416 protein-coding genes and 9 pseudogenes (1 of these 425 cut by a window edge) are annotated in these 448,339 nt (G+C 69.0%); 208 read left to right on the top strand and 217 right to left on the bottom strand.

The genetic code is table 11. The features are described 5' to 3' along the window. The 4 genes from QTI51_RS14690 to QTI51_RS14675 form a co-directional block, all read right to left on the bottom strand. A protein-coding gene (locus QTI51_RS14690) for an NADH:flavin oxidoreductase (protein ID WP_286514684.1) crosses the window boundary here: on the bottom strand, positions 1–315 show its 5' end (the start). Its footprint begins 774 nt before the window's first position; 315 of the gene's 1,089 nt are visible here — the first part of the coding sequence; the start codon lies at positions 313–315; its stop codon lies off the left edge, out of view. Between the two features lie 82 nt (positions 316–397). Further along, on the bottom strand, positions 398–1,951 hold the full coding sequence (locus QTI51_RS14685; protein WP_286514682.1) for an efflux transporter outer membrane subunit: 1,554 nt from the start codon (positions 1,949–1,951) through the stop codon (positions 398–400). Continuing rightward, positions 1,948–5,154, bottom strand: coding sequence for an efflux RND transporter permease subunit (locus tag QTI51_RS14680; protein ID WP_286514679.1), 3,207 nt, complete (start codon positions 5,152–5,154; stop codon positions 1,948–1,950). Before QTI51_RS14680 ends, QTI51_RS14685 begins: the two co-directional genes overlap by 4 nt. Further along, positions 5,151–6,344 carry an efflux RND transporter periplasmic adaptor subunit gene (locus tag QTI51_RS14675; protein WP_286514677.1) on the bottom strand — a complete coding sequence of 398 codons (1,194 nt, stop codon included), beginning with the start codon at positions 6,342–6,344 and terminating at the stop codon, positions 5,151–5,153. Before QTI51_RS14675 ends, QTI51_RS14680 begins: the two co-directional genes overlap by 4 nt. A 209-nt stretch (positions 6,345–6,553) precedes the next feature. Between QTI51_RS14675 and QTI51_RS14670 the strand changes: the two genes are divergently transcribed. After that, positions 6,554–7,486, top strand: a complete 933-nt coding sequence (locus tag QTI51_RS14670) for a LysR family transcriptional regulator (protein WP_286514676.1) — start codon at positions 6,554–6,556, stop codon at positions 7,484–7,486. A 6-nt stretch (positions 7,487–7,492) separates the two neighbouring features. On the opposite strand, the gene yghU is transcribed toward QTI51_RS14670, so the two are convergent. The 5 genes from yghU to QTI51_RS14645 all read right to left on the bottom strand — a co-directional run bounded on the left by yghU (position 7,493) and on the right by QTI51_RS14645 (position 10,868). Then, on the bottom strand, positions 7,493–8,404 hold the full coding sequence (gene yghU / locus QTI51_RS14665) for a glutathione-dependent disulfide-bond oxidoreductase (RefSeq protein ID WP_286514675.1): 912 nt from the start codon (positions 8,402–8,404) through the stop codon (positions 7,493–7,495). Between the two features lie 84 nt (positions 8,405–8,488). Beyond that, positions 8,489–9,097, bottom strand: coding sequence for a flavin reductase family protein (locus QTI51_RS14660; protein ID WP_286514672.1), 609 nt, complete (start codon positions 9,095–9,097; stop codon positions 8,489–8,491). After that, positions 9,055–9,417, bottom strand: coding sequence for a ferredoxin reductase domain-containing protein (locus tag QTI51_RS14655; RefSeq protein ID WP_286514670.1), 363 nt, complete (start codon positions 9,415–9,417; stop codon positions 9,055–9,057). The genes QTI51_RS14660 and QTI51_RS14655 overlap by 43 nt, the downstream gene beginning before the upstream one ends. Positions 9,418–9,425: 8 nt before the next feature. Continuing rightward, on the bottom strand, positions 9,426–10,361 hold the full coding sequence (locus tag QTI51_RS14650) for a pyridoxamine 5'-phosphate oxidase family protein (RefSeq protein ID WP_286514668.1): 936 nt from the start codon (positions 10,359–10,361) through the stop codon (positions 9,426–9,428). A 30-nt stretch (positions 10,362–10,391) separates the two neighbouring features. Then, positions 10,392–10,868, bottom strand: coding sequence for a DsrE family protein (locus QTI51_RS14645; protein ID WP_286514667.1), 477 nt, complete (start codon positions 10,866–10,868; stop codon positions 10,392–10,394). On the opposite strand from QTI51_RS14645, the gene QTI51_RS14640 reads away from it, so the two are divergent. Next, entirely contained in the window at positions 10,853–11,797 is a 945-nt protein-coding gene (locus QTI51_RS14640) for a LysR family transcriptional regulator (protein WP_286514666.1), read from the top strand. The two genes, QTI51_RS14645 and QTI51_RS14640, sit on opposite strands and share 16 nt — an antisense overlap. 5 nt (positions 11,798–11,802) lie before the next feature. Here the strand turns inward: QTI51_RS14640 and QTI51_RS14635 are convergent, their stop codons facing one another. Next, positions 11,803–13,914 (bottom strand): ATP-binding protein, encoded by a 2,112-nt coding sequence (locus QTI51_RS14635; protein ID WP_286514663.1) that lies wholly within the window; start codon positions 13,912–13,914, stop codon positions 11,803–11,805. Beyond that, the gene (locus tag QTI51_RS14630) at positions 13,911–14,288 is read right to left on the bottom strand and encodes a response regulator (RefSeq protein ID WP_286514661.1); all 378 of its coding nucleotides are present in this window, start codon (positions 14,286–14,288) and stop codon (positions 13,911–13,913) included. Before QTI51_RS14630 ends, QTI51_RS14635 begins: the two co-directional genes overlap by 4 nt. Positions 14,289–14,444: 156 nt before the next feature. On the opposite strand from QTI51_RS14630, the gene QTI51_RS14625 reads away from it, so the two are divergent. Then, positions 14,445–15,179, top strand: a complete 735-nt coding sequence (locus QTI51_RS14625; protein ID WP_116910101.1) for a response regulator — start codon at positions 14,445–14,447, stop codon at positions 15,177–15,179. A 92-nt stretch (positions 15,180–15,271) separates the two neighbouring features. Here the strand turns inward: QTI51_RS14625 and QTI51_RS14620 are convergent, their stop codons facing one another. Continuing rightward, entirely contained in the window at positions 15,272–15,793 is a 522-nt protein-coding gene (locus QTI51_RS14620) for a Dps family protein (protein ID WP_286514658.1), read from the bottom strand. Positions 15,794–16,108: 315 nt separating this feature from the next. Here QTI51_RS14620 and QTI51_RS14615 point away from each other — a divergent pair, with 315 nt between their 5' ends. Then, positions 16,109–16,573 carry a hypothetical protein gene (locus tag QTI51_RS14615; protein WP_286514655.1) on the top strand — a complete coding sequence of 155 codons (465 nt, stop codon included), beginning with the start codon at positions 16,109–16,111 and terminating at the stop codon, positions 16,571–16,573. A 21-nt stretch (positions 16,574–16,594) separates the two neighbouring features. Then, the gene (locus tag QTI51_RS14610; protein WP_286514654.1) at positions 16,595–18,913 is read left to right on the top strand and encodes an FdhF/YdeP family oxidoreductase; all 2,319 of its coding nucleotides are present in this window, start codon (positions 16,595–16,597) and stop codon (positions 18,911–18,913) included. A 23-nt stretch (positions 18,914–18,936) separates the two neighbouring features. Here the strand turns inward: QTI51_RS14610 and QTI51_RS14605 are convergent, their stop codons facing one another. Beyond that, on the bottom strand, positions 18,937–19,251 hold the full coding sequence (locus tag QTI51_RS14605; RefSeq protein ID WP_286514652.1) for a UBP-type zinc finger domain-containing protein: 315 nt from the start codon (positions 19,249–19,251) through the stop codon (positions 18,937–18,939). A 126-nt stretch (positions 19,252–19,377) separates the two neighbouring features. On the opposite strand from QTI51_RS14605, the gene QTI51_RS14600 reads away from it, so the two are divergent. The 11 genes from QTI51_RS14600 to QTI51_RS14550 all read left to right on the top strand — a co-directional run bounded on the left by QTI51_RS14600 (position 19,378) and on the right by QTI51_RS14550 (position 31,889). Further along, the gene (locus tag QTI51_RS14600; protein ID WP_286514649.1) at positions 19,378–19,800 is read left to right on the top strand and encodes a cupin domain-containing protein; all 423 of its coding nucleotides are present in this window, start codon (positions 19,378–19,380) and stop codon (positions 19,798–19,800) included. A gap of 210 nt (positions 19,801–20,010) precedes the next feature. Beyond that, the gene (locus QTI51_RS14595; protein ID WP_286514646.1) at positions 20,011–22,353 is read left to right on the top strand and encodes a TonB-dependent receptor; all 2,343 of its coding nucleotides are present in this window, start codon (positions 20,011–20,013) and stop codon (positions 22,351–22,353) included. 12 nt (positions 22,354–22,365) lie between these two features. Beyond that, positions 22,366–23,052 (top strand): Fe2+-dependent dioxygenase, encoded by a 687-nt coding sequence (locus QTI51_RS14590; protein WP_286514644.1) that lies wholly within the window; start codon positions 22,366–22,368, stop codon positions 23,050–23,052. Between the two features lie 56 nt (positions 23,053–23,108). After that, positions 23,109–24,152, top strand: coding sequence for a DUF2167 domain-containing protein (locus QTI51_RS14585; protein WP_286514642.1), 1,044 nt, complete (start codon positions 23,109–23,111; stop codon positions 24,150–24,152). A 125-nt stretch (positions 24,153–24,277) separates the two neighbouring features. Beyond that, positions 24,278–25,231: a hypothetical protein gene (locus tag QTI51_RS14580; protein ID WP_286514639.1), complete on the top strand. Its 954-nt coding sequence runs from the start codon at positions 24,278–24,280 to the stop codon at positions 25,229–25,231. Beyond that, on the top strand, positions 25,231–26,061 hold the full coding sequence (locus QTI51_RS14575) for an enoyl-CoA hydratase (RefSeq protein ID WP_286514636.1): 831 nt from the start codon (positions 25,231–25,233) through the stop codon (positions 26,059–26,061). The genes QTI51_RS14580 and QTI51_RS14575 overlap by 1 nt, the downstream gene beginning before the upstream one ends. A gap of 75 nt (positions 26,062–26,136) precedes the next feature. Continuing rightward, positions 26,137–27,114, top strand: coding sequence for an NAD(P)H-dependent flavin oxidoreductase (locus tag QTI51_RS14570; protein WP_286514634.1), 978 nt, complete (start codon positions 26,137–26,139; stop codon positions 27,112–27,114). A 144-nt stretch (positions 27,115–27,258) separates the two neighbouring features. Further along, positions 27,259–28,953, top strand: a complete 1,695-nt coding sequence (locus QTI51_RS14565) for an FAD-dependent oxidoreductase (RefSeq protein WP_286514632.1) — start codon at positions 27,259–27,261, stop codon at positions 28,951–28,953. Between the two features lie 18 nt (positions 28,954–28,971). Next, positions 28,972–29,709, top strand: a complete 738-nt coding sequence (locus tag QTI51_RS14560; protein ID WP_286514630.1) for a class II aldolase/adducin family protein — start codon at positions 28,972–28,974, stop codon at positions 29,707–29,709. Between the two features lie 65 nt (positions 29,710–29,774). Next, positions 29,775–30,767, top strand: a complete 993-nt coding sequence (locus tag QTI51_RS14555) for a Bug family tripartite tricarboxylate transporter substrate binding protein (RefSeq protein ID WP_286514628.1) — start codon at positions 29,775–29,777, stop codon at positions 30,765–30,767. Positions 30,768–30,908: 141 nt separating this feature from the next. Beyond that, positions 30,909–31,889, top strand: coding sequence for a Bug family tripartite tricarboxylate transporter substrate binding protein (locus tag QTI51_RS14550; protein WP_286514626.1), 981 nt, complete (start codon positions 30,909–30,911; stop codon positions 31,887–31,889). Positions 31,890–31,969: 80 nt separating this feature from the next. Here QTI51_RS14550 and QTI51_RS14545 read toward each other — a convergent pair whose 3' ends face one another. Beyond that, positions 31,970–32,950, bottom strand: a complete 981-nt coding sequence (locus tag QTI51_RS14545) for a Bug family tripartite tricarboxylate transporter substrate binding protein (RefSeq protein ID WP_286514624.1) — start codon at positions 32,948–32,950, stop codon at positions 31,970–31,972. A gap of 111 nt (positions 32,951–33,061) precedes the next feature. On the opposite strand from QTI51_RS14545, the gene QTI51_RS14540 reads away from it, so the two are divergent. Beyond that, on the top strand, positions 33,062–33,979 hold the full coding sequence (locus QTI51_RS14540; RefSeq protein WP_286514622.1) for a LysR family transcriptional regulator: 918 nt from the start codon (positions 33,062–33,064) through the stop codon (positions 33,977–33,979). A 69-nt stretch (positions 33,980–34,048) separates the two neighbouring features. On the opposite strand, the gene QTI51_RS14535 is transcribed toward QTI51_RS14540, so the two are convergent. After that, positions 34,049–34,780 carry a TetR/AcrR family transcriptional regulator gene (locus QTI51_RS14535; protein ID WP_286514620.1) on the bottom strand — a complete coding sequence of 244 codons (732 nt, stop codon included), beginning with the start codon at positions 34,778–34,780 and terminating at the stop codon, positions 34,049–34,051. Between the two features lie 62 nt (positions 34,781–34,842). Between QTI51_RS14535 and QTI51_RS14530 the strand changes: the two genes are divergently transcribed. The 8 genes from QTI51_RS14530 (at position 34,843) to QTI51_RS14495 (ending at position 44,384) form a co-directional block, all read left to right on the top strand. After that, complete coding sequence (locus tag QTI51_RS14530) at positions 34,843–36,996, top strand: alpha/beta hydrolase fold domain-containing protein (protein ID WP_286514618.1); 2,154 nt, start codon at positions 34,843–34,845, stop codon at positions 36,994–36,996. Then, complete coding sequence (locus tag QTI51_RS14525) at positions 36,993–38,258, top strand: ABC transporter substrate-binding protein (RefSeq protein ID WP_286514615.1); 1,266 nt, start codon at positions 36,993–36,995, stop codon at positions 38,256–38,258. The genes QTI51_RS14530 and QTI51_RS14525 overlap by 4 nt, the downstream gene beginning before the upstream one ends. Positions 38,259–38,487: 229 nt before the next feature. Next, positions 38,488–39,300, top strand: a complete 813-nt coding sequence (locus QTI51_RS14520; protein ID WP_286514613.1) for a TatD family hydrolase — start codon at positions 38,488–38,490, stop codon at positions 39,298–39,300. A gap of 149 nt (positions 39,301–39,449) precedes the next feature. Further along, entirely contained in the window at positions 39,450–40,592 is a 1,143-nt protein-coding gene (locus QTI51_RS14515; RefSeq protein WP_286514611.1) for an ABC transporter substrate-binding protein, read from the top strand. 1 nt (position 40,593) lies between these two features. Further along, positions 40,594–41,622 (top strand): adenosine deaminase, encoded by a 1,029-nt coding sequence (locus QTI51_RS14510; RefSeq protein WP_286514607.1) that lies wholly within the window; start codon positions 40,594–40,596, stop codon positions 41,620–41,622. Continuing rightward, the gene (locus tag QTI51_RS14505) at positions 41,619–42,452 is read left to right on the top strand and encodes an ABC transporter ATP-binding protein (RefSeq protein ID WP_286514605.1); all 834 of its coding nucleotides are present in this window, start codon (positions 41,619–41,621) and stop codon (positions 42,450–42,452) included. The genes QTI51_RS14510 and QTI51_RS14505 overlap by 4 nt, the downstream gene beginning before the upstream one ends. Further along, positions 42,449–43,315, top strand: a complete 867-nt coding sequence (locus QTI51_RS14500; protein WP_286514603.1) for an ABC transporter permease — start codon at positions 42,449–42,451, stop codon at positions 43,313–43,315. The genes QTI51_RS14505 and QTI51_RS14500 overlap by 4 nt, the downstream gene beginning before the upstream one ends. A 64-nt stretch (positions 43,316–43,379) precedes the next feature. Continuing rightward, entirely contained in the window at positions 43,380–44,384 is a 1,005-nt protein-coding gene (locus QTI51_RS14495; RefSeq protein WP_286514601.1) for an isopenicillin N synthase family dioxygenase, read from the top strand. A 42-nt stretch (positions 44,385–44,426) separates the two neighbouring features. Here the strand turns inward: QTI51_RS14495 and QTI51_RS14490 are convergent, their stop codons facing one another. The 7 genes from QTI51_RS14490 to QTI51_RS14460 form a co-directional block, all read right to left on the bottom strand. Beyond that, entirely contained in the window at positions 44,427–45,440 is a 1,014-nt protein-coding gene (locus QTI51_RS14490; RefSeq protein WP_286514598.1) for a LysR family transcriptional regulator, read from the bottom strand. A 130-nt stretch (positions 45,441–45,570) separates the two neighbouring features. After that, on the bottom strand, positions 45,571–46,359 hold the full coding sequence (locus QTI51_RS14485) for an enoyl-CoA hydratase-related protein (RefSeq protein ID WP_286514595.1): 789 nt from the start codon (positions 46,357–46,359) through the stop codon (positions 45,571–45,573). Between the two features lie 2 nt (positions 46,360–46,361). Next, a complete protein-coding gene (locus QTI51_RS14480; protein WP_286514593.1) occupies positions 46,362–47,192 on the bottom strand; it encodes an SDR family NAD(P)-dependent oxidoreductase in 831 nt (276 codons plus the stop codon). A 30-nt stretch (positions 47,193–47,222) separates the two neighbouring features. Further along, positions 47,223–47,651 (bottom strand): MaoC family dehydratase, encoded by a 429-nt coding sequence (locus QTI51_RS14475; protein ID WP_286514591.1) that lies wholly within the window; start codon positions 47,649–47,651, stop codon positions 47,223–47,225. Between the two features lie 11 nt (positions 47,652–47,662). After that, positions 47,663–48,103: a MaoC family dehydratase N-terminal domain-containing protein gene (locus QTI51_RS14470; RefSeq protein ID WP_116909790.1), complete on the bottom strand. Its 441-nt coding sequence runs from the start codon at positions 48,101–48,103 to the stop codon at positions 47,663–47,665. Positions 48,104–48,113: 10 nt separating this feature from the next. Continuing rightward, the gene (locus QTI51_RS14465; RefSeq protein ID WP_286514587.1) at positions 48,114–49,298 is read right to left on the bottom strand and encodes a lipid-transfer protein; all 1,185 of its coding nucleotides are present in this window, start codon (positions 49,296–49,298) and stop codon (positions 48,114–48,116) included. 58 nt (positions 49,299–49,356) lie between these two features. After that, complete coding sequence (locus QTI51_RS14460) at positions 49,357–50,931, bottom strand: long-chain-fatty-acid--CoA ligase (protein ID WP_286514583.1); 1,575 nt, start codon at positions 50,929–50,931, stop codon at positions 49,357–49,359. Positions 50,932–51,027: 96 nt separating this feature from the next. Between QTI51_RS14460 and QTI51_RS14455 the strand changes: the two genes are divergently transcribed. Both QTI51_RS14455 and QTI51_RS14450 read left to right on the top strand, forming a co-directional pair. After that, complete coding sequence (locus QTI51_RS14455) at positions 51,028–52,053, top strand: AraC family transcriptional regulator (RefSeq protein ID WP_286514581.1); 1,026 nt, start codon at positions 51,028–51,030, stop codon at positions 52,051–52,053. A 49-nt stretch (positions 52,054–52,102) separates the two neighbouring features. Next, positions 52,103–52,678, top strand: a complete 576-nt coding sequence (locus QTI51_RS14450) for a GbsR/MarR family transcriptional regulator (RefSeq protein ID WP_116909793.1) — start codon at positions 52,103–52,105, stop codon at positions 52,676–52,678. Positions 52,679–52,741: 63 nt separating this feature from the next. Here the strand turns inward: QTI51_RS14450 and cydX are convergent, their stop codons facing one another. The 11 genes from cydX to cynR all read right to left on the bottom strand — a co-directional run bounded on the left by cydX (position 52,742) and on the right by cynR (position 66,333). Beyond that, positions 52,742–52,891, bottom strand: a complete 150-nt coding sequence (gene cydX / locus QTI51_RS14445; RefSeq protein ID WP_116909794.1) for a cytochrome bd-I oxidase subunit CydX — start codon at positions 52,889–52,891, stop codon at positions 52,742–52,744. A 16-nt stretch (positions 52,892–52,907) separates the two neighbouring features. Further along, positions 52,908–54,062: a cytochrome d ubiquinol oxidase subunit II gene (gene cydB, locus QTI51_RS14440; RefSeq protein WP_286514577.1), complete on the bottom strand. Its 1,155-nt coding sequence runs from the start codon at positions 54,060–54,062 to the stop codon at positions 52,908–52,910. After that, positions 54,059–55,702 (bottom strand): cytochrome ubiquinol oxidase subunit I, encoded by a 1,644-nt coding sequence (locus QTI51_RS14435; protein ID WP_286514575.1) that lies wholly within the window; start codon positions 55,700–55,702, stop codon positions 54,059–54,061. Before QTI51_RS14435 ends, cydB begins: the two co-directional genes overlap by 4 nt. A 43-nt stretch (positions 55,703–55,745) precedes the next feature. Further along, positions 55,746–57,461, bottom strand: coding sequence for a thiol reductant ABC exporter subunit CydC (gene cydC, locus QTI51_RS14430; protein ID WP_286514573.1), 1,716 nt, complete (start codon positions 57,459–57,461; stop codon positions 55,746–55,748). Next, positions 57,458–59,155 carry a thiol reductant ABC exporter subunit CydD gene (gene cydD / locus QTI51_RS14425; protein WP_286514571.1) on the bottom strand — a complete coding sequence of 566 codons (1,698 nt, stop codon included), beginning with the start codon at positions 59,153–59,155 and terminating at the stop codon, positions 57,458–57,460. Before cydD ends, cydC begins: the two co-directional genes overlap by 4 nt. A gap of 166 nt (positions 59,156–59,321) precedes the next feature. After that, positions 59,322–60,434 (bottom strand): acyltransferase family protein, encoded by a 1,113-nt coding sequence (locus QTI51_RS14420; protein WP_286515713.1) that lies wholly within the window; start codon positions 60,432–60,434, stop codon positions 59,322–59,324. Between the two features lie 65 nt (positions 60,435–60,499). Next, positions 60,500–61,462, bottom strand: a complete 963-nt coding sequence (locus QTI51_RS14415) for an NAD(P)H-dependent flavin oxidoreductase (RefSeq protein ID WP_286514569.1) — start codon at positions 61,460–61,462, stop codon at positions 60,500–60,502. A gap of 90 nt (positions 61,463–61,552) precedes the next feature. Then, on the bottom strand, positions 61,553–63,343 hold the full coding sequence (locus QTI51_RS14410; RefSeq protein WP_286514566.1) for an acyl-CoA dehydrogenase: 1,791 nt from the start codon (positions 63,341–63,343) through the stop codon (positions 61,553–61,555). A 74-nt stretch (positions 63,344–63,417) separates the two neighbouring features. Then, positions 63,418–64,350 (bottom strand): electron transfer flavoprotein subunit alpha/FixB family protein, encoded by a 933-nt coding sequence (locus QTI51_RS14405; RefSeq protein WP_286514564.1) that lies wholly within the window; start codon positions 64,348–64,350, stop codon positions 63,418–63,420. A 2-nt stretch (positions 64,351–64,352) separates the two neighbouring features. After that, positions 64,353–65,102 (bottom strand): electron transfer flavoprotein subunit beta/FixA family protein, encoded by a 750-nt coding sequence (locus QTI51_RS14400; protein ID WP_116909803.1) that lies wholly within the window; start codon positions 65,100–65,102, stop codon positions 64,353–64,355. A gap of 325 nt (positions 65,103–65,427) precedes the next feature. Beyond that, on the bottom strand, positions 65,428–66,333 hold the full coding sequence (gene cynR, locus QTI51_RS14395; RefSeq protein WP_286514559.1) for a transcriptional regulator CynR: 906 nt from the start codon (positions 66,331–66,333) through the stop codon (positions 65,428–65,430). 144 nt (positions 66,334–66,477) lie between these two features. Between cynR and QTI51_RS14390 the strand changes: the two genes are divergently transcribed. After that, a complete protein-coding gene (locus tag QTI51_RS14390) occupies positions 66,478–67,128 on the top strand; it encodes a carbonic anhydrase (protein WP_286514557.1) in 651 nt (216 codons plus the stop codon). A gap of 43 nt (positions 67,129–67,171) precedes the next feature. Here QTI51_RS14390 and QTI51_RS14385 read toward each other — a convergent pair whose 3' ends face one another. Together QTI51_RS14385 and QTI51_RS14380 are read right to left on the bottom strand one after the other, a co-directional pair. Next, positions 67,172–69,232, bottom strand: coding sequence for a 2Fe-2S iron-sulfur cluster-binding protein (locus QTI51_RS14385; protein WP_286514555.1), 2,061 nt, complete (start codon positions 69,230–69,232; stop codon positions 67,172–67,174). A 74-nt stretch (positions 69,233–69,306) separates the two neighbouring features. Next, complete coding sequence (locus QTI51_RS14380) at positions 69,307–69,918, bottom strand: glutathione S-transferase family protein (RefSeq protein ID WP_286514553.1); 612 nt, start codon at positions 69,916–69,918, stop codon at positions 69,307–69,309. 170 nt (positions 69,919–70,088) lie between these two features. Between QTI51_RS14380 and QTI51_RS14375 the strand changes: the two genes are divergently transcribed. After that, positions 70,089–70,988 (top strand): LysR family transcriptional regulator, encoded by a 900-nt coding sequence (locus tag QTI51_RS14375; RefSeq protein WP_286514551.1) that lies wholly within the window; start codon positions 70,089–70,091, stop codon positions 70,986–70,988. A 9-nt stretch (positions 70,989–70,997) separates the two neighbouring features. On the opposite strand, the gene QTI51_RS14370 is transcribed toward QTI51_RS14375, so the two are convergent. The 3 genes from QTI51_RS14370 to QTI51_RS14360 all read right to left on the bottom strand — a co-directional run bounded on the left by QTI51_RS14370 (position 70,998) and on the right by QTI51_RS14360 (position 73,652). Next, positions 70,998–71,201: a hypothetical protein gene (locus QTI51_RS14370; RefSeq protein WP_286514549.1), complete on the bottom strand. Its 204-nt coding sequence runs from the start codon at positions 71,199–71,201 to the stop codon at positions 70,998–71,000. Positions 71,202–71,321: 120 nt separating this feature from the next. Beyond that, positions 71,322–72,629 carry a mechanosensitive ion channel family protein gene (locus QTI51_RS14365; protein WP_286514547.1) on the bottom strand — a complete coding sequence of 436 codons (1,308 nt, stop codon included), beginning with the start codon at positions 72,627–72,629 and terminating at the stop codon, positions 71,322–71,324. A gap of 69 nt (positions 72,630–72,698) precedes the next feature. Continuing rightward, positions 72,699–73,652 (bottom strand): histone deacetylase family protein, encoded by a 954-nt coding sequence (locus QTI51_RS14360; protein WP_286514545.1) that lies wholly within the window; start codon positions 73,650–73,652, stop codon positions 72,699–72,701. Between the two features lie 102 nt (positions 73,653–73,754). On the opposite strand from QTI51_RS14360, the gene QTI51_RS14355 reads away from it, so the two are divergent. Genes QTI51_RS14355 through QTI51_RS14335 form a run of 5 tightly spaced genes read left to right on the top strand, consistent with a single transcriptional unit; the run spans position 73,755 to position 79,519 of the window. Next, complete coding sequence (locus QTI51_RS14355; protein WP_286514543.1) at positions 73,755–74,675, top strand: AAA family ATPase; 921 nt, start codon at positions 73,755–73,757, stop codon at positions 74,673–74,675. A 2-nt stretch (positions 74,676–74,677) separates the two neighbouring features. Then, the gene (locus tag QTI51_RS14350) at positions 74,678–75,655 is read left to right on the top strand and encodes a DUF58 domain-containing protein (RefSeq protein WP_286515712.1); all 978 of its coding nucleotides are present in this window, start codon (positions 74,678–74,680) and stop codon (positions 75,653–75,655) included. A 14-nt stretch (positions 75,656–75,669) separates the two neighbouring features. Continuing rightward, the gene (locus tag QTI51_RS14345; RefSeq protein ID WP_286514541.1) at positions 75,670–77,730 is read left to right on the top strand and encodes a transglutaminase TgpA family protein; all 2,061 of its coding nucleotides are present in this window, start codon (positions 75,670–75,672) and stop codon (positions 77,728–77,730) included. 53 nt (positions 77,731–77,783) lie between these two features. Continuing rightward, positions 77,784–78,884 carry a lytic murein transglycosylase B gene (gene mltB / locus QTI51_RS14340; protein WP_286514540.1) on the top strand — a complete coding sequence of 367 codons (1,101 nt, stop codon included), beginning with the start codon at positions 77,784–77,786 and terminating at the stop codon, positions 78,882–78,884. Between the two features lie 14 nt (positions 78,885–78,898). Next, positions 78,899–79,519, top strand: a complete 621-nt coding sequence (locus tag QTI51_RS14335; protein WP_286515711.1) for an HD domain-containing protein — start codon at positions 78,899–78,901, stop codon at positions 79,517–79,519. Between the two features lie 36 nt (positions 79,520–79,555). On the opposite strand, the gene QTI51_RS14330 is transcribed toward QTI51_RS14335, so the two are convergent. From QTI51_RS14330 to glpD, 16 genes are all read right to left on the bottom strand, one after another. Next, entirely contained in the window at positions 79,556–80,059 is a 504-nt protein-coding gene (locus QTI51_RS14330; protein WP_286514538.1) for a hypothetical protein, read from the bottom strand. Then, the gene (locus QTI51_RS14325; protein WP_286514536.1) at positions 80,056–81,153 is read right to left on the bottom strand and encodes a beta-ketoacyl synthase N-terminal-like domain-containing protein; all 1,098 of its coding nucleotides are present in this window, start codon (positions 81,151–81,153) and stop codon (positions 80,056–80,058) included. The genes QTI51_RS14330 and QTI51_RS14325 overlap by 4 nt, the downstream gene beginning before the upstream one ends. Continuing rightward, positions 81,150–81,392, bottom strand: coding sequence for an acyl carrier protein (locus QTI51_RS14320; RefSeq protein WP_116910105.1), 243 nt, complete (start codon positions 81,390–81,392; stop codon positions 81,150–81,152). Before QTI51_RS14320 ends, QTI51_RS14325 begins: the two co-directional genes overlap by 4 nt. Before the next feature lie 38 nt (positions 81,393–81,430). After that, positions 81,431–82,588 (bottom strand): ABC transporter permease, encoded by a 1,158-nt coding sequence (locus tag QTI51_RS14315; protein WP_286514530.1) that lies wholly within the window; start codon positions 82,586–82,588, stop codon positions 81,431–81,433. Positions 82,589–82,597: 9 nt separating this feature from the next. Further along, entirely contained in the window at positions 82,598–83,506 is a 909-nt protein-coding gene (locus QTI51_RS14310; protein ID WP_286514527.1) for an ABC transporter ATP-binding protein, read from the bottom strand. A gap of 310 nt (positions 83,507–83,816) precedes the next feature. Then, complete coding sequence (darH, locus tag QTI51_RS14305; protein ID WP_286514525.1) at positions 83,817–84,797, bottom strand: BtrH-related acyltransferase DarH; 981 nt, start codon at positions 84,795–84,797, stop codon at positions 83,817–83,819. Next, positions 84,794–85,189, bottom strand: a complete 396-nt coding sequence (locus QTI51_RS14300) for a DarG family dialkylresorcinol biosynthesis protein (protein WP_116909819.1) — start codon at positions 85,187–85,189, stop codon at positions 84,794–84,796. Before QTI51_RS14300 ends, darH begins: the two co-directional genes overlap by 4 nt. 2 nt (positions 85,190–85,191) lie before the next feature. Then, positions 85,192–86,328 (bottom strand): beta-ketoacyl-ACP synthase III, encoded by a 1,137-nt coding sequence (locus QTI51_RS14295; RefSeq protein ID WP_286514524.1) that lies wholly within the window; start codon positions 86,326–86,328, stop codon positions 85,192–85,194. Then, positions 86,318–87,328: a dialkylresorcinol condensing enzyme gene (locus QTI51_RS14290; RefSeq protein WP_503011512.1), complete on the bottom strand. Its 1,011-nt coding sequence runs from the start codon at positions 87,326–87,328 to the stop codon at positions 86,318–86,320. The genes QTI51_RS14295 and QTI51_RS14290 overlap by 11 nt, the downstream gene beginning before the upstream one ends. A gap of 177 nt (positions 87,329–87,505) precedes the next feature. Further along, positions 87,506–89,239, bottom strand: a complete 1,734-nt coding sequence (locus tag QTI51_RS14285; RefSeq protein ID WP_116909822.1) for an ABC transporter substrate-binding protein — start codon at positions 89,237–89,239, stop codon at positions 87,506–87,508. A gap of 99 nt (positions 89,240–89,338) precedes the next feature. Continuing rightward, entirely contained in the window at positions 89,339–89,647 is a 309-nt protein-coding gene (locus QTI51_RS14280) for a DUF2160 domain-containing protein (protein WP_116909823.1), read from the bottom strand. 130 nt (positions 89,648–89,777) lie between these two features. After that, on the bottom strand, positions 89,778–90,590 hold the full coding sequence (locus tag QTI51_RS14275) for a carbohydrate ABC transporter permease (RefSeq protein ID WP_116909824.1): 813 nt from the start codon (positions 90,588–90,590) through the stop codon (positions 89,778–89,780). Continuing rightward, complete coding sequence (locus QTI51_RS14270; RefSeq protein ID WP_116909825.1) at positions 90,587–91,477, bottom strand: carbohydrate ABC transporter permease; 891 nt, start codon at positions 91,475–91,477, stop codon at positions 90,587–90,589. Before QTI51_RS14270 ends, QTI51_RS14275 begins: the two co-directional genes overlap by 4 nt. Before the next feature lie 76 nt (positions 91,478–91,553). Then, entirely contained in the window at positions 91,554–92,624 is a 1,071-nt protein-coding gene (locus QTI51_RS14265; RefSeq protein WP_286514520.1) for an ABC transporter ATP-binding protein, read from the bottom strand. A 54-nt stretch (positions 92,625–92,678) separates the two neighbouring features. Continuing rightward, on the bottom strand, positions 92,679–93,755 hold the full coding sequence (locus tag QTI51_RS14260) for an ABC transporter ATP-binding protein (RefSeq protein ID WP_286514518.1): 1,077 nt from the start codon (positions 93,753–93,755) through the stop codon (positions 92,679–92,681). Positions 93,756–93,903: 148 nt separating this feature from the next. After that, positions 93,904–95,580, bottom strand: coding sequence for a glycerol-3-phosphate dehydrogenase (glpD, locus tag QTI51_RS14255; RefSeq protein ID WP_503011511.1), 1,677 nt, complete (start codon positions 95,578–95,580; stop codon positions 93,904–93,906). Between the two features lie 120 nt (positions 95,581–95,700). On the opposite strand from glpD, the gene QTI51_RS14250 reads away from it, so the two are divergent. Both QTI51_RS14250 and glpK read left to right on the top strand, forming a co-directional pair. After that, positions 95,701–96,471, top strand: coding sequence for a DeoR/GlpR family DNA-binding transcription regulator (locus QTI51_RS14250; RefSeq protein ID WP_116909829.1), 771 nt, complete (start codon positions 95,701–95,703; stop codon positions 96,469–96,471). 74 nt (positions 96,472–96,545) lie between these two features. Beyond that, the gene (gene glpK, locus QTI51_RS14245; protein ID WP_286514513.1) at positions 96,546–98,042 is read left to right on the top strand and encodes a glycerol kinase GlpK; all 1,497 of its coding nucleotides are present in this window, start codon (positions 96,546–96,548) and stop codon (positions 98,040–98,042) included. Positions 98,043–98,083: 41 nt separating this feature from the next. Here the strand turns inward: glpK and QTI51_RS14240 are convergent, their stop codons facing one another. Beyond that, complete coding sequence (locus QTI51_RS14240) at positions 98,084–98,605, bottom strand: SH3 domain-containing protein (RefSeq protein ID WP_286514512.1); 522 nt, start codon at positions 98,603–98,605, stop codon at positions 98,084–98,086. Between the two features lie 300 nt (positions 98,606–98,905). On the opposite strand from QTI51_RS14240, the gene QTI51_RS14235 reads away from it, so the two are divergent. Continuing rightward, the gene (locus QTI51_RS14235) at positions 98,906–100,576 is read left to right on the top strand and encodes a phosphoethanolamine transferase (RefSeq protein WP_286514511.1); all 1,671 of its coding nucleotides are present in this window, start codon (positions 98,906–98,908) and stop codon (positions 100,574–100,576) included. A 52-nt stretch (positions 100,577–100,628) separates the two neighbouring features. On the opposite strand, the gene QTI51_RS14230 is transcribed toward QTI51_RS14235, so the two are convergent. Beyond that, positions 100,629–101,534, bottom strand: a complete 906-nt coding sequence (locus tag QTI51_RS14230) for a LysR family transcriptional regulator (protein ID WP_286514506.1) — start codon at positions 101,532–101,534, stop codon at positions 100,629–100,631. Between the two features lie 164 nt (positions 101,535–101,698). Between QTI51_RS14230 and QTI51_RS14225 the strand changes: the two genes are divergently transcribed. After that, positions 101,699–102,334 carry a glutathione S-transferase family protein gene (locus QTI51_RS14225; protein ID WP_286514504.1) on the top strand — a complete coding sequence of 212 codons (636 nt, stop codon included), beginning with the start codon at positions 101,699–101,701 and terminating at the stop codon, positions 102,332–102,334. 214 nt (positions 102,335–102,548) lie between these two features. Beyond that, positions 102,549–103,301, top strand: coding sequence for an SDR family NAD(P)-dependent oxidoreductase (locus QTI51_RS14220; protein ID WP_286514500.1), 753 nt, complete (start codon positions 102,549–102,551; stop codon positions 103,299–103,301). 65 nt (positions 103,302–103,366) lie between these two features. Here the strand turns inward: QTI51_RS14220 and QTI51_RS14215 are convergent, their stop codons facing one another. The 9 genes from QTI51_RS14215 to QTI51_RS14175 form a co-directional block, all read right to left on the bottom strand. Next, positions 103,367–104,323, bottom strand: coding sequence for an alpha-E domain-containing protein (locus QTI51_RS14215; protein ID WP_116909836.1), 957 nt, complete (start codon positions 104,321–104,323; stop codon positions 103,367–103,369). Between the two features lie 14 nt (positions 104,324–104,337). Then, a complete protein-coding gene (locus QTI51_RS14210) occupies positions 104,338–105,834 on the bottom strand; it encodes a circularly permuted type 2 ATP-grasp protein (protein ID WP_286514495.1) in 1,497 nt (498 codons plus the stop codon). A gap of 101 nt (positions 105,835–105,935) precedes the next feature. Further along, the gene (locus QTI51_RS14205) at positions 105,936–106,808 is read right to left on the bottom strand and encodes an oxepin-CoA hydrolase, alternative type (RefSeq protein ID WP_286514492.1); all 873 of its coding nucleotides are present in this window, start codon (positions 106,806–106,808) and stop codon (positions 105,936–105,938) included. A 171-nt stretch (positions 106,809–106,979) separates the two neighbouring features. Next, on the bottom strand, positions 106,980–109,085 hold the full coding sequence (locus QTI51_RS14200; RefSeq protein ID WP_286514489.1) for an acetate--CoA ligase family protein: 2,106 nt from the start codon (positions 109,083–109,085) through the stop codon (positions 106,980–106,982). A 71-nt stretch (positions 109,086–109,156) separates the two neighbouring features. Beyond that, positions 109,157–110,182: a tripartite tricarboxylate transporter substrate binding protein gene (locus QTI51_RS14195; RefSeq protein ID WP_286514487.1), complete on the bottom strand. Its 1,026-nt coding sequence runs from the start codon at positions 110,180–110,182 to the stop codon at positions 109,157–109,159. 59 nt (positions 110,183–110,241) lie between these two features. Then, positions 110,242–110,631 carry a Zn-ribbon domain-containing OB-fold protein gene (locus QTI51_RS14190; protein WP_286514484.1) on the bottom strand — a complete coding sequence of 130 codons (390 nt, stop codon included), beginning with the start codon at positions 110,629–110,631 and terminating at the stop codon, positions 110,242–110,244. Further along, positions 110,628–111,800 carry a thiolase family protein gene (locus tag QTI51_RS14185; protein WP_286514482.1) on the bottom strand — a complete coding sequence of 391 codons (1,173 nt, stop codon included), beginning with the start codon at positions 111,798–111,800 and terminating at the stop codon, positions 110,628–110,630. Before QTI51_RS14185 ends, QTI51_RS14190 begins: the two co-directional genes overlap by 4 nt. Positions 111,801–111,802: 2 nt before the next feature. Further along, on the bottom strand, positions 111,803–112,669 hold the full coding sequence (locus QTI51_RS14180; protein WP_286514480.1) for an IclR family transcriptional regulator: 867 nt from the start codon (positions 112,667–112,669) through the stop codon (positions 111,803–111,805). Positions 112,670–112,838: 169 nt separating this feature from the next. After that, positions 112,839–115,247, bottom strand: coding sequence for a DNA internalization-related competence protein ComEC/Rec2 (locus QTI51_RS14175; RefSeq protein WP_286514479.1), 2,409 nt, complete (start codon positions 115,245–115,247; stop codon positions 112,839–112,841). A 140-nt stretch (positions 115,248–115,387) separates the two neighbouring features. Between QTI51_RS14175 and QTI51_RS14170 the strand changes: the two genes are divergently transcribed. The 6 genes from QTI51_RS14170 to QTI51_RS14145 all read left to right on the top strand — a co-directional run bounded on the left by QTI51_RS14170 (position 115,388) and on the right by QTI51_RS14145 (position 124,880). Beyond that, positions 115,388–118,948, top strand: a complete 3,561-nt coding sequence (locus tag QTI51_RS14170; RefSeq protein ID WP_286514476.1) for a transglutaminase family protein — start codon at positions 115,388–115,390, stop codon at positions 118,946–118,948. Between the two features lie 62 nt (positions 118,949–119,010). Beyond that, positions 119,011–121,845 (top strand): circularly permuted type 2 ATP-grasp protein, encoded by a 2,835-nt coding sequence (locus tag QTI51_RS14165; protein ID WP_286514474.1) that lies wholly within the window; start codon positions 119,011–119,013, stop codon positions 121,843–121,845. 35 nt (positions 121,846–121,880) lie between these two features. Then, complete coding sequence (locus QTI51_RS14160; RefSeq protein ID WP_286514471.1) at positions 121,881–122,714, top strand: basic amino acid ABC transporter substrate-binding protein; 834 nt, start codon at positions 121,881–121,883, stop codon at positions 122,712–122,714. Positions 122,715–122,773: 59 nt separating this feature from the next. Continuing rightward, a complete protein-coding gene (locus QTI51_RS14155) occupies positions 122,774–123,733 on the top strand; it encodes a transglutaminase family protein (protein WP_116909848.1) in 960 nt (319 codons plus the stop codon). Then, on the top strand, positions 123,730–124,188 hold the full coding sequence (locus QTI51_RS14150) for a RidA family protein (RefSeq protein WP_108139200.1): 459 nt from the start codon (positions 123,730–123,732) through the stop codon (positions 124,186–124,188). The genes QTI51_RS14155 and QTI51_RS14150 overlap by 4 nt, the downstream gene beginning before the upstream one ends. 77 nt (positions 124,189–124,265) lie before the next feature. Next, complete coding sequence (locus QTI51_RS14145; RefSeq protein ID WP_286514466.1) at positions 124,266–124,880, top strand: nucleotidyltransferase family protein; 615 nt, start codon at positions 124,266–124,268, stop codon at positions 124,878–124,880. Here the strand turns inward: QTI51_RS14145 and QTI51_RS14140 are convergent. The 3 genes from QTI51_RS14140 to QTI51_RS14130 form a co-directional block, all read right to left on the bottom strand. Next, the gene (locus QTI51_RS14140; protein WP_286514464.1) at positions 124,852–125,877 is read right to left on the bottom strand and encodes a hypothetical protein; all 1,026 of its coding nucleotides are present in this window, start codon (positions 125,875–125,877) and stop codon (positions 124,852–124,854) included. The genes QTI51_RS14145 and QTI51_RS14140 overlap by 29 nt on opposite strands. Further along, positions 125,874–126,794 (bottom strand): hypothetical protein, encoded by a 921-nt coding sequence (locus QTI51_RS14135; RefSeq protein ID WP_286514462.1) that lies wholly within the window; start codon positions 126,792–126,794, stop codon positions 125,874–125,876. Before QTI51_RS14135 ends, QTI51_RS14140 begins: the two co-directional genes overlap by 4 nt. 180 nt (positions 126,795–126,974) lie before the next feature. Continuing rightward, the gene (locus tag QTI51_RS14130) at positions 126,975–127,865 is read right to left on the bottom strand and encodes a LysR family transcriptional regulator (protein WP_286514460.1); all 891 of its coding nucleotides are present in this window, start codon (positions 127,863–127,865) and stop codon (positions 126,975–126,977) included. Positions 127,866–127,968: 103 nt separating this feature from the next. Between QTI51_RS14130 and QTI51_RS14125 the strand changes: the two genes are divergently transcribed. The 3 genes from QTI51_RS14125 to QTI51_RS14115 are packed head-to-tail and all read left to right on the top strand — an operon-like array spanning position 127,969 to position 130,179. Then, on the top strand, positions 127,969–128,952 hold the full coding sequence (locus QTI51_RS14125; protein ID WP_286514456.1) for an aldo/keto reductase: 984 nt from the start codon (positions 127,969–127,971) through the stop codon (positions 128,950–128,952). 42 nt (positions 128,953–128,994) lie between these two features. After that, positions 128,995–129,489, top strand: a complete 495-nt coding sequence (locus QTI51_RS14120) for a (R)-mandelonitrile lyase (protein ID WP_286514453.1) — start codon at positions 128,995–128,997, stop codon at positions 129,487–129,489. A 33-nt stretch (positions 129,490–129,522) separates the two neighbouring features. Beyond that, positions 129,523–130,179: a dihydrofolate reductase family protein gene (locus QTI51_RS14115; RefSeq protein ID WP_286514450.1), complete on the top strand. Its 657-nt coding sequence runs from the start codon at positions 129,523–129,525 to the stop codon at positions 130,177–130,179. A 63-nt stretch (positions 130,180–130,242) separates the two neighbouring features. Here QTI51_RS14115 and QTI51_RS14110 read toward each other — a convergent pair whose 3' ends face one another. Then, positions 130,243–130,845: a DUF308 domain-containing protein gene (locus QTI51_RS14110; protein WP_286514448.1), complete on the bottom strand. Its 603-nt coding sequence runs from the start codon at positions 130,843–130,845 to the stop codon at positions 130,243–130,245. Between the two features lie 233 nt (positions 130,846–131,078). Between QTI51_RS14110 and QTI51_RS14105 the strand changes: the two genes are divergently transcribed. Next, a complete protein-coding gene (locus tag QTI51_RS14105; RefSeq protein WP_286514446.1) occupies positions 131,079–132,563 on the top strand; it encodes an HD domain-containing phosphohydrolase in 1,485 nt (494 codons plus the stop codon). A gap of 26 nt (positions 132,564–132,589) precedes the next feature. On the opposite strand, the gene QTI51_RS14100 is transcribed toward QTI51_RS14105, so the two are convergent. From QTI51_RS14100 to QTI51_RS14090, 3 genes are all read right to left on the bottom strand, one after another. Continuing rightward, positions 132,590–132,808, bottom strand: a complete 219-nt coding sequence (locus QTI51_RS14100; protein WP_116909857.1) for a hypothetical protein — start codon at positions 132,806–132,808, stop codon at positions 132,590–132,592. Positions 132,809–132,836: 28 nt separating this feature from the next. Continuing rightward, entirely contained in the window at positions 132,837–133,157 is a 321-nt protein-coding gene (locus QTI51_RS14095; protein WP_286514440.1) for a hypothetical protein, read from the bottom strand. Between the two features lie 191 nt (positions 133,158–133,348). Then, the gene (locus QTI51_RS14090; protein ID WP_286514437.1) at positions 133,349–133,984 is read right to left on the bottom strand and encodes a TetR/AcrR family transcriptional regulator; all 636 of its coding nucleotides are present in this window, start codon (positions 133,982–133,984) and stop codon (positions 133,349–133,351) included. Between the two features lie 127 nt (positions 133,985–134,111). On the opposite strand from QTI51_RS14090, the gene QTI51_RS14085 reads away from it, so the two are divergent. Both QTI51_RS14085 and QTI51_RS14080 read left to right on the top strand, forming a co-directional pair. Continuing rightward, the gene (locus QTI51_RS14085; protein ID WP_503011510.1) at positions 134,112–134,861 is read left to right on the top strand and encodes an SDR family NAD(P)-dependent oxidoreductase; all 750 of its coding nucleotides are present in this window, start codon (positions 134,112–134,114) and stop codon (positions 134,859–134,861) included. Between the two features lie 209 nt (positions 134,862–135,070). Then, positions 135,071–135,901 (top strand): alpha/beta hydrolase fold domain-containing protein, encoded by an 831-nt coding sequence (locus QTI51_RS14080; RefSeq protein WP_286514433.1) that lies wholly within the window; start codon positions 135,071–135,073, stop codon positions 135,899–135,901. 88 nt (positions 135,902–135,989) lie between these two features. Here QTI51_RS14080 and QTI51_RS14075 read toward each other — a convergent pair whose 3' ends face one another. Then, positions 135,990–136,913 (bottom strand): NAD(P)H-binding protein, encoded by a 924-nt coding sequence (locus QTI51_RS14075; RefSeq protein WP_286514431.1) that lies wholly within the window; start codon positions 136,911–136,913, stop codon positions 135,990–135,992. A 436-nt stretch (positions 136,914–137,349) separates the two neighbouring features. Then, the gene (locus QTI51_RS14070) at positions 137,350–138,225 is read right to left on the bottom strand and encodes a nucleotidyltransferase family protein (protein WP_286514429.1); all 876 of its coding nucleotides are present in this window, start codon (positions 138,223–138,225) and stop codon (positions 137,350–137,352) included. 156 nt (positions 138,226–138,381) lie between these two features. On the opposite strand from QTI51_RS14070, the gene QTI51_RS14065 reads away from it, so the two are divergent. Continuing rightward, positions 138,382–139,155, top strand: coding sequence for a metallophosphoesterase family protein (locus QTI51_RS14065; protein ID WP_286514427.1), 774 nt, complete (start codon positions 138,382–138,384; stop codon positions 139,153–139,155). 96 nt (positions 139,156–139,251) lie between these two features. Here the strand turns inward: QTI51_RS14065 and QTI51_RS14060 are convergent, their stop codons facing one another. The 3 genes from QTI51_RS14060 to QTI51_RS14050 are packed head-to-tail and all read right to left on the bottom strand — an operon-like array spanning position 139,252 to position 143,050. After that, positions 139,252–141,564: a xanthine dehydrogenase family protein molybdopterin-binding subunit gene (locus QTI51_RS14060; RefSeq protein ID WP_286514424.1), complete on the bottom strand. Its 2,313-nt coding sequence runs from the start codon at positions 141,562–141,564 to the stop codon at positions 139,252–139,254. Further along, positions 141,561–142,547 (bottom strand): FAD binding domain-containing protein, encoded by a 987-nt coding sequence (locus QTI51_RS14055; protein WP_286514422.1) that lies wholly within the window; start codon positions 142,545–142,547, stop codon positions 141,561–141,563. The genes QTI51_RS14060 and QTI51_RS14055 overlap by 4 nt, the downstream gene beginning before the upstream one ends. Next, entirely contained in the window at positions 142,544–143,050 is a 507-nt protein-coding gene (locus tag QTI51_RS14050) for a 2Fe-2S iron-sulfur cluster-binding protein (protein ID WP_286514421.1), read from the bottom strand. Before QTI51_RS14050 ends, QTI51_RS14055 begins: the two co-directional genes overlap by 4 nt. Before the next feature lie 331 nt (positions 143,051–143,381). Between QTI51_RS14050 and budC the strand changes: the two genes are divergently transcribed. Next, on the top strand, positions 143,382–144,143 hold the full coding sequence (gene budC, locus QTI51_RS14045; RefSeq protein WP_286514419.1) for a meso-2,3-butanediol dehydrogenase: 762 nt from the start codon (positions 143,382–143,384) through the stop codon (positions 144,141–144,143). A 7-nt stretch (positions 144,144–144,150) separates the two neighbouring features. Here the strand turns inward: budC and QTI51_RS14040 are convergent, their stop codons facing one another. Next, positions 144,151–144,609, bottom strand: coding sequence for an SRPBCC family protein (locus QTI51_RS14040; protein ID WP_286514416.1), 459 nt, complete (start codon positions 144,607–144,609; stop codon positions 144,151–144,153). Positions 144,610–144,796: 187 nt separating this feature from the next. On the opposite strand from QTI51_RS14040, the gene QTI51_RS14035 reads away from it, so the two are divergent. Continuing rightward, positions 144,797–145,825: a CbrC family protein gene (locus QTI51_RS14035; protein ID WP_286514414.1), complete on the top strand. Its 1,029-nt coding sequence runs from the start codon at positions 144,797–144,799 to the stop codon at positions 145,823–145,825. A gap of 3 nt (positions 145,826–145,828) precedes the next feature. Continuing rightward, positions 145,829–146,185: a hypothetical protein gene (locus QTI51_RS14030; RefSeq protein ID WP_286514412.1), complete on the top strand. Its 357-nt coding sequence runs from the start codon at positions 145,829–145,831 to the stop codon at positions 146,183–146,185. A 43-nt stretch (positions 146,186–146,228) separates the two neighbouring features. Here the strand turns inward: QTI51_RS14030 and QTI51_RS14025 are convergent, their stop codons facing one another. The 12 genes from QTI51_RS14025 to QTI51_RS13970 all read right to left on the bottom strand — a co-directional run bounded on the left by QTI51_RS14025 (position 146,229) and on the right by QTI51_RS13970 (position 158,567). After that, positions 146,229–147,158: a dihydrodipicolinate synthase family protein gene (locus QTI51_RS14025; RefSeq protein WP_286514409.1), complete on the bottom strand. Its 930-nt coding sequence runs from the start codon at positions 147,156–147,158 to the stop codon at positions 146,229–146,231. Beyond that, positions 147,158–147,919 carry an SDR family NAD(P)-dependent oxidoreductase gene (locus tag QTI51_RS14020; RefSeq protein WP_286514407.1) on the bottom strand — a complete coding sequence of 254 codons (762 nt, stop codon included), beginning with the start codon at positions 147,917–147,919 and terminating at the stop codon, positions 147,158–147,160. Before QTI51_RS14020 ends, QTI51_RS14025 begins: the two co-directional genes overlap by 1 nt. Positions 147,920–147,992: 73 nt before the next feature. After that, a complete protein-coding gene (locus QTI51_RS14015; RefSeq protein WP_286514404.1) occupies positions 147,993–148,907 on the bottom strand; it encodes a LysR family transcriptional regulator in 915 nt (304 codons plus the stop codon). A gap of 27 nt (positions 148,908–148,934) precedes the next feature. Beyond that, positions 148,935–149,270, bottom strand: a complete 336-nt coding sequence (gene fdxA, locus QTI51_RS14010) for a ferredoxin (RefSeq protein ID WP_286514402.1) — start codon at positions 149,268–149,270, stop codon at positions 148,935–148,937. A gap of 19 nt (positions 149,271–149,289) precedes the next feature. Next, a complete protein-coding gene (locus tag QTI51_RS14005; RefSeq protein WP_286514400.1) occupies positions 149,290–150,066 on the bottom strand; it encodes an enoyl-CoA hydratase-related protein in 777 nt (258 codons plus the stop codon). After that, complete coding sequence (locus QTI51_RS14000) at positions 150,063–151,226, bottom strand: CaiB/BaiF CoA transferase family protein (RefSeq protein WP_116909876.1); 1,164 nt, start codon at positions 151,224–151,226, stop codon at positions 150,063–150,065. The genes QTI51_RS14005 and QTI51_RS14000 overlap by 4 nt, the downstream gene beginning before the upstream one ends. Next, on the bottom strand, positions 151,223–152,614 hold the full coding sequence (locus QTI51_RS13995) for an FAD-dependent oxidoreductase (RefSeq protein WP_286514397.1): 1,392 nt from the start codon (positions 152,612–152,614) through the stop codon (positions 151,223–151,225). Before QTI51_RS13995 ends, QTI51_RS14000 begins: the two co-directional genes overlap by 4 nt. Before the next feature lie 72 nt (positions 152,615–152,686). Beyond that, positions 152,687–153,535 (bottom strand): ABC transporter permease, encoded by an 849-nt coding sequence (locus QTI51_RS13990; RefSeq protein ID WP_116909878.1) that lies wholly within the window; start codon positions 153,533–153,535, stop codon positions 152,687–152,689. 11 nt (positions 153,536–153,546) lie between these two features. Beyond that, entirely contained in the window at positions 153,547–154,341 is a 795-nt protein-coding gene (locus tag QTI51_RS13985) for an ABC transporter ATP-binding protein (protein ID WP_286514394.1), read from the bottom strand. Positions 154,342–154,345: 4 nt separating this feature from the next. After that, positions 154,346–155,377, bottom strand: a complete 1,032-nt coding sequence (locus QTI51_RS13980; RefSeq protein WP_286514391.1) for an ABC transporter substrate-binding protein — start codon at positions 155,375–155,377, stop codon at positions 154,346–154,348. 181 nt (positions 155,378–155,558) lie between these two features. Further along, positions 155,559–157,958, bottom strand: coding sequence for a DNA polymerase II (locus QTI51_RS13975; protein ID WP_286514389.1), 2,400 nt, complete (start codon positions 157,956–157,958; stop codon positions 155,559–155,561). Between the two features lie 126 nt (positions 157,959–158,084). Continuing rightward, entirely contained in the window at positions 158,085–158,567 is a 483-nt protein-coding gene (locus QTI51_RS13970) for a MarR family winged helix-turn-helix transcriptional regulator (RefSeq protein WP_286514387.1), read from the bottom strand. A 46-nt stretch (positions 158,568–158,613) separates the two neighbouring features. On the opposite strand from QTI51_RS13970, the gene QTI51_RS13965 reads away from it, so the two are divergent. Next, positions 158,614–160,116: an FAD-dependent oxidoreductase gene (locus QTI51_RS13965; protein ID WP_286514386.1), complete on the top strand. Its 1,503-nt coding sequence runs from the start codon at positions 158,614–158,616 to the stop codon at positions 160,114–160,116. A gap of 90 nt (positions 160,117–160,206) precedes the next feature. Here QTI51_RS13965 and QTI51_RS13960 read toward each other — a convergent pair whose 3' ends face one another. From QTI51_RS13960 to QTI51_RS13935, 6 genes are read right to left on the bottom strand one after another with little or no spacing between them, the layout of a single operon-like run. After that, positions 160,207–160,668 (bottom strand): nuclear transport factor 2 family protein, encoded by a 462-nt coding sequence (locus QTI51_RS13960; protein ID WP_286514382.1) that lies wholly within the window; start codon positions 160,666–160,668, stop codon positions 160,207–160,209. Then, entirely contained in the window at positions 160,665–161,972 is a 1,308-nt protein-coding gene (locus QTI51_RS13955) for an MFS transporter (protein WP_286514379.1), read from the bottom strand. The genes QTI51_RS13960 and QTI51_RS13955 overlap by 4 nt, the downstream gene beginning before the upstream one ends. Beyond that, complete coding sequence (locus tag QTI51_RS13950) at positions 161,969–162,616, bottom strand: hypothetical protein (protein WP_286547618.1); 648 nt, start codon at positions 162,614–162,616, stop codon at positions 161,969–161,971. The genes QTI51_RS13955 and QTI51_RS13950 overlap by 4 nt, the downstream gene beginning before the upstream one ends. A gap of 23 nt (positions 162,617–162,639) precedes the next feature. After that, a complete protein-coding gene (locus QTI51_RS13945) occupies positions 162,640–163,623 on the bottom strand; it encodes a Bug family tripartite tricarboxylate transporter substrate binding protein (RefSeq protein ID WP_286514374.1) in 984 nt (327 codons plus the stop codon). 31 nt (positions 163,624–163,654) lie between these two features. After that, positions 163,655–164,518 (bottom strand): SDR family NAD(P)-dependent oxidoreductase, encoded by an 864-nt coding sequence (locus QTI51_RS13940; RefSeq protein ID WP_286514371.1) that lies wholly within the window; start codon positions 164,516–164,518, stop codon positions 163,655–163,657. Next, the gene (locus QTI51_RS13935) at positions 164,515–165,378 is read right to left on the bottom strand and encodes an amidohydrolase family protein (RefSeq protein WP_286514368.1); all 864 of its coding nucleotides are present in this window, start codon (positions 165,376–165,378) and stop codon (positions 164,515–164,517) included. The genes QTI51_RS13940 and QTI51_RS13935 overlap by 4 nt, the downstream gene beginning before the upstream one ends. Before the next feature lie 88 nt (positions 165,379–165,466). On the opposite strand from QTI51_RS13935, the gene QTI51_RS13930 reads away from it, so the two are divergent. After that, positions 165,467–166,366: a LysR family transcriptional regulator gene (locus QTI51_RS13930; protein WP_286514365.1), complete on the top strand. Its 900-nt coding sequence runs from the start codon at positions 165,467–165,469 to the stop codon at positions 166,364–166,366. A 10-nt stretch (positions 166,367–166,376) separates the two neighbouring features. On the opposite strand, the gene QTI51_RS13925 is transcribed toward QTI51_RS13930, so the two are convergent. The 5 genes from QTI51_RS13925 to QTI51_RS13905 form a co-directional block, all read right to left on the bottom strand. After that, positions 166,377–166,892, bottom strand: coding sequence for a carboxymuconolactone decarboxylase family protein (locus tag QTI51_RS13925; RefSeq protein ID WP_116910109.1), 516 nt, complete (start codon positions 166,890–166,892; stop codon positions 166,377–166,379). 59 nt (positions 166,893–166,951) lie between these two features. Further along, positions 166,952–167,749 carry an SDR family oxidoreductase gene (locus QTI51_RS13920; protein ID WP_286514362.1) on the bottom strand — a complete coding sequence of 266 codons (798 nt, stop codon included), beginning with the start codon at positions 167,747–167,749 and terminating at the stop codon, positions 166,952–166,954. Positions 167,750–167,752: 3 nt separating this feature from the next. Continuing rightward, positions 167,753–168,571: an SDR family NAD(P)-dependent oxidoreductase gene (locus QTI51_RS13915; RefSeq protein ID WP_286514359.1), complete on the bottom strand. Its 819-nt coding sequence runs from the start codon at positions 168,569–168,571 to the stop codon at positions 167,753–167,755. Positions 168,572–168,581: 10 nt separating this feature from the next. Then, entirely contained in the window at positions 168,582–169,586 is a 1,005-nt protein-coding gene (locus tag QTI51_RS13910; protein ID WP_286514356.1) for a tripartite tricarboxylate transporter substrate binding protein, read from the bottom strand. Positions 169,587–169,743: 157 nt separating this feature from the next. Next, positions 169,744–170,628: a LysR family transcriptional regulator gene (locus QTI51_RS13905; RefSeq protein ID WP_116909891.1), complete on the bottom strand. Its 885-nt coding sequence runs from the start codon at positions 170,626–170,628 to the stop codon at positions 169,744–169,746. 136 nt (positions 170,629–170,764) lie between these two features. Here QTI51_RS13905 and QTI51_RS13900 point away from each other — a divergent pair, with 136 nt between their 5' ends. Continuing rightward, the gene (locus QTI51_RS13900; RefSeq protein ID WP_286514347.1) at positions 170,765–172,426 is read left to right on the top strand and encodes a GMC family oxidoreductase; all 1,662 of its coding nucleotides are present in this window, start codon (positions 170,765–170,767) and stop codon (positions 172,424–172,426) included. A gap of 52 nt (positions 172,427–172,478) precedes the next feature. Here QTI51_RS13900 and QTI51_RS13895 read toward each other — a convergent pair whose 3' ends face one another. The 8 genes from QTI51_RS13895 to QTI51_RS13860 form a co-directional block, all read right to left on the bottom strand. Beyond that, complete coding sequence (locus QTI51_RS13895) at positions 172,479–173,504, bottom strand: LacI family DNA-binding transcriptional regulator (RefSeq protein ID WP_286514345.1); 1,026 nt, start codon at positions 173,502–173,504, stop codon at positions 172,479–172,481. Positions 173,505–173,573: 69 nt separating this feature from the next. Beyond that, positions 173,574–174,554 carry a 2-hydroxyacid dehydrogenase gene (locus QTI51_RS13890; protein WP_286514343.1) on the bottom strand — a complete coding sequence of 327 codons (981 nt, stop codon included), beginning with the start codon at positions 174,552–174,554 and terminating at the stop codon, positions 173,574–173,576. Positions 174,555–174,559: 5 nt separating this feature from the next. Next, positions 174,560–175,513 carry a sugar kinase gene (locus QTI51_RS13885; protein ID WP_286514341.1) on the bottom strand — a complete coding sequence of 318 codons (954 nt, stop codon included), beginning with the start codon at positions 175,511–175,513 and terminating at the stop codon, positions 174,560–174,562. Between the two features lie 24 nt (positions 175,514–175,537). Next, positions 175,538–176,287 carry a sugar phosphate isomerase/epimerase family protein gene (locus tag QTI51_RS13880; RefSeq protein WP_286514338.1) on the bottom strand — a complete coding sequence of 250 codons (750 nt, stop codon included), beginning with the start codon at positions 176,285–176,287 and terminating at the stop codon, positions 175,538–175,540. Further along, positions 176,287–177,042 (bottom strand): amino acid ABC transporter ATP-binding protein, encoded by a 756-nt coding sequence (locus QTI51_RS13875; RefSeq protein ID WP_116909897.1) that lies wholly within the window; start codon positions 177,040–177,042, stop codon positions 176,287–176,289. Before QTI51_RS13875 ends, QTI51_RS13880 begins: the two co-directional genes overlap by 1 nt. Positions 177,043–177,092: 50 nt before the next feature. Beyond that, positions 177,093–177,899, bottom strand: a complete 807-nt coding sequence (locus QTI51_RS13870) for a transporter substrate-binding domain-containing protein (protein ID WP_286514333.1) — start codon at positions 177,897–177,899, stop codon at positions 177,093–177,095. Between the two features lie 90 nt (positions 177,900–177,989). Continuing rightward, positions 177,990–178,643: an amino acid ABC transporter permease gene (locus tag QTI51_RS13865; RefSeq protein WP_116909899.1), complete on the bottom strand. Its 654-nt coding sequence runs from the start codon at positions 178,641–178,643 to the stop codon at positions 177,990–177,992. Between the two features lie 34 nt (positions 178,644–178,677). Then, positions 178,678–179,349, bottom strand: coding sequence for an amino acid ABC transporter permease (locus tag QTI51_RS13860; RefSeq protein ID WP_116909900.1), 672 nt, complete (start codon positions 179,347–179,349; stop codon positions 178,678–178,680). A gap of 179 nt (positions 179,350–179,528) precedes the next feature. Here QTI51_RS13860 and QTI51_RS13855 point away from each other — a divergent pair, with 179 nt between their 5' ends. From QTI51_RS13855 to QTI51_RS13835, 5 genes are all read left to right on the top strand, one after another. Next, entirely contained in the window at positions 179,529–181,280 is a 1,752-nt protein-coding gene (locus QTI51_RS13855) for a magnesium transporter CorA family protein (RefSeq protein ID WP_286514330.1), read from the top strand. Between the two features lie 159 nt (positions 181,281–181,439). Then, the gene (locus QTI51_RS13850) at positions 181,440–181,946 is read left to right on the top strand and encodes an RNA polymerase sigma factor (protein WP_286514327.1); all 507 of its coding nucleotides are present in this window, start codon (positions 181,440–181,442) and stop codon (positions 181,944–181,946) included. Beyond that, entirely contained in the window at positions 181,939–183,189 is a 1,251-nt protein-coding gene (locus QTI51_RS13845) for a FecR family protein (protein ID WP_286514325.1), read from the top strand. The genes QTI51_RS13850 and QTI51_RS13845 overlap by 8 nt, the downstream gene beginning before the upstream one ends. A 121-nt stretch (positions 183,190–183,310) precedes the next feature. Then, positions 183,311–185,701, top strand: coding sequence for a ferric-rhodotorulic acid/ferric-coprogen receptor FhuE (fhuE, locus tag QTI51_RS13840; RefSeq protein WP_286514322.1), 2,391 nt, complete (start codon positions 183,311–183,313; stop codon positions 185,699–185,701). Between the two features lie 146 nt (positions 185,702–185,847). Then, positions 185,848–186,195, top strand: coding sequence for a hypothetical protein (locus QTI51_RS13835; RefSeq protein ID WP_286514320.1), 348 nt, complete (start codon positions 185,848–185,850; stop codon positions 186,193–186,195). 29 nt (positions 186,196–186,224) lie between these two features. Here the strand turns inward: QTI51_RS13835 and QTI51_RS13830 are convergent, their stop codons facing one another. The 6 genes from QTI51_RS13830 to QTI51_RS13805 form a co-directional block, all read right to left on the bottom strand. Next, the gene (locus QTI51_RS13830; RefSeq protein ID WP_286514318.1) at positions 186,225–186,455 is read right to left on the bottom strand and encodes a hypothetical protein; all 231 of its coding nucleotides are present in this window, start codon (positions 186,453–186,455) and stop codon (positions 186,225–186,227) included. A gap of 152 nt (positions 186,456–186,607) precedes the next feature. Next, entirely contained in the window at positions 186,608–187,306 is a 699-nt protein-coding gene (locus QTI51_RS13825) for a Crp/Fnr family transcriptional regulator (RefSeq protein ID WP_286514316.1), read from the bottom strand. 90 nt (positions 187,307–187,396) lie between these two features. Then, positions 187,397–187,789: a helix-turn-helix transcriptional regulator gene (locus tag QTI51_RS13820; RefSeq protein ID WP_286514313.1), complete on the bottom strand. Its 393-nt coding sequence runs from the start codon at positions 187,787–187,789 to the stop codon at positions 187,397–187,399. Positions 187,790–187,958: 169 nt separating this feature from the next. After that, positions 187,959–188,741, bottom strand: coding sequence for a Crp/Fnr family transcriptional regulator (locus tag QTI51_RS13815; protein WP_286514310.1), 783 nt, complete (start codon positions 188,739–188,741; stop codon positions 187,959–187,961). Between the two features lie 69 nt (positions 188,742–188,810). Continuing rightward, positions 188,811–189,128 carry a hypothetical protein gene (locus QTI51_RS13810; protein ID WP_286514306.1) on the bottom strand — a complete coding sequence of 106 codons (318 nt, stop codon included), beginning with the start codon at positions 189,126–189,128 and terminating at the stop codon, positions 188,811–188,813. Then, positions 189,125–190,561, bottom strand: a complete 1,437-nt coding sequence (locus tag QTI51_RS13805) for an EAL domain-containing protein (RefSeq protein WP_286514303.1) — start codon at positions 190,559–190,561, stop codon at positions 189,125–189,127. Before QTI51_RS13805 ends, QTI51_RS13810 begins: the two co-directional genes overlap by 4 nt. A 303-nt stretch (positions 190,562–190,864) precedes the next feature. On the opposite strand from QTI51_RS13805, the gene QTI51_RS13800 reads away from it, so the two are divergent. Then, positions 190,865–192,475 (top strand): MFS transporter, encoded by a 1,611-nt coding sequence (locus tag QTI51_RS13800; protein ID WP_286514300.1) that lies wholly within the window; start codon positions 190,865–190,867, stop codon positions 192,473–192,475. Positions 192,476–192,503: 28 nt separating this feature from the next. Here QTI51_RS13800 and QTI51_RS13795 read toward each other — a convergent pair whose 3' ends face one another. The 5 genes and pseudogenes from QTI51_RS13795 to QTI51_RS13775 form a co-directional block, all read right to left on the bottom strand. Beyond that, on the bottom strand, positions 192,504–193,205 hold the full coding sequence (locus QTI51_RS13795) for a nitroreductase (RefSeq protein WP_286514298.1): 702 nt from the start codon (positions 193,203–193,205) through the stop codon (positions 192,504–192,506). Further along, positions 193,202–194,539, bottom strand: coding sequence for an NUDIX hydrolase (locus QTI51_RS13790; protein WP_286514296.1), 1,338 nt, complete (start codon positions 194,537–194,539; stop codon positions 193,202–193,204). The genes QTI51_RS13795 and QTI51_RS13790 overlap by 4 nt, the downstream gene beginning before the upstream one ends. A 172-nt stretch (positions 194,540–194,711) precedes the next feature. Next, positions 194,712–194,927, bottom strand: a pseudogene (locus QTI51_RS13785) (HipA domain-containing protein); the annotation flags it as partial. A gap of 51 nt (positions 194,928–194,978) precedes the next feature. Further along, complete coding sequence (locus QTI51_RS13780) at positions 194,979–195,395, bottom strand: nuclear transport factor 2 family protein (RefSeq protein ID WP_286514294.1); 417 nt, start codon at positions 195,393–195,395, stop codon at positions 194,979–194,981. Between the two features lie 18 nt (positions 195,396–195,413). Continuing rightward, a complete protein-coding gene (locus QTI51_RS13775) occupies positions 195,414–196,019 on the bottom strand; it encodes a VOC family protein (RefSeq protein WP_116909915.1) in 606 nt (201 codons plus the stop codon). A 121-nt stretch (positions 196,020–196,140) separates the two neighbouring features. On the opposite strand from QTI51_RS13775, the gene QTI51_RS13770 reads away from it, so the two are divergent. Beyond that, positions 196,141–196,848 carry a GntR family transcriptional regulator gene (locus QTI51_RS13770; protein ID WP_286514291.1) on the top strand — a complete coding sequence of 236 codons (708 nt, stop codon included), beginning with the start codon at positions 196,141–196,143 and terminating at the stop codon, positions 196,846–196,848. A 22-nt stretch (positions 196,849–196,870) separates the two neighbouring features. Here the strand turns inward: QTI51_RS13770 and QTI51_RS13765 are convergent, their stop codons facing one another. Continuing rightward, a complete protein-coding gene (locus QTI51_RS13765) occupies positions 196,871–197,842 on the bottom strand; it encodes a LysR family transcriptional regulator (protein WP_286514289.1) in 972 nt (323 codons plus the stop codon). Between the two features lie 142 nt (positions 197,843–197,984). Here QTI51_RS13765 and paoA point away from each other — a divergent pair, with 142 nt between their 5' ends. The 4 genes from paoA to QTI51_RS13745 all read left to right on the top strand — a co-directional run bounded on the left by paoA (position 197,985) and on the right by QTI51_RS13745 (position 202,282). Continuing rightward, positions 197,985–198,671, top strand: a complete 687-nt coding sequence (gene paoA, locus QTI51_RS13760; RefSeq protein ID WP_286514287.1) for an aldehyde dehydrogenase iron-sulfur subunit PaoA — start codon at positions 197,985–197,987, stop codon at positions 198,669–198,671. After that, a complete protein-coding gene (locus QTI51_RS13755; protein WP_286514285.1) occupies positions 198,668–199,681 on the top strand; it encodes an FAD binding domain-containing protein in 1,014 nt (337 codons plus the stop codon). Before paoA ends, QTI51_RS13755 begins: the two co-directional genes overlap by 4 nt. A gap of 3 nt (positions 199,682–199,684) precedes the next feature. After that, a complete protein-coding gene (gene paoC / locus QTI51_RS13750; RefSeq protein WP_286514284.1) occupies positions 199,685–201,889 on the top strand; it encodes an aldehyde oxidoreductase molybdenum-binding subunit PaoC in 2,205 nt (734 codons plus the stop codon). Positions 201,890–202,021: 132 nt separating this feature from the next. Further along, entirely contained in the window at positions 202,022–202,282 is a 261-nt protein-coding gene (locus QTI51_RS13745; RefSeq protein ID WP_116910115.1) for a DUF1488 family protein, read from the top strand. A 27-nt stretch (positions 202,283–202,309) separates the two neighbouring features. Here QTI51_RS13745 and QTI51_RS13740 read toward each other — a convergent pair whose 3' ends face one another. From QTI51_RS13740 to QTI51_RS13730, 3 genes and pseudogenes are all read right to left on the bottom strand, one after another. Further along, complete coding sequence (locus QTI51_RS13740; protein ID WP_286514280.1) at positions 202,310–202,999, bottom strand: Crp/Fnr family transcriptional regulator; 690 nt, start codon at positions 202,997–202,999, stop codon at positions 202,310–202,312. A gap of 203 nt (positions 203,000–203,202) precedes the next feature. Beyond that, positions 203,203–204,024, bottom strand: coding sequence for an SDR family oxidoreductase (locus QTI51_RS13735; protein ID WP_286515710.1), 822 nt, complete (start codon positions 204,022–204,024; stop codon positions 203,203–203,205). A gap of 18 nt (positions 204,025–204,042) precedes the next feature. Continuing rightward, positions 204,043–204,357, bottom strand: a pseudogene (locus QTI51_RS13730) (nuclear transport factor 2 family protein); the annotation flags it as partial. Positions 204,358–204,459: 102 nt separating this feature from the next. On the opposite strand from QTI51_RS13730, the gene QTI51_RS13725 reads away from it, so the two are divergent. The 3 genes from QTI51_RS13725 to QTI51_RS13715 all read left to right on the top strand — a co-directional run bounded on the left by QTI51_RS13725 (position 204,460) and on the right by QTI51_RS13715 (position 206,112). Next, entirely contained in the window at positions 204,460–204,867 is a 408-nt protein-coding gene (locus QTI51_RS13725; protein ID WP_286514278.1) for a winged helix-turn-helix transcriptional regulator, read from the top strand. Between the two features lie 104 nt (positions 204,868–204,971). Continuing rightward, the gene (locus QTI51_RS13720; protein ID WP_286514275.1) at positions 204,972–205,799 is read left to right on the top strand and encodes an HDOD domain-containing protein; all 828 of its coding nucleotides are present in this window, start codon (positions 204,972–204,974) and stop codon (positions 205,797–205,799) included. 58 nt (positions 205,800–205,857) lie between these two features. Then, positions 205,858–206,112 (top strand): helix-turn-helix domain-containing protein, encoded by a 255-nt coding sequence (locus tag QTI51_RS13715; protein WP_286514273.1) that lies wholly within the window; start codon positions 205,858–205,860, stop codon positions 206,110–206,112. A gap of 18 nt (positions 206,113–206,130) precedes the next feature. Here the strand turns inward: QTI51_RS13715 and QTI51_RS13710 are convergent, their stop codons facing one another. Then, positions 206,131–206,553 (bottom strand): hypothetical protein, encoded by a 423-nt coding sequence (locus tag QTI51_RS13710; RefSeq protein WP_116909924.1) that lies wholly within the window; start codon positions 206,551–206,553, stop codon positions 206,131–206,133. 260 nt (positions 206,554–206,813) lie between these two features. Between QTI51_RS13710 and QTI51_RS13705 the strand changes: the two genes are divergently transcribed. Beyond that, positions 206,814–207,278, top strand: coding sequence for a GNAT family N-acetyltransferase (locus QTI51_RS13705; RefSeq protein WP_286515708.1), 465 nt, complete (start codon positions 206,814–206,816; stop codon positions 207,276–207,278). Between the two features lie 68 nt (positions 207,279–207,346). On the opposite strand, the gene QTI51_RS13700 is transcribed toward QTI51_RS13705, so the two are convergent. After that, complete coding sequence (locus tag QTI51_RS13700) at positions 207,347–207,874, bottom strand: hypothetical protein (RefSeq protein WP_286514268.1); 528 nt, start codon at positions 207,872–207,874, stop codon at positions 207,347–207,349. A 163-nt stretch (positions 207,875–208,037) separates the two neighbouring features. On the opposite strand from QTI51_RS13700, the gene QTI51_RS13695 reads away from it, so the two are divergent. The 3 genes from QTI51_RS13695 to QTI51_RS13685 are packed head-to-tail and all read left to right on the top strand — an operon-like array spanning position 208,038 to position 212,130. After that, entirely contained in the window at positions 208,038–208,541 is a 504-nt protein-coding gene (locus tag QTI51_RS13695; protein ID WP_116909927.1) for a (2Fe-2S)-binding protein, read from the top strand. Beyond that, on the top strand, positions 208,538–210,829 hold the full coding sequence (locus QTI51_RS13690) for a xanthine dehydrogenase family protein molybdopterin-binding subunit (protein WP_286514265.1): 2,292 nt from the start codon (positions 208,538–208,540) through the stop codon (positions 210,827–210,829). Before QTI51_RS13695 ends, QTI51_RS13690 begins: the two co-directional genes overlap by 4 nt. Further along, entirely contained in the window at positions 210,826–212,130 is a 1,305-nt protein-coding gene (locus QTI51_RS13685) for a c-type cytochrome (protein WP_286514263.1), read from the top strand. The genes QTI51_RS13690 and QTI51_RS13685 overlap by 4 nt, the downstream gene beginning before the upstream one ends. Positions 212,131–212,185: 55 nt before the next feature. Here QTI51_RS13685 and QTI51_RS13680 read toward each other — a convergent pair whose 3' ends face one another. After that, positions 212,186–214,144: a sensor histidine kinase gene (locus tag QTI51_RS13680; protein WP_286514261.1), complete on the bottom strand. Its 1,959-nt coding sequence runs from the start codon at positions 214,142–214,144 to the stop codon at positions 212,186–212,188. A 377-nt stretch (positions 214,145–214,521) separates the two neighbouring features. On the opposite strand from QTI51_RS13680, the gene katG reads away from it, so the two are divergent. Continuing rightward, a complete protein-coding gene (katG, locus tag QTI51_RS13675) occupies positions 214,522–216,780 on the top strand; it encodes a catalase/peroxidase HPI (protein WP_286514259.1) in 2,259 nt (752 codons plus the stop codon). 79 nt (positions 216,781–216,859) lie between these two features. Here katG and QTI51_RS13670 read toward each other — a convergent pair whose 3' ends face one another. After that, on the bottom strand, positions 216,860–218,206 hold the full coding sequence (locus tag QTI51_RS13670; protein WP_286514257.1) for an aminotransferase-like domain-containing protein: 1,347 nt from the start codon (positions 218,204–218,206) through the stop codon (positions 216,860–216,862). Positions 218,207–218,296: 90 nt separating this feature from the next. On the opposite strand from QTI51_RS13670, the gene QTI51_RS13665 reads away from it, so the two are divergent. Continuing rightward, entirely contained in the window at positions 218,297–218,899 is a 603-nt protein-coding gene (locus QTI51_RS13665; RefSeq protein ID WP_286514256.1) for a DJ-1/PfpI family protein, read from the top strand. Positions 218,900–218,922: 23 nt separating this feature from the next. Here the strand turns inward: QTI51_RS13665 and QTI51_RS13660 are convergent, their stop codons facing one another. Further along, a complete protein-coding gene (locus tag QTI51_RS13660; protein WP_286547617.1) occupies positions 218,923–219,267 on the bottom strand; it encodes a hypothetical protein in 345 nt (114 codons plus the stop codon). 121 nt (positions 219,268–219,388) lie between these two features. Here QTI51_RS13660 and QTI51_RS13655 point away from each other — a divergent pair, with 121 nt between their 5' ends. Beyond that, positions 219,389–219,763 carry a hypothetical protein gene (locus QTI51_RS13655; RefSeq protein ID WP_286514251.1) on the top strand — a complete coding sequence of 125 codons (375 nt, stop codon included), beginning with the start codon at positions 219,389–219,391 and terminating at the stop codon, positions 219,761–219,763. A 28-nt stretch (positions 219,764–219,791) separates the two neighbouring features. Here QTI51_RS13655 and QTI51_RS13650 read toward each other — a convergent pair whose 3' ends face one another. Then, the gene (locus QTI51_RS13650; RefSeq protein ID WP_286514249.1) at positions 219,792–220,685 is read right to left on the bottom strand and encodes a LysR family transcriptional regulator; all 894 of its coding nucleotides are present in this window, start codon (positions 220,683–220,685) and stop codon (positions 219,792–219,794) included. 82 nt (positions 220,686–220,767) lie between these two features. Here QTI51_RS13650 and argC point away from each other — a divergent pair, with 82 nt between their 5' ends. Both argC and QTI51_RS13640 read left to right on the top strand, forming a co-directional pair. After that, positions 220,768–221,697, top strand: coding sequence for an N-acetyl-gamma-glutamyl-phosphate reductase (gene argC, locus QTI51_RS13645; RefSeq protein WP_286514247.1), 930 nt, complete (start codon positions 220,768–220,770; stop codon positions 221,695–221,697). A gap of 104 nt (positions 221,698–221,801) precedes the next feature. Next, positions 221,802–222,320, top strand: coding sequence for a bacteriohemerythrin (locus QTI51_RS13640; protein ID WP_286514245.1), 519 nt, complete (start codon positions 221,802–221,804; stop codon positions 222,318–222,320). A gap of 29 nt (positions 222,321–222,349) precedes the next feature. Here the strand turns inward: QTI51_RS13640 and QTI51_RS13635 are convergent, their stop codons facing one another. After that, positions 222,350–223,606 carry an MFS transporter gene (locus tag QTI51_RS13635; protein ID WP_286514243.1) on the bottom strand — a complete coding sequence of 419 codons (1,257 nt, stop codon included), beginning with the start codon at positions 223,604–223,606 and terminating at the stop codon, positions 222,350–222,352. Positions 223,607–223,791: 185 nt separating this feature from the next. On the opposite strand from QTI51_RS13635, the gene QTI51_RS13630 reads away from it, so the two are divergent. Next, positions 223,792–225,177, top strand: a complete 1,386-nt coding sequence (locus QTI51_RS13630; RefSeq protein WP_116909941.1) for an MFS transporter — start codon at positions 223,792–223,794, stop codon at positions 225,175–225,177. An 18-nt stretch (positions 225,178–225,195) separates the two neighbouring features. On the opposite strand, the gene QTI51_RS13625 is transcribed toward QTI51_RS13630, so the two are convergent. The 5 genes from QTI51_RS13625 to QTI51_RS13605 all read right to left on the bottom strand — a co-directional run bounded on the left by QTI51_RS13625 (position 225,196) and on the right by QTI51_RS13605 (position 230,406). Next, positions 225,196–226,920: an OPT/YSL family transporter gene (locus tag QTI51_RS13625; RefSeq protein ID WP_286515707.1), complete on the bottom strand. Its 1,725-nt coding sequence runs from the start codon at positions 226,918–226,920 to the stop codon at positions 225,196–225,198. A 354-nt stretch (positions 226,921–227,274) separates the two neighbouring features. Continuing rightward, complete coding sequence (locus tag QTI51_RS13620; RefSeq protein WP_286514240.1) at positions 227,275–228,036, bottom strand: alpha/beta fold hydrolase; 762 nt, start codon at positions 228,034–228,036, stop codon at positions 227,275–227,277. 23 nt (positions 228,037–228,059) lie between these two features. Further along, entirely contained in the window at positions 228,060–228,383 is a 324-nt protein-coding gene (locus QTI51_RS13615) for a DUF3325 domain-containing protein (RefSeq protein ID WP_286514238.1), read from the bottom strand. Then, positions 228,376–230,073 carry a PepSY-associated TM helix domain-containing protein gene (locus QTI51_RS13610; protein WP_286514236.1) on the bottom strand — a complete coding sequence of 566 codons (1,698 nt, stop codon included), beginning with the start codon at positions 230,071–230,073 and terminating at the stop codon, positions 228,376–228,378. Before QTI51_RS13610 ends, QTI51_RS13615 begins: the two co-directional genes overlap by 8 nt. A gap of 51 nt (positions 230,074–230,124) precedes the next feature. Continuing rightward, positions 230,125–230,406: an iron uptake protein gene (locus tag QTI51_RS13605; RefSeq protein WP_116909945.1), complete on the bottom strand. Its 282-nt coding sequence runs from the start codon at positions 230,404–230,406 to the stop codon at positions 230,125–230,127. 358 nt (positions 230,407–230,764) lie between these two features. Here QTI51_RS13605 and QTI51_RS13600 point away from each other — a divergent pair, with 358 nt between their 5' ends. The 6 genes from QTI51_RS13600 to QTI51_RS13575 all read left to right on the top strand — a co-directional run bounded on the left by QTI51_RS13600 (position 230,765) and on the right by QTI51_RS13575 (position 237,949). Further along, positions 230,765–231,826: an RNA methyltransferase gene (locus tag QTI51_RS13600; protein ID WP_286514232.1), complete on the top strand. Its 1,062-nt coding sequence runs from the start codon at positions 230,765–230,767 to the stop codon at positions 231,824–231,826. Positions 231,827–231,971: 145 nt separating this feature from the next. After that, positions 231,972–232,475 (top strand): sigma-70 family RNA polymerase sigma factor, encoded by a 504-nt coding sequence (locus tag QTI51_RS13595; RefSeq protein ID WP_286514230.1) that lies wholly within the window; start codon positions 231,972–231,974, stop codon positions 232,473–232,475. Positions 232,476–232,496: 21 nt separating this feature from the next. Then, entirely contained in the window at positions 232,497–233,486 is a 990-nt protein-coding gene (locus tag QTI51_RS13590) for a FecR domain-containing protein (protein ID WP_286514226.1), read from the top strand. Between the two features lie 184 nt (positions 233,487–233,670). Then, positions 233,671–236,145 (top strand): TonB-dependent siderophore receptor, encoded by a 2,475-nt coding sequence (locus tag QTI51_RS13585; protein WP_286514224.1) that lies wholly within the window; start codon positions 233,671–233,673, stop codon positions 236,143–236,145. Further along, on the top strand, positions 236,145–236,426 hold the full coding sequence (locus QTI51_RS13580; RefSeq protein ID WP_286514222.1) for a DUF3649 domain-containing protein: 282 nt from the start codon (positions 236,145–236,147) through the stop codon (positions 236,424–236,426). Before QTI51_RS13585 ends, QTI51_RS13580 begins: the two co-directional genes overlap by 1 nt. Positions 236,427–236,452: 26 nt before the next feature. Beyond that, positions 236,453–237,949 carry a PepSY-associated TM helix domain-containing protein gene (locus QTI51_RS13575; RefSeq protein ID WP_286514220.1) on the top strand — a complete coding sequence of 499 codons (1,497 nt, stop codon included), beginning with the start codon at positions 236,453–236,455 and terminating at the stop codon, positions 237,947–237,949. Positions 237,950–237,991: 42 nt separating this feature from the next. Here QTI51_RS13575 and QTI51_RS13570 read toward each other — a convergent pair whose 3' ends face one another. Together QTI51_RS13570 and QTI51_RS13565 are read right to left on the bottom strand one after the other, a co-directional pair. Beyond that, a complete protein-coding gene (locus QTI51_RS13570) occupies positions 237,992–238,711 on the bottom strand; it encodes an SDR family NAD(P)-dependent oxidoreductase (protein WP_286514218.1) in 720 nt (239 codons plus the stop codon). 235 nt (positions 238,712–238,946) lie between these two features. After that, positions 238,947–240,368 (bottom strand): short-chain fatty acyl-CoA regulator family protein, encoded by a 1,422-nt coding sequence (locus QTI51_RS13565; RefSeq protein WP_286514216.1) that lies wholly within the window; start codon positions 240,366–240,368, stop codon positions 238,947–238,949. A gap of 134 nt (positions 240,369–240,502) precedes the next feature. On the opposite strand from QTI51_RS13565, the gene QTI51_RS13560 reads away from it, so the two are divergent. From QTI51_RS13560 to QTI51_RS13530, 7 genes are all read left to right on the top strand, one after another. After that, the gene (locus tag QTI51_RS13560) at positions 240,503–240,907 is read left to right on the top strand and encodes an acyl-CoA thioesterase (protein ID WP_286514214.1); all 405 of its coding nucleotides are present in this window, start codon (positions 240,503–240,505) and stop codon (positions 240,905–240,907) included. Then, entirely contained in the window at positions 240,904–242,097 is a 1,194-nt protein-coding gene (gene prpC / locus QTI51_RS13555; RefSeq protein WP_286514212.1) for a bifunctional 2-methylcitrate synthase/citrate synthase, read from the top strand. Before QTI51_RS13560 ends, prpC begins: the two co-directional genes overlap by 4 nt. 64 nt (positions 242,098–242,161) lie before the next feature. Further along, entirely contained in the window at positions 242,162–244,762 is a 2,601-nt protein-coding gene (acnD, locus tag QTI51_RS13550; RefSeq protein ID WP_286514211.1) for a Fe/S-dependent 2-methylisocitrate dehydratase AcnD, read from the top strand. A gap of 37 nt (positions 244,763–244,799) precedes the next feature. Then, a complete protein-coding gene (gene prpF, locus QTI51_RS13545; protein ID WP_286514210.1) occupies positions 244,800–246,005 on the top strand; it encodes a 2-methylaconitate cis-trans isomerase PrpF in 1,206 nt (401 codons plus the stop codon). Positions 246,006–246,066: 61 nt separating this feature from the next. Further along, entirely contained in the window at positions 246,067–246,930 is an 864-nt protein-coding gene (locus QTI51_RS13540; RefSeq protein WP_286514207.1) for an isocitrate lyase/PEP mutase family protein, read from the top strand. 158 nt (positions 246,931–247,088) lie between these two features. Next, positions 247,089–247,643: an RNA polymerase sigma factor gene (locus QTI51_RS13535; protein ID WP_116909958.1), complete on the top strand. Its 555-nt coding sequence runs from the start codon at positions 247,089–247,091 to the stop codon at positions 247,641–247,643. Then, positions 247,640–248,854 (top strand): FecR family protein, encoded by a 1,215-nt coding sequence (locus QTI51_RS13530; protein ID WP_286514203.1) that lies wholly within the window; start codon positions 247,640–247,642, stop codon positions 248,852–248,854. The genes QTI51_RS13535 and QTI51_RS13530 overlap by 4 nt, the downstream gene beginning before the upstream one ends. Positions 248,855–248,897: 43 nt before the next feature. On the opposite strand, the gene QTI51_RS13525 is transcribed toward QTI51_RS13530, so the two are convergent. Continuing rightward, on the bottom strand, positions 248,898–249,470 hold the full coding sequence (locus QTI51_RS13525) for a GDSL-type esterase/lipase family protein (RefSeq protein ID WP_286514200.1): 573 nt from the start codon (positions 249,468–249,470) through the stop codon (positions 248,898–248,900). A 269-nt stretch (positions 249,471–249,739) separates the two neighbouring features. After that, a complete protein-coding gene (arr, locus tag QTI51_RS13520; protein ID WP_116909960.1) occupies positions 249,740–250,156 on the bottom strand; it encodes an NAD(+)--rifampin ADP-ribosyltransferase in 417 nt (138 codons plus the stop codon). Positions 250,157–250,361: 205 nt separating this feature from the next. Between arr and QTI51_RS13515 the strand changes: the two genes are divergently transcribed. Further along, positions 250,362–252,824 carry a TonB-dependent siderophore receptor gene (locus QTI51_RS13515; RefSeq protein ID WP_286514195.1) on the top strand — a complete coding sequence of 821 codons (2,463 nt, stop codon included), beginning with the start codon at positions 250,362–250,364 and terminating at the stop codon, positions 252,822–252,824. A 47-nt stretch (positions 252,825–252,871) separates the two neighbouring features. After that, positions 252,872–253,945: a serine hydrolase domain-containing protein gene (locus tag QTI51_RS13510; protein WP_286514192.1), complete on the top strand. Its 1,074-nt coding sequence runs from the start codon at positions 252,872–252,874 to the stop codon at positions 253,943–253,945. 46 nt (positions 253,946–253,991) lie between these two features. On the opposite strand, the gene QTI51_RS13505 is transcribed toward QTI51_RS13510, so the two are convergent. Further along, entirely contained in the window at positions 253,992–254,741 is a 750-nt protein-coding gene (locus QTI51_RS13505) for a substrate-binding domain-containing protein (RefSeq protein ID WP_165840345.1), read from the bottom strand. Between the two features lie 89 nt (positions 254,742–254,830). Continuing rightward, on the bottom strand, positions 254,831–256,036 hold the full coding sequence (locus QTI51_RS13500; RefSeq protein WP_286514189.1) for a hypothetical protein: 1,206 nt from the start codon (positions 256,034–256,036) through the stop codon (positions 254,831–254,833). Between the two features lie 254 nt (positions 256,037–256,290). On the opposite strand from QTI51_RS13500, the gene QTI51_RS13495 reads away from it, so the two are divergent. Beyond that, complete coding sequence (locus QTI51_RS13495) at positions 256,291–256,683, top strand: hypothetical protein (protein ID WP_286547615.1); 393 nt, start codon at positions 256,291–256,293, stop codon at positions 256,681–256,683. A 32-nt stretch (positions 256,684–256,715) separates the two neighbouring features. After that, entirely contained in the window at positions 256,716–257,705 is a 990-nt protein-coding gene (locus QTI51_RS13490; RefSeq protein ID WP_286514185.1) for a phosphate acetyltransferase, read from the top strand. A 31-nt stretch (positions 257,706–257,736) separates the two neighbouring features. Here the strand turns inward: QTI51_RS13490 and QTI51_RS13485 are convergent, their stop codons facing one another. Then, positions 257,737–259,215: an NAD-dependent succinate-semialdehyde dehydrogenase gene (locus QTI51_RS13485; RefSeq protein ID WP_286514183.1), complete on the bottom strand. Its 1,479-nt coding sequence runs from the start codon at positions 259,213–259,215 to the stop codon at positions 257,737–257,739. Between the two features lie 13 nt (positions 259,216–259,228). Further along, positions 259,229–260,497 (bottom strand): 4-aminobutyrate--2-oxoglutarate transaminase, encoded by a 1,269-nt coding sequence (locus QTI51_RS13480; RefSeq protein ID WP_286514179.1) that lies wholly within the window; start codon positions 260,495–260,497, stop codon positions 259,229–259,231. 138 nt (positions 260,498–260,635) lie between these two features. Here QTI51_RS13480 and pdxR point away from each other — a divergent pair, with 138 nt between their 5' ends. The 4 genes from pdxR (at position 260,636) to QTI51_RS13460 (ending at position 264,478) form a co-directional block, all read left to right on the top strand. Then, positions 260,636–262,123, top strand: a complete 1,488-nt coding sequence (gene pdxR, locus QTI51_RS13475) for a MocR-like pyridoxine biosynthesis transcription factor PdxR (protein ID WP_286514176.1) — start codon at positions 260,636–260,638, stop codon at positions 262,121–262,123. 36 nt (positions 262,124–262,159) lie between these two features. Further along, positions 262,160–262,774, top strand: a complete 615-nt coding sequence (locus tag QTI51_RS13470; RefSeq protein ID WP_286514173.1) for a DNA-3-methyladenine glycosylase — start codon at positions 262,160–262,162, stop codon at positions 262,772–262,774. A gap of 348 nt (positions 262,775–263,122) precedes the next feature. Beyond that, positions 263,123–263,401: a hypothetical protein gene (locus tag QTI51_RS13465; RefSeq protein ID WP_286514171.1), complete on the top strand. Its 279-nt coding sequence runs from the start codon at positions 263,123–263,125 to the stop codon at positions 263,399–263,401. A 183-nt stretch (positions 263,402–263,584) separates the two neighbouring features. Next, the gene (locus tag QTI51_RS13460) at positions 263,585–264,478 is read left to right on the top strand and encodes a DMT family transporter (RefSeq protein WP_286514169.1); all 894 of its coding nucleotides are present in this window, start codon (positions 263,585–263,587) and stop codon (positions 264,476–264,478) included. A 48-nt stretch (positions 264,479–264,526) separates the two neighbouring features. Here the strand turns inward: QTI51_RS13460 and QTI51_RS13455 are convergent, their stop codons facing one another. Then, entirely contained in the window at positions 264,527–265,291 is a 765-nt protein-coding gene (locus tag QTI51_RS13455) for an IclR family transcriptional regulator (protein ID WP_286514161.1), read from the bottom strand. Between the two features lie 153 nt (positions 265,292–265,444). Between QTI51_RS13455 and QTI51_RS13450 the strand changes: the two genes are divergently transcribed. The 3 genes from QTI51_RS13450 to QTI51_RS13440 all read left to right on the top strand — a co-directional run bounded on the left by QTI51_RS13450 (position 265,445) and on the right by QTI51_RS13440 (position 269,426). Further along, positions 265,445–266,425, top strand: coding sequence for a tripartite tricarboxylate transporter substrate binding protein (locus QTI51_RS13450; protein ID WP_286514159.1), 981 nt, complete (start codon positions 265,445–265,447; stop codon positions 266,423–266,425). Between the two features lie 14 nt (positions 266,426–266,439). Continuing rightward, the gene (locus QTI51_RS13445) at positions 266,440–267,273 is read left to right on the top strand and encodes an enoyl-CoA hydratase/isomerase family protein (protein WP_286514156.1); all 834 of its coding nucleotides are present in this window, start codon (positions 266,440–266,442) and stop codon (positions 267,271–267,273) included. 80 nt (positions 267,274–267,353) lie between these two features. Then, positions 267,354–269,426: an acetate--CoA ligase family protein gene (locus tag QTI51_RS13440; RefSeq protein WP_286515705.1), complete on the top strand. Its 2,073-nt coding sequence runs from the start codon at positions 267,354–267,356 to the stop codon at positions 269,424–269,426. Positions 269,427–269,477: 51 nt separating this feature from the next. Here the strand turns inward: QTI51_RS13440 and QTI51_RS13435 are convergent, their stop codons facing one another. After that, positions 269,478–270,461 carry a D-2-hydroxyacid dehydrogenase family protein gene (locus QTI51_RS13435; protein WP_286514153.1) on the bottom strand — a complete coding sequence of 328 codons (984 nt, stop codon included), beginning with the start codon at positions 270,459–270,461 and terminating at the stop codon, positions 269,478–269,480. A 17-nt stretch (positions 270,462–270,478) separates the two neighbouring features. Next, positions 270,479–271,468, bottom strand: coding sequence for a Bug family tripartite tricarboxylate transporter substrate binding protein (locus QTI51_RS13430; RefSeq protein WP_286514151.1), 990 nt, complete (start codon positions 271,466–271,468; stop codon positions 270,479–270,481). 290 nt (positions 271,469–271,758) lie between these two features. Between QTI51_RS13430 and QTI51_RS13425 the strand changes: the two genes are divergently transcribed. Next, on the top strand, positions 271,759–272,070 hold the full coding sequence (locus QTI51_RS13425; protein WP_116909977.1) for a hypothetical protein: 312 nt from the start codon (positions 271,759–271,761) through the stop codon (positions 272,068–272,070). Positions 272,071–272,130: 60 nt separating this feature from the next. Here QTI51_RS13425 and QTI51_RS13420 read toward each other — a convergent pair whose 3' ends face one another. From QTI51_RS13420 to QTI51_RS13410, 3 genes are all read right to left on the bottom strand, one after another. Next, the gene (locus QTI51_RS13420; RefSeq protein WP_286514146.1) at positions 272,131–272,589 is read right to left on the bottom strand and encodes a RidA family protein; all 459 of its coding nucleotides are present in this window, start codon (positions 272,587–272,589) and stop codon (positions 272,131–272,133) included. Beyond that, positions 272,586–274,292, bottom strand: coding sequence for a long-chain-fatty-acid--CoA ligase (locus QTI51_RS13415; RefSeq protein WP_286514144.1), 1,707 nt, complete (start codon positions 274,290–274,292; stop codon positions 272,586–272,588). The genes QTI51_RS13420 and QTI51_RS13415 overlap by 4 nt, the downstream gene beginning before the upstream one ends. A 74-nt stretch (positions 274,293–274,366) precedes the next feature. After that, on the bottom strand, positions 274,367–275,398 hold the full coding sequence (locus QTI51_RS13410) for a 2-dehydropantoate 2-reductase (protein ID WP_286514141.1): 1,032 nt from the start codon (positions 275,396–275,398) through the stop codon (positions 274,367–274,369). 346 nt (positions 275,399–275,744) lie between these two features. Here QTI51_RS13410 and QTI51_RS13405 point away from each other — a divergent pair, with 346 nt between their 5' ends. Both QTI51_RS13405 and QTI51_RS13400 read left to right on the top strand, forming a co-directional pair. Continuing rightward, positions 275,745–277,142 (top strand): M20/M25/M40 family metallo-hydrolase, encoded by a 1,398-nt coding sequence (locus QTI51_RS13405; protein ID WP_286514139.1) that lies wholly within the window; start codon positions 275,745–275,747, stop codon positions 277,140–277,142. 29 nt (positions 277,143–277,171) lie between these two features. Next, complete coding sequence (locus QTI51_RS13400) at positions 277,172–278,353, top strand: aminotransferase class V-fold PLP-dependent enzyme (RefSeq protein ID WP_286514136.1); 1,182 nt, start codon at positions 277,172–277,174, stop codon at positions 278,351–278,353. 9 nt (positions 278,354–278,362) lie between these two features. Here the strand turns inward: QTI51_RS13400 and QTI51_RS13395 are convergent, their stop codons facing one another. Then, positions 278,363–279,310 carry a helix-turn-helix transcriptional regulator gene (locus tag QTI51_RS13395; RefSeq protein WP_286547613.1) on the bottom strand — a complete coding sequence of 316 codons (948 nt, stop codon included), beginning with the start codon at positions 279,308–279,310 and terminating at the stop codon, positions 278,363–278,365. 80 nt (positions 279,311–279,390) lie between these two features. On the opposite strand from QTI51_RS13395, the gene QTI51_RS13390 reads away from it, so the two are divergent. The 3 genes and pseudogenes from QTI51_RS13390 to acuI all read left to right on the top strand — a co-directional run bounded on the left by QTI51_RS13390 (position 279,391) and on the right by acuI (position 282,429). Continuing rightward, positions 279,391–280,227 carry a transporter substrate-binding domain-containing protein gene (locus QTI51_RS13390; RefSeq protein WP_286514131.1) on the top strand — a complete coding sequence of 279 codons (837 nt, stop codon included), beginning with the start codon at positions 279,391–279,393 and terminating at the stop codon, positions 280,225–280,227. A gap of 3 nt (positions 280,228–280,230) precedes the next feature. Further along, positions 280,231–281,364, top strand: a pseudogene (locus QTI51_RS13385) (acyl-CoA dehydrogenase family protein); the annotation flags it as partial. 24 nt (positions 281,365–281,388) lie between these two features. Continuing rightward, positions 281,389–282,429: an acrylyl-CoA reductase (NADPH) gene (gene acuI / locus QTI51_RS13380; protein WP_286515704.1), complete on the top strand. Its 1,041-nt coding sequence runs from the start codon at positions 281,389–281,391 to the stop codon at positions 282,427–282,429. 88 nt (positions 282,430–282,517) lie between these two features. On the opposite strand, the gene QTI51_RS13375 is transcribed toward acuI, so the two are convergent. The 6 genes from QTI51_RS13375 to QTI51_RS13350 all read right to left on the bottom strand — a co-directional run bounded on the left by QTI51_RS13375 (position 282,518) and on the right by QTI51_RS13350 (position 288,217). Next, positions 282,518–283,963, bottom strand: coding sequence for an NAD-dependent succinate-semialdehyde dehydrogenase (locus QTI51_RS13375; protein WP_286514128.1), 1,446 nt, complete (start codon positions 283,961–283,963; stop codon positions 282,518–282,520). An 18-nt stretch (positions 283,964–283,981) separates the two neighbouring features. Further along, positions 283,982–285,103 (bottom strand): DSD1 family PLP-dependent enzyme, encoded by a 1,122-nt coding sequence (locus QTI51_RS13370; RefSeq protein WP_286514125.1) that lies wholly within the window; start codon positions 285,101–285,103, stop codon positions 283,982–283,984. Between the two features lie 95 nt (positions 285,104–285,198). Continuing rightward, a complete protein-coding gene (locus QTI51_RS13365; protein ID WP_286514123.1) occupies positions 285,199–286,035 on the bottom strand; it encodes a transporter substrate-binding domain-containing protein in 837 nt (278 codons plus the stop codon). A gap of 63 nt (positions 286,036–286,098) precedes the next feature. After that, complete coding sequence (locus QTI51_RS13360; RefSeq protein ID WP_286514121.1) at positions 286,099–286,884, bottom strand: amino acid ABC transporter ATP-binding protein; 786 nt, start codon at positions 286,882–286,884, stop codon at positions 286,099–286,101. 16 nt (positions 286,885–286,900) lie between these two features. Further along, entirely contained in the window at positions 286,901–287,557 is a 657-nt protein-coding gene (locus QTI51_RS13355) for an amino acid ABC transporter permease (protein WP_286514119.1), read from the bottom strand. A 6-nt stretch (positions 287,558–287,563) separates the two neighbouring features. Beyond that, entirely contained in the window at positions 287,564–288,217 is a 654-nt protein-coding gene (locus tag QTI51_RS13350) for an amino acid ABC transporter permease (protein ID WP_286514117.1), read from the bottom strand. A gap of 179 nt (positions 288,218–288,396) precedes the next feature. On the opposite strand from QTI51_RS13350, the gene QTI51_RS13345 reads away from it, so the two are divergent. Together QTI51_RS13345 and QTI51_RS13340 are read left to right on the top strand one after the other, a co-directional pair. Next, the gene (locus tag QTI51_RS13345; protein ID WP_286514114.1) at positions 288,397–289,053 is read left to right on the top strand and encodes a TetR/AcrR family transcriptional regulator; all 657 of its coding nucleotides are present in this window, start codon (positions 288,397–288,399) and stop codon (positions 289,051–289,053) included. An 86-nt stretch (positions 289,054–289,139) separates the two neighbouring features. After that, positions 289,140–290,747, top strand: coding sequence for a hypothetical protein (locus QTI51_RS13340; protein ID WP_286514112.1), 1,608 nt, complete (start codon positions 289,140–289,142; stop codon positions 290,745–290,747). 85 nt (positions 290,748–290,832) lie between these two features. Here QTI51_RS13340 and QTI51_RS13335 read toward each other — a convergent pair whose 3' ends face one another. Beyond that, positions 290,833–294,456 (bottom strand): indolepyruvate ferredoxin oxidoreductase family protein, encoded by a 3,624-nt coding sequence (locus QTI51_RS13335; protein ID WP_286514109.1) that lies wholly within the window; start codon positions 294,454–294,456, stop codon positions 290,833–290,835. Between the two features lie 92 nt (positions 294,457–294,548). Here QTI51_RS13335 and QTI51_RS13330 point away from each other — a divergent pair, with 92 nt between their 5' ends. Continuing rightward, entirely contained in the window at positions 294,549–295,070 is a 522-nt protein-coding gene (locus QTI51_RS13330) for an Lrp/AsnC family transcriptional regulator (protein ID WP_286514106.1), read from the top strand. A gap of 39 nt (positions 295,071–295,109) precedes the next feature. Here QTI51_RS13330 and QTI51_RS13325 read toward each other — a convergent pair whose 3' ends face one another. Then, complete coding sequence (locus tag QTI51_RS13325; RefSeq protein ID WP_286514104.1) at positions 295,110–296,750, bottom strand: glycosyltransferase family 39 protein; 1,641 nt, start codon at positions 296,748–296,750, stop codon at positions 295,110–295,112. Between the two features lie 230 nt (positions 296,751–296,980). On the opposite strand from QTI51_RS13325, the gene QTI51_RS13320 reads away from it, so the two are divergent. Further along, the gene (locus QTI51_RS13320) at positions 296,981–297,463 is read left to right on the top strand and encodes a DUF4188 domain-containing protein (RefSeq protein ID WP_286514102.1); all 483 of its coding nucleotides are present in this window, start codon (positions 296,981–296,983) and stop codon (positions 297,461–297,463) included. 170 nt (positions 297,464–297,633) lie between these two features. Here QTI51_RS13320 and QTI51_RS13315 read toward each other — a convergent pair. Then, a pseudogene (locus QTI51_RS13315) lies at positions 297,634–298,254 on the bottom strand (TetR/AcrR family transcriptional regulator); the annotation flags it as partial. 82 nt (positions 298,255–298,336) lie between these two features. On the opposite strand from QTI51_RS13315, the gene QTI51_RS13310 reads away from it, so the two are divergent. The 3 genes from QTI51_RS13310 (at position 298,337) to QTI51_RS13300 (ending at position 299,851) form a co-directional block, all read left to right on the top strand. After that, positions 298,337–299,002 carry an O-methyltransferase gene (locus QTI51_RS13310; RefSeq protein ID WP_286514099.1) on the top strand — a complete coding sequence of 222 codons (666 nt, stop codon included), beginning with the start codon at positions 298,337–298,339 and terminating at the stop codon, positions 299,000–299,002. Between the two features lie 130 nt (positions 299,003–299,132). Beyond that, the gene (locus QTI51_RS13305; RefSeq protein WP_116909985.1) at positions 299,133–299,333 is read left to right on the top strand and encodes a hypothetical protein; all 201 of its coding nucleotides are present in this window, start codon (positions 299,133–299,135) and stop codon (positions 299,331–299,333) included. Between the two features lie 131 nt (positions 299,334–299,464). Next, complete coding sequence (locus QTI51_RS13300) at positions 299,465–299,851, top strand: response regulator (RefSeq protein WP_116909986.1); 387 nt, start codon at positions 299,465–299,467, stop codon at positions 299,849–299,851. Positions 299,852–299,906: 55 nt separating this feature from the next. Here the strand turns inward: QTI51_RS13300 and QTI51_RS13295 are convergent, their stop codons facing one another. Next, positions 299,907–300,809: a LysR family transcriptional regulator gene (locus tag QTI51_RS13295; RefSeq protein WP_286515702.1), complete on the bottom strand. Its 903-nt coding sequence runs from the start codon at positions 300,807–300,809 to the stop codon at positions 299,907–299,909. Between the two features lie 125 nt (positions 300,810–300,934). Here QTI51_RS13295 and QTI51_RS13290 point away from each other — a divergent pair, with 125 nt between their 5' ends. From QTI51_RS13290 to QTI51_RS13265, 6 genes are all read left to right on the top strand, one after another. Further along, positions 300,935–301,600: an RraA family protein gene (locus QTI51_RS13290; protein ID WP_286514093.1), complete on the top strand. Its 666-nt coding sequence runs from the start codon at positions 300,935–300,937 to the stop codon at positions 301,598–301,600. Positions 301,601–301,662: 62 nt separating this feature from the next. After that, the gene (locus tag QTI51_RS13285) at positions 301,663–302,859 is read left to right on the top strand and encodes a pyridoxal phosphate-dependent aminotransferase (protein ID WP_286515700.1); all 1,197 of its coding nucleotides are present in this window, start codon (positions 301,663–301,665) and stop codon (positions 302,857–302,859) included. 39 nt (positions 302,860–302,898) lie between these two features. Then, positions 302,899–303,717 (top strand): ABC transporter substrate-binding protein, encoded by an 819-nt coding sequence (locus tag QTI51_RS13280; protein ID WP_286514090.1) that lies wholly within the window; start codon positions 302,899–302,901, stop codon positions 303,715–303,717. 27 nt (positions 303,718–303,744) lie between these two features. Continuing rightward, entirely contained in the window at positions 303,745–304,443 is a 699-nt protein-coding gene (locus QTI51_RS13275) for an amino acid ABC transporter permease (RefSeq protein ID WP_116909988.1), read from the top strand. 39 nt (positions 304,444–304,482) lie between these two features. Continuing rightward, complete coding sequence (locus QTI51_RS13270) at positions 304,483–305,223, top strand: amino acid ABC transporter permease (protein WP_503011520.1); 741 nt, start codon at positions 304,483–304,485, stop codon at positions 305,221–305,223. Positions 305,224–305,246: 23 nt separating this feature from the next. Then, a complete protein-coding gene (locus QTI51_RS13265; protein ID WP_116910124.1) occupies positions 305,247–305,975 on the top strand; it encodes an amino acid ABC transporter ATP-binding protein in 729 nt (242 codons plus the stop codon). Between the two features lie 23 nt (positions 305,976–305,998). Here the strand turns inward: QTI51_RS13265 and QTI51_RS13260 are convergent, their stop codons facing one another. After that, a complete protein-coding gene (locus QTI51_RS13260; protein ID WP_116909990.1) occupies positions 305,999–306,262 on the bottom strand; it encodes a hypothetical protein in 264 nt (87 codons plus the stop codon). A gap of 95 nt (positions 306,263–306,357) precedes the next feature. Between QTI51_RS13260 and QTI51_RS13255 the strand changes: the two genes are divergently transcribed. After that, entirely contained in the window at positions 306,358–307,065 is a 708-nt protein-coding gene (locus tag QTI51_RS13255; RefSeq protein ID WP_286514084.1) for a hypothetical protein, read from the top strand. A 30-nt stretch (positions 307,066–307,095) separates the two neighbouring features. On the opposite strand, the gene QTI51_RS13250 is transcribed toward QTI51_RS13255, so the two are convergent. From QTI51_RS13250 to QTI51_RS13235, 5 genes and pseudogenes are all read right to left on the bottom strand, one after another. Then, positions 307,096–307,842, bottom strand: coding sequence for a substrate binding domain-containing protein (locus QTI51_RS13250; RefSeq protein ID WP_503011519.1), 747 nt, complete (start codon positions 307,840–307,842; stop codon positions 307,096–307,098). A gap of 45 nt (positions 307,843–307,887) precedes the next feature. Further along, a pseudogene (locus tag QTI51_RS39090) lies at positions 307,888–308,064 on the bottom strand (LysR family transcriptional regulator); the annotation flags it as partial. 45 nt (positions 308,065–308,109) lie between these two features. Beyond that, a complete protein-coding gene (locus QTI51_RS13245) occupies positions 308,110–308,571 on the bottom strand; it encodes a winged helix-turn-helix transcriptional regulator (RefSeq protein ID WP_286515698.1) in 462 nt (153 codons plus the stop codon). Between the two features lie 108 nt (positions 308,572–308,679). Further along, entirely contained in the window at positions 308,680–310,221 is a 1,542-nt protein-coding gene (locus QTI51_RS13240) for a DHA2 family efflux MFS transporter permease subunit (RefSeq protein ID WP_286515696.1), read from the bottom strand. A gap of 86 nt (positions 310,222–310,307) precedes the next feature. Further along, positions 310,308–310,562, bottom strand: a pseudogene (locus QTI51_RS13235) (hypothetical protein); the annotation flags it as partial. On the opposite strand from QTI51_RS13235, the gene QTI51_RS13230 reads away from it, so the two are divergent. After that, complete coding sequence (locus QTI51_RS13230) at positions 310,443–311,480, top strand: TolC family protein (RefSeq protein WP_353506533.1); 1,038 nt, start codon at positions 310,443–310,445, stop codon at positions 311,478–311,480. The pseudogene QTI51_RS13235 and the gene QTI51_RS13230 sit on opposite strands and share 120 nt — an antisense overlap. 19 nt (positions 311,481–311,499) lie before the next feature. Here the strand turns inward: QTI51_RS13230 and QTI51_RS13225 are convergent, their stop codons facing one another. From QTI51_RS13225 to QTI51_RS13215, 3 genes are all read right to left on the bottom strand, one after another. Further along, positions 311,500–311,895, bottom strand: coding sequence for a nuclear transport factor 2 family protein (locus tag QTI51_RS13225; protein ID WP_286514080.1), 396 nt, complete (start codon positions 311,893–311,895; stop codon positions 311,500–311,502). A gap of 132 nt (positions 311,896–312,027) precedes the next feature. Further along, on the bottom strand, positions 312,028–312,435 hold the full coding sequence (locus tag QTI51_RS13220; protein WP_286514078.1) for a hypothetical protein: 408 nt from the start codon (positions 312,433–312,435) through the stop codon (positions 312,028–312,030). 147 nt (positions 312,436–312,582) lie between these two features. Further along, positions 312,583–313,965 carry a replication initiation protein gene (locus QTI51_RS13215; protein WP_286514075.1) on the bottom strand — a complete coding sequence of 461 codons (1,383 nt, stop codon included), beginning with the start codon at positions 313,963–313,965 and terminating at the stop codon, positions 312,583–312,585. A gap of 613 nt (positions 313,966–314,578) precedes the next feature. Here QTI51_RS13215 and QTI51_RS13210 point away from each other — a divergent pair. The 4 genes from QTI51_RS13210 (at position 314,579) to QTI51_RS13195 (ending at position 320,638) form a co-directional block, all read left to right on the top strand. After that, positions 314,579–315,733 carry an AAA family ATPase gene (locus QTI51_RS13210; protein WP_286514072.1) on the top strand — a complete coding sequence of 385 codons (1,155 nt, stop codon included), beginning with the start codon at positions 314,579–314,581 and terminating at the stop codon, positions 315,731–315,733. Positions 315,734–316,462: 729 nt separating this feature from the next. Continuing rightward, positions 316,463–317,548, top strand: a complete 1,086-nt coding sequence (locus QTI51_RS13205; protein ID WP_286514069.1) for a ParB/RepB/Spo0J family partition protein — start codon at positions 316,463–316,465, stop codon at positions 317,546–317,548. Positions 317,549–318,338: 790 nt separating this feature from the next. Next, the gene (locus QTI51_RS13200) at positions 318,339–318,575 is read left to right on the top strand and encodes a hypothetical protein (RefSeq protein WP_286514066.1); all 237 of its coding nucleotides are present in this window, start codon (positions 318,339–318,341) and stop codon (positions 318,573–318,575) included. A 74-nt stretch (positions 318,576–318,649) separates the two neighbouring features. Beyond that, entirely contained in the window at positions 318,650–320,638 is a 1,989-nt protein-coding gene (locus QTI51_RS13195; RefSeq protein WP_286514064.1) for a site-specific integrase, read from the top strand. On the opposite strand, the gene tsaC is transcribed toward QTI51_RS13195, so the two are convergent. Then, positions 320,635–321,210: an L-threonylcarbamoyladenylate synthase type 1 TsaC gene (gene tsaC, locus QTI51_RS13190; protein ID WP_286514061.1), complete on the bottom strand. Its 576-nt coding sequence runs from the start codon at positions 321,208–321,210 to the stop codon at positions 320,635–320,637. The genes QTI51_RS13195 and tsaC overlap by 4 nt on opposite strands. Positions 321,211–321,351: 141 nt before the next feature. On the opposite strand from tsaC, the gene QTI51_RS13185 reads away from it, so the two are divergent. The 8 genes from QTI51_RS13185 (at position 321,352) to QTI51_RS13150 (ending at position 329,561) form a co-directional block, all read left to right on the top strand. Next, positions 321,352–321,930 (top strand): TetR/AcrR family transcriptional regulator, encoded by a 579-nt coding sequence (locus QTI51_RS13185; RefSeq protein ID WP_116910002.1) that lies wholly within the window; start codon positions 321,352–321,354, stop codon positions 321,928–321,930. Between the two features lie 134 nt (positions 321,931–322,064). Beyond that, the gene (locus QTI51_RS13180; protein ID WP_116910003.1) at positions 322,065–322,763 is read left to right on the top strand and encodes a pentapeptide repeat-containing protein; all 699 of its coding nucleotides are present in this window, start codon (positions 322,065–322,067) and stop codon (positions 322,761–322,763) included. A gap of 22 nt (positions 322,764–322,785) precedes the next feature. Then, positions 322,786–324,774, top strand: coding sequence for a penicillin-binding protein 2 (gene mrdA / locus QTI51_RS13175; RefSeq protein WP_116910004.1), 1,989 nt, complete (start codon positions 322,786–322,788; stop codon positions 324,772–324,774). Between the two features lie 41 nt (positions 324,775–324,815). After that, complete coding sequence (locus tag QTI51_RS13170) at positions 324,816–325,742, top strand: LysR substrate-binding domain-containing protein (RefSeq protein WP_207786701.1); 927 nt, start codon at positions 324,816–324,818, stop codon at positions 325,740–325,742. 79 nt (positions 325,743–325,821) lie between these two features. After that, on the top strand, positions 325,822–327,879 hold the full coding sequence (locus tag QTI51_RS13165) for an aconitase family protein (RefSeq protein ID WP_116910005.1): 2,058 nt from the start codon (positions 325,822–325,824) through the stop codon (positions 327,877–327,879). Between the two features lie 31 nt (positions 327,880–327,910). Next, positions 327,911–328,885 (top strand): tripartite tricarboxylate transporter substrate binding protein, encoded by a 975-nt coding sequence (locus QTI51_RS13160; RefSeq protein WP_286514052.1) that lies wholly within the window; start codon positions 327,911–327,913, stop codon positions 328,883–328,885. A gap of 59 nt (positions 328,886–328,944) precedes the next feature. Next, the gene (locus tag QTI51_RS13155; RefSeq protein ID WP_116910007.1) at positions 328,945–329,232 is read left to right on the top strand and encodes a type II toxin-antitoxin system ParD family antitoxin; all 288 of its coding nucleotides are present in this window, start codon (positions 328,945–328,947) and stop codon (positions 329,230–329,232) included. Next, the gene (locus QTI51_RS13150) at positions 329,229–329,561 is read left to right on the top strand and encodes a type II toxin-antitoxin system RelE/ParE family toxin (protein ID WP_116910008.1); all 333 of its coding nucleotides are present in this window, start codon (positions 329,229–329,231) and stop codon (positions 329,559–329,561) included. The genes QTI51_RS13155 and QTI51_RS13150 overlap by 4 nt, the downstream gene beginning before the upstream one ends. 33 nt (positions 329,562–329,594) lie before the next feature. Here the strand turns inward: QTI51_RS13150 and QTI51_RS13145 are convergent, their stop codons facing one another. From QTI51_RS13145 to QTI51_RS13120, 6 genes are all read right to left on the bottom strand, one after another. Then, positions 329,595–332,081: a TonB-dependent siderophore receptor gene (locus QTI51_RS13145; RefSeq protein WP_286514048.1), complete on the bottom strand. Its 2,487-nt coding sequence runs from the start codon at positions 332,079–332,081 to the stop codon at positions 329,595–329,597. 184 nt (positions 332,082–332,265) lie between these two features. Continuing rightward, complete coding sequence (locus tag QTI51_RS13140) at positions 332,266–333,294, bottom strand: FecR family protein (RefSeq protein WP_116910009.1); 1,029 nt, start codon at positions 333,292–333,294, stop codon at positions 332,266–332,268. Continuing rightward, positions 333,287–333,799, bottom strand: a complete 513-nt coding sequence (locus QTI51_RS13135; protein WP_116910010.1) for a sigma-70 family RNA polymerase sigma factor — start codon at positions 333,797–333,799, stop codon at positions 333,287–333,289. The genes QTI51_RS13140 and QTI51_RS13135 overlap by 8 nt, the downstream gene beginning before the upstream one ends. Positions 333,800–335,061: 1,262 nt before the next feature. Then, positions 335,062–336,201, bottom strand: coding sequence for an ArdC family protein (locus QTI51_RS13130; protein WP_286514040.1), 1,140 nt, complete (start codon positions 336,199–336,201; stop codon positions 335,062–335,064). 580 nt (positions 336,202–336,781) lie between these two features. After that, positions 336,782–337,402: a JAB domain-containing protein gene (locus QTI51_RS13125; protein WP_353506522.1), complete on the bottom strand. Its 621-nt coding sequence runs from the start codon at positions 337,400–337,402 to the stop codon at positions 336,782–336,784. Between the two features lie 601 nt (positions 337,403–338,003). Further along, complete coding sequence (locus tag QTI51_RS13120; RefSeq protein ID WP_286514037.1) at positions 338,004–340,787, bottom strand: hybrid sensor histidine kinase/response regulator; 2,784 nt, start codon at positions 340,785–340,787, stop codon at positions 338,004–338,006. A 204-nt stretch (positions 340,788–340,991) separates the two neighbouring features. Here QTI51_RS13120 and QTI51_RS13115 point away from each other — a divergent pair, with 204 nt between their 5' ends. The 7 genes from QTI51_RS13115 (at position 340,992) to QTI51_RS13085 (ending at position 346,430) form a co-directional block, all read left to right on the top strand. After that, positions 340,992–341,429, top strand: a complete 438-nt coding sequence (locus QTI51_RS13115; RefSeq protein WP_286514035.1) for a response regulator — start codon at positions 340,992–340,994, stop codon at positions 341,427–341,429. 150 nt (positions 341,430–341,579) lie between these two features. Then, positions 341,580–342,677, top strand: a complete 1,098-nt coding sequence (locus QTI51_RS13110) for an alpha/beta hydrolase (RefSeq protein WP_116910014.1) — start codon at positions 341,580–341,582, stop codon at positions 342,675–342,677. A 607-nt stretch (positions 342,678–343,284) separates the two neighbouring features. Further along, positions 343,285–343,971 carry a sterol desaturase family protein gene (locus QTI51_RS13105; protein WP_286514031.1) on the top strand — a complete coding sequence of 229 codons (687 nt, stop codon included), beginning with the start codon at positions 343,285–343,287 and terminating at the stop codon, positions 343,969–343,971. 168 nt (positions 343,972–344,139) lie between these two features. Next, on the top strand, positions 344,140–344,445 hold the full coding sequence (locus QTI51_RS13100; protein WP_286514029.1) for an AbiEi antitoxin N-terminal domain-containing protein: 306 nt from the start codon (positions 344,140–344,142) through the stop codon (positions 344,443–344,445). Then, entirely contained in the window at positions 344,378–344,869 is a 492-nt protein-coding gene (locus QTI51_RS13095) for a type IV toxin-antitoxin system AbiEi family antitoxin domain-containing protein (RefSeq protein ID WP_286547624.1), read from the top strand. The genes QTI51_RS13100 and QTI51_RS13095 overlap by 68 nt, the downstream gene beginning before the upstream one ends. A gap of 301 nt (positions 344,870–345,170) precedes the next feature. Continuing rightward, positions 345,171–346,007, top strand: a complete 837-nt coding sequence (locus tag QTI51_RS13090) for an alpha/beta hydrolase (protein WP_286514023.1) — start codon at positions 345,171–345,173, stop codon at positions 346,005–346,007. A 36-nt stretch (positions 346,008–346,043) separates the two neighbouring features. Beyond that, the gene (locus QTI51_RS13085; protein ID WP_286514021.1) at positions 346,044–346,430 is read left to right on the top strand and encodes a hypothetical protein; all 387 of its coding nucleotides are present in this window, start codon (positions 346,044–346,046) and stop codon (positions 346,428–346,430) included. A gap of 53 nt (positions 346,431–346,483) precedes the next feature. On the opposite strand, the gene QTI51_RS13080 is transcribed toward QTI51_RS13085, so the two are convergent. Further along, complete coding sequence (locus tag QTI51_RS13080; protein ID WP_165840346.1) at positions 346,484–346,885, bottom strand: PaaI family thioesterase; 402 nt, start codon at positions 346,883–346,885, stop codon at positions 346,484–346,486. A 147-nt stretch (positions 346,886–347,032) separates the two neighbouring features. On the opposite strand from QTI51_RS13080, the gene QTI51_RS13075 reads away from it, so the two are divergent. Continuing rightward, positions 347,033–348,121 carry a MerR family transcriptional regulator gene (locus tag QTI51_RS13075; protein WP_286514016.1) on the top strand — a complete coding sequence of 363 codons (1,089 nt, stop codon included), beginning with the start codon at positions 347,033–347,035 and terminating at the stop codon, positions 348,119–348,121. Here QTI51_RS13075 and QTI51_RS13070 read toward each other — a convergent pair. Next, positions 348,097–348,999 (bottom strand): AraC family transcriptional regulator, encoded by a 903-nt coding sequence (locus tag QTI51_RS13070; RefSeq protein WP_286514013.1) that lies wholly within the window; start codon positions 348,997–348,999, stop codon positions 348,097–348,099. The genes QTI51_RS13075 and QTI51_RS13070 overlap by 25 nt on opposite strands. 101 nt (positions 349,000–349,100) lie before the next feature. Here QTI51_RS13070 and QTI51_RS13065 point away from each other — a divergent pair, with 101 nt between their 5' ends. Next, positions 349,101–349,877 carry an SDR family oxidoreductase gene (locus QTI51_RS13065; RefSeq protein ID WP_286514010.1) on the top strand — a complete coding sequence of 259 codons (777 nt, stop codon included), beginning with the start codon at positions 349,101–349,103 and terminating at the stop codon, positions 349,875–349,877. Here the strand turns inward: QTI51_RS13065 and QTI51_RS13060 are convergent. Together QTI51_RS13060 and QTI51_RS13055 are read right to left on the bottom strand one after the other, a co-directional pair. Then, positions 349,874–350,488 (bottom strand): DUF938 domain-containing protein, encoded by a 615-nt coding sequence (locus QTI51_RS13060; protein WP_286514006.1) that lies wholly within the window; start codon positions 350,486–350,488, stop codon positions 349,874–349,876. The genes QTI51_RS13065 and QTI51_RS13060 overlap by 4 nt on opposite strands. A 62-nt stretch (positions 350,489–350,550) precedes the next feature. After that, positions 350,551–351,423 (bottom strand): aldo/keto reductase family oxidoreductase, encoded by an 873-nt coding sequence (locus tag QTI51_RS13055; RefSeq protein ID WP_286514004.1) that lies wholly within the window; start codon positions 351,421–351,423, stop codon positions 350,551–350,553. Between the two features lie 280 nt (positions 351,424–351,703). Here QTI51_RS13055 and QTI51_RS13050 point away from each other — a divergent pair, with 280 nt between their 5' ends. From QTI51_RS13050 to QTI51_RS13035, 4 genes are read left to right on the top strand one after another with little or no spacing between them, the layout of a single operon-like run. After that, complete coding sequence (locus QTI51_RS13050; RefSeq protein ID WP_286514002.1) at positions 351,704–352,777, top strand: NAD/NADP-dependent octopine/nopaline dehydrogenase family protein; 1,074 nt, start codon at positions 351,704–351,706, stop codon at positions 352,775–352,777. Beyond that, entirely contained in the window at positions 352,767–353,771 is a 1,005-nt protein-coding gene (locus QTI51_RS13045) for a 3-hydroxybutyryl-CoA dehydrogenase (protein WP_286514000.1), read from the top strand. Before QTI51_RS13050 ends, QTI51_RS13045 begins: the two co-directional genes overlap by 11 nt. After that, a complete protein-coding gene (locus tag QTI51_RS13040; protein ID WP_286513998.1) occupies positions 353,768–354,565 on the top strand; it encodes an alpha/beta fold hydrolase in 798 nt (265 codons plus the stop codon). Before QTI51_RS13045 ends, QTI51_RS13040 begins: the two co-directional genes overlap by 4 nt. Further along, entirely contained in the window at positions 354,562–355,473 is a 912-nt protein-coding gene (locus QTI51_RS13035) for a quinone oxidoreductase family protein (RefSeq protein WP_286513996.1), read from the top strand. The genes QTI51_RS13040 and QTI51_RS13035 overlap by 4 nt, the downstream gene beginning before the upstream one ends. 30 nt (positions 355,474–355,503) lie before the next feature. Here QTI51_RS13035 and QTI51_RS13030 read toward each other — a convergent pair whose 3' ends face one another. Further along, the gene (locus QTI51_RS13030; RefSeq protein WP_116910029.1) at positions 355,504–355,992 is read right to left on the bottom strand and encodes a MarR family winged helix-turn-helix transcriptional regulator; all 489 of its coding nucleotides are present in this window, start codon (positions 355,990–355,992) and stop codon (positions 355,504–355,506) included. Positions 355,993–356,136: 144 nt separating this feature from the next. Here QTI51_RS13030 and QTI51_RS13025 point away from each other — a divergent pair, with 144 nt between their 5' ends. The 22 genes from QTI51_RS13025 (at position 356,137) to QTI51_RS12920 (ending at position 381,053) form a co-directional block, all read left to right on the top strand. Continuing rightward, a complete protein-coding gene (locus QTI51_RS13025) occupies positions 356,137–358,338 on the top strand; it encodes a thiamine pyrophosphate-dependent enzyme (RefSeq protein WP_286513992.1) in 2,202 nt (733 codons plus the stop codon). A 12-nt stretch (positions 358,339–358,350) separates the two neighbouring features. Further along, positions 358,351–359,859, top strand: a complete 1,509-nt coding sequence (locus QTI51_RS13020; RefSeq protein WP_286513990.1) for an indolepyruvate oxidoreductase subunit beta family protein — start codon at positions 358,351–358,353, stop codon at positions 359,857–359,859. A 23-nt stretch (positions 359,860–359,882) separates the two neighbouring features. Further along, a complete protein-coding gene (locus QTI51_RS13015) occupies positions 359,883–360,875 on the top strand; it encodes a PDR/VanB family oxidoreductase (protein WP_286513986.1) in 993 nt (330 codons plus the stop codon). 19 nt (positions 360,876–360,894) lie between these two features. Then, entirely contained in the window at positions 360,895–362,208 is a 1,314-nt protein-coding gene (locus QTI51_RS13010; protein WP_286513983.1) for an aromatic ring-hydroxylating dioxygenase subunit alpha, read from the top strand. Next, on the top strand, positions 362,208–362,696 hold the full coding sequence (locus tag QTI51_RS13005; protein WP_286513980.1) for an aromatic-ring-hydroxylating dioxygenase subunit beta: 489 nt from the start codon (positions 362,208–362,210) through the stop codon (positions 362,694–362,696). Before QTI51_RS13010 ends, QTI51_RS13005 begins: the two co-directional genes overlap by 1 nt. A gap of 8 nt (positions 362,697–362,704) precedes the next feature. Beyond that, positions 362,705–364,339 (top strand): AMP-binding protein, encoded by a 1,635-nt coding sequence (locus QTI51_RS13000; protein WP_286513977.1) that lies wholly within the window; start codon positions 362,705–362,707, stop codon positions 364,337–364,339. Continuing rightward, positions 364,336–365,508 (top strand): thiolase family protein, encoded by a 1,173-nt coding sequence (locus tag QTI51_RS12995; RefSeq protein WP_116910036.1) that lies wholly within the window; start codon positions 364,336–364,338, stop codon positions 365,506–365,508. The genes QTI51_RS13000 and QTI51_RS12995 overlap by 4 nt, the downstream gene beginning before the upstream one ends. Continuing rightward, positions 365,505–366,758 carry an SDR family NAD(P)-dependent oxidoreductase gene (locus QTI51_RS12990; protein ID WP_286513974.1) on the top strand — a complete coding sequence of 418 codons (1,254 nt, stop codon included), beginning with the start codon at positions 365,505–365,507 and terminating at the stop codon, positions 366,756–366,758. The genes QTI51_RS12995 and QTI51_RS12990 overlap by 4 nt, the downstream gene beginning before the upstream one ends. 15 nt (positions 366,759–366,773) lie before the next feature. Further along, positions 366,774–367,586 carry a cyclase family protein gene (locus QTI51_RS12985; protein WP_116910038.1) on the top strand — a complete coding sequence of 271 codons (813 nt, stop codon included), beginning with the start codon at positions 366,774–366,776 and terminating at the stop codon, positions 367,584–367,586. Further along, positions 367,583–368,317 carry an SDR family NAD(P)-dependent oxidoreductase gene (locus tag QTI51_RS12980; protein ID WP_286513970.1) on the top strand — a complete coding sequence of 245 codons (735 nt, stop codon included), beginning with the start codon at positions 367,583–367,585 and terminating at the stop codon, positions 368,315–368,317. Before QTI51_RS12985 ends, QTI51_RS12980 begins: the two co-directional genes overlap by 4 nt. A gap of 57 nt (positions 368,318–368,374) precedes the next feature. Beyond that, positions 368,375–369,544 (top strand): ABC transporter substrate-binding protein, encoded by a 1,170-nt coding sequence (locus QTI51_RS12975; RefSeq protein WP_116910040.1) that lies wholly within the window; start codon positions 368,375–368,377, stop codon positions 369,542–369,544. A 134-nt stretch (positions 369,545–369,678) separates the two neighbouring features. Next, positions 369,679–370,824, top strand: a complete 1,146-nt coding sequence (locus QTI51_RS12970; protein ID WP_116910041.1) for an ABC transporter substrate-binding protein — start codon at positions 369,679–369,681, stop codon at positions 370,822–370,824. A gap of 49 nt (positions 370,825–370,873) precedes the next feature. After that, complete coding sequence (locus QTI51_RS12965) at positions 370,874–372,187, top strand: aromatic ring-hydroxylating dioxygenase subunit alpha (RefSeq protein ID WP_286513964.1); 1,314 nt, start codon at positions 370,874–370,876, stop codon at positions 372,185–372,187. Then, positions 372,184–372,648: an aromatic-ring-hydroxylating dioxygenase subunit beta gene (locus tag QTI51_RS12960; RefSeq protein WP_286513962.1), complete on the top strand. Its 465-nt coding sequence runs from the start codon at positions 372,184–372,186 to the stop codon at positions 372,646–372,648. The genes QTI51_RS12965 and QTI51_RS12960 overlap by 4 nt, the downstream gene beginning before the upstream one ends. Positions 372,649–372,693: 45 nt before the next feature. After that, complete coding sequence (locus QTI51_RS12955) at positions 372,694–373,857, top strand: ABC transporter substrate-binding protein (RefSeq protein WP_286513959.1); 1,164 nt, start codon at positions 372,694–372,696, stop codon at positions 373,855–373,857. A 37-nt stretch (positions 373,858–373,894) separates the two neighbouring features. Beyond that, positions 373,895–374,950: a branched-chain amino acid ABC transporter permease gene (locus QTI51_RS12950; protein WP_286513956.1), complete on the top strand. Its 1,056-nt coding sequence runs from the start codon at positions 373,895–373,897 to the stop codon at positions 374,948–374,950. A gap of 8 nt (positions 374,951–374,958) precedes the next feature. Further along, the gene (locus QTI51_RS12945) at positions 374,959–376,758 is read left to right on the top strand and encodes a branched-chain amino acid ABC transporter ATP-binding protein/permease (protein WP_503011518.1); all 1,800 of its coding nucleotides are present in this window, start codon (positions 374,959–374,961) and stop codon (positions 376,756–376,758) included. 82 nt (positions 376,759–376,840) lie between these two features. Beyond that, positions 376,841–377,572: an ABC transporter ATP-binding protein gene (locus QTI51_RS12940; RefSeq protein WP_116910047.1), complete on the top strand. Its 732-nt coding sequence runs from the start codon at positions 376,841–376,843 to the stop codon at positions 377,570–377,572. Further along, complete coding sequence (locus QTI51_RS12935) at positions 377,562–379,151, top strand: ATP-dependent acyl-CoA ligase (RefSeq protein WP_286513947.1); 1,590 nt, start codon at positions 377,562–377,564, stop codon at positions 379,149–379,151. The genes QTI51_RS12940 and QTI51_RS12935 overlap by 11 nt, the downstream gene beginning before the upstream one ends. Positions 379,152–379,228: 77 nt before the next feature. After that, complete coding sequence (locus tag QTI51_RS12930; RefSeq protein WP_286513945.1) at positions 379,229–380,005, top strand: SDR family NAD(P)-dependent oxidoreductase; 777 nt, start codon at positions 379,229–379,231, stop codon at positions 380,003–380,005. After that, a complete protein-coding gene (locus QTI51_RS12925) occupies positions 380,002–380,532 on the top strand; it encodes a MarR family winged helix-turn-helix transcriptional regulator (protein ID WP_116910050.1) in 531 nt (176 codons plus the stop codon). The genes QTI51_RS12930 and QTI51_RS12925 overlap by 4 nt, the downstream gene beginning before the upstream one ends. Positions 380,533–380,534: 2 nt before the next feature. Next, the gene (locus tag QTI51_RS12920; RefSeq protein WP_286513937.1) at positions 380,535–381,053 is read left to right on the top strand and encodes an acyl-CoA thioesterase; all 519 of its coding nucleotides are present in this window, start codon (positions 380,535–380,537) and stop codon (positions 381,051–381,053) included. A gap of 38 nt (positions 381,054–381,091) precedes the next feature. Here QTI51_RS12920 and QTI51_RS12915 read toward each other — a convergent pair whose 3' ends face one another. Beyond that, positions 381,092–381,349: a hypothetical protein gene (locus QTI51_RS12915; protein WP_286513934.1), complete on the bottom strand. Its 258-nt coding sequence runs from the start codon at positions 381,347–381,349 to the stop codon at positions 381,092–381,094. Between the two features lie 182 nt (positions 381,350–381,531). Between QTI51_RS12915 and QTI51_RS12910 the strand changes: the two genes are divergently transcribed. The 7 genes from QTI51_RS12910 to QTI51_RS12880 all read left to right on the top strand — a co-directional run bounded on the left by QTI51_RS12910 (position 381,532) and on the right by QTI51_RS12880 (position 387,401). Then, a complete protein-coding gene (locus tag QTI51_RS12910; RefSeq protein ID WP_286513931.1) occupies positions 381,532–381,957 on the top strand; it encodes a hypothetical protein in 426 nt (141 codons plus the stop codon). A 78-nt stretch (positions 381,958–382,035) separates the two neighbouring features. After that, on the top strand, positions 382,036–382,599 hold the full coding sequence (locus QTI51_RS12905) for a hypothetical protein (RefSeq protein WP_286513930.1): 564 nt from the start codon (positions 382,036–382,038) through the stop codon (positions 382,597–382,599). Beyond that, a complete protein-coding gene (locus tag QTI51_RS12900) occupies positions 382,596–383,825 on the top strand; it encodes a PrsW family intramembrane metalloprotease (RefSeq protein ID WP_286513927.1) in 1,230 nt (409 codons plus the stop codon). Before QTI51_RS12905 ends, QTI51_RS12900 begins: the two co-directional genes overlap by 4 nt. 36 nt (positions 383,826–383,861) lie before the next feature. Beyond that, positions 383,862–385,157 (top strand): helix-turn-helix domain-containing protein, encoded by a 1,296-nt coding sequence (locus QTI51_RS12895; protein WP_286513923.1) that lies wholly within the window; start codon positions 383,862–383,864, stop codon positions 385,155–385,157. A 46-nt stretch (positions 385,158–385,203) separates the two neighbouring features. Beyond that, on the top strand, positions 385,204–385,947 hold the full coding sequence (locus QTI51_RS12890; protein ID WP_286513921.1) for a Vgb family protein: 744 nt from the start codon (positions 385,204–385,206) through the stop codon (positions 385,945–385,947). Between the two features lie 35 nt (positions 385,948–385,982). Then, positions 385,983–386,792: a DUF899 domain-containing protein gene (locus QTI51_RS12885; RefSeq protein WP_286513918.1), complete on the top strand. Its 810-nt coding sequence runs from the start codon at positions 385,983–385,985 to the stop codon at positions 386,790–386,792. A gap of 30 nt (positions 386,793–386,822) precedes the next feature. Continuing rightward, positions 386,823–387,401, top strand: a complete 579-nt coding sequence (locus tag QTI51_RS12880) for a hypothetical protein (protein ID WP_286513916.1) — start codon at positions 386,823–386,825, stop codon at positions 387,399–387,401. A 47-nt stretch (positions 387,402–387,448) separates the two neighbouring features. Here QTI51_RS12880 and QTI51_RS12875 read toward each other — a convergent pair whose 3' ends face one another. Then, entirely contained in the window at positions 387,449–388,222 is a 774-nt protein-coding gene (locus QTI51_RS12875) for an AraC family transcriptional regulator (RefSeq protein ID WP_286513914.1), read from the bottom strand. 102 nt (positions 388,223–388,324) lie between these two features. Here QTI51_RS12875 and QTI51_RS12870 point away from each other — a divergent pair, with 102 nt between their 5' ends. Continuing rightward, on the top strand, positions 388,325–389,557 hold the full coding sequence (locus QTI51_RS12870; RefSeq protein WP_286513911.1) for an MFS transporter: 1,233 nt from the start codon (positions 388,325–388,327) through the stop codon (positions 389,555–389,557). A 319-nt stretch (positions 389,558–389,876) separates the two neighbouring features. After that, positions 389,877–393,023 carry an autotransporter outer membrane beta-barrel domain-containing protein gene (locus tag QTI51_RS12865; RefSeq protein WP_286513907.1) on the top strand — a complete coding sequence of 1,049 codons (3,147 nt, stop codon included), beginning with the start codon at positions 389,877–389,879 and terminating at the stop codon, positions 393,021–393,023. A 43-nt stretch (positions 393,024–393,066) separates the two neighbouring features. Here QTI51_RS12865 and QTI51_RS12860 read toward each other — a convergent pair whose 3' ends face one another. Both QTI51_RS12860 and QTI51_RS12855 read right to left on the bottom strand, forming a co-directional pair. Continuing rightward, entirely contained in the window at positions 393,067–393,618 is a 552-nt protein-coding gene (locus QTI51_RS12860) for a flavin reductase family protein (protein ID WP_286513904.1), read from the bottom strand. Further along, positions 393,615–394,895, bottom strand: a complete 1,281-nt coding sequence (locus tag QTI51_RS12855; protein WP_286513902.1) for an acyl-CoA dehydrogenase family protein — start codon at positions 394,893–394,895, stop codon at positions 393,615–393,617. Before QTI51_RS12855 ends, QTI51_RS12860 begins: the two co-directional genes overlap by 4 nt. Before the next feature lie 308 nt (positions 394,896–395,203). Here QTI51_RS12855 and QTI51_RS12850 point away from each other — a divergent pair, with 308 nt between their 5' ends. Then, positions 395,204–395,878 (top strand): TetR/AcrR family transcriptional regulator, encoded by a 675-nt coding sequence (locus QTI51_RS12850; RefSeq protein WP_286513897.1) that lies wholly within the window; start codon positions 395,204–395,206, stop codon positions 395,876–395,878. Between the two features lie 64 nt (positions 395,879–395,942). Then, positions 395,943–396,254 (top strand): hypothetical protein, encoded by a 312-nt coding sequence (locus tag QTI51_RS12845; protein ID WP_286513895.1) that lies wholly within the window; start codon positions 395,943–395,945, stop codon positions 396,252–396,254. Positions 396,255–396,310: 56 nt separating this feature from the next. Here QTI51_RS12845 and QTI51_RS12840 read toward each other — a convergent pair whose 3' ends face one another. Together QTI51_RS12840 and QTI51_RS12835 are read right to left on the bottom strand one after the other, a co-directional pair. Continuing rightward, the gene (locus tag QTI51_RS12840; RefSeq protein WP_286513892.1) at positions 396,311–396,973 is read right to left on the bottom strand and encodes a tRNA-uridine aminocarboxypropyltransferase; all 663 of its coding nucleotides are present in this window, start codon (positions 396,971–396,973) and stop codon (positions 396,311–396,313) included. A 186-nt stretch (positions 396,974–397,159) separates the two neighbouring features. After that, complete coding sequence (locus QTI51_RS12835; protein ID WP_286513888.1) at positions 397,160–397,915, bottom strand: LysR substrate-binding domain-containing protein; 756 nt, start codon at positions 397,913–397,915, stop codon at positions 397,160–397,162. On the opposite strand from QTI51_RS12835, the pseudogene QTI51_RS12830 reads away from it, so the two are divergent. Beyond that, positions 397,841–398,074: pseudogene (locus QTI51_RS12830) on the top strand (tyrosine-type recombinase/integrase); the annotation flags it as partial. The gene QTI51_RS12835 and the pseudogene QTI51_RS12830 sit on opposite strands and share 75 nt — an antisense overlap. A gap of 72 nt (positions 398,075–398,146) precedes the next feature. Here the strand turns inward: QTI51_RS12830 and QTI51_RS12825 are convergent. Together QTI51_RS12825 and QTI51_RS12820 are read right to left on the bottom strand one after the other, a co-directional pair. After that, the gene (locus QTI51_RS12825) at positions 398,147–399,658 is read right to left on the bottom strand and encodes an ATP-binding protein (RefSeq protein ID WP_286513885.1); all 1,512 of its coding nucleotides are present in this window, start codon (positions 399,656–399,658) and stop codon (positions 398,147–398,149) included. Between the two features lie 306 nt (positions 399,659–399,964). Continuing rightward, positions 399,965–400,912, bottom strand: a complete 948-nt coding sequence (locus QTI51_RS12820; RefSeq protein WP_286513884.1) for a class I SAM-dependent methyltransferase — start codon at positions 400,910–400,912, stop codon at positions 399,965–399,967. A 564-nt stretch (positions 400,913–401,476) separates the two neighbouring features. Between QTI51_RS12820 and QTI51_RS12815 the strand changes: the two genes are divergently transcribed. Next, on the top strand, positions 401,477–401,842 hold the full coding sequence (locus tag QTI51_RS12815) for an SMI1/KNR4 family protein (RefSeq protein ID WP_286513882.1): 366 nt from the start codon (positions 401,477–401,479) through the stop codon (positions 401,840–401,842). Between the two features lie 12 nt (positions 401,843–401,854). After that, a pseudogene (locus QTI51_RS39085) lies at positions 401,855–402,121 on the top strand (ankyrin repeat domain-containing protein); the annotation flags it as partial. A 14-nt stretch (positions 402,122–402,135) separates the two neighbouring features. On the opposite strand, the pseudogene QTI51_RS39080 reads toward QTI51_RS39085, so the two are convergent. The 6 genes and pseudogenes from QTI51_RS39080 to QTI51_RS12790 all read right to left on the bottom strand — a co-directional run. Further along, positions 402,136–402,339: pseudogene (locus QTI51_RS39080) on the bottom strand (IS30 family transposase); the annotation flags it as partial. Positions 402,340–402,434: 95 nt separating this feature from the next. Beyond that, positions 402,435–402,905: a GNAT family N-acetyltransferase gene (locus QTI51_RS12810; RefSeq protein ID WP_286513879.1), complete on the bottom strand. Its 471-nt coding sequence runs from the start codon at positions 402,903–402,905 to the stop codon at positions 402,435–402,437. A 111-nt stretch (positions 402,906–403,016) separates the two neighbouring features. Next, complete coding sequence (gene metC, locus QTI51_RS12805) at positions 403,017–404,222, bottom strand: cystathionine beta-lyase (protein ID WP_286513877.1); 1,206 nt, start codon at positions 404,220–404,222, stop codon at positions 403,017–403,019. 125 nt (positions 404,223–404,347) lie between these two features. Further along, entirely contained in the window at positions 404,348–405,358 is a 1,011-nt protein-coding gene (locus QTI51_RS12800) for a Bug family tripartite tricarboxylate transporter substrate binding protein (protein WP_286513876.1), read from the bottom strand. Positions 405,359–405,441: 83 nt separating this feature from the next. Next, a complete protein-coding gene (locus QTI51_RS12795; protein ID WP_286513874.1) occupies positions 405,442–407,091 on the bottom strand; it encodes a rhodanese-like domain-containing protein in 1,650 nt (549 codons plus the stop codon). Positions 407,092–407,180: 89 nt separating this feature from the next. Further along, complete coding sequence (locus tag QTI51_RS12790) at positions 407,181–407,771, bottom strand: cysteine dioxygenase family protein (RefSeq protein ID WP_286513872.1); 591 nt, start codon at positions 407,769–407,771, stop codon at positions 407,181–407,183. A 110-nt stretch (positions 407,772–407,881) separates the two neighbouring features. On the opposite strand from QTI51_RS12790, the gene QTI51_RS12785 reads away from it, so the two are divergent. Beyond that, positions 407,882–408,760, top strand: coding sequence for a LysR substrate-binding domain-containing protein (locus QTI51_RS12785; protein ID WP_286513869.1), 879 nt, complete (start codon positions 407,882–407,884; stop codon positions 408,758–408,760). A 46-nt stretch (positions 408,761–408,806) separates the two neighbouring features. Here QTI51_RS12785 and QTI51_RS12780 read toward each other — a convergent pair whose 3' ends face one another. Next, positions 408,807–409,577 carry a class II aldolase/adducin family protein gene (locus QTI51_RS12780; protein ID WP_286513866.1) on the bottom strand — a complete coding sequence of 257 codons (771 nt, stop codon included), beginning with the start codon at positions 409,575–409,577 and terminating at the stop codon, positions 408,807–408,809. Positions 409,578–409,748: 171 nt separating this feature from the next. After that, positions 409,749–410,468, bottom strand: a complete 720-nt coding sequence (locus QTI51_RS12775) for a helix-turn-helix domain-containing protein (RefSeq protein WP_286513863.1) — start codon at positions 410,466–410,468, stop codon at positions 409,749–409,751. Positions 410,469–410,716: 248 nt separating this feature from the next. Between QTI51_RS12775 and gabT the strand changes: the two genes are divergently transcribed. The 5 genes from gabT (at position 410,717) to QTI51_RS12750 (ending at position 415,067) form a co-directional block, all read left to right on the top strand. After that, complete coding sequence (gabT, locus tag QTI51_RS12770) at positions 410,717–411,997, top strand: 4-aminobutyrate--2-oxoglutarate transaminase (RefSeq protein ID WP_286513861.1); 1,281 nt, start codon at positions 410,717–410,719, stop codon at positions 411,995–411,997. A 4-nt stretch (positions 411,998–412,001) separates the two neighbouring features. Beyond that, entirely contained in the window at positions 412,002–412,931 is a 930-nt protein-coding gene (locus QTI51_RS12765; protein ID WP_286513859.1) for a 2-hydroxyacid dehydrogenase, read from the top strand. A 285-nt stretch (positions 412,932–413,216) separates the two neighbouring features. Continuing rightward, positions 413,217–414,089, top strand: a complete 873-nt coding sequence (locus QTI51_RS12760; RefSeq protein ID WP_286513858.1) for a helix-turn-helix domain-containing protein — start codon at positions 413,217–413,219, stop codon at positions 414,087–414,089. Between the two features lie 160 nt (positions 414,090–414,249). Further along, positions 414,250–414,549: a hypothetical protein gene (locus QTI51_RS12755; RefSeq protein WP_286513856.1), complete on the top strand. Its 300-nt coding sequence runs from the start codon at positions 414,250–414,252 to the stop codon at positions 414,547–414,549. 119 nt (positions 414,550–414,668) lie between these two features. Beyond that, positions 414,669–415,067: a toxin-antitoxin system YwqK family antitoxin gene (locus tag QTI51_RS12750; RefSeq protein WP_286513853.1), complete on the top strand. Its 399-nt coding sequence runs from the start codon at positions 414,669–414,671 to the stop codon at positions 415,065–415,067. On the opposite strand, the gene QTI51_RS12745 is transcribed toward QTI51_RS12750, so the two are convergent. Beyond that, complete coding sequence (locus QTI51_RS12745; protein ID WP_286513851.1) at positions 415,024–415,860, bottom strand: IclR family transcriptional regulator; 837 nt, start codon at positions 415,858–415,860, stop codon at positions 415,024–415,026. The two genes, QTI51_RS12750 and QTI51_RS12745, sit on opposite strands and share 44 nt — an antisense overlap. Positions 415,861–415,991: 131 nt before the next feature. Between QTI51_RS12745 and QTI51_RS12740 the strand changes: the two genes are divergently transcribed. The 7 genes from QTI51_RS12740 (at position 415,992) to QTI51_RS12710 (ending at position 422,786) form a co-directional block, all read left to right on the top strand. Next, positions 415,992–416,978 (top strand): Bug family tripartite tricarboxylate transporter substrate binding protein, encoded by a 987-nt coding sequence (locus QTI51_RS12740; RefSeq protein ID WP_286513849.1) that lies wholly within the window; start codon positions 415,992–415,994, stop codon positions 416,976–416,978. Positions 416,979–417,125: 147 nt separating this feature from the next. Beyond that, positions 417,126–417,827: an RraA family protein gene (locus QTI51_RS12735; RefSeq protein ID WP_286513848.1), complete on the top strand. Its 702-nt coding sequence runs from the start codon at positions 417,126–417,128 to the stop codon at positions 417,825–417,827. Beyond that, positions 417,824–418,765, top strand: coding sequence for an NAD(P)-dependent oxidoreductase (locus QTI51_RS12730; protein WP_286513846.1), 942 nt, complete (start codon positions 417,824–417,826; stop codon positions 418,763–418,765). The genes QTI51_RS12735 and QTI51_RS12730 overlap by 4 nt, the downstream gene beginning before the upstream one ends. Positions 418,766–418,802: 37 nt before the next feature. Continuing rightward, a complete protein-coding gene (locus tag QTI51_RS12725; protein ID WP_503011509.1) occupies positions 418,803–419,813 on the top strand; it encodes a tripartite tricarboxylate transporter substrate binding protein in 1,011 nt (336 codons plus the stop codon). Between the two features lie 46 nt (positions 419,814–419,859). After that, on the top strand, positions 419,860–420,873 hold the full coding sequence (locus QTI51_RS12720) for a tripartite tricarboxylate transporter substrate binding protein (protein WP_286513844.1): 1,014 nt from the start codon (positions 419,860–419,862) through the stop codon (positions 420,871–420,873). Positions 420,874–420,891: 18 nt separating this feature from the next. Then, positions 420,892–421,797, top strand: coding sequence for an amidohydrolase family protein (locus tag QTI51_RS12715; protein WP_503011508.1), 906 nt, complete (start codon positions 420,892–420,894; stop codon positions 421,795–421,797). A gap of 56 nt (positions 421,798–421,853) precedes the next feature. Then, entirely contained in the window at positions 421,854–422,786 is a 933-nt protein-coding gene (locus QTI51_RS12710) for an SMP-30/gluconolactonase/LRE family protein (protein ID WP_286513840.1), read from the top strand. A 90-nt stretch (positions 422,787–422,876) separates the two neighbouring features. On the opposite strand, the gene QTI51_RS12705 is transcribed toward QTI51_RS12710, so the two are convergent. From QTI51_RS12705 to QTI51_RS12675, 7 genes are all read right to left on the bottom strand, one after another. Continuing rightward, the gene (locus QTI51_RS12705) at positions 422,877–423,680 is read right to left on the bottom strand and encodes a carbon-nitrogen hydrolase family protein (protein ID WP_286513838.1); all 804 of its coding nucleotides are present in this window, start codon (positions 423,678–423,680) and stop codon (positions 422,877–422,879) included. Beyond that, positions 423,677–425,371, bottom strand: a complete 1,695-nt coding sequence (locus QTI51_RS12700) for a flavin monoamine oxidase family protein (RefSeq protein WP_286513834.1) — start codon at positions 425,369–425,371, stop codon at positions 423,677–423,679. Before QTI51_RS12700 ends, QTI51_RS12705 begins: the two co-directional genes overlap by 4 nt. A gap of 106 nt (positions 425,372–425,477) precedes the next feature. Further along, complete coding sequence (locus tag QTI51_RS12695; protein WP_286515693.1) at positions 425,478–426,665, bottom strand: serine hydrolase domain-containing protein; 1,188 nt, start codon at positions 426,663–426,665, stop codon at positions 425,478–425,480. 89 nt (positions 426,666–426,754) lie between these two features. Beyond that, positions 426,755–427,483, bottom strand: coding sequence for a glutamine ABC transporter ATP-binding protein GlnQ (gene glnQ / locus QTI51_RS12690; protein WP_286513832.1), 729 nt, complete (start codon positions 427,481–427,483; stop codon positions 426,755–426,757). Further along, positions 427,480–428,136: a glutamine ABC transporter permease GlnP gene (gene glnP / locus QTI51_RS12685; RefSeq protein ID WP_116914068.1), complete on the bottom strand. Its 657-nt coding sequence runs from the start codon at positions 428,134–428,136 to the stop codon at positions 427,480–427,482. Before glnP ends, glnQ begins: the two co-directional genes overlap by 4 nt. 46 nt (positions 428,137–428,182) lie before the next feature. Then, positions 428,183–428,935 (bottom strand): transporter substrate-binding domain-containing protein, encoded by a 753-nt coding sequence (locus tag QTI51_RS12680; RefSeq protein WP_286513830.1) that lies wholly within the window; start codon positions 428,933–428,935, stop codon positions 428,183–428,185. A 70-nt stretch (positions 428,936–429,005) separates the two neighbouring features. Then, positions 429,006–429,902: a PhzF family phenazine biosynthesis protein gene (locus tag QTI51_RS12675; RefSeq protein ID WP_286513828.1), complete on the bottom strand. Its 897-nt coding sequence runs from the start codon at positions 429,900–429,902 to the stop codon at positions 429,006–429,008. Positions 429,903–430,024: 122 nt separating this feature from the next. Here QTI51_RS12675 and QTI51_RS12670 point away from each other — a divergent pair, with 122 nt between their 5' ends. After that, positions 430,025–430,147, top strand: coding sequence for a hypothetical protein (locus tag QTI51_RS12670; RefSeq protein WP_286547610.1), 123 nt, complete (start codon positions 430,025–430,027; stop codon positions 430,145–430,147). A gap of 3 nt (positions 430,148–430,150) precedes the next feature. Here QTI51_RS12670 and QTI51_RS12665 read toward each other — a convergent pair whose 3' ends face one another. Beyond that, on the bottom strand, positions 430,151–430,903 hold the full coding sequence (locus QTI51_RS12665) for an SDR family NAD(P)-dependent oxidoreductase (protein WP_503011507.1): 753 nt from the start codon (positions 430,901–430,903) through the stop codon (positions 430,151–430,153). A gap of 224 nt (positions 430,904–431,127) precedes the next feature. On the opposite strand from QTI51_RS12665, the gene QTI51_RS12660 reads away from it, so the two are divergent. Then, the gene (locus QTI51_RS12660) at positions 431,128–432,021 is read left to right on the top strand and encodes an AraC family transcriptional regulator (RefSeq protein ID WP_286513823.1); all 894 of its coding nucleotides are present in this window, start codon (positions 431,128–431,130) and stop codon (positions 432,019–432,021) included. Positions 432,022–432,043: 22 nt separating this feature from the next. On the opposite strand, the gene QTI51_RS12655 is transcribed toward QTI51_RS12660, so the two are convergent. Next, entirely contained in the window at positions 432,044–432,997 is a 954-nt protein-coding gene (locus tag QTI51_RS12655; protein ID WP_286513820.1) for an AraC family transcriptional regulator, read from the bottom strand. A 158-nt stretch (positions 432,998–433,155) separates the two neighbouring features. Between QTI51_RS12655 and QTI51_RS12650 the strand changes: the two genes are divergently transcribed. From QTI51_RS12650 to QTI51_RS12640, 3 genes are read left to right on the top strand one after another with little or no spacing between them, the layout of a single operon-like run. Then, positions 433,156–433,908: an SDR family NAD(P)-dependent oxidoreductase gene (locus tag QTI51_RS12650; protein ID WP_286513817.1), complete on the top strand. Its 753-nt coding sequence runs from the start codon at positions 433,156–433,158 to the stop codon at positions 433,906–433,908. A gap of 17 nt (positions 433,909–433,925) precedes the next feature. After that, positions 433,926–434,360, top strand: a complete 435-nt coding sequence (locus QTI51_RS12645; RefSeq protein ID WP_286513816.1) for a VOC family protein — start codon at positions 433,926–433,928, stop codon at positions 434,358–434,360. Then, a complete protein-coding gene (locus QTI51_RS12640; protein WP_286513814.1) occupies positions 434,357–435,358 on the top strand; it encodes a saccharopine dehydrogenase family protein in 1,002 nt (333 codons plus the stop codon). Before QTI51_RS12645 ends, QTI51_RS12640 begins: the two co-directional genes overlap by 4 nt. A 10-nt stretch (positions 435,359–435,368) precedes the next feature. Here QTI51_RS12640 and QTI51_RS12635 read toward each other — a convergent pair whose 3' ends face one another. After that, positions 435,369–435,713 carry a hypothetical protein gene (locus tag QTI51_RS12635; protein ID WP_286513813.1) on the bottom strand — a complete coding sequence of 115 codons (345 nt, stop codon included), beginning with the start codon at positions 435,711–435,713 and terminating at the stop codon, positions 435,369–435,371. 113 nt (positions 435,714–435,826) lie between these two features. On the opposite strand from QTI51_RS12635, the gene QTI51_RS12630 reads away from it, so the two are divergent. Next, entirely contained in the window at positions 435,827–437,923 is a 2,097-nt protein-coding gene (locus tag QTI51_RS12630; protein WP_286513812.1) for a TonB-dependent receptor, read from the top strand. Positions 437,924–437,953: 30 nt separating this feature from the next. Here QTI51_RS12630 and QTI51_RS12625 read toward each other — a convergent pair whose 3' ends face one another. Then, complete coding sequence (locus QTI51_RS12625; protein WP_116914092.1) at positions 437,954–438,427, bottom strand: Lrp/AsnC family transcriptional regulator; 474 nt, start codon at positions 438,425–438,427, stop codon at positions 437,954–437,956. 204 nt (positions 438,428–438,631) lie between these two features. Here QTI51_RS12625 and QTI51_RS12620 point away from each other — a divergent pair, with 204 nt between their 5' ends. Beyond that, entirely contained in the window at positions 438,632–440,020 is a 1,389-nt protein-coding gene (locus QTI51_RS12620; protein ID WP_286513809.1) for a tryptophanase, read from the top strand. Between the two features lie 56 nt (positions 440,021–440,076). Here QTI51_RS12620 and lplT read toward each other — a convergent pair whose 3' ends face one another. The 7 genes from lplT to QTI51_RS12585 form a co-directional block, all read right to left on the bottom strand. Beyond that, a complete protein-coding gene (gene lplT / locus QTI51_RS12615; protein WP_286513806.1) occupies positions 440,077–441,339 on the bottom strand; it encodes a lysophospholipid transporter LplT in 1,263 nt (420 codons plus the stop codon). Further along, complete coding sequence (locus QTI51_RS12610; protein WP_286513801.1) at positions 441,336–442,121, bottom strand: GNAT family N-acetyltransferase; 786 nt, start codon at positions 442,119–442,121, stop codon at positions 441,336–441,338. The genes lplT and QTI51_RS12610 overlap by 4 nt, the downstream gene beginning before the upstream one ends. 14 nt (positions 442,122–442,135) lie before the next feature. Further along, positions 442,136–443,275, bottom strand: a complete 1,140-nt coding sequence (locus QTI51_RS12605; RefSeq protein ID WP_286513799.1) for a hypothetical protein — start codon at positions 443,273–443,275, stop codon at positions 442,136–442,138. Further along, positions 443,275–444,228 (bottom strand): N5-glutamine methyltransferase family protein, encoded by a 954-nt coding sequence (locus tag QTI51_RS12600; RefSeq protein ID WP_286513797.1) that lies wholly within the window; start codon positions 444,226–444,228, stop codon positions 443,275–443,277. Before QTI51_RS12600 ends, QTI51_RS12605 begins: the two co-directional genes overlap by 1 nt. Further along, complete coding sequence (locus QTI51_RS12595; RefSeq protein ID WP_286513794.1) at positions 444,222–445,178, bottom strand: iron-containing redox enzyme family protein; 957 nt, start codon at positions 445,176–445,178, stop codon at positions 444,222–444,224. Before QTI51_RS12595 ends, QTI51_RS12600 begins: the two co-directional genes overlap by 7 nt. A gap of 142 nt (positions 445,179–445,320) precedes the next feature. Further along, complete coding sequence (locus tag QTI51_RS12590; protein ID WP_286513790.1) at positions 445,321–447,378, bottom strand: hybrid sensor histidine kinase/response regulator; 2,058 nt, start codon at positions 447,376–447,378, stop codon at positions 445,321–445,323. Next, positions 447,375–448,238 carry a sensor histidine kinase gene (locus QTI51_RS12585; RefSeq protein WP_286513788.1) on the bottom strand — a complete coding sequence of 288 codons (864 nt, stop codon included), beginning with the start codon at positions 448,236–448,238 and terminating at the stop codon, positions 447,375–447,377. The genes QTI51_RS12590 and QTI51_RS12585 overlap by 4 nt, the downstream gene beginning before the upstream one ends. Between the last annotated feature and the right edge of the window lie 101 nt (positions 448,239–448,339).

The following is a 448,339-nucleotide window of genomic DNA, read 5'->3' as shown; positions in this document are numbered from 1 at the left end:
GTGCAACTGCACCGCGGAAAGGCCCCCGCCGTCCCGCAGGGTCATGGCCATGCGGGCCAGGCCTGGCAGATGGTCATCGCTGTGGATGCCCAGCTGCCGCGCGAACGCGATGCCACCTGCTTCCACGGTCGTGGCACAGGTCTGGACCAACGCATAGCCGCTCTGCGACAGCTGTTCCATCCAGAAGTGGTCGTGCACGGACGCCGTGCCGTCGAGTTCGCTTTGCTGGTTGGTCAGCGGCGCCAGCATGAAGCGGTTTCGCATTGCCGGGCCATGCAGCAGCGTGAGCGGTTTGAACAGATCGGAAACAGACACGGAAAAACTCCAGAAAAATTAAGAGGGCTCGCGCCCGCGAGTGGATGGGCGGCCTTGTGGCCGCCTCCTGCGCGCTTTCGGATCAGCCGTTGGCGCCGGACTGGCCGTCCGTGGAAAGCTCCCAGCCACCGCCGAGCGCCTTGACCAAGTCGACGGTCGCGCGTGCGCGCTCGCCTTCGAACTGGATGCGCGACTGCCGGCTGCGCAAGCGGGTGCGCTCGGCGTCCACCACGACGAGGTAGTCGACATCCCCTTCGTCGAATCTCGCCCTGGCCGATTGCGCTACGCCGGACGACGCGTCTTCCGCTCCCCGCAATTGGAGAATTCGCGCGTCGAGGGTCCGTATCGAAACCAGCGAGTCCTCGACCTCGCGGAAGGCCTGGAGCACCGTCTTGCGGTACTCGGCGACCCGCTCCTCGTACACGCCGCGCACGCGGGCCACCTCGGCGCTTCGCCTGCCGCCATCGAAGATGGGCATGCCCAGGGCGGTTCCCACCAGCGGCCCCAGCAGGAACGTCCGCTGCGACCAACTGGCCAGGTTTCCCAGTTCGGCCGACTCGTAGCCCAACGACCCCGTCAGCGAAAGCGACGGAAAGAACGCGGCCTTCGCGACGCCGATGCGGGCGTTCTCCGCCGTCATGGCGCGCTCGGCGGCGGCAATGTCCGGCCGGCGCTCCAACAACGTCGATGGCATGCCCGGCGGCAGCCGAACCGCGACGTTCTCGAGCGGCAGCGCCTCGACGGACAACGCCGCCGGCGGCTTGCCCAGCAAGATGGCCAGGGCATGCGACGCCAGCGCCTGCTGCTGCTCCACCGCCAGTTGCGCCGAACGGGCCGAGAACAACTCCGTCTTCGCCTGGTCGACAACGTAAGGGGCCGCGGCGCCCGCACCGAGCTTTCGCTCCAGCAGCGACAGGGCGTCTTCCCTCAGCTTCACGGTGTCCCGCAGCAGGCGAAGTTCGCATTCCAGTTGGCGCACGCTGAAGTACGCCTTGGCGACGTCGGCCTGGACGAGCAGCAGCATCTGGTGTGCCAGTGCCTGCTGCCGATCTGCATCGGCCCGTGCGGCGGCAACGCCCGATGAAACCCGCCCGAAGAGGTCGACCTCGTAGGCCACGGAGGCCTGCGCGCGCCAAAGGGTTTGCGCAGATCCCGGCGCGCCGTCTCCGCGCCCCGCGGCTGCACCGCTGGTGCGCTGTCGCGTGGGACCGAACCCTGCGCTCGCTTCGGGCAGTTGCGCCGCTTCGCTTTGCGTGACCAACGCGCGCGCCTGCTTGAGCCTCGCCATGGCGATGGACACATCGGGGTTGGCCTTGAGCGCCTCTTCTTCGAGCTGCACGAGCACCGGGTCGCCGAAGACGCCCCACCACGGTGAAGGCGCCTGCTGGTCGGCGGGCTCGGCCGGGCGCCAGCGGCCTGGGCTTTCCGCCGGCTGCAACGCGAGCGGGTGGTTGTCGTACGCCGCGAAGTTCGCGGGAACGTCGATGACCGGGCGATGCTCGACGGGCACGAGAGAGCACGCGGACAGCAGGAACAAAGTGGCGGCCATGGCAAGCGCGCTTCCGGGCACTCGGGCGGCTCGGGCTGCGCGGGCTGCTCGGCCCACGAGCAGCATCGCGTGGGTGGGGTAGCTCATGCCTGGGCCTCCGGCTGCTGCAGTTCGAGGTGACGAGGGACGACCGCGGGTGCCTCGTGGTGCGTTGCGGACCGCAGCGGCTTTCCTCCCCCGAGCGCCCGGGCGAGCACATAGAAGAGCGGCGTCAGGAACAGGCCGAACAGCGTGACGCCGATCATTCCGAAGAACACGGAAATGCCCATGGCCTGGCGCATTTCCGCACCCGCTCCGGTCGACAGCGCGAGCGGGATCACGCCCATGATGAAGGCCAGCGAGGTCATCAGGATGGGGCGCAGCCGCAGGCGGCACGCCTCGACCACGGCCTTCAGCGTCGGCATTCCCGCCATCTCCAGTTCGCGTGCGAACTCGACGATCAGGATGGCGTTCTTCGACGCCAGGCCGACGAGCACGATCAGCCCGATCTGCGTGAAGATGTTGTTGTCACCCTTCATGAGCCAGACGCCGAGCAGCGCGGAGAAGATGCTCATCGGAATGATCAGGATGATGGCCAGCGGCAGCGTCAGGCTCTCGTACTGGGCAGCCAGCACGAAGAACACCAGCAGCACGCAGAGCGGAAGAATCCAGACGGCGCTGTTGCCGGCAATGATCTGCTGGTAGGTCAGGTCGGTCCATTCGAACGTCATGCCCGGCGGCAAGGTCGCGGCCGCGACCCGCTCGATGGCGGCCATCGCCTGGTCCGACGAATAGCCCGGCGCGGGGCTGCCACCGACGTCGGCGGAGGTGAACCCGTTGTAGCGGGTGACCTGGTCGGGGCCGTAGGTCTGGCTGACCTTCGCGAACGACGCGAGCGGAACCATCTGGCCCGAGTCGCTGCGCACATGCAGCTGCCCGATGTCGTCCGGCCTGGAACGGAACTGGCTGTCGGCCTGCATGCGCACCTGGTACACCCGCCCCAGGAAGTTGAAGTCGTTGACGTAGTAGGAACCGAGAAACGCCTGCAAGGCGCTGAAAGCGGCCGGCGTGTCCACGCCCAGCTGCTGCGCCTTGGCGCGGTCGATGTCCACCTTCAGCTGCGGCGCGTTCACGGTGTAGGTCGAGAAAAGCGCGCCGAGCTCCGGCGCCTCGGACGCCTTCTTGATGAAGGCCTGCGTGGCCTTGTAGAGCGCGTCGTAGCCCAGGTCCGCCCGGTCTTCGATCTGCAGCTTGAACCCGCCCAGCGTTCCCAGGCCATAGACCGGCGGCGGCGGAAAGATGCCGGTGAAGGCGTGGCCGATGCTGCCGAACTCACGGCCCAGGTCGGCCGCGACCTGGTCGGCGCTGATGCCCTTGCGGTCCTTGAACGGCTTGAGCAGCACGAACGACAGCGCGGTGCTCGAGCTCTTCGTCACGCCATTGATCGAAAGGCCGCTGTAGCTCGACGTGCCCATGACGGCAGGGTGCTTGAGCGCCGCGGCGTTCATCTTGTTCATGGTCGCTTCGGTGCGGTCCAGCGTGGAGCCCTCGGGCAACTGCGCCAGGCTCACGAGGTACTCCTTGTCCTGCGCGGGAACGAAACCGCCCGGAACATGGCCGGTGAGCCACCAGGTTCCGCCCAGCAACACCGCGTAGACGGCGAGCAAGGCGCCCTTGTGCCGCAGCAGCCGGCCCACGCTTCCTCCGTAGGCCTGCGAGCCGCGATCGAACGTGCGGTTGAAGCGACCGAAGAAGCGGCCGAACACCTTCTGCGTGACCCGGGTCACGGCGTCGGACGCGTCTGCATGCCCCTTCAGCAGCAGCGCCGACAGCGCCGGGGACAGCGTCAGCGAGTTCACCGCCGAGATGAGCGTGGAAATGGCGATGGTGACCGCGAACTGCTTGTAGAACTCCCCGGTCAGGCCGCTGAGGAACGCCAGCGGAAGAAACACGGCGGACAGCGTCAGCGCGATGGCGACGATGGGCCCGCTCACCTCGCGCATCGCCTGGTAGGTGGCCTCCCGCGGGCTGAGGCCGCGCGCGATGTTGCGCTCCACGTTCTCCACCACCACGATGGCGTCGTCGACCACGATGCCGATGGCCACCACCAGGCCGAACAGCGACAGCGTGTTGATGGAGTAGCCCGCCAGCAGCAGGAAGGTGAAGGTACCGACGATCGAGATGGGAACCGCGACCAGCGGAATGAGGGAAGCGCGCCAGGTCTGCAGGAAGAGGAACACGACCAGCACCACCAGCGCCACGGATTCGAGCAGCGTCTCGATGACCGCGTCGATGCCGGACTGGACCGCGCGGCTGGGCTCATAGACGATGCGGTAGACCACGTCTTCCGGAAAATCCTTCTCGAGCTCCTTCATGGCCTTGTGCACGTCGCGCGAAATCTGCAGCGAGTTCGCGCCGGGGGCTTCCTGCACGGTCACGGCGACGGCGGGCGCGTTGTCCAGCGTGGCGCGAATTCCGTAGTCTTCCGCGCCGAGCTCCACGCGCGCCACGTCGCCCAGGCGCGTGATCGCGCCCCGCGCGTCGGACTTGATGACGATGCCCTTGAACTCCTCGGGCGACTTGAGGCGGCCGTCGGCATTCACGTTGAGCTGGAAGGCAGTGTCCGCGGAAGTGGGTGCGCTGCCGATGGTTCCGACCGCGGCCTGGATGTTCTGGCGCCGGATGGCGCTGGCGACATCGTTCGCGCTGAGTCCGCGCTCGGCCAGGGCGGCCGGGTCCAGCCACACACGCATGGCGTAGCCGCCGGGCCCCCAGATCGCCACGTCGCCGACGCCCGTGATGCGGGCCAGCCGGTCCTTCACGTGCAGGATGGCGTAGTTGCTGATGTAGTTGTTGTCGTAGGTGCCCTTCGGCGACACCATGTGCACGGCGATGGTGATCATCGGCAGGTTCTTGACCGCGGTGACCCCCAGGCGCTGCACGTCCTCGGGCAGTCGCGCCTGGGCCTGGGACACGCGGGTCTGCACCAGCTGCTGGGCCCTGTCCGGATCGGTTCCGAGCTTGAAGGTCACGGTCAGGTACAGGTGGCCGTCGCCGCTGGCCTTCGAGTCCATGTAGAGCATGCCCTCGACGCCGTTGACCGACTGCTCCAGCGGCGCCGCGACGGTTTCCGCGATGGTCTTGGCGTTGGCGCCGGGATACTGCGCGTGCACCACGACCGATGGCGGAATGACCTGCGGGTATTCCGAGACCGGCATGTTGAACGACGCCACGATGCCCGCGAGAAGAATCAGCGCCGACAGCACGCCCGCGAAGATCGGCCGGTCGATGAAGAATTTCGAGATGTTCACGAGCGGCCTCCCTGGGCGGCGTCGATGGAAGCCTCCGGGGTCGCGGAGCCCGCGGGCGCCTCTGCCGCGACGGCGGACACCGACGCACCCGGCGGCGCGCGAAACGCGCCATCCACGATGACCCTGGCACCCGGCGCGAGCCCGCTGCGCACGACCCGTTGCGTTCCCTGCAGCACGCCAAGGTCGATCACGCGGCGCTCGACCTTGTTCTGTGCATTGACGACCAGCACGTACTTCCGGTCCTGGTCGGTGCCGACGACGGCCTCGTCCACCAGCACGGCGTCGTACGGCGCGCCGCCCTGCAGCCGAATGCGCGCCCGAAGACCGGGAAGCATCTCGGGGTTCACCTTGTCGATGCGCGCGCGGACCCGCACGGTTCCCGAACGGGTGTCCATCTGGTTGTCGATCGCTTCGATGGACGCCGCGTAGGGAAAGCCGGCGTCGTTCGCAAGGCCGACCTTCACCACCGGCTGCGTGCCGGCCCTGAGCGAGGGCGCGACGATCTGCAGGTAGCTCTGCTCGTCCACGTTGAAGGACGCATAGAGCTTGGCGTCGGAAACGATCCGCGTGAGCGGGGTCGCTTCGCCGCCCGCTGTCACCACATTGCCCGCGGTGACTTCGGCGCGGGAGATGCGCCCGGCGATGGGCGCGCGGACCTGGGTGTAGCCGAGCTGCAACCGGGCCTGCGCGAGCGCGGCCTGTGCCCCCTTCAGCGACGCGGCGGCCTCGCGTGCGGCGTTGTCCAGCGTGTCGAACTCCCTGCGCGCGATCGAGTTCGATTCGAGCAGCCGCTGTCCGCGTGCGCGCTCGGTGTCTGCGAGCCGCTGCCGTGCTTCGACGCCTGCCAGCGTGGCCTGGGCTTGCTGCACCTGGGTCTCGAAGGGCGCCGGGTCGATGGTGAAGAGAACCTCGCCCTGGCGAACATGCTGGCCGGGCTTGAAGTGCACCGCCAGCAGCGTTCCCGGTGCCCTGGCGCGCACGTCGACGAGGTCCACGGGTTCGAGCCGGCCCGTGTAGTCCTGCGAGTCCGATACCGAACGCTGCAGCGCCGGCCGGTACTTGACGGTGGGGAGTGCGGCGGCGGCTTGGGCATGCGCTTCGGAACCATGCTTCCAAAACGCGCTGCCGGCAACGACCACCGCAACGGCAGTCGTGACGACCGCCAGGTGATGCTTCTTGAGGGGATTCATGCGACGTGCTCTGCGAAATAAAACGGTTTGCAGTCTGTGCGCGCGGCGCATGAAGATCGAGGCCGGAACCTGGGTTACTTTGTTGCCTCACTTGGAACAATCGCTTGCTCGCCGGCGGCAGCCCGTGAGGTAAAACGGAAACCCGACGCGATGCTCCCCCCGCATCCCATTCCGCCCCAAGCAACAATTGCCCTGCCAGGAGAGAACCAGTGGACCGCCTCCAGTCGATGCAGATCTTCGCCCGCGTCGTCGAAATGCACAGCTTCACGCGCGCCGCGGACAGCCTCTTTCTTCCCAAGTCGCGGGTCACGCGCGCCGTGAAGGACCTGGAGAAATTCCTGGGCGCGCGGCTGCTGCAGCGAACCACGCGCCACATCAGCCTCACGCCGGAAGGCACGCTCTACTTCGCGCATTGCAAGCGCCTGCTGGCGGACATCGAGGGCGTGGAGTCCAGCTTTCCCGGACGGGCCGGACAGCCGCGGGGGTGCCTTCGCGTCGACATGACGCTTTCGCTCGCGCGCCTGGTGGTGCTGCCCTGCCTCAAGGACTTCCAGTCCCGCTTCCCGGAGGTGGAACTCACGCTGACGGCGTCCGACCGCACGGTCGAGCTGGTGCAGGAGGGCATCGACTGCGTCATTCGCGCAGGAACGCCCGAAGACTCCGCCACGCTCGTCGCAAAGCGCATCGGCTCATTCGAATGGGTGACCTGCGCCTCGCCGGACTACCTGGCCCGCCATGGCACGCCCACGTCGCTGGAGGACCTGGCGAACCACGATGCCGTCGGCTATTTGTCCAGCCGCACCGCGCGCACCCTGGAGTGGAATTTCGAGTCGAACGGCGAGCACCGCAGCGTCAGGATGCGAGAGCGCCTCATCGTCAACGACACGGACGCGTACGTGGCCTGCGGCCTCGAAGGCCTGGGCCTGATTCGCGCGGGCAGCTACATGGTGCGCCCCTACCTGCACAGCGGCCGCCTTCGGCAGGTGCTCGCCGACCATGCGTCGCCGACGGTTCCGCTCTCCGTGCTGTATCCGCAGAACCGCCAGCTGTCCCCGACCGTGCGCGCGTTCGTGGACTGGGTCGGCGAGGTCGTGCGCCAGGCGGAAGCCGGCTGGCGGGTCGATTCCTACGAATCTTCCTGAACGGCTTCAAGCCGCGCCGCGAGGCGCTGGTGCGGGGCTGCTCCCCGACGGACGCTGCAGGCCGTCGAAATCCTTGGCGTCGTGGCGCTCGCGAAGGAAGGTGCCCGGGTCTCCGGAGACGCGGTTGACGACCCTGCCGCGCGCCACGGCGGGACGCGCCGCGATCGCCTCGTACCAGCGCAGCAGATGCACGTACGCGTCGACCGCCAGGAACTCGTGCGTGTTGTACACGCCGTAGAGGCTGCCGGGGTACCACGGCCAGATGGCCATGTCCGCGATGGTGTACTGATCGCCCGCGATGAACTCGTGCGTGGCCAGGTGCGTGTCCAGCACATGCAGTTGCCGCTTGGTCTCCATCGCGTAGCGGTCGATCGCGTACTCGATCTTCAGCGGCGCATAGGCGTAGAAGTGGCCCAGGCCTCCGCCGACGAAGGGTGCCGAGCCCACCTGCCACATCAGCCAGTTGAAGGTTTCCGTTCGCGCACGGCCGCCAGCAGGCAGGAACGCGCCGAAGCGTTCGGCAAGGTGGACCAGGATGGAGCCGCTTTCGAAAACGCAGCTGACCGGATCGGTGGAGTGATCGACGAGCGCCGGGATCTTGGCATTCGGGTTGAGGCCCACGAAGCCGCTCCCGAACTGGTCGCCCTTGAAGATGTCGACCAGCCAGGCGTCGTACTCCGCGCCCGAATGCCCTGCCGCCAGAAGCTCCTCCAGCAGGATCGTGACCTTCTGCCCATTCGGCGTTCCCTGCGAATACAGCTGCAAAGGATGCTTGCCTACGGGCAGTTCCTTTTCGAACATGGCACCGGACACCGGTCGGTTGATGCTGCCGAACGTGCCGCCCTGGTTGTTCTTCGGGCTCCAGACCTTGGGTGGCACATAGCCTGCGGGTTGGTTTTGAAACGGGTCTTCGGTCATCGGTTGTTCCTTGCAGCCAAGAGGTTTGAAATTTCCAGATACGTTCGAAGCGAATGCCCCGCTCGAAGCGGCGGCACTTCGCCGCTACAGGTTGAGCACCAGCTCCGGCCCCCGGGCCCAGGACACGCAGGTGCACATGGCGCCCAGGCGCACGTCGGGTGCAAGGCTGTCGCGGTGCACAGGCTCCCCGCTCACGACCTCGGTGAGGCACGCGCCGCAGACACCACGGCGGCATTCGTAGCTCGTCCAGACGCCCGCGGCGAGCAGTGCGTCGAGCAGCGACGTGCCCGGGGCGACATGCAATGTCGAACCCGACTGCGTGAGCGTCACGCGCAACGGTGCGTCGCTGGTATCGACGCCCGTGCCGAAGCTCTCGGCGTGGATGCGATGCGCCTCCCAACCCGCTTCGGACGAAGCCGAGCGCACCGCGTCGATGAAGCCCGCAGGGCCGCAGACGTAGACATGCGTGCCCGGCGGTTGCTCGCCGAGGAGCTTCCGCAGGTCCATGCTGGCGCGGCCGATGTGAACGGAGGCCGGCAGCCCCGGCAACCCCGGCGTCCCCGATGGCAACGGCCATTGCCGCGCCGCATCGCGCACGACGTGGCGCAGCGCGAAGCTGCGTCCCTCGGTGCCGAGATGCGAGGCCATGCTCAGCAGCGGCGTGATGCCGATGCCGCCGCCGAGCAACAGCACATGGGGTGAGTCGGGTCCAAGATGAATTCGTTGGCCACGTCCAGCAGGCTCAAGCGGCTGCCCACCACAAGCTGCTCGTGAATGAAGCGCGAGCCGCCTCGGCTGTTCGCCGCGCGCAGCACGCCGATCTCGTAGCGGGTGGGCGCTGCGTCGGCGCGAAGGAGCGAGTAGCGCCGCACGAGGCCATTCAGGTCCAGCACGATGTGCGCGCCCGGCTGCGCAGCGGGCAGCGGCCCGCCGTCGAGGCGCTGCAATGTCAATTTGACGGTGTCTGCGGCGACCGTCTCCTTGCCGACGACGATCAGTTCAAGCGGTTCCACGGGGGTCCTCAAGGGTTGAAGGGCGAGGCTTCGATGAAGCGCCAGCGCAACGGCAGGTTGAGGGGTGAAACGCGCCAGGACTCGACGGTGAACTCGATCCAGCGGCCCGTCCCTCCGGTCGATTCGGCACCGTCGAGCACATCGAAGCAGGCCTTCGCACGGCCGTTCAATTGCAGTTGGCGCACACCGTCGCCGCCTGGCAAGACCAGGCCGCAGCGCGCGTCCATGGCGAGGTTGCCCAAGGTGTTGAACATGCTGTTGCCGTTGTAGTCCGGAATGCGCAGCACGTTGCCGACCACCTGCACGAAGCCGGGCCGGCCGCCGCGATGCGACACATCGGCTGCGCCGCCGGGCCCGAGGCTCGCGATGAACAGGGTGTCCGCGGTGGTGACCCACTGCGCGACCGTGTCGTCGAATGCAGAGCCACCTGCCAGCAATGCCGGCGATGTCTCGGTGCCCCGCTCTGTGGCTGGCTCAGCGATCTCCGGCTCACGCTTCTGGATGTAGCGAGGGCAGACCGGAAAGGCCTGCCCCACCGTCACGTCGAGCAGGCCACCTGACGCTGAAGCCACGTGCCCGTTGACGCGCAAGCGCCTGCGCGTCTGCAGTTCGATGAGCAGCACCGCGACCGACTGACCCGCCTCCAAGGCGCCGATCGGCGCGATGGTCCGCAAATGGTCGTGCGGATCGACCAGCGCCATGCGCAAGCTGGCAAGGTCTTCCGCGGCCTGCAGGAAGCCGGGCTCACCGATCAACAGGCTGGCGCTGACACCGCCCTCGGCATCGGCCGCGCCGACGACGCACCAACGCTGCTGCGCGACGAAGTTGCGCGCCGCCGCCGGGATGTGCGCAGAGATGTTGCGCGCGTTGAGCAGCGCGATGGCGCGCTCGCCGGTTCGCTCCTGCACCATCCGCTCGCCGGGGTGGAAGACGGTGTCGTCCATGTCGTCGTGCTTTTGCGCAAACTCAGTGCGTCAGAAAGTCACGAGGCAATGGCCGGCGTCCAGGTGACGCGACAGGTCCAGCACGCCGGTCGTGCCGGGAATCGACTTGTCGCGCACGAGGTCGATGCCCGTCGGCGCCAGGCCGCCGGCCGCGCCGAAGACGTCGGCGCAACCGCCGCAGGCCACGATACGGTCCAGCACGGCCTCGTAGAGCGCGTGGGCGGGATGCGCTGGCTGCGCGAGTTCGGCGGGCCAGCGAACGCCGGCGCCTTGAAAGACGAGGTCGAAGTCGCGTTGCTTTTCCTTCAGCTCGTAGGCGAGAAACAGCGCGTTGAACACGCGGCCCAGGGCTTCCTCGCTGCCGGACTTGGGATCGGAGAAGACGACGATGACGGTTTTCACAAGCTTTTTCCTTTCGATGGCGGCGATGACCGGAAGTGGATGAGGTGCCGCCTCGAAAGCAAATCTATTGCTCCAGATGGAATAGATAAATGCCGGGAAAGCCATTTAAGTACTGCGCTGGTTGCAGTAATTTCGGGGCCATGAACCTTCTCAATGCCATCGACGTCTTTCTCGAAATCGCCGAGCGCGGCAACCTGACCCGCGCGGCCGACGCGCTGTCGCAGTCGCTGCCCAGCGTGGTCCGCACGCTGGCCGCGCTGGAGAATCACCTCGGCGTGCGCTTGTTCAACCGCACGACGCGGCGGGTGATCATCACGGAGGAGGGGCTTGCGTACCGCGACCACGCAACGGCCATTCGCATGGCCATCGCCGAGTCGGAGCAGGCAATGAGCCGGGCCCAGGCCGAGCCGACCGGGAGCCTCACGCTGACGGCCTCCGTCAACTTCGGCGAGCTGCATGTCGCACCGCTCGTTGCGAGCTACCTGCAGCTTCATTCGCGCGTGAACATGCAGTTGCTGCTGCTGGACCGTGTCGTCAATCTCGTCGAGGAAGGCATCGACCTGGCGGTGCGCATTGCGCCGTTGACAGACTCGTCACTCGTCGCGCGCCATGTCGCCGATGTGCGTCAGGTGGTTGCCGCGAGCCCCGCGCTGCTTGCCGCCCAGGGCGTGCCGGACACGCCGAAAGACCTGGCCAGCCGGTGCTGCATTCTTTTCGGCGGCTTCGGCGATGCCTCGGTCTGGGACTTCATGGCGAACGGGCGGCCCCTGCGTGTCAAGGTCGAGGGCCGAATCGCGTGCAACACCATCGGCGCGAGCCTGGCGGCCTGCATCGCGGGCCAGGGCTTCGGGCGCTTTCTTCACTACCAGGTGCAAGACGCATTCGAGCGCGGCGAACTGGTGCCGGTTCTGCACGACTACGAGCCGGCGACGCGGCCGCTTTCGCTGGTGTATCCGCGCAACCGCCATGGCTTGCCACGGCTGTCGACGATGGTAGACCATCTTCATTCGGGGCTTCGCGAGCGCCTTGCCTAGCTGCCTCAGCGCCCATCGAGCGTGCGCGCCAGGCTCTCCGCCAGCTCCTGCAACCCCAGCGGCTTGCGCAGCAACGCCACCACGCCGGCATCGCGCGCGCGCTGCTCCAGCGCCGCGCCCACGTTGCCGCTCACCAGAATCACCGGCAGCCCGGGCCGCACCGCGAGCACCCTGGCCGCCAGTTCGCTGCCGGCCAGGCCGGGCAGCATCTCGTCGGTGAGCACCGCGTCGAAACGCTGCGGGTCGGCCATGAAGACTTCCAGCGCGCGTTCGCTCGAATCGAAACCCACCGGCTCGTAGCCCAGTTCGGCCAGCAGCTCTTCGGCCAGCTCGACCAGCGCCCGCTCGTCGTCCACCACCATCACGACCTGCCCGTTGCCACGCGGCCAGGCCGGGTCGGCGCGCAGCGGCGGCGCTTCGGCCTCGCCGCACACCGGCAGCCACACGGTCACGCGCGTTCCGTGGCCGGGCCTGGGTTCGGGCTCGGTCGCGATGTCGATGGCGCCGCCCAGGTCGGTGACGATGCCGTGCACCATCGACAGCCCGAGCCCCGTGCCCTCGCCCAGCTTCTTGGTGGTGAAGAAGGGATCGAAGGCGCGCTGCAGCACCTCGGGCGACATGCCGGCGCCGGTGTCCACCACCACCAGCCGCACGTAGCTGCCGGGGGCCAGCTCGCCGTGCAGCAGCGGCCTGGGGGCGGCGGTGGTCTCGCGTTCGAGCAGCACCTCGATGGCGCCCGCGTCGCCCAGCGCCTGGGCGGCGTTGGTGCACAGGTTCATCACCACCTGGTGCAGTTGCGTGCCGTCGCCCAGCACGGCCGCGGTGCCGGCGCCCAGCCGGGTGTCGATGCGGATGGCCTCGGGCAGCGTGGGCCGCAGCATGGCCAGCGCCTCTTCCACCACGGCCTGGATGTGCACCGGCACGCGCTCGGCCACGCCGGCACGGCTGAAATCGAGAATGCGCCGCACCAGCACGCGCGCGCGGGCGCCGGCCTGCATCACGCGGTCGATGTAGCGGCGCATGTCGCTGCCCGGCACCGCATGCTGCTGCGCCATTTCGCCGAAACCCAGGATCGCGCCCAGGATGTTGTTGAAGTCGTGCGCGATGCCGCCGGCCAGCGTGCCCAGCGACTCCAGCCGCTGGGCCTTCTGCAGCCGCGCCTGCAGCGCCGCCTTCTCGGCCTCGCCGGCCTCCAGCTTGCGCAACTGGCGCAGCAGCCCCGCAATGGTGAGCACCACCAGCGCGGCCAGCAGCAGCGTGCGCACGATGGCGCTGTGCAGCTCGTCGTACCAGGGGCGCAGCGCGTGGTCTTCGTCGCGGGTGATGGTCAGCGTGAGCGGCCGCTTGCCCACGCCCACGGCCGCGACCAGCTTGGCGCGGCCGTCGACGGGGCTCACCGAGCGGTCGATCAGCGGCGCGCCCTTGAAGGCCGTCAGCTCCGGAAAGCGCTGGCCGCTGGGCATGCCGGGCTCGTCGGGTTGCCGCACGACCAGCGTGCCGTCGTCCAGCGTGAGCAGCAGCGCGCTGCCCTCGCCCAGTTCCAGCGCCGAATAGGCCGCCTGCAGCTCCTGCAGGGTGACGATGGCGGTCACCACGCCGTCGAAGCGGCCGTCGGGCGTGGCGAGCCGGCGCGACACCACCAGCGCCGGGCGCCGGTCGGTGCGCGTGACCACGGGCTCGTTGATGTACAGGCCGAGCGCGGCGCCTTCGCGCTGGCTCTGGAAATAGGGCCGGTCCGACACATCGGCCAGCGGCTCGCCCGTGACGCGCGAGCGGTGCCGCTGCATGCCCTGGGCGTCGACCAGCGTGAGCACGCTGACCTGCGACACGCCCACCACGCGCGACGCCAGCGCGGCCGCGATGGCGTCGGGCGGCAGCGCGTGGCCGGTGCTTTCCCACCACTCGCTGGTGTCGCGCAGCAGCAGGTCCACGGCCTGCAGGTTGCGCGCGCCCTGCTCGGCCAGGGCCTTGGCCAGGTTGCCGAGCTCGCGCTCGGTCGCGAACATGATCTGCTGATGCAGCCGCCAGCCGTCGTACACGGCCGAGCCGGCAAACGCCGCCACCAGCACGACGCCCGCCGCGACGATGCGTTGGCGCAGCCGCTGGCTCGACGTCATGCCGCGAGCGTGGCCGCCACGGCGCCGAGCAGTTCTTCGCGGGTGCAGGGCTTGGCCAGCAGCCGGCTCGCGCCGAGCGCCCGGCTCACCTCCGAGTCGCCGCCCAGGCTGCGCGCGAGCTGCGCCGAAATGCCGATGACCGCCGCGTGCGGCCAGGCGGCGTGCACGGCCTGCACGGTGCGCAGGTTGTCGGCGGCGCGCGAGCGCGGGTGCGGCAGGTCGAGAACCACCAGGTCGACGGTGGTGTCGGTCGGCGCGTTCGCGGCCCCGCCATGCCGCGGCAGCGAGCGGACCTCGTGCCCCTCGCCGGCCAGCCATTCGCAAATGAGCACGCGCATCGCGCTATCTTCCTCGATAACCATGATCTTCGACATGACATCAGTCCCTGTTCTTGCGGGTGCGTGGTGCACCCCATGGACCGATTGGCGCCGACGCAGGTGCCGGCGCGATGTCAGGCGGGCGGCGGTTCGTTTCATTTGTAATGCGCCGGTAGGCCTGCGTAGGATCATTTGAATTACGCTTCGATCGCCATGAACACCGCTGCACCCCACATCCTGGTGGTCGACGACGACCCTGCACTGCGCGAGCTGATGACCGCGTACCTGACGGAAAACGAGTTCCAGGTAACCGCCGTGGCCACCGGGGCCGAGATGACCGCGGTGCTGCAGGACAGCGTGATCGACCTGGTGCTGCTCGACCTGCGCCTGGGCGGCGAAGACGGCATGCAGCTGGCGCGCGGCCTGCGCGACACCAGCGAGCTGCCGGTCATCATCGTCACCGGCAAGCAGGACGAGGCCGACCGCGTCATGGGCCTGGAGATTGCCGCGGACGACTACGTCACCAAGCCATTCAGCAACCGCGAGATGCTGGCGCGCATTCGCGCGGTGCTGCGCCGCTACCAGGCCCGCACCGACGCCGCGCCGGCCGGCCGCAACACCAAGCGCCGCGCCTACCGCTTCGCGGGCTGGGAGCTGAACCTGCTGGCGCGCCGCCTGACCTCGCCGGAGGGCCAGCGCGTGGAGCTGAGCAACGGCGAGTTCAACCTGCTGCTGGCGCTGTGCGAGCAGCCGCAGCGCGTGCTCTCGCGCGACCAGCTGCTGGAGCTGTCGCGCCTGCACGGCGCCGAGGTGTACGACCGCTCCATCGACGTGCAGATCCTGCGGCTGCGCCGCAAGATCGAGATCGACGCGGCCGCGCCGAAGATGATCCGCACCGAACGCGGCGCGGGCTACGTGTTCGAGCCGCAGGTGCAGGTGCTGCACTGAACTTGCACTGAACCTGCATCGAACCTGCGCTGAAGGTGCAGCGCACCCCGGAGGCACCGGGCCCTGGCGGCCGCGGTGCACCCCATGGCCGCTCAGGCTTCGCGGCCGCTCTCGAACAGGAACCAGGCACGACGCTCGGCCTCGTCGATCCACACCTCCAGCAGGCTGGCCGTGGCCACGTCGCCGTAGCCGTCGCACATGCCGTGCGTGGCGCGCATGAAGTCGACCAGGCGCAGGTTGTCTTCGCGCAGCTCGGCCAGCATGTCCTGCGGCGTGACGAACGGCGCATCGTTGTCCGACAGGCGCTGGTGGCGCGTGATGTCGCCGATGGAGCGCAGCGTGGTGCCGCCGAGCTTGCGCGCGCGCTCGGCAATGGGGTCGGTCATGGCGAAGATCTGGTCCGACTGCTCGTCCAGCATCAGGTGGTAGTCGCGAAAGTGCGGCCCCGACATGTGCCAGTGGAAGTTCTTGGTCTTCAGGTACAGCGCGAAGGTGTCGGCCAGCAGGGCCGACAGCCCGCCGGCGATGTCGCGGCGCGCTTCGGCGCCGAGCGAGGTGGGCGTGTGCAGGGGCGCCTGGCGGCGCGCGGTGGTGGATTCGAGCGTGATGGTCATGGGAGCGCCTTTCGATCTGGAACAGGGTGGGAACGAAGCTGCATCGGGTCTGCATCGGATGGACAGATGAACCGTCGGCCGATGCGCAACCGGTGGTCCATGAGTGCACTGTGCCGCGCGACGGTTGCCGTGTCATTTCATTGCGGCTGACCATGTTGCAGATGAAATTCCCAGGGGCGCGAGCGCAGGGAAGATGTGGACCGAACGCGCCGCGCTACAAATGAAACACAGCGTTGCGCGCCTGAAACCATGCTGCAAGCAGCGCGCCGCAACATCGACGCATCAACGCCCCGATCCACCCACCGAGGACCGTTCATGCAAGCCACCCCAACCCGCACCGCACCCATCGCCCCCGCCGCCAACTGGCACGGCGCCGCCTTGGCATTGCGGGTCGACGACGACCGCTTCCTGGGCTTGCTGGCGGCCTACCGGACCTCCGGCGGACTGGCCACGGGGCACGAGATTGCGGCGCGGCGCCCGCGCACCGGCCTGTCGGAGCTTGCGCGCGCCATCGCGGCCCGCGAGGTGATCGGCATGGAATGGGGCGGGCAGCGCTGGCTGCCGTTCTTCCAGTTCGAACGCGGCGACGTGGCGGTGCGCGCACCGGTGCGGCTGCTGGTCGGCGAGCTGGCCGGCCTGCTCGACGACGGCGACCTCGCGCAATGGTTCGTGCAGCCCAACGGCTGGCTCGACGGCGCGCAGCCGCTGCACCTGCTCGACAGCGACTTCGCGCGCGTGCACGACGCGGCCCGCGCGCTGCGCTTCGCCTGCAGCAACTGACCCCGACACCAGGAGCCGCACATGGCCGACGATTCAGGCATCCGCACGTACGAACACCCCGCCGGCGGCTGGGACGCATTGGGCGCGGTGGCCAAGGCCATCCACGGGCAGATGAATGCCGTGTCGGGTACGCGCATCATGCTGCGCAACAACCAGCCCGACGGCTTCGACTGCCCCGGCTGCGCCTGGCCCGACCCGCAGCACACCTCGGCCTTCGAGTTCTGCGAGAACGGCGCCAAGGCCGTCACCTGGGAGGCCACGCGCAAGCGCGCCACGCCCGAGGTGTTCCAGCGCCATACCGTGAGCGAGCTGCTGGCCTGGAACGACCACGACATCGAAGACCTGGGCCGCCTCACGCACCCCATGGCCTACGACGCGGCCACCGACCGCTACGTGCAGATCGAATGGGACGACGCCTTCGCGCGCATCGCATCGGTGCTGCAGGCGCTGCCCTCGCCGGACATGGCGGAGTTCTACACCTCGGGCCGCGCGTCGAACGAAGCTGCCTTCGTGTACCAGCTGTTCGCGCGCGCCTACGGCACCAACAACTTCCCCGACTGCTCCAACATGTGCCACGAGGCCACGAGCGTGGGCCTGCCGAAGTCCATCGGCATCGGCAAGGGCACGGTGTCGCTCGAAGACTTCGACCACGCCGACCTCATCATCTCCATGGGCCACAACCCCGGCACCAACCACCCGCGCATGATGACCACGCTGCATGCGGCCTCGCGGCGCGGCGCGCCCATCGTGGTGTTCAACCCGCTGCGCGAGCGCGCGCTGGAGCGCTTCGCGGCGCCGCAAGACCCGCTGGAGATGGCCACCTTCAGCGCCACCGACATCGCCAGCGACTACCTGCAGGTGAAGGTCGGCGGCGACGCGGCGGCGCTCAAGGGCGTCATGAAGGCGGTGCTGTCCCTTGACGCCGACGACCTTGCCGCGGGCGGGCCGGGCCTGCTCGACCGCGCCTTCATCGCCGAGCACACGCAAGGTTTCGAGGCGCTGGCCGAAGACCTGTACGCCACCGAATGGGCCGACGTGGAGCTCGCCTCGGGCCTGCCGCGCGCCTCGCTGGAACACGTGGCGCGCCTGTACTGCAAGGCGCGGCGCACCATCGTCGCCTTCGGCATGGGCATCACGCAGCACCGGCTGGGCACCGACAACGTGCAGCAGATTTCCAACCTGCTGATGCTGCGCGGCAACTACGGCCGGCCCGGCGCGGGCATCTGCCCGGTGCGCGGCCACTCGAACGTGCAGGGCAACCGCACCGTGGGCATCGATGAGAAGGCGCCGCTGGCGCTGCGCCAGGGCATCGAGCGGGTGTACGGCTTCGTGCCGCCCGCGCAGCGCGGGCACGACGCGGGCGAAGCCGTCGAGGCCATCGAGGCGGGCCGCTCGAAGTTCCTGATGTGCCTGGGCGGCAACCTGGCCGTGGCCATGGCCGACCCGCTGCGCACCTTCGCGGCCATGCGCGGCCTGGAGATGGCCGTGCACATCGCGACCAAGCCCAACCGCTCGCACCTGCTGGTGGGCAGGCAGAGCCTGCTGCTGCCCTGCCTGGGGCGCACCGAGCTCGACGTGCAGGCGGGCGGCGTGCAGTCAATCACCGTCGAAGACTCGATGTCGATGGTGCACGCCTCCACCGGCCGGCTGCCGCCGCCTTCGGCGCAGGTGCGCTCGGAGCCGGCCATCGTCGCGGGCATCGCGCAGGCGGTGCTCGCGGGGCGGCACGGCATCGACTGGACCGGCATGGCCGCCGACTACGGCCGCATCCGCGACGGCATCGAGGGCGTGCTCGCGGGCTTCGATGGCTACAACCTGCGCATCAAGACGCCCGGCGGTTTCAGGCTGCCCATCGGCCCGGCCGAGCGGGTGTGGCACACGCCATCGGGCAAGGCGCAGTTCATCGTGATGCCGGGCATCAAGGAAGACCCGCGCGCCGCCGGTGCGCAGGTGCTCACGCTGGCCACGCTGCGCAGCCACGACCAGTACAACACCACCATCTACGGCTTCGACGACCGCTACCGCGGCATCTTCGGGCGCAGGGACATGGTGTTCCTGAACGCCGACGACCTGGCCGCGCAGGGCCTGGCGGCGGGCGACCGGGTGGACCTGGAGGCTGTGCCGTTCGAAGATGAAAGCGAAGGGGAAGGGGAAGTGGAAGGGCCTGCGCCGCGCGCGGTGCTGCGCAACCTGACCGCGGTGGCGTACGACATTCCGCGCGGGTCGGCGGGGGCCTACTACCCGGAGGCCAATGTGCTCATCGGCCTGGCGCACCGCGATCCGCAGAGCGGCACGCCGTCTTACAAGTCGGTGCCGGTGCGGGTGCGGGCTTCGGCCTGAATACGGCCCGAAGCCGCGTCGCGTCAGACGAACCTGGGAATCGGCCCGACCTGCGGCGTGGTGTCTTCGCCCAGGTCGAGCGCCACGCGGTCCACGAAGCACCAGCCCCAGCCTTCGGGCGGGTCGTAGCCTTCGATGATCGGATGCGCGGTTTCATGGAAGTGCGCGCGCGCGTGGCGGTTCGGCGAATCGTCGCAGCAGCCGACGTGGCCGCAGGTGCGGCACAGCCGCAGATGCACCCAGGGGCTGCCGGTCTTCAGGCACTCCTCGCAACCCTTGGCGCTGGGCGTCACTTGGTGGATGCTGTCGGTGTGCGTGCATGGCTTGGACTTGCTCATTCGGTGGTCCTCATGAAAGTGATGCGAGCTCGGTGGGCCAAGGCTAACGCCAACACGCGGCCGTCGTCCCGGGAACGCTTTATGCGTGCTGCGGCGCAACACCCACCACCTGCGAAGGAGCGCCCCATGCTGGACCGTACTGCCACCCAGTTCTCCCATGTGAAACCCGGCGACACGGAGTTCGTGCCGGGCGGGTTGCGCGACTTTTTTCTCTACCGCGACCTGGGCGTTGCGGAGGCCACCAACGGCAAGGTCATCGCCCACCTCGTCAAGGCCAACATGGCACCGGAAACGGGCACCGGCTGGCACCGGCACGAGGCGGACTTTCAGATCGTGATCATGGTCAAGGGCTGGGCCCGCTTCATGTACGAAGACAAGGAAACGCTGGTCGAGGCCGGCGACGTGGTGCACCAGCGCCCGGGCATCCGCCACTACCTGTTCGACTACTCGCCCGACATGGAGTACCTGGAGATCGTGTCGCCGGCGGACTTCAAGAGCATCGACGTGGAGCCGGTGTGCGAGATTCCGGCGGCTACGCCTTGGGAGTGAGCCGGGCGACATCGTCTCTACTTGTTCTCGCAGAAACCTGCCGCTGACCTGACTTGACAGGTAAAGCCGGTGTTTTGTGTCGTAGCTCGGACAACAAGAGGTAAAAGATTCGAATAGGAGTCATTCGCGGACAGAATTCGCGCCCGGTGGTGCGCTTGTTTGCGCCACCCGGCCCGGACCCCCGTCCGGGCGCCGCCCGGAAAGCCGCCCATGACCCGTACCTGCCTCCCCTCTGCTTCCTCTGATTCCTGGGTTTCGCCCAGCGCCCTGCGCACCACGCGGCGGCTCACGCCCGTGGCCATCGCCCTGCTCGGCCTTTGCGCCTCACTGCCCACCGCGTTCGCCCAGCAGGCTCCCGAACCCGCGGCACCGGCCTCCACGGCGGCGCCTTCCGCGGCCCCGGGCACCTCCGTGCCCGCCACGCTGCGCGAAGTGCAGGTGCAAGGCGCGCAGGACAAGACCGGCTTCGGCGCCAACCCCGCCTCCCTGAGCCGCCTGCCGGCCGACCTGCGCGATGCGCCGCAGTCGATCACCGTCATCAACCAGGCCGTGATGCAGTCGCAAGGCGCGACCTCGCTGGCGAGCGCGCTGCGCAACGTGCCGGGCCTGACCATCGGCGGCGCCGAGGGCGGGCAGATCGGCACCAACATCAACCTCAACGGGTTCTCGGCGCGCACCGACATCTACCTGGACGGCGCACGCGACCGCGCGCAGTACTACCGCGACACCTTCGCACTCGAATCGGTCGAGGTGCTGATGGGCCCGTCGTCGATGCTCTTCGGGCGCGGCTCCACCGGCGGCGTGATCAACCAGGTGACCAAGAAGCCGTCGCTCGTGCCCGCGGCGGAGGTGTCGCTGTCGGCCAGCACCACGGGCCTGGTGCGCTCCACCATCGACATCAACCGGCCGCTGTCGGACACCTCGGCCTTTCGCATCGCCGCGATGGGCCAGCAGGGCGACGCGAGCACGCGCGAGCAGACCAGGCTGAAGGACTTCGGGCTGGACGCCTCGCTGAAGTTCGGCATCAACACGCCCACGCAGGTCACGCTGTCGGCGCTGGTGCAGCACAACCGCGACCAGCCCGACTACGGCGTGTCGCCGCTCAACGGCCGTCCGGTGAAGGTCAACCGCGACCTGGCCTACGGCTTCAGCGACGACCGCACCATCTCCGACATCCAGGCCTTCAGCGCGGTGGTGCAGCACAAGCTCACGCCCACCACGTCGATCCGCAACCAGACGCAGTACAACGACGTGACCACCGACGCGCGCGAAACCGCGCCGCAGAGCATCGGCACGATCTCGTCCAAGGGCGTGTTCACGCCGTTTTCGACCGGCACCACCGCCGTGCCCACCGCCGCCTTCTCCAGCCTGCCGCTGGACACGCTGTGGGTGCGCCAGCAAAGCCACGACCGCACCATCCACGACAAGTCGCTGTTCAACCTGACCGAGCTGAACACCAGGTTCGAAACCGGCTCCGTGAAGCACACGCTGCTCGCCGGCCTGGAGCTGGGCCACGACACCTACGACAACCAGGCCTACTACCGCAACGGCACCTGCGCCGGCACCGCGCTGAACGCCGCGGGCGCCACCACCGGCTACGCCACCTGCTCGCCGCTGCTCGCGCCCTACCAGGGCAACACCCCCACCACCGCGCCCACGCTGCCCGGCAACCTGGCCACCGCCAGCGCCACCACGGTGGCCGGCTACGTGAACGACACGCTGGAGCTGACCCCGCAATGGAAACTGGTGGCCGGCGTGCGGCAGGACCACTACCGCGCGAACATCACCAACAGCATCACCAGCGCGACCACGCTGGGCGCCGAGAACCAGACGGTCGACTTCACCAGCGTGCGCGCCGGCGCCATCTGGCAGCCGACGCCCGCGCAGTCGTACTACGTGTCGTACAGCACGTCGTTCAACCCCTCGCTCGAACAGCTGGTGGCCACCACCGGCGGCACGCAGCCGCTGCCGCCGCAGAAGAACAAGGCGTATGAACTCGGCGGCAAGTGGGACATGAACGACGGCAACCTGTCGTTCACGGCCGCCGCCTTCCAGATCACGCAGACCAACGCGCGCTCGCAGAACAGCGACGGCACCTACAGCGCCACCGGCACAGTGCGCGTAAACGGCGCGCGCGCCGGCGTGGCGGGCCGCGTGACCGACAAGCTGCAGCTGTTCGGTGCCTACACGCACCTGGACGCGACCATCATCGACGGCATCGCGCCCGGCACCCTCGGCAAGACGCCGGCCAACACGCCGAAGGACGCGGCCAGCCTGTGGGCCACCTACGCGATTACGCCCGAATGGGAGATCGGCGGGGGCACCACCTACAGCGCCAGGCGCTACGCGAACAACACCGACGTCGTGCAGGTCGGCGGCTACGCGCGGCTCGATGCCATGCTGGCCTACCATCAGCCCAAGTACGACATTCGCCTGAACCTGTTCAACCTGGCGAACCGCCACTACTACGACGCGCTGATTCCCTCGGACGGCGGCCGCGCGGTGCCGGGTTCGGGCCGCGCCGCCACGCTGTCGCTCACCTACCGCCTTTGAGGAGCCTTTGCCATGCTGGTCTGCATTCCCGGTGTCCTGGACCGCGAGGCGCTCGCCGCGGTGCGCGCACGCCTGGACGCGGCCGGCGACGCCTGGGTCGACGGGCGCGTCACCGCGGGCCACCAGGGCGCGCCGGTCAAGTTCAACCAGCAGATCGACGAAGGCTCGGCGGTCGCGCATGAATGCCAGGCCATCGTGGCCGCTGCGCTGGAGCGGCACCCGACCTTCATCAGCGCGGCGCTGCCCAACCTGCTGTACCCGCCCATGTTCAACCGCTACAGCGAAGGCATGCGCTTCGGCCTGCACGTGGACGGCGGCGTGCGCATCGACCCGCGCACGGGCCGCAAGCTGCGCACCGACCTGTCGGCCACGCTCTTCCTGTCGGACGCCGACAGCTACGACGGCGGCGAACTGCAGATGGAAGACACGCACGGCATGCAGACCGTGAAGCTCGCGGCCGGCGACATGGTGCTGTACCCCGCCACCAGCCTGCACCAGGTGACGCCCATCACGCGCGGCGTGCGCGTGGCGTGCTTCTTCTGGGTGCAGAGCCTGGTGCGCGACGCGGGCGACCGCGCCCTGCTGTTCGACATGGACAACGCGATCCAGCGGTTGAACCAGAGCGGCGCCGACGAGTCGGCGCGCCGCACGCTGGTGGGGACTTATCACAACCTGCTTCGCAAGTGGAGCGACACCTAGGCAGATATTTACACTCTCTCCGCTCGCCAAATTCATAACAACCGAGGAGAGAGAACTTGCGTATTCAAACCGCCCGCCTGACGGCCGGCCTGCTGCTGGCGTGCGCCGCTTTCGTGGCGCAAACCAGCACCGCAGCGTCGTCGTCCAACGCTTCCGACACATCCGCCAACGCCGCATCGGCCTCGAACGCCAGCTCGCTCGAAGCCGAGCAGGAGGCCGCATTCAAGGCCGCCAAGGCGGTGCAGAAGGTCGGCCCCACCGACATCGCGCTGCGCGACCAGGCCCACCTGAAGCTGCCCGAAGGCTACGTGTGGGTGCCCACGCCCGCGGCCGCGCAGATCATGCGGGCCATGGGCAACCGCACCGACGACACCTTCCTGGGCGCCATCTTTCCCGCCGACGACGCCGACTGGATGGCCGTGGTCAAGTTCGTGAAAGAGGGCTACATCAAGGACGACGACGCGAAGGACTGGAACGCCGACGACCTGCTCAAGAGCCTGAAGGAAGGGACCGAGGCCGCGAACGAAGAGCGCGCCAAGCGCGGCATTCCGGCCATCGAGGTGATGGGCTGGGCGCAGAAGCCCGAGTACGAGTCGGGCACGCACCGGCTGGTGTGGTCGGCGCTGTCGAAGCGCAAGGGCGGCGCCGACGACAACCAGGGCGTGAACTACAACACCTACGCGCTGGGCCGCGACGGCTACCTGAGCCTGAACCTCATCACCAACGCGCGCGACCTCGACAAGTACAAGCCCGACGCGGCCAAGCTGCTGACCGCGCTGCAGTACGACGACGGCAAGAAGTACGCGGACTTCAACTCCTCCACCGACAAGGTCGCGGCCTACGGCCTGGCCGCGCTGGTGGCCGGCGTGGCGGTGAAGAAGCTGGGGCTGTTCGCGATCATCCTGGCCTTCGCGGCCAAGTTCGCGAAGCTGGCGATCGTGGCGGTGGGCGCCGCGCTGTGGGGCATCGCGAAGATCTTCAAGAAGAAGGAACCCGCCAACGTTCCGGTGGCGACGCCTGTGGAAGCAGCCCCGTTCGCGGCCACGCCCACGAACGACACGCCCGCCGTTAACGAGCCGCCGAAGCCTCCCGCGGCTTGATCCGTCGAAGCCGAAGGGCGCACAGGGAAGGCGCCCGGCTGTGACGTAGGCGACAAGCGCTGCCGCCGAGCTTTGGCACTATCGTGGAATCGCCCGCAGGGGCTCCACGCCAGGCTCAACCCTCGATGACTTCGCCCTTCCCCGCCACCACGTTCCAGCTTTGCGGCCCGCTGCGCCAACCGCGCCAGATGCTGGCCGACCAGAAGTACGACGGCCACAAGTCCATCCACGACGACGCCATGGCCGAGGGCCTCGGCCTGCGGGCCGGGCCCATCGAAGGCCCGACGCATTTCAGCCAGTTCGACCCCCTGCTGTTCGAGCTGTTCGGCCAGGCCTGGTTCGAGACCGGCTGCATCAGCGCGCACTACCAGAACATGGTGGTCGAGGGCGAATCGGTGCGCGCCTTCGTCGAGCGGCCCGCGCCCGGCGCCACCTTCGTGCGCCTGCGCGCGGAGAAGGCCGACGGCACGCCGGTGCTGCAGGGCACGGCCTCGGTAGGCGATGCCTCGGCGCACCCGCACGAGCTTTGCCAGCGCATCGCCAAGCTGCGCCCGCCCACCGGGCTGGTGATCAACCGCGACCTGAAGGTGGGCCAGCGCGGCGCGGTCACCGAGAAGATCCGCATGGGCTTCGACCAGGACATGGGCGAGCACTACCCGTTCACGCTGAACGACAAGCTCAAGGTCATCACCGAGCCCTGCGACTGGTACACGCCCGAAGGCGGCCAGCGCTCGCCGTGGGGCCGCGCCATCATCCCGACCGAGATGATCAGCGTGCTGCTCGGCTCCACCATCGCCGAGGCACAGCTCGGCGGGCGCAAGCCGGCCGTGGGCCTTTTCGCGGGGCAGGAAATCAGCCTGGTGAAGGGCCCGCTCTTCGTCGGCACCGACTACGAGCTGGAGCGCGAGATCGTCGCGCTGAGCGAAAGCGCGCGCACCGAGTCCGTGTGGGTGCGCACCAAGGTCTACGAGCTGCCTTCGCGCACGCTGGTGGCCGAGATGATCCTGAACGGGGCCACCATGAAGGCCTCGTACCCGCACTACGAAGCCGAGGCGAAGGCACTGGAGGGGAACCTGTGATGAGCCAACCCACCAGCATCGACACCGGCACTCCCCATCTCCTGGCCACGCTCGACGAGGGCGTGCTCACGCTGACCCTGAACCGGCCCGAGGCGCGCAACGCGATGTCGCTCGCCATGAACCAGGCGCTCGAGGCGCAGCTGGCCGCCGCCGAGCTCGACACCCGGGTGCGCTGCATCGTGCTCACCGGCGCGGGCAAGGGCTTCTGCGCGGGCGGCGACGTCAAGGGCATGGCCGCGTCGGGCGACGGCACCGTGGGCGCGCTGACCATCGACCAGGCCATTCACCGCCAGCGCGCCAACCAGCGCGGCACCGCGGGTCGGCTGTTCAAGATGCCCAAGCCGACCCTCGCCGCCTTGCCCGGGCCCGCTGCCGGCGCCGGGCTGTCGCTGGCGCTCGCATGCGACCTGCGCGTGATGGCCAGCACCGCGATCATGACCACGGCCTTCGCGCGCGTCGGCTTTTCGGGCGACTACGGCGGCACTTATTTCATGACGCAGCTGGTCGGCGCGGCCAAGGCCCGCGAGCTCTACCTGCTGTCGCCGCGCGTGAGCGCGGAAGAGGCGCTGAAGCTGGGCCTGGCCAACTGGGTGTGCGCGCCCGAAGAGCTGGCCGAGCGCACCGCGCAGATCGCGCGCACCCTGGCCGCCGGCCCGACCGTGGCCTACCGCTACATGAAGGAAAACCTGAACCGCGCCATGGCCGGCGACGTGGACGACTGCCTCGACCTCGAGGCGACGCACCACGTGCACTGCGGCCAGACCGAAGACCACCGCGAAGCCAGCCGGGCCTTCGTCGAGAAGCGCGAGCCCGTGTTCCAGGGGCGCTGAAGCAGCGCTGTTCACGGCGGCCCCGCGCGCATCCGTTTTCCTCCACTCATTCCTTATCCATCGAGGCAGACCTTCATGAAGACCCGCATCACCGAGCTGTTCGGCATCGAGCATCCCATCATCCAGGGCGGCATGCACTACGTCGGCTTCGCCGAAATGGCGGCCGCCGTGTCCAACGCAGGCGGCCTGGGCATCATCACGGGCCTCACGCAGCGCACGCCCGAGTTGCTCGCGCAGGAAATCGCGCGCTGCCGCGAAATGACCGACAAGCCCTTCGGCGTGAACCTCACCTTCTTGCCGACCGTGAGTTCGCCCGACTACCCGGGCTACATCCGCGCCATCCTCGACGGCGGCATCAAGGCGGTGGAAACCGCGGGCAACAACCCGCAGAAGTGGCTGCCCGCGCTGCACGAGGCCGGCGTGAAGGTGATCCACAAGTGCACCTCGGTGCGCCACGCGCTGAAGGCCGAGTCCATCGGCTGCGACGCCGTGAGCGTCGACGGCTTCGAGTGCGGCGGCCACCCGGGCGAAGACGACGTGCCCAACTTCATCCTGCTGCCGCGCGCGGCCGACGAGCTGAAGATTCCGTTCGTCGCCTCCGGCGGCATGGCCGATGGCCGCTCGCTGGTGGCCGCGCTCGCGCTCGGCGCCGAAGGCATGAACATGGGCACGCGCTTCATCGCAACGCAAGAGGCACCGGTGCACGAGAACGTCAAGCAGGCCATCGTGGCCGCGAGCGAGCTCGACACGCGCCTGGTGATGCGCCCGCTGCGCAACACCGAGCGGGTGCTGAAGAACGCGGCGGTGGAGCGCCTGATCGAGAAAGAGCGCACGCTGGGCGCGGCGCTGAAGTTCGAGGACATCCTCGACGAGGTGGCGGGCGTGTACCCGAAGATCATGCGCGAGGGCGCGATGGACGCCGGCGCGTGGTCGTGCGGCATGGTGGCCGGGCTGATCCACGACGTGCCGACGGTGAAGCAGCTGATCGACCGGATCATGCGCGAGGCCGAGGAAATCATCGGGCAGCGGCTGGCGCGCTTCGCTGCGCGCTGAACCCGGGCGGGCTGCCCGTGCATCCACGGGGTGCACGCAACGGATAAGGCATTCTGATGAATCGGCCTTGAAGAATTGATTTTCCTTCGGCCGGCGCTTTCACTGTAATCAGGGGTGTTCCACCTCTTTTCACAGAAACAGCGCATGACCCAGAACATCGAGACGCAGGCCCTGATCGTCGGCGCCGGACCGGTCGGCCTGGCGCTGGCCATCGACCTCGCGCAGCGGGGCATCGGCGTGCTCGTGGCCGAGACGCGCCACCGCGGCGAAGCGCCGAGCGTCAAGTGCAATCACGTCTCGGCCCGCACCATGGAGATCTTCAGGCGCCTGGGCGTCTCGAAGGCGCTGCGCGAGACGGGCCTGCCGGCCGACCACGCCAACGACGTGTCGTACCGCACCAGCTTCACCGGCGAAGAACTCTCGCGCATCCACATTCCCTCGCGCGCCACGCGCTACACCGACAAGAGCGGCCCCGATGGCTGGTGGCCCACTCCCGAGCCGCCGCACCGCATCAACCAGATCTACCTGGAGCCGGTGCTCTTCGCGCATGCCGAGGCGACGCCGGGCGTCACCATTCTCAGCCGCACGCGCATCGACGAGTTCACGCAGGACGCGCAGGGCGTGCGCGCCCGGGGCATCGACCTCGACACGGGCGAGGAGATCCACGTCCGCTGCCAGTACCTGGTGGGCTGCGACGGCGGCCGCTCGGCCGTGCGCAAGGCCATCGGCGCGAAGCTCTCCGGCACCGACGTGGTGGGGCGCGTGCAGTCGACCTACTTCCGCGCGCCCGACCTGCTCGCGCGCACCGGCCATGCGCCGGCGTGGGCCACCTTTTCGCTCAACCCGCGGCGCAGCGGCAACGTGTATGCCATCGACGGGCGCGAGACCTTCCTGCTGCACAACTACCTGCGCTCGGACGAGCTGGCCTTCGACTCGGTCGACCGCGACTGGGCCATTCGCACCATCCTCGGCGTGGGCGACGACTTCAGCTACGAGATCATCTCGAAGGAAGACTGGGTCGGCCGCCGGCTGGTGGCCGACAGGTTTCGCGACCGCCGCGTGTTCATCTGCGGCGACGCGTCGCACCTGTGGGTGCCGATGGCGGGCTACGGCATGAACGCCGGCATCGCCGACGCGATGAACCTGTCGTGGCAACTGGCCGCGCGGCTGAATGGCTGGGCCGGGGAAGGCGTGCTGGCCGCCTACGAAGCCGAGCGCCAGCCGATCACCGAGCAGGTGTCCAGCTTTGCGATGAACCACGCCATCGCCCTGCAGAAGGAGCGCGAGGGCGTGCCCGCCGGCATCGAGGCGCCCGGCCCCGCGGGCGAGCAGGCCCGCCGGGCGGCCGGGCAGGCGCTGTACGACCTCAACGTCAAGCAGTACTGCTGCGCGGGGCTGAACTTCGGCTACTACTACGACGCCTCTCCACTGATCGCCTACGACGAGGAGCAGGCCCCCGCGTACTCGATGGACGGGTTCACCCCGTCCACCGTGCCCGGCTGCCGCACGCCGCACTTCTGGCTGGACGACGGGCGCTCCCTGTATGACGCGATGGGGCCCGAGTACACGCTGCTGCGCTTCGATCCGCAGGCCGATGCCGGCGCGCTGCTGGAGGCGGCCGCGCGCCGGGGAATGCCTCTCGCGGTGCTCGACGTGCAGGCCCGGGCCGTGCCCGATGCCTACCGCCACGCGCTGCTGCTTTCGCGGCCGGACCAGCATGTCGCATGGCGCGGCGACCGCGTGCCCGGCGATGCGTTGGCCCTGATCGACAGGCTGACCGGCAAGCTGAACAACGTGGATAACTTGGATAGCTTGGACAAACTGGGCACGCCCGCCTAGTCACATGGAAAGACCCCGATGGACACAGAAGCCAAGCTCCGCAAAGACCTCGCCGCCTGCTACCGGTTGTTCGACTGGCTCGGCTGGACGGAACTCATCTTCAACCACATCACGGTGCGGGTGCCGGGCGCCGAGGGCGGCAAGCCCGCATACCTGATCAACCCCTTCGGCCTGCACTACGCGGAGGTCACGCCCGAGAACCTGGTGTGCATCGACGTCGACGGCAGCCCCCGCATCGACAGCCCCGGCAACCCAGGCAACACCGGACAGGTGAACCGCGCGGGCTTCGTGATCCACAGCGCGATCCATTCGGCGCGGGCCGATGCCCACTGCATCATGCATGTGCACACCACCGCGGGCTGCGCGGTGGCGTCGAAGGAATCGGGCCTGCGCCACGACAACTTCTACAGCGCCATGCTGTACGACGACCTGGCGTACCACGACTACGAAGGCGTGACGACCAACCTCGACGAGCAGCCGCGGCTCGTGAAGTCGCTGGGCAGCCGCAACCACCTCATCCTGCGCAACCATGGGCTGCTGGTGGTCGGCCCCGACATTCCGACCGCCTTCAACCGGCTGTGGGTGATGCAGCGCGCCTGCGAGATCCAGCTCGCGTCGGATGCGGGCAGCGGGCCGAACCGGGCCATTCCCGAATCCATCCTGCGCACCGTGCCGCAGACGCGTGTCGCGGGCAAGGGCGAGGTGCATCGGCTCATCTTCGACACCATGCTGCGGCGTGCCGGCATCGGCACCTGAGCGCCGCCCGCACGACACGACAACGGCGACAGCGACGACCACAACAACAACCAACGGAGACAACCGTGCGCCACCTGCCTCTTCGAAGACTCCTGTGCGCCGTCGGGCTCGCCGGCGCGGCCCTGGGTGCGCAGGCCCAGGCCTTTCCCTCGAGGCCGGTCACGGTCATCGCGCCCTTCGCGGCCGGCGGATCGGCCGACGGCGTCGCGCGCGTCGTGGCACGCGAACTGGGGCAGGTGCTGGGCCAGCCCGTGATCGTGGACAACAAGCCCGGCGCCGGCGGCGCGACCGGCCTGATGCTGGTGGCCAAGGCCAACCCCGACGGCTACACCCTCGGCATGGGTGCCGCGGGCGCGATCGTCATCGGCCCCCACCTGCCCGACGCGCCCGCGCTCAACCCGCAGAAGCAGCTGCAGCCGCTGGCGAAGGTGGCCGACATTTCGCTGGTGCTGGTGGCAGGGTCCGGTTCGGCCTCTGGGTCTGGCTCGGGTGCTGGCTACGCCACGCTACAGGCACTGCTCGATGCCGCCAAGACCACCGAAGTGCCCACGGGCAATTCCGGCCAGTACACCGCCCACCACCTGGCGGCCGAACTGCTGGCCAGCACCACCAAGACCCGGCTGCCCGCCGTGCCCTACCGCGGCAGCGCGCCGGCCGTGAGCGACGTCATCGGCGGCCAGGTGCCCGTCGCGTTCGTGGACCTCACCTCGGTGGCGGGCCACCTGAAGGCCGGCACGGTGAAGGCGCTGGGCGTGACCAGCGCGGGCCGCTCGAAGCTGGCGCCGGACATCCCGAGCATCGGCGAGACCGTGCCCGGCTACGCGGCACCGGCATGGCTAGGCATGTTCGCGCCGAAGGGCCTGCCGCCGGAGGTGAGCGACAAGCTCGCGGCGGGCCTGCGCACCGTGCTGGAAAAGCCCGAGGTGCAGGCGCAGATCCTCACGCTGTCGGCCGAGCCCGCCTACCTCGGGCCGAAGCCCTTCGCGGGCTTCATCGACGCGGAGTCGCGGCGCTGGGCCGCCGTGATCTCGCGGCTGCCCGGGCAGCCGCAGAAGTGACCGGCCGCCGCAGCGCCACCACGCCCTCACCGCCCCGACGCCATCCATGGCCGCAGCTCGCTCGCCGAGCGCCATCGCGAACACCCCACCCAGTGCCACTTCACGCACTTCACGCACTTCACGCACTTCACGGAGACCACCATGTCCCATTTCACCCGGCGCCTGCTGATGGCCTGCGGCCTGTCCATGGTTGCCCTGGCGGCCGCCTCGCATGCCCAGGCCCAGCCGATCCCGCCCCTGGTCAAGCTCGTGGTGCCCTACCCGCCCGGTGGCAGCGTCGACCAGCTGGCGCGGTTGATCACGCAGCCGCTGCAGGAGCTGCTCAAGACCTCGGTGGTGGTCGACAACAAGCCCGGCGCGGGCGGGCGCATTGCGGCGTCGCAGCTCAAGCGCGCGCCCGCGGACGGCAGCGTGATCCTCATCGCGCCCAATGCGCTGACCACCATCCAGTCGCTCGTGTACGCGGGGCAGACCGACTACAAGGTGATGGAAGACTTCATTCCCCTGGCGCGGCTCGCCAGCTATCCGATGGGGCTCGCGGTGCCGGGCACCAGCAGCATCAAGACCGCGCCCGAACTGGTCGCCGCGATGAAGGCCGCGCCGAACCCGAACTTCGGAACCTCCGGCGCCGGCGGACTCGCGCACTTCGCGGGCCTGGAGTTCGGCAAGACGACCGGGCTCGAATGGACGCACATCGCCTTCAAGGGCGGCGCGCCGCTGGTCACCGACCTGATCGGCGGGCACCTGCAGGCGGCCATCGACACGCTGGTCGACCAGATCGAGCACCAGCGCGCCGGCAAGATCCGCGTGCTCGGCATCTTCAGCGACAAGCGCTACGTGCTGGCACCCGAGATTCCCACGCTGGCCGAGCAGGGCATCCGCATGGCGCCGGTGGAGGGCTGGTTCGGCGCGTTCCTGCCCGCGAAGACGCCCCCCGCCGTGGTCGCGCAGATCGAGCAGGCGCTGGCCAAGGTCATGGCCGATCCGGAGGTGCAGGCGAAGCTGGCCAAGCTGGTGCTGCAGCCCGCCTACCTGAAGTCGAGCGACTTCACGCGGCTGCAGGCGGCTGAGCTGGCGCAGTGGGCGCCGGTCGTGAGGGATTCCGGCTTCAAGCCTGACTGACGCGGTTGCGCAGGCCGGTGCTGGCACCGGTATTGGCATCGGTGCGCCCGCGCTGCCCCGCGATGGCGCCTTGCGGCGCCTCAGTCCATCGTCGCGCCGGAGGCCTTCACCACCGCGCCCCAGCGCGCGGTCTCCGACTTGATGTACGCGGCAAGTTGCTGCGGCGACATCGTGGCCGCCTCGACCCCTTCGGACGCCAGGCGCGACTGGATCTCGGGCTGCTTCATCACCTTGTCGAGCGCGGCCGCATACTTCGCGACCAGCTCCGGCGGCGTGCCGGCCGGCGCGACCAGGCTCTGCCAGGCCACCGCCTGGAACTCGCCCATACCGGCGGCACCCGACTCGGCCAGCGTCGCCACCTCGGGCATCGCCGACTGGCGCCTGGCCGACGTCACGCCCAGCGCCCGCAGCCGGCCGGTTCGCACATGGGCCAGGGCCGGGGGAATGTCGCTGAACATCAACTGGATCTGCCCGCCGAGCAGGTCCGTCATGGCCAGCGCGCTGCCGCGGTAGGGCACATGCGTCAGGTCGGCGCCGGTGGCCGACTTGAACATTTCCACGGCCAGGTGCTGGGGGCTGCCGTTGCCCGCGGAGCCGTAGCTCCACTTGCCCGCCTGCGCCTTCGACAGCGCGACCAGCTCCGCCACGGAGCGCACCGGCACCGACGCGTTCACCACCGCCACCAGCGGCACCGAGCCGATCATGCCGATGGGCGCGAAGTCCTTGGCCGGGTCGTAGCCCAGGCGCTTGTAGAGCCAGGGGTTGATGGCCAGCGTGGTGCTCGTGGCCACGAGCAAGGTGCGGCCGTCCGCGGGCGCGTGCGCGACGTAGGCCGCACCCAGCCCGCTGCCCGCGCCGGGCCTGTTGTCCACGACGATGGTGCCGCCCAGCAGCGGCGCCATCTCCCGGGCCAGGATGCGCCCGAGCAGGTCGGTGGTGCCGCCCGGCGCGTAGGGAACCACGAGCGTGACGGGCTTGTCGCCCTGGGCCCATGCATGGGCCGCGGCCGTGGCGGCCGCCATGGCCGCGGCCGCCCGCAGGATCGCGTTGCGTCTGTTCATTGTTTGTCTCCGTTGCAGCCCGCGTTCGATGCAGGGGTCTGCAGGTTTGTGTTTTCAGGGAATGTTCTTGATTAGAGTCCAGGGCATGTTTTCTGAAAAATGAATCCTTCCATGACGATTCATAAGCAACCCTTATCTTCCTTTCCCTCGGTGCGGCAGTTGCGCGCCTTCGTGGCGGTCTACCACGCGGGCAGCGTGTCGGCCGCCGCGCAGGAGCTCGCGCTCACCCAGCCGGCGGTCACCATGCTGCTGCGCGAGCTGGAGGGCAAGCTCGGGCTGAACCTGTTCGACCGCCACACGCGCGCCATCCACCGCACCGACGCCGCCACCCGCGCCATCGGGTACGCGCAGCGGGCCCTGGCGGAAATGGAGGGGCTGACGACATCGATGAGCGAGCTTGCGGGCCTGCATGCCGGCCGCGTGCGCGTGGTGGCCACCGCCGCCGTGGCGCAGGCCATGCTGCCGCCCGCGATGCGCAGGTTTCTGGACCGCCACCCTGGCGTGAGCCTGGAGATCGAAGAGGTCGGCCCCGCCGATTTCGTCCACGCCATCGAGACCAGCCATGTCGACTTCGGCATCGGAACGCTGGAGGCGCCCGTGGCCGGCCTGCGCGAGGAGGTGCTGATCCGCGAAACCCTGGTGGCCGCGGCGCTCCCCTCGCCCGCCTTCGCGGGCGGTGTTCCGATGACGTGGAAGCAGCTGAGCGCGCTGCCGCTGGTCACGGTGCGCTCGGGCTACGGCATCAGGGGCCGCATCGAGGCGGCCGCGCGCGAAGCTGGCGTGGAACTCAAGATCGCGCACGAGGTCTCGCTGCTCGCCACCGCGGTGGCGCTGGCGGCGAACGGGCTCGGCGTGGTGGTGGTGCCGCCGTCCATCGTGGCGCCCGAGAAGCGGTTGGTCACGCAACGGCTCATGCGCCCGACCATCGAGCGGGTGATCGGCGTGCACCTGCGGCGCGAGCGGTCGTTGTCGCCGGCGGCGGAAGCGTTTCTGCAGGTGCTCAAGCAGGGGGAGGCGCAGGGCGTCTGAGCGCCAGGTGCGCATAAAGGCGCACGTACAGGCGCGCGTACAGATGCGCGTACAGGCGCAGGCACCACGTCATGCCTTGCGTTGCCGCTTGCCTCCCGCTGCCGCGGCCTTGCGCGAGGCCGGCTGCGCATCGATCAACGCCAGCGTGCGTGCAGACGGCGGCGTCTCCAGCACGCCTTGCAGCGTGTCCATCACGTTGGAGATCGCATAGCGGCTCGCCCAGAAGCGGCTGCCGTCCTCGCTGTCCTTCGACGACTCCCAGGCCGCCCACACCGCGTTGCCGTAGATGTTGCCCGCCAGCGTGAGCCGTTGCGCGAGGATGGGCTCGGGAATGTCGGGCAGCAGCTGCGCCAAGTGCGCGAAGCAGCGCTTGTAGCCGGTGTTCCATTTGTCCGCGAGCGCCTCTCGAAGGAACGCGCGGTTGTTGAGCTGCAGGTTCGCGATCATGCGGATGTACGTGGCCTGGCCGGTGCGCTCCGACAGCTCCAGCAGTGGCAGCGTCAGCGCATCCATCACGCTGGGCAGCGTGAGGTTGCCCTCGCGCTCCAGCGTGTCGAGCATGGCCTGGCGTATCTCGTCGACGATGCGCGCGCCGTCCACCACCAGCTCGCGCGCCAGCTCCAGCTTGTTGCCGAAGTAGTAGCGCAGCGACGCGTTGTTGCGCTGCTCCGCGGCCGAGACGATGTCCTGCACCGACACGCCGTCGATGCCGCGCAGCGCGAACAGCCGCTGCGCTTCTTCCTTCAGTCGCGCACGTGTCTCGATGCCGTCCGCGCGCAGGGTTTTTACCGATAGGACCATGAGTTTATCGAGTTAACTTAACTAACCGACTTCGGTTAACTATACGAAAAGCAGGTGTCCAGATGAAGATTCTCATTGTGGGTGGCGGCATTGGTGGACTGACGACCGCGCTGGCGTTGCGGCATCACGGCATCGACGCGATTGTGCTGGAGCGCGCCGCGCAGATGGCCGAGATCGGCGCCGGCGTGCAGATCGCGGCCAACGGCACGCTGGTGCTGCGAGAGCTCGGCCTGGAGCCCGCGCTGGCCAGGGTGGCCACGGTGCCCGAGCGCTACGACTACCGCGACCTGCACACCGGCCGCCTGCTCTACCTGGCGCCGCTGGGCGCAGAGGCGGCGCTGCGCTACGGCGCGCTCATGTACAACGTGCACCGCGCCGACCTGGTCGAGCTGCTCTTCAACGCGCTGCCGCCGGGCACGGTGCGCCTGGGGGCCGAATGCGCCTCCATTTCGCAGGACGCCAGGGGCGCGCGCGTGGTGCTCAAGACCGGCGAGGTCTTCGAGGGCGACGCGGTGATCGGCGCCGACGGCATCCACTCGGCGGTGCGCACGGCCTTGCGTGGCCCCGAGGAAAAGCAGTTCGCCAACATCCTCATGTGGCGCGCGCTGATTCCGGCCGCGCGGCTCGAAGGCTTGGCGCTGCCGGTGGCCGGCAACAACTGGTTCGGCCTGGGGCGCAACGTGATCTCGTACTGGGTGCGCAAGGATCTGTACAGCATCCTCGCCGCCGTGCCCGCCACCGAGGTGCGGCGCGAGTCGTGGACCGAGAGCGGCGACATCGGCGAGATGCTCGACTCCTTCCGTGGCAGCGAGCCGACGGTGCAGCACATGCTCGAGCAGGTGGACTCCAGCTTCATCACGGGCATGTACTACCGCGACCCCATCGAGCACTGGACCACCGGGCGCATCACGCTGCTGGGCGACGCGGCGCACGCCATGGTGCCCTACCTGGCGCAGGGCGCATGCCAGTCCATCGAGGACGCATGGGTGCTGGCAACGTGCCTGCACCGCCACGGCGGCAACGCGGTGGAAGCCGCGCTGCTCGAGTACGAACGCCGCCGTCAGCCGCGCACCACGCGCATCCAGGCCGGCGCGCGCTTCGCGGTGAAGCAGTCGCACGAGCCCGACGAGGAATCGGTGCGCCACCGCAACGGGCGCTGGCGCGGGCTGTCGCGCATCGATCCGCTCGCCGAGACGTCGTGGGCCTTCGCGTGGGGCCACGACATCCTCGAAGCGGCCAAGCTGCCGGCCGGCGAGGTGGTGGGCCTGAGCGCCGCGCGCGAAGGCAAGCGCATGGCGCGGCCCGAAAGCCAGCGCGCCTTCGACATGTGGAAAGGCGCCATCGGCTCGGAAGACATCGCGCGCGGCCATCGGGGCCAGCGCGCGGCCTACGAGCGCTTCATGGGCACGCACTTTCCCGCACCCGCGTCGCTGGGCGTCACGCCGGTCGAGCTCAACGGCGTGCCGGCACTGCGCGTGGACGGCGGCGCGCCGCAGCCGGCCGGCTCGGTCGTGCTGCACTTCCATGGCGGTGCCTACGTGATGGGGTCGGCCGCGAGCTCGACCGAGTACGCCGGGCGGCTGTCCGCGGCGCTGGGCGGCGACTGCTACACGGTCGACTACCGGCTCGCACCCGAGCACCCCTACCCCGCCGCCATCGACGACGCGTTCCAGGCCTACCGCGGCCTGCTCGCCCGCGGCGTGGCCGCATCGCGCATCGTGCTGAGCGGGGAGTCTTCCGGCGGCGGGTTGGCGCTGGCGCTGGCGTTGGGGCTGAAGCGCGCCGGGCTGCCACAGCCGGCCGGCGTGATCGCGATCTGCCCCTTCACCGACCTCACGCTGTCGGGGCCGTCGGTGCGGCGGCATTCGGGCGACGATCCGGCGGCGCACCGCGACTCGCTCACGCAGCTCGCAGCGTCGTACTTCCAGGGGCACGAGCCCACCGACCCCATGGTGTCGCCGCTGTTCGGCGACATGCGCGGCCTGCCGCCGCTCTTCCTGGGCGCGGTGCAGGGCGAAGTGCTCGAGAGCGACACGACCCGCTTCGTGGAAGCGGCGCGCGCCGCCGGCGTGGCCGTGCGCTTCGAACTCGTGCCCGATTCGGTCCACGTGTTCACGCTGTTCCCCTTCCTTCCGGAGGCGCAGCGCACGCTGGCCGAGGCCGGCCACTGGGCGCGTGGCCTGCGCGCATCGGCCGAACAGAAGGAGGCCGCATGAGCACGCAACGCCACGCCGTCTTCATCCGACGCGGGCAACGTCCCGCCTTCGCGAAAGCCTTGTGCGCGGCGGCGTGCGCGATGACGCTGGGCACATCCGTGGCCACGGCCGCGCCGGGCATCTCGGACCAGGTCGTGAAGGTGGGCGTGCTCACCGACATGAACAGCATCTTTTCCGAGCTCGGCGGGCGCGGCTCGGTGGTGGCCACGCAGATGGCCATCGACGACTTCAAGCGCGAGGCCAAGCCCGCGTTCGCCATCGAGATGGTCTCGGCCGACCACCAGAACAAGGCCGACATCGGCGCCAACAAGGCACGCGAATGGTTCGACACGCAGCACGTCGACATCGTGGTGGACGCCATCAACTCGGCCGTGGCGCTGGCGGTGTCGAACGTGGCGCGGGAGAAGAAGCGCCTGCTGTTCGCCACCGGGCCCGGCTCGATGCGCCTGACCAACGAAGAATGCTCACCCTACACCGTGAGCTACACCTGGGACGCCTACGCCACCTCGCGCCCCACAGTGGCGGCGCTGACCAAGGCGGGCACCGACAGCTGGTACTTCATTACCGTGGACTACGCGCTCGGCCAGTCCATCGAGCAGGAGGCCGCAGCCGCCATCACGGCGGCGGGGGGCAAGGTGATCGGCAGTGCGCGGCACCCGCTGAGCACGTCGGACTTCTCGTCCTTCGTGCTGCAGGCGCAGGCCTCGAAGGCCAAGGGCGTGGCCATCGCCAACGCGGGCGGCGACCTGATCAACGCCGTGAAGGCCGCGCGCGAATTCGGGCTCGCCAAGACGCAGACCATCGTGCCGCTGAGCGGTACCCTCAACGACGTGCAGGCCATGGGGCTGGCCGCCGCCCAGGGCATGGTGCTGACCGACGCCTTCTACTGGAACCTCAACGCACAGACGCGCGAGTGGAGCCGGCGCTTCTTCGACAAGCAGAAGAAGATGCCCAACCTCATCCATGCCGGCACCTACTCGGCGGTGAGCAACTACCTCAAGGCCGTGCAGGCCGCGGGCACCGACGACGCGGACGCGGTGATGAAGCAGATGAAGTCGGTGCGCATCAACGACATGTTCGCGGCCAACGGCCACATTCGCGACGACGGCCGCATGGTGCACGACATGCTGCTCGTTCAGGTCAAGAAGCCGTCGGAGTCGAAGGAGCCCTGGGACTTCTACAACGTCAAGGCCGTGGTGCCGGGCGACCAGGCGTTCCAGCCGCTCGCGGAATCCCGCTGCAACCTGGTGAAGAAGCCCTGAGCCAGGCCGGCCACGGACGCACCAGGCAAGCGAAAAATCCAGCACGAAAGCCACCCCTCGGCCTACCTCTTTTCGGGTATTCCAAGCGCCGCGATCGCGCCCTAGACTGGCCGCTCGATCCTTCGTCCATGCGGACACCTGAGGGGATTGTTCGCCCGCCTCGCGCGGGCATTTTTTTGCACGCCACCCGCCGCGCACCAGCCCTGCCATCGCCTCGTACCATCGGCGCATGAGCACAGATTCGAAACACGAAGGCCCGAAGATGGTCGACATCGGCGTCAACTTCCACGCGTCGCAAATGGCGTCGATCACCACGTCCCTGCTGGCGCGCGCGCAAGCGGCGGGCGTGGCGCAGATCCTGGCCACGGGCACCTCGCTCGCGTCCAGCCACCTTGCCCTCGAGCTCGCCAGGGCGCACCCCGGTGTGGTCTTCGCGACCGCGGGCGTTCATCCGCACGACGCGAAGTCGTTCGACGCGTACACCTTCCGCGCACTGGCCGAGCTGTGGAAGCACCCCGAAGTGGTGGCGGTCGGCGAGTGCGGGCTCGACTACAACCGCAACTTCTCCACGCCCGAGGCGCAGCGCGCGGCATTCGGGCAGCAACTGTCGATGGCCGTGCAGGCGGGCAAGCCGCTCTTTCTCCACTGCCGCGACGCCTTCGCCGATTTCCACGACATGCTCGCGCCCGTGGTGGCCGACGGCGCGCGCGGGGTGGTGCATTGCTTCACCGGCGACCGCGCGGAGGCTGAAGCCTTCCTGGCGATGGGGCTCGACATCGGCATCACCGGCTGGGTGACCGACCTTCAACGCGGCCAGGCACTTCGCGAGGCCGTGCCGCACTTGCCGCTCGACAGGCTGCACCTTGAAACCGACGCGCCCTACCTGTTCCCCAAGAACGCCGGCAGCCGCCGCGGACACAACGAGCCGGCGAACCTGCGCTGGGTTGCCGCGGGCGTCGCAGCGCTCATGCAGCGCGAGGTCGATGAGATCGTGCAGGCCTGCAGCGCCAACAGCCGGCGCATGTTCGGGCTTCACGCCTGAGTGCATCGCTGGTGGAGAGCGCGCGGCAACGGCTTTTACGGTGCCGATTCAATGCGCTAAAAATTAGAACAATACAGACGGAATATTGATCCAAAGCGATTGGTTTCCGGGGCTAATCTCGCAACGATCCGACCAACACAGGATCGTTCATGCGCCCCCACCTGACACCCGCCCTCGCCCTTCTTTCCCGCGTGCATGACCGCATGGCCGCATGCGCCGCGGCCACGCTTGCCGCGCTGGCCTTGCTGCTGTCGAGCCCCGCGGCGCAGGCCCAGGCCAAGCCGCTGAAGCCCGTGACCATCGCGCTGGGCACGCAGGTCGTCAACGTCACCTACCCCTGGCTCACGCTGCCCATCGCGCTGGGCTACTGGAAGGACGAGGGCTACGACGTCAAGATCGTCACCACCGGCGGATCGCTGCAGGGCATCCAGCAGATGGTGGCGGGCGGCGTCGACTTCGCGCAAGTCAACTCCACCGGCCTCATCCAGGCGAACACCGAAAACAACGTCGCCGTGCGCGGGCTCATGGGCACCGGCGTGATCGACTGGGGCGTGGGCGTGCCGCAGGACAGCCCCGTGAAGACGGTGGCCGACCTGAAGGGCAAGAAGATCGGCATCTTCAGCCTGGGCACAGGCGGCATGCCGCTGCTGAAGGGCTACCTGCGCGCCAACGGCGTCAACCCCGACACCGAGGTGCAGATCATCGCCACCGGTGCCGGCGCGCCGGCGCTCGAGGCGCTGCGCACGGGCCGCGTGCAGGCGCTGATGTTCTGGGGCTCCGCGCTCACCGGCTTCCAGAACGCGGGCGCGAACATGCGCGTGCTGTTCGACCCGGCGTGGCACTCGCTGCCCGACTTCACCTTCGCCACCATGCAGAAGACCATCGACGCCGACCCGGCGATGGTCGAGGCCATCGCGCGCGGCGCGGCCAAGGCCACGCTGTTCGCGCAGACCGACCCCGAGTGCACGCGCCAGATCCACTGGAAGCACTTTCCCGGCGGCAAGCCCACGGGCACCGACGAGGCCACGCTCGCCAAGTGGGACCTCGCGCTGCTGCAGACGCAGCTGGAGACGATGGCCGACGCCCAGGCCATGAACGGCGGCAAGCTGATCGGCGCCATGAGCCCCGCCGCCTACGGCCGCATGCAGGACGTGATGCTGAAAGACGGGCTCATCAAGCGCACGCTGCCGCCCGAGTCGATGCTCTACCTGAAGCCCGGCTTCGTGGAGGCCATCAACCGCTTCGACCACAACGCCGTCGTCGAGGCCGCCAAGGCCTGCAAGGGGCTGTGACATGACACCCGAGCAATTCGTGGCGGGCCTGCCCAAGGCCGAACTGCACATGCACATCGAAGGCTCCATCGAGCCCGCGCTGTTCCTGCGGCTGGCCCGGCGCAACGGCGTGGCGATCCGCTGGCAGACCGAGGAAGAGCTGCGCGCGGCCTACAGCTTCACCGACCTGCAGGATTTTCTGGACCTGTACTACGACGGCTGCCGCGTGCTGGTGCAGCCGCAAGATTTCCACGACGTGACGCGCGACTACCTGCGCCGCGCGCAGGCCGACCGCGTGCTGCATGCGGAGATGTTCCTCGGCGTGCAGGGCCACACCAGCCGCGGCGTGCCGCTGGCCACGGCAATGGAAGGCGTGCTGGGCGCCATGGAGGCCGCGCGCGCCGAAGACGCCATCAGCTCGGGCCTGATCGTCGTGGTGCAGCGCCACCGCAGCGAGGACGAGGCGCTCGCGCTGCTCGACGCGTTGCGCCCCTGGTACGACCGGCTGCTGGGCTTCGGCCTCGGCGGCGCGGAGGTGGGCAACCCGCCTTCGAAGTTCACCGAGTTCTTCCGCCGTTGCCGCGAGCGCGGCTTCAAGGTGGTGGCGCATGCGGGCGAGGAAGGCCCGGCCGCCTACGTGCGCGAGGCCGTCGAACTGCTGCAGGTGCAGCGGCTGGACCACGGCAACGCCTGCCTCGACGACCCCGCGCTGGTCGCGCAGCTGGCGCAGGCGCGCATTCCGCTCACGGTGTGTCCGCTGTCCAACCTCAAGCTGCGCCTGGTGCCTTCGATGGCCGAGCACCCGCTGCGCAGGCTGATGGACGCGGGCCTGTGCGTGACCGTCAACTCCGACGACCCCTCTTACTTCGGTGGCTACGTCAACGACAACTACCTCGCGTGCCAGCAGGCGCTCGGCCTGGGCCGCGACGACCTGGTGGCCCTGGCGCGCAACAGCTTCGAGGCGGCCTTCATCTCGCCGCAGCAACGCGCCGCGGCGCTTCGCGCCATCGACGCGTGGGTCGCGCACTGCACCGAGCAGGCCACGGCATGAGCGCGCTCGTTCAGTTCCCCACGAGGCACACGACGCTGCACGAGGCCTCGGGCGGCGTTCCGGCGTTTCGCTTCGAAGGCCTGCACAAGACCTTCCGCTCTAAGGACGGGGCCGACGTGGTCGCGCTGCACGACGTGAGCTTCAGCGTCGCGCGTGGCGAGTTCGTCACCGTGGTCGGGCCGAGCGGCTGCGGCAAGAGCACCCTGCTGCGCATCCTGGCCGGGCTGGAGCGCGCGAGCCGCGGCACGGTCGAGCTCGGCGGGCGGCGCCACAGCGGGCCCAGCCGCGACATCGGCGTGGTGTTCCAGGCGCCCGTGCTGCTGCCGTGGCGCAACATTCTCGACAACGTGCTGGTGCCCGCGCAGATCCAGCGGCGCGACCCCGCGGTCGCGCGCGAGCGCGCCCTGCACTACCTGCACCTGGTGGGGCTGGCAGGCTTCGAGACCAAGTACCCGCGCGAGCTGTCCGGCGGCATGCAGCAGCGCGTGGGCATTGCGCGCGCGCTGGTCAACGACCCGATGCTGCTGCTGATGGACGAGCCCTTCGGCGCGCTCGACGCCATGACGCGCGAGACCATGAACGTCGAGCTGCTGAAGCTGCGCGAACGCACGGGCGCCACGATCATGCTCGTGACGCACAGCATTCCGGAGGCGGTGTTCCTCGGCGACCGCGTGGTCGTCATGTCGCCCCGGCCCGGGCGCGTCACGCAGGTGATCGACGTCGACCTGCCCGCCACCCGCACGCTGGAGCTGATCAACACCGAGCGCTTCGGCAGCCATGTGCGCGACATCCGCGCCAACCTGAATGCCAGTGGAGGGCTCGACGGATGAACGCCGCGAACAACATCCTCAACGACAACATCGCAACCCCCGTGAACACCGAGGGCAACGACCTCGCGCCGCCCGCGCCCTGGCTCACGCCCTTGCGGCGCAAGGCGCTCACCGTGGCCGTCTTCGTGGCCGTGGTGGCCGCGTGGCAGCTGGTGGTGAGCGCGCTGGGCGTCTCGCACCTGATCTTTCCGGGGCCGGTGGGCGTGGCGCGCTCGGTGTACGAGGTGTTCCAGTCCGGCGAGGTGTGGCCGCACCTGTGGGTCACGCTCTACGAGATCCTCGCGGGCTTCGCGCTCGGCGCGTTCGCCGGCTTTGTGCTGGGCGCGCTGATCGGGCAGAGCGCCCTGCTCGAACTGGTGCTCTACCCGTACGTGGTCGCGTTCCAGACCGTGCCCAAGGTGGCGGTGGCGCCGCTGTTCGTGCTGTGGTTCGGCTTCGACACCACGTCGAAGGTGGTGATCACCGCGACCATCGTGTTCTTCCCCGTGCTCGCCAACACCATCGTGGGGCTGCGCTCGGCGCCCCGGGAACAGATCGACCTGATGCATGCCTTCACCGCCTCGGGCTGGCACGTATTCCGCATGGTGCGGCTGCCGCATGCGCTGCCCTATGTGTTCGCGGGGCTGGACATCGGCATCGTGCTGGCCGTGATCGGCGCCATCGTCGGCGAATTCGTGGGCGCGCAGGCCGGCCTGGGCTACCTCATCCTGCAGCGCAACTTCTCGATGGATGCGGCGGGCATGTTCGCCATCCTGATCGTTCTGTCGGCCATCGGCATCGTGCTGCACGGCGTGGTGAAGGCCATCGCGCGGCGCGTGGTGTTCTGGGCGGACGCGTTCACCGACCTCTCCCGCGGCACATGAAGCCGCCACACCTCACCACACCCCACACACCAAACCCACGCCACACCCACGAAGGAGCAACGCAATGACCCAAGACGAACAGAAGCTGGAAGCCCCGCGCCGGGCCTCCGCGCAGGAGATGCCCATCCTCGACCTGGGCCCGTGGCTGGCCGGCGGTCCCATCGGGCCGGTGGTCGAGCAGTTCAAGGCCGCATGCACCAACACCGGTTTCTTCTACGTGAAGAACCACGGCGTGCCGCAGGCCGTGATCGACGCGGTGTTCGACGCCACCCGCCGCTACATGTCGCTGTCGATGGAAGAGCGCCTGAAGGACCGCATCGACGAGCGCTTTCGCCGGGGCTTCATGCCCATGGGCGTCACGCAGCATCCGGGCCACAAGCCCGACCTGAAGGAAAGCTACGAGCTCGGCATGGACCTGCCGCTCACCGACCCCGACGTGGCCGGCGGCCTGCCGCTGCACGGCCCCAACCGCTGGCCCGCCGACAAGCCGTGGCTCGCGCCCGCGGCCATGGCCTACTTCGACGCCACCATCGCGCTGGGGCGCAACCTGCTGAAGATCTTCGCCTCGGCCGTGGGCAAGGACGAAGGCTTCTTCCTGCAGTACGCGACCAAGCCGATGGTGCAGTCGCGGCTCTTTCACTATCCGCCGCAGGAGTCGTTCACCAACCTCGAGCTGGGCGCCGCCGCGCACACCGACTACGGCATGCTGACCGTGCTGGCGCAAGACCCCATCGGCGGGCTGGAGCTGTGCACGCGCGGCGGCGAGTGGGTGGCCGCGCCTTATGTGGAAGGCACGCTGGTGGTCAACCTGGGCGACCTGGTGAAGGTGTGGACCAACGACGTCTATGTGTCGAACCCGCACCGCGTGGCGAACCGCACGGGCAGGGAGCGCTATTCGATTCCCACCTTCTTCAACCTCGACTACGACACGCCCGTGGCCTGCCTGCCCGAGTTCGCGCCGCGCGAAGGCGAGCCGCGGCATGCGCCCATCAAGTCGGGCGAGTACCTGGTGCGGCGCTTCGCGGCCGTGCAGAAGTACAAGACGCCCGCGGAGCTGGCCGCGGGTTGAACTGAATGCGCCGGCCAGGCACGCCGCAGCGCGGCGCTCGCCTCACTTGGCGGGCCGGGCCTTCGGCGCGCGCGATGCCCGCGATGTCTGCGATGTCTGTGATGCGCGCGGTTCGGCCCGCGGCTCCTCGGGCGGCCGGGCCAGCTTCTCTGCCTCCTCGAGCGCGGCCGTCAGCTCCGACAAAAAGGCGGCGACCGGAATCGGCAGGCTGCGGCCCTTGTGCACGCTCAGCGCCAAGCGCTGCGGCCGGGCGCGCGGGTCTTTCAGCGGCACGTAGGAGCCCGCCCTGGGCCGCCCGTGCGGGTCTTCCAGCGGCGTGGTCGTGAAGGTGAGGCACATGCCCTCGGCCGCCACGTTGCGCATGAGCTCGTAGGAGTTGGTTTCCAGCGCGATGCGCGGGCGGATCTTCGCCTTGGCGAGCATCTCGTCGTACTGCTGCTTGGCCCACAGCGACGAATCGAGCCACGACAGGCTGTACTCCGCGCAGTCGGACAGCCGCAGCGACTCGAAACCTTCCAGCGGATGCCCGTTGGGCACCAGCACATACAGCGGCAGCAGCCGCGAATAGACCACCGACAGGTCGTGGAAGGCGATGTCGCCGAAGGTGAAGCAGGCGTCCAGGTCGTCGTTGAGCAGCATCTCGCCCAGCGTGGGGCTGCCGCTGACCTTCACGCTGAACGAGATGCCCGGATAGCGCTTGGCGAAGCTGGAGAAAAACTGCGGCATGAAGTCGCGCGTGAGCGATTCGGGCATGCCGAAATTGACGTGCCCGCGCTTCAGGCCCTGCAGCGCCTCGATCTCGGAATGCAGCCGCCCCGACTCCTTGACGACGTTCTTGTGGTACCGCATGAGGATCTCGCCGGCCGCCGTGAGCTTGACCTTGCCGCGCCCCTGGCGCCGCTCCAGCAGGGGCGCGCCCAGCGAGTCTTCGAGCATGGCGAGCTGCCTGCTGATGGCGGAGGCCGCGACGTACAGGTTTTCGGAAGCCGCCCTGATCGAACCGGTGCGAACGACTTCGGCGAAGTACCGAAGCGAGGTCGTGGAGACAAGACTCAAGAAGAAACTCCGTGGGCTGGCACCAGGCAAGGTGCCGCGGCATGCAAGGCGATGCGCCGCGGAGATTCTTGCACGCATCGCGCGCGGCCGGCACAGCCGCCACGGCGGCTTCCACAGTGCGCGCGCGGGCTCAGCGCCCGGTGAACCGCGGCGCGCGCTTCTCCACGAACGCCGTCACGCCTTCCCGCGCGTCGGCGCTGCCGGCCCGCTCGTGCAGCAGCTTGCGCTCCATGGCCAGGTGCTCGTCGAAAGGCCGCGCGGGTGCGCCCGCGCACAGCGCCTTGATGCCCGCGAACGACGCGCTCGCCCCTTGCGCGAGCCGCGCAGCGAGCGCTTCGGCGGCGGCGGCCAGCTCGGCGTCGGGGTGCAGCGCATCGACGGCGCCCCAGGCCAGGCACTGCCGGCTGTCGATGGCGTCGCTCAGCATCAGCAGTTGCTGCGCCCGCACCGGCCCCACGCGCCGCGCGAGAAAGTAAGACGCCCCGGCATCCGGCGACAGGCCGATGGCCGCATAGCCCGTGCGCAGCTTCATCGACTCGGCCGCGAGCACGAAGTCGCCGCACAGCGCCAGCCCCACGCCCGCGCCGCCGACAGCGCCGTTCACCGCGACAACCAGCGGAGCGGGCTGGTTCGACAGGCGCAGCAAGGCCGGATGCAGCAGTTCGAGGATGTCGTCGACCAGCGCGGGCAATGCGTCGCGCGCGGCCACGAACTCGTCGATGTCGCCACCGGCGCAGAACACGCGGCCCTCGCCGGTCAGCAAGATGGCGCGCGGCGCCTGCGCGATCACCTCGTCGATGGCGCGCACCAGCGCAAGGCCGCTGGCGCGCCCGATGGCGTTGGCGCGCTCGGGCCGCTTCAGCACGATGCGGCCGATGTCGCCGGCCACGGCCCAGGCGATGCCTTCAAGCTGCTGCATGCTCAGATTCCGGTGAGGCCGCCGGTGCACATCAGCGTCTGGCCGCTCACGTAGTCGGACTCGGGCGCGCACAGCAGGTACACCGCGCCGGCCGCTTCCTCGGGTGTGCCGCCGCGGCCCAGCGGAATGGACTGTTCCATCATCGACAGCAGCCCCGGGTTGATGCCCACCTTGATCTCGCGGCCCTCGATGTTGGCGGTGGTCGCCTCGGCGGTGCTCGCGGTCAGCCGCGTCTGGATGAAGCCGAAGGCCACGCAGTTCACGGTGACGTTCATGCGGCCCCACTCCTTGGCCAGTGTTTGCGTGAGCCCGACGATGCCGGCCTTGGCGGTCGCGTAGTTGGACTGGCCCGCGTTGCCGAAGAGCCCCGCCACCGACGAGATGTTCACCACCTTGCGCACCACGCGCCGGCCCGCCTCGGTCTCCGATTTCGACAGCGCGCGAATCACCGGCTGCGCCGCGCGCAAGATGCGAAAGGGCGCGGTGAGGTGCACGTCGATCATGGCGTACCACTGCTCGTCGGTCATCTTCTGCACCACGCTGTCCCAGGTGTAGCCGGCGTTGTTCACGATGATGTCGAGGCCCTTGTATTCGCTCACGGCCGTGCCGACGAAGCGCTCCGCGAAATCCGGCGCGCCCACGCTGCCGACGCAGGCCACGGCCTCGCCGCCCGCCTCGCGAATGGCCTGCACGGTTTCTTCGGCCGGCGCCGCGTCGAGGTCGTTGACGACGATGCGCGCGCCCTCCGAGGCGAGCTTCAATGCAATGGCGCGGCCGATGCCGCGGCCCGAACCGGTGATGAGGGCGACCTTGCCGTCGAGCTTGGATGTCATGGTGTTCGTCTCTTTTTTTCTTTGAGTGAATCAGCGCAGCGCGACCAGCGCCTCGCCGGCGATGCGGGGCTGGCCGTACTGGTTGGCGCTCTGGATTTCCACGCGCACGCAGGGCTCGCCGTCGTGCACCAGCTTCTCGACCACGCGCCCGCTGCAGCGCACCGCGTGGCCCAGGTGGGTGATGCCCTGGAAGCGCACGTCGAAGCGGCGCAGCTGCGACTGCGGCGCCCACTGCGTGAGCAGCCGCCCCAGCCAGGCCATGCCCAGCATGCCCTGCGCGAACACGTCGGGCATGCCCGCCTTGCGCGCGAAATCGGTGTCGATGTGAATGGGGTTGTGGTCGCCCGAGGCGCCCGCGAACAGCGCGAGCGTGGTGCGGTTCACCGGCGGCAGTTGGAGCGCGGGCAGCTCGTCGCCGACCTGCACGGCGTCGTACGTCAAGGGGGTCGCTGTGGTCATGGCGTGTGCTTTCAATGCCTGCAGACGATCACGGCGCGCAGCTCGGCCACCAGTTCGTCGCGCTGGTTGGTAGCGCGCGAGGTCTTCACCACGAACTCGAGCGCGCCGTTCTTCTTGTCGTAGATGTCGGTGATGGTGGAGCGCACCGTCACCGTGTCGCCCACGCAGGCCGCGCGGTGGTAGCTGAAGCTCTGCTCGCCGTGCAGCAGCTTGGCGAGCGGAATCTGCAGGTCGGCCAGCAGCCGGTCGGAAGCACCCGAGTCGAGCTCGGCCGCGAACAGGAAGGTGGGCGGCGCGGGCAGGTCGGCGTAGCCGGCGTCGCGCGCGGCGGCAGCATCGGTGTAGATGGGGTCGGTCTCGCCGATGGCCTTGGCGAAGAACTGCAGCCGCGTGCGCTCGATGGGGAGCACCGAGGGCGGCAGCTCGTGGCCGATCCATTTCTTGTCGATCATCGTGTTGTCCTTACACGCGTTCGTACAGCGTGACCACGCACGCACCGCCGAGGCCGAGGTTGTGCTGCAGCGCCAGCCGCGCGCCCTCGACCTGGCGCTTGTCCGCCGTGCCGCGCAGTTGCTGGACCAGCTCGGTGCACTGCGCCAGCCCGGTGGCGCCCAGCGGATGCCCCTTCGACAGCAGCCCGCCCGAGGGGTTGGTCACCACCTTGCCGCCGTAGGTGTTGTCGCCGTCGACCACGAACTTTTCCGCGCCGCCCACCGGGCACAGGCCCAGCGCCTCGTAGCTGAGCAGCTCGTTGTGCGCGAAGCAGTCGTGCAGCTCGACCACGTCGACGTCTTGCGGGCCCACGCCGGCCGCGTCGTACACCTTCTGCGCGGCCTCCTGCGCCATGCTGAAGCCGACCACCTCGCGCATGTCGCGGCTCTCGAAGGTGATGGGGCGGTCGGTGGTCATGGCCTGGGCCTTGATGCGCACGCTGCGGTCCAGGCCGTGGCGTTCCGCGAAGCGCGGCGAGCACACGATGGCCGCGGCGGCGCCGCAGGTGGGCGGGCAGGCCATGAGCCGCGTCATCACGCCGGGCCACATGACGGGCGCGGCCATGACCTCGTCTTCGGTGACCACGGTGCGGAACAGCGCCACCGGGTTGTTCGACGCATGGCGACTGGCCTTGGCGCGGATCTTCGCGAAGGTGGACATCTGCGTGCCGTACTGCTGCATGTGCGCCAGCCCGGCGCCGCCGAAGTAGCGCAGCGCCAGCGGCACCTGCTCGTTGCCGACCAGCTCGTCGGTGATGTGCTCGAACTGGTCGAACGGGCTCGGGCGGTCGTTGAACACCGCGCCCAGCGCGCCGGGGCTCATGTGCTCGAAGCCCAGCGCCAGCACGCAGTCGGCCGCGCCGCTGGCCACGGCCTGGCGCGCGAGGAACAGCGCGGTGGAACCGGTGGAGCAGTTGTTGTTGACGTTGACGACCGGAATACCGGTCATGCCCACCTCGTACAGCGCGCGCTGGCCGGCAGTGGAGTCGCCGTATACGTAGCCCACGTAGGCCTGCTGCACCAGCTCGTAGCCGATGCCGGCGTCGTTCAGCGCGGCGTTGGTGGCGTGGCTGGCCATTTGCGGGTAGGGCTGGTTGGCGCCCGGCTTGGTGAACGGGATCATGCCGACCCCGACCACGTAGACGTCTTGACTCATGAGAATGGCTCCTGAAGGTGAGGGATGAAAGAGCGGATGAAAGAGTGAATGGAGTGGCTCAGGCCACGCTGCGCTGGCGGTCTTGCCAGAAGGGCTCGCGCAGCTTGGTCTTCAGCACCTTGCCCGCGCCCGACAGCGGCAGCGCGTCGACCACGGCCACGCTGCGCGGGCACTTGTAGTTGGCGATCAGCGTCTTGCAGTGCGCGATGAGTTCCTCGGGCTGCACGCCCTGCCCCGGCTTCAGCACCAGCACCGCATGCACCGCCTCGCCCCACGCGTCGCTCGGGATGCCGATGACGGCGCAGGCGGCCACCGCCGGGTGCTGGTTGATGGCGTTCTCGACCTCGGCGGAGTACACGTTCTCGCCGCCGCTGATGATCATGTCCTTCATGCGGTCGACCACGAAGATGAAGCCGTCGTCGTCCATGTAGGCGCCGTCGCCGGTGTGCATCCAGCCGTCGCGCAGCGCGGCGGCCGTTTGCTCGGGCTTGTTCCAGTAGCCCTGCATGGTGTTGGGGCCGCGCACGGCCACCTCGCCCACGGTGCCGCGCGGCACCTCGGCGCCCTCGACATCGACCACGCGCACTTCCATGCATACGCTGGCGCGCCCTGCCGAGCGCAGCTTGCCGGCCTTGCGGCCTTCGGCCGTGTGGAAGAACGCGGGCAGCAGCGTGGCGATGGGCGACAGCTCCGTCATGCCGTAGGCCTGCGCAAAGGCGACGCCGGGGAAGGCGTCCATGGCGCGGCTGAGCACCGCCTCCGAAATGGGCGACGCACCGTAGGTGATGTTCTTCAGGCTGCTCAGGTCGCGCGGCTTGCGCATGGCGGGATGGTCGACCAGCATCTGGATCATGGTGGGCACCAGCAGCAGGCTGGTCACGCGGTCGCGCTCGATGGCGTCGAGCACGCCCTCAGGCGTGAACATCGGAATGACGGCGTGCGTGTTGCCCACGAACCAGTGCGGCGTGGCCAGCCCCATGTCGGCCAGGTGGAACATGGGCGCGGCGTGCAGGTAGCAGCCGCCGGGCGCCGCCAGGCCCTCTGCCTGCGCGGCGAGCGCCGAGCTGCAGATGTTGGTGTGGCTGAGCATCACGCCCTTGGGAAAACCCGTGGTGCCGCCGGTGTAGAAGATGCCGGCCAAATCTTCGCCGCGGCGCACCGCATCGGGCACCGGCTCGGCGTTGTCGATCAGCCCTTCGTAGCCGTGCATGCCGGCGGGCACCGCGCCGTCGCCGCAGTACACCACTTCGCGCAGGCTCTTCGACTGGCCGCGCATCTGCTCGACCACGGCGCGGAAGGTCTCGTCGACCAGCAGGATGCTGGAGCCCGAGTCTTCCAGCGAGTAGAGGATTTCCGCGGGCGACCAGCGGATGTTGCAGGGGTTGAGCACGCCCCCGCCCCAGGGCACGGCCATCTGGTACTCCAGATAGCGGTCGGAGTTGAGCGACAGCATGGCGACGCGGTCGCCGGCCTGCATGCCGAGCCGCTGCAACGCGCCCGCCAGGCGCTCGACACGCCCGGCAAGGTCGCGAAAGGTGCGCGATCGGCCGGCGAAGCGCACGGCAATGGCATCGGGGCGCTGCTGGACGGCCCGGTGAAGGCCCTGGGTCATGTACATGGTGTTTGTCTCCATCTCGTTCTTGTGCCGTCGCATGGTAGAAAACCGGCCACCGCCCGGCGATTGCACTTCGCTTCGATCGCATGGCAGAAAAGGTCAATCCGCCGACACATGCTGCAACCGCCCGTCACCATTCCGATTGCCTTCGTGCAGGGCATGCTCTCGGGCGTGCGCGCGCGCGGCGCCGAGGCGGCGGTGTGCGTGGACACCGCGCTGGAAGACGCGGGCATCGCGCCCGCGCTGCTGCACGAGGTGGGCGCGCGAATCACGGCCGAGCAGTACGTGGCGCTGTTCGCGCTGCTGATCCAGCGCATGGACGACGAGGCGCTGGGCTTTCTCACGCGGCGGCTGCGCTGCGGCAGCTTCGCGCTGATGACGCGCTCCACGCTGGGCGCGCGCACCTTCGAGGTGGCGCTGCGCCGCGTGGCCCACACCTTCGGGCTGCTGCAGGACGACCTGTCGCTGGTGCTGCTGCGCGAAGGGCCGCTGGCGGGTTTCGGGCTGCAGCTGAACCACCCGCCCGCCACCTACCAGAACTTTCTTCACGAGCTGATGCTGCGCGTGTACTGGCGCCTGTCGGCATGGCTGCACGGCGGACGGCTGGTGGCGCGCCGCTTCGACTTCGGCTTCGAGTTGCCGCCCTATGCCGACGGCTACGCCAAGGTGTTCCCCGGGCCGCTGCAGTTCGGCCAGCCGCTGTCAGCCGTGTGGTTCGACGCCAGCGCGCTCGACACGCCGGTGCACCGCGACGCGCAGGAGATGCAGGCCTTCCTGGCGGCCTCGCCGGCCAACGTGATCCTGCCGCGCATGGCCGAGCAGGCCGTGAGCGCGCGGGTGCGCGCGGTGCTGCAGCAGCACCGCCCCGCCTGGGCCGACCTGGCGACCACGGCCGACGTGCTGCACATGTCGGTCAGCACGCTGCAGCGGCACCTGGCCACGGAGGGCACCTCGTTCCAGTCGCTGAAGGACCAGCTGCGGCGCGACCTGGCCATCGTGCGGCTGAACACCAGCACGGTGCCGCTCGCGGTGCTGGCCGAAGAGCTGGGCTTTGCCGACAGCGCGGCCTTCCAGCGGGCCTTCAAGGCCTGGACGGGCGGCGCACCGGGGTCGTACCGGCGGCGCATGCCGCCGGGCTGAGTTTTCAGAACTTTCCGGAATTACAGCCATCCGCGCGACAATTCGGCGCATGGCTTCTTCCACCGACCTTCCTCCCCTCAACCGCCAGTTCGTCGCCCATTTCGGCGAGATGGGCAGCAAGTGGGGCATCAACCGCACCGTCGGGCAGATCTATGCGCTGCTCTACCTGTCGCAGCGCGCGCTCAATGCCGACGAGATCGCCGAGCTGCTGGAGTTCTCGCGCTCCAACGTCAGCATGGGCCTGAAGGAGCTGCAGGCCTGGCGCCTGGTGCACCTGCGCCACCACGCGGGCGACCGGCGCGAGTATTTCGAGGCGCCTTCGGACGTGTGGGAAATCTTTCGCGTGCTGGCCGAGGAGCGCCGCCGCCGCGAGATCGAGCCCACGCTGTCGATGCTGCGCAACGCGCTGCTGGAGTCTCCGACCAGCGACGCCGAGCGCCATGCGCAGGAGCGCATGCGCGAGATGCACGACCTGATCGACCGGCTGATGACATGGTTCGACGACGTGCAGCGGCTCGCGCCCGAAACGGCCATGAAGCTCATGGGCATGGGCGCGACCGTGACGAAGGTGCTGACGCTGAAGGACCGCATCACGGGCGGCGGAGCGTCGAAGAAAAAACCCTGAGAGCGAGCCCTGAGAGCGAGTTGAAAGAGCCTTGAGAGGGCCCCCGAAAGGGCTCCTGCAGGCTCAGAGCCGCTCCTGCCCTCCCGCGGGCTCGGGCGTCTCGAGCTTGGCCTTGCGAACGGCGTCGTCGTCCATCAGCTCGTACCACATGGCGTTGAGCACGGCGAATGCGGCTGCCAGCGGCAGGCCGAGGATCCAGGCGAAGTACCACATCTTTTTTTCCTCCGGTTCAGTAGGCGTGTCCGCTCTCGTCGCGGATCGCCTGTTCGTCGACCTTGCCCCACAGCACGTGGTAGACCCAGCTGGTGTAGGCCACGATGATGGGAATGAAGAACGCCGTGACCACCAGCATGATGAACAGCGTGAGGTGGCTCGACGACGAGTCCCACACCGTGAGGCTGGCGCGCGGGTCGATCGACGACGGCAGGATGAACGGGAACATCGACGCGCCCACGCTCAGGATGATGCCGGCGATGCCCAGCGCCGCGGTCAGCAGCGCCAGCACCGGGCGGCGCAGCACCAGGCCCAGCAACGCACCCAGCGCACCGACGAAGCCGAGCGCGGGCGCGGCCAGCGTCCAGGGGTGGGCGGCGTAGTTGGCGGTCCATGCGCCGGCGTGCAGCTCGACGGTCTTCAGCATCGGGTTCGACGGCCCCACCGTGTCGACCACGCTGCTGATGCGGTAGCCGCCGATGCTCGAGGCCAGCAGCACGCCCGCCAGCGCATACAGCGCGATGGTGAGCACCGCCGCGACCATGCCGTAGGTGCGCGCACGCTCGGCCACCGCACCCTGCGTCTTCAGCAGCAGCCAGGCCGCGCCGTGCATGACGAGCATGGCGACCGACACCAGCCCGCACAGGATGGCGAAGGGGTTCAGCAGGCCGAAGAAGCCGCCGTCGTAGAAGATGTGCATGTCGGCGTTGAAGCGAAACGGCACGCCCTGCAGCACGTTGCCCACGGCCACGCCGCAGATCAGCGCGGGCACGAAGCCGCTGAAGAACAGCACCCAGTCCCAGCGCGCGCGCCACTGCGCGGACTCGCGCTTGCTGCGGAACTTGAAGGCCACGGGCCGCAGGATGAGCGCCGTAAGAATCACGAACATCGCCAGGTAGAAGCCCGAGAACGACACCGCGTACAGCTGCGGCCACGCCGCGAAGATGGCGCCGCCCCCGAGGATCAGCCAGACCTGGTTGCCCTCCCACACCGGCCCCACGCTGTTGATGACAACGCGCCGCTCGATGTCGTCGCGCGCCGCGAAGGGCAGCAGCATGCCGCTGCCCAGGTCGAAGCCGTCGGTCACGGCGAAGCCCACCAGCAGCACGCCGATGAGCAGCCACCAGATGAAGCGCAGGGTGTCGTAGTCGAGGAGTGTGTGGAGAATCATGCGGCGCTCCCGGTGGAAGAAAGGGCGGCGGCCGAGGCGGTGCTGGCACCTGTGCCTGTGCCTGCGTGGGCCGGCGGAACGTGCGAGAGCGTGTCGCCCTCGTCGGGCGAATGCTCGGCCTGCGGGCCCTTGCGAATGGCCTTGAGCATCAGCTTCATCTCGATGACGAGCAGCACGGTGTAGATGGCGATGAAGCCCGCGAGCGTGAGCAGCAGCGTCTTCACGCCCAGGTTCGACACGGCCACCGCGGTGGGCAGCACGCCTTCGATCACCCAGGGCTGGCGGCCGAACTCGGCCACCAGCCAGCCGGACTCGATGGCGATCCACGGCAGCGGAATCGCGAACACGGCGAGCTTCAGCAGCCAGCGGTAGCTGTCGAGCTTGCGGCGCGCCGACAGCACGAAGAAGGTGCCCGTCAGCAAGATCAGCAGCATGCCGATGCCCACCATCACGCGGAACAGCCAGAACAGCGGCGCCACCTGCGGCACGGTGTCCCATGCGGCCTTGGTGATCTGCTCGTCGGTGGCGGTGCGCGGGTCGTCCACGTAGCGCTTGAGCAGCAGCGCATAGCCCATGTTGATGCCGTTGTCTTCGAAGTCGCCGCGCACGCCCTGCGTCACCTTGCCGGTGCCACCGGCCTCGCGGATCTTCTGCAGCGCGTCGTAGGCCTTCAGGCCCTCTCGAATGCGGGCTTCGGCGCGCTTCACGAGCTCGTCGATGCCGGGCATCACCGTGTCCAGCGAGCGCGTGCCGATGAGGCCCATCACGCCCGGAATGTGAATGGCGTAGTGCGTCTCGCGCGCCTCCTGGTCGGGAAAGCCGATGACGGTGAAGGCCGCGGGCGCGGGCTGCGTCTCCCACATGGCCTCGATGGCGGCGAGCTTCATCTTCTGGTGTTCGCCCGAGAGGTAGCCGCTCTCGTCGCCGAGCACCGCCACCGACAGCGCGGCGGCCAGGCCAAACGAGGCCGCCACCGTCATCGAGCGCTTGGCCAGCTCCAGGTGACGGCCCTTGAGCACGTACCAGGCCGACACACCCAGCACGAACACGGCGGCGCACACATAGCCGGCCGACACGGTGTGCACGAACTTGGCCTGCGCCACCGGGTTGGTCAGCACCGCGAAGAAATCGGTCACTTCCATGCGCATGGTCTGCGGGTTGAAGGCAGCGCCCACGGGGTTCTGCATCCAGCCGTTGGCAATGAGGATCCACAGCGCCGAGAAGTTCGAGCCGATGGCCACCGCCCACGTCGCCGTCAGGTGGCCCACCTTGGAGAGCTTGTCCCAGCCGAAGAAGAACAGGCCCACGAAGGTGGCTTCCATGAAGAAGGCCATGAGCCCTTCGATGGCCAGCGGCGCGCCGAAGATGTCGCCGACGTAGTGGCTGTAGTAGCTCCAGTTCATGCCGAACTGGAACTCCATCACGATGCCGGTGGCCACGCCCATGGCGAAGTTGATGCCGAACAGCACACCCCAGAACTTGGTCATGTCGCGCCAGATCACGCGCCCGGTCATCACGTAGACCGTCTCCATGATGGCGAGGATGATCGAGAGCCCGAGCGTGAGCGGCACGAACAGGAAGTGGTACAGCGCCGTCACGGCGAACTGCAGGCGCGATAGCGCAACGATGTCGAGGTCCATGGGGTTCTTCCTTTGGTGTTCCCTGTTTTCTTGTTCTCTGAAATCAGTCGGGGCGCAGGCTGCGCCATGCGGTGTCGAAGGCGTCGCTGCCCCGGCGCAGGTCGGCCACGATGCGGCCCTGGCGCATGCACAGCAGGCGGTCGGCCAGCGCGGCCTCGCGGCGCAGGTGCGTGGCGATGAGCACCGTGCGCGAACCGGCGTGCCGCGCCAGGCGCTGCAGCACGTCGTGCGCGACGCCCGCGTCGAGCGCCTCGGTCGGTTCGTCGAGCAGCCACAGCGGCACGGGGCGCAGCAGCAGGCGGGCCAGCGCGAGGCGACGCGATTGGCCGCCCGAAAGGCCGAGGCCACCTTCGCCCAGGCGGGTGTCCAGGCCCGCGGACATGGCGCGCACATCGGCTTCGAGGCCTGCAGCTTGTAGCGCGGCGTACAGCTGGTCGTCGGTGGCGGCGGGGTTGGCGAGTCGCAGGTTGTCGCGCAGGCTGTCCTGGAAGAGTTCGGTGCGTTGCGTCAGCAGGCAGGCGGGCTGCGCAGTCGCAAGGCCGTGCTGCGGCGCGATCTCGCCAGCAATGGCGGCGAGCAAGGTCGACTTGCCCGCGCCGCTCGCGCCGATCAACGCCACGCGCTCGCCGAGGCCCAGCGTCAGCGAGATGTCGCGCAGTACCGGCGTCGCGCTGCCGGCGTGCGCGAAGCTCACGTGCTCCAGCCGCAGGGCGGCAGCGGCTTCGTTGCGCGGTTCGGCTTGCACTTCTTCGCCGGCGATGCGCGGCGCAAGGCGGCGTACCGCGAGCCAGGTGCGGCCCGCGTCGAGCGCGCCGCGCCGCAAGGCCGCGAAAGGTTCGGTAGCCGTGAGCGCCACAAGCAGCGCCAGCGCGGCGGCCGGCACGCCGATCAGGCCCTCGCCGACCAGCGCGCCGACGGCGAGCAGCACGCCGACCAGCGTCAACGTGCCCGCGCTGCCGTAGGCGAAGCCGGCCGCGGCCTCGAGCTTGTTCAACGCGAGGTCGGCCTTGGCGAGTTGCGCATCGGCGTTCATCAGCGCCGCGCGCTGTGCATCGATGCGGCCCGCCATCACCAGGTCGGTCTGGCCCGCCACGAGGTCGACGGTGCGTGCGCGCAATGCTTCGATGGCATGCGCGCGCTGCACGGCGGGGCGGCGCGCACGGCTTGCGACGATCCACGCGATGCCCCAGCCGACGACCACCAGCCAGAGCGCCAGCGCCACGCCCATGCCGACATGCATGAAGCCGAGCACCACGCCCGCCAGCAGCGCGGCGCCCAGCGCGGCGGCGGCGGGCACGAACAGGCGCAGGTAGAGCGACTCGAGCGCGTCGATGTCCGAGGTCAGGCGGAACAACAGCCGGGCGGGCTGCATCAGCAACGCGCGCGCGGCCCCGGGCTTTGCCCAGCCGCGGAACAGGCGCACGCGCAGCGCGGCAAGCACGGCGAAGGTCGCGTCGTGCGTCACCAGCCGCTCGCCGTAGCGCGACGCCGTGCGGCCGAGCGCCAGCAACCGAATGCCGGCCGAGGGCATGAACACGTCGAAGGTGAAGGCGGTCGCCGCATGCAGGCCGGCCAGCGCGGTCGCGGTGATGAACCAGCCCGAGAGGCCGAGCAGCGCCATTCCGGTGAGCACGGTAAGGGCTGCGAGCAGGCAGCCCAGCAGCAGCGGGCGCGGCTGCGCGGCGAGAAAGGGGCGCAGCACCAGGCGCAGGTCGCGCCAGTTGTCGCGCCAGTTTGTCGAGGCTTGGGCGGCCTTCATGCGGCCTGCTCCATCGCGTCATCGCCGAGGCTGACGGTGCGGTGCATGCGCGTGGCGAGCACCGGGTCGTGGGTGGCGACGATGAGCGTCTTGCCGCGCGCGAGCGCGACCAGCGCGTCGGCCACGCGCTCTGCGGTCTCGGTGTCGAGGTGCGCTGTGGGCTCGTCGACCAGCAGGAGGTCGGCGTGCGGGTGCACGGCGATGCGGGCGAGCGCGAGGCGCACGGCCTCGCCGCCCGACAGGCCATGGCCGCCTTCGCCCAGCGCCACGCCCGGGTGCGCCTGCGCCACCTCTTCGAGCGAGGCAAAGCGCATGGCGGCGCTGACCTGCTTGGTATCGACGCCTGCGCGCCCCAAGGTGACGTTGGCCTCGACGGAGCCGGCGAAGACATGCGGCGCCTGCCCCATCCACGCCATGCGCTGGCGCAGCGCCGACACGGTGTGGTCGGTGAGGGTCACGCCGCCGATCGAGATCTCGCCGCGGCTGGCGGGGACGAGGCCCGCGATGAGCGAGAGCAGCGCGGTCTTGCCGGCGCCGCTGGGGCCTGTCAATGCGACATGCTCGCCGGCGGCGATGCGGAGTTCGAAGCCTTCGAACACTGCTTGCGCTTCTTGCGCTTCGCCGGGCCACGAGAAGTGCAGGTTGTGGATGGCCAGCGCGGGTGCGGCGTGCTTGTCGCCTGCAGCGGCGCGCGTCAGCGAGGCGCTCGCGCCGGGCAGCGGCAAGGCGTTGCGCTGCAACCGGTCGAGCGACTCCCACGCCGCCTCGCCCGCCGCGCGGTCGTGCCACACGGCCGAGAGTTCGCGCAGCGGCTCGAAGAAGGCCGGCGCCAGCAGCAGCACGAAGAGCCCTTCGCCCAGGCTCAGTTGCCGGCCCCAGGTGCCGAAGCCGAGGGTGCCCAGCAGATGAAAGCCGACGTAAGCCGCCACCATCGCGACGCCCAGGGCAGAGAACAGCTCCAGCACGGCCGACGACAGGAATGCGATACGCAGCACCGCCATGGTCCGCCGACGAAGCGACTGCGCGGCATCGCCCAGGCGCTGGGCCGTGGCGTCGACCGCGCCGAGCGCGCGCAGCGTCGCCAGGCCGCGCAGGCGGTCGAGCAGAAAGGCGTTCATGCCGCCCAGTTCGACCATCTGCGCTTCGCTCGCGGCCTTGGCGCGCCAGCCGACGATGGCCATGAACACGGGAATGAGCGGCGCCGCGAACAGCAGCACCAGCGCGGCCACCCAAGAGAGCGCGGCCACGGCACACAGGATGAACAGAGGCACCACCGTCGCGCGCCAGCGTGCCGGCTGGTAGCGCACGAGGTACGGCACCAGCGCCTCGGCCTGCTCGGCGAGCACGCTGGCGGCCAGGCCGGAAGGGGGGCGGCTGCGGTCCAACGGGGAGCCTGCGGCCAATGCCGCCGCCGTCTGCGCGCGCAACGCCGAGAGCTGCGCCCTCGCCCGCCCGAAGGTGCGGCGCGAGCCCCAGGCTTCGCAGCCCGCGCGCAGCAAGCCCAGCAGCAGGATCGCAACGGCCGGCCACAGCACCGCCGAAAAGCCCCTGCCCGACGCCAACCCTTGCACCGCCATCGCCAGCAACTCGGCCTGCGGCAGCCAGAACAACGCGGCAGCACCCTGCACCACCCCGCCGACGTCGGGCGACGCGAAGGCCTGCAACGGCGATCGTGATGGCGTGGGCTTGGTCATTCCTTGGTTTCGTGGATTTTCAGTAATTACTGCAATTTCCACAATCATACCGAAGACAACAGCGACTTTATGAGCCCGGAGACTGCGCGTCCCGGGGCTCTAAAGCAAGCAATTGAGAAAAATCAAGCCACGGCGTCAGGGCGTGGCGGGAAGGGACGCCGGGCGATTAGTGCGAAACGACTACGCCGCTGACCAGCAATGCAGCAAAAAGCGTAAACACGCCGCGCCACGACGCCGGGCGCGCCTCCACCCAGCGGTACAGCAGCGCGGCGGCCGCGATCGACAGCGCGAAGGTCGCCACCAGCCCCGCCGCGTCGAACCATGCGCCGTGCGGGCCCGCATTGGCCACCGCCGCGTTCATGGCGAGCAGCACCGGAAAGTGAATGAGGAACAGCGAGTACGACATGCGCCCCAGCCGCTGCAGCGGCACCGCCGCGGCCGGCCAGCGCGGCGGCGACAGCCAGTGCCGGCGTTGCGCCACGGCCAGCAGCAGGGCCGTGACCAGCGCGGTCGCGATGCGGCTGCGCCAGTCGATGGCCAGCGCGCCCGCACCCACCAGCCCCAGCAGCGCGATGGCGCTCTGCCAAGTGCTGAAGCGCGTGGCGCGGCCGATCCAGAACACCAGCATGCCGAGGCCGTAGGTGCCGAAGAAGTAGAAAGCCGTGTCGTCCAGCCCCGCGTTGCGGTTGAAGAGCGCCAGCGAGGCCACGGCCAGGCCGATGACCAATGCCACCGGCATCCAGCGCGCGCGCAGTGCCGCCGGCGCGGCGCCGCTCGTGCGCTGCAGCAAGGTCGGCAGGCCGACCAGCGCCAACGCGAGCGCGAACAATTGAAAGTCGATGGCCACGTACCAGACGCCGGTCGAGAGCGACTCGTAGCCCAGCAGGTCCTGCAGCAGCAGCCCGTGCGCGACCAGCTGCCCGAAGGTCGGCGACGCGGGCACCACCTCTTCGTCGAGCCACGGCCGCACGACCGCGGCCACCAGCACGCACACCGTGAGCGCGGCCAGGTACGGCATCACCAGCCGGCCGTAGCGCTGGAGAATGCGCGCCACCGGCCGCTCCACGCGCAGGGTGCCGTCGGGCGCGAGGCTGGCCGCCGCGAGAAAGCCGGCGATCACCAGGAACACCTGCACCGCCAGGCGGCCCTGGTCGGACAGCCAGGCGAAGAAGTCGGGCGCGAGCGTGTACGCGCCGGCCGGCATCGGGCCGTAGCGCGAGAGGTGGTGCCCGACGATCACCGCGCAGGCGATGCCCTTGGCCGCGTCGAGCAGCGGCATGCGCCCCAGCGATGAAGACGGCGCGCCGGCAGGTTCAGCGGGTGCCGCGCCGTTCGCGATGGCGGTCAAAGCGCCAGCCGTTGCCTTGCCTGCTGGTATTCGCGCTTCAGCTTCTCGATGAAGGCGGCGGCGCTGGCCACTTCGGTGACGGCGCCAATGCCCTGGCCCGAGCCCCAGATGTCTTTCCAGGCCTTGGCCTTGCTGCCGTCGCCGGTGGCGAAGTTCATGGTCTTCAGGTCGCCTTCGGGCAGGTTGGTCGGGTCCATGCCTGCGGCCACGATGCTGGGCGCAAGGTAGTTGCCGTGCACGCCGGTGAACAGGTTCGAGTAGACGATGTCGTCGGAATTGCCGTCGACGATGGCCTGCTTGTAGTCGTCGCTCGCACGAGCTTCCTCGGTCGCGATGAACGCGGTGCCGATGTACGCGAAGTCGGCGCCCATGGCCTGCGCGGCGAGCACCGCGTCGCCGGTGGCGATGGAGCCCGACAGCGCCACCGGGCCGTCGAACCACTGGCGGATTTCCTGGATCAGCGCAAACGGGCTCTTCACGCCCGCGTGGCCACCGGCACCGGCCGCCACGGCAACGATGCCGTCGGCACCCTTCTCGACGGCCTTCTGCGCGAACTTGTTGTTGATGATGTCGTGCAGCGTGACGCCGCCGTAGCTGTGTACCGCGTCGTTCACGTCGGTGCGCGCGCCCAGCGAGGTGATGACGATCGGCACCTTGTACTTCACGACCATCTCCATGTCGTGGTCGAGGCGGTCGTTGCTCTTGTGCACGATCTGGTTGATGGCGAAGGGCGCGGCGGGCTTGTCGGGGTTGGCCTTGTTGTACGCGGCCAGCTCCTCGGTGATCTCGATGAGCCACTCTTCCAGCTGCGCCGCGGGGCGCGCGTTGAGCGCCGGCATCGAGCCGACCACGCCGGCCTTGCATTGCGCGATCACGAGCTTGGGGGTGCTGATGATGAACAGCGGCGAGCCGATGATGGGCAGCGGCAGGTTCGCCAGTACGGGGGGCAGCTTGGACATGTTGTCTCCGGGAATGGGTTCGGTTTTATAGGAGGAAAAAGAGCGGCGAGCCGCTGTCGCCCGTCGGGTGGGCGACAGCGGCGCGCGGTGTCAGAACGCGTCGAGCGCCAGCGCCGTGACGCTCTCGGCGCCCTCGACGATGCTGTCGCGAATGCCCGGCACCTTGTTCAGGATGTGCTCCGCATAGAAGCGCGCGGTGGCGATCTTGGCCAGCATGAAGTCGGTGTCGAAGCTGCGCGAGGCAAGGTCCTGCGCAATGATCAGCGAGCGCGCCAGTTGCCAGCCGGCCACCAGGTTGCCCGCGAGCATCAGGTAGGGCACGCTGCCCGAGAACACGGCGTTGGGCGAGGCCTTGGTCTGGCCGGCGACGAAGTCGACCACGTCGATGAAGGCCAGGCGCGCGGCGGTCAACCGCTTGAGCACGGCGGCGGCCGCGGGGCTGTCGCTCTTGGCCAGTTCGGCTTCGGTCTTCTCGATTTGCGCGGCGATGGCCTTGGCCGTCTGGCCGCCGTCGCGCGCGGTCTTGCGGCCCACGAGGTCGTTGGCCTGGATGGCGGTGGTGCCTTCGTAGATCGTCAGGATCTTGGCGTCGCGGTAGTACTGCGCCGCGCCCGTCTCCTCGATGAAGCCCATGCCGCCGTGCACCTGCACGCCCAGCGAGGCCACCTCCAGGCTCATCTCGGTGCTGTAGCCCTTCACCAGGGGCACCATGAATTCGTAGAAGGCCTGGTTCTGCTTGCGCGCATCCGCGTCGGCGCTGTGGTGCGCGGCGTCGTAGGCGGCGGCAGCCACCGAGGCCATCGCGCGGCAGCCTTCGGTGTAGGCGCGCATCGTCATCAGCATGCGCTTGACGTCGGGGTGGTGAATGATGGGTGCGCTGGCGTTCATCGACCCGTCGACCGGGCGGCTCTGCACGCGGTCTTTGGCGTAGGCCACGGCGTGCTGGTAGGCGCGCTCGGCAATCGCGATGCCCTGCATGCCCACCGCGTAGCGGGCCGAGTTCATCATGATGAACATGTACTCGAGGCCACGGTTCTCCTGGCCGACCAGGTAGCCGACGGCACCGCCGTGGTCGCCGTACTGCAGCACGGCGGTGGGCGAGGCCTTGATGCCCATCTTGTGCTCGATGCTCACGCAGTGCACGTCGTTGCGCTCGCCCAGCGCGCCGTCCTGGCCGACGATGAACTTCGGCACCACGAACAGGCTGATGCCCTTCACGCCCTCGGGCGCGCCGCTCACGCGTGCGAGCACGAGGTGCACGATGTTCTCGGCCATGTCGTGCTCACCGTAGGTGATGAAGATCTTGGTGCCGAACACCTTGTAGGTGCCGTCGGGTTGCGGCTCGGCGCGCGTGCGCACCAGCGCCAGGTCGCTGCCGGCCTGCGGCTCGGTGAGGTTCATCGTGCCGGTCCACTGGCCGCTCACGAGTTTCTCGAGGTACACCGCCTTCAGCTCGTCGGAGCCGGCCGTGAGCAGCGCCTCGATGGCGCCGTCGCTCAGCAGCGGGCACAGCGCGAAGCTCATGTTGGCCGAGTTGAGCATCTCGCCGCAGGCCGCGCCGATGGTCTTGGGCAGGCCCTGGCCGCCGAAGTCCGCCGGATGCTGCAGGCCCTGCCATCCGCCCGACACGTACTGCGCAAAGGCGTCCTTGAAACCCGGCGTGGTCGTGACCACACCGTCCTTGAAGGACGAGGGGTTGCGGTCGCCTTCGATGTTCAGCGGCGCCACCACGTCCTGGTTGAAACGCGCGCATTCCTCGAGCACGGCCTGCGCGGTTTCCAGGCCGGCGTCTTCGAAGCCCGGCAGCTTGGCGATCTCGCCGATGTTGGCCAGGTGCTCGATGTCGAACAGCATGTCCTTGAGGGGGGCGGTGTAGCTCATGTCATGTCTCCAGATACAGCGGATACGAAAAGGGCATCGCGAACGATGCCCTCTGGCTCATTGCGGCTAGACGCTCAGAGCGCTTTCACCAGTTCGGGCACGGCCACGAACAGGTCGGCGACAAGGCCGTAGTCGGCCACGCTGAAGATCGGTGCTTCTTCGTCCTTGTTGATCGCGACGATGACCTTCGAGTCCTTCATGCCGGCCAAGTGCTGGATGGCGCCGGAGATGCCTGCGGCGATGTACAGCTGCGGCGCGACGATCTTGCCGGTCTGGCCGACTTGCCAGTCGTTCGGGGCGTAGCCTGCATCCACTGCTGCGCGGCTGGCGCCGAGGCCTGCGTTGAGCTTGTCGGCGAGAGGCGCCATCACTTCGGTGAACTTCTCTGCGCTGCCCAGGGCCCGGCCACCGGAGACGATGATCTTGGCTGCCGTCAGTTCGGGGCGTTCGCTCTTCGTGACTTCACGGCCGACGAAGCTGGACTTGCCGCTGTCTGCGACGCCTTCAGCGGTTTCGACGGTTGCGCTGCCACCGGTGGCGGCTGCTGCGTCGAAGCCGGTCGTGCGAACGGTGATCACCTTGGTGGCATCGCTGCTTTGCACAGTGGCAATGGCGTTGCCGGCGTAGATCGGGCGCTCGAAGGTGTCCGGGCTGTCGACCTTGGTGATGTCGCTGATCTGGGCCACGTCCAGCTTGGCGGCCACGCGGGGAGCCACGTTCTTGCCGTTGGCGGTCGAGGGGAACAGGATGTGGCTGTAGTTCGCTGCGATGGCCAGCACCTGGGCTGCGACGTTCTCGGCAAGGTTCTCTGCCAGGCTGGGGCTGTCCGCTGCGATGACCTTGGTCACGCCAGCGATCTGGGCGGCGGCCTTGGCAGCTTCAGCTGCATTGGCGCCAGCCACCAGAACATGCACTTCACCACCGCAAGCCAGCGCGGCGGTCACGGTGTTCAAGGTTGCCGGCTTGATGCTGGCGTGGTCGTGTTCAGCAATAACTAGTGCGGTCATGTTCAGATCACCTTCGCTTCGTTCTTCAGTTTGTCCACCAGCGCTGCAACGTCAGGCACCTTGATGCCGGCGCCGCGCTTCGGCGGTTCAGCAACCTTCAGCGTCTTCAGGCGCGGCTTCACGTCCACGCCCAGGTCTTCGGGCTTGAAGGTGTCCAGCTGCTTCTTCTTCGCCTTCATGATGTTCGGCAGCGTCACGTAGCGCGGCTCGTTCAGGCGCAGGTCGGTCGTGATGACCGCGGGCAGCGTGAGCGTCAGTGTTTCCATGCCGCCGTCGACTTCGCGCGACACCGTGACCTTGTCGCCTGCGAGGTCGACCTTCGAGGCGAAGGTGGCTTGGGGCAGGTCGGCCAGCGCAGCCAGCATCTGACCGGTTTGATTGGCATCGTCATCGATGGCCTGCTTGCCCAGGATGATGAGCGAAGGCTGTTCCTTGTCGACCAGCGCCTTCAGCAGCTTGGCAACCGCCAGCGGCTGCAGCTCTTCGGTGGTCTCGACCAGGATGCCGCGGTCCGCACCGATGGCCATCGCGGTGCGCAGCGTTTCCTGGCACTTCGCGTCACCGCAGGACACCGCGATCACCTCGGTGACCACGCCCTTTTCCTTCAGGCGAACCGCTTCTTCGACCGCGATCTCGTCGAACGGGTTCATGCTCATCTTCACGTTGGCAATGTCCACCCCGGTGCCGTCGCTCTTCACGCGCACTTTGACGTTGTAGTCGACGACCCGTTTGACAGGTACAAGAACCTTCATTGACTTGACTCCATTGGATTGCAAAAAGGGGGCTTTTGAGGGCAACCGGTCATTCTAGGACGCGACCTTTGCAGCCTCTGCATTCTTCGTTTCGGCGATTGACGCCAATAAAAAGAACGATCGTGCTTTTTCACGATTATAAAACAGCGTTAACCACTCGGCGAGACCCGGCGGTAAAGATATTGGCACAACCTCGTTTCCCTCTGGCGGGACCTGGGTGCAGCACCAAGAATCTCTATCGAACGCGTGGAACCGTTTGCTCTTTTCGATGGCCCTTTCAATGGCCTTCTTGTGACATTCCGAGCGGCCGCCGAGCCTCGTTTTGTTACTTCTTCCGACCGCCCGGCAAGCCATGCCACCTGCCCTCCAAAGCCATGGCCGCAAAGGCCCGCGCCGCAGCGCTGCGGTAGGCGTCTCTGCGCTGCAGCAAGGCGATGGCGCGCGACGGCATCGCGGGCCTGAGCTTGATCGGCACCAGGTCGCTGTGCCCCTGCGTGACAGCCATTGGCAAGAGCGTGGCGAGCCGCCCGCGCCGCACGATCTCGACCGCCGCGCCCACCGAATTCGTCTCCACCGCAATGCGCGGCGAAATGCCGTGCGCCGCCCAGTAGCGGTCTACATGCCTGCGCGTCGCGAAGCTCTCGTTCAACAGCACCAGCTGAAGTGCTTCGAAGGCGGCGCTCGCCAGTGGCGCGGCACGGCCCGCCAACGGATGCGCCTCGCCGACCACCAGCGCCAGGCTCTCCTCGAACATCACCTGCCGCTCGATGTCCGGCGAGCGCACGTCGTCGAACGCGATGCCGAGGTCCAGCGCGTCGTCATTCAGCAGCACTTCCATGCGCTCCTGCGGCATCTCCTCGATGCGCAGCGTGATCGCCGGATAGCGCGCGTTAAACGCATCGACCAGCGGCCCGATCAGGTAGGTGGTGAAGGTGGGCGCCATCGCCAGGCGGAGCGAACCACGCGTGAGCGCGTGCACGTCGTGCAGCGCGCGCCGGCCGGCCTCGAGGTTCTGCAGCGCGAGCCGGGCGTATTGCATGTAGGCCTCGCCGGCTTCGGTCAGCCGCACCGCGCGGCCGGAGCGGTCGAGCAGCTGCACGTCCAGCGTGTCTTCGAGCTGCCTGATCTGCTGTGACAGCGTGGGCTGCGACACGTGCAGCGCCTCGGCCGCGCGCGTGAAGTTCGCGTGCTCGGCCACGGCGAGAAAGTAGCGGATGTGCCTCAGAAGCATGGCGACGGACGCGATGGAAAGCCGGGAAGGCAAGAAACAGGTATTGGCATGGCCTATCGATCAGATCAGAAATTGGTCTTGGACGCTATGCCTGAAACACGCGATCCTCACCCCATCGACTCACACACCATGCAGGAGCAGGCCATGCGCGACATCATCGAAGGCGTTCTCAGGTTCCAGCGCGACGCCTATCCCGCGCGCGCCGGGCTGTTCCGCGAACTGGCCGGCGGACAGCACCCGGGCACGCTGTTCATCGCCTGCTCCGACAGCCGCGTGGTGCCCGAGCTGCTCACGCAGCGCGAGCCCGGCGAGCTCTTCGTGATCCGCAATGCGGGCAACATCGTGCCGCCCTACGGTGCGGGCGCCGATGGCGTTGCGGCGACGGTGGAATACGCCGTCACGGCATTGGGCGTTTCGGATGTCGTGGTCTGCGGCCACTCCGACTGCGGCGCCATGACCGCCGTGGCCGGCTGCCAGTGCCTGGCGCACATGCCCGCCGTGGGCCACTGGCTGCGTCATGCCGCGCCGGCGCCGCGCCTGCACGCCCATGCGACGACGCGCGAGCGCATCGACGCCACGGTGCGCGAGAACGTGATCGCCCAGATCGCCAACCTGCGCACCCACCCGTGCGTGGCGACGGCGCTGCAAGCCGGCCGGCTCGCGCTGCACGGCTGGGTCTACGACATCGAGACGGGTGCCATCGATGCGTTGCAAGGCGATACGCACAGCTTCGTGTCGCTGGCGGACCAGCCTGGCGTATGTGCCACCCCGTCGCTGCTGGACCTGGCGGCCTGAACGAACGCCGGGTTTAATGCGCCGCGTGTGAAAGCGCCGGGTGTCAGAGCGCCAGGTGCAGGGCCTGCTTCGACGCCTGCGACGGCACCGCGCAGCAGATCAGCGCCTCGCCCTCCTGCACGGGAAACGACGGCTGCGCCGCGTAGGTCACCTCGCCTTCGAGCACCCGCGCCTTGCAGGTGCCGCAGCTGCCGCCCCGGCAGCCGAACGCCGGCGACAGGCCGCGCGCCTCGGCCACGTCGAGCAGCGACCCGTCGCCCGGGTTCCAGCGGCTTTCCTTGCCCGATTCCGTGAACACGACGCGCACCGACTCGGTCGCCACAGGCGGCAATGCCGCCACCTCCGCGCCTGCGGAAGAGCGGCGCAGGGACGAGGGCCCGAAGGTTTCCGCGTGGATGCGCGCATCCGCCACGTTCAGCGCGCGCAGTCCGTCGTAGGTCGCCTGCATGAACGCGGCAGGGCCGCAGAGGTAGAAGTCGTGGTCGTCGAAGGGCAGCGTCGCCTTCAGCAGCGCCATGTCGATGCGGCCTTCCTTCTCGTAGTCGCGCCCCTGCACCGCGGCCCCGGGCTGGCTCAGCGTGCGAACCCACCGTACGCCGCCCTTGCCCGCCTCCACCAGCGCCGCGATCTCTTCGTCGAAGGGGCGCTCCTCGCGCGTGCGCGCTGATTGAAAGAGCCAGGCGGGCCTGAGCGTACGGGTGCGCTTTGCCTCGTGCACCAGGTGGCGCAGCATGGCCAGCAGCGGCGTGATGCCGATGCCCGCGGCGAGCAGCACCGCCGGCCGTCTTTCGGCGGCGTCCACGGTGAAGCCGCCGGCCGGCGAGCGCACCTCGAGCAGGTCGCCTTCGCGCAGCGTGTGCAGGTGGCGCGAGGCGCGGCCCTCTTTCTTCACGCTGATGCGGTATTGCCCGTCCGACGGCGCCATCGACAGCGTGTAGGTGCGGCTGAGCACCTGCGCATCGTCCAGCGTCATGCGCACCGGCAGGTGCTGGCCCGCCAGCGGCGGAATCAAGGCCACGCCGTCCGTCGGCGTGAGGTACAGCGAACGCACGGTGCTGCTTTCTTCCACCACGCGCGCCACGCGAAACGGCCGCCAGCGCTGCGCGAGCGCGGCAGCGGCCAGGCGCTCGGCGGCGTCTTTCCAGCTGCCGGTCATCTCCAGGTTGGGCGACCAGCCGCCTGCTTCCATGCGCCAGCGCAGCGGCAGGCCCTCGGGCCGGTGCACCACCTGGCGCGCGGTGAAGGTCCACAGTCGCTCGGCGCCTTCGAAGGCGGCGATCTCGGGCGAATCGAGCACGACCCGCGCGTCGCCGGTCATCTGCAGCATGTCGCCGGTTTCGGAATCGATGAAGAGCAGGCCCGTCTTCGGGTTGACGTGGATGTTGCCCAGCGTCATGAAGAACAGGTTGCCCGAGAAGTCGGGAATGGTGAGCACGCCGTCGTCGCCCACGCGCACGAACCCGGGCTTGCCGCCGCGGTGCGACACGTCGACCTGACGGGTGCCGTCTTCGCGCGCGATGTAGGAGGCGACATAGAAGGTGTCGGCGCGCGCGATCATGTCGCGGGCGCGCGCATCGAGCGCGCCCAGGCGCACCACCGGCAGCGCCGACGGCAGCGCGGGGTCGCGCGCAAAGCTGAAGCTGCGGTTCTGTATGTAGCGCGGGCAGTTGCCGAAGCTCTGCGTCACGTCGATGTCGAACGCACGGCTGCCGGTGCGGCGGATGTGGCCGTTCAGCCGGTTGCGCCGGCGCGTCATGAGGTCCACGCCGAGCAGGCCGATCGCGTCGCCGTCTTCCATGCCGGCTTCCGCCGGATCGCTCGCGTCGCGCAGCGCGGACACGCTCAGCGTGGCCGCGTCGGGCGAATGCAGAAAGCCGGGTTCGCCCGCGCGCACCGTCGCCCATGCGTCGCCCTGCGCATCGACCGCGCCCAGCGCGACGAAATGCAGCAGCGGATAGAAGCTGCGGTGCTGGTCGAGCAGGAAGTTGCGCACGTACAGCCTGCCGGGCCGGTCCATGTGCTGGACCACGCCGATGCTCTGCTGGATCGCGAGTTCGCCCGCGTGCCACGGCGAATCGGAAGGGGCGTTGGCCGAAGGGGTCATGGTGCTGTGCTTCGCAAGCGGGGATAAGCGGGGCGAGGAAACGCCCGAACGAGGGAACCGCGGCCTTCAGGCGTTCACGCAGCGAGGCCGACCGGCGTCCGGCGGAACTCCACGAAGCCCGGCAGCGCCTCGATGCGCGCGAGCCACGCGCACACCTTCGGGTAGGCCTGCAGGTCGACGTTGCCCTCGGGCGCACGGGCGATGTAGCTGTACAGCGCAACGTCCGCGACGGTGGGCGACGCGGCGGCGATGAAGTCGCGGCTGGAAAGCTCCGTCTCGACCACGGCGAGCAGCGCATGGGCGCGCGTGATGACTTCTTCAGGCCTGAACGGTGCGCCGAACACGGTGACGAGCCGCGCCGCGGCGGGCCCGTAGGCGACCTGCCCCGCGGCCACGCTCAGCCACTTCTGCACCGCGGCGGCGGCGACCGGTGTCTCGGGCAGCCAGTCGCTCAGCCCGAGCTTCTTCGACAGGTAGACCAGGATGGCGTTCGAGTCGGTCACGATGGTGCCGTCGTCGTCCAGCACCGGCACCTGGCCGAAGGCGTTCAACGCGAGGAACTCGGGCTTCTTGTGCGCGCCGGTGCTCAGGTCGACTTCGACCAGGTCGTGCCCGGCGCCGATGAGGCCGAGAAACAGGCGAACGCGGTGCGAGTGGCCGGACAGGGGGTGGTAGTAGAGCTTCATGAGTGATTCCTTTGGAGGGGTGGACCATGTGGAGCCGGAGGGGTCCACGCAGCGAGCACCGATGGTCCGCTTTCAGGCGCGCCTCTAGAATCCCCGCCGGTCGCAAGTCACCCTTGCAAAAACGTCAATAAACCCCCGCGACCCCGGCACACGAAGAGGCACACACAAAGATGGATCGGCTCCAGGCCATGGCGGTGTTTGTCACGGTGGTCGACACCGGCGGTTTCGCCTCGGCCGCGCGGCGGCTGAACGTGTCACCCTCGGTGGTCACGCGCGCGGTGGGCGAGCTCGAAGCGCACTTGGGCGCGCGCCTGCTCACGCGCACCACGCGCTTCGTGCGCGTTACCGAGGCGGGCACGCACTACGCCGAGCGCTGCCGCCGCATCCTGGCGGATGTGGAAGAGGCCGACAGCACGGCGGCGGGTGCGCATGCGGTGCCGCGCGGGCAGCTCACCGTGACCGCGTCCGTGAACTTCGGGCGCATGTACGTGGCGCCCATTGCGCGTGCCTACCTGATGCAGTACCCGAAGGTGGACATCAACTGCTGGTTCATGGACCGCATGGTGAATCTCGTGGACGAAGGCGTGGACGTGGCCATCCGCATCGGCGAGCTGCCCGACTCCTCGCTGCAGGCGGTGCGCGTGGGCCGCGTGCGCCAGGTGCTGTGCGCCTCGCCGCAGTACCTGGAGCGCCACGGCACCCCGGCGCGGCCCGAAGAGCTGACGCAGCATGTGCAGATTGCCGCCACCGGCATCACGCCGACCAATGAATGGCGCTTTCGCGATGGCGCCAAGCCGGTGCTGGTGCGCCTGCAGCCGCGGCTCGCGACAACGACCAACGAGGCCGCCGCCGAAGCCGCGTCGGCGGGGCTGGGCATCACGCGCCTGCCGCTCTACCAGATCGCGCAGGCGGTGAAAGAGGGAACGCTGGCGCTGGTGCTCGAAGACTTCGAGCGGCCCGCGGTGCCCATCCACGTGGTGCATCGCGAAGGCCGGCACGCCACGCACAAGGTGCGCGCCTTTCTCGACATGGCGGTCGATGCGTTGCGCAACGACGCCGACCTGCAGTAGCGCGCGGCGTCAGGGCGTTGGCGGCCTTGCCCACGCGGGCGCAGGTTCGCTCGCTGCAATGTTCGACCACATCGCCGCGAGGCGGCGCAGCAGCGAGCGGCTCGGCGCGGCCGGGGCTGCGTGAGCTTCATGGGCTGCGGACTGGGCGCGCAGCCACACCTCGTTGCCGCCGATGTCGGCGGGAAACTCGTCGTAGAAAGGGGATGGCAGCATGCTTCGGCTCCAGGGGTTGTGACCTGGGTCGAATGTGCGGCGGCGCACGGTCTTCGGGAATCCGCGTGGGCGGCAATTCACTCCTGCAGCCGCCGCAATGCTGGCCGGGGTGCAGGTGGTTTACTGGGCCGAAGGCGCTTGCCCGGTCGCCTGCGCGGACACTTCAACCGGCACCGCTCCCGCAGGCAACGGCTCCACCCGCACCACGCGCTGCGGGTACGGAATGTCGATGCCCGCGCCTCGCAGCCCGTCGAGGATGGCGATGTTGATCGCCGAGCGCAGGTTGTCCTTGCCCTTGTCGGGGTCGGCCACCCAGAAGTTCAGCGTGAACTCCAGCCCGTCGGGCGCGAAGTTCATCAGGAAGGCCACGGGCGCCGGGTCGCTCATCACGCGCGCCTGGGCCTTGGCGGCCTCGCACAAGATGCCTTGCACCTGCGCCACGTCGCTGTCGTAGCCGACCACCACGGTGGTCGCGATGTTGAACTTGCGATCGGCCAGCGACAGGTTTTCCACCCGGCTGGTGATGAGCGATTCGTTCGGCACAATGGCCTCGCGCCCGTTGCCCGCGCGAATGAGGGTGTAGCGCGTCTTGATGTCGGTGATGCGGCCTTCGAAGGTGTCGACCTTCACGTTGTCGCCGATGCGGATCGACCGCTCGAGCAGGATGACGAAGCCGCTCACGTAGTTGGCCGCCAGCTTCTGCAGCCCGAAGCCCAGGCCCACGCCCAGCGCGCCGCCCAGCACCGACAGCGCCGTCAGGTCCACGCCCACGGCCGACAGCGCGAACAGCAGGCCCACCAGCAGCAGGAAGGCACGCACCGCGTTCGACGCCACCTTGCGCATCGACAGGTCGGTGACGGCCTCGCGCAGGATGCGCTTTTCGATGGTGCTGGCGATCCACAGCGCAATCACCATCACCAGGCCGGCCGACAGCACGCCCTGGAAGATGGTCTGCAGGCTCACGCGCGTCTTGCCGAAAGCCAGCGTGATGTCGTCCAGTTCGGCCAGCACCGGCGGCAGCAGCCCGACGATCCACAGCACCGCCGCAATCCACGCCAGCCACGAGATGGTGCGCTCCAGCAGCCGCACGAGGTTGGACGCCGGGAACACCGCGCGCAGCACCCGCGCAAAGAGCCTGATGACCGCCAGCGACAAGAACACCGACACCGCGATGCGCAGCACCAGCACCGTCTGGAAGTCGATCACCACGCGCCGCGCCACCTCGGTGAGCACCAGCGCCAGCAGCGGGAACAGCACGCCGTCGAAGGTGCGCTCGCCGAACCAGATGGAGTCCTTGGGCTGGTCGCGCCCGAACCATTTGCACAGGGCCCAGGCCGCGGCCACGCAGGCCACCAGCGCGACCAGTTCGATGCCGAGGCCGCGGGCGTCGACCTGGGCGAGGCGTTGGGTGAAGTCGTTGAAATTCATCTCTTGCGAATGGTCAAAGCGCTGGAGCGTGGCGCCGCGCGCGCCGGCCGTAGACAGCCCCGGCGCAGGCTAAAGATCGGCCAGCACGCGGATGTGGGCTTCCACGCTGCGCGCCAGGGCGTCGAGGTTGTAGCCGCCTTCCAGCATGGAAACGATGCGGCCCTTGGCATGGCGTTTGGCCACGTCGTGCACGCGCCCGGTGATCCAGGCGAAGTCGTTCTCGTTGAGCCCGAGCTGGCCCAGGTCGTCTTCGCGGTGGGCGTCGAAGCCGGCGCTGATGAACACCATCTGCGGCTTGAATTCTTCGAGCCGCGGCATCCACACCGCCTCGATCATCTCGCGCACGTCCATGCCCCGGGTGTAGGCCGGAATGGGCATGTTCAGCATGTTGGGCGCGGGGTGGTCGGTGCCGCTGTACGGATAGAACGGGTGCTGGAAGAAGCCGACCATCAGCACGCGCGGGTCGTTCGAGAGGATGTTCTCGGTGCCGTTGCCGTGGTGCACGTCGAAGTCGACGATGGCCACGCGCTCCAGGCCGTGCACCTCGATGGCGTGGCGCGCGGCAATGGCCACGTTGTTGAAGAAGCAGAAGCCCATGGCCTGCTCGCGGCAGGCGTGGTGGCCGGGCGGGCGCACGGAGCAGAAGGCGTTTTCCAGCTCGCCGGCCATCACGGCGTCGGTCGCGGCAATGGCGGCGCCGGCGGCGCGGCGCGCGGCCAGCAGGGTGAAGCGGGTGAGCACGGTGTCGGGGTCGACCTGTGCATGGTCGGGGCCGCCGGCGGGCTCGTCGGCCACCAGGCGCTGGTGCAGGGCCTCGAGGTTTTCCACGTGAGCCGCGCTGTGCGCCCGGGTGATCTGGGGCAGGGTGGCCAGCGGCACGTCGCGGTGGTCGAGGGCATCGCCCACGCCGGTGAGCAGCAGGCGGTCTTCGATGGCATCGAGCCGGCCGGGGCATTCGGGGTGCCCCTCGCCCATGTCGTGCTTCCAGAAGTCGCGGTGTGTGAAGTAGCCTGTCTTGCCCATGTGTCTATCGTCACGTGCCCATGTGTCTCTATCGCCACGCCTAGACCTCACGCAGCATGGGGCTGGCAAGTCTTACGGTATCGTTTGCATATGGATACAAATATGGACGTTGCTGCAAAGCTAGCCACATTGCTAAACCAGCTTAACACGGTGATCGTGGGCAAGGAGGCCCAGGTTCGCGACTGCGTGGCCTGCCTGCTGGCCGGCGGCCACCTGCTGATCGAGGACGTGCCGGGCGTGGGCAAGACCACGCTGGCGCACGCGCTTTCGCACACCTTCGGGCTGCAGTTTTCGCGCGTGCAGTTCACCGCCGACCTGATGCCCGGCGACCTGTCGGGCGTGGCCATCTACGACCGGGCGCAGCAGGCCTTCGTGTTCCACCCCGGCCCGATCTTCGCGCAGGTGCTGCTGGCCGACGAAATCAACCGCGCCAGCCCCAAGACACAAAGCGCGCTGCTCGAGGCCATGGAAGAAAAGCAGGTCACGGTCGAAGGCGAGACCCGCCCGCTGCCCACGCCCTTCTTCGTGATCGCCACGCAGAACCCGCAGGACCAGCTCGGCACCTTCGCGCTGCCGGAGTCGCAGCTCGACCGCTTCCTGATGCGCATCTCGCTGGGCTACCCCGACCGCGCCGCCGAGCGCCAGCTGCTGGCCGGCGCCGACCGCCGCGAGATGCTGTCCACCCTGCCCGCCTTGCTGACCGCCAGCGAGCTGACCGCCCTGCAGCAGCGCGTGCAGCAGGTGCACGCGGCCGATGCGCTGCTGAACTACGTGCAGGACCTGATCGCCGCCACCCGCTCGGGCCGCTGGTTTCTGCAGGGCCTGTCGCCGCGCGCCGGCATCGCGGTGCTGCGCGCGGCCAAGGCCCAGGCGCTGCTGGCCAACCGCAACTACGTGGCGCCCGACGACGTGCAGGCCGTGCTGCCGCAAACCATTGCCCACCGCCTCACGCCCGTGGGCGACGCGGGGCGCGGCGCGGTCGAGCAGGTGCGCGCCATGATCGCGGCGGTGCCCTTGCCGTGAGCATGGCCGGCGCCCTGCGCTCGCGCATCGACGGCTGGTTCCTGTCGCGGCGTGCGCCGTCGGACACGCTCGAGCTCACGCAGCGCAACGTCTACATCGTGCCCACGCGGGCCGGCTGGACGCTGGCGGCCACGCTGCTGGTGCTGCTGATCGCGTCGATCAACTACCAGCTCAACCTGGGCTACCTGCTGACCTTCCTGCTCGCGGGCAGCGTGGCCGTGGGCATGCACGTGTGCCACGGCACGCTGCGCGGGCTGGCGATGCACATGGTGGCGCCCGAGGCGCACTACGCGGGCGCGGCGGCGGTGTTTCGCGTGGTGCTGCACAACACGCGGCGCAGCGTGCGCTACGGCATCGGCATGGCCGTGCGCGGCAGCGGCCAGTGGGCCTGGACCGACGTGCCGGCCGAAGGCACGTCCACCGTGGAAATCGCCTTCAAGCCCGAGCGCCGGGGCCTGCACCCCGTGCCGCCGCTCACGGCGGAAACCCGCTTTCCGCTCGGCACCTTCCGCGTGTGGACCGTGTGGCGGCCGGCCGCGCAGATGCTGGTGTACCCCACGCCCGAGGCGCACCCGCCGCCGCTGCCGCCGGGCGAACCGCTGACCGGCGCGGCCGCCGTGTCCGCCGCGCAGCGCTCGCACAGCGCCGGCGAATACGACGGCGTGCGTGCCTACCGGCGCGGCGATCCGCTGAAGCTGGTGGTGTGGAAGAAAGCCGCGCGCGCGCAGGCCGCCGGCTCCGAAGACCTGGTGAGCCGCGACACCCAGCAGACGCAGCGCGAAGAACTCTGGCTCGACGCCCAGCACACAGGGGTCACGGCGACAGAGACCGAAGCCCGCATCTCGCGCCTGTGCGCCTGGGTGCTGATGGCCGACCGGCTGGGCGTGGACTACGGCGTGCGCGTGGCGGGCCGGGTGGTGAAGCCCTCGCAGGGCGAAGCGCACCGGCGCGCCTGCCTCGAGGCGCTGGCCCTGTGCTGAAGAAAGCCTGACCCATGAACAAGCTCATGACCCGGCTGGCCGCCCTGCCACGCGACGCGCGGGACACGCTCTTCCTGCTCGCGGTCATCGCGCTGGTCGTGCTGCCGCAGGTGGAAAACCTGCCGTGGTGGTGCAGCGCCATCACGGCGATGGTGCTGGTGTGGCGCGGCATGCTCGCCGTGCAGGCGCAGCCCTTGCCGAGCAAGTGGTGGCGCATCGCGCTGCTGGCGATGACGCTGGGCGCCACCTACGCCACGCACCGCACTTTGCTCGGCCGCGACGCGGGCGTGACGCTGGTCGTGATCCTGCTCGCGCTGAAGACGCTGGAGCTGCGCGCGCGGCGCGACGCCTTCGTCATCTTCTTCCTGGGCTTCTTCGCGATGCTCACGAACTTCTTCTACTCGCAGTCGCTGCTCACCGCGCTCACCATGTTGCTGGCGCTGCTGGGCCTGCTCACGGCGCTGGTCAACGCGCACATGCCGGTGGGCCGCCCGCCGCTGATGCAGGCCGCGCGCACCGCCGGGTGGATGGCGCTGGCGGGTGCGCCCATCATGCTGGCGCTGTTCATGCTGTTCCCGCGGCTGGCGCCGCTGTGGGGCACGCCGGGCGATGCGATGGCGGGGCGCACGGGGCTGTCGAACACCATGCGCGTGGGCACCATCGCCGAACTGGCGCTCGACGAGAGCATTGCCGCGCGCATCCGGTTCGAGAGCGACAAGGCACCACCGCAGAGCCAGCTGTATTTCCGCGGCCCGGTGCTCGCGCAGTTCGACGGCCGCGAATGGACCGCGCTGCCCCTGTGGGCCCGCGGTGCTCAAAGCAGCCAGGGCGCTTCCAACCTGCGCGTGAGCGGCGAGCCGGTGCGCTACGAGGTCACGCTCGAACCCAGCAACCGCCCCCTGCTGCTGACGCTCGACGTGGCGCAGAAGGCGCCCGTGGCGCCGGGGCTGGAAGTGACCGGCACCTCCGACATGCAGTGGTTCGCCAACCGGCCGCTGAACGACCTGGTGCGCTACCGCGCCGAGAGCTACACCCAGTTCCAGAGCGGCCCGCTCAAGCGCACCGGCGGCCAGTTGCAGGCCTACCTGGCGCTGCCGCCCAACACCAACCCGCGCACCGCCGCGCTGGCCGCCGAGATGCGCGCCGAACCCGCGCTGGCCCCGCTCAGTCCGCAGGCCGACACGCAGGCCTTCGTGCAGGCCGCGCTGCGCCGCCTGCGCACCGGCGGCTACACCTACACGCTGGAGCCCGGCGTGTACGGCAACGACACCGCCGACGAGTTCTGGTTCGACCGCAAGGAAGGCTTCTGCGAGCACATCGCCTCGGCCTTCGTGGTGCTGATGCGCAACCTGGGCGTGCCGGCGCGCATCGTCACCGGCTACCAGGGCGGCGAGTTCAACGGCATCGACAAGTACTGGGTGGTGCGCCAGAGCGACGCCCACGCGTGGGCCGAGGTGTGGCAGGAAGGCACGGGCTGGACGCGCGTCGACCCCACGGCCTCGGTGGCGCCGGGGCGCATCGGGCAGTTCCAGCGCCTGGCCCAGCAGCCCGGCCTGTTCGCCGGCGCCATCGGCGCCATGAGCCCCACGCTGGCGCAGAACATCCGCGCCGCCTGGGAGGCTGTGAACAACGGCTGGAACCAGTGGGTGCTCAACTACACGCAGAGCCGCCAGCTCAACCTGCTGAAGAACATCGGCTTCGACGCGCCCAGCCTCGAGGACCTGGCCTATGTGCTGCTCTACCTGCTGGTGGGTGCGAGCCTGGCCGGCGCCGCCTGGACGCTGTGGGAGCGCACCCGCCACGACCCCTGGCTGCGCCTGCTCGGCCAGGCGCGCGCGCGGCTCGCCAAGGCGGGCCTCGCGCTGCCCGAGACGGCCCCGCCGCGCCAGATGGCCCAGGCCGCCGACGCCCGCTTCGGCCCGGCCGCGCGACCGGTGCGCGACTGGCTGCTGAAGCTCGAGGCGCAGCGCTACGCCCCGTCCGGGTCTCCGGGGGCCTCCATGCCAGCATCGCTCGCCACCCTGCGATCGGAGTTCCGCCGCCTCGCGTGGCCCGGCGCGAACCCGCGCGGCTGAAACCGCATGTGTCGATGAAAGGCCTTCGCGCGCCCGGGCGGCACAATCGTGCCATGCGATTTTTTCTCCCTACGCCGTCCCGCGCCGCCGCGGCAGCCGCCCTTCTTGCCGCCTGCTGCGCCTGGTCCCCGGCGGCAGTCGCACAGAAGTCTTCCAACGGCCGCCCGGCCGGCGTCACCCCGGTGAAGGGCAGCACGCCCTACGCCACGCGCGAGGACGCCATGCAGTTCGCCGACGAAGTGGCCGAGCGCCGCGGCCTGGACCGCAACTGGGTGCGCGCCACCATCGGCAGCGCGCGCTTCCTGCCCAATGTGCCGCGGCTGATGCTGCCGGGCCCGGTCGGCACAGTGAAGAACTGGCAGACCTACCGCAGCCGCTTCATCGACCCCGTGCGCATCGCGGCCGGCGTGCGCTTCTGGCGCGCCAATGCCGACACGCTCGCGCGCGCCGAGCAGGTGTACGGCGTGCCGCCGGAAATCGTCGTCGGAATCATCGGCGTGGAAACCATCTACGGCCGCAACATGGGCAGCTTCCGGGTGATCGACGCGCTGGCCACGCTGTCGTTCGACTTCCCCGACGGCCACCCGCGCGCCGCCGAGCGCCAGGCCTTCTTCCGCGGCGAGCTCGAGAGCTTCCTGAGCACCGAGAGCCGCACCGCCGACGACCCGCTCACGCCGCTGGGCAGCTACGCAGGCGCCATGGGCATGCCGCAGTTCATGCCCAGCAGCATGGCCAAGTACGCGGTCGACTTCGACGGCGACGGCCGCATCGACCTGGTCAACAACCCGGCCGACGTGATCGGCTCGGTCGCCAACTATTTCAAGGGCTTCGGCTGGAAGCCCGGCATGCCGGCCATCTACCCGGTGCACTTCGACGAGGCGCGGCTGCAGAAGGCGCTGCTGCTGGCACCCGACATCCTGCCGACCTTCAGCGCCGACAGCTTCGTGGCCGCGGGCGCGGTGCCCGAGGGCGAAGGCATTCGCCACAAGGGCCTGCTCGCGCTGATCGAGCTGCAGAACGGCGCGGACGCACCGCCGAGCTACGTGGCCGGCACGCGCAACTTCTACGTGATCACGCGCTACAACTGGAGCAGCTACTACGCCATGTCGGTGCTCGACCTCGGGCAAGAGGTCAAGGCCGCGATGGAGCAGTGAGAACGACCAGCGCCATGACGCCCGATGCATTGCGCGCGAACTGGCACCAGGCCTGGCAGGCGCTGGGTGTCGCCGCGCCGGACGACGCGCTGTGCAGCGAGCTGCAGCGCCGCTACGCCGAGCCCCAGCGCCACTACCACACGATGCAGCACCTGCGCGAATGCCTCGGCTGGTTCGAGCGCGAGAAGGCGCTGGCCGAACACCCCGGCGAAGTGGCGCTCGCGCTGTGGTTCCATGACGCGGTGTACGACGTGCACGCGCACGACAACGAAGCACGCAGCGCCTATTGGGCGCGCGAGGCCTTGCGCGCGGCGGGTGCCGGCGAGGCCGCGGCCGAACGGGTGCATGCGCTGGTGATGGCCACCTGCCACGACGCGGTGCCCGAAGGCCGCGATGCGGAACTGCTGATCGACATCGACCTGTCGATCCTCGGCGCCGAGCGCGCGCGCTTCGACGAGTACGAGCGCCAGGTCGGCGAGGAATACGGCTTCGTTCCGGCAGCGGTGCGGCTGCCGCGGCGGCGCGCGATTCTCCAGCGCTTTCTGGACCGCGACGCCATCTACGCCACGCCGCGCATGCACGCGCTGCTCGAGGCGCGGGCGCGCGCCAACCTGCAGCGGTCGATCGCGGGCTGAGGCCGCGACTCACGCGCCGCGTTCAGTCGAGCATCGTCAGGCGGGCACCAGCCGCCACCATTCGGTCCGCGGCGCTCCGCCCTCGCGCGGCTCTTCCACCACGCCGAACAACAAGCCCTCGCGCGAGGCGCCCAGCTTCGCAAGCTGCAGCAGCCGCTGCGCATCGCGGCACAGCATGAAGCTCGCATCGCCCTGCCAATCGAGGCAGCGGCCCACTTCGGCCAGCATCAGCGCGGGCTGGCTCTGCATGAAGGTGAAGGGCATCGGCAGGCCCGCGTCGAGCTGCGCCAGCCCCGCGTGCGTGGCGTCCCATGCGCCGCGCAGGCTCGCCACGCGCATGCGCGCGCCGGCGGGCAATGCGGCTTCGCCGGCCGCGTCGACGCAGCAGCGCGCGCCATGCATCGCCAGCTCGGTCCACAGGCCGACGCGGCGCGGCCTGCGGCCCAGGCGCTGCGCCAGCGCATCGCGCCACTCCGCCGGCGGCGGATCGGCCACGAAGTGCGCGACGGTGCGCCAGCCGCTCGTTGCATCGGGCGTCATGCGGTGCAGTCCTTCAGTACGAGAGAGGCGTGCCCGCCACCGAACCCCACGACGCTCAACAGCATGTGGCGCAACCTGCGCGGCGCCTGTGCGATCAGTGCGATGCCCAGCGTGTCATCGAGGGGGTAGTCCACCGCCGGCCAGACGCCGCCCTCGATGCAGCCGACCAGCAAGGCCAGCTCCGCCGCGCCGGCCGCGCCCAGCGTGTGGCCGATGGCCGACTTCAGCGACACGAGCGGCGGCAGCGGGTCGAACACCTGCTTCAACGCCTCGACCTCGATGGCGTCGTTCACCGGGCTGCCCGCGGCCTGCACCTTGACGAGGTCGATGTCACCGGGCTGCAGGCCGCCCTGTGCCAAGGCCTCGCGGCACATCGCCCGCACGGCGCTGGCCTCGGTGCCCGAGGGGTTGCGGCCGTCGACCACGTTCGCGCCGCCCAGCACCTGCCAGCGCGCCGGTTGCGAACGCAGGCGTAACGCGGCCACCGCCTCGCCGAGCGCCAGGCCCTTGCGCTGCGCGCCGAAGGGCTGCGCGCGGTCGGGCGCCAGCAATTGCATGGCGCCGAAGCCGGCGACGGTGAAGCGGTTGTCCATCTCGGCACCGATGACCAGGGCTTCTTCGGCACCGCCGCCGCGGACCAGGTCGGCCGCCGCCAGCACGGCGTTGAGCGCCGAGGTGCAGGCGGTGGACACGGTGAACACCGGCCCTTGCCAGTCGAGCGCCGCCGCCGCCACGTCCGCGAAATCCTGCAGGTCGCCGTCCAGCCGTTGCGTCTGCGGCAGCTGCTCCATGCCGCCGATGTCGAGCGACGAAGACGCGACGAACAGCGGCGCGGTGCGCGCGCCCCAGTCGCCGGTTTGCGCGACCACGTGGCGCAGCGTGCGGCGCACGCGCCGGGTCCAGTCGCCTTGCCGGCCTTCTTCACCGGGTTGCCCTTCGTCGCGCGCCAGCTTGTAGACCGGCCAGTGCACGCCCTCGGCAACCTTCACCGGCGTGGGCGGCACGCCGCCGCGTTGCAGCGCGGCCAGCACCGCGAGCATGTCGTCGCCCAGCACGCAGGCCAGGCCCATGCCGGCGAGGAACACCGCTGTCATGCTTTTCCGGCAAGCGCCAGGTGCTGTGCCAGGTGTTCCGCAAGGTGCGCGACGGAGCTCAGCGCCCGGCGCGTTTCCTTGCTGTCGGGCATGCGCAGGCCGAAGCGCTGCTGGATGGTCATGGACACCTGCAGCGCGTCGAGCGAATCGAGGTCGAGCCGGGCCTCGGGGCCGAACAGCGGCTCGTCATCGCCCAGGCCGCCCGGGGGCGCGTCCTTTTCGACGGCTTCGAGCACCATGGCCTTGAGGCTGGCGATGAATTCGGGTGTGACTGTGCTCACGGTGTGCGCCTGCGAAACAAGAAAACGGCCAGCAAGAACATCAGCGCCGCAAAGCCGACCAGCCGGGCGACCTGCGGCATCGCATCGGCCACGCCGCCGCCGCGCAGCAGCACGGTCAGCAGGGCCTCGAGCCCCCAGTTCATCGGCGACACCTCGACCAGCCGCTGCATGAACCCGGGCATGACGAACTTGGGCACCATGATGCCGCCCGCCGCGGCCATCAGCACATTGACCATCGGCCCGATGGTGGCGGCCTGCGCATGGCTGCGCACCAGGCAGGCCAGCGCGAGCGACAGGCTCACCGCCGCCAGGCTCACGGCCGCGAGCGACAGCAGCAGCGCGCCCCAGTGGATGCCCGCGAGCGAGAGCGCGTCGCCGCCCACGAGCGGCATGAACCAGATGCCGGCGGCCAGCATGAACACGGCCTGCAGCGCGTTCACGCCCAGGTAGGGCAAGGCCTTCGACGCCAGCAGCGTGGTGCGCGACACGCCCAGGTTCTGCAGCCGGCCCAGCGCGCCCGAGCTGCGCTCCTGCACGAACAGGCTCGACAGCGAGGCCACCACGAAGAACATGCCGAACACCAGCCACGCCGGCACGTTCTGCTGCACCGAGGTCGGCCGCGGGCCGGCGGTGGAAAAGCGCTCGGCGTGCACCATCGCCTGGATCGACGCGTCGGGCGCGGGGCTGGCCGTGCCAGGCACCGCCAGCGCAAGCCGCGCCTTGAGCTCGCCCGACGCGCCGACGAGCTCGGCGCGCAGCGCGTTGAACAAATTGGCGTCGATGCCGGGCTCGGTCAGCAGGCGGATGCGCGCCTGCGTCGACAGCGCGGCCGATTCCAGTTCCTCGGACAGGCCCGGCTCCATCACGATCACGTACTTCAGCGAGCCGTTGCGCAGGCGCGCCTGCCAGTCGGCGGCCAGCGGCTGGGGCGCGCCGTGGTTGCGCTGCCAGAGCTGAAGCAGCCACTGCGCGGGCGTGGCGCTGTCGCGCATGTCGACGGCGTAGTTCAGCTCGGCCAGCGGCGGGCGGTAGATGTCCTTCAGCGTGAGCGACATCAGCACGATGAACACCATGGGCATGAAGAACAGCGCGGCCAGGCCGTGCATGTCGCGCACGAGGGCGAGCAGTTCCTTCTTGATGAGCGCGAGGAGCATGGGGTGCGTTCAGTCGCGCAGCGAGCGGTGGGTGAGCGTCATGAAGAGCTGCTCGAGGTCGTGGCGGCCGAACTCGGCGTGGCGCACCTCGATGCCGGCGGCTTCGAGCGCGGCCAGCACGGAAGCGGGCCCGTTGCCGGCGTTCAGGTGAACGCGCCAGTGCGTACCGGCCTGCTCCACCGTGCCGAAGCGCGAGAGCATCGGGGCATCGAGCCCGTCGGCAGACAGTGTGAGCAACATGGCGCTTTTCGAGAGCAGTTCGTCGAGCGCGCCTTCGCGCAGCACGTGGCCGTGGTCGAGGATGGCGACGCGGTCGGCGATGGCCTCGATTTCTTCCATGTAGTGCGACGCATAGATCACGGCCGCACCCTGTCGCGCCAGGCTCTTGATGGCGTCGAGGATGAACGCGCGCGACTGCGGATCGACGCCCACGGTGGGTTCGTCGAACAGCATCAGCTCGGGTTCGGGCAGCAGCGCGATGGCAAGGTTGAGCCGCCGCTTGAGGCCACCGGAAAGTCTTTCGGCGCGCACGCTGGAGAACTGTTCCAGTTGCGCGAACTGCGTGCAGGCCGTGATGCGCTGCTTCTTGCGCGCGCCCGACAGACCGCCTGCCGACGCGAACACCGCGAGGTTCTCCGCCACGGTGAGCATCGGATAGAACGCGTGCTCCTGCGGCGCGACGGCGATGCGCGTCGGAGTCTTCGCACGTACCTGCTGCAGCGGTTCCTTGTCGATGAGTATCTGTCCCGACTGCACCGCGAGCACGCCCGACAGGTGCGAGATCAGTGTCGTCTTGCCTGCACCGTTGGGGCCGAGCAAACCCAGCACGCAGCCCCTGGGGACTTCGAGCGACACGTCGTCGAGTGCGGGTGCCTGTGCTTGCGGGTAGCGGTAGCCGAGGTTCTTCAGTTCCAGCATCTGGCTCCCGCTTTTTGTTCTCCGGCGTCTGCAGGGCGCCGTTCGGGGCGTGTGAACAGGCCGCCGGGTACTTCCCTCCGCGAATGTCCCCCGGGGCTGCGCCCCTCCCCCTTTATTTCGCTGCGGGAAGCACCCGACGCCCTGTTCAGCTGGGCACGCAGCGGGTGATCTGCGATCAACGACTGCATTGCCCAACGATCACGACGGCGGGGTGTCCCATTTCGAGAAATAAAGGAGGAGGCCGAAGGCCGGGGGACATTCGAGAAAAGGGATACCCCGTCGGCGTGATCGCACCCTGAATGACTTGCCATCAAGCAACCGCAGCCTTGAGATCGCGAAAGAAGCTCTCTTCCTGCTGCGCCTGCTCCCGCAGCTTTCCCGCCAGCGCGACTGGGTCGACCGCTTCGCGCCCCTTCACCATGCGCGCGGCCTTCAGTGCGAAGGCGCGCCAGCCGTCGCCGATGGCGATGAGGCGCTCCGACATCTGTTGCAGCTGCGGCTTGTCGAGCAGCTGCGCGGCCTCTTGCAGGAAGCCCGCGTAGATGAAGCGAAAGCCCGCGCCGCCCGTGCCGATTTCTTCCTGCATGCGTACCACATGACCGATGAAGTCGACGCTGCGCGGGTCGGTGGGCGACAGCTTCTGCATGCGCCTGGCCAGCGTGTGCATGCCGCGCACGCCCACGATGGGAATGGGCGCGAGCATGTTGCGCACGGTCTTGCGGATGGCCTTGGTGACCGAGGCCGCATCCACCGTCTTGCGGTCGATGGCCTGGGGGTAGTACATGAGGCCCTTGGGCGCGAGCACGCCCTTGGCGAAGCGGGCGCGGGCCAGGTCGCCGCTGGCGCAACGCACGGGCTCCTCGAACACGGGGTCGCTGATGAGGTAGTCGTCGCCCTCCTTGCCGTACACCAGCAGGTTGTGCGCGTTGAAGTGAAAGCGCATGTTCGGCGGAAAGTAAGGCAGCCAGTAGACCGAGGTCTGCAGGCCCACGAGCTTGCCGTCGGCCAGCAGTGCGTCCAGCCGTTGCTGGCCGGCTTCGGGGCTGCGGAAGGTCTCGAAGCGAAAGCGCGCGGCCATCGGCGCCAGCAGGCCCTTGATGATGGCCTTGGGCGGCATGCGGTACGAAATGAGCGGCAGGCCCGACAGCTTGATGAACGGCAGGTACGCGAACGAAATGGCGGACGACAGGCCCAGCGCCATGCTCTCGCTCATCGGCGCGCCGTGGTGGCGCATGAGGCTGGAGATGACGCCGCTTTCGCAGTGCGCCGCCTGTTGGTGTTGAAACTTCACGGCAAGCCCTGCAAGGTGGAAACGCTCAGGCCCAGCGCGTCGCCGTAGCGCGCAAGCTGGGCCGGCGAGAGCGCGGCGAAATGCCGCGGTTGCAAATGGCGGCGCACGCGCCACTGCCAGAAACCGCTGGTCTGCGAGAGCAGCGCCACGTCCATGCGGCGCTCGTACATCCAGTATTCCAGCGGCGAGGCCAGCCCCGCCTGCACGCGCAGCCTGGCGGCCTGTGCCTGCCCGACCAGCAGGTCGACCGCGTGGCTGGTGACGATTTCTTCCGCCTCCCAGCCGCGCGAGGTGGTGGTGACCACGCGGCCCTGCGCGTCGCGGGCGTACATCAGCTTCGAATGACCGGCCAGGGTGGCATTGCCTTCCTGCGGCACCGCGTCGAGATCCATGGCTACACAGCCTCCATGTAGATGAAACCGCTGGAGAAGCGGCCGCTTTCGGGCACGAACATCAAGAGCTTGTGGCCCGGCTTGATGCGGCCCGAGCGGAACAGCTCGTCGAGCATGATGTAAGGCGACGCCGAGCCCGTGTTGCCCTTGCTCGCGAGGTTGCTGAACCAACGCTCGCGCGGAATCGGCAGGCCGATGGACTCCAGGCACTGGGCCACCGGCTCGACGAAGTAGTGCGACGACAGGTGCGGCAGGAACCAGTCGATGTCCGCCGCCTTCAGGCCGCGCCGCGCCACGATGGCCGCAAGCGGTTCGCCCAGCGTGGCGCGCACGATGTTCTCGTTGAGCAGGCGCACGTCCTGCTTCACGGCAAAGGTCGATTCGCGCTGCCAGTCTTCGGGCGACTTGCGCGCCCAGCCGTCGAGGCCGCCTTCGGCGTTCTTCTCGGCGCCGGCATACATGCACACCGGCAGCTCGTGCGCGGCGGAAGACAGGTCGATCCAGTCCACGCGCAGCGACAGCGCGCCGCGCGGCTCGCGCTCCAGCAGCACGGCGCCGGCGCCGTCGGACAGCATCCAGCGCAGGAAGTCTTTCTCGAAGGCCAGCTCGGGGCGGGCCTCCAGCGCCTCGAGCTTGTGTTCCAGCTCGGCCTCGAAGCGCGAGCCGCGCATCACGGCCGAGGCCAGCTCCGAGCCCGTGGCCACGGCGCGGCGCGCATCGCCGGCGCGCACTGACAGCCACGCGTGCTTCAGCGCCGCGGTACCGGCCAGGCAGATGCCCGCGCAGGCCACCACCTCGAGCCGCGGCCAGCCGAGCTCGCCGTGCACCATCACCGCGTGGTTGGGCATGAGCTGGTCGGGCAGCGAGGTGCCGGTGGCCAGGCAGTCGACCGGGCCCAGGTCGTCGCCCAGCGCGCGAATGGCCGAGGCCGTGAGCTGCGCGTTGGTCATGGCCAGCGCGCCGGTGGCGCGGTCGATGGCGTAGTGGCGCGACTGGATGCCGTTGCTGCGCAAGATGAGCCGGCGCGCGCGCGAGGCCTTGCCGCCGATGCGGCCGAGAACCTCTTCGATGTCTTCATTGCTGACCGGGGCAAAGGGCAAAAAGGCGGCGGTGCGGGTCAGGAAGACATCAGTCGTCATACAGGGGGGTGCGGTCCGTGGCGGAGCCCGAAGGGCACTCGAATTGGGCGGTCATTTTAGTCAGCCACCCCCTGAACAACGGTCGCAACAGTGCCTGCAGCGTCAGGCTCACGGGCACCACGGTGACGATGAGCGCGATGAGGAACACGACGTACAGCAACAGCAGCGGCTTGCGCTGCCAGGCGCCGGGCCCGCCGGCCGCCATGATGAGCTTGCCCCAGAGGTAGAAGCTGCGAGTGCCGGCCTTCTCGCTGACCAGCAGTTTCGCGTCGGCCCGCACCGCGCCCAGGCCGGCCAGCAGCGGCTGCGTGCCGCGCTCCAGGCCCTGGCGCAGCGCGTCGCGCAGGGCGCGGCCGAAGCGCGCGGTGCCGCGGATCTGCTCGCTGCTCAGGCCGGCATCGGGCATGCCCCAGAAGCCGCGCTTGCGGCCCCAGATGAGCCACGCCGGCGTCGTGAAGAAAGTGGCCAGCGTGGGGCCGGGGTCGGTCAGCACCACGTTGTCGATCAGCCGCGCGCCCACCTCGTCCAGCATGCCCTTGAGCTTCTCGTGCGCGAGCAGCCACATGTTGCGGCAAGCGATGATGGTGACCACCGGCTTGCCCGCGAGCAGCCGCGCCGCCACGGGGTGCTTCAGGAATGCGGTGACCGGTTGCGAAGGCGCCAGGAACCACACCTGGTACGGCAGGATGACGAGGTCGAAGTCTTCATCACCGGTGAGCGACAGCGGCGCCAGCGGCTGCGGCTTCATGTGGGCCGATTCCGGAAAGGCGTCGAAGAACCTGAGGAACGGCCACGGAAAGGGGAACGGCGCGAGCGGGCGCAGCACTTCCTCGTGCAGCGCGATCGACGGGTCGGCGCGCAGCGGCGCCACGACCTGATCGGTGACCCGGTCGAGCTGGCCGGACTGGGAGTAGCGAAGGACCAGCACGCGCTTGACGGCGCTCGGGGCGGTGGCGGCTGGCTCGGGCGAGCTGGAGGGGCTGGAAGAACTGGAAGTCACTGGGCGGCATTTCGGGGCCGTCGAATGTAAGCGAAGGTCGGGCCCCACGCATCTGCCATTGGTCATGCCGTCGCGGCAATCAGACGATCAAACGTCCGCAGTGCCAAAAAGGACCGAAAAAAAGGGGCCGCCCCTTGCGGCGCGGCCCCCGTGAAGCGGCCAGAAAAAAGCGCGTGCTCAGCGCACCTTGCCGTCCTTCCAGGCGGTCAGCAGCTTGTTGTAGTCGATGGTCTCGCCCTTGGGCTTCTCGTTGGCCAGCTTCTTCCACGGGGCGTGGTCGTCGCTCAGGTACTTGGCCGGGTCGCCCTTGGGGTTGAGCTTGGGCGCGCACTTGGCCATGCCGGCACGTTCCAGCCGGGCCATCACGTTGTCCATCTCGTCGGCCAGGTTGTCCATGGCCTTCTGCGGCGTCTTCTCGCCCGTGACGGCCTCGGCCACGTTCTTCCACCAGAGCTGCGCGAGCTTGGGGTAGTCGGGCACGTTGGTGCCGGTCGGGGTCCAGGCCACGCGCGCGGGGCTGCGGTAGAACTCGATCAGGCCGCCGTACTTGTTGGCGTTCTGCGTGAAGAAGTCGGAGCGGATGTCGCTGTCGCGAATGAAGGTCAGCCCGGTGATCGACTTCTTCAGCGAGGTGGTCTTGGCGGTGATGAACTGCGCGTAGAGCCAGGCCGCGGCCGTCTTGTTGGCGTCATGGCCCTTGAAGAAGGTCCACGAGCCCACGTCCTGGTAGCCGTTCTGCATGCCCTGCTTCCAGTACGGGCCGTTCGGGCCGGGCGCCATGCGCCACTTGGGCGAGCCGTCGTCGTTCACCACCGGCAGGCCCTTCTTGGTCATGTCGGCGGTGAAGGCCGTGTACCAGAAGATCTGCTGCGCGATCTGCCCCTGCGCCGGCACCGGGCCCGATTCACCGAAGGTCATGCCCATGGCTTCCTTGGGCGCGTACTTCTTCATCCAGTCGATGTACTTGGTGAGCGCGTACACGGCCGCCGGCGAGTTGGTGGCGCCGCCGCGCGACACCGACGCGCCCGTGGGCGTGCACTTGTCGGCGGCCACGCGAATGCCCCATTCGTCGACCGGCATGCCGTTGGGAATGCCCTTGTCCGCGGCGCCGGCCATCGACAGCCAGGCGTCGGTGAAGCGCCAGCCCAGCGACGGGTCCTTCTTGCCGTAGTCCATGTGGCCGTAGATGGGCTTGCCGTCGATGGTCTTCACGTCGGTGCTGAAGAACTCGGCAATGTCCTCGTAGGCGCTCCAGTTCAGCGGCACGCCCAGGTCGTAGCCGTACTTGGCCTTGAACTTGTCCTGCAGGTCCTTGCGCGCGAACAGGTCGGCGCGAAACCAGTAGAGGTTGGCGAACTGCTGGTCGGGCAGCTGGTAGAGCTGGCCGTCGGGCGCGGTGGTGAAGCTGGTGCCGATGAAGTCCTTCAGGTCGAGCCCGGGGTTGGTGAACTCCTTGCCCGCGCCGCCCATGTACTCGGTGAGCGACATGATCTTGCCGTAGCGGTAGTGCGTGCCGATCAGGTCCGAGTCGGACACCCAGCCGTCGTAGATCGACTTGCCCGACTGCATGGAGGTCTGCAGCTTCTCGACCACGTCGCCTTCCTGGATCAGGTCGTGCTTCACCTTGATGCCGGTGATTTCCTCGAAGGCCTTGGCCAGCGTCTTCGATTCGTACTCGTGGGTGGTGAGCGTCTCGGAGACGACCGACACCTCCTTCACGCCCTTGGCCTGCAGCTTCTTGGCCGCGTCGATGAACCATTTCATTTCTTCCATCTGCTTGTCCTTGGACAAGGTGGACGGCTGGAACTCGCTGTCGATCCATTTCTTGGCCTCGGCTTCTCCGGCCGATGCAGCCCCGTGCGCGGCGAACATCGCCGCTGCCAGTGCCAATGCGGTGTAGCGCATCTTCATGATGAATGTCTCCTCGGTTGGTGCTCCCGGTCTCTCCTTGTCGCGGCCCCGGGAAGCGGAGAGCCGGACGTTTCCTCGACACGAAAAAAAAGCCCGGCCTCAGCCCTTGCGCATGACCAGCGCGAGCAGGCCCATCGACAGCACGAAGCTGATCCAGATCGACGGCTCGGCCTCCAGGGCGAGCCACTCCTGGAACTTGCCCGCCAGGCCGATGAAGATGAGGTTCAGGTAGGCCGCGGCGAGCAGCCCGATGAAGAGCCGGTCGCCGCGCGTGGTGGCCATGGGCAGCCAGCCGCGGCGCAACGTGGTGGGCGACTTGAACTCCCACACGGTCATGCCGACCAGCATGAGCGCGATGCAGGTGAAGAAAACGGCCACGGGGGTGGTCCAGACCATCCAGTCGAACATGTCAGAGTCTCCTTGTCGTCTCTTGCTCCTTCCCCCTTTGGGGAAGGTTGGGATGGGGGCAGGCAGAGCGCCCGATGGATGCGCCGCTTGCCTCCACCCCTGCCCTCCCCCAGAGGGGGAGGGAGAAGTTTCAAACACGGCCCATCGCGAACCCCTTCGCGATGTAGTGCCGCACGAACCAGATCACGATCGCGCCCGGCACGATCGTCAGCACGCCCGCCGCGGCCAGCGTCGCCCAGTCCATGCCCGACGCGCTCACCGTGCGCGTCATGGTCGCCACGATGGGCTTGGCGTTCACGCTCGTGAGCGTGCGCGCCAGCAGCAGTTCGACCCAGCTGAACATGAAGCAGAAGAACGCCGCCACGCCCACGCCGGCCTTGATGAGCGGAAGAAAGATGCGCACGAAGAAGCGCGGGAACGAGTAGCCGTCGATGTACGCCGTCTCGTCGATCTCGCGCGGTATGCCGCTCATGAAGCCTTCCAGGATCCACACCGCCAGCGGCACGTTGAACAGCAGGTGCGCCAGCGCCACGCCCAGGTGCGTGTCCATCAGCCCGACCGTGCTGTACAGCTGGAAGAAGGGCAGCAGGAACACCGCGGGTGGCGTCATGCGGTTCGTGAGCAGCCAGAAGAACACGTGCTTGTCGCCCAGGAACGAATAGCGTGAGAACGCATAGGCCGCCGGCAGCGCCACCGCGAGCGAGATGACGGTGTTGATCGCCACGTAGATCAGGCTGTTGATGTAGCCCGAGTACCACGACTCGTCGGTGAAGATGCGCGCGTAGTTGGCCCAGGTGAGCTGCTGCGGAAAGAACGAGAAGCTCGACAGGATCTCCTCGTTCGTCTTGAAGCTCATGTTGACCATCCAGTAGATGGGCAACAGCGCGAACACGATGTACAGCACCAGGAAGATGCTGCGCTTGTGGAACCGCTTGTCGTTCATTGCGTCACCTCCGCCTGCTGCGTGCCCACGCGCTGCATCCAGTTGTAGAGCACGAAGCAGAACAGCAGGATGATGAGGAAGTAGATCAGCGAGAACGCCGCCGCCGGCCCCAGGTCGAACTGGCCCACGGCCTTCTGCGTGAGGTACTGGCTCAGGAAGGTGGTGGCGTTGCCCGGCCCGCCGCCCGTCAGCACGAAGGGCTCGGTGTAGATCATGAAGCTGTCCATGAAGCGCAGCAGCACCGCGATCATCAGCACGCCGCGCATCTTGGGCAGCTGGATGTAGCGGAACACCGCGAACTTGCTGGCCCCGTCGATGCGCGCGGCCTGATAGTAGGCGTCGGGTATGGAGCGCAGGCCGGCGTAGCACAGCAGGGCGACCAGCGGCGTCCAGTGCCACACATCCATCACCAGCACCGTGAGCCAGGCGTCGGTGGCGCTGCCGGTGTAGTTGTAGTCGATGCCCATCTTCTGCAGCGCGTGGCCCAGCAGGCCGATGTCGGCGCGCCCGTAGATCTGCCAGATGGTGCCCACCACGTTCCACGGAATGAGCAGCGACAGCGCAATGACCACCAGCACCGCGGACGACTTCCAGCCCTTGGCCGGCATCGACAGCGCCAGCCCGATGCCCAGCGGAATCTCCACCAGCAGCACCGACAGCGAGAAGCCCAGCTGCCGCCACAGCGCCTGGTGCAGCTCGTCGTCGCGCATCACCGAGGCGAACCACTCGGTGCCGACGAACACGCGGCGCTCGGGGGAAATGATGTCCTGCACCGAGTAGTTGACGACCGTCATGAGCGGCACGATGGCGGAGAAGGCGACGCACACGAGCACGGGCAGCACGAGCCACCAGGCTTTCTGGTTGATGGGCTTGTTGGTGGCGTTCATGACCTTCTCCCCCCCTCCATCTCCCTCTCCCCGGAATGGGAGAGGGGACAAGACCGGCGACTGGGTGATAGATGTGTCATGCCACCAACTCCTCGTCCTTGTAGTAGCACGTGTGCGCATCCAGCACCCGCACCCACACGGTGTCCCCCACCGCGGGCGGCGCGTCGTCCGAATGCAGCCGCGCCTTCAGCACGCTGCCCCCCGCCTCCACGCTCAGCATCACGTGCGTGCCCACGTCCTGCACGTTCTTCACCACCGCGGGCACCGCGCCGGCCGCGCCCGCAGCCGACAGCCGCAGGTACTCCGGCCGGATGCCGATCTTCAGCGCCCCCTGCGGCAGTTCGCGCGTGGGCACCAGCGGCGTGCCCGCCACTTCGAGCGTGCCGTTGCCGCTTGTCGCAGCCAGGAAGTTCATGCCCGGCGAGCCGATGAAATGCCCCACGAACGTATGCGCCGGCCGCTCGAACAGCGCCTCGGCGCTGCCCACCTGCACCGCCTTGCCGCGCGTCATCACCACCACTTCTTCGGCGAAGGTGAGCGCCTCGACCTGGTCGTGCGTCACGTAGATCAGCGTGAGCTTCAGTTCGCGGTGGATCTGCTTGAGCTTGCGCCGCAGCTGCCACTTCAGGTGCGGGTCGATGACGGTGAGCGGCTCGTCGAACAGCACCGCCGACACGTCGCTGCGCACCAGCCCGCGGCCCAGCGAGATCTTCTGCTTGGCGTCGGCCGCCAGGCCCGCGGCGCGCTGGTTGAGCTGGCCGCTCATGTCGAGCATCTCGGCGATCTCGCCCACGCGTTTCTTGATCTGCGCCTCGGGCACCTTGCGGTTGCGCAGCGGAAACGCAAGGTTCTCGGCCACGGTCATGGTGTCGTAGATCACCGGGAACTGGAACACCTGCGCGATGTTGCGCTCCTGCGGCGTGGCGCGCGTCATGTCTCGGCCGTCGAAAGTCACCGTGCCCTGCGAAGGCACGAGCAGGCCCGAGATGATGTTCAGCATGGTCGTCTTGCCGCAGCCCGAGGGGCCGAGCAGCGCATAGGCGCCGCCGTCGCGAAAGCTCATCTGCAGCGGCAGCAGCGCATAGTCGCTGTCCTGCGTGGGGTGGGGGCGGTAGGCGTGCGCCAGGTTCAGATCGATGCGGGCCATCTCACACCTCCCCCTCGGGGGGCAGCGAATACACGCAGTGATGAACGAGGGGGCTCATACGTTTCCTTTGCGCCACGCAGGCGCCAGCGCCAGCTGCTCGCCGGCATCGAACACATAGGCCTGCGCCGCGCTGAAGTACAGCGTGATCGAGGCACCCAGCTCGAAGCGGTGCACGCCGGTGAGCTGCGCCACCAGCTCGCCCACCGCGGTGTCGACGTGCACGAAGGTGTCGGAGCCCGAGATCTCGGCCAGCTCCACCTTGCCGGGCAAGGCGATGTCGCCCGCTCCCGCGTTCACGTTCAGCGCGCTTGCGCGCAGGCCCACTGTCATGGCCCCCGTCATGTGTTCAGGCACGGCCAGCGCCAGCGCCGGACCGCCCGTGAGCTGCACCCCGCCGGCCGTGGCGGTGCTGGGCAGCAGGTTCATCGGCGGGTCGCTGAAGGCGCGCGCCACGCGCAGCGATTGCGGCGCGTGGAACACCTCGGCCGTCGGGCCGTACTGCAGCAGTTCGCCGGCGTCCATCACGGCCGTGTAGCCGCCGAGCAGCAGCGCCTCGCCGGGCTCGGTGGTCGCGTAGATGACGGTGGAATCGCCGGTGGCGAAGAGCTGCGTCAACTCCTCGCGCAGGCCTTCGCGCAGCTTGTAGTCGAGGTTGACCAGCGGCTCGTCGAGCAGCATCAGCGGCGCGTTCTTGGCCAGCGCGCGGGCCAGCGCCACGCGCTGCTGCTGGCCGCCCGAGAGCTCGGCCGGCAGGCGCTCCAGGAACATGCCGATGTGCAGCTTGTCGGCCAGCGCCTTCACGCGCGCATCGATGTTCGTCTCGCCGCGCAGCTTCAGCGGCGAGGCGATGTTGGCCGCCACCGTGAGCGACGGGTAGTTGATGAACTGCTGGTACACCATGGCGACGTTGCGCTCGCGCACCGGCATGCCCGTCACGTCCTTGCCGTCGACCAGCACCCGTCCCGCGGTGGGGGTGTCCAGCCCCGCCATCAGCCGCATCAGGCTGGTCTTGCCGGCCTGCGTGGCGCCGAGCAGCACCGTCACCGCGCCGCTGCGGGGCGCGATGCTTTGCTCGTAGAGCCAGGTTTGCGCGCCGACCTTCTTGGTCACGCGCTCCAGAGTCAGTTGCATGTGTCCCCTCCGCCCGTTACGGGTCTTGGTTCAGCCGCTGGTCACTCGCTCTCGGTCCCGGTATCGCTCTTGGTATCGCTCTGTCTGACTGTCGCCCTGCTCGTCTTCTATCGATGGGCCTTCGCCGGCCGCCCTTTTCCCCGCCGTTTTAAACCGCTTTCGCGTGCCGCTGCATCCACGCATCCACCTGTTCGCGCTGTTCGGGCGTGTAGTGCAGCCCCAGCTTCGAGCGGCGCCAGAGCACGTCCTGCGCGCTCACCGCCCACTCGTGGTCTTGCAGAAAGCGCAGTTCGCGCTCGAACAGCCCGGGCGCCACTTCGGCCCCCAGGTCGGCAAAAGACCTGGCGTCGCCCAGCACGTCGCCAATGCGCGCGCCGTAGGCCCGCGCCAGGCGGCGGGCCAGCTGGCCGTACAGCCACGGGTGCTTGGCCTGCACGGCGGACACGAAGCGCTCGAAGTCGGTGTCCGGGCGCTGCGCCGCGCCGATCCAGCCCGACAGGTCGCCGCCCGCGAGGAAGGCGCCGTCGGTCCAGGCCGGGCGCTGCTCGCTCGACTGGCCCAGCATCTTGCCGACCTCGGCGGCCGCGTCCTCGGCCAGCTTGCGAAAGGTGGTGATCTTGCCGCCCCACACCGACAGCAGCGGCGCGGCCGCGGTGTTCGACTCGAGCAGGTAGTCGCGCGTGACCGCCGACGGGTCGCCCGAGGCGTCGTCCAGCAGCGGGCGCACGCCCGAATAGGTCCACACCACGTCGGCCGGCACGATGGGCTTGTCGAAGTAGCGGCTGGCCTGGGTGCAGAGGTAGTCGATTTCTTCCTGCTCGATGCGCGCGCCGCCCGGGTCGTCGCCGCTGATCTCGATGTCGGTGGTGCCGATCAGCGTGAACTCGTCCTGGTACGGAATGGCGAAGATGATCCGCTTGTCGGGGTTCTGGAAGATGTAGGCGTGGTCGTGCTCGAACAGCCGCGGCACCACGATATGGCTGCCCTTCACCAGCCGCAGGCTCTTGGTGGCCAGCGCCTCGCCCTTGGCCGAGTGCGCCACGCCGCGCAGAAAGGACTCGGCCCACGGCCCCGCCGCATTGACCACCGCGCGGGCGCGCAGCGTGCGATGGGCGCCATCGGGCCCTTCCAGCGTGGCGACCCAGTCGTCGGCGCCGCGCTGCACATGCACGCAGCGCGTGCGCGTGAGCACCTCGGCCCCGCGTGCTTGCGCGTCCAGCGCGTTCAGCACCACCAGGCGGGCGTCGTCGACCCAGCCGTCGGAATACACGAAGCCGCGCTTGTACTGGTCCTTCAGCGGCTTGCCGGCCGCGTGGCGGCGCAGGTCGACGCTGCGCGAGGGCGGCAGCACCTCGCGCTTGGCGAGGTGGTCGTACATGAACAGGCCGATGCGGATCATCCAGGCCGGGCGCAAAGACTTGTCCCGGGGGTCGTGCGGCATGACGAAGCGCAGCGGCCACATGATGTGCGGCGCGCTCTTGAGCAGCACCTCGCGCTCCTGCAATGCCTTGCGCACCAGCGAGAACTCGTAATACTCCAGGTAGCGCAGCCCGCCGTGGATCAGCTTGGTGGAAGAAGAAGAGGTGTGCGAGGCCAGGTCGTCCTTCTCGCACAGCACCACGCGCCAGCCCCGGCCGGCCAGGTCGCGTGCGATGCCGCAGCCGTTGATGCCGCCGCCCACGACCAGCACGTCGCAATCCGCGGCGGCGGGGGCCGGGTTCGCTGGCTGGGGCGAGGCGGAGGAGAAATCGCTCACTGGAAGAACTTCCGTGGATCCGTGACCTGGGTCACCAACGGCGGCCATTGTATTTTCGAGATTTTTCACTTAGGTTCCTTTTAGCGCGATTTTCCCCCGAGTTTTCCCTAAGTGCATTCGTTTTCTTTCGTTTTAAATTGGGGCGCACTGTAACCTTGGCGCAGTTTTCCCGCACTCCACGACGCCTCTGTGAACTCCAATCCGCGCCAGATCAACCTCCTTGACACCGTGCGCACGCGCGGCTCCGTCACCGTCGAACAGCTGGCCGAGATGCTCGGCGTGACCCTCCAGACCGTGCGGCGCGACGTGCAGCGGCTGGCCGACGCGGGCTTGCTGACACGGTTCCACGGCGGGGTGCGAGTGCCCAGCTCGACCACCGAGAACATCGGCTACCAGCAGCGCGAGACCCTGAACGCCGAAGGCAAGGCGCGCATCGCCCGCCGCGTGGCCGAGCTGGTGCCCAACGACTGCTCGCTGATCCTGAACATCGGCACCACCACCGAGGCCATCGCCAAGGCGCTGATGCGCCACACCGGCCTGCGCGTGATCACCAACAACCTGAACGTCGCCACCATCCTGAGCGGCAACACCAACTGCGAGGTGATCGTGGCGGGCGGCTCGGTGCGCCCGCGCGACCGTGCCGTGGTGGGCGAGGCCACCATCGACTTCATCCGCCAGTTCAAGGTGGACATCGCGCTCATCGGCGTGTCGAGCATCGAGTCGGACGGCTCGCTGCGCGACTTCGACCTGCGCGAGGTGAAGGTGGCGCAGACCATCATCGCGCAGGCGCGCGAGGTGTGGCTGGCGGCCGACGCGAGCAAGTTCAACCGGCCCGCGATGATCCAGCTGGGCACGCTGTCGCAGATCGACTGGCTGTTCACCGACGCGCAACCGCCAGCGCCGTTCCCGGAACTGCTGGAGAGCGCGCAGGTGCGCCTGGAAATCGCCAGGGACGCATGAGCGCGCGGCCCCGCCTGCCAGCCTTGCCCCACAGGGACAAGGCGCAAGACCGGACTACGAGGACCACGTAAACCATGACCACCTACCTGCTCGCCCTCGACCAGGGCACCTCCAGCTCGCGCAGCATCGTGTTCGACCGCGAAGGCCGCATCGTCGCCATCGCGCAGAAGGAGCTCACGCAGATCTACCCGCAGCCGGGCTGGGTCGAGCACGACCCGATGGAAATCTGGCGCAGCCAGCTCGCCACCGCGCGCGAGGTGCTGGCCAAGGCCGGGCTTCAGCCCACCGACATCCACGCCATCGGCATCACCAACCAGCGCGAGACCACCGTGCTGTGGAACCGCAAGACCGGCCAGCCCGTGCACCACGCCATCGTCTGGCAAGACCGGCGCGCCGAGCCGCTGTGCGCCAGGCTGCGCGACGAGGGCATGACCGACACCATCCGCGAGAAGACCGGCCTGGTGATCGACGCGTATTTTTCCGGCACCAAGCTGCGCTGGCTGCTGGACAACGTGCCCGGCGCGCGCGCGCAGGCCGAGCGCGGCGAGCTCGCCTTCGGCACGGTCGACAGCTGGCTCATGTGGCAGCTCACCGGCGGCAAGGTGCACGTGACCGACGTGAGCAACGCCTCGCGCACCATGCTCTTCAACGTGCACGACAACGCATGGGACGCCGACCTGCTGAAGGCGCTGGACATTCCCGCCGCGCTGATGCCGCAGGTGCAGCCGTCGAGCTCGCACTTCGCCGACACCGACGCCGCGCTGCTGGGCCACGCGCTGCCCATCGGCGGCGTGGCCGGCGACCAGCAGAGCGCGTTGTTCGGCCAGGCCTGCTTCGAGGCCGGCATGGCCAAGAACACCTACGGCACCGGCTGCTTCCTGCTGATGCACACGGGCGGCGCCTTCCAGCCTTCGCACAACGGCCTGCTGGTGACCAGCGCCGCGCAGGCCGACACCACGCCGCAGTACGCCATGGAGGGCAGCGTGTTCGTCGGCGGCGCGGTGGTGCAGTGGCTGCGCGACGGCCTCAAGGCCATCAAGGGCAGCGCCGAGGTGCAGTCGCTGGCCGAGAGCGTGCCCGACGCGGGCGGCGTGATGATGGTGCCGGCCTTCACCGGCCTGGGCGCGCCCTACTGGGACGCGGACGCGCGCGGCACCATCACCGGTCTCACGCGTGGGACCACAGTCGCGCACATCGCGCGTGCGGCGCTGGAAAGCATCGCCTACCAGAGCGCCGCGCTGCTGCAGGCCATGAGCCGCGACGCGGTGGCCGCGGGCGGCAAGCCCGTGGCCGAACTGCGGGTGGACGGCGGGGCCAGCGTGAACGACCTGCTGATGCAGTTCCAGGCCGACCTGCTGGGCATTCCGGTGGTGCGGCCCGAGGTCGTCGAGACCACCGCGCTGGGCGCGGCTTACCTCGCGGGCCTGTCGACCGGCGTGTACAGCGACGCGCGCCAGCTGTCGAAGCTGTGGAAGGTCGAGCGCCGCTTCCTGCCTACCATGGGCCGCGCGCAGGCCGAGGAATCGATGGCGCGCTGGGAGCGCGCGGTGCGCCAGGCCACGGCGACCTGAGGCAACTGCGCGCGGCTGCCAGCAGCAGCAACCCGCTTCAGTTACCAACCCCAGGTCAGCCGCGACTGCACCCAGCCGGTGGTGCCGCCTTCGTGCTGCACCTTGAGCCAATCGCCGCGGCGCTCCAGCGTGCGCAGCACGTCGCCGTAGCCGGCCTTCTTCACCACCGGGCTGCGCGTGCCCGGCGCGCGGCGCAGGTTGGCCACGGGCGCCTTCACCACGCGGTGCGGCGCCTTGCTGGTCATCGGGCGGAAGACCCAGGCCTTGTCGCCCTCGAAGTCGCTCACGTGCAGCCAGTCGCCCTTGCGGCCGATCACCTTGAACGGGTAGCCCTTGCTGACGGTCCAGTGCGTTTCGTAGCGCGGGCCCGGGCCGGTGCGCATGTTGAGCGTCTTGACGGCGACGCTGACCATCTGCGGTTGCGCGGCGGACGCGGCCGGCAGCACCAGCCACGAAAGCGCGAAGGCGAGCAGCAACGCAAAGGCACGCGTGAAGACACCGGTGAAGGCACGGGTCACGACAGGGGTGGGGCGGTGGGCGAGCGAGCGGCTGGGTCTGACCATGGAGCGAGGGTTCCTTTTCTGTAGCTAGGGAGCGGTGTCCGGCGGCGCCGGGGGGAGCCCGTCTGGGCGCCCCGATGGTGAACAAGTTCCGCGGGCGCCCCGCTGAAAACACCTTGCCGCCATCGGGGCACTGGGGGGTGCGGCGTGTGCCGCGGGCCAGAATGCGGCCGCCCAGACCGTGCCCCTTGCCTGCCTGCCTGCCTGCCCGCCCCGGCCCTTGCTTTGCTCCTGCCGCACACAGCGCGCCCCATTCCCTTGACCACCCCTCTGCCAGACGCCCCCGCGTCATTTGCGTCACCTGTGCCACCTGCACCAGGCCAACCGCCTCCCCGCGGCGCCCTGCTCGCCTGCGGCGTGGTCGGCGCCGCGCTGCTCGCGCTCATCGCGCTGGGCCACGACGGCCGGCGCATCACGCAACTCGCGGTGCTGGCCGCGCCCGCCGTGCTGTGGCTGCTGTGGCCGTTGCGCAGCGCGCGCATGCGGCGGTTGCGCACGGTGTGCGTCTGGCTCTGGGCCATGGGCTTCGCGCTCGACGGCGCCGTGCGCGCCTACCTGCTCGACACCTACCAGGCCGCGCCCGACGGCGCCATGGTGCTGGGCGCCGCGGCCAACACCAATGCGCGCGAGAGCGGCGAGTACCTGTGGATGCACTGGCGCTCGGCGGCCGTGTGGTGCGCGGTGCTGGTGGGCGCGGGCGTGCTGGTGGGCATGTTCGCGCAGCGAGGGGCGCAAGGTGCGCAACGAGAAGCACCGGCGACCTCATCAACAGCTTCCACGGCCCGCACCCCCCGCTCATCGCGCTGGCTCACCGCGCTGGTCGCGCTCGCGCTGCTCGTGTCCTGCGTGGCCTATGCCAGCAAGCCCTGGCGACGCCTGCATCCCGCCATCTTCTGGGCACAGTGGGTGGAATCCCTGCACACGCTGCAGTCCGCCTGGGCCGACCAGCAGAAGCAGCGCGACCGCCTCATGGCGCAGGCCAAGGCCATCGCGCCCGTCATCACGCAGGCCGGGCCTTCCACCGTGGTGCTGGTCATTACCGACAGCATCAACCGCGACAACATGGGCCTGTACGGCTACGGCCGTCCGACCACGCCGCGCCTGCAGGCGCACAAGGCGCAGGCCGGCGAGCAGATGGCCGTGCTGAAGAACGCATGGTCGGTAGATGCCAGCACGCTGCCCGCCTTGCGCAACATGTTCCATTTCGGCCTGCCCGAGAGCGACAACCCGCCGCACGTGCTGGCCCTGGCGCGCGCCGCGGGCTACAAGGTCTGGTGGATCAGCAACCACGACGACCTGGCCATCGAGCAGCAGCACGCGCGCTTCGCCGACGTGGTCGACATGGTCAACCGCACGCCGGGGCGGGCCAGCGCGTCGCTCGACGGCGAGATCCTCGACTGCGTGCAGGAGGCCTTCGCGGACACCAGCACCGAGCGCAAGCTGATCGTGGTGCACCTGATGGGCGCGCACCCGCACTACAGCCTGCGCTTTCCGGCCAACGCCAACCCCTTCGACGACGACGTCGACGCGGTGGAAAACGGCCTGGTGAAGGAAGGCCGCTCGGCCTGGGTGCGCCGCTTTCGCCAGGAGTACGACGCCGCGCTGCTGTACCACGACTTCGTCGTGTCGGAGCTGCTGCAGCAGACGCGCAGCGCGGGCAAGCCCGACGAATACCGCGCGTGGATGTACCTGTCGGACCACGGGCAGGAGGTGGGCCACGTCAGCGACCGCGCGGGGCACAGCCCGTCGACGGCGTCGGGCTACCGCATCCCGGCCGTGGCCTGGCGCAACCAGCAGCCCTGGCCGCCGCACGCGGCGCAGCAACCGTTTCGCGCGGACTGGACGGGGTGGACGCTGATGGACATGCTGCGCATCCAGTGGAGCGGGCAGAAGGCGGAGCGCGATGTGCTCGGCGGCAGCTACCGCTGGGAGGCGCCGAGCATCCCGGTGGCCGTGGAGTCGTTCACCCGATAAGGCGACTGCGACTGCGACTGTGACGGTGAAGGCCGAGCTGTAGCTTGCCTCGTCACGGCGCCGACGTGCCCGCGCCGGCAGCGAGCGCGGCCTGGACATGGTCGACGAAGGCGCGCGCCTTCGCGCTGGCCCGGCGCCCCGAGGGGTACATCGCCCAGAGGTCCATGGGTGGCAGCGCCCACTCAGGCAGCACATCCACGACGCGGCCATCGGCGAGCTCGGGTGCGAACATCCATTCGGAAACGACGGCCAGACCCATGTCGGAGAGCACCGCCGCGCGCAAGCCTTCGGCCGCTGTCACGCGCAGCCGCCCGGAGAGGGTCACGGAGGCCTCGCGCCCTTCCTTGCGGAACTGCCAGGCGCTGCCCCCGCCGCCGCGGTCGTAGACGACCGCCTGGTGCGCGACAAGAGCGTCGGGCGACTGCGGCGTGCCGGCGAGCGCCAGGTAAGCGGGCGTCGCCACCACCAGGCGCCGGGACTGCCCGATTCGTCGCGCCGTCATCACCGAATCGGGCAGCTCGCCCATGCGCAAGGCCACGTCGATGCCTTCTTCGACAAGGTCCACGTTGCGGTCGTCGAGCATCACGTCGATCGACAACCCGGGGTGGGCCGCGAGGAACCCCTTCAGCTGGGGAACCACGTGCAGGCGGGCAAAGGTGACCGCGGCGCAGATGCGGATGCTGCCCGTCAGCGCGACGGCGCTGCCGCGGGCGGCCTGCTCGGCCTCCTCGGTTTCGTCGAGCGCGCGGCGCGCGTACGAATAGTAGGCACGCCCGGTCTCGGTGGTCGTCAGTTGGCGGTTGCCGCGCAGCAGGAGGCGCGCGCCTAGCCTGTCCTCGAGGTTCGCCACCGACTTGGAGACCGCCGGCTGTCCGACCTTGAGTCTTCGCGCCGCAGCCGAGAACGAACCCGTTTCCACGACGGCCACGAAGGTTTCGATAGCAGCGAATCTGTCCACGGGAGCCCTTTTTTCTTGGCGCATCCGGTCGTGGACGCGCGGTGTTCATGACATGAAATCTCGAGCAGCCGCGCCTCGAAGGAATAGCCGGTATGCGGGCGGCAGGCGTATGCGATCGCACAAGGCCTCAAGAAAATGGCCGCCCGATTCAACGGCTTTGACCCATGTACCAACTCTACGCATTTGCAACTCCCAACAGTGTGAAAGTGGCGATCGCTCTCGAAGAGCTCGGCGCCGGCTACGAACTCCGCCCAATCAACGTTCGCAAGGGCGAACAGAAAGCGGCGTCGTTTCTCGCGCTGAATCCGAACGGCAAGGTGCCGGTGCTGGTCGACACCGCCCTGTCGAGCCGCGAGCCCCTCGCCGAGTCCGCGGCGATCCTCGTGTACCTCGCGGAGAAGCACGGCCAGCTTCTGCCCGGCGATGGCATCGGGCGGGCTCGTGTGTTCGAGCAACTTTTTCTGCATGCGTCCGGCCTTGCGCCGGCGTTCGGGCAGGCAGGCTTCTTCCTTAAGAACGCGAGCGAGAAATTGCCGCTGGCCATCGACCGTTTCCACGGCGAGGCGCAGCGCATCGTGACGCTGCTGGACCGCTTGCTCGCCGAGCGCCGGTATGTGGCGGGCGACCTCTACTCGATTGCCGACATCGCCCACTTCGGCTGGTTCTGGCGGCGCGCGTTCGCCGACATCGATTTCAGCGCGGCGCCGCATGTCGGCCGCTGGTACGACAAGGTGCAGCAGCGCGACGCTGTGCAGCGCGCCACCCGGCGCCTCGAGGCACTGGTTCCGCCCGCCGCTTGACAGGCCTTGCCGTCATGCGAATCGACGTGGAGGCGCTTCTGTCTTGCCAGGTATTCGCGTCGGGAATGGCCGGTATGTCCGCCACCTGTCTGGTGCGAAACGGCTCCCGTCCCGACCATTGGATCTGGTCGTTGCAAACCGTCATCGAGCGCCCGAAGCGAGGGACACGGTTGCAACGCCCGCGTGAATCCATCAACCACCATCGGAGTACATCTTGAACAATCTCAAAGGCAAAGTCGCCATCGTCACCGGCGCATCGAAGGGCATCGGCGCTGGAATCGCCCGCGCACTGGCGTCGTCGGGCGCTGCCGTCGCCGTCAACTACGCCACCGACAAGGCCGGGGCGGAAGGCGTCGTGGAAGCGATCCGCAGCGCAGGCGGCACGGCCATCGCGGTGCAGGGCGACGTCGCGAAGGCGCAGGACGTCCAACGCCTGTTCGCCGAAATCGTGAAGACGCTTGGCACGCCGAACGTCCTGGTCAACAACGCCGGCGTCTTCCAGTTCGAGCCCATCGACGCCGTGACCGAGGAGACCTTTCACTGGCAGTTCAATACCAACATCCTCGGACCGGTGCTGCTGACGCAGGAGGCCCTGAAGGCGTTCCCGGCGAGCGGGGGCAGCATCGTCAACATCGGCACGGTGATCAGCAACAACCCCTTCGCGAACGCATCGATCTACGCGGCGACGAAGGCGGCGATGGACGCGATCTCGATCTCGCTGTCCAAGGAGCTCGGCGCCCGCAACATCCGCGTCAACACGGTGGCGCCAGGCCATACCGAGACCGAAGGCACGCGCCGCATCGGCTTCGTGGGCAGCGATGCCGCCAGGCAGATGGTGTCGCAGACCCCGCTGGGCGGCCGCTTTGGCAGCCCGGACGACATCGCCCCGACGGTGGTGTTTCTCGCCTCCGACGACGCGGCCTGGCTGACCGGCGAGCGCATCTGCGCCTCTGGCGGCTGGCGCTGAGGCAAGGCCAGGTCAGGCCGGCGCGAGGGTTGAGGGTTGCCCTCGTTCGCCGGCTTCGGCTCAGCTCAATGCGCCGGAACCAGGAAGTCCTGGCTGATTCGCCCGCCCAGCTCGTTCACGCGATCGAGAAACTGCGTGAGGTACGCATGCAGCCCCGTCGCCAAAATCTCGTCGACCCGCGCGTACTGCAGGTCGGCCAGCAGCTTGCCGGCGCGGCGCTGCGTTTCGGCGCTCTGCTCGTTCTGCACCTTGGCCAGGTTGTTGACCACTTCGACCAGGCTGGCGTGCAGCGAGCGGGGCATGTCGGCGCGAAGAATCAGCAGCTCGGCCACGCGCTCGGGCTTGATCACGTCGCGGTAGACCTTGCGGTAGACCTCGAAGGCCGAGACGCTGCGCAGGATGGCGCTCCAGTGATAGAAGTCGTACTCCTGGTCTTCCTCGGTGGCGGCCCCGAAGAATTCGCTGTTCAGCGCGTGGAACTTCACGTCGACCAGGCGCGCCGTGTTGTCGGCGCGTTCAAGGAAGGTGCCCAGGCGCGAGAAGTAGAAGGCCTCATCCTGCAGCATGGTGCCCAGCGTGACGCCGCGCGACAGGTGCGAACGGAACTTGACCCACTCGAAGAACTGGCCCGGGTCGCGCTCGAAGTCGCCCGCGCGCAGCATGCGGTTCACTTCGAGCCAGGTGGTGTTCTGCGTTTCCCATGCCTCGGTGGTGAGCGCGCCGCGCACGGCGCGTGCGTTTTCGCGCGCGGCCTTCAGGCACGACACGATGGACGAGGCATTGCTCTCGTCCTTCACCATGAACTCCATCACCTCGTTGGGCGTGATCTGGTCGTACTTCTTGTTGTACCAGGGCAGCAGCTCGCTGATGGACAGCACGCCCTGCCAGCCGTACTTGGCGACTTCGGCGGACTGCGGCAGGAGCGAGGTCTGGTAGTTGACGTCCAGCATGCGCGCCGTGTTCTCGGCGCGCTCGGTGTAGCGGGACATCCAGTAGAGATGGTCGGCGGTGCGTGACAGCATCGGTTGTGCTCCTACTACGATTGGCTTTGCGACTGCGCGGGCGCGGCCTTGGGCTTGGGCGCGCGGTCGGCTTCGAGGATCCAGGTGTCCTTGGTGCCGCCGCCCTGCGACGAATTGACCACCAGCGAACCCTCCTTCAGCGCCACGCGCGTGAGGCCGCCGGGCACCATCTGCACCTCGCTGCCCGAGAGCACGAAGGGCCGCAGGTCGATGTGGCGCGGCGCGATGCCGGCGTCCACGAAGGTCGGTGAGCTCGACAGGCTCAGCGTGGGCTGGGCGATGTAGCCGTCGGGCTTGGCGATCACGGCCTTCTTGAAGTCCTCGATCTCGGCCTGCGTGGCGGCCGGGCCGATGAGCATGCCGTAGCCGCCGGCGCCGTGCACCTCCTTCACGACCAGGTCCTTCATGTTGTCCAGCGTGTACTGCAGCTCGTCCTTGTTGCGGCACATGTAGGTGGGCACGTTCTTCAGGATCGGCTTCTCGCCGAGGTAGAACTCGATCATCTTGGGCACGTACGGGTAGATCGACTTGTCGTCGGCCACGCCGGTGCCCACGGCATTGCAGATCACCACGTTGCCCGCGCGGTAGGCGCGCATCAGGCCGGCCGTGCCCAGCGTGGAGGTGGGGCGGAACACGTCGGGGTCGAGGAAGTCGTCGTCCACGCGGCGGTAGATGACGTCCACCCGCTTCGGGCCGCGCGTGGTGCGCATGTAGACGAAGTCGTCCTTCACGAACAGGTCCTGCCCCTCGACCAGCTCGATGCCCATCTGCTGCGCCAGGAAGGCGTGCTCGAAGTAGGCGCTGTTGTACATGCCGGGCGTGAGCACCACCACCGTGGGCTCGGCCGTGGCCGGCGGGGCGCTGGCGCGCAGGGTTTCCAGCAGCAGGTCGGGGTAGTGGGCGACGGGCGCGATGCGGTTCTGGTTGAACAGCTCGGGAAACAGCCGCATCATCATCTTGCGGTTCTCGAGCATGTAGCTCACGCCGCTGGGCACGCGCAGGTTGTCTTCGAGCACGTAGTACTCGCCGTTGCCGTCGGCGTCGGGCGCCCGCACGATGTCGATGCCCGAGATGTTCGAGTAGACGTTGTGCGGCACGGTGACGCCCATCATCTCGGGGCGGAACTGCGCGTTGTTGAGGATCTGCTCGGCCGGGATGATGCCGGCCTTGATGATCTCCTGGTCGTGGTACACGTCATGCAGGAAGCGGTTGAGCGCGGTCACGCGCTGCACCAGCCCCTTTTCCATGCTGTCCCACTCATGCGCGGGAATGATCCGGGGCAGCAGGTCGAACGGAATGAGCCGCTCGGTGCCGGAGCCGTCCTCGTCCTTCGCGCCGTACACGGCGAAGGTGATACCGACCCGGCGGAAGATCATTTCCGCCTCTTCACGCCGCGAACGCATCACCTCCGCGGGTTGCTTCGCAAGCCATTGGTCGTAGCGCTTGTAGTGCTGTCGGATCGCAGCCCCCGAATAGGGCAACTGCTCATACATCTCGTCGAATTTGTGCATGGAACGACCAATCTCCTTGAGCCATAGCTTAGCAAGTTCAAGGCCAGTGAAAGCCCTGATATGCGGCGCAAGGAACGGTCGAGGGTCTTTCTCCCCGCGAATTACGAGGCGCTGCCGTCGCCGGCCTGCGCCGCCTTTCTCGGGGCGAGAAATTTCTTGATCCGCTCGCCGGCCTCGTCGCCGTAGAGGCTGGTCAGGAAGGATTCACGTTCGGCGTCCAGCTGCTCGCGCCGGGCGCGTCCGCGCGCGCCGTGCACCAGCGCCTTGATGTGCGCCTGCGCCTCGAACGGCCCGCGCGCCAGCTGCTGCGCCCAGGCGAGCGCCGCCGCGTACGAGGTGCCGCTGGGCACCACCTTGTTGACCACGCCCCAGCCGTGCAGGCGCTCGGCGCTCACCGACGTGCCGTCGAGCAGCATCTCCAGCGCGGCCTGCGGCGGCAGCGCGCGCGCCAGCGAATCGGTGCCGCCGGCATCGGGCGACAGGCCCATGTTGACGTACGACATGGCAAAGCGCGCGTCCTCGGCGGCCACGATCAGGTCGCAGGCCAGGCACAGCGAGAAGCCGCCGCCCATGGCCGCGCCCTCGACGGCGGCGATCACCGGCTGGGGCGCCTCCTGCAGCGCCATGATCCATTCGTGCAGCGCGTCGATGTGGCCGCGCTGCTCGGCCTCGGGAAACTTGCGCTGGCGCGCCAGCCGCTTCAGGTCGCCGCCGCCGGAAAAGTGCGCGCCCTCGCCGGTCAGCACGATGGCGCGCACGGTGCGAAAGCCCGCGGTCGCGCGCACGGCCTGCGCGGCGGCGCGGTAGATGCCGGGGTTGAGCGCGTTGCGCGCGCGCGGGTTGCTCAGCGTGAGCACCAGCACGGCGCCCTCGCGGTGCGTGCGCATGCGCGCGCCGGCGGGCTCGCCGGGCTCACCGATCGTGCCGGGGCCGGAGCCGAAGCCGTCGAGCGCGGGAAAGGTGTCGGCCTTCATGGGAAGACCCCGGCAAATGACGGAACAAGACGCTGGCAAACGGGCGAGGAGGAGTGGCGCATGAAGTTTCCTTTCGGAAATGAATACGAAACTACTCAACGCGGAAGATTCAACCCGGGAGGGCCCGGGCCGCACTTTCGACGCCGGATCTGCCAACTACTTCACGAAATCTCAGGTTCCGGCCCGCTCCACCAGCGCATCGACCACCATCGCGCCCTCCCCTGCGGCCCCGACCATGACCGGGTTCACGTCGATGGACGCGATGCTTCCGCCCCCCGCCACGATGAGCCGGCCCACCGCCACCACCACCGCCGCGAGCGCCTCCACGTCCAGCGGCGGCTCGCCGCGCACGCCGCCCAGCAGCGGCGCGATGCGCAGGGTGTCCAGCGCCTTCTTCACCTCGGCGGTGTCGAAGGGAGGCAGCAGCACGGCCACGTCCGGCAGGGCCTCGACATAGGTGCCGCCGTCGCCCACCACCACCACCGGGCCGAACACCGGGTCCAGCCGGGCGCCGACCATGAATTCATGCCGCCCCTTGTGCATGGCCGCGACCAGCACGCCCTCTTGCGCGGCGCCCAGCGCGGCCAGCTTCGCCCACTGGGCGTCGAACAACGCCGCCGCGGCGTCCGCGCTGCCGACGCGCAGCGCCACCAAGCCGTGTTCCGACTTGTGCGGCACGTCGGCCGAGCAGGCCTTCACCACGGCCGGCGCACCCACCGCGCCCCAGGCGTCGCGCGCCTCGGCCGCCGAGCGGCACAACTGGTGCGCCACCACGGGCACGCCGTGCGCGGCCAGCAGCGCCAGGCTCTGGGCCTCGTTCAGGAAACGGCCCGTGCCCTGGGGCAACGCCAACGCCGACCCCGGCGCGGACGCCAGCGCTTCCGGCCAGGGTGCGTGCGACTCGCGCATCAGCGCCGTGTGCGACGCCAGCTGCGCCAGCACGCCCAGCGCCTCGGTCTCGTTGCCGAAGGTCGGGATGCCGCGCGCCTTGAAGGGCGCCGCCACCGAGGCCTGCCAGGCCGCCACCACCACCGGCTTGCCGGTCGCGGCCTCGAACCTGGCGGTGTCGTTCGCGAACGCCTCCACGTCGTAGCCCGCCCCCGCCACCGGAATGTTGATGAAGAACAGGTCGGCCGCCGGGTCCGCGGCCACCGCCGGCAGCACGTCGCCGAACAGGCCGCTGTTGGACAGCAGCGCGGCGGTGATGTCGATCGGGTTGGTCGCCGTCGCGAAGCCCGGCAGTCGCGAGGCCACGTTCTCCCGCGTGGAGGCCGACAGCTCTGCCAGCGGCAGGCCGAATTCTTCGGACGCGTCCGCCCCCATCACGCAGCTCGCGCCCGAGTTGCTGATGATCACCAGCCGTCGCCCCTCGGGCCGCCAGCCCTTCAGATAGGCCTCCGCCGCGAGCGCCTGCGCGTGCGGGTCGCGCACCCGCCAGATGCCGTGGTGGCGAAAGAAGGCATCGACCGCCCGGTCTTCGTTGGCCAGCGAGCCGGTGTGCGACGACGCCGCCTTCTGCCCGCTGGCGGAGCGCCCGGCCTTCACCGCGACGATGGGCAGGCCGCGCTCGCGCGCATAGGCGGCGGTGCGTGCCAGCAGCTCGGGGTCGGCGATGGTTTCCAGGTACAGCAGCAGCAGCTTCACGTCGGGGTCGTGCGCCACGGCCCAGGCCATGTCGGACACCGTCACGTCGGCCTCGTTGCCGGTGGCGTGCACGTGGCGCACGCCCAGGCCGCGCCCGCGCAGCAGGCCGTAGGCCATGGCGCTCATGCCACCGCTCTGGCTCACCACGCCGATGGGGCCGTCGGCCGGCGGTACCTCCACGAACATGGTCGAGAAGCCCGCGATGGCGCCGTTGCCGAAGTTGGCCAGCCCCTGCGTGTTGGGGCCGTACAGGCGCATGCCGGCGGCGCGCGCGCGCCGGGCCATGGCCCGCTGCACCTCGCGGCCTTCTTCGCCGGCCTCGCCGAAGCCCGAGGCGATGACCACCGCCGACTTCACCCCGCGTGCCGCGCATTCGTCCACCGCGGCCACCGCCTTCTCGCCGCCCACGATCACCAGCGCCAGGTCGGGCGCCTCGGGCAGCGCGGCGAGCGAGGCGTAGCTCTCGAGCCCCTGCACCTCCTCGCGCTGCGGGTTGATGGGGTAGATGCGCCCGGCAAAGCCGAACTTCTGCATGTAGTGGATCGGCCGCCCGCCGATCTTGTGGATGTTCTCGGAGGCGCCGATGACGGCGACGGACTTCGGGTTCAGTGCGGATTCGAGCAGGTCGGACATGGACGCTTTCAGTTTCTGGATGGCCTGGGTGTTCGTGAGTCTTCGGGTATCGGCTGCGGCCGGGCGATGGCTCAGTCCACCGTCGCGCCCGACACCTTCACCACCTGCGCCCACTTCTCGACCTCGGTGTTCATGAAGCCGCCGAAGGCCTCGGGCGTGTTCCAGGTCGCGGCGAAGCCCTGCGCGGCGAACTTGTCCTTCACCTCGGGCAGCGTCAGCGCCTTCTTCAGCTCGGCGTTGAGCCGCGCCACCACCTCGGGCGGCGTGCCCGCCGGCGCAAGCAGGCCGTTCCATGCGATGGCCTCGTAGCCTTGCAGGCCCGGCACGCCGGACTCGGCCACCGTCGGCACATCGGGCGCGGCGGGCGAGCGCTGCGCGCTGGTGACGGCCAGCGCCTTGAGCTTGCCGCCCTTCACGTGCGGCATGGCCGAGAGCATGGTGTCGAACATCAGCTGCGCCTGCCCGCCCATGACGTCGGTGAGCGCCGGCGCGCTGCCCTTGTAGGGGATGTGCGTCATCTTCACGCCGGCCATCGAGGCGAACAGCTCGGCCGCCAGGTGGGTCGATTGCCCGTTGCCCGACGACGCGAAATTCAGCTGCCCCGGCCTGGTCCTGGCCAGCGCGACCAGCTCGGCCACGTTCTTCGCGGGCAGCGCGGGGTTGGCCACGATCACCAGCGGGCCGCTGGTGAGCAGCGACACCGGCGCCAGGTCCCTGGTGAGCCGGTAGCCCAGGTTCTTGAACAGCGACGGGTTGATCGCGTGCGCGGTGGTCGCGATCAGCAGCGTGTAGCCGTCGGGCGCGCTGCGCGCCACCAGCTCGGCGCCGGTGTTCCCGCCGGCCCCGGGGCGGTTGTCGACGATGAACTGCTGCCCGGTCTGCTCCGACAGCTTCTGCGCCACCACGCGCGCCACGATGTCGGTCGGCCCGCCCGGCGGATAGGGCACCACCAGCTTGACGGGCTTGGTCGGGTAGGCCTCGGCGTGCGCCGGGGCTGCGGCGGCGAGGCCCAGGGCGACGCCGAAGGCGCCCAGCGCGGCCAGAGTACGGGTGGCACGGGGCAGCTGCCGCCGGACGAAGGATCGGAACGAATGCATGCGCTTGTCTCCTGCTTGTGGTTGTGAGGTCGGGGAGCGTCGTGGGGAACCGGCGCTGCTCAATCGGGCGGCGGTGGCGCGGGCGCGGGCGCTGGCGAGAAACGCACCAGCACATGGCCCGCGTGCGCGAAGAAGCCGGCGGCCACGCGATCGCCGATGCGCACGCCGGGCGCGGCATGGGCCATCAGCCGCGGGCCTTCGTCGAGCGTGACCAGCACCAGCGTGTACGGCGCCAGCGCGCGGAATTCGTCGGAGGGCGCGCGCGAAACGACGGTGACCGCGTGCACCGTCGCCCGGGCGCTGGCGGTCTTCCAATCGAGCCGCGTGCTGCCGCAAGCGGCGCAGGCGTAGCGCGCCAGGGTCTGCGCATGGCCGCAGGCCGCGCAACACTGGTAGCGCAGCTCGTGCCGCGCCAGGCCTTCGACGAAGGGGGCCGCGAGCGCGTTCATGCCGTGCCTCCGAGCGACAGCACCAGGCTGACATGCGAAGACATCACGCCGCCGTCCGCGTGCACGAAGGCGTGGCGCGGGCGGCGCAGCTGCCGGCTGCCGGCCTGCCCCGTCATCTGGCGGAACACCTCCACCGTGTGCGCCATGCCGCCGGCCACGCCGCAATGGCCGAAGGACAGCAGGCCGCCGTGGGTGTTCAGCGGCAGCGGGCCGTCGGCGCGAAAGTCGCCGTTGCGCACGCGCTGCGCGGCGCCGCCGCGGGGCGCGAAGCCGATTTCCTCGAGCAGCATGGCCAGCGTGATGGTGAAGGAGTCGTAGATGCCCAGGCAGTCGATGTCGTCCACGCGCAGGCCGGCCTCGCCGAGGGCGCGCTGTGCCGCCTCGGCCGCGCCGCACTGCATCACGTCGGCCATCGCGCTCAGGTGCTGGTGGCGGTGCGCCTGGCCGGCGCCGGCCATCGTCACGCACGCCTCGCCGCGCGGCGATGCCGACACCACCAGCGCCATCGCGCCGTCGGAGATGGGGCAGCAGTCGAGCAGCTTCAGCGGCGCGGCGATGGGCTTGGAGGCCAGCACGTCGTCGACGGAGATGGGCGCCTTCAGGTGCGCATCGGGGTGCCCTGCCGCGTTCGCGCGCATCAGCACCGCGAGCTCGGCCAGGTCGGCTTCGCGCGTGCCGGTTTCGTGCAGGTAGCGCGAGGCCAGCAGGCCGTAGTAGGCCGGCACCGAGGCGCCGTTGGGCACCTCGAAATCGGCGTCGCCCACCTGCGCCAGCGTCTGGATGGCGCTGTCGCGCGACTGGCCGCTGAGCCGGTTCTCGCCGGCCACCACCAGCACGTTGCGGCAGCGCCCGGCGCGCACCAGGTCGCGCGCCAGCATCAGCATGGCCGAGCCCGTGGCACCGCCCAGCTGCAGGCTGTGCGCATAGGCGGGCCGCAGCGAGAAACGTTCGCAGAACAGGGTGGACAGCATCAGGTGCGGCAGCGTGGTCGCGTAGCCGCAGAGCAGGCCGTCGATGTCGCCGCGGGCGAGGCCGGCCGAGCCGAGCGCCTGCTGCGCGGCCTCGGCCATCAGGTCGAGCGCGCCGCGGCCTTCATGGCGGCCGAAGGCGGTGTTGCCGGCGCCGACGAGATGAGCGGCGGGTGCCGTGGGTGCGGTGGGGAGGTTCATGCTCAGTGAACCCTGCCGCGCCGAGCCCCGGCCCCTGCTCCCCCGGCGCGCGAAGCCACGGCGCTCTGATGCGCCGCGCCGCTCCACAGCACCTCGCAGGTGGCGCACTCGCGCTTCAGCGCCCTGGCCAGCTCGGCCTCGCGCGTGGTGATGCGGTCGTTCAGCGCCGCGATGCTCAGCGCCCCGACCGGCCGGCCGTCGGCACCGAGGATGGGTGCGGCGATACCGCCCATGCGCTCCACCACCACGTCGAGCAGCACCGCGTAGCCGCGCTCGCGGGCTTCGAGCGCGCGGGCCTCCAGCAGCTCGGGCGTGATGCGCGGGTAGCGCTGCAGCTGCGGCCCGATGACGGCCAGCGCGGCCTGCCGTTCGGCGTCGGGCATCCAGGCCAGCAGCGCCAGGCTGCCGGCGCCCACGCCCAGCGGGCGGCGGCTGCCCACCGACAGGTAGTTGGCGCGAATGGGAAAGCGCCCCTCTTCCACGTCGACGCACAGCGACTCGATGCCGCTCGGTATCGACAGGATCACGCTGTCTTCGAAGTTGCCCGTCAGGCGCAGCAGGCTCGGGCGCACCAGCGGGCGCGGGTCGAAGCGCGCCAGCGCCGCCGCGCCGAGCACCAGCAGCTCGGCGCCCAGGCTGTAGTGCTTGGTCTGCGGGTTGCGCACCACGAAGCCGTCGCGCATCAGCACCTCGACCACGCGCAGCACGGTGGTCTTGTCCAGCCCGGTGGCCAGCGAGATGTCGGTCAGGCGCGTGACGCCGGGGTCGGACAGCGCCCGCAGGATGCGGCAGGCCCGCTCGACCGACGAGGTCGGCTCGGCGGCGCTGTGGGTGAGCACGGATGCAACGGAACGAGGTCGGGCGGCCATCGGTGTGTCTCTTCGTTGTTTCAATCTTCGGAACCGTGATTGCTGCGCTATTGGAGAACTGGCGCAGGCACGGGTCAAGAAAACACGAAGAAGTTGCCGAGGGCGGAACTTTTCGAGGGAAAACCCGGGCGGGTTTGGGTGGCCGCGGGCGGGTGGCTGCTCCGCAGGTTCAGGGCACGCGGTGCTGCCAGTAGCGCGCGTTTTTCTCGCGCTCGCACACGACATCGCGGGGAGCAGCGCTGGTCCAGTGCGCCGCGCCGCAACGCGCGTTCTCCACCAGCCGCACGCCGCGGCTCGCGTAGCGCCCCGCCACGTCCGGCGCCGGGTGGCCGAAGCGGTTGCGGTAGCCGGCCTGGACCAGCGCGATGCGCGGCTGCACGGCGTCGAGAAAGGCGTCGCTCGACGAGGTCTTGCTGCCGTGGTGGGGCACCAGCAGCACATCGGCGCGCAGCGCTTCAGGCATGCGCGCCACCAGCGCGGCCTCCTGCAGGCGTTCGATGTCGCCGGCCAGCAGCACCGTCGCGCGGCCGTTGCCGATGCGCAGCACGCACGACACGGCGTTGGGCCGGGTGAAGCTGCGGTAGTCCATGTCGAAGGGATGCAGCACCTCGAAAGCCACGCCGTCCCAGGTCCAGCGCTGGCCCGCTTCGCAACGCCGCGCCGGGCGCAGCGCCTGCAGCGGGTGCGTGGCCTCGATGGAGCTCAGCAACGCGGCCTGCGGCTGCATGGCGAGCACGGCCGGCGCGCCGCCGGTGTGGTCGCTGTCGCGGTGGCTCAGCACCAATGTGTCCAGGCGCTCGCCGTGGGCGCGCAGCAGCGGCACCAGCACGCGGTGGCCGGCGTCGCTCTCCAGGCTGTAGCGCGGGCCGGTGTCGTACAGCAGGCTGTGCGTGGCGGTGCGCACCAGCACCGCGTTGCCTTGCCCGATGTCGGCGGCCAGCAACGCGAACTCACCCACTGCGGGCCGCGGCGCCTGCCACAGCAGCACGGGCAGCAGCAGCGGCACGCCGAGCGCACGCAGCGTCCACGGCAGGCGCATGGCCAGCAGCGCGCCGCCGGCGACGCCGACAACGGCCATCCACAGCGGCGGCGCAGGCATCGACAACGTGGCCCACGGCAGGCCGGCCAGCCACTGCAGCAGCAGCGCCAGCAACCGCACGGCCTGCGCCGTCAGGTCCCACAGCGGCGCCACGGCCACGCCGAGCATGGCCAGCGGCGTGACGACCAGCGTGACCCATGGAATGGCCACCGCGTTGGCCAGCAGGCCGACCAGCGATACCTGCTGGAACAGCAGCAGCACCAGCGGCGTGATCGCCAGCGTGATGACCCATTGCTCGCGAAAGAACTGCAGCAGCCGCGCGGCGCCGCCCTTGCGCGGGTCGCCGGGGCTGGCAGCGTCTGTCGCGAACAGCACGCCGACCGCCACGAAGCTCAGCCAGAAGCCCGCCTGCGTCAACGCCCACGGGTCGGCCGCCACCACCACGGCGGCCGTGAGCAGCCACACGTGCGGCCAGGGCCAGCGCCGACCCGCGAGGCGCAGCAGCGCCACGGTCGCGAGCATCCACACCGTGCGCTGCGACGGCACGCCCCAGCCGCTGAAAAGCGCGTACAGCGCGGCCAGCAGCACGCCGCCGAGCAAGGCGGCCTGCTGTGCCGGCATGCGCAGCATCAGGCGCGTGCTGCGCCGCCAGAGCCAGCCGACGATGTGCGCGGCGAACCAGGCAAACATGGTGATGTGCAGCCCCGATATAGCGACGAGGTGGGCCACCCCCGTGGCGCGGAACACCTCCCAGCCCGCGCGGTCGATCGCGCTCTGGTCGCCGGTGACCAGCGCCGCGATCACGCCCGCCTGGGCGCGGTCCGCCACGCGCGCGAACACGGCGTCGCGCACCGCCTCGCGTGCGCGCTCGACGGGGTGGCGCCATGTCGTTTGCAGCAGGGCGGGCGCTTCGTCGCGCGAGCCGGTGCGCACGTAGCCGCGGGCATGCAGGCCCTGCTCCCACATCCACAGTTCGCTGTCGAAGCCGTGCGGGTTGCGATGGCCGTGCGGCGCCTTCAGCCGCACCGTGAGGCGCCAGCGCTCGCCGGCATGCGGCACGGCCTGGAGGTCTTCGGAGTACCAGCCGAGGGCGATGCGATCGGGCACGAGCGGGGGTGCGATGTCGGCAGGGCCGGAGCCGGGGCCGGGGCCGGGCCAGCGCGCGGATTCGACGTCGAGGCGAAACCGTGTTCCACCGTCGCTGCGCTGGGGCATCTCGGCGACCACGCCGGTGACCTGCAGGTCCAGGCCTTCGAGCGCCGGACGCAACGCGCCTTGCGCATAGGCCACGGCGCGCCAGCCTGCATGGCCGCCGCCGGCCAGCGCGCCGCACGCGAAGGCGATGGCAACGAGCCAGCGAACCGGCATGCGCCACCTCGCGAGACCGAGCGCCGCGGTACCCGCCATCAGCAGCAACACGGCGTAGAACCACCACGGCCACAGCACTGGTTGCCGCAGCTGCAAGGCCGCGCCCAGCAGCGAGCCGCTCAATGCGGCGAAGGCGCCCGTGGCACCGCGCGCCGAGTGAAACGGCGTCAATCCAAGCCCCCCATCCCCATGATGCAAACCCTCCCCAAGTCACGCTCAGTGGCGCGTTAATTGCTTGGCATCTGGGCTAGTATGCGTCTCACCAGAGACATCTTTTCGATGCAATCTGTCAGTACTGCACACAAAAACGCATGTCCATTCACGCCGCTCTCCACCACGTCACCCACTACAAATACGACCGCCTGGTGCAGTTGGGCCCCCAGGTCGTGCGCTTGCGTCCCGCGCCGCACTGCCGCAGCAACGTCATCTCCTACTCGCTGCGGGTCGAGCCCGCCGAGCACTTCGTCAACTGGATGCAGGACCCGTTCGCCAACTACCAGGCGCGGCTCGTGTTCCCCGAGAAGACACGCGAATTCAAGGTCACGGTCGACCTCGTGGTCGAGATGGCGGTCTACAACCCCTTCGACTTCTTCCTGGAGCCCCAGGCCGAGAACTTTCCGTTCAAGTACACGGCGTCGCAGGCCGAAGAGCTCGCGCCCTACCTCGTGGCCGACCCGGTCACGCCGCTGCTGGAGGCCTACCTCGACAAGGTCGACCGCAAGGAGCAGCGCACCATCGACTTCCTGGTCGGCCTGAACCAGCAGGTGCAGCAGGACGTCAACTACCTCATCCGCATGGAGCCCGGCGTGCAGACGCCGGAAGAAACGCTCACCAACGGCAGCGGCTCCTGCCGCGACTCGGGCTGGCTGCTGGTGCAGCTGCTGCGCCACATGGGCCTGGCCGCGCGCTTCGTCTCGGGCTACCTGATCCAGCTCACGCCCGACGTGAAGTCGCTGGACGGCCCGAGCGGCACCACGGTCGACTTCACCGACCTGCACGCCTGGTGCGAGGTGTTCCTGCCGGGCGCCGGCTGGATCGGCCTGGACGCCACCTCGGGCCTGATGGCCGGCGAAGGCCACATTCCGCTGGCCTGCACGCCCACGCCGTCGAGCGCCGCGCCCATCGAGGGCGGCGTGGACGAGTCGGAGGTCGAGTTCGGCCACGAAATGAAGGTGACGCGCATCTACGAATCGCCGCGCGTCACCAAGCCCTACACCGAAGAGCAATGGGCCGAAGTGCTGGCGCTGGGCGACGCGGTCGACGCGCGCCTGAAGGCCGGCGACGTGCGCCTCACCATGGGCGGCGAGCCCACCTACGTGGCCACCAGCGACCGCGACGCGCCCGAGTGGAACACCGACGCCCTGGGCCCCACCAAGCGCGGCTACGCCACCGAGCTCGTGCAGAAGCTGCGCGCCGAATACGGCAACGGCGGCTTCCTGCATTTCGGCCAGGGCAAGTGGTACCCGGGCGAGCAGCTGCCGCGCTGGGCACTGTCGATCTTCTGGCGCGCCGACGGCCAGACGCTGTGGCACGACCCCGAGCTGTTCGCCGACGAGCGCTTTCCCACGCACTACACCAGCGAAGACGCGCGCCGCTTCACCACCGTGCTGTCGCACAAGCTCGGGCTGACCGAGCGCTACATCCAGCCCGGCTACGAAGACACGTACTACTACCTCTGGCGCGAACGCCGCCTGCCGGTGAACGTCGACCCCTTCGACTCGAAGCTCGACGACGAACTCGAACGCGTGCGCCTGCGCCGCGTGTTCACGCAAAAGCTCGACGCGGTGATCGGCTACATGCTGCCCATCGAGCCCGGCAACGCGAACGGCGACGCCCCCGCGCTCGCCGGCCCGGCCTGGAAGACCGGCCCCTGGTTCCTGCGCGACGACCGGCTCTACCTGATTCCGGGCGACTCGCCCATGGGCTACCGCCTGCCGCTCGATTCGCAGCCCTGGGCCAGCAAGGGCGACTACCCGTACCTGATCGAACGCGACCCGACCGCGCCGCGCGGCACGCTGCCGAGCGCGGCGGACTACCGCGCGCGGTATGCCGTGGATGTGGCAGGCGTGGATGTGGCAGGCGTGGCCAGCGCGAACGGCACGCGCGCCGACCTGGGCGACGTGCCCTACGCCTTCGGCACGCCGCCGGTGGTGGCGGCTTCGCTGCGCATGCAGGCGCCGGGCGCGGCAAGCAAAGGCGAAGGTGAAAGCGATGCCGCCGCGGCATCCGACGACACCGCAGCCACGAACGCAACGGCCGCCACGCGCCAGCCGCTGCGCGGCGAATCGGCCCACTGGGTCACCCGCACCGCGCTGTGCGTGGAGGTACGCGACCCGCGCCGCGCCAACGGCCCCTCGGCCGAGAAAAAGGGCAGCGCATCGGGCGTGCTCTACGTCTTCATGCCGCCGCTGGCGCGCCTGGAGGACTACCTCGACCTGGTCGCGGCCGTGGAAGCCACCGCGCGCGACCTGGGCGTACGCATCGTGATGGAAGGCTACCCGCCGCCGCGCGACCCGCGCCTGAAGATGCTGGCCGTCACGCCCGACCCGGGCGTGATCGAGGTCAACATCCACCCGGCCCACAACTGGAAGGAACTGGTCGCGCACACCGAGTTTCTCTACAACGCCGCGTTCGAGACCCGCCTGTCGGCCGAGAAGTTCATGACCGACGGGCGCCACACCGGCACCGGCGGCGGCAACCACTTCGTGATGGGCGGCGCCACGCCCGCGGACAGCCCGTTCCTGCGCCGGCCCGAGCTGCTGGCCAGCCTGCTGCTGTACTGGCACAACCACCCGTCGCTGAGCTACCTGTTCTCGGGCATGTTCATCGGCCCGACCAGCCAGGCCCCGCGCGTGGACGAAGCGCGCAACGACCAGGTCTACGAGCTCGAAATCGCGCTGAAGGAAATCGCGAAGAACCGCGAGATCTACGGCCAGAACATGCCGGCGTGGCTGGTGGACCGCACGCTGCGCAACATCCTGATCGACGTGTCTGGCAACACGCACCGCAGCGAGTTCTGCATCGACAAGCTGTATTCGCCCGACTCCAGCACCGGCCGGCTCGGCCTGCTCGAGCTGCGCGCCTTCGAGATGCCGCCGCATGCGCGCATGAGCATCGCGCAGCAGCTGCTCATTCGCGCGCTGGTGGCCCGCTTCTGGGACGAGCCCTACAAGGCGCCCGTGACGCGCTGGGGCACCGAGCTGCACGACCGCTTCCTGCTGCCGACCTTCGTGAAGATGGACTTCGACGACGTCATCAGCGAAATGCGCCAGGCCGGCTTCGCTTTCGACGCCGACTGGTTCGCGCCGCACTTCGAGTTCCGCTTCCCGCTGGTGGGCCAGATGCAGGCCATGGGCGTGGAGCTGTCGCTGCGCAACGCGCTGGAGCCCTGGCACGTGATGGGCGAGGAGGGCTCGGCGGGCGGCACGGTGCGCTATGTCGATTCGTCGCTCGAGCGCATCGAGGTGCGCGTGACCGGCCTGAACGAAAGCCGCCACGTCATCACCGTCAACGGCAAGGTGCTGCCGCTGCAGCCGACCGGCGTCACCGGCGAGTTCGTGGCCGGCGTGCGCTACAAGGCCTGGAACCCGCCTTCGGCGCTGCACCCGAGCATTCCGGCGCACGCACCGCTGACCTTCGACCTGGTCGACACCTGGATGAAGCGCTCGCTGGGCGGCTGCCAGTACTTCGTGGCACACGCGGGCGGCCGCAACTACGACACCTTCCCGGTGAACGCCTACGAGGCCGAGAGCCGCCGCCATTCGCGCTTCACGCGCACCGGCCACACGCCGGGGCTGATGCGCACGCCCCCCGCCACCATCGAGCTCCCAGGCAGCCGCGAATTCCCGTTCACGCTGGATCTGCGGCGATAAGGGGACATTCAGCACACTGCCCGCGCGGACACCCGTGACGGCGGTGTGACAATCCCCCTCCTGTGGAACCCCTGAACGAATCCCTGTTCGACGCCCAGGCACTGGACTTTCCAGCGGCCCTGGCGTCGGCGCTCGCCCCGGCCGCGCTGCCCGGCCATTTCGACGAACTGCGCGGCCAGGCCACGGCGGCCGTGCCTGTGCGAACGGCCGCCGGCACCGCGGCGCCCGCGCCCGCCGCCCCCTTGCTGTACGACGCCACCGCGGAGCGACCGGCCATGCCGGCCCCGCCGCTGCCCCCGGCGCCCTCGCAGTCTCCCTCGCAGTCGCAAAGCCAGTCTTCTTCGGCGCAGTCCGGGCCGTCGACGCAGTCGCAGTCCCAATCTTCTTCGCAGTCCTCTTCTCAATCGCAATCCCAGCAGCAGGGCCCGTCCGGCGAACACCCGCCGCTCACGCCCGCCTGGAACGCCTTCTTCGAGCAGCTCGGCCCGGGCGGCTTCAACGACCTGCCGCGGCGCGCCGTGAGCCTGGAGCGCCAGATTCGCGACAACGGCGTCACGTACAACGTGTACGCCGACGCCAACGGCCCGCAGCGCCCGTGGTCGCTCGACCTGTTCCCGCTGATCGTCTCGCCCGAGAGCTGGAGCCAGATCGAAGCCGGCGTGCTGCAGCGCGTGCGCGTGCTCGACCGCGTGATGGCCGACGTGTACGGCCCGCAGCAGCTGCTGGCCGAAGGCCTCATTCCGCCGGCGCTGGTGCGCGGCCACCCCGGCTACCTGCGTGCGCTGCACGGCGTGAAGCCGCCGGGCGACACCTGGCTGCACATTGCCGCCTTCGACCTGGCGCGCGGCCCCGACGGCAACTGGTGGGTGGTGTCGCAGCGCACGCAGGCGCCCTCGGGCCTGGGCTACCTGCTGGAGAACCGCCTGGCCATCACGCGCCAGTTTCCGCAGGCCTTCGAGGCACTGCACGTGCAGCGCCTGGCCGCCACCTACAGCGCGATGATGGAAGGGCTGCAGCGCATGTGCCCGGCGGGCGTGCCGCCGCACATCGCGCTGCTCACGCCCGGCCCGTACAACGAGACCTACTTCGAGCACGCGTACCTCGCGCGCTACCTGGGCATCACGCTGGTCGAGGGCAACGACCTCACCGTGCGCGACCAGCGGCTGTACCTGAAGACCCTGCAGGGCCTGCGCCCGGTGCACGGCCTGATCAAGCGGCTGGACGACCAGTACCTCGACCCGCTGGAGCTGCGCCCCGACTCCACGCTCGGCGTGCCCGGCCTGCTGCAGGCCATTCGCGCCGGCAACGTGCTGGTGGCCAACATGCCGGGCTCGGCCTTTCTCGAATCGCCCGCGCTGCTGGGCTTCTTGCCCGGCCTGGCGCGCCGGCTGATCGGCGAGAAGCTCAAGCTGCCCGCGCTGCCCACCTGGTGGTGCGGCGAGCGTGCCGCGCTCGAATCGGTGCTGCCGCAGCTCGGCGACTGCGCCATCAAGCCCACCTACCCCGGCTTCGAGGGCCGCGCCAGCTTCGACGCCGTGCTCGGCAGCCAGCTGGGCCGGCGCGAGCTCGACGAGTGGGCCGGCCGCATCGTGCGCGAAGGCGACGTGCACACCGTGCAGGGCTACCTGCCGCTGTCGCAGATGCCCACCTGGGCCAACGACATGGGCCCGGGCCACATCGCGCCGCGCGCTGTGTTGCTGCGCGTGTTCGCGGTGAGCGACGGCGCGCAGTCGTGGCGGGTGCTGCCCGGCGGCCTGGCCCGGCTCGCGGGGCCCGACGCGCAAATCGCTTCCATGCAGCGCGGCGGCAGCAGCGCCGACGTGTGGGTGCAGACGCACGGCGAAGTCGACCGCACCACGCTGCTGCAGCCGCACGCCACGCCGGCCTCGCTCGCGCGGCACCGCGCGCCCGTCACCAGCCGCGCGGCGGAAAACATGTTCTGGCTCGGCCGCTACACCGAGCGCGCCGAGAACGCAGTGCGCCTGGCGCGCCTCACGCTCAACCTGCTGGGCGGCGAAGACCAGTCGTCCCGCCCGCTGCTCGAATGGCTGCACCGCATGGCGCTGCGCAACGCGCTGGTGCCGGCCGAGGCGCCCAGCGCGCCGCAGTCGCGCCGCGTGTTCGAGCGCGCCCTGGTGGCCGAGCTCGGCGACGTGGAGCGCGGCGGCAGCGTGGGCTACAGCCTGCGCTGCATCCGGCAGGCCGCGGCCGCGGTGCGCGAGCGCCTGTCGCAGGACAACTGGAACCAGATCGTGCGCGCCGAAACCGAGTTCCTGCGGCGCGCCGCGGAGCAGGCCGGCGAAGGCAGCTTCGCCACCAGCGCGGCCTTGCGCGCGCTGGAGTCCGCCAGCACCGCGCTGGCCGCCATGACCGGCGCGCAAACCGACCGCATGACGCGCGACGACGCCTGGCGGCTGCTGTCCATCGGGCGCCACATCGAGCGGCTGGGCTTCCTGTCGAACGCGCTGGAGGCCGGCTTCGAGAACGGCGCCGTGCACGAGGTGAGCGGCTTCGAGGCGATGGTGGCGCTGTTCGACAGCACCATCACCTTCCATGCGCGCTACCAGCAGCGCCGCGACGTCGCCACCATGGTCGACCTGCTGGTGCTCGACGCCGAAAACCCGCGCTCGCTCGCCTGGGTCACGCAAACGCTGCGCGGGCGCATCGCGCGGCTGGCCGGCAGCGCGCCGGGCAAGCTCACCGCGCTGTCCTACGAGCTGCCCGACCCGGCCGGCTGGACGCTGGAGCACCTGTGCGCCGCCGGGCCCGACGCCAACTACCCGGCGCTGCTCGAGCTGCTGGCCCACTGCGAGGCCGCGGCCTACCATGTGTCCGACGCCATCGGCACACGCTACTTCACGCTGACTTCCGAATCGCTGCGCTCCGTCGGCGCCTGATTCGCAGCCAACGACAGTTCCAAGGAGGCATATCCATGTCAGGCATCGCCATCAACCGCCGCTTCGCCCTGGCCGCTTCGGGGCTGTGCACGGCCCTGGCCCTCACCGTGGCCCTTGCCGGTTGCGGCAAGCAGGAAAGCGCCACCCCCGCTGCCTCGAACACCGCGCCCGCCGCGGTGCCGGCGCGCGTGCTGGTCGTCGGCACCGACGCCGCCTACACCCCCTTCGAGTCGCAGAACGACAAGGGCGACATCGTGGGCTTCGACATCGACGTGGTGAAGGCCGTGGCGCAGAAGGCCGGCATCGAGGTCAAGTTCGTCAACACGCCGTGGGAGGGCATCTTCAACGCGCTCGACCAGGGCGACCGCGACCTGCTGGTGTCGGCCATCACCATCACCGACGAGCGCCGCCAGACCATGGACTTCTCGCAGCCGTACTTCGACGCGAAGCAGCTCATTGCCGTGAAGAGCGATTCGCCGGTCGCCAGGTTCGACGACCTGAAGCCGCTGAAGGTGGGCGTGCAGAACGGCACCACCGGCGACGAGGTGGTCGGCAAGCTGCTGGGCAAGTCGAGCACCGCCATCAAGCGCTTCGAGTCGACCCCGCTCGCGCTGAAGGAGCTGGAGGCCGGCGGCGTGCAGGCCGTGGTGGCCGACAACGGCGTGGTGGTGCACTACCTGGCCAACAACACGGCCGGTGGCTTCAAGACGGTGAGCGACGCGGGCTTTCCGGTCGAAAAGTACGGCATCGCGGTGAAGAAGGGCAACGCCGCGCTGCTCGCGAAGATCAACCAGGGCCTGGAAGGCATTCGCGCCGACGGCACCTACGCCAAAATATTCGCCTCGCACTTCGGTGCCGAGGCAAAGTAGGCCGCTCCCTCTCACCTTCCCCACCCCTTCCCCACCCCTTCTTCAGACCCCCGCGCGCCATGCTCCTCCACGTCACCCACGAAACGCGCTACGAGTACGCGCCGCCGGTCGAGACGGCGCAGCATCTGGCCCACCTGAAGCCGCTGGCCACCGACTCGCAGCGCCTGGTGAGCCACAAGCTCGCCATCGAGCCGCCGCCCGCGCAGCGCGGCGAGCAGAACGACCTGTACGGCAACACGCGCGCCTTCTTCGCGCTCGAGGCCACGCACGACCGGCTGGTCGTCACGGCCGAGAGCGTGGTCGAAACCTCGGTGCCCGTGCTGTCGCCGAACGTGGCGCGTGAGCTGCCGTGGGAGACCGTGCGCGAGCGCTTCCGCTTTCGCAAGGACGCCACGTTCGACGCGGCTTCGGAGTTCGTCTTTCCGTCGCCCTACGTGCCGCGCCACGACGACTTCGCGGCCTACGCGCGCGCCAGCTTCGTGCCCGGCCGGCCGGCCTTCGACGTGGCCATGAACCTCACCGAGCGCATGTACGACGACTTTGCGTACGACGCCGACAGCACCGAGATCAACACCCCCGCCGTCGAGGCGCTCGCGCAGCGCAAGGGCGTGTGCCAGGACTTCGCCCACATCATGATCGCGTGCTTTCGCACCATGGGCCTGCCGGCGCGCTACGTGAGCGGCTACCTGCTCACGCAGCCGCCGCCGGGCCAGCCGCGGCTGGTGGGCGCCGACGCCTCGCATGCGTGGGTGTCGGTGTACCTGCCCGGCGAAGCCAACGGCAGCCCCGGCGGCTGGGCCGACTTCGACCCCACCAACGGCCGCCAGCCGGGGGAGGACTACGTCACCCTGGCCATCGGGCGCGACTACTCCGACGTATCTCCCATGCGCGGCGTACTCCATGGCGGCGCCCGGCACACGCTGCGTGTCGGCGTGACCGTGCAGCCCGTGGGGGAAGCCGAAGAGGCCGCCGAACAAAGCCGGACACAATCACTTTCCCAAGACAAGGAGTCTCCATGAGCGTTTACGACAAACTTTCCAGCCTCGGCATCACCCTTCCCCCGGTCTCGGCACCCGCCGCGGCCTACGTGCCCTTCGTGCAGACCGGCAACCTCGTGTTCCTGTCGGGCCACATCGCGAAGAAGGACGGCAAGGTCTGGGCCGGCCAGCTCGGCGCCAACATCACGACCGACGAAGGCAAGCAGGCCGCACGCGCCATCGCCATCGACCTGCTGGGCACGCTGCACGCGGCCGTGGGCGACCTGAACAAGGTCAAGCGCATCGTGAAGGTCATGAGCCTGGTGAATTCGGTCGGCACCTTCACCGAACAGCACCTGGTGACCAACGGCGCCAGCGAATTCTTCGCCGAGGTGTTCGGCCCCGAGAAGGGCGCGCATGCGCGCAGCGCCTTCGGCGTGGCGCAGATCCCGATGGGTGCCTGCGTGGAAATCGAACTGATCGCCGAAGTGGGCTGATACAGCTTCGACAGCATCACGTTTTCGAGGCCTGGCGGCATTGGTCGCCAGGCCTTTTCTTTTTGCTCATTGCAAACATGACATTGACCGCCACCGATTTCGTCGCCCAGGCCCTGCAAGACCCGGCCAACGCGGCCCTGCTCGAACGCCTGCCCGCGCTGGGCCTGCCGCAGGGCTTCCTGACCGCGGGCAGCCTCTTCCAGGCGACCTGGAACCGCGTCTCCGGCAAGCCGCCGGGCTGGGGCGTGAAGGACTACGACGTCTTCTACTTCGACGATTCGGACCTCTCGTGGGACGCCGAAGACGCCGTGATCCGCCGTGTGCACCACGCGGTGGCCGACCTGGGCGTGACCGTGGAGGTGAAGAACCAGGCGCGCGTGCACCTCTGGTACGAAGCACGCTTCAAGTCGCACTACCCGCGGCTGCGCAGCGCGCGCGACGGCATCGACCGCTACCTCATCGCGTGCACCCGCGTGGGCATCGCGCTGGCCGACCGAACGCTCTACGCGCCCGATGGCCTGGACGACCTGGCCGCGGGCGTGCTGCGCATGAACCCGCTGCTCCCCATGCGCGAGCTGTTCCTGAAGAAGGCCGGCGATTACCAGGCGCGGTGGCCGTGGCTGCAGGTCGTGCAGCCCGAGGCCACGTCCGCCGATGAAGCGCCTACTTTCGCTTCCAGCTCGCCACGGTGATGAACACGCCGGTTTCCTTCGCGTCGCGCAGGCGCACGCTGTAGCGCGCGCCACCGTCGGTGCCATTGAAGACGACTTCGCGCCCCTCCTGCTCCGGGTTCGCGTTCTTCGTGAGTTCCGCGTACGTGTCGACCAGCGTGCCGAGCGCGGCGTAGCTGCGCAGCGTGACTTCGGCGTCGGGCAGCTCTGGCTCGTTGCGCTGCGAACGTTGGTAGTCGGTGCGCATCGGCTTGCCAGCGAGGCCCTTGGGCAACACGATCTTGCCGGCGCTCGCCGAGCTGTTCACCTCGCCCGCCTGCACCAGCAGCCGGTGCAGCGACGCGGGGAAGCCCGGCGGCAACTGGTCCTTGCGCCAGCCGGGCGCGTCGGGCTGGCCGGTGATGTATTCGATGGTCGCGATCCTCTGCGCGTCGGCTGCTTGTTCAGGGTCGTCGCTCTCGGCCATCGCGGCCAGGAACGCGGGCAGCTTCTTCGCCCAGGCAATCAGCGGCGCGGCATCGGCCTGCGGCGCGCCGGCGGGCTGGAAGATCGACAGCACCGTCTGCGGTGCCGGGTTGCACACATCGGGCGCATCGGTTTTCGCCGCGGATGCGGGCGCGCGGCAGTGCGCGTTGACCAGCCCCAGCGCGATGAGCTTGCCCTCGGCGTCGATCAGCATCGCCGCGCGCTTCTCGCCATGGTCGCCGCCATTGACCGACGCGAGCACCTTGCGCCCGTCGGGCCACACGGTGCGCGTGATGTCGTGGCGCGAGCGCATGCCTTCGAGCACCTGCTGCGCGATCAACGCATCGGGGTCGGTGAAGCTGCCGCGCGCGTAGCCCACCATGGCGATCACCGCGGCGCGAATGGCCGGCTGCTCGCTCAGCCGCAACGGCGGCGCGGGCAGCTCGGTGGTCACGGGCGCCGATGCCTCGGGCACGGTGCCCTGCGCCTGCGCGCCCAGCGCGCAGGCGAGCAGCAGCGACGCGGCGATGGTCTTCGACATCCGCGCGTTCATTGAGCCAGTTCCATTTCGATGTTCGTGATGGCGGGCATGCGGCGCCCGTGCGTCAGGTTGACCACGAAGGCCACGCCCTTGCTGCTGCCCGCGACGAAGCCGGTGGACACGCTCGCGTCGGAGACGAAGTCTTTCAGCGGCGGCGACAGCTGCTTGTAGAACGCGATCACCTGTTCGCGGCTGTCCGTGGTCTGCAGGCGCATCACGCGCCCTGCCTTCGCATTGCTCACCGCCGACTGGGCGGTGGCGTTGAGCTGCGCGTTCGGGTACAGCGGCACCTGCGCCGAAAAGCCCTTGGGCCGCTTCGGCGCACGGGCGGCGGTGTGCGCGGCGTCGAGCACGATGAACTCGGTGCGCACGATCTTCTCTTCTTCGCCGGAGTCCAGGTCGTCCTTGGGCACCTGGGTGCTCCATGCCAGCAGCGGCTGCGCCTCGGCGCGGTCGACACCGGGGCGCAGGAACACCACCAGCTCGGCGTGCTGGTCGTCGCCACGGCAGGCCACGTTGCCGTCCACGCCGCAGCCGCGGTGCGCCAGCGCGGCGGCCAGCACCTCGCCGCTGCGGTCGTCGACCAGCACCGCGGCCCGCTCGGCGGCGCCGTTCATCCGGCGGTACGACGACAGCAGCCGCCGGTCGCCGGGCAAGTCCAGTTCCTTGCGGTGCATGGCGGTGGCCAGGCCGTCGATGAGCTGCTCGGCCACCAGGCCTTGCTCCCAGTAGTACGAGCCCGACGCCATGCCCGCGAAGCGCACCACGGCGCGGTCCAGCGCGGGCACCGGCTCGGCCTCCGAGGGGCCGCCGGCGTTCAGGAACGGAAGCGGTCCGGCAGCGAGGGCCGGGCTCAGCGTGCACAGGGAAGCGACGAGAAAAGCGGAGGACAAGGAGGCGCGCAGCGCGAAGCGGAATCTGGAGGGCATCGAGACGAAAAAAAGGAAAAACCGAGAAAGGAGCGTTGCGCTCCGTGCGGGCTGCATGCAGCCGCTTGGGGGGCGGATTCTAGAAGGCGGCCTCGATCACGTTGGCCCGGAATGGTTGTTGCCAAGCCGGCAGCGACGCAGCTACCGACGCAGCCACCGACCCCGCCCGCGCGCGCTTGTCTACTGCGTCTTCTCGAGGCGCAACGCCTCGACCACCAGCATCAACGCCTGCGAAGCCCGACGCGTCGCGTAGTAGAGGTGATAGCCGGGGTAGGTGATCGTCCAGCGGTTCAGCGTCGTCACCAGCCGCCCGGCCTCGATGTGTTCGTCGACAAGGTCCTGCGGCAGCCACGCCAGCCCATGCCCGGCAAGCGCCGCCTCGACGACCAGCTGGTTCTGGTTGAACACCAGCCGGCCCTTCACATGCACGTTGACCGCCCGCTTGCCCTGCCTGAACTCCCACGGCAGCAGGCCGCCGTAGGTCGGCAAGCGAAGCCCGATGCAGTCGTGCTCGTCCAGGTCCTGCGGTGTCGACGGCGGCAGGTGGCGAGCGAAGTAGGCGGGGCTGCCGACGACCACGATGCGCATGTCCGGCGCCACGCGCACGGCGATCATGTTCTTGGCAACGTCGTCGCCCAGGCGAATGCCGATGTCGAAGCGCTCGCCGACGATGTCGGCGAACCGGTTGTCGCTGCTGATCTCCAGCTTGATCTCCGGGTACTTCGCAAGCCATGGCAGCAGCCGCGGCCAGACCAGGGTCCGCACCGCGTGCTCGGTCGCCGTGATGCGCACCGTGCCGACCGGCTTGCCGCGCATCTCGCCGAGCGTGGCCAGCTCGGCCTCGATGTCTCCGAGCCGCGGCTCGACCGTGCGGTAGAGCGTTTCGCCCGCCTCGGTCGGGGCCACGCTGCGCGTGGTGCGGTTGAGCAGCTTCAGGTCGAGCCGCTTTTCCAGCGTGCGCACCGTCTGGCTCAGCGCCGACTGCGTCACGCCGAGCTTGGCGGCGGCGCGGGTGAAGCTCCCTTCGCGCACGACGGCCGCGAACGCCGCCAGGTCATCGAACCGGCCCATTGATCAGCTCCGCTAATGATTGAATGCCAATTCAGCAGTCTAGTCTTTCAATGCCGGGGCGCCTAGATTCAATGGAGTCGCAACGCACACAAGGAAACGCTTCATGAAAACCCGTCAACTCGGCCGCCACGGCCCCACCGTCTCCGCCCTCGGACTCGGCTGCATGGGCCTGAGTTACGGCTACGGCCCGGCGACCGGCACCGCGGACGCCGTCAAGCTGATTCGCGCGGCCTTCGAGCGCGGCATCACCTTCTTCGACACCGCCGAAGCCTATGGCCCGTTCGTCAACGAAACCGTGGTGGGCGAAGCGCTGGCGCCAGTGCGCGACCAGGTCGTGATCGCCACGAAATTCGGTTTTCGCGAGGGAGACACCGCCCAGGGCCTCGACAGCCGCCCCGAACGCATCCGGCAGGTGGCCGACGCGGCGCTGAAGCGCCTTCGAACGGACCGCATCGATCTTTTCTACCAGCACCGCGTCGATCCGGCGGTGCCGATCGAGGACGTCGCCGGCACGGTCAAAGACCTGGTGCGCGAAGGCAAGGTGAAGCACTTCGGGCTCTCCGAGGCGGGCGCCGCCAGCATTCGCCGCGCCCATGCGGTGCACCCGGTCGCGGCCCTGCAAAGCGAGTATTCGCTGTGGTGGCGCGAGCCTGAGCAGGAGGTCCTCCCGCTGCTCGAAGAGCTGGGCATCGGCTTCGTTCCCTTCAGCCCGCTCGGCAAGGGCTTCCTGACTGGCGCCATCGACCAGGCCACCGCGTTCGACGCGAGCGATTTCCGCAACACGGTGCCGCGCTTCGCACCCGACGCGCGCCAGGCGAACCGCGCCCTGGTCGATGTGCTGGCCGACATCGCGGCGCGCAAGCAGGTGACGCCCGCGCAGCTCGCGCTGGCATGGCTGCTGGCGCAGAAGCCCTGGATCGTGCCGATTCCCGGCACGACCAGGCTGGGCCGGCTCGAAGAAAACGCGGGCGCCGCGAACGTCGCGTTGTCGGCGGACGACCTGCAGGAGATCGAGCTCGCCGTGTCGCGTGTTCCGGTGCAAGGGGCGCGCTACTCGGCAGACCGCCAGAAGCTGGTCGGCAAATAAGCGCCTGCAGAAGTCAACGATCACACAACCCGCGAAACCCTCATGAAATCACTGATCGCCACCGCCACGCTCGCCCTCACGATGCTCGAGCCCGGCCTTGCCGCCGAACCCGAGCTGCGCGTCAGCCGCGCCGGCACGCGCGCCGTCAACAACGCGCCGGCCGAGAAATTCACCGGCAGCGTGAAGGTCGAGATGCTGTTCACACCGACCGGCCCCGACCGCGCCTCCGCCGGCAGCGTGAGCTTTTCGCCGGGCGCGCGCACCGCGTGGCACACGCACCCGCTCGGGCAACGGCTGGTCGTGACATCGGGCGTCGGCCGCATCCAGCGCTGGGGCGGGCCGGTGGAGGAGATTCGTGTCGGCGACGTGATCGAGATTCCGCCGCACGTGAAGCACTGGCACGGCGCCGCACCCGACACCGCGATGACCCACATCGCGTTCACCGAGATGCTCGACGGCAAGGCCGCCGACTGGCTGGAGAAGGTGGCGGACGAAGCGCCGCAGCAGCCACAACAACAACAGTCGCAGCGGCGCTAAACTGCCACCCCGCTTTTGCAGGAGACGATGGCCATGACCCGCTTGCTCGTTCGCAGCTTCGGCGTTTCGCTCGACGGCTTTGCCGCCGGCCCCGACCAGAGCCAGGAGAACCCCCTGGGCGTTCGAGGCCCCGAGCTCATGGACTGGTTCTTTCCCACGCGCGTCTGGCAGCAGATGCACAACCCGGGCGAGGCCAGCGGCGAGACCGGCATCGACAACGAGATCGCCGAGCAAGGCTTCGCGCAGATGGGCGCCTGGATACTCGGGCGCAACATGTTCGGCCCGGTGCGTGGCCCCTGGCCCGACGACAGCTGGAAGGGCTGGTGGGGCGACGAGCCGCCGTACCACGTGCCCGTCTTCGTGCTGACCCACCATGCCCGCCCACCGCTGGCGATGCAGGGCGGCACCACCTTCCACTTCGTCACCGGCGGCATCCACGAGGCGCTGGCGCTGGCGAAGGCCGCGGCGGGTGAGCGCGACGTGCGCGTGGGCGGCGGCGCGGCGACGGTGCGCGAATACCTGAAGGCCGGGCTCATCGACGAGTTGCACCTGGCCGTGCGCCCGGTGCTGCTGGGCAAGGGCGAGGCGCTGTTCGCGGGCCTGGACCTGCCGGCGCTGGGCTACCGCTGCGAACGGCAGGTGGCCGGCGAGCGCGCCACGCACATGTTCCTGCGCCGCAGCGCGCCTTGAGGTAACGAGCGGCCCGGGTGTCGGCGAGGTCTTGTCACGGCCTCGTCGGCTTCAGCATCAACATCAACCCTCCCGCGCCACGCCACCGACGCCGCCCTTGGCCTGCCGGAACAGGATGACAAGCCCCGACAACAGAAAGTACACCGCCCCGACCGCCGCATAGCCGCCGAAGGTCTGCACCACGGGCGCCGCGCTGCCTTGCTGCGCGATGAAGAACGCCCCGGCAAGCGCGGACTGCGCGCCGCTCAGCATCATCACCCACTGCCCCTTGTCGCTCTTGCGGCGACGGATGGCGGTGGCCAGTTGCAGCAGCCCCGCGACGATGGCCCAGCCGCCGAAGATCACCAGGATGATCTGCAGCCCGAGCACCAGCGAAGCCACCACGGCCACCGTGACCAGCCCGCTCATCCAGGCGTTCAGGATCTGCGTGGGGTTCGCTTTCGCGCCCCCGCTCATCCTCGCGTCCAGCAGGTTGGCCAGCGCGTCCCACGCGGGGTACACGACCAGCAAGCCGCTGGCGAGCGCGGGCGAGCCCTTGGCCACGGTGAACGCGAGCGCGACCCACGCGAAGGAAAAGGCGGCGCGAACGAAGTAGAGCTTGCGCAGCCATGCGGCGCGCTGCGGAGGGGACAGAGGAGACAAAGGGGCGAGATGGGTGTTGGACATGGTGTGGGCGGCGAGACCGCGAGATCGGTAGAAAGATCGCAACCCCATTGGCGGGGCCGGTGCAACAGATTCTGTTCAGGCCGCCCCCGACGCGGTATCGGTCGAATGACCGACAAGCCCCGAAAAACGGCGGCTGTGCGATGCTGGGCCTCCGCCTTTGCCTTTGCCTTTGCCTTTGCCTTTGCCTTCGCCCCGGCCACCCTGAGCTTCTGAACCACCCGCTGCTGCATTCCATGCCCGACGACACGACCATTGCCGTTTTCGACGCGGTCCGCGCGCTCGCCTTCATCGGCGACCTCAGCATGGGCCAGCCGACCGACCATTCGCTGCGCACCGCGTGGCTCGCCGAAATGATCGCGACGGCGGCCGGCTGCGAGGCCTCGCAGGTCGAGGCCGCCCGCCACGTCGCGCTGCTGCGCTGGTCGGGCTGCACGGCCAATGCCCAGGAGTTCGCGGACTTCATGGAAGACGACGTGCAGGGGCGCAGCGCCCTGCTCGCCTCGCAAAAGCCGCGTGCGGCGCAGCAGCCGCCGCGCAGCGTGCCGCTGCCCGACGGCATGCTGGCCATGGCGACCATCCATTGCGAGATTGCCGGCGACATCGCGAACACGCTGCGCCTGGGCCCCGACACCGAAGCGGCGCTGCGCGCCATCTTCGAGACCTACGACGGCGGCGGCGTGCCCGGCCTGCTGCAAGGCGACGATGTGCCGCTGGCCACCTATGTGGTGGCCCTGGCGAGCGACCTCGAGATCTTCAGCCGCCTGTACGGCCTCGACCAGGCGCTGGCGCTGGCCCACGGGCGCGCGAACAGCGTGTACCCCGGATTTCTCGTGGACGCCAGCACGCCGCAGGTCGCTGCGTGGATGAGGGCGCTGGACGCCACCGTGCCGCCATGGACCGACGTTGCCGACCCGCCCGCTTCGATGCGCGAGCGCATCGGCCTGGAGCTGGTGGGCGACGTGATCGACCTCAAGCTCCCGTGGATGACCGGCTACTCGCGCCGCGTGGCGCAACTGGCGCGCGACTGCAGCGTGCGCGCGGGGCTGGACGATGCCCTGTGCCACCGCACCTACAAGGCGGGGCTGATCCACGGCATCGGGCGCGCGTCGGTGCCCAACGCCATCTGGAACGCGCCCGAGCCGCTGCCGGCCTCGTCGCTGGAGCGCCTGCGGCTCGTACCGTACTGGACCTCGCGCGCGGCAGGGCAAATCGACGGGCTCGCGCTCGAGGCGGAAATCGCGTCCTTCGCTTTCGAGCGGCGCGACGGCTCCGGCTACTTTCGCGGGCGGTCGGGCACTGCCATGCCGCTGGAGGGACAGATCGTCGCCGCGGCCGAGCAATGGGTTTCCCTGCGCACGCGCCGGCCATGGCGCGATGCGTTCACCGAAGCGCAGGCACTCGATCGCATGAGGGACGAGGCGGCGGCGGGCCGCTTCGACCAGGCAGTCGTCGATGCGCTGTTCGCCAGCGTTCTGTCGCACGCGCCTGTCAAGCCTGTGGTGCAGGCGGCGCCGGTGCGCGGCGAGCAGCCGCTTTCAGAGCGCGAGCTGGAGGTGCTGCGCTGCATCGCCCGGGGCGAGAACACCAAGCAGGTGGCGCGTGCGCTGGACATCAGCCCGCGCACGGTGCGAACGCATGTCGAGCGCCTGTTCCTCAAGCTCGAATGCTCGACGCGCGCGGCCGCGACGTTGAAGGCGGCGACCCGCGGGCTTATCTGAGGTGAGGCCGGCCCGAAGGGGCGCGGCTATTGCGGGGCGAGGCTGGCGGAGCCATCCCGCAGATCCACCACGCTCCGTGCCGCTGCCTGCGCCTCGGCGCGTGCGGAAGGCTCGTCCATCGCGGGCGAGGCGCGCAGCGAAACCAGCTTTCCGCCGTCGATGCGGAATTCCCACCCGAACCTGTCGCCGTTGTTGAACGCGCTGACCAGGATGCGGTGACCGCGGTAGTCGAACTGTTCTTCCATCTGTTGCGCTCCAGGCCGGTGCCTGCGCTCAGCCCATCGCGCTTTCTTCATGCACCCCCTGCGCGGGCGCACCGGCGCGTTGCCAGCGAGAGAGGGAAGGGCCATTCGACAGCCGCGCCTGGAACTTGGCGACCGCCTCCAGAAGTTGGCGCTCGCAAATCTCCGCCGCCAACCTGTCGCTGAACTCCGCCCACTCGACAAGACCTTGTTGCTCCGATCGGCCGCGCCCCGCCGCGCTGTGGCCGCGCGTGGCTTGCGTGAAGGCGAACACGAAATCGGTGTCACGCCCGTAGTGCTCGACCAACTGGCTGGGGACGGCGACTTCGACTCGGTACGTGGTTTCAATCATGGTCTCTCCTGATCGGCTTGCGCCCGGTGTGCGCCCGGCATGTGCCCGTCGTGCACTCGCGAACAGCGCTCCGGCGCGTGTATACATCCGGGATTCGATAGCAAATCTAGCCATCCGGGCCAGCGCTGTCTATGGGACAGGTTTGTTCGCCTGTCCCATCAATCGGACCGCTGGCAGGGCAAGGCCACCCCTCATGCCCGTGCCTGCACGCACGCCTGGATGGCCTCGCCGGCGAGCGCGGCGAGCTTTCGCTGCGAGGCGTCGGCCAGCGTGGGCGAGTCGAGCAGATGCCGCATGGTCGCCAGCCCGATCACATACGACCCGATCAGCGCCGCACGAAGCTCCGCATCTCGCCCCCGGAGCTTTTTTGCCAGCGGCGCAACAAACTCCGCGTGAAACTGCGCGCTGACCGTCGCCGCGGTTTCAGGGCTTGCCGCTGCCAGGATCAGGAGCCGCAGGGCATTGAAACCGTCGTCGGTCGAACCCTCGTCGTTCGCGCTGCCCTCCGCCATCACGCCTTTCACCAGGAACTCGCCCAGTGTGTCGAGCGACTCCGGAAGGTGCTCTTCGACACGGAATGCGCCCTGCACCACCTCGGCGAACAGCATTTCCTTGTTGCCGAAATAGCGGTTGACAAGCGCCGCGTCGACGCCCGCGGCGCGGCCTATTTCGCGAACACCGACGTTTTCGTAGCTGCGGCGCGAGAAGCAGGCGCGCGCCGCCTCGAGGATGCGGCCACGGGTTTCGGTCGCGTTGCGCGACGCAACGGCTTCCGTCGACTTAGGAACTGCTTCGGTCATGTCTTCCTGGTCCAGTTTTTCGGGCATTCCACGGATTATGTCATCGCTTGTTGACATCGGATCCCGCAACAGTCAAACTTCATGTCATCAGTCGTTGACTTGACTGCAATCCACAGCACGCTCACCTGCGCCGAGCGACAAAGGAGTCGAAGAAATGTTGGATCGAAAGCTCGACGGCAAGGTGGTCGTCATCACCGGTGGCAGCAGCGGCATCGGCCTTGCAACCGCCCGCCTGTTCATCGCGCACGGCGCGCGCATCGCGATCGCGGGGCGCAGTGAAGAGACGTTGCAGTCGGCGCGCGAAGCCTTGGGCGGCAACGTTCTCGCGGTGCGGACAGACGTCGGCCGCGCGGCCGACCTCCGGGCGCTCATGAACACGGTTCACGATGCGCTCGGCCCCATCGACGTTCTTTTCGCCAATGCGGGAATCTCGGAATGCCCCGACATCTTCGAGACCGGCGAAGCCTTCTTCGACGAGGTGATGCACACCAACGTGAAGGGAGTGTTCTACGCGTTCACCGAAGCCTTCGCATTGATGTCCGAGGGCGCGAACGCGGTGTTCACCAGTTCGGTGGTGCAACAGCGCGGGCGGCCGGGCGACGTGCTGTATGCGGCATCGAAGGCCGCGGTGCGCAGCCTTGCGCGGACGCTTGCCGCCGATGAGCGCGTGTTGGCCAAGCAGGTGCGCGTCAACGTGGTGAGCCCTGGCGCCATCGAGACGCCACTGACCGCCGCCGCGACGGCGGACCCGGAGGTGCGCGCCTGGGTCGAAGCGCAGGTGCCCATGGGCCGCTGGGGGCAGGCGGACGAGGTTGCCAAGGCGGTGCTGTTCCTGGCGTCTTCCGACGCGAGCTACCTGACCGCGGGAGAAATTGCCATCGACGGCGGCCTGGGGCAAATCTGATGCACGACCGACCGTCACCCCCACTCACCGCAGGCCGCCCGGCCGACGGGCACCCAGGAACAGCCCGAGCGCCAGCGCTGGCACTGGCCCGCATGAAGTTGTCCGCAAGGTGGGGCGCATACGCCCTTCGCGCAGCCTTCTGGCTGTTTCCTCGGACGCCCCGGCAGCTGACGTTTCGGGGCGGCGACATCGCGCCCAGCCGGATGACCATGACGACGCGCCATGGCCCGGTGCGTTGCGACGTGTACCGCGCCCCCGAAACCGGGCCGGGCACGCCACCGCCACCCGTGTACGTGAACTTCCACGGCGGCGCCTTCATCGTTCGCGAACCACGGCAGGACGCGCACGCGTGCCGCTTCATTGCAGCGACCACGGGGGCCGTGGTGATCAATGTGGACTACGCCACCGCACCGGCTGTGCAGTATCCCGTTGCCGAGCAGCAGGCCGCGGACGTGCTCGCGTGGGTGCAACAGCACGGCCGCTCGCGGGGATGGAACACCGAAGAGATCGTCGTCGGAGGATTCAGCGCGGGCGCCAAGCTCGCGGTCAACGTCTGCCAGCAGATCCGCGACGATGGCGGACGAATGCCGCTCGGCCTCGTCGCCTGCTATCCCGCGTTGAACATGACGCTGCCTCCCGGATCGCGCTTGGAGACGGTGCCGAAAGCGAGATGGGCGGGCCGGCCCGGTCCCGCGGTCGCGCCCTGGCTCATCAAGCTCATGTACGACAGCTACTTTGCACAGGCCATGCGCCGCCACGAGCCGTTGGCATCGCCCGAACTCGATACCGACCTCGCTGCTTTCCCGATGACCCTCGTGCTGACGGGCGCCCTGGACTCGGTGGCCGCTGAAGCGAAGCGCTTTGCCGCGTCGCTCGCGCGCAGCGGCGTCGACGTGCGCCACCGCAGCTTCGAGAACAGCGACCACGGCATGACGCACAACCTGCCCGCGGAGGTGGCCAGGGAAGCGCTCGAACTCGTCGCGGAGCACATCGCGCAGGCGTTCGCGACGCACCGTTCGTCCGGGTACTTCGCTTCATAGAAGCGACGCTTGCGTTCAGCGCCGCATCGTTTCCGGTGCGTTCTTCACGCCACGCCGCGCAGAACGGCTCCGCAGGGCTGCCGAGTTGCTATGCCCCGAGGATCACCGCCCGGTGGGCCTGCAGAAACGCCCGCATGCCGGTCGGCGCCCGTCCAGGCAACGCCCGCAACAGCTCGCGCAGGTCACTGCCGGGTATCTCCATGTCGCCGCTTGCCGTGCTGCGGTCCATGCCGGCGAAAACGCGGGCCATGCCTGGCGAGGCACCGCATGCGAGCCATGCCGCCTCGAGCTGATCGGGCATCGTTTCGACGGCCTCGATGGGCGTGCCAAGCACCTCCGATGCCATCGACGCCAGCGCATGGGCGTCCAGCGCTTCTTCGCCCGCCACGGACAGCACGCGCCGTCCGTCGAAGCCGTCCACCAGCGCCGCCGCGGCGGCTGCGGCGCAGTCGGCGCGCGCGACCAGGGTCATGCGCCCACGGCCCGGCGCGCACGGCAGCCGGCCGCTTCGGCGAGCCAGCGGCAGGGTCGCGAGCAAAAGCTCGGCATAGAAGGCGTTGCGCAGGATGGTGAAGCCCGCCTGCCCTTCGCGCAGCACCTGCTCGGTGGCGGCGTGGTCGGCGGCCACAGGCCCGGGCTTGGCCGCACCGGCCGAGGCGAACGACGTGTACACCACGTGCTGCACACCGCAGCGCCCGGCCGCCTCGATGGCATTGCCGTGCTGCGTGACACGGCGTGGCGGTGCATCGGGTGTGTTGGTGCTCACCAGCAGCATGCGCGTCGCGCCCGCGAAGGCGGCGTCGAGCGAGCCGGGCTGGTCGAAGTCGGCGAAGCGCACCGACACGCCGCGCGCCGCCAGGTCGTCCAGCTGGCGGGGTTGGCGGGTGTTTGCAATGAGGGGCACGCGGGGCCGGTGGCGCAACAGCAGCTCGATCACCTGGCGCGCGAGCGCGCCGGAGCCGCCGCTGACCAACAACGCGCCGCCGGTGGAAGTGGAATCAATGGAAGTCATGAGAAAAGTCTTTCGTGTACGGAGCGCGCGTTTCAACGCTTCAGCGCTCCACGGGATTCGGTCGCTTGCCTCCAGGCAATCAGGCGCACGGGCGTACAGGCGTACCGACACGTGCCGCTTGCACGAGGCAAGCGAACAGACCTGAATGAGAGGAGGCGATGAAGCCGGAAGCACCCGCACGCATCAAGGCGCGGGCGGCCTCCGGAAATCAGCGAAAGACAATGCGCATGAAGCCATCTTCGCACGCGGGCATGAAGGGTGAGATGCCGTGCAGAATAGAGCAACGGTTACGAACACGGCGCTCAAAAAAAATTGCGGGCATGCCGCAAGCGAAAGCGCGGCATCTCGAGGGCCACGTTAAGGGGTACCTAGACGCTCCCCCTCGGGTGAAACCCCCGTTGTCGAAACCGGGAGCGCCGGACCTGCACGGGCAGCTTCAACCGCCCGGCTCGTCAGGCTTCTTAAGCCCGGCGTGCGGCTGACGGGCCGCGATGGCCCCGGTCCACACCGCCACGTCTTCGGCCGTCATGGTGCTGACGGGTGTGAGGCGCCCATCGACATAGCCCAGCCGTTCGACGTCGTGCAGGTACTGCTCGCGCGACAGCAGGGTGCCGGCGCACACATGCGCATCGGGCCCGCCGGGTGCCTGCGTCTCGCGTGCCAGCCGCTCGGCCAGCTCGAGCATCACCCAGGCGGGCACATGGTCGCGCTCGCCGGGGTAGATGTAGCCGAACAGCGCCAGGTGCGCGAGCAGCACGCGCCAGTGGCCGCCGAAGCGCTCCAGCAGGCTGTGCCAGTCCAGCCGCTGCGCGTTGACCTGCAGCAGGTGCGCGATGTCTCCGCCGTCGTAGCGCTCGCGCTCCATGATGAAGGCCTTCGACAGCAAGCAATCCTCGATGTTGGCCACCCGCACCGGCACGCCGAGGATCTCGGCCGTGCAGTTGTCGCGAAACCAGCGGTCGTCCACCGGCATCAGGCCGTTGCCCGAATTGAAGATCAGGTCGATGAACTCCGGCCCCTGGTCCGGCCCCTGGTAGACCTTGGCGAGCCAGTGCGGAAAGGTCGTCTCGGTGCGGCAGCCCAGCGGCGCCATCAGTTGCGCGATGCGCTCGCAGTCGTCGCGGCGGATGAACAGGTCCAGGTCTTTGGTCGAACGGCGGATGCCGGTGTAGCAAGCCTGGGCAAAGGCGCCACCGACCAAGAACCGGATGCCCGCGCCGTTCAGCGCGCGCAGCGTCTGCCGGTAGAAGTCGGCCACGCCGGGCTCGATCTCCTTTTCCAGCGACGGCGCGAGGACGGTGGCGGGGCTCATGGAAAGCGAAGCTACTTGCGCGCGGTGCACCGCGGCGCAAAGCAAACGGCCTCATCGAACGTCGGCGGGCGCCTACAGCCGTTGCGGGAGGGTGCCGATGAGCGCAGGCCACGTGCGGGCGCAGGCTGAAGACAAACGACCGAACGCGGAATGCCCATGTCCAACCCCAAATCCTCCTCCCACGTGCGGTTCGCCGCAGTCGGCGACATCCATGTGCACAAGGACTCCGCCGGCACCTTGCGCAGCTTTTTCGCCCAGGCCTCCGACGAGGCCGACGCCCTGCTGCTGTGCGGCGACCTGACCGACTACGGCACCGCCGAAGAGGCCAGGGTGCTGGCCGAGGAACTGGGCTCCGTGTCCGTTCCCATCGTCGCGGTGCTGGGCAACCACGATTTCGAGTCGGGCACGCCCGAGGTGGTGGTGGAGGCGCTCGCGCAGGCGGGCGTTCGCATGCTCGACGGCTCGGCCTGCGAGATCGACGGCGTGGGCATCGCCGGCGTCAAGGGTTTCGGCGGCGGCTTCGGGCGCGGCTCGCTGGGGGCGTGGGGCGAACCGGCGATCAAGCTCTTCGTGCAGGAGGCGCTCAACGAGGCGATGAAGCTCGAATCGGCGCTGGCCAAGCTGCGCACGCGCCGTCGCATCGCCGTGCTGCATTACTCGCCCATCGTGGGAACGGTGCAGGGCGAGCCGGCGGAGATCTTTCCGTTCCTGGGCAGCAGCCGGCTCGAGGAGCCGCTGCTGCGCTACCCCATCGACGCGGTGTTCCACGGCCATGCGCACCGCGGCACGCTGCAGGGGCGCACGATCAACGGCGTGCCGGTCTACAACGTGGCCAAGCCGCTGCTGCAGCGCAGCCGGCCCGATGTGCCGCCTTTCTTCCTCTACGAAGTGCCGCGCGAGCCGGTTGAGGAAATTACGGGAAGCACGTAGGGCACGGAAAGCAAGGAGGCACCCAAGGCGCCGATGCCTTGCGGGTGCGAAAGAGGCGCGGCAGCGGGCATTTGCTGGCGCCTGCCGCGCGGGCTGCTACATCAACTTGTCCAACGTAATCGGCAGCGAGCGAACGCGCTTCCCGCAGGCGTTGAACACCGCATTCGCCACCGCCGCGCCCACGCCGGTGATGCCGATCTCGCCCACGCCGCGCGCGCCCATCGGCGAGTGCGGGTCGGGAATGTCGGTCCACATCACGTCGATCTCGGGCACGTCCATGTGCACCGGCACGTGGTAGTCGCTGAGGTTGGCGTTCATGATGCGGCCGTTTCGCTCGTCGAACGCCGTTTCCTCCATCAGCGCCAGGCCCAGCCCCATGACGATGCCGCCGCGAAACTGGCTGGACGCGGTCTTGGCGTTCAGGATGCGCCCGCAGTCGAACGAGCCCAGGAAGCGGCTGATCCGCACCTCGCCCGTGACCGCGTTCACGCGCACCTCGCAGAACATGGCGCCGTGCGAATGCATCGACCAGTGCTGCACCTCCAGCGGCGGCGGGGCGCTGGCCTCGCCGACCAGCTGCGCGCGCCCGGCCCGCGAGAGGATGGCCGCGTAGCTCTCGAAACGCTCGGGCTCGTCGAGCTTGCCGAGGCCGCCGTCGCGCCCGACCACCTCGTCGGGCTTCAGGCCGTGCAGGGGCGAGTCCTTGTCGCACAGCTTCAGCAGTTGGGCGAAGAGTTCGTGCTGCGCGGCCATCACCGCGCTGCCGATGGCCGCCGACTGCTGCGAGCCGCCCGCGAGCACCACGCCCGGAAAGCGCGAGTCGCCATGGCAGAACTTCACCTTCTCCATGGGCAGCCCGAGCCGCTCGGCCGTGACCTGGGTCTGCGCGGTGGCGGTGCCCATGCCCATTTCATGCGCGGCGATCTCGACCATGGCGTGGCCGTTGCTGTCGAGCGTGATGCGCGCCGCGCCGCCCGGCATGCGGTAGTAGGGGTAAGTGGCGGTGGCGCAACCCATGCCGACCCACCACTCCCCTTCGCGCCGAGAGCTGGGCGTGGCGCTGCGCCGGCTCCAGCCGAAACGCTCCGCGCCGGCGCGGTAGGCCTCCACGACGTTGCGCGACGAGAAGGGCGCGCCCGTGGTCGGGTCCTTCTCGGGCTCGTTGCGCAGGCGCAGCGCGATCGGGTCCATCTGCATGGCGTGGGCCAGCTCGTCGATGGCGCTTTCGAGCCCGAAGGTGCCGACCGATTCGCCGGGCGCGCGCATGAAGGTGTTGGCCAGCATGTCGAGCGTGGCCACCTCCACGTCGAGCTTGAAGCTGCCCGCCGCGTAGGCCGAGCGCGCCGGCAGGATGAAGGGCTCGGGCATGTTGTTGTGCTCGGTCATGGTCACCATGCCGGTGTGGATGAGCGCGTCGAACCCGCCGTCGGCCTGCGCACCGAGGGCCACGCGCTGCTCGGTGCTGGTTCGCCCGCCCACCACGCGGTACACGCCTTCGCGCGTGAGCATGATGCGCACCGGCCGGCCCGCGAGCTTCGAGGCCGCCGCGGCCAGCACGTGGTGGCGCCACAGCGTCTTGCCGCCGAAGCCGCCGCCCACGTAGGGCGAGGTGACGTGCACCTGCTTCTCGTCGAGCCCGAAAATGTCGGCCATCGACCACGCCATGTGCGCCACGGCCTGCGAGGCGTCGTGGATCATCAGCTCGTCCCCGTTCCACGCCAGCGTGGCCGCGTGCAGCTCGATGGCGTTGTGGTTGTGGCGCGGCGTGGTGTACGTCACGTCGACGCGGTGCGGCGCGGCGGCCAGCGCCGCTTCGGCATCGCCGATCTCCAGCTTGAGCGGCTCGCCCTGGAAGGTGCCGGGCTGGGTGCCCTTGGCCTTGGCCGCGGCAACGGAGGTGGTGGCCGGCGCGCTGTCGTACGCAACGCGCACCAGCGACTTCGCATGGTCGGCCTGCTCCTGCGTGTGCGCCAGCACCACCGCGACAGGCTGGCCGTTCCAGTGCACCTGGTCGTCCTGCAGCACCGGCAGGTCGTCGCCGCCGGCGGCCTTGTCCTTGGACATGAACAGCGGCATCGGCTTCATGCGCGGCGCGTTCTCGTGCGTCATCACCAGCACCACGCCTGGCGCCGCCTGCGCCGCGCTGGTGTCCATGCTGGCGATGCGCCCGCGCGGCACGGTGCTGTAGACGAGCGCGGCGTAGACCATGCCTTCCATCGGGAACTCGGCCGCGAACCGCGCCTGGCCCTGCACCTTCAGCGGGCCGTCGAGGCGCGAGACCGGCGCGCCGATCAGGCCGGTGCTGCGCGCGATCAGCGGGTCGGGCTTGCCGCCGGGCATCCACGCGTCGGGCGCGAGGGCAATGGCTTTTTTCATGACCGCCTGGACGGCCTCTTGAATGACGCTCATGCTTGCATCTCCTTCAGTTCGCCGAGCACGGCGGTGATCGCGCGTGCGCCCAGTTCCACCTTGAATGCGTTATCGCGCAGCGGCTGCGCAGCCGCCAGTTCGGCCTGCGCCGCGGCGCGAAAGGCCTCTACGCTGGCCGGCTTGCCGCGCAGCGCGTCTTCGGCCTTCCACGCGCGCCAGGGCTTGTGCGCCACGCCGCCGAGGGCGATGCGCACGTCTTTCACGGTGTCGCCGTCGAGTTCCAGCGCGGCGGCCACGGACACCAGCGCGAAGGCGTAGCTCGAGCGGTCGCGCACCTTGCGGTAGGTCGACCGCGCCGCGAACGGCAGCGCCGGCAACTCGACGGCGGTGATGAGCTCGCCGGGCTCCAGCAGCGTCTCCGCTTCCGGGTGGTCTTCGGGCAGGCGATGCAGGTCGGTGAACGCCAGCGTGCGTTCGCCGCGCGCGTTGCGCAGGTGCACCACGGCGCCCAGCGCCGCGAGCGCCACGCACATGTCGGAGGGGTGCGTGGCCACGCAGCTGGCGGAGGCACCCAGGATGGCGTGATGGCGGTTGAAGCCGTCGACCGCGTCGCACCCCTGCCCCGGGCTGCGCTTGTTGCAGCGCGAGCCCTCGTCGTCGTAGAAATACGCGCAACGCGTTCGTTGCAGCATGTTGCCGCCGACGGTCGCCATGTTGCGTATCTGCGCCGACGCGCCGGCGGTGATGGCGCGGGCCAGCACCGGGTAGCGCGCGCGCACCGCGGGGTGCGAGGCGAGCGCGGTGTTGCGGGTCGCGGCGCCGATCAGCAGGCTGCCGTCGTCGCGCTCGTCGATGTCGCACGACAGGCCCGTCACATCGACCAGCGAGACCGGGTGCTCGATGGTCTCGCGCATCAGGTCGACCAGGTTGGTGCCGCCGCCGAGGTACTTGGCACCCGGCTGGCCGCCGCGCTGCAGGGCGTCGCCCGCGTCATGCGCGCGCACGTAGGTGAAGGGGTTCATGTGGGTGCCCCCTCGAAAGTTTCGGCGATGGCCGCGACGATGCCGTTGTAGGCACCGCAGCGGCACAGGTTGCCGCTCATGCGTTCGCGCAGCTCGTCGTGCGTGAGCGCGATGGTGTGGGTACAGAGGTCGCCCGTGACATGGCTGGGCACACCTTGTCGCAGCTCGCGCGCCATGCCCACGGCCGAACAGATCTGCCCCGGCGTGCAGTAGCCGCACTGGAAGCCGTCGTGCTCGACGAAGGCCTTCTGCAGCGGATGCAGCTCGCCTTGCAGGGCGAGCCCCTCGACGGTGGTGACCGAGCGGCCCTGGCACTGCACGGCCAGCGACAGGCACGACAGCACGCGCTCGCCGTCGACCAGCACGGTGCACGCGCCGCACGCGCCCTGGTTGCAGCCCTTCTTGGCGCCGAACAGATGCAGATGCTCCCGCAGGAGATCGAGCAACGAAACCCGCGGATCGTCCGGCAGCTCGACCGGCGCTCCGTTGATGGTGATGGACATGTGCTTCCTCGTGGGGTTGAGGGTTGAGGGTTGAGGTGAGGGGTAAACAGTTGTCACAGCGCTGCGTGGCGATGCGATCGACTTCCCTGGGACCTTTGTCTTAGCACGCCCGAATGCGCGGCGGCGTCAGCATTTTTCTTCACCGGGTAGGGCACTGCGCTGGCAAGCGCGGCTGATAAGCGCGGGCGGCTAAGCAGGCCGGCAAGCACGGCCGCGCCCACGCACAAACGTGGTGCTTGCCGCGCCGACGCACGCCCTTGTTCAGCCCTGTCCTACGGCCTGCCCGCGCAGCGCGCCGGAGGCTCGGCGTTCTTTTCAAGGAGCAGCGAACATGGAACGTTTCAAGGGCAAGACCGTCATCGTCACGGGCTCGGCCTCGGGCATCGGCAAGGGCGTGGCGCAGCGCTTTTCACAGGAAGGCGCGAACGTGGTGCTGTGCGACATCGACGAGAAGAAGCTGGCCGCCGTGGCCGCCGAATTCCCGGGCGAGCGCACGCTCGCGCAGCGTTGCGACGTGACGCGCTTCGACGAGGTCGAGGCGCTGGTGAAGCAGGCGGTGTCGCGCTTCGGCGCGCTCGACGTCATGGTCAACAACGCCGGCATCGCCTCCGAAGGCACCGCGCTCGAGGTTCCGCTGCAGGAGTGGGGCAAGACCATCGACACCGACCTGAGCGGCGTGTTCCATGGCTGCCGCGCGGCCTTGCCCGAACTGCTGAAGACGCGCGGCTGCATCGTCAACACCGCTTCCGTGTCGGGCCTGGGCGCCGACTGGGCCATGTGCGCCTACAACGCGGCCAAGGGCGGCGTGGTGAACCTCACGCGCTCGCTTGCGCTCGACTTCGGCAAGCAAGGGGTGCGCGCCAACTCGGTGTGCCCCTCGCTCACGCACACGGGCATGACCGAGGACATGGTCAAGGACAAGGCCCTGGTCGGCAAGTTCATGGAGCGCATGCCGCTGGGCCGCGTGGCGGAGCCGGCCGACATCGCGGCCGTGGTCGCGTTTTTGGCGAGCGACGACGCGCGCTTCGTCAACGGGGCGAACATTCCCGTGGACGGCGGCGTGATGGCGTCGAACGGCCAGCCGCCGCAGTAGCAGCCGCTCAACCCGGAATGTCGGGCTCGACCAGCTGCGCCAGCGCCACCAGCGATTCCTGCCAGCCCAGGTAGCACATCTCGGTGGGAATCATCGCGGGAATGCCTTCCTGCACCACGGCGATCTCGGTGCCGCAGGACACCGCCGTCAGGGTGACGGTGGTCTTCATGGTGCCGGGCAGGTTGGCGTCGTCGAAGCTCGCGTCGTAGACCACGCGCTGGCCGGGAACAAGCTCCAGGTACTTGCCGCCGAACGAATGGCTGTGGCCGCTGCTGAAATTGGTGAAAGACATGCGCCAGGCGCCGCCCACCACCGCTTCCATGCTGTGCACCTTGCCGACGAAACCGAAGGGCGGCAGCCAGCGCTCGAACGCGCCTGGCTCGACGAAGGCACGGTAGAGCCGCTCGGGCGGGGCGCGCAGAACGCGATGCAGGCGCACGGTGTTTGTCTGTGTCTGGGTAGCCATGGTTGGTTTCTCCTGTGGGAAAGGTGCAGAGGACGACCCTCTATGGTTACGTCGAACGAGCCCGCGCAGGATCGACATGCGCAAGGATCGGGGAAAACCCTGAGCCGCCATTCCACCCCCGCGGCCGCCAGCGTGCCTGATCGCGACGCGCGGTCGCGGATACTTTCCCGCCCACTTGTCCATCGCCATGCCCCCGCACGTTCCCCCACCGCCCGCACCCGAAAGCGCCTTGCGCGCGCTCGAAGAAAAGCTCGGCGTCGCATTGCCGCCGGTGCTTAGGGCCCGCTACGCCGCCAGCAACGGCGGCACCTTCGGCGACCCGCGCCAGCGCGACTGCGAGTGGCAGCTGCACCCGGTGTTCGACGCCACCGACCGCAAGCAGATGAAGCGCACGGCCGAAGACATCGCGCACTACACGCGGCTTGCGCTGAAGGACGCGCGCTTTCCGCGCCAGGGCGTCAGCATCGCGCACGACTACTCGCTGATGCGGCAGCTGCTCGTGCTCCGCGACGAGGTGGCCAACGGGATGGCCGACACAGTCTTTCTTTTCGACGTGCACACCGGCGAGTGGTGCGCGCCCTACGCGGCCGACCTGCAGGCCGCCATCGCCCAGGCCCGCGTGCCTGAGGCCGTGCAGCCCGACCCCGCCCGCGCGCTGCCCACGTTCCGCTACTACGCCGACCCTTTCGCCGCGGGCGTGCTGCGCACCTCGGGCGAGAGCTGCCAGTGCTGCGGCCAGGCCACCGGCTACATCTACGACGGCGGCTTCTACGCGGTGGGCGAGGCATCGCACTTCTGCCCGTGGTGCATTGCCGACGGCTCGGCGGCGGCGAAGTTCGAGGGTGAGTTCAACGACGCGGCCGGCGTGGGCAGCGTCGACGGGCCGGGCACCGATGAGGTTAGGTTGCCCGCGAGCGTGGTCGACGAGGTCTCGCAACGCACGCCCGGCTTCTTCAGCTACCAGCAGGAGCGATGGTGGGCGCACTGCAACGACGCGGGCCGATTCCTCGGCGAGATCGAGCACGTGGACGCCGCGCTGCTGGCGTCCGAAGCGGCCAGCGACTTCGTGCGCGACACCTGCGACGCGGCCCACCTGGGCGGCGACACCGATTGGCAGTGGCTGCTGCGCACACCTTCGCGCAAGCGCGGCATCGCGGTGTTCGTCTTCGGCTGCCTGCACTGCGGCAAGCTCGGCGGCTATGTGGACCACAGCTGAGGCATGAACCCCCGCAAGATCGTCATCGGCACGCGCCGCTATGCCTGGGTGGTGCGGCGCATCGACGCCCACTACCTGGTGTTGCGCGTGTGGCCCGGCGAGCGCCAGCGAAAAGACTTTCCGCTGGAGGTGCGCCTGCGCTTCGACGACCCGTGGCTGAACTTCGGCGAGCTGCTCGCCTCGCCGCCCGCGCGACGCGGCGAGGTGTTCCAGCTGGCGCCCGTCACGCCGCACATGGTGCGCGGCACCATCGAGGCGGCGCTGGCGACGGGCTGGGCTTCGGCGCACCCGAGCGACCACCGGCGCTTCGACCGGGGGCCGGACGGCACGCTGACGCCGACGGGAATGCCGGCCGCCTGACGGTCAGGCGGTCACGCGGTCATGCCGTCAAGCCGTCAAGCCGTCATCGCCCCCAGCGCAGCACCATCGGATCGAGCCGCAACGCGGTCTCGATCAGCTCGCGCCGCGTCAGCGGATGCATCGCGGGCCACGGATGGCGCGGTGCCTCGCAGGCGATGACGCAGCCTTCCTTCATCAGCGCCTTGGCCGCGAGAAAGCCCGACTGCCGGTTCTCGTGGTTGATGAGCGGCAGCCAGCGCTGGTAGCGCGCGAAGGCCGCGTCGCGGTCGCCCTGGCGGTGCGCCTCGACGATGGGCCGCAGCCCGTCCGCATAGGCGCCGCCCGTCATCGCGCCGGTGGCGCCGGCCTCCAGGTCGGCGAACAGGGTGATGCCCTCTTCACCGTCCCACGGCCCTTCGATGGCGTCGCCGCCCTCCTCGATGAGCGCGCGCAGCTTGGCCGCCGCGCCGGGCGTCTCGATCTTGAAGTACGCCACCTGCTCGATCTGCCGCGCCATGCGCGCCAGCAACGCGACCGACAGCACGGTGCCGCTGGCCGGCGCGTCCTGCACCATCACCGGAATGCCGATGGCGTCGGACACGCGCGCGTAGAAGGCCTCGATCTGCGCCTCGGGCACGCGGAAGGTGGCGCCGTGGTACGGCGGCATCACCATGACCATGGCCGCGCCCATGTCCTGCGCGCGCCGGCTGCGCGCCGCGCACACGGCGCTCGAAAAATGCGTGGTCGTGACGATCACCGGCACCCGCCCCGCCACGTGCTCGAGCACCGTGCGCGTGAGCAGCTCGCGCTCGTCGTCCGCCAGCAGGAACTGCTCGGAGAAGTTCGCCAGGATGCAGATGCCGTCCACGCCCGAATCGATCATGAAGTCGATGCAGCGCTTCTGGCTGGCCAGGTCGAGCTCGCCCGCTTCGGTGAAGGGGGTGGGCGCCACCGGGAAGATGCCGCGGTAGCGCGGCGCGCGCAGCCCCGCCATCAGGGCATCACCTGCCCGCCGTTCACCTCGATGACTTGGCCCGTGACGTAGCCGCTGGCCGCCGCGCTCGCCAGGAACAGAAAGGCGCCCACGCATTCGTCGGCCGTGCCCAGGCGCCCCATGGGAATGGCGTTGGCGAAGTTCTTCAGCACCTCGGGGCTGGAATGCCCGTCGTGGAAGGGCGTCTCGATGACGCCCGGCGCCACCGCGTTCACGCGGATGTTGTCCTTCACCAGTTCCTTGGCCATGGTGCGCGTGAGGGTCGACACGAAGCCCTTGCACGCCGCGTACAGCCCCGCGCCCGGCCCGCCGCCGGTGCGCGCGGCCTGCGTGGTCACGTTGACGATGGCGCCGCCGCCGCCCGCCGCCATCAGCGGGATCACGCGGCGGCTCACGGCCACCACCGAGCGCGCGTTCAGGCGGAACACGGCGTCGATGTAGTCGTCGTCCGCGTCCACGATGGGCGCGCGCCTGACGAAGCCGCCCGCGTTGTTCACCAGCACGTCGATGCGGCCGAACTCGGCGTGCACGGTCTTCACCATGCGGTCGACGGCGGCAGAATCGGTCACGTCGGCCTGCACCAGCAGCGCGCGGCCGCCCGCGGCCTCGATGTCGCGCGCCACCTGCCGCGCGGCTTCGGCGCTGTCGCGGTAATGCACCGCCACCTGCGCGCCGGCCTGCCCCAGCGCGCGCGCCACCGCGGCGCCGATGCCGGTGCTCGCGCCGGTCACCAGCACGGCCTTGTTCTTCAGATCGTTCATGTCGTCGTGTCTCCTTGTGTTGAAAGCGGGGTCGGGTGCGAGGCTGGAAACCTGGCGCGGCCGCCCCCCGCGTTCACACGGAGGCGGCGGCGATTTCCAGCTGGGTCAGTCGCCGCGCCATGCGGCCGACGAAGTTCTGCGTCACGTGCGGCAGCACGCGCTGCGACGGCACCACGATGCCGACCTGCAGCTGGTCGAGCGCGGGCAGCTCGAAGGGCCGCCAGATCAGGTCGCCGCGCTTCAGGTCTTCGATGAAGGCGATCTTCGAGAAGCACGAGATGCCCTTGCCGGCCATGATCAGCCGCTTGAGCATGGGCGTCGAATTGCAGGTGGCCGCTGGCTCCATGTCGTCCCAGAAGGCCGCGAACTCCGGCGACAGCGCGGCGCTGATGACCGGGTGCGAGCTCGATCGCAGGAACGGGTAGCGCGCGCATTCCTTGAGCGACACGCGCGCATGGTTGGCCAGCGGATGGCCCGGCGGCATGACCACGCCGATGGGCAGGTTGGCCAGCGCCACCGCCGCCACGCCGCCCGGCAGCCGGCTCACGAAGGTCATGCCCACGTCGACCTGGCCCGACATCACCATCTGCGCCACGTCCATGGGCTGCACCGCGGTGATGGTGTACGTCACGGCCGGGAACACCTGCAGGAAGTCTTCCACCGCCGAGGGCAGCATCTCTTCGAAGAACGAGTCCATGGCCGCCACCTTGACGTGGCCGGTGCGCTCGCCCTTGAGCGCGTCGAGCTCGGTGCGCATCACCTGGTATTCGTGCAGGGTTTCCTGCGCGTGCTTCAGCAGGCGCTCTCCGGCCGCGTTGAGCCGCAGGCCGTTGGGCATGCGGTCGAACAGCTCCACGCCCAGCTCGTCTTCCAGCTTGTGGATCTGCCGGTTGACCGCGCTGGCCGCCACGAACAGCCGCTCGGAGGCCTTGCGCACCGAGCCGCAGCTCGCCACCTCGATGAAGTATTTGAGAATGCTGGCGTGCATCAGCCGGCCCTCCCGATCCACGTGCCTTCATCCGGCCAGCCTCGCGCGCTCCAGGGAAATGCCGGGGTGGTCGCAGGCCACGCGCCCCGTGTCGGCCGCGCCGCCGGGCGAGCCCAGCCCGCTGACGTTCGCCGCGAAGAAGTCGCGGTTGATGGCGGTGAAATGTGCCATTTCGGGCGGCAGCCGAAGGTCTTCGTAGATGGCCTGCGTGGGGCAGGCGGACACGCAAACGCCGCAGTCGATGCATTCATCCGGGTGAATGTACAGAGTGCGCTCGCCTTCGTAGATGCAATCGACCGGGCAGCACTTGACGCACGCGCCGTCCTTGACGTCGATGCAGGCGGCGGTAATGACGTGGGGCATGGCATTGAAGGGCTGGCGCCTAGCGGCCCAGCCACTGCGGCTTGCGTTTCTGCTGGAACGCCAGCACGCCCTCGTCGGCGTCCTGCGACTGCAGCGCGCTCACCAGCGCCGGCAGCCGCATGCGGTGCGCCTCGGCCGGCGACAGCGTGCCCGTGCGGCGCACCACCTGCTTGATGGCCTTGAGCGACAGCGGCGCGCAGGCCAGCATCTGCTGCACCCAGCGGTTGACCGCGCCGTCGAGCCCCGCGCGCGGCACCACCTCGTTGACCAGGCCCATCTCCAGCGCGCGCTGCGCCTTCACGCGCTGGCCGGTGAGCATCATGCCCATGGCCTGGCGGTAGGGAATCTGGCGCTGCAGCAGCAGCATGCCGCCGTCCAGCGGCAGGCGGCCGACCAGCGGCTCGGGCAAGCCGAAGCTGGCTTCCTCGCAGGCCACCACGATGTCGCAGCCCAGCACCATCTCGAAGCCGCCGCCCAGCGCGAAGCCGTTCACGCGCGCAATCACCGGCACGTCGAGCGTCTCGCGCAGCGCGATGCCGCCGAAGCCGCCGGGTCGCGCCGCCGCCCAGTACTCGACGCCCTTGAGGTTCGAGGTGTTCTTCAGGTCCGCGCCCGCGCAGAACGATCGCTCGCCCGCGCCGGTGAGCACCACCGCGCGAATGTCATCGCGCGACTCGATGTCGCGCCAGATGCGCTGCAGCTCGGCCTCGGCCGGCAGGTCGATGGCGTTGAGCACCTCGGGCCGGTCGATGGTGACCGTGGCGACATGGTCGGCCACTTCGAAAAGAACGCTCATGCGTCGGCCTCCTCGATGAGCGCGCGCGCCTCGGCCAGCACCTCGGCCGTGTGCTGCCCGAGCCTGGGCGGCTCGCGGCGAATGCCGGCCTTGGCGCCCGACATGTGGATCGGGCTGGCGATGAACTTCAGCGGGCGGCTGGCCGAGGCGTCGCCCTCCAAAATCATGGCGTTGTGCAGCGTTTGCGGGTCGACCAGCGCCTCGCGCATGTCGCGCACGGGCGCGGAGAGCAGGTCTTGTTCTTCGAGCTTCGCGAGCCAGTGCTCGCGCGTGTCGCTGGCAAAGCGCTCGTGGAAGATGGCGTGCAGCGCCGTCTTGTTGGCGAACTGCGCCTTCAGCGTGGCGTAGCGCTCGTCCAGCGAGAGGTCTTCGATGCCCAGCGCCGTGCAGATGTCGCGCAGCGGGTTGGCCTTGAAGGCGCCCACCAGCACCAGCGGCCCGGTCTGCGTGTCGAACACGCCCGACAGCGGCATGGCGGCCCAGTTGACCTCCGAGTCTTCCATCATCACCATGGCCGCCTCCTGCATCTGCATGGCGAGCATGGAGTTGTAGAGCGACACCGAGATCTTCTGGCCCTCGCCCGTGCGCTCGCGCTGCAGCAGCGCCAGCAGGATGCCCTGCACCATGTGCATGCCGGCCGTGTAGTCGGCCAGCGCGGTCGGGTAGATCGACACCGGCACCGAGGCGTCGGCGCGGCGCGCCATCACGCCGGTGAGCGCCTGCGCGAGCACGTCCTGCCCGCCCTTGTGGGCATAGGGGCCGGTCTCGCCGAAGCCGGTGCCCACCGCGTACACGATGCGCGGGTTCAGCCGCTTGCAGTCTTCGTAGCCCAGGCCCAGGCGCTCCATGACGCCAGCGCGGAAGTTGTTGGTGACCACGTCGGCACCGGCAATCAGCGCCTTCACCAGCTCCATCTGCGCCTCGTCGCGCAGGTCGATTTCCACGCTGCGCTTGTTGCGGTTGAGGCTGCAGAAAATCGGGTTGTCGTGGCCCGCCACGGGCGCGAAGGTGGAGCGGCTCAGGTCGCCCGCGCCCTTGCGCTCGATCTTGATCACGTCGGCCCCGTGGTCGGCCAGCATCTGCGTGCACACCGGGCCCATCATCACCTGCGTGAAGTCGATCACGCGGATGCCGTCCAGCGGCAATGCGGCGGTGCTCATGCGGCCTCCCTGGCGGGCTCGGAGAAAGAACGCGCGATGGCGGGCACGTCGGCGTTCGGGCCCTTCTGGTCGCCGGGGTCGGCGCCCTGTGCGCGCAGCGTCTTCTGCAGCTTCGCGATGTCGACCTCGCGCACCGACACACCCGCGTTCAGCGCCAGCGCGGCGGCGGTGCCCGTGGCCTCGCCTATCGCCATGCAGGGCGGGATCTCGCGGGAGATCTTCTGCGCGGCCGAGGTCGCCGAGTAGTGGCGCCCGGCCACCAGCAGGTTCTCCACGCTGCGCGGCAACAGCGTGCGGTAGGGGTAGTAGTAGTCGCGGCCCCGCGCCACGCTGTCGTCGAAGCGGGTGCGCTGCGCCACGTCTTCCTTGGTCATCACGTAGGCCCCTTCGAGCAGGCGTGTCTGGCGGATGCCGGTCTGCGGCGCCATGTCGATCAGCGTGCACTTCGCAAAGCCCGGCAGCTTGGCGCGCACGAACTCGATCACCTTGTGGATGGTGGCGCGGCCCTGCACTTCGGCGCGGGTCAGGTCGCTCACCTTCAGGCCGTCCAGCCCCGGCATGTGCGGGCAGTTGCACCACACCACGCCGGGCAGCGGCGTCTTCAGCCACCACGCCTCCCACGCGCCGCCGAGCATGTGCTTGATCTCGCGGTCCAGCGCCTGCCAGGCCACCGGCTCGTCGCGCTCGAAGCGCTCGGCCTCTTCGGTGTCTACACCACCCAGGCGGAACACGGTGGTCACGATGTAGCTGCCGCTGATGTGCGGCGCGCCGGCCGAGGCGGCCACGTCGAGGTCGCCGGTGGTGTCGATCACCACCTTGCCCAGGATGGCCTCGCGCCCGCCCTTGGTCTCGCACACCACGCCCTTCACCTTGCCGTCTTCCACCAGCGTGCGCGAGAACCACGAGTGCAGCCGCAGCTCGATGCCGGCCTGCAGCACCATCTCCAGCGCGCTGCGCTTCCACGCATCAGGGTCGAAGGCGGCGGCGAAGCAGATGGGGTGCGGCTTCTCCTTGCTGTGAAAGTCGTAGGTGCCCCAGCGCTTCCAGCGCCGCACCGATTCGGGCAGCGTGCCCCACTCCTGCTGGCGCGGGTACTCGGCCAAGCCCAGCGCGGACATGCGCTCGATCATTTCCATGCAGATGCCGCGCACCGAAATTTCCTGCTGGTGGCTGTCCCACATGTCGTCCAGCACCAGCACCATGCCGCCCGAAGCGAGGCCGCCCAGGTGGTTGTAGCGCTCCAGCAGCGTCACGCTCGCGCCGTTGCGCGCGGCGGCCAGCGCCGCCGCCTGGCCGGCGGGGCCGCCGCCGACCACCACCACGTCCGATTCGGCCGCCACCCGCACGTCGTGCGCGGGCTCCTGCATCCAGTCGCCAATACGGCTCATAGCACTATCTCCTTTAGAAATTGGGGGGTGCGGCGGCACGCGAGCCGCCGCGGGTTGCGAATGCGGCGGTGCTCAGTGCACGTTCTCGGGCTGCCAGCGAATGACCCATTTCTCGGCCAGCGTCACCAGCAGGAAGAACAGGCCCGAGAGCGTGGCGCTCATGACGATGGCGGCGTACAGCAGCGGCGAATCGAAGTTGAAGGTGGCCTGCAGGATCATCGCGCCGATGCCCACCGTGGCACCCACCCACTCGCCCACCACCGCGCCGATGACGCACATCGACGCCGCGATGCGCAGGGCCGAGAACAGGTAGGGCAGCGCGTTCAGCAGCCGCAGGCGGAAGAAGATCTCGGTCTTGCTGGCCGACAGCACGCGCATCAGCTCCATCGCCTGCGGGTTGACCGACTCCAGCCCGCGCACCATGTTCACCAGCGTCGGAAAGAAGCACACCAGCGCGGCGATGGTGATCTTCGGCTCCATGCCGTTGCCCATGATGAGCACCAGCACCGGCGCCTTGGCCACCAGCGGCACGGCGTTGAACATCAGCACCACCGGAAAGAAGATGTCCTGCAGCGTCTTGTTGTGCACGAACACGGTCGCCACCGCAATGGCCGCGAGGTTGCCGAGCACGAAGCCGCCGGCCGCCTCCATGGCCGTGGGCAGCAGGTTGTCGAGCAGCACCGCGCGCTTGGCGTAGAGCGTTTCCAGCACGGCCCACGGCGTGGGCGCGATGAAGGGCTTGACGTCGAACACCGCAATCACGGCCCACCACAGGAAGATGAGCCCGACGATGCCCAGCGCGGGCAGGATGCGGCGCCGCCACAGGCGCTTTTGCCGCGCGGCGGCCCAGGCCTGGTACTCGGGGTCTGCCGGCGCGGTGAAGGCGCCGGGCACGGCGGAGTCGAGGGAACGTGTGTTCATGGCAGTCGGCCTCAGCAGGTTTCCAGCACGCGCCGCAGGTGGCTTGTGAGGCGAACGAATTCGGGGGTCTCGCGCATTTCGAGCGTGCGTTCGGCGGGCAGCCCGACCGGCACGATCTCGCGCACGCGCCCGGGGTTGGCCGCGAGCATCAACACGCGCTGGCCGAGAAAGGCGGCCTCGTGGATGCTGTGGGTCACGAAGAGAATGGTCACGCCCGTCTCGCGCCACACGCGCAGGATTTCTTCGTTGAGCCGGTCGCGCGTGATCTCGTCGAGCGCGCCGAAGGGCTCGTCCATCAGCAGGATCTTCGGGTCGCTGGCGAGCGCGCGGGCAATCGAAACGCGCTGGCGCTGGCCGCCCGACATCTCGTGCGGAAAGGCATTGGCACGGTCCTTCAGCCCCACCAGCTCGAGCAGCTCCTGCGGCGAGCGGCGGCCCTTGCGGCTCGCGCCGCCGCCCACCTGCAGCGGCAGCTCCACGTTCTGCAGCGCCGTGCGCCAGGGCAGCAACGCCGCGTCCTGGAACACGAAGCCGATATCGCGGTTCTTGCGCGCGGCCTGCGGCGTGGACGACAGCACCTCGATGTGGCCGCGGCTGGGTTGCAGCAGGTCGGCCACCACGCGCAAAAAAGTCGACTTGCCGCAGCCCGAGGGGCCCAGCAGCGTGAGGAACTCGCCCTGCGCCACGTCGAGGTCGAGGCTCTTGATGGCGGTGACGTCGCGGCGCTCGGTGAAGAAGCGCACGCCGATGTCGCGGCACGCGATGGCCGGGGCCGATGCGCGAACGGTTTCCAGAACGGCGGCCATCGCGTCAGCCCTTCATGGCGCGCGCGGCGGCGGTGGCCTTCATCGCGTCGAGCGAGATCACGTCTTCCACCCTGGGCGTGCGCGCGGTGAACTGGCCCAGCTCGGCATAGGTGGCAATCTGCTCCTGCCACACGGCCGGGTCCATCGCGCCCCAGCCCTGCGTCTGCGCGGCGCCGCCGAAGGCGTACTCCAGCATGGCGTCGACCGCCACGCGCTCGTCCTCGCGCTTGAGGTTGGGGTATTCCTTCACCAGCATGTCCACCGCCGCGTCGCGGTTGGCGCGCACGTGGTGCCAGCCCTTGGCCGTGGCGCGCAGGAAGGCCTCGATGACCTTGGGCTGCGTCTCCAGCGTCCTGGTCGACGCGTAGTACGGCAGCGCGTACAGCCGCACGCCCGCGTCCCACTGCGTGAGCGTGGCGATGTCGGGGCCCAGCACCTTGATGGCGGTGGTGTTGGTGAGCCAGCCCGTCACCACGTCGACCTGCCCGGTGAGCAGCGGCGACATGTCCGCGCCGATGGAGATCACCTTCACGTCCTTCTCGGCGATCTTGTTCTTGGCCAGCAGCGCGCGCAGCAGGATGGCCGCGGTCGACGGAATGCCCACGCGCTTGCCCACCAGGTCGGCCGGCTTGCGCACCGGGTTCTTCGCGAGCGAGAAGTAGGTGTACGGGTGCTTCTGCGCGCCCACGGCGAAGCACTTGATGGGCAGGCCCTGCGACACGGCCAGCATGATCGACGGGCTGGAGGACACCTGCCCGACCTCGTAGCGGCCCGAGGCGATGATGGCCACGCCGTCGATGTTGGGGCCGCCCGGCTGGATCGCGAAGTCGATGCCTTCCTGCTCGTAGAAGCCCATGCGCTTGGCGACCACTTCGCCGATCTGGTTGCCCCCCACGATCCAGCCCAGCTGCATGTTGATGCGCGCCTTGCCCTGCGCGAAGGCGTCGACGCTGAGCAGGCCGCCGGCGGAGAGTCCGCCAGCGATAAGGGACGTCTTCAGGAGACTTCGGCGACCGGGGTCCCGGAGATGGGCCATGGCGAATTCCTTTGGGATGCGATGAGGTGAACGGATGCTAGGAGCGCGCGGCGAGCGCACCAAGCACCGTTTTTCGCAACGGGCGAACTAAAAAATAGGTCCCCTTGCGCTTCCCCAATGACATCGCGGTGCATGCGGTGCACCGGCGTGCACCACATGCGGGAAAACGTGAATCCCGCGGCTAGAAAAGTCCTTGCTGCGCGGTCGTCAGCGCCATGAAGCTTTCGCCCATCGGCTGCAGGATGGCGTCGGCGATCGGCTGCAGCTGCTTGCTCAGGTAGTGCTCGTAGTCGATGCGGGAGTGGCGCGTTTCCAGCGGCTCGGGGCCGTTGCGCGTCATCACGTACTGGATCCAGCCGCCGTTCTGGTACTGCATGGGCCGGCCCACGCTGGCGTTGTATTCGTCGGCGATGCGCGCCGCGCGCACCTGCGGCGGCACGTTGACCAGGTAGGCATCCAGCCGGTGGCGCAGGCGCTTGCGGTAGATGAGCAGGTCGTCCTTGCCGCCGGCCAGCGTGGCGCGCGCGTAGTCGGTCACGAAGGCCTTATAGGGCTCGCCCTGGAAGATGCGCGACAGCAGCCCTTCCTGGAACTGGCGCGCCAGCGGGGTCCAGTCGCTGCGGGCCATTTCCAGGCCGCGGTAGACCATTTCTTCCTTGCCCGCGGCGTCGGTGCTCAGGCCCGCGTAGCGCTTCTTGCTGCCCACGTCGGAGCCGCGGATGGTGGGCATGAAGAACTTGCTGTAGTGCGTGTCGAACTCGATCTCCAGCAGGTTCTGCAGGCCCTGCTCCTCGCGCAGCGTGCGCGTCCACCAGGCATTGATGTCGCGCACCAGTTCGGCAGCGACGGCGTGCGCCTCTTCGTTGCTGTGCGTGCGGCGCAGCCACACGAAGATGGAGTCGGTGTCGCCGTAGATGGCCTCGTAGCCGCGCTGCTCCACGAAGTCGCGCGTGAGCTTCATCATCTCGTGGCCGCGCAGCGTGATGGCCGACACCAGCCTCGGGTTGAAGAAGCGGCACTCGGAAGCGCCCAGCACGCCGGCGAACGAGTTCATGAGCAGCTTCAGCGCCTGCGACAGCGGCTCGTTCTTCACGCGCTTGGCCTCGTCGCGCGCGCGCCAGAGCGTGGTCACGATCTCGGGCAGGCAATGCCTGTCGCGCGAGAAGACGGTGCCTTCGGGCCCCTTGACGAGCGGCGCCGGGTCTTTCGCGTTCGAGCCCTCCACGAAGCCCACGGGGTCGACCAGGAAGGTGCGGATGATCGACGGGTACAGGCTCTTGTAGTCAAGCACCACCACCGAGTCGTAGAAGCCCGGCCTGGAGTCCATCACGTAGCCGCCGGGGTAGGCCTTGCTCGCGATCTCGCCCACGCTGGGCGCGACGTAGCCCAGGCGGTGCATGCGCGGCAGGTAGTGGTGGCTGAACGCGGCAATGGAGCCGCCGAAATGGTCTGCCTGCAGGCCGGTGGCGTGGGCGCGTTCCATCATGAACTGCAGCAGCTTCGCCTTCTCGAAGATGCGCAGCACCAGCTCGCAGTCCTTGATGTTGTAGGTTGCGAGCGCGGGCTTGTCGTGCTGGTAGCGCCGCTCGATCTCGGCCATCTTGTCGTACTCGTCGCCGATGGCCTTGCCCTCGCCCAGCAGCGTTTGCGACACCGTCTCCAGGCTGAACGAGGGAAAGCTCCACACCGCCGCCTTGAGCGCGTCGATGCCGTCGATGACCACCCGCCCGGGCGTGGGTGCGAACAGGTAGCCCTGCTTGCCCGGATGGGTGCGCCAGTCGATGGGCCGGCGCTCGCGCCCGAGCAGGAATTGCACGCCGCACTGGTCGGCGGTTTTCTGCAGCACGCGCAGGTCGAACTGGATCACGTTCCAGCCGATGACGACGTCGGGGTCGTTGCGCGCGAACCAGTCGTTGAGCGACTCGATCATGGCCTTGCGCGAGGCGCAGTAGACGAGCGCGAAGTCCATAGGCCCGGTGTGCTCGGACGAGTCGCGCGGCTCGGCCGGTGGCTCGCCCAGCATGAAGACGACGCGCTCCTGCATGCCGTCGAGCGCGATGGAGTAGAGCGCTTCGTCCTGGCTGGTCTCGATGTCCAGCGACACCACCTTCAGCACCGGGCGATAGCCGGGCGCGGGCTTGAGCCTGCAGTCGACGAGCACCGAGCGCTCCACACGGCCGCCCTCCACGCGCACGCCGGCGGTGATGAAGCGCTCCATGAGGTAGCGGTCGTGCGGCCGCACGTCGGCCTCCAGCAATGGAATGCCCTGCGGCTCCAGGGCGCGCGCCAACCGGCCGAGCTGGCGGAACTGCTTCGCGTAGAGGCCGACGACGGGGTCTTGCTGGAAGGTCTTGAGCTCGAGTTCGCGCAACTGGATGCCCGGCGTGCCCGGCATGCCCGCGAGCTCCGCCTCCACCGCGGCCCTGTGCCGGGCGGCGACGAAGGCGACGGAGGTCTGCGAGGTCAGCAGCACCTTCACCGGGCCCGCGTCCGTGGCCAGCCAGTACTCGAGTTCGGTGCCGGCCGGGGCATCGCGCCAGTTGCGCGTGAGGATGAAGCCGTTAAGTTCGGTAGACGGCACGGCGGCTTGAAGAATCGGGTGAGGCGGGAGGGTGGGCTGTTCGGCTTTGTCAGCCTTTTTGGCAGCGCCGATTTTCGCCCGGTTGTGCTCTGTTGTGGCCGGTTGCGCCCGCGCGGCGAGCGGAATCTAGCGCGTGCCCGCGCCCTCGATGTCGTGCGCGAACTTCTGCAGCAGCCGCACCAGATCCTCGAAGTCCTGCGGCTCCCATTTGTCGAAAATCGCGCGCGCCAGGCGTTCGCGCGCCGTATCGACCGCATCGGTCATGGCCTTGCCCTTGGGCGTGACGACGGCCTCGCGCACGCGCCGGTCGTGCACGCCGCCCTGCCGCTCGACGAGGCCTAGGCTCTCGAGCTTCGCGACCTGCCGGCTGACCGTGGTGTGGTCACGCCCCGCGCGATCGGCAAGCTCGACCACGCCGATGGGCCCGACGCGCTCGATGCCCACCAGCAGCGGAAACAGCGCGCGGTCCAGCGAAATACCCGCCTCGCGCACCATCGCCTCGTCGCGCTGCGGGCGGTTCATGACGCTCACCACGGTCAGCAACGCTCCGTGCAAAGCCCGCAATTGCGCGGAGATGTGTGCATCTTGCACATTTATTTTCTTTGGCATAGCATCCGCTCCTATTGAGTGCATATTACACACATCGGAGCTTTCCATGACCCAGAACCCTTCTGCAGACGTGCTGATCTGCGGCGCCGGCGCGGCCGGCCTCACGCTCGCCATCGACCTCGCGCGGCGTGGCATTTCGTTCCGGCTGATCGAGAAGATGGGCGCGCCCTTCCAGGGCTCTCGCGGCAAGGGCATCCAGCCGCGCACGCAGGAGGTGTTCGAGGACCTGGGCATGCTCGATCGCGTCGTGGCGGCCGGTGGCCTGTACCCGCCCTCGCGGGAGTACCGCGCCGACGGCAGCCATGTCGATTCACCGGTGATGACGCACGCCGCGCCCACGCCCTCGGAGCCCTATGGCGCTCCGCTGATGCTGCCGCAGTTTCTTACCGAAGGCGTGCTGCGTGAGCGACTGGCGGAACTGGGGCACCGGCCGGAGTTCGGCTGCGAGCTGGTCGGCTTCGAGCAGGACGACAGCGGGGTCACGGCGCATTTGATCGGCTCGAATGGGGAAGAAACGCTGCGCGTGCGCTTCCTCATTGGCGCCGACGGTGGCCGCAGCTTCGTGCGGCATGCGCTGGACATCGGCTTCCCCGGCAAGACGCTGGGCGTGCGTGCCGTGGTGGCCGATGTGGTGCTGTCGGGCCTGGGCCGTGAGGCTTGGCACCGCTTCAACGAAGGCGACATGGGCACGCAGATGTCGCTGTGCCCGCTCGCCGGCACGGAGCTGTTCCAGTTGCAGGCGCCGATTCTGCTGGAAGGCGACATCGATCTTTTCGCGCCGGGCCTGAACGCCATGGTCGCCACGCGCACGGGGCGCACGGACATCGAGATCCGTTCGGTCTCGTGGGCCTCGGCCTTCCACATGAACGCGCGGCTGGCGGACCGCTACCGCGCGGGCCGCGTGCTATTGGTCGGCGATGCAGCGCACGTGCATCCGCCCACTGGCGGCCAGGGCCTGAACACCAGCGTGCAGGATGCCTACAACCTCGGCTGGAAACTGGCGGCCGCTGCGGTCGGTGCGCCGCTGGCCTTGCTCGACAGCTACGAGGAAGAACGCCGGCCCATCGCCGCGGAAGTGCTCGGGCTGGCCACCCGACTGCTCGTCGATGCGAAGCGCGGCGAGATGCAGCGCGGCCGGGAGGTGCATCAGCTGGACATCGGCTACCCCGAGTCATCGCTTGCGATGGAAGCGCCGGCGCGCACGCAGGGCCTGCGCGCGGGAGACCGTGCACCCGATGCGCCGGTGACAGGTGCCGCGGGTCAGCCGACGCGGTTGTTCCAGCTGTTCAAGGGCGCGCACTGGACGCTGCTGGGCTGGGAGACCGACAGGCGCGATGTGCCGCCGCGTGCGAGGCTGCACATTCACACGTTCGGTGATCGCGGTGACCTGCGCGACGATGGCGGCCACTTTCGCGATGCTTACGCGCTCTCAGTTGGCGATTGGGTTTTGGTGCGGCCCGACGGCTACGTGGGCGCCATCGTGGCGGCCGCGCATGTCGAGGTGCTCGAAGGCTATCTGCAGCGCGTCGGCTGCGGCGCAGCGCGCTGAGGCAAACGACAGCGGCCGAGCGCAGGACGCGAGGCGAGAAGCTTGCCCGAAGCAGACGCATTCACCGTCGTTTGTGCGCAAGCTGCCCTGTCAGGTGTTCACCTCCGGCGGTCCGCTCGAAGTCGCGGCAGCGTTCAATCCGCTTTCTCCCGCGATGTCGTGAAAGAGTTCGCGCGAGGCGAAGTACCAGCGCCCGTCCGCCTTGACCAGCCGGTCGGCGTAGGTGCCGGCCACCGCAATCACGGGCCCCGCGGTACTGTCGCGCACGACAAGAAAGTTCGAGCGCACGGAGGCCGAAACACCTTCCAGCTCGATCACGATGTTGCAGGTCAGGTGCTTGCGCCGCGCGCCCTCCCTCGGCACGGGCACGAGGCCGTCGAGCAGCGCTTCGATGGCGGGCCTGCCCGTCGCCCTGCCGTTGCGCGAGATCCATTCGCCGTTCTCCGCAAAGAGCCGCGCGAACGCGCCGAGGTCGCGGGCGTCGAGCAGGAAGCAGTAGCGCGCGAGCAGCTCGCGAATCTCCTCCCGCTCCTGCAGCGCCAGCAGGGTCATGGTGCGAACTCCTGCTGGGGCGCGGCCAGGGCGTCGGCCGCGGCCCCGTCGTGCACGGGCAAGATCGGATGCCGCGTCATCGTCAGGCACACCGTGACGCCGATGAGCAGCAATGCACCGGCGATGAAGAAGGCCACGTCGTAGCTGCCGGTCATCGACACCACATAGCCCGTGACGATGGGCGCGAGCACGCCGAAGAGGTTGCCGCCGGTCACCAGGAACCCGTGCGCCTTGCCCGTGTTGGCGGGGTTGGGCAAGAGGTCGCTGGCCAGCGCGATATTGAGGCCCACCGAACTGCCGATGCTGGTGAGCGACAGCGAGAACAGCGCGAGGATCAGCGTGATGTCGTTGACCCACGGCGTCGCCAGGATGCACGACGAGCACAGCAGCATGGTCGCCACCAGGTTGCGCCGCCGGCCCGAATTGACCGGTGCGTTTCGCAGCAGCCGGTCGCTGAGCCACCCGACGAAGATCGTGCCGGGCACGGCCACCGCATAGGGGATGGCGGTGTAGAAGCCGGTCTTCAACACGCCCAGGCCGCGCGTGGCCTGCAGGTAGCTCGGCAGCCACGACAGGAACAGGTAGACCGTGTACACCGCGCAGCCCTGGACGATGAACAGGCCCCACAAGGTGCGTGAGCGCATCAGCGCCGAGAGCGAATCGCTCACCGCGGCCTGCACCGAACCACCTCGCTCCGCGAGGATCTGCGCACGCTCCTGCGCGCCGATGAAGCCGGCCTCCTCCGGCGACCGGTACAACAGCAGCCAGGCCACCACCCATGAGAAGCCGATGGCCGCCGCCAGGTAGAAGCCGCCACGCCAGCCGAGCTCGCCGACCACGTAGCCCATCACCAGCGACCCCAGGGCCGGGCCCGCATAGCCGCCGCAATTGAAGACGGTGGTCGCCAGGCCACGCTCGCGCGCGGGCATCCATTCGCGAATGGTGCGCGCGCCGGCCGGATAGGTCGAGGCCTCGCCGAAGCCGAGCACCAGCCGCGAAAGGCACGCGCTCACGAAGCCGCCAGAGAGCCCGGTGAGCACCGTCGCAGCCGAGAAGATCGCCATGCCTGAGGCGGTCGCGCGCCGCGTGCCGATGCGGTCCACCAATGCGCCCCACGGCAGCACGAACAGCAGGTAGGACCAGAGGAATGCCGAGAACAGATAGCCGAGCTGGATCGTCGACAGCCCGAACTCCTTGGCGATCGGTTGCGCCGACACCGAGAGCACCACGCGGTCGATGTAGTTGATCGAGCAGCCGGTGAAGAGAAGCAGGTAGACCAGCGTCCTGCCGGGTTTGAGTGTCATGGTGCGGCTCCTGCTGGCATGTCTTCCCGCGCCTGCGCGACGACGCGGAACATCGTTCGTTTCGTGTTCGTGAAGTGGGGCCGCGCGATGCCGCTCCATGCGGTGGCGCGCACCGCGAGCCAGGGCGGCGAGCCCAGCACGTCTTCGCGCAACAGGTCGTAGCAGGCCAGCGACAGCGGCCCGCCGCCGTGGTTGAGAAAGCGCGTCGCCCGCACGCAGCCGGGCACCGCGGCCAGGCCGGGCATGTGCTCGGTGTCGTACCAGCGCGCGATCTCGTCGAGCCAACCGGCCTCGGGATCGGTCTCGACGACGTAGTGGAAACGCGGGCACTCACCGGCGGCGGCGCCGGCGATGTCGAGCTTCGGTTCGAGCGCGCAAGCACGCACATGGCTCGACCAGTCGCACCTTGCGCCGAATGCCGCGGCCAGAGCTTCGCCGTCGGGTGCTTCGGCCGCCTGCGACTGCAGGTAGACATAGGCCTGCGATCCATCGAGGCTGAGCGCCGCGCGCCGCAGCGTCACCGCCGCGGCAACGCTCGCGCCGAGGCCCGCGCAGAACGCGGTGACATCGGCTTCGATGTGCGTTGCCGCAGAAGGTGCAGCGCGCATCTGCAGGAGAACGATGTGGGCTCGGGTATCGGGCATGGGCATGGGCATGGGCATCAACATCAATCGGGCTTGATCTTCTTGGCGCGGACCACCGCGCCCCATTTGGCGCTGTCGCGCGCCAGCAGCGCGCTCAGTTCGGCCGGGCTGGACGGTGCGGGCTCCGCGCCGGAGGCCATCAGGCGGCCCTTGACGCCCTCGTTGGCGAGCGCGCGTCGCACGGCCTGGTTCATCGCGTCGGCCACGCCCACCGGCGTTCCCTTGGCTGCGAAGAGCGCATACCAGTTGTCCGAGTCGACGCCGGCGATGCCCATCTCCTGGAAGGTCTGCACGTCGGGCAGCAGCGGATGCCGCTTCGAAGCCGCGATGCCGATCGGCTTGAGCTTGCGGCTGGTGATGAACGGCAGGAGCCCCGGAATGTCGCCGAAGAAGCCGTCCACGTGCCCCGCGAGCACGTCGGTGATGGCCGGCGCCGCGCCCTTGTAGGGCACGTGCAGCAGCGGCGTCTTCGTGGCGTCCGAGAGCAGTTCCATCGCCAGGTGCGGCACGCTGCCGGTGCCCGACGAGGCGAGCGTCAACGGCTGCCTGCTCTTCTTCGCGGCGGCGACGAATTCCGCGCCCGTGTTGTAGGGCGCGTTGGCGCCGACCACCAGCACTTCGACATTGCGCACGACCAGCGAAATGGGGCTCAGGTCCTTCGCCGGGTCGTACATGAGCTTCTCGTACAGCGAGGGGTTGATCGCCACCGCGCCCACGCTGGTGAGCCACAGCGTCTGCCCGTCGGGCGCCGAGCGCGACACGTACTCCGCCGCGATGCCTCCATTGGCGCCGGCCTTGTTGTCGACGATGACCTGGTGCCCGGTTTCCTTGCCGAGTTGCTCGGCGATGGCGCGGGCCACGAAGTCGACCGGACCGCCCGGCGGAAACGCGACCACGATGCGCGTGATGCGGTCCTGCTGCGCGTGCGCCGGAAGGCCCGTGGCCACGAGGGCGGCGGCCGCAAGGCCGCGCAGGCAATGGCGTCTGTGAACAAACACATGCTTCATCCGGTGTCTCCTGTTGTTCTTGCGGAAATGCTCAGTCGCAGCGCACCGACATGCCGCCGTCGACCACGATCTCGGTGCCCGTGACGAAGCGCGCCTCGTCGGACGCAAGAAAGAGCGCGGCCGCGGCGGTGTCGCGCCCGTCGCCCATGAAAGGCAGCGGAATGCGTGCCTGGCGCTGCCTGAGCAGCGCCTGCACGTCGCCACCCGCGCGCTGGCCGGCCAACCGCGTCTCGACCATCGGCGTGTGCAGCTGGCCCGGCACCACCGTGTTCACGCGAATGCCCTGCCCCGCGTACTGCACCGCGAGCACGCGCGTGAACTGCATCACCGCGGCCTTGGTGGATGCGTAGGCGATCTGCGCGGCGCCGGTCCAGCGTGTGGCCGAGGTCGATGCCAGGTTGACGATGGCGCCACCGCCCTGCGCGAGCATGTGCGGCAGCACATGCTTGCAGGTGAGAAACACGCTTTTCAGGTTGTGGTCGACCTGCGCGTCCCACACCGCTTCGGTCATCTCGACCGGCCCGCCCCTGGCCGAGCCACCGACGTTGTTCACCAGCACGTCGATGCGCCCGAAGCGCGCCATGCATTGCGCGACCATGGCTTCGATCGATGCGGCCTGCGTCACATCGCAGGCGCCGCTCGCGAAGATGCCGCCGGCCTGCGCGATGAGTTCGGCCGTCTCGCCCATGCGCTCGACCTCGCGGTCCACGCCGAACACCTGCGCGCCTTCCTGCGCGAAGCGCACGGCGATGGCGCGGCCATTGCCCCAGCCATGGCCGACCGAACCCGCGCCGGTGACGAGCGCGACCTTGCCGCCGAGGCGGCGCGCCGAGGGCTGGAACAGGTCCGTCGCAACCGTGGTTGTCGTCGTGGATGTGGTTGTTGATGTGGTCATGCGTCGAAGCGGTAGAAGTCGAGGGGGTTGCGCACCAGGATCTGCGTGCGCAACGCGTCGTCCGGCGCGATCTGCGCCAGCGCATCGACGAGCACGCCGTCGTCAGGCACGTGGTGGTGGTTGGGGTGCGGCCAGTCGGTGCCCCACAGGCAGCGTTCGGGAAACTCGTCGGCCAGCAGGCGCGCGAGTTCGATGCCCTGCGCATAGTCCGCGTCGTCCGAAATGCGGTCGATGCCGCTCAACTTGACGCGAAACAACGTGTTGCGCAGCAGCGTACGCAGCGCCGCGAAGTCGGCATGGCCCGCGCCGAGCGAGGCATCGACGCGGCCGATGTGATCGATGACCACGGGCACCGCGCTGCGGGCAAGCGGCGCGGCCAGCGCGTGCACCAGGCTGCTTTCGAAATGCACCTGCAGGTGCATGCCCAGGGGCGCGAGCCGGCGCGTGAAGGCGACGATGTCTTCCACGCTGCCCGAGGCCCCCAGGTGCTTCATGAAGTTGAAGCGCACGCCGCGGAACCCGGCCGCGGCGAGGCGCGAAAGCTCGGCGTCGGAGATGTCCAGCGGCACGAGCGCCACGCCCAGGTAGCGTCCGCCGCCGGCGGCAATCGCATCCTCGACGGCGCGGTTGTCGAAGCCGTGCACCAGCGACTGCACGATCACGCAGCGCTCGATGCCCAGGTGTTCGTGCAGGGCGAAGAGCTTTTCCTTCGGCGCGTCCGCGGGCGTCCAGGCCAGCGTGTCGGAAAAGGGAAAGCGCGCGGCCGGCCCGAAGACATGCACGTGCGCGTCGCAGGCACCGGGCGGCAGCCTCAGGCGTGGCGCGGAAGGCCGCGGGTTGTAGGTCAAGGTGGTTGGCATGTCGTTGTCTCTCAGTGAATTGTGTTGCGGCGCCCCTCGCTCGATATCTGCTTTTTCCGGATATCAGCTATCCGTAAAATGCATTCGCATGGACTTCACCCGCTTGAACTATTTCGTCGCCGTCGTCGAGTCGGGCAGCTTCAGCCGCGGGGCGGCCTCGCTGCACATGTCGCAGCCCGCGCTGAGCCGGCAGATCCTCCTGCTCGAAGAAGAAGTCGGCCAGCCGCTGCTGGTTCGCACGGGCCGCGGCGTCGAGGCGACCGAGTCGGGCCTTGCGCTGCTTGCGCATGCGCGCACCATCCTCGAGGCGGCCGAGCATGCCCGGGCCGACATGCAGGAGCGGCGTGCGAGCCCGCACGGCCGTGTCGTGATCGGCCTGCCACCGCGCGTGGCGCACGTGCTCGCGGCCGACCTGGTGGAACGCTTTCGGGCGAAGTTTCCCGACGCCGTCATCAGCGTGGTCGAGGGCCTGAGCATCCGGCTGCGCGAATGGCTGGTGGCAGGCAAGCTCGACCTGGCCATCCTGTTCGACCCGCCGCCCTCCCCCCAGATGCAGGAGGAAACGCTGGCGCGCGAACCGCTGATCGTGATCGGCCCGCAGCCGCTGCCGCGCCGCATGAAGCTGGTCGATGTGACCGCGCTGCCGCTCGTGATGCCGAGCGGGCCGAACGCGCTGCGCCAGTTGCTCGAGCGCGAGACCAAGCCGCGCGGCATGCCGCTGTCGATCGTGGCGGAGGTCGACTCGGTGCAGACCGTGCTGTCGCTGGTGGCGCGCGGCGTGTCGTACACCGTGTTGCCGCAAAGCGCGGTGCGCCTCTGGACCTACGACAAGCCGCTGCATCGCGCGGCCATCCATGCGCCGGCCATCCGCAACCGCATCGTGCTCGCCATTCCGAAGGCGCGGCCCGCCACGCGAACCAGCCGTTGGGCCGCGCAGGTGCTGCGCGAGCTGGCGCTCGAACACTACGGCAGCGTCAAGGCCGAATGAACCGCCGGGCTCAGTGCCCGATCTCGAGCGCCACGAGAAATCTCGACACCATGTTGTAGGCGCCGATGGTGACCATCGCATCGACCACCTGCTGCGACGTGAAGCGCTCGCTGACCCGCTGGTACAGCGCGGCCGGCACATCGATGCCGCGCGTCATCGCATCGGTGAGTTCGATGAGCAACGCCTCGTCGCTCGACAGGCCCGCCCCGATGGCGGACGGGTCCGACAGCGCATCGACGGCCGCCTGGGAAGCACCCGCCTGCAGCGCGATCGGCACGTGCGCGTCGTATTCGTAGCGCGCACGGTTGAGCACCGCCACCCGCAGGATGACCAGTTCGCGTGCCGCCTCGGGCAGGCTGTTGTGGCGCCGCACGGCCGTCAGCAGCTGTTCCCAGCCGTGGGCCATGGGCGGGCTGTTGAGCAGCACCTGGTAAAGCGGCGAGACGCGGCCGCGCTGCTTGGCAATCTCGGCCTCGAGCGTGGCGAGTTCGGGGCGGCTTCCGGGTTCGATGGGAGCGATGCGCATGGTGGTGGTGTCGGTTCGGGGAGTGAAGGTGAACAAGGGAAACACGCTGTCCGCCGCGTTCAGATCATCGGCGTCGTCGCGCCATCCATGGCAATGGTGGCGCCGGTCACGTAGCTTGCGCGCGGCGATGCAAGAAAGACCACCATGTCGGCGATCTCCCGCGGCTCGGCGGGCCGGCCCAGTGGCAGCGCGGCGCCGGGCGCGGCCGGTGGGGGCCGGCCTTCGAGCGAGGCCAGCCGGGCTTCCGCCTCATGCCGTTGGCGCAGCCGGTCGGTGGCGACCTGGCCGGGGTTCAGTGCGTTGATGCGCACGCCCTGGCGCGCATACGCGGCGGCCATGCCGGCGCTCGCGAGCAGCAGCGCCGCATTGGCGGCGCCACCAGCCAGGTGAGTCGGGTTGGCGACCTTGCCACCCGCGCCGACGACGTTGACCACGCAGCCCGCGCCGCGCGCCGCCATGCGCTGCACGGCCGGCGACATGATGTGGATGTAGCTGAAGAACTTCGCCTGCATCGCGTCGTTCCAGGCGGCGGCATCGAGTTCATCGGGTGGCCTGCGCCTGGCGGCCCCGGCGCAATTGACCAGCACGTCCAGCGGGCCGAACCCGGCCCCGGCCTCGGCCGCCTCGGCCGACTCCAGCGCGGCGAGCGCAGACGCCGGATCGCGCAGGTCGGCGGCGCGCCACAGCACGCGGCCGCCCGCGTCCAGCGACTGCGCGGCGGCGCACAGGGCGGTTTCGTCCCGCGACAGCATCGTCACCTTCGCGCCCTCCGCCAGGAATGCCTGCACGCAGGCAAAGCCGATGCCGCGGCTGGCGCCCGTCACGAGCACATGGCGCCCCGCCAGTCCGAGGTCCATGCTTCAGCCTCTCTTCTCGAGCAGGCCGCCGTCCACCGGCAGGATCACGCCCGTGATGTAGCGCGCCTCGTCGGACGCGAGAAACAGCGCCGCATTCGCGACGTCCCACGCCGTGCCCATGCGGCCCATCGGCACCAGCGCCTCGCGCTCGGCGCGGATCACGTCGCGCGACACGCCGCGTTCCTGCGCGCGGCGCTCGATGGCCATGGGCGTGTCGATCAAGCCTGGCAGGATCACGTTGGCGCGGATGCCGTGACGCGCGTTCTCCATCGCGATGTGCTGGGTCATGGTGTTGACCGCGCCCTTGCTGGTCTTGTAGGTGATGCTGGGGCGAGCGGCGAGCGACGAGGTCGAGGAGATGTTGACGATGCAGCCCGACTGCCGCTCGATCATGTGCGGCAGCACGTGCTTGCAGGTCATGAACATGCCCTTCAGGTTCATCGCCATGATGGTGTCCCAGGCGTCGGCATCCATCTCGACGGTCTTGCGGTCGCCTTTGGAGCGCCCCACGTTGTTGTGCAGGATGTCGATGCGGCCGTGGCGCTCGATGCATGCGGCGGCGATGGCGGCGCAGTCGGCCTCGCGGGTGATGTCCGCGCGCAGCACCGAGGCGCTGCCGCCCAGGGCGGCGACGGCTTCTCGCGTGCTCTCGGCCCACGCTTCGTTGATGTCCACCAGCAGCAGCGTGGCGCCCTCCTGCGCGAAGCGTTCGGCGGTCGCGCGGCCGTTGCCCACGGTGTCGCCGGGCTGCTGCCCCGCGCCCACGATGATGGCGATCTTGCCTTGCAGTCTTCCTGTGCCCATGTCGGTTCCGTTCTTCATGTCTGTGGGATCAATCGATCGTGATGTGGCCGTCGGTGACGACCTTGCGCCAGCGCGCTTCTTCGGCGCGCATGAACTTCGTCATGTCCTGCGGTGTGTTGACGGCGACGGTGAGGCCCTCGCCGGCGAGCCGCTCGCGGTAGGCCGGCGCCTCGGCCGCCTTGCGCAGCGCGGCGTTGAGCCGGTCGAGCAAGGCGCTGGGCGTGCCGCCCGGCGCAAAGATCGCGTACCAGACCTCCGCGCTGTAGCCCGGCAGCGTTTCCGCGATGGCCGGCACGTTCTTGTAGGCCGCGGAGCGCTGCGGCGAGGTGACGGCCACCGCGCGCATCTTTCCGCTCTCGACGAATTTCGCCACGCCGCCCGCGGTGCCGAACACCATGTCGATCTGCCCGCCGAGCAGGTCGGTGTACGCCGGCCCCGCGCCGCGGTAGGGCACATGCGTGATGTCGATCTGCGCCATGCTCTTGAAGAGCTCGCCCGCGAGGTGAACGGCCGAGCCGTTGCCCGATGAGCCGTAGTTCAGCTTGCCGGGGTTGGCCTTGGCGGCCTTGACCAGGTCGGCAATCGTCTTGTACGGGCTGTTGGGGCGGGTGACCAGCACGTTGGGGCCGTGGCAGATCAGGCCCACTTCGGTGAAGCCCTTCTCCGTGTCGTAGGGCAGGCTCTTCACCAGCGACGCGTTGATGGCGAGCGCGGAGGTGGTCAACAGCAGCGTGTAGCCGTCGGGGGGCGCCTTCGAGACGATGTCGGAGCCGATCACGGTGCCCGCGCCGGCCCGGTTGTCGATGATGACCGGCTGGCCCAGCTCGGCCGCCAGCGCCTGGCCGAGCACGCGGCCGACCACGTCGGTGCCGCCGCCGGCGGTGAACGGAATCACGACGCGCAAGGGCCGCGAGGGAAAAGCGTCGGCGGCATGTGCCCAGGGGCTGAGGAAGAGGGCCGGTGCGCCGGCCAAGGCCGTGCCGGCCGTGGCCATGCGCAGCACGGCGCGGCGCTGCAGGCGGGGGGAATTCAAGATGGCGTCTCCTTGTTCTGTCTGGCGGCACGCCCCGGTGGGGGGTGTCGCGGCGAACTCGAAGTCTAGGAATGCTGGAGCGCCCTGCTTTGACGATTCGGCAAAGCTCCTTTTCCCGCGCCCTGCCCCGGCGCGCTCTTTCTCCCTGTTCTGCGTTTCAGCCGTGCCCGGACAGCAGGTGCTCGAGAAACTCGTGCGCCGCCGGAGACAACGCCGCCCTGTCGCCCACGCACACCCAGAGCTGCCGGTGCGCCCAGTCGTCTTCCAGCGGCAGCACGACCAGGCCCATGCGCGCCTCGTAGTTGCGCGCGATGCCCACCGGCACGATGGCCAGGCCCAGGCCCTCGCGCACCAGCTCGCAGCGCGCCTCGGGGTTGGAGACCTGGGCGCGCACGCGCAACGGCCGCGACAGCGCGGGCGCCATCAGCTGCATGAACTCTTCCAGGCTGTGACGCGGAAAGTAGCCCAGAAAGTCGTGGTCGAGCGCGTCTTCGAGCCGCAGCGTTTCCCGCCGGGAAAGCGCATGCCCCACGGGCACGACCAGCCCGACGCGGTCGGTGCGGTAGGGCATCGACACCACGCCGGAGGCCGGATGGGCTGCGTGGTAGACGCCGATGTCGGCCTCGCCGTCGGCCACGATGCGCGGCACGTCGTAGCTGAAGGCCTCCATCAGGTCGACCCGCGAACCCGGTGCCTTGCGCGAGAAGCTGCTGATTTCCGACGGAAGAAACTGCTGCACCGCCGACGAGTTGGCCACCAGCCTGATCTTCGGCACCCCGCTGGCCGAATAGGCGCCCAGCGAAGTCTGCACCTGCGCGAGCGTGCGCAGGATGGCCTTGGCCTGCTGGTAGAGCATGGCGCCCGCGGGCGTGGGCTCCACCCCCCGCCCGTGGCGGCGCAGCAGGCGCGTGCCGAGCTGGCGCTCGAGTTCGGTGATGCGCTTGCTGGCGGCGGACGTGACGACATGCGCCCGCTCAGCCCCCCGCGAGAGGCTCTTCTCCTCGATGGCGGCCACGAGGATTTCGAGTGATGCGATGTCCATCGCCGGATTTTGAGTCATCGAAGAGACGCGGTGCGGCGCAGCGCGCCCGGCCAAACCGTAGAAACCCGCGCGACAGCGCCGCCAATACCGGCTGAAATCGTGAGCGCGAAATGACAACAACAAGGACAGACGCGCCATGGAATTCGACTACGTCATCGTCGGCGGCGGCTCCGGCGGCGCCACGCTGGCTTCGCGGCTGAGCGAAGACCCGGGCGTGCAGGTCTGCCTGCTCGAAGCGGGAGGCGACGGGCGCGGCATCCTGGTGCGCGCGCCGTCCGCCACGGTGGCGATGCTGCCGGGCCGCCCGCGCATCAACAACTACGCCTACCAGACCGTGCCGCAGCCGGGTCTCGGCGGCCGCCGCGGCTACCAGCCGCGCGGGCGCTGCCTGGGCGGCTCCAGCGCGATCAACGCGATGCTCTACGTGCGCGGCCACCGCGAGGACTACGACGACTGGGCCCGCGCGGGCTGCGCCGGCTGGTCCTTCGACGAGGTGCTGCCCTACTTCATTCGCGCCGAGGGCAACCAGCGCGGCGCGAGCGCGCTGCACGGTGCCGACGGGCCGCTGCAGGTGGCCGAGCAGCAGAGCCCGCGCGCCATCACCGACGACTTCGTGCGCGCCGCGCAGGCCTGCGGCATTCCGCGCAACGACGACTTCAACGGCCCCGAGCAGGAAGGCGCGGGCCTGTACCAGGTCACGCAGTTCCACGGCGGCGCGAAGAACGGCGAGCGCTGCTCGGTGGCCGCGGCCTACCTGCATCTGGCGATGAAGCGCGCGAACCTCACGGTGCTGACCGGCGCGCAGGCGCTGCGCGTGGTGCTCGAAGGGCGGCGCGCGGTGGGCGTCGAGGTGCGCCGCAGCGGCACCGCCGAAACCATTTCCGCGCGGCGCGAGGTGGTGCTGTGTGGCGGCGCGTTCAACTCGCCGCAGCTGCTGATGCTGTCGGGCATCGGAGACCCCGCGGAGCTGGCAAGGCACGGCATCGCGCTGCGGCATGCGCTGCCGGGCGTGGGGCAGAACCTGCAGGACCACACGGACTTCATCCTCTCGTACACCTCGAAGGACACCGAGCTCTTCGGCATCGGCGCGGTGGCCGGGCTGAAGCTGCTGAAGGCCATTTTCGAATGGCGCAAGCGCGGCACCGGGCTGGTGGCCACGCCGTTCGCCGAGGGCGGTGCCTTCGTCAAGTCGTCGCCCGAGCTGCGCCGGCCCGACCTGCAGCTGCACTTCGTGATCGCGATCACCGACGACCATGCGCGCAAGCTGCACATGGGCTTCGGCTTCTCGTGCCATGTGTGCGTGCTGCGGCCCAGGGGCCGCGGCGAGGTGCGGCTGAACGACGCCGACCCGCTCTCGGCGCCGCGCATCGACCCGCGCTTCCTGTCGGAACCGGAAGACATGGCGCTGCTGCTGCAGGGCGTGAAGAAGACGCGCGAGATCCTGCGCGCGCCGGCGCTCGCCAAGTACCGGCACCGCGAGCTCTACACGGCCGACGCCCACACCGACGAAGAACTGGAGCGCCACATTCGCGCGCGCGCCGACACCATCTACCACCCGGTGGGCACCTGCAGGATGGGCACGGACGCGATGTCGGTGGTCGATGCGCAGCTGCGCGTGCACGGCGTTGAGAATCTGCGCGTGGTCGATGCCTCGGTCATGCCGACGCTGATCGGCGGCAACACCAACGCGCCCACCGTGATGATCGCCGAGCGCGCGGCAGACTGGATGCGCGGGCCGATCACCTTCGACCGCGCGGTGCAGGACGCCAGGGCGCCTGAACCCGCTACAGGACGCTAGCGCGCCAGGTTTCGATGCAGGCGCTCAGCGCGCCAAGATCCGATGCAGGCGCCTAGCGCGCCTGGGACGATCCCCTGACCACCAGCTCGCCCGGCAGCAGCAACTGGCGCGGCGGCACGTCGAGGCCGCGCAGCCGTTCGATCAGGCAGTTGGCGGCCGTGCGGCCGATGGCGTCGGTGGGCTGCGCCACGGTGCTCAGGCCGGGGCCGATGAGCGAGGCCCATTCGGGATCGTCGAAGCCGACAAAGCCCAGGTCGTCGCCGAATTGCCAGCGCAGCCGCGCCATGGCCTGCGCCACGCGCAGCGTGACCACCGCGTTGCCCGCGACCACCGCCGCGCGCCGGCCGCGCTTGGCGCGCTGGCGCAGCGCGCGCAGGGCATCGTCGAGCGCCTCGTGCCCGCCCTCGACGCATTCGAAGATCTCGCCGGCCACGCGCGGCTCGTGCGCCGTGACGCAGGTGCCGAAGGCGGCCGTGCGCTCGCGCCGCGAACTCACGCCCTTCTGCGGCTCGGTCACGTACAGCAGCTCGCGGTAGCCGCCTTCGACCAGGTGGCCGCAGGTGGCCGTCATGGCGGCGTGGTTGTCCAGCGATACGAAGTCGGTGTGCATGCCGGTGTGGCGCCGGTCGACCAGCACCGCCGGCTTGCCGTGCAGCGTGACCGCGTCGACCACGTTGCTGCCGCGGCCCAGCGTGTTGAGGATGAAGCCGTCGACCTGGTAGCCCGCCAGCGCGTCGATGGCCTCGCGCTCGCGTTCGCTCTCGTTGCCGAGGTTGAACAGCATCACGAGGTAGCCGGCGTCCTGGCAGGCCTTCTCGGCGCCGCGCAGCACGGCCACGGAATAGGGGTTGGTGATGTCGGCCACGATCAGGCCGATGAGGCGCGAGCGGCCGTGGCTCAGCGCCTGGGCCATCGGGCTCGGCGAGAACTGCAGCGCGGCGATGGCGACCTCGACGCGGGCGGCGATGTCGGGGCTCAGCAGGCGTTCGCGGTGGTTGAGGAAGCGCGAGACGGTGGCTTTGGAAACGCCGGCTGCTTCAGCCACGTCGGCGATGGTGGCGCGGCCGCTGGGTTTCATGGTCGGCACCCATTCCCGTTCCCGCTCTCGCTCCCTCTCCCCAAGGGGAGAGGGGGCAAGACAAGTCCCTCATGCGCTCGCCGTGTCGTACGGCGCCGTCGGCTTCTCTCCGGCCAGCACCTGCAGCAGGTTCGTCGTCGCCAGCTCCGCCATCGCATGGCGCGTCTCGTGCGTAGCCGAGCCGATGTGCGGCAGCGGCGTCACGCGCGGGTGCGTGCGCAGCGGCGACGCCGCGGGCAGCGGCTCCTTCGCGAACACGTCGAGCCCGGCCGCGCGCAGCGTGCCGTGGTCCAGCGCCTGCAGCAGCGCTTCTTCGTTCACCGTGGCACCGCGGCCCCCGTTGATGAACGAGGCGCCGGGCTTCATGCGCGCGAAAAAGCCCGCGTCGATCATCCCGCGCGTCGCGTCCGTCAGCGGCAGCATCGCGAGCACGATGTCCGCGCGCGCGAGCAGGTCGTCCAGCGGCGTGTGCGTGGCCCGGCCTTGCAGCTCGGGCGCCTGCGTGGCGAGGTCGACCGGGCGGCGCGAGTGGTACAGCACCGGCATGCCGAAGCCCAGCGCGGCACGGCGTGCCACGGCCTGGCCGATGCGGCCGAAACCGAGGATGCCCAGCGTCTTGCCATGCACGTCGGTGCCGAACAGCTCCTCGCCGATGTTCTTCGTCCAGCGGCCTTCGCGCACCAGGTTCGACAGCTCCACCACGCGCCGTTGCGTGGCCATCAATATCGCGAACACGGTGTCGGCCACCGTCTCGGTGAGCACGTCGGGCGTGTGGCACAGCACGATGCCGCGCTTGTGCAGCTCGGACAGCGCGTAGTTGTCCACACCGACCGACACGCTCGAAATCACCTCGAGCTGCGGCGCCTGGTCGAGCAGCGCGGCGTCGACGTTGTAGCTCGAGCCGATGAGGCCGTTCGCGGTGCGCAGCGCCGCGGCAAAGGCCTCGGGCTCCTTGCGCGGATCGGCCTGCGTGACGTGGTGCGCGGCCTGCAGGCGCGCCAGCTGGTCGTCGGGCAGCGCCCGGAACACGAGCACGTTCTTTTTCGACATGGTCTTCAAAGCCCCGCTTCTTCGAGTTGCGCCCGCGTCGGCAGGCCTTCGGTATCGCCCAGCACCTGCACGGCGCGCGCGCCGATCCAGGCGCCGCGGCGCACGGCGTCGGGCACGCTGCGGCCTTCGAGCAGCGCGCTCACCACGCCGGCGGCAAAGCCGTCGCCCGCGCCCACGGTGTCGATCACTTCCTTCACCGGAAAGCCGTCGACATGGCCGGTGCCGGCCACGTCGCTGTCGTAGTAGGCGCCCGCGGCGCCCAGCTTCACGACCACCAGCTTCGCGCCGCGCTCGCGGTAGAAGCGGGCCACGTCCTCGGGCTTGTCATGGCCCGTGAGCAGCAGGCCTTCCTCGATGCCGGGGAGCACCCAGTCGGCGCGTGAGGCGAGCTCGTTGACCCAGTGGCGCATGGTGTCGGTGGACGACCACAGCGTGGGGCGCAGGTTGGTGTCGAAGGAGATGGTGCGACCGGCGGCGCGCATCACGTCCATGGTCTTCAGCGCGGCCTGCAGGCTGGTCTCGGAAATGGCGGCGAACACGCCCGTGGCGTGCAGGTGGCGCGCCAAGCGCAGCCAGGCCTCGTCCACGTCGGCCGGGCCCATCTGGCTCGCGGCCGAGCCCTTGCGGTGGTATTCGATGGGCGGGTCGCTGCCGTCGGTGACGCGGCCCTTGAACTGGAAGCCCGTGCGCTGCGTGGCGTCGGTGATCACGTGCGAGCAGTCGATGCCTTCGGCGCGCATGGCGGCCAGCAGCGCGCGGCCCATGGAGTCGGTGCCCAGGCGGCTGGCCCAGCCCACCTTCAGGCCCAGGCGCGACAGGCCGATGGCCACGTTGGTCTCGGCGCCGGCGGTGCGCTTGAAGAACGACTCGGCGTTCTCCAGCGGACCGGGACGGTCCGCCACCAGCAGGAGCATGGCCTCGCCGAACAGGGCGACGTCGAAGGCGGTGGGTTCTGTCATGTCGTTGTCGGTTTTCTTCAGGGTCTACGACTGCGCGCGCGCGGCGCGGATGAAGTCGATCTGCGCGCGGGTCACGGCCAGCAGGTCGTCGCCCACGAGCGGGTATTCGATGGCGTGCGGCACGTCGGCCGGCAGCGCGCGCAGCACGGCGCGCCACGGCGCGACCGAGTCGCCCAGCGGCACCGCCACCCATTTGTTCGGCAGGCGCTGCGCGCCCTTGCAATGCACGTAGCGCACGCGCTTGCCCAGGGCCTGCGCGGCCTGCAGCGGGCACTCGCCCACCCAGTGCCAGTTGCCCATGTCGAAGGTCATGCCCAGCGACACGCCGGCGCGGTCGGCCGCGTCGAAGAAGGCCTGCAGCGCGGCCAGGGTGCCGGCGCGCACGGTCTGGTCGTTCTCGATGACGAGCTCGACGCGCGTCTCGGCCAGCTCCACCTTCAGGCCCCACAGCGAGCCGTGCGACGACGCCTGGAAGTCGCCGATGGACATCTTCAGCCGCCTGGCGCCCACGCGCGTGGCGGCGGCGATGCCGCGCTTGAGCGCGGCGCTGTCGAGCCAGCCGCCTTCGGCCCAGAGGCCCTCAGGGCTGGAGTAGACGGAAGCGAGCCCGTTCAGCGCGGGCAGCTCGGCATCGGCGTCGCGCAGCATCTCGCCGCGCACTTCGACCGAATCGGCACCGGCCGTGCGGGCCAGTTGCGAGCACCACAGCTGGCCGTGACGGCCCACCTCGGCCGCGCCGAAGGACGACAGAGAAATCAGGACCTCGAAGGACATCAGTGGCCTTGGTGCGAACTCAGGATCTGGCCGAGGAACTGGCGCGTGCGCTCGTCCTTCGGGTTGCCGAAGAATTCCTCGGGCGGCGCCTGCTCCACGATCTTGCCCTCGGCCATGAAGATCACGCGGTCGGCCACGCTGCGGGCAAAGCCCATTTCGTGGGTCACGCACAGCATGGTCATGCCGTCTTCGGCCAGGCCGATCATGGTGTCGAGCACTTCCTTGACCATCTCGGGGTCGAGCGCGGACGTGGGCTCGTCGAACAGCATGATCTTGGGCGTCATGCACAGCGCGCGCGCGATGGCCACGCGCTGCTGCTGGCCGCCCGAGAGCTGGCTCGGGTACTTGCCGGCCTGCTCGGGAATGCGTACGCGCGTGAGGTACTTCATGGCAATTTCCTCGGCCTGCGCCTTGGTCATGCCGCGCGAGCGCATCGGCGCCAGCGTGCAGTTCTCCAGGATGGTCAGGTGCGGGAACAGGTTGAACTGCTGAAACACCATGCCCACTTCGGCGCGCACCGCGTCCACGTTCTTGCCGCCGGCCGTGAGGTCGATGCCGTCGACCACGATGCGGCCCTTCTGCACCGTCTCCAGCCGGTTGATGCAGCGGATGAGCGTGGACTTGCCGGAGCCCGAAGGCCCGCAGATCACGATGCGCTCGCCCTGGCGCACCGACAGGTCGATGCCGGTCAACACCTGGAATTCACCGTACCACTTGTTGACCGCTTCCATGCGGATGATCGATTCCGTCGTCATGCCAAGGTTTCCTTGCTGCTGCTTGCTTTGCTTGCTTGCCGGTGCGGCGCTTACTGCATCTTGGGCAGGTCGGCCTGCAGCCACTTCTGGTAGAGCTTGTTCAGCTCGCCGTTGGCGGTGTTCTTCTGCACGAACTCGTTCACGGCCTTGGTCAGCTCTTCCTGGCCGGGGCGCATCGCGATGCCCATCGATTGCTGCACCAGCGTGAACTTGTTCTCGAAGCTGTTGGCGGGCACGCGCTTGGCGATCTGCGCGGCCACGGTCACCGAGCAGCCGATGGCGTCGACCTGGCCCGAGATGAGTGCCTGCATGGCCGATGCGTCGTCGTCGAAACGGCGGATCTCGGTGCCTTCCGGCGCGGCCTTGGTCACGGCCACGTCTTGCGTCGACGCGCGAGCCACGCCCACGCGCAGGCCCTTCAGGTCGCCGGCCGCCTTGATGGGGGTCTTGGTGGCGCCGTACAGCACGATGGTGGCGGCGGCGTAAGGGGTGGAGAACTGCACCTGCTTCGAACGCTCGGGCGTGATGGCCAGCGAGGCGACCAGCAGGTCGACCTTGTTGGTCAGCAGGAAGGGAATGCGGTTCGGGCCGGTGACGGGCACGATGTTGGCCTTGACGCCCCAGTCCTTGGCCAGCAGCTTGGCCACGTCGGCGTCGTAGCCGTCGGGCTGGTTCTTGGCGTCGGTGGTGCCGTAGGGCGGAAAGTCGACCAGCATGCCGATGGTGATCTCGCCCTTCTTCTTGATGTCGGCCACTGACTGGGCCGAGGCGAAGGGGGCGAACACGGTCAGGGCGGCGCCAAGACCCAAGGTTGCGAGGGCTGCGATTGCGGTGCGGCGGGTGGTGGTACGGGTCATTGGTGTGTCTCCTGAATGAAAGAAAGGAACGACGAGAAAGAAAAAACGAAAACCTGAAACGGGGGACTTCAGCGAACGATCAGCGAACGATCAACGCGCCAGTGCACGCGCGCGCTTGCGCTCCATGCGGGCCGCCAGCAGCGACAGCGGCCAGCAGATCACGAAGTAGATCGCCGCCACCACCGAGAACACGATGAGCGGCTGGAAGGTGGCGTTGTTGACGATCTGCCCGGCGCGCGTGACCTCCACGAAGCCGATGATGGCCGCCAGCGAGGTGCCCTTGATGATCTGCACCACATAGCCCACCGTGGGCGCCAGCGCGATCTTGAAGGCCTGCGGCAGCACCACGTCGCGCATGCGGGCGCTGTACTTGAGGCTGAGCGCCTCGGCCGCTTCCCACTGGCCGCGCGGAATGGCCTCGATGCAGCCGCGCCAGATCTCGCCCAGGAACGCGGCGCTGTTCAGGATGAGCGCGACACCCGCGGCCACCCAGGGGTTGATGTCCAGCCCCAGCACCGGCGCGCCGAAGAACACCAGGAACAGCTGCAGCAGCAGCGGCGTGCCCTGGAAGATCTGGATGAAGGTGGTCGACACGCCGCGCGCCCAGGACGACTCCGACGTGCGCATGAGCGCGATGGCGAGCCCCAGGATGGCGCCGCCCACGAAGGCGATGGCCGACAGCGCCAGCGTCCACTTGGCCGCTTCGAGGATGAAAAGGAATTCGGGAAAGCCGAAGGTACGCATGATTTTTCTTGCTCCGTTGCGGGCCTGGGGCCTGTTACCGGCGGTCCGGGTAGTTGAGCGTGCGCTTGTAGATCAGCTTGAACATCGCCGAGAAGGCGAGCGCCAGCGCCAGGTAGATGCCTGCGACCACGATGTAGATCTCGAAGCTGCGGAAGGTCTGCGACTGCAGGTTGGCGGCCACCGAGGTCAGGTCGTCGGCCGAGATGACCGACACCACGGCCGAGCTCAGCATCAGCAGGATGAACTGGCTGGTGAGCGCCGGGTAGATGGCCTTCAGCGCGGGCTTGATGATGACGAAGCGAAAGATCTCCCACGGCTTGAGGTTGAGCGCGCGGCCCGCCTCGATCTGCCCCTTGGGAATCGACTCGATGCCCGCGCGGATGATTTCCGTGGCGTAGGCGCCCAGGTTCACCACCATGGCCACCAGCGCGGCCGTTTGCGGCGACCAGCGCAGCCCGATGGCCGGCAGCGCGAAGAAAAAGAAGAACAGCTGCACCAGGAACGGCGTGTTGCGGATCACCTCGATGTACGCGTTGACCAGGAAGCGCAGCCAGCCCGGCCCCGAGGTCTTGCCCCAGGCGCAGAAGATGGCCACCACCAAGCCCAGCACCGTGGCAATGAGCGAGAGCTGCACCGTGATCCACGTGCCCTTGAGCAGCAGCGGCCAGGCGGCAAAGACGGCGTCGAATTGAAACTGGTAGTTCATGTGGGCGAGCCCGTGAAGGTGCGCGGGGGGTGCACAGGAAAACGCGTGGGCGCGATGCGCCGGTTGCGCGCATGCATGCCCCGAAAGCAATGCTTGCAGCTTATATGAAACCGGTTTCAGACCGACCTAGGGATTCCCCTAGGTGGTCTTTTTGTCCTACCCCCTGCCTACACTTCGCCATGCTGAACCCACCCGCGGCCACCATGCCCACACAGGCAGATTCGCCCCCCACGGGCGCCCCCACCGTGCAGCATTTCAGGCAGGCGCTGCTCTGGCCGCTGCGGCTGATGCCGGCCGACGAAAAGCCCAGGCCCGGCGTGGCGCCGAAGCCGCATGCGCACCACGGCCCCTGGCAGGTGCTGCGCGACATGGGCGATGCATCGCCCTGGCGCGAGGAGGTCGACGAATACACCGGCGACAGCAGCCGCTTCCACGAGCGGCACTACAACGAGTTCGTGAGCTTCCTGCCGTACGTGCAGCGCTTTCTGTACGGCGAAGGCCGCGCGCGCGGCGGCACCGAGGGCGACGACAGCCACGGTGACGGCAGCGGCAATAGCAACGGCAACGGCGACTCGCCGATGCGCATCTTTCGCCGCCACGACATCGCCGCGGTGCGCGTGGTGGCGCAGCCGGGCGACGCGCCGGTCACGCTGCAGGTCATTCATTGCGACCTGTACTTCTTCTTCGACATCGACGTGGTGCTGCTCAACCTCGAGGTGGGCGCGGACCACCTGGGCCTCGCGCAGGCGCAGGAAATTCTTTACCGCTTCGGCCGCGCCTACCCCGCCGGCTGGGAGCCCGACGGCACCGCCCTGCACTGCATGGCCAGCGTCGAATGGCTGGGCGCCGACGGCAACGTGCTCGCGCGCTCCGACGCGCAGCAGCGCGACGCCTTCCTGCAGCACGTAGCGCAATACCGCGCGCCGCGCATCTCGTCGCACTGGGCCTTCTTGATGCAGCCGCTGGTGACCGACTACTCCGACGAGCCCGGCGCACTGCGCTACCGGCAGATCGAGTACTACCGCATGCCCGTCATGGCCTACCTGTCGCTGGACGACCCGCGCCGCCTCACGCGCGACGACTTCGTGCGGCTCGCGCTGGTCACCGGGGCGGGCGCCGCCGACGCGCACCTGCCCTATGCCGACCACCACCTGGCCGACTTCGAGCACAAGTACTGCTACGACCGCTTCTGGGTGAACGCGGGCGCCGCGCCCAACACCCGCTACCTGTGCAACGGCCATGCGCTCGTGGTGGTGGGCGATGCGCGGTCGGAGTTCTTCTGCTGCCGCGACCGCGGCGTGCTCGCGCAGTTTCGCCACCAGCACTTCCTGCTGTTTCTCATCGCGCACTTCCAGAAGGCGTCGCTGCTGATGTTTTCCGACCAGCTGGTGGAGGCGCTGAAGAAGCTGGACATCCGCAGCACGCCGAGCGTGAAGCAGTTCAAGCGCGCCATTCGCGCGAGCTTCGAACGGTTCTTGCGTTTCACGCACCGCTACTGGTTCCACGAGATTTCCGAGCAGGCGCAGGTGCGCGCGCTGTCGCACATGTGCGCCACGCACCTGGGGCTGGACGCGCTGTACGACGAGGTCAAGTCGCGCATCGCCGACATGAACACCTACCTGGACGCCGACAGCCTGCGCCGCCAGGCCAGCACGGTGGTGCGGCTCACGGTGGTGACGCTGTTTGGCCTCATCGGCACCATCACCACCGGCTTCCTGGGCATGAACCTGCTGGCCGAGGCCGACGCGCCGCTGTGGCGCAAGGCGCTGTGGTTCGGCGTGGTGTTCGTGGCCACGACCTGGCTCACGATCTACACCATGGTGAAGTCGCAGCGGCTGTCGGACTTCATCGACGCGCTGTCGAACGACCGGCTGGGCTTGCGCGGAAAGATGGCGGCGCTGGCGCGGGTGTGGCGCTCGGGCGGCGACTAGCGTCGGCGGACAACAACAGCCCGCGCCCGTGGATGAGAGCCTTTCTCATTCGTCAATTTACAATTGTGGATTGCCCGTCACGCACCGCGCTACAGATCCAGCCGCCGCCACATCTCAGCCACCTCGACGGGCGAGGCTTATCTACCGGCTGGGGCAAACGTGGTCGCACGCTATTACGAGGATCTGCTGCGCTTTTGCAGCCACACCACCCGAAACACCGACGCGGCACGCGACGTGGTGCAGGAGACCTACGCGCGTTTCCTGGCCTCGCAGCGCACGCGCGACGGCGAGGTGCTGCAGCCCGGCGCGCTGCTGCGCCAGATTGCGCGCCGCCTGCTGGTGGACCGCCACCGCCGCGCCGTGGTGCGCGCGCACGACAACATCGACGAGCTGCACGAGTTCGACCAGCCCGCGGCGCCCGCGCACCTGCAGCCCGAGGAGATGCTGGCGTCGATGCAGATCGTGCGGGCCTACGTAGCCACCATCGAGGCCCTGCCGCCGCGCTGCCGCGAGGCCTTCGTGCTGCACGTGTTCGACGAGATGCCGCATGCGCAAATTGCGCAGCACATGGGCGTGTCCTACAGCATGGTCGAGAAGCACATCGTGCGCGGCATGGTGGCCTGCAAGCTGTGCGAGCGGCGGCTGTCGGGGGTGTCCGGTGCTTGAGGCTGCCGCCCGGGACAGGGTTCGGTCCGAGGCACAGGCCAAGGTACAAGCCGAGGCGGAAGCCGAGGACGCGCGCGCGTACGAGGAGTTCGCCGACGGCCAGGACCCGCTCGACATCGACGCCGCCACCTGGGTCGCGCGCGGGCGCAACGGCCTCGACGCGCACGGCGAGGCGGAACTGCGCGACTGGCTGGACGCCGACCCGCGCCACCGCGCCGCCTACGACGACATGGACGGCACCTTCGGCCGGCTGCGCGACATGCCGGCCGCGGAGGTGCAGACGCTGAAGAGCGGGCTGCGCGCGCAAGAAGCGCCGGGCGTCTCGGCGCATACACCTCAGCCCACGCAGCCCATACAGCCTGTAGAGCCCGCGCAACCCGCGCGCCCCGCGAGCCCTGCAAAGGCACCCACCTCGACCACGCGCCCCGCCTCCCCCGGGCGCCGCGCGTGGATGCGCGACATCGGCCGCTTCTTTCCGCAGGCGGCCACCGCCGCGGTGGCCGTCAGCGTGGTGGGCGGCGGCTGGTTCGGCTGGGACCGCTGGCGCCACCAACCCACCTTCGAGAAGCACTACGCCACCGCGCGCGGCCAGCAGCTGCGCGCCGAACTGCCCGACGGCAGCGGCATCGCGTTCGACACCGCGACCCAGGCCGATGCGCGCCTGTACCGCGACCGGCGCGAGGTGCACCTGCACGAAGGCCAGGCCATGTTCAGCGTGCACGCCGACGCGGCGCAGCCCTTCCACGTGTTCGCCGGCGGGCTGCGCGTGACGGTCGTCGGCACGCGCTTCTCGGTGCGCCACACGCGCAGCGGCCTCGGCGAAGGCGAGACGCGCGTGGTGGTCGAAGAGGGCCGCGTGCGCGTGGCGCGCCATGCGACGCCGGGCTCGCACGAGCTAGCCGGCGACGCTGGCGATGCCGTCGAGCTCACGGTCGGCCAGAGCGTGGTCGCCGACAGCGACGGCCGCCTGGGCAGCGTGAGTAACGTGCCACCCGGCAGCGCCGCACCCTGGCGCGAGGGCCGTGTCAACTTCGACAACACGCCGCTTTCGCAGGCCCTGGCGGAGTTCGAGCGCTACGGCCCCACGGGCTTCGTCGTGCGCGACGCGGTCGTGGCGCGGCTGCGCGTGGGCGGCAGTTTTCAGCTCCAGCACTTCGAGGCGTTCGCGCAGTCGCTGCCCAGGCAGTTGCCGGTGCGCCTGCAGCGCCGCGGCGGCATCACCGAGGTGGTGGACGCGCGTTGAAAGAGACACAAGAGAAACACGAGAAAATTTTCGTGAAGCACGTGAGGACAGCGAGAGGGTGGTGCGTCTAGGTAGGTAAGGACCCGATTCTTTACCCGCTGTTTTCTGGAGATTGCACCCAATGCGCAAGCCGCATTTCACCCTCACCCCCCTGGCCCTGGCGGGCCTGCTCATCGTCGGCATGCACGGCGCCGCGCACGCGCAGACGGCACCCGTGGTCAGCGTGTCGATCACCGCGCAGCCGCTGGGCCAGGCGCTCAACGAACTGGCGCGCCAGGCCGACCTGCAGCTGAGTTTTCCGGCCGCGCTGGTGGCGGGCCGCGCCGCGCCCGCGGTGTCGGGCCGGCTCTCGGCGCGCCAGGCGCTCAACCGCCTGCTGGCCGGCAGCGGGCTGGTGGCGCACATCGAGGGTGCCACGGTCACGGTGCAGCCGGCACCGTCCGCCTCCGTTGCCGACGGCGCCACGCTGGCCGCGGTCACGGTGAGCGCCGACGCCGACCGCAGCGGCACCACCGAAGGCACGGGCTCGTACACCACGCGCAACACCTCGGCGGCCACGGGGCTGTCGCTGTCTTTGAAGGAAACGCCGCAGTCCGTCACCGTGGTCACGCAGCAGCGCATCGAAGACCAGCGCATGCAGAACCTGAGCGAGGTGCTGGCCAACACCACCGGCATTTCGTCGAGCCTGAACGACGGCAGCCGCATGACGTATTTTTCGCGCGGCTTCTCGATCACCAACTTCCAGTACGACGGCATTCCTACCGCCGCGACCTCGAACTGGTACGCCGGCGAGACCGAGCTCGACGCCGCCTTGTACGACCGCGTGGAGGTGGTGCGCGGCGCCACCGGCCTGCTGACGGGCGCGGGCAATCCGTCGGCGTCCATCAACCTGGTGCGCAAGCACGCCGACAGCAAGGTGTTCGCCGGCGAGGTGTCGCTGGGCGCGGGCTCGTGGGACAACTACCGCGGCTCGGTCGACCTGTCCACGCCCATCACCGCCGACGGCCGCGTGCGCGGGCGCGTGGTGGCGGCCTACCAGGACAAGGCCTCCTACGTGAGCCTGAGCAACGTGAAGAAGCAGGTGTTCTACGCGGTGGTCGACGCCGACCTCACGCCCGCGACCAGGCTGAGCGTCGGCGTCGACTACCAGGACAACGACCCCAAGGGCACGCCGTGGGGCGGTTTTCCGCTGTGGTTCAGCGACGGCAGCCGCACGAACTGGAACCGCTCGGCCACGCCGGGCGCCGACTGGTCGTACTGGGCCAGCCGCACCGAGACCGCCTTCGCCACGCTGGAGCACCGCTTCGACAACGAATGGAAGGCCAACCTGGGCCTTACCCACAGCAAGCAGTCGCTGGACACCAAACTGCTGTTCCTCATCGGCTGGCCCGACCAGGTCACGGGACTGGGCATGCGGGCGATCGGCAGCGTCTACCAGGGCTACCGCGAGCAGGACAGCGTGAGCGCGCAGCTGAGCGGGCCGCTCGAGCTGCTGGGCCGCAAGCACGAGCTGACCTTCGGCCTGCTGGGCAGCGAGCAGAAGTACAAGTACGACTACCGCCAGGCGCAAGACCTTGCGCCGGTGGTGTTCCTGAACGGCGGCATCGGCGCGTACCCCGAGCCCAACTGGGGCACGCCGCGCACGCTCGACGAAGGCACCATCAAGCAGCAGGGACTGTACGGCGCGGGACGCTTTTCGCTCGGCGACGCCACGCACCTGATCGTCGGCGGGCGCTACAGCAACTGGAACAACACCACGCCCGACACGCAGCGCAAGCACAGCAAGTTCACGCCGTACGCGGGCCTCACACACGACCTGGGCAAGGACACCACGCTGTACGCCAGCTACACCAGCATCTTCAACCCGCAGGACTACCGCGACCGCGGCGGCCGCTACCTCGACCCGGTGGAAGGCAAGAGCTACGAGGTGGGCGTGAAGAACAGCCTGTACGGCGGCAAGGTCAACACGTCGCTCTCGGTGTTCCGCATCCAGCAGGACAACCTCGCGCAGATGGACGGCGACCACCTGGTGCCCGACACGCTCGACCAGGCCTACTACGGCGCCCAGGGCGTGCGCAGCACCGGCTTCGAGATCGATGTGTCGGGTGAACTGGCGCCGGGCTGGAACGTGTTCGGCGGCTTCACGCACTACACCGCCAAGGACGCCTCGCGCGCCGCGGTCGAAACCAACCAGCCGCGCACGCTGCTGCGCCTGTTCAGCACCTACCGCCTCACGGGCGGCTGGAGCAACCTGACGCTGGGCGGCGGCGTCAACTGGCAGAGCAGCAACTTCACCATTGCCAACGGCCCGAACGGCAAGGAGCGCGTGCAGCAGGGCGCGTACGCGCTGGTGAGCCTGATGGCGCGCTACCAGTTCAACCCGCGCCTGTCGCTGCAGGTGAACATCAACAACGCCTTCGACAAGAAGTACTACAGCCAGATCGGCTACTACGCCGCCGGTGCATGGGGCGCGCCGCGCAACGTGATGGCGACGATGAACTACAAGTTCTGAAGCAGGAAAACGCGAAGGCGTTTTTCACGGCGCGGTCACGCGCGGTGCGCCTTCGCTGACAGCGAGCGTCGGAACAGCCCCACCCGGCCGCCGTGGCCGAGCCCCTCTATTGAAGTCTTCAACCACTTCAGACAGAGGCCTTGGCCATGAACCGAATCACAACGACATTTCTTGCAAGCTGCATCGCCCTGGGCGCTGCTTCCGCCATGGCGCAAGCAGGCGGGGGCGGCGGCCCGGGCCTGAACAGCCCCGACAGCGCCGCCATGCAGCAGAAGCCCTCGGCCGGTGGAACCGGGCCGACGAACCCGAACGGCATCCCCACCGCGCCCAGCGCCACCCAGGCCAACCCGAACGCGGGCGGCAACCTGTCGGGCAGCACCAAGGCGCAAGGCGGCGCGATGAGTTCGGGTCGCAAGTCGGACGGCAGCGCGAAGAAGGGCATGACCAACAACACACAGGGCACGGGCCAGGCGCAAACGCCGAGCCCGCAGTAAACGCCGCGCGCCGCATGCGTCGCAGCCGCCTAACCGACCGGCGGCGACCGCGATGCGTGGCGGCCGCGCGCCGCATCGCTCGCCTCGCTCGTTTCCAGCGAGCGCGCAATGTCCACCGCGCGTTCGTTGCGAAGCTGTCGCCTTCCACAGCTCTCGCAGCGATACAGACGCAGCCAGGGCAACAGGCGCATCCACACGCTGCGATGAATTCGGGTGATGTGCATCGCGCCGCATGAACAAGCCTGGAACAGGTGAGACATGAGTGGCCTGTGTGGATGGGTGGGACAACGAAAGGAGCCGCGTGCTGCATGAAGATGACCATGGATGACCGTGGGGACCATGGGTGACCATGCGTCGCTCATCAGCATCGATTCTTCAGCCCGCCCACTCCGAATGCACTCCCCGGTTCACGCTATTCGTGGCCCTGTTCATCCACGGATGGCGGCGCGCCGAAGTCCGTGCCCGCGAACTCCTGCGGCACGTGCACGCCCTGCGCGTCGCGCAGCAACACACCGCGCCGCTCCATCTCCCGCATCGTGCGGTTGACGACCTCGCGGGACAGCCCGGCGTAGGAAGCGATGACGCCCTGCGTGACCCGCTTGTCGTACACCTCGTGCCCGGCAGGGGCGATCTGCGTCATCTTGTGCAGCACGCGCCCGACCATTTCCTCGGACGACAGCGACGACACGCGCCGTATCTGCCGGCGCAGCACGTTCATGCGCGAGGCCACGCCTTCGAGCAGGTTCAACGCGATGTCGTGGTGGCGCTCGCACAGCGCCCGCATCGCGACCACGGGCACGAGGTAGAGGGTGCAGGGGAGCACGGCGATCAGGCGGTGCACCGCCTGGTACTGCGGCTCGCTCAGCGAGCCGCCCAGGTAGAAGTCGTGCCGCCGAATGAAGTCGGTGGTAACGCCCGCTTCTTCCTGCGCGCTGTCGCGGCCCTGGACCACCACGCGCACCAGGCCGCTTTCCACGCAATAGAACGAACGCGTCCAGTCGTTCGGTGCCAGGATCGTCTCGTTGCGGGCATAGGAACGCCGCTCGCAAACCCGCCCGATGGCCGAGCGTTCCGCCTGCGACAGGCGGGCAAACAGTGGATGCAGATACACGCCGCGATGGTGCAAGCACGGGCTTCGGAATGCAATCACCCGAATCCGGGATTTCCGGCGCCAGCGGCTGGCGCGCCGCCGCCGCCAGGTCTACTCGCAGGCCTCCAGGTCGATCAGCCCCTTCTGCATGGCCTCGCGCACTGCTCGAGCGCGCGACTTGACCGCCAGCTTGCGGTAGATGTTCTTCACGTGCGCATCCACGGTGTGCAGCGACCGGTGCGTCGCCTCGGCGATCTGCCGGTTGCTGAGGCCCTGCGAAATCATGCGCAGCACATCGAGTTCGCGCCGCGAGAGCGAGTAGCCCGCGGCGCCATCGCTCGTCGATGGCGCCACGCGCGCCGCGGGCAGGCGCTGGGGCGCGAGCACCGTGCGCCCGCGTTCCACCATGCACCAGGCGACCCGCGTTGCCGCCGCCGAGTCGCCCTCGGCGATCAAGCGCATCAGGTGCACGAGCTCGTGCTGGGCGGTTTCGATGAACAGCACGGCGGCACTTGCAGCACTTGCACCGCTTGCACCACTTGCACCACTTGCAAGGTTCGGGCGCAATGGCGCAACGCCGGGTGTAGGCCGCGCGGCAACGGGCTTGCTGGGTTCTATGGACATCGGTGCCTTCGGTAGCTGGAATGGAATTCGGGGAACGCGTGGCGCGCGGTCAATCGCCTTCGGGCTTTCGCCCCCATGGATCGGCCGGCGCATGCGAAAAGCCCTGCAGGAAAACCGGGTCGACCTGGTTCGGCTCGACGCTCGCCAGGTTCTTCTCGACGGGCAGGAGGCGGCCGAAGTCGGTGGACGCGAAGTCGGCGGGCACGTGCACGCCCTGGTCGTCGCGCCGCACCAGCCCGCGTTGCTCCATGTCGCGCATGGTCTTGTTGACCACTTCGCGCGACAGCCCCGAATACGAGGCGATCACCGACTGGGAGATGCGCTTGTCGAAGGCGCCGGTGCTCGCCGGCGCGAGCACGGTCAGCTGGTGCAGCACGCGGCTCACCACGTCTTCGGTGGACAACGCCGACATGCGCCGCAACTGGTTGCGCATGACGGCCATTCGCGCGATCGCGAGTTCGAGCAGGCCGATGGCCACTTCGGGGTAGGCGCTGCACAGCGTGCGCAGCGCCACGACAGGAATCAGGTGCACCGACGAGGGCAGGGCCGCCACGAGCGTGTGCCTGGCCTGGAAGGCATCCTCGGCAAGGGACGGACCGATGAAGAACTCGTCCTGCCGGATGAAGTCGGTCGTGACGTCGATGGGCTGGGGCCGTCCGCTGCCGTGCTCCACCACGCGCAGCAGCCCGCTGGCCACGCAGTAGACGCGGTCGCTCCAGCTGCCGGCGGCCAGCACCACTTCGTTGCGCCGGTAGGAGCGCAGCTCGCTGCTGCGAACCAGCGCGACGCGCTCGGCCTGCGACACGTTGACGAAAAGAGGATTCAGGTACATGGCTGGAGAACCTGCCGGGCCATCGCTCGGGTCGCCACCCGGCTCACGGCACGAGAACGCGCACGCGGCTCATGTGCGCAAGGCCCTCGGCCTGGACGGTGCGCGGGCGGAACGCGTGCGGACGTCGCCAGCGCGCTCATCGCCTCCGTCACCTTCGCCTTCACCCTCACCTCCGCCCTCTTCGTGCAACTGCGACAGCGTCGCCTCCGACGTGCGCAGCGCGGCTTCGAGCACCGCGTACTGCACCGATTCGGCGGGGTTGCGCCTGCGCCCGTCCACCCGCGGCCGGTCGAAGGTGCCCAGCAGTTCCTGCACCGAGCGTTGCAACTGCGTCAGGTCCCTGCTCAGCCGTGCGAGGCGCAATTCGAAGTCGGGTGCAAGTCTCACAGGCACCCCGCCAGGGGATGCGCGGCAGCAGGCGCCGCCACCGCCACCACCGCGGGGTCGGCGCCGCGCACGCCATAGCCTTGCAGCCACCGCGCGCCCACGTGCGAGGCGATGTGCATGTCTTCCTCGCGCTCGATGCCGTCGACCACCACCTGCGCCGCGACATGCGCGCACAGCGACAGCATGCCGCGCAGGCACTCCACGCCGAAGGCGCCGTCGCGCGCGCGGCGCAGCAGCGATGCGTCCAGCTTCACGATGTCGGGCCCGCAGGACTGCAGCGCGGCAAGGTTGTCGTTGCCGCCGCCGATGTCGCGCACGGCGACGCGGCAACCGCGCAGCTGCATCTGCACGCAGAAGTCGCGCGCGGCCTCCAGGTCGTCCAGCATGGCGCTGCCGGTGATCTCAATCACCAGCAGCGAGGCCAGCTCGGGCTCCTCGTCGAGCGCCGCGCACAGCGACGCCCACCAATGGTCGAGCTTGACGCTTTGCGCGCAGATGGCCACGCCGACCGCCCCACGGCCGTTCGCGTCAGGCTGCCGCCGCAGCTCCGCCAGGGCCTGGCGCATCGCGATGCGATCGAACGCGCGGGCCAAGCCCAGGCGCTGCAGGCAGGGCAGGAACACCTCCTGCGCGAGCAGCGCCGGCTCGCTGCGGCTCGGCGCGAGGCGCACGCGGCCCGCGTGATAGAGCGTGCCCGGGCTGCCGCCCGCGTTGCTCCCCGCGCTTGCGCCCGTGTGCACCACCGGCTGCCACGCGAAGGACAGCGCCTCGGTGCGCAACGCCTCGCTCACGCGCACGGCAACGTCCATGTCGGCGCGGTAGCGCTGGCACCAGCCGTCGGCCCGGTTCTCGCGCGAGTCCGGGAACGGCTGCGCCGTCCACAGCACCAGCTCGATCTCCGAGGTGCCGAGCTGCCCGGGCGCGCGCACCTCGATCCAGTCGGCATGCAACTGCACCATCGCGACCATGCCCTTCGCGCGCACCGGCTCGGCGCCGAGCACGGCGAGCAGCGTCTCGATGGGGCGGCTCATGCTGCGCACGTCGTGCGGCAGCTCGCGGATGTCGCGCGCGCCGCACACGAAGGCGTCGTTGGCCCACAGCAGGAAGCAGTCGTCGCGCAGGCGGGCCATGTCGGTGGCGGCGGTGCGCAGAAAGTGGGCGCACAGGCGGCGCTGCACCTCGAGGCTGGCGGCCGATGCGAAGTCTTGCCCGTAGGCCTGCGCGAGGTGCGGAAGGTTCGAGATGAAGACGTAGGCGCAGGCCCTCGGGGGCAGGGTGTGTGGCATGGCGTTCGGCACGGTGCGCAACGCGCTCGCGATGCCGGGCGCAACGGGCTGCGCGGCGCGCGGGCTTCGCTCGGCGTGCTCGCCCTGCGCGCGGCTTCCCGCTGCGGCACGCAAGGCCCACGGCGTGTGTGGTGAGAGGGCGACCATCCGATGCTCCTTCAATGAATCTCGTCGATGAACTCCTGCAAGGAGTGGTACGTCGTTTCACTCCCGCGCCGGTGGGGCCGGGGGAAACCATGAGGCGTTCCGGATGCTACGGATTGCACTGGTCGTTGGCAGCCACTTTCGCGGGCTAACTGTGTGCGGCATCACACTTGCGACGCACTGCGGGTGAACGTGGCGGCGGAGGTGACGGTGAACATGGCGACAAATTCAACGCCCTCGCCCGCCGCGAGCACGAATGGGGCTGCGCCGATATGATTTGGTCGCCCCGCCGACGGACCCCCGCGCTTGAACCACAACACCCCCGCAGCCACAGCCCACGCCCCTTCCCTCTGGGCGCCGCTCGCGCACCGGCCGTTTCGCGGCCTGTGGACCGCCGGCAGCCTGTTCTTCGTGGGCAACGCCATGCAGAACATGGCGGCCTCGTGGCTGATGATCGAGCTCACGGCCTCGTCCTTTCTCGCGGCGCTGGTGCAGACGGCCTCCTTCCTGCCGATGTTCCTGCTGTCGCTGCCCGCCGGCGTGCTGGCCGACACCACCGACCGCCGCAAGCTGATGCTGCGCATCCAGGGCGTGTACGCGCTGGCGGCGCTGGTGCTCACGGGGCTGGCGCTGGCCGGCTGGGTGGGGCCGGGCACGCTGCTGTTCTTCACCTTTCTCCTGGGCGTGTGCACCGCGCTGCAGTCGCCCTCGTGGAACTCGGCCGTCAGCGACACGGTGGAACGCACGCAGCTGCCCCTGGCCATCACGCTGGTGTCGATGGCCTTCAACGGCGCGCGCGCGGTGGGGCCGGCGCTGGCCGGGCTGGTGTTCGCGTTGACCGGCGCCAGCGCGGTGTTCGCGATGGCCGTGCTCTCGGCCATCGGCATGAGCTACGCCACGCACCGCTGGCCGCCGCGCCCGCCCCTGGCCACCAAGCTGCCGGCCGAACGGCTGTGGGGCGGCATGCTGAGCGCGCTGCGCTATGCGCGGCATTCGCCGGCCATCTTCGCGCAGCTGGTGCGCACCGCGGGCTTCAGCGGCCTGGGCTCGGCGCTGTGGGCGCTGCTGCCGGTCATCGCGTCGCAGCGGCTGGACCTGGGCGCCGCGGGCTACGGGTTGCTGATGGCCTGCCTGGGCACGGGCGCGGTGTCGGCCGGCTTCTTCGTCGGGCGCATCCGCTCGCGCTTCGGGCTCGACACGCTGGCGGCTTCCTGCTGCCTCATCTTCGCCAGCGCCATGCTGGTGGGCGCGCTGTCGACCTGGCGCCCGCTGGTATACCTGAGCTTCGTGCTCGGCGGCGCGGCGTGGATGACGATGATGTCGACCTTCAACGCCGCCACGCAGACCAGCGCCCCGCCATGGGTGCGGGCGCGCGCCGCCTCGCTGCACACGCTGTGTTCGCTGGGCGCCTTCGCGCTGGGCTCGGCGCTGTGGGGCGCGGTGGCCAGCCTGCTCGGCCTGCCCGCGGCGCTGTGCCTGTCGGCGGCGTTCATGGTGGCCAGCGTGGGGCTGGCGCGGCCGTACCCCTTGCGCATGGGCGCCGACGACGAGGTGACGCTGGCCGCGCACAGCGACGAGCTGCTGCTGGCGACCGAGCCCGAGTTTGAGGCCGGCCCCGTGGCGGTCGAGGTGGTCTATTGCATCCGCGAGGCCGATGCGCGCCGCTTCCTGGACACGGTGCAGCAGCTGGCCGTGCCGCGCCGGCGCGACGGCGCCACCTTCTGGCGCGTGTACCGCGACCTGGGCGACCCGAGCCGCTATGTGGAGCGCTTCATCGTCACCTCATGGGCCGACTACCTGCGCCAGCGCTCGCGCGCCACGGTGGCGAGCAACGAGCTGGAAGCGCATGTGCGCACCTTCCAGGAACCCGGCGTGGCCGTGGTCACGCGGCACTACCTGGCGGAACGCAGCCCCTGAACGACCACCACTGACGCGGTCGACCGGTTCAGTCGACCCAGCGGCTCGCCTCGCCGAGGGTGGCGCGCGTGGTGCGGAACCTGCTCGCGGGGTGCGCCGGGTCTTCGTAGCCGAAGGAGATGCCGCACACCACCTGGCGGTCTTCGGGAACATCGAACCAGCGGTGCAAGAATTTCGCGCGCGAAGCGACCGCGGCCTGCGCGATGCTCGCGACGCCCCGAGCCCGCGCGGCCAACATGAAGTTGCTGACGTAGGCGCCGCAGTCGAGCACGCCGTAGGTGCCCAGCACCGCCTCGGTGGTGACCAGCGCCATGTGCGGCGCGCCGAAGAAGCTGAAGTTCAGCTCCGCCTGCCGCGCCGAGGCCTCGCGGTCGCCATGGGCGATGCCCACGCTGTCGTACAGCTGGAAGCCGCATTCGCGGCGGCGCTCGCGGTACACGCCGCGGTACTCGGCGGGCGGCGCGATGTCGAAGGACGGGTCGGCCGATGCCTCGGGCGTGGCCATGGCCTGGCGCAGGCGCTCGGTGGCGGCCGCGCTGGTCACCGCAATCTGCCACGGCTGCGAGTTGCACCACGAGGCGGTGCGCTGCGCGGCCCGCAGGATGGCGTCGATCACCTCGCGCGGCACGGGCTCGGCAAGGTAGCCGCGGCAGCTGTAGCGGGCGTCGAGCACGGCGTCGAAAGCCGTGGCTTGCGACGCGTCAGCGTTGTCCTGGGTGTTGGCGTTCATGCGGTCTTCAGCAGGGGTTGCATGGGTTCGGCGAGCGTGCGCAGGAAGCCCTGCGCGGGTGCGATCCAGTCGATGGGCTGCTGCAGGCGGGCGATGTCCGCCTGCGCGGCGTTGCCGCTGAGCAGCGTGCGCTCTTCTTCGAGCAGGAAACAGCGCTCGCCTGCGACCTCAACCAGCTTCAATGAAAGGCCGCCGAGGTCGATCGCCTCGCTCGTGGCTTGCGCAGAAGCGGCCGGGCCGGTGGCCAGCGTCCAGCGGATTTCACCGGGCGCCGCGGCGCGCACGGCGGCCGATGCGGCAGCGTCGGCCGGCGGATCGATCAGCGCCCATTCGTTGCGCTCGCCGCCGCCCACCAGGTAGCTGTTGCGCCCGGCCTGCGCGCCGGTGGTCACGCGCACCACATGCGCAGACAGCCGCACCACCAGCCCGTCTTCGAGCGTGTGGTGCCCCTGGCCGTGCCCCTCGGGGTCGAGCCGGCCGATTTCCTCATAGGCCGCTTCCCACGGGTTGACCGGCTGGCGGCCGGTGGGACCGTTCGCCACGCGCGGCATGATCATCGGCACCGCGCGCAGCGCCTGCGCATGATCGATGCAGGCCTGCGCCGTGGCAAAGCACTGCAGCTGCTCGAGGATACGGCGCGTCACGTTCATGAGCTTCAGAGCGCGCCGCGCGCTCAGTGCCTCGGCGGGCGTGAGCCACAGGCATTCGACCGTCTCGCGCGTGTCGGCGCTGGGCGTCTGCGCCGGGGGCGCGAGCGCCACGAAAAAGCGCGTGTCGAAACGCCGCGGCATGCCGGGCGGCGTGAGCCAGTGGCTGAAGTAGCGCAGCCGGTCGACCGCCAGGCGCCAGCCCCGGTCGTGGCACATGTGCAGCAGCGCGTCGGAGCCCAGTTGGGCGGCATGGCGCATGGCGGCGCGCTCGTCGTGCGGCAGTGCATCGAGCCCCACCAGCCGGCCTGCGTCGTCGCAGGCGAACAGCAGCCCGGCCTCCTCGAAGCATTCGCGCACCGCGGCCACGTAGTAGTCGAGCCCGTTCGCGGGCACCGCCAGCCGCAGGCTCGCGGCCGCGTCGTCGAGGCCGCTGCAGGCCGCGTGCATGGCCGGGTCGTGCGCGTCGACCGTGCCGCCGGGGAACACGCTGGCGCCGCTGTTCTGGTCGGCCTCCTTCTCGGCGCGGCGCAGCATCAGCACCTCGAGCCCGGCCGCGCCGTCGCGCAGCACGATGAGCGAGGCGGCCGTGCGGATCGGCCTTGGACCTGATGCGCTGGGTGCGGCTGGTGCGGCGGGTGCGCCTTTTGCCGCGGGTGCCGCGGATGCGTTCGTGCCTGGGTTCATCGGGACATTCATCTGTGGTGGATCCGTTCAAAGGGTAGCGGGTCGCTTGCCGGGCGGCGTCCCGGGCGGGACACCCCGGGCCGGGCCTCGTTCTCCGCGCGCACCACGCACCGAACTCGGGGCGCGCGCGCCCGAAGGCGGCCAGCTCGGCCGAGGCAGCCTCCAGCCCTGCCGCGATGCGCTGCGCCATGTCTCCCAGGCGCGCCATCGTCTGGCCGGCCACCGAAATGGCGGGAATGTCGTTCCGGTAGGGCGCGTAGACCTTGGTCGTGACCATGTCGAACATGGGCGCAAGCCGCACGTCGGACAGCTCCGCGTAGACCAGCCCGAAGTTCTTCAGGTGCGAGTCGGTGTTGCCGGCCGCCATGGAGAACAGGTGCGCGGCAATAATTTTTGCCGACCTGAATTTATTGAATTCGATAAATATTTGCAGTCTTCTTCAGCCGCGAATCGCCATCCGTATCCGCCGGGAAAGAATCTTCCACCCGCCCGTCGTGCGCAGGAACCGGTCGTGGTACTCCACCACCGACGGCGGCCCCGACAGCTGCGCAACCCCCGCGGCGTCGCCCGTGCCCTGGAAGAACAGCACGTAGCAGACCCCGGTCGCCTGGTCTGGCGCATCGAAGCTCACGCGAATGTTCGAGCACACATGCCGCGTGTTGACGTCCTCCGGCCGCGCCGCCAGAAAGCGCGCGATCTCCTCGCGGCCGGCCGACACGGTGCCCATGCGGTCCAGCGCCGCGTCTTCGGTGAACAGGTCCAGCACCTGCGCGTAGCGCCGCGCGTCGAGGTGGTTGGCAAAGTCGACGCACAGGCGCGCGCACGCGGCCTCGTCTTCGAGCAGGGTTGCCGTCATTGCTCCGCCTGACATCCGTCAGCCCGCCATCGAGCCGCGCACATCGGCCACCGGCAGGTGCGTGGTGCGCAGCAGCAGCGCGGCCTCGCTCTCGCCGGCGTCCAGCCGGGCGCGCATCTCGTCAGGGTCGAACTCCACGCCGATGGGGTTGGCCTCGAAGTTCGGGCCGTACATGAAGGCGTTGGCCTCATCGTTGGAGGTATAGCTGTCGGTCTGGAACTCCATCTGGTTGCCGTCGGGGTCGGCGTAGTACATCGACACGGTGATGCCGTGGTGCACGCACCAGTAGGGCAGCACGCCCTTGGCCTTGAGCTCGGCGTGCTTGCCGAGCAGCTCGCGCAGCGAGCCGAAACCGTAGGCCACGTGGTCCACGCCCGGCTGGCCGCGCGGGGCGGCGGCGTCCGACGGGCCCTTGAGCAGCCCCAGGTTCAGCAGCGCCACGCGGTGGTGCTCGTCGTCGTAGGTGACGAAGGCGATCACCGGGTTCTGGTACTGCACCTTGCCGCAGAACACCGACAGGTACCACGCCAGCATCTGCTCGAAGCGGTAGGTGCGGTAGACGATGTGCGCGAACGTGGTGGGGCGGATGCCAGTGCCGGTGTCGGTGCCAGTGACGATGCTCATGGGGAAATACCTCTTTATCGATAAAAGTCGATTTTTTCGCCTGAATCTTCTTTTTATCGATAATATTTGCCGACCCCGCCGCGCTTGCTCGGTACAAACCCGCCCGAACCGCACATTGCCCATGAGCCTGAACCCGCCGCCGCCCACCGACGACCTGCAGGGCGCGACGCGCGCGAGCATGGTGTTCGAGCGATTGCGCGAAGACATCCTCGAAGGCCGGCTGGCGCCGGGCGAAAAGCTGCGCATCGAGGCGCTGGAAACCCGCTACGAGGTGGGCGCGAGCCCCATCCGCGAGGCGCTCAACCGGCTCATTTCGGTGCGGCTGGTCGAGCAGTTCGAGCGCCGCGGCTTCCGGGTGGCGGCGCTGTCGCGCGACGACCTGCTCGACCTGGTGCGCGCGCGCCGGCTGCTCAACGAGGTGGTGGTGCGCGAATCGCTGGTGCATGGCGACCAGGCCTGGGAAGACGAGCTGGTGCTCAGCTACCACCGCATGTGGCGCTGCCCGATGACGCTGGCCGAGGGCCAGACGAACCGCGAATGGGAGGTGCTGCACCGCCGCTTTCATGCGGCGCTGATCGCGGCGTGCCCGTCGAAATGGCTCACCGACTTTCATGAGCTGCTGTTCGATGCCTCCGACCGCTACCGCCGCCTGAACGTGCGCGAGCGCGACCTGGCGCACACGCGCACGGAGCACCGCGAGATCATGGAAGCCGCCGTGAGCCGCGACGCGCCGCTGGCCGTGCAGCGGCTGAACGACTCCATCGACACGCTGCTGTCGCACGCGGACAGCTTCGCGCCGCTCTCACCCCTGAACCCGGTCTCGCCCTGACGTCGCCTGGCGCCCCCGCCGCTCAGCCCCGCGCGTGCGCCGCGCGCCCCTCGGCCTCGGCCGAAGCCAGTTCCTGCGCGGTGAGCCGGTAGGCGGGGTTGTCGGTCAGCCGCTCGATCGCCAGGTCGATGAAGGCCCGGGCGCGCGCGGGCTGCGCGGCGCGGCTTCCGTAGTAGATGAACACGCCCGAGCGGTCGGCCACGTGCGCCGTGAGCAGCGGCACCAGCCGGCCCGCGCGGATGTGCGCCGCCGCGATCACGCTGGTCAGCGAGCCGATGGCCTGGCCCGCGAGCACCGCCTCGGTTTCCAGCGACTCGTCGTTCAGGCACAGCGCGGGCACGATCGGCTGCTCGACCACATCGTCGCCCACCTTCACGTACCAAGGCAGCAGCTTGCCCGTGGCCGGATGGCGAAAGGCGCTGCAGCGGTGCGAGGCCAGCGCTTCGAGGCTATGCGGCGCGCCGTGCCGCAGCAGGTACGAAGGCGCCGCGCACAGCACCAGCTGCAGCCCGAACAGCCGGCGCGCGATGACGCCGTCGGCCGGCGAAGGCCCCACGCGAAAGCCCACGTCGACGCGGTCTTCCACCCAGTTGCCGATGCGGTCGTCCAGCTGCACGTCGGGCTGCACCTCGGGGTAGCGGCTACAGAACTCGTCGAGCAGCGGCCCCAGCAGGGGCGCGAAGGTGGAGCGCGGGCCCACGATGCGCAGCGGCCCGGCAATGCCGTCGGTGGCGCGGCGCGCCATGTGCAGCGCGCGCTGCAGGCCCACCAGCGCCGGCTGCGCGGCCTCCAGAAACTGCCGCCCCTCGTCGGTGAGCGACAGGCTGCGCGTGGTGCGGTGGAACAGGCGCACGCCCAGGTGGTGCTCCAGCTGCGCCAGCGCCTGGCTGGCGGCCTGCGGCGTCATGCCCTGCGCGGCGGCCGCCTGCCGAAGGCTGCCGAGCTCGGCGGTCTTGGCGAAGGTGGCGATGGAACGCAGTTCATTGATGGGCATGCGGCCTCCAGTGTGACGGCCGATTATCAAGAGCAGCTTTCGAGTGCTTCAAGGGTATGGCGTCTATCTTTGCCTGGCGATGCCGGCCTACAGTGGCCGCAAGGCCCAAGGGCTACACACGGCAGTAAGGAGCGATACGCCAATGGACCCCCACGATGAACTGACCCTGTCCCTTTCCCGGCGCGAGCTGCTGCTGGCGGGCGCCGCAGGCGCTGCGGCCACCGCCGCCAGCAGCCAGGCCGCGAGCGCCGCGCAGTCGCCAGCAGCGGCTGCTACAACGGCTTCCGCGCCCATGAAGACCACGCTGCAGGTCAACGGCAAGGCCTACACCCTGTCGCTGGACACGCGCACCACGCTGCTCGACGCGCTGCGCGAGCACCTGCACCTCACCGGCACCAAGAAGGGCTGCGACCACGGCCAGTGCGGCGCCTGCACGGTGGTGCTCGACGGCCGCCGCATCAACTCGTGCCTCACGCTGGCCGTGATGCACGACGGCGCGAAGGTGACCACCATCGAGGGCCTGGGCACGCCGCGCGCGCTGCACCCGATGCAGGCCGCCTTCGTCAAGCACGACGGCTACCAGTGCGGCTACTGCACGCCGGGGCAGATCTGTTCGGCCGTGTCGGTGCTCGAAGAGATCCGCGAGGGCATTCCCAGCCACGCCAGCGCCGACCTCATGGCCCGGCCGCTGCTCACGGCCGAGGAACTGCGCGAGCGCATGAGCGGCAACATCTGTCGATGCGGGGCGTACAGCAACATCGTCGACGCCATCACCGAGGTGGCGACGGCCACGCCGACGCCGCCTTCCGCGGCAGGGAGGCAGGCATGAAATCGTTCACCTACGAGCGGGCGTCTTCGCCCGCGCACGCCGTGCTGCAGGCCACCAAGGTGCCGGGCGCGCGCTTCATCGCCGGCGGCACCAACCTGCTGGACCTGATGAAGCTGGAAATTGAAACGCCCGCCCACCTCATCGACGTGAACGGCCTGGGCTTCGACAAGATCGAACCGACGCCCGAAGGCGGCCTGCGCATCGGCGCGCTGGTGCGCAACACCGACCTGGCCGCCGACATGCGCGTGCGGCGCGACTACGGGCTGCTCTCGCGTGCGCTGCTGGCCGGCGCCTCGGGCCAGTTGCGCAACAAGGCGACCACCGCGGGCAACCTGCTGCAGCGCACGCGCTGCCCCTATTTCTACGACCCCCAGCAGGCCTGCAACAAGCGCCAGCCCGGCAGCGGCTGCGCGGCCATCGGCGGCTACACCCGCATGCATGCGGTGGTGGGCACCAGCGACGCCTGCATTGCCACGCACCCCAGCGACATGGCCGTGGCCATGCGCGCGCTCGATGCCACGGTGGAAACCGTGCGCGCCAACGGCGCGCGGCGCACCATTGCCATCGCCGACTTCCATCGCCTGCCCGGCAACACGCCGCAGGTGGAAACGGCGCTGGCGCCCGGCGAGCTGATCACCGCGGTGCGCCTGCCCGCGCCGGTGGGCGGCACGCACATCTACCAGAAGGTGCGCGACCGGGCCTCCTACGCTTTCGCGCTGGTGTCGGTCGGCGCCATCGTGCAGCGCGACGGCAGCGCGCGCGTGGCGGTGGGCGGCGTGGCGCACAGGCCGTGGCGCGTGGAAGCGGCCGAGGCCGAGATGCCGCGCGGCGCCAAGGCCGTGGCCGCCGCGCTGTTCGCCGGCGCCACGCCCACGCCGCAGAACGCCTTCAAGATCCCGCTGGTCGAGCGCACGCTGGACGCCGTGCTCATACAGGCCCGCCAGGCCGGGCAGGCCAACCCCACCAGCCCCACCAGCCCCACCAGCCCCACCAGCCCCACCAGGAGTTGAGCGATGAAGTTCGACACCCCCGCCACCACCAACCCCATCGACCAGCTGAAGATCGTCGGCCATCCGGTCGACCGCATCGACGGCCCGCTGAAAACGACCGGCACCGCGCCCTACGCCTACGAGCGCCACGACGTGGCAGCGAACCAGGCCTACGGCTACATCGTCGGCGCGGGCATCTCCAAGGGCCGCATTCTTTCGTTCGACCTGGGCCGTGCGCAGGCCGCGCCGGGTGTGCTGGCCATCGTCACGCACGAGAACGCCGGTAAGCTCGGCAAGGGCAAGCTCAACGCCGCAAAGCTGCTGGGCGGCCCCACGGTCGACCACTACCACCAGGCCGTGGCGCTCGTGGTGGCCGAGACCTTCGAGCAGGCACGCGCCGCCGCGCAGCTGGTGCAGGTGAACTACGCGCGCACCGACGGCGCCTTCGACCTCGCGCAGGCCAGGGAATCGACCGAGCGGCGCACCGCCAACCGCGACAACACCGTGGGCGACTTCGCCGGCGCCTTCGCCAAGGCCGAGGTGCGGCTGGACCAGACCTACACCACGCCCGACCACTCGCATTCGATGATGGAGCCGCACGCCACCATTGCCGCGTGGAACGGCGACCGGCTCAGCGTGTGGACGTCGAACCAGATGATCGACTGGACCACCGGCGACCTTGCCACCACGCTCGGCATGCCCAAGGACAAGGTGCACCTGATGTCGCCCTACATCGGCGGCGGCTTCGGCGGCAAGCTGTTCCTGCGCGCCGACACGCTGCTGGCCGCGCTGGGCGCGCGCGCCGCGCGCCGGCCGGTGAAGGTGGCCATGCAGCGCCCGCTGATCGCCAACAACACCACGCACCGGCCCGCCACCATCCAGCGCATTCGCATCGGCGCCACGGCGCAGGGAAAGATCACTGCCATCGGCCACGAGAGCTGGTCGGGCAACCTGCCCGACGGCAAGCCCGAGAACGCCGTGCAGCAGACGCGCCTGCTCTATGCCGGCGAGCACCGCCTGACCGGCACGCGGCTCGCGCACCTCGACCTGCCCGAAGGCAACGCCATGCGCGCGCCGGGCGAGGCGCCGGGGCTCATGGCGCTGGAAGTGGCCATGGACGAACTCGCGGAGCGCGTGGGGCTGGACCCCATCGCGCTGCGCGTGCTGAACGACACGCAGGTCGACCCGGCCAACGCGGCGCGGCCCTTCTCGCAGCGCCGGCTGGTCGAATGCATGCGCACCGGCGCCGAGCGCTTCGGCTGGAGCCAGCGCAGCGCGCGGCCCGGGCTGGTGCGCGACGGGCGCTGGCTGGTGGGCATGGGCATGGCGGCGGCGTTTCGCAACAACCAGGTCACGAAGTCGGGCGCGCGCGTGGCGCTCGACCGGCGCGGCGTGGTCACGGTGGAAACCGACATGACCGACATCGGCACGGGCAGCTACACCATCATTGCGCAGACCGCCGCCGAGATGATGGGCCTGCCGCTGGAGCGCGTGGTGGTGCGGCTGGGCGACTCGCAGTTTCCGGCCTCGTCCGGCTCGGGCGGCCAATGGGGCGCCAACTGCTCCACGGCCGGCGTGTACGCGGCCTGCATCAAGCTGCGCGAGGCCATCGCGCAGCGCGCCGGGCTGGACGCGGCGAGCGCGGAATTCTCGGACGGCATGGTGCGCGCGGGCGGGCGCAGCGTTCCCCTGGCAGGGCTGCCCGGGCTGGCCGGTGAGGAGCGCATCGTGGTCGAGGACGCCATCGAGTTCGGCGACCTCGACAAGCGCTACCAGCAGTCGACCTTCGGCGCGCACTTCGTCGAAGTGGGCGTGGACGCGTACACCGCCGAGATCCGCGTGCGGCGCATGCTGGCCGTGTGCGCCTCGGGGCGCATCCTGAACCCGAAGTCGGCGCGCAGCCAGGTGATCGGCGCGATGACCATGGGTGTGGGCGCCGCGCTGATGGAAGAGCTGGCGGTGGACGCGCGCCTGGGCTTCTTCGTGAACCACGACCTGGCCGGCTACGAAGTGCCGGTGCATGCCGACATTCCGCACCAGGAGGTGGTCTTCATGGACGAGACTGACCCCATCTCCTCGCCCATGAAGGCCAAGGGCGTGGGCGAGCTGGGCATCTGCGGCGTGGGCGCGGCGGTGGCCAACGCGATCTACAACGCCACGGGGGTGCGGGTACGCGACTACCCGGTCACGCTGGACAAGCTCATCACGCGGATGCCGGACGCGGCCTGAGCTGGCGGGTGGCGCCTTGGAGCGCTACCGCACAGACGCAGGGGCGAGCACCTGCCACAGTGGGCGGCGGCGCGGAGCGTGCAAAACACGCGCCCGCACGCCACACCCGCCCCCCCCAGAAAGATGCCCACCATGCCCGACGCCCCCTACTTTCACGACGCTTCCGGCACGGTCCGCTTCTGGGTGCCGGTCGACGACGGCAACGCGGTGAGCGCGAGCATCGGCAGGGAGGCGCTGCGCTACCACTTCCGCACCGCGGAAGGCGCCGATTCGCTGGCCACCTTCGGCCTGCACGTGCAGGAGATCGAGGCCGCCGTGCGGCGCCGGCTGGCGCAGGGCGCGGCCGAGCCGGTGATGCTGCGCGAGCACGACATGCGCGGCGCGGCGGGCTGAGCCAGCCCTGCGCACAGGCTGGCTTGGCTAGCCTTGGCCGATCAGGTCCGAATAGCTGCGCCGGTTGGCCCGGTAGCAGTCGCAGGCCGCGTTCTCCAGCCCCTGGCGGTCGGTGATGGTGATGACGCCGCGGCGGTAGTCGATGAGGCTGCGCGTGTGCAGCGCCATCGCCGCGTGGGTGATGCCGACCCGGCGCACGCCCAGCATGCGGCCCAGTGCCTCGTGCGTGAGCGCCAGTTGCGCCGAATGCGCGCAGTCTTGCGTGGTGAGCAGCCAGCGCGCCAGGCGCTGCTCGATCTGGTGAAAGCGATGGCACAGGCCCGAGCGCGCGAACTCGGCAAGCAGCACGCACACGTAGCGGTGCAGCACGCGCCGCAGCGGCGCGCTGTCCGCCAGCTCCTGTTCGAACGACTGCGCCGACACCCGCCACGCCAGGCCCGCGCCCTGCACCAGCGTGCGCAGCGGCGCGTGCTGCGCGTTCAGCGACAGCTCGTAGCCCAGCGCCCCTTCGTTGCCCACCATGCCGGCCTGCAGGCCGTCGTGCCCGTCCGCCGTGGACACCAGCGACACGAAGGCGGTGGTCGGGAAGTGAACGTGCGCGATGACGTCGCCGGGCTCGTACAGCACCTGCGCGGCCGCGAGCGGCACCCGTTCGCAGCGCGCGAGCAGGCGCGCGCGGTCTTCGGGGGGCAGGGCCTCGAGCAGGTGGTTGGGCACGGGGGCGGCCTGCTGCGAGGCAGGGAGAGATCGCGAAGCCGAAGGTGAAGGCGGGGGCGGGGGCGATGCCATGGCGGAAAACGGCCTTCCAGAGTTGGCCCGATTCTGCGGTGCATCGCGCGCGCCGGGGTGCCGGTGCGCCAACACCCTCTTGCGGCTCTCTCGCAAGCTCTGACGGCGCTTCGGGCGGGCGCTGCACCCGTTCACGCAGTGGGCACGGTGCCACCGTCGATCACGTACTCCGTGCCCGTGATGCCCCCTGCCCGCGCCGACACCAGGAAGCCGACCAGATCAGCCACCTCGCGCGGCAGCGCCGGGCGCCCCAGCGGAATGCCGCCCAGCGAGTCCATCAGCAGCCGCTGCGCGCCGTCGTGGTCGGTGCCCTTGGCCTGGGCCAGCCGGTCGACCAGCGCCACCGCCGCCTGCGTTTCCACCCAGCCCGGCGACACGCGCACCACGCGCACGCCCCGGGGGCTCACTTCCTTCGACAGGCTCTTGCTGTAGGTCGACAGCGCCGCCTTGGCCGCGGCGTAGGCCGTGGTCGCGTCGGGCAGCGGCAGTTGCCGCTGGATGGAGGTGATGTGCACGACCACGCCGCAGCCCTGGGCCAGCATGCCCGGCAACAGGGCGCGGTCGAGGCGCACCGCCGGGTACAGATTCAGGTCGAACGCCCGCTGCCACTCGCCGTCGTCCAGCACCGCGAAGCCGCCGGACGGCGCGGACGAGCCGCCCGCCACGTGCACCACGATGTCGACGCCGCCGAGCGTGTCTTGCACGGCCTGCGCCACCGCCGCGCAGCCGGCGGGGGTGGCGATGTCGGCGGCAACGAAGGCGGCACCGAAGGCGGCAGCGAAGGCGGTGTGGGTGGGTCGGTCGGGCATGTCCGCGTGCTCGGGGCGGTGGCGCGCCGTGGCCAGCACCGTGGCGCCCGCGGCGGCCAGCTGCGCGACCACGGCCTCGCCGATGCCCTTGGTGCCGCCCGTCACCAGCGCGCGCCGGCCTTCGAGCTCGACGGGGCTGCGGATCTCCAGCGAGGCGATGAGCCCCTGCCTGAGCGTGAAGACGTGCATCAGGTCGGCCTGCCTGCCCGGGAAATTGCCTTCGACATGGGCGAGCAGGCGGTAGGTGTCGGCGCCGTCGTGCAGCAGCCCCAGCGGCGTGAGGCGGTACTGGTACCGAGCCTCGGCCGCGGTGCGCCACGCCTTGATGGCCTGCCGGCCGACGTGCGTGCGGCCTTCGTCCGTCACGCTGGCGTCCTCGTGGAAAGAAGCCGCCAGCAGGTCGGTGTCGTGGCGCACGTGCGAGGCGAGGTAGCGCGCGATGGCGTCGGGATGGGTGTGCGGGATGGTCTTGGTCATGGTCGGGTTCATGGTCGTTGTCGTGTCGTTGTCGGGCCCGCGGAACTTCGGGAATCGGGCGCTCTGGTTGCAATGCGTCCATGCTCGACATAGGCTCGTTCCATGACAAGTACGCACCAGGAAGTTAGTGCCCCGCCGGCACCTCCGGCACCGCCGGCCCCGGCGGTCCCACCCCGCAAGACCTACACCCCGCTGAGCGCCGCCATCGACGTGGAGGCCTGCCTCGGCCTGCTGGAGGGGCGCTGGAAGCTGGTCATCCTGTTCCACCTGTTCGACGGCCAGGTGCAGCGCTTTTCCGACCTGGAGAAGCGCGTGGACGGCATCTCGCAGAAGATGCTCGCCCAGCAGCTGCGCCAGCTGGAGGCCGACGGCATCGTGCTGCGCACCGTCCACTCGCAGGTGCCGCCCCGGGTCGACTACCGCATGACGGCCTGGGGCCAGGCCCTGTGTCCCGCGCTGGACGCGATGCTGAAGTGGGCCGAGCTCAGGGAGCAGTGCGCCGGCGCCTGAACACCGCCCGGCGAAAAAAAGCCCCCCGGCGCCCACCCGAAACCGGTGGCTTCCAGCAAAATCCCGGGCTTCGAGAAAACTACCTCCCGACACCGGAGAGCGCGATGACCCTGGACGACCTGTTTGCCGACAGCCACCTGCTCCCCACGGTGCCCAAGGTGGTGTTCGATCTCATCGAGATCCTGCGCGACGAAGACGCCGCCGTCGGCGTGGTGGCCCGCAGGCTCGAGCTCGACCAGGTGCTCACCGCCAGGGTGCTCCGCCAGGCCAACTCCCCCTACTTCGGCGTGCGCCGCAAGATCTCGTCCATCCAGGACGCGATCCAGCTGCTGGGCTTCTCGTCGATCCGCTCGCTGGTGGTGAGCTCGGGCCTCACGGGCACCTTCCAGAAGGTCGAGGGCGTGCATCTGCCGACCTTCTGGGCCCACAGCCTGCGCGTGGCTTCGGTGGCCCGCTACCTGGCGGGCAAGACCCGGCGCGTGGACCAGAGCCTGGCCTTCACCGTGGGCAGCATGCACGCCATCGGCCACCTCATCATGGCCGGCGCCATGAAGGAGCAGATGGCGGCGCTCAACGCCGCCCACCCCTTCGACACCATGGGCCGCCTCGAGGTGGAAAAGCGCCAGCTCGGCTACCACTACGGCGATGTCGGCGCGCGCCTGGCCGCCCGCTGGAAGTTCGCGCCGGAGTTCGCGAGCGCCCTCTCCGGCTTTGCCGACCCCATGGCACAGCCGCAGCAAGACCCGCTGGCCAATGTGCTGCACCTGGCCGTGTGGCGCGTGGCGCTGGAGCAGGAAGGCCTCGTGATCGGCGACGCGCGGCACGTGTGGCCGGCGCTTTCGGCGGACGCCATCGGCCTGTCGGAAGAAGTGGTGCAGGACATGCCGGCGCCGCGCGAGCTGGCGTTCGACCTCGAGCTGATGATTTCCTGAGCCGCCCCGGCAGTACAAGCAAAAGCAAAAGCAAAAGCAAAGGCAACGGCAGCAGCACATGGCGCAAGGCAAGCGGGTTTCCGCCGACATCAGCGAAGACGCCCTGCGGGCGATCAAGGACATGGGCGCCGCGGCCAAGCAGGGTCGCCTGGCCGCCGGCGAAGGCCAGGCCGCGGCGGCGGCACGGCTGGGCGTGCACGTGCAGACGATCGCGCGCATCGAGTCGGGCGAACCGGGCGTCGCCATCGGGCATGTGCTGGGCATGCTGGTGCTGTACGGCATCGAGACCCAGCTGCGGCAGCCGGGCGCCTGACGCGCGCAAGCCGCCGAGCTACTTGCTCAGCGAAATCAGCGTCCACACGATCGCCACCAGCTGCGCGATGTTGATCAGGATGGCCGTCACGTGCGTCCTGCGGAAGCCCGGAATCGCGTCCATGTAGTTCGCCTGGATCTGCGAGCCCAGCGCGTCCATCTTGGGAATCACCTTCTTGCGCAGCAGCACCGCGACCACCGCGAGCCCCGCCGCACCCGCCGCGATGCCCAGCCGCCCCGCGCACGCGAAGCTGACCGCCGTGGCCGCCGCGGTGATGAAGGCCGCGTTGTAGTACAGGTTGAAGAAGCCGCGCACGAAGCGCGCGTCGAGCGGCGTGTCGTGCTTGAGCACCAGCAACGGCAGCGAGCCCATGATGAAGTAGGCCGTCGTCACGAGCAGTGCCACCGTGAAGAACAGCGCGGCGAACATGGCGGCAGACATTCCGGTGTTCCTCCAGGTGGTGGGAATCGGGGCGGTACGAACGGTATGAGCGGTACGGGCGGACCGAAAGGCTTCGGGATATTGCCCGGTTTCATGCGCCTGCGCATCCGGGGTTGGCCTCTTGAAGGCCGTGCCGGCCGCAGGGGCGGCGGGCAACGAAAATGCCATCGCAACGGCCTGGCTGCCCAATGGCCGCCAGCACCCGCGCGCACGCCGATCTCCGCCGGCCGCCTCCGCAGCACTTCAACAACCCTCTCTCGATGACCCTCACCGTACGCAGCGCCGCCAGTGGCGACGAGCCGGCACTGCGCGAACTGTTCCTGCGCTCGCGCCGCGACACCTTCGCCTGGCAACCCGCTGACAGTTTCCAGCTGGCAGATTTCGACGCGCAGACGCAGGGCGAGCGCCTGTGGGTGGCGCAGGACGGCGCGCAGACTGCCGGCCTCATCTCGCTCTGGGAGCCGGAAAACTTCATCCACCACATGTACGTCGACCGCCGGTGGCATCGCCGCGGCGTCGGCCGCGCCTTGCTGGCCGCGCTGCCAGGTTGGCCGGACACGCGCTTCACCCTGAAGTGCCTGCGGCGCAACGAGGCGGCGCTGGCGTTCTACGGCGCCTGCGGGTTCACCGAGGTGGGCGCGGGCACGTCGCAGGGCGGTGCTTATCTGCTGATGGCGTCGGGTAGAGAGTCAGGCGAAAAAGACGATTCGACGCCCCGAGCTTGACGCGCTCGTCGACGACATGCCCCTCTCTCCATACGCGACTTGCATGAACTCCCGTACGCCGCAGCGGCTCAGCCGTCCAGGCTGTACGGGTAGCGCTGCGGCAAGCCCTCCGACAGCCGGTTCATTTCCCGACTGATTTCGTCAACGTTCGCGGGCCCCGAACCACCGTGGTCCGTCAGCTCCACCTGCGCCATCAGGTCTGCCAGCTGCAGCCATTGATCGAAGTCGATGCCCATCTCGGCGGGCAGCGCATCGGTCCCCCGGTCGTGGTCCAGAAAGGCCACCTGCGACCCGTGTTCCGTTCGCCGAAGCAGCCAGGCGTCGCCCGTGCCGGAGGTGCCGAAGACCCACCACGCCGTGCCCAGCGCGATCAGCGGATGGTCCCTGCCGGCGGTTTCGCGCAGCAGCTGCGCCAGGTCCAGCAGCACGAAGTCGCCGGCAATTTCCTGCCCGCCGATGTCGTCGAGCCGCGAGAGAAAGCCGGCCGGCAGCCCCGCCGCCAGCGCCTCGCGCGCGCTGCCTGAAACGGACGCCGGCGCCCGACGGCGCGCGCCCAGTTCCGCCACGATCTGCCCCACGGGGCGCAATGCCAGCATGCTCCGAAGCCCTCCAACAACTGTCGATGGCCGCCCACGGCCATCCCAAGATGGCCCCGATGATGCCGCCATCCGCAGCCCGCCCGCGGGCCAAGCGCAAATCCTGAAGTCGCGCTATGGTTCGCTGCCACCCCACGGCGAACCCACAAAAAAAGGCAGGCCCATGATCGACCTCCAAATCAACGGTCAATCCGTTGCCGTCAACGCCCCCGACGACATGCCCCTGCTCTGGGCACTGCGCGACATCGTCGGGCTCACAGGAACCAAGTTCGGCTGCGGCATCGCGCAGTGCGGCGCCTGCACCGTGCACCTCGACGGCCAGCCCGTGCGCTCGTGCGTGCTGCCGGTCGGCAGCATCGGCAAGCGCGCCATCACCACCATCGAGGCGGTGTCGCAGACGCCGGCGGGCCAGAGCATCCAGAAGGCCTGGCTCGACGTCGACGTGGTGCAGTGCGGCTACTGCCAGTCGGGCCAGATCATGTCCGCGGCCGCGCTGATACAGCGCACGCCCAACCCCAGCGACGCCGACATCGACATGGCCATGTCGGGCAACGTCTGTCGATGCTGTACCTACTCGCGCATCCGGGCGGCCATCAAGCAGGCGGCCACGGGCAAGCCCGAGGTGCTGCAGTCGGTGGTCTCGATGCCGGCAAGGAGCGCATCGTGAAGGCCGCCGCACGAACGGCAAACCTCAGGGGCACCGCAGGCATCAGCCGCCGCGTCGCCCTGCAGGCCGGCGGCCTCGCGCTGGCCTTCACCTGGGTCGGCGGCAGCAAGGCCTTCGCGGCGATCAGCGCGCGCCAGCAGCCCGCCGACGCGGCCGCCGCTCAGGCCGACGGCAACCCGGCCTTCGCGCCCAATGCCTTCATCCGCATCGACGCCGACGGCGGCGTGCGGCTGGTGATGCCCATGGTCGAAATGGGCCAGGCCATCTACACCGGCTCGGCGATGCTGCTGGCCGAAGAGCTGGGGGTGGAGCTCGACCAGGTGCGCGTGGAGCACTCGCCGCCCAACGAGGCGCTGTACGGCATGCCGCTGCTCGGCGGCCAGATCACCGGTGGCTCGACCAGCACGCGCGGCACCTACGCCGTGCTGCGCGAGGCGGGCGCCGTGGCGCGCACGCTGCTGGTGTCGGCGGCCGCCGCGCAGTGGAAGGTCGATGCGTCTGAATGCACGGTGGCGCGCGGCGTGGTGAGCCATGCGGCCTCCAGCCGGCAACTGGGCTTCGGCGCGCTGGCCGGCGCGGCCGCCAGGTTGGCGATGCCCGAGAAGGTGGCGCTGAAGGAGCCGAAGGATTTCAAGCTCATCGGCCAGCCGCTGCGCCGCGTGGACTCCGCCGACAAGGTCAACGGCAAGACGCAGTTCGGCCTCGACGTGCGCGTGCCGGGCATGAAGGTGGCCACGGTCAAGGCCAGCCCCACGCTGGGCGGCGTGCTGGCCTCGGTGGACGACAAGGCGGCGCGCGCGATTCCCGGCGTGGTCGACGTCATTCGCATAAAAGACGCGGTGGCGGTGGTGGGCGAGCATTTCTGGGCCGCCAAGCGCGGGCTCGATGCGCTGAAGATCACCTGGACGCCCGGGCAGAACGCGGCGCTCACCACGCAGCAGCTGCGGTCGGCGCTGGCCGACGCGCTGGCCAAGGGCAAAGCCATCGTCGGCAAAGAAACCGGCAAGCGCCCCGAGGGCACGCTGGTGCAGGCGACCTACGACCTGCCGATGCTGGCCCACGCGACGATGGAGCCGCTGAACACCACGGTGCACGTGCGCCCCGACCAGTGCGAGATCTGGGTGGGCACGCAGGTGCCGGCGCGCTGCGTGAGCGTGGCGGCCAAGATCACAGGGCTGGCCGAAGACAAGGTGGTGGTGCACAACCAGTACCTGGGCGGCGGCTTCGGCCGGCGGCTGGAAACCGACTCGGTCGAGCAGGCGGTGGCCTTCGCCAAGCAGGTGCCCTATCCGCTGAAGGTGGTGTGGACGCGCGAGGAAGACATTCGCCACGACATCGTGCGCCCGATGTACCACGACGACATCTCGGCGGTGGTCGATGCCGAAGGCCAGATCCTCTGGTTCGGCGACCGCATCGCGGGCGGCACGGTGCTGGGCCGCTGGGCACCGGCCTTCATGGGCAAGGACGGCATGGACGGCGACCTGATCGAGTGCGTGGCCGAGCCCTGCTACGACCTGCCGAACCTGAAGGTCGAATGGGTGCGCCACGACATGCCGGCGGGGCTGAACGTGGGCTGGTGGCGCGGCGTGGGGCCCACGCACAACCTGTTCGTGATGGAGAGCTTCATCGACGAACTGGCGCACCGCGCAAAGAAAGACCCGGTGGCCTACCGGCGCGCGCTGCTGAAGAAAAACCCGCGCACGCTGGCGGTGCTCGACCTGGCGGCTGAAAAAATCGGCTGGGGCAAAGGCGCGCTGCCCGCGCGGGTCGGCAGAGGCGTGGCGGTGGGCGACCCCTTCGGCAGCCGCGTGTGCGCCATGGTCGAGGTGGAGGTGTCGCCGCAGGGCGAGGTGCGCCTGCGGCGCGCGGTGGTCACGCTGGACTGCGGCATCGCGGTGAACGCGAGCTCCATCGAGGCGCAGATCCAGGGCGGCCTGCTGTTCGGCCTGAGCGCGGCGCTGTTCAGCGAAATCACGCTGCAGGGCGGCGCCATCGAGCAGAGCAACTTCCACGACTACCGCATGCTGCGCATCAACGAGTCCCCACCGATCGAGGTGCACACGGTGAAAAGCGGCGAGGCCCCCGGCGGGCTCGGCGAGGTGGGCACGGCCATTGCCGCGCCGGCGCTGGCCAACGCGATCTTCGCGGCCACGGGCGTGCGGCTGCGCGCGCTGCCGGTGAACCGCGCGCTGCTCGCGCAGGACAAGGACGCGATGAAGAAGAAGATCGCCGATGCGGCACCCCCGCCGCATCCAACGCCTTCGCAGGGCGAAAGGAGCGCGGCATGAAGCGATTCATCCAGGTGCTGGCGGTGCTCTTCGTGGTGGGCGCCGGGCTGTACTTCTTCCTGAACCGCACCGACAGTTCCGAAGGCGAGGCGCCGGTGCTGGCCGGCGCGGCGCCCGACGCCGCGTTGCTGGTGCGCGGCGAATACCTGACCAAGGCCGCGGACTGCATCGCGTGTCACACGGTGGCCGGCAAGGGCCAGCCCTTCGCGGGCGGCGTGCCTTTCGTGCTGCCCTTCGGCACGATCTATTCGTCGAACATCACCGCGGACCCGGCGACGGGCATCGGCGGCTGGAGCGACGACCAGTTCGTGCGCGCGGTGCACGACGGCGTGCGCGCCGACGGGCAGCGGCTGTACCCGGCGTTTCCGTACACCTCGTACACCGCGCTCAGCCGCAAGGACGTGCTCGCCATCAAGGCCTACCTGTTCAGCCTGCCCCAGGTGAACCAGCCGAACAGGCAGGCCGACCTGGGCTTTCCGTTCAACCAGCGCTGGGCCATGGGTTTCTGGAACGCGGCCTTCTTCAAGAGCAGCCGCTTCGAGCCCGACCCGGCCCAGCCCCCGGCATGGAACCAGGGCAAGTACCTGGCCACGGCGCTGGGCCACTGCGCCGAATGCCACACGCCGCGCAACGTGGCCTTCGCGATGGAAACGCGCAACAACCTGGCGGGCGAATCCATCCAGGGCTGGCGGGCCTACAACATCACCTCCGACGCGAAGAACGGCATCGGCGCCTGGAGCGACGCGGAGATTGCCGCCTACCTCACCACCGGCCATGCCGACGGCCGTGGCTCGGCCTCGGGCCCGATGGGCGAGGCGGTGGAGCACAGCCTGCAGCACCTGAAGCCCGAGGACACCGCGGCGCTGGTGAGCTACCTGCGCACGGTGCCCGCCAAGACGGGCAAGGACCCGATCGAGATCGACGCCAAGGCGCCGTGGGCCGTGGCGGCCAGCGCCGCGGCGCCCGCGGCCAACACGGCCGAGGGCCACGAGCAGGGCCTGCGGCTGTTCGCGGCGGCCTGCGCCAGCTGCCACCAGTGGAACGGGCAAGGGCAGCAGACCAACTTCGCGTCGCTGCTGGGCACGCGCGGCGTGAACGACCCCGAGGGCTCCAACGTCACGCAGATGATCTTGCAGGGCGTGAACATGCGCGTGCGCGACAACGAGGTCTACATGCCGGCGTTCGGCAAGGCGTACACCGACACCGAGGTGGCCGCGCTCGCCAACTACGTGATCGCGCAGTTCGGCAACAAGCAGGGCACGGTCACGCCGGAGTTCGTGGCGAAGCAGCGCACGAAATAAAAGAACCGACACAAGGGACCTTGCAACGCCCGAAGCAAGGGCCGAAGCCGGCGGCTCAAGACAGCACGACCGGCCGCTCGACCCCGACCGTGCGCTCCAGCGGCAGCCACAGCACCAGCCGCGTGCCCGCGTTGCCCGACTCCCAGCTCACGTGCCCGCCGATGGCCAGCGCGCGGCGCTGCTGGTTGCGCAGCCCGCGGCCGCCGCGCTGCAGCGCTTCTTGAAGCACGAAGCCCGCGCCGTTGTCCTCGATCATCACGCACACGCCCTGCCCGCCCGTCGCGGTGCTGAAGCGGATCGTGGTGGCGCGCGTGTGGCGCAGCACATTGGCCACGCACTCCTGCATGATCCGCAGGATGTGCAGCGCGCTGCCCGGGTCCAGCCAGGGCAGCGCGGGCACGGGCTGCACTTCCCACTGCAGCGCGATGCCGGCGCTTTCGATGCGCGGCGCCAACCGGAAGCGCAGCGTTGCCAGCAGCAGGAGCAGGTCGGCGTCCACGCTCTCCATGGAGTCGATGGCCAGCTTCAGGTCTTCCATGCAGCCCTTGAGCACATTGGAAATCGCGGCGTCGTTCATGATGCCGCGCTCCACCGAGCGGATGGCGCCGATCAGCGACGAGCCCAGGCCGTCGTGCATGTCCTGCATGAGCCGCCGGCGCTCGGCGTTGAGCATCTGCTGGTTCTCGATCACGCGCAGCCGCTGGTAGCTTTGCTCCAGCTCGGCCTCGCGCGCCCGCAGGCGCTCGGCCAGGCCTTGGTTCAGTCGGCCCACTTCGGCGAAGGCGCCCGTGTAGCGCTGGAACATGATGTACGAGAACACGAAGAACAAGCCGATGATCGCGTAGGGCGAGGTGTACACGCTCTCGGGGCTCACCAGGTTGTTCTGCAGCAGCCCGTCGTACGAGGTGAACGTGACGGCGAACACGGTCCACCCCGCCACCAGCCGGCCCGCCGGCAGCTGCGCGCGCAAGGCCTTGCGCAGGTTCACCGCGAAGATCAGCACCGCCACGGGCAGCACCGCCAGGTTGAGCAGCGGCGTGATCAGGTAGAGGCTGGCAATCGATGCCGACACATGCGGCAGCGTTGCAACGCTGCACAGCGTTGCCAAACCCACCGACGAGCGCGTGAGCCACGGCGAAGGCTGCTGGTGCAGCCGCTCGAGAAACAGGTGGATGAGCACGATGAGCCACAGCAGCGCCGACACGGTGAGCCACTCGAACCACTCGTCGGACACCGGCAGGTAATCGCCGCTCACGTAGTAGTGCAGCATGCGCACGAAAGCCAGCGCCGAGATGGCCGCGAACAGCAGGTAGAGCGACTCGCGCCGCTTGCCCAGCCACACCGCGAAAGCGAAGGCACCCACCGCCAGGAACGCGGCGCTGCCCATGAACGGCAGCTGCACCTGCAGCATCTGGCGCACCTGGTAGCGCCAGGCCAATGCGCCCTGCTCGCCCACCCACACGCTGGAAAAGCCGCTGCCGCTGCTGCGCAGCCGGTTCACGCGAATGAGCACCGAGGTGGGCGACAGCGTGTTCGCCGTCGCGTTCAGCGGCAGCAGCAGCGGCTGGTTGTAGCCGTTGTGCACCGGGCTGCCGTGCGACTGGTAGAGCAGCACGCCGTCGCCGTACACCGCGATGTGCCCCAGCGTTTTCCAGCGCGGCAGGTACAGGAAGCGCGGCTGCGTGGAGGGCGCGAGCGCATCGACGTCGAGCCGGTACCAGTCGGTGAGGGTGCTCACGCCGCCCGACGGTGTGGGCACCAGCTCGCGCCCGGCCGTATACGGCAGGCCGACCTTCTGCCAGCCCTCGGTCGGCAACGCGGCGTCTTCGATGCTCGGCGGCGGCGCCGAATAGCCGGTGCCGGCCACGGAGAGCAGCTCGGCCTCGGTGATGTGCAGCGTGCTTTCTTGCTGCGGTGCCGCATCGGTGGTGGTCGGCTCGCCCGCTTGCACGCTGGGCAACAAGGCCAGGAACGACAGCAGCCACAGCGTGGCGGCGACGCGCCTGGCGCTCATGTCTTCGGCAGTGCCGATGCGGCCTCGTCACCAGGCGCAAGACCGCACGCCACCACGAGACGGAGGGGGCGGGCGCCGAGGGCGGAGGGGTTCGGTTTCATCGAGACACAATTATGTCTCGGGCACCCCGTGGCGGCCAGATCGCCATCGCGACACCGCATCCCACTGCATTGACACGGCACCGACACGACATCGGCGCAACCTCGATGCTGCTTGCAAGATGAGCAAGACGGGCAACGCGCTACCCCGAAAACACGCCTCAAAAACACCCGCGCCGCTCCCGCGCGCTATCGCCGGAATTAAGTGCTTCTATTCGCCCCGCGGCGGCTTCTGGCAGAGAATTTGCGCTCCCCTCGCAGCAAAAACAGGAGTTCCACATGAGCAGTGAAAAGACCGAAGCCAAGTGTCCCTTCAGCCAGGCCGCAGGCGCCGGCACCACCAACCGCGATTGGTGGCCGCAACAGTTGCGCGTCGACCTGCTGCACCAGCACTCCACCAAGTCCGACCCCATGGACAAGGACTTCGACTACGCCGCCGCCTTCAAGAGCCTGGACCTCGCCGCGGTCAAGAAAGACCTCGCTGCGTTGATGACCGACTCGCAAGACTGGTGGCCGGCGGACTTCGGCCATTACGGCCCGCTGTTCATCCGCATGGCATGGCACAGCGCGGGCACCTACCGCATCGGCGACGGCCGCGGCGGTGCCGGCCGCGGCCAGCAGCGCTTCGCGCCACTGAACAGCTGGCCCGACAACGTGAGCCTGGACAAGGCGCGCCGCCTGCTGTGGCCCATCAAGCAGAAGTACGGCCGCAACATCTCCTGGGCCGACCTGTTGATTCTCACGGGCAACGTGGCGCTGGAGACCATGGGCTTCAAGACCTTCGGCTTCGCGGGCGGACGTGCCGACGTGTGGGAACCCGACCAGGACGTGTACTGGGGCCGTGAGAAGACCTGGCTCGGCGGCGACGTGCGTTACGCGCAAGGCTCGCCGGGCGTCGAGGAAAACCACGCCGTGCTGGTGAAGGACGACGACAGCCAGGTGCCGCACACGCGCGACCTGGAGAACCCGCTGGCCGCCGTGCAGATGGGCCTGATCTACGTGAACCCCGAAGGCCCGGACGGCAAGCCCGACCCGCTGGCCGCGGCACGCGACATTCGCGACACCTTCGCGCGCATGGCCATGGACGACGAGGAAACCGTGGCGCTCATCGCGGGCGGCCACACCTTCGGCAAGACGCACGGCGCGGCACCCGCCTCACACGTGGCGCACGAACCCGAAGCCGCCGGCATCGAAGACCAGGGCATCGGCTGGAAGAACAGCTTCGGCTCCGGCAAGGGCGGCGACACCATCACCAGCGGCCTCGAAGTGACGTGGACCACCACGCCCACGCAATGGAGCAACAACTTCTTCGAGAACCTCTTCAACTTCGAATGGGAGCTCACCAAGAGCCCCGCCGGCGCGCACCAGTGGGTGGCCAAGGGCGGCGCCGGTGCGGGCACCATTCCCGACGCGCACGATCCGTCGAAGCGCCACGCGCCGACCATGCTCACGACCGACCTGTCGCTGCGCATCGATCCGGCCTACGAGAAAATTTCGCGCCGCTTCCTCGAGAACCCCGACCAGTTCGCCGACGCTTTCTCGCGCGCCTGGTTCAAGCTCACGCACCGCGACATGGGTCCGCGCGTGCGCTACCTCGGCCCTGAGGTGCCGGCCGAAGAACTCATCTGGCAAGACCCGATTCCGGCGGTCGACCACGCACTGGTCGATGCGCAGGACGTCGCGGCGCTGGGCAAGAAGGTGCTGGCCTCCGGCATCGCGCCTGCGCAGTTCATTGCCACGGCATGGGCCTCGGCATCGACCTTCCGTGGCTCCGACAAGCGCGGTGGCGCCAACGGCGCACGCATTCGCCTGGCACCGCAAAAGGACTGGGCAGTGAACGAGCCGGCGCAACTGGCCAACGTGCTGCAGGTGCTCGAAGGCATCCGCGGCGAGTTCAACGGCGCGCAGGCCGGCGGCAAGAAGATCTCGCTGGCCGACCTGATCGTGCTGGCCGGTGGCGCCGCCGTGGAACAGGCCGCGCGCAACGCGGGCCGCGAAGTGAAGGTGCCCTTCTCGCCCGGGCGCACCGACGCCTCGCAAGCGCAGACCGACGTGCCCTCGTTCGCGCCGCTGGAGCCGGCCGCGGACGGCTTCCGCAACTACACGCGCGCCCGCTTCAGCGTGCCGGCCGAGGTGCTGCTGATCGACCGCGCGCAACTGCTGACGCTGACCGCGCCCGAGCTGACCGTGCTGGTCGGCGGCTTGCGCGTGCTCGGTGCCAACGTGGGCGGCTCGAAGCACGGCGTGCTCACCGGCAAGCCCGGCGCGCTGAGCAACGACTTCTTCGTCAACCTGCTGGACATGGGCACGGAATGGAAGCCGGCCGCGGGCGGCAACGAGCAGTACGAAGGGCGCGACCGCAAGTCGGGCGCGCTCAAGTGGACCGGCACGCGCGCCGACCTGGTGTTCGGCTCGAACGCGCAACTGCGCGCCATTGCCGAGGTGTACGCCGGTGCCGACGCGCAAGAGAAGTTCGTCGCCGACTTCGTGGCGGCCTGGACCAAGGTGATGAACCTCGACAGGTTCGACCTCGCCTGAGCTTGAGTGAGTGGATGTTCGCCGGGCTGCAGCGCAGCACCCGGCGAACATCACTCGCTCTGCAGTGATCAGCAGGCGCTCAGCAAGACTGCGCCTCCACCACCCGCCGCACCGTTTCCAACGCGCTGCGCAGGTTCTCCAGCCCCACGGAGCCCAGCGCCAGGCGCAGCGCACGCGGCACGTGCGCCGACGTGGCGAACGGCTCGGCCGTGGCCACCGACACGCCTTCGCGCACCAGCGCCGCCGTCACCAGGTCGGCGCGCGTTTCTTCCGGCAGCGGCAGCCACACGAAGTACGACGCCGGATGGCGCACGCATCGCAGCCCGGCGAGCGCATGGGTGGCGATGGCCTGTCGCTGCATCGCGTCCTGCCGCTTCTGCGCCTCCAGCCGCTCCACCGTGCCGTCTTCGAGCCACAGGCAGGCGATGGCCGTCGTCACGCCGGGGGTGCACCACGTCGTGGCGCGTATCGCGCGTTCGAGCTTCGGCACCCAGGCGTCGGGCGCCACCACGAAGCCCACGCGCAACCCGGTCGCCACGCTTTTGGACAGGCCCGACACATACACCGTGGTCTCCGGTGCCAGCGCAGCCAGCGGTGGCGGCGGCCCCTTGCTCGGGTCGTCCGCCAGGAAGGCGTAGGCCGCGTCCTCGATGATGAGCAGCCCATGCCGCCGCGCGATCGCGACCAGCCGGCGGCGCCGGCTTTCGCTCATCACCCAGCCCAGCGGGTTGTGCAGTGTCGGCATCGCGTAGATGGCCTTCACGCGGCGCTTGGCGCACAGCCGCTCCAGCGCGTCGAGGTCGGGGCCCTGGCCCGATGCGGGCACGGGTGCCAGTTCGAGCCGATTCGCCTCGGCGAGCACCTTGAAGCCCGGATAGGTCAGCGCATCGACCGCGACCACGTCGCCCGGTTTCAGCAGCGCCATCGCCGTGATTGCCAGGCCGTGCTGCGCGCCATCCACCAGCAGCACTCGGGGTGGCTGCACCTCGAGCCCACGCGATGCAAGGTGTCGCGCCACGCAGGCGCGCTCGTGCAGGCGCCCGCCGTGGGGCGCGTAGCGCAGCATCGCTTCCAGTTCGCCACCGGCGGCGAGCTGGCGCAAGGCGCCACGCAGCAGGTCGGCCTGGCCGGGGAGCGAGGGGTAGTTGAAGTTCAGGTCGACCAGGCCCGCCGCCACCGCTTGCTGGTCGACGCCCTGGCGCGCGGACAGCGCCGTTTCGCGAACGAAGGTGCCACGGCCGACCTCGCCGCTGACAAGACCCATCGCCTCGAGTTCCGCGTAGACACGCGACGCCGTCACCAGCGCCAAGCCATGGCGCTCGGCCAGGCGGCGGTGCGTGGGCAAACGGGTGCCGGGCGGCAGGCGGCCCTCGCGGATTTCAGCGGCGAGTTGGTCGACGAGTGGCTTGTAGCGGGCTTCAGCCATGGCGAAGTGTATTCATGACAATTTTTTGATTGTATTGATCGATATGCCTACGATGGCGCCACCTATTCCAATGGCCGCCCCACGAACACCATGCACATCGCCATCCTCACCTTCGACGGCTTCAACGAACTCGACTCGCTCATCGCGCTCGGCGTGCTCAACCGCATCAAGAAGCCTGGCTGGCGCGTGACGCTGTGCTGCCCGACGCCGCAGGTCACGTCGATGAACGGCGTGACCGTGCATGCGCAATCGCTGCTTGAAGAAGCGCGCTCGGCCGATGCCGTGGTCGTCGGCAGCGGCGTCAAGACGCGCGAGGTCGTCGCCGACCCCGCGCTGATGGCGCGCCTGTCGCTGGACCCGGCGCGCCAGTTGATCGCAGCCCAATGCTCCGGCACCTTGATCCTGGCCAAGCTCGGCCTCGTGGGCAATGTGCCGGCGTGCACCGACCTCACCACCAAGCCCTGGGTGCAGGAGGCCGGCGTGGAAGTGCTGAACCAGCCCTTCTATGCACAGGGCAACGTCGCGACGGCGGGCGGCTGCTTCGCCGCGCCGTACCTGGCCGCGTGGATCATCGCGCGCACCGAAGGGCTCGAGGCCGCGAGCGCGGCGCTGCATTACGTGGCGCCTGTCGGCGAGAAAGAGCCCTACGTGGCCAATGCCTTGAAGAACATCACGCCGTACCTGCCGAAGTGAGACAACCCGGCTGAACAGCCAACCTATTTGCGTTGCACCACCGGCACGTGCACGTCCCACTTCTGCGAAGGCTTCACCGCCTGCGTGCACACCACTGAAATCACGCGGCGCTCATGCGGCACCGCTTCACCGCCCTTGCCCGTCGAAGACCAGCGGATGGTGTCCCAGCGCGCCTTCAATGGAACAGCGCATCGGGGCACCAGCACCTTGAGGTTCGGCTCGCCGACTTCCCACGCGTTGCCGGCCTTGCCGTTCTCGCGCGCGACGAACTCGCGGGCCGACTCACGTATTTCGTAGAGGCCGTGAATCGCGTCGTTGGAGCGCATGTCTTCGATGCCCGTGGCGCCGACGGCATGCATTGCTGCCACGAGCAACAGGGAAGGCAAAAGGCGATGGAGAGGCATGGGGTTTTCAGGCGATATCAGGCAATACGGCGGCTTGCGTGGGCTACATTGGCGAACGATTTTCCAAGCCAGGAGGGACGTTCGCATGACCCAAGTCTGCATGGTTTTCTTTCGCGCGGGCACTTGCGACCTGGAGGCCGCGGCAGCCTCGCTGCAAGACTACGGCCTCGATGTTTCGCAGGAGCCCGGCCTGCTGTTTGCGAGCACCGAAGGCTCGCAGCCTTTTCGCATCCGCCTGTCGACCGCGCCGCACGTGCAGGCGGAGGCCATAGAGATCGGCACCGGCACACCCGACGAAGCCGCGATGCGCACGCTGGACGCGCGCTTCGAGATTGCCATCGACGACCTCGACGAGGCGCTCGACGAAATCAACACGCTGATCGACGTGCAGTCCGCGCTGCAGGAGGTGTCGAACGGCTACCTGTTCCTGCCGTGGAACGGGCACCTGTCCGCGCCCTGAGCAAACGCCGGCGCTGCGCCGCGCCGACTCACGAAGAAGCAGACGCCTTCACAGGCAGCAAGGCGTCGAGAACGAAACGCGTCGGCCCGCTGGCGCCCCGGTCGCTCACCGCAAGGCCGAGCTGGCGCCACAGCGCCGGGCTCAGCGGTCGCACGGCGATGCGCGGGTCGCGCGCGGGCTCGTGCGATTCCTCGGGCAGCAGCGCCGCGCCGTAGCCCGCGGCGACCAGCGTGCGGATCGCGTCGTTGTAGTTGAGCTCGATGCGCGGCCGGCAATGCACGCCCGCGGCGGAGAACCATTCCGCGGTCAACCGGTAAAGGCGCGTAGACGCGTCGTTCATGATCAACGGGCGCTCGGCCAGCCACTGCGGCGTGAGCCGCCGGGGCGCCTTCCAGTCCGCCGGCAGGAAGGCGACGACGGCCTCGCGCCGCAAGGGCGTGACGTGCACGCCGCGCACCGGCGCCTGCGGCAGCGCCACGACCGCCAGGTCGAGGCTGCCCGCGGCGAGCCGCGCCATGCTGTCGTTGGAGGTCAGCACCTGCACGTTCACGTCGATGCCCGGATGGTTGCGGGCCAGGCGCTCCAGCGCGGGCGGCAACAGGTGCGCGATGGCGCCTGTCGACGCGCCCACCCGCACGCGGCCGGTCTGGCCGGCGAGCTGGCGGCGAACGTCTTCCACGGCGTCGTCCGCGTCGGCCAGCAGCCTGCGGGCGCGCGCGATGAAGCGCTCTCCCAAGGCGGTCGCCTGCGCGGGCCCGCGTCCGCGAACGAGCAGCTGGCCGCCCAGGCGCGACTCGAGTTCCGCAATCTGCACGGTGACGGTCGGCGCCGCAAGGTGAAGGGCGCGCGCGGCATTGGCCAGGGAGCCGAGATCGGCAATGGCGACAAGGGTGCGCAGATGGTCGAGGCTGAGTTCACGCATGGCGCTAATTTAACTTTTCTTAATCCGGGCTTGCATATATTTAGCTGGAGCCATCGAGGCCACGTGCCTACCATCGCGCTCCATGGACCTCAACATCTTCATCGACGGCGACCAAGGCACTACCGGCCTCGACCTGCAGAACCGGCTGCGGGGCAGCGACTTTCGCATTCGCACCTTGCCCACCCACCTGCGCAAGGACGCGGCCGCGCGGCGCGACGCGCTCAACGCGAGCGACATCGCCATCCTCTGCCTGCCCGACGCCGCCGCGCGCGACGCGGTGGCCATGATCGAGAACCCCGCGGTGCGCGTCATCGACGCCAGCTCGGCGCACCGCACCAGCCCGGGGTGGGTCTACGGCCTGCCGGAGCTCGATGCGCGGCAAGGCGAACGCATTGCCTCGGCATCGCGCGTCACCAACCCGGGCTGCTATCCCACCGCGGCGGTCGCGCTGCTGCGGCCGTTGACGGACGCGGGCCTGCTGCCCGCGGACTACCCGCTGGTCATCCATGCGGTGTCGGGCTATTCGGGCCAGGGCCGCGCCGGTGCGGAGGCGCACGAGGCGGCGGCGGGCGGGCATTCGCTGACGGTCTATGGCCTGGCCCTCGAGCACAAGCACGTGGCGGAAATCGAGGCCTACGCCGGCTTGACGCAGCGGCCCCTGTTCGTGCCGGCCTACGCCAGTTACAGGCAGGGCATCGTGCTGACCATCGGGCTGCACGCGCGGCTGCTTGCCGCGGACGCATCGGGCGCGCGCATCCATGAATGCCTTTCGCATCACTACCGCGACGCGGCGCACGTGCATGTGCTGCCGATGTCGCCCGCCACGCCGCTGACCGAGCTGGACCCGCAAATTCACAACGGCACGAACGACATGAGCCTGGGCGTGGCTTGCAACGAACGCACGGGGCAGATCGTGCTGAGCGCGGTGCTCGACAACCTGGGCAAGGGGGCCGCGGGCGCGGCGGTGCAGAACCTGCGTTTGATGCTCGGCGACACACGGCCCGCGCCGTGAGTTCGAAGCGACGCGGCCGCGTCGCGTTCGCTTGATGCAGGTCAACCGGCGGGCGGCCGGGCCTGCCGATACTGCCGTCTTCCGCAGCAACCCGGTCCAGACAAATGGCGCATCTCGTATGGAAGTCCGAACTCAACACCGGCATCCATGAAATCGATGCTCAGCATCAACGCATCGTCCACTACATCAATGCGCTCGACGATGCACGGCTCGCGAACGACCAGAAAGCCGTCGGCCGGATCATCGAGGAAACGATCGACTACACCGCCTCGCACTTCGCCTTCGAAGAAGCGATGCTCGAGGACGCGGGCTATCCGTTTTCAACGCCGCACCGCAAGGTCCACGAGATCTTCGTGCGCCGCGCCGTGGAATTTCGCGCGCGCTTCGAGCGCGGCGAAGACGTGCTGGCCGAGCTGCACGGCATGCTCTCGCGGTGGTTGTTCAACCACATTCGCCATGAAGACGGTGGCTACGTCGCCACCGTGAAGGCGCACCTGCAAGCAACCGAATCGTCGGCGGAGCGGCTCGTGAAGGCGCAGGTGCGCAAGGAACTGCAGCAGGGCCGCACCGATAACCATGCCAAGCAGGGCTGGCTGAAGCGGCTGTTCGGCGCGGGGGCCTGACCGCGGAGGTCCGCGGGTGCACAGGTGCGCTAGCCGCGGCTGCCGCCGAGCCGCAGCGAAGGCAGCAGGCACAAGGCCGCGCAGGTCGCGCCGGCACCCACGAGAAACGCCGTCGAAATGCCCAGCCACTGCGTCGCGAAGCCGACTACCGGCCCGGTCACGCCCATCGCGATGTCGGCGAAGGCGATGAAGTTGCCGACCGCGCGGCCGCGCTGCTCCGGCGGCACGGCGCGAGTGGCGATGACGCCCATCGCCGGGAACACGAGGGAGAAGCCGAGGCCGCTCAGCGTCGCGCCCAGCACGGCCATGCCCGGCGCGGGAGCGCACCAGATCAGCAGCTGCCCCACGGCCTCGAAGACCAGCGAACCCACCGCCACCTTCGTGGCACCGAAGCGGTCGGGCAGGCCCGAGCCGACCAGCCGCACGAACACGTAGGCGGCACCGAAGCCCAGCAGCGCGGTGCCGGCGTGCGACCAGCCGTGTGCCGCGTAGTTCAGCGTAAAGAAGGCGGCCATCGCGGCATAGGGCACGGTCGCCAGCGCCAGCACCAGGCCCGGTCGCCAGATGAGGCCGAGCACGCGGTGGAACGGCACGCGTTGCCCGCCCGAGGCTGCAACCGCGGGCAGCTTGAGGGCGATGGCCCAGGCCACCATCGGCGTGAGCACCGCGAGCGCGCCCACGCCGGCGAAGCCGTACGCCGACTGCACGACGAGCCCCAGCGATGCGCCCAGCCCGAGGGCGGCGTAGATGGCAATGCCCGTCCACGACATGACCTTGCCGGTGCGCGCAGGGCCCACGCGCGCGATGCCCCAGCTCATGAGGCCGGTGAGGAACAGGCTCTCGCCGAGCCCCGCCACCAGCCGCCCGACGAGCAGCACGGCGAGCTTGGCCACAGGGTCGATGGGCAGCGCGCTGGCCAGCGCATAGGCGATGCCCGAGCAGGCCGTCAGCGGCAGGCCGAGCAGCACGGCGGCGCGCGGCCCGCGCTGGTCGCACAGCGTGCCCGACTGGTGGCGCGTGAGCAAGGTGGCCAGTGCCTGCGCACCGACGACCCAGCCCACGGTGAGCGCACCGAAGCCCAGGTGGTCGCGCACCTCGAGGGCCAGGGCCGCCAAGGGAACGCTGATGGCGAGAAAGCCCAGGAACACCGCGAGCACCACGGGCGCGAGGCCCGCGAAGGCGGAGGTCGTCGAAGGGGTCGTCGCAGGGTTCTGCGCAAAGGCCGTCGCGGAAGAACGAACGGAAACGGAAACGGAATCGGAAACGGGAGATGAATGTGATGTCATGCCACAGGCGCGTCTTGAGTGATCGAGTACTCCCTGCTGGGATCCACTCGACAAAGGACGCGTTGGATGACGGTAACGCCTACGACAGCGCATTGCGCGCTGCGGCGGCGACTATAAACGCGACGCGCGGCGTGCGTCAACCACCGCCGAGGCTCGCCTAATTCGCCTCCCGGACAATGCGGCCCATGCCGTCCCGCCATCGCATCGTTCCCCTCATCGTCGCGTCTCCCCTCTTCCTGCAGAACCTCGACACCTCGGTGATGGCCACCGCCTTGCCGACCATCGCCAACGCGCTCGACGTGAGCGTGCTGCACCTGAACCTCGCGATCACCTCGTACCTGCTGAGCCTGGCCGTGTTCCTGCCCGTGAGCGGCTGGCTGGCCGAGCGCTTCGGCGCCAGACGGGTGTTCTGCGTGGCGGTCGCGTTCTTCTCGCTGGGCTCGACCTTGTGCGGCGCCGCGCAGACGCTGCCGCAGCTGGTGGCGTTCCGCGTGCTGCAGGGGCTGGGCGGCGCCATGATGCTGCCGGTGGGCCGGCTCATCCTGCTGCGCAGCGTGCCTGCGGCGCAGATGGTGTCGGCCATGGTGTGGTTCACGGTGCCGCCTGCGTTCGGCCGGCTGGCCGGGCCGCTGTTCGGCGGAGCCATCGTCACGCTGGCGTCGTGGCGGTGGATTTTTCTGATCAACATTCCCTTCGGCCTGCTGGCGATTGCGGGTGCGCTGCGCTTCATCAACGACACGCCGGAAGACCGCGCGCCCGCGCCCTTCGATGTCGAAGGCTTCGTGCTGCTGGCGGTGGGGCTCACCGCGCTGCTGGGGAGCCTGGAGCTGGTGGGCAAGGCGCTGCTGCCGGTGCCGGCCATCTGGGCGATGGCGGGCTTCGGTGCGCTGGCGTCGCTGGTGTATCACCTGCGCAGCCGCCACAAGGCCAACCCGCTGATCGACCTGGGCATTCTTCGGCACTCGACGTACCGCGCGTCCATCATCGGCGGCACGCCGCTGCGCATTGCGATCGGTGCCTCGCCGTTCCTGATGCCGCTGATGCTGCAGCTGGGCTTCGGGCTGTCGCCGCTGGCCTCGGGCACGCTCACGATGGCCACGGCGCTGGGCTCGCTGGCCACGCGCACGGTGATGGCCAAGGCGATCCGCACGGTCGGCTTCCGCTCGCTGCTGGTGGGCGCCACCTGCCTCACGAGCCTGTGCTACCTGAGCTACGGCTACTTCAAGCCGAGCACGCCGCACCTGCAGATCTTCGTCACGCTGCTGTTCGGCGGGCTGGTGAACTCGATGGCGATGGTGTCGCTGCAAACGCTGGGCTTCTCGCAGATTTCCAAGCCCCGCATGAGCCATGCGGCCACGCTGAACAGCATGGCGCAGCAGCTGTCGCTGAGCCTGGGCGTGACGCTGGGGGCCTCGCTGGTCACGCTGGCGGCGTGGTGGAACGGCAGTGGCGCGGGCCAGCTGACAGCAGCGGATTTTTCGCCGGCCTTCGGCGTGGTGGGCGCGATGACCTTGCTGTCGCTGCTGTCGTTCACCAAGCTCGCGAAGGACGAGGGCGCGGGCTTGCGCTGAAGCGAAAAAGGCAGGCGCTCAGGTCACCATCGCCAGCAGGCTGGCAACGCCGAGCCCCACCGCCGCCAGCGCGTCCCCCGCGATCAGCCCGCCGCCGAACAGCGAGGCGCTGTTCATGTCTTGCGGCGCATCATTTCGGGCAGGCGCGCGCGCCGACCACACGCTCCCCGCCACGCCGCCCGCGCCCAGCCACAGCGAGGTCGGCAGGCTGACGAAGCCGCCGAACGACAGCGCATAGGGCGACGGCAGCACGATGGCGTCGAGCACGAAGCTGCGCGGGCGCAGCCACTTGCGCAGCAGCTCGATCGCCAGGCCCGCGGCCACGCCCACGCCGATGGCCGTGCGCTGGAACGGCAGGTCGTGCGTCAGGCTGCGCAGCACGCCGACGAACTTGTAGGTCATGGCCGAGCTCCATTCGGCGGGCTGCCGGTCGGCGCGCATCACCGTCTGGTCCTGCAGCAGCACGGGGTAGGCCGCCATGAACAGCCGCGCGAACACCACCGCCAGCACGGCGCCCATGACGACGCCCAGCACCTGGTAGCGGAACTGCACCGCGCGCGACGTGCCCAGCCGCCAGCCGGTGGAGCGGTCTTGCTGCATGTCGCAGGCCACGCCGGTGGCCACCAGCAGCACCGCGCCGGCCAGCAGGCCCACGCCCGCGTCGCGCAGCCCCATGAAAGCCAGGATGACGATGGTGACGACGAAGGCCGAGGAGATCGGGTTGGCGTCGCTCACGCCCACCGAGATGCCGTTGACCAGCGCGAAGACGAACACCAGCGCCACCGCGGCCACCAGGAAGAACACGGGCTGCCCCAGCAGCCAGTGGCCGCACGCCACGGTGGCGCCCGCCCAGAACATGACCCACAGCACCAGGCGAAGGGCGTTGGCGGGCGGCTGCGCGGCATCGGCCGCGCCCTGCGGATCGCGGTGTCGCCAGCGCCGCAGCGCCTGCGCGAAGATCCACGCCATGTCCACCACGGCGGCGCCCATGATCGTGCCCAGGGCGATGAGGAACATGATCTTGCGCGGCGGGTCGCCCGCCTGCAGCCAGCCGATGGACACGAAGTACGGCTGCAGCGCCACGCCGGCCAGGCCGCCCGTCACCGCCGGAATGCCGATGCGCGCACCGATGACCAGCCCGGCGCCGAAGGTCGATGCAGACAGGCCGATGGCGCCCAGCACCGGCAAGCGCGCCGCGGCAAGCCCCGCCGCCAGCCCAAGGCCCACGCCGCTGCCCAATTGCCGCACCGAGCGGCGCAGCAGCGCGGGGTCGGTCAGCGCGCGAAGGATGTTGGCCACCGCCAGCCCCGACGGAAACGCCAGCCGCATGCGGTCCACCAGCACGGGCGTGTAGAGCATGCCCACGCCCACGCCGAACATGCCGATGCAGGCCAGGTACAGCGCCATCTGCCAGGCCGGCGGCTGGGGCAGGCCCATCCACGCCATGGCCTGCAGCAGCACGCCCATGCCGCTCATGCTGGCCACCGAGGCGGCCGCCGTCTGGATGTAGTTGGCGCCGTGCCGGCCGCTGGCGCCGTAGCCAGCGGTGACCACGGAGCCGAGCAGCCCCGCGAGCACCTGCCCGCCGACGAAGAAGCCCAGCGACAGGTTCATGTAGGCCGCGGTCACGCCCGCCAGCGGCCCCAGCACGAACATGCCCAGGGTCGCCAGGAGCAGGTGGTAGCGCCAGCTGCCTTCGAAGGGCAACCAGCGCCAGCGGGGGCCGTGCGGTGGGGGGTTCATGAAGCGGATGATCGCGCACCAGCGCGCGTTGCCTTGCAGCGGCATGCGTTGCAAGGCCCGGGCCATGGCGATGCCATCTGGTGCTATGAGGTGTGGCGAGGCCCGGTCAATGGGCCTGCACGGTGCAGCAACGAGAAGCGAAATGAAGAGTGACAGCGGTCGGCATCGAGGCGGTTTCCCTGAGCGGTTTTTTTCTCCCTGGCCTCTACCAGCGCCGAACCGCTGTCGAGAGGCAGTGTCTGCCACGCAGGTGAAGTCGCAGTGAAGTCTGTGCGGGAGTTCCGTGAAACGATACCGAACAGCCGGTGGCGCGCGACTACGGCAGCTGCAGCCGCCTTCGCTGGCTCAGCCGATTCAGTCGAAAGAACTCACCCAGTCCCACACCCGCGCGGGCGCCTCGACCATCACGTTGTGGCCGTGCGGCCCGAGCTCCGTGGCGTCGGCATCGAGCGCGCGGGTCTGCTCCATGGTGACCAGCGCGTCGTGCCCGCCGCGGCCGAGGTGAACGGGGCAACGTGCCACGCTCATCAGCTCGGACAGCGGCGGCTTGCCGACGGCGTTGGCGCGCGGGTCCATCGCGAGGCGCCAGCCATCGGCCTCCTGGGCGACGCCGCGCAACGCGAGCGTCGACGCCGCACCCGCGATGTTCACGAGCGGCGCCAGGCCGGAGACCTTCAGGTAGCGGTCCCACGCTTCGTCTTCGGTGGCGAACTTTTTCGCGGGCTGCGATGCCAGCGCCTCCATGCGACGCAGCTCGTCGTCGCTCCACGCGGCCTTGATGCCGGCGCCGAAGACCCGGTGCGGCGCGACGCCGAACCAGCCCGTGGCCAGTGCCAGCGCGATCACCCCGCCCAGCGAATGGCCGAGCACCACGAGCCGGCCCGAGGCGTCGGCATGCGGCAGCACCGCGCGCGCGACGCTCGCGGCGAGCTGGCCGATGGCGTAGCTGTCTTGCGGCGCCGACCGGCCATGCCCCGGCAGGTCGAGCGCGAGCCAGCGGCCGGGCCAGCGCACGTCGGCCTCGGCCAGCAGGGGCGACCACACGGAGCCTGTCGCGCCCATGCCGTGCAGCAGCAGGAGCAGGTCGGGGCCTTGGCCGCCTTGTTCGATGTGCATGTCAACCCCTTCGTTTCAAGCAATCAGCCGGCCGGCCGGACCCAGGCCACCAGCAGGCCCAGCCAGCGTGCGCGCCAGGTCGCGGTGAACGCGATGGCCAGCGCGGCGCCGGCCAGCGTCATGAACCACACCAGCGTGGCCATCGACGCATGGTCCACGCGCAGGCACAGCAGCAGCGATGCCGCCAGGCCCGACACGCCCAGCACACGCAGCAGCCGCACCGTGCCGCGCGTGGCCGGTACGGGGCCGCGCGCCTGTTCCCAATGCACGTCCATGGCCAGGGCCAGCCAGCCCAGGCCGGCGATGTTGGCCACGACGGCCAGCAGGAGCAGCAGCGCGTCAGGCACGGGCGTCCTCCCCCGCGGCCACCACCGCTTGCGCCGGCGCTGGCCGAAACACGGCCGCTACCACCGGGGCGCCGGCACGGCGGCGCAGCTTGCGCGCGGCCATCAGCGCCAGTGCCGCGCTTGCGAGCATGAACAGGTCGACGCCGGCCACCGGCCAGTAGCCCGCGCCCACGGTGCGCAGCAGGTGGTCGCCCGTGGTCACCCAGTTCAGCAACACCGCGGCCACCGCCATGACGGCCACGGCCACGCACTGCTCGGCCCATGCGGGCGCGATGCGCGCCTGCGCCACGTCCGACGTTCTCCAGATGCCGTGCGCAAAGGCCAGCACCCAAGCGCCCCAGAAGATGTAGCGCTCCCAGTCGCCGCGCGCGGGCAGGTCGCCCGGCAGCAGGCGGTTGGCGATCAGCATGGCCAGCGCGGCGACGAGCATGCCCGTCACGGTGGACACCGCGAAGGCATCGACCCAGCGCGCGCCGCTGCGCCCCTGCTTGGCGTGCTGGCGCTTGCGCTTTTCCACGAAGAAGATGAAGCCCGTGGCAATGCACACGCAGCCCGACAACCCGCCCAACACATACAGCCACCGCAGCAGCCAATGCCGAAAGTGCTGCAGGTGCAGGCCGGTCAGGAAGGTGTTGACGCTGGCCACGGGCGTGAGCGGCGGGTCTTCGCGCAGCACCTCGCCGGTCGACGCCTTGAAGTGAATGCCTTCGCCCGTGAGCGCGATGCGGTCGGTGCCGGCGCGGTACACGCTCACATAGCTGTTGGCGTCGCCCACGTGCTGCACATTGAGCAGGCCCACGTCGCCCGCCATGTCCTTCGCGGCCCAGCGGCGCTTGGCCTCGGCGACCATGGCGTCCACCGACGCGAGCGGCGCGGGCGTGCCGGCGCGGTCGTGCGGCAGGCCGGTTTCCAGCGCCTCGTGCTTCTCATGCATCTCGTGCAGCGGATGCAGCTGCGTCTCGGTGATCGGAAAGTAGATGCTCCCGAAAATCACCAGCCCCGAGAACGCGAAGATGAAATGAAAGGGCAGCGCCACCACGCCCGTGAGGTTGTGCAGGTCGAGCGTGCTGCGCTGCGTGTGCTTCTTCGGGCGGAAGGTGAAGAGCTCGCGAAAGATCTTGCGGTGCATCACCACGCCGCTGACCAGCGCCACCAGCATCACGAGCGCGGCGAAGCCGACGATGAAGTAGCCCAGGTTCATCCACTCCAGCTGCAGGCTGTAGTGCAGCGGGTAGAAGAACTGGCTGCCGATCTTCAGGTGGTCGTCGGGCAGCGACTTGCCGCTGCGCGGGTCGATGGTGCGCGCGCCGAACACGCCGTCTTCCGGGTCTTTCGCGTTGGGCAGCTCGTAGCTGGAGAACAGGCTGAGCACGGGGTCGCGGTGCGTGGTGTACGCGGCCCAGTTCTTCACCACCGGAAAGCGCTCGGCCATGGGGCCGTTCACGCGCCCGCGGGCCTGCTCGATGCTCTGCGGCGTGGGCTTCATGTCCTGGAACACGGGCAGCAGCATCTTGTCGAAGGACGGCATGGGCTGCGGCGCGAAGCGCGATTCGGGAATCGCCCAGCGGTCGATCTCGCGGTCGAACACCGACAGCGAGCCGAAGAAGAAGACGACCATCAGCACGAAGCCCAGCACCAGGCCGAACCACGTATGAAGCCAGGCCATCGAGAGGCGGAAGTTCTGGAACACGGAAAATGATCTCCTTGGGCGCTCGGTCAGCAGTTCTTGCGATGCGGCTGTTCAGAGCAGCGCGCGCTGCACCAGCCACGCGGCAGCCGCCATGAGCGCGCCTCCGCCGGCCAGCACGAGCCACACGCGCAACAGGCTGCGCGCCGCGAAGGCCCACAGGAACGCGACCAGGAAAACGATGAAGCCCACGATGTAGCCCAGGGCTTCGGCGTCGTGGAACTCCATGCGCGCGGCGAACAGCAGGCCGATGGCCAGGGCGATGAAACCCCAGGTGAAGGCGTAGCCGCCGAGCATGCCGGCGGCAATGCGAAGGGCAATGCGAACGGCGGTCATGGGCTGCGCGCGGCGAAGGGGCGCGGGCTGGAAAGCGGCATGCGCGGCATCATAGATTTCGTTCTCCCGGATCGGGCCAGAGACCGTGGTCCCTGGCAGGTTCATGCGGCGCTATGCCGTCGGTCTTCGGCGCACGCGCGGTTTCTGGGTGTGCCGGCACACGGATCCCGGCCTTCTGGCGAGGTGTGGCGGCGGCCTGTTGTTGGTGGCGCGATGTCGTGGAGAGCGCGGCATTATAGGAGCCAGATGAGAACGAATCGCATGTAAACGCGCCCTCACGCCGACGTCGGCGTGCACAATCGCCCACTCCCCTCCCCCGATCCCCCAGCCTCCAGGCCTTGATGCCCTTCGGCAGCGCATGCGAATCCACGAACTGAAACAACGCCTGCGCGACGCCGGCGCCGGCCCCAGCCACGAGCAGCGCATTCTTCGGCTGTGGTCGCACGCGCTGCCGCGCGACAGCGGCCGCCGCCTGCCGGGCACCTTCTTTCCATCGTCGCTGATGGAGGCGCTGCCGGCCATCGAGGCCGAGCTGGCGGGGCTGGCGCGCATCCACGCCGTGCACCCTGGCGCCGACGGCTCCGAGCGGCTGCTGGTCGCCCTGGCCGACGGCCAGACCGTGGAAAGCGTGCTGCTGCCGCGCGACGGCCTGTGCGTGTCGTCGCAGGTGGGTTGCGCCGTCGGTTGCCAGTTCTGCATGACGGGACGCGACGGCCTGCTGCGCCAGGTGGGCAGCGCCGAGATCATTGCGCAGGTCGCGCTCGCGCGCGCGCGCCGGCCGGTGCGCAAGGTGGTGTTCATGGGCATGGGCGAGCCGGCCCACAACTTGGACAACGTGGTCGAGGCGATCGACCTGCTGGGCACGGTGGGCAACGTGGGCCACAAGAACCTGGTGTTCTCCACCGTGGGCGACCCGCGCGTATTCGAGCGGCTGCTGCAGGAGCGCGTGCGGCCCGCGCTGGCCCTGTCGCTGCACACCACCAAGGCCGCGCTGCGCAAGACGCTGCTGCCGCGCGCACCCAATATGTCGCCCGAGGAGGTGGTGGCCGCGGGCGAGCGCTATGCGCGCGCCACGGGCTACCCCATCCAGTACCAGTGGACGCTGCTCGAAGGCGTCAACGACGGGCCGGACGAGGTCGAGGGCATCGTGCGGCTGCTGTCCGGCAAGTACGGCGTGCTGAACATGATTCCCTTCAACGCGGTGGACGGCGTGGCTTTCAGCCGACCGTCGTGGGAGCGCTGCGAGCAGATGGCGCGCACGCTGCACGAGCGCGGCATTCTCACGAAGCTGCGCAACTCGGCCGGACAGGACGTCGATGGCGGCTGCGGGCAGCTGAGGGCGCGCGCGGCCGAGGTGCAGGTGCGTTTCCAGCGGGACGCGACGGGCAGAACGAGCGTTGGGCCGCCTTCGGCTGTGTGACTGCGAGCTGAGAGACGGCGCGGGCGCGGCCGCACATTGACTTTGCTGATCAACATTTGAGGCGACACGGCAACACTAATTAACCAATACAATTGCGAACGGTTCGCATTCGTCGCGCCACATTCCTCCCCCAGAACCGTTCTCAATGCCCGCGGCCAGCTCCCCCGCCTCGCCCATCGAAGCCCTGTACAGCGACCACCACGGCTGGTTGCTCGGCTGGCTGCGCCGCCGCCTGGGCGACGCCTGCGACGCGGCCGACCTGGCGCACGACACCTTCGTGCGGCTGATGGTGTCTTCGCGCACCGCCAACCTCGGCGACGAGCCGCGCGCGTTCCTCACCCACGTCGCCAAGGGCCTGGTGGCCGACCACTGGCGCCGGCGCGAGGTGGAGCGCGCCTACCTCGAGGCGGTGGCTCACCTGAGCGAGCCCGAGGCGCCTTCGCCGGAGGCGCGCCTGCTCATCATCGAATCGCTGTTGCACATCGAGGCCATGCTGGCCAGCCTTCCGGCGCGCACGCGGCAGGTGTTCCTGCTGGCGCAGTTCGACGAGCTCACGCTGCAGCAGATTTCCGAGCGCATGGCGATGCCGGTGATCACTGTGCGCCGCCATATCCACAAGGCGCTGGTCGCCTGCATGTCCGTCGCCTGAGCGGCAGGCCGCCCCCCCAAAATGAACACTCCGCAGCCGCTGCAGGCGCACGGCGCTCCCCGCACAGCGCTCGACCCCGCGCTGCTGAGCGAAGCCGCCGACTGGATGCTGACTCTGCGCTACGGCGACGACGCCCAGAAAGCGCAGGCCAACGTCAACCGCTGGCGCCAGCAGAGCCCCGCGCATGCCGAGGCCTGGGCGCGCGCCGAGGCGCTGCTGGGCGTGTTCGCCCAGGTGCCCGCGGGCATCGGCAAGGACGCCTTCCAGGCCCTGCAACGCCCCACTCGCCGCCGAAGCATGGGCATGCTGGGCGCGCTGCTGATCGCCGCGCCGGCCGGCTGGCTCGCATGGCGCCACATGCCCTGGCGCGAGTGGAGCGCCGACGTGGCCACCGCGACCGGCGAGCGCAGGTCGATGACGCTGGCCGACGGCTCGCGCCTGGTGCTGAACACCGCGAGCGCGGTGGACATCGCGTTCACCGCTGCGCAAAGGCACATCCGGCTGCAGGCCGGCGAGATCCTCGTCACCACGCACGCCGACCCCTCCCCCACCTACAGGCCGTTCCTGGTGCAGACGCCGCAGGGCACCGTGCGGGCGCTGGGCACGCGTTTCAGCGTGCGCCGCCTCGACGACCAGACCACGCGCGTCGCGGTGTTCGAGCACGCCGTCGAGATTCGTGCGCTGGACGGCGCCTCGCACCTCCTGCGGGCCGGCCAGCAGGCCGACTTCGAGGCGGCGCGCATCCGCTCCGAGGTCGCGGTCGACAACAGCGCCGCGCTCTGGGAGCAGGGCATGCTGCTCGCGCGCAACATGCGCCTGGCCGACGTGGTGGCCGAAATGAGCCGCTACCGCAGCGGCGTGCTGCGCTGCGACCCGGCGGTGGCCGAGCTGCGCGTGTCGGGCGCCGTGTCGCTGGCCGACACCGACGCCGGCCTGGCGCTGCTGGCGCGCTCGCTGCCGCTGCGCATCGAGCAGGCGACCCGCTACTGGGTGACGGTGGCGCCGCGGTAGATGCGGTAGACGCGGTAGACGCGGCTCGGCGCTCGAGGACGGCGCATGGAGCGCCCCATGGCAGTCCGAGAAAAAAATCCGCAGGGAGGTGATCACTTTTTCCGTCTCGTCCGGTGACAGGGGGAATGACGCATCGACGCCGATGCGCACCACCGCTCTCACAGACCTCCAAGGACGCAGACACATGACATCGCAGCAGGCACGCCGGCACCGGCGCATCGACGGGTTCGCGCTCGCGCTCACCACCACGGCCATTCGCGCGGCGTTGATCGCAGCGCCAGCCTGCGCGCTGGTAGCCGCGCCCGCCTTTGCCGCGGAGCCCACGGCCCAGGCCCCACGCCAGTACGCCATTGCCGGCGGCACGCTTGCCGACGTGCTGGCCCAGTACGCCGCCGCCACGGGCGTGCAGTTGGTCTTCGAGCCCGGCATGCTCGCCGGCCTGCGCAGCGACGGACTGCGCGGGCGCTACACGCCGCAGGAAGGCTTCGAGCAGGTGCTGCGCGGCAGCGGCTACGAGGCGGTCGGCCAGGGCGGCGGCGCGTATGCGCTGCGCAAGGCCGGCGCACCGGTGCGCAACGGCATAGGCAGCACGGGTGGCACCAACGACGCCGCCACGCTGTCGCCTGTGACCGTCACCGCCGCCACCGAGCGCGAGACGCCCACCAGCCGCGTCAACGGCTATGTCGCCCGACGCAGCGCCACGGCCACCAAGACCGACACCGCCCTGATCGAGAACCCGCAGTCGGTCTCGGTGATCACTGCCGACGAAATCGGCGACCGCAAGGCCGAGACGCTCGACGAAGCACTGCGCTACACCGCCGGCGTCACGCCCAACCTGAAGCCCTGGGCGGTCGACGAGTTCTCGCTGCTGCGCGGCTTCGAGCTGGGCACCGCGGGCGTCTTCATGGACGGGCTGCTCACCTCCGGGCGCTCCTACGCGGCACCCATCGAGCCCTATGGCCTGGAGCGGCTCGAAGTGCTGCGCGGCCCCGCCTCGGTGCTCTACGGAAAGATGCCGCCGGGCGGCATGGTCAACGCCGTGAGCAAGCGGCCGACGGCCGACACCCTGCGCGAAGTCGGCATCGAGTACGGCACCTACGGCCGCAAGCAGCTGAAGGCCGACATCGGCGGCGCGCTCGACAGCCAGAACGAATGGACCTACCGACTCACCGTGCTGGGCCGCGACTCGGGCACCCGGCTGGACAACGATCGCGACGACCGCCTCTTCATCGCGCCCGCGCTCACCTGGCAGCCCAGCGCCGACACCAAGCTGACGCTGCTCGGGCGCTACCAGAAGGACAACCAGGCCTACGCCTGGCAGAACCAGCTGCAGCAGCCCGGCGTGTTCGGCCAGCCGAACCCGAGCGTGAACATCGGCGGCTACGACAACCGCTGGCGCCGCGACAACAAGATGCTGGGCTACGAGTTCGAGCACCGCTTCGACGACACCTGGTCGGTGCAGCAGAGCATGCGCTACAGCGAACTCGACCGCTCCGAGACCAACGTGTTCCCGCGCGGCCTGCGTGCCGACGGCTACACGCTCAACCGCAGCTTCTCCCCGCGCGAAACGCACTGGAAGGGCCTGCTCGTGGACACGCGCGTGCAGGCCCGCGTCGACACCGGGCCGCTGTCGCACACGCTGCTGGCGGGCGTGGACTATGCCAAGTCGCGCATCACCGACGAGTTTCCGTACGACCGCCCACTGCTCGCGCCCATGAACCTGTTCGCGCCGGTATACACCCACCAGCCGCTCGCGCCCGCAGCCGACCCGTACGTGAACCGCATGCCGAGCAAGCAGGTCGGCCTCTACCTCCAAGACCAGGTGAAGTGGGACCGCTGGGTGGTCACCGCCGGCGTGCGGCACGACAAGGCCGACGCCTCGGGCACTCGCACTTTCCCGAAGGCCGGTGAAAGCACGCTCGACTACGACACCTCCGCCAGCGCCACCACCGGCCGCGTGGGCGCGGTCTACCTGTTCGATTCGGGCTGGGCGCCGTACGTGAACTACGCGACCTCGTTCTCGCCCGAGATCGGCAACAGCTTGAACGGCGACCCGCTCAAGCCCTCGAAGGGGCGCCAGGTGGAGGCCGGCGTGCGCTACCAGCCCAAGGAACAGAACCTGAGCTACACCGCCTCGGTGTTCGACATCGTGCGCAGCAACGTGACCACCGCCGCGCCGCAGGCGCCCGGCGAGGTGATCCAGACCGGCGAGGTCAGGTCGCGCGGGCTCGAGCTCGAAGCGCGTGCCGAGCTGACCAAAAACCTCAGCCTGATCGCCCAGTACACCTACCTGGACACGCGCATCACGCGCAGCAACGACGGCGACCTCGGCCTGCCGCTGATGAGCGCGCCCAAGCACAGCGCGTCGGTGTGGGGCAAATACGCGTTCCCGGTGGGCGATGCCACCCGCGCCTTCGCGGCGCTGGGCGTGCGCTACCTCGGCAAGTCGCGCTCCGCATGGGACACGGAATACGCCGGCATCACCAACCCCAGCATCACGCTGGTCGACCTGGCGCTCGGCTTCGACCGCGGCCCGTGGCGCTTCTCGCTGAACATCAACAACCTGCTGAACAAGCAGTCGCTGATGGATTGCAACGGCAGCATCTGCTACCGCAGCGCCGAGCGCACCGCGAACGTGAGCGCGCTGTACCGCTTCTGATGGCGGTGGCGCGCCGGGGCCGGGGTGCGCTGCTGTCGCGCATGGTGGCCGCGCTGTTCGGCGGCTACGCGCTGGCCGCGTTGACCAGCGTGGCCGTGCTGGCCTTGCCCATCGGCACGGTCGAGGCCGTGCTGCTGGGCATGCAGGCCAGCTTCGGCGTGTACGCGGGCGCGGTCGTGTGGGTGTTCGCCGCGCGCACCGCGCGGCGCGCATGGCTGGGGCTGGCTGTGGTGGCGATGCCGCTGCTGGCGGCGGCGTGCAGCGTGTGGGCTGCCGCGTGACCGGTGCGCCACGCCTTCGCCAGGCCATGGCCGGCCTTCACACCTGGACCGGGCTGCTGTTCGGCTGGCTGCTGTACGCGATGTTCCTCACCGGCGCGGTGAGCTACTTTCGCGAAGAGCTCTCGCAGTGGATGCGGCCCGAGATACCTGCGCTGAAGCAACCGCCGGATGCGGCCCGCAGCGCGATGCAGGCGGTTGCCGGTCTGCAGGCGCTGGCGCCCGGTGCGACGCAATGGGTGATCGAGCTGGCAGGTGAACGCACGAACGTCGTGGCCGCCTCGTGGCACATCCGCAGCAACGGAGGCAACGACGGCAGGGCCATGCTCGACCCGCTGACCGGCCACGCCGTGCACGTGCGCGAGACCTACGGCGGCGAATTCTTCTACTACTTCCACTTCTCGCTGCACTACCTCCCGCGGGTGGTCGGGCGCTGGCTGGTGGGGCTGGCCACGATGTTCATGCTGGTCGCGCTGGTCAGCGGCGTCATCACGCACAAGAAGATCTTCGCCAACTTCTTCACCTTCCGCCGCGGCAAGGGCCAGCGCTCGTGGCTGGACGCGCACAACGCGCTGTCGGTCGCCGCGCTGCCCTTTCATTTGATGATCACCTACACCGGCCTCGTCACGCTCATGACGCTGTACATGCCGTGGGGCGCCGACAGCGCGCTCCAAACAGCGCAGCTGCGCCAGGCACTGAGGGCCGAGATGACGGCGTTCCTGCCTGCGGGCGCGGCCAGCAGCACCGCCGCGCCGCTCGCCGACGTGGGCGCGATGGTGCGCGAGGCCGAGCGGCGCTGGGGCACGGGCCGCGTGGCGCGGCTGCTGGTCGACAACCCCGGCGATGCCGCGTCGCGCGTGACGGTCGTGCGCGGCGACGCAGGGCGCGTGTCGGTGAGCCCGCGCCATGTGGTGTTCGACGGCGCGAGCGGCGCGATGTTGCAGGTGAAAGACCACTCCGCCCCGGCCGCCGAAACCCGCGGCGTGCTGTACGGCCTGCACGTGGGGCGCTTTGCCGATGGGGTGACGCGCTGGCTGTACTTCTTCGCCAGCCTCACCGGCGCGGCGATGGTCGCGACCGGGCTCGTGCTGTGGACAGCGAAGCGGCGCGCGCGGCAGGCCGTGGAGCAAACGCCGTCCTTCGGCCTGCGGCTGGTGGAGCGGCTCAACGTCGCGGCCATCGCGGGCCTTCCGGTGGCGATGGCGGCATTCCTGTGGGGCAACCGCCTGCTCCCGCCCGGCCTTGCGGCGCGCGGCGAGTGGGAGGTTCACCTGTTCTTCATCGCGTGGGGGTTGATGCTGCTGCACGCATGTGCGCGGCGCATCGGGCGCGCATGGGTCGAGCACTTCGCCGCCGCCGCCGTGCTGCTGGCCGCCTTACCGCTTGCGAGTGCATTGGCTGGCGACCGCGACCTGCTCGCCAGCCTTCGCGCGGGGGACGGCGTGTTCGCATCGTTCGAACTCACGCTCGTGGTGCTGGCAGGCGTCTTCGCGGCGGTCGCACTGAAGCTCGCGCGCCGCAGGTAGCCGAGAGAGAGAGAAAGAGAGGCCGACGAAGGCCCCCTGCCCTCAACTCACCATGTACCCGCCGTCCACCGGCAGGATGACCCCGGTCATGAAAGACGCCGCCGGCGTGCACAGGAACACGGCCGCGCGCGCCACGTCGTCGGGCGTGCCCCAGCGGCCCAGCGGCGTGCGCGCGAGGATGGGGCCGGCGCGCGCGGGGTCGTCCTGCAGCGCTTGCGTCATCGGGGTGGCGATCCAGCCGGGTGCCACCGCGTTCACGCGGATGCCGTCGGCCGCGTAGGCGATGGCCAGCGACTTGGTGAGCTGCGCCACGCCGCCCTTGCTCGCCGCGTAGCCCGGCACCAGGCCGCCGCCGAAGAAGCTCAGCATCGACGCCGTGTTCACGATGCAGCCCTTGCTGGCCTTCAGCCGCTCGCGCGTGGCGCCGCACACGCGCATGGTGCCGGTGAGGTTCACGGCCAGCACCTTCTCGAACACCTCGATGTCGTGCTCGGCGCCGCGCTGCAGGATGCCCGCGCAGTTGAAGACGATGTCCAGCCGGTCGATGTCCGCCAGCGCCGCGGCCAGGCTGTCGGACGACGAGATGTCGGCCGACCTGATGTCGACCGCCGCGTCGAGCGTGCCGTCGCCGCCGCTGCGCCCGAGCGCCGTCACCTGCGCGCCGAGCGCGGCCAGGTGGTTGGCGATGACCGCGCCGATGCCCTGCGTGCCGCCGGCGACGAGGGCGCGCTTGCCGTTGAAGAGTCCTGCCTGGTAGGTCATGGGTGAATGTGGATGGAAAAAAACGTCGGCCCGCAGTGTAGACAGCCCCCGAGAACGCAAACGCAAACGCAAAACCGCGAGCCCCTCCACAAAGTCTCCCAATTTGGTCGCCATCATTGCCTTGTCCGCTTGATTCCTCCGGCGGACACCTCCCTCCACAGGCCCTTTGCGAGATCGGGGCCATTCAGCCCGCCTTGTGCGGGCTGTTTTTTTGGTGGCGCCGGGCCACACGCCCTCAGGCGTCCGCCACCGCGTACGGCGTGAACCGGCTTTCGTTCTCGTTCACGTCCAGCGGCCGGCCGATGAACGGGAACGCGCGCTGCGGGCAGGCGTCGCGCTCGCACACCTTGCAGCCCATGCCGATGGGCGTGGGCACCTCCTGGTCGGCCAGGTCGAGCCCCTTGGCGTAGATGAGCCGGGACGCATGGCGGATGTCGCAGCCCAGCCCGATGGAGAAAGTCTTGCTCGGCGAGGCGAAACCGCGCTGGCCGTGCGACACGGTGCGCGCCACCCACAGGTAGGTGCGCCCGTCGGGCATGCGCGCGAGCTGCCGCAGGATGCGCCCGGGCTGCGCGAAGGCCTCGTACACGTTCCACAGCGGGCAGGTGCCGCCGGTCTTCGAAAAGTGAAAGTGCGTGGCCGACTGCCGCTTCGAGATGTTGCCCGCCCGGTCCACCCGGATGAAGAAGAAGGGCACGCCCGGCGCGCCCGGGCGCTGCAGCGTGCTCAGCCGGTGGCAGATGGTCTCGAAGCCCACGCCGAAGCGCCGCGCCAGCAAGTCGATGTCGTAGCGCAGCGTTTCCGCGGCGTTCAGGAAGAGGCCGTATGGCAGCAGCATGGCGCCCGCGAAGTAGTTGGCCAGGCCGATGCGGGCCAGCGCATGCGCGGGCACGTCGCCGAAGCGGGCGCTTTCCACCAATGACTCGATGAGCGCGGTCTGCTCCAGCAGCGCGAGCTGCGTGGCCAGCTGGAACGCCTGCTGCCCCGGCTCCAGGCTGCCCGACAGGCGCAGCACGCGGCTGGTCGGGTCGTAGCGGCGCTGGCTGTCGACGGCGTCGTCGTCGGTGGGCACCACGCGCACGCCGTGCTGCTTCATGAGCCGCTGCAGCAGCCATTCGGACAGCGGCCCGCCGTGGCCGCGCGCCTCGGCGGCGAGCTTTTCGGCGGCCGTGTCGAGCGGGTCGAAATGGTTCTGGTGCGAGAAGAAAAAGTCGCGCACCACCTCGAAGGGCATGGGCCGCGTGCGCGAGAAGTCGCCGCGCCCGTCGCCCAGCTCGGCGCCCATGATCTCCAGGCGCTCCATGGCCTCCTGGTGGCGGCGGTGCAGCGCCAGCAGCGCGCGCGCCACGGCGGGCATCTGCGAAGCCACCTCGCGCAGCTCGGGCAGCGCCACGGTCTCGCCGCCGGGGTTGTCGGCCAATGCGTCCCGCATGCTGGAGACCAGGCGTGCTTCCTCGTCTTCGGAAAACTGCTGCACATCGACGCCGAGGGTGCGGCTTATTTTCAGCAGCACGGCCACGGTGAGCGGGCGCTGGTTCTGCTCCATCTGGTTGAGGTAGCTGGGCGACAGGCCCAGCGCCTGGGCCAGCGCCACCTGCGTCATGCCGCGCTCGGCGCGCAGCTTGCGCAGGCGCACGCCCATGAAAGTCTTGCTCATCGTGAGGCTCCTGGCGAATGGCGGAAATTCACAACCAGAATTTGCAATATTTGCAAAACCCGCGTTTTTCATTCGCAATGATTGGCTAATTCAGCCCTTCATTATGGGCACGCAATTGCGTAAATTGCGAATCCATGACGACGAACCCACCCACCGCGCTCGAGCTCACGGACATCGTGTTCCCCGAGCACGCCAACCACTACGGCACGCTGTTCGGCGGCAACGCCCTGCTGCTGATGTCCAAGGCGGCCTTCCTGGCCGCGCGGGCGTTCGCGAAGGCCGACGTGGTGATGGCCCGTTGCGGCGACGCGCAGTTCCTGGCCCCCGTGCCGGTGGGCAGCGTGCTGCGGCTGCGCGCGTGGGTCAGCCGCGTCGGGCACAGCTCGCTCACCGTGTGCGTGAGCGGCACGGCCGAGCAGCTCGGGAGCGAGCCGCGCACCGCGCTCCAGTCGCTGTTCGAGATGGTGGTCGTCGACAAGAACGGACGGCCCGCGCGCATTCCCGGCGCCTACCTGCACACAGAAAAGGAAGCAGCATGAACGACATCGCCACCCCCACCGCCAACACCGCCAACACTGCCACCCCAGCCAGCACCGGCTTCAAGCCCAAGAAATCCGTCGCCCTCTCCGGCGTCACCGCCGGCAACACCGCGCTGTGCACGGTGGGCCGCACCGGCAACGACCTGCACTACCGCGGCTACGACATCCTGGACATCGCCGAGGTCTGCGAGTTCGAGGAAATCGCCCACCTCCTGGTGCACGGCAAGCTGCCCACCGCCGCAGAGCTGCGCGCCTACAAGGCCAAGCTCAAGTCGATGCGCGGCCTGCCCGCCAGCCTGAAAGAGTCGCTGGAGCAACTGCCCGCCAGCGCCCACCCGATGGACGTGATGCGCACCGGCGTTTCTTCGCTGGGCTGCATGCTGCCCGAGAAGGACGACCACAACGTGCCCGGCGCGCGCGACATCGCCGACCGGCTCATGGCCTCGCTGGGCTCGATGCTGCTGTACTGGTACCACTGGTCCACGCAGGGCAAGCGCATCGACGTGGAGACCGACGACGACTCCATCGGCGCGCACTTCCTGCACCTGCTGCACGGCGAGAAGCCCGGCGCCGAGTGGGAGCGCGCCATGCACACCTCGCTGAACCTGTACGCCGAGCACGAGTTCAACGCCTCGACCTTCACCGCGCGCGTGGTGGCCGGCACCGGCTCGGACATGCACTCGGCCATCACCGGCGCCATCGGTGCGCTGCGCGGGCCCAAGCACGGCGGCGCCAACGAGGTGGCCTTCGAGATCCAGAAGCGCTACGACTCGCCCGACGAGGCCGAGGCCGACATCCGCCGCCGCGTGGAGGCCAAGGAAGTGGTCATCGGCTTCGGCCACCCGGTGTACACGGTGAGCGACCCGCGCAACGTGGTCATCAAGGGCGTGGCGAAGTCGCTGTCGCACGGGGCCGGCTCGACCAAGATGTTCGACATTGCCGAGCGGCTGGAGGGCGTGATGTGGGAGGCCAAGAAGATGTTCCCCAACCTCGACTGGTTCAGTGCCGTGAGCTACCACATGATGGGCGTGCCCACGGCCATGTTCACGCCGCTGTTTGTCATTGCGCGCACCTCGGGCTGGGCGGCGCACATCATCGAGCAGCGCATCGACAACAAGATCATCCGGCCCAGCGCCAACTACACCGGGCCGGAAGACCTGAAGTTCGCGCCGATCCAGGATCGGAAGTAAAAAGCGAAGCACAAGACACACAAGGCCCCGTGCCGCATCCGTGCATGGGGACCCGAGACGCCCCATGAACACCCAATACCGCAAGAACCTTCCCGGCACGCTGCTGGACTATTTCGACGCGCGCGAGGCCGTCGAGGCCCTGCGCGCCGGCGCCTGGGCCACGCTGCCCTACACCTCGCGCGTGCACGCCGAGAACCTGGTGCGCCGCTGCGACCCCGCGCTGCTGGCGCAGAGCCTCACGCAGATCGTGGAGCGCAAGCGCGAGCATGACTTTCCGTGGTTTCCGGCGCGCGTGGTGTGCCACGACATCCTGGGGCAGACCGCGCTGGTCGACCTGGCCGGCCTGCGCGACGCCATCGCCGAACAGGGGGGCGACCCCGCGCAGGTGAACCCGGTGGTGCCGGTGCAGCTCATCGTCGACCATTCGCTGTCGGTGGAGTGCGGCGGCTTCGACCCCGACGCCTTCGCGAAGAACCGCGCCATCGAAGACCGGCGCAACGAAGACCGCTTCCACTTCATCGAATGGACCAGGCGCGCCTTCAAGAACATGGAGGTGATACCGCCGGGGAACGGGATCATGCACCAGATCAACCTGGAGCGGATGTCGCCCGTAGTGCATGCGCAAGAGGGCGTGGCTTTCCCCGACACGCTGGTGGGCACCGACAGCCACACGCCGCATGTCGACGCGCTGGGCGTGGTCGCCATCGGCGTGGGCGGGCTGGAGGCCGAGAACGTGATGCTGGGGCGCGCCTCGTGGATGCGGCTGCCCGTCATCGTGGGCGTGAAGCTCGCGGGCCGGCCGCAGCCCGGCATCACGGCCACCGACGTGGTGCTGGCGCTGACCGAGTTCCTGCGCCAGCAGAAGGTGGTGGGCGCGTACCTGGAGTTCCACGGCACGGGTGCATCGAGCCTCACGCTGGGCGACCGCGCGACCATCTCGAACATGGCGCCCGAATACGGCGCCACCGCCGCCATGTTCGCCATCGATTCGCAGACCATCGACTACCTGCGCCTCACGGGCCGCGACGACGCGCAGGTGCGCCTGGTCGAAACCTATGCGAAGCACACCGGCCTGTGGGCCGATGCGCTGGAGCACGCGGTGTACGAGCGCGTGCTGCAGTTCGACCTGTCGACGGTGGTGCGCAACATGGCCGGCCCGTCGAACCCGCATGCGCGCGTGGCCACCACCGAGCTCGCGGCGCGCGGCATTGCCGCGCCGTGGAAAGACGAGCCGGGCCGCATGCCCGACGGCGCCGTCATCATCGCGGCCATTACCAGCTGCACCAACACCAGCAACCCGCGCAACGTGATCGCGGCCGGCCTGCTGGCGCGCAACGCCAACCGCGTGGGCCTCGTGCGCAAGCCGTGGGTGAAGACATCGCTGGCGCCCGGCTCCAAGGCCGTCACGCTGTACCTGCAGGAGGCCGGGCTGATGGGCGAGCTGGAGCAGCTCGGCTTCGGCGTGGTGGCCTATGCCTGCACCTCGTGCAACGGCATGTCGGGCGCGCTGGACCCGGTCATCCAGCAAGAGATCGTGGAGCGCGACCTGTACGCCACCGCGGTGCTCTCGGGCAACCGCAACTTCGACGGCCGCATCCACCCGTATGCGAAGCAGGCGTTTCTCGCGTCGCCGCCGCTGGTGGTGGCCTATGCCATCGCGGGCACGGTGCGCTTCGACATCGAGAAGGACGTGCTGACGGTGGTCGACGGCAAGGAGATCCGCCTGAAAGACATCTGGCCCGACGACGAGGAAATCGACGCCATCGTCAAGGCCAGCGTGAAGCCCGCGCACTTTCGCCAGGTGTACGAGCCGATGTTCGCGATTCAGCCCGACACGGGCGAGCAGGTGGCGCCGCTGTACGACTGGCGCGCCGCGTCGACCTACATTCGCCGCCCGCCCTACTGGGAAGGCGCGCTGGCCGGCGAGCGCACGCTCAAGGGCATGCACCCGCTGGCGCTGCTGCCCGACAACATCACCACCGACCACCTGTCGCCGTCGAACGCAATCCTGCTGGACAGCGCGGCCGGCGAGTACCTGCACAAGATGGGCCTGCCCGAGGAAGACTTCAACTCGTACGCCACCCACCGCGGCGACCACCTCACCGCGCAGCGCGCCACCTTCGCCAACCCCACGCTGAAGAACGAAATGGTGCGCAAGGCCGATGGCACGGTGCAAGCGGGCTCGCTGGCGCGCGTGGAGCCCGAAGGCCGGGTGATGCGCATGTGGGAGGCCATCGAGACCTACATGCTGCGCAAGCAGCCGCTCATCATCGTGGCGGGTGCCGACTACGGCCAGGGCTCGTCGCGCGACTGGGCCGCCAAGGGCGTGCGGCTCGCGGGCGTGGAAGCCATCGCGGCCGAGGGCTTCGAGCGCATCCACCGCACCAACCTCATCGGCATGGGCGTGCTGCCGCTGGAGTTCAAGCCCGGCACCGACCGCCTCACGCTGGGCCTGGACGGCACCGAGACCTATGACGTGGCCGGCAAGCCCCAGGCGCGCGCCGACCTCACGCTGGTGGTTCACCGGCGCAACGGCGAGCGGCTGGCCGTGCCCATGACCTGCCGCCTCGACACCGCGGAAGAGGTGTCGATCTACGAAGCGGGCGGCGTGCTGCAGCGCTTTGCGCAGGACTTTCTCGCATCGACCACCGCCGTGACCGCCTGATCCATAGAACGCCACAGAACGCAACGGAACCCTCCCCATGGCCTTCGCACCCCAAATCAAGATTCCCGCCACCTACATGCGCGGCGGCACCAGCAAGGGCGTTTTCTTTCGCCTGCAAGACCTGCCCGCCGCCGCCCAGGTGCCGGGCCGTGCGCGCGACGCGCTGCTGCTGCGCGTCATCGGCAGCCCCGACCCCTACGGCAAGCAGATCGACGGCATGGGCGCCGCCACGTCGAGCACCAGCAAGGCCGTGATCCTCTCGAAAAGCGACAGGCCTGGCCACGACGTGGACTACCTGTTCGGCCAAGTGTCCATCGACCAGGCCTTTGTCGACTGGAGCGGCAACTGCGGCAACCTGTCTGCGGCCGTGGGCCCCTTCGCCATCAGCAACGGCCTGGTCGATGCGCAGCGCGTGCCGCGCGACGGCGTGGCCGTCGTTCGCATCTGGCAGGCCAACATCGGCAAGACCATCGTCGCGCACGTGCCCATGGCGGGCGGCGCGGTGCAGGAAACCGGCGACTTCGAACTCGACGGCGTGACCTTCGCCGCGGCCGAGGTGCAGCTGGAGTTCATGGACCCCGCCGCGGAAGAAGAAGGCAATGGCAGCGGCAGTGGCGGCGGCGCGATGTTCCCCACCGGCCAGCTCGTCGATGCGCTCGAGGTGCCGGGCGTCGGCACGCTGCAGGCGACGATGATCAACGCCGGCATTCCCACCATCTTCGTGAACGCCGAGGCCATCGGCTACACCGGCACCGAGCTGCAGGACGCGATCAACAGCGACCCGGCGGCCCTCGCCAGGTTCGAGGCCATTCGCGCGCACGGCGCGCTGCGCATGGGGCTCATCAAAAGCATCGAGGAGGCGGCCGGCCGGCAGCACACGCCCAAGGTGGCCTTCGTGGCGCGCCCCGCCGGCTACACCGCCTCCAGCGGCAAGCCGGTGGCCGCCGGCGATGTCGACCTGCTGGTGCGCGCGCTGTCGATGGGCAAGCTGCACCACGCCATGATGGGCACGGCGGCCGTGGCCATCGGCACCGCGGCCGCCATTCCGGGCACGCTGGTGAACCTGGCGGCCGGCGGCGGCGAGCGCACGGCCGTGCGCTTCGGCCACCCGTCGGGCACCTTGCGCGTGGGCGCGCAGGCGGCGCAGGTCGACGGCCAATGGCAGGTGACCAAGGCCGTGATGAGCCGCAGCGCGCGCGTGCTGATGGAAGGCTGGGTGCGCGTGCCCGGCGACGCCTTCTGAGGCCGCGCCTTCCATCGATCGTTCACCGACCCCCTCCCTCTTTTTCATTCAGGAAACCGCCATGTCCACTCGCAAGACACTCCGCGCCCTGGCCGAGGCGCGCCGCGGCGTGCTGGTGCCCGGCGCCTTCAACGCCCTGTCGGCGCGCGTCGTCGAAGACCTGGGCTTCGACGCCATCTACGTCACCGGCGCGGGCGTCACCAACATGTGGTTCGGCCTGCCCGACCAGGGCTTCATGGGCCTGCACGAAATTGCCGACCACACCGCGCGCATCCGCGACGCCGTGGCCCTGCCGCTGATCGTGGACGCCGACACCGGCTTCGGCAATGCGCTGAACGTGCGCCACACGGTGCGCGTGCTGGAGCGTGCGGGCGCCGACTGCATCCAGTTCGAAGACCAGGTCGCGCCCAAGCGCTGCGGCCACTTCTCGGGCAAGGACGTGATCTCCACCGAAGAAGCCGTCGACAAGATCAAGGCCGCCGTGGACGCGCGCACCGACGCCGACCTGCTCGTCATGGCGCGCACCGACGCGGCCGCCACGCTGGGCTTCGAGGCCGCGATCGAACGCGCACAGAAGTTCAGCGAGGCCGGCGCCGACATCCTGTTCGTGGAGGCCGTGACCACCGCCGAGCAGATTCGCGCGCTGCCACGGCGCCTGGCCAAGCCCCAGCTCATGAACATGGTGATCGGCGGCAAGACGCCCATCTTCGGCGCCGAGGAACTGGCCGGCCTGGGCTACGGCATCGTGCTGTATGCCAACGCGGCGCTGCAGGGCGCTGTCGCGGGCATGCAGAAGGCGCTGACGGTGCTGCGCGAAACCAAGCGCATCGACGAAGACCCGGCGCTGGTCGTGCCCTTTGCCGAGCGCCAGCGGCTGGTGCGCAAGCCCGAACTCGACGCGCTGGAAAAGCGCTACGCGAGCTGAAGGCAACCGAGGGGCCGATGCATGCCCAGGCTCTGACCCTGACCCTGGCCTTGCCATGCGCCCCTCGTAGATAATGCCTGCCGCTCCCGAGCGTCCAGGCCAGCCACCCATCCAAAGCCAACCTGCAGACGGGACCGTCCCATGGCTTTGGATTTCTTGTGGTTACCCGTTACTACCGTGAATTGCTGAATTTCTGCGCGCGCGCACTCCAGGACCGCGACGCGGCGGCCGACATCGTGCAGGAAAGCTATGCACGCGTGCTCGCCATGCAGCGCGCCGCCGTGCCCATTGCCGAGCCCCGCGCCCTGCTCTACCAGACGGCCCGCCACGTGATGGTCGACCGGCACCGGCGCAGCCTGCTGCGCGACCACCGCGACCTCGACGGCCTGCCCGAGGCCGAGCACCCCGCCGCCGCCGCGCAGCTGCAGCCCGATGCCATCGCCGCCTCCACGCAGGGCGTGAACGCGTACGTGGCCACCATCGAGGCGCTGCCGCCGCGCTGCCGCGAGGCCTTCGTGCTGCATGTGTTCGACGGGCTTTCGCACGCCGAGATCGCCGAGCGCATGGGCGCCTCGGTCAGCATGGTCGAAAAGCACATCGCCCGCGGCCGGCTGGCCTGCCGGGCGTGCGAGCGGCAGCTGCGGGGTGAATCGGGGGGTGAGGGTTTGACGGCCTCGTGCGACTCCAACTACAAGAAGCCAAAGAAGCCATGACAAAGCAGGCCGACGCCCCCCACGACACCACGCCTTCACGCACCGCAGACCGGAACGCTGCCCAGGACGACGCCGACGCACGCGAGTTCGAGGCCTACGCGCGCACGCAAGACGCCGCCGAACTGCAGGCCGCGCTGTGGGCCTCGCGCAGCCACGACGGGCTCGACGCCGCCGCGCAGGCCGAGTTCAGCGCCTGGCTGGCCGCCGACGCGTCGCACGGCCCGCTGTACGAAGCGCTCGGCCACAGCCTCGACGGCGTGCGCCAGCTGCCGGCCGAGCACGTCCATGCGTTGAAGCAGGGCCTGAAGGTGGACGCATTGCAAGCCACCGCCGCCGCGACCGCTGCCACAAGCGCCGCGCACGCCAAGCCGCGCCAGCGCCCCGCCTCCCCCGGCCGCCGCGCATGGCTGCTCGACCTCGGCCGCCTCGTGCCGCAGGCCGCCATGGCCGCGACGGCGGTGGGCGTGGTCGGCGGCGGCTGGCTCGGCTGGGACCGCTGGCGCAGCCAGCCCACCTTCGAGAAGCACTACGCCACCGCGCGCGGCCAGCGGCTGAACGTGGACCTGCCCGACGGCAGCACGCTGCAGCTGGACGCCGCCACCCAGGCCGAGGTGCGCCTGTACCGCGAGCACCGCGAGGTGCGGCTGGTCGGCGGGCAGGCGATGTTCATCGTCAGCAGCAACCCCGCGCAGCCCTTCCACGTGCTGGCTGGCGCCGCGCGCGTGGTGGTCGTCGGCACGCGCTTCTCGGTGCGCCACACGCCCTCGGGCATCGACGCGGGCAAGACCACCGTGGCGGTGGAGTCGGGCCGGGTGCGGGTGTCGGGCGCGGCCTTGCGCGGGGCGCCGGGCGCCGATGCCGGCATCGGTATCGGTGTCGGTGTCGAACTGGGCGCGGGCCAGGGCGTGACGGCGGACGAAGCCGGCCGGCTGGCGCCCGTCGTCGCCGTGGCACCGGGCGGCGTGGCCGCGTGGCGCCAGGGCCGCGTGAGCTTCGACGACACGCCGCTGGCGCAGGCGCTGGCCGAGTTCGAACGCTACGGCGACACCGGCCTGGTGGTGCGCGACCCGGCAGTGGGCGCGATGCGGCTGGGCGGCAGCTTCGACCTGCGGCAGGTCGGCACCTTCGCGCAGGCGCTGCCGCAGTTGCTGCCGGTGCGGCTGGAGCGGCGTGGGTCGGTGCTCGAGGTGGTCGGGGTCGCCGGCCAGTAGTGGCCGGCGAGGCCCGAGCTCTTATACGCAGTTCACGCGCAAGTCACACACATTCGGGCGCCACGGTGTCCAGCACCCTCACCAGGTGCTCGACGAGCCGAGCCGAATACGCTTGGTCCGGGTGCAGGATGTCCGCCATCTCCGCGGGGCGCACCGGCACGCTGCCCCAGTCGGCGAAGGGCACGGCCAGCTCCCTGGCCACCCGCCGCACCGCGGCGTCGCCCCGGTCGCGCACGTCGGCGCCGACCAGCGTGCGCGACAGGCCCGTGAGCACCACATGCCGGCCTTCCGCCCTGGCCTTGGCGACCATCGCGCGCAAAGAAGTTTCCAGCGGCAGCCCCTGCATGGCGTCGTTGAGCCCGTACTGGATGACGACGATGCGGCCCGATCGCTCTTCGCTCGCGAACGAAGCCGAGCGGGTGCCGGCCGTTTCGCCGTTCACCGAGCGATCGACCACCCGGTAGCGCGGGCGCAAACGCCGCAGCGCATCGGCGGGCGGCTCCTTCAACCGGCGGTCGCCGAGGTAGCCGCCGTGCAGGATGGAGTCGCCGTACAGCTCGACGCTGCAGACGCTTTGCGGGGTTGGCGCGGGAGCGAGCCGGGCCCGGCTTTCCACCGGTGCGGCGGGCGGTTGCGAACAGCCGGCGGCGAGAACCGCGAGCACAGAGAGCGTCGTGCCGACGACGGTAGTCAGCGTCTTGCGCGGGCCCGCTCGGCGAGCAAGGAAGCTACGGGGAAGGCGAACGGGGAAGCGGAAAGGAAGGCGGGCGAGATGAAGCACCCGCGCACCTTAGGGAGCAATCGAGGCGAAATTGTGGAGGCGGCCGGCCGTGCTTCATGCGCTCCGCACGCTCCATCCGCTCCATGCGCTCCATGCGCCGCGGCTCAGTCCTCGATCGCCTCCACCCCCATCAGCCTCAGCCGCTCCAGCCCGTCTTTCATCGCCTTGAGCTGCTCGGGCGAATGCCCCTTCCAGTCCAGCACCTCGCCGGTCACGCGCAGCGGGTCCTTGGAGCGGTACGACTTCGTCGGGTTGCCCGGAAATTTCTTGTCCGTGAGGTTCGGGTCGTCCGCGATGGGGCCGGTCGGCGCCACGGTGTAGATGCGCCCTGGCCCGTCGCCGCGCGCCAGCTCGGCGCCCCACGTGGCGGCCTCCAGCGTGGCACTCAGGTACACGTAGAGCGCCTGCTTGCCCTTGCCGTAGTTGGAGCCGTAGCCCGGCGCGATGAGGTCGCCCGGCTTCAGGTCGGCCTTGGTGCCGTGATAGAGCGGCTGCGAAGCAAGGTCGTCGGTGTCGGGCATCGGCTTTCCTTTCATGCGAGGGAGCGAACAGGGTGAACGGGTGGGTCAGCGTGAGCCGCCGGTCTCGGGCACCGGCAAGGCCTTCGAATAATTTTGCGCCACGGACGTGAGGGTTCCGCCGCGCCGTGCGACTCCATGTTCAGCGACGTTTTTTTCGTCCCCGTTTCCACGCCTTTCTTTCCCCTTGTTTCGGAGTTCTCCACCCATGCGGCAACCGCGTTTCGTTCTTGCACCCCTGGCCCTGGTCGCCGCTGCCACCGCCTTCGCCGCGAGCCTGTCGGCCACGGCCCACGCGCAGCAGCCGCAGGCCGCGGGCGTGTTCAACACTTCGCGCCCCCTCGCGATCACCGCGCAGCCGCTGGGCCCCGCGCTGAACGAGCTGGCACGCCAGGCCGGCCTGCAGCTCATGTTCCCGCCCGCGCTGGTCGCCGGCAAGACCGCGCCCGCCGTCTCGGGCAACCTCACGCCGCGCGACGCCGTGGGCCGGCTGCTCGCGGGCAGCGGCCTGGCCGCCGAGCTCAACGGCAACGCGGTGGTGGTCAAGCCGGTGCGGGCCGCGTCGGGCGCCGACGAAGCCACGCTGCCCGCGGTGACCGTCTCGGCCCAGGGCCCTGCCGACACCACCACCGAAGCCACCGGCTCGTACACCACGCACGCCACCGGCGCCGGCACGCGCATGGCGCTTTCGCTGCGCGAGACGCCGCAGTCGGTCAGCGTCATCGGCCGCCAGCAGATCGAAGACCAGAACCTGAGCACCCTGGTCGACGTGCTGCGCCAGACGCCCGGCATCGTGGCCGACCGGCTCGACGAGCGCGTGACCTTCTCGTCGCGCGGCTTCGCGCTGGGCACCCTGATCGACGGCGTGCCCACGCTCTCGTACAACACCGTGGCGGGCGAGTCGAGCATGGCGAGCACCAGCATCTACGACCGCGTGGAAGTGATTCGCGGCGCGGCCGGCCTGCTCAACGGCGCGGGCTCGCCGGGCGGCTCGGTCAACCTGGTGCGCAAGCGCCCGGGCACCGAGTTCTCGGGCCACGTCACCGCGGGCTTCGGCTCGTGGAACCGCTACACCAGCGAACTCGACATGGGCGGCAGCCTGAACGCCGCCGGCACGCTGCGCGGCCGCGTGGTGGCTTCGTACACCGCGGGCGACAGCTTCATCGACAACAAGAAGCAGGCCGAAGACGTGTTCTACGGCATCGCCGAACTCGACCTGTCGCCCCGCACCCTGCTGAGCGCCGGCTACGAGTACCAGAAGACCGCCATCGACGGCGCCAACTTCGGCCAGTCGCCGCTCTTCTACCGCAACGGCCTGGCCACCAGCCTGCCGCGCTCGTACAACTCCAGCACGCCCTGGAGCACATGGGACATGACCACGCAGCGCCTGTTCGTGAACCTCGACCACCGCTTCGACAACGGCTGGCGCCTGAAGGCCGACGCGGCCTACGCCAGGAACGACCGCGAGCGCTTCAGCGGCGACCTCTGGCTGTACCCGGCCGCGCTGAACCCGCTGGCCAACCTGGGCGTGGTGCAGGTGGCCAACAACCCGGCCGAGAGCAACAACAAGTCGCTCGACGTGTACGCCACCGGGCCCTTCGAGCTGTTCGGGCGCACGCACGAGGCCTCGGTGGGCTTGAACATCAACCGCTACACCTACGGCTATGGCAACTGGGGCGCGGTGCCCAACGCCTTCGACCGCCGCACGGTGAGCATCTTCAACCTGGGCGCCATCGCGCAGCCTTCGTTCGACTACCCGCTGAACCAGTTCAACGGCAAGACCGAAGAAAAGGGCCTGTACGGCGCCGTGCGCTTCAGGCCGGCGGACGCGCTCTCGGTGCTGGTGGGCGGGCGCGTGAGCTGGTACGAGAACACCTCGTCGCAGCGCCTGTGGACCAACGGCACGCGCGGCGCGCTGGTGACCAACAAGCCCGTGAAGGAAGACGCCGTGTTCACGCCCTACGTGGGCGTGGTGTACGACCTGAGCAAGGAGTATTCGCTGTACGCGAGCTACACCGACATCTTCCAGCCCAACACCCTGCGCGACGCGAGCAACCAGGTGCTCGACCCCAAGCGCGGCACCAACACCGAGCTGGGCATCAAGGGCGAGCACTGGGACGGCAGGCTCAACACCAGCTTCTCGGTGTTCCGCACGCAGGAAGACAACCTGGCCGTGCTCGACAGCGGCGCGCCGCTGCTGGGCGACGGCACCGCGCCGTACCGCGCCGTGAAGGGTGCGCGCAGCAAGGGCTTCGAGGCCACCGTGTCGGGCGAGCTCGCACGCGGCTGGCAGGTGATGGGCGGCTACACCTACCACGCCAAGCGCGACAACAAGGAGGTGCTGCTGAACCCCACGTACCCGCGCCGCCTGTTCCGCGTGGCCACCAGCTACCGCTTTCCGGGCGACTGGAGCAAGCTCACCATCGGCGGCAGCGTGAGCTACCAGAGCGACATCTACTACGACGAGTCCTACGGCACCGGCCGCGCCACGCAGGGCGGCCTGACGCTTATCGGCCTGATGGCGCGCTACGATTTCAACAAGCAGCTGAGCGCCTCGCTGAACATCGAGAACCTGGGCGACAAGCGCTACTACACTGGGCTGGGCGGGTACAACGGCTACACCTACGGCGCGCCGCGCAATGCATGGGTGAAGGCGACGTACAAGTTCTGAGGGCTTGGCAGAATCGCGCGGTTCGACCACCTGACGAAGGAGACGCCGTGCAAAGCAGTTCGACTCCCGCGCGTTGGCACCTTGCCCGTGCCCGTGCCCGTGCCTACGCCCGATCCCTGGCTCGCTCCCTTGCCCGTTCCCTCGCGCTGGCACTGCCGCTCGTGGCGCTGGGCGCGGCCGCGCAGTGGCGGCCCTCCACGCCAGCGCAACAGGCGCTCGACGCCGCTGCCTTCCAGGGTGTGAACGAGACCATCGCCGAGCGCTTCACCGACGTGCAGAGCGTGGTCGTCGCCCAGGGCGGCCGCCTGGTCTACCAGTACTGGCGCGACGGCAATCCCGATGCGTTGCGCGACGTGCACTCGGTGATGAAGAGCGCGCTGTCGACCTTGGCCGGCATCGCCGTCGCGCAAGGCCGCATCGCCAGCCTCGACCAGCCGGTGGTCGCGCTCATGCCCGAGTGGGCAGCGTTGAACACCGACCCGCGCGCGCAGGCCATCACCGTGCGCCACCTGCTCACCATGAGCGCCGGCTTCGCGGTCGACGACCCCACCGGCACCCGCCCGGCGGGCCGCCCGCGCGATGCGTGGGCGCGGCCGCTGGCCCACGCGCCCGGGCAGGCCTTTGCCTACGACAACGCGCTGATTCCCGTGCTCGCGAGCGTGCTCGAGAAGGCGGTCGGCATGCCGGTGGCCGACTACACGCGCGAGCAACTGGTCGTGCCACTGGGCCTGCACGAGCCCAGGTATCAGCGAGGCGTGGGCATGCGCACCGAAGACATGGCTCGGCTGGGCCAGCTCTTTCTGCAGAACGGGGTGTGGGACGGCAGGCAGGTCGTTCCGGCGTCTTTTGTCGCGCAGGCCACCACGGCGCAGAACGCGGGCGGTCTGCCGGCGTCGCTGCCCTATGGCTACATGTGGTGGGTGGTGCCCTCCAAGGCGGCGCGGCCGACTTTCATGGCGGCCGGCTACGGTGGCCAGTTCATCTGGGTGCACCCGCCCATGGAACTGGTGATGGCCGTCACCTCGAACGTGTCCGCCGATCCGGCCCGCCACGGGCAGTCGCTGCAGTTGATTCGCGGGGCGCTGTTCGCGGCGGCGCAAAAGCGCGAGCAAGACAAGTAGCGCGTGTAGGACAAGTAGCGCCAGCAGGACGGGCTGCGCGTGCCGCTCAGGGCGCTTCCATGCCCTTTTGCGCCAGCACCGCGCGTGCCTCGGCGCTGCCCAGCAAGGCCAGGAAGGCCTGCGCGGCCGAAGGCTCGCGCGCCGCGGCGCCCACCGCTCCCGCGTACACCGTGTAGTTCTGCACTTCCGCCGGAATCGGCCCGACCAGCGTGGCGCCCGGCACCGCCAGGATTTCGCTGACCTGGTGCACCGCAAGGTCGGCCTCGCCGTCGACCACGCGCTGCGCCACCAGCCCGCCGGGCACCAGCACCGCCTTGGGCTGCACCTGCGCCGCAATGCCCATCTTCACGAACAGCTGCGACAGGTACACGCCGCTGGAGCCCCCCGCTGCGGGGTCGATGTAGGCCACCGCGCGCGCATCGAGCAGCGCCTGCCTGAAGCTCGCCACGCTCGAGATGTCGGGCGCCGGCGCGCCCTGCTTCACCGCCACGCCGATGGCCACGCGCGCCAGCCGCGCCGACGTGCCCGCGGCCACCTTGCCCGCCGCGGCCAGCTGCTCGATGGCCGCCGGCGTGAGCACCACGAGGTCGAAGGCCTCGCCACCGGCGATGCGCTTCTGCAGCGCGCCCGCGGTGTCGTTGTCGATGCTGAGCTTGTGGCCGGTGCGCTGCTCGAACACAGGGGCCAGCGCGACCACCACGGGCTTGAAGGCGCCGGCGGTGAGCACCTTCAGGTCGGCGGCCAGGGCGCTTGTGCACAGGGCCAGCAACGCGAGGGCAAGGGGAAGTTTCTTCATCGGTCGCCTTGGATTTGAAGAGGCAAAAAAATGGGAGAACCGGGCCGGGGCCGCAGTCTCTCCCATTTCGCCCCTTCTTGCCGGAGCCATCAGGGCACGATGTCCATCACCACCGGAAAGTCGAACATGGAAACCGGCTGGCCATCCGGCGCGTAGCGAAACCGCAGCGTCGCGGTATAGCGGCCGGGCACCAGGCACTGGCCGTTGTAGCAACCCTGCACCTGCGTCTTCCAGGTGTAGCTTTTCGTCGCGAACCGGGGCAGCCCCGCCTCGTCGTACGAATAGAAGAACAGCCAGCCGCTGGGGAACATGCTCGTGTCCGCACCCGGTGGGGCGGACAGCGTCGTGCTCACGTAGCTCATCTTGTCGCTGGTGTTGCCGGGGAAGAACACGGCGGCATCCATGCCCGTCAGGTACGGATACCCCTGCTTGACGACGAAGCGGGCCTCCGGCCTGGAGGGCGCGTAAGGCGCGGCCGACGCCGTGGTCTGCAGCGACACGTCGAGCATCCTGCTCAGCTGCTGGGCGTCCTGCGTGCTGGCCCTCACCGAGAAGCTGCCCTTGTATGTCGTGCCGCTGGGCGCAAGGCCTTCCAACGAAACGACGATGTTCGGCGAGCCGTCGCCGGCCTTCTCGACCTTGAAGCCGCCGGTGTCGCCGATCACCGGTGCAACCGACCACGAGGCCGCGTCCGCCGGCAAGCCGACCGGCACGGTCACCGGGGCCGGGTACGTGCCGAAGGGGGTCACGAAATCGACGCTCTTCTGGCCCAGCGTCAGCCCGGTCTTGACGGTGACGGTGTAAGGCACCTGCGGGTTCTCGACCCGAATTTCCGACTGGCAGGCGGCGTCGAGGCAGGCCTTGACCGTGATGTTGTCCTTGTAGACCTTGGCGCCGTCCGGTGCGACCTTGCCGGTCAACAGCAGCGAAGCCGACAGCCCGGTCGCGTTGATGCTGACGGAGGGCTTCTCTTCGAACAACGGGTCCGGCACCACGACCAGCAGCACGAGCACCTTGCCGTTGAGCAAGCTCACGTCGCCGGACAGCGTGCCCGAGACCAGCACGCTGGGAATCTGCTGGCCCTCGTAGACCGTGCTGCTGACGCTGGCAGGCTGGTTGAGCCGAATGGAAAGCCCGTTGACGTAATTGACCTGCGGCGCCGCGGGCGCGGCAACCAGCGGGAACGCAGCACCGCCGCCTCCGCCGCCCCCTCCTCCCCCACCGCCACAACCCGCAACCACCAGAGACACCAGAGACACCAGGCCCGCCAGGGCCGCACGAACGACACGCTTCATCTTCTCCTCCAGAAATGATCTTTTTTCTGATGCCCCGAGCCTGGTCTTGACGCCTGGCACTGGGGCACTCCACGTTTTGGCGCGGATTCTAGAGCCTGGTTAACAGTCTGTTTCAACTCGACTCGTTCGTCGAAGCGGAGCGCTGACGGCCGCCACGGGGCTTTCGCCGCGGGCCCGCCGCACGGCATCGACTAAGCTTTGCCGCCATGCAGTTCAAGCGAAAGACCCGATGGCTGTGCGCAGCCGTCCTGACGATGGCGTGCCTCCACAACGCCCTGGCCGCCGACGAGGAGTTGGTGCGCGAGATGGCCGAGGCCTCCCAGCACATGCTCAACGACCTGGCCAGCCAGGTGACCGACCTGAAGGCGATGGCCGACCGCAAGGCCTTCGACACGCTCACCAAGACGCTGGAAAAGCAGGTGAGCCAATGGCCCACCGAAACCGACGCCACCGAAAAGTACCGGCCCTGCAAGCAAGCGCTGGAACGCGCGCTCGACGTGGCGCGGCTCACGCACGCCAAGGCCACCGCCACCAAGGCGGCCACGCCCGCGGACGAGAAGGCCTGGCTGCAAGAGCACGCCAAGCTCACCGACCGCCGCGCGGTGTGCGAGCGCGTGCTGCGGCACCCGCTGGTTCGCGCGTCCTGACGCCCTTCACCCCTCACCCTTCGGAGCCCGCCATGGCGTCTTCATCTGCTGCCGCACAACCCAATGCCCAAGGTCAGGCTCACCCCCAAGCTCACCCCCATTACGACCGCCTCATCGCCACGGCCCGCGCGCTGCCGCCGCTGCGCGTGGCCGTCGTGCACCCGGTGAACGACGTGTCGCTGGAGGCAGTGCTGTCGTCCGTGCGGCTGGGCCTGATCGCGCCGGTGCTCATCGGCCCGCGCGAGCGCATCGAGGCGGCGGCGGCGTCCATCGGCGCGGACCTGTCGGCCTTCGACATCGTCGATGCGCCGCACAGCCATGCCGCGGCCGACGCGGCCGTGGCCATGGCCCTGCGCGGCGAGGTCGATGCTCTGATGAAGGGCAGCCTGCACACCGACGAGCTCATGGGCGCGGTGGTGCGCCGCGAAGGCGGGCTGCGCACCTCGCGCCGCATCAGCCATTGCTTCGTGATGGACGTGCCGGGCCACTCGCAGCCGCTGATCATTTCCGACGCGGCGATCAACATCGCGCCCACGCTCGAGGAGAAGGTCGACATCGTGCAAAACGCGATCGACCTCGCGCACGCACTGCAGATGCCCAGCGTGCGCGTGGCGTTGCTGTCGGCCACCGAGACGGTGAACGCCAAGGTGCCGTCCACGCTCGATGCCGCCGTGCTGTGCAAGATGGCCGACCGCGGCCAGATCACCGGGGCGCAGCTCGACGGCCCGCTGGCCATGGACAACGCCATCGACCCCGAGGCCGCGCGCATCAAGGGCATCGTGTCGCCGGTGGCGGGGCGTGCCAACGTGCTGATCGTGCCCGACCTGGACGCGGGCAACATGCTCGCGAAGAGCCTGACCTTCCTGGGCGGCGCCTATGCGGCGGGCATCGTGCTGGGCACCAAGGTGCCGGTGATCCTCACGAGCCGCGCCGATTCCGAACCGGCACGGCTCGCCTCGTGCGCCGTGGCCTCGATGCTCGCGAAGGCGGGGCGCGAGCGGCTCATCAAGGCCGTGGGCTGAAGCCGAAGCGCTTTCGGCCCCGGTTCTTTCCTCAGTCCTGCAGGCAGAGGTACTTCAGCTCCAGGTAGTCCTCGATGCCGTGGCGCGAGCCTTCGCGCCCGAGCCCCGACTGCTTCACGCCGCCGAAGGGCGCGACCTCGTTGGAAATCAGGCCGGTGTTGATGCCGACCATGCCCGTTTCAAGCTGCTCGCCCACGCGCCAGATGCGACGGCGGTCTTCGGTGAACACATAGGCCGCCAGGCCGAACACCGTGTCGTTGGCCATGGCGATGGCTTCTTCTTCCGTGTCGAAGCGAAACAGCGGCGCCAGCGGGCCGAAGGTTTCCTCGCGCGCCACGCGCATCTGCTGCGTGACGCCGGTGAGCACGGTCGGTTCGAAGAAGGTGCCGCCCATCGCATGCGGCTTGCCGCCGGTGCGCAGCTGCGCGCCCTGCGTGAGCGCATCGTCGATGTGCTCGCGCACCTTGGCGACCGCGCGCGAATCGATGAGCGGGCCTTGCACCACGCCGGCTTCCAGCCCGTTGCCCACGCGCATCGCTTCCACCGCCTGCACCAGCCGCTGCGACAGCGCCTCGTAGATGCCCGACTGCACGTAGATGCGGTTCGCGCACACGCAGGTCTGCCCCGCGTTGCGGAACTTGGAAGCGACGATGCCTTCCACCGCGCGCTCCAGGTCCGCGTCGTCGAACACGATGAGCGGCGCGTTGCCGCCGAGCTCCAGCGACAGCTTCTTGATGGTGGGCGCGCACTGCTGCATCAGCAGGCGGCCCACGCCGGTGGAGCCGGTGAAGCTGAGCTTGCGCACGGTGTCGCTCTCGCACAGCGCGGCGCCGATGGCCGGTGCGTCGCCGGTCACGATCTGCAGCACGCCCGGCGGCAGGCCGGCCTCCAGCCCCAGCACGCCCAGCGCAAAGGCGCTCAGCGGCGTGAGCTCGGCCGGCTTCACGACGATGGTGCAGCCCGCGGCCAGCGCGGGGCCGACCTTGCGCGTGATCATCGCGGCCGGAAAATTCCACGGCGTGATGGCCGCGCACACGCCGATGGGCTGCTTGAGCACCACGATGCGCTGGCCGCCGCGCTGCGGCTGCAGCACCTCGCCATCGACGCGCTTGGCCTCTTCGGCGAACCATTCGATGAAAGAGGCGGCGTAGGCGATTTCGCCGCGCGCTTCGGCCAGCGGCTTGCCCTGCTCCAGCGTCATGAGGCGGCCCAGGTCGTCCTGGTGCGCGAGCATCAGGTCGGCCCAGCGGCGCAGCACCTGGGCGCGCTCGCGGGCGGTGCGGGCGCGCCAGGCAGGCAGCGCGGCGGCGGCGCCGGCAATGGCGCGCTCGGTTTCGGCGCGGCCCATGCGGGGCACGTCGGCAATGTGCCGGCCGGTGGCGGGGTCGGTCACGGCGAGCGTGGCGCCGTTGTCGGCGCCGGCCCATTCGCCGTCGATGAGGCAGGCGGGCCGCAGCAGGTCGGGGCGCTTCAGGCCCAGGGGGTTGGTGTTTGTGTCGGTGTTGGTCATGCGCGTATTTCCATCAAGCCTTCAGCGCGTTGTCGATGATGCCCAGCGCGCGTTCGAACAGCGCATCGGGAATGGTCAGCGGGTACAGGAAGCGGATCACGTTGCCGTACATGCCGCAGCTCAGCAGCAGCAGGCCCTGCTCCATCGCCTTGGCCTGCACGCGCTTCACGGCCTCGGCGTCGGGCGCGCCGGTGGCGGGGTCGCACAGCTCGATGGCGACCATGGAGCCCTGCGCGCGCACCTCGGCGATGGCCTTGTTCGATTCCTTCGCGTCGAGCAGGCGCGACACCAGGCGCGAGCCCAGTTCGGCGGCGCGGTCGCACAGCTTTTCTTCCACGATCACGTCGAGCACCGCATGCGCCGATGCCACGGCCAGCGGGTTGGCCGCGTAGGTGCCGCCCAGGCCGCCCGGGGCGGGCGCGTCCATGATGGCCGCGCGCCCCGCCACCGCCGACAGCGGCATGCCGCCCGCCAGGCTCTTGGCCATGGTGACCAGGTCGGGCTCCACGCCGTGGTGCTGCATGGAAAAGAGCTTGCCCGTGCGCGCGAAGCCGCTTTGCACCTCGTCGGCGATCAGCACGATGCCGTGCGTGTCGCACAGCGCGCGCAGGCCCTGCAGCAGCTCGGTGGGCGCGACGTTGAAACCGCCCTCGCCCTGCACCGGTTCGATGACGATCGCGGCCACGCGCTGCGGGTCGATGTCGGTCTTGAACAGACGCGCCAGCGCGGCCAGCGAATCGGCCGCGCTCACACCATGCAGCGCGCTGGGGAACGGCACGTGGAACACGTCGGCCGGGAACGGGCCGAAGCCCAGCTTGTAGGGCGCGACCTTGCCCGTCATGGCCAGCGTCATGAGCGTGCGGCCGTGAAAGCCGCCGCCGAAGGCCACCACGCCGGCGCGGCCGGTGTGGGCGCGCGCGATCTTCACGGCGTTTTCCAGCGCCTCGGCGCCGGTGGTGAAAAAGGCCGTCTTCACCGGGCCCGAGATGGGCACCAGCGCGTTCAGCCGCTCGGCCAGCGCAATCGCGCTTTCGTAGGGAACGATCTGGTAGGCCGTGTGGGTGAAGCGGGCCAGCTGCGCCTCGATGGCGGCGACCAGCTTCGGGTGGCGGTGGCCGGTGTTGAGCACCGCGATGCCGGCGGCAAAGTCGATGTACTCGCGGCCTTCCACGTCCCACAGGCTCGCGTTCTCGGCACGCTGGGCATGAAAGTCGCACATCACGCCCACACCGCGCGGGGTGGCGGCGAGGCGGCGGTTCTTGAGTTCGCTGTTGGTGGTCATGGAGGCTCGCTGGAAAGAGAAAGAAGGACGGAAAGAAAGAAGGATGGAGATCGCTCGAAAGATCTGATTGAATCCGGCATTGGCCCCATCGAAAAGATCCGCTTCCGCTCAAATGCATGGGGCCATTTGAAAACCCGCATGAAATCCATCTGTGCCGACCTTGTGCTGCAACGCCTCGCCCCCGATGCCGGGGCCGCGCTGAACCGCCAGCTGTACGACTGCCTGCGCGAGGCCATCCTCGACGGCAGCCTGCCGCCCTCGAGTCCCCTGCCCGCCTCGCGCGACCTGGCGCGCGAAATTGCCATGTCGCGCAACACCGTGCTGCACGCCTACGCGCAGCTGCAGGCCGAGGGCTATGTGCATTCGCGCGTGGGCAGCGGCACCTTCGTGGCCGCGACCACGCCAGAGAGCCAGTTGAGCGCCGGCCGCGCGCGCGCCGCCGCCCCCGAGGCGCCCGCCGCCGTGCGGCTGGCCAAACGCGCACAGGCGCTGGTGGCCGACGCGGCGGCGGCGCCGCGCCAGTGGGGCGCCTTCATGCCCGGCGTGCCCGACGTGACGCAGTTTCCGCACCGCACCTTCGGGCGCATCGTGTCGCGGCTGTGGCGCGCGCCCACGCCCGACCTGCTCACCTATTCGCACGGCGGCGGCCACCCGGCGCTGCGCGAGGCCATTGCCGAGCACCTGCGCGTGGCGCGCGCGGTGCGCTGCAACGCCGACCAGGTGCTGGTGACCGAGGGCGTGCACCAGGCCATCGACCTGTCGCTGCGCATGCTGGCCGACCCGCGCGACACCGTGTGGGTGGAAGAGCCCGGCTACTGGGGCTTTCACAAGGTGCTGCAGATGGACGGCACGCGCGTGCGCGCGCTGAAGGTCGAAACTGGCGACGACAGCCCCGAGGCCGGCTGGCCGCACGGCGGCACGCCGCCGCGCCTGATCTTCGTGACGCCTTCGCACCAGTACCCGCTGGGCTCGGTGATGAGCCTGGCGCGGCGCCGCGCGCTGCTCGACCACGCGCGCGCCTCGGGCGGCTGGATCTTCGAGGACGACTACGACAGCGAATTCCGCTTCGCGGGCCGGCCGATTCCGTCGATGCAGGGGCTGGAGCCCGACAGCCCCGTGATCTATGTCGGCACCTTCAGCAAGACGCTGTTCCCCGGCCTGCGCGTGGGCTACATGGTGCTGCCGCGCGCGCTGGCCGCGCCCTTTCGCACGGCGCATGCCGACCTGTACCGCGAAGGCCATGCGCTCACGCAGGTGGCGCTGGCCGAGCTGATCGACCAGGGCCACTACGCCGCGCACATCCGCCGCATGCGCGTGCTGTACGCGCGGCGGCGCGCGCTGCTGGCCGGGCTCATCGCCACGCACCTGGGGCCGGCGTACCTGCACCCGCAGGCGAGCAACGCCGGGCTGCACCTGGTGCTGCAACTGCCCGAGGGCTGCGACGACGTGGCCGTCTCGCAAGACGCGGAAGCCCACGGCGTGCTCACGCGCCCGCTGTCGCGCTACTACCGGCGCAAGAGCGCGCAGCGCGGGCTGCTGCTGGGGTACGCGTGCGTGCAAGAGGCGGACATCGAACCGGCGTTCCAGGTGCTGCTGGGTTGCCTGAAACGTGCGCGGGCTGCCTGAACCATCGCGAGGCCACCACGGCTACGATCGACGCGCATGCACTCCCGCACCTTGCCCTCTGTTGTTGAATCCCTCGGCTTCGAAGGCCCCGCGCAAGAAGTGGCGCGCCGGTTGATCGGCGTGACCGTGCTGGTCGACGGCGTGGGCGGGCGCATCGTCGAGACCGAGGCCTACGACAGCACCGAGCCGGCGGCGCATGGGTTCATCGGGCTGCGGCCGCACAACGCGGCGCTGTTCGGGCCGCCGGGGCGTGCCTACGTGTATCGGTCGTACGGCATTCACTGGTGCCTGAACTTCGTGTGCCGCGAGGTCGGGCATGGCGCCGGGGTGTTGATACGCGCGCTGGAGCCGACGCATGGCATCGAGCGCATGCAAGAGCGGCGCGGGCTTAAAGAGCGACGCGGGCTTGAAGACCTGTGGTTGCTGTGCGCGGGGCCGGGCCGGGTCGGCCAGGCGCTGGGCATCGACCGCGGCTTCGACGGCATGGCGCTGAACGCGCCGCCATTCGAGCTGCTGGCGCCGTCGGGCAACCAGGCGCTGCCTGAACTCGAAGTGGGGCCGCGCATCGGCATCACGAAAGCGATCGATCTGCCGTGGCGTTTCGGCGAGAAGGGCTCGCGCTATCTGAGCAAGCCGTTCCGTCGCGCCTGATTGCGCGCACGATCTGCACAAGACCTGCAGGAGCCCGTGCACTGCACATCGCGGAAGCTGTATTTGTTGGCGCTTGTCGCGACTTCGTGCAGCAACAAAGCGTCTGCGGCGATGGGCTCTGCTCTTAAAGTGAATGCCCCGGCAACTCAACGGCCCAACAAGGGAACCAGAAAGGCGCAACACACACAGCCACTGAAAAATTCTTGAAGGCTGCTTGCCTCGCGGCAGGTTGTCGGTGCGAAAGCACCGATGCAAAAGCGAGGTATCAAAAGGCGACGGCCGGGGTGGTGGAACACCCCGACCGTCTAACCAAAGAAGTGCACTTACCTCTAAAGGACCCGCACAAAAATGGCTACCAAGACTATAGCCCGGCCACCCACGCCCGGCGTTTCCGAAGACAGCGCCCAAGACACACCAGCTCCGGCGGATCTTCTGGAAAACACACTCTCTCAACTCGAAGCGCTCCTGTGGGTCTGCCACGGCGAAGACATCGACTGGTGCGGCGGCAGCGGGCCGCAGCAGCTGGACAACCTGCTTTGGCTCGCAGCCGATCTGGCGCGCAAGGCCGGAGAGCTGTTTCAGTTGAGCGAGAAGGCGCGACACAAGGCGCCTGAGACCGGCAGCTGACCGCTGGTCTGACGGGCTGCGAATTTCGCGGCCCGTCTTTGAAAAAGCACACTTGACGACGGACGGAACGACAGATGTTTCCGTGCCCGCCCACGGCATGGTCACCCACCGCGTGCAGCGCCTATGCTTGGCGCTCAAGAACAAGGCCCCTCCCCGGCCACCGCCTGAAGACAAGACCCCCCGATGCAATCGACCGGAACCCTGCGCGGCATCGCCGCGATGCTGTTGGCCTGCGCCTTCTTCGCGTGCATGGACGCGCTGCTCAAGACCCTGGCCGGCCACTACCCGCCGGTGCAGGTGATGGCGCTGCGCGGCCTCACCGCGCTGCCCCTGGTGGGCCTGTACATCGCCTGGCGGCGCGAGGCCGCCGGCGTTTTCAACCGCAAGCTGCGCTGGCGGCTGCACCTGCTGCGCACGGTGCTGAACATGTCGATGCTGGTGCTCTTCGTCTACGGCCTGAAAACGCTCGGCCTGGCCGAGGCGTACACGCTCACCTTCATCGCCCCGCTGCTGATGGTGCTCATCGCCGTGCCGTTGCTCGGCGAGGCGGTGCAGCCGCGGCACTGGGTCGCGATCGGGCTGGGCTTTGTCGGCGTGGTGATCGCGCTGCGGCCCGAGCAGGGCGCGTTCCTGTCGATGGGCGCGCTGGCGGTGCTGGTGGCCGCGGTTTGCTATGCGCTGTCGAACATGCTGGGGCGGCTCATCAGCCGCACCGAGCCGAGCGCCGCGCTGGTCTTCTGGACGACCGCCGGCATGGCTTTAGGCGGCACCGTGCTGGCAGCGCCGCAGTGGGTGCCCATTCAGGCCGAACACATGTGGGTGCTCGCGGGCCTGGCCATCAGCGGCTTCCTGGGCCAGATGGCCATCGCCGAAGCGTTCCGCCACGGGCAGGCCGCGGCCATCGCGCCGTTCGAGTACAGCGCGCTCGCGTGGGGGTTGATGCTCGACTGGTTGTTCTGGCACGCCGCGCCCGATGCGTGGACGCTGGGCGGCGGGGCGTTGATCGTGGCGAGCGGGTTGTGGCTGGCGCGCAGCGAGGCGCCAAAGGCTGAGGGGAAGAAGGGGCAGGCGGCTTGAGGTCTGGAGACGGCGCCGCGCGGTGCATGCGCAAAAGCGAATGCGCAATCAGCCTGCAGCCGGGCCCCGCGCGTCCACGGCGCGGGTGATCTTGCGGCTCAGCGCCAGCAGCGGCGCGTGCAGCTCCGCAGCCACGTCTGCCGGCAGCTCCGTGGACGACACGCTCACATTCAGCACGTAGCCCCACTCGGCGTCCAGCTTCAGCGGCGTGGCAAGCGCCACCACTTCCGGCTGCCATGAGGCAGCGCACCAGCCACGCTGCCCGACGCTGTCGATCGCCTTCTCGATCTCGCTGCGCAGCCGGGGCCAGTCGCTTCTTCGCGCAGCGAAATCCGCGAACAGCAGTTCGCGCACATCGGCTGGCGCCACGGCCAGCCAGGCGCGCCCCAACGAGGTCAGCTCGATGGGCACGCGCTGCCCGCTCACCACGTTGCGCAGCGACGCACGGCGGTTGTAGCGAATCGATTCCAGGTAGACCATGTCGGACCGGTCGGCCACCGCCAGCCCCACGTTGATGCGCAGCTTTTCGGCCAGCGCGCGCATCAGCGGTGCGGCGGCCTGCAGCACGACGGAGCCGGTGCGCATCGCGTGCGCCAGGCTCAGCACCGGCGCGGCCAGGCGATAGGCGCGCGCGCTTCGGTCGTGCGCCAGCATGCCGGCCGCCACCAGCGTTTGCGTGAGGCGGCTCACGGTCGCGGGCGAAAGCCCGGTGCGCTCCGCGATTTCGCCGTTGCCCAGCAGGGCGGAGCCCGGCCGGAAGGCGCGAAGGATCTCGATGCCGCGTTCGAGCGAACGATTGAGCGTGCTTGCCATCCTGTCTCCTTGTCTTCATAGGCGCAGAGCGCCGGCCATTTCCATTGGGTGGAATTGGCCGGGTGCGCGGGCGGAGTATGCGACCTAAGCTGAAGGCTCGCTTTATCCGTGCCTTCCTTCCCGCATTCCGCCCCAACAAAGAGAGACATCCGCATGCCGGCCTTCACACCGTTTCGCGCGCTCGCTGGCGCGCTCGCCCTGTCGTTCACCGTGCTGGCACCGCCCGCGGCGTGGGCGGCCTTTCCCGACAAGCCGCTGCACATCGTCGTGCCCTTCGCGCCCGGTGGCGGCACCGACGCCATCACCCGTTCGCTTGGCGTCGGCATGTCTCAGGCGCTCGGGCAGCCCGTCATCGTGGACAACAAGCCCGGCGCGGGCACCATCATCGGCAGCGAGTTCGTCGCCAAGAGCGCGCCCGACGGCTACACGCTGGTCATGGCGACGTTCGCGCACGCGGTCAACCCGGGCCTGCAGCCGAAGATGCCCTACGACACCGACAAGGCCTTCGCGCCGGTCGCGTTGATCGGCGTGTCGCCCAACGTGCTGGTGGTGCGCGCCGAGAGCCCCTACAAGACGGTCGCCGAGCTCGTTGCAGCGGCCAAGGCCACGCCGGGCAAGCTGACCTTCGCCTCGCAGGGCAACGGCACCTCGGCGCACCTGGCGGGCGAGCTGTTCAAGAACCTCGCGAAGGTCGAGCTCACCCACATTCCCTACCGCGGCGCGGGCCCGGCCATGACCGACCTTCTGGGCGGCCAGGTCGACATGATGTTCGCCACCGCCTCGGCGGTGCGCCCCTTCGTCGACAGCGGCAAGATGCGCGCGCTCGGCGTGACCACCGCGCGCCGCTCCCCTGCCTACGCCAGCGTGCCGACGCTCGCCGAGGCGGGCGTGCCGGGCTACGCGGCCGAGAGCTGGTACGGCCTCTACGTGGCGGCGAAGACGCCCAAGGACGTGATCGACCGGCTCAATGCCGCGGTCAAGAAGGCCGTGAAGGCGCCCGCCTTCGCCAAGCAGACCGACGCGGAGGGCCTTGCCGTCGACGTCGGCGCGCCCGAGCAGCTCGACACCTACGTGCGCGCCGAGGAAGTGCGCTGGCGCAAGGTCGTCAAGGACAACCACATCACCACAGACTGAGGAGCACCCATCCCATGAACACCCCACTGGACACCCCACTCGACACCCAGGACGCGGCGCCGTCGCTGATCGAACTGCGCGTCGACGCAGGCATCGCGACCCTGACACTGAACCGCCCCGAAAAGCGCAACGCCATCACCGACGGCATGCGCAGCGACTTCATCGTGGCGCTCGAGAAGATCGGCGCCGACCACACGGTGCGCGCGCTGGTGCTGACCGGCGCCGGCAAGGGCTTCTGCGCCGGCGGCGACGTGGCCGGCATGCAGCGGCGCATGGACGCGCCCGCGGGCGAGGTCGGCTTCAACGGCTGGAGCCGCCAGCAGCGCGTGCACCACTCGGTGTCGCTGCTGCACACGATGCCCAAGCCGGTCATCGCGGCGGTCAATGGCGGCGCCAACGGGCTGGGCGCCGACATGGCGATGGCCTGCGATTTCGTGCTGGCCGCCGACACGGCCAGCTTCGCGTGGAGCTACATCAAGCGCGGGCTCATTCCGGACGGCGGCGGCATGTACTTTCTGCCGCGGCGCGTGGGCCTTTCGCGCGCGAAAGAACTGATCTTCACCGGCCGCAAGGTGGAGCCCGACGAAGCGCTGAAGCTCGGCATTGCCGACCGCGTGACCAGCGCGCAGAACCTGCTCGCCGATGCGCACGCGTGGGCCACCGAGCTGTCGCAAGGCTCGGCGGCGGCGATCGCGCTGGGCAAGTCGATCCTCAACCAGAGCTTCGAGTCGCCGGCCGAGCAGGTGTTCGCCAAGGGCAGCCAGGCGCAAGGCATCTGCTACACCACGCAGCAGCATCGCGATGCGGTGCTGTCGTTCTTGAACGCGGGCAAGGAGAAGGCGGCATGAGCGCCCTGTTGCCTGACGTGCCTGACGTGCCTGATGTGCCTGATGTGCCTGGCGTGCCCGACAACGCGATCGCCAGGCTGATGAAGCCGCGCAGCGTCGCAGTGATCGGCGCTTCGGCCGATCCGACGAAGACCGCGGGCCGCCCGGTCGCGTACCTCACGAAGCATGGCTTCGGCGGCGCCATCTATCCCGTCAATCCGCGTGTCGACGTGATCGGCGGTCTGAAGAGCTACCCCGACGTGCAGTCGCTGCCCGAGGCGCCCGATGTCGGCATCGTGCTGCTGGGTGCCGAGCGCGCGCACGAGGCGGTGCGCGACCTGGCCGCGCGCGGCACGGCGGCCGCCATCGTGCTGGCCAGCGGCTACACCGAAGTGGGTGCGGAAGGCGCGCGGCGCCAGCAGCAACTGCTGGAGGCCGCGGGCGGCATGCGCATCCTGGGGCCCAACACCATCGGGCTGGTCAACCTCACAGACCGCATCACGCTGTCGGCCACGGGCGCGCTGGAGCTGGAAGATTTCGAGGCCGGCAGCATCGGCGTGGTGTCGCAGAGCGGCGGCATCCTCGGCGCGCTGCTGTCGCGCGCGGCGGCACGCGGCATCGGCTTGTCGAAGCTGGTCTCCACGAGCAACGAGGCCGACCTGGACATGGCCGACTTCATCGACCACCTCGCCGACGACGACGCGACCTCGGTCATCGCGCTCTACATGGAAGGCGTGCGCAACCCCGCGAAGTTCAAGGCCGCGGCGCTCAAGGCGGCGCGCAAGGGCAAGCCGGTCGTGGTGTTCAAGGTGGGCCGCTCCGAATCGGGCGCGGCGGCGGCGGTGTCGCACACCGGCGCACTGGCCGGTGCGGACCGCATGTACGACGCGCTGTTCCGCGAGGTCGGCGTCATTCGCGCGCAGGCGTTTTCCGACCTGCTCGACCTGCCGGCCGCCTTGGTCACCGGCCGGCGCCTGGCGGGCCGGCGCGTGGCGGTGCTCACATCGACCGGCGGCGCGGGAACGCTGGTGGCGGACAGCCTGGGCACCGCCGGTTTCGAAACCCCGGCGCCCGACGAAGCGACGGCGGCCGCGCTGCGGGCGCTGCAGTCCGGCGACCACGCGGTGCTCGACCGCAACCCCATCGACGTCACGCTGGCGGGCCTGCAGCCGGCGCTGCTGCGCGGCGCGATCACCTCGCTGCTGGCGAGCCCGAGCTACGACGCGGTGGTGGTCATCGTCGGCTCCTCCGGGCTGGCCATGCCCGACCTGATGGCCAGCGCCATCCACGACAGCCTGCCGGGCAGCGACAAGCCGCTGATGGTGTTCGTGAGCCCGCATGCGCCGGGCATCGCGAGCCTGCTGAACCGGCGCGGCGTGCCCGCCTTCATGGCGCCCGAGAGCTGCACGAGCGCGCTCGCGGCGATGCTTCAAACGACGCAGTGGAAGGAACCTGCGGCACGGGGCGACGATGCGGCGGCCACCGTTCGCACCGACGACCTTCGCGATGGCTCGCTGAACGAAGCCGAGGCGAAGAAGCTGTTCGCGCGCTTCGGCGTGCCCTGCGTGCGCGAGCGCATCGTCGGCAATGCCGAGGAAGCGACCGCGGCAGCGCGCGAGCTGGGCGCGGGCAAGGTCGTGCTGAAGATCCTGTCGTCCGAGATCACGCACAAGAGCGACGTGGGCGGCGTGGCGGTCGGCATCGCGGCGGAGCGAGTCGGCGAGCGGCTGGAGCGCATGGCCGCCGAGGTGAATGAACGCGCCGGCACGCGGCCGACCCGGTTCCTGGTGCAGGAGATGGTGGAGGGCGGCGTGGAGCTCATCCTCGGCTGCCATCGCGATCCGCTGGGCTCGGCCGTGCTGCTGGGCATGGGCGGCGTGACGGCCGAACTGCTCAAGGACACCGCGCTGCGCATGGTGCCGCCCGGCGGGCTGGTCCGCGACGAGGCGTTGTCGCTGGTGCGCGAGTTGCGGACCTGGCCGCTGCTGGACGGCTTTCGCGGGCGCAAGCCGGCCGATGTCGATGCGCTGGTGTCGGCCATCGTGGCGTTCTCGCGAATGATCGACGCGCTGGGCGAACGGCTGGTCGAGGCGGAAATCAACCCGGTGTTCGTGCTGCCCAGGGGTGAAGGCGTGCGCGCGGCGGACGGCGTGGCCGTGCTCGCGCACGGGTGACACGGAAGACGCCGCCGGCGTCTTCGCGTCGAGCCTGCGCGGCGCGGCCGGTCAGGCCCTGCGGCGCGCGGCCTCCAGCGCCTCGGGATTGACGACGTCGACGAGCCGCCCTTCGGCGAACGCGTTGATGTTGTCGAACGCAATGCCGAAATAGCGCTCGTAGTTGTCCTTCTCGACATACCCGATGTGCGGCGTGCACAGCACGTTGGGCAGCGCGAGCAGCGGATGGTCGCGCGACATGACCGGCTCCTGCTCGTAGACATCGACCGCCGCGAACCCGGGACGGCCCGCGCGCAACGCCTGTTCGAGCGCGCCCTCGGCGACCAGCTCGGCGCGGCTGGTGTTGACCAGCAGCGCCGTGCGCTTCATGCGGGCGAGGTCGCCGGGCGTGACCAGCCCGCGGGTGTCGGCCGTGAGCCGCACGTGCAGGCTGATCACGTCGCTCTCGGCGAAGAGGGCTTCGCGCGACGGTGCCACCTCGAACCCGTCGGCGCGCGCCGCGTCGGTCGATGCCTCGCGGCCCCACACCCACACCTTCATGCCGAACACGCGGCCGTAGGCGGCCACCTGCCGGCCGATGCGGCCGTAGCTCCAGACACCCAGGCGCTGGCCGCCGAGCTGCTGGCCGAGGTGCCCTTGCCAAAGCCCCTGGCGCATGCGGTTGGCCTCGTCGACCAGGTGCCGGCGGCTCGCCAGCGCAAGAGCCCAACTCAGCTCCGCCGTGGCCGACCCCGCCCCGCTGCCTTCGGCCACGAGCACGCCGTGCGCGGTGCAGGCGGCCAGGTCGACATGGCCCGCGAGCTTGCCGGTCTGGCTGATCAACCTGAGCCTGGGCAGCCGGGCGAGCAGCGCGGCGTCGATGCGCGTGCGCTCGCGTGTCAGCACGATGGCGTCGGCATCGGCGAAGCGCTCGGCCAGCGCGTCGGTGCCCTCGACCGTGTCGTTGAAGATGCGCGTGTCGTGGGCGTCGAGCCTGGAGAAGCAGTCGAGGCCGCGCACGCAGTCCTGGTAGTCGTCGGGGATGGCGATGCGCATGGGCGGGTGCTCCTTTGTCATTGCAGGGTGATGTGGAGTTCGTCGACCGTGCGCTTCCACATCGCCAGGTCGCTGCGGACCAGCGCGGTGAACTGCTCGGGCGGCATGCCGCCGGGCGCGATGCCCTGGGCCTTGAAGAGATCGCGCACTTCCTTCGTCTCGAGCGCGCGCTTGACTTCGCCGTACAGGCGCCGCGTCACGTCCGCCGGCGTGCCGGCCTTGAGCAGCAGGCCGTACCAGCCGTGCACTTCGAAACCCGGGTAGCCCTGTTCGGCCACGGTCTTCACCTCGGGCAGCCCGTCGAAGCGCTGGGCCGTCGCGACCGCGAGCGCGCGCAGCTTGCCGGCCTGGATGAACGGCAGCGCGCTGCTCATGTCGAGGAACATGAACTGGATCTGCCCGCCCAGCAGGTCCTGCACCGCGGGGCCCGCGCCGCGGTAGGGCACGTGCGTCGTGCGAATGCCGGCACGCTGCGCGAAGAGCGCAGCGCCCAGGTGCGCAGAGGTGCCGTTGCCGGAGGAGCCGTACGACAGGCCTTCAGGCCTGGCCTTGGCGCTGGCGACCAGCGCCTGCAAGTCGGCCGCGGGAAAGTCGGTGCGCACCACCACCGCGTGGGGCACGAAACCCACCACCGTCAGCGGCGCGAAATCGCGCAGCGTGTCGAAGGGATAGCCGGGCATCAGCGCCGGATTGGTGACCGCCAGGATCGACGGAAAAACCAGCGTGTAGCCGTCGGCCGGCTGGTGCTTGACCTCGCTCATGCCGATGACGCCGCCGCCACCGGGCTTGTTGTCGATGATCACGGGCTGGCCCAGGTGGGTCGACACAATCTTGCCGATCGCGCGCGCCATGAGGTCGGTGGGGCCGCCGGGGGAAAACGGCACCACGATGCGGATCTGCTTGCTGGGGAAGGTGTCGGCCCACGCACGCGGGGCCATGGCCATGAGTGCGAGCGCGCCTCCCATGGTGTTGAAGCGGCGCCGCGACGCGGCGGTGTTGTGGCTCATTCATGTCTCCTTCGGGGGGCGCGCGTTGCCTGAGGCGACAACTTTCTTGGGGCGCAATGGGCCAGCTTAGGCCGCGGGATGCCTTGGCGCATCCTGCCCATTCCACTGGCTGGAATTGCGCGTTTCCCCGACCGTCGCGCTGGTGGCGTGCCCTGAAAACTCGCTGGCGCACACCACTCGCAAGAGTTGATACCAAGGTGTAAGTCGAATTGACTCACCCAAACGGCGGGCAGCTAATGCGCTCCGGTCGCTCATTTCGCCCGACCTGCAACACCCACGAGGAGACACACATGTCCGCTGCTGTCGTTCAATACGTGTTCAAGCCGAACCCGGGAATCAACGTGCAAGAACTCATCGCGTTGATCAAGGAGGCCGCCGATCTGTGGAGAAAGCACGGCGCGGATGTCAGCCTGTGGAACGTGCAGGTCGGAGAAATCGGCAACATGACCTTCGTCGCGCGCGCCGAGTCGGCGGCGAAGATGGGAGCGACCGTCGATGCGCTGAACGAAGACCAGACCTTCGTCGCGTGGCGCGCCAAGAACATGAAGGCCGGCCTCGCGACGTGGGTGCGCAGCAACCAGGCTTACGAAATTCCGATCTGACGGAGCGCGAACGGAGCGCGAACGGAGCGCGGAAGCGTCGCGGTATCGACGCGCCTGCTCTCAGCCGATCTCCGCGATCAGCTCTATTTCCACGCAGGCACCCATCGGGATCTGCGCTACGCCGAAGGCGCTGCGCGTATGCGCGCCCTTCTCGGGGCCGAACACCTCGGCGAAGAATTCGCTGGCGCCGTTGGTCACCAGGTGCTGCTCGGTGAAGGTGCCGACCGAGTTGACCAGGCTCATGACCTTCACGATGCGCTTGACCTTGTTCAGGTCGCCCACGGCCGCGTGCAGCGTGCCCAGCAGGTCGATGGCGATGGCGCGTGCGGCCTGCTTGCCTTCGTCGGTCGTGATGTCGGCGCCGAGCTGGCCGGCCCAGACCTTGCCGTCCTTCTTCGCGATGTGGCCCGACAGGAAAACGAGGTTGCCGGCCTGCACGAAAGGCACGTAGGCTGCGGCGGGCACCGAGACCGAAGGCAGCGCGATGCCGAGGCTGGAGAGTTTGTCGTAGATGCTCATGAAGGCTCCTGCAAGGGGGGTGTGGAAGAAGAATCTATGGGGGCCGACTGCGCGGCTTCCGCCTCTTGCAGCGCGCGCCAGTTCACCTTGCCGGTCGCCGACTTGGGCAGCTGCGTCACGAAGCTGATGAGGCGCGGGCTCTTGTAGACCGCCATCTGCAGGCGGCACCACTGCACCAGCTGGTCTTCGCTCAGCTGGCCCTCGAAGCCCGGCCGCAGCACGACCAGCGCCTTCACCGTTTCGCCTCGCCGGGCGTCGCCGGACGCGATGACGCACGCCTCCTGGATGGCCGGGTGCTGGTAGAGCAGGCTCTCGACCTCCGCGGGCCACACCTTGAAGCCCGACGCGTTGATCATGCGTTTGAGCCGGTCCGCGAACACGAAGAACCCCTGCGCATCGGTCGAGGCCAGGTCGCCGGTGCGAAAGAAGCGCTTTGCCCCGATGCGGATGAACGAGGCCTCGTCGGCCTCGGGGCTGTTCCAGTACCCGAGCATCAGCTGCGGCGCATGGACCACGATTTCGCCCACGGCACCAGGCGCCATCTGCTCGAGCGTCTGCGGATCGACAACGCGCGCATCCACGTCGAACAGCGGAATGCCCAGGCACTGCAGCCTGTCGCCGCCCGGCGGGCACAGGTGCGTGGCGCCCATGGTTTCCGACAGGCCGTAGCCCTCGGCATAGCCGATGCCGAGCCGCTCGGACATCGCCCGCGCCACGGCCGAGGGCATCGAGGCGCCGCCACCGCCTACATGGCGCAGGCTGGAGAAGTCGTAGCTGTCGAGCTTCGGGTTCGCCATCAAGTCGATGGCCATGGTGCTGATGAGGCCGAGGCTGGTCACGCCGTGGCGCGCGATGCTCTCGGCCGCCGCGTCGCGGTCCCAGCGCGGCAGCACGACCACGGTGGACCCCACGTACAGCGGCCCGTTGAGGCCGCTCTGCATGCCGGTGACATGGAACATCGGCAGTACCGACAGCGTGACGCTCGCGGCCGTGGTGCCGAACCACGTCGATGCGGTCACAGCGTTGACCATGGTCGTGCGGTGCGTGTGCATGCAGCCCTTGGGCCGGCCCGTGGTGCCCGAGGTGTAGGGCAGCACAGCCAGGTCGTCGGGGCCGGCGCGCAAGGGGCCGGGCACGCAACACCGGGCGAGCACGTCCGTCCACGCCACCGCCCGCGGGTGGTCCACGGGCTCGCGCGGTGCGCGCACGAAGTCCGGTACCTTCAGGTCGGTGGGCTGCGCCAAGTAGTCGCTGTAGGTCGCGACGACCACGTGGTGGAGCTCGCCTCCGAGCAGCGGGCGAATGCGTTCGAACAGGTCTTGCGCAGCAAAAGCCACGAGGGCGCCGCTGTCCCTTGCCTGGTGCGCGAGCTCGGCCGTCACGTTCATCGGGTTGACCGGCACCACGACCGCGTCGGCGCGCAGGATGGCGTAGAACGCGAGCATGAACTGCGGGCTGTTCTGCATGTAGAGCAGCACGCGGTCGCCCTTGCGCACGCCGCACTCGCGCTGCAGGTAGCCGGCGATCTTCTCGGTCTCGTCCTTGAAGCGCTGGAACGAAAGCGGCGAATCGTAGAAGAGCACGAAGGGGCGCTCGCCATAGCGCAGCGCGGAAACCTCGACGTTGCGGTAGAGGTGGGTCTGCGGAAGCGGCAGGCTGCGCGGTGCGTGCGCCGGCCAGGCGTCGGAAGAAGGGGCGGGCATGAGGTGGGTGGAGTGCGGTGATTGCGGTGATTGCGCAGGGCGACGTAAAGACGGGGCTATCGCTGCGCGCCCTGTCAGGCGTGCAGCGAAGGGCAATGGGACGCGAGCTGCTCGGCAAGGCTGTGTGCCTCGATGTGGCGATCGCCGCCGCGCTCCGCGGCATGCACCAGCGTGCAGAGCATGTCGTTGGCAGGGGCCTCGCGGTGCTGGCTGCGCGCGAGCCGCACGACGGCGCCGTTCAGTTCCTCCACCTCGGTCAGGCGGCCCGCCTCCAGGTCTTCCCACATCGACGAGCGGGCACGGGCATCGATGCTGGCCAGCGCCCCGCCGGCCTGCGCGAACGCGTCGTCCGCCAGGCGCAGCAGCGCGGGCAGTCGTTCGGGTGGCACATCGCCAAGCTGCGCGGGTCGGATGCCGGCCACCGCCAGCGCTGACAGCGCCTCCTCGATCGACGCGGCGAGCACCAGCCGGTAGCCGCGCTCCAGCAACTGCGTGCGCAGCGGCTTGCCCGACAGGGCGTTGACGGCGTTGTTCAGGTTGAGCAGCAGCTTGCCCCACTGGACCTCGCGAAACTCCGCGCTCGGGCGCAGCGGCAGGTGCGCCGACCTGAACACCTGCAACCATGGTTGCCAGCGCGGATGCGCCTCCACCACGATGTCGCCCGCCGTGCCCCTGTGCAGGCGGCCGTCGGGCAGCTGCACCACGTTGAACGGCACCATGGCCCCCAGCACCACGTTGTCGGGCAAGCGGCTGCGCAGCAGCGCGACGTTCTCGATGCCGTTCTGGAAGCTCACGACCAACGCGCTTCGCGGTGCGAGATGAAAGATCTGCCCGGCCGCTTCGGCGGTGTCCGCGCTCTTCACCGCCACGATCACCAGGTCGGCAGCGCACAGCGACTGCGCCGTTTCCGAAAAGCGCACCATCGCGCCGGGCACGCGGGCCTCCCAGCCGTGCGCGCCGGACATCACCAGCCCGTGGCATTCGATGCGCCCACGCATGGCGGCACGGCCGATGAGGCTCACGTCGGCCAGCGCGGCAATCAGGCTTCCGCCGACAAAGGCGCCGATGGAGCCGGCACCGAGTACGACGATGTTTTTTCTTTGCATGGCGGTTGGTTCTTTCGAGCGAAATTCTGCGGGGCCGGTGCGGCGGCGTCGTTCGGTTTCTTGCGAGCGCGGTCGCAATTCATCGCAAACGTGCGGTGGCCGCGGTGGGCAGGTTCATGGAAGAAACCGGGCCTTCGCGCAGGAATAGGAAAGACACGCGCAAGGCGGCTTCGAACAATGGCAGGAGCACTTTCTTGACCCCTCATCCGTTCGAAGGATCGCCGTGAAATTTCCGCGCATCGCCACGCACCTTGCTTCCTTGCCCGCCTTCTCGCTCCCCTTCTCGCTTGTCTTTTCGCTCGGCATTTCGCTCGCCCTGCCAGGGCCCGCTGTGGCCCAACCGACGATGCCCGTCACCGCCCCGAACGCTGAAGGCGCGAAGACGGTGGCGCTGCTCCAGCAACTGATTCGCTTCGACACCTCGAACCCGACGGGCGACACCGCCGCGCTCGCGGCCTTCTTGCGCACGCAGTTCGAGCCTCTGGGCGTGCACACTGACGTCATCGTGGCGCCGAACGGCAAGGCGGTTCACTTCATCGCGCGCCTGAAGGGCGACGGCTCGAAGAAGCCGGTGCTGCTGGCCGCGCATGCGGACGTGGTACCCGTGGAACGCGACAAGTGGAGCGTGGAGCCCTTCGCGGGCATCGAGAAAGACGGCTTCGTCTACGGCCGCGGCGCCATGGACTTCAAGGGCGGCATGGCCGTGTTCGCGCGTGCCGTCATGCGCCTGGCCGAACAGAAGGTGCCGCTCGCGCGCGACGTCATCTTTCTGGCCGAGGCCGACGAGGAAGAAGGCCAGTACAACACCAGCTGGCTCGCCAAGGACCACTGGGACAAGATGGACGCAGAGTTCGCGCTCAACGAGGGCGGCTACATCCTGCAGGGCGCCGACGGCGCGGTGCGGCAGGTGAACGTCACGACCGTGGAGAAGACGTCGGTGGTGCTGCGCCTGCGCACCAACGGCCCGGTCGGCCACGCATCGCGGCCGCTGCCGTCGAACGAAACCGCCAACGGCAAGCTCATCGCGGCGCTGGAAAAGCTATCGGTCCACGAGCCCGGCATTCGGCTCATTCCGCAGACGCGCGGCTACCTCGAAGCCTTGGCAAGGCAGAACCCGGGGCCCACCGCCAATGCGGTCCGCAAGATTTTCGCGGTTGCCGACGGTCGCACCCAGGCCCTGGGCGAACGCGAGCTGATGGCCGCGCAGCCGGCCAACGCACCGCTGCTGCGCGCGCTGATGCACAACACCATGGCCATCACGATGATCAAGTCGGGGCAGGCCGCGAACGTGATTCCCGGGCAGGCCGAGGCCATCATCAACGCGCGCCTGCTGCCGGGCGCCACCACCGACCAGCTGATCGACGAAGTCAGGCGCGTGGTGGGCGACGACGCGGTGAACGTCGACTTCGCCACGCCGGTGTCGCAGGAGGCCACCCGCAAGTACTACCAGGCGAAGTCGAACATTCCGGAGTCGTCGACGGACACCGAGCTGTACCGGGCCCTGCGCACCCAGGCAGCGGCCGTGTGGCCGCAGGCACAGGTGGTTCCGGTGCTGTTCGAGGCGGGCACCGACGCGGTGGCGTGGCGCGAGCGCGGCGTGCCCGTGTACGGCATCTACCCCTACCCGCTCGATGCCGACATCCTGAAGGGCATGCACGGCCACGACGAGCGCATTGCGGTGCGCTCGCTGTACGAGGGCACGGACTGGGTCTACCGCGTGCTGCTCGACGTGGCGAAGAAGTGAGCCGCATGCCCATGCCTATGTTCACCCCCATGCCCACCTTTTTCGAGCTCGATAAATTGCGCCTGGACACGCCCGGCGTCGCCCACCGCAATCACCTCAACAACGCCGGCGCGGGCCTGCTGGCGCGCCCCGTGCTCGAGAAGATGGTGACCTACCTGCGGCGCGAGGCCGACATCGGCGGCTACGAGGCTGCCTACGAAGCGTCGGGCGAACTCGCCGCGGTGTACGACAGCGTGGCGCGCCTGGTGGGCGCATCGCCTTCGGAAATTGCGCTGACCGAGAACGCGACGGTGGCGTGGCAGATGGCGTTCTACGCACTGCGCTTCAAGCCGGGCGACCGCATCCTGACGGCCCGGGCCGAGTACGCCGCCAACTACGTGGCCTTCCTGCAGGTCGCGCAGCGCACCGGCGCGGTGATCGACGTGATTCCGGACGACGCGCAGGGCGTGCTGGACCCGGCTGCGCTCGAACACATGATCGACGGCCGCGTGCGCCTGATCGCCATCACATGGATGCCGACCAACAGCGGCCTGGTCAACCCGGCCGAACAGGTCGGCAAGATTGCGCGCGCGCACGGCATTCCCTACCTGCTGGACGCCTGCCAGGCCGTGGGGCAGACGCCGGTCGATGTCGAGCGCCTGGGCTGCGACATGCTCTCGGCCACCGGCCGCAAGTTCTTGCGCGGGCCGCGGGGCACCGGCTTCCTGTACGTGCGCAAGTCGCTGTTGCCCGACCTGGAGCCGCCGATGATCGACCACTTCGGCGCGGTGTGGGTCGCACCCGATCGCTACGAGCTTCGCCCCGATGCGCGCCGCTTCGAGACCTGGGAAAACAACTACGCCGCGCGCCTGGGCCTGGGCGCCGCGGTCGACTACGCGCTGGCCGTCGGGCTGGGCGAGGCCGAACGGCGCTGCCGGCAACTGGCGTCGGCGCTGCGCGACCTGCTGCGCAACGTGCCGGGCGTCGCGCTGCACGACCCGGGCACCGAGCTGTCGGCCATCGTGTCGTTCTCCGTGCAGGGGCGCGACGCGGCAGCGGTCAACCTGCAGCTGTTGAACGCGGGCATCAACGTGAGCCATTCCAAGCCGTCGAGCGCCTTGCTCGACCACCTGGCCCGGCAACTGCCGACGGTGTTGCGCGCCTCGCCGCACTACTACAACACGCCGCAGGAGCTCGAAGCCCTGGCCGCCGCGCTGCGCGCCCTTCGTTGACCGCGGCGGTCAGCGCTGGCTGGCCCGCCATTGCAGGGGCGACTGCCCCATGTGCCGCTTGAACTGCGTCGAGAAGTGGCTCGACGAGCCGAAGCCGCAGGCCAGCGCGATGTCCAGGATGCTCTTGCCGCCCTTCTCTGCTCCATCACCGTTCTTTCCTTTCTCCGTCTTCTCGCTGGCTGCCCACAGCAGCCGGCAAGCGGCCTGCACGCGCGCGTTCAGGATGTACTGGTGCGGCGACTTTCCCGTGGCATCGCGGAACACGCGGCAGAAGTGAAACGGGCTCATGCCCGCGATGGCGGCCAGCTCGGCAAGGAGCAAGGGCGTGGCCAGGTGCGCGTCGATGTGGCGCTGCACCGCGACGACCGGATCGGGTGCGCCGCAAGGTTGCGCGGGCGGGTGCACCTGGCGCGCGATGCGTGCGAGCAAGGCCTTGGCCAGGAACTCGGTCTCGGCGGCCCCGTCGGGGCTTCCCTCGCCGAGGTCGGCCAGCAAGGCCTGCGCGAGCGAGAGCAGCGCGCTGTTCGGCAGGATAGCCTGGTGCGCGAGCACGAACTCCCCATGCCGGATGCCACGCTCCACACAGCACGCCGCCAGCAACTCCAGCGAGATGACGAACACCACCAGCCGCGCCGGCGGCGGTGCCCTGCCAGCCTCGCGCACGTGCGTCGAGCGGTGGCACAGCGCCAGGTCGGGCGGCGTGATCAACAGGCCGTTGCGGTCGCAGAACAGCACGCCGTTCGTGCCACGGCCGATGGTTTCGGTCTTGAACGCCGGGCCGATGTTGAAGCTGATGCGCAGGCAGTCGGAGCGCGCCACGGTGTAGTCGGGTCCGTTCACATGAAGGATGGACAGCCGCACATGCGGCGAGGCCGAAGGCACCCGGTGCGCGGCATCGAACATTGCAGGCAGCACGTTCATCGCGCCACCCCCGCGCACGATTGTGAAAGCGCGCACCGGCCGCAGCAGGATCGCGGAAGACGGCACGGCAGATGAATCGAACAATTCATTTTCCAATTCCTCACTTGAAGTTCCCCATGAAATTCATGCAACTGCTTCGCGCCTTCGGCGCAATGGCCGCGGTGCTCAGCAGCGCCGCGCCCCTCCTGGCCCATGCGGACAAGCTCGACGACGTGCTCAAGCGCGGCTACCTCATCGTGGGCACCACGAGCGCCACGCCGCCCTTCGGCTGGAAGGACGAGAAGGGTGAGCTGCGCGGCTTCGACGTGGACCTGAGCCGGCTCATTGCCAAGGCGCTGTTCGGCGACCCGAACAAGATCAAGTTCGAGCTGGTGAGCAACGACACGCGCTGGCCCGCGCTGCAGAACGACCAGGTCGACATGCTTGCGCACTCGGCCACCATCACGCCGTCGCGGCTGGTGCGCGTGGGCTTCACGCCGCGCTACTTCGACACCGGCATCACGGTGGTCATCAAGAGCGACTCGAAGATCAAGACGCTGGCCGACCTGAACAACGCGGCCGTGACCATTGCGACGCTGACGGTTCCCGAGCAGATCGACCTGGTCAAGCGCATGGCGCCCAAGGCCACCGTGTCGAGCTTCGGCTCGGTCGACCAGCAGTCGCTGGCGCTGCGCTCGGGCCGCGTGCAGGCGCTGTTCGTCGACCTGCCCATCGGCATGTGGTACGCGGCCACCAACCCCGACCTGAAGGTGGTGCCCGAGGTGTACGGCGGCTACCAGAACTACGGGCTGGCCTACAAGCTCGGCGAGCTGCGCTGGAAGCAGTTTCTCGACGGCTTCGTCACCGACCTGACCACGGGCTACTCGTACATCGAGTACTCGGCCATCTACAAGAAGTACTTCAAGATGGACCCGCCGCCCCAGCGCAGCTACAAGATCCCGGGTGCGGCCTGATTCATGAGCGCCATCGAAGAATTCGACCGGTCGCTCGCACCGGCTGAAAGGGAGTTTCAGGCGCGCGTGGCCGCATTCGCGGCCGCGCGCACCACGCAGATTGCGAGCGCTTCGCGCGCGCAGATCTGGATGGGCGACCTGCTGCGCGATGCATGCCGGCAAGGGCTGGGCGGCATCGAGGTGCCGGTGGCGCTGGGCGGGCTGGGGCTGGGCTTTGGTGCACGCATTCGCGCCGCCATGGCGCTGGCAAAGGCGGACTTCTCGCTGGCCTTCGCGTTCATCAACCACCACAGCGCCGCGCTGCGCATTGCGCTGAGCGGCTCCGGCGCCGCGCGCGAGGCGTGGCTGGCGGGGTTGCTGGGCGGCGACCTGATCGGCTGCACCGCCATGTCCGAGGGCGGCGCGGGCAGCGACTTTGCAGCCATACGCACCACCGCGCGCAAGGTCGACGGCGGCTGGGTGCTCGACGGCGAAAAGCGCTGGGTGGCGAACGTGCGCGGCTGCGAAATTGCGCTGGTGTTCGCGCAGACCGATCGACTGGCCGGCACGGCGGGCATCGCCTGCTTCATCGTCGACCTGCGCCAGGCGGGTTGCACCCGCCTGCCCGAAGACCCGGTGCACGGTCTTGCGCCGGCGGGCATCGGCGGCTTCGCGCTGCATGAATACCGCGTGCGCGACAGCGACATGCTGTACGCGCCCGGCCAAGGCTTTCGCATGGCGATGGCCGGCGTCAACAAGGCGCGCACGCACGTGGCGGCCATGGCGTGCGGCCTGCTGTCCACCGCCTTGCACGAGGCCGTGGCCTATGCCTCTTCGCGCATGGCGTTCGGCCGGCCGGTGCTCGAGCAGCAGGGGTTGCGCTGGAACCTGGTCGATGTGAGCCTGACGCTGGAGAACATGGAACTGCTCACGCTGCGGGCCACGCGCCTCGCGGACGACGAAGGCACGGCGGCCGTGGTCGCGGCCGCCATGGCCAAGAAGTTTGCCGGCGAGCAATGCCTGGCCGGCGTTGCGGCCTGCATCCAGTCGATGGGCGCCGTGGGCATGGGCGAGCCGCGGGGGCTGGTGTCGAAGCTGGTCGCCGCCAAGGCGCTCTGCATGGCGGACGGCACGACGGAAATGATGAACGAGCGCATTGGCGCGTCGCTGGGCGCGCGGCAGCTGCAAGCGGGTGTCGCGGTTTCGCATGGGCGGCCGCCGGTCGCGAGCGCCGGGGGTTTTCGCGCGGTACGGCTCGGCAAGGACGCCAAGGGCGCGACGACCGCGGAAGTCGCCACGCTGGACAACGGCGAATTGCCGCCGGGCAACGTCGTGGTGCGCATCGCGTACTCCACGCTCAACTACAAGGACGCGCTGGCCATCACCGGGCAATCGCCGGTGGTGCGCAAGTTCCCCATGGTGCCCGGCATCGACTTCGCCGGCACGGTGGAGCACAGCGCCGACGCGCGCTACCAGGTGGGCGACCGCGTGTTGCTCAATGGCTGGGGCGTGGGCGAAACGCATTGGGGCGGGCTGGCGCAACGCGCCTGCGTGCGCGCCGACTGGCTGGTGCCGTTGCCGGCATCGATGTCCGAACGCTCGGCGATGTGCATCGGCACCGCCGGCTACACGGCCATGCTGTCGGTGATGGCACTGGAGGCGCGCGGCATCGCACCGGAGGCCGGTGTCATCCTCGTCACCGGCGCGAACGGCGGCGTGGGGAGCATCGCCATCGCGCTGCTCTCGCGGCTCGGCTATGCAGTAACGGCCTCCACCGGGCGGCTGGAAGAAGCGCCGCGGCTCAAGGCGCTGGGCGCCACCTGCGTGATGGACCGGCGGGTGCTCGGCGAACCCGGCAAGCCCCTGCAGAAGGAAGCCTGGGCCGGTGCGATCGATTGCGTGGGCAGTCATACCTTGGCGAACGTGCTGGCGGGTATCCGCTACGGCGGCGCGGTGGCGGCCTGCGGGCTGGCACAGGGCATGGAACTGGCGGGCAGCGTGGCGCCATTCATCTTGCGCGGCGTGGCGCTGGAAGGCGTGGACAGCGTGCACGCATCGTTCGCGCGCAGGACCATCGCCTGGGCTCGGCTGGCGCGCGAGCTGCCGGGCGAGGTGGTCGAGGCGAACACCCGCGAGATCTCGCTGGCCCAGGCGCTGGTGGTGGCGCCGGAGTTGCTGCGCGGGCAGGTTCGCGGCCGGGTGGTGGTGGACGTCAATCGCTGAACCGGAGGGAACGGGAGGGAACGGGAGGGAACGGGAGGGAGGAGGAGCAAGGGCGCGGGGGCCGAAAGGCCCCCGCCCGGGTTCCCGTTCAGAGAGACATGATGGACACGGCCTTGGTGACCAGGTAAGCCTCCAGCGCCTCCGGTCCGCCTTCGCTGCCGTAGCCCGAATCCTTCACGCCGCCGAAGGGCATCTCGGGGAAAGGCGTGGGCGGCTGGTTGATCCACACCATGCCGGCCTCGAGCGACTGCGAGATGCGGCGCGCCTGGGTGATGGACTGCGTGAACGCATAGGCGCCCAGGCCGTAGGGCAGCCGGTTGGCTTCGGCGATGGCCTCCTCGATGTCGTCGAAGCCGCGAATGGCCGCGACCGGGCCGAAGGGCTCGTTGTTGAACACGTCGGCCTGCAGCGGCACATTGGTCAGCACGGTGGGCTCGAAGAAGTTGCCTTGCATGTCGAGCCGCCTGCCGCCCGCGGCGAGCGTGGCGCCGCAGTGCACCGCGTCTTCGACCACGCGCTCCATTGCCGTGACGCGGCGCGCGTTGGCCAGCGGGCCGAGCGTGGTGCCTTCGGCGAGCCCGTCGCCGGGCTTGAGGCCCTTCGCATAGGCCACCATCGCGCCTTCGAAAGCCTCGCGCAGGCTGTTGTGCACCAGGAAGCGGGTGGGCGACACGCAGGCCTGGCCGGCGTTGTGGAACTTGGTGGGCGCCATGAAGCGGGCCGCGAGCGCCACGTTGGCGTCGCTGGCCACGATGACGGGCGCATGGCCGCCGAGCTCCATGCTGACGCGCTTCATGTGCTGCCCCGCCAGCGCCGCGAGTTGCTTGCCCACCGCGGTCGAGCCGGTGAAGGTGATCTTGCGGATGAGCGGATGCGCGATGAGGTGGTCGCTGATCCGCGCCGGATCGCCGAAGACCAGCCCGACGGCGCCCGCGGGCACGCCCGCGTCGACAAAGGCGCGCAGCAGCGCGGCGGCGGACGCCGGCGTTTCTTCGGGCGCCTTCACCAGCATCGAGCAGCCGCAGGCGAGCGCGGCAGAGAGCTTGCGCACGATCTGGTTGATGGGGTAGTTCCACGGCGTGAAGGCCGCGACCGGGCCCACGGGCTCCTTGGTCACCAGCTGCTGCGTGGCGGGGTTGCGCGAGGGCACGATGCGCCCGTAGATGCGCAAGCCCTCGTCGGCGAACCAGTCGACCACGTCGGCCGACGAATGCACTTCCATCGTCGATTCGGCCAACGGCTTGCCCTGCTCGGTGGTCAGCACACGGGCGATGGATGCGGCGCGCTCGCGCAGCAGCGACGCGGCCTTGCGCAGCGTGGCCGCGCGCTGTATCGCGGGCACGGCGCGCCAGAGCGCGAAGCCCCGGTGCGCGGCCTGCACGGCACGCTCGAGGTCTTCCATGCCGGCGCAGGCGACCTGGCCGACCATCTGGCCGGTGGCCGGGTTGAGCACCGGCATGGTGTTGCCGTCGGCAGCTGGCTGCCATTCGCCGTCGATCAGCAGCAGCGTGTCGGGGTAGTCCGTAGATGTCATGTGGGTTGCCTCGTTTTTTCAGTGGCTCGCGCCGCGTGCGGATACGGGCCAGATCGCCTCGACGTGGCCGTTGCGCACGCAGATGTACTGGTCGTGGAGGTTGACCGTCGGATCACAATGCGAGGGGATGAGCTTGAGTCGGGTACCCAGCGGGATCTGGGCTTCCGGCGTGAGGAGCGCGATGGTGCCGTGCTCGTCGGAGGCTGCGACGAGACGCGCATCGGGGTGTCCTTCGATGGTTGGCAAGCCTTTTTCCAGCGTGTACGACTTGAGGCCCGCATCGACGATGACGCGGCCCTTGCCGGCGGTGCTCATCACGGTCGACAGCACGAACAGGCTGTGCTCGAATTCCGCGTAGGGTTGCCCGTCGTTGCCCTCGATGGCGGCATATTCGCCGTCCATGAAGATGTAGGAGCCGCACTGCAGTTCGGTCCACAGCCTGGAAGCGCCTTCGAACATGAAGGTGCCGGTGCCGCCACCGCCGATCACCTCGCATTCGAGCCCCGCCCGGCGAATGGCATCGATGCTTTGCTGCACCGCTTCGGACGCGACCTGGATTGCGGCGGCGCGCTCCGCATAGGTCTTCAGGTGCTGTGCCTTGCCTTCGTAGGCCTGCAGCCCGTCGAAGCGCAGGCCCGGCGACGCGGCGATGTGCAGCGCCAGTGCCGCGGCGGGCTCGCCCGGCGGCACGCCGCAGCGCCACATGCCCATGTCGATCTCGACCAGCGCGCCAAGCTCAACGCCGAATTCCTGCGCCGCGCGCGAGGCGGCATCGACCTGCTCGACGGCATCGAAGCACAGCGAAATTCTGGCTTCCTTGGCGAGACCGGCAAGGCGGCGCAGCTTCTGGATGTCGAGCACCTGGTTGCTGACGAGCACGTCGCGCACGCCACCGCGCACCAGCGCTTCGGCCTCGCCTACCTTCTGGCAACACTGTCCAACGGCACCAACGGAAATTTGGCGGGCGGCGATGGTAGCGCTGCGGTGTGTCTTAGCGTGCGGTCGCAAACGGATGCTTGCATCGCGTGCGAAATCGGCCATCTTTTGCAGGTTGCGTTCAAACACATCCAGATCGAGGATGAGTGCGGGCGTGTCGATCGCGCCCAGGGGATCGCCGACGCGTGTCGCGACTGTGTACATGGGAAATTCCGGAAAGAGGATGAGGCGGCCTTGCCAAGGCCGCGAAGATAGGGGCGCGCGACAGGCAGGCGCGCCCGGCGATCAGTCGGTCCAGCTCAGCTGGACGTCTGGATCTTGTAGCTGCGCTGCGGCGGCGGCGCGATCTTGAAATACTTCTTGTAGATGGCCGTGTACTCGATGTAGGAGTAGCCTGTGGTCAGGTCGGTGACAAAGCCGTCGAGAAACTGGCTCCAGGTAAGTTCACCCATCTTGTAGGCAATGCCGTAATTCTGGAAGCCGCCGAACACTTCGGGAATGACCTTCATCTCGGCGTTGGTCGCGCCGTACCACATGCCAATGGGCAGGTCGACCAGGAAGGCCTGGGCCCGACCCGAACGCAGCGCCAGCGCTTGCTGGTCGACCGATCCGAAGCTCACGATCTGCGCCTTGGGCGCCATGCGCTTGGCAAGGTCGATCTGCTCGGGCACGGTGAGCGTGGCCAGCGTGACGCTGGGATCGTTGAGGTCGGCGAGCGTCTTGATCTTCGAGTCCTTGCGGATCGCGGCGGTCATGCCGGTGTCGAAGTAGCGCGGGGTGAAGGCCACGCGCACCAGCCGCGACGGCGAGATGGTGGCGAACTGCGCCACCATGTCGACCTGGTCGTTCTGCAGCGCGGGCCAGCGTGCCTCGTTGGTCAACAACTCGAACTTGATCTTGGTCGGGTCGCCGAACAGCGCCTTGGCCACGAGCCGGCTCATGTCGATGTCGAAGCCCTGCAGCTCGCCCTTGTCGTCCTTGAAGCCGAAAGGCGGCGTCGAGCTGGTGGTGCCGACGATGAGGTAGCCGCGCTTGAGAATGTCCTGCAGCTTGTCTGCATGTGCGACCGGAGCGGCGCATGCCGCTAGCACGGTTGCTGCGATCGCGAGCCACTGACGAATTGCATTGAACTTCATGATGAACCTTTGGAGATCGGTGGAAGAAACGAGCGGGAGAACCGGGAATGGCCGCATTTGCCTTCAGGCCACTGTCCTGTTGCTGCGGTTCTGTGCGTGGAAGCGCGTGAGAAACTTCTGCAAGCGCTCGGTGCGCGGATTGGCAAGAATCGATTCGGGCGGGCCCTCTTCGACGACCAGCCCGTCCTCCATGAAGATGACCTGGTCGGCCACGTCTTCGGCAAAGTGGATCTCGTGCGTCACGCAGACCATCGTCAGGCCGCGGCGCTTCAGGTCGCGCACCACCTCCAGCACTTCGCCGACCAGTTCGGGGTCGAGCGCGGAGGTGATCTCGTCGAGCAGCAGCACCGTGGGCTCCATGGCCAGTGCGCGCGCAATGGCCACGCGCTGCTGCTGGCCGCCCGAGAGAAAGGCGGGGTAGGCGCCCTGCTTTTCCGCGAGGCCGACCTGGTCGAGCAAGGCCAGCGCGATCTTTTTCGAAGCGGCTTCGTCTTTGCCCAGGATGCGCTTGGGTCCGCACATCACGTTCTGCAGCACCGTCATGTGCGGGAACAGGTTGAACTGCTGGAACACCATGCCGATGCGCTGGCGGGCCTCGGCCTCTTCGCGGGCGTTCCAGCGGCGCCAGTCGCCGCCGGACTGCTTCGTGCGGCCGAGCGCCGCGCCGGCGATCTCGACATGGCCGCTGTCCCAGTGCTCCAGCAGGTTGAGGCAGCGCAGCATGGTGCTCTTGCCCGATCCGCTCTTGCCGAGCAGGACCGCGGTCTTGCCCTTGGCGACGTCGAACGAGATGTCTTTCAGCACCGCGTTGGCACCGAAGGACTTGGAGAGATTGCGAACGGAAATCATGGTGTGCGGGGGTGGGTCAGGACCGTTGGGATCTGTTCATGCGCTTGGACAGGTACGCCGCGGAGCGCACCGTGCCGTAGCAAAGGACGAAGTACATGCCCAGGGCGGCAATGAAGAAGGTGAAAGGCGCCAGCGTGCGCATCACGGCTTCGTTGGTGGCGAGCGTGAGCTCCCACACGCCGATGATCGACACCACCGAGGTGGCCTTGATCACGATGGCGGCGAGGTTCATGAGCGCGGGCAGCGCGATGCGCACGGCCTGCGGCAGCACCACGACGAGCTGGATCTTCCAGTGCCGCATGCCCAGCGCCTTGCCCGCTTCGATCTGCACCTTGGGAATGGTGCGAAGCGCGCCGCGCAGGATCTCCGCGACGTAGGTGGCGAAGAAGAGCGCCAGCGCCACGCAGCCCGAATAGAAGGTGTCGATGAAGATGCCCAGCCGGGGCAGCAGGTAGTAGATGAGAAAGACGAACACCAGCAGCGGAATGCCGCGGATGCCCTCGATCACGCAGCGCAGCACGAACCCCACCGCGCGTCCGCCGAGCATGCTGGCCTCGGCAATGAGAAAGCCGAGCACCAGCGCGAGCAGTGTCGTGACGAGCGCGAGCACCAGCGTCTGGCCGAGCGCCTGCAGCAGCAGCGGCGCGGCGTTGGCAAGAAGAGTCAGTTCCATGGCCGGTTACCTCGCGATGCCGCTGCGGCGTTCGAAGAAGCCACCCGCGCGGCTCAACAGCCATGACAGCAGCGAGTAGCACACCGCGATGGCAACGAAGGGCTCGAAGCTGGCGGCGGTGCGCTGCGAGATCACCTTGGCGGCCATCGTCAGGTCGACCAGCGAGATGGCCGCGCCCAGCGAGGTGTCGTGAATGAGCAGCACGAGCACCGACATCAGCGCGGGCACCGAAGCCGACCACGCCTGTGGAAACTGCACGATGCGAAAGATGGCCAGCGGCCGCATGCCGATGGCGCGCCCGGCCTCGATCTGCGCGAGCGGCACCGCGAGGAAGCCGCCGCGCAGCACCTCCGAGACGAACACGCTGTGCTGCATGACCAGCACCACGACCACGCAGGTGAACGTCGGTATCTGAAAGCCCACCATTGGCAGGCCGAAGTAGATGAGGTACAGCGTGATGAGCAGCGGCGTGTTGCGCATGAGCTCGACGTAGGCCGTGAGCACCCATGCAATGGGGCCGCGCGCCTTGAGGCGTGCCGCGCACAGCAGCAGGCCGCCCACGAGGCTGAGGCCGCCCGCGAGGCACGCGAGCATGACCGTGAGTTGGAAGCCGTTGAGCAACTCTTCGCGGCTGCGGGCAATGACGCTCCAGTCAAACACGTGGGCCCCTCCCCTTGAAAAGAGTCGGCAACCACGGCCGCAAGCCGTGCGTGGAGTTCAAGGGCCATCGATTCACAGTGGGCTCGCTCTCTGAAGCAGTTGAATTACTGTACCGTCTGGACTGTACGGTAAACTAATTCCGAAGTAAACCCCAGACAAGACACTACGGAGTCAAGCCGATGGCAGTCGAAGAGAACAAGCCCAAGCGTGGACGGCCCAGCGCGCGAGACAAGATCCTCGACGCGGCGCTGGTGCTGGTGCAGGAGATAGGCGCTTCAGAGCTCACGCTCGACGCGGTGGCCGAACGCGCGGGCGTGAGCAAGGGGGGCCTGCTCTATCACTTTCCCTTCAAGGAAGAGTTGCTCACGGCGGCGAACGAGGTCATTGCCAGCAAGCTCGCGGGCGCACGGCATGCGGAGGCGGTGAAGCTGCCCGATTCACCGAACCGCGCATTGAAGGCCTACGTGCTGGCCTCGGTCTACAACAGCGGCGACAACGACAAGATCACGACCAAGATGCTCGCCGCGGGGTCGATGCTGAAGGAGTCCGCCGACCCGATTCGCCGCTACTGGAAAGAGCGTTTTCCCGAGATATCGGCCGGCTCTGGTTTCGACCGGGGCGCGCTCGTGCATGCGGCCACCGAAGGGCTGTGGTTCATGGAGATGCTGAAGCTGTCGCCGTTCTCGCCGGAGCAACGCGACCGGCTGGTGCAGCTCATCCTGGAAATGGCGGACGACGAGACGACGACCGCGAAGCCCAAGGAAAAGGGAACGAAGAAAGCCGTCGCTTCGCCGAAGACCGCGGCGCCGGTCAAGCGCAAGGCCGCTGCGCGTTGAGGCCGCTGCCCTTCAAAAACCGCCACGCCCGCCGATAAGAAAAGATCGCCCGCACATCGGGCTCATTTTCTTGATCGGATCTTGCAGTGAACGTCAACCTGAGCGCTGTCAGCCCCTTGGTGGCGAACAGCACGAGCGCCGCGTGGCGCACGACCCCCCTGACGCCGCTGGCGGCACTGAAAGAAGCAACGGCAGCGGCCGCCGTTCCTGTCACTTCCGCTGTATCGGTCAGCCTCGGCCAAGCCGCCGCCTCCACCGACACGCAGACCTACACCCTGCCCGGCCGCACCGCGACCGCCTGGTCGCAGCGCCCCGGCGACGCCATCTCTTCCCTGATGGCCGGCAACTTCGGCCTGCCCTCTGTCGCCACGCGCTTCAACGGTCTGGGCGCCGCGATGCTGAAGCGCTTCGACACCGAGGCCGGCGGCTTCTCGCAATCGGTGACGCTGGCCACGTCAGGCGCATCAGGCACATCGGCCATCGCGCCGGCCGACCTGTTCGCCACCGCCGACAACCAGGTCAAGCTGTCGATCAAGACCGCCAGCGGCGCGACGGTCGAGCTGAGCCTGGGCAGCCAGGCCGACGGGCTGTCGGTGGAGGTCAAGGTGTCCGGCGGCGAACTGAACGACGCGGAGCGCAAGGCCTTGACGCAACTGTCGGGCGCGTTCCAGGACGCCATCGACGGCCTGGGCGACGTGCCGCCGAAACTGTCGTTCGGCGGCTTCACCGATTTCGATCCGAAGGTGCTGTCGTCGGTGGACTTCACTGTGCGCAGCAAGGTCGACGGCAAGGGCGCCATCCAGGCGGTCGATTTCCATGCCGACGCGAAGGCGCGTTCGCTGAGCGCCACCGGCCCTTCCGGCACGGTGAAGGTCGATGTCGACCTGTCGCAGCCGGCCATCCTGGGCAACGCCACGCAGCAGGCGCAGGCGGTGGCGCGCTACCTGCGGCAGGCAGATGCGGCGGGCAGCCGCGGCCGGGGCGACGCGGCGCTGGTCGCCATGTTCAAGGACGCGTTCTCGCAACTGAACAGCAACTACGGCGTGACGGCGCCGCTGGCGGGGCGCGAGGCACCGGGCGTGATCGCCTTGAACGCGGGTGACCACAGCCTGCTGAGCGGGCTGGCCGACTTCAACGCGTCGATGGTGCAGGCGCCGGACGCATCGAACCCGATGCGCCCCGAAGAGGTCGACACCTTCTCGTACAAGCTCTCGCAAGACACGAGCGTGACGGGCAAGGACCCGCGCAACCGCACCATTCACCAGGACCAGCAGGCGCAGCTGGTCGCCAGCTTCCACCGGGCGCTGTCGCCGGACGCCACGCTGCTGCTCACGGCGGCGAAGGAGTCGCAGTTCTACGAGTTCGTGCAGATCGACGACGAGGCCAAGGCATCTACCGACATCACCTACAAGGACGGCGCGCGCACCGACGCGACGGTGACGCAGAGCGCGCGTCAGTCGACGCGCGTGCAGCGCTACCTGATGGGCAAGCTGGAGTCCGACACCACGGTGCCGCTAGCGGGCCAGCGCGTGTCCGACGTGCGCAACCTGCTGTCGAGCGTCGAGAAGGCGGACATGTCGCACGACGCCGACGATGCGCGTCGGCGCGACCAGGCGCTGGCGGTGGCCGCGTCGCTGGCGGTGCTGCCGGATGGACCGACAGGGCTGCGGCAAGGCAGCAGCGCGGCGGTCTGAGAATTCAGGCGGGGTCGCTGAAGCGCTGAAGCGATGACGCGATGGGCCCGGAAGGCATCTTCCGGGCCCATCGCATTCAAGCGCCTCAGACGTTGGTGCCGGCCACGATGGCAATGCCGCGGATCTGGCCCGCAGTGGCAGCACCAGCACCGGCCCCGGCCGGCTTCGCATAGCGCGACGGCGCAAAGCGGTGCAGCAACTCGGCCTCGCGAACGCGCGCCGATTCGAGGTTCGCGAGCTTGACATGGCCGAAGCCCCGCACCGACATCGGCAGCGCGGCCACGCGCGCGGCGGTCGACTGGTTGCCGGCGTTCAGCTCGGCGCACATGGCCTGCAGCAGGCCGTCGAAGTGCGCGATCAGCTCGCGCTCGGTGCGCCGTTCTTCGGTGTAGCCGAACAGGTCGAGGGCGGTGCCGCGCAGGCGCTTGCCGTGCGCCAGCCACTTCAGGGCCGGCAGCATCCAGCTGCCCAGGCGCATCTTGACGGGCGGCTGTCCGTTGGCGGGGCGCGCGAGCAGCGGCGGGGCCATGTGGAACTCGAGCTTCAGGTCGCCTTCGAACTGGTCCTTCAGCTTCTGCATGAAGGCGCCGTCGGTGTACAGGCGCGCAACTTCGTACTCGTCCTTGTAGCTCATGAGCTTGAGCAGGCTGCGCGCCGCGTTGCGCGTGAAGGGCAGGCTGGCGTCGCCGCCCGGCAGCGCGGACTCGGCCTTCTGCAGCGCGCGAATGCGCGTCTCGAAGCGCGCTGCCCATGCGGGGTTCTGGTAGCCGGTGAGGTGGCGCAGCGCGTCGGCGATCAGTGCTTCCAGCGGGCGTTCGTCGGCCTGTTGGGCGGGCGCCTGCAGCGGTGCCGCGCGCAACTGGTCGAGCGCGGCCGGGTCGCCGGCCGCGAGCCGTCCCAGCGAAAACGCCGACTGGTTGGCGGCCACGGCCACGCCGTTGAGCTCGATGGCATGCATCAGCGCCTCCAGGCTCAGCGGCACCAGGCCGCGTTGCCAAGCGTAGCCGGTCGCGACGATGTTCGCGGCCAGCGTGTCGCCGAGGAACTCTTCGGCCAGGCTCTGCGCGTCGAAGGTCTCGACCTGTTCTTCACCGGCCACGAAGCGCATCTTCTCGAGCAGCAGATCGACGTGCAGGTCCGCATCGGGGTTGCGCAGCGACTCGGCCACCGGAATCTCGTGCACGTTGGCCAGCACGCGTGTGCGGCCGTGGCGCACGGTCTGCAGCGCGTCGGCCGAGGCGCCTACCACCACGTCGCACGCGAGGATGGCGTCGGCCTGCTGCGTGTCGATGCGCACCTGGTTCAGCCGCTCGGGTGAATCGGCCAGGCGCACGAAGCTCAGCACCGAGCCGCCCTTCTGCGCGAAGCCCATGAAGTCGAGCACGCTGGCCGACTTGCCCTCCAGGTGCGAAGCCATCGCGATGACGGCGCCCACCGTCACCACGCCGGTGCCGCCCACGCCGGTGACGAGCAGGTCGTACGGGCCGGTCCATGCGTGCGGCGCGGGGTGCGCGAGCGCGGCCACGCGGTGCAGGAAGGCATCGCGGCCGGCGGCCAGCGCGCCGCTCTTGCGGCGCAGCTTACCGCCGGTGACGCCCACGAAGCTGGGGCAGAAGCCCTTGGCGCAGGAGTAGTCCTTGTTGCAGCTGGTCTGGTCGATCTTGCGCTTGCGGCCCATCGACGTTTCCTGCGGCAGCACGGCCACGCAGTTGCTCTGCACGGTGCAGTCGCCGCAGCCTTCGCACACGGCTTCGTTGATGAACAGGCGCTTGGGCGGGTCGGCCAGCTCGCCCTTCTTGCGGCGGCGGCGCTTTTCCGCGGCGCAGGTCTGCTCGTAGATGAGCACGGTCACGCCGGCCATCTCGCGCAGGCGGCGCTGCACCTCGTCGAGCGCGGCGCGGTCGTGGAACTCGGTGCCGGCCGGAAACCGGTTCTTGATGGCGTCGTACTTGTCGATGGCGTCGCTGACGACCACCACCTTGGTCACGCCTTCGGACTCGACCTGCCGCGCGATGGCGTCCACGCTGATGACGCCGTCCACCGGCTGGCCGCCGGTCATGGCGACGGCGTCGTTGAACAAGATCTTGTAGGTCAGCGTGGCCTTGGCCGCGACGGCCTGGCGGATGGCGAGGTAGCCCGAGTGGTAGTAGGTGCCGTCGCCCAGGTTCTGGAACACGTGCGGCGTCCTGGTGAACATGGCGTGCGAGATCCAGTCGACGCCCTCGCCGCCCATCTGGATCAGGCCGGCGGTGCTGCGGTCCATCCAGTTGGCCATGAAGTGGCAGCCGATGCCCGCGCGCGCGGTGGAGCCTTCGGGCACCTTGGTGCTGGTGTTGTGCGGGCAGCCGGCGCAAAAGTACGGCAGGCGCTTGACGGCGTCGCTGGCGTTGCCCAGCAGCTCGGGCGGCGTGAAGTCGCGCACATGCTGCAGGTGGTCGCCCAGGTCGTGGTTGTCGGGAAAGTGCACGGCCAGCCAGTGCGCGACCAGCTCGATGAGGCGCGAGGGTCGCAGCTCGCCCAGCGCGGACACCAGCGGCTGGCCTTCGCGGTCGTTCTTGCCCACGAGCGCGGGGCGTGCGTCCGCGGGCGCGTTGTAGAAGATGTCGCGCAGCTGCGTCTCGACGACCGCGCCCTTCTCCTCGACCACCAGGATCTCGTCCAGCCCCTGCGCAAAGGCCTTCAGGCGCGTTTGCTCCAGCGGAAAGCTCAGGCCCACCTTGTACAGGCGCACGCCGGCGCGCGCGAGCTGCTCGGGCGTGAGCGCGAGCCGGCGCAGCACCTCCATCAGGTCGTGGTGCGCCTTGCCGCAGGTGACGATGCCGACCTTGGCATGCGGGCTCACGATGACGTGGCGGTCGATGCTGTTGCGCCGGGTGAAGGCGGCCACGGCCGCGAGCTTGTCCTCGAGCCGCGACTCGATGCGCAGCGACGGCAGGTCGGGCCAGCGGTAGTGCAGGCCGTCGGGCGGCGCCTGGTGGCCGGTGGCGGCGCGCACGGCGTCGGCGGTTTCCCAGGCGGCGACGCGCGCGTTGACGGCGTCGAGGTCGACCGTGCCGGCGCTCTCGACAATTTCAGACAGCGCGGCCATGCCGACCCATGCGCCCGAGTAGCGCGACAGCTCGTAGCCGTACAGGCCGAACTCCAGGTACTCGGCCACGCTGGCGGGCTGCATCACGGGCATGCGCCAGGCCATGAAGGCGTGGTCGCTCTGGTGCGGCATCGACGACGACACGCAGCCGTGGTCGTCGCCCGCCACCACCAGCACGCCGCCGTGCGGAGAAGAGCCGTAGGCGTTGCCGTGCTTCAGGGCGTCGCCCGCGCGGTCCACGCCCGGGCCCTTGCCGTACCACATGGCATACACGCCGTCGACGGTGCGCTCGGGGTCGGATTCCACGCGCTGGGTGCCCAGCACCTGGGTGGCGGCCAGCTCTTCGTTCACGGCGGGCACGAAGCGGATGCCGGTCTTCTTGAAGCGTTCGCCGGCCTTCCAGATGGCCTGGTCGACCATGCCCAGCGGCGAGCCGCGGTAGCCGCTGACGAAACCTTGCGTGTGCAGGCCGCGCGCAGCGTCGCGCTGGCCCTGCATGGCGAGGATGCGGATCAGCGCCTGGGTGCCGGTGATGAAGATGGAACCGGCCTCGGCCCAGAGGTTGTCGGAAAGCTGGTAGTCGGGCCGTCTGAGTGCGGTTGCTGTGTGTGGGGCGTTCATGCCCGGAATTGTTCTGCCGCACCCGAAGTAAGTGTTTCTTCAATACACTGGCGCAGACCCTTGTTTGAAGAATAAATCTCTCGGAAATCGCGATGAACGTTGGTTCTGTTTCTCTTGACGAGCATTGCCTCAATATTCTTTCTGCGCTGCAGCATGACGGGCGGCAAACGGTGCAGCAGATCTCGGAGGCCGTGGGGCTGTCGCCCACGCCCTGCTGGAAGCGCATCAAGGACATGGAGGCGGCCGGCGTCATTCGCGGCTACACCGCGCTGGTCGACCCCGAGCTGGTGGGCCTGCACGTGTCGGCCGTGGCAGAGGTGAACCTCGACCGCCACAGCGAGGCGATGGTGCAGCGCTTCGAAGAGGCGGTGGCCGCCAGCCCGCAGATCATTCGCTGCGTGTCGGCCACGGGGCCGGCGGACTACATCCTGAACGTGACCGTGCCCGACATGAAGCACTACGAGCGCTTTCTGCACGAGGTGCTGTTCAGCCTGCCGGGCGTGACGCACGTGCGCTCGAGCATCGTGCTGCGCGAGATCAAGTCGGGAACGGCGCTGCCGCTGACGCACCTGCAGGGGGCGAAGGCGGGGGTGGCGGGGTCGCGGCGGGGGTAGGCTTGGCTCGGCTCGGCCCTGCGGCCTGCGCCCCGTGCTTCAGGGCGTGGCCGTCGAAGCCGCCGGCAGGCAGCCCGGCGCGCCCTCGGCCGGCACGATGCCCCAGCGCACGCGCACGCTGCGCGCGTCGTCCTCTCCCGCCCAGGGCAGGCGCAGGCTGCCGGTGCAGCTGGCGGTGGCCAGCAGCGGCTGCAGCAGCGCGCCTTCGGAGCGGAACTCCGGCGTATCGAGCACCAGCACCATGCCGCCTTCGCGCGCCAGCGCGCCCGGCGCCAGCCAGGGCGAGGTGCGCGCGTCGCCGTCGATGAGCAACTGCGTGGCGGGGGCCATGTGCAGCATCACCGCGCCGGTGAACCAGGTGTCGCCCACCATCAGGCGCAGCGGGCGGTCGCCGGCGCGCTCGCGCCACACGGCTTCCACGGCCTCGGCAATCTGCCTGGAAGGCAGGTTGGCGCGGGTGATGTAGCCGTGCCGGGCGCTCCACACGCCCTCGACCCAGGCCTGCCCGAACGAGCCGGCCACGTGCAGCAACGCCGCGGCCGCCAGCACGCCCGCCCAGCGGCGGCGCGACCAGCGTTCGGCCTGCAGGCCCGGCACCATCGCCACCGCCCAGAGCGCGACCGGCAGGAAGAAGGTGCTGAGCCACGAGGCGACCAACCGCGTGTGCAGCAAGGTGGACGCCACCAGCACCAGGCACACCGGGCCGAAGGTGGCCCAGGCGAGAAAGCGCCGGTCGAAGGCGTTGCGGCGTGCCGATGCGGATGCCGCATCGACAGCATCGGCGGTATTGACCGCGACCGGCGCACGCTCGCGCGTGAACCACGCCCAGCCCACGAACAGCAGCATCGGCGACAGCCGCGCCAACTGCACCAGCAGGATGCGCAGCGGCCGCGAATGCACGTGCGCGGCCAGGCCCGACGGGTGCACCGAGTGCCGCGCGTAGCCGATGGTCTGGTCGCCGTGCTGCAGCAGCCACGCCAGGTGCGGCGCCATGAGCACCAGCACCACCGCGGTGGCGCGCAGCAGGTCGCGCCTCACGCGCGCATTGCGCCACGACCCCTCGCGCACGATGAACAGCGCACCCACCGCGAACTGCACCACGGCGCTGTACTTGGTGAGCATCGACAGCGCGGCGAACACGCCGAGCCACAGCCAGTCGCGCTGGCCCGCGGCGGGCGTGCGCAGCACGCGCCACAGCATCCACCAGTAGCCCGCCATGGGCAGCAGTTGCACCGTGTTGTGGTTGAAGATGGTGGCGCGCTGCACGTGGTACGTCACCAGCGTGCCGAGCAGCAATGCCAGCGCCGCGCGCGAAGGCAGCATCATGTCCAGCGACCAGCGCCACAGCAGGTAGAGCGCGCCCACGCCGCAGCCCAAGCCCGCGGCGTAGGTCAGCCAGGCCTCGCGGCCGGCGAGCGCGACCGGCAGGCCCATCAGCCAGCTCGGCAGCGGCGGGTGCTTGTAGTAGCCCCACTGCATGCTGCCGCCCCAGAAGAGCTCCTCGACGTTGTCCCACGGCGGCGACGCGTAGAACATGGCGGCCGGCACGGTCCACAGCACGACGAGCAATACGAGCGCGGCGACGACGAAGCCGTGCATCGGGAGCGGGCGCGGGCGCGCAACGGACGGCACGGCGCGGGCGGCAACGGGCGCCGCGGGAGGATTCAGCCAGGAGTTCATTGCGCGCGTTTGTAAAGCAGCCACCCCACCGGCACCTGACCGCGGCCTATCGTTGCGCGCAAGGCGCATCTGGCGCCGCGCGCAGGCATTTCGTCGCATCGCGCTGGCATGCGGAGCGGTCGGCTGACACAGTGCGGTCTTCGCTGTAGCCGGTAATCGGCCGCGACGGCCGCGACGGCCGCGACAGCCGCAACAGCCGAGAACTGCCGCATGAATCCGCAGGAGCCCCGATGACCACCATTCGCCGCGAACGCACCACCGCCACCCTCGAAGGCGGCTTCGTCGTCTTCCTGATCGGCATGCGCATCAACCAGCCGCTGAAGCTGCACAAGTGGCTGCCCGTGGCCGCCGCCATGCCGCGCATGCTCAAGGAGCTGTACCGCGAGCCCGAGCGCGGCTTTCTGCACGGCGAGATGTGGTTCGGCCGCACCATCCTCGTGCTGCAGTACTGGCGATCGATGGAGCAACTGCTGGCCTACGCGAAGGACAGGCAGGCGGAACACCTGCCCGCCTGGAAGGCCTTCAACCAGGCCATCGGCACCGACGGCTCGGTGGGCATCTGGCACGAGACCTATGCGGTGTCGCCCGGCACCTACGAGAACATCTACGTCAACATGCCGCCATTCGGGCTTGCCCGTGCGGGCACGGCGCAGGCGGTGGGCGCGGGCGGGCACTCGGCGGCGGCGCGGCTGAAGGCGAACGGCGGGGGCTAGGCGGGGCTGGGGCGCCTGGTCTTTGCTTCGGACTTGGCTTTGGCTTTGGCGTTGGGCCTGGGTTTGGGTTTGGCCTCGGGTCTGGATTTGGCCTTGGCCTTGGCCTTGGCCTTGGGTTTGGGTTTGGGTTTGGGTTTGGGTTTGGCGGCCGCCTTCGGCCTGGCCGGCGGCAGGCTTTGCAGGTACGCGCAGAACATGTCGGCCATGGCGTCGGCGTAGGCCACGATCTGCGCGTCGGTGCGCGGGCTTTCCGAAAACTGCTTGCCCACCGCGCCGAAGGTGGCCGTGATCAGCTCGCCAGCCATCGCGCGCGCGGCCTCCGAGGCGTCGGGCAACGCCTCGCGCATGAAGGCCTGCACCGTGCGCTCGCCCGACGCCCTGACCTCCAGCGCCTCGGGCGCGTCGCGGTACAGCGGCGCCGCGTCGCTGAGCGCCAGGCGCATGGAGGCCTCGTCGCACTCCGAGCGGATGAAGGCGTGCACCAGCATGCGCAGGCGCACGAGCGGCGGGTGGGCGGTGTCCATCAGGATGCCGCCGAGCATGTCGCTGGTCTGGCGCCATTCGTCGCTCTGCAGCCGGAACAGGATCGAGGCCTTGTTCGGAAAGTACTGGTAGACCGAGCCGACGCTCACGCCCGCCCGCTCGGCCACGCGCGTGGTGGTGAAGCGCTGCGCGCCCTCCTTCGCCAAAACCTGAAGGGCTGCTTCGAGAATGGCCGCCACGAGGTCGCTGGAGCGGGCCTGCTTTGGCTTTCTTCTCGAGGAGATCGGGGCGTTTCGACGGTCGGTCATGCGGTGGGCTTTCAACGCGAATAGGAAATGTGAAGCTTCCTTCATATTATTTCCGCATTCATCTCCCAAAGGAAACCGCCTCGTGAACACACTGAACACCGCACCGCTCGCGCCCCTGCTGGAGCGCCTCTTCGACGAGACCGCCGCCGCGTCGCCGGCCACCAGCGCCGCGCTGGCCGCGCTGCCTGCCGCCGAGCGCACGCGCCTGATGCACAGCAAGACCGAGTACCTCGACTTCTACGCCCGCCTGAAAGACGTGCCGCTGCCCGTCTCGCGCGAGACCGGCACGCTGCTCTACATGCTGGCGCGCAGCGGCGGCGCGCGCAGCATCGTCGAGTTCGGCACCTCGTTCGGCATTTCGACCCTGTTCCTTGCCGCGGCGCTGCGCGACAACGGCGGTGGCCGCCTGGTCACCACCGAGTTCGAGCCCTCCAAGGTGGCGCGCGCCCGCGCCCACCTGAAGACCGGCGGCCTCGACGACCTGGTGGAAATTCGCGAAGGCGACGCGCTGAAGACGCTGGCCGCCGACCTGCCCGAGACCATCGACCTGCTGCTGCTCGACGGCGCCAAGGCGCTGTACCCCGAGATCCTGGCGCTGGTGGAAAGCCGGCTGCGCCCCGGCGCGCTGGTGGTGGCCGACAACGCCGACCACAGCCCCGAGTACCTCGCGCGCGTGCGCTCGCCGCAGGGCGGCTACATGTCCACGCCGTTCGGGGGCGACGTGGAGCTGTCGATGCGCGTGGGCTGAACGTAGGCGCAAGCCCTTCAACACAAATCGACGAACGCCCATGGCAATGCCGGCGGCCCCTGCCATCGTGATCTGGCCGCAGCGTGTTGCTGCGGCTCAACCAAGACCACGAACACGAACAGGAAAGCCCATGGAAACAAGACAGGAACACAAGCGCGGAGACCTGGCCCGCCGGCTCATGGCCGGGCTGCTGGTGCTGATCGGCGTGTGCGTGGTGGTGGTCTTTCTGGTCTACGGCTTGGCCGACCCGGCCAAGGGCCCGGGCAATGTGCCGGCCACCGGCGAGGCGACGCCGCTGCGCCAGAACGACAGCCCGCCCACGACGAAATAGACGCGCCTTCCCACGCGCGCCGATGCCCCGGCGTAGGAGGCCCACCCACAGCCACACGCGCGCGCGGACCACCGCGCCGTCACCGATGCCGCCTAGGCTCGTGGCATCGGGACGATCAGGGGCACAACAAAATGGCAGTCATCACATTCCTCGTCGAGGACAACAAGACGATTCGCGACCAACTCATTCCCACGCTGGAGGACTTGACGAAGGCCAGGGTGCTGGGCACCGCCGAGACGGAGTCGGAAGCGATCCACTGGCTGCAGGAGCACGACGGCAGCTGGGACGTGGCAGTGGTCGATCTCTTTTTGAAAGAAGGCTCCGGCATGGGCGTGCTGCGCGGCTGCGAGCAGCGCGAGCCGCACCAGCTGGTGGTGATTCTTTCGAACTACGCCACGCGCGAGATGCGGGCCCAATGCCTGGCGCTGGGCGCCGACGCGGTGTTCGACAAGTCGACCGAGCTCGATGTGTTCTTCGACTTCGTGCGGCATGTGCAGGGGCATGAGGACCGGGCCTGAGACGGCACCTGAGACGGCAGCTTGACCAGGCCCGGGGCGCCTCTCACCGGCTGCGCTACCTGCCGAAGCCGTACATCCGCGTGAAGTCGCAACACTCCTGCGACAGCATGACGATCGAGGAAATCAGCGTGCTTCTCTGGTCGCCCTTGTACATCGCGACGTAGGTCATCTCGGGCGGCGCGGGCGTGCAGGGAATGACCGTCAGCGAGCCGTTGGCTACCATGGGCGCCAGGCATTCCTCGGGCATGCAGCCGATGCCCAGGCCGGACATGGTCAGCCCCATCATCGCCACCAGGTTGTTCACGATGATGACGTCGCTCGGCTGCACGCCCAGCGACTTCATCCAGCTGTTGTGCGCCGTGCCCGCGCCCGACCTGCTGCCCTGCAGCAGCAGCCGGCGCGAGGCCAGCTCATGCAGCCTGAAGCGCTTGCCCGGCTCGACGAAGCCCGGCTTGCACATCCAGACGCTCGAAAAGCGGCCCACCACGTGGCTCGGCAGGTGCGCCTCGGCGAACACGTCCGGCACCAGCACCAGGTCGAGCTCGTCGCTCAGCAACTTGTCCTTCAGGTTGCCGCTCGCATCCACGTCGGGCTCGATGGTGACCTTGGGGTAGTAGCGCTGGATGGCCTCCACCAGCCGGTGCAGCCACGTCATGGCGGTGAGCTCGGTGACGCCGATGCGCACGCGGCGCTCGATGACTTCGGGCTTGCCGATCTGGTCGATGGCCGCGTCCCTCTGTTCGAGCAGCTTCCTGGCGAGCACGAACATTTCCTCGCCCTTTTCCGTGAGGCGCGCGGTGCGCTGGGTTCGGTCGAACAGCTCCAGGTCGAAGCCGGCTTCGAGTTCGTGCACGCGTTTCGACACGGCGGAGGTCGAGGTGTGCAGTTTCTGGGCGGCCTGCGAGAAGCCGCCCGACTGCACGACCCAATACAGGGCCTCCAACTGCTTGAACGTCATCATGGTCAGGCGAAACCCTTATCGGTTTCCTTTTTTTCCATAGAACTACCCGAAAAAATTCGCTTTTTGAAATTTTAGGCAACTTTCACAATCTCGCCATCGAATTGATGTTGAGAGCTGTGCCCATGGTTGCTTCGAGTTTTGCCGTTCATTCCACCCCGGCCGCGGCGCCGCCCGAGATGCTGGCGGCGTTCCAGAAAGTGGCCACGCCGCACATCAGCGACAACCTGCAGCGCCTGAGCGGCATCGTCGGCTTGCGGCGCTTTCACCGGCAGCGCAAGCTGGTGGGCACGGCGATCACGGTGAAGACCCGGCCCGGCGACAACCTGCTGATCTACAAGGCGCTGATGGATGCCACCCCGGGCCACGTGCTGGTGGTGGACGGCGGCGGCGACACGACCAACGCGCTGGTGGGCGAACTCATCATGCTGTACGCCCAGCAGCGCGGCTGCACCGGCATCGTCATCGACGGCGCCATCCGCGACGCAGCGGCTTTCCACGACGCCGACTTTCCGTGCCATGCCCGCGCGGCGATCCACCGGGGGCCCTACAAGAACGGGCCCGGCGCGGTCAACGTGCCCGTGTGCGTGGGCGGGCAGGTCGTGCACCCCGGCGACATGGTGGTCGGCGACGAGGACGGCATCGTGACCTTTTCGCAGGCCGAAGCGCCGCGCCTGCTCGAAGCGGTGGCGCAGACGGAGCGCTTCGAAGCCGCCATCAAGGCCGAGATCGCCAACGGCAAGGCCGAGCAGTCGTGGCTCGCCAAGGCCTTCGCGCCGCACGGGCTCTGAGGCTTTTGACGCAGCCCCGCCCTTCCCCTTCCGACCTTTTCCTGGAGAGCCCTGTGAACACCTTGTTGGCCCAACGCCTCGGCGGCGTCAAACCCTCCCCCAGCATGGCCGCGAAGACGCGCGTGGATGCCCTGCGCGCGGCCGGCCGGCGCATCGTCGACTTCACCATCGGCGAGCCCGACTTCCCGACGCCGCGCCACATCGTCGAAGGCGGTGTCGCGGCCCTGCTGGCCGGGCACACGCGCTACACGGCCTCCAACGGCACACCCGCCCTGCGCCAGGCCATTGCCGACAAGCTGCTGCGCGAGAACGCGCTGGCGTACAAGCCCGAGCACATCGCCGTGGGCAACGGCGCCAAGCACATCATCTACAACGCCTTCGCCGCCACGCTGAACGAGGGCGACGAAGTGATCGTTCCCGCGCCCTACTGGGTTTCCTACCCGGACATGGTGGCGCTGCACGGCGGCACGCCGGTGGTGGTGCCCAGCAGCGCCGCCGAGGGCTTCAAGCTGACGCCCGCCGCGCTCGAGGCGGCCATCGGCGAGCGCACGCGCTGGCTGGTGCTCAACACGCCCAACAACCCCACGGGCGCGGTCTACACACGCGACGAGCTGGCCGCGCTCGGCGCGGTGCTCAAGCGCCACCCGCAGGTGTGGCTGATGACCGACGAGATCTACGAGCACTTCGTCTACGGCGGCGCGACGCATGTGTCGCCCCTGAACGTGGTGCCCGAGCTGGCCGAGCGCACGCTGGTGATCAACGGCGTTTCCAAGGCCTACGCCATGACGGGCTGGCGCATCGGCTACGGCGCGGGGCCGGCGGCGCTCATCAAGGCCATCACGCTGCTGCTGTCCCAGAGCACCTCGTGCCCGGGCTCGATGAGCCAGGCCGCGGCGGCGATCGCGCTCGACGGCCCGCAGCACGCCGTCACCGAGGCCGCTGCCCTGTTCGAGACACGCAGGGACCGCATGGTGCAAATGCTGCAGGCGCTGCCGGGGTTCAGTTGCGCGCCGCCGGATGGCGCGTTCTACGTGTTCCCCAGCGCGGCCGGGCTGATCGGGCGGCGCACGCCGGCCGGGCAGCTTCTTGCGTCGGACGTCGACGTGGTGCTTTACCTGCTGGAGCACGCCGGCGTGGCCACCATCGACGGCACCTCGTACGGCATGCCCAACCACCTGCGCATGTCTTTCGCCACCGGCATCGACGTGATCGAGCAGGGCGGCCAGCTGCTGCAGGCCGCGGTGGCCGAGCTGACCTGACGAATCTTTTGTTCCACCCAACCTTCCCGGAGTAGACCCATGAAGAAGACCGCATCGACGCTCATCGCCGGCGCCTGCCTGGCATTGCTGGGCAACCTGGCGTGCGCGGACCAGCTCGCCGACATCAAGTCCAAGGGGGTGCTCGTGTGCGGCACCCTGGGCACGGCGGAGCCGTTCAGTTTCTCCAACGCGCAGACGCGCGAGGTGGAAGGCTACGACGTGGACTTCTGCAAGGCACTGGCCAAGTCGCTGGGCGTGAGGCTGGAGCTGAAGCTCATCTCGGTGGCCGCGCGCATTCCCGAGCTGCAGCAGGGCCGCGTCGACGCCGTGATCGCCAACCTGGGCTGGAGCGCCGAGCGCGCCGAGCAGATCGCCTTCAGCAACCAGTACTTCGCCAGCGAGCAGAAGGTGGCCGCCCGCAAGGACAGCGGCTTCACCACGCTGAAGGACCTGAGCGGCAAGCGCGTGAGCGCGGTGAAGGGCTCCAGCTCCGAGATGCTGGTGCGCAAGATGATCCCGGGGGCGACCACCATCACCTTCCAGGACCCGCCGAACGCGTTCCTGGCCATGCAGCAGGGCAAGGCGGACGGCTTCGCGGTGTCAGAGCTCAACCTCGTGAAGTTCCGCCAGCAGTCGGAAAGCACCGTGCCCATCGTCGCGCTCGAGCCCTCGCTGGTGCTGGAGCCCTGGGGCATCGGCATGCGCAAGGAAGAGACGGGGTTCATCAAGCAGGTGAACAGCACGCTGGAGGCCATGGAAAAGTCCGGCGAGGCGCAGCAGATCTTCAACAAATGGCTGGGCACCGGCACGCCGTACAAGATGCAGCGCGGCTTCAGGATCGAGCCCATCAAGGGCTGACGACCGCCATGCACGAAAGCGCACGCCATGGGTAGCAAGCTCGACTTTTCCGTGCTGACACGCGGCGACTATCCGCAGTGGATCGGGCACGGCGTGCTCACCATGTTCGAGCTCACGGCGGCGGCGTGGCTGTTCGCCATGGCGCTGGGGACGGTGCTCGCCGTGGTGCGCATGTCGGACAGCCGCGCGGCGAAGGCCTGCGTGGCCGGCTACGTGGAGTACCACCAGAACGTGCCGATGCTGGTGCAGGTCTTCCTGTGGTACTTCGGAATGCCGGCGCTGCTGCCGCACGCGGCGCAGCAGTGGCTCAACGCGCACAACAGCGAGTTCCTGCTGGCCTTCATCGCCATCGGCCTGTGCATGGCGGCCTATGTGTCCGAAGGGCTGCGCGGCGGCATCCGGTCGATTCCCAAGTCGCAGCTGGAGGCCGCGCGCGCCGTCGGTCTGTCGTACCTGCAGGCCTCGCGCCTGGTGGTGCTGCCGCAGGCGCTGCGCATCGCCCTGCCCACGCTGGTGAGCCACACGGTGCTGCTGTTCAAGAACACCAGCCTCGCCATGACGGTGGGCGTGGCGGAGCTGACCTACGCCACGCGAGAAATCGAAAGCCAGTCGTTCAAGACGGTGGAGGTGTACCTGCTGTCGACGGTGATCTACCTGGGCGTGTCGCTGCTGATCATGGCCGCCGGGGCCAGGCTGGAAAACCGCTACCGCATCCGCACGAGGTAAACCGTGGACAGCATTCTTTCCATCCTGCGCGAGTACGGCATGCTGCTGCTCGTGGGCCAGTACCCGAACGGACCGCTGGGCGGCCTGGCGATCACGCTGGTGCTCTCCGTGCTCGGCCTGGCGCTCGCCTTTCCGCTCGGCGTGGCCCTCGCGCTGGCGCGCATGAGCGGGTTCGCCTGGCTGCGCTTTCCGGCCGCCGCGGTGGTCTACGTGGTGCGCGGCGTGCCGCTGCTCATGTTCATCTTCTGGGTGTACTTTTTCGTGCCGGTGCTCACGGGCCGCACGGTCAGCGGGTTCACGACGATGGTGATCACGCTGGTGATCTACCAGGCGGCGTACCTGGCCGAGATCGTGCGCGCCGGCATCGAGGGCCTGCCCCGCGGGCAGACCGAGGCGGCGCGCGCCATGGGCTTGAACTACCGCCAGACCATGACGAAGGTGGTGCTGCCGCAAGCGCTCTACAACATGGTGCCGGCGCTGGTGAGCCAGTTCGTCTCCACCATCAAGGAGACCTCGCTGGGCTACGTGATCAGCGTGAACGAAGTGACCTTCGCGGCCAACCAGATCAACAGCTCGTTGATGACGCAGCCGTTCCAGGTGTACTTCGTGCTCGCGGCCATCTACTTCTGCCTGTGCTTCTCGCTCACGCGGCTGGCGCGCTGGCTGGAACACCGCATCGCGACGCGGCGCGAAGGCGGATTCGGGGGCGCCGTATTGGCCAACGCATCGTCAGCCGCGCCCACCACCTCCTCACCCATCGTTCCCAAGCAGGCCGCATGACCATGTCTTCCAGCAACACGCCCCTGATCGCCTTCGATCTCGTGAACAAGTGGTACGGCGACTACCGTGCCCTGAACGACATCAGCGCGGAGGTCCGCAAGGGCGAGGTCGTGGTGGTGTGCGGGCCCTCGGGCTCGGGCAAGTCGACCTTGATACGCACGGTGAACCGGCTGGAGAACATCCAGGGCGGCACCATTCGCTTCGACGGGCAGGACGTGCACGCGCCGTCGATCGACGTGAACAAGTTCCGCAGCCAGGTGGGCTTTGTGTTCCAGAGCTTCAACCTGTTTCCGCACCTGTCGGTCGCGCAGAACATCATGCTGGGCCCGATCAGCGTTCGAAAGCACAAGCGCGCGCAGGCCCGCGCCCGCGCGCTCGAGTTGCTCGAGCGCGTCGGCCTGGCGTCGAAGGCCGACGCGTTTCCCGGGCAGCTGTCCGGCGGCCAGCAGCAGCGGGTGGCGATTGCGCGTGCGCTGGCCATGGACCCGCCGGCCATGCTGTTCGACGAGCCCACGAGCGCCCTGGACCCCGAGATGGTGGGCGAGGTGCTGCAGGTGATGAAGTCGCTGGCGCGCGACGGCATGACGATGATGTGCGTGACGCACGAGATGAACTTCGCGCGCGAAGTGGCCGACCGCGTCTGGTTCATGGACCAGGGTTGCCTGGTGGAGGCGGGCCTGCCGGGCGAATTCTTCTCGAAGCCTCGCAGCGAGCGGGCGCAGAAATTTCTTGCCGACCTGCGCTCTCACTAGCGACCAGCGGCGAGGCGGGCGCATCAACCGAAGTTCGCCCGCTCGCGCTGCGCGATGACGTGTTGCAGCGCGGCTTCGAGCATCGGCCAGCTCGCGAACACATGCACCTTGTCGCCGGCCTCCCAGCGGCCGCCGAACTCCTCGAGCGTGGCGGCGAATGTGGCGACGCTGCCCAGCAACGCGGGCCTCGCGGGGCCCTGGGGTTCGGAGAAACTGGCGACGGTGCAGCCCAGCCGCGCGGCCAGGGTTTCCGCGCGCTCGGCGCCATTGGTTACAGGAAGAAGCATGCGGTGGATTTTCGCCGCACTCGCCGTGTCATTTGACAGACCTGCCACGCCATTGCTCCCCATAATGCGTGCCCTCTTGCAAGGACCTGGAAAAAATGAGCGCGGCCGATTTCCTTTTTGCCCCCGAGGTGCAGAAACTCCTGAAGGTGCTCTACGCGGCACCCGAACAACAGTTCTCGCATGCCGAACTTGCTCGGCGCTCGAAGCTGGACGCCGCGGACGTGGCGCGCACGCTGGAGCACCTGGTGGGCAGCGGCATGCTGAAGAAGCAGAAGGAGAAACACAAGCCGAAGGCAGAGCCGGACGAGGCCGACGCGTTCGAAGAGACGGTGCAGGTCGACCGCGCCTTCGTCTTCCACGACGAGCTACGCAGCATCGCGCTGAAGTCGTTCGCCGCCGCGGAGCCGGTCCGCGCGATGCTGCGCTCGAGGTTCAAGGACTCGGTGGTGCGCGCCTTTCTGCTGGGCGAGGACAAGGACGGCACGCTGGAGCTGCTGGTCGTGCACGGCCAGCTCACGCCCGACGAGGTTGCGATGACCGCGGCCTGCCAGAAGCTGTCTAAGACGCTGCATCGCCATCTGAAGGTGCACGTGGTCTCGAACACCCGGCTCGACAACCTGGCGCCCCGCGATCCACGTGACCCGCTCGGCACGAAGCTGTCGGCGGCTGGCGTGCTGGAGCTGATCGCGCTCGGGGAAACGAAGGCGCGGCTGCCTGCCGAGCGTGTCGGGTTCCTGCAAAGCGCGAGAAAGAAACTGGCGACGCTGTCGCGCGCGTCCGCTGGCGGATCAGGGCGGACCTGAAGCGTCAGCAGTGCCCGGGCCGCGGCTCGGCTATGCCGTTGCGAGGTCCGGGTCCGCCCAGCGCGGCCCCTTCCATGCGGGCGGGCGCGACGGCTTCGGCGTGGCCGCGCCCTCTTCCTGCTGCATCCGCGCTTCCAGCATGTCGAGCAACGCGCGCAATGCCGCGCTGTTGTGCCGCCGCTGCGTGTAGGCCGCATGCAGCCACAGGTCGCGCGGCATGAATTCGGCGAGCACCGGCACCAGGCTCCCGCGGCCGATGTGCGGCTGCGCCAGCAGCGCGGGCACGCAGACCGCGCCGATGCCCGCGAGCGCCGCGGCGACGAGCGCGCTGGCGTCGTTGGCGTCCATGCGCGCACGCACCGGCATGTTGTAGGGCTTGCCTTCCACCTCGAACGGCAGGTGCGGGGAACCACTCGCCGCCGAGTAGGCGAGCACGTCGTGCTGGCGCATGTCGTCGGGCGTGGCGGGCATGCCGCGCCGTGCCCAGTAGGCGGGCGTGGCGCACAGCGTGAGGGCCATGGGGCGCAGCCGCCGCACGATGAGGTTCTCGTCGCCGATGCGGCCCACGCGCAGCGCGACGTCGACGCCCTCCTCCACCAGGTCGATCACCCGGTTGCTCAGGTGCAGGTCGATGTGCACGTCGGGGTGCAGCGTGATGAACTCGCCCAGCAGCGCCGGAAAGTCGGTCTGCACCAGCCCGTGCGGCGCGGTCACGCGCAGCCGGCCGCTCGGGCGCGAACCGCGGGCTTCGAGCTCGCTCTGCGTCAGCTCGACCATCTCCATCAGCGGCATGCTGCGTTCCTGCAGCAGTCGGCCCGCGTCGGTGAGCGTGACCGAGCGCGTGGAGCGGTTGAACAGCCGCACGCTGAACCTGCTCTCCAGGCTGGCGACGTGCTTGCTGACGCTGGCCTTCGAGATGCCCAGCTTGCCCGCCGCGCGCGAGAAGCTGCCGCGGTTGGCCACCTCGAGAAAGGTCTTGAGCAGGTCGAGGCCGTCCATGGAAATTGCCGTGCGAAGGTCTCGGCCTGTGTGTGCGGTTCTTGTTCAGCCTTGGCTTGCGGGCACCGCCGCGGCCGCGCGCTGCGGCGGCGTGCCTTGCACCAGCACGTAGTCGCTTTCGGTGATCGGCTTGCCGTTGGCGCTGTCGACGAGCACGGGGTCGATCTGCCGTCCGGTGCCCTTCTCCTTCAGCACGACGCTGCGGCCCTCGGTCGCGAAATGCTGGTTGCCCCAGGTGACGAGCGCCAGCAGCACGGGCCTGAAGTCGTGCCCCAGCGGCGTGAGGATGTACTCGTAGCGCGGCGGCTTGTCGTTGTACTGGCGCCGCTCCAGCAGCCCGTCTTCGACCAGCGAGGTCAGCCGGCGCATGAGCATGTTGGGCGCGATCTGCAGGCTGTTGACGAAGTCGTCGAAGCGCGTGATGCCGTAGAACGCGTCGCGCAGGATGAGCATGCTCCAGCGCTCGCCGACGCGCGCCAGGCTGCGCACGATGGGGCAGTACTTCATGCGCAGGGCGGGGTCGATGCGCGTGGGGGGCTCAGAAGGCGTGGTGAGCATGGCGGGCGTGTTAGGTTTCATGGGTTTGCGGCTCCGGTGCGATGCAGTGCGGTGGGGTCAGTGCGCGTCGGCCGATGGCGCCTTGGGCGGCGTCACCTTGCGCATCAGCGGCACCATCGCGGTGGCGACGATGAAGCAGACCATGATGCCAAAGAAAACATCGGAGAACGTGAGCGTGAGGGCCTCGCGGAACGTGAGGTTCCAGAGCTGCCGCAGCGCCGCCGACGCGCCCACCAGCTGGTCGGTCGCGCCTTGCAGGCGGCCGCCCAGTCCTTCGAGCAGCGCGGTGGTGGCTTCGTTGCTGCGCGTGAGGTGCTCCGCGAGCCGGTAGAAGTGCAGGTTGGTGCGGTCGTTCAGCAGCGTGGCGCACACGGCGATGCCCAGCGCGCCGCCCAGGTTGCGCATGAGGTTGAACAGGCCCGAGGCGAGCTTGAGCCGGTTCATTGCCAGGCCGCCCAGCGTGAGCGTCACGGTCGGGGGCACGGCAAACTGCTGGCCGATGCCGCGCAGCGCCTGCGGCAGCAGAAGCTCGGCGGCGCCCCAGTCGTGCGTGATGGGCGTGAACTGCCACATCGACAACGCGAAGCAGGCCAGGCCGAACATCATCAGCCAGCGCAGGTCGACGCGGTTCGCGAAGAAGGCGTACACCGGAATCGCGAGGATCTGGAACACGCCGGTGGAGAACACGGCGAGCCCGATTTCCAGCGCGCTGAAGCCCCTGACGCGGCCGAGGAACAGCGGCGTGAGGTAGATGGTCGCGAAGATGCCCACGCCGGTGATGAACGAGAACAGGCAGCCCAGCGCGAAGTTGCGGTCTTTGAGTGCACGAAGGTCGACCACCGGGTGTTCATAGCGCAGCGAACGCCACACGAACAGCACGCCGGCCACGCCGGACACCCAGGCGGCGCCGGCAATGAGCGGGTCGCCGAACCAGTCGAGGCGCGGGCCCTCTTCGAGCGTGTATTCGAGGCAGCCCAGGAACAGCGCCATGAGCAGCATGCCCAGGTAGTCGGCATTGCGCAGCAGCGACCAGTCGTGGCGATCGATCTTCACCAGCATGGGCACTGCGACGGCCACGAAGATGCCCGGCACGAGGTTGACGAAGAACAGCCAGTGCCATGAATAGCTGTCGGTGATCCAGCCGCCCACCGACGGCCCGAGCGTGGGCGCCAGCGAGGCGATGGCGCCGATGATGGCCGCCGCGAACACACGCTGCTTGCCCTGGAAGAACGCGAAGGCCGTGGTGAAGACCAGCGGAATCATCGAGCCGCCCATGAAGCCTTGCAACGCCCGGAAGGCGATCATGCTCTGGATGTTCCAGGCAATGCCGCACAGCAGGCTGGTGAGCGTGAAGCCCGCGGCCGAAATGGAGAACAGCCACCGCGTGGAGAGCACGCGCGAGAGCCATCCCGACATGGGGATGACGATGATCTCGGCGATGAGGTAGCTGGTTTGCACCCACACCGTTTCGTCGGTGCCGGCCGACAGGCCACCGCCGATTTCGCGCAGCGAGGCAGAGACGATCTGGATGTCGATGAGCGCGATGAACATGCCCACGCACATCGCGGCGAAAGCGATGGCCTTGCTGGCGGTCGACATGCCGGCGGGGTCGACCACGCCCTGGGTCCCTGCGTGCGCGCCGGGGGTGGCCGCTGCAGTGGCCGCTGTCGTGGCAGTGGGTGCGTTCACGGTTCGCCGGCGCCGCGGGCGCTCAGTTGCTGCACGTCGCGTGAATCGACATCGGCGGTCACGGAGAGGCCGGGGCGCAAGACGCCGAGCACGCCGTCGGCATCGTCGAGCACGATGCGCACCGGAATGCGCTGCACGATCTTGGTGAAGTTGCCCGTGGCGTTCTCCGGCGGCAGCACGCTGAACTGCGCGCCGGTGGCCGGCGACAGGCTCGCGGCACGGAAGCGGACACGGCCGAAGCGCAGGCGGCCGAGGCCGATCACGCGGGCGTGCGGGTCATCGTTGCAGCGGAAGCGGCCGACGCCTGTTTCCGCGTGCGGGCGGCGCAGGCGCGCATCGAACTCGCACGCGCGCAGATCAAGACCGACGGCGAGCTGCTGGCGCTTGTGCAGTCGCGGCTGCGCGAAGGCATGGCCACGGCGCGCGAACGCGCGCAAGCCGAGGCGCGTGTGGCGCAGGTCAGGGCGAGCTTGCCGTCACTGCAGGCGGAGCAGGAAACGCAGCTCAACCGCCTCGACGTTCTGATGGCCGCCACGCCGGGCACCTACGCCGCCGAGCTGGCCGCGCCGGTCGAACGCGCGGAAATCCCGTCGATGGCGATGGCGCTGACGCCGCATGACCTGCTGAGCAGAAGGCCCGATGTGATCGCGGCGGAGCGGCATCTTGCCGCGTCCAACGCCCGCGTCGGCGTTGCGGGGGCGGAATACTATCCGCGCTTCTCGCTCTCGGCCTTGCTGGGCTTCGAGAGCCTGCGCACGGCGACGCCGTCGGCCGCGAACTTCCAGCCCCTGGCGGCCATCGGCATGCACTGGCGCCTGTTCGACTTCGCGCGCGTGGACGCCGAGCTGGAGCGCGCCGAAGGCGTAAGGGCCGAAGCCCTGGCGCGGTATCGGCAGTCGTTGCTTCGTGCCACCGAAGACGTCGAGAACGCGCTCGTTCGCCAATGGCAACTGGACGCCGAACGCAAGGAGCTGCTGCTGGAAGTCGATGCCGACACGAGGGCACGCGCCGCCACGCAACAGGCCTACGAAGGCGGCGTGCTCAACCTGATGGAGCTGCTGGAGCAGGACCGCCAGCTGCTTGCCGCGCGCGACCAACTGGTGCGTGAGCAGTCCGACAAGGGCCGCGCCGTGGTCGCGACCTTCAGGGCGATGGGCGGCGGTTGGTAGCGAGGCTTCGGGGTTCGAATCAGGCGCTTGCAGCGGCTTGGAGCATTTCGCCCATCTTCTGGTGGATGAGGTTCACGGCTTTCAGCGGGCGCAGCATGACCTTGAATTCGACGATCCGGCCTTCGTCGTTCCACTTGATCATGTCGACGCCGTTGACGCTGATGCCGTCGATCTCGACCATGAATTCGAGCACGGCGTCGTGCTCGCCCTTGACCTCGCGCACGTAGCGGAAGCTGTCGTTGAAGAACACCTGGAACGCGGCCGCCAGGTACTTCTGCGAGATGGCCTTGCCCACCTGCGGCTTGTGCACGACCGGCGAATGAAAGACGGCGTCGTCGGCCAGCAGGTCATTGAGCCCCGTCGCGTCCTGGGATTTGACGAGCTTGTGCCAGGTGGCCATGGTGTCGATCGGCATGGGAATCCTTGTGCGGTGAATGAGGCGTGGGCAGTCTATTCGGCGCTTCGGCGGCTTGCCAGCGTGTTGACCCGCACTTCATTCACTCCTCTTATGGTCTCGCCATGAGTGAGCCGCAATGTCAAAAATCCACTAACGGCGCGTAGAGGAAACAACCCGCTTCCGCATCCACGACGCCACCGCCTCCAACTGCTCGGCCGTGAACTTGCCATCCAGCTCTTGGGCGGTCTGCTCGATCATCTGAGGCGGAACGAGGTCGACGTACATCGCCTGCCGCCGATCTTCGAAGTCACTGGCGAACAGGCTCAGCGGCGCTTCAGCGGTGAAGCGATCGCCAGCTCTGAGACGCGCGCGCACCTTGTCGTGAATGACCTCGACGTGGGCGACGTAGATGTTGACCAGGCTTTCTCCCGCGGCGGAGTGAAAGCAGGTCTCCAGGGCGCTCCGGCTGATTCGCACCGCCGTGCGTATGCGACCTTCCTTGTAGAAGAAATGCAGCCACTCGCCTGCGTCTTCGTTGTGTGTCCATTCTTCTGCCATGCGTTCGTTGCCTCGGGCTGTCCGCCAAAAGTGATAACGAGGCCATGTTTGGCGCAGGAAGAGGTCGAAAGTGTCAGCCGAACGACGGTGGCCCGTGTAGGCCGAACTGAAAAGCGAGGAAAAGATCACGCGCGCGGCGCGTGATCTTCAAATGCCAGCCACGCCGCGCTGCAGCGCGAAGTCGAGCAGCACGCGATCGGACGGCTCCTCGGGCCAGGTGATCTGCGCGACCCACTTGTAAAAAGTGCTGGCGGCCACGCGGCTGGCCGGGCCGTCGCGACGCCAGGCGCGGGCGATGGGCGGCGCCAGTTGCTCCAGCCGTTGAGCCTCGAACTGCGTGCGAAGCTCGCCCTGCGCGGGCGGTTGCATCTCGCCGAACATGGCGCGCGCCTGGGCCATGCGGTCGTTTTCCCAGAGTTCGCGAATGCGCTGCATGCGATCGGACGGCGACAGCGGAATCGCCGGTGGCGCCGGAGTGTTAGTGCTTGCTGTCGCTGCCGGCGGCAGTGTGCCGGCTGGCGGCAACGACTTGACGGCGGCATAGCCCTTCTTGAGCGCGTCCTTGAGGTAAGCAGCGGGCGACTTCAGCTCGGGCATGGTCGGGCTGCGCAAACGCTGGTCGACGTGATCGAGGGTCGCGCGCAACTGGGCCTCGTCGGTGGTGGCGTAGAGGTCTTGCGCTTCTTCCTGCTTGATGCCGAGGGCGATGAGGCGGCCCACGAGTGCCAGGTCGAAAACGTTGCGCTCGGCGTTCGGAATGTCGCCCAGGCGCTGCTGCACCTTGGGAATCACGCGGAACTGGATCTCCTCGATCTTGCGACCGCGCTTGTGCTCGATCAGCTCGATGCTGAAGTCTTCGCAAAGCGCTTCGATTTCCGCCAGGGCCTTGGAGATGACGTCGCGCTTGAGGAAGCGGTAGTCGACTTCCTTGATGTCGCTGCGCCCGGTCAGCACGGCCGCCCACCAGACAACGTCCTCGCGCATCGAAAGCCGTCCGGGGGACGTGAGGTAGCGCGCGCCGATTTCGTAGAGCACGGCGGCGGAATAGCTGCGCATCTGGCCGCTGATTTCGAGCAGCACGCGTGTGTACTGGTGCGGACGGACCAGCCGCTCCTTGATTTCCTCGGGGTAGCGCCAGGTGACCATGCAAGGTCGGCCCCTGCCCTGTTCCTCGATGGTGACGGTGCCGAGCAGCTGGGAAGACACCCAGCGCTTCAACGCGGGGCCGCTGGTCGACCACTCGATGGTGGTCGCCTGCATGTCGCGCAGGTGGGCCTTGAGCAGCTCGGTGTTGTTGGAGTTGAAGCGGGCGTCGCCGATGAGCTCGCTCAGCGCGAGCTTGTAGACGGGTTCGTCAACGCCCTGGCGCTGCGAGTGATACAGCAGCGCGTTGTAGATGCGGCGGGACAACAGCGTGAGACGGCCGCGCTTGGGCCGAATCGCAATGGCCTCGTTGGCCTTGGCGACGCTCTGCTCTTCGGCAGTCGGTGGTTGGCGCGGGGCGCTGGGGGGAGCCTCTTCCTCGGCCATGTCTGATGTATCGCAATTGCTTGGGTTCACATCATGCCTTCGTATTGTGAATCGGTCAATTCACAAAGAATTTAGCCGCCTTGTTCTATTTGAAAAGTAACACTTGGGAATTTGAAGAGTTTGGCAAACTACTTTTCTCTTTGCTGACAAGGACTTGGCGAGGGTTTTGTGAGTGGTTCTGGGATTCAATGTGAGATCGAATGGGATTTGGTGTGAGATCCATTGGGGTTCTCCGGTCGTTGTTGTGTGTGTCTATGGGGTCTGATGTGAGTGGATATGGGCTTCTGGCCCTCGCGCAGGGGGCTGGAGGCCTATCGAGCGCCGTTCCGCAGGCTGATTGCAGCTTCTGGTGCACTCTGTCCGCCTCAAAGCAAGCGAGAGACCGCAAAATCCCCCGTCCCGGCGGGGTGCCAGGAACGGGTTCCCTATCCGTACTCACATTAGGCAGGTGCATGGACACTGAAGAATCGGTGGAACTTGTTCATTCGATGGATTCTCGTAGAATTGCCGGATTCTGTCGAATAGGGTTCACCCAATGTCCGTCCCCGTGCCTCCCGTCAGTGGAAACCAGGTTTCCAACGACACCCAGACGCCCCCGAGGCAAGTCATCAACATGGAGCGCATCGCCGGCCTCGCCACGCGCGCGGGATCCATGGTCGAGCAGATCCGGGGCATGCTGCTTGCTCCCGAAGCTCGCAAGATTCCGCCGGTCTATTCCACCGCGCAACTCGCTGCTTTGTGCGGCGTCGACAAGGCGCATGTCGCCTACCGCATTACCAAAGAAGATCTTCCCGCAGGTCGTCTGACGCCTTCCGGCGGCAAGCGCACTTTCGAGCTCGACGAACTTCGCCGCTGGACGCGCACCTATCGCGCAGACAAGATGCGCCCGACCGGTCGCAAGGCGATCACCATCGCAGTCGGTAATTTCAAAGGCGGCGTGGCCAAGACCACGACCGCGATGGTGCTGGCCCAGGGCCTGAGCTTGCGCGGACATCGCGTGCTGGCGATCGACACCGATCCGCAAGGATCGCTCACCACGCTACACGGCCTGCTGCCCGAAGCCGAGGTGACCGAGGACATGACCATCGGCCCGCTCTGCGACGGCACTGAGAGCGATATCCGCTACGCGATCCGATCGACCTACTGGGACGGCCTCGACTTGGTGGCCGCCGCTCCTTTCTTGTTCTCGGCCGAGTTCGCGCTGCCAGCGCGCCAGATGCAGGAGCCGGGCGCCAAGTTCTGGGACGTGCTCAATGAAGGCCTGGAGAGCGTGCGTGACCTGTACGACGTGATCGTCATCGACACGCCGCCGTCTCTTTCCTATGTAACCATCAACGCGCTTTGGGCGGCCAACGGCATCGTGGTGCCGGTACCGCCGTCGGGATTGGACTTTGCGTCGTCGGCGCAGTTCTGGTCGTTGCTGGCTGACCTCGGGAGCAATCTCGACGGGCAGAGCAAGGACCGCGAAGGCAAGGCGTTCGAGTTCCTGCACGTGCTGCTCAGCCGTGTCGACGCGGCCGACCCCGCCATGCCAGCCGTGCGCCAATGGATCCAGGCGACATACGGCGAGTACACCTTGCCGGTGGAAATTCCCAAGACCAGCGTTACCAGCAACAAGGCCGCAGAGTTCGCGACCGTGTATGACGTACAGCGCTATGAAGGCGCGGCCAAGACGTACAAGCGCGCGGTCGATGCGTATGACGCGTTCGTCGAGTTGGTCGAGCAATCGGTGGTGGGTGCGTGGTCCGCGCAAGGGAAAGGGCGTTGAGGGTGGGGAGCTTCGGTCAAGATAAATCCCATCAACTCGGCGCGAGCTTCGAGACGTACGCCGCCGTGGAAACCAGGTTTCCAGACGAGGACGGCGTCGTGCGCGCCGCCGTGCCTATCGCTGTGCTGTACAAGTGCTGCGCATCGCCGCAGTTCAAGGGCAACGCCGCACTCAAGAATGGAACAGCTGCTTGCGTGGAAACCTGGTTTCCACCGAGTCACGCTGCTGCGGATCAGCGCTCGGCTCGTGCATGGTCTTCAGCGCTCGCTCAAACGCCACTAGCTAGATATACAGATCAACCTGCCCACGTGCAGTCGCTGCCGAGCACTCGAACGTCAGCATCAACGACGAGTGCCTTTCGCACTGAGCCTGCTTTCGCAAATGCTTTGCCACGACTTTGTTCACTTGCTGCCGTGAAGTGCAACAGCGCCACGCCAGAGAGCAAATTCGGGGCGCTCTCAAAAATCGCAGAGCCGTTGGTTTCGAGCAATCGGCTGCGTACCGACTGGGACGCTCTGGAAACCAGGTTTCCACACCAAAGCGTATCCGTTAGGCTCGCACGCGGCCGACACGTCAGTTCGAAGCTCGGCGCGACGTCCGCCTTTTTCAATCCCGGGAGCACCTCATGCGTGCTCCCTTCGCGACGGCCAACCTTGCCGTCGCCGCCGTTCGGGGCGTCGCGATCCCCGCTTGTGGAAACCGGGTTTCCACGCTTCAGGAGTCCGCACCATGTCTAGTACCCGAAAGCGCCTCGAAGCGCTCACCGCCAACCTGTCGCTTCCACAGGCCCCCGCGCAACCCATGGAATTGCCCAAGGCGGCGCCCGCCGAAGAACCTGCGCCGCACGCAGCGGCCAGCGTGGAAACCAGGTTTCCACCCGCAGTCGGCGGAGGCGGCCATGCGCCGCGAACGGGCCCTGGACAGATGCTCGCCTTCCGCGGGCAGATCCAGCAGGTCGAGGGCGAAATGGCAACACTGCGCGAAAAGCTTCGCCAGTACGAAGGCTCGCTGCCGACCCGCAAGATGGATCCGGCAACGATTCGCCCCAGCCGCTGGGCCAACCGGCACGAGTCGTCGTTCAAGACCAGTGAGTTCGCAGGACTCAAGGCAGACATCGAACATGCGGGCGGCAATGTCCAGCCGATCCTGGTTCGTCCGCTGAAAGAAGAGCCAGGCCAGTTCGAACTGGTCTTCGGCCATCGTCGGCATCGCGCATCGCTGGAACTGGGCATGCCGGTACTGGCGTCGATCTGGGTGGACGAGTTAGGCGACTCGGCACTGTTTGCCGCCATGGACCGGGAGAACCGCGAACGCGCCGACCTGTCACCGTACGAGCAGGGCGTGATGTACCAGCGCGCCCTGGAAGAGCAATTATTCCCCACGCAGCGCCAGCTCGCAGAAGGCCTGGGCGTGAGCCACACCTGGGTGCGCAAGGCTCTGATGGTGGCGCAGTTGCCGTCAGCCGTCGTGGAATGCTTTCGCACGCCGCTGGAGATCAGCTTCCGCCACGCCGAGCAACTCAATGCCGCCATGGCGTTGGACCGTCGCGGCCTGCTCAAGCGCGTGGAGAAACTGCGGGGCCAAAGCCTGTCGCCGGCATTGACGCTCGCTCGGCTTCTGGACGCCCCCCCCGGCTTCGAACGCAGCGAGCGCATCGAGGTCCAGGCCGACGGGCAGAAGTTCGGCACCTTGGTGCGTTCAAAAGCTGGCGAGGTGACCATCACGCTGACGCCGAGCGCCGCCATCGGTGCACCGGTCGACGCCCTGGAGTCGGCGATCGCAGATGCCATTCGCCGGGCGCGCAGCCTGGGGTGACGGGAAAAGCGGCAAGCTCACCATAATGTGAGTTCCATTGGGATTTAGGCGGCAACATTTCTTCGACTCACGCCGCCGACCTGATGGCCGTGATCGGTCCAGGCCTGGGATCAGGCTGCGGCTTCTACTTAACCCAATGTCACGAACCACGACGGATCCCAACCTCTTCCGAATCCCACAGGTGCAGTAAGCAGCGCTGGGCTCTTCCCCCTAGGCTCCAGGGGAGGGCGCCGCGGTTGCCCAAGGAACTGCAACGGCAGCCCGACTGAATGACTAAGCTGCCCACACGTATCTGGGCGAGCTGCAAGCCTACGCAGCCGCTCACCGCGAGAACATTAGAGGCCGATGCCGAACACTCTAACCCGTGCCATCAATCCCAATTGTTCTCACATTTCCCTTATCGACGCCGTACGGCTCAGTGCTACGGATCGCGCATTCAAAACAGCAGGCAACTCGGAAAAAGCGAAAGTGAGCGCAGGCTTCAAGAAGATTCCTTTGATGCGACAGCACGTTGCAGCCGATATTTAGACCATGGGTTAGGACTTCCTAGATGCAGCACAGGAACGACCTCAAATATGCATGGCCGAATGCAAAATCAGTCGTCAGGCACGAGCATCGCCACGCAGCCCAACCACTGCTAGGCCAAATATCCCCAGCAAAACCAACAACTTAATCTCGACTCACGCTGCAAACTCTAGAAATGCATCCAAATATTGCATGAATGATTATTCACGTAATCATCGAAATAGAATGGCCCTGATCAATCCGATTCAGCACACCACAGGACTTCATGACATCACCCGGCACGTCATCACCCTTCGCACACTTCGATGACGCGACCCTCGAGGATCTGGCTTTGACTTGGCGCGCCCGCGCCCAGAGAGGCGAGCGCGAAGCCTATGGCACGGCGCACGCGCTGGAGGTCGAACTGCGCCGCCGCATGCGCGAGGCCGCCGAGTCCGCGCAAACCCCGCCCGCGCCACCAGAACCCGCCCCCGCGCGCGCCTGGTGGCAGTTCTGGCGCTGACATAAACAAACAGCGCCTCCAGCACCATGACGCCACCGCCCTCCCGCAAACTCCACCGAGGCCATTTCGCCTTCATGCGGGCCTTGGCGCAGGGCATCGACGAGCGCACCAGTTGGGACCGCTACCTGCGGCTGGAAGGCGAGCATACCGACCTGCGGGTCGTGCGCCGCACCATTGCGTGGATCCGCGACGAGTTCGCCGCCGCTGCACGCCGCGAGCAGCGCCCGGGTACCGCGCGCCTCATCCTCCTCGACCCCGAGCAGTTTTCCCCCGCGACGCCGCTCCCGAGCCTCAGCGATTTCGCGCTTGCGCAGGGCCTCGAAGATTTCTCCGAAGCCGAGCAGATCGAAGCTTACGAGGCCGCGTATCCGGGCGGGGCGCAAGCCGAGAGCGGCGCAGGCGCAGGCGCAGGCACGGGCCGCGCGTCGCGTCGCATGCGCGTCGTCGAGCGGCAACTCGAGGCCCTGCGCTGGCTCGAGAGCCATACGGCGCAAGACCCTCGCCCCGGCGACAGCGTGTCCACCTGGCTCAACCATGCGATGGCCGAGCGCCTGGAGCGCGGCGGCCTCGCGACCCTGGCCGCCTTGGTCACGCACATCAACCAGACCGGCGCGCGCTGGTGGGTCAAGGTGCCCGGCGTGGGCGAGCGCAAGGCCGGGCGCATCCTCGACTGGCTGCGCGCCAACGAAGAGCCGCTCGGCCTGCGCGTGGGCTCCCATGCCGCGAAGCGACGCCACCAGGTGAGCGCGCTCGACCTCGCCGCGGTCGTTCCACGCGGCACGGCCCTTGTTCCCTATGAGAAGTTCGTGTCCCCGCCCGAACTCGATGGCCGCAGTGGCCACCACCGCGCCGCGCAGGACCAATGCCGCATCGCGGCGCAGACCGATCACGAGGCCATCGGCGCGTGGCTCGCGGCCAAGTGCGCGCAAGCGCAAGACGAGCCCGGCGAACTCTCTCCCACGCAACGTTCCTACCGCAGGGAGGCCGAGCGCCTGCTGCTGTGGGCGGTGCTCGAACGGCGCGCGGCCTTGTCCTCGCTGGATGTGGAAGATGCGGCGGCTTATCGCCGCTTCCTCGGCGATCCGCCTGCGGCCTGGTGCGGGCCACGCCACAACCAGCGCTGGTCACCACTGTGGCGGCCGCTCGAAGGGCCGCTGGCACCGACGGCGGTGCGCCAGGCCATGGCCATCCTGCGCAGCCTGTTCGCCTTCTTGATGCGCGAGAACTACCTGCTGCGCAACCCCTTCGCTGCGATGACCGAACCCCTGGAGGCGCCGCGCGCCATCGGGCAGCACCGCACGCTGAGCCTCGAACAGTGGGCGCACCTCGACAGCCTGCTTGCCAAACATGCAGCCACCGAAGCGGGACGGCGCCTGCGCCGCGGCATGCGCTGGGTCTACGCGACGGGGCTGCGGCTGGCCGAAATCACGGGCGCCACCTGCGGCGACCTGCAACGGGTGACGTACCGCACGCCCGACGGGCGCGACGCCGGCGGATGGCTGCTGTCGGTCAGCGGCAAGGCCGGACGCAAGCGCGAAGTGCCGGTGCCCGCCGACCTCGTGGCCGACCTGGAAGAAGAGCTCGCGCACCACGGCTTCGAACGGCAGGTGGGTGCGCCGGGCAACAGCCACATCCATGTGCTTGCGCGTTTCGACCTGCTGCCCGAGCACCCGAAGCCGTGGTCGGCCTCGGGTTTCTACAGCGCCATCAAGCTCTTCGTCGCGCGCGCCGCGCAGACGCTCGACGAGGCGCAGGCCGAGCACCTTCAGCGCGCCAGCATCCATTGGCTTCGCCATGCGCACGGTGCGCACGCGCTGCAGGGCAGGCAGGGGCGCTCGCCGGTGCCGATCCACGTGGTGCAGAACAACATGGGCCATGTGTCGGTGGGGACCACGGCGGGCTACCTGCGTGCGCAGGGCAGGGCGGGGCTGATGGAGATGCAGGGCTTCTGGACGCCGGCGCCCGAGCTGTCCCTTGAACCGGTGCCCGAACTCGCGGTGGCGCTGCCGCCTGAACTGCCGCCTGCGCTGCTGCCCGAACTACAGCCCGTACCGCAGCCTTAGCCGCGCACCAGCTCCCCCGTCAGTACATCGCGAATCTCGCTCGGCCGCGCGAGCCCGCCCACGGCGTCGTCGACCAGCACATCGATGCCCAGCGGGAAATACGAGCGCACTTCGTCGCCCGTTCGCGCGGCCGGCTGGCCATGCGGGTTGGCGCTGGTCGACACCAGCGCACCACCGAAGGCACGGCACAGGGCAGCCGCCACCGGATGGTCCGTCACGCGCAGCGCAATGCCGGCGTGCCGGCCCGACACCCACGCCGACACGCGTTCGCTGCGCGGAAAAATCCAGGTGAAAGGCCCGGGCCAGCTCGCCAGCACGCGGTCGAGCGCGGCCTGCGGAACCTGCGCCATGTCGACGTAGGGCGCCACCTGCGAGAAGTCGGCCGCGATCAGCAACACGCCTTGCTCGACCTGGCGTTGCTTGAGCTTGCAGATGCGCGTCACCGCGGCCTCGTTCGACGGATCGCAGCCCAGGCCCATCACGGCTTCGGTGGGGTAGGCGAACACGTCACCGGCGCGCAGCCGCTGTGCCAGTGCATCGGCTTGGGCAGGCACATCTCGATAAGTCTGCATGGTGGAGGAAGTCGCCAAGAAAGAGAGGGGCCAAAGACGGGCCGCCAGTCTACCGACGCGAAACGGGCACGCGCATTGCCGAAGTAAACTCAACAAACCATCCAGATGGATTGTTTATAAAAACACCAAGAAACCGCCTGCATGACCGAAGCCCACCGCCGCCAGAAACAACCCGAAATCGTGCGCCAGCAGCTGCTCAGCGTGGCCCGCCTGCTGCTCGTGGGCGAGGGCGCGCACGCGGTCACGCTCGACGAGGTTTCGCGGCGTGCCGGCGTGACCAAGGGCGGCCTGCAGCACCACTTTCCCAACAAGAAGGCCTTGCTCGATGCGCTGTCCGACCAGCTCTTCGCGGAGTTCGAGCACCGCTTCGCGCGCCTGCTGGCGGCCGAGCCCGCCACGCCGGGGCGCAACGCGCGCGCTTACATCCGCACCTGCTTCGACAGCGATGGCGGGCCCGACGACATCGAGATGCAGCTGGCCATCGGCCTGCTCGCGCTCGGCACGCCCGAGTACCGCGAACGCTGGAACGAGCGCATGAAGATCGAACTCGCCACCGACCACCTGGCCGTGAAGGCGCCCGACCTGCTGCTGGTGTGCCGCTTGGCGGCCGACGGCTTCTGGTTCTCGCAGATGCTCGGCGTGTACGACCTCGACGCAGCGCACAAGGCCCGCGTGCTCTCGATGCTGCTGGCGCTGTGCGCCAAGGCGGTGAAGCGATGAGCACGTTCGCCAGCGACGCATCGCCTCCCCACGGTGGGCAAACATCCCGACCGTCCGAACCATTGCAATCCCTGCAAGCTTCAAGGAACCGACGCGCACCCTGGCGTCTCTCATCCCTCTTTCCCGCTTCCTCCATGACCGACGCTTCCACCGCCCCCACCCTCGCCGGCGAAACCATCGACCGCGACCGACTGAAGCGCCTGCTCGCCGACGCACCCGCCGCGCTGCATTTCGAGCAGTGCGACTTCGACGGCACCGACCTGTCCGGCCTCGACCTGCGCCGCGCGAAGTTCGTCGAGTGCAGCTTCGCCGAGGCCGTGTTCCGCAAGACCCAGTTGGCCGACAGCCGCTGGATGTCGTGCCGCACGCGCCAGGCCGACTTCGAGATGGCCGACCTCACCGACGCACGCTTCATGGCCTGCGACCTGAACAACACCGGCTGGCACCGCGCCAAGCTGTCGGCCACGCTCTTCACCGAGGTGAAGCTCACCGGTGCGCACTTTCACGAAGCGCAGGTGCTCGGCATCGGCTTTCACGATTCGCTGCTGTCCGGTGCCGACCTGCGCGGCATGTCGTTTCGCAAGCAGACGCTGGAGCGGCTCGACTTCTCCGACGCCGACCTCGGCGGCTGCGACTTTCGCGACGCCGTGTTCGAAGGCGGCAGCCTGCGCGACGCCAACCTGAAGAACGCACGCTTCGACGGCGCCGACCTGCGCTCGGTCGACCTCGGCGGCCTGCGCATTGCGCACGTGGCGCAGTTCTTCAAGGGCGCGATCATTTCCTCCGACCAGGCCGCCACGCTGGTCAGCGAGCTCGGCATTCGCGTGATGTGAGCGAAAGGTATTTGTTCTTCCGATGAAAGATGAAATTCGCGACACCGGCGCCGAGCTCTCGCGCTTTCGCCGCCGCCTGCTGGTCATCGGCGGGGTGGTGCTCTTCGGCTTCGGCCTGATCGGCGCGCGCCTGGTCCACCTGCAGGTGGTGCGCTACGACGAGCTGGCCGACCGCGCCGAAAGCAATCGCACCGCCATCGTGCCGATCGTGCCCAACCGCGGGCTCATCGTCGACCGCAACGGTGTGGTGCTGGCGTCCAACTACGCCGCGTACACACTTGAGATCACGCCGTCGAAGGCCGGCGACATTGCCGCCACCGTCGACGAACTCGCCACGCTGGTGAACGTGACGCCCGGCGACCGGCGCCGCTTCCAGCGGCTGCGCGAAGACTCGCGCAGCTTCGACTCCGTGCCCATCCGCACGCGCCTGAGCGACGGGGAGGTCGCGCGCTTCGCGGCGCAGCGCTATCGCTTTCCGGGCGTGGAGATCAAGGCGCGGCTGCTGCGCACCTACCCGCACGGCGAGGTGGCCTCGCACGTGATCGGCTACATCGGCCGCATCAACCAGCGCGAGAAGACCGCGATGGAAGACTGGGACGAAGAAGAGCGCGCCAACTACCGCGGCACCGACCACATCGGCAAGCTGGGCGTGGAGCAGAGCTACGAGCAGGTGCTGCACGGCCAGACCGGCGCCGAGCAGATGGAAACATCGGCCGGCGGGCGCGCCGTGCGCCGCCTTGCGCGCCACGCGGCCACGCCCGGCAACACCGTGATGCTGTCGCTGGACATCAAGCTGCAGAGGCTGGTGGAAGACATGTTCGGCGAGCGGCGCGGCGCGCTCGTGGCCATCGACCCGAAGACCGGCGAGGTGCTGGCCTTCGTGAGCAAGCCCACCTTCGACCCCAACCTGTTCGTCGAAGGCATCGACACCGAGAGCTGGAAGGCGCTGACCGAGTCGCCCGACAACCCGCTGCTGAACCGCGCGCTGCGCGGCACCTACCCGCCGGGCTCCACCTACAAGCCCTTCATGGCGATGGCCGCGCTGCAGACCGGCAAGCGCGCCGCCACCACCGTGGAGAACGACCCGGGCTACTACAACTTCGGCGGGCGCACCTTTCTTAGCCACCGCGGCGGGCTGGGCGGCGTGGACATGCACCGCGCCATCCAGTTCTCGAGCAACACCTACTTCTATTCGCTGGCCACCGAGATGGGCGTGGACCTGATCCACGACTTCATGGCCCCGCTGGGCTTCGGGCAGTTCACCGGCATCGACCTGAAGGGCGAGGTGCGCGGCGTGCTGCCCAGCACCACGTGGAAGCGCAATGCTTACCGCCGCGCCGACATGAAGCAGTGGCACGCGGGCGAAACCATCTCGCTGGGCATCGGCCAGGGCTATAACAGCTTCACCATGCTGCAGCTTGCCTCGGCCAACGCCACGCTGGCCAACGCGGGCGTGCGCTACCAGCCGCACCTGGTGCGGGCCATCAAGGACACGGTGAGCGACCGCGTGGTGCGGCAGGTGCAGCCGCCGCCGCAGGACCTGGGCTATGCGAGGAAGCACGTCGACGTGGTGCGCAACGCCATGGTCGCGGTCACGCAGGGCGGCACCGGCACGCGCGTGTTCGCGGGCGCGGCCTACACCTCGGCCGGCAAGACCGGCACCGCGCAGGCCGTAGGCCTGAGCCCGAAGGCGCGCGCCAGCGGCAAGGCGCTGGACGCCCGCCAGCGCGACCACGCCCTGTACATGGCTTTCGCGCCGGCCGAGAACCCGTCTATCGCGGTCGCGGCCATCGTGGAGAACGCGGGCTTCGGCGCGGCGCACGCGGCGCCCATCGTGCGGCGCGTGTTCGACTACTGGATCGCGGGGCAGTACCCGAACGAGGCCGACATGGCGGCCGTGCGGGCCGGCACGGCGGCGGCGCCCATCGGCAAGCCGCTGCTCGCGAGCGAGGTGCAGATGACCGAGAGCGAAGCCCGCGCGGCGAGCGACGAGGACTCCGCAGCGCTTTGATGCGCAGCGACGGCGACCGCGAACGCAGCATGGGGCCGACAATGGCGGCCTCACTCCCAAAGCCCATCTTGGCCCGCCGCGTCGACCCCTACAGTGTTCGCTTGTTCGTTTCCGCCGCACGGGCGGGCTCCATCGTGCGTGCCGCCGAGCATGAGCACATCGCGCCCTCCGCGCTCAGCAGGCGCTTGGCCGACCTGGAGCATGCCTTCGGCACGCCGCTGCTCATTCGCTCCCCGCGCGGCGTCGTGCTGACCGACGCGGGCCGCCTGGTGCTGGCGCGCGGCGAGAAGATCGACGAAGACCTGCAGGCCCTGGTGCGCGAAGTGCGGACCGAAGGCGACGAGGTGCGCGGCACGGTGCGGCTCTGCGCCAACATGTCCGCCGTCATCGGCTTCCTGCCGGAGCGGCTGCGCGCGTTCATGGCCGCATGCCCCGAGGTGCAGGTGTCGTTGCAGGAGCAGGACACGCGCGACGTGATCCGGGCCTGCCTCGACGACCGCGCCGATGTAGGCGTCGGTGTGGGCGCAGGTGCGCACATGCCGTTGCCCGCGGGGCTGGAGTCGTGGCACTTCGCCACCGACCCGCTGCAGGTGGTGCTGCCGGCCGGCCATGCGCTGGCCGCGAAGCGGGCGATGCGCTTCGCGCAGGCGCTCGAACATCCGCTGATCGGCGTGCACCAGGGCGGCGCCCTCGATCGGTCGCTGTACGAACGCGCCGAGGCGCTGCGCAAGCCTTTCGCGCCCACCGTGTCGGTCAGCAGCTTCGACGCGGTCTGCCGCATGGTCGAGGCGGGCATGGGCATCGCCGTGATTCCGCAGAGCGCCGCCGCGGCCTACGCGGGCAACCCGCGCTTCGTGCGGCGCCCGCTCGACGAACCGTGGGCCCAGCGCGAGCTGCGCATGTTCGCGCTGCGCAAGACGCCGCGGCCGCGCGCGGTCGCGGCGCTGATCGAGCGGCTGCAAGGGTAAGACCCGATCTCGCATTTTGCGAGAGCCCGTCTGCCGCATCGGCGCTTTTCGTGCAGCGGCCTGCCCGTGAAGATGGGGCATGCCAGCCACCTTGCAAGCCAGCGACTCAAGTCCGTCAGCCGTGCTGTTCGCACCGGCCGTTCTCTTCCTGAGCCGGTCGCCCGACACGGTAATGCGCAGCCTGCGCGGCGAGCGCGTTCCGCTCGCCGAGGCGCGCCCCTTGCGCGACGACATCTCGACCGACGAGATCACGCCGCTGCCCATCCTCACGCACTACGACGACAAGCTCGGTCGCTATCCGTACACCGGCTTCAGGGCGGGCGACGCGACGCCCATCGGCATCGACGCGATCCGCACCCACGGCGTGGAAGTGGTGGTGGCCGGCACGCGCTACGGCAAGGGGTCGTCGCGCGAGCACAGCCCGGCGGCGGAGAAGTGGGCCGGCGTGCGGCTGGTGATTGCCGAGAGCTTCGAGCGCATCTACCGGCAGAACGCCGACAACATCGGCCTGTTCACCTCGACCGACTTCGGGCTGGTCGAACGCATCCAGGCCCGCGAGGCGATCACGCTCGACGAGCTGGTGGCCGGCCGCGACGCGCTGGCCGCGGCCATCCTGCGAAGCGGCGGGCTGCTTCGCTTCGGCCAGCGGTTCATGCGTGACATCACGGCCGTGCCCGATGAAGCGGGGCGGCATGATGAGGCGGGCCGGCCCGGTGCACCGGCAGAACGCCCTCGCACCCTGTTCGAAAAGATCGTGGCCCGCCATGCTCTGGCCACCGAGCTGACCGAGGCGCACCCCGCGCCCGGCGACGGCGCCTTCGTGCGCGCCGACTGGCGCTTCATTCACGAGTACTACACCGGCATGGCCGCGCACATGCTGCACGCCACCTTTGGCCGGCCGCTCGCGTTGCACGATCCGGCCTCGGTCATCGTGTTCGAAGACCACACCTCCTATGTCGAGGAAAGCCCCGCGCACGTGCGTGCCGGGCTGGTGCCCAACGTGCACCGCATGGTCGAGGCGCAGCGCGACTTCGCGGCCGCCTACGCGTTGCGCTCGCACCGCACGCTGACAGAGGCCGAGGCGGAGTTAGACGTGGCCAACGACGGCGAGCGCAACGTGGCGGGCATCTCGCATGCGATGGTGTCCGAGCACTACGCATTGCCCGGCCATCTCGTCGTCGGCACCGATTCGCACACGCCGCACAGCGGTGCCCTCGGCTGCGTGGCCTTCGGCGTCGGCACCACCGACATGGCCAACGCGTTCGTCACCGGCGCCGTGCGGCTCACGGTGCCGCAGTCGCTGCGCGTCGTGCTCGAGGGCCGCGTGCCGGCGGGCGTCACGGCCAAGGACATCGTGCTGCACCTGCTCGCGCAGCCGTTCATCCGCGGCGGTGGCGGCGTGGGCAAGGTGTTCGAGTTCTGCGGGGAGGCCGTCGCGGCGCTGGGCACCGACGAGCGCGCCACGCTCACCAACATGACGGCCGAGCTCGGCGGCTTCACCGGCATCGTCGCGCCCGATGCGGAAACCGTGCGCTTCCTGCGCGAGCGCCGCGGCATCGACGTGGTGCTCGCGCCGTGGATGCACAGCGACGAAGGCGCCGACTACGCCCACACCCTGCGCGTCAATTGCGCGCGCGTGCCGTCGATGGTGGCGCGCCCGGGCGACCCCGGCAACGGCCTGCCCCTGGCGCAGTTGCAGGCGCAGATGGAGGCCCCCGTGCGCATCGACATCGCCTACGGCGGCTCGTGCACCGCCGGCAAGCGAGAAGACTTCGCGCATTACCACGAGGTGCTGCGCTGGGCCGCCGACCGCGGCCTGAAGGTGGCGCCCCACGTACAGCTCTTTCTGCAGTTCGGCACCACCGCCGTGCGCGACCACTGCACTGCCCAGGGCTACATGGACGCCTTCGAGAAAGTCGGCGCGCGCATGCTGCAGCCCTCGTGCGGCGCCTGCGGCAACTGCGGGCCCGGCGGCTCCACGGCGCCGGAGCAGGTCAGCGTGAGCGCCATCAACCGCAACTTTCCCGGCCGCGGCGGGCCGGGCCAGGTGTGGCTCGCGAGCCCGCCGACAGTGGCGGCCAGCGCCATCGCCGGCGAGCTCGTGTCGTTCGAGACGCTGCAGCAACGCCACGCCTGAGCGCACAGATCAACAACAAGGAGACAAGCCCATGAACCCCCCGATGTCCCGCCGCGCCGCGCTAGCGGCGCTGCTCGCCTGTTGCATCAACGCGGCCCATGCCGAGAAAGACACGCAAGACAAGCCGCTTCGCATGGTCGTGCCGCTGGCCGCGGGCTCCACCGTGGACGCCGTCGCGCGCGCCATCGCGCCGGCCTTCGGAAAGGCCACGGGCCACCCGGTGGTGGTCGAGAACCTCGTGGGCGCCGGCGGCATTCCGGGCACCGCCCAGATCGTGAAGGCGCCGAAGGACGGGCTCACGCTCGGCATGATCTCGTCGAACCACGTGATCAACCCCGGCATCTACAAGACCATGCCGTACGACACCCTGAAGGACATCACGCCCATCGCCGTGCTGGCCACCGTGCCGCTGGTGCTGGTGGTGAACCCGGCGCTGCCGGTGCGCGACGTGAAGGGCTTGCTGGCCTACGCCAAGGCCAACCCCGGCAAGCTCAACTACGGCTCCGCCGGCAACGGCAGCACCCTGCACCTGGCGGGTGAACTGCTCATCAGCGAGACCGGCATCGACATGAAGCACGTGCCCTACCGCGGCACCGGCCCGCTCATCACCGACATGATCGGCGGGCAGGTGCAACTGGGCTTCGTTTCCATCTCGCAGGTCGGCCCGCAGGTGAAGGCGGGCACCTTGCGCGCGCTGGCCGTGTCGACATCGACGCGTTCGGCGGCGCTGCCCGACGTGCCGACGGTGGCCGAGGCCGGCGTGCCGAAGTACAGCTTCGACGCGTGGATTGCGCTGATCGGCCCTGGCGGGCTGCCGAAGGCCGTGGTCGACAGCGACTACGCGGCAGCGAAGGCCGCGCTCGCCTCGCCGGAAGCGCAGACAGCCTTCGCGGCGCAGGGGCTCACGCTCCTGGACACGGGGCCCGACCTGGCGCCGGCATTTTTCAAGGCTGAACTGGCGAAGCACCAGCAGCTGGTGAAGCAGTCGGGTGCGACGCTGGATTGAGGCCCGTTGCAAAACCAATATTCTTGCCAAATTTTGCCAAAACCCGTACTCTGCCGCTCATGAGCACCATGAACGTTTCCCTGCCCGACTCAATGAAGTCCTTCGTGGACGAGCAAGTGGCGCAACGCGGATTCGGCACCAGCAGTGAGTACGTGCGTGAATTGATTCGCAAGGACCAGGACCGCCTGCAGTTGCGCGAACTGCTCTTGCAGGGCGCTGCATCACCGTCAGCAGCGACGGCAGATCCCACCTACTTTCAATCGCTGCGCGACAGGGTCGGCAAGGCGGGCAAGAAGGTCGCTCCGAAGTCGCGCGCCGAGGCCAGCAAGCCACGCAAGAGCGCATGAGGGCCAAGCCGGTCGTCCCGCGTGAACAGGCAAATCGGGATGTCGAAGAGGCCATTGACTACTACCTGGGCGAGAACGCGGAACACGCCGCGCTTGGGTTGATCGACGAGCTCGAAAGGGCGTATACGCACATTGGTCGACACCCGGGCACTGGTGCCACCCGCCATGCGCATGAGCTCAGCTTGCCAGGGCTGCGCTCGTGGCCGCTGACGCGCTTTCCGTTTCTTGTGTTCTACGTCGAGCAACCTGACCGCATCGATGTATGGCGTGTTCTGCACAGTCAGCGTGACATCCCCGCGTGGATGCAGGATCCGGACATTGAGCATTGAGGCGGCAGGCGGCGCAATGCGCCCCGCCTCCCCTCAGAACTTGTACCGCGCAATCACCTGCGCGCTGCGCGGCGCCCCGTACGTGCCCGAGTACCACCAGCCCGACATCGAGGCGATGTACTTGCGGTCGAACAGGTTCTGCACATTGAGCGTCAGCGACAGCTTGTCGTTGACGTCGTAGCGGGCCATCAGGCTGGCCACGGCGTAGGCGCCTTGTTGCGCGGTGACGGTGCGGTCGATCTGCCAGGCATTGCCCGTGTAGCTGATGCCTCCGTTCCACTCCACGCCGCCGCCCAGCGTCACCCGGCGCCACTCGCCGGGCAACCGGTAGGTGGTCCACAAGCGGCCCATCTGGCGCGGGAAGGTGGTGTTGATGCGCTGGCCGGTCGCGTCCTTCGAAGCGCTGTAGTTGTACGAGGCCGTCAGGTTCCAGTCGCGGGTGAGCGCGCCGGTGAGCTCCAGGTCGATGCCCTGCGTTTTCGCGCCCTTCACGGCGCGCGAGGCGGTGGCGGCGGTGCCGGGAATGAAGTAGCCCTCGTCCGGTTCTGAAATGTTGTCCTGGCGGATCTGGTAGACGGCGGCGCTGCTGGTCACGCGGCCGTCGAGAAAGCTGCTCTTCACGCCGGCTTCGTAGGTGTTGCCCTCCTGCGCGGCCAGCAGGTTGCCGTTGCGGTCGAGCGCGCTCTGCGGGTTATAGATGGTGGCAAAGCTCGCGTAGAGCGTGTGGGTGGGGTTCAGCTCGTACACCAGGCCGGCATAGGGCGTGAACTTGCCTCGCTCGGACGACGGCGAGGTCGTGTGGTAGCCGGCAGTGGTGTCGGTGATGTAGTCGCTGTCGTAGTCCAGCAGCTTGCCGCCCAAGATGAGCTTGAGCTGGTCGCTCAGCTGGAAGCGGCCCGCGCCGTAGATGCTCTTCTGGCGGCGCGTGCTGTCGAACGTGACGAAGCGCTCGCCGAACACGGGGGTGTCGGCCCGGTTCCAGCTGTACACGTTGACGGCCGCACCATTGATGCCCGTGATGTCGAAGCTGCCGTTTGTCAGGCTGCGGAAGTCGGTGTAGTCGATGCCGATCAGCGCCTCGTGCTGGCGCCCGAACAGTGTGAACGGACCGCCCAGCTTCAGGTCGACGGTCTTGTTGTGCAGGTCGTAGTCGCGGCGCTCGCTGTTCAGGCGCAGGCCGTCGCCGGTGAACTTGTCGAACAGGCTGCTGTTGACCGCCAGGTAGGTGGAGTCTTCGCGCTGTTTGGAGCGCAGGTAGTTGGCCGAGAGCTTGAGCTTCCAGTCGTTGGCGAACGACTGTTCCAGCGTGAGAAAGCCGCTGGTGGAATTGGTGTTGAAGCGGTTGTTGCGCCCGGCGCCGCTGAAGGACACGGGAAAGTCGGCCTGCTCGCCGCTGCTGTTGAACAGCGGGTAGCCCAGGTACGACAGCGATCCGCGCGAGCGGTTCTCCTGGCGGTCGATGCCGGCGGTGAGCTTCAGCGATGAAGTCAGGTCGGCCTCGACCACGCCGTAGAGCACGTCCTTCTTCTTGCTGTAGTTGTCGATGTAGCTGTCACCCTGCTGGTACAGCGCGACCATGCGCCCGCGCACGCTGCCCGATGCGTTCAGCGGGCTTGACAGGTCGAGCACTGCGCGGCGATCGCCCCACGAACCGACGCTGGCTTCGACCGAGCCCTGGAAGGCGGCGGTGGGCTTCTTGCGCACCATGTTGATGATGCCGGAGGGGTCCCCCGCGCCCGTGGTCAGGCCCGAGGCGCCGCGCAGCACCTCGACGCGGTCGTACAGCGCCATGTCGGCGATGCTTTGCGAGGGCAGGGCGTCCAGCCCGAGGAACTCGGTGTGGGTGCTGACGCCGTCGAGCTGGTAGTTGGTGATGGCGTAGCCGCGCGCGCTGGCGGCCGAGCGCTCGGTGCCCAGCACCGAGGTCGAGATGCCCGGCGTGCGCGCCAGCACCTGGTTGATGCTGGTGAGGTTCTCGTCCTCGATGCGCTGTTGCGTCATCACGCTGATGGACTGCGGCGTGTCCTTCAGGCTCAGGTTGAGCCCGGTGGCCGCGACGCTGGGGCCGCGCCCGGCGTAGCTGCCCGTGCCTTCGGTGGTGCCACTGCGGTCGGCGTCCGCGATGACGCGCACTTCGGCCAGCGTCGAGCCCGCGTCCGATGAGGAAGACGGGGCTGCCGCTGCGGTGGCGACCACGGTCAGCGTGCCGCCCGGCGTCTGCGCCAATGCCAGCCCGCTGCCCGCGAGCGCCTGCTGCGCGGCCTGCGCCACGGTGAAGCGGCCCTGCACGGCGTGGGCGCGGCGCCCGGCCACCAGGGCGGGGGCGGCGCTGATGCTGCGCCCGCCCTGGCGGGCGATGCGCGCGAGCACGACGCCCAGGTCGTCGGCCGGCAGGTTCCACGCCATGGCGCCGTCGACCGCCGTGCGTGAATCGGGTGAAGCGGGCAGGGTCTGCGCGAACGGCGCGGTGCTGCAAGCGAGCAGGGCGGCTAGCGTGAAGGTGGCTTGGTGCAGGGGCACTGGCGGGCGTTGGAACGGGCGTCGGGGCAGGCGCTTGGCGGACGGAAGAAGGGGCAGTGTCACGTCGGACATCCTCGAATCGGTGCGGTTGATCGGTGCGTTCAACCCTGTATGTCCCGCGAGGGGTCGCAAACCCGTCAGGCCGTCGCTGTCGATGTGGTGCCGACGCAGTACCGAGGCGTTTTCAGCTGCCGCGCACGTCCACGTCCACGTACACCACCCAGTCGCCCCAGCGGCGCACGCGCAGCGGCAGCGTGTCGACCAGCGCCTGCAGCACCTCCATAGGGCGGTCCAGCGGATAGACGCCGTAGACGCCGACGCGCGCGGCCTCGGGGCTGGCGCGCAGGATGGCGGGCGTGTACGGGCGCAGCGCGTCGAGCACGTCGGCCAGCGGCTGGTCGTGCACCTCGAGCACGCCGGTGGACCAGGCGCTCGGGTCGGCGCGCGTGGCGCCCAAGGGCTCCACGCGGTCGGCCTGCAGCCATGCGCTGCGGCCTTCGGCCAGGTCGGTGGGAGCCATGCGAACGTCTTCCCGCATCGGCATCAGCCGCACGCTGTGTTCCAGCACCGACACCAGCGTGCGTCCCTCGTCCTGCCGCACCATGAAGCGCGTGCCCAGCGCGCGCACGCTGCCCTGCGCGCTCTGCACCACGAAAGGCCGCTGCGCTTCGGAAGCGACCTGCACGATGAGCGCGCCCGCGCGCAGCCGCACCAGGCGCTGCGTGGGGCTGAAGTGCAGGTCGGCGGCCGAGCGCGCGTCCAGCAGCAGGTCGCTGCCGTCGTCCAGCACGAAGCGCCTGCGCTCGGCCGTGCCGGTGTGCAGGTCGGCCGACCACGCCATCAGCGGCGCGCGCCGGTCGGCCCACAGCGCGCTGCCGCCCGCGGCGCCCAGCAGCGCCACCGTGGCACCGCCCAGCAGGGCGCGGCGGCGGGTGCGGTGGTCGAGTGGCGGCGTGCTCAGGGCGCGCACGCCGGTGGGCGCGTGGCCGCCGGTTTGCAGCTGGTTCAGCGCAGGCGCGATGCGCTGGTCGAGCCGCTGTTGCAGCGTGGCCCACGCGGCGGCGTGCGCGGGGGCGGCGGCGAGCCAGTGGGCGAAGGCACGGCGGTCGCTGTCGCTGCCGTGCCCCGAGTCGAGCCGCACCAGCCAGTCGATGGCCTGCTCGGTCACGGCGTCGAGCAACGGCGGCGTGGCGCGCGCCGGCACCTCAGGCATCGGCCTGCGCCGGGCAGGTGTACAGGTGCACGATGGCCTGCTTGACGTAGCGCTCCACCGAGGTGATCGACACGCCCATGCGCGCCGCGATCTCGCCGTGCGCCAGCCCTTCGAGCTGGCGCAGCAGGAAGGCCTCGCGCACCTTGGGCGGCAGGCCGTCGAGCCAGCGGTCCAGCGTTTCGATGGCTTCGCGCACCAGCGCATAGGCCTCGGGCGACGGCGCCAGTTCTTCGGGCTGGGCCGCGAGCGCATCGAGCCAGGCGCGCTCCAGTTCGCGGCGGCGCCAGAAGTTGTAGAGCACGCGCTGCGCCAGCGTGGTCAGGTAGGCGCGCGGCTCGCGGATGGCCTGCGTCTGGCCGCCCACGATGACGCGCACGAAGGTGTCCTGCGTCAGGTCCGCGGCCGTGTGGCCGTCGCCCAGCCGGCGCCGCAGCCAGCCTTGCACCCAGTCGCGATGCTCGCGGTAAAGCGCGTCGATCGGGGCTGCAGCAGCGGGGGAGGACATGAAAACGAGGGTCGAGACAATGAGAATTACTCTCATTCTAGACCGCACGCTCATCGTGGTCGATGGCTCGGCGAGCGTTGCGAGTTCGTGGTCGATGCGTTTTCTAAAATGTCAGATCAGCGAGCGGCTCTTGAAGCCGCCACGCTTGGCGCGCATTGAACACATATGGTTGGCCAAGCTAGACCCTCGCCAATCAAATGCCGCTAGCCTCACACGCAAATGATCTGGTGCCTCTTTTAAATGCCCTGAGGCTACAAGATTTTGGGTCGCGTTTACAACCCGAAAGCGCAATGTTTCCTCGTAAAAGTCGGGCGCCCAGTTCGCGCACGACGCGCCGCTAGTCTTTCCGCTCGCGAATGCCTCAAGACCTGTGCGACTCAAAGCAATAACGCGCCGCTTGGTCAAGACCGTTATGCCAAACCTGGTTACGCTCCTAGAAACCACTTAACACGAAGACCGCATGCGACATAGACTTCTTGCCCGTAAGACCGGTCGCGTTTTTTGCCGCTAATGCGAGCATATTGCTGGACTGAGCGAAGGCGACTCACAGTTCTTCAAAGCAGGCGTCTCATACGGTCTGAAGAAAGTGCTGCAGGCTCCGCGACCTAGACATTGAGATGTCACTATGCTTGATTGGTGCGTATACGGGACAGCTAACTCCCCTCTGTCCCACCCGAATCAACGCGTCATCACACAGTAACACCGCTCTGCCTAGCATCGACGCGGCCTTGTGGCATGGTTTTGATACAGGCAAAAGTTAGGTAACACACAACTTCCTAGTATTCATGCGGGTTTGCCGACATCTTGTAGGTGCGTATGGTGTATCGACCCTGGGCGGGGGTGGGCGCACGCTGAAGGTCTGCCGTTGGGCTGGCCCGACGGCAGACTTCCCCTCGGCGCTCTCCAGGGAAAGCAGCGTTCCTTCATCGGGCGGGCCGCAGGACCGCCCGAGAGCGTGAGATCGACCGGCCGAAGGCCGGCACATGCATCCAAAGTGTCCTCCAACTGTGTTCCTTTCGCGTCCGACGGCCTGCAATCGCGTCCAAACTGTGTCCGCCGCGCGTCTTACCTGTCTCCTGTGTGCGTCCTGCTTATCGTCTCAACTTGACTTCTCGCTCGTCGGCGGCGAGTCCCCCGCCGGGCACGCCGTTTCCCGGGCCGGTGTGTCAATGGTCCCCGCGACTGCCCATACCCATCTCCCTCCACCGTCCATTCTTCAAACGGCGACCGCGTGGAGTGCGGATCATCGCGCTCGGCAATGCTCATCCCTCGCCGAGCTCCGGCAGCGCGCGCGCCAGGATCCAGTCGAAGGCGTCCCCGGCATGGCGCGCCGCCGTGAAGATCGCGGTACGGTCGCGCCGCAGCACCTCAAGCCATGCCTCGAGGTAGGCGGCATGCCCCTCGACGGTGGCCTCGACCAGACCGCAGTGCCCCATGAGGAACGCCGCGCCGAGTTCGGCCACAAGTTCCTCGAAGGCGTAGGCCGCGTCGCCAAAGCGCGCGCCGAAGGCGCGGTGCAAGCGTGACGGGTGCCCGGTCCAGTGCACGAGCTCGTGCAGCAGCGTGGCGCAGTAGTTCTCGCCATCGACGAAGCGCTTGGGCCAGGGCAGCCGGATCTCGTCAAGCGCCGGCACGTACATGGCGCCTTCGAAGCCGTGGCGCACCACGGCATCGCAGCCGGCCGCCAGGCGCATGGCGCACTCCACGGCGCCGCGCGGCTCGCCAGCGCCGACACCACTGTGATCAGGCCCGGACACGGCAGCCTCCGCGGCCGCCGCCACAACAGCGTGCGGCAGCCCGTCGACCTGTGCCAGGTTGAAAAGCCAGAACGGCCGGCAACGCAAAAAGCCTGTGCGCGCCGCGCCAGGACCACCGACGCCGCTCCGGCTGCCATCATCGCGAGTGCCTTGACCGTCATCGAGACCGTCGCCACCGCCCCCGGGTGCGTCTTCACCGCTGCGGCCGCGCGCCACGCGCTCAAAGTGCGCGCACATGACGCCATGCTCGCCCCGGCGCACCTGACCGCCGAGCGCCGCAGCCTGCCGGTAAGTCATCCAGAGGTGCGTGGCGTAGCCCTGCGTGAGGGCCTCGTCCCACAGCACCAGCACATTGGCACCCCGGTACGGCTGGCCCGTGTGCAGGTTGCGCGGGAACCCGCGCGACGCCGCCGCGACCCAGCGCGCACGGAACACATGGCCCCCCTGCTCGAGCATCGCGACGATCCGCTCGGTGATCGCCTGGCGCACATCGATGCGCCCGCGCGAACGCGGGGCTGCTCCCGCATCCAGAGACTCTGCAGTGGGAGGGTCCTCGGGGGGTACGGGGGGAACGCCCGTGGCAGTCTCGCCACGAGCGTCGCGCGCAGCGCGATGCGAGGAGTGGGAAGTTGCGTTGGAGGTCATGGCGAAGCCTTTCTGCGGCGTCACGCCGCGGTGGTGGTGGAAGGAAATCTGCTGTCGGAGCCGCCTCGACGCAGACCGGGCAAGGGGCCAGCGAGCGGGTCCAGGGCGCGCCCGCAGGCCGCAGCCGAGCACCGCGAGGACCGGGCGAGGACGAGGGCGAAGCCTTCACCCTGGAGCCGGGAGCGACCCGCGCCATGCGTCGATCCAGAGGCGGGCCGACAGCAGACAACCGGACACCACGCGTCACCGCCGCCGCCGCCGCCGCCGACGCCGCCACGCCCGCGCCGTCCATGACCGGGGTGCACTTCTGACGGCGCAGCCGTTCACATCGTCCGCGGCAACGCCGCGCACACCAAGTTCTGCGTCCTTTGTGTCTCCAAGCGCCAGCCGCGCAGCGGCTCATGACAAGCACCCGCGGAGCGCGCGAGTCAGCGACCCTGCAGCACATGGGAAGCGCAATCGGAGCCATGCGTGAGCAAGAAGGCGCCGAGAGCGCCAGGCCCGTGCCCCGATGAAAGAACACGAGAAGACAAGAAGACGAGAGAAGAAAAAGGGGGCGCACCCGCGCCCCCGGGCCTCGCTAGACGAGGCCGCGCTCGGCCATCGACACCGCGCGGTTGCCCGCGACCACGAAGTGGTCCAGCACCCGCACGTCGATGTGCGCCAGCGCGTGCTTCAGCTCATCGGTCAGCGCCCGGTCGGCCGCCGACGGCTCCACGTCCCCCGACGGATGGTTGTGCGCCAGGATCACGGCCGCCGCGTTGTGCTGCAGCGCGCGCTTGAGCACCTCGCGCGGATAGATGCTCGTGTGCGTGAGCGTGCCGCGGAACAGGTCCTCGAAGGCCAGCAGCGTGAGATGCGCGTCCAGGAACAGCACCGCGAAGCTCTCATGCGTCTGGCCCGCGAAGTGCAGCTTCAGGTAGTCGGAGACGGCGTACGTCGAGCGAAATGCCTCGCCCGGGCGCAGTTCCTCGGCCAGGAGCTCCCGCGCCAGGCGCAGCCCGCTCATCAGCTGGACACATCCCGGCAGCGATGAATCGCGCGCGAAGCACACCAGCTTGTGCAGCGAACGGCCCTGGGCCTCGTACAGCCCCTCGGCATCGGCGCCCAGGAACGGCCGCAGCGCCGCGAGCACGCTGCGCTCGCGCACGCTTAAGGTAGACAGAGAGGAGACGGAAACGGAGGAAGTGGATGTGTTCATGACGAACTCCTGTGGGTGGCACAGGCGGGATTGCCTGCGAGACCCCGCCACCGCCTCGCAGCGCAGCGCTCCAGGCCGCCGCAGGCGCGCGGCACGCGCCGAGCACGCGCAGCGCGCGCAGGGCCTTGAACGCGAGAACGAGGTGGTAGCGTCAGGGCTCACAGGCAAGCCCTCCCCCGCCCTTCGCGGAGCCAACGAAGGCGCCCGCGTCCGTATTGCAAGCTCCGTCGTAGCATCACGAATCGACAACGCCCCAGCTCGGCATCGCCAGCACAGGCGTGTCATGCCCGCAGCCCAAGACCATGGCGACGCCCGCACTGACGGACTGCAGTGTGTATCGTTCCAATGTCCACGGCCCAGTGCTCGACATTGCGCACAGTGGTCGACTGCCTTTGTCTTCGGACGGCACTCATGCTTTTGCCCAGGCCGCCCGAGATCAGTCAGCAAGAGACTGCGCTGGCCGTCCACTCGGCGCCACCGTGTTCGCAGCGGCGCCGTGCCGTCGTCACTCGACCTCTTAGCGCCGAACCCGAAATCGATCTCGGGATTCCGCGGAGGCTCCTTTTTGCAGGGTTTGCCTCTTCTCTTGTATGCGTGACGGTCAACGCCGAAAAAGCGCATCCTGGATCCGCTGCAGATCCGGCGGCTTTGCAAAGTGCGCGTCAAAGCCCGCCGAGCGCGCCTTGTCGCGGTCTGACTCCTGGCCGTAGCCCGTCAGCGCGAGCAGCACCATGCCTTGCCATCGCGCATCCGCGCGCAAGCGCCGTGCCAGGTCGTGCCCGCTCATGCCGGGCAGGCCCACGTCGAAGATGCCCGCGTCGAAGGGCGCCGACTGCGTTTGCAACAGCTCCAGTGCACGCTCCGCACTGTCGGCGGTACTCACCTCGTGGCCTTCCAGCGTGAACCAGTCGGCCAGCACCACCAGCGCGTCGCGGTTGTCGTCGACCAGCAGCAGGCGCAGCCGCGGACGCGTGTCGGCACTGGCGCTGGCTGTAAGCAGCGGCAATGCGGCCTCGGCGCGCGCCAGCGGCAGCCGCACAGTGAAGGTGCTGCCCTGCCCGGGCCCGGCGGAGTACGCCTCGATGGTGCCGCCGTGCAGTCGCGTCAGGCTGTGCGCAATGGCCAAACCCAGCCCGAGCCCGCCCGCGGCGCGCTGCAACTGCTGCTCGCCTTGCACGAAACGCTCGAACACCTGCGACAGCAGCGCGGGGGCAATACCGATGCCGGCGTCGGCCACGGTCAGCTCGGCCTGGCCGTCGTGCGTGCGCAGCGCGATGTCGATCCGCTCGTCGGGCTGAGTGAACTTGGCGGCGTTGTTCAGTAGGTTGCCCACGATCTGCGCGAGCCGCAACGGGTCGCCCTGCACGCTCACCGGCGCGTCGGGTAGCAGCACGTGCGGCATCTGGCCGCGCGCCTGCAGGGCGGGCAGAGTGAGCTCCAGCGCCTTGGCCACCGTGTCGCGCAGGTCGACGTGCTCGGGCCGCAGCACGATCTTTCCGGACACGATGCGCGAGATGTCGAGCAGGTCGTCCACCAGCCGCGACAAGTGCTTGACCTGACGTTCGATGATCTGGCGCTCGCGCGGAAACGCCGCCGGGTCGCGCCGCTCGATGAGTGTGAGCGCTAGCGAAATGGGGGCCAGCGGGTTGCGCAACTCGTGGCCCAGCATGGCCAGGAACTCGTCCTTGGCCTTGCTGGCCACCTCGGCCTGCGCCTGGGCCTGGCGCGCGCGGGCCAGAAGGCGCACGTTGTCCAGCGCCAGCGCCGCGCGCTGCGCCAGCTCGCCGATGAGCGCGCCGTCCTCCGGCCCGAAGCGGCGCTTCGAGCGGTCCTGCAGGATGGCCATGGCGCCGATGGTGCGGCCGCGCGCCACCAGCGGCACCACGCAGCCCGCGGTAATGCCCAGCCCCTGCACGAAGTCGCGCAGCTGCGGGTGCGCGTTGTCGAGCAGGCCGGGCTCGTCGAGGTTATGCAGAAAGGCCTGGCCGGTGGCGATCGCCCACGGAAAAAAGCCGGGCACGTCGGCCGGCGCTTCGCGCGTGCCCACCATGGCCGCGATCTGCGCGCCGCGCACGGGGTCGGCGTGGTGCGTGAGCTTGCGCTGCAGCACGTCGTGCTCGTCGAGCAGGTCGATGCGGCACAGGTCGGCCACCTCGGGCACGATCACCTCGGCAATGGCGTGCAGCGTGGAGTCTTCCTCGAGCGAGCGCGACAGCGCGGCGCTGGCGCTCACCAGGCGCTCCAGCCGCCGTTGCGCGCCCTGTGCCGAAGTGCGGGCGTCGCGCTCGGCCCCGAGCAGGCGCTCGCGTTCCACCTCGTGCCGCTGGCGCTGGGTGGCGGCCGAGGTCAGCGCGTTGCCCACGGCGTCGACCTCGGCGATGCCCGAGCGCACGTCGCTCACCGGCTGGCCCAGGCCAAGCGCGTCGGCGTTCTGGCGCAGCCGCGCCATCGGCCGCGTGATAGCGCGCGACATCCACCAGGCGGCCAGGGCGCCCAGCAGCAGCGAGAACAAGAGGCCGCTGCCGTAGGCGATGAGCGTGCGGCGCATCGCGTCTTCGGCGACCGCCGTGGGGGCGCCCAGCGCCACCGTCCACGGCGCGAAGTCCAGCCGCGACACGGCCGTCTGCACGTGCGCGCCGTCCACGTTGCGCGTGCTTCCGACGAACTCCTGGCGGTCGCGGCGCGAGCCGAGCAGCGCCTTCAGCGAATCGCTGGGCGCCTGGCCCCGAAAGCGCGCGTCTTCGCGCGAGCGCGCCACGCGCAGGTCGTTGGAGTCGAACACCGAGGCGGCCCAGCCCTCGGGCACGCGCTGGCGCATCAGCACCGCGTGAATGGCCTCGGGCCGCACGATGGCCGTGAGCACGTAGCGCACCTCGCCGTTGCGCACCACCGGCACGCGCACCGCGAAGGCCGGGTTGCCCCGCGGCCCGGGCGTGAGCGGGCCGACCGCGGGCTGCCCGTTGTGCACCACCTGGGCCAGGCTCGCGGCCTCGACCACGTTCTCGCCCGTGCCGGTGACGGCGCCCTCGGTGCTGAAGATGACCTTGCCGTTGGGCGCCACCAGCAGCACGCCGCGCCACTCCGGGTGCGAGGCGCGCAGCGCCTTCGACAGCAGCAGCGCGTCGACCAGGCCCGAGGATTCCGGCGCGCCCAGCGGCTCCGTCAGCGCCAGCGCCTGCAGCGCGGCCACGGTGAGGCGCAGTTCGCTGTCCACCGCCGTGGCCAGCGCGCGCGCCACGCCGAGCGTGGAGGTCTGCGTCTGCTGGCGCTGCCCCTGCAGCAGCCCGTGCAGCGCGAAGCCGCAGACAACGGCCAGCGGCAGCAGCGCCGCGGAGGCAACCAGCAGGAGGCGGGCCGACAGGGTGGGGGTGCGAATGGACAACACGGGGCGAGGACGGCAGGAGGGCAGGGAGGCCAGGGCGTGGGGCGGCGGGCTCGAAGAGCCGACATTGTGGCGTGGCCCAGGCCGGTTGATGCGGTCGGAACTGCGCCGAGATTTCGCTGAATGCCACCGAAAGCGGCGGCGTCAGCACCCGGACGCGCCCTTTGCCTACACCCCCGCGCGCGCGCAAGCCCGAGCGTGGCTGCCATGAAACTTGCCGTCTACATCGTCGAGGACGAACCGCTGATCCAGGACAGCCTGAAGGTCGTCATCGAGGGCTACCTGCGCGCCGAGGTGATGGGCGCGGCGCCCTCGGAGGCCGAAGCGGTCGCGTGGCTGCGTGCTAATGACGGCGGCTGGCATCTGCTGGTGGTCGACCTGAACCTGGCGCAGGGCTCGGGGCTGGGCGTGCTGGCGGCATTAGCCGGAGCGCGCGTCGAAGACGCCAGCAGCGGCGATGTCAACGGAAAGCGCAGGGGCAAGGCGCGTGTAAGGGGCGTGGTCGTGGCGCTGACCAACGCGGCGTCCGCCGGCAACCGTGCGGAGTGCCTGCGCCTGGGTGCGGACGCGGTGTTCGACAAGGCGGCGGAGATCAACCAGTTCCTCGCATACTGCGAGAAGAAGGTAGCGGGCGCGATGGCCTGAAGCTCGCTGCGAGACCGCGCTGCATCCGGGCCCGGGCCGACCAGAAGATGTAGCGGTGCTGTTTCAACTGCGCCCATGCAGGTGGGGTTTGAACGGAGGCCTCCTGCGCCGCGCCAATGAGAGCATCACGGCGCAACTCAGGAAAAGACGATGAACCACCGGATTGCCTCTTTCGCCGCGCTGCTGGCCACCGCCGTGCTCGCCGCCTGTTCGCAGGTGCCGCAGACCTACACCGACAAAGCCACCGCGCAAGCCACCGCCAACGCGCAGCCCGGTGCGCGGCGCTCGCCGGCACAGACGCTGCCCACGCCGACCAACGACGTCAGTCCGCAGATGCAGGCGCTGATCGGGGCGCCGTATCCGTCGCACTTCAACGCCGAGCCCAAGAACGCCGCCGAGTGGAAGGCGCTGGTCAACAGCCGCGCCGCACCGGTGATCGCCGCGCTTCCGGCGCTCAAGCAGAAGCTGGGCGTGAGCGTGCTGCCGACGAAGATTGCCGGGGTGAACGTGTTCGTCGTCACGCCCAACAAGTTCGCGCCGGGCAACGAGCGGCGCCTGCTGATGCACGTGCACGGCGGCGGCTATGTGTTCGGCCCCGGCGAGGCGGCGCTGCCAGAGGCCATGCTGCTTGCCAGCATCGGCGGCTACAAGGTGGTGTCGGTCGACTACCGCATGCCGCCCGACTACCCGTATCCCGCGGCCATGGACGACGCCATGGCGGTGTGGAAGGAACTGCTCAAGACCAACCGTGCGCGCGGCATGGGTGTGTTCGGCACCTCCACCGGCGGCGCGATGACGCTGGCGCTGGTGCTGCGCGCCAAAGCCGAGAACGTGCCGCTGCCCGCGGCCATCGCGCCGGGCACGCCGTGGTCCGACATCGCCAAGATCGGCGACACGTACCAGACCAACGAGTGGGTTGACAACATCCTCGTCACCTGGGACGGCTGGCTCGGCCGTGCCGCGATGCTCTACGCCGGCGGACGCGACCTGAAAGACCCGCAGCTCTCGCCCATCTACGGCGACTTCAAGGGCTTTCCGCCGGCCATCCTGACCACCGGCACTCGCGACCTGTTCCTGTCGAACACCGTGCGCACACACCGCAAGCTGCGCCGCGCCGGCGTCGAGGCTGAACTGAACGTGTACGAAGGGCAATCGCACGCGCAGTACGGCATCAACCCTGATGCGCCGGAAACGCGAGAAGCATTTGGCGACATCGCGCGTTTCTTCGACAAGCACCTGGGGCGCTAGCGGGCATGGCGCATCGATACTCGGTCGCCACCCGACGACCGACGACGCATGCCCGCGCCACATCATCTTCAGCACCCCTACGCACGCCCTCATCCACGGACGCCGTCGGCCGAATGAAGAACGACCTCGCGCTTGAAGCGCGCAAGGACGTCGACCTGGCCCTGTAGCAAGGCCCGTTGCGCAGCGGCAAGGGCGTGGTTGCGCTGGTGCTGGCCAACTTCAGCATGCTGGCCATGCTGATGTTCCAGTTTCTGCCTTCCTCAGCACGCCGAGGTGCGCGAGGTCTTGAGTTTCGATGTGATGCGCGGCGTGCTGCTGGCGGCCATGGTGTGGTGCGGCGCGCTGGCGAACATCGTCTTCAACCGCGTTCGGCGGTTGTCGGCCTGAGGGCTGTGCCGGCTGGCTGTGGCGGTGTTCGGCTCGCAACTGGGCATGAGCAAGGCGCGGGGCAGGACTGGCTGCCGGCGAGCGCGGCGCTGCTGCCCGCGAAGATGCCCTACCTGGGCGTCGACTGGTTCATCTTCGACCTGCCGGCGACCCCGCTGCTGTACACCACCATCGAGAAGCTCAGGCCGCCGCGCGCCGACATGCCGGTGCTTCGCAACGCGTGGCAAACCGACTTCATGTACTTCGTGCCGGCTACCTGCTCCTGGAGCTCGCGCTCGTCCTGGTCCACGCCATTCTCTATGCCGCGACCGGCACGTTTGCTGTCGTGCACCCGGTCGCGCAGGACACGCTGCGCGGCCGGCTTTGTAACCTGCCGTTCGGCTGGGCGCTGTTGCTGCTGATGTTGATCAGCGACCTCGCGCGCTACCGGCTGCACCGCTCCTATCACCAGACCGCCATCGGCTGGCGGCTGCATTCCATTCACCACAGCGTCGAGCACATGCAGGGCAGCTGCACCCACGGGGTGGAGACCGTGCTGTCGACCGTGGTCATTCTCGCGCCCGCGGTCCTGCTGGGCTTTTCGCAGAGCGAGATCAACGTGTACATCGTCATCGCGCGCGTGCAGGCGGTGTTCAACCACACCGATACGTCGGTGCGGCTGGGGCCGCTGCCTTACCTGGTCGTGACGCTCAACTTCCACCACTGGCACCACAGCCGCGACGCGGAGGGCCTGGACGGCTGCTACCCCAAGCATTTCGCGTTTTGGGACGACCTGTTCGGCACCGCGGTGAAGATCGACACGAACGAGAGCTGGCCGGACAACTACCGCGTGGTGGGGGGCTACGTGCCCGAGGGGTTTTGGCGGCCAGCTCTAACCGCTGACGTGGTCGGGGCGGTGGACGGATGAGCACGGCGTGGCGCATCGGGAGAAGCGCTGAACCACAACGGCCCGCGCGCCAAACCTGACCATCGATATGGATGAAGTTCAATCAATAGTTGATCTTAAAAATAAACTTGTGCGATTTCATCAACATGTCCAATGGAAGTTGAATGAAATTTGCGCCATGGCTGGTCCATGAGCACCACTGCCGAGAAATTTTCATTCAAGCCGATGCTGGCGGTTGTTCTCAGCGGAGAGACGCTGGACGTGCAATGGCTGAACGAACACGGCGTGGGCGCTTTGCGTGCCTCGCAGCTCGCGCAAGCCGGTTGGCTGACGCATCTGGGCCGTGGCGCGTACACGCTGCACGGCGACACCCTGAAGCGAGAAAAATGCCTTGCCTTGCCTTGCCTTGCCTTGCCTTGCCTTGCTGATGCGCCGCCATCCGGGATTGCATGTGGGCGGAAAGACCGCGCTCCTTTGGCGCGGAATTCGTCATAACGTCACTGTTCGCGAAACCATCACGCTATGGGATGAGCAGCGAGCGCTGCTCTCGTCGTGGTTCACGGATCGCCTTGAAAGCGTGTATCAAACAACGCCGCTGTTCGATGCGCAAATGCCTTCCGACGACGATTTGCAGCCCTGGCCCGGTGGGCGCCCGGAAGTCGTGGTCTCCGTGCCGGAGCGGGCACTGCTGCAACTCCTCAGGGATGTCGGCAAGACGAAGACGCTGCAAGACAGCCGCAACCTCGTGGAGCGCATGCACAACCTCCACCTGCCCGTGCTCGACAAGCTGCTGGCGCACACCACGCGCATCAAGGTGCTCCGGCTGACCCGCTTCCTTTCGGAAAAGCTCGGGCTGCCATGGGCCCAGGTGGCCAGGACACACAGCGAAAGCATGGGCGGCGGACACGGCGATGCATGAGTGCGACGCGGGCCTGCGCGCTGCCCGCTGCTTGCACGACGCCGCGGCGCAACAGGGCAGCCCACGAACGGTGCATACCGCCGAGCCCATCGAGTCGTCGATGTGCGCGCCGCACCCGTGGCCCACCGACGAACAGGCGCAACTGCTGCCCGGATGGTCCACGCGTGGGGAAGCGATCGCGGATAGCCGGCGCCCCGGCTTTCCACCGCCGATGCGCGGGGTTGCTGCAACGCGGCGAAACTAGGCCCTGAAACCGCCTGCCTTGCAGGCGACCTTTCAGTCTTTCCCGGGAGCTTCTCACTTGTCATCCAACAAAGTCTTTCGTGTCGCCCTGTCGGCCTCGGCGGCCGCCATCGGCAGCCTTGCCGCCTACTGGACGCTGCTGGCCACGCGCCAGGGCGACATCCTGTTCAACGCGCGCAAGTTGCCCGTCGTTCATCTGTCCGAAGATTTCTCCACCTACTCGCACACGGTGCCGGGCGGCATGGTGCGCGGCTACGTGTATCACCCGCAGGGCGAAGATGCGCTGCAGGACCTGTTCATCTACTTCGCGGGCCGCGGCGAAGACGTGCGTGCCACCGCGCAGATGCTGCACTGGCTGCCGGAGGGCTTCGGCTTTGCCGCGCTCAACTACCGGGGCGTGGCCGACTCGCAGGGGCGGCCGTCGGAAATCGCCTCGGTCGAAGACGCCGCGCAGTTCGCCAACCATCTGCGCCGCGCCTTCCCGCATGCGCGGCTGCACGTGGTCGGCCGCAGCCTGGGAACGGGCGTGGCCATCCAGCTGGTGGCGCGGCAGGAGTTCGCAAGCCTGCAGCTGGTGACGCCCTACGACTCGATGCTGCAGGTGGCGAAGCGGCGCTTTCCGCTGGTGCCGCTGTCGCTGCTGTTGCGCCATCAGTTCAACTCGCTCGAACACAGCCGCGAGGTGGCCGCGAAGACGCAGGTGCTGCTCGCCGAACGCGACGACGTGGTGCTGCCCGAGCGCTCCGCCAGGCTCATCGAAGCGTGGCCGACGCCCATCAGCGTGCAGACCGTTCCGGGCTCGGACCACCACAGCATCATGGGGCTGGAGGCGACGTGGCTGTATCTCATCGACTTCGCGCTGACGTCGATCCTGCCGGAGCCGAAGGTCGCTTGATCGCGACCCGATGCCCTGACTCGAGGAGCCTAACGCATGTTGTCCAGGCTGCTTCGCATCGTTCTCGTTGGCTTCGGCATGGCACTGCTGGCGGCCGCGAACACCGCCGCGAACGCGGTCGCACAAGACCCGTCATCTGAAGCCGCTTCGCAGGCAGGTCCAGCTCATGCAGTGCTGACGCGTGCGCAGGTGCGTTCCTTCCACCAGGAGCCGAACGGCAAGGCCTACGTTCGGCTGAAGCTGCTGCCCAGGTCGAAGCTGCCGTTCACCGTGCAGACCTTCAGGGTGCTCGACGCGGCGCTGATGACGGGCATCGCCGAGGGTGCGTGGGTCAAGTTCAGTTCTCGGCACGTGGACGGCGAGAACACCGTGGCCTCGATCCACTTGGTGGCGGAGTGCCGGCGCTTCCAGCCGTGCGACTGAGCGCTGCCGCCAGCGCGCTTGTCAGCCTGTGCCAGGCCGGTCTTAGGCCTGTGTCAGGCCGGCGCCCTGACCAGCTTGCCCGTGGACGAAGCGCGCGCAACCAGGCGGCCGTCCGGCGCGAACAGGTCGGCCTCGAGGAAGACCACGCTGCGGCCCCAGCGAAGAATGCGTGCCTCGGCCTCGAAGGTGGTCACCTCGGCGCGGTCGAGAAACGACACCTTGAGCTCCAGGCTGGCGAGGCTGGCCGTCGGGTCCTTGGCATTCACCGCGAAGGCCATGGCGCAGTCGAGCCACGCCGTGACCAGCCCGCCCTGCACCACGGTGCCGTTGCTGTGCGCGAACTCGGGCCGCGCGACGAAGCGCACGCGTGCCGAGCCCTTGTCTGACGAGGTGTGCAGCACTTGCGAGAAGCCGATGGTCTGCATCAGCGCGCTGGGGAATTTTTCGATGTCCATGCGGCGCATTTTCTGGCGATACGATGCGCCCGCGCCAGGGCGCGCTGTCGCCTGCGCAACCGCGCGGCTCTGCGGCCCGACCGCTTGACCCGGCCCCTGCGGCCACCTTCATAAAGACGCCCATCAGTCCCACAACGAGGTGATGCCGTGACCCTTTCCGCCCGATTTCTGAACCCTTCCGAGGCCGCCCGCCGGCTCGGCGTGTCCGCCAAGGCCTTGCGCCTGTACGAGCAGCGTGGCCTGCTGGCGCCCGCGCGCAACGCGGCCGGCTGGCGCTCCTACGGCCCCGACCAGATGGCCCGCGGCACCGACATCGTGGCCTTGCGCACGCTGGGCCTCAGCCTGGCGCAGGTCGCGCGCGTGCTGAACGGCGATGCCGACGGCCTGGCGCCCGCGCTGGCGGCGCACCAGGCCTTGCTCGAAGGCCGCATGCGCGAGCTGGAAGTTGCCATCGACAAGGTCCGCAAGCTGCGCGCCGACCTCGCGGCCGGCCAGACGCCGAGCGTGGGCGAGCTGGCGCGCGCGCTGGCGCCCGCTGCCGCGCTGCACGTGGAGTTCGAGCTGCCCTGGCCATGGGGCGGCGAGCGCTTCATGCTGCGCGACATCCGGCCGCTGAACTACATCGTCGGACCGCTCGGCAGCGGCAAGACGCGGCTGGCCTTGCGCCTGGCGCAGGAGATTCCGGGCGCGGTGTTCATGGGGCTGAACCGGTCAAGCAACGGTGGTGCGACCTCGAACCTGGAGGCGGACCCCGCCCTGCGGCTGCGCGTGGACCGGGCGCTGGCGTGGCTGCTCGAAGACGGCGCCACGGCGTCCGACGCGTTGCTCGCCCTGCTGGCCGGCCTGGAAGCCGAAGGCCCCACCGCCGTGGTCGTGGACCTGGTGGAGCAGGGGCTCGACCAGGCCACGCAGCAAGCGTTGATGGCCCACCTGCGCCGCAGCAGCGGGCCCGAGGGGCGGCCGCTGTTCCTGCTCACGCGCTCGTGCATCGTGCTGGACCTGGCGGCCATCGGCGCGCACGAATCGATCATCCTGTGCCCGGCCAACCACAGCCCGCCCACGCGCGTGGCGCCGTATGCGGGCGCGCCGGGCTACGAGGCCGTCGCGACCTGCCTAGCTTCGCCCGAGGTGCGGGCGCGCACGCAGGGCGTCGTAGCGTGGCTGCCAGGTGGGCAGGGCGGTCCGACCGGTCGTGGCGCAGGGCGTGTGCCTCAACCCGCCAGCGCGCGCGCATAGCGGCCGGGCGGCTGCCCCACGTGCCGGCTCAACGCGGTGCTGAAGGTGCTCGCCGAGCTGTAGCCCACGCGCTGCGCCACCTCGTCCAGCGCCAGGTCTTGCTGGCGCAGCAGCTTCTTGGCAAGGGCCATGCGCCAAGAGAGCAGGTACTCCATCGGCGGCAGTCCGACCGCCTGCGTGAAGCGGTCGAAGAACGACGAGCGCGACAGCGCCGCCTTCTGCGCGAGCTGGGCCATGGTCCATGAGCGCGCGAGATCGTTGTGCATCTGCCGCATCGCCCGGGCGAGGCGCTCGTCCGCCAGGCCGCGCAGCAGGCCGGGCGGGGCGTCGTCGCCTGAAGAGGAACGCAGCGCCTCGATCAGCAGCACCTCCACCAGCCGCGTGAGCACCAGCTCGCGGCCCGAACGCGCCGCGCGAGACTCTTCGCCCACGAGCCGCACCAGCACCGACAGCCGCTCGACGCCGCGCACATGCACCAGCGCGGGCAGCAGCGACACCAGCAGCGCCGCGTCGGGCGAATCGAACACGAAGTAGCCGCCCAGCAGCCGCACATCGGGCCGTCCGCCACGCGTGCCGTGGCGGACCTCGCCGGTGGGCGCGGGCGCGCGCCGGGGGTCGATGTGCACCGGCGCCGCGGGCTCGAAGCCCGATATGGTGAAGCCCGGCGTGGCCGGCATCAGCACGAAGTCGCCGGCCGCGAGCGTGAGCTCGGCCTGCCCGTCGACCGCCAGGCGGCAGCTGCCCTCGAGCACCGCGCAGAAGCTCGGCTCGCCGAACTCCGCGTAGCGCACGGCCCAGCGGCCGGCACCGCTGATGCCCTTGGAGAACACGGCCCGCGGCTCCAGCAGCGCGATGACGTCGCAGAGCGGGTCTTTCATGCGTGGACGTTCGCAAATGATTCTGGACTTTTCATTGTAGAAGGTCCGAAAGATGCTGGATATCGTTCGGGCCTTGTTCAAACCACCGAGGAAACACAGACATGAAAACCGTGCTCGTCACAGGCTGCTCGTCCGGCTACGGCCTGGAAACCGCCCGCCACTTTCTCGCCCAAGGCTGGCACGTGATCGCCACCATGCGCACCCCGCGCGAAGACCTGCTGCCCGCGTCGCCCCGGCTTCGCGTGCTGGCGCTGGACGTGACGAACGCCGAAAGCATCGCTGCCGCTGTAGAAGCCAGCGGGCCCATCGACGTGCTGGTCAACAACGCCGGCATCGGCCTCATGGGCGCCTTCGAGCCCACGCCCATGGCCACGGTGCGCGAGGTGTTCGAGACCAACACCTTCGGCGTGATGGCGATGACGCAGGCGGTGCTGCCGCAGTTCCGCGAGCGCCGCGCGGGGCTGGTGGTGAACGTGACCTCCAGCGCCACGCTGGCGCCGATGCCGCTGGTGGCCGTGTACACCGCGAGCAAGACGGCCATCGAGGGCTTCACCGAATCGCTGGCGCATGAACTCGCGGCCTTCGGGGTGGGCGTGAAGCTGGTGCAGCCGGGTTACGGACTGTCGACCGGGTTCACCGGCAATGCCGGCTCGCGCATGGACGGGGTGTTTCCGCCGGCCTATGCGCCGTATGCGCAGGGCGTGTTCGCCGCGTTCGCGAACCCCGCGGCGGTGACGGTCGCGAGCGACGTGGCCGAGGTGGTGTGGCGCGCGGCGAACGATGGGTCGGGCCAGCGCCGGTTTCCGGCGGGCCCCGATGCGGTGGCGCTGGCCGCGGCCGTGATGGTGACGGCGGCGGAGCCGGTGTCGGTGCGTTAGGCGCCGAAGACCAGCAGCAGGTTGTTCGCCGGCATCTCATGCCGCGCCCGCAACGACAGCCCTGCCTGGCGGGCCTGTGCTTCCACGTCCGCCAAGCGGCGAATGCCCCACGAGGCATCGCGCTCGCGCAGGCTGCGGTCGAACGCCAGGTTGCCGGGCGCGGGCGGCGTGCCGTCTTCGAAGTAGGGGCCGTAGGTGACCAGCAAGCCGCCCGGCAGCAGGTGCCGCGCGGCGCCCGCCATGAGCGCGGCGCAGGTGGCCGGCGGCGAAATGTGCAGCATGTTCGCGCAGTAGATTGCATCGAAGCCCTGCGCGAATGCCTCGCCCTGCGACGGCCAGGGCGCGGCCATGACGTCGAGCAGCAGCGGCGCGCGCACGTTGCCCAGGCCTTCCTGCGCGATGCGGCTTGCGATGCCGGGCAGCGCGCGCGCATCCGCATCGGTGGGCTGCCAGGTCCACGAGGGCAGGGCCGCCGCGAACCACGCGACATGCTGGCCGGTGCCCGACGCGATCTCCAGCGCCGTGCCGCGCTCGCCGAGCGTGCGGCGCAGCACGTCGAGGATGGGCTGCTTGTTGCGGTCGGCGGCGGTGCTGTGCGGAAGATCGGCCATCTGTGTCGGGTGCCCGGGCGGGCGTTGGAGTGAGCGGCGTGCAGGGTAGCAGGCCGGCCGCCTCAGGCGCCGCCTGCGATCCGGTCCAGCTTCGCGATCGCGTCGGCCGGCAGGCGCAGGTCGACCGCCGCCAGGTTCTCGTTCAGGTGGCCCACCGACGAGGTCCCCGGAATCAGCAGGATGTTCGGCGCGCGCTGCAGCAGCCACGCCAGCGCGACCTGCATCGGCGTTGCGCCCAACGTGCTCGCAACCTCTGACAGCGCGGTCGATTGCAGCGGCGTGAACCCGCCCAGCGGAAAGAAGGGCACGTAGGCGGTGCCGTGCCTGGCCAGCTCGTCGATGAGGGCGTCGTCTTCGCGGTGCGCGAGGTTGTACATGTTCTGCACGCACACGATGGGGCAGATGCGCCGGCCGTCGGCAACCTGCGTCGGCGTCACGTTGCTCAGGCCGATGTGGCGCACCAGGCCCTGCTGCTGCAGTTCGGCCAGCGCGGTGAGGGGTTCTTCCATCGAGCCCTCCGCCGGCCCGTGCACCGAAAGCATGCTGCGCAGGTTGACCACCTGCAGCACGTCCAGCCCGAGGTTGCGCAGGTTGTCGTGCACGGCCTGCGTCAGGCCCTCGCGCGAGAACGCGGGCAGCCATGCGCCGTCGTCGCCGCGCCGCGCACCGATCTTGGTCACGATGGTCAGCGTGTCGCGGTACGGGTGCAGCGCCTCGCGAATGATCTGGTTCGTGACGTGCGGGCCGTAGAAGTCGCTGGTGTCGATGTGGTCCACGCCGCTTTCCACCGCCGCGCGCAGCACGGCGATGGCGCCCGCGCGTTCCTTCGGCGGGCCGAACACGCCCGGGCCGGCGAGCTGCATCGCGCCGTAGCCCATGCGGTGCACGGTGCGCGTGCCGAGGGTGAATGTGCCTGCCTTGCCGATGTCGTTCATGGTGCTTTCCTTGGTGTCCGTTGGGGTTTGTCGGGTGTCTGGCAGCCAATGTAGCCAGCATCCATTCAATCGATAAGGGACCCGCATCAGCACGAGCTGTGCGAAATACCGAACAGTGGGCGCTGGCGGCCGCGTCGCGGATCGCGGGTTTCCGAGCAAGCTGTTTTCGCCGGATTTTGGTTGACACCTGAATCGATGAAAAGTAATGTAATAGGGCATCGCTCCCCCCGGTCCGTGCTGCGGCCGCCGGTTCATCGACACCTGCTATTCGACTTTCGACATGAAAATTGCGATTCTTGGAGGCGGCCACGGCGCCTATGCGGCCGCCGCGGACCTGTCTGAAACCGGCCATGAAGTGCGCCTGTGGCGCCGCGACGCCGCGGCGCTCGAACCACTGGTTCGCGCCGGCGCCATCACCCTGAAAGACGCCGCCGGGGCGCGCGAGGTGCCCATTGCGCTGGCCACGCCCGACATCGGCGAGGCGCTGAAGGGCGCGGAGCTTATCGTCATTCCCACGCCCGCCATCGCCCAGCACGACATCGCGCTGGCCATGGCGCCGCACCTGGTCGACAGCCAGGTCGTCTTTTTGCCGCCGGGCACCTTCGGCAGCTACGTGATGGCCAGGGCAGTGAAGGCGGCCGGCAACCACGCCGATGTCGCCTGGGCCGAGACCGGCACCTTGCCCTACCTGGCGCGCAAGCACGGCGAGCGCGAGGTGAACGTCACCATCCGCGCCATCCGCCTGCCCACCGGCGTGTACCCGGCGCGCAAGGAGGCGCAGGCGATCGAGGTGATCCGCCGCGCCTACCCGGCCGTGCACGGTTGCGGCGACGCGCTCTCGGGCGCGCTCATGAATGCCGGCCCCGTCATCCACCCGCCGCTGATGGTGATGAACGCTGCGCCGCTGCAGCACTTCGAGCGCTGGGACATCCACAACGAAGGCACGCAGCGCGCCGTGCGCGACGTGACCGACCGGCTCGACCAAGAGCGCATCGCCGTGCGCGAGGCCTTCGGCCAGGGCGCGCCGCACTACCCGCTGGCCGACCACTACGACAACGACCGCTGGATGTACGGCGACGCGCACAAGCAGCTCGTGAAGTCGGGCGACTGGCGCGAGAACATCGACCTGCACACGCACCGCTACATCACCGAAGACACCGAGCTCGGCCTCGCCTTCCTGGCGTCAGCCGCGCGGCACGCGGGCGTGGACGCGCCCATTGCGCACGGCCTGCTGGCCATCGTCGGCGGCTTCCTGGGCCGCGACCTGCGCCAGGGCCCGCGCACTTTCGAAAGCCTGGGCCTGGCCGGGCTGAGCGCGGCGCAACTCCGGCAGAGGCTGCACGATGGCGAATGAGCCGGCGCCGCCCCGCTTCGCCGCCGTCGGTGCGGGCCGCATGGGGCGCGGCATCGCCATCGCCTTCGCGTATGCCGGCCACCGCATCGCGCTGGTCGACCTTCGCCAGCGCAGCGACGCAGCGTGGCAGCGTTTGCGCGACGAAGCGCGTGCCGAAATTGCGGCCAGCCTCTCGGGGCTCGCGCAACTCGGCGTGATCGATGCGGGCCAGGTCGCGCGCATCGCCGCGCGTGTGGCGTTCGTCGACGCGGCCGCCGCACCGCAGGCGCTCGCCGCGGCCGACCTGGTGTTCGAAGGCGTGCCCGAAACCCTGGAAGCCAAGCGCGAGGCCTTCGAGCAGCTCAACCGCCATTGCCGCGACGACGCCATCCTCACCTCGACCACCAGCAGCATCCTCGTCACGCAGCTGGCCGCGTTCGTGCGGCTGCCAGAGCGCTTCCTGAACATGCATTGGCTGAACCCGGCCTATGTGATCCCGGTGGTCGAGCTGAGCTGCCACCCCGGCACCGATGCCGCCGTGCTCGCGCGCACCAAGGCGCTGATGGAGGCCATCGGCAAGCTGCCCGTGGTGTGCGGCGCGTCGCCGGGCTACATCGTGCCGCGCCTGCAGGCGCTGGTGATGAACGAGGCCGCGCGAATGATCGAAGAGGGCGCCGCCACGGCCGAGGAAATCGACAAGGCCACGCGCTACGGCCTGGGCCTGCGGTTTGCCGCGTTGGGCGTGGTCGAGTTCATCGACTTCGGTGGCTGCGACATCCTGCACCACGCGAGCCGCGAAATGTCTGCCTCGCTCGACAAGGGGCGCTACACCGCGCCGGCCATCGTCGGGCGCATGGTCGAGCAAGGCCGCCTCGGCCTGAAGACCGGCAGCGGCTTCTACGACTACGAAGGCCGCGACGTTGCTGCCTACCGGCGCGACGTGCTCTCGCGCACGCTGGGCGAACTGCGGCATGCGGGCCTGTGGCGCGCGCCGGCCGACGAGACGCAGCCATGAGCATCCGCCGCGCCTTCGTCGACCTGTCGGTGGGCCAGGTGCATTGCGCGAGTTGCGGCGATCCGCAGGCGCCGCCCGTGCTGTTGCTGCACCAGTCGCCGCGCAGCTGGGCCGAGTACCGCGCCGTGCTGCCGCTGCTCGGCGCGCACCGGTACGCCATTGCGATGGACACCGCGGGCTTCGGCGATTCGGCCGACGGCGGCGTGCCCGCGAGCATCGCGCAATGGGCGCGCGTGGCGTGCGAGCTGCTCGGCGCGTTGAACATTCCGCGAGCCGATGTGGTGGGCCACCACACCGGCGGCGTTGTCGCTGTGGAGCTGGCCGCGGCCTTCCCGCATCGCGTGCGCAGCCTCGTGCTGTCTTCGACGCCGTACACCGACGAGGCCTTCAGGCGCGCGCGGGCGCAACGCCCGCCCATCGACGAGGTGGCGCCCAGCGAAGACGGTTCGCACCTCGCGGCGCTGTGGCAAAAGCGCCAGGCTTTCTACCCGCCGGGCCGGCCCGACCTGCTCGAAGCCTTCGTGCGCGACGCACTCAAGGTGGAGCGTGTCGAGGACGGCCACCGCGCCGTGGCCTCCTACCGCATGGAAGACCGCATCGGCCTCGTCACCCAACCCGCGCTCATCGTGCGCGCCACGCTCGACCCGTTCGCCGCGCCGCACGCCATCGAGCTGCAGCACCACCTGCCGCAGGCGCGCATCGTCGACATCGAAGGCGGCATGGTGCCGCTGCCCGACCAGATGCCCGAGGCCTTCGCGAACACGGTGCTCGACTTTCTGGCGACGCTGCCATGAAGGCCGTGCGTATCCACGGCTTCGACGCGGTGCCCGTGCTGGAAACGCGCGCGGACCCGGTACCGCGGCCGGGACGCACGCTGGTGCGCATGGAGGCCGCGACGGTCGGCCACATCGACCGCACCGTGTGGCGCGGCAGCTTCCTGCGCCATCCGCCGCTGCCCTACACGCCGGGCGTGGAGGCCGCGGGCGTGGTGGTCGCGAGCGGGCGCTACGACATCGGGCAGCGCGTGTGGCTGCGCGGCAGCGGCCTGGGCACGCTGTTCGACGGCACGTGGTGCGAGCTGATCGATGCGCCCGACGAAGCGCTGGGCGCGTTGCCGGACGACGTGTCCATGCCCTTGGGCGCCGCCTTCTTCTCGCCGTGCACCTCCGCGTGGGTCGCGCTGCACGATGTGGCCAGGCTGCAGCCGGGCGAGCAGGTGCTGGTGACCGGCGCGACCGGCGCTGTGGGCTCGCTGGTGATGCAGCTGGCCAGTGGCATGGGCTGCACCGCGACGGCGGTGAGCCCGGACGCGGCACCGCCCACGGCAGGGAGCGCAGACCTGCTGATCGACACCGTCGGCGGCGAAGTGCTGGCGAAGGTGCTGCCTGCCGTGCGTGCGGGCGGCCGCGCGGTGCTCGTCGGCTACACGGCGGGCCCGACGCTGCAGCTGGACATCGCTCACTTCCTGCAACGCGATGTGGCGCTGTTGCCGCTCAACATGTTTCGACGTGAATCCGCAGGCCGTGCCGCGGCGCCCGAGTTGCTGGCCAGGTTGGGAACGCGTGGGAAGCCGGGCGAGGGCGGCCTGCACCTCGACGTGCAGACCTTCGCGCTCGCCGACGCGGCCCGCGCGCTCGACTGGATCGCGCAACGCGGCCACCGCGGCCGCGCGGTGCTGGTGCCCAACCAGCCACACCTCTGACCCGCGCCTGACCGGGCGGGCCCCGCAAGCTCAGTCTTCGTCCGGCGCCACGACCTGCTCGGCCACCGGCAGGTTCACGTGCAGGTCGATCATCTGCCGCAGCGTCTGCTTGAGCTCTTCGGCGCGTCGCAGGCCGAAGGGCTCCAGCACGCGCCGCTCGTGTTCGCGCGCCAGTTCCATCAGATGCTCGACCGCTTTCAGCCCCTTGCGCGTGATGCGCACCAGCGTGATGCGGCGATCACTCTCATGGGGCAGGCGCTCCACCTGTCCGCGCGATTCCATGCGGTCCAGCAGCCGCGTCACCGTGGGTTGCTTGGTCACCGTCACCTGCGCGAGCTGGCCGATGCTGATGGCCTCGCTGCCCGCGAGCGACGCCATCACGCGCCACTCCGAAATGGAGAAACCCTGCTGCCGCGCCACCTCGTGGAACTCCGAGGAAATCAGCTGGCTGGCCTGCGCCAGCAACGCCGGCAGGTAGTCGTCGACGAAGCGATGGGGCGGTGCGGCTTTTTCAGCCATGAACGCACCCCGTGCATGTGGCGGGCACGCAGTTTGCATGTCTAGGGTAATTCATGATTGTGGATACATTCATTTGTCAACATTATAGAAAGCATGATGTGGCAGCTGAAGCGCATCGTCCCACGATAGACAACAAGGACCCACATGGCTGAGCGTTCGTTCGTCGAAGAAGTCAAGAAATTGCGCCTTTCGGGCGGCGATGTCTTTCGCGGTGAAGGCATTCTGGCGGTCACCAAGGCCTTGCTGGAATCCGGGGTGTCGTACGTGGCGGGCTACCAGGGCGCGCCTATCTCGCACCTGATGGACGTGCTGGCCGACGCGCAGGACATCCTCGCCGACCACGGCATCCGCTTCGAGAACAGCGCCAGCGAGGCCACCGCCGCCGCCACGCTCGCGGCATCGGTCAACTACCCGCTGCGCGGCGCCGTCACCTTCAAGGCCACCGTGGGCACCAACGTGGCATCCGACGCGCTGGCCAACCTGGCCTCGGGCGGCGTCACCGGCGGGGCGCTCATCATCGTGGGCGAAGACTACGGCGAGGGCTCATCGATCATGCAGGAGCGCAGCCACGCCTTTGCCATGAAGTCGCAGATCTGGCTGCTCGACCCGCGCCCCAACCTGCCGAGCATCGTCGACGCGGTGAAGCAGGGCTTCGACCTGTCGGAGGCCAGCAACACGCCCGTGATGCTCCAGCTGCGCATTCGTGCGTGCCACGTGCACGGCCACTTCATCGCGGGCGACAACAAGCGCGCCAAGTTCACGCTGAAAGACGCGCTGGAAAACCCGCAGCGCGACGTCGGTCGCATCGTGCTGCCGCCCGCCAGCTTCGTGCACGAGCAGGAGAAGGTGAAAGACCGCTGGCCCGCCGCCGTGCGCTTCATCGAGGAGCGCAAGCTCAACGAGTTCTTCTCCGAAGACGCCGACGACATCGGCATCATCGTGCAGGGCGGCAGCTACAACACGCTGCTGCGCGCGCTGGAGCGCCTGGGCCTGGCCGACGTGTACGGCAACACCCAGGTGCCGCTGTACGTGATGAACGTGGCCTACCCCGTCATCGAGAGCGAAGTCATCCGCTTCTGCGAAGGCAAGCGCGCCGTGATGATCGTGGAAGAGGGTCAGCCCAACTTCGTCGAGCAGAACCTCGCGACCATCCTGCGCCAGGCCGGCTCCACCACCGCGCTGCACGGCAAGGACATGCTGCCCGTCGCCGGCGAGTACACGGCCTCCGAGCTGCTGAAGGGCGCGCGCACGTTCTGCGAACGCTACGAGCGCCTGGCACCGCTGCCCGTGCCTGTGCCGGTGCGCAAGGTGATCCCGCTGAAGGAAGTGGCCGCCATCGGCGTCGATGCCGCGCCTGAACCCGTGCAGCCATCGACGGCACTGGCCGCACTAGGTGACGTGGTGCACGCGCGCCCGCCGGGCTTTTGCACCGGCTGCCCCGAGCGCCCCATCTTCAGCGCCATGAAGCTGGTCGAGCGCGAGCTCGGTGCGCACCACGTGAGCGCGGACATCGGCTGCCACCTGTTCTCCATCCTGCCGCCCTTCAACATCGGCAACACCACCATGGGCTACGGCCTGGGCGGCGCGGGCGCCGCGGCGCTGAACGCTCCGGCAGGCAAGCGCGCGATCTCGATGATGGGCGACGGCGGCTTCTGGCACAACGGCCTCACCAGCGGCGTGGCCAACGCGGTGTTCAACAAGAGCGACAACCTCACCATCGTCGTCGACAACAACTACACCTCGGCCACCGGCGGGCAGGACATTCTTTCGTCGAACGCCGTCAACAAGACGCGCAGCACCGGCCACGAGATCGAACGCGCCGTGCGCGGCGTGGGTGTCGAGTGGGTGAAGACGCTGCGCCGCACCTACGACGTGGCCGGCATGCGCGACGCGCTGAAAGACGCGCTCACCACCAAGACCCGCGGCCCCAAGGTGCTCATCGCGCAGTCGGAGTGCATGCTCAACAAGCAGCGCCGCGAGAAGCCTCTGGTGCGCAAGGCCGTGGCCGACGGCAAGCGCATGGTGCGCGAGAAGTTCGGCGTCGATTCCGACACCTGCACCGGCGACCACTCGTGCATTCGGCTGTCGGGCTGCCCGTCGCTGTCGATCAAGCCCAACCCCGATCCGCTGCGCACCGACCCGGTCGCCACCGTGCTCGACAGCTGCGTGGGCTGCGGCGTGTGCGGCGAGGTGTCGCATGCCGCCGTGCTGTGCCCCTCTTTCTACAAGGCGCAGGTCGTGAGCAACCCCAGCCGCTGGGACGTGCTGCGCGAGCGCGTGCGCGCCGCCGTCATCGGCTGGCTGCAGCGCGGCGAGGCGCGCCGCCGCGAAGCCTATGCCTTCTGAAGCGACGACACGATGACGACCCTCAAGGCACAACCCATCAAGATCGCCATCCTCGCCATGGGCGGGGAAGGCGGCGGCGTGCTCGCCGACTGGATCGTCGACATGGGCGAGGCCAACGGCTACGTGGCGCAGACCACCTCGGTGCCGGGCGTGGCCCAGCGCACCGGCGCGACCATCTACTACGTCGAGCTGTACCCCGACGCCCAGGCGCAGGCCGATGGCGGGCGCCCCGTGCTGGCGCTGATGCCGCTGCCCGGCGACGTCGACGTGGTGCTGGCTTCGGAACTCATGGAAGCGGGCCGCGGCGTTCAGCGCGGCCTGGTCACCAGCGACCGCACCACGCTCATCGCGTCCACGCACCGCGTGTTCTCCATCGCCGAGAAAAGCGCGCTGGGCGACGGCCGCGTCGACAGCGAGCAGCTGCTCAAGCACACCGCGCGCGCCGCCAAGCGCTTCATCCGCTTCGACATGGCGCAGGCGGCGGAAGCCTCGGGCAGCGTGATCAGCGCCGTGCTGTTCGGCGCGCTCGCGGGTTCGGGCGTGCTGCCCTTCAGCCGCGCGCAGTTCGAGGCGACCATCGAGCGCGGCGGCGTGGGCGTGAAGCCCAGCCTGAAGGCCTTCGGCGCGGCGTTCGACCGTGCCCAGCGTGGCGACGACGGCGAACCCGCGAAGGAAGCAGCCGCTGCCGCACCGGCGCCCCAGCCGCGCCACCCGGCCGTGCGCGCGCTGGTCGAGCGCGTGCAGCGCGACTTTCCCCTGCCGGCGCAAGACTTCCTGCTCGAGGGCGTGCGCCGCCTCATCGATTACCAGGACCCGCCCTACGCCGCGCTGTACCTCGACCGCATGGCCGCCATTGCCAAGCTGCCCGACGATGCCCATCGCCTGCTGCGCGAAACCGCGCGCCACCTGGCACTGTGGATGTCGTACGAAGACACCGCCCGCGTGGCCGCGTTGAAGACCCGCGCCACCCGCTTCGAACGCGTGCGCGGCGAAGCGCGCGTGCAGCCGGGCCAGGTGCTCGCCATCAACGAGTACATGCACCCGCGGCTGCAGGAAATCTGCGAGACGCTGCCCGGCGGCATCGGCCGCTGGCTCACCAACTCGACCCTGCCCCGCAAGCTCGTGGAGCGCTTCACGCAGCACGGCCGTGTGATCCAGACCAGCTCGCTGCGCGGCTACCTCATGCTGCGCACCGTGGCCGCCATGAAGCGCTGGCGCCTGTCGACGATGCGCTACGCCGAGGAAAACCGCCGCATCGAGGAATGGCTGCAGCGCATCGCCGCTACCGCGCAACGCAACCCGGCGCTGGCCGTGGAGCTGGCGCAGTGCCAGCGGCTGGTGAAGGGCTACAGCGACACGCACGAGCGCGGCATTCGCAACTACGACACTGTGATGCGCGCCGTCGAGCGCGCTGGCGCACAGCTCGCGCCCGCCACCTTGCGCGAGCTGCGCGACGCTGCGCTCGCCGACGAACACGGCCACAAGCTGCAGGCCGCGCTGGCGCAACACGCCCTGGCCTGAAGAGAAGAGACAACGGACGCACGATGACCGCCCCCACCGCCACGCTCCAGCTTCGCGTCGCCGAAGCACGCCCACTGAACCCGCTGATCCGTATGCTGCGCCTGCGCGCCGAAGACGGCCGACCGTTGCCCGGCTTCGCGGCCGGCGCGCACATTCGCGTGCAGGTGTCGCTGCCCGGCGGCGCCACCGACTGGCGCCACTACTCGCTGATCAACTTCGCGACCGCGCGCAACGCCACCAACGCGCCGACCGAGTATGTGATCGCCGTGCGCAAGGAGGCCGAGGGCCGCGGCGGTTCGCGCTTCATGCACGAGCAGCTGAAAGAGGGCGACACCCTCACCATCGAGGCGCCGAAGAACGACTTTCCACTGCACACCGGCCCCGGCGGTTCGGTGCTGGTGGCCGGCGGCATCGGCGTGACGCCGCTCGCCACGATGGCCGCGCGCCGCCGCGCCGAAGCGGCGCCGGTGCGCATGCACTACGCCGGCCGCAGCCGCGAGCTGATGGCCTTCCTGCCCGAGCTGCAGGCGCTGCTGGGCGACGACCTGCGCGTGCACGCCGACGCGGAGGCCGGCGCGCCACTCGACATCGATGCGCTGCTGGACGACGTGCCCGACGGCGACCGCCTCTACGTGTGCGGCCCCAAGGTCATGCTCGACGCGGTGCTCGAACGCACCCAGGCCCGCGGCTGGGAACACGACCGCGTGCATTTCGAACTCTTCACCGAGCCCGTCGCCGAAGCGGGCGATCAGCCCTTCGAGGTCGAGCTCGCCCAGTCGGGCCAGCGCTTCACCGTGGGCGCGGCGCAGAGCATCCTCGATTGCCTGATCGACAACGGCTGCGACCCGATGTTCGACTGCAAGCGCGGCGAATGCGGCGTGTGCGCGGTGCCGGTGATCGACGGCGAGATCGACCACCGCGACTACGTGCTCACCGCCCGCGAGAAGGCCGAGGGCAACGTGATGCAGATCTGCATCTCGCGCGCCAAGGGTGCGCGCCTGGTGCTCGACCTCTGAAGCCAGGAGCCGCCAGACCGTGACCTCGTACCGAGACAACCCCGATGCCGTTCGCGCGCTGGTGCAGCACGACCGCGTGCACCGCGACCTGTACACCAGCCAGGAACTGTTCGAGCTGGAGCAGGAACACTTCTTCGCCAACACCTGGAACTACGTGGGCCACGAGAGCCAGCTGCCCAGGCCCGGCGACTGGATCAGCAACGAGATCGCGGGCAAGCCGCTGATCGTGGTGCGCCACACCGACGGCAGCGTGCGCGTGATGATGAACCGCTGCGCCCACAAGGGCTCGCGCCTGGTGAACGGCCCGTGCGGCAACACAGGCAAGTTCTTTCGCTGCCCGTACCACGCCTGGACCTTCAAGACCGACGGCGCGCCGCTGGCCATTCCGCTGAAGACGGGCTACGAGCACACGCAGCTGCACGAGTGCGAATCGGGCAAGGGCCTGGCCACCGTGAAGCATGTGCGCAGCCACCGCGGCTTCATCTTCGTGAAGCTCAACGACGCGGGACCCGACTTCGACGCGTACTTCGGCGACTCGCTGAGCTCCATCGACAACATGGCCGACCGCTCGCCCGAAGGCGAGCTCGAAATCGCGGGCGGCTGCCTGCGCTTCATGCACCAGTGCAACTGGAAGATGTTCGTGGAGAACCTCAACGACACCATGCACCCGATGGTGGCGCACGAGTCGTCGGCCGGCACCGCCAAGCGCATGTGGGCCGACAAGCCCGAAGACGAACCCAAGCCCATGGCCGTGGAGCAGTTCGTGCCCTTCATGTCGGACTACAAGTTCTTCGAGGACATGGGCATCCGCACCTACGACAACGGCCACAGCTTCACGGGCGTGCACTTCAGCATCCACAGCAAGTACAAGGCGATTCCCGCGTACGACGACGCCATGAAGGCGCGCTACGGCGAAGAGAAGACGGCGCAGATCCTCGGCATGGCGCGGCACAACACCGTGTACTACCCGAACCTGACGATCAAGGGCGCGATCCAGGCGATTCGCGTGGTCAAGCCCATCTCCGCGGACAAGACCCTGATCGAGAGCTGGACCTTTCGCCTGAAGGGCGCACCGCCCGAGCTGCTGCAGCGCACCACCATGTACAACCGGCTGATCAACTCGCCCTTTTCGGTGGTCGGGCACGACGACCTGCAGGCTTATCGCGGGATGCAGGCCGGCTTGCACGCCAGCGGCAACGAGTGGGTGAGCCTGCACCGCGACTACGACCCGTCGGAGTTGAAGGGCGGGGAAATCACCACCGGCGGTACCAGCGAACTGCCGATGCGCAACCAGTACCGCAGCTGGGTGCAGCGCATGACGGAGACGATGTGATGGCCACCGCCGATATCGCTCGCCAGGACCTGGTCGACTTCGTGGTGAACGAGGCGCACCTGCTCGACACACGTCGATATGAGGAATGGAACGCGCTGTTCACCGATGACGCGTTCTACTGGATTCCGCTGGTGCCCGACCAGGAAGACGGGCTCAACCACACCTCGCACCTGTACGAAGACAAGCTGCTGCGCGAGCTGCGCATCGAGCGGCTGAAGAGCCCGCGCGCGTTCTCTCAACAGCCGCAAAGCCGCTGCCACCACCTGCTGCAGGTGCCGGTGGTCGAGCAGTTCAACGCCGAGGCCCGCCGCTTCGTGGTGCGCACCGGGTTCCACTACACCGAGTCGCAGGGCGACGAGCTGCAGTTCTACGTGGGCACCTTCTTTCACCACCTCACCGTGCAGGACGGCGCCTTGCGCATGACGCTCAAGCGCGTGAACCTGCTCAACTGCGACGCGGCGCTGCCGGCCGTGCAGCTCTTCATCTGAAGGACGAGATGGCACACGACACCGTCCACCAGGTCTTCATGGCGACCGCACAGCGCACGCCGCAGGCCGAATTCCTGTTCACCGAATCGGTGACCGCCGCGGCCTACGGCATCGAGGCGGGCGCCATCCGCTGGGGCGAAGCCGCCACGCAGATCGAGCGCTTGCGCGCGGCCTATGCGCAAGCGGGCTACGGCCACGGCCACCGCGTCGGCCTGCTGCTGGAGAACCGGCCCGCGTTCATCTTCCACTGGCTCGCGTTGAACGCCCTGGGCGCGAGCGTGGTGCCCATCAACGCCGAGATGCGCTCGGCCGAGCTGGTCTACCTGATCGGCCACAGCGAGATCGGCCTGGCCGTGACCTTGCCCGGCCGCGCCGCCGACCTGCACGCCGCGGCGGCGCAGGCCGGCGTGGCCTTCGAGACCATGGGCCCCGACGACGCGGTACCGCCGGCGAAAACGCCCGCGCCGCGCGCGCATGAACCCGTGGGCGTCGACACCGAATGCGGCCTGCTCTACACCTCGGGCACCACGGGCCGGCCCAAGGGCTGCATCCTGAGCAACGCCTACTTCCTGCGCGCGGGCGAGTGGTACGCCGCGCTGGACGGCGTGTGCAGCATTCGCCCCGATGCCGAGCGCGTCATCACGCCGCTGCCGCTCAACCACATGAACGCCATGGCGTTTTCCACCATGGTGGTGCTGGTGGCGGGCGGCTGCCTGGTGCAGCTCGACCGCTTCCACCCGAAGACCTGGCTGGCCAGCGCGAAGGAAAGCGGCGCGACCATCGTGCATTACCTGGGCGTGATGCCGGCCATGCTGCTGTCGGCACCCGCCTCGGCCGCCGACCGCGACCACGCGATCCGCTGGGGCTTCGGCGCCGGCGTGGACCGCAAGAACCACGCGCCCTTCGAAGCGCGCTTCGGCTTTCCGCTGGTCGAGGCCTGGGCCATGACCGAGACCGGCGCGGCCGCCTGCATCATGGCCAACCGCGAACCGCGCCTGGTGGGCACGAGCTGCTTCGGCCGGCAGGAAGACTTCGTGCAGATCCGCCTCGTGGGCGAGGATGGCGGCGAGGTGGGTGTCGATGCGCCGGGCGAACTGCTGGTGCGTTCTTCGGGCGACGACCCGCGGCGCTACTTCTTCTCCGGCTACCTGAAAGACGAGGACGCCACGCGCGAAGCCTGGGCCGACGGCTGGTTCCACACCGGCGACCTGGTGCGGCGCGACGCCGAGGGCAACTTCTTCTTCGTCGACCGCAAGAAGAACGTGATTCGCCGCAGCGGCGAGAACATCTCGGCCGTGGAGGTGGAGAGCGTGCTCAACCAGCACCCGGCGGTGAAGGCCTCCGCCGTGGCCGCCACGCCCGACGCGGTGCGCGGCGACGAGGTGCTCGCCTGCATCGTGGTGCGCGAAGACGCCGACGCCTCGCAGCGCGAGCAGATTGCCGCCAGCATCGTCGAGCACGCGCTGGCGCAGTTGGCGTACTACAAGGCGCCGGGCTACGTGGCCTTTGTCGATGCGCTGCCGCTCACGCCTTCGCAGAAGATCCAGCGCGGGCAGCTGCGCGACATGGCGCAGTCGCTGCCGGGCCAGGGCCACTGCATCGACACCCGCGCCATGAAGAAGCGGCAGGTGGGCCACGCATGACGAAGCAACGGCTTTCCTACGAGGGCGTGGCGGTCGCGGTGCCCGTGACCGTGCCCTACGTGCGCTACTCCACGCACACCGCGCACTGGTTCATCGGCCAGGCGGTGCAGGCGCTGGTCGAGGCCAGCGGCGTGCCCAAGGAGCAGATCGACGGCCTGTGCCTCAGCAGCTTCTCGCTCGCGCCCGACACGGCCGTGGGCGTCACGCAGCACCTGGGGCTGTCGCCGCGCTGGCTCGACCACGTGCCCACCGGCGGTGCCTCGGGCGTGATGTGCCTGCGCCGCGCCGCGCGCGCCGTGCAGGCGGGCGATGCCGACATCGTCGCCTGCGTGGGCGCCGACACCAACCACGTCGACTCCTTCCGCCAGACGCTGGGCAGCTTCAGCAACTTCGCGCGGGATGCCAGCTACCCGTACGGCTCGGGCGGGCCGAACTCGATCTTCGCGTTCATCACCGCCAACTACATGCGCACCTACGGCGCGAAGCGCGAAGACTTCGGCCGCATCTGCGTGGACCAGCGCACCAACGCGCTCGGCAACCCGAACGCGATGTTCAAGAAGGGCCTCACGCTCGACGAGTACATGGCCGCGCGACCCATTTCCGACCCGATCCACCTGTTCGACTGCGTGATGCCCTGCGCCGGCGCCGATGCCTTCCTGGTGATGAGCGAGGAGCGCGCGCGCGACCTGGGCCTGGCGCACGTGGTGATCCGCGGCGCCATCGAGCGGCACAACGCCTACGCCGAAGACCCGGTGATGGTGCAGGGCGGCTGGCGCAAGGACCGCGACGACCTGTATGCGCAGGCCGGCGTGCAGCCCGCCGCGCTCGACTTCGTGCAGACCTACGACGACTACCCCGTCATCGTGATGATGCAGTTCGAGGACCTGGGCTTCTGCGAGAAGGGCGAGGGCTCGGCCTTTGTGCAGTCGCACACCATGTGCTTCGACGGCAGCTTTCCGAACAACACCAGCGGCGGGCAACTCTCTGCCGGGCAGGCTGGCGCCGCGGGTGGCTTTCTCGGCATGGTCGAGGCCGTTCGCCAGTTGACCGGTGAAGCCGGCGCGCGTTCAGTGCCCGATGCGCAACTGGGCCTGGTCGCCGGCTTCGGCATGGTCACTTACGACCGCTGCCTGTGCACAGGCGCCGTCATCCTCGGGAGACCCGCATGACGATGCCTTTCATGCGCCCCCCGCGCAAGAACCCGGTGCTGCGCACCCGGCAGATGAACCTGCCGCCCGGCGCGCGCGGCCGCGTGGCGCTGGGCCTCACGGCCGCCGCCGCGGAGGGCCGCTTCGAGCTGCAGACCTGCGAAGACTGCGGCACGGTGCAGTACCCCCCGCGCGAGGTGTGCCACAAGTGCCTGTCCGCCGCGCTGCGCTGGCGCGCGCAGGGCGGCGAGGGCGAGCTGCTGGGCAGCACCACGCTGCACCACAGCAACGACCTGTTCTTTCGCGAGCGACTGCCGTGGCGGCTGGGCCTGGTGCACCTGGATGCCGGCCCCACGCTCATGGTGCACCTGCACGGCGAGGTCGGCGAGGCGCCTTCGCGCGTGCGTGTCGGTGCCCGGCTCGACCGCGCAGGACAAGCCGTTCTCATTGGTTTTCCGAATGAAGGGAGTGCCCACATGGCCGACGACAAGATGCTGCGCGAGATGACCAGCGACCCCAAGTTCCGCAAGGCGCTGGTGACCGACGGCAAGACCGAGACCGGCCAGGCCATCGTGCGCGCGCTGGTGAAGGCCGGCGCCGACATCGTCTGGGTCGGCCACGCCGAGCCGTGGAAGAAGATGGGCGAGGGGCTGGACGACATCTCCGCGCTGCCGCAGGTCACGCTGGTGCCGCTGGACCTGACCAACGGCCGGCAGGTGACCGAGCTGGCCGGCTCCATCGGCGGCAAGGTCGACATCGTGATCAACAACGCCGAGGTGCACCGCACCTTCGGCATCGGCGCGCGGCGCGGCACCGACGTGGCCAAGGCCGAGATGGACATCAACTACTTCGGCCTGCTGCGCCTGGCGCAGGAGTTCGGCCCGGCGCTGAAGGGCCGGTCGGCCGACGGCGCCACCGGCGCGACCGCGTGGGTGAACCTGCTGTCGATCTACGCGCTGAGCAACTTTCCGCCGCACGGCACCTTCAGCGCGTCGAAGGCCGCGGCGCATTCGCTCGCGCAGTGCCTGCGCGCCGAGATGCGGCCCGCCGGCATTCGCGTGATCAACGTGTTCCCCGGGCCCATCGACGACGAATGGAACCAGCACACGCCGCCGCCCAAGCTCGCGCCCACCGCGCTGGCCAATGCCATCGTGAAGGCGCTGCGCGACGGCGTGGAAGACGTGTACCCCGGCGACGTGGCGCAGGAGTGGCTGGAGCGCTGGCGCGACAACCCCAAGGTGCTCGAGCGCGAACTGGCGGCCGGCGGCTGAAAGAGGAAACCCACGATGACGACTACCACCGAACCGATGTCCGCCGCCGCAGTTCTCGGCGGCCTGGTGAGCGCGATGGCCACCGGCCGCATCCGCGTGATCGACCTCACGCAGACCCTCACGCCCGAGTTCCCGCAGATCGCGCTGCCGCCTGAAATGGGCCAGTGCTGGCCCTTCCGCATCGAGGAGGTGTCGAAATACGACGAGCGCGGACCGGGCTGGTACTGGAACAACTTCTCGTGCGGCGAGCACACCGGCACGCACTTCGACGCGCCCATCCACTGGATCTCCGGGCGCGACCTGCCGAACAACTCGGTGGACACCATTCCCGTGCAGAACTTCGTCGCGCCGGCCTGCGTGATCGATTGTTCGCCGCAGGTGAAGGACGACCCCGACTACCTGCTGACGCTGGAAGACATCGAGGCCTACGAGGCCGCGCATGGCCGCATCCCGAAGGGCGCGTGGGTGCTGATGCGCACCGACTGGTCCAAGCGCACCGACCCCGAGGCGTACCAGAACTTCGACGAGACCGGCCAGCACACGCCAGGGCCGAGCACCGCGGCCGTGCGCTTCCTGGTGGAGCAGCGCGACGTGCTGGGCTTCGGCTCGGAGGCCATCGGGACGGACGCGGGGCAGGGCTACCACCTGCGGCCGCCGTACCCGTGCCACTACTACATGCACGGGGCGGGGCGCTATGGGTTGCAGTGCCTGAGCAACCTCGACCTGCTGCCGCCCGCGGGGGCGGTGCTGATCTGCCCGCCATTGAAGATCGAGAAGGGCAGCGGGAGCCCGCTGCGCGTGCTGGCGCTGGTCGGAGCATCGGCATGAGCGGCGCGGCACCCAAGGTCGCGGCCGTCACCGGCGGCAGCGCGGGCATCGGCAGGGCCATCTGCGAAGACCTGCTCGCGCAGGGCTACGAGGTGATCTCGCTCGCACGCCGCAAGGCCGAGATCGACCACCCCAGGCTGCACAGCCTCGAGGTCGACCTGAGCGACCGCGCCGCCACTGGCCAGGCCGTGAAGGAACTGGTCGAGCGCTTCGCCCCCACCACCATCGTCCACAACGCCGGCGTCATCCGCGCCGCGCTGCTGCCCGACGTGAAGCTCGACGACCTCGACGCATTGGTCGACCTGCACCTGGGCTGTGCCATCCAGCTCGTGCAAGGTGCATTGCCCGCCATGCGCGCGCAGCGCTTCGGCCGCGTGGTGCTGCTGTCGTCGCGCGCCGCGCTCGGCCTGGCCACGCGCACCAGCTACTCCGCCACCAAGGCCGGCATGCTGGGCATGGCGCGCACCTGGGCGCTGGAACTCGCCGCGGACGGCATCACGGTCAACGTGGTCGCCCCGGGCCCCATCCGCACCGACATGTTCTACGACGTGGTCGAGGCCGGCAGCGAGAAGGAGCGCGCGCTCGCGGCCTCGGTGCCCGTCAAGCGCCTGGGCGAATCGGCCGACGTGGCACGGGCCGTGCGTTTCTTCGCCGATGCGGACAACAGCTTCGTCACCGGCCAGGTGCTGTACGTGTGCGGCGGCACCAGCGTCGGCAGCCTGGCCCTCTGAATTCATTTCCCCGCTTTCCCTCGTTCCATTCAAAAAAACCACCTCTGGAGCATCGCCATGAAAGTCCTGAACCGAATTCGCACCCTCGCTGCCGTCGCCGCGGGCCTGGGCGCGCTAGTGAGCACCGCGGGCGCGTGGGCGGCCGACCTGAAGGTCGGCTTCATCACGTCGATGTCGGGCCCCGTGTCGTCCCTCGGCATTCCGTACGACAAGGGCATGAAGGCCGCGCTGGCCTACAAGTCGGAGGTGGGCGGGCGCAAGGTGCAGGTGATCCAGCTCGACGATGCCTCCGACCCGTCCACGGCGGCGCGCAACGCGCGCAAGCTCATCGAAGAGGACAAGGTCGACGTCATCATCGGCACGGCCGGCGCCCCGGGTTCGCTGGCCATCGCGGGCGTGGCGCGCGAAACGAAGACGCCGCTGATCTCCATCGCCAACGCCGACCTCGCCGGCGAAGAGGGCGCATGGATGGTCACGCTGCCGCAGCCCGCTCCCTTGATGATGGGCGCGATGGTCGAGAAGATGAAGCAGGCCGGCGTGAAGACGGTGGCCTACATCGGCTACTCCGACGCCTGGGGCGACCTGGTGTACGACGCGCTGATGAAGTCGACGCCGGCCGCCGGCATCAAGGTGGTGTCGAACGAGCGCTACGCGCGCAGCGATTCGTCGGTGGCGGGCCAGGTGCTGAAGATCGTGGCGCTGAAGCCCGACGCAGTCATCACCGGCGCATCGGGCACGCCCGGCGCCTTGCCCTACCTGGCGCTGACCGAGCGCGGCTACAAGGGAAAGATCTACGGCATGCACTCGCTGATCAACCCCGACTTCATCCGCGTGGGCGGTCCGTCGGTCGAAGGCCTGCTGGCGCCCACGGGCCCGGTGGTGGTGGCCGAGCAGCTGCCCGATGCCAACCCGATGAAGAAGATCTCGATGGACTTCCGCGCCGCCTACCAGAAGGCCAACGGCGCCGCGCCCACCGACACCTTCTCGGCCTACAGCTTCGATGCATGGCTGATCTACCTCGACTCGGCCCAGCGCGCGCTCGCCAGCAAGGCCGAACCCGGCACGCCGCAGTTCCGCGTCGCCCTGCGCGATGCCATCGTCACCACCAAGGAGCTGGTCGGTACGCATTCGGTCTACAACTTCAAGCCGACCGATCGCTACGGTTCCGACGACCGCTCTCGGGTTGTCGTGAAGCTCGAAAAGGGGCAGTGGAAGCTGGTGCCGTGATGCATTCGGGGCGGGCCTTCAGCGCAGTCGTTGGTCGGCTGCACGCCGGCGGCCTGTTCACCGACCCCGAAAAAAAGCCACAGAAGCCCATCGACTTCATGCATAGCAAACAGTGAAACCCACGGAAAACTGAAATGAAGAACAAGCTCACCCCGCTGCTCGCAGCGACCGCGATGGCTTTCGCGGCCGCACAAGCCATGGCAGCCGACCTGAAGATCGGCTTCATCAGCTCCCTCTCCGGTCCCGTGGCGGCGCTGGGCATTCCGTACGAAAAGGGCATTCGTGCCGCCATTGCGGAGCACCCCGAAATCGCGGGCCGCAAGGTGCAGCTCATCGTGCTCGACGACGCGTCGGACCCGACCACCGCCGGGCGCAACGCGCGCAAGCTGGTGACCGAAGACAAGGTCGACGTGCTCATCGGCACCTCGGGCGTGCCCGGTGCCATGGCCATCGCCGCGGTGGCGCGCGAGCTGAACACGCCGCTCATCTCGCCCACCCCCGTGACCATCGCCGGCCCCGAGGGCGCATGGACCGTGACCGTGTCGCAGCCCTTTCCGCTCATGGTCGCCGGCGTGGTCGAGCGCATGAAGAAGTCGGGCGTGAAAACGGTGGCCTTCATCGGCTTTTCCGACGCGCTGGGCGACCTGGCCTACGACTCGCTGGTGAAGAGCGCCGATGCCGCCGGCATCAAGGTGGTGGCAAACGAGCGCTATGCGCGCAGCGATTCGTCGGTGGCCGGGCAGGTACTGAAGATCGTCGCGACCCGGCCCGACGCGGTGTTCGCCGGCAACTCCGGCACGCCCGGCGCGCTGCCTTACCTGGCGCTGGCCGAGCGCGGCTACAAGGGCAAGATCTACGGCACGCACGGCCTCATCAACGCCGACTTCGTGCGCGTGGGCGGCGCCTCCATCGAAGGCCTGCAGGTGCCCAGCGGCCCGGTGCTGGTGGCCGACCAGCTGCCCGACAGCAACCCCATCAAGAAGGTGTCGATGGGCTTTCGCAACGCGTACCAGAAGGTCAACGGCGTGGTGCCGACGGACGCCTTCTCGTCGTACACCTACGACGCCTACCTGCTGCTGGCCGACGCGGCCTCGCGCACCAAGGGCGAGCCGGGCACGCCGCAGTACCGCACCGCGCTGCGCGACGCCATCGTGAGCACGAAGGAGCTGGTGGGCACGCACGGCGTGTACACCTTCAAGCCCGACGACCGCTACGGCTCCGACCAGCGCGGCGTGGTCATCGTGCAGATGACCAAGGGCCAGTGGAAGCTGGTTCCCTAGCCTGCGCAGCCCACGCAACGCCGCCGAGCACACCGCCGAGCACACCGCCATGACCACCTACCGCAACCGCCCCGATCTTGTCGCGGCGCTGGTGCAGGACGACCGTGTCCACCGCGACCTGTACCTGAGCGACGAGCTTTTCGCGCTCGAGCAGGAGCGCCTGTTCGCCAACACCTGGGTCTTTCTCGGCCACGCGAGCCAGGTGCCCGAGCCCGGTGACTTCGTCACGCAGGACATCGCGGGCCGGCCGCTGCTCATGGTGCGCCAGCCCGACGGCGAGGTGCACGTGCTCTACAACCGCTGCGCCCACAAGGGCACGCAACTGGTGACCGACGAAAGCGGCAACACCGGCCGCTTCTTCCGCTGCCCGTACCACGCATGGACCTACAAGCTCGACGGCGCGCCGCTGGGCCTGCCGCTGAAGAACGGCTACGAGGGCACGCAGCTGAAGGCCTGCGAATCGGGCCAGGGCCTGTCGGTGGTGAAGCACGTGAAGGTGTACCGCGACTTCGTGTTCGTGCGGCTGTCCGACGCCGGCCCGGCGTTCGAGGACTACTTCGGCGAGGTGCTGGGCGCCATCGACAACATGGTCGACCGCTCGCCGGAAGGCAAGCTCACCGTGGGTGGCGGCGTGCTGCGCAACATCGTGCACTGCAACTGGAAGATGTACCTGGAGAACATCAACGACACGGTGCACCCCATGTCCACGCACGAGTCGGCCACCAAGGCCGCCGAGGCGCTCTGGGAGGGCCATGCGCCCACCGACCCCAAGCCGATGGCGATGGAGCAGATCTTGCCTTTCGGTTCGGGCTACGAGTTCTTCGACAAGATGGGCGGGCGCGTGTTCGCCAACGGCCACAGCGTGCTGGGCGTGAACTTCAGCATCCACTCCAACTACGCGCAGCTGCCCGAGTACGAGGCCGCGATGCGCGCCGCGCACGGCGAGGCGCGCGCCACCGACATCCTGCAGCGCTCGCCGCAGAACTCGGTGTTCTACCCGAGCCTGTCGGTCAAGGGCTCGCCGCAAGCCATTCGCGTGATTCGCCCGCTGGCGGCCGACCGCACGCTCATCGAGGCATGGAGCTTCAGGGCGACCGGCGCGCCCGCGCTGCTGTTCGAGCGCGCCATGAGCTACAACCGCCTCGTGTTCTCGCCGATGTCGGTGGTGGCGCACGACGACGTGCACCTGTTCGAGAGCATCCAGCAGGGCCTGCGCGCCGGCGGCAACGAGTGGGTGAGCCTGCACCGCAACCACGACCCGGCCGAGACGCAGCACGCCACGGTGACCACCAACGGCACCAACGAGCTGCTGATGCGCAACCAGTTCCGCGCCTGGGCCAAGGCCATGGAGGCCACCGCATGACCGACCCGCGCGATTTCGCCGCCCACGAGGCGGCCCTGCTCGACGAGCGGCGGCTGGACGAATGGCTGGCCCTGTTCGCCGCCGACGGCCACTACTGGGTGCCGCTGCTCGGCGCGGCGCAGGCCGACCCGTTCTCGCACAACTCGCTGGCCTACGAAGACCGGCTGCTGCTGCAGCTGCGCGTGGAACGGCTGAAGAACCCGCGCGCGCATTCGCAACACCCGGCCAGCCACAGCCAGCATGTGCTGCAGCCCTCGCGCATCGAACACGAAAGCGACGGCGAGGTGCGCCTGCGCACGCCCTTCCTCTACGTGGAGGCGCGTGGCGAAGCGCAGGTGCTGCTGAGCGGCACCGCGCGCCACCACCTGGTTCGCGCACCGGGCGGCTGGTCGATCCGCGAGAAGCGCATCGACCTGCTCAACGCCGCGCGCGCGTTGCCGGCCATCCAGTTGTTCATCTGATTCGAGTTACCCGTTCATTTCCACCATCCTCACCGGAGCTACGACATGAAGAGCCTGATGCAGACCTTGACACGCGGCGCACTCGCCGCGGCGCTGACCGCCTGTGGTGTGGCGAGCGCGCTGGCGGCCGACCTGAAGGTCGGCCTCAGCGTCTCGCTGTCGGGGCCCAACTCCTCGCTGGGCGTGCCCTACGCCAAGGGCATGCAGGCCGCGCTGGCCTACAAGGGCGAGGTGAACGGGCGCAAGGTGCAGCTCATCGTGCTGGACGACGGCTCCGACCCGACCACGGCCGGGCGCAACGCGCGCAAGCTCATCGAGGAAGAAAAGGTCGATGTGCTCATGGGCACCTCGGGCGTGCCCGCCGCCATCGCCATGGCGCAGGTGGGCAAGGAAGCGAAGACGCCGATGATCGGCCTCACGCCCATCCTGCTCGACCCCAACGAGAACCCGTGGGTGATGACGGTGGCGCAGCCCACGCAGCTGATGATCGACGCGGTGGTCGAGCGCATGAAGCGCAACAACGTGAAGACGGTCGGCTACATCGGCTTTTCCGACGCCTGGGGCGACCTGGTGTACGACGCGCTCATGAAGGCCGCGCCCGGCGCCGGCATCAAGGTGGTGAGCAACGAGCGCTATGCGCGCGCCGACGCGTCGGTCACCGGACAGGTGCTGAAGATCGTCGCGCTGCGGCCGGACGCGGTGATGACCGGCGGCGCCGGCACGCCCGGCGCGCTGCCGTTCCTGGCGCTGCAGGAGCGCGGCTTCAAGGGCGGCGTGTACGGCCAGCACGGCCTGATCAACCCCGACTTCGTGCGCGTGGTCGGCGCGGCGGGGCAGAACGCGCTGATGCCCACCGGCCCGGTGATCGTGGCCGAGCAGCTGCCCGACGGCTACCCCACCAAGAAGATCGCGACCGACTTCCGCGCCGTGTTCCAGAAGGTCAACAACGCGCCGACGAGCGACGCCTTCTCGGCCTATTCGTTCGACGGCTGGCTGGTGTTCGCCGACGCGGCCTCGCGCGCCATGAAGAAGGCCGAGCCGGGCACGCCCGAGTTCCGCGTGGCGCTGCGCGACGCCATCTTCAGCACCAAGGAAGTGGTGGGCACGCACGGCGTGTACACCTTCAAGCCCGGCAGCCTCTACGGCGTGGACGAACGCGCCCGGGTGATCGTCAAGCTCGACAACGGCCAATGGAAGCTCGCACCTTGAACCGCACGCCTTCGTTTTTTCCCGGGAGGGCCGCGCGATGACATGGGACGTGGCACTCATTCTTCTCACCGACGGCCTGGCCAACGGCGCCGTCTACCTGCTGGCCGGCCTGGGGCTGGTGCTGATCTTCTCGGTCACGCGGGTGGTGTTCGTGCCCTTCGGCGACATCGCGGCCTTCGCGGCGCTGTCGCTCGCGGCCTTCGAGACCGACCGCGTGCCGCCGACCATCGGCATGGTGGCGGTGCTGGCGGCGCTGGCGCTGGCCACCGAAATCGGCAGCCTGCTGCGCCGCGGCGAGACCGCGCGCATTCCCAGGGCGGTGCTGATGTGGGGCGTGCTGCCGGCCATTCCGTGCGTGCTGGCGTGGCTGGCCGCGCGGCCCGGCGTGCCGGTGGCGGTGCACATCGCGGTGGCCGTGCTGCTGGTGGTGCCCATTGCGCCGCTGCTGGCGCGCGTGGTGTTCCAGCCGATCGCGGATGCGTCGGTGCTGGTGCTGCTCATCGTGTCGCTGGCGCTGCACTTTCTGCTTTCGGGCCTCGGGCTGCTCTTCTTCGGGCCTGAAGGCTCGCGCACCACGCCGCTCACCAGCGCCGTGTTCACGCTGGGCGACGGCTTCACGGTCAGCGGCCAGGTGGTGCTGATGGTGGGGGCGGCCATCGTGCTCAGCGGGTTGTTCTTCCTGGTGTTCGAGCGCACGGTGGCCGGCAAGGCGCTGCGCGCCACGGCGGTGAACCGCGTGGGCGCGCGGCTGGTCGGCATCCGGCCGGTGCGCACCGCGCTGCTGGCCTACGGCTGCGCGTCGCTGCTGGCGGGGCTCATCGGCGTGCTCATCGCGCCGGTGACCACCATGTACTACGACTCGGGCTTCATCATCGGCCTGAAGGCCTTCGTGGCCGCCATCATCGGCGGGCTGGTGAGCTACCCGATGACGGCCGTGGGCGCGCTCGCGGTCGGGGTGGTCGAAAGCTTCGCCTCGTTCTGGAGCGGCGCGCTGAAGGACGTGATCGTCTTCAGCCTGCTGATCCCGGTGCTCATGCTGCGCTCCTTCATGGCCGTGCACGCCGAAGAGGAAGAAGACGAGGTGGACCAATGAGCCCGAACCTGAATCCGAACCGCAAACGCATGGCGTGGGTGGCCGGCGTCGTCGTCGTGCTGGCGCTGGTGCCGGTGGTGGCGGGCAGCTTCACCGTCTCGCTGCTCAACGACATCGGCATCGGCGCGCTGGTGGCGCTGGGGCTGGTGCTGCTCACGGGCGTGGGCGGCGCCACGTCGTTCGGGCAGGCGGCCTTCGTGGGCATCGCGGCCTATGCCACGGCCTGGCTCACGACCACGCAGGGCATGTCGCCATGGATCGGCCTGCTGTTCGCGCTGCTGCTCACGGGCCTGTCGGCGCTGGCCATCGGCATGCTCACGCTGCGCCTGGGCGGGCACTTTCTGCCGCTGAGCACCATCGCGTGGGGCCTGTCGATCGCGATGCTGTTCGGCAACGTCGACGCGCTGGGGCGTCACACGGGGCTGTCGAACATTCCGGCGCTGCAGGTCGCGGGCTGGTCGCTGGCCGACCCGCGCGCGATGTACTACCTGATCTGGGTGGTGGTGGGGCTGGCCTGCCTGTTCAGCCACAACCTGCTGCAGTCGCGCCCCGGCCGCGCGATTCGCGGGCTGCGCGGCGGCGCCACGCTGCTGGCGAGCGTGGGGGCCGACGCATACCGCGTGCGGCTGTCGCTGTTCGTCACGGCCGCGCTGTTCGCGGGGCTGGCGGGCTGGCTCTACGCGCACATGAACCGCTTCGTGAGCCCCTCGCCTTTCGACGTGCGTGCCAGCATCGAGTACCTGCTGATGGCCGTGGCCGGCGGGCTCGGGCAGCTGGCGGGCGCGCTGGTGGGCGCCGCGCTGGTGCTGGTGCTGAAGAACGGCCTGCAGGACGTGCTGCCCATGCTCACTCAGCGCGCCGGCCAGCTGGAGGCCGTGGCCTTTGCGGCGCTGTTCATCCTGCTGCTGCACTTCGCGCGCGGCGGCGTGATGGGGCTTTTGCGCGGATGGCGGCGGCGCTGGACGCAGCGTCGTGGCACCACGCAGGGGCCGTCGCGCCACGACGCGGCGCCGGTCGCGCCGCTGGCGCACCGCACGCTGCCCGAGCGGGGCTCGCAGGTGCTGTCGGTGAACGGCGCGGTCAAGCGCTTCGGCGGGCTGGTGGCGGTGAACGACGTGAGCTTCGACGTGAAGGCCGGCGAAATCGTCGGGCTCATCGGGCCCAACGGCGCGGGCAAGTCGACCATGTTCAACCTGCTGACCTGCACGCTGCCGATGAGCGCGGGCCAGGTGCGCTTCCTGGACCACGACATCGCGGGCATGCCGCAGCGCGCGGTGGCGCGCCTGGGGCTGGCGCGCACCTTCCAGCACGTGAAGCTGCGCCCGCACATGAGCCTGCTGGACAACGTGGCGCTGGGCGCGCATTCGCGCACGCGCTCGGGCATCCTGAAGGCGGGGCTGCGGCTGGACCGCGCGGAAGAGCAGCAGATCTTGCAGGAGGCGCAGCGCCAGCTCGACCGCATCGGCCTGGGCGACCGCGCGCACGAGCTGGCGGGCAGCCTGCCGCTGGGCACGCAGCGCATCCTGGAAATCGCGCGCGCGCTGGCCGCCGACCCGGTGCTGCTGGTGCTCGACGAGCCCGCGGCCGGCCTGCGCCGCAAGGAAAAGATGGCGCTCGGCGACCTGCTGCGCAAGCTGCGCGAGGAGGGCGTGACCATCCTCATCGTCGAACACGACATGGACTTCGTGATGAAACTGGTGGACCGGCTGGTGGTGATGAACTTCGGCTCCAAGCTCGTGGAGGGCGTGCCGTCGGCGGTGCGCGCCGACGAACGTGTGCAGGCGGCGTACCTGGGGAGCGTCGTATGAGCGCCGCACGGCCGCCCCAAGGCGCAGGCCCCCTTCAGGGGGAAGGAGAAGTACACGAAGTGACGAGCCTGGGGGAAACGAAATGACAGCGATGCTGGAAATTGGCGACCTGCACGTGTCCTACGGGCAGGTGGAGGCGGTGCGCGGCGTGTCGCTGGATTTGCAGCCGGGCCAGATCATCTCGGTGATCGGCCCCAACGGCGCGGGCAAGACCACGCTGCTGGCCGCGGCCATGGGCCTGCTGCCGTGCAAGGGCACGCTGCGCTTCGAGGGCGAAGACCTGCAGGGGCTGGACGTGGAGGCCCGCGTGGAGCGCGGCCTGTGCCTGGTGCCCGAGAAGCGCGAGCTGTTCGGCGAGCTCACCGTGCTCGACAACCTGCAGCTGGGCGCCTACGCCAAGCGCCTGCGCGGCGATGCCATGAAGAAGCGGCTGCAGTCGGTGTACGACCGCTTTCCGCGGCTGGCCGAGCGCAGGTCGCAACGCGCCGACACGCTCTCGGGCGGCGAGCGGCAGATGCTGGCCGTGGGGCGCGCGCTGATGTCCGCGCCGCGCCTGCTGATGCTCGACGAGCCCAGCCTGGGGCTGGCGCCGCTGATCGTGCGCGACATTCTCACCATCGTGCGCAAGCTGCGCGACGACGGCGTGTCCATCCTGCTGGTGGAGCAGAACGCGCGCGCCGCGCTCGAAAGCTCCGACCAGGGCTATGTGCTGGAAACCGGCGAGATCGCGCTGTCGGGTGCTTCGGCCGAACTGGCCAGCGACCCGCGCGTGCAGGCCACCTACCTGGGCGGAGGCACGCACGATGACGAATGACCCGCGCGCCGTGCCGCCCGCGCAGCGCACGCTGCCCGACATGCTGCGGCGGCAGGCCGCGTTGTTCGGCGCGCGCGGGCTACTGCGCATCGCTGGCCAGGCGTGGACGCATGCCGATGCGGCGCAGGCGGCGGCTGTGCGCGCCGGTGCCTTGGCGGCCGCCGGCGTGGCGCGCGGCGACCGCGTGGCCGTGATGTGCGGCAACCGCATCGAGTTCGTCGAGAGCTTCCTGGGCGCGGGCTGGATGGGCGCGGCGGTGGTGCCGGTGAACACGGCGTCGATGGGGCCGCAGCTCGAGTACTTCCTGGTCGACAGCGAGGCGAAGCTGCTGGTGATCGAGGCGGGCTTCGTGGAGCGGCTGGCCACGGCCGACCTGTCACGCACCGCGTTGCGCGAGATCTGGGTGGTGGGCGACGCGCCGGCCTTGGGGTGGCAGGCGCCCGCCGGCGTGCGCGTGGTGCCGTACCCGCAAGGTGCACAGCCTGCGGAGCCGGCGCCCGTGCAGCCGGGCGACCCGATCGCCATCCTCTACACCTCGGGCACCACCGGTCCGGCCAAGGGCGTGGTGTGCCCGCACGCGCAGTACTTCTGGTGGGGCGTGAACAGCGCGGAGGTGCTCGGCGTGGGCGCGCAGGACGTGCTGTGCACCACGCTGCCGCTGTTTCACATCAACGCGCTCAACACCTTCGCGCAGGCCGCGCTGACGGGGGCCGAGGTGGTGTTCGAGTCGCGCTTCTCGGCCTCGGGCTTCTGGCCGTCGATGCGCGCGAGCGGCGCGACGGTGGTGTACCTGCTGGGCGCGATGGTGCCCATACTGCTCGCGCAGCCCGAAGGCCCCGGCGAGCGCGGGCACCGCGTGCGCATCGGCCTCGGGCCCGGCGTGCCGGCGGCCGCGGGCGCTGCTTTCAAGGCGCGCACCCGCGTGCACCTGCTGGAGGGCTACGGCTCCACCGAGACCAACTTCGCCATTGCCACCGCGCCGGATTCGCCGCGCGGCGGCGTCATGGGTTGGCTGCGCCCGGGCTTCGACGCGCGCGTGGCCGACGAGGACGACGTGGCGCTGCCGCCGGGCGAGGCCGGCGAACTGCTGTTGCGCGCCGACGAACCCCACGCCTTCGCGAGCGGCTACTTCAACATGCCGCACAAGACCGTGGAGGCCTGGCGCAACCTGTGGTTCCACACCGGCGACCGCGTGGTGCGCGACGCCGACGGCGCCTTTCGCTTCGTCGACCGCATCAAGGACGCGATTCGCCGGCGCGGCGAGAACATCTCGTCCTTCGAGGTCGAGCAGGTGCTGCTGAGCCACCCGGGCGTGGGTTCGTGCGCGGTGTACCCGGTGCGCTCCGAGCTGGCCGAGGACGAGGTGATGGCCGCGCTGGTGCCGCGCGAAGGCGCGCAGGTGGACCCGGCCGAGCTCGCGCGTTTCTGCGAAGGGCGGCTGCCGTACTTCGCGGTGCCGCGCTACATCGACGTGCTGGCCGACCTGCCGCGCACCGAGAACGGCAAGGTGCAGAAGTTCAAGCTGCGCGAGCGCGGCGTGGGGCCGCGCACGTGGGACGGCAAGCCCGCGAGGGCCTGAGCGGGCGGCTCGGGGCGGCTCGAGACAGGCCGCAGGGAGCGTTGCGTTAAAATAATTCAGAACTAAACCATTCAGGTATGCAAACAAATTCACTGACCAGCCGCCATGCCCTCGTGACCGGTGCCGCGCGCGGCATCGGCGCCGAGATTGCCCGCACCCTGGCCGCCGAAGGCGCCGTGCTGACGCTGCTGGGCCGCGACCGCGAGGCCCTGCAGCGCGTGGCCGATTCGCTCATCGGCAGCGGCCACGGCGTGGCAACGGCCGACGTGGCCGACCCCGACGCGGTGCAGACCGCCTTCGCCGAGGCGCGCGCGGCGCGCGGGCCGGTCGCGGTGCTCGTCAACAACGCGGGCGCCGCCGAGAGCGCCCCCTTCTTGAAGACCTCTTTCGAACTCTGGCAGCGCATGCTGTCGGTCAACCTCACCGGCAGCTTCCTGTGCGCGCAGGCCGCGCTGCCCGACATGCTGGACACCGGCTGGGGCCGCATCGTCAACATCGCCAGCACCGCGGGGCAGAAGGGCTACGCCTACGTGGCGGCCTACACCGCGGCCAAGCACGGCGTGGTCGGCCTCACGCGCTCGCTGGCGCTGGAGGTGGCGCGCAAGGGCATCACCGTGAACGCCGTGTGCCCGGGCTACACCGACACCGACATCCTGCGCAACAGCGTGGCCAACGTGGTCGGCAAGACCGGGCGCAGCGAGGCCGACGCGCTGGCGGAGTTCTCCAGCGTGAACCCGCAGAAGCGCATCGTGCAGCCCACCGAGGTGGCCGATGCGGTGCGCTGGCTGTGTGGCGAGGGCGCCGCGTCGGTCACGGGCCAGTCGATCTCGGTGTCCGGCGGGGAAGTGACATGACGCGCGGCGACGCATCGCACGCCGCGCTGAGCGACGCCGAAGAGCTGGGCCACGAGGCCCGCGCCGGCCACGAAGACCACGCCATGCTCAAGCTGTGGCTGCGCATGCTGGCCAGCACCACGCAGATCGAGGCCGAAATCCGGCGCCGGCTGCGCGAGCGCTTCGGCATTTCGCTGGCGCGCTTCGACTACATGGCGCAGCTCTACCGCTACAAGGACGGCCTGAAGATGCGCGTGCTCTCGCGCTACCTGATGGTCACCGGCGGCAACGTCACCGGCCTCACCGACGAGCTGGAGCGCGAAGGCATGGTGGCGCGCGCGCCCAGCCCCGACGACCGCCGCGCGTGGATCGTGAGCCTCACGCCCGCCGGCCGCCGCACCTTCGAGACCATGGCCAGCGAGCACGAGCAGTGGATCCTGGAGATGTTCTCGGGGCTCGACATGAAGACGGTGAAACAGCTGCACACGCAGCTGGGCCTGCTGCGCGTGCATGTGATGCGCGGCGAGCCTTCGGGAGAGGAAGGCTGAGCATGAGCGAACAAGGCATCAGCAGCGAAAGCCAAGGCGACAGCCAGGGCGACAACCAGGGTGACTCGGCCGCGCACGTCGACCTGGCCGCCCCCAGCAGCGAGTTCCGCCGCCCGCGGCTGATTCGCTTCTCGGACTGCGACCCGGCGGGCATCGTCTTCTACCCGCAGTACTTCGTCATGCTCAACGGCCTGATCGAAGACTGGGTGAACGACGGCCTGGGCCTCAGCTACCACGGCCTGGTCGCGCAGCGCCGCATCGGCCTGCCGACCGTGAAGCTCGACGTGGCCTTTCGCGCCGTGAGCCGCATGGGCGACGCAGTGACGCTGGGCCTGGCCGTGCAGCGGCTGGGCTCGCGCTCGATGACGCTGGCGGTGCGCTGCTTCGGCGCGCAGACCGGCGAAGTGCGCATGCAGATGACGCAGGTGATCGTGACCACTTCGCTGGAAACGCACCGCGCCATCGCCATTCCGCCGGACATGCGCGCGGCCATCCTGCGCGACGCGCCCGAGCTGGGCTAAGGGCGGGTGGCCTGAAGGCCGTTGCCTGGTTGCGTGGGCTACGTGAGCGTGCCTGGCACCGTGTCCTCGAAACCGAGCTTGAGCTTGGCGATCTTTTCCCGGCCGGCATCGGTGATGGCCAGCACCGTGGCGGACTCGGGCAGCACGCTGCGCTCCCTGCCGAAGAAGTCCGGCTTGATCTCCGCGTGCAGCAGGCCGACGGCGGCCAGCCTGGAGATGCGGACGATCTCGGTCTTGTTCCGCGTCTCCAGGGGAAGAGATGCGGTGTCGAGCTGGCAGAGGTAGTCGAGCGGCATGGGATGAATTCGTTAGTTTCGCTATTCTCCAAAAATGTGAACTTTAGTGCAACGAATTAAAGAATTGAATGTGAAAGTCGAGGCTGACAGCTGACACGACAGTGCAACGGTCGGCCACAGAATGAAGGCCCTCATCACCTCGAGCGCCCGACACGACAGACACCGTCGAAGGCGCCCCGCCCATGCTGACCTGCGCAATCCAGAAGACCGGCTACGACTACCAGCAGACCGACCCCCAGGGCGCAACCGACTTGGTCGCCTTCATGGCCGCCATCGATGCCTTTCCCTGGGCCGAGCAGCACCGCGAGTGGGACGAGCAGCAGGACGGCCCCTTGCCCGCCGTGGTGCTGCGCAACGAGCCCGACCGGCGCGAGCTGTGGGTCACGGCGCTGGGCAGCGACCGCGCGGGTAGCTACCAGTTGCAGGCCGTGTCGATGCAGATGCGCAAGGGCTTCTTCGGCAAGGCCAAGCTGGAGCAGGACGCCACGGTGGTCGACGCGCGCAGCCGCGCCGAGGTCGACCGGCTCTGCGAGCTTTTCTGCGACGGCCAGTACGAGGCCTTCGACCGCGAAGTGGCCCGGCTCGTCGCGCGCGACAGCGACGACTAGAGCTGCCGCCCGCTCAGCGCGGGGAGGCGAGGCAAACAGGGCCCCTGCGGCCCCGGGCCCGTATGGCACGATCCGCGCATGCATGAGCCGTCCCGCCGTATTCCGTATCGCACCTGGCCCGGCGCGTTCGCCCTTCTCCTCGCCATTGCCGTCTACGTGGGCGGCCTCGTTTTCTGGGACCGCCACACGCCCGGCAACCGGCCGCTGGAAGCCGGCGAAACGGTGGCCGTCGGCCAGGCCCGCTTCACGCCCGCCGAAGGCTGGCAGATGGACGTGTCGCGCTCCAGGGCCGGCCGCTCGCTCATGCTGTTCAAGGGCGCGCACAAGTTCCTCGTCACCACGGGCCAGTGGGCGGGCGGCGCCGACGGGCCCATGGTGCGGCAGCAGCGGCTCATGGAGCGCGGCCAGGGCCTGACCATCGAAGGGGACGTGTCCGACTTTGTCACCTCCTGGGGCCTGCAGGGCAAGACCTTCGCGTACTACGGCGCCAAGCTGGCGGGACGCTTCTGGCAGGTGGTCGACCAGCCGCGCAAGTCGCTGGTGCAGATCGATTTCTACGGCGCCAACGACGGGCTGGAAGAAGCGCAGGCCGACGCCCGGCGCATGCTCGACTCGATGGACCTGGAGGCGGAGGCCGAATGAGCACGCCTGTCTTCGAGCAAGAACAGGGCGATGCCCTGCAGGACCACGGGCAGGGTCAAGGCGTCTGGCCGGTCGGCACCGACTCCTTCTTCCAGCCGCGGCGCGCGGCCTTCTGGGTGCTGGCGGCGCTGATCGTCAATGGGCTGTTCTACACGGTGCACATGTTCTCCATGGGGTTCCGGGTGGTGCCGGTGACGGCGTTTCTCGGACTCCTGGCGTGGGGCTTGTACACGCTGTTTTTCTGCCTGGCCTTTCGCACGCTGGACCTGCTCGAACAGCACCCGCCCGAGGGCTACGTGCTGGCCTTTGCCTGGGGCGGGCTGGGCGCGGTGTACTTCGCGGCGCCGGCCAACATCGCCATCCAGAGCCTGTGCGCCAAGCTGGTGTCGCCCGAGTTCGTGGCGGTGTGGGGGCCGGCCATTGCGGGGCCGGTCACCGAAGAGTTCCTGAAGCTCGCGGGCGTGATCCTGCTGGTGCTGGTGGCGCGCAACCAGTTCGAAACGTACCTGTCGGTGCTCATCGTGGGCGCGATGGCGGGGCTGGGTTTTCAGGTGATCGAGAACCTGAGCTACACCGTCAACGCGTCGATGCACTTCCCGCTGGAAAACCAGGTGTACCCGGTGCTGCTGAACCTGCTGACGCGCGGCCTGCTGAGCGGCCTGTGGAGCCATGCGGCCTACACCACCATCGCCTCCTTCGGCGTGGCCTGGTACCTGCTGCACCCCGAGCGCTCGAGGGCGGTGCGCATCGCGGTGGCCTTCCTGTGCTTCGCGCTGGCGTGGGCCATGCACTTCGTGTGGAACTCGCCGTGGCTGGAAGACCTGTTCGACGGCGGCTACGGCCAGATGGCCATTCTTCTGGCCGTGAAGGGCATTCCCGTGGTGATTGCGGCGGGCATCTTCTGGCGCGTGGCCGCGCGCGAGAACGGCGCCTACCTGCACGCGCTGGCGGCGTGGTTCGTGCCGGAGCGCGAGCTGATCCGCGACGACGAATGGGTGCGCCTGGGCGACCCGCTGGCGCGCTACAAGGTGCGCCGCGACATGGGCTGGCGCTTCGGGCTGCGCGCCCGGCGCCTGAAGGCACAGCTGCAGCGCGAGCAGATGCGGCTGATCCGCAAGGCCGCAACCTATGGGCGCGGCGTGCAAACGCTGCGCCACGAGGTCGCGGTGCGGCGCCTGCGCGCCAGGCTGGAGCCGCTCATTGCCGCGGCGCCCGCGCAGGCCTGAGCCGGTCCACACGACGAAGCCCGACACGCTTTCCGCATGGACTCGCTCATCGCCGCCTCCGCCCGCGCACTGGCCGCGGGCGATGCGCTGGGCGCGCTCAAGCGCGTGGCGCTGCGCGACGATCCGCCCGCGCTGGCGCTGCGCGGCATCGCGATGGCGCAACTCGGCGAGCTCACCCGCGCGCGCGAGCTGTTGCGGCGCGCCGCCAGCGGCTTCGGCGCGCATGAAGAACTGGCGCGCGCACGCTGCGTCGTCGCCGAGGCCGAGGTGGCACTGGCGATGCGCGACCTCGGCGGCACTCCACGCGCGCTCGAAGCGGCCGCCCATGCGCTGGAGGCGCGCGCTGACCATGCCAACGCGCTGCAGGCGCGGCTGATCGCGGCGCGCCGGCTGCTGCTGCTCGGGCGGCTCGAAGCGGCTTCGGCCGCGCTGGCACGGCTCGACGCACGCGGCCTGCCGCCGGCCTTGGCCGCCGTGGCCGAGCTGAGCGCCGCCGAGCTCGCGCTGCGTTCGCTGCGCATTGACACCGCACGCACCGCGCTCGCGCGCGCCCAGGAGGCCGCCGAGCGCGCCCGCGTGCCGGCGCTGCTGGCAGAGGTGGCGGAAATGCGCGCCGTGCTCGAGCGCCCCGCCGCCCGGCGGCTGTGCCGTGGCAGCGAGCAGGTGCTGCGGCTCGACGAGGTGGCGGCGCTGCTCGGCTCCGGCGCGCTGGTGGTCGATGCCTGCCGCCGCGCGGTCGGAACAGGCAAGGGTGCAGAGGCCACCTGGCAGTCGCTCGCCCGGCGGCCGGTGCTGTTCGCGTTGGCCCGCGCGCTGGCCGAGGCGTGGCCCGGCGACGTCGAGCGCGAGGCGCTGATTGCCGACGCATTCCGCACCCGCCACCCCGACGAAACGCACCGTGCGCGCCTGCGCGTCGAAATCGGCCGGCTGCGCGCGCTGGTCAAGCCCATGGCGCGCGTGGAGGCGACGCCGCGCGGCTTCGCACTCGTGCCGCACGCCTCAGGGTTGGTGCCGCACGCCCCGGGGTTGGTGCCACACGCCGCGGGGCTCGTGCCAGGCGGCACGCGCGACGTGGTCGTGCTCGCGCCGCCCATCGACGGTGAGCAGGGCGCGCTGGTGGCGCTGCTGTCCGACGGCGCGGCGTGGTCGACCTCGGCGCTCGCGCTGGCGCTGGACGCCAGCCAGCGCACGGTGCAGCGCGCGCTGGCCGAGCTGGAGGCCGAGGGCCGCGTGCGCGCCATCGGCCAGGCGCGGGCGCGGCGCTGGCTGGCGCCGCCGCTGGCGGGATTCACGACGATCTTGTTACTCCCCGCTGCGCTGCCTATTGAATAGAGTTGTCTCCAGGCGCCGATCCACGGCGCACCACCAGGAGCCAACGATGACCTGCAACACAACCACGGACAGCCGCGAGGCCGCCTCCTTCGCTTCAGACCTCTCGGAATCTTCCGCCCCGTGCCAGGCCGCGGAAATCGTGCGCGAGTACGGTCCCTTCGCCCGCAGCGACAGCGATAGCGGCAGCGGCACCGAGACCGGCAGCGTGAACGGCGTCACCCACGACGGCCAACGCGTCTGGGCCGCGCTGGGCGCGCAACTGCTCGCCTTCGACCCCGCCAGCGGCGAACCCGTGCGCACGCTCGACCTCGCCTGCGACGCCGGGACCGCCTTCGACGGCAAACACCTCTACCAGATCGCCGATTCGCGCATCGACAAGATCGACCCCGCCAGCGGCGCCGTGCTGGCGTCGATTCCGGCGCCCGGCCGTGGCGGCGACTCGGGCCTCACCTGGGCCGAGGGCAGCCTGTGGGTGGGCGCCTACCGCGACCGCAAGATCCACCAGGTCGACCCCGAGACCGGCGCCGTGGTGCGCACCATCGAGTCGACCCGCTTCGTCACCGGCGTCACCTGGGTCGACGGCGAGCTGTGGCACGGCACCTGGGAAGGCGACGACAGCGACATCCGCCGCATCGACCCGAACAGCGGCGCCGTGCTGGCGCGCCTGCAGATGCCCAGCGGCGTGGGCGTGAGCGGGCTGGAGTCCGACGGGGCCGACCTGTTCTATTGCGGTGGCGGCGGCAGCGGCAAGGTGCGCGCGGTGCGCCGGCCGAAGACGGCGCGGACCTGATCCCGCCGGCATTCATCTGTCACAGGAGCAACACCATGAACACCACCATGACCGAAACAGGTACCGCCGGCCACGCCGTCGTCTCGAACGAGCGCTGGCTGGCCGAACGCCGCGCGCTGCTCGCGCGCGAGAAGGAACTGATGCGCCTGCACGACGAGCTCGCCCGCGAGCGTCGCGCGCTGCCGTGGGAGCGCGTGGACAAGCCCTATGTGTTCGACACGCCGCAGGGCCCGCGCACGCTGGCCGAGCTGTTCGGCGGCCGGCGCCAGTTGCTGGTGCAGCACTTCATGCTCGGCCCGGACTGGGCCGAAGGCTGCCCGAGCTGCAGCTACATGGCCGACCACGTCGACGGCATGAACGTGCACCTGGCGCAGCGCGACATCCAGTTCGTGGCCGTCTCGCGCGCGCCGCTGGCGCAGATCGAGCGCTTTCGCGCGCGCATGGGCTGGCGCTTCGACTGGGTGTCGTCGCACGGCAGCGACTTCAACTTCGACTTCGGCGTGAGCTTCACGCCCGAGCAGCTCGCGGCCGGGCCGGTTGGCTACAACTACCGCATGCAGTCGTTCCCGGGGCAGGAGGCGCCGGGCGTCAGCGTGTTCTACCGGAAAGACGCAGACGGGACGAACGACGCGGCCAGCGCCGGCGACGTCTTCCACACCTATTCCACCTATGGCCGCGGCGTGGAAGTGATGATGGGCGCCTACGCCCTGATGGACCTCGTGCCCGAGGGGCGCGGCGAACGCGAGGTGCCGCACAAGATGGAATGGGTGCGCCACCACGACCGCTACGCGCCGGCCGAGGGCGATGCCAAGGCGGCGGCCGGCGCCTGCTGCTCGCACCGCTGACGCGCAGCAACCTCGGCCTGTGAGACCTTCATGGCAAACCTGTGGCCATGGCTGGCGGTCGCCGGGGTCGGCGCGCTGCACGGGCTGAACCCGGCCACCGGCTGGATGCTCGCCGCCGCCGTGGGGCTGCGCTCGCGCGACCGGGCGCAGGCGCTGCGCGCGCTGCTGCCCCTCGCGCTCGGGCATGTCGCGTCGGTCGCGTGCGTGGCCGCCGCGGTGGTGCTCGGGCTGTCGATGGACCGGGTGCTGCTGCAGACGGTGGCGGGCGTGCTGCTGGTCGGCGTGGTGGGGTTGCACCTGGCAAGGCGCAGGGTGGGGCACATGCCGGGCCGGGCCCGTGGCGCCTCGGGCCACGCAGGCCTGGCAGGCCACGCGGGCCTGGCGCTCTGGTCTTTCATGATGTCCACCGCCCACGGCGCCGGCCTGATGCTGGTGCCCGCGCTGGTCCCGTTGTGCATGGGCGATGCGGCGGCGACGCGGCCGTTCGGCGCATCTGGCTCGCTGCTGCTGGCGCTCGCTGCCGTTAGCGTTCACTCCGCGGCGATGCTCGTGGTGACGGGGCTTGTCGCTCTCGGGGTGTGCCGCGGTGTCGACGCGGGCGCCGGCTGACTGCGGTTCTTCGCGAGAGCCCGCGAACCGGCGTTCAAGGCAACGCGTCAGCGGTAGAAGTTCGAAGGCGACGTCTTGAAGTGCCGCTTGAACATCGCGGCGAACGCGCTCGGGCTGGCGTACCCGCAGTCCAGCGCCACGTCGATGAGCTTGTCGCCCTCGGCGATCTTGCGCAGCGCGTGCAGCAGCCGCGCCTGCTCCCGCCATTGTGCGAAGGTCATGCCCGTCTGCTTCGCGAACAGCCGGTGCAGGGTTCGCTCGGCCACGCCGATCGAGCGCGCCCAGTCGGCCGCGCTCGATGCGTCCGAGGGCCGTCTCGACAAGGCATCGCAAATCGACCGCAGCCGGGCGTCGACGGGCATCGGCAGATGCAGCGGAATGGTGCTGGACACCCGCAGCTCGCAGACCAGCAGGTCCAGCAGCAGGGCGTCGCGGCCCTCGACGGCCTCGGTCGGCGAGATCCTGACCGCCTCGACCAGCAGCTCGCGCAGCAGCGGCGACACGTTGATGACGCAGCTGTCTTGCGGAAGGCTCGCGATCTTGCTCTCGTCGATGTAGGCGGTGCGCATCAGCACGTCGCCGGACATCGTCACGCTGTGCCGCAGCCCCGCGACCATCCACAGCGCCCGGTTCGGCGGCACGACCCAGGAGCCCACGTCCGAGTGCACCACCATCACGCCATCGGTCGCGTACAGCAGTTGCCCCCTCGGGTGGGTGTGCCAGCCGGTGGACGAGCCCGTGGGCCACATGCTTTCCATCACCGCGATGGCGCGTGGCAGGTTGTCGTAGTGCTGGTGCTCGTCCGTTGGATGCGGGTGCATGGCAGAAACTCTACAGCCACTGGCAGATCAGCGCGTGACTGCCTTTTCGCTTCGCCTTACGCTTGGGTTTTTGCCTCTTTCGCCGGTGTCGCCGGCATGTTCATGACTGTGAAATCTGCAACCCTCGGCGCCGCCGCTGCGCCGCTCATCGAGCCGAAAGCCCACGGCTTTCTCTTGCCCATTGTTGGTGGCGCGGCCTTCGCCCACCTGCTCAACGACCTGATCCAGGCGATGCTGCCGTCGATCTTTCCGTTGCTGAAGCAGAACTTTTCGCTCAGCTTCGGGCAGATCGGCCTCATCGCCCTCGTGTACCAGGTGACCGCCTCGCTGCTGCAGCCCTTGGTGGGCATGTACACCGACAAGCACCCGAAACCCTACCTGCTGCCCTCGGGCATGGTGATGACCTTGATAGGCGTTGCGCTGATCGCCGTCGCCGGTTCGTTCCCGATGCTGCTGGTGGCGGCGGCTGTGGTGGGCGTGGGTTCGGCCACCTTTCACCCCGAGGCCTCGCGCATCGCGCGCCTGGCGTCGGGCGGGCGGTTCGGCACGGCGCAATCGACCTTCCAGGTGGGTGGCAACACCGGCAGCGCCATCGGGCCGCTGCTTACGGCCGCCATCGTCATTCCGCACGGGCAGGGCGCGGTCGCGTGGTTCATGCTGGTGGCGGTGCTTGCGATTCTTGTGCTGTACCGCCTGACCGGCTGGGTGGTGCACCACGGACAAGCGAAGGCGAAAAGCCTTGCGCGCAGCCATGGTGAAGGCCTGTCGGGTCCGCAGATGATTCGCGCCGTGGTCGTCATCTGCATCCTGATGTTCGCAAAGTTCGTCTATATAGCGTCTTTCACGAATTACTTCACGTTCTATCTCATCGAGCGCTTCAACCTGAGCGTGCAGCAAAGCCAGCTGTGCCTGTTCATTTTCCTGGCCGCGGTGGCCGCCGGCACCTTCGCCGGCGGACCGGTGGGCGATCGCATCGGCCGCAAGGCGGTCATCTGGATCTCGTTTCTCGGCGTCGCGCCGTTCGCGCTCGCGCTGCCATACGCGGACCTGTTCTGGACGGCCGTGCTGGCGGTTGTCGTGGGCCTGGTGATGTCGTCGGCGTTTGCGGCGCTCGTGGTGTACGCGCAGGAGGCGGTGCCCGGCCGCGTGGGGCTGGTCTCGGGCCTGATGTTCGGCTTGATGTTCGGCATCGGCGGTATCGGCGCCGCCGGGCTTGGCGAACTGGCGGACGTGAAGGGCATCGTGTGGGTCTACGGCGTCACCTCGTTCCTGCCGCTGTTGGGGCTGGCGACCGCGTTTCTTCCCACGCCAGGGAAAAAGCCCCGGCCGGACTGAGCGAGGCCGGCGGGCACCGAAGACGCCGCCGAGGCGTCTCCCCAAACTGAGTACTTTTGCACCCATCGAGAAACATCGGTTACTTCTCGAAGCAGTTCAGGGTAGATGCCTCACAAGACCGTCATCTGCGACCCAACGCGAGTGAAAACGGGCCTTCCCGGGGACTCGGGAGGTACCCGTTATCGGGCATATCGCCAGTTGCTACGCGTACTTACATTTTTGACTTGCAAATTCGAAATCACGGCGTGTGGAGGAGCAAGCCATTGCTGTCGCACGTGGGCGCCTGCCCGATCAGGTAACGAAGGAACAAGTTGAAGCCATGAACAAGATTTTTCGGACCCTCTGGAATCCCACACTCGGCACCTGGGTCGCCGCCCCCGAAATCTCGCGCGGTCACGCGCGGTCTTCTTCGAAGTCTTCGTCCGGCACGCGTGCCGTGGCGATGGCCGTCGCGCTGGTATGCGCCGGGCCCGCATTGGCCGCGGGCGGCGCGGGCGGACAGCCCGTGGGCGAGCCGATGCTGCATGCGGGCGCCGGCGGCAGCGACGGCAACGGCGGCAGCGGCGGCCTCAACGATTCGACGTTGGGTGCCAGCGGCGGCAACGGCGGCGCTTCGACGCCGGCCGGTGTCTTGGCCGGCAGCGACGCGGTAAAGGGCACCTTCGCGAATGCCACGCCGGGCACCGGCGGTGCCGCAGGCACCACCAGCACCGCCGTGAGCCCGGGCGTGTTCCAGGGCGACAACGGCGCCGTGGGCCAGTCGCAAACCGGCGGCTTCGGCGCGGGCGATGGCTACGGTGGCGGCGGCGGCGGCGGCTTCCAGGGCGCGACGATTCCCACCAACACGACCTCGTCCACCGACAGCTACACCGGCGGCAACGGCGGCGCGGGCGGCCAGGGCTACTGGGCCGCGGGCGGCGGCGGTGCCGGCGGCTACGGCGCGATCCTGAACGGCGCGCTCGCCAGCTTCACCCACTCCGGCCCGGCCGTGGGCGGCGTGGGCGGCGCGGGCGGCGACGCCTTCTCGCAAGCCGGCGGGGGCGGCAGCGGCGGGGGCGGGTTCTATCTGAACGCGGCCACGCAAGGGCTCACCTTCACCAACCTCTGCCTCATCGCCGGTGGCGCAGGCGGCGTGGGCGGTGCCGGTGGCACCACGCTCACGCCCGCCCAGCTCAATGCGTCCGGCGGCGGCGGCGGCGCGGGCGGCATCGGCCTCACGCTGGCCGGCAGCGCCATCACCGTGAACAACGCGGCGCGCATCCTCGGCGGTGCCGGGGGCGCGGGCGGTGACGGCGGCGGCGGCGCCACGGGCAACGGCGCACCGGGCGCGGGCGGAGACGGCGGCATCGGCCTCTCGTCGCAGGGCGCCGGCGGCGCGGTCAGCAACACCGGCACCATCGCGGGCGGTGCAGGGGGCGCGGGCGGCCTCGCCAGCAACGGGGGCGCGGCGGGGGCAACGGGCGCGGGCGGCGTCGGCCTGCTGGGCTCGAACCTGGCGGTGACCAACAGCGGCACCATCGCCGGCGGGCTGGGCGGCGACGGCGTCACCCGCGCGTCGGCGGTCGAGTTCACGGCCGGCAGCAACAGCCTGACGCTGCAGACCGGCGCCGTGCTGACGGGCGCCATCGCCATCGACCCCGGCGCCACCGCCAGCGTCATTGCCGGCTCCGACGGGCTCACGGTGGGCAACGCCCTGCTGCTGGGCGGCACCGGCACCATCGACACCAACGGCAACAACCTGAGCTGGACCGGGCCCATCTCGGGCGCGGCCGACCTCATCAAGGCCGGCGCGGGCGTGCTCACGGTGAGTGGCGCCAACACCAACTCCGGCGCCACCAGCGTCGCGGCCGGCACCCTGCGCGCCGGCGCGACCAACACCTTCAGCAACGCCAGCGCCTTCAACGTGGCCAATGGCGCCACGCTCGACCTGGCCGGCTTCAGCCAGACCGTGGCCTCGCTCACCAACAGCGGCACCGTGTCGCTGGTGGGCACGGTGCCCGGCACCACGCTCACCGTGAACGGCCCGTGGGTGGGCAACGGCGGCACCCTGCGCCTGGGCACCGCGCTGGGCACGAGCACCAGCGTGAGCGACCGGCTGGTGCTCAGCGGCGCCACCGCCATCGCCAGCGGCACCACCAACGTGCAGATCGTCAACCTGGGCGGCCTGGGCGGGCTCACTGCCGGCAACGGCATCGAGGTGATCAGCGCCATCAACGGCGCGACCACCACCGCGCAGACCACCCGCAGCGCCTTCACCCTGGCCGGCGGCCACGTCGATGCCGGCGCCTACCAGTACCGGCTGTACGCGGCGGACGCCAGCGGCGCGGGCGAGAACTGGTACCTGCGCTCGACCGCGACCGTGACGCCGCCCGGAGGTGGCACAGGCACGGGCACGGGCACCGACCCCGGCACGCCCCTCGGCGCGGGCACCGGCGCGGGAACGGGGGCCGGCACCGGCACTGGCACGGGCACCGGCTTCGGCGGCATCGCTGTGCCCACGTACCGCAACGAAGTGGCGCTGTACGCCGCGCTGCCCGAGCAGGTGCGCCAGGCCGGCCTGGCGATGCTGGGCAACCTGCACCAGCGCGTGGGCGACGACGGTGCCAGCGGCGCCAACACCGCCTCGCCCGACCAGGGCTACCGCCAGGCGTGGGGCCGCGTCATCAGCACCGACCGCACCATCGGCCAGTCGGGCACCGTCAGCCCCACGAGCGAAGGGCGCCTCACGGGCTTCCAGGCCGGCACCGACCTGTGGGCCGACCCCAACTGGCGCGTGGGCGTGTACGTCGGCCAGCTCGACGGCACCATGAGCGTGACCGGCTTCGCCGGCGGCCTGCAGAACTACGGCGTGGGTTCCACCGACCTGCGCAACCAGTTCCTGGGCGCCTACGCCACCTGGAAGAACGACAGCGGCCTGTACGTCGACGGCGTGCTGCAGGCCGGGCGCCACCGCTACACCGCGCTGCCCACGCTGGGTTTCGCCAGCTCGGGCAAGGGCAACAGCCTGCTGGCGTCCATCGAGGTGGGCCAGTCGTTTCCCCTCGCGGAAAACTGGAGCATCGAGCCGCAGCTGCAGCTGGTGCACCAGCGCGTGAACCTGGACGACACCGGCATCGTCGGCGCCCTGGTGCAGCAGAACAGCCACGACGGCTGGCTGCTGCGCGCGGGCGTGCGCGTGAAGGGCGAGATCGCCACCAGCGCCGGCCTGCTGCAACCGTATGTGCGCGTGAACGTGTACCGCAGCGGTAGCGGCTCCGACGTGACCCGCTTCGTCGGCCCCGCGGCCTACACCGACATCGCCACCGCCACCGGCGGCACCAGCACCGAGCTGGCCGGCGGCGCCACCCTGCACCTGACGCAGAGCACCAGCCTCTATGCGGAGCTGGGCAAGCTGTGGTCGTCGAGCGGGGACGCGCGCATCAAGAGCGGGGTGAACGCGAGCGTGGGTGTGAAGGTGCGGTGGTAGGTGGGGCGATGACAGCAAAGCGCTGAGCGACAGGTCCTGCGCATCACTGCGCGGGCACTTGGATGAACCGCCCTCCCGCGTACACCAGCAGGCTGCCCGCCTGCTGCCGCGCGCCGACCACCTCGCCGAAGATCACCGTGTGCGATGCCACCGCCGTGGCCGTTGATACCCGGCAGTCGAACGCCGCGGCCCGGTTGCTCAGCACGGGCGCGCCCGAGTGCTGCGTGGTCCAGCCGTCGTCCCAGAAGCGGTCGGGCACCGCACCCGTGTTTGTGTTCATGCCGGCAAAGTCGCGCGCGATCTGCTCGTCGCCCGCCGACAGCACGCTCACGCCGAAGAAGCCCGCGCGAATCACGGCGGCGTGCGTTCTCGATGCCTTGTTGAGGCACACCAGCAGCGTGGGCGGCTCGGCCGAGACCGAGGTCACCGCCGTGGCCGTGCAACCCAGGAACCGGCCTTCGTCGAGCGTGGTGATCACGCACACGCCCGCCGCCAGCCTGCGCATGCTCGCCTTGAAGTCGTGGCCCAGCGCCTCGGGCGCCGCGGGGTGCGCGCGCGCGACGGTTGCCGCGAACAGCGGTGCCGCGACGTTCACAGCGCCACCAGCGGAATGCCGCCGTCCGCGCCCAGCAGCAAGCGGCCGTAGGCTTCCTTGCCGACTTCGGTGGTCACGTAGGCATGGCGCCCGGCGATCTCGCTGTCGCGCCAGAGCTTGTTCATGATGTTGGGCTCCGCGAAGGCACCCGCGCCGTTGGCCGTCATCAAGATGTCGAAGGCCTCCTTCACCAGCGCGAAGATGTGGCCGGTGTCGTTGCGCACGCGCCCGCGCTGCAGCAGCGACATCACCTCGCCGCGCGCGGCCGCGCCGTCGATGTCCGCGCAGGCGCGCTGCATCAGCAGGTAGGCCAGGTCGATCTTGGTGTCGGCCGAGGCCACGGCGAGCTGGTGCGTGGGCGAGTTCTTCGACTGCGCATAGGTCGTGTACGCCACCGGCTTGTTGGGCAGCCGCTCCAGCGTCAGGTCCATCATGGCGCGCCCCAGGCCCAGCTGCGCGCCCACCAGCACCAGCGCGGCGACCGGCACGAACACCATGTTGGCCAGCGGCTCCGTGTCCTGGTGCGGCGTGGCGAACCTGGCCTCCATCAGGTCGGCGAAGGTCTGGATGCGATGGTCGGGCACGAAGTGATCGACCACCACGATGGTGTTGCTGCCCGAGCCCTTCATGCCGGTGACGAACCACGTGTCTTCGATGGTCCATGCCGATGCCGGAATGAGGCCCAGCGCCGGCGTGAAGCCGCCCTCCTGATTCGGAAGGAACATGCCCAGCGTGCCCCAGTCGGCCGCGAACGAACCCGACGCATAGGCCCAGCGGCCGCTGACCCTGTAGCCGCCTTCCACGCGCTCGGCCTTGCTGCCCGGCGTGAAGATGCCGCAGCACTTGGCGTTCGGGTTCTGGCCGAACACCTCGTCCTGCGCGCGCTGCGAATAGGTGGTGGCGAACCAGGTGCACACGTTGAGCAGCGCGACCGCCCACGACGTGGAGCCGTCGCCGCGGCCCACCTCGGCCACCGTCTCCATCAAGGTGCGAAGGTTGGTGCCCAGGCCGCCGTAGCGCTTGGGCACCAGCAGCTTGAACAGGCCCGCCTGCTCGATGGCCTGCATGACGGCGGGCGCGACCTGGCGGTCTTCGGAGGTCTTGGCCGCGTGCTCGCGAATCAGCGGCACGAGGCGCGTGGCGCGCTCGATGATTTCGCGGTTCGGCCGTACCCACTCGTCGGCGTTGACCGACGGCTGCTTGCGGGGAGGAACGGCAGTGGCGGCTGTGGCCGATGCGGATGTAGCGGCTGCAGGGGGCTTGGCAATGGTGAGCATGTGGATTCCTCGAATGACGTGATGTACCCCGGGGCAAGGCGCCATGCCTTGCCCGGTTTCGTGAAATCGATGCGCATCGATGAGGTGAATCTAGCGCCGGGCCCACGGGCCGGCCACATCTGTTTCCCTACGTGCCAATGACGATTCGTCATCCTGACGGGATGTGCGATTCGCCGTGTGGATGGAGGGCCCGGTCGGGCAGGTGCGTATGAAGTGCCCTGTCGGGCACGTGCCGATGGTGCCGCGGCGCAACTGCCCCTATATTCGGCGACCCCGATTCACGCGAAACAAGAGGCAGGAGCGCACCGATGGTGGACACCTTCGATCGCCGGCCCGACCACCGCCCCGATCACCGGCCTGAAGTGGCCGAGAAGCGCCGCGTGCTCATGCGCGCGCGAATCCTGGATGCCACCGCGCGCACCTTCACCGAGCGGGTGAGCGCGTTTCCGGGCATCGAGGACGTGGCGCGCGAGGCGGGCATTTCGCGCGGTACCTTCTACCGTTACTTCGAGTCGCTGGACGCCGCGATGGTGGCCGCGGGCATCGCGACCAGCGACGCGCTCATGACCGACATCCTGCCGGTCTACGACTTCCTGAAGGAGCCCTGGCAGCGCTTCTCGGTCGGCTTCAGGCTGTACCTCGTGCGCTCGCTGCTCGACCCCAAGCACACCGAGTTCCTGATTCGCATGGACGTGTGGCCGCACGGCTCGCTGGTGGACAAGTACATGTCCGCCGACCTGGTGATGGGGCGCGACAGCGGGCAGTTCGAGGTGGAGAACGTCGAAGCCGCCACCGACTTCCTGAAGGGCGCCTCGGCCGGCACCATCCAGGCGGTGCGACGCGGCGTGGCCGAGCCCGAGGCTTACATCGACGCGGCCGTGCACATGGGGCTGCGCAGCCTGGGGTGCGACCTGGCGCTGTGCCGCAAGGGCGTGGAATTTTCTCGCGCGCACGTGGCGAGCCTCGAGTCTCATCGGACCTGACCGTGGTGTCTCTTGCGAGTCAAATACTTGCGTGTCGATCGATCGTTTACACATGGGATCCAGCATGACCACCGAGTCGCAGAGTTGGCCGTTCGACAGTCCGCCCAACGTGGCTTGTTTCACGGTGCGGTCCATCGTTGATGGCGAAAAGCCTGTGCTTATGGCATCACGCGATGCGGACGATGGAGGATGGCAGTTCCTGACGGGGGATGCTTTCCACATGGCCGAAGCAATGCTGGTCACTTTGGAGAGCATGGTCGCGCGGGACCAGACGCTGTTTGAGCTTGCGGCAATGCAGCCAGGCTGGATGGCTTGGCGTGAGGCGCTCGATGCTCCCTGGAGTCGCCAGGCGGAAGCCCAGCAAACTGACGAGTAAGGCAGCGGGCACAACGCTGGCACGACGCAGCCAAAACCGGCTATTCAGTTCGTCACTTAGATGAACCCCGTAACCCTTGGCCGAGGGAAGGACTTGTCTGTTTGCGCGTTTCGCTGCCCGCCCGCCTGCTCCAGGTGCTCCACAAACCCGTCGAAGGCATCCAACAAGGGCTGGAACCGCGCTGCACCGCCTTCCAGTTGGCCCAAGGCGTAGCAGGTCGCCTCCAGCGTGGACAGCTGGTCGGGCCCATGGGCTTTGCGGATACGGTAGTGCGAAGGCGGTAGGTTGCGCAGGGCCAAGCGGGGCAACTGTTGCAGTGGCGGGCTTTGGTAGAGCATCTTTCGGCTCTTGCGCCAAGTGCCGTCCAGCACGACCAGCCGCAGGCGTGACGGGGCTTGCGGCCATTCGGGCGGTAGCGGGGGGGGGAGCCGCAGGTCCGGGGCGGAATCTTGCAGGCTGTCGGGGTACAGCAGCAGCGTGTGCTTGCCGTCCTCCGGCCACACTGGCACGGCAAATGCCCCACCCACCACCAAGCGGCAATGCGCCAAGCTGAGGTGCAGCAGGCGGGCACTGCCTTTGGCTTCATGTACCTCTTGCGGGTGCTGCAGCACCAGCACCTCCACCGCGTGGGCGGTGGGCGCGACCCACTGGCAAATGCAGGCGCTGAGCGGGCGCAGGCAAGCAGTGCACTGGGGGCGTGGGACTGAGGCGGCGGACATGCTGAATTTTATTCAGCGTGCTTGGTCAAAAAAATGCTTGGAAGGAGATGTCTCTTGGCTTTGGCGCGGCGAGCTGGAGCTTTGGACAATGTTGAAAGACTGCAGTGGGCCCGTTCACGACGGCGGCTTGACCGGCTACAGTCGGCTAGGAGCAGTCGGTCATGAGCACCGGCTGTTAGCTCGCTTTCAGCGTATCTCAAGCAAACTACCGAGGTAGCTGAGCAGCCCGTCCACCTTGGGCAGCAACTGGCGGCTACGTGGCCAGACTAGATGAAGCGGCAGGCCGTCGATGGCAGCGTCCGGGAGGCGTTGAACCAGCCGACCGCTGGCCAGATGCTCCTCGACCAGCCAAGTCGCGAGTTGCGCAACGCCGCCACCCGCAAGCACCGTCTCGACCTGTGCTTCTCTATCGCAGACGATGATGCGCCCCTCAACAAAGCTGCGTTCTGCCGGTCCGCCGCCGTGCGTGACGAGCCAGGGATTGGCGCTTCCATCAGCACGACCGTAGGTCACCGCATCGTGCGTGGACAAATCGGCGATCGATTCCGGCGTGCCTCGGCGCTTCAGATAAGAAGGTGCCGCGCAGAAGATCAGCCTTTCGGTGCCAAGAAATCGATGTCCTAGGGCTGCTGGCCAGGTATCGGCCCCGCCAATGCGAATGCCTACGTCGATTCCCTCCTCGACGAGATCCACGAAACGGTCCGCGAAGGAGATGTGCGGTCGCACCCCCGGGTGCAGCTCGGCAAACCGCAGCAGCAACGGCAGCACCCGCATTCGACCAAACGTGGCCGGCACATGCGCCCGAAGCCGTCCGAAGGGTTCCGTCTTATCGGCTGCCAGCACCTGCTCGGCAACCTGTAGCTTTGAACACGTCAGTACGCGCGCATCGTCGACGGATGGGTCGAGGAGATCGGGTTGGATCCGGCGGCCTACGGCACGCATTCGATGCGGCGCACCAAAGCCTCGCTGGTTTATCGCCGAACCAAGAATCTGCGCGCAGTTCAGCTTTTGCTCGGACATACCAAGCTGGAAAGCACCGTGCGCTACCTCGGCATCGAGGTGGAAGAGGCGCTAGAGATAGCCGAGCAAACTGACGCGTGATGTTAGCGGCGCGCGCACAGCGGGCGTTTAAAAAGGCAAAATCCGGCCAGTACCAGCCATTCGTCCCCTCCCTCAAAAGAGGTTTGCGTAGTCGTTCAGGTCCTTGGCCAAATAGCCCTTGCCCACGAAATGCGCGCGGTCCCCCTGGGTAAAAGTCGGAGAGAACAGAACCATTTCCTTGGTCCAACCCTGCAGATGCCGGTGGTCTTTGGCAGCCAAAAAGCCCTCGACGTGCCTCTTGAACCCAGCAAGAGACTCGTTGGTGTGCGCGTCGGCCGAACGCTTGCACGACCCGAACCGTACGCGTTTGTTTGGCTCATCTAGCGCCACTACATCGATTTCCACGTTGCGAGTTGCATCCTTAGGACGGTTCCAGTAGCCCAGATGCACACTGGACAGGTCAAAGTCGCCCTTCCCCTTACGCGAGCACTCCTGATGCAGTTTCCGGATGAGCTTCTCGAAGGCGAAGCCTTCCACACTCAATAACCGCGGTCGCGCCAACTCAAGCGTCTTTTCTAGTGGCTTCAAGCGCGCCGCCTCCCGCGCCGGCTTAGCTACCGCCAGCCAGGCCTGCAGAAAATTGTCGGCAATGTAGTAGCGGGCGTTGCGGCTCTTGCCATCCGAGAACACTGGATTGAGCTTGGAAATCATTTCGTAGTTTGAGACGAGCTTGACCAGATACGCGCTGATTTGCGTCTTCTCTTCCGGCGCACCAACCCCTGCCAGCAACTCACCGTTACCGCAGCCGGCGTGCTCGGCCAGGAAGGTAAGCATGGAAAGGTACCGCCCCCGGAGCTCGCGCAGGAACCAAGTGTCGGCTTCCTCAGATAGCGGGCTCGAGCTCCGTAAGAACAATCTTGTCAGCAGTTCGTCGGCGAAATTCTCCGGCCCGACCTGGTAGAGGTCTTGCTCGAAGGCATCGTGATAGAACTTTGGCACCCCCTCGAAGAACGTCCATAGGGTGAGCCACTGAGAGGGCGCCAGCACATTCTGGCTACGGAAAACGTCCAGCAGGTCCTCGAAGTCCCAGTGGTCAAGTTTGATGCGCTGGGTCAGCCGGCCGTAGAGCGGCGCCCCCTTGTCTTCGAGAAGCTCGTTCATGTCGGCGTGCAGCGAGCCTAGAACGAACAAGCCGCCTTGCTTGATGTTGGAGCCGCGCAGCTTGTCGACCTCGGCCTGCAAGAAGGAGTTGAAGCTCTTCAACACCGCCCGGGTGAAGTACTGGAACTCGTCGATGACAACGACCAGACCCGCGCGGCATAGTTCGCCAATGGCCCGCGCCATGGAAGGAAAGTTCACCACCGTTGCGCTCAAGCTTTGCGCCAGGCTGTGCTCACAGTCCGCCAGCGAGCGCCGAAAAGCAGTCGCCACATCCCGCTCATCCGAGTCAGGGACCTGCATGTAGATGAGGCGCTGAGACAGAGAGGCATCGCCTTTGGCCAGCTGTGACAGCAAGGACGTCTTGCCAATTCGGCGGCGCCCTTCGATGCGGCAAAAGAACCAACGCCCTGCATGCACAATGCGGTTCAACTCTGATAGCGGCTCGGTCCGGCCGTAAAACTGCCACTCAGCCATGAGATTCATTTAAGGTAATTCATATTATCTTACATGATTTGACCCCTAAGTCATTGATTTAATGCCCGTTTTGCATTCGCGCCTGCATCGAAAAGCACGGAGCGTCAACTTAGCATGCGAACGTTGGGCTGGTGCCCCCACCTCACTCGCCCCCCTGAGGGACCGGTGCAGCCTGATGGCCCAGTCTGGCCCTTTGGTCAGCTCGGCGGCAGTAGCAGGATGCGGGCCAGGACCAGCATTCGACGGCTTGCTTCAATTCACACGAAGGCGCTGCAGGGGGCCGTCCGCCCGCGGCGCTTATGCGTAGCGCGCCCTTCAGACCTCATGTCGAACATCCGGCGGCGCCCGGTACACCAACACCTTCAGCGACCGCTCGTCGGAGATGTCGGGAAAGGTGCTTGGATTCGCCAGTCTTTCCATGAAATCCAGCTCTGGCGCCAGTTCGCTCATTTGCTCCTGCAGAAATTTGGGTCCCAGTTCTGGGGCATTGAGGCATAGCAGGACAACGCCATCGGGCTCCAGCAGGTCAGGCAAGCGCTTAATCAGCCGGGCGTAGTCCTTGGTCGCAACGAAACTTCCCTTTTGATAGCTCGGTGGGTCAACGATGACCAGCCCGTAGGGGCCTCCGCGCGTGATTTTCCCCCAAGAACTGAAAACGTCATGGGGGAGGAAGCTCGCGCCGGCGAGCACGCCGTTGGCGCGGTGGTTCTGTTGCCCCACGGCCAGAGCGCCCTTGCTCATGTCCAGGTTGGTGACGTGCCGGGCCCCTGCCTGCAATGCGACCACCGAGAACGCACAGGTGTAGGCAAACAGGTTGAGCACCTTGACGCGCCGGGCGTCTGGGCGCGCCTTCACAAACGCACGAACCAAGCGCCGACCTTCGGCCATGTCGAGAAACAGCCCGTGGTTCTGGCCCCGGCCCACGTTGACGCGATAGCGAGCATCCTCCTCGGTGACCCAATGCGGGTCGGGCAGAGAACCGCCCATGAGTTGTGTGCTGCTCTGGCCTTCATGCCGGCACTGAAACACCCATTGCAGCGTTTCACCCGGTGCCAACTGCGACCAGCGACGCTCCAATGCGGCGCCAATTGCAGCCAGTTCGCCGTCGGTCGCAGGCTTGAAGCTGGTCAACACCCAAACCGGCGGAAAAAAGTCCAGCGACAAGTGAGCGCACTCGGGATGAAGCCCACCGCGGCCGTGGAAGATGCGCTGCGCGTCCACGGGGGCGGACATTGATGCGATTGCGTCGAACAGGGGCTGCATAGCCTCTCATTCTGACCGGATATCGCGGTGGTCCTGGCCAAGACTTCATTGGGCGAACTGGACTGCCAAGCCTCGGAAGAGGCCGGAAGCACCAGAAGCACCAGAAGCATGCTGATAACGAGCACACCTGCTCCGTTTCGTTGGAGTTGATCTACCGGGGGCAAGCGGCTTTTCGCGGGCGCTCGGACGGCGTTCGACTTTCCAGCCCCTGCCCAATCTGTGGAGACAAGTCGCTTTGCCGATACGGGGAGCGTTGCCAGCGCACAGGGTGCGCGCCCCGGCTTCGTCGGACGAGGAGCGCAGTGGGCACGGTGCTCGTCGTGCCTCTCGTATGAGCCTCCTCGGGTTTAGTACCTGAGTGGTGGCAAGCCGTTCCGCTGTCCAACGAGCATCGTTTCACCGCGGAGCCTGAGTAAGTCGAACGGTCGCTTCGGCTTCAAAAGCTGCTTTGACGGAAGCACTCCAACTGCTGTAATCGGCCACGAGCGGACAGTCGAGAGAACCGGTGAAATGGCAATGAAGCTACCCCCATCGAAGACGTGGTTCAGGAACGAAGGCGCATCGATGGCCGCGCTCCAGGCTCTTGCGGATGCCGTGGAGGTTGCGCTTCCGAAGGAGTATCTGGAGCTTTTGGCCTTCAGCAACGGCGGCGAAGGGCCGCTTCCGGCGCCGTTTCACAACCTGTGCCTCGATGATGCCGAGAGCGCAGCCGAACCCGGCAGGGTCGAGCTGTTCAAGAGCCTCTTCCCCGGCTGGTTCGTTTTCGGCGGTGACGGTGGCGACGAGCTCCATGCATTCGACCTGACAGGCGCACAGCCGTGGCCGGTCATACGGTTCGACGGCATCGACCCTGAAGGTTCAGTCGAAGACGGGACGGAAAGCTTCGTCAGTTTCATGCTGCTCCAGGCCACTGCAGAGGCCGACAGCTGACGGCCATAAACGTTGGACAACAAACTGCGGCATCAATGCCAAATTGGATTTGCTTTGAGTGAGCCCCTTCCCATCTACAACGCTGCGGTCTACGGAGACTTCGCTCTGGTGACACGTCTGCTTGACGAGGACCAGGCTCTCTTGAACGCTGCCGACGAGTGGGGCTTCACGCCACTGCACGGCGTAGCAGGCGAAGATCAACCCGAAATGGCGAAGCACCTGCTTGCCAAGGGCGCAAACGTCAACGCACGGAACGATGCCGGGATAACTCCACTTCACCTTGCAGCCTATCCATCTCTCTCTGCCAAGGTCAGTGCATTGGCGACGCCGTCGCTCCGGAGGTCGAATGCCAGCGGTCTTGGACAAGATGTTCTGGATGGAAGTGTGAGGTCGGTCCAACAGCTGGCCGATCTGGTGGGGGGTCCAACCTTCCCTCCATCGCTCCCACATCAATGCCTTCTAGTACTCGTGTAGTAGGTCCGTGTCCGGTACTTCATCTGCAACACTCCTTCTGCCTAAGCACCTATAAGTGTGTTGCATCGACCAGTTGAATCCGCCGCCGACTGGCGTCGAAGTACCGCCAGCTAAATTTCTATGGAGCGAGGACGGCCCATCGCTCGTGATCGCGCCAGCGCCCGTTTATTTTCAGGTAGCGAGGTGAGTACCCTTCCTTCAGAAAGCCGCAGGCTTTCACAAGCGCGATCGAGGCGATGTTGGTCGGCTGGATGTTGGCCTCCAACCGATGCAGCTCGAGGTCTTGGAAAGCAAAGCGAACCACCGCTTCTAACCCGTTCCTCATCAGGCCTTGTCTCTCGTGACCAGCGAAAACGTAGTAGCCGAGGTAGCCACTTTGGAACGCGCCCCTGACGATATTGGTGATGTTGAAGACGCCGACGAGGCCATCGTCGGCATGCCGGAAAACAAGAAATGCAGCGTTTTCATGCGTAGACATTCTTTCTAGGTACGCTCGAAAATGTTCAGGCGTGGATGGCGGCGAGTTCCAAGGGCTGTGAAGGTCGCCACTCTTCTTGACTGAGTTAAGGAACTCGCGCTCGTCAGACAATGTAGGTGGTCAAAGATAAACGAGCTGCTGCATATCAGTTGTTCGAAATATTTGAAGGGGTCGCGACATCTTGGCCGAACTTGCCCTTCACGTCTTCACGCGCTCACGCCTTCATCCCTTTCCCGCCATCGCCACAAACCCGCGCGCCAGGTCCGCCAGCAAATCCGCCGGCGTCTCCAGCCCGACATGCAGCCGCACCACATGCCCGCGCCTGCTCCAATCGGTCACGCTGCGCGCCGCGCGCATGTTCGTCCACGCCACCAGGCTTTCATAGCCGCCCCACGACGAGCCGCGCCCGAACAGCGTGAGCGCATCGACGAAGCGCTCCACCGCCGCGTTGTCGATGCCAGGCCGCAGCTCGATCGACAGCAGGCCGTTGGTGCCGCTGCAGTCGCGCTTCCAGATGTCGTGCCCGGGGTGCTGCGGCAGCGCGGGGCAGAACACGGCGGCCACCTCGGGGCGCTGCTGCAGCCAGTGCGCCACCTCGAGCGCGTGCCGCTCGTGCATCTGCAGCCGCGCCGACAGCGTGCGGATGCCGCGCAGCACCAGCCACGCGTCGTCGGGGCTCACGGTCATGCCGAAGGCGTCGCAGCGCTCGTTCAGCGGCTGCCATGCGGCCTCGGTGGTGGCCACGGTGCCCATCATCACGTCGGAGTGGCCCGACAGGTACTTGGTCGCGGCCATGGTCGAGATGTCCGCGCCCAGCGCCAGTGGGCGGTACTGCAGACCCGAACCCCAGGTGTTGTCGGCCGCCAGCAGCGCGCCGCGCGCGTGCGCCAGGGCGGCGAGCCTGGGCAGGTCGCACATCTCGTAGACCAGCGAGCCGGGGCACTCGGCGTACACCAGCCGCGTGGCGGGCTCGAACAGGTCTTCGATGCCGCTGCCGTCCGCCGCGAAGAAGCTGCTGCGAATGCCGTAGGGCGCGAGAAACGAATGCACGAGGTTGCGCGTGGGCTCGTACACGCTGTCCGACATCAGCACATGGTCGCCCGGCTTCAGGTACGACAGCAGCACCATGCCGATGGCGGCCAGGCCCGTGGGAAAGAGCCGCGTGCGGTACGCGCCTTCGAGCTCGCTCACCGCGTCTTCCAGCGCGAAGGTGGTGGGCGTGCCGCGCGCGCCGTAGCTGAAGATGCGCTCGCCGTCGCGGCGCGCGCGTGCGTCGCGCATGGCGCCCACGCTGTCGAACAGCACGGTGCTCGCGCGCACCAGCGGCGTGTTGACCGGCGAGCCGCCGGCATACGACGGCGTCTTGCCGGTGCGCGTGAGGCGGGTGTCGGGCGCGAGGTCTTCAGGGGTGGCGTGCGAGTCGGTCATGGTGAGCGAGACTGGAAAGGTTCGGTTCGCGATGGTCGGGCCGCTATGTTGCTTCAACCGCGGACCGTCCGGGACGGACCAGGGTCCTGCGAGGTCCTGCGAGGTATTGCGAGGCCTTGCGGTGTTCAGTCTGCACGCGCACCCGAGAGTTTGACGATGCGCGACCAGCGCTCGATGTCCTGCCGCAACTGCGCCGCGAACGCTTCCGACGAATTGGCCACCACTTCGCTGCCGCCGTCGGTCACGAGCTTGGTCACCTCGGGCAGGTGCAGCGTGCGCACGATCGCTTCGTTCAGGTAGGCCACGCGCTCGGGCGGGGTGCCGGCCGGCGCGAAGAAGCCGTACCAGTCCTCGAAGCGCGCGCCGGCGTAGCCCAGCTCCTCGAGCGTGGGCACCTTGGCGAACACGCCGATGCGGCGCGGGCTGGTCACGGCCAGCACGCGCAGCTTGCCGTTCTGCACCAGGCCCGACACCGACGCGGTGGAGGTCACCAGCACATCGACCTGGCCGCCGAGCAGGTCGGTGAGCGCGGGGCCGGCGCCCTTGTAGGGCACGTGCGTCATTTCCACGCCCTTGTCCTTGGCCAGCACGACGCCCACCAGGTGCGACAGCGTGCCGTTCCCCGGCGTGGCATAGGTCACCTTGCCGGGGCTCGCCTTGGCCTTGGCGGCCAGGTCGGCAAAGCTCTTGAGCGGCGAATTGGCATCGACCACCAGCGCCAGCGGCGCGGCGTTGATCTGCGTGATGGGAATGAAGTTCTTGATCGGGTCGAAGCCGGCCTGCGCATACAGCGAAGGGTTGACGGCCATGATCGACACCTGCGACGTGAGCACGGTGTAGCCATCGGGCTTGGCGTCGGCCACGGCCTTGGCGCCGATGTTGCCGCCCGCGCCGCCGCGGTTGTCGACCACCGCGGCCTGGCCCATGATTTCCGGCAGGCGCGTGGTCACCAGGCGCGCCGTGGCGTCGTTGCCGCCGCCCGGCGGGAACGGCGAGATGAACTTCACCGTTTGCGACGGAAAGCCGTTGCGCGGGGGCAGCGGCTCCGCGGCGTGAGACTGCACCGCGAGCGCGGAGAGCCCCAGGGCAGCGACGGCAAGGCGGGCAAGGTGCGAGAGGCGACTGACAGGCGACATGACGGAACTCCTGGAAGAGAAACGGACAGGAAGGAACAGAAAAAACCGGGTTGCTTTCGGGGCGTTGCTTTGTCGGTTCGCAGTCAAGGTTTCGAAGCGGCTGAAGGCAGGCGAAAGGCCGCCTTCTCCTGCGCATCGAGCTGCGCGACAAGTCCCGTCTCCCACGCAAGGTAGCGTCGTGCCGCCTCCTTGTTGCCGTCGTGGCGGTCGTGCACGAAGAACAGGTAGTCGATGCAGTCGCTGTCGGCGGGCAATGCGGGCGTGGCTTCCACGGGAAGACCGGCGGCGCGCCAGGCGGCCATGCCGCCTTCGAGCAGCAGCGGCGCGGGCGCGGGCGCGTCCACGCGTTCGGACGCCGCCGTCCATGCCGCGAGCGCGGCGTCGTCGGCCACCAGCACGAGCTGGCGCGTCTCGCTTCTCACATCGGCTGCCAGGCGCGGGCGTATCGACCAGCGTGCCTGCGGAATGTGGCCTGCGCGGAAGGCCATGCTGCCGCGCAGGTCGACCAGGGCCACGTCGTTCTTCTCGATGCGGGCGGCCAGCGTTCGGGCATCGATGGTGGCCAGCGGCGACGCAACCGCGGGCGTCGCGGGCGGCAGCGACAACCCGCTCGAAAGACCGCCTTCGAGCACGCTCGCGTCGTGTCCCATCTGGCGCAGCCAGCTGGCGATGGTGGGTGCGCGCACGCCGTCGTCGTCCAGCAGCACCAGCCGCGCGCCGCGCACGCCGAAGTACTGGTCGCCAGCCTGCATGAGCTGTCCGCCCGGCGTGTGCTGCGCGCCCGGCAAGCTGCCGGCCGCGAATTCTTCGGGCGTGCGTACGTCGCACAGGAACAGGGTGCGGGCGGGGTCTGCGGCCCACTGCCGCACCGTCTGCGCGGGCACCGTCGGCACGTCGAAGCGTGCGGCCAGGGCCTGCGCGGCGGGGCGCATGTCGGTGTTGCCGCTGTCGTCCGCGTAGCGGCGCGTGCCGCCGTGCTCGAGCACGTGGTCGTTCAGGTACCAGCCCTGCGTGCCGTTCTCCAGCGCGTACACCGGATTGGGCACGCCCAGGTTGATGAGCGTCTGCGCGCCGATGATGCTGCGCGTGCGGCCCGCGCAGTTGATGACGATGGGGGTCGTGGCGTCGGGCACCAGCCGATGCACGCGGTAGGCCAGCTCGCCGTTGGGGCAGCAGGTGGCGCCGGGAATGTTCATCTTGTGGAACTCGCTCACGGGCCGGCCGTCGAGCACCACCACGCGTGCGTCACTCGCCAGCATGTCGGCCAACTGGTCGGCGCTGACGCGGGGCGTGTGATAGACCTCTTCGGCCAGTTCGCCGAAGGTCTTCGAAGGCAGGTTCACGCCGGCGAAGAGCACGTAGCCCGCCGCCTGCCAGCCGCGTGCGCCGCCTTGCAGCACGTGCACGTCGGTGTAGCCCAGGGCGGCCAGTCGGGCGGCGGCGCGCTGCGCCACGTCGTCGTCGTTGCCAGCAGCGTCTTCAGCGGCCCCAGCGCCCCCACCGGCCGCAGCGCCCCCACCGGCCGCAGCGCCTTCGTCGTACACCACCACCCGCACGCCGCGGCGCGGCACCAGCCGGGGCGCATCGAGCTCCAGCCGGCTGAAGGGCAGGGGAATGCCGTAGAACAGGTGGGCCTCGCCGTACTGGCCGTGCTCGCGCACGTCGAGCAGCGCGATTTCCGCGCCGTCGTGCAGCCAGGTTTTGAGGGTCTTCGGGTCGATGAAAGAGGTCATGAGGGCAAGTCGTTGAGACGAAAGGGTTCCTGCGAGGCCGCGCAGCGCGCGACCCGCATGAAGCAATGAAGGGAAAAAAAGGCGCGGGCCTAGCGGCGCGTCTGCACGCCGATGCCCATGGTCTGGTACGTGCCAGCGGCCAGGTCGTAGGCGGTGCGCTGGTTGAGCGTTTCGAGCGCGCGGCCGTACATGTGCAGGTGGCGAATCACCTGCTCGCCCTGGATCTCCACCGAGTGGATGTCCTCGGGCATCAGCGCGATGCCCGTGCCCGGCGCCACCACCACCAGCGCCGTTTCCTTCAGCGTGCCCACGCCCGGCACGCTGGCGTCGTCGGTGCGCTCGTACACGCGGTTGTGCTCGGTGCCTTCCACGGCGGCAATGCAGGCCCAGGTCGTGTGGTTGTGCGGCACGATCTTCTTGCCCGGGCGCATCACGTTCAGGTACAGCGCGTAGCTCTGGTCGGCGTCTTCGGCGATCAGGTAGCGGGCCTGGTGCTCGCCCGCCTCGGGCGCCGGAAAGTCGGCCGCGCCCCAGTACTCGGTGTGCGCGGCCAGGCCTTCCAGCGCGCCCAGCACCACGCCGAGCTTTTCGCGCGTGGCTTGAGCGCCGCCAATGGCTTTCTTCATGCTGTCGATGGATGCGGTAACCGCCTGCTGGCGTTGCCCTGACGTGCTGCTCATGCGTGTTCTCCAGTGGGGATGGCTTTGTGTTCGGTATGGGTTCACTTTAGTGACGACGGCATGACGCAACAATCCAAGTGGCGCAACAAACACATCAATAAAATTAATGTATGGCCACCCTCGACCTTGAACTGCTCCGCTCCTTCGCCGCCGTGGTCAGCCACCACAGCTTCGCGGCCGCGGCCGTGCACCTGGAGCGCACGCAGTCGGCCATCACGCAGCAGATGCAGCGGCTCGAAGAGCAGATCGGCCACCCCCTGTTCGCCAAGCAGGGCCGCCAGAAGCGCCTGACCGAGCACGGCGAGCGCCTGCTCAGCTACGCGCACCACATGCTCGCGCTGAACGACGAGGCCTTGCGCAGCCTGCGCCAGGGCCAGCTCGAAGGCAACCTGCGCATCGGCGCGCCGCACGACGTGGCCGAGACCATGCTGCCGCTGCTGCTGACCGAGGTGGCGCGCACGTCGCCGCTGTTGCAGCTCGACATCCACATCGGCCGCAGCCCCTACCTGATGACCTCGCTCAAGAGCGGCGAGGTCGACATGATCATTTCCAACCGCGCCGACGCGCAGTCGCAGTTCGAAGGCGTGGTGCTGCGCAACTCGCCCACCGTGTGGCTGTGCGCCGCGGGCTACGTGCACGACCCGGCCAAGCCGGTGCCGCTCATCATGGCCGACGGGCCCAGCATCTTCCGCCGGCTCGGCCACGAGGCGCTCGACGCCGCGGGCGTGGCCTGGACGCCGCGCTACACCTCGTCGAGCCTGATCGGCATCAAGGCCGCGTTGCGCGCGGGGCTCGGCGTGACGGCGCGCGGCGTGGAGCAGCTCGATGCCGGCCTGCGCGTGCTGGGCGCGGGCGACGGCATGCCGCGGCTGCCCGACCTGGCGTACCACCTCTACGTGCGCAGCCACGTCGTGAACCCGGTGACGCGGCAGGTGTTCGAGACGCTGAAGAAGCACCTGCGGCTGCCGCGCGCGGACGCGGCGGTGTGAGCAAGGAGCGAAGGCGAAGGGCGCACGGGAAGGCGCCCGTTGCCTGCTAGTTCCGGTAAGAGTCGTCGATGCGGTCGAGCAGGCGCATCAGCGCGGGCCAGTCGTGCAGCTCGCTGCCGTCCGGCTCCGTGAACTGCCTGGCCACCTTGCGCGCGACCTCGCTGCTGCACTCGCGCAATGCCGCGCCGCCGGCCTGGGCGGCGATTTGCGCCTGGCAGGCGCGCTCCAGGTAGAACATCAGGTCGAAGGCCTCGCGCACGGTCTCGCCCGCCGTCAGCAGGCCATGGTTGCGCAGCACCATGGCCTTGTTCTTCTCGCCCAGGTCGGCCACCAGGCGGGGCTGCTCGTCGGCGTCCAGCGCCACGCCTTCGTAGTCGTGGTACGAGAGCGCGCCATGAAAGCGCATGGCGTGCTGCGAGATGTCGAGCAGGCCGCGCTCCTGCGCGGCCACGCCCATGCCCGCGGCCGTGTGCGTGTGGATCACGCAGTGAAGGCCGGCCCGCGCATGGTGAATGCAGCTGTGGATCACGAAGCCGGCCGGGTTGAAGCCGATGCCCGTGGCGTCGAGCAGCACGCGCCCCGCGTGGTCGACCTTCACTAGGCTGGAGGCGGTGATCTCGTCGAACATCAGCCCGTACGGGTTGATGAGAAATTCACCCGAGGCGCCCGGAACGCGTGCCGACACGTGGGTGTAGATCAGGTCGGTCATGCGGTAGTGCGCCAGCAGCCGGTAGCAGGCCGCAAGGTTCACCCGCTGCGCCCATTCCGCCTCGCCGACCGTCGCACGCACCTGCGGATAGATGTAGCGCTTGTTCATCGTTTGGTACCCCGACCCCATCGAAAACCGACCGCGATGCCAGCGCGCCGTGAGAATATTCTATGCAAATGAAAATTTGCACTCAGATTTTCATTATTGCGTAAATCGACGGGCAAGTAAAACGGGGTCGCAAGCGCCCTCTGCGCGAGTCCTTTCGCGGGCGTCGGTGCGTCAATAGGACGGCGGCGTGACGACCCAGAACAGCTCGGTCACCGTGTCCCCGGGGTTGCGGTAGCGGTGCGGCGTGCTGCTGGGAAAGCTGAAGCTGTCGCCTTCCGCCAGCACGAAGTGCTGCTCGCCCACCCACAGCTCCAGCGCGCCGCGCAGCACCACGCCGCCCTCGTGGCCGATGTGGTCGTAGAAATCGGGCCCGCTCTCCGCGCCCGGTTCCATGCTCGACCACAGCAGCTCCAGCGGGCCGTCCAGGTTGGGCGAGAGCAGGTAGTCGGCAATGCCCGATGCGAAGGCGAGCCGGCGGCGCCGCGCCTTCCTGACGACCACGCCGCCGTCGGAGGGTTCCGCGGCCGCGCCATCGGGAAAGAACCAGCTGATCTGCACCTCCAGCGTGTCGGCAATCTGGTGCAGGTCGCTGATCGAGGGCGTGCTCATGCCGCGCTCGACCTGGCTCAGGAAGCCGATCGACTTGCCGCAGGCGCTGCCCAGCTGCTGCAGCGACAGACCCTTGGCCTTGCGCAGGCTCTTGATCTCGCGGCCCAGCCATGCCATCGGGTCGGCGCTCTTGGCTTTGCTGCGCGGGGAGGTGGCAGGCGCGGCAGGCGCGGCGGACGCTGTGGACTTGGCGGGCGCGGCTTTTTTCGGCGGGGCTTTGCGGCGCACGGCCGCGGCCTTGGGTGCGGCGGGCTTTGTCTTGCTGGTGTTTGTCTTGCTCATGGGCTCGGTTGCCCGGTTGCCGGGCGCTTCGGCGCGCTTCACGCGACCTGTAACAACGCGGGGGGCCATCGTACCTTGCAGACCTTCGCCGCCGGGCCGGAAAAGCCCGCTCGCATCATCGAACGCGGAAATTGAAGACATTCACTTGCGTGAAAAATAGCTTTTATATTTTCACGAGATGCATAGAATCGCGCCCTGTTCGAGCCGACCGCGCTCGCGTTTTCAACCCCCCAGCCCAGGACCCTTCCATGCTCGCGACCCCCGACAAGAACACCGTGCTCGAACAACGCCGCCAGGCGGCTTGCCCGCGTGGGGTCGGGGTGCAGACGCAGTCGTTCACGGCCCGCGCGCAGAACGCAGAAATCTGGGACGTCAACGGCAAGCGCCTCATCGATTTCGGCAGCGGCATCGCCGTGCTGGCCACGGGCCACCGGCACCCCGCCGTCATGGCCGCGGTCGAACGGCAGCTGCGGGACTTTCACCACACCTGCTTCCAGGTGACCCCGTACGAGAGCTACGTCGAACTGTGCGAGAAGCTCAACAGCCGAACGCCCGGTGCCTTCGCGAAGAAGACGGCGCTCTTCACCACCGGCGCCGAGGCCGTGGAAAACGCCATCAAGGTGGCCAAGGCGGCCACGGGCCGCAGCGCGGTCATCGCCTTCTCCGGGGCGTTCCATGGGCGCACCTTGCTGGGCATGGCGCTGACCGGCAAGGTGCATCCGTACAAGGCCGGGTTCGGCGCGATGCCGCCGGACGTGTGGCACGTTCCGTATCCGGCCGAGGCACTCGGCGTGAGCGTGGAAGACAGCGTGCTGGCCATCGAACGCCTGTTCAAGGCCGATGTGGACCCGCAGCGCGTCGCGGCCATCGTGCTGGAGCCCGTGCAGGGCGAGGGCGGCTTCTACATCGCGCCCACGGCGCTGCTGCGCAAGCTGCGCGAGATCTGCGACGCGCACGGCATCCTGCTCGTGGTCGACGAGGTGCAGACCGGGTTCGGGCGCACCGGCAAGCTGTTCGCGCTCGAGCACCACGGCGTCGACTTCGACCTGCTGACCATGGCCAAGAGCCTGGCCGGCGGCTTTCCGCTGTCCGCGCTCACGGGCCGCGCCGAACTGATGGACGCCGCCGCGCCCGGCGGGCTGGGCGGCACCTATGCGGGCAACCCGCTGGCCGTTGCCGCGGCGCTCGCCGTGCTGGACGTGATGGACCGCGAGGCCTTGCCACAACGCGCCGAGGTGCTGGGCGACCGCTTGGTCGAGAAGCTCGACGGGCTCAGGGAGCGCGTGCCCTCGATCACGCAGGTGCGCCGGCTGGGCGCCATGGTCGGCATCGAGTTCAGGGACGAGGCCGGCACCCCCTTGCCGCAGTTCGTGAAGCGCGTGCAGGACATCGCCCTTGCCAAGGGCCTGCTGCTGCTCACCTGCGGCGTGCATGGCAACGTCATTCGCTTCCTGTTCCCCCTGACCATCGAGGACGCGGTGTTCGAAGAGGGGCTCGCGCTGCTGGCCGACGCGCTGCTGGAGGCCTGACACCATGCCCGTCCTGGCCGTCGCGGGCGCCTTCCTGCACAGCAACACGTCGATAGGGGAGCAGCTCGCGAAGCGGCTGCCGGACTGGTCCGTCGTCAAGTCGACCGACGAGGCCGCGCGCGCCGCCGAGGTGGCCGTCTGCTGGAACCAGCCGCCGGGCACCTGGGAGCACCTGCGCGCGGTGCGCGTGGCGCATTCGATAGGCGCCGGCGTCGATCACCTGCTGGGAGACCCGGCGCTGCCGGACGTGCCAGTCTGCCGCGTCATAGACGACGACCTGGCCCGGCGCATGGCCGAGTACGTGCTCTGGTGCACGCTGTACTACCACCGGGGCTTCGACATCGTGGCCGGGAACCAGCGCGAGAAGATCTGGCAGCGCCCGCCCAACAGGCTCGCGGGCCAGGTGACCGTCGGCGTGATGGGCCTGGGCCAGATCGGCGCGCACCTTGCCACGACCCTGCGCGATGCGGGCTACGACGTGCGCGGCTGGTCGCGCTCGGGCAAGCCGATCGACGGTGTGCGTGTGCATGGCGGCGACGCGGGCCTTGGCGCGTTCCTGGGCGAGCTCGAAATCTTGGTCTGCATGCTTCCGCTGACCAGCGAAACCACGGGCATCCTCGGCCATGAATTGTTCGCGCGGCTCAGGCCCGGCGCCAAGCTCGTGCACTGCGGCAGGGGCCCGCAGCTCCGCGAGCAAGACCTCGTCGCCGCGCTGGACGCCGGGCAGCTCGGCGGCGCCATCGTCGACGTGTTCGACCAGGAGCCCCTGCCGCCGGACAACGCGCTGTGGGCGCACCCCAAGGTCATGGTCACGCCGCACATGGCGGCGGTGATGCCCATACCGGAGGTGGTGAACCAGATCGCCGAGAACTGCGAGCGGCTGCTGGCCAACGCGCCCTTGCTGCGGGTGGTCGAGCGCGTGGCGGGTTACTGAAAGCAACGCAGTTGGCCGAACTGCAAGGCGCTGGACACACGGGACGCAGGGCGCAAAATCCGCTCCGGCGCCAATCTTGCTTTGTCGACATGCGGCGCCCCCGACGGGCCCGGCCCGCCCGAAGCCTGTCGAACTGCCACGGACTTCGGGTGCGCCATGCCCATCGACGCTGCCAACCTGACACTCGCTAGCTTGCCAACTCGCCAACTCGCCAACTCGATAAGGGCAGGTCCACCCATGTTGCGGTCATTTGAACAACTCTGCCATACGGCAACCGAGAACCTGGTGATCGCGGCGGAGGACGGGCATGCCAGCCTGGCCAACAGCGGCGCCTACGCCAAGCCCTGGCATTGGCACGATTGCGTGATGTTCATCCTGCCGAGCCAGGGCACGCTCGAGCTCAAGCACGAAGACCGGCGCGAGGGCACCTGGCTGTCGCACGACCGCTTCGCGGTGGTGCCGTCGAACCGGGCGCACAAGACGCGTGCGGGCATCGGTGCCAACAGCCATGTCGCGCTGTACGCCACCGGCGACATGCTGCACCGGCTCGACCGCGACATCGGCTCGCTGAGCGAGTTCCACCGTCGCACCCGCGCCGCCGTGCTGGTGCGCCGCACGTCGACCATTCGCACGCTGCAGGAACTCGCGATGAAGAGCGACGACGGCGCCTACGGCCACGCGGGCGTCAAGCGTTCGCTGTCGGCGGCGCTGCTGGTGCAGTGCATCGCCGAGGTCATCGCCGGCGAGATGATGCCCAACGTGTCGAAGCGCGAGCACGGCATGGCGCTGGTGGCCGACCTGAAGGAGTACCTGACGCTGCACGCCGACGAGGACATTCCGCTGGACGCCCTGTGCGAACGCTTCGGCATTTCGAGGCGCCACGCGACCCGCCTGTTTCGCGACGGCACCGGGCTGTCGGTGGGCGAGTTCCAACAGGGCATCCGCCTGCAGACCGCACGCGAGCTGCTGAGCGGCACCGACCTGCCGATCAGCGAGATCGCGTTCCGCGTCGGCTTCGACAGCGGCGCCGCGCTGGCGCACGCCATGCGGCGGGTGGACGGACGCTCGCCGTCGGACATCCGCAAGGAAGCGCCTTCGCCGGTTCGGCAGGCGCGGTCTTCGCGAGCGCAGGCTGTGCAGCCGGCCGTCGCGGAGTGAGTGCGACCGCGGGGTTGCGGGGCTGCGGGGGTTGTGGCATGCAGTCGCTTCCCTGGCCGGAGCGCGGTAACATTTCGTCATGGTCCGCCGCATCGCCCTGGCCGGACCATCGCGAGAAAAACAACAGCCCAGGGTGCCGTCACACGCATGGAGCCGCCCGATGTGGAGCATCCTGGCCGATCTTTTCATCGGCTTGTTCGATTTCGTTCTCGATGTCTTGTTGTTCCGGGGCCAGCGCCGCAAGCGGGGTCACCGCAGCCGCGGCGTTGCCGAAGAAACATTCGAGGTCGCGCGCTTCGATTTCGTCACGCTGCTTTTCATCTCGCTGGCGTGCGCCGCGTTGATGCTGCTGCTGGCATTCGGATTCGGTTTGTCGGCGGGCTGGAGCGTGGGCATCGGCATTGCCGTCGGAACGGTGTGGGGAGTGTGGCGATACGCCCAATTGGTTCGCGAGCGATGAGCGATGAGTGATGAGCGCTGAGGGCGCGCCGTGGGCGCGTGTCATGGGGCGAGCCAGCTCCACCGCTGCCGACGGCTGCGACCACGTCTTTTCCACCACGCCACCAATGCCCAGAAAACATGGCTGACCCAGTCGACCTCGAGATCGCCGAAATCCTTTACGAATCAGGCGCCGTCAAGTTCCGCTACGCAAGGGTGCTGTCGCCCGACAGGACGCGTTGGATCAGGCACGGACTGTTCGTCGCGTATGACGACGCCGGGGCGGTGGTGTCGCAAGGGCAGTACGTCGAAGGAAAAGAGGAGGGCCTTTGGCGCGACTTCTATCCGGACGGACAGCCTGCGGCCGAGGGCCGCTATCAAAAGGGCCTGGAGGTCGGCGTGTGGCGGCACTGGAGTGCGGATGGCACGGAGGAGCCGAGCACGGACCACGGTCGAGGTCGCGACGCCTTCAACATTCGAACCCACCGCAATTCGCCTACGGATGCCACGTCGAAACGACCGCTGGCGTCTGCGCCGTAGGTCGACCGGCGAGCGCGTATGAAAGTTCGTTGGCGGCTTTCATGATCGTCTTCGCGTGCCCGAGCAGCTTGGCCTTGGGCAGCCGGTCGGAAGGCCCGGAGATGCACACGGAACCCAGCAAGGCCCAGCGCAGGCCGAACACCGGCGCCGACACCGTGGCCACGTTCTTCTCCCGCTCGCCGATGGAGAAGTGGTAGCCCTTCTTGCGAATGTCTTCATAGAGCTTTCCGGGCTCGCCCGAAAACGCAAGGATCACCCGCCCCGGCGAGCCGAGCTCCAGCGGCAGCATCGCGCCCATGCGCGCGTGATGGCGAATCGGCTGCGGCCCCTCCACGCGCGCGAGGCATGTGCGCGAGTTGCCTTCGCGCACGTAGAAGGCCGCGCTCTCGCCCGTGGCCTGCGATAGCGCGAGCAGCATCGGCTCGACCACGTTGTTGGCGTCGAAGCTGGCCTGGTAGCGGGCACCGAGCCAGCCCGCGGCCGGGCCGAGCCGCCATTCGCCGTCGTCGCGCTGCACCACGTAGCCGGCGAGCGCCAGCGTGCGAAGCAGGCGAAGGATGGTGGTCTTGTGCATGCCGCTGCGCCGCGTGAGTTCGGCCAGCGACAGCCGCTCGTCCTGCATGCCGAAGGTGTCCAGCAGCTGCAGGGCGCGCGTGACCGCCGTGACGCCGCCGGTGGCCTCGAGGTCGGCTTCGCGCGGCGCCTCGACGACTTCAGCCGACCGCCTGGGTCTGGCCGTGCCGGGTTTCGCGGTAGCGGTTCTTGCTGTGCTCGTGTTTTTTGCAGTGGCCATTTCGTTTCACTCTGTGGTCCATGTTGCGTCTCATGGACCACCATTGTATGGAGCGGAACGCAAAACTAAAGTCGCCGCATGCCCTGGAGCACCGCTGCCAGGCACTCATCGAACGATTCGGAGACAACCCCATGCGTACCTCGAGCAACAGCTCCATTTCCCGTCGGGCGGCCCTCGGCGCCGCCCTCGCTCTCACCTGTGGCATGGCACTGGCGCAGGCCTATCCCTCGCGCCCCATCCGCCTCGTGGTGCCATTCCCGCCGGGCGGCGGCACGGACATCATTGCCCGCGAAGTGGCGAACAAGGTCGCCACCTCGGAAGGCTGGACTATCGTCATCGACAACAAACCCGGCTCCGGCGGAAACATCGGTGTCGATGCTGCGGTCAAGGCCAACCCCGACGGCTACACCCTGGTGCTGGGGCAGACCAGCAACCTGGCCATCAACCCGTCGCTCTACGCGAAGCTGCCCTACGACCCGGTGAAAGACCTCGCCCCGGTCGGCCTGGTCGCCTCGGCGCCGCTGGTCGTGGTGGTGTCGGCCGCGTCGCCCTACAAGAAGCTCTCCGACGTGGTGGCCGCGGCCAAGGCCAAGCCGACCGCGCTCAACTACGCGAGCTCGGGCAACGGCACCGTGGCGCACCTTGCCACCGAGCAGTTTCAGAAGGCGGCCGGCGTGCAGTTCACGCACGTTCCCTACAAGGGCGCCTCGCAGGGCCTCACCGACCTGGTCGGTGGGCAGATCCAGATGTACATCTCGTCGGTGCCGACACTGATCGCCCAGATCAAGAGCGGCCAGTTGCGCGCGCTGGCGGTCACCTCGCTGCAACGCAACCGCGACCTGCCCGACGTGCCCACCCTGGCCGAGTCGGGCTACAAGGACTTCGAGGCCGTGACCTGGTTCGGCGTGGCCGGCCCCGCCGCCATGCCGAAGGACGTCGTGGTGAAGCTGAACGCGGCCTTCAACAAGGCCCTGGCAACGCCCGACGTGCAGAAGAAGCTGGCCGCCCAGGGCGCGGAAGTGATGACCGGCCCGCCGGAAAAGTTCGCGTCCCTGATCCGCACCGACGGCGTGCGCTGGGGCGAGATCGTGAAGTCGTCCGGCGTGAAGATGGACTGACCCTGCACGGCCGCGCCGGTGGTGCAGCGCCTGCACGACGAGGTCGTGCGCCACCTGAAGCACCCCGAGGTCGTCGCCATGGCCGTCAAGCCCGACTGAACCTCGTTCCCTTCATTCCCCCTTTATTTCTCTCACGGAAAGCTACCCATGTCCTCGACCCTCACCGATGCCCTTCCCGACATCATTCGCGACTTCGAGCGCGTGCCCGCGCACATCGTGGCGCAGGCCGCCGGGTTCCAGCCCGCGATCCTGGCCGACGTGGCCGGACGGCGCGGCGCGCTCGACGGGCGCATCAAGGCGCTGCGCCCGCGCATGAAGCTGGCCGGCACCGCCATCACGGTGGAAGTGCGCCCCGGCGACAACCTGATGATCCACGCGGCCATCGCCATGGCCAAGCCCGGCGACGTGCTCGTGATCGACGGCAAGGGCGACCTGAGTTCGGCCCTCATGGGCACCATCATGATGACGGCCTGCAAGAAGCTCGGCATCGCCGGCGTGGTGATGGACGGCGCCTGCCGCGACAGCCTGGAGATCGACGAGATGGACTTCCCCGTCTTCAGCGTGGGCACCAACCCGAACGGGCCGACGAAGAACATCGGCGGGCGCATCGGCCACCCGGTGTCCATCGGCGGCGTGACGGTGCGCCCCGGCGACTTCGTCATCGGCGACGGCGACGGCGTGGTCGTGGTGGAGCGCGAGAAGATCGAATCGCTGCTGCCGCTGGCGGCGAAGAAGGTGCGCGACGAGGCCGCGCGCATCGCCGCCATCAAGGAGGGCGACACCGCCGCCAAATGGCTCAACACGGCGCTGCGCACGGCCGGCGTGCTGAAGGAAGGCGAGACGCTGTGAGCGCCGCCGTTGCCAACGCCATCCTCGTGACCGGTGCCGACCTGGCGCCGCAAGCGCTCGCGCTGCTCGAAGGCCACGACATCGTGTACGCCGGCAAGACGCCGACCGAAGAAGACCTGGTCGCCCTGTGCCGCGCGCACGACCCCGTGGCCATCATCGTGCGCTACGGCAAGGTGGGCGCCGCCGTGATGGACGCGGCGCCTTCGCTGAAGGTGATTTCCAAGCACGGCAGCGGCACCGACACCATCGACAAGGCGGCGGCGCAGGCGCGCGGCATCGAGGTGGTGGCGGCCGTGGGCGCCAATGCGGCAGCCGTGGCCGAGCAGGCGCTCGCCTTGCTGCTGGCCTGCGCCAAGTCGGTGGTGGCGCTCGACGCGCGCATGCACGCCGGTCACTGGGACAAGGCGACGCACAAGAGCCTGGAGCTCGGTGGGCGCACCATCGGCCTGGTCGGGCTCGGCGCCATCGGCCTGCGCTTCGCGCGCATGGCCGACGCGCTGGGCATGCGGGTGATCGGCCACGACCCCTTCGCCAGGAACCTGCCGGACCATGTGCAGCCCGTCGACCTGGCGACGCTGTGGGCGGAGTCCGACGCCGTGTCGCTGCACTGCCCGCTGACCGACGACAACCGCGGGCTGCTCAATGCGCGCACCTTGTCGCAATGCAAGCGCGGCGTGATCGTCGTCAACACGGCGCGCGGCGGGCTCATCGACGAAGAGGCGCTGCTGGCCGCGCTGCGTTCGGGCCAGGTCGCCATGGCCGGGCTGGACAGCTTCGCGGTCGAGCCGATTGCGCCCGGCCATCCGTTCCAGGGCCAGAAAAACATCGTGCTCAGCCCCCACATCGGCGGCGTGACCAGCGATGCTTACTTGAACATGGGCGTCGGTGCGGCAAGGAACCTGTTGCAAGTGCTCTCGCGCCAGGCGGCAACCACCTGAAGCATGGCGACCGGTGCTCAAGAAAAAGGAGACAGACATGAAGAGAAATGAAGGCGTCCGCTGCGCGGTGGCCGCGCTCGGGCTGATGACGGCATTGGCAGCGCAGGCGCAAGTGCAGGTGCAAGTGCCAGCACCAGCGCAGGCACAGCCATGGCCCGCCAAGCCGGTACGCGTGCTCGTCGGCTTTTCCGCGGGCGGCCCCACCGACGTGGTGGCGCGCGCCTTCGCCGACCACGCATCGCGCGCGCTGGGCCAGCCGTTCATCGTCGACAACAAGCCCGGCGCGAACACCATCCTGGCGGCCGAGGCCGTCGCGGCCGCGCCGGCAGACGGCTACACGCTGCTGCTGGGCGCGACCAACCACACCATGATTCCCGCGCTCTACAGCCAGCGGGTCAAGTTCGATGCGGTGCGCTCGTTCGCGCCGGTGTGTTCGCTCGCCGTGAGCCCCACGGTGCTGGTGGTGGGCCCGTCGATGCCGGTCAAGTCCTTCGGCGCGTTCGTGCAGGCGGTGAAGGCCGAGCCCGGCAAGCGCACGTATGCGACGCCGGGCTCCGGCAGCTCCGGGCATTTCGCGAGCGCGCACTTCACGCAGCTGACCGGCACCTCGATGAACCACATTCCGTACAAGGGGGCGGCGCAGGCGACGACCGACCTCATGGGCGGGCAGGTCGACAGCTCGTTCGCCACGCTGGGCTCGGTGCTGAACCAGGTGCAGTCCGGCAAGCTGACGGCGTTGGCCGTGGCGGCGCCCAGGCGCTCGGCGTTGCTGCCGAACGTGCCGACCTTCGAGGAGGTGGGCGTCAAGGGCTACGCGGCCGACGCGTGGTACGGCCTGCTGGCGCCCGCGAAGACGCCGCCGGAGGTGGTGGCCGCGCTGCGCCGTGTCGCCACCGAGTTCGCGCAGGCGCCCGCCACGCGGGAGAAGCTGCGTTCGCTCGGCATGGAGGCGCAGAACACCTGCGGCGATGCCTTCGGCGCGCAGCTGGCGCAGGAGGTCAGGCTGTACGGCGAGCTGGCCCGCTCGCTCGACCTCAAGAGCGAATGAACGCGCTGCGCCATCGCCGCAGCTGTCACCCCTCACTGAAGACACCATGAAAAATTTCGACAAAGGCCTGCTCGCGGCGTGCGTCGGCACCGCTGTGTTCGCCACCCTGTTCGCGCATGCCGCCCCGGCCTCCGCTTCCGCTTCCGCCTCCGCCTCCGCCTCCGCTGCCTACCCGGAGCGCCCCATCACCCTCGTCGTTCCGTACGCGCCGGGCGGCTCTGCCGATGCCCTGGCGCGCGTGCTCGCGGTGCGCGTCGGCCAGAAGCTGGGTACCAGCGTGATCGTCGACAACCGCCCCGGTGCCAGCGGCACCATCGGCGCGGCCTTCGCCGCCAAGGCCGCGCCCGACGGCTACACGGTGCTGTACGACGCCACGCCGTACTCCATCAACCCGCACCTGTTCCCCCGCATGCCGTACGCCAGCAACGCGTTGCAGCCGCTGGCGCTGGTCGCGCTGGCGCCCAACATCGTCATCGTGCGCGCGGAGTCGCCCCTCAAGAGCATCAAGGACCTGGTGGACAAGGCCAAGGCCGAGCCCGGCAAGATGAACTACGCGTCGGGTGGCAGCGGCACCATGCAGCGGCTGGCGGCGGAGCTGTTGCGCCAGCGGCTCGGCCTGGACATGGTGCACGTCGGCTACAAGAGCGGCGGCCCCGCCATCGTCGATGTCATGGGCGGGCAGGTCGACTTCATGTTCAGCACCATCGCCGCCTCGTACCCGCTGGTGTCGTCCGGCAAGCTGCGCGCGCTGGCGGCGTCGTCGCCGCAGCGCTCAGCGCGCCTGCCGGAGGTTCCGACGCTGGCCGAAACGGTGGCGCCCGGCTACGAGGCCTACGAATGGAACGGCTTGCTCGTGCCCGCCGGCACGCCCGCACCCATTGCCGACAAGCTCCACAAGGCGGTGATCGAGGTGCTGAAGGAAGACGATGTGAAGCGCCGTTTCGTGGACGTCGGCGTGCAACCGGTGGGCTCGACGCCGGCCGAGTTCGCCGAGTTCCTGAAGAAGGAAGACGCGAAGTGGGCCGAGGTGATTCGCAAGGGCAACATCAAGCTCGACTGAAGACCCTTCATGAACCCCATGCCTGACCTGTCTGAGTTGCCCGACGCGCCCGACGCGCAGCCGGTCCCCCATTCGGTGGGAACCCACCGCCCCGCGCTCGCGCTGCCACGCGATGCCTGCGACAGCCACATGCACATCTTCGACCCGCGGTTCGCGCCGTCGCCGCACTGGAAGCGCCAGCCGCCGCGCGCCGAGGTGTCGGCGTATCGCCGGCTGCAGCAGCGGCTCGGAACCTCGCGCACCGTGGTGGTCAACCCTTCCACCTACGGCACCGACAACGCCTGCACGCTCGACGCGCTCGCGCAACTGGGAGAGCAGGCCCGCGGCGTGGCCGTCGTCGGGCACCAAGTGGCCGACAGCGCGCTCGACGCGCTCGCAGCGCAGCGCGTGTGCGGGCTGCGGGTGAACTTCGTCACGCCGCAGTCGTGGGGCGTCACCACGCCGGAGATGCTGACCACCCTGGCGCGCAAGGTGGCCCGGCTGGGCTGGCACGTGCAGGTGTTCGTGCAGCCGGAGCAGCTGGTGGCGCTCGCCCCGGTGCTCGCCGGCCTGCCGGTGCCGCTGGTCATCGACCACATGGGCCGCATCGATCCGGCCGAAGGCACCAAAGGCGAGGCCTATGCGGCAGCGCGTCGCCTGCTCGATGGCGGCAACACATGGATGAAGCTGTCGGGCGTGTACATGCGGTCGCGCGACGGAGCACCCGCCTACGGCGATGCCTTCGACCTCGGCCGCGCGCTGGTCGCCGCGGCGCCGGAGCGCCTGGTGTGGGGCAGCGACTGGCCCCACACCACCGAAGCCCCCGACACTGTGAACGATGCCGACCTGGCCGACGTGCTCGCGGCCTGGTGCGACAGCGCCGCCGTGCGCGATCGCATCCTGGTGGACAACCCCGCGAAGCTTTACGGATTCGCGACCGCGTGATCAAGTCGGGCCTGCGCGCATCGAACGCCGCGGCATCGGCTGACAAGGAGACCCCCATGTACTTTCTGCAAGCGCCCCAGGTGCTCGAACTGCAGACCTTCACCACAATGCCCACGCCGTTGCGGCGGCCCCAGCGCAGTGTCTGGGCCGACGCCAACCGCGGCGGGGCGCCGACCGACTCTTTCCTCGAAGGGCCTGTGTTCGACGACGCGGGCAACCTCTACGTGTCGGACATTCCCTTCGGCCGCATCTTCCGTATCGATCCGGCGGGCGCATGGACGCAGGTGGCCGAGTACGACGGCGAACCCAACGGCATGAAGTTCATCGACGCCGGAACCTTGCTCGTCACCGACTACAAGAACGGCCTGATGCGGGTGGACGTGCGGACCGGCCGCGTCACGCCGCACCTGCAGCGGCGCAACACCGAGAGCTTCAAGGGCGTGAACGACCTGGTGCTCGACGCGCAGGGCAACATCTACTTCACGGACCAGGGGCAGAGCGGGCTTCACGACCCATCGGGCCGGCTCTATCGCCTGCGCCCGGGCGGCCAGCTCGACCTGCTCCTGTCGAACGTGCCCAGCCCGAACGGCGTGGCCCTGTCTCCGGACGGCAAGGTGCTCTACCTTGCGGTGACGCGGGGCAACTGCGTCTGGCGCGTGCCGCTGCTGGCCGACGGCAGCGTCGCCAAGGTAAGCCAGTTCTTCACGTCCTACGGGCCCAGCGGGCCCGACGGGCTGGCCGTCGACATGCAGGGGCGGGTGCTGGTCGCCAACCCGGGGCTGGGCTACGTCTGGGTGCTGAACACGCGCGCGGAACCCGTGATGGTGCTGCGCGGCCCGGCCGGTGCGTCGACCACGAACATCGCCTTCGGCGGGCCAGACAGGTCGACGCTTTTCGTCACCGACTCCACGCATGGGAACGTGCTGATGCATGTGCTCGACGTGCCGGGTGTCGTGTTGCATGGCTCGCTTCCCGCCGACAGTAAATAGCAAGACGCGAATCGCAATCGCAGATTGCGAACTGCCGGCAGCCAAGACTCCCGCACGGCGAACGCGCAACACTGATTCACCGCGCGGCGGTCAGCGCCCCGCGTCCCGCATGCCGCGGAAATCCGCCAGGTGCCGCAGCCGCCGTCGCCCTTCGACCAAGGCCTCCGATTTCAGGTCCGCCATCACCAGCGCAGGCAGCCGGCCGCCACGCGCCGGCACGGTGCCATCGGGCGCCGCCACGCAGCTCAGTCCGCCGTACGCAAGATCCGCTTCCCGCCCGCAGAAGTTGGCGTACGCGACGAACACCTGGTTCTCATACGCGCGGGTCGGCACCAGGTGCTGCGCGACAAAGTCGAAGCCGACCATGTTCGCGGTGGGCACCACGATCAGGTTCGCGCCCTGCAGCGCGAGCCGGCGCGTGTTCTCCGCGAACTCCACGTCGTAGCAGATCAACATGCCGATGTTCCAGCCGAGAACGTCGAACAGCGCTTCGTCTCCCGCGCCTGCGCTGAACATGTCGCGGTCCAGGTCGCCGAACAGGTGCGTCTTGCGGTAGCGCCCCAGCAGCTGCCCACCCGCGTCCACGCAGACGGCGGTGTTCGCCACGCCGCCGCCCGGCACGCGCTCCGGGTGGCCGAAGACGACCGCGATGCGGTGCCTGCGCGCGATAGCGGCAACCGCCTCCACGCGCTCGCGGTGCCGTGCACCGTCTGCAAACGCAGCGACCGCCGCTCGCCCGATGTTGTAGCCCGTCAGGAACATCTCGGGCGTGACCAGCAGGTGCGCGCCCGCGTCCGCGGCGTCCTCGCACGCCTGCGCGAGCCGCCGCATGTTCGCCGCGACATCGCCCGGCATCGATTCGCACTGCAGCAACGCCAGTCGCAGGTCGTTCATTCGGGCAGCGCCATGGGGCCGATGGCGTGGAACACGTCGCCCGGGCCGGGGTTGTCCGCATGGGTGCGCCCGCCGAAGTGCCGCAGGATGCCCCACACGGCGTTCAGCGATGTCTGCACGGCGCCCTCGACCCACGCCGGCGTCCACGACACGTCGTCGCCCGCAATGAAGATGCCGCGCTGCGCCTCGGGCATGTCGTCCTGCATGAAGTGCGCGAACATGCGCTGGTTGTAGCGGTAGTGGCCGGGCAGGGCGCCCTTGAAGGCACCGAGAAAATGCGGGTCGGCCTCCCACGAGATGGTGATCGGGTCGCCGATGATGTGGCTCGCGATGTCCACCTTCGGGTAGATCTTCTTCAAGGCACCCAGCGCGAGCTTCACCCGCTTCTCGGGCGACTGCGGCAGCATCTTCAGCGCGTCGCCCATCCACGCATACGACAGGCACATCACGCCGGGCTTGCCGGGGCCGTTGTCGAACAGGTAGGTGCCGCGCGTGAGGCGGTCGGTCAGCGTCATGCTCATCACGTCGCGGCCGGTCTCCGGGTCCTTGTCTTTCCAGAAGGGGCGGTCGACCATGACGAAGGTCTTGCTCGACTGCATGTAGCGCGTGCGGTCCAGCGCCATCCACATCTTGTGCGAGAACAGCGACTCGTCGCAATCGATCTGCGTGGTGAGCAGCCAGCTCTGGCAGGTCGTCAGCACGGCGGCGTACGCCTGGCGGTCGCCCCAGCGGTCGATGACGGCCAGGCGCCCGTCGGCCTGGCGGCGAATGGCTTCCACGCCCGCGCGCGGCGCCCCTGCATGCAGGCTGGCCAGCGAGGTGCCCGCGGGCCAGTGCGCGAGCGTGTCGGGCGCGTGGCGCCAGAGGCCCAGGGGCACCTGCTCCACGCCGCCGACGATCAGCCGCTGCTCGTCGTCGCAGTTGGTCATCACGACGCGAAGAATCTCGAGCATCGAGTTGGGAAAGTCGGAGTCCCACCCGCCCGTGCCGAAGCCGACCTGGCCGAACACCTCGCGGTGCTGGAACGACAGGCCGGAAAAGGCCTTCGACGTGGCGACGAAGTCGTAGAAAGTGCGGTCGTCCCACAGCGGCACCAGCCGGTTCCACAGGGCCTTCAGCGTCGGCACGTCGCGCGTGCGGATGGCGTCCTGCATGGCGGTGAACGTCGCGCCGTCTTCCAGCGCCTCGCGCCAGGCGTCGGCCACCTGCGCGAACATGGGCGGCAGGTCGGCCAGCGTCTGCGCGTAGTGCGTCGCGCCCTCCAGGTCGACCACGGTGCTGCCGGAGGCGGGCGTGAGCGGGTTGGGAAACGCCCGGGTCTCCAGCCCCAGCTGGTCGACGTAGTGATAGAACGCCGTTCCCGACACCGGGAAGCGCATGCCGCCCAGCTCCGCGACCACGCCTTGCGCGCCTTCGAAGGCCTGCGAGCGAAGCCGCCCGCCCATCTTCGATGCCTCGTACAGCACCGGCTTCAGGCCCAGCTTCATCAGCTCGTAGGCGGCCACCATGCCGGCCATGCCGGCGCCGACGATGGCGACTTCGGCACCGTGGTGCTCGGCCGGCAGCACGCCCAGGCCGGCGGGGTGGCGGATCCAGTCGTCGAAGGCGAAGGGAAAGTCGGGACCGAAGACGGTCACTGGCGCCTTGCTTGCGCTGGTCGTGTTGTCTGTGGTCGGGGGTGTCAGTGGCATGCTGGGTTCGGGCTCTGCGAAAGAGTGAAGGGATGGCAGGGGGCCTTCCCTGCGAATCGAATGGGTGCGCGGGGCCGAGGGCGACGGCGCGCAGCCGTCAGGCCATCTAGACCATCCTCGCGATCGCCTCGAACAGCGCGAGGTTGAGCGTCTTGGCGTCGTCCACGATGGCATCGGGCTGCGACGAGAACTTGGCGATCACCATCTCGGCGCGCGGGTCCACGTACAGCCACTGGCCGTGGATGCCCAGCGCGAAGAAGGCGCCGTTGCCCGCACCGGTCTGGTACCACTTGTTGCGGTAGCGGCCCTGCGGCAGCCACGACGTGGATTCGCCGCCAGCCCAGGCCTGCGCCGAGCCGCCGGTGACGGTGTCTTCCACCCACGCCTGCGAGACGATGCGCCGGCCGTTGGCCGTGCCGCCCTGGCGCAGCATTTCGCCGATGCGCGCGAGGTCGCGCGGCGTCATGTTGATGCCGCCGCCCGTGCGCGGCGTGCCGGCGCGGTCGACGGTCACGTAGGCGTCCTGCCTGGCGCCCACCGGCTGGAACAGGCGCTGCGAGGCCAGGTCGGAAAAGCGCCGGCCCGAGGCCCCTTGTATGACCAGCCCGAGCACGTCCGAGTTGGGCGAGGCGTAGTGGTACGGACCGCCGTGCGCTCCCTTGCCCTTCTTCAGCTTGGCAATGAACTCGACCACGGTTTCGTTCTCGGTTTCACCAGGGCGCGAGGGCTCCAGCAGCCCGGCCCGGCGGTAGCGCGCGTAGAGGCCGTCGGGGTCGTGGTAGACCTCCTCGAAGTCCAGGCTCACGCGCATGTCGAGCACGTCGCGCACCCGTGCATCGCCGTAGGCCGACCCCTTGAGCTCCGGCACGTAGCGGGGCACGAGCTCGTCGAAGTCGAGCAGGCCGTCTTCGTGCAGGATGCCCGCGACCACCGAGGTCACCGACTTGCTCGCCGAGAACAGGATGTGGCGGCTTTGCAGGTCGAACTGCGGCGCATGAAAGTCGGCGACGACGCGCCCGCGCTTCATCACCACCATGGCGTCGGTCGATGTCGTTCGCAGCGCATCGGCCACGCTGAGCGCGGTGCCGCCGCGCGTGAACTGCTGGCGCAGCAGGTCGTCCGCACTGGCGACGGGCTCCTCGGTGAGGCCGGGCGTGGCGGCGATGCGGGCGGTGGGGATGAACTCGCTGACATGGCGAAACGCCCACACGTTCCACGGCGCCTCGCGCCAGTTGCCGAGCCTGACCTCGTCGCGGTTGAAACCATAGGTGGCCTTGAAGGCCGACGCATTCATCACGGCTGAAAACTCCAGGAAACAGGGAAGGGAACCGGCAGGCATCGACAACGGCGGCGCGTGCCGCCGTTGTCGCGCCCTGCAATGCCTCAGTGCACGTGCAGCAGAAAGTCGCGCAGGCGCTCGCTGGGCGGGTTCGCCAGCAGCTCGGCCGGCTTGCCGTCGTGCACGAGCTGGCCGCCGTCCATGAACAGCAGGCGCGAACCGACCCGCTGGGCAAAGGCCATCTCGTGGGTCACGACGATCATCGTCATGCCTTCGGCCGCCAGCGTCTGCATCACCTTGAGCACCTCCTGGCGCAGCTCCGGGTCCAGCGCCGAGGTGGGCTCGTCGAACAGCATCAGCTTGGGGCCTACGGCCAGCGCGCGCGCGATGGCCACGCGCTGCTGCTGCCCGCCCGACAGCTGCGACGGGTAGTGGTTCATGCGCTCCGCCAAGCCGACCTTCTGCAGCAGGGCGCAGGCGATCTCGCGCGCCTCGGCCTTGCTCTTGTTGCGCGAGCGAATGGGCCCGAACATCACGTTCTGCAACGCGGTGAGGTGCGGAAACAGGTTGAACTGCTGGAACACCATGCCGGCCTCGAGCCGGATGTGGCGCACGTCGCGCGCGTTGCCGCGCACGCTCACGCCGTCGACCAGCAGGTCGCCCTCGCTGATCGTCTCGAGCACGTTCACGCAACGCAGCATGGTCGACTTGCCCGATCCGGACGGGCCGATCACCACCGCGACCTCGCCCTGGTCGACCGCAAGGTCGATGGGCTGGAGCACCAGGTTCGCGCCGAAGCGCTTGGTGACTTTCTTGAATTCGACCATGGTCATGGCAAGCGCACCGCCCGTTCGACGTATCGGAGACTGAAAGCAAGAATGCTGATGACGGCCAGGTAGATCAGCGCCACCGCGGCCCAGATCTCGACGGCCTTGAAGTTGGCCGCCATGATTTCCTGCCCGCGCCGGGTGAGCTCGCCCACGCCGATGACCAGGAAGATCGACGTGTCCTTCACCACCGCGACAAACTGGTTCCCCATGGCCGGCAGCGCCCTGCGCACCGCGATGGGCGCGATGACGTGGGTCAGCACCTTGCGAAAGCCCAGGCCCATGGCGAGCCCGGCTTCGCGCAGCCCGTGGGGCACGCTGTTGAGCGCGCCGCGCACGATCTCGGCGTTGTAGGCGCCGGAGTTGATGATGAGCGTCAGGATGCCGGCGTTGGTCGCGCTGATGCGCACGTTCAGCAGGATGGGCAGTGCGAAGTACACGAACATCACCTGCACGGTGATGGGCGTGCCCCGGATCAGGGCGACATAGAGCTGCGCAGGGGCCTGCGCTTTCCAGCCGCCATAGGTCAGCGTCACGCCCGTGAGCACGCCCAGCACGATGCCGCCGGCCAGGCCGGCGAGCGCGATCCACAGGGTCAGCTGGAGGCCCTGCATCAGTTCGGGCAGGGCCTCGACGATGGCGGTCCAATCGAAGTTCACTTCAGAGGTCCGATCAAGTGCGGGGTTGGGGGTGTCGTTGCCGCGCTCAGTCGGCGCCCACGCCGAACCACTTCTCGCGGATCGCCTTCAGGCGGCCGTCGGCACGCATGGCCGCCAGCGCCACGTTGGTCGGCGCGACCAGCGGGCTGCCCTTCTTGAAGCCGACGCCCACGTCCAGCCCTTCGAGCGCCGGTTGCACGATGCGGATCTTTCCCTTGCCCACGTTGGCCGCGTAGTACATGAGCACCGGCTTGTCGTAGACCACCGCGTCCGTGCGACCGGCCTCCAGGGCGAGCAAGGCGTTGTTCACGCTCGACAGCTGCGCCACGGTCGCGCCCTTCACGTGGTCCTTGATGAACTCGACCGCCAGCGTGCCGGTCTCGGTGCCGATGGTCTTGCCCGCGAGGTCGTCGGGCGAGTTGATGGTCTTGTTGTCGATGCGGGTCACCGCGATGAGGCCGCTCTTGTAGTAGGGGTCGGAAAAGTCGATGACCTTCTGGCGTGCCGGGCGAATGAAGAGCTGCGACACGATGGCGTCGATGTTGCCGGTCTGCAGCGCCGGAATGAGCGCGCCGAACTCCATCGATTGCAGCCGCCATTTGCGGTTGAGGCTCTTGGCGATTTCGGTGAACACCTCGAAGTCGAAACCCGAATAGCGGTCGCCGTCGCGGAACCCGAAGGGCGGGTTGGTGGCGGCCGAGCCGATGACCAGTTCGCCCTCTTGCGCCCGTGCCGAGTTCGAAAGAAGGATCGTGGGCGCCGCGATCAGGCCCAGTTGAAGAAGCTCTCTACGTTGCATGGTTTTCTCCTCGTTGGTTAACCGGGCCGGCCCGCAGGGCAGGTGCTGTTGCGCTTGCTGTTGCTGTTGCTCATGACAAATCGCCTTGCTCGTGCTGCGCCATCCGCACGGCGCCACCGAGCCAGCAGCCCGCCGGGCGCCCCTGGTCGAGCCGGAAGCGCACCGAGATTTCGGAGGGCCGCTGCATCGCGCGGCCTTGTCGAATCGCGATGCGGCGCTGCGAGGCCTCCACCATCCCGTTGGACAGCAGGCCGAAGGCCAGCGCCGAGGCCGCGATGCCGGTGGCGGCGTCTTCGGGGTAGCCCGAAGAGCTCGGGAACTGCCGCGCGTCGACCACCTGCGCGCCCGGGTCGGACACGGCATACGGATAGAGCCCGGTGGAGCCGATGCGCTCGCACAGCGCTTCGATGCGGGAGAAGTCGGGCGTCAGGCGGTCGAGCGTGGCCACGCTTTTCAGCGGAACCAGCGTCTTCACGCGGCTGGTCGCGGCGTTCTGTACCGGCAGGGGCAGGAGGTCGTCCGCATTCAGGCCCAGCACGTCGACGATGTCAGCGCGGCTCCTGTCCGCATCGGCCAGCGGCTCGACATGGCCGAGGGGCTGCGAGATTTCGATCTGCGCGCCCTGTTCCGTGCGCTCGCCGACCTTGGCCTCGACGCGGCCGCTGCGCGTCAGGATGGTGTAGCTGTCGCCGGGCAGCCGGCCCAGTCGCTCCAGCAGCCAGAGCGCGCCGACCGTGGCGTGCCCGCACATCGACATCTCGTGGTTGGGCACCCAGAACCTGAACTCGAAGTCGCAGCCCGAACCCGCCGGCGCCGGAAACACGAACCCGCTTTCGTGCCCGTGCGAGCGCGCCACCTGCTGCATATCGGCGTCCGTCATGCCGGCCGCGTCAACGACGATGGGGGCCGGGTTGCCGCCGTCGGGGCCTGAGGCGAACACGCTGACAACCCGAACTCGGTGATTCATACCTTCAGCCATTCCTGTCGTTCGATCCGTGATGTGGGGCTGCCGCCGAGTCCTTCGAACCTCGCCTCGTGCGTTGCATCGTTTGTTGCAACCGGCAGAGGCTTCGGATGGACATCGGGGCCATGCAACACTGCATCGCGAGGCTGGAAACCCCGCTTCAGATTGCCTGCGACAAGTCTATGACCGCAGAATTTTTGAACGTGTTCGAGCGGGCCTTGGATGTTGATCGGATGGGCCGCGCCTGACGCTCAGTAGCCCACGCCGCGCACGCCGCCCGCGGCGCGAAGCGACTCGCCCGTGACCTTGCGGGAGTTCTGCGACGCCAGGAAAACCGCAACGGGTGCGATATCCCCGGGCTCGCCGAATCGCCCGAGCGGTGTTCCGGCAATGAGCTTGGCGCCGAACTCGCCGGCAAAGTTGCCGTCGGTCGCGGGCGTGTTGGTATGGCCCGGCAGGATGGAGTTCACGCGGATCTTGCGCGGCCCCAGTTCGCGGGCCAGCGCGAAAGTCATCGTGTCGACGGCGCCCTTGGTGGCCGCGTACACGCTGGAGGCCAGGTAGGGGTCGGTGCTCAGGATCGAGCTGATGTTGACGATGCTGCCGCCGTCGTCGCCGAAGTGCTTCACCGCTTCGCGAATGGCCAGGAAGTAGCCCAGCACGTTGATGTCGAATTGCTTGTGGAAGGCTTCCTCGGTCAGGTCGGCCACCATCTCGAACACGGCGACGCCAGCGTTGTTCACCAGCACGTCGAGCCTGCCGTGCGTGGCCTGCACCGTGTCGAAGAGGCGGGCCACGTCCTGTGACTTGCTCATGTCGGCCTGCACCGCGAGCGCCTTTCCGCCCGCCGCCTCGATGGCTGCGACCACGGCTTCGGCGCCCTGCTTGCTGCTGGCGTAGTTCACGATCACGCTCGCGCCTTCGGCGGCCAGCGCCTTGGCGATGCCCGCGCCGATGCCGCTCGATGCGCCTGTGACGATGGCGACTTTTCTTTCCAGTTTCATGATGGACCTTTGAATGAATGGTTGATGGGTTGTTTGGCTGACTGGTTGCACAGGCTGACGTGCCCGCGTCCCGGATGAGCGGATGCGCGGACGCGCGGACGCGTTGTCCTGTGCGTTCAAGTGTTCGTCTCGCCGGCGTTGCGCGGCTGCCGGTTTCTCTCCGGTCATTGCCTTTTCTTCTCACGAGTCTTGTGCCGCCGCCGGGGCGGCAACATGATCGGCAGATGACGAATGCAATGGACGAACTGCGCAGCATCGTGATGCGCGCGGAAAACAAGTGGACCGCCACCGGGCTGCCGCGCGTGGCGATGGTGCGTGCCGAGGTTTGCGCGGACCAGGTCTACCAGCCGATGCTGCACCTGGTGCTGCAGGGCGCGAAAACGCTGTCCATCGGCGACAAGCTGTCGCGATACGAATCGGCCACGTACTTCCTGGTGCCGGTGGACGTGCCCGCCACCGGCCAGATTCGCCAGGGCGGTCCGGGCCGCCCCTACCTCGCGATCAGCCTCACGCTCGACCCCCAGGTCATCGCCGGCCTGCTGCATGGTGAAGTCGAAAACGGTGCGGCGACCCAGGCGCCTGGCTTCCAGGGCGTGGCGGCGACCGACGAAATGCTCGACGCCTGGCTGCGCATGATGCGGCTGACGGACCGGCCGGCGGAAGCGGCGGTGCTGGCGCCGATGATCGAACGCGAAATCTTGTTTCGCGCGCTGCAGGGGCCGCTCGGCGGCACGCTGCGCGACATGGCGCGCCCCGACGGGCGGCTGCCGCAGGTTCGCCGCGCGATCCACTGGATTCGCGAGCACTACACCGAGGCCTTTCGCGTGGAGCACATCGCAGCGATGGCGGACATGAGCGTGGCGGCCTTCTACCGCCACTTCAAGTCGATCACGGCCATGACACCCATCCAATACCAGAAGCGTCTGCGCCTGCTGCGGGCGCGCTGGCTGCTGTTGTTCGAGCCGCGCGACGCGGCGTCCATCGCCTACTCCGTGGGCTACGAAAGCGCGTCGCAGTTCAACCGCGAATACGCGCGCCTGTTCGGCTTGCCACCCGGGCGGGACGTGGCCCGCTTCAAGTCGCCCGCGCAACGCGCGACGGTGGCCGACGTGATTTGAATGTGCGCGCCGGCCGGAGAGCTCAGTGGGTTGCCGCCCGCGCCCCGCGCGAAGCGCCCTTGCCGGTGCCGGTGCGAACGCCGCTGTCGCGGTGCGGCGCATACGTCGCCTGTATCTGCTGCGCATCGCGCCCCGGCGGCAGCCCGAAGGCGCGGGCGTACTCGCGGCTGAACTGCGTCGCGCTTTCGTAGCCGACCTCGAAGGCGGCGCGGGTCACGCTGCGCCCGCCCACCACCATCAGCGTGCGCGCCTGCAGCAGGCGGATGCGCTTCTGGTACTGCACCGGGCTCAGGGCCGTCACGGCCTTGAAGTGGCGGTGGAACGCCGACATGCTCATGGCCGCCTTTTGCGCAAGGTCCTCGACCCGCAGCGGCTCGGCGAAGTCGCGGCGTATCCACTGGATCGCCAGGCCGATGCGCCCGATGGCGCTGTCGGGCGTCGCGATGTCGCGCAGCATGGCGCCCTGCGGCCCCTGCAGCACGCGGTAAAGAATCTCGCGCTCGTAGACGGGCGCCAGGGCGGGGATGTCGTCCGGGCGCTCCATCAGGCGCAGCATGCGCACCCATGCGTCCATCAGGTCGGGGGTCACCGCCGCGACTGAGAAGCCGGTTTCGGCTTTCTCGCTGCGGGCGGGTTTGGGCAAGTCGGCAATCAGCGCGGCGACCACCGTGGGCTGCAGCGTCAGCGCCACGGCAAGGTAGGGCTCGCCGGTGGCGGCCGGCCACACCGTGCCCACGGCCGGCAGGTCGACGGACATCACGAAGTAGTTGGCCGGGCAATAGTGCAGAGTGCGGTCGCCCACGGTCATCGACTTGCTGCCCTGCAGGATCAGGTTGACCATCGGGTCGTAGACCGCGCTCAGCTCGTGCTCGGGGATCTTGCCCTGCACCATCGCCACGCGGGGAATGCCGGTTTCGGTCATCCGGTTCCTGGCCTTGGCTGCGAGGCGGCGCAGTTCAACGAGTTGTTCTTCCATGCCGGCCATCAGACCGCAATGCGCGCGGCGGCGCAACCGTTGAAGTGCTCCAAACACAGGCCAGCGGCAGGAATAGGCAGTCTTGAGGCAGGAACGGGCAGCCCCCCATGCGATGCCGAACCTATCGTTCAGGCATCCCTTTTCAACCGAGCACACACATGAGCATCGTCATCATCACCGGCGCAAGCCGGGGCCTTGGGGCCAGCACCGCCATCCACGCCGCGCAGCGCGGCATGGGCGTCATCGTGACCTACAACAGCCACGCCGCAGGCGCGCAGGACGTGGTCCGCCAGATAGAAGCCGGGGGCGGCAAGGCCGTGGCGCTGGCGCTCGACGTGGGCCGGGTGGCCTCGTTCGCCGGCTTTCGCGACAGCGTGGCCGCCGCGCTGGCCGCCACCTGGGGCCGCGACCGCTTCGACGCGCTGGTGAACAACGCGGGCTACGGCGCGTTCAACGGCATCGAATCGGTGACCGAGGCGGAGTTCGACGGGCTGTTGAACGTGCACCTCAAGGGCCCGTTCTTTCTGACCCAGGCGCTGCTGCCGCTGATGGCCGACGGCGGCCACATCGTGAATCTGACGAGCGCCACCACGCGCGTGGCCACGCCGGGCGCGGCGCCCTATGCGGCGTTCAAGGGCGGGCTGGAAGTGCTCACGCGCTACATGGCCAAGGAGTTCGGCCCGCGCGGCATTCGCGCGAACTCGATTTCTCCGGGCGCCATCCGCACCGACATGACCAGCGGCGCCTTTGACCAGATGCCCGAGTTCGAGACCCTGCTCGCCGGGCAGACCGCGCTGGGCCGGATCGGCGCGCCCGACGACGTGGGCCGCGTCATTGCCGGCCTGCTCTCCGCCGACAGCGGCTGGGTCAACGCGCAGAACATCGAAGTGGCAGGCGGCTACAACATCTGATTTCAAGGAGCCATTCCATGCTGGACCACATCTTCCTGCCGGTGAGCGATGTCGAGCGCTCGGTGGCGTTCTACACGGCGGCGCTGGCGCCGCTGGGCATCGCGCGCAGGCACGACTACGCGGGCAAGGACGGCCCGCCCGGCCATCCCGACCTGAAGGGCTTCGGCGCGAACGGGCGCGTGTTTTTCTGGCTGCGCGACGGGTTGGCGAAAGGCCCGGGGCAAGGGCAGCCGGTGCAGGCGATGCATGTGGGCTTCGTCGCGAACGGCACCGCCGCGGTCGATGCCGCCTACCGCGCCGCCATGGCCGCGGGCGCCAGGGACAACGGCGCGCCCGGTGCGCGGCTGCACTACGACCCGCGCTACTACGCCGCCAACGTGTTCGACCCCGATGGCTACAGCCTGGAGTTCGTCTACAAGAGTTGGCAGCACGCAGAGGCGGCGCAGCCATGAGCAGGGTTGTCGATCGCGTGCTCATCTACGGCGCCACCGGCTACACCGGCCGCATGGTGGCCTTGCAGGCCAAGGCGGCGGGGCTCGATGTCGTCATTGCCGCGCGCGATGCGGGCAAGCTCGCCGCGCTGGCCCGTGAGCTGGACCTGCCCTCCAGCGCATTCCCACTCGATGCAGCCAGCCTGGCCGCGTCGCTGGCCGGCTTCCACACGGTGCTGAACTGCGCCGGCCCGTTCGCCAGGACCGCGGAGCCGCTGATGCGCGCCTGCATCGAGGCCGGTGTGCACTACCTGGACATCACCGCCGAGATCAACGTGTACCGCCTGGCCGAGCACCTCGGCCCGGACGCCGCCCGCGCGGGCGTGATGCTGCTGCCTGGCGTCGGCTGGGACGTGGTGCCTACCGACTGCCTGGCGCTGCAGCTGTCGCGGCGCGTCGCGCAACCCATGTCGCTGCGCATCGCGCTGCAGGTGGCCGGGTCCATGTCGCGCGGGTCGGCCGTGAGCGCCGGTGAAATCGTGGGCGCGGGGCTGATGGCGCGCGTGAACGGTGCCCTGGTGCCTACGCCGGAGGCCGAGCCCGCGCTGTTCGACTTCGGCAATGGCGACGGCGAAGTCGTGTGCGCGCCGCTGTCGTTCGGCGACCTCGTCACGGCCTGGCATTCGACGGGCATTCCGGACATCGCCATGTTCGTGAACGTGACGGGCACGGCTTTTCCGTCGGGCGAATTGTCTGAACTGCCCGACGGGCCGAGCCAGGAAGAGCGCGATGCGCAGCGCGCCCGCGCGGTGGTCGAAGTGACCGGCGCGGGCGGCGAGGTCGCTCGCGCCGTCATCGAGACGGTGAACGGCTATTCGTACACGCCGCTGGCGGCCGTGGAAGCGGCGCGGCGCGTGCTCGGCGGTGCGCACCGGGCGGGCTTCGAGACACCGGCACGCGTGTTCGGCGACGACTTTGCGCAGGGCATCGCGGGCACGGTGATCACCCACATTGCCTAGGGCACTCGAATCACGGCGCGTCCCGGTCCCTGGCGAACGCGCCTGCCAGCGCAACGCCCCTGACCGTCCGCCACAGCCCGAACGGCACCAGCAGCGCCCCCAGCATCCGGTAGGCCGCCGGGTCCGGCCTCAAGCCCATCCACACGCCCAGCGCGGTGAGCGCGAGGCCGCCCACGATGTTCAGCACGCTGGCGCCCAACCACTGCAGCCGCAGCATCCCGACCGCCGCAGCCAGCACGCGGTCGGCCATGCCCAGCCCGAACCAGCTCGCCAGCACATAGAGCCCCAGCAGCAGCAAGGGGACCACCGCAAGACCGATCAGGAAGAAAACCAGCAAGCCGGCCAGTGTGTCCATGCGGGCCAGCTTATCGGCTGCTGGCACCCGCCCGCATCCGGTGGGCGTTTCCGTGCGTAACCGATGTACCTGCCCGTGCATCATCAGAACAATCCGCCGGAGACAACCGCCCCATGAAACTTCCGTCCCGCACGGCCTCGCGGCCCTGGCTGCTGGGGGCGCTTTTCGGCAGCGCCGCTGCCTGCGCCCAACCCAGCCAGCAGAACCACCTGCCTGAGATCCAGATCGTCGGCCCGCGCGATACGGCCATCGGCACGGCCGACAGCGCGAGCGAAGGCGCGGTGGAGCGCGAGTCTTACCAGTCGCGGCCCAAGCTGCGCCCGGGCGACATCGTGGAGGCGGTGCCGGGCGTGGTCGCCACGCAGCACTCGGGCGACGGCAAGGCCAACCAGTATTTCCTGCGCGGCTTCAACCTCGACCACGGCACCGACTTCGCGGTGACGGTGGACGGCATGCCGGTGAACATGCCCACGCATGGCCACGGGCAGGGCTATGCCGACCTGAACTTCCTGATGCCCGAGCTGGTGTCGGGCGTGCGCTACCGCAAGGGGCCTTACTTTGCGCAGAGCGGCGACTTCTCGCTGGCCGGCAGCGCCTCGCTCGACTACTTCAGCGCGCTGGAGGCGCCCTTTGCCGAAGTGACGGTGGGGTCGCACGACTTCAAGCGCCTGCTGGCCGCGGGCTCGCGCACGGTGGCCGACCAGACCTGGCTGGGCGCCATCGAGCTCGAAGGCAACAACGGTCCGTGGAACGTGCCCGAGAACCTGAAGAAGGCCAACGCGGTGCTGCGCTACTCGCAGGGCTCGCCCTCGCGCGGCTTCAGCATCACCGGCATGGCCTACAAGAGCAGCTGGACCTCGACCGACCAGGTGCCCGAACGGCTCATCGACAGCGGCGCGCTGCCGCGCTTCGGCAGCCTGAACCCGACCGACGGCGGCAAGACGCAGCGCATCAGCCTGTCGGGCAAGTGGTTCGACAAGGGCCCGAACGGCGACACCGAGTTCAGCGCCTACGCCATCGACTACCGCTTCGACCTGTTCTCCGACTTCACCTATTTCCTGAACAACCCGGTCAACGGCGACCAGTTCGAGCAGACCGACCGGCGCCGCGTGTTCGGCGCGCAGGGCTCGCATTCGGTGGGCAACAAGATCGCGGGGCTCGACGGCCTCTTGAGCTTCGGCACGCAGTGGCGCGGCGACCGCATCGGCGAGGTCGGCCTGTACGACACCGAGGCGCGCCAGCGCCTGGCCACGGTGCGCAACGACAAGGTCTCGCAGGACCTGTTCTCGGTGTACGGCCAGCAGCTAGTGAACTTCAGCGAGCGCTGGCGCGGCTACGTGGGCGTGCGCGGCGATGCGCTGCGCTACAACGTGCAGGGCCGCGAGCCGGTGTACGGCCCGCTCAACAGCGGCAAGGGGCACGACGCGCAGGTCAGCCCCAAGTTCGGCCTGGCCTTCGCGCCCACGCCGGCGCACGAGTTCTACTTCAACGCGGGCGTGGGTTTTCACAGCAACGACGTGCGCGGCGCCGCCATCACCGCCGACCCGAAGACGGGCGAGGCGGCCGAGCGCGTGCCGGCGCTGGTGAAGGGCCGCGGCGCGGAAATCGGCTGGCGCTTTCAGCCGAACGAAGACCTCACGGCCACGGTGGCGCTGTGGAAGCTCAACCTCGCCTCCGAGCTGGTCTACGTGGGCGACGCGGGCACCACCGAGCCGGGGCGCGCGAGTTCGCGGCGCGGGCTGGAGGCCACGCTGCGCTGGAAGTTCGATCGCGCCTGGCGCCTGGAGGTCGACGCCGCGCTGTCGCGCGCGCGCTTCAAGGGCGCGGCGCCCGAAGGCGAGGGCAACTACGTGGACAACGCCATCGAGCGCGTGCTGGCGGCAGGCATCACCTACATCGAAGGGCCGCTGACCGCGTCGCTGCGGCTGCGCTACATGGGGCCGCGCGCGCTCGACACGCTGAACACCGTGCGCTCGCGCGCCACCACGCTGCTGAACTTCGGCGCGCGCTACGCGGTCAACCGCCAGCTCACGCTGGGGCTGGACGTGTTCAACCTGGCGGGGCGCAAGGGCAACGACATCGAGTACTACTACGCCTCGTGCACCGCGGGCGAGGTGGCGGGCGGCAGCTGCAACGGCGGCGTGAACGACCGTCATGTGCACCCGATGGAGCCGCGCACGGTGCGGGTCAGCGCGCGCTACACGTTCTAGGGCGCGCCGGCGCATGCCGGGTCTGGTGCGCTACGCCGGCAGCGGCAGCCCCGAGCGCGGCTTGATTTCTTCCAGGCACACGCTCGACCTGACGAAGTTGACGCCCGGCAGCGCCACCAGCCGTTCGGTGAGGAACACGTTGAGCCCCTCGAGGTCGCGCGCGATCACCTTGAGCACGTAGTCGAAGTCCCCCGTCACCGAATGGCACTCGAGCACGTCGGGCATCCCGGCCAGGGTCTGTCGAAACAGCTTGAGGTCGCGCATGTGGCCCCGCTCCATGCCGATGTGCACGAAGGCCGTCACGTGCAGGCCCACCGCGGCGGGCCGAAGGCGCGCCTCGTACCGGGCGATGACGCCGCCTTCTTCCAGGCGGTGGTGACGCCGGCTGCACTGCGCCGGCGACAGGCCGATGGCCTCGGCCAGCTCGAGGTTCGACATTCGGCCGTTCTCCTGCAGCAGGCCAAGAATGCGCACGTCGATCCGGTCGAGCTTGAGCATGTGCAATATGTTCTCTTGAAAAGCGCGTATCGTACAAGAGTTCATCCTTTTTCAATGCGCAATCGAGAGAAATGGAAGCTCATTTCCAGCAGCAGATCGAACAATCAGGTTGTCCTTCACAACGAAAAAACGTCGTTCAGCCGAACGACGCAATTTCCTTCCCTTTCAACCTGCCTGCTGCACGGCCGTACCCCCGGCCATGGAAACCTTATGAAACGCATACCGGAGCCGTTCCGCATCAAGACCATCGAGCGCATCGCGATGACGACGCGCGAGCACCGCGAGCAGGCGCTGCAGCAGGCGGGGCTCAACCCCTTCCTGCTGCGCAGCGACGACGTGTACATCGACCTGCTGACCGACAGCGGCAGCGGCGCCATGAGCGACCGGCAGTGGAGCGCCATGATGGCCGCCGACGAGGCCTATGCCGGCAGCCGGAGCTACTATCGGCTCGTCGCGACCATCGACAAGGTGTTCGGCTACCCGCACCTCGTGCCTGCCCACCAGGGGCGCGGCGCGGAGCAGATGCTCTACCCCGAGCTCGTCAAGCGGCGCGGCGCGAAGCAGCCGGTGTTCCTGTCGAACTTTCACTTCGACACCACCAAGGTGCACATCGAGCTGGCCGGCGCGCGCGCCCTCAACGCGCTCAACAAGGAGGCGCTCGACACCCGGCAGTACCACGACTGGAAGGGCAACTTCGACCTGGCCGAGCTTGCGCGGCTCATCGAGACCGAGGGCGCGTCCAATGTCGCGGCCATCGTCGCCACGGTCACCTGCAACACCACCGGCGGCCAGCCGGTTGCGCTGGGCAACCTGCGGGCGGCTTCCGACATGGCGCGGCGCGCCGGCATTCCGGTGGTGATCGACGCGACCCGCTTCGCGGAAAACGCCTGGTTCATCCGCGAACGTGAACCGGCGTACGCGCAGCACAGCATTCCGGAGATCGTGCGCAAGATGATGTCCTGCGGCGACATCGCGGTCATGTCGTCGAAGAAAGACGGGCTGGTCAACATCGGCGGCTTCTGCGCCTTTCGCGACGACGAAGAACTGTTCCGCGCCGTGCAGGAGCGGTGCGTGGTCAGCGAAGGCTTCATCACCTACGGCGGCCTGGCGGGCCGAGACCTGGAGGCGCTGGCCGTCGGCCTTGAAGAAGCGATGGACCCCGACTACCTGAACTACCGCATCGGGCAGGTCGCCTACCTGGGCGAGCGGCTGCGCGCCGAGGGCATTCCCATCCAGTACCCCACTGGCGGCCACGCGGTGTTCGTGGACGCAGCGGCCCTGCTGCCGCACATTCCCTGCGAGCAGTTTCCCGCGCATGCACTGGCGTGCGAGCTGTACATCGAGTCGGGCGTGCGGGCCGTGGAGATCGGCTCGCTGCTGCTGGGGCGCGATCCGCTCACCGGCGTGCAGGAAAAGGCGCCGCTCGAGTCGATGCGGCTGACGATTCCACGGCGGGTCTACACCAACGACCATATGGATTATGTGGCGGACGCGCTCGCCGCGGTGGCCCGGCGCGCGCAGGCGATGCGGGGGCTGGACTTCACCTATGAGCCCGAGCTGCTGCGCAACTTCACGGCGCGGTTTCGCTGGGCGGAGTAGCTTAGGAGTGGATTAGCGGAGTGGCGGAGTGGCGGAGTGGCGCGTGCAGCGGCGCCTCAAGGCGCCTGCACCTTCTTCGCCGCCCTCGTGTCGCGCGCGCCGAGCCGGCGCGACCACAGAAAGATCGTGCCCATCGCCAGCACCAAGAAGCCGCCGAAGCCCGCCAGCGTGGGCAGCAGCGGCGCGTCGAACCACAGCAGCGCGCCGTACACGCCGAGCATGGCCAGCGAGGCCGTGCTCTCATTGGCGTTCTGCACCGCGATCGACTGGCCCGGGTGCATGCGCAGCAGCCCGCGGCTTTGCAGCAGCGCGTTCATCGGCACCAGCAGCAGCCCGGCCAGCGCGCCGATGCCCACCAGCATCGCGACTGCCACCGCGGTCTGCGTGACCAGCGTCATGCCCATCACCACCGCGCCCAGCGCCACGCCCAGCGGCAGTGCGCGCTTGGCGCGCTCCAGCGGAAACCAACGTGCCGCGCCCATGGCGCCCATCACCATGCCGACGGCCACCGCAATCTGCAGCAGCGCGCCCTGCGCCAGCGTGAGCCCGAGCTGCTCGGCGCCCCAGCGCAGCACCAGGAACTGCAGCGTGGCCGACGCGGCCCAGAAGAGGCTGGTCACGGCCAGCGAAATGCGCGCGTCGGCATCGCCCCACAGCAGCCCCAGCGAGCGCCGGAAATCGCGCAGCAGCTCGCCCGGGTGCGCCAGCGCCTTGCGGTTGCGCGCGGGGCTGTGCGGAATGGCGAGCGTGCACAGGGCCGCCAGCAGGTACACCGCGCCGATGGCCGGCAGCGCGTGGCCCTTGTTCACCAGCGCGCCGCCCAGCGCCACGCCGAACAGGATGGACACCACCGTGCTCGCCTCGACCCAGCCGTTGGCCTTGACCAGTTCGTCCTGCGGCAGCAGCTCCGGCAGGATGCCATACTTAGCCGGCGAATAGGCGGCCGCACCGAGCCCCACCAGCGCGTACGCCACCAGCGGCTGCACATGCCACACCAGCAGCGCGCAGCCGCCCAGCTTCACGAGGTTGGAGGCCATCAGCACGCGGCCTTTGGGCGCGGCGTCGGCCACCGCGCCCGCGAAGGCGGCCAGCAGCACGTACGAGAGGTAGAAGAACAGCCGCAGCGCCGGCGTCATCCAGCCCGGCGCATGGCGCTGCATGAGCAGGCCGATGGCCACGATCAGCAAGGCGTTGTCGCCCAGCGAGCTGAAGAACTGCGCTGCCACCACCGAGCGCAGCGCGCGGCGTGAACGGGCGCCGGCCACCACGGGCGCCACTGCCGGCGTGATCGCAGGCGTCACCACAGCCGGCACCGTCATGCGTCCACGCCGAAGAAGTGCTGCCGGTAGCGCGGCGACACGTCGTCCACGCGCAGCATCATGGGCAGGTCGGCGGTGTTGAAGGCGACGTCGAGCGCGGGCGGGCCCAGCAGCCGCGCGCCGCAGCGCAGGTAGCCCTTGATGAGGGGCGGCGGCGCGGGCGGGGCCATGTCGCTGTCGGCGTCGCCATCGGCATCGCTTGCGCTGTACAGCGGCAAGGCCACGAGGGGCGCCACGCGCCAGCGCTGCTCCACCAGGTGGGTGCGGCACAGTCGGTGCCACAGCCGTGCGGCCTCCAGGCCCTGATCGCCCAGGCCGATGCTGGCACAACCGATCATGGTGTCCAGCCGGTGCTCGACCATGTACTGCCCCAGCGCGGACCACAGCGCCATGATGACGCTGCCCGAGCGCCACTGGGCGTCCACGCACGAGCGCCCCAGCTCCAGCGCGCGGCCGCGCAGCGGCGCCAGCGGTGCCAGGTCGAACTCGGTGTCGGTGTAGTAGCCGCCGGCGCGCGAGGCGGCCTCGGGCGTCAGCACGCGGTAGGTGCCGATGAGCGGGCCGGGGCCGTTCGCGGGGTCCACCGCGCGCACCAGCAGATGGTCGCAAAAGGGGTCGAAGCGGTCGGCGTCCAGCCCCGGCGGCGTGCCTTCGGGCGGCGCCAGGTGCGCGCCCATTTCTTCGGCGAACACGCGGTAGCGCAGACGCTGCGCGTCACGCACGTCTTCTTCGCAATCGGCCCAGCGGGTTTCGAGCAGGGGAGCGGGTCTGTCGTTGTGCATGCGGTCGGGTCGGCTCAGTTGGAGGGCGGGTAGCGGCCGACCAGGCGGTTCTGCCGCCGGTTGAGCCGCGCGAGTGCGAGCAGGCCGATGGGCCGTACGCCGGCCTTGCGCTGCGCCGCGCCGATGCGAAACAGCAGCCGCTGCTTGGCGAACACCATGCGAAAGCCCTGCAGCACGCCGGTGTCGGGGTCCCAGGCCTCGATGGCCTCGGAGCCCGCGCCGTTCACTTCCATGATGGTGAAGCCGCGCCCCGCGCCCAGCGCGCGCAGGCTGTCGAAGCGCACGTCGAAGCGGCCGAAGCGAAAGTCGGGCATGTCGCGCGCCACCGCGTCGACCGCGCGCACCAGCTCCGGCGTGATGAGCGCCGCGCCGTCGCGGTACAGGCCTCCCACCCGCGTGGAGCCGATGGTGGCCAGGCGCACCTGCTGCCCGGCCGCGGGCACGCTGTCGGGCGGCACGCTGCACTGGTGGCGCGGCGAGCGCGCGATGCGCCGCGCGCGCACGTCGGCGGCCACCAACTGCGCCACGGTGCTGCGGCCGTCGCCCGTCACGCGCGGAAAGTAGCGCAGCGCCAGGCCGATGACGCGGCCTTCGCCGGTGACCGGGTCGCGCGCGTAGAAGATGCCGGCCTCGCCCTCCTGAGGCAGGTAGCGTTGCAGCACCACCGTCTCGCCGCGCGGAAAGCCGGCCAGGTAGGCCCGCAGCGCAGCCGCGTCTTGCAGCAGGCGCACGCCGTAGCCGCACAGGCCCAGGTCGGGCTTCGCGACCACGGGAAACGCGAGTCCTGACTGCGCCATCGCCTGCGTCGCGCGGGCCAGCGAGGCTTCGCCGGGCGGGCCATCGTTGACTACGGCGCAGTAATCCGCGGTGAGCGAGCGCGCCAGCGGCCCCATGCCGCGGAAGTACTCCAGCTTGCCTTCGCCCACGAGCCCGCCCGCGGTCAGGTGCGGATTGGCGGCCGACGCCACTGTGGGCCCACCGTAGCGCGCGGACAGCCACAGCCACTGCACCACCAGCGGCACGCAGATGAGCCACTTGGGCATGCGCTCGAGCAGGCTGCAGGCGCGCACCTCGGCGAGCCTGCCGGTGTCGGGGACGCCGTCCAGGTCCAGGCCAGGGTCAGGGGCCAGGTCGAGGTCCAGCCTGGCGACCATCAGCCCGGCTCCTGCGTCTGCGTGCGCGTCGCCACCAGCCCCACCGCCGCGATGCGGTCGATGTGCGCATACACCGGCCGCTCCAGCTCTTCGCCGAAAACGTCGGGGTCGATCTCCGCATACGACCACTCGCAGCCCGAGGCTTCGAGCACCGGGCGCAGCTCGGCCAGGAAGGGGTCGTCACCGTCGACCATGGCCACGCCGGTGTACAGCAGCAGCTGCCCGCCCGGCGCCAGCCGCTTGAGCGACTCGACCGCGATGCGCGCGCTCAGCGCCCGGCCCAGGCGCGTGCCGCCGTGGCGGTAGGCGCGCTGCGCGGCGTCGTCCAGGTAGGGCGGGTTGGACACGATGAGGTCGAACTCGCCCTCTACCGCCGACAGCGCGTCGCCCTGCGCCAGCGTCACCGGCACGCCCGCCACTTCGGCGTTGACCGCCGCGTACTGCAGCGCGAGCGGGTTGATGTCGTTCATGACCACGCTCGCCGGCGTGCCCGTGGCGGCCAGCGCGCGCGCCACCGCGATGCCGCCCGCGCCGCTGCCGCAGCCCACGTCCAGCACGCGGGCACGCGCCTGCGCCCGGCGCTGCGTGAGCGCATGCAGCACGAAGCGCGCGAAGCGGCTGGTGTCGGGCCCGAAGAACACGGCGTTTTCTTCCACCGTCGGAAATGCCGAGTGAAAGAACAGGTCGTCGCCCAGGCTGGCGATGCGCACGTTGCTGCGCAGCAGCGTGCCGGTGCGCCGCACCAGGCCCGCGTGTTCCATGTCGGCCAGCAGCGCGGGCGGCAGCGCGCCGGCCTCGAACGAGAGGTTCCAGCCGAACACGTCGCGCAGCGTGGCCCCCGGCTCGCGCCCGCGCCGCGCGAGCACGCGCTGGTGCGTGAGCGGCGTCACGGTGGTGAAGCGGTAGCCGCTGGCGCCCACCTGGCGCAGCACGGCGGCGGCGTGGGTCAGCATGCGACCGGCTCCGGGGCATTCAAGGCATGCAGTTCTTCGGTGTAGCGCTCGAAGCAGCGCGCGCCGCATTCGAGGCGCATCAGCGCGCCCTCGGCGATGAACTGGCCGCAGGCCGGGTCCTCGTCGACCAGCGGGTGGATCACCTCGCGCAGCCAGGCGCGCGCATGCGACACATCGAGCGCGCCGTGCAGGTCGAAGTAGGCCCGCGCACGCCCGCTGAGCCCCAGGCGGCGCATGCCGGCGGCCACCTGCTTCACGCGCCCCGGGGCCGTGAGCTCGATGACGCCCAGCGCGCCGATGGCGTGGTACGCGTAGCGGCGCGTGGTCGCCAGCCCGACCATGGTGTTCGACAGCGCGAGCGACTCCCACACGGTGGTCTCGATGTTCGGACGCAGGTCCAGCTCGCGCACCATGTGCGCCAGCATTTGGCCGTGCATGGCGCTTTGCTTGCCGTGCCCCATCTCGTCCCAGAAGTTGCGCGCGCACTCCAGCTTGGGCTGCGGCGGCAGCTTGACCTGGGTGTAGGCCAGCAGATCTTCGAAGCCGGCCTCGCCCGCGGCCTCCTGCGTGAGGAACCAGCGCATCTGCGCCAGCGTGGCCTCCTGTGCGAGCCAGTCGAACAGCGGATGCCGCTGGCCGGGGCCGCCGTGCGCGAGCGCTTCGAACCAGTGCACGAAGTGCCCCGCGTTGCCGGCCGAGACGCAGGCCGCGGCCCGCACGCCGTCGCGCATGTCTTCGAGGAAGCGGCCTTCCAGCAGGCGGTGCGCGTGCTCGCGCGCGAGGTCGCCCTGCCAGCTCAGCGAGGGCTGCGCTGGCGCCAGCCGCAGGGCGTTGAAGCGGGCCAGGCGGCGATGGAGCTTGTGCGGCGGCGGCAACGGCTCCTGCGCGTGTGCCGCTTGCACCGCTTTCGCCAAGTGCAGGCCGGGGTCCTTGATGTCATGTGCGGACATGGCAGATCCTTCTCGTCCGTGGATGAAAAGGCCCAGCGTGCGCTTTTGCGCCGTCGCTGTCCGTCAGACAGCGGCTACAAATCCTTCCCCTGCCCGTCACGCGCCGTGGGCCGCGCGCCGGGCGGGGGCGGCGGCACGCCGCCTAGCGCAGCAGGCCCGCTGGACGCCCGCATATCAGCGTCAGCAGCGCGTGCGGCTGCAGCGGCTTGCCCAGATGAGCGTCGAATCCCGCCTCGGTTGCCTTGGCATGGTCCTGCGGCCGGGTGAAGGCGGTGTGCGCTACGGAAAACAGCCGCGGCTTGCTCAAGGTGCGCTCGCGCTGGCGCACTTCGCGGATCAGGTCGTAGCCGTCGCGACCCGGCAGGCCGATGTCGCTGATGAGCACGTCGGGCCACTTCTGCTCGAACAGCTGCAGCGCGCTGTCGAAGTCCACGCCCAAGCGCACGGTGGCGCCGGCGTCGGCCAGCACCACGGTCATGATCTCGCTCGCGTCGGCGTTGTCTTCCACCACCAGCACGTCCAGGCCGGCGAGCATGCGGTCGGTGGGGCCCGGGGAGCCGGTCGGCCGGGTGTCGAGGCTGGGCGTGTCGACGAGCAGGATGGGCGCGTCGCCCGAGGGCACCACGCTCAGCACCACCTGCAGCACGGCGCCCTGGCCTTCGCCCTCGCTGTGCGCCGACACGCTACCGCCGTGCAGCTCGGCCAGGTTTTTCACGATCGACAGCCCCAGCCCCAGGCCGCCGTGGAAGCGGTTGTCCGGCGAATCGCTCTGCGAGAAGCGGTCGAACAGGTGTTGAAGAAAGTCGGGGCTGATGCCGCGGCCGAAGTCGCGCACCGACAGGTGCAGCAGGTCGCCCTCGCGCTGCAGCTCGATGATGATGCGCCCGCCCACGTCGGAAAACTTGATGGCGTTCGACAGCAGGTTCCACACGATCTGCTGGAAGCGCGTGGCGTCCAGCCAGCCCGGCGGGTCGGCCGGTGCCTGGTCGAACACCATGGTCAGCTGCTTGGCGGTGGCCGGCGCGGCCAGCGCCTCGATGGCCGAGCTGACCAGCCCGCGCGGCTCGATCCATTCCTGGTGCAGGCGCAGCTTGCCGGAGCTGATGCGCGACACGTCCAGGATGTCGGCGATGAGCCGCGTCTGCGCCTTCACGCTGCGGTCGATGGCGCTCAGGCCCTTTTCCATCTGCTCGGGCGTGCGGTTGCCCACCTTCAGCACATGCACCCAGCCGCCGATGGCGTTGAGCGGATTGCGCAGCTCGTGCGAGAGCACGGCGACAAAGTCGTCCTTGGTGCGGCTCAGGCGCTCGGCGGCGGCGCGCGCGGCCTGTTCGCGCTCGAGCACCTCGCGCCGGCGCCCCTCGAGCTCGAAGCGCTCGGACACGTCCAGCGCGATGCCCACGCGCAGGCCGGGCTCGATCTGCGCGGACATGGTCCATTCGAGCCGGATCCACGAGCCGTCCTGGCGCAGCAGCGGGAACTCGCCCTTCCAGGGTGCGCTCGGCGCGCTGCCCTGGCCCGATGCGGACGGCGTTGCGGAAGCAGCCCCGCCCGTGCCCAGGTCGCCCGCCGTGTGCGCCTTCACGAAAGCCATCCACTCCTCGGGCGCGAAGGCGCTCACCGGCTGGCCGATGAGGGCGTCGCGCGACTGGCCCAGCATGGCGACCATGGCGGGGTTCACGTCGGCGAAGCGGCCCTCGGCGTCGATCAGCGCCATGCCGGTGGGCGCCTGGTCGTAAATGGCGCGAAAGCGCGCTTCGCTGTTGCGCTGCTTTTCCTCGGCCATGCGCGCGCGAATCAGCGCCTGCAGCGTGGCGATGAGCACCGGCGGCTCCACCGGGTGCACCAGGTATGCGTCGGCGCCGGCGTTCAGGCCGGCCACCTTGTCCTCGTTGCGCACGAAGGTGGCCGACAGGTGCACCACGGGCAGCGTGGCGGTCGAAGGCTTGATGCGCAGCTCCCGGCACACCTCGAAGCCGCTGAAGTCGGGCAGGTGCACGTCGAGCACCACGGCCGAGATGTGCTGCGACGCGAGCACCAGCGCCTCGCCGCCGGTGCCGGCCTCGCGCGTTTCGAAGCCCGCAGCGCGAATCACGCGCGTGGTGGCGTAGCGCGTGGTGGGGTTGTCGTCCACCACCAGCACGGTGTGGCGAGAACGGTCGATCGATGTGTTGATGAGCGGTTCGAGCGACATGGTCATCGCCCTTCGGACGGGCCCTGGCCCTGCATCTGCAGCGTCACCGAGAACACCGAGCCCTTGCCCAGCTCGCTCGCCACCTCCACATGCCCGCCCAGCAGCACCGCCAGCTGCCGGCACAGTGACAGGCCCAGGCCGGTGCCGCGCAGGCGCTTCTGCACCGGCGAGTCGACCTGCGAGAAATCGTCGAACACGGCCGCGTGGTGCTCGGGCGCAATCCCGATGCCGGTGTCGGACACCGAAAACTTCACCGTGTCCTCGCCCACGCGCGCCGCGGTCACCCGCACCTCGCCGTGCGGCGTGAACTTGAGCGCGTTGGAGATGAAGTTGCGCAAGATCTGCGAGAGCTTGCGGTCGTCGGTGTACAGCCGGGGCAGCCCCTCGGGCTCCTCGAAGATCAGCGCGGTGTCGGGGTTGTGCAGGACCGGGCGGAACATGCCGCGCAGGGCGGAAAACAGGTCGACCATCTCGAACCAGGCCGGCGAGATGTCGACCCGGCCGGCCTCGATCTTGGCCAGGTCGAGCAGATCGTCGACCATCTCGGCCAGCTCGGTGGCGGTGGTGTTGACGAAGCCGACCTGCTTTTCCTGCTCGGGCGTGAGCGGGCCGTCCACGCGGTCGCTCAGCAGGCGCGCAATGCTGCGGATGGCGCTGATGGGCGTGCGGAACTCGTGGCTCATGTAGGCCAGGAAGCGGCTCTTGAGCTCGGTGGCCTTCTTCAGCTGTTCGGCCTGCGCATCAAGCTCGGCGTACAGCGCCACCACACCGCGGTTGGTCTCCTCGAGCTCCGCGCGCAGTTCATCGACCTCGCGCCGGCTTCGGGCCAGCGCATCTTCACGGTCGTCAACGACGGTGCTGTTCATCGGTTATTCCTTTTGGCGGATCACGACGACGGTGGCGTCGTCGCGGTGCCGGGTATGGTCGCGCAAAAGAACGGCCGCCACCAGCGTGGGATCCTTCTGCA

Origin of the sequence: Variovorax sp. J22G73 (genome assembly GCF_030317035.1) — a bacterium.
Lineage (GTDB): Bacteria > Pseudomonadota > Gammaproteobacteria > Burkholderiales > Burkholderiaceae_C > Variovorax.
This window is presented reverse-complemented; position numbering and strand designations above follow the sequence as displayed.

Bases quoted from the DNA above. Each gene is read 5' to 3' on its own strand.
- QTI51_RS14685 (WP_286514682.1), bottom strand. From the start codon at position 1,951: ATGAGCTACCCCACCCACGCGATGCTGCTCGTGGGCCGAGCAGCCCGC.
- QTI51_RS14675 (WP_286514677.1), bottom strand. From the start codon at position 6,344: ATGAATCCCCTCAAGAAGCATCACCTGGCGGTCGTCACGACTGCCGTT.
- yghU (WP_286514675.1), bottom strand. From the start codon at position 8,404: ATGACCGAAGACCCGTTTCAAAACCAACCCGCAGGCTATGTGCCACCC.
- QTI51_RS14650 (WP_286514668.1), bottom strand. From the start codon at position 10,361: ATGGACGACACCGTCTTCCACCCCGGCGAGCGGATGGTGCAGGAGCGA.
- QTI51_RS14640 (WP_286514666.1), top strand. From the start codon at position 10,853: ATGCCGGGAAAGCCATTTAAGTACTGCGCTGGTTGCAGTAATTTCGGG.
- QTI51_RS14645 (WP_286514667.1), bottom strand. From the start codon at position 10,868: ATGGCTTTCCCGGCATTTATCTATTCCATCTGGAGCAATAGATTTGCT.
- QTI51_RS14635 (WP_286514663.1), bottom strand. From the start codon at position 13,914: ATGACGTCGAGCCAGCGGCTGCGCCAACGCATCGTCGCGGCGGGCGTC.
- QTI51_RS14630 (WP_286514661.1), bottom strand. From the start codon at position 14,288: ATGTCGAAGATCATGGTTATCGAGGAAGATAGCGCGATGCGCGTGCTC.
- QTI51_RS14625 (WP_116910101.1), top strand. From the start codon at position 14,445: ATGAACACCGCTGCACCCCACATCCTGGTGGTCGACGACGACCCTGCA.
- QTI51_RS14620 (WP_286514658.1), bottom strand. From the start codon at position 15,793: ATGACCATCACGCTCGAATCCACCACCGCGCGCCGCCAGGCGCCCCTG.
- QTI51_RS14615 (WP_286514655.1), top strand. From the start codon at position 16,109: ATGCAAGCCACCCCAACCCGCACCGCACCCATCGCCCCCGCCGCCAAC.
- QTI51_RS14610 (WP_286514654.1), top strand. From the start codon at position 16,595: ATGGCCGACGATTCAGGCATCCGCACGTACGAACACCCCGCCGGCGGC.
- QTI51_RS14605 (WP_286514652.1), bottom strand. From the start codon at position 19,251: ATGAGCAAGTCCAAGCCATGCACGCACACCGACAGCATCCACCAAGTG.
- QTI51_RS14600 (WP_286514649.1), top strand. From the start codon at position 19,378: ATGCTGGACCGTACTGCCACCCAGTTCTCCCATGTGAAACCCGGCGAC.
- QTI51_RS14595 (WP_286514646.1), top strand. From the start codon at position 20,011: ATGACCCGTACCTGCCTCCCCTCTGCTTCCTCTGATTCCTGGGTTTCG.
- QTI51_RS14590 (WP_286514644.1), top strand. From the start codon at position 22,366: ATGCTGGTCTGCATTCCCGGTGTCCTGGACCGCGAGGCGCTCGCCGCG.
- QTI51_RS14580 (WP_286514639.1), top strand. From the start codon at position 24,278: ATGACTTCGCCCTTCCCCGCCACCACGTTCCAGCTTTGCGGCCCGCTG.
- QTI51_RS14575 (WP_286514636.1), top strand. From the start codon at position 25,231: ATGAGCCAACCCACCAGCATCGACACCGGCACTCCCCATCTCCTGGCC.
- QTI51_RS14570 (WP_286514634.1), top strand. From the start codon at position 26,137: ATGAAGACCCGCATCACCGAGCTGTTCGGCATCGAGCATCCCATCATC.
- QTI51_RS14565 (WP_286514632.1), top strand. From the start codon at position 27,259: ATGACCCAGAACATCGAGACGCAGGCCCTGATCGTCGGCGCCGGACCG.
- QTI51_RS14560 (WP_286514630.1), top strand. From the start codon at position 28,972: ATGGACACAGAAGCCAAGCTCCGCAAAGACCTCGCCGCCTGCTACCGG.
- QTI51_RS14550 (WP_286514626.1), top strand. From the start codon at position 30,909: ATGTCCCATTTCACCCGGCGCCTGCTGATGGCCTGCGGCCTGTCCATG.
- QTI51_RS14545 (WP_286514624.1), bottom strand. From the start codon at position 32,950: ATGAACAGACGCAACGCGATCCTGCGGGCGGCCGCGGCCATGGCGGCC.
- QTI51_RS14540 (WP_286514622.1), top strand. From the start codon at position 33,062: ATGACGATTCATAAGCAACCCTTATCTTCCTTTCCCTCGGTGCGGCAG.
- QTI51_RS14535 (WP_286514620.1), bottom strand. From the start codon at position 34,780: ATGGTCCTATCGGTAAAAACCCTGCGCGCGGACGGCATCGAGACACGT.
- QTI51_RS14530 (WP_286514618.1), top strand. From the start codon at position 34,843: ATGAAGATTCTCATTGTGGGTGGCGGCATTGGTGGACTGACGACCGCG.
- QTI51_RS14525 (WP_286514615.1), top strand. From the start codon at position 36,993: ATGAGCACGCAACGCCACGCCGTCTTCATCCGACGCGGGCAACGTCCC.
- QTI51_RS14520 (WP_286514613.1), top strand. From the start codon at position 38,488: ATGAGCACAGATTCGAAACACGAAGGCCCGAAGATGGTCGACATCGGC.
- QTI51_RS14515 (WP_286514611.1), top strand. From the start codon at position 39,450: ATGCGCCCCCACCTGACACCCGCCCTCGCCCTTCTTTCCCGCGTGCAT.
- QTI51_RS14510 (WP_286514607.1), top strand. From the start codon at position 40,594: ATGACACCCGAGCAATTCGTGGCGGGCCTGCCCAAGGCCGAACTGCAC.
- QTI51_RS14505 (WP_286514605.1), top strand. From the start codon at position 41,619: ATGAGCGCGCTCGTTCAGTTCCCCACGAGGCACACGACGCTGCACGAG.
- QTI51_RS14500 (WP_286514603.1), top strand. From the start codon at position 42,449: ATGAACGCCGCGAACAACATCCTCAACGACAACATCGCAACCCCCGTG.
- QTI51_RS14495 (WP_286514601.1), top strand. From the start codon at position 43,380: ATGACCCAAGACGAACAGAAGCTGGAAGCCCCGCGCCGGGCCTCCGCG.
- QTI51_RS14485 (WP_286514595.1), bottom strand. From the start codon at position 46,359: ATGCAGCAGCTTGAAGGCATCGCCTGGGCCGTGGCCGGCGACATCGGC.
- QTI51_RS14480 (WP_286514593.1), bottom strand. From the start codon at position 47,192: ATGACATCCAAGCTCGACGGCAAGGTCGCCCTCATCACCGGTTCGGGC.
- QTI51_RS14475 (WP_286514591.1), bottom strand. From the start codon at position 47,651: ATGACCACAGCGACCCCCTTGACGTACGACGCCGTGCAGGTCGGCGAC.
- QTI51_RS14470 (WP_116909790.1), bottom strand. From the start codon at position 48,103: ATGATCGACAAGAAATGGATCGGCCACGAGCTGCCGCCCTCGGTGCTC.
- QTI51_RS14465 (WP_286514587.1), bottom strand. From the start codon at position 49,298: ATGAGTCAAGACGTCTACGTGGTCGGGGTCGGCATGATCCCGTTCACC.
- QTI51_RS14460 (WP_286514583.1), bottom strand. From the start codon at position 50,931: ATGGAGACAAACACCATGTACATGACCCAGGGCCTTCACCGGGCCGTC.
- QTI51_RS14455 (WP_286514581.1), top strand. From the start codon at position 51,028: ATGCTGCAACCGCCCGTCACCATTCCGATTGCCTTCGTGCAGGGCATG.
- QTI51_RS14450 (WP_116909793.1), top strand. From the start codon at position 52,103: ATGGCTTCTTCCACCGACCTTCCTCCCCTCAACCGCCAGTTCGTCGCC.
- cydX (WP_116909794.1), bottom strand. From the start codon at position 52,891: ATGTGGTACTTCGCCTGGATCCTCGGCCTGCCGCTGGCAGCCGCATTC.
- cydB (WP_286514577.1), bottom strand. From the start codon at position 54,062: ATGATTCTCCACACACTCCTCGACTACGACACCCTGCGCTTCATCTGG.
- QTI51_RS14435 (WP_286514575.1), bottom strand. From the start codon at position 55,702: ATGGACCTCGACATCGTTGCGCTATCGCGCCTGCAGTTCGCCGTGACG.
- cydC (WP_286514573.1), bottom strand. From the start codon at position 57,461: ATGAAGGCCGCCCAAGCCTCGACAAACTGGCGCGACAACTGGCGCGAC.
- cydD (WP_286514571.1), bottom strand. From the start codon at position 59,155: ATGACCAAGCCCACGCCATCACGATCGCCGTTGCAGGCCTTCGCGTCG.
- QTI51_RS14420 (WP_286515713.1), bottom strand. From the start codon at position 60,434: ATGCCGCTGCTCGACGCGGCCAAGGGCATCGCCTGCGCGGTGATCGTC.
- QTI51_RS14415 (WP_286514569.1), bottom strand. From the start codon at position 61,462: ATGTCCAAGCTGCCCCCCGTACTGGCGAACCTGCCGCTGCCCATCATC.
- QTI51_RS14410 (WP_286514566.1), bottom strand. From the start codon at position 63,343: ATGAGCTACACCGCCCCCCTCAAGGACATGCTGTTCGACATCGAGCAC.
- QTI51_RS14405 (WP_286514564.1), bottom strand. From the start codon at position 64,350: ATGACCGCACTAGTTATTGCTGAACACGACCACGCCAGCATCAAGCCG.
- QTI51_RS14400 (WP_116909803.1), bottom strand. From the start codon at position 65,102: ATGAAGGTTCTTGTACCTGTCAAACGGGTCGTCGACTACAACGTCAAA.
- cynR (WP_286514559.1), bottom strand. From the start codon at position 66,333: ATGCTTCTGAGGCACATCCGCTACTTTCTCGCCGTGGCCGAGCACGCG.
- QTI51_RS14390 (WP_286514557.1), top strand. From the start codon at position 66,478: ATGCGCGACATCATCGAAGGCGTTCTCAGGTTCCAGCGCGACGCCTAT.
- QTI51_RS14385 (WP_286514555.1), bottom strand. From the start codon at position 69,232: ATGACCCCTTCGGCCAACGCCCCTTCCGATTCGCCGTGGCACGCGGGC.
- QTI51_RS14380 (WP_286514553.1), bottom strand. From the start codon at position 69,918: ATGAAGCTCTACTACCACCCCCTGTCCGGCCACTCGCACCGCGTTCGC.
- QTI51_RS14375 (WP_286514551.1), top strand. From the start codon at position 70,089: ATGGATCGGCTCCAGGCCATGGCGGTGTTTGTCACGGTGGTCGACACC.
- QTI51_RS14370 (WP_286514549.1), bottom strand. From the start codon at position 71,201: ATGCTGCCATCCCCTTTCTACGACGAGTTTCCCGCCGACATCGGCGGC.
- QTI51_RS14365 (WP_286514547.1), bottom strand. From the start codon at position 72,629: ATGAATTTCAACGACTTCACCCAACGCCTCGCCCAGGTCGACGCCCGC.
- QTI51_RS14360 (WP_286514545.1), bottom strand. From the start codon at position 73,652: ATGGGCAAGACAGGCTACTTCACACACCGCGACTTCTGGAAGCACGAC.
- QTI51_RS14355 (WP_286514543.1), top strand. From the start codon at position 73,755: ATGGACGTTGCTGCAAAGCTAGCCACATTGCTAAACCAGCTTAACACG.
- QTI51_RS14350 (WP_286515712.1), top strand. From the start codon at position 74,678: ATGGCCGGCGCCCTGCGCTCGCGCATCGACGGCTGGTTCCTGTCGCGG.
- QTI51_RS14345 (WP_286514541.1), top strand. From the start codon at position 75,670: ATGAACAAGCTCATGACCCGGCTGGCCGCCCTGCCACGCGACGCGCGG.
- mltB (WP_286514540.1), top strand. From the start codon at position 77,784: ATGCGATTTTTTCTCCCTACGCCGTCCCGCGCCGCCGCGGCAGCCGCC.
- QTI51_RS14335 (WP_286515711.1), top strand. From the start codon at position 78,899: ATGACGCCCGATGCATTGCGCGCGAACTGGCACCAGGCCTGGCAGGCG.
- QTI51_RS14330 (WP_286514538.1), bottom strand. From the start codon at position 80,059: ATGACGCCCGATGCAACGAGCGGCTGGCGCACCGTCGCGCACTTCGTG.
- QTI51_RS14325 (WP_286514536.1), bottom strand. From the start codon at position 81,153: ATGACAGCGGTGTTCCTCGCCGGCATGGGCCTGGCCTGCGTGCTGGGC.
- QTI51_RS14320 (WP_116910105.1), bottom strand. From the start codon at position 81,392: ATGGTGCTCGAAGCCGTCGAAAAGGACGCGCCCCCGGGCGGCCTGGGC.
- QTI51_RS14315 (WP_286514530.1), bottom strand. From the start codon at position 82,588: ATGCTCCTCGCGCTCATCAAGAAGGAACTGCTCGCCCTCGTGCGCGAC.
- QTI51_RS14310 (WP_286514527.1), bottom strand. From the start codon at position 83,506: ATGCTGGAACTGAAGAACCTCGGCTACCGCTACCCGCAAGCACAGGCA.
- QTI51_RS14300 (WP_116909819.1), bottom strand. From the start codon at position 85,189: ATGGATCTCGACGCGGTGCCGCAGGAAGGCAATGCCACCCTGGCCGGT.
- QTI51_RS14295 (WP_286514524.1), bottom strand. From the start codon at position 86,328: ATGACGACTGATGTCTTCCTGACCCGCACCGCCGCCTTTTTGCCCTTT.
- QTI51_RS14285 (WP_116909822.1), bottom strand. From the start codon at position 89,239: ATGAAGATGCGCTACACCGCATTGGCACTGGCAGCGGCGATGTTCGCC.
- QTI51_RS14280 (WP_116909823.1), bottom strand. From the start codon at position 89,647: ATGTTCGACTGGATGGTCTGGACCACCCCCGTGGCCGTTTTCTTCACC.
- QTI51_RS14275 (WP_116909824.1), bottom strand. From the start codon at position 90,590: ATGAACGACAAGCGGTTCCACAAGCGCAGCATCTTCCTGGTGCTGTAC.
- QTI51_RS14270 (WP_116909825.1), bottom strand. From the start codon at position 91,477: ATGAACGCCACCAACAAGCCCATCAACCAGAAAGCCTGGTGGCTCGTG.
- QTI51_RS14265 (WP_286514520.1), bottom strand. From the start codon at position 92,624: ATGGCCCGCATCGATCTGAACCTGGCGCACGCCTACCGCCCCCACCCC.
- QTI51_RS14260 (WP_286514518.1), bottom strand. From the start codon at position 93,755: ATGCAACTGACTCTGGAGCGCGTGACCAAGAAGGTCGGCGCGCAAACC.
- glpK (WP_286514513.1), top strand. From the start codon at position 96,546: ATGACCACCTACCTGCTCGCCCTCGACCAGGGCACCTCCAGCTCGCGC.
- QTI51_RS14240 (WP_286514512.1), bottom strand. From the start codon at position 98,605: ATGGTCAGACCCAGCCGCTCGCTCGCCCACCGCCCCACCCCTGTCGTG.
- QTI51_RS14225 (WP_286514504.1), top strand. From the start codon at position 101,699: ATGTACCAACTCTACGCATTTGCAACTCCCAACAGTGTGAAAGTGGCG.
- QTI51_RS14215 (WP_116909836.1), bottom strand. From the start codon at position 104,323: ATGCTGTCACGCACCGCCGACCATCTCTACTGGATGTCCCGCTACACC.
- QTI51_RS14210 (WP_286514495.1), bottom strand. From the start codon at position 105,834: ATGCACAAATTCGACGAGATGTATGAGCAGTTGCCCTATTCGGGGGCT.
- QTI51_RS14205 (WP_286514492.1), bottom strand. From the start codon at position 106,808: ATGAAGGCCGACACCTTTCCCGCGCTCGACGGCTTCGGCTCCGGCCCC.
- QTI51_RS14200 (WP_286514489.1), bottom strand. From the start codon at position 109,085: ATGTCCGACCTGCTCGAATCCGCACTGAACCCGAAGTCCGTCGCCGTC.
- QTI51_RS14195 (WP_286514487.1), bottom strand. From the start codon at position 110,182: ATGCATTCGTTCCGATCCTTCGTCCGGCGGCAGCTGCCCCGTGCCACC.
- QTI51_RS14190 (WP_286514484.1), bottom strand. From the start codon at position 110,631: ATGAACGCGCTCGCGGCCCCCTTCGTCGAAGGCCTGGCGCGGCACGAG.
- QTI51_RS14185 (WP_286514482.1), bottom strand. From the start codon at position 111,800: ATGAACCTCCCCACCGCACCCACGGCACCCGCCGCTCATCTCGTCGGC.
- QTI51_RS14180 (WP_286514480.1), bottom strand. From the start codon at position 112,669: ATGGCCGCCCGACCTCGTTCCGTTGCATCCGTGCTCACCCACAGCGCC.
- QTI51_RS14170 (WP_286514476.1), top strand. From the start codon at position 115,388: ATGTCCATTCACGCCGCTCTCCACCACGTCACCCACTACAAATACGAC.
- QTI51_RS14160 (WP_286514471.1), top strand. From the start codon at position 121,881: ATGTCAGGCATCGCCATCAACCGCCGCTTCGCCCTGGCCGCTTCGGGG.
- QTI51_RS14155 (WP_116909848.1), top strand. From the start codon at position 122,774: ATGCTCCTCCACGTCACCCACGAAACGCGCTACGAGTACGCGCCGCCG.
- QTI51_RS14150 (WP_108139200.1), top strand. From the start codon at position 123,730: ATGAGCGTTTACGACAAACTTTCCAGCCTCGGCATCACCCTTCCCCCG.
- QTI51_RS14145 (WP_286514466.1), top strand. From the start codon at position 124,266: ATGACATTGACCGCCACCGATTTCGTCGCCCAGGCCCTGCAAGACCCG.
- QTI51_RS14140 (WP_286514464.1), bottom strand. From the start codon at position 125,877: ATGAACGCGCGGATGTCGAAGACCATCGCCGCGTCGCTGCTGCTCGCC.
- QTI51_RS14135 (WP_286514462.1), bottom strand. From the start codon at position 126,794: ATGCCCTCCAGATTCCGCTTCGCGCTGCGCGCCTCCTTGTCCTCCGCT.
- QTI51_RS14130 (WP_286514460.1), bottom strand. From the start codon at position 127,865: ATGGGCCGGTTCGATGACCTGGCGGCGTTCGCGGCCGTCGTGCGCGAA.
- QTI51_RS14125 (WP_286514456.1), top strand. From the start codon at position 127,969: ATGAAAACCCGTCAACTCGGCCGCCACGGCCCCACCGTCTCCGCCCTC.
- QTI51_RS14120 (WP_286514453.1), top strand. From the start codon at position 128,995: ATGAAATCACTGATCGCCACCGCCACGCTCGCCCTCACGATGCTCGAG.
- QTI51_RS14115 (WP_286514450.1), top strand. From the start codon at position 129,523: ATGACCCGCTTGCTCGTTCGCAGCTTCGGCGTTTCGCTCGACGGCTTT.
- QTI51_RS14110 (WP_286514448.1), bottom strand. From the start codon at position 130,845: ATGTCCAACACCCATCTCGCCCCTTTGTCTCCTCTGTCCCCTCCGCAG.
- QTI51_RS14105 (WP_286514446.1), top strand. From the start codon at position 131,079: ATGCCCGACGACACGACCATTGCCGTTTTCGACGCGGTCCGCGCGCTC.
- QTI51_RS14100 (WP_116909857.1), bottom strand. From the start codon at position 132,808: ATGGAAGAACAGTTCGACTACCGCGGTCACCGCATCCTGGTCAGCGCG.
- QTI51_RS14095 (WP_286514440.1), bottom strand. From the start codon at position 133,157: ATGATTGAAACCACGTACCGAGTCGAAGTCGCCGTCCCCAGCCAGTTG.
- QTI51_RS14090 (WP_286514437.1), bottom strand. From the start codon at position 133,984: ATGCCCGAAAAACTGGACCAGGAAGACATGACCGAAGCAGTTCCTAAG.
- QTI51_RS14085 (WP_503011510.1), top strand. From the start codon at position 134,112: ATGTTGGATCGAAAGCTCGACGGCAAGGTGGTCGTCATCACCGGTGGC.
- QTI51_RS14080 (WP_286514433.1), top strand. From the start codon at position 135,071: ATGACGACGCGCCATGGCCCGGTGCGTTGCGACGTGTACCGCGCCCCC.
- QTI51_RS14075 (WP_286514431.1), bottom strand. From the start codon at position 136,913: ATGACTTCCATTGATTCCACTTCCACCGGCGGCGCGTTGTTGGTCAGC.
- QTI51_RS14070 (WP_286514429.1), bottom strand. From the start codon at position 138,225: ATGAGCCCCGCCACCGTCCTCGCGCCGTCGCTGGAAAAGGAGATCGAG.
- QTI51_RS14065 (WP_286514427.1), top strand. From the start codon at position 138,382: ATGTCCAACCCCAAATCCTCCTCCCACGTGCGGTTCGCCGCAGTCGGC.
- QTI51_RS14060 (WP_286514424.1), bottom strand. From the start codon at position 141,564: ATGAGCGTCATTCAAGAGGCCGTCCAGGCGGTCATGAAAAAAGCCATT.
- QTI51_RS14055 (WP_286514422.1), bottom strand. From the start codon at position 142,547: ATGAACCCCTTCACCTACGTGCGCGCGCATGACGCGGGCGACGCCCTG.
- QTI51_RS14050 (WP_286514421.1), bottom strand. From the start codon at position 143,050: ATGTCCATCACCATCAACGGAGCGCCGGTCGAGCTGCCGGACGATCCG.
- budC (WP_286514419.1), top strand. From the start codon at position 143,382: ATGGAACGTTTCAAGGGCAAGACCGTCATCGTCACGGGCTCGGCCTCG.
- QTI51_RS14040 (WP_286514416.1), bottom strand. From the start codon at position 144,609: ATGGCTACCCAGACACAGACAAACACCGTGCGCCTGCATCGCGTTCTG.
- QTI51_RS14035 (WP_286514414.1), top strand. From the start codon at position 144,797: ATGCCCCCGCACGTTCCCCCACCGCCCGCACCCGAAAGCGCCTTGCGC.
- QTI51_RS14030 (WP_286514412.1), top strand. From the start codon at position 145,829: ATGAACCCCCGCAAGATCGTCATCGGCACGCGCCGCTATGCCTGGGTG.
- QTI51_RS14025 (WP_286514409.1), bottom strand. From the start codon at position 147,158: ATGGCGGGGCTGCGCGCGCCGCGCTACCGCGGCATCTTCCCGGTGGCG.
- QTI51_RS14020 (WP_286514407.1), bottom strand. From the start codon at position 147,919: ATGAACGATCTGAAGAACAAGGCCGTGCTGGTGACCGGCGCGAGCACC.
- QTI51_RS14015 (WP_286514404.1), bottom strand. From the start codon at position 148,907: ATGCACGCCAGCATTCTCAAATACTTCATCGAGGTGGCGAGCTGCGGC.
- fdxA (WP_286514402.1), bottom strand. From the start codon at position 149,270: ATGCCCCACGTCATTACCGCCGCCTGCATCGACGTCAAGGACGGCGCG.
- QTI51_RS14005 (WP_286514400.1), bottom strand. From the start codon at position 150,066: ATGAGCGTTCTTTTCGAAGTGGCCGACCATGTCGCCACGGTCACCATC.
- QTI51_RS14000 (WP_116909876.1), bottom strand. From the start codon at position 151,226: ATGAGCACCGCCGCATTGCCGCTGGACGGCATCCGCGTGATCGACTTC.
- QTI51_RS13995 (WP_286514397.1), bottom strand. From the start codon at position 152,614: ATGAGCCGTATTGGCGACTGGATGCAGGAGCCCGCGCACGACGTGCGG.
- QTI51_RS13990 (WP_116909878.1), bottom strand. From the start codon at position 153,535: ATGAACACACGTTCCCTCGACTCCGCCGTGCCCGGCGCCTTCACCGCG.
- QTI51_RS13985 (WP_286514394.1), bottom strand. From the start codon at position 154,341: ATGGCCGCCGTTCTGGAAACCGTTCGCGCATCGGCCCCGGCCATCGCG.
- QTI51_RS13980 (WP_286514391.1), bottom strand. From the start codon at position 155,377: ATGGCCCATCTCCGGGACCCCGGTCGCCGAAGTCTCCTGAAGACGTCC.
- QTI51_RS13970 (WP_286514387.1), bottom strand. From the start codon at position 158,567: ATGCCAAAGAAAATAAATGTGCAAGATGCACACATCTCCGCGCAATTG.
- QTI51_RS13965 (WP_286514386.1), top strand. From the start codon at position 158,614: ATGACCCAGAACCCTTCTGCAGACGTGCTGATCTGCGGCGCCGGCGCG.
- QTI51_RS13960 (WP_286514382.1), bottom strand. From the start codon at position 160,668: ATGACCCTGCTGGCGCTGCAGGAGCGGGAGGAGATTCGCGAGCTGCTC.
- QTI51_RS13955 (WP_286514379.1), bottom strand. From the start codon at position 161,972: ATGACACTCAAACCCGGCAGGACGCTGGTCTACCTGCTTCTCTTCACC.
- QTI51_RS13950 (WP_286547618.1), bottom strand. From the start codon at position 162,616: ATGCCCGATACCCGAGCCCACATCGTTCTCCTGCAGATGCGCGCTGCA.
- QTI51_RS13945 (WP_286514374.1), bottom strand. From the start codon at position 163,623: ATGAAGCATGTGTTTGTTCACAGACGCCATTGCCTGCGCGGCCTTGCG.
- QTI51_RS13940 (WP_286514371.1), bottom strand. From the start codon at position 164,518: ATGACCACATCAACAACCACATCCACGACGACAACCACGGTTGCGACG.
- QTI51_RS13935 (WP_286514368.1), bottom strand. From the start codon at position 165,378: ATGCCAACCACCTTGACCTACAACCCGCGGCCTTCCGCGCCACGCCTG.
- QTI51_RS13930 (WP_286514365.1), top strand. From the start codon at position 165,467: ATGGACTTCACCCGCTTGAACTATTTCGTCGCCGTCGTCGAGTCGGGC.
- QTI51_RS13925 (WP_116910109.1), bottom strand. From the start codon at position 166,892: ATGCGCATCGCTCCCATCGAACCCGGAAGCCGCCCCGAACTCGCCACG.
- QTI51_RS13920 (WP_286514362.1), bottom strand. From the start codon at position 167,749: ATGGACCTCGGACTGGCGGGGCGCCATGTGCTCGTGACGGGCGCCAGC.
- QTI51_RS13915 (WP_286514359.1), bottom strand. From the start codon at position 168,571: ATGAAGAACGGAACCGACATGGGCACAGGAAGACTGCAAGGCAAGATC.
- QTI51_RS13905 (WP_116909891.1), bottom strand. From the start codon at position 170,628: ATGGACATCGCATCACTCGAAATCCTCGTGGCCGCCATCGAGGAGAAG.
- QTI51_RS13900 (WP_286514347.1), top strand. From the start codon at position 170,765: ATGGAATTCGACTACGTCATCGTCGGCGGCGGCTCCGGCGGCGCCACG.
- QTI51_RS13895 (WP_286514345.1), bottom strand. From the start codon at position 173,504: ATGAAACCCAGCGGCCGCGCCACCATCGCCGACGTGGCTGAAGCAGCC.
- QTI51_RS13890 (WP_286514343.1), bottom strand. From the start codon at position 174,554: ATGTCGAAAAAGAACGTGCTCGTGTTCCGGGCGCTGCCCGACGACCAG.
- QTI51_RS13885 (WP_286514341.1), bottom strand. From the start codon at position 175,513: ATGACAGAACCCACCGCCTTCGACGTCGCCCTGTTCGGCGAGGCCATG.
- QTI51_RS13880 (WP_286514338.1), bottom strand. From the start codon at position 176,287: ATGTCCTTCGAGGTCCTGATTTCTCTGTCGTCCTTCGGCGCGGCCGAG.
- QTI51_RS13875 (WP_116909897.1), bottom strand. From the start codon at position 177,042: ATGACGACGGAATCGATCATCCGCATGGAAGCGGTCAACAAGTGGTAC.
- QTI51_RS13870 (WP_286514333.1), bottom strand. From the start codon at position 177,899: ATGACCCGTACCACCACCCGCCGCACCGCAATCGCAGCCCTCGCAACC.
- QTI51_RS13865 (WP_116909899.1), bottom strand. From the start codon at position 178,643: ATGCGTACCTTCGGCTTTCCCGAATTCCTTTTCATCCTCGAAGCGGCC.
- QTI51_RS13860 (WP_116909900.1), bottom strand. From the start codon at position 179,349: ATGAACTACCAGTTTCAATTCGACGCCGTCTTTGCCGCCTGGCCGCTG.
- QTI51_RS13855 (WP_286514330.1), top strand. From the start codon at position 179,529: ATGCTGAACCCACCCGCGGCCACCATGCCCACACAGGCAGATTCGCCC.
- fhuE (WP_286514322.1), top strand. From the start codon at position 183,311: ATGCGCAAGCCGCATTTCACCCTCACCCCCCTGGCCCTGGCGGGCCTG.
- QTI51_RS13835 (WP_286514320.1), top strand. From the start codon at position 185,848: ATGAACCGAATCACAACGACATTTCTTGCAAGCTGCATCGCCCTGGGC.
- QTI51_RS13830 (WP_286514318.1), bottom strand. From the start codon at position 186,455: ATGTCTCACCTGTTCCAGGCTTGTTCATGCGGCGCGATGCACATCACC.
- QTI51_RS13815 (WP_286514310.1), bottom strand. From the start codon at position 188,741: ATGTACCTGAATCCTCTTTTCGTCAACGTGTCGCAGGCCGAGCGCGTC.
- QTI51_RS13805 (WP_286514303.1), bottom strand. From the start codon at position 190,561: ATGGTCGCCCTCTCACCACACACGCCGTGGGCCTTGCGTGCCGCAGCG.
- QTI51_RS13795 (WP_286514298.1), bottom strand. From the start codon at position 193,205: ATGAACGCCAACACCCAGGACAACGCTGACGCGTCGCAAGCCACGGCT.
- QTI51_RS13790 (WP_286514296.1), bottom strand. From the start codon at position 194,539: ATGAACCCAGGCACGAACGCATCCGCGGCACCCGCGGCAAAAGGCGCA.
- QTI51_RS13780 (WP_286514294.1), bottom strand. From the start codon at position 195,395: ATGACGGCAACCCTGCTCGAAGACGAGGCCGCGTGCGCGCGCCTGTGC.
- QTI51_RS13775 (WP_116909915.1), bottom strand. From the start codon at position 196,019: ATGAGCATCGTCACTGGCACCGACACCGGCACTGGCATCCGCCCCACC.
- QTI51_RS13770 (WP_286514291.1), top strand. From the start codon at position 196,141: ATGAGCCTGAACCCGCCGCCGCCCACCGACGACCTGCAGGGCGCGACG.
- QTI51_RS13765 (WP_286514289.1), bottom strand. From the start codon at position 197,842: ATGCCCATCAATGAACTGCGTTCCATCGCCACCTTCGCCAAGACCGCC.
- paoA (WP_286514287.1), top strand. From the start codon at position 197,985: ATGGACCCCCACGATGAACTGACCCTGTCCCTTTCCCGGCGCGAGCTG.
- QTI51_RS13755 (WP_286514285.1), top strand. From the start codon at position 198,668: ATGAAATCGTTCACCTACGAGCGGGCGTCTTCGCCCGCGCACGCCGTG.
- paoC (WP_286514284.1), top strand. From the start codon at position 199,685: ATGAAGTTCGACACCCCCGCCACCACCAACCCCATCGACCAGCTGAAG.
- QTI51_RS13745 (WP_116910115.1), top strand. From the start codon at position 202,022: ATGCCCGACGCCCCCTACTTTCACGACGCTTCCGGCACGGTCCGCTTC.
- QTI51_RS13725 (WP_286514278.1), top strand. From the start codon at position 204,460: ATGACAAGTACGCACCAGGAAGTTAGTGCCCCGCCGGCACCTCCGGCA.
- QTI51_RS13720 (WP_286514275.1), top strand. From the start codon at position 204,972: ATGACCCTGGACGACCTGTTTGCCGACAGCCACCTGCTCCCCACGGTG.
- QTI51_RS13715 (WP_286514273.1), top strand. From the start codon at position 205,858: ATGGCGCAAGGCAAGCGGGTTTCCGCCGACATCAGCGAAGACGCCCTG.
- QTI51_RS13710 (WP_116909924.1), bottom strand. From the start codon at position 206,553: ATGTCTGCCGCCATGTTCGCCGCGCTGTTCTTCACGGTGGCACTGCTC.
- QTI51_RS13705 (WP_286515708.1), top strand. From the start codon at position 206,814: ATGACCCTCACCGTACGCAGCGCCGCCAGTGGCGACGAGCCGGCACTG.
- QTI51_RS13700 (WP_286514268.1), bottom strand. From the start codon at position 207,874: ATGCTGGCATTGCGCCCCGTGGGGCAGATCGTGGCGGAACTGGGCGCG.
- QTI51_RS13695 (WP_116909927.1), top strand. From the start codon at position 208,038: ATGATCGACCTCCAAATCAACGGTCAATCCGTTGCCGTCAACGCCCCC.
- QTI51_RS13685 (WP_286514263.1), top strand. From the start codon at position 210,826: ATGAAGCGATTCATCCAGGTGCTGGCGGTGCTCTTCGTGGTGGGCGCC.
- QTI51_RS13680 (WP_286514261.1), bottom strand. From the start codon at position 214,144: ATGAGCGCCAGGCGCGTCGCCGCCACGCTGTGGCTGCTGTCGTTCCTG.
- katG (WP_286514259.1), top strand. From the start codon at position 214,522: ATGAGCAGTGAAAAGACCGAAGCCAAGTGTCCCTTCAGCCAGGCCGCA.
- QTI51_RS13670 (WP_286514257.1), bottom strand. From the start codon at position 218,206: ATGGCTGAAGCCCGCTACAAGCCACTCGTCGACCAACTCGCCGCTGAA.
- QTI51_RS13665 (WP_286514256.1), top strand. From the start codon at position 218,297: ATGCACATCGCCATCCTCACCTTCGACGGCTTCAACGAACTCGACTCG.
- QTI51_RS13655 (WP_286514251.1), top strand. From the start codon at position 219,389: ATGACCCAAGTCTGCATGGTTTTCTTTCGCGCGGGCACTTGCGACCTG.
- QTI51_RS13650 (WP_286514249.1), bottom strand. From the start codon at position 220,685: ATGCGTGAACTCAGCCTCGACCATCTGCGCACCCTTGTCGCCATTGCC.
- argC (WP_286514247.1), top strand. From the start codon at position 220,768: ATGGACCTCAACATCTTCATCGACGGCGACCAAGGCACTACCGGCCTC.
- QTI51_RS13640 (WP_286514245.1), top strand. From the start codon at position 221,802: ATGGCGCATCTCGTATGGAAGTCCGAACTCAACACCGGCATCCATGAA.
- QTI51_RS13635 (WP_286514243.1), bottom strand. From the start codon at position 223,606: ATGACATCACATTCATCTCCCGTTTCCGATTCCGTTTCCGTTTCCGTT.
- QTI51_RS13630 (WP_116909941.1), top strand. From the start codon at position 223,792: ATGCCGTCCCGCCATCGCATCGTTCCCCTCATCGTCGCGTCTCCCCTC.
- QTI51_RS13625 (WP_286515707.1), bottom strand. From the start codon at position 226,920: ATGAACCCCCCACCGCACGGCCCCCGCTGGCGCTGGTTGCCCTTCGAA.
- QTI51_RS13620 (WP_286514240.1), bottom strand. From the start codon at position 228,036: ATGCACATCGAACAAGGCGGCCAAGGCCCCGACCTGCTCCTGCTGCTG.
- QTI51_RS13605 (WP_116909945.1), bottom strand. From the start codon at position 230,406: ATGACCGCCGTTCGCATTGCCCTTCGCATTGCCGCCGGCATGCTCGGC.
- QTI51_RS13600 (WP_286514232.1), top strand. From the start codon at position 230,765: ATGCGAATCCACGAACTGAAACAACGCCTGCGCGACGCCGGCGCCGGC.
- QTI51_RS13595 (WP_286514230.1), top strand. From the start codon at position 231,972: ATGCCCGCGGCCAGCTCCCCCGCCTCGCCCATCGAAGCCCTGTACAGC.
- QTI51_RS13590 (WP_286514226.1), top strand. From the start codon at position 232,497: ATGAACACTCCGCAGCCGCTGCAGGCGCACGGCGCTCCCCGCACAGCG.
- QTI51_RS13585 (WP_286514224.1), top strand. From the start codon at position 233,671: ATGACATCGCAGCAGGCACGCCGGCACCGGCGCATCGACGGGTTCGCG.
- QTI51_RS13580 (WP_286514222.1), top strand. From the start codon at position 236,145: ATGGCGGTGGCGCGCCGGGGCCGGGGTGCGCTGCTGTCGCGCATGGTG.
- QTI51_RS13575 (WP_286514220.1), top strand. From the start codon at position 236,453: ATGGCCGGCCTTCACACCTGGACCGGGCTGCTGTTCGGCTGGCTGCTG.
- QTI51_RS13570 (WP_286514218.1), bottom strand. From the start codon at position 238,711: ATGACCTACCAGGCAGGACTCTTCAACGGCAAGCGCGCCCTCGTCGCC.
- QTI51_RS13565 (WP_286514216.1), bottom strand. From the start codon at position 240,368: ATGAGCAAGACTTTCATGGGCGTGCGCCTGCGCAAGCTGCGCGCCGAG.
- QTI51_RS13560 (WP_286514214.1), top strand. From the start codon at position 240,503: ATGACGACGAACCCACCCACCGCGCTCGAGCTCACGGACATCGTGTTC.
- prpC (WP_286514212.1), top strand. From the start codon at position 240,904: ATGAACGACATCGCCACCCCCACCGCCAACACCGCCAACACTGCCACC.
- acnD (WP_286514211.1), top strand. From the start codon at position 242,162: ATGAACACCCAATACCGCAAGAACCTTCCCGGCACGCTGCTGGACTAT.
- prpF (WP_286514210.1), top strand. From the start codon at position 244,800: ATGGCCTTCGCACCCCAAATCAAGATTCCCGCCACCTACATGCGCGGC.
- QTI51_RS13540 (WP_286514207.1), top strand. From the start codon at position 246,067: ATGTCCACTCGCAAGACACTCCGCGCCCTGGCCGAGGCGCGCCGCGGC.
- QTI51_RS13530 (WP_286514203.1), top strand. From the start codon at position 247,640: ATGACAAAGCAGGCCGACGCCCCCCACGACACCACGCCTTCACGCACC.
- arr (WP_116909960.1), bottom strand. From the start codon at position 250,156: ATGCCCGACACCGACGACCTTGCTTCGCAGCCGCTCTATCACGGCACC.
- QTI51_RS13515 (WP_286514195.1), top strand. From the start codon at position 250,362: ATGCGGCAACCGCGTTTCGTTCTTGCACCCCTGGCCCTGGTCGCCGCT.
- QTI51_RS13505 (WP_165840345.1), bottom strand. From the start codon at position 254,741: ATGAAGAAACTTCCCCTTGCCCTCGCGTTGCTGGCCCTGTGCACAAGC.
- QTI51_RS13500 (WP_286514189.1), bottom strand. From the start codon at position 256,036: ATGAAGCGTGTCGTTCGTGCGGCCCTGGCGGGCCTGGTGTCTCTGGTG.
- QTI51_RS13495 (WP_286547615.1), top strand. From the start codon at position 256,291: ATGGCGTGCCTCCACAACGCCCTGGCCGCCGACGAGGAGTTGGTGCGC.
- QTI51_RS13490 (WP_286514185.1), top strand. From the start codon at position 256,716: ATGGCGTCTTCATCTGCTGCCGCACAACCCAATGCCCAAGGTCAGGCT.
- QTI51_RS13485 (WP_286514183.1), bottom strand. From the start codon at position 259,215: ATGACCAACACCGACACAAACACCAACCCCCTGGGCCTGAAGCGCCCC.
- QTI51_RS13480 (WP_286514179.1), bottom strand. From the start codon at position 260,497: ATGACCACCAACAGCGAACTCAAGAACCGCCGCCTCGCCGCCACCCCG.
- pdxR (WP_286514176.1), top strand. From the start codon at position 260,636: ATGAAATCCATCTGTGCCGACCTTGTGCTGCAACGCCTCGCCCCCGAT.
- QTI51_RS13470 (WP_286514173.1), top strand. From the start codon at position 262,160: ATGCACTCCCGCACCTTGCCCTCTGTTGTTGAATCCCTCGGCTTCGAA.
- QTI51_RS13465 (WP_286514171.1), top strand. From the start codon at position 263,123: ATGGCTACCAAGACTATAGCCCGGCCACCCACGCCCGGCGTTTCCGAA.
- QTI51_RS13460 (WP_286514169.1), top strand. From the start codon at position 263,585: ATGCAATCGACCGGAACCCTGCGCGGCATCGCCGCGATGCTGTTGGCC.
- QTI51_RS13455 (WP_286514161.1), bottom strand. From the start codon at position 265,291: ATGGCAAGCACGCTCAATCGTTCGCTCGAACGCGGCATCGAGATCCTT.
- QTI51_RS13450 (WP_286514159.1), top strand. From the start codon at position 265,445: ATGCCGGCCTTCACACCGTTTCGCGCGCTCGCTGGCGCGCTCGCCCTG.
- QTI51_RS13445 (WP_286514156.1), top strand. From the start codon at position 266,440: ATGAACACCCCACTGGACACCCCACTCGACACCCAGGACGCGGCGCCG.
- QTI51_RS13440 (WP_286515705.1), top strand. From the start codon at position 267,354: ATGAAGCCGCGCAGCGTCGCAGTGATCGGCGCTTCGGCCGATCCGACG.
- QTI51_RS13435 (WP_286514153.1), bottom strand. From the start codon at position 270,461: ATGCGCATCGCCATCCCCGACGACTACCAGGACTGCGTGCGCGGCCTC.
- QTI51_RS13430 (WP_286514151.1), bottom strand. From the start codon at position 271,468: ATGAGCCACAACACCGCCGCGTCGCGGCGCCGCTTCAACACCATGGGA.
- QTI51_RS13425 (WP_116909977.1), top strand. From the start codon at position 271,759: ATGTCCGCTGCTGTCGTTCAATACGTGTTCAAGCCGAACCCGGGAATC.
- QTI51_RS13420 (WP_286514146.1), bottom strand. From the start codon at position 272,589: ATGAGCATCTACGACAAACTCTCCAGCCTCGGCATCGCGCTGCCTTCG.
- QTI51_RS13415 (WP_286514144.1), bottom strand. From the start codon at position 274,292: ATGCCCGCCCCTTCTTCCGACGCCTGGCCGGCGCACGCACCGCGCAGC.
- QTI51_RS13410 (WP_286514141.1), bottom strand. From the start codon at position 275,398: ATGCAAAGAAAAAACATCGTCGTACTCGGTGCCGGCTCCATCGGCGCC.
- QTI51_RS13405 (WP_286514139.1), top strand. From the start codon at position 275,745: ATGCCCGTCACCGCCCCGAACGCTGAAGGCGCGAAGACGGTGGCGCTG.
- QTI51_RS13400 (WP_286514136.1), top strand. From the start codon at position 277,172: ATGCCCACCTTTTTCGAGCTCGATAAATTGCGCCTGGACACGCCCGGC.
- QTI51_RS13390 (WP_286514131.1), top strand. From the start codon at position 279,391: ATGAAATTCATGCAACTGCTTCGCGCCTTCGGCGCAATGGCCGCGGTG.
- QTI51_RS13375 (WP_286514128.1), bottom strand. From the start codon at position 283,963: ATGACATCTACGGACTACCCCGACACGCTGCTGCTGATCGACGGCGAA.
- QTI51_RS13370 (WP_286514125.1), bottom strand. From the start codon at position 285,103: ATGTACACAGTCGCGACACGCGTCGGCGATCCCCTGGGCGCGATCGAC.
- QTI51_RS13365 (WP_286514123.1), bottom strand. From the start codon at position 286,035: ATGAAGTTCAATGCAATTCGTCAGTGGCTCGCGATCGCAGCAACCGTG.
- QTI51_RS13360 (WP_286514121.1), bottom strand. From the start codon at position 286,884: ATGATTTCCGTTCGCAATCTCTCCAAGTCCTTCGGTGCCAACGCGGTG.
- QTI51_RS13355 (WP_286514119.1), bottom strand. From the start codon at position 287,557: ATGGAACTGACTCTTCTTGCCAACGCCGCGCCGCTGCTGCTGCAGGCG.
- QTI51_RS13345 (WP_286514114.1), top strand. From the start codon at position 288,397: ATGGCAGTCGAAGAGAACAAGCCCAAGCGTGGACGGCCCAGCGCGCGA.
- QTI51_RS13335 (WP_286514109.1), bottom strand. From the start codon at position 294,456: ATGAACGCCCCACACACAGCAACCGCACTCAGACGGCCCGACTACCAG.
- QTI51_RS13330 (WP_286514106.1), top strand. From the start codon at position 294,549: ATGAACGTTGGTTCTGTTTCTCTTGACGAGCATTGCCTCAATATTCTT.
- QTI51_RS13325 (WP_286514104.1), bottom strand. From the start codon at position 296,750: ATGAACTCCTGGCTGAATCCTCCCGCGGCGCCCGTTGCCGCCCGCGCC.
- QTI51_RS13320 (WP_286514102.1), top strand. From the start codon at position 296,981: ATGACCACCATTCGCCGCGAACGCACCACCGCCACCCTCGAAGGCGGC.
- QTI51_RS13305 (WP_116909985.1), top strand. From the start codon at position 299,133: ATGGAAACAAGACAGGAACACAAGCGCGGAGACCTGGCCCGCCGGCTC.
- QTI51_RS13300 (WP_116909986.1), top strand. From the start codon at position 299,465: ATGGCAGTCATCACATTCCTCGTCGAGGACAACAAGACGATTCGCGAC.
- QTI51_RS13295 (WP_286515702.1), bottom strand. From the start codon at position 300,809: ATGACGTTCAAGCAGTTGGAGGCCCTGTATTGGGTCGTGCAGTCGGGC.
- QTI51_RS13290 (WP_286514093.1), top strand. From the start codon at position 300,935: ATGGTTGCTTCGAGTTTTGCCGTTCATTCCACCCCGGCCGCGGCGCCG.
- QTI51_RS13280 (WP_286514090.1), top strand. From the start codon at position 302,899: ATGAAGAAGACCGCATCGACGCTCATCGCCGGCGCCTGCCTGGCATTG.
- QTI51_RS13275 (WP_116909988.1), top strand. From the start codon at position 303,745: ATGGGTAGCAAGCTCGACTTTTCCGTGCTGACACGCGGCGACTATCCG.
- QTI51_RS13270 (WP_503011520.1), top strand. From the start codon at position 304,483: ATGCTGCTGCTCGTGGGCCAGTACCCGAACGGACCGCTGGGCGGCCTG.
- QTI51_RS13260 (WP_116909990.1), bottom strand. From the start codon at position 306,262: ATGCTTCTTCCTGTAACCAATGGCGCCGAGCGCGCGGAAACCCTGGCC.
- QTI51_RS13255 (WP_286514084.1), top strand. From the start codon at position 306,358: ATGAGCGCGGCCGATTTCCTTTTTGCCCCCGAGGTGCAGAAACTCCTG.
- QTI51_RS13250 (WP_503011519.1), bottom strand. From the start codon at position 307,842: ATGGTCGAGCTGACGCAGAGCGAGCTCGAAGCCCGCGGTTCGCGCCCG.
- QTI51_RS13245 (WP_286515698.1), bottom strand. From the start codon at position 308,571: ATGAAGTACTGCCCCATCGTGCGCAGCCTGGCGCGCGTCGGCGAGCGC.
- QTI51_RS13240 (WP_286515696.1), bottom strand. From the start codon at position 310,221: ATGTCGACCGCCAGCAAGGCCATCGCTTTCGCCGCGATGTGCGTGGGC.
- QTI51_RS13225 (WP_286514080.1), bottom strand. From the start codon at position 311,895: ATGCCGATCGACACCATGGCCACCTGGCACAAGCTCGTCAAATCCCAG.
- QTI51_RS13220 (WP_286514078.1), bottom strand. From the start codon at position 312,435: ATGGCAGAAGAATGGACACACAACGAAGACGCAGGCGAGTGGCTGCAT.
- QTI51_RS13215 (WP_286514075.1), bottom strand. From the start codon at position 313,965: ATGGCCGAGGAAGAGGCTCCCCCCAGCGCCCCGCGCCAACCACCGACT.
- QTI51_RS13210 (WP_286514072.1), top strand. From the start codon at position 314,579: ATGGAGCGCATCGCCGGCCTCGCCACGCGCGCGGGATCCATGGTCGAG.
- QTI51_RS13205 (WP_286514069.1), top strand. From the start codon at position 316,463: ATGTCTAGTACCCGAAAGCGCCTCGAAGCGCTCACCGCCAACCTGTCG.
- QTI51_RS13200 (WP_286514066.1), top strand. From the start codon at position 318,339: ATGACATCACCCGGCACGTCATCACCCTTCGCACACTTCGATGACGCG.
- QTI51_RS13195 (WP_286514064.1), top strand. From the start codon at position 318,650: ATGCGGGCCTTGGCGCAGGGCATCGACGAGCGCACCAGTTGGGACCGC.
- tsaC (WP_286514061.1), bottom strand. From the start codon at position 321,210: ATGCAGACTTATCGAGATGTGCCTGCCCAAGCCGATGCACTGGCACAG.
- QTI51_RS13185 (WP_116910002.1), top strand. From the start codon at position 321,352: ATGACCGAAGCCCACCGCCGCCAGAAACAACCCGAAATCGTGCGCCAG.
- QTI51_RS13180 (WP_116910003.1), top strand. From the start codon at position 322,065: ATGACCGACGCTTCCACCGCCCCCACCCTCGCCGGCGAAACCATCGAC.
- mrdA (WP_116910004.1), top strand. From the start codon at position 322,786: ATGAAAGATGAAATTCGCGACACCGGCGCCGAGCTCTCGCGCTTTCGC.
- QTI51_RS13170 (WP_207786701.1), top strand. From the start codon at position 324,816: ATGGCGGCCTCACTCCCAAAGCCCATCTTGGCCCGCCGCGTCGACCCC.
- QTI51_RS13165 (WP_116910005.1), top strand. From the start codon at position 325,822: ATGCCAGCCACCTTGCAAGCCAGCGACTCAAGTCCGTCAGCCGTGCTG.
- QTI51_RS13160 (WP_286514052.1), top strand. From the start codon at position 327,911: ATGAACCCCCCGATGTCCCGCCGCGCCGCGCTAGCGGCGCTGCTCGCC.
- QTI51_RS13155 (WP_116910007.1), top strand. From the start codon at position 328,945: ATGAGCACCATGAACGTTTCCCTGCCCGACTCAATGAAGTCCTTCGTG.
- QTI51_RS13150 (WP_116910008.1), top strand. From the start codon at position 329,229: ATGAGGGCCAAGCCGGTCGTCCCGCGTGAACAGGCAAATCGGGATGTC.
- QTI51_RS13140 (WP_116910009.1), bottom strand. From the start codon at position 333,294: ATGCCTGAGGTGCCGGCGCGCGCCACGCCGCCGTTGCTCGACGCCGTG.
- QTI51_RS13135 (WP_116910010.1), bottom strand. From the start codon at position 333,799: ATGTCCTCCCCCGCTGCTGCAGCCCCGATCGACGCGCTTTACCGCGAG.
- QTI51_RS13130 (WP_286514040.1), bottom strand. From the start codon at position 336,201: ATGACCTCCAACGCAACTTCCCACTCCTCGCATCGCGCTGCGCGCGAC.
- QTI51_RS13125 (WP_353506522.1), bottom strand. From the start codon at position 337,402: ATGAACACATCCACTTCCTCCGTTTCCGTCTCCTCTCTGTCTACCTTA.
- QTI51_RS13115 (WP_286514035.1), top strand. From the start codon at position 340,992: ATGAAACTTGCCGTCTACATCGTCGAGGACGAACCGCTGATCCAGGAC.
- QTI51_RS13110 (WP_116910014.1), top strand. From the start codon at position 341,580: ATGAACCACCGGATTGCCTCTTTCGCCGCGCTGCTGGCCACCGCCGTG.
- QTI51_RS13100 (WP_286514029.1), top strand. From the start codon at position 344,140: ATGAGCACCACTGCCGAGAAATTTTCATTCAAGCCGATGCTGGCGGTT.
- QTI51_RS13095 (WP_286547624.1), top strand. From the start codon at position 344,378: ATGCGCCGCCATCCGGGATTGCATGTGGGCGGAAAGACCGCGCTCCTT.
- QTI51_RS13085 (WP_286514021.1), top strand. From the start codon at position 346,044: ATGTTGTCCAGGCTGCTTCGCATCGTTCTCGTTGGCTTCGGCATGGCA.
- QTI51_RS13080 (WP_165840346.1), bottom strand. From the start codon at position 346,885: ATGGACATCGAAAAATTCCCCAGCGCGCTGATGCAGACCATCGGCTTC.
- QTI51_RS13070 (WP_286514013.1), bottom strand. From the start codon at position 348,999: ATGAAAGACCCGCTCTGCGACGTCATCGCGCTGCTGGAGCCGCGGGCC.
- QTI51_RS13065 (WP_286514010.1), top strand. From the start codon at position 349,101: ATGAAAACCGTGCTCGTCACAGGCTGCTCGTCCGGCTACGGCCTGGAA.
- QTI51_RS13060 (WP_286514006.1), bottom strand. From the start codon at position 350,488: ATGGCCGATCTTCCGCACAGCACCGCCGCCGACCGCAACAAGCAGCCC.
- QTI51_RS13055 (WP_286514004.1), bottom strand. From the start codon at position 351,423: ATGAACGACATCGGCAAGGCAGGCACATTCACCCTCGGCACGCGCACC.
- QTI51_RS13050 (WP_286514002.1), top strand. From the start codon at position 351,704: ATGAAAATTGCGATTCTTGGAGGCGGCCACGGCGCCTATGCGGCCGCC.
- QTI51_RS13045 (WP_286514000.1), top strand. From the start codon at position 352,767: ATGGCGAATGAGCCGGCGCCGCCCCGCTTCGCCGCCGTCGGTGCGGGC.
- QTI51_RS13040 (WP_286513998.1), top strand. From the start codon at position 353,768: ATGAGCATCCGCCGCGCCTTCGTCGACCTGTCGGTGGGCCAGGTGCAT.
- QTI51_RS13035 (WP_286513996.1), top strand. From the start codon at position 354,562: ATGAAGGCCGTGCGTATCCACGGCTTCGACGCGGTGCCCGTGCTGGAA.
- QTI51_RS13030 (WP_116910029.1), bottom strand. From the start codon at position 355,992: ATGGCTGAAAAAGCCGCACCGCCCCATCGCTTCGTCGACGACTACCTG.
- QTI51_RS13025 (WP_286513992.1), top strand. From the start codon at position 356,137: ATGGCTGAGCGTTCGTTCGTCGAAGAAGTCAAGAAATTGCGCCTTTCG.
- QTI51_RS13020 (WP_286513990.1), top strand. From the start codon at position 358,351: ATGACGACCCTCAAGGCACAACCCATCAAGATCGCCATCCTCGCCATG.
- QTI51_RS13015 (WP_286513986.1), top strand. From the start codon at position 359,883: ATGACCGCCCCCACCGCCACGCTCCAGCTTCGCGTCGCCGAAGCACGC.
- QTI51_RS13005 (WP_286513980.1), top strand. From the start codon at position 362,208: ATGGCCACCGCCGATATCGCTCGCCAGGACCTGGTCGACTTCGTGGTG.
- QTI51_RS13000 (WP_286513977.1), top strand. From the start codon at position 362,705: ATGGCACACGACACCGTCCACCAGGTCTTCATGGCGACCGCACAGCGC.
- QTI51_RS12995 (WP_116910036.1), top strand. From the start codon at position 364,336: ATGACGAAGCAACGGCTTTCCTACGAGGGCGTGGCGGTCGCGGTGCCC.
- QTI51_RS12990 (WP_286513974.1), top strand. From the start codon at position 365,505: ATGACGATGCCTTTCATGCGCCCCCCGCGCAAGAACCCGGTGCTGCGC.
- QTI51_RS12985 (WP_116910038.1), top strand. From the start codon at position 366,774: ATGACGACTACCACCGAACCGATGTCCGCCGCCGCAGTTCTCGGCGGC.
- QTI51_RS12980 (WP_286513970.1), top strand. From the start codon at position 367,583: ATGAGCGGCGCGGCACCCAAGGTCGCGGCCGTCACCGGCGGCAGCGCG.
- QTI51_RS12975 (WP_116910040.1), top strand. From the start codon at position 368,375: ATGAAAGTCCTGAACCGAATTCGCACCCTCGCTGCCGTCGCCGCGGGC.
- QTI51_RS12970 (WP_116910041.1), top strand. From the start codon at position 369,679: ATGAAGAACAAGCTCACCCCGCTGCTCGCAGCGACCGCGATGGCTTTC.
- QTI51_RS12965 (WP_286513964.1), top strand. From the start codon at position 370,874: ATGACCACCTACCGCAACCGCCCCGATCTTGTCGCGGCGCTGGTGCAG.
- QTI51_RS12960 (WP_286513962.1), top strand. From the start codon at position 372,184: ATGACCGACCCGCGCGATTTCGCCGCCCACGAGGCGGCCCTGCTCGAC.
- QTI51_RS12955 (WP_286513959.1), top strand. From the start codon at position 372,694: ATGAAGAGCCTGATGCAGACCTTGACACGCGGCGCACTCGCCGCGGCG.
- QTI51_RS12950 (WP_286513956.1), top strand. From the start codon at position 373,895: ATGACATGGGACGTGGCACTCATTCTTCTCACCGACGGCCTGGCCAAC.
- QTI51_RS12940 (WP_116910047.1), top strand. From the start codon at position 376,841: ATGACAGCGATGCTGGAAATTGGCGACCTGCACGTGTCCTACGGGCAG.
- QTI51_RS12935 (WP_286513947.1), top strand. From the start codon at position 377,562: ATGACGAATGACCCGCGCGCCGTGCCGCCCGCGCAGCGCACGCTGCCC.
- QTI51_RS12930 (WP_286513945.1), top strand. From the start codon at position 379,229: ATGCAAACAAATTCACTGACCAGCCGCCATGCCCTCGTGACCGGTGCC.
- QTI51_RS12925 (WP_116910050.1), top strand. From the start codon at position 380,002: ATGACGCGCGGCGACGCATCGCACGCCGCGCTGAGCGACGCCGAAGAG.
- QTI51_RS12920 (WP_286513937.1), top strand. From the start codon at position 380,535: ATGAGCGAACAAGGCATCAGCAGCGAAAGCCAAGGCGACAGCCAGGGC.
- QTI51_RS12915 (WP_286513934.1), bottom strand. From the start codon at position 381,349: ATGCCGCTCGACTACCTCTGCCAGCTCGACACCGCATCTCTTCCCCTG.
- QTI51_RS12910 (WP_286513931.1), top strand. From the start codon at position 381,532: ATGCTGACCTGCGCAATCCAGAAGACCGGCTACGACTACCAGCAGACC.
- QTI51_RS12905 (WP_286513930.1), top strand. From the start codon at position 382,036: ATGCATGAGCCGTCCCGCCGTATTCCGTATCGCACCTGGCCCGGCGCG.
- QTI51_RS12900 (WP_286513927.1), top strand. From the start codon at position 382,596: ATGAGCACGCCTGTCTTCGAGCAAGAACAGGGCGATGCCCTGCAGGAC.
- QTI51_RS12895 (WP_286513923.1), top strand. From the start codon at position 383,862: ATGGACTCGCTCATCGCCGCCTCCGCCCGCGCACTGGCCGCGGGCGAT.
- QTI51_RS12890 (WP_286513921.1), top strand. From the start codon at position 385,204: ATGACCTGCAACACAACCACGGACAGCCGCGAGGCCGCCTCCTTCGCT.
- QTI51_RS12885 (WP_286513918.1), top strand. From the start codon at position 385,983: ATGAACACCACCATGACCGAAACAGGTACCGCCGGCCACGCCGTCGTC.
- QTI51_RS12880 (WP_286513916.1), top strand. From the start codon at position 386,823: ATGGCAAACCTGTGGCCATGGCTGGCGGTCGCCGGGGTCGGCGCGCTG.
- QTI51_RS12875 (WP_286513914.1), bottom strand. From the start codon at position 388,222: ATGCACCCGCATCCAACGGACGAGCACCAGCACTACGACAACCTGCCA.
- QTI51_RS12870 (WP_286513911.1), top strand. From the start codon at position 388,325: ATGACTGTGAAATCTGCAACCCTCGGCGCCGCCGCTGCGCCGCTCATC.
- QTI51_RS12865 (WP_286513907.1), top strand. From the start codon at position 389,877: ATGAACAAGATTTTTCGGACCCTCTGGAATCCCACACTCGGCACCTGG.
- QTI51_RS12855 (WP_286513902.1), bottom strand. From the start codon at position 394,895: ATGCTCACCATTGCCAAGCCCCCTGCAGCCGCTACATCCGCATCGGCC.
- QTI51_RS12850 (WP_286513897.1), top strand. From the start codon at position 395,204: ATGGTGGACACCTTCGATCGCCGGCCCGACCACCGCCCCGATCACCGG.
- QTI51_RS12845 (WP_286513895.1), top strand. From the start codon at position 395,943: ATGACCACCGAGTCGCAGAGTTGGCCGTTCGACAGTCCGCCCAACGTG.
- QTI51_RS12840 (WP_286513892.1), bottom strand. From the start codon at position 396,973: ATGTCCGCCGCCTCAGTCCCACGCCCCCAGTGCACTGCTTGCCTGCGC.
- QTI51_RS12835 (WP_286513888.1), bottom strand. From the start codon at position 397,915: ATGCGTGCCGTAGGCCGCCGGATCCAACCCGATCTCCTCGACCCATCC.
- QTI51_RS12825 (WP_286513885.1), bottom strand. From the start codon at position 399,658: ATGAATCTCATGGCTGAGTGGCAGTTTTACGGCCGGACCGAGCCGCTA.
- QTI51_RS12820 (WP_286513884.1), bottom strand. From the start codon at position 400,912: ATGCAGCCCCTGTTCGACGCAATCGCATCAATGTCCGCCCCCGTGGAC.
- QTI51_RS12815 (WP_286513882.1), top strand. From the start codon at position 401,477: ATGGCCGCGCTCCAGGCTCTTGCGGATGCCGTGGAGGTTGCGCTTCCG.
- metC (WP_286513877.1), bottom strand. From the start codon at position 404,222: ATGACCGACTCGCACGCCACCCCTGAAGACCTCGCGCCCGACACCCGC.
- QTI51_RS12800 (WP_286513876.1), bottom strand. From the start codon at position 405,358: ATGTCGCCTGTCAGTCGCCTCTCGCACCTTGCCCGCCTTGCCGTCGCT.
- QTI51_RS12795 (WP_286513874.1), bottom strand. From the start codon at position 407,091: ATGACCTCTTTCATCGACCCGAAGACCCTCAAAACCTGGCTGCACGAC.
- QTI51_RS12790 (WP_286513872.1), bottom strand. From the start codon at position 407,771: ATGAGCAGCACGTCAGGGCAACGCCAGCAGGCGGTTACCGCATCCATC.
- QTI51_RS12785 (WP_286513869.1), top strand. From the start codon at position 407,882: ATGGCCACCCTCGACCTTGAACTGCTCCGCTCCTTCGCCGCCGTGGTC.
- QTI51_RS12780 (WP_286513866.1), bottom strand. From the start codon at position 409,577: ATGAACAAGCGCTACATCTATCCGCAGGTGCGTGCGACGGTCGGCGAG.
- QTI51_RS12775 (WP_286513863.1), bottom strand. From the start codon at position 410,468: ATGAGCAAGACAAACACCAGCAAGACAAAGCCCGCCGCACCCAAGGCC.
- gabT (WP_286513861.1), top strand. From the start codon at position 410,717: ATGCTCGCGACCCCCGACAAGAACACCGTGCTCGAACAACGCCGCCAG.
- QTI51_RS12765 (WP_286513859.1), top strand. From the start codon at position 412,002: ATGCCCGTCCTGGCCGTCGCGGGCGCCTTCCTGCACAGCAACACGTCG.
- QTI51_RS12755 (WP_286513856.1), top strand. From the start codon at position 414,250: ATGTGGAGCATCCTGGCCGATCTTTTCATCGGCTTGTTCGATTTCGTT.
- QTI51_RS12750 (WP_286513853.1), top strand. From the start codon at position 414,669: ATGGCTGACCCAGTCGACCTCGAGATCGCCGAAATCCTTTACGAATCA.
- QTI51_RS12745 (WP_286513851.1), bottom strand. From the start codon at position 415,860: ATGGCCACTGCAAAAAACACGAGCACAGCAAGAACCGCTACCGCGAAA.
- QTI51_RS12740 (WP_286513849.1), top strand. From the start codon at position 415,992: ATGCGTACCTCGAGCAACAGCTCCATTTCCCGTCGGGCGGCCCTCGGC.
- QTI51_RS12735 (WP_286513848.1), top strand. From the start codon at position 417,126: ATGTCCTCGACCCTCACCGATGCCCTTCCCGACATCATTCGCGACTTC.
- QTI51_RS12725 (WP_503011509.1), top strand. From the start codon at position 418,803: ATGAAGAGAAATGAAGGCGTCCGCTGCGCGGTGGCCGCGCTCGGGCTG.
- QTI51_RS12720 (WP_286513844.1), top strand. From the start codon at position 419,860: ATGAAAAATTTCGACAAAGGCCTGCTCGCGGCGTGCGTCGGCACCGCT.
- QTI51_RS12715 (WP_503011508.1), top strand. From the start codon at position 420,892: ATGCCTGACCTGTCTGAGTTGCCCGACGCGCCCGACGCGCAGCCGGTC.
- QTI51_RS12710 (WP_286513840.1), top strand. From the start codon at position 421,854: ATGTACTTTCTGCAAGCGCCCCAGGTGCTCGAACTGCAGACCTTCACC.
- QTI51_RS12705 (WP_286513838.1), bottom strand. From the start codon at position 423,680: ATGAACGACCTGCGACTGGCGTTGCTGCAGTGCGAATCGATGCCGGGC.
- QTI51_RS12700 (WP_286513834.1), bottom strand. From the start codon at position 425,371: ATGCCACTGACACCCCCGACCACAGACAACACGACCAGCGCAAGCAAG.
- QTI51_RS12695 (WP_286515693.1), bottom strand. From the start codon at position 426,665: ATGAATGCGTCGGCCTTCAAGGCCACCTATGGTTTCAACCGCGACGAG.
- glnQ (WP_286513832.1), bottom strand. From the start codon at position 427,483: ATGACCATGGTCGAATTCAAGAAAGTCACCAAGCGCTTCGGCGCGAAC.
- QTI51_RS12680 (WP_286513830.1), bottom strand. From the start codon at position 428,935: ATGCAACGTAGAGAGCTTCTTCAACTGGGCCTGATCGCGGCGCCCACG.
- QTI51_RS12675 (WP_286513828.1), bottom strand. From the start codon at position 429,902: ATGAATCACCGAGTTCGGGTTGTCAGCGTGTTCGCCTCAGGCCCCGAC.
- QTI51_RS12670 (WP_286547610.1), top strand. From the start codon at position 430,025: ATGCAACACTGCATCGCGAGGCTGGAAACCCCGCTTCAGATTGCCTGC.
- QTI51_RS12665 (WP_503011507.1), bottom strand. From the start codon at position 430,903: ATGAAACTGGAAAGAAAAGTCGCCATCGTCACAGGCGCATCGAGCGGC.
- QTI51_RS12660 (WP_286513823.1), top strand. From the start codon at position 431,128: ATGACGAATGCAATGGACGAACTGCGCAGCATCGTGATGCGCGCGGAA.
- QTI51_RS12655 (WP_286513820.1), bottom strand. From the start codon at position 432,997: ATGGAAGAACAACTCGTTGAACTGCGCCGCCTCGCAGCCAAGGCCAGG.
- QTI51_RS12650 (WP_286513817.1), top strand. From the start codon at position 433,156: ATGAGCATCGTCATCATCACCGGCGCAAGCCGGGGCCTTGGGGCCAGC.
- QTI51_RS12645 (WP_286513816.1), top strand. From the start codon at position 433,926: ATGCTGGACCACATCTTCCTGCCGGTGAGCGATGTCGAGCGCTCGGTG.
- QTI51_RS12640 (WP_286513814.1), top strand. From the start codon at position 434,357: ATGAGCAGGGTTGTCGATCGCGTGCTCATCTACGGCGCCACCGGCTAC.
- QTI51_RS12635 (WP_286513813.1), bottom strand. From the start codon at position 435,713: ATGGACACACTGGCCGGCTTGCTGGTTTTCTTCCTGATCGGTCTTGCG.
- QTI51_RS12630 (WP_286513812.1), top strand. From the start codon at position 435,827: ATGAAACTTCCGTCCCGCACGGCCTCGCGGCCCTGGCTGCTGGGGGCG.
- QTI51_RS12620 (WP_286513809.1), top strand. From the start codon at position 438,632: ATGAAACGCATACCGGAGCCGTTCCGCATCAAGACCATCGAGCGCATC.
- lplT (WP_286513806.1), bottom strand. From the start codon at position 441,339: ATGACGGTGCCGGCTGTGGTGACGCCTGCGATCACGCCGGCAGTGGCG.
- QTI51_RS12610 (WP_286513801.1), bottom strand. From the start codon at position 442,121: ATGCACAACGACAGACCCGCTCCCCTGCTCGAAACCCGCTGGGCCGAT.
- QTI51_RS12605 (WP_286513799.1), bottom strand. From the start codon at position 443,275: ATGGTCGCCAGGCTGGACCTCGACCTGGCCCCTGACCCTGGCCTGGAC.
- QTI51_RS12600 (WP_286513797.1), bottom strand. From the start codon at position 444,228: ATGCTGACCCACGCCGCCGCCGTGCTGCGCCAGGTGGGCGCCAGCGGC.
- QTI51_RS12595 (WP_286513794.1), bottom strand. From the start codon at position 445,178: ATGTCCGCACATGACATCAAGGACCCCGGCCTGCACTTGGCGAAAGCG.
- QTI51_RS12590 (WP_286513790.1), bottom strand. From the start codon at position 447,378: ATGACCATGTCGCTCGAACCGCTCATCAACACATCGATCGACCGTTCT.
- QTI51_RS12585 (WP_286513788.1), bottom strand. From the start codon at position 448,238: ATGAACAGCACCGTCGTTGACGACCGTGAAGATGCGCTGGCCCGAAGC.